The organism is Tuberibacillus sp. Marseille-P3662 (genome assembly GCF_900178005.1).
Classification (GTDB): Bacteria; Bacillota; Bacilli; order Bacillales; family Sporolactobacillaceae; genus Marseille-P3662.
Window position 1 is genome coordinate 1 of record NZ_FXBS01000006.1, and the last position, 461,373, is coordinate 461,373.

At 41.2% G+C, this 461,373-nt stretch carries 453 protein-coding genes, 3 tRNA genes, 2 rRNA genes, 5 pseudogenes, 6 riboswitches and 5 other annotated features; of the genes and pseudogenes, 375 read left to right on the plus strand and 88 right to left on the minus strand.

Annotated features, from left to right (window positions below; translation table 11 throughout):
* From B9Y89_RS08470 to B9Y89_RS08500, 7 genes are all read left to right on the plus strand, one after another.
* Window positions 1-164: ribosomal RNA gene (locus B9Y89_RS08470) — 23S ribosomal RNA — on the plus strand; the annotation flags it as partial.
* A gap of 171 nt (window positions 165-335) precedes the next feature.
* Window positions 336-451, plus strand: a 5S ribosomal RNA gene (gene rrf / locus B9Y89_RS08475).
* Window positions 452-684: 233 nt separating this feature from the next.
* A complete protein-coding gene (locus B9Y89_RS08480) occupies window positions 685-1,023 on the plus strand; it encodes a hypothetical protein (protein WP_139822772.1) in 339 nt (112 codons plus the stop codon).
* Window positions 1,024-1,141: 118 nt separating this feature from the next.
* Window positions 1,142-1,669, plus strand: a complete 528-nt coding sequence (locus tag B9Y89_RS08485) for a tubby C-terminal domain-like protein (protein ID WP_085522814.1) — start codon at window positions 1,142-1,144, stop codon at window positions 1,667-1,669.
* 24 nt (window positions 1,670-1,693) lie between these two features.
* Window positions 1,694-2,422 carry a tubby C-terminal domain-like protein gene (locus B9Y89_RS08490; RefSeq protein ID WP_085522815.1) on the plus strand — a complete coding sequence of 243 codons (729 nt, stop codon included), beginning with the start codon at window positions 1,694-1,696 and terminating at the stop codon, window positions 2,420-2,422.
* A gap of 585 nt (window positions 2,423-3,007) precedes the next feature.
* The gene (locus B9Y89_RS08495) at window positions 3,008-3,517 is read left to right on the plus strand and encodes a nucleoside deaminase (protein ID WP_085522816.1); all 510 of its coding nucleotides are present in this window, start codon (window positions 3,008-3,010) and stop codon (window positions 3,515-3,517) included.
* A 197-nt stretch (window positions 3,518-3,714) separates the two neighbouring features.
* Window positions 3,715-4,008 carry a DNA-binding protein gene (locus tag B9Y89_RS08500; protein WP_085522817.1) on the plus strand — a complete coding sequence of 98 codons (294 nt, stop codon included), beginning with the start codon at window positions 3,715-3,717 and terminating at the stop codon, window positions 4,006-4,008.
* 359 nt (window positions 4,009-4,367) lie between these two features.
* Here the strand turns inward: B9Y89_RS08500 and B9Y89_RS08505 are convergent, their stop codons facing one another.
* Window positions 4,368-5,225, minus strand: a complete 858-nt coding sequence (locus B9Y89_RS08505; protein ID WP_085522818.1) for a LysR family transcriptional regulator — start codon at window positions 5,223-5,225, stop codon at window positions 4,368-4,370.
* 148 nt (window positions 5,226-5,373) lie between these two features.
* On the opposite strand from B9Y89_RS08505, the pseudogene B9Y89_RS08510 reads away from it, so the two are divergent.
* A pseudogene (locus B9Y89_RS08510) lies at window positions 5,374-6,443 on the plus strand (NAD(P)H-dependent flavin oxidoreductase).
* A gap of 190 nt (window positions 6,444-6,633) precedes the next feature.
* Here B9Y89_RS08510 and B9Y89_RS08515 read toward each other — a convergent pair.
* Entirely contained in the window at window positions 6,634-7,476 is an 843-nt protein-coding gene (locus tag B9Y89_RS08515; protein ID WP_085522819.1) for an aldo/keto reductase, read from the minus strand.
* A 178-nt stretch (window positions 7,477-7,654) separates the two neighbouring features.
* Here B9Y89_RS08515 and B9Y89_RS08520 point away from each other — a divergent pair, with 178 nt between their 5' ends.
* Together B9Y89_RS08520 and B9Y89_RS08525 are read left to right on the plus strand one after the other, a co-directional pair.
* Window positions 7,655-8,119, plus strand: a complete 465-nt coding sequence (locus tag B9Y89_RS08520; RefSeq protein ID WP_254901221.1) for a helix-hairpin-helix domain-containing protein — start codon at window positions 7,655-7,657, stop codon at window positions 8,117-8,119.
* A 228-nt stretch (window positions 8,120-8,347) separates the two neighbouring features.
* The gene (locus B9Y89_RS08525) at window positions 8,348-8,908 is read left to right on the plus strand and encodes a sugar O-acetyltransferase (protein WP_085522820.1); all 561 of its coding nucleotides are present in this window, start codon (window positions 8,348-8,350) and stop codon (window positions 8,906-8,908) included.
* 157 nt (window positions 8,909-9,065) lie between these two features.
* On the opposite strand, the gene B9Y89_RS08530 is transcribed toward B9Y89_RS08525, so the two are convergent.
* A complete protein-coding gene (locus B9Y89_RS08530; RefSeq protein ID WP_085522821.1) occupies window positions 9,066-9,956 on the minus strand; it encodes a fructose bisphosphate aldolase in 891 nt (296 codons plus the stop codon).
* A gap of 335 nt (window positions 9,957-10,291) precedes the next feature.
* Here B9Y89_RS08530 and B9Y89_RS18790 point away from each other — a divergent pair, with 335 nt between their 5' ends.
* A complete protein-coding gene (locus tag B9Y89_RS18790; protein ID WP_139822773.1) occupies window positions 10,292-10,627 on the plus strand; it encodes a hypothetical protein in 336 nt (111 codons plus the stop codon).
* Window positions 10,628-11,026: 399 nt separating this feature from the next.
* On the opposite strand, the gene B9Y89_RS08540 is transcribed toward B9Y89_RS18790, so the two are convergent.
* Together B9Y89_RS08540 and B9Y89_RS08545 are read right to left on the minus strand one after the other, a co-directional pair.
* Window positions 11,027-11,719 carry an LrgB family protein gene (locus B9Y89_RS08540; RefSeq protein WP_085522823.1) on the minus strand — a complete coding sequence of 231 codons (693 nt, stop codon included), beginning with the start codon at window positions 11,717-11,719 and terminating at the stop codon, window positions 11,027-11,029.
* Complete coding sequence (locus B9Y89_RS08545) at window positions 11,689-12,093, minus strand: CidA/LrgA family protein (protein WP_085522824.1); 405 nt, start codon at window positions 12,091-12,093, stop codon at window positions 11,689-11,691. Before B9Y89_RS08545 ends, B9Y89_RS08540 begins: the two co-directional genes overlap by 31 nt.
* Before the next feature lie 399 nt (window positions 12,094-12,492).
* Window positions 12,493-12,599, plus strand: a riboswitch (SAM riboswitch).
* A gap of 102 nt (window positions 12,600-12,701) precedes the next feature.
* Here B9Y89_RS08545 and B9Y89_RS08550 point away from each other — a divergent pair.
* The 7 genes from B9Y89_RS08550 (at window position 12,702) to B9Y89_RS08580 (ending at window position 21,168) form a co-directional block, all read left to right on the plus strand.
* Window positions 12,702-14,534: an assimilatory sulfite reductase (NADPH) flavoprotein subunit gene (locus B9Y89_RS08550; RefSeq protein ID WP_085522825.1), complete on the plus strand. Its 1,833-nt coding sequence runs from the start codon at window positions 12,702-12,704 to the stop codon at window positions 14,532-14,534.
* Window positions 14,535-14,573: 39 nt separating this feature from the next.
* Complete coding sequence (gene cysI, locus B9Y89_RS08555; protein WP_085522826.1) at window positions 14,574-16,316, plus strand: assimilatory sulfite reductase (NADPH) hemoprotein subunit; 1,743 nt, start codon at window positions 14,574-14,576, stop codon at window positions 16,314-16,316.
* Between the two features lie 96 nt (window positions 16,317-16,412).
* Window positions 16,413-17,147 (plus strand): phosphoadenylyl-sulfate reductase, encoded by a 735-nt coding sequence (locus B9Y89_RS08560; RefSeq protein ID WP_085522827.1) that lies wholly within the window; start codon window positions 16,413-16,415, stop codon window positions 17,145-17,147.
* Between the two features lie 26 nt (window positions 17,148-17,173).
* Complete coding sequence (gene cobA / locus B9Y89_RS08565; protein ID WP_085522828.1) at window positions 17,174-17,941, plus strand: uroporphyrinogen-III C-methyltransferase; 768 nt, start codon at window positions 17,174-17,176, stop codon at window positions 17,939-17,941.
* A gap of 270 nt (window positions 17,942-18,211) precedes the next feature.
* Window positions 18,212-18,859, plus strand: a complete 648-nt coding sequence (locus B9Y89_RS08570) for a DsbA family oxidoreductase (protein ID WP_085522829.1) — start codon at window positions 18,212-18,214, stop codon at window positions 18,857-18,859.
* Between the two features lie 74 nt (window positions 18,860-18,933).
* Entirely contained in the window at window positions 18,934-19,458 is a 525-nt protein-coding gene (locus tag B9Y89_RS08575) for a DsbA family oxidoreductase (protein ID WP_254901292.1), read from the plus strand.
* 423 nt (window positions 19,459-19,881) lie between these two features.
* Window positions 19,882-21,168 carry an MDR family MFS transporter gene (locus B9Y89_RS08580; RefSeq protein WP_085522831.1) on the plus strand — a complete coding sequence of 429 codons (1,287 nt, stop codon included), beginning with the start codon at window positions 19,882-19,884 and terminating at the stop codon, window positions 21,166-21,168.
* Between the two features lie 71 nt (window positions 21,169-21,239).
* Here the strand turns inward: B9Y89_RS08580 and B9Y89_RS08585 are convergent, their stop codons facing one another.
* From B9Y89_RS08585 to B9Y89_RS08600, 4 genes are all read right to left on the minus strand, one after another.
* Window positions 21,240-21,743 (minus strand): CBO0543 family protein, encoded by a 504-nt coding sequence (locus B9Y89_RS08585; RefSeq protein WP_085522832.1) that lies wholly within the window; start codon window positions 21,741-21,743, stop codon window positions 21,240-21,242.
* 90 nt (window positions 21,744-21,833) lie between these two features.
* Window positions 21,834-22,472: a GDSL-type esterase/lipase family protein gene (locus tag B9Y89_RS08590; protein ID WP_176222161.1), complete on the minus strand. Its 639-nt coding sequence runs from the start codon at window positions 22,470-22,472 to the stop codon at window positions 21,834-21,836.
* Window positions 22,473-22,546: 74 nt separating this feature from the next.
* Window positions 22,547-23,008, minus strand: a complete 462-nt coding sequence (locus B9Y89_RS08595) for a hypothetical protein (protein ID WP_139822774.1) — start codon at window positions 23,006-23,008, stop codon at window positions 22,547-22,549.
* 100 nt (window positions 23,009-23,108) lie between these two features.
* Entirely contained in the window at window positions 23,109-23,351 is a 243-nt protein-coding gene (locus tag B9Y89_RS08600) for a zinc ribbon domain-containing protein (protein ID WP_085522835.1), read from the minus strand.
* A 210-nt stretch (window positions 23,352-23,561) separates the two neighbouring features.
* Between B9Y89_RS08600 and B9Y89_RS08605 the strand changes: the two genes are divergently transcribed.
* Window positions 23,562-23,915: a DUF488 domain-containing protein gene (locus B9Y89_RS08605; RefSeq protein WP_085522836.1), complete on the plus strand. Its 354-nt coding sequence runs from the start codon at window positions 23,562-23,564 to the stop codon at window positions 23,913-23,915.
* Between the two features lie 160 nt (window positions 23,916-24,075).
* On the opposite strand, the gene B9Y89_RS08610 is transcribed toward B9Y89_RS08605, so the two are convergent.
* A complete protein-coding gene (locus B9Y89_RS08610; RefSeq protein WP_176222162.1) occupies window positions 24,076-26,058 on the minus strand; it encodes a S9 family peptidase in 1,983 nt (660 codons plus the stop codon).
* Window positions 26,059-26,279: 221 nt separating this feature from the next.
* Between B9Y89_RS08610 and B9Y89_RS08615 the strand changes: the two genes are divergently transcribed.
* Window positions 26,280-27,581, plus strand: a complete 1,302-nt coding sequence (locus tag B9Y89_RS08615; RefSeq protein ID WP_139822775.1) for an MFS transporter — start codon at window positions 26,280-26,282, stop codon at window positions 27,579-27,581.
* A 15-nt stretch (window positions 27,582-27,596) separates the two neighbouring features.
* Here B9Y89_RS08615 and B9Y89_RS08620 read toward each other — a convergent pair whose 3' ends face one another.
* Together B9Y89_RS08620 and B9Y89_RS08625 are read right to left on the minus strand one after the other, a co-directional pair.
* Complete coding sequence (locus tag B9Y89_RS08620; RefSeq protein ID WP_085522838.1) at window positions 27,597-27,941, minus strand: spore coat protein; 345 nt, start codon at window positions 27,939-27,941, stop codon at window positions 27,597-27,599.
* Window positions 27,941-28,225, minus strand: a complete 285-nt coding sequence (locus tag B9Y89_RS08625; RefSeq protein ID WP_085522839.1) for a hypothetical protein — start codon at window positions 28,223-28,225, stop codon at window positions 27,941-27,943. Before B9Y89_RS08625 ends, B9Y89_RS08620 begins: the two co-directional genes overlap by 1 nt.
* A gap of 215 nt (window positions 28,226-28,440) precedes the next feature.
* Between B9Y89_RS08625 and B9Y89_RS08630 the strand changes: the two genes are divergently transcribed.
* The 11 genes from B9Y89_RS08630 (at window position 28,441) to B9Y89_RS08680 (ending at window position 39,074) form a co-directional block, all read left to right on the plus strand.
* On the plus strand, window positions 28,441-29,358 hold the full coding sequence (locus B9Y89_RS08630; protein ID WP_085522840.1) for a proline dehydrogenase family protein: 918 nt from the start codon (window positions 28,441-28,443) through the stop codon (window positions 29,356-29,358).
* Window positions 29,359-29,503: 145 nt separating this feature from the next.
* Window positions 29,504-31,891 (plus strand): 3-hydroxyacyl-CoA dehydrogenase/enoyl-CoA hydratase family protein, encoded by a 2,388-nt coding sequence (locus tag B9Y89_RS08635; protein ID WP_254901222.1) that lies wholly within the window; start codon window positions 29,504-29,506, stop codon window positions 31,889-31,891.
* A gap of 16 nt (window positions 31,892-31,907) precedes the next feature.
* Window positions 31,908-33,083, plus strand: coding sequence for an acetyl-CoA C-acetyltransferase (locus B9Y89_RS08640; protein WP_085522841.1), 1,176 nt, complete (start codon window positions 31,908-31,910; stop codon window positions 33,081-33,083).
* A gap of 15 nt (window positions 33,084-33,098) precedes the next feature.
* Window positions 33,099-34,877 carry an acyl-CoA dehydrogenase family protein gene (locus tag B9Y89_RS08645; RefSeq protein WP_085522842.1) on the plus strand — a complete coding sequence of 593 codons (1,779 nt, stop codon included), beginning with the start codon at window positions 33,099-33,101 and terminating at the stop codon, window positions 34,875-34,877.
* Between the two features lie 223 nt (window positions 34,878-35,100).
* Window positions 35,101-35,382, plus strand: a complete 282-nt coding sequence (locus B9Y89_RS08650) for a hypothetical protein (protein WP_085522843.1) — start codon at window positions 35,101-35,103, stop codon at window positions 35,380-35,382.
* A 22-nt stretch (window positions 35,383-35,404) separates the two neighbouring features.
* On the plus strand, window positions 35,405-35,761 hold the full coding sequence (locus B9Y89_RS08655) for an arsenate reductase family protein (RefSeq protein ID WP_085522844.1): 357 nt from the start codon (window positions 35,405-35,407) through the stop codon (window positions 35,759-35,761).
* Window positions 35,762-35,845: 84 nt separating this feature from the next.
* Window positions 35,846-36,229 carry a glycine cleavage system protein GcvH gene (gene gcvH, locus B9Y89_RS08660; protein ID WP_085522845.1) on the plus strand — a complete coding sequence of 128 codons (384 nt, stop codon included), beginning with the start codon at window positions 35,846-35,848 and terminating at the stop codon, window positions 36,227-36,229.
* Between the two features lie 74 nt (window positions 36,230-36,303).
* Entirely contained in the window at window positions 36,304-36,642 is a 339-nt protein-coding gene (locus tag B9Y89_RS08665; RefSeq protein ID WP_085522846.1) for a thioredoxin domain-containing protein, read from the plus strand.
* 145 nt (window positions 36,643-36,787) lie between these two features.
* On the plus strand, window positions 36,788-37,546 hold the full coding sequence (gene sigI / locus B9Y89_RS08670; protein ID WP_254901223.1) for an RNA polymerase sigma-I factor: 759 nt from the start codon (window positions 36,788-36,790) through the stop codon (window positions 37,544-37,546).
* A gap of 17 nt (window positions 37,547-37,563) precedes the next feature.
* The gene (locus tag B9Y89_RS08675; protein WP_085522847.1) at window positions 37,564-38,721 is read left to right on the plus strand and encodes an anti-sigma-I factor RsgI family protein; all 1,158 of its coding nucleotides are present in this window, start codon (window positions 37,564-37,566) and stop codon (window positions 38,719-38,721) included.
* Window positions 38,718-39,074: an SCP2 sterol-binding domain-containing protein gene (locus B9Y89_RS08680; RefSeq protein ID WP_085522848.1), complete on the plus strand. Its 357-nt coding sequence runs from the start codon at window positions 38,718-38,720 to the stop codon at window positions 39,072-39,074. The genes B9Y89_RS08675 and B9Y89_RS08680 overlap by 4 nt, the downstream gene beginning before the upstream one ends.
* On the opposite strand, the gene B9Y89_RS08685 is transcribed toward B9Y89_RS08680, so the two are convergent.
* A complete protein-coding gene (locus tag B9Y89_RS08685) occupies window positions 39,057-39,476 on the minus strand; it encodes a TlpA disulfide reductase family protein (RefSeq protein WP_085522849.1) in 420 nt (139 codons plus the stop codon). The two genes, B9Y89_RS08680 and B9Y89_RS08685, sit on opposite strands and share 18 nt — an antisense overlap.
* A 104-nt stretch (window positions 39,477-39,580) precedes the next feature.
* Window positions 39,581-39,687: riboswitch (SAM riboswitch) on the plus strand.
* A gap of 142 nt (window positions 39,688-39,829) precedes the next feature.
* A riboswitch (SAM riboswitch) is annotated at window positions 39,830-39,936 on the plus strand.
* 95 nt (window positions 39,937-40,031) lie between these two features.
* Between B9Y89_RS08685 and B9Y89_RS08690 the strand changes: the two genes are divergently transcribed.
* The 9 genes from B9Y89_RS08690 to sufB all read left to right on the plus strand — a co-directional run bounded on the left by B9Y89_RS08690 (window position 40,032) and on the right by sufB (window position 48,955).
* Window positions 40,032-41,348: an O-acetylhomoserine aminocarboxypropyltransferase/cysteine synthase family protein gene (locus B9Y89_RS08690; RefSeq protein WP_085522850.1), complete on the plus strand. Its 1,317-nt coding sequence runs from the start codon at window positions 40,032-40,034 to the stop codon at window positions 41,346-41,348.
* Between the two features lie 221 nt (window positions 41,349-41,569).
* Window positions 41,570-42,619, plus strand: a complete 1,050-nt coding sequence (locus B9Y89_RS08695; RefSeq protein WP_085522851.1) for a homocysteine S-methyltransferase family protein — start codon at window positions 41,570-41,572, stop codon at window positions 42,617-42,619.
* 92 nt (window positions 42,620-42,711) lie between these two features.
* Window positions 42,712-43,089 carry a carboxymuconolactone decarboxylase family protein gene (locus B9Y89_RS08700; protein ID WP_085522852.1) on the plus strand — a complete coding sequence of 126 codons (378 nt, stop codon included), beginning with the start codon at window positions 42,712-42,714 and terminating at the stop codon, window positions 43,087-43,089.
* Between the two features lie 225 nt (window positions 43,090-43,314).
* Window positions 43,315-43,449, plus strand: a complete 135-nt coding sequence (locus B9Y89_RS19370; RefSeq protein WP_254901224.1) for a hypothetical protein — start codon at window positions 43,315-43,317, stop codon at window positions 43,447-43,449.
* Window positions 43,450-43,679: 230 nt separating this feature from the next.
* Complete coding sequence (sufC, locus tag B9Y89_RS08705) at window positions 43,680-44,465, plus strand: Fe-S cluster assembly ATPase SufC (RefSeq protein WP_085522853.1); 786 nt, start codon at window positions 43,680-43,682, stop codon at window positions 44,463-44,465.
* A 39-nt stretch (window positions 44,466-44,504) separates the two neighbouring features.
* A complete protein-coding gene (gene sufD, locus B9Y89_RS08710; protein WP_085522854.1) occupies window positions 44,505-45,815 on the plus strand; it encodes a Fe-S cluster assembly protein SufD in 1,311 nt (436 codons plus the stop codon).
* On the plus strand, window positions 45,815-47,035 hold the full coding sequence (locus B9Y89_RS08715; protein ID WP_085522855.1) for a cysteine desulfurase: 1,221 nt from the start codon (window positions 45,815-45,817) through the stop codon (window positions 47,033-47,035). Before sufD ends, B9Y89_RS08715 begins: the two co-directional genes overlap by 1 nt.
* Window positions 47,025-47,468, plus strand: coding sequence for a Fe-S cluster assembly sulfur transfer protein SufU (gene sufU / locus B9Y89_RS08720; protein WP_085522856.1), 444 nt, complete (start codon window positions 47,025-47,027; stop codon window positions 47,466-47,468). Before B9Y89_RS08715 ends, sufU begins: the two co-directional genes overlap by 11 nt.
* 89 nt (window positions 47,469-47,557) lie before the next feature.
* Window positions 47,558-48,955: a Fe-S cluster assembly protein SufB gene (sufB, locus tag B9Y89_RS08725; RefSeq protein ID WP_085522857.1), complete on the plus strand. Its 1,398-nt coding sequence runs from the start codon at window positions 47,558-47,560 to the stop codon at window positions 48,953-48,955.
* Between the two features lie 61 nt (window positions 48,956-49,016).
* On the opposite strand, the gene B9Y89_RS08730 is transcribed toward sufB, so the two are convergent.
* Window positions 49,017-49,631, minus strand: a complete 615-nt coding sequence (locus tag B9Y89_RS08730) for a site-specific integrase (RefSeq protein WP_254901225.1) — start codon at window positions 49,629-49,631, stop codon at window positions 49,017-49,019.
* Between the two features lie 237 nt (window positions 49,632-49,868).
* Between B9Y89_RS08730 and B9Y89_RS19375 the strand changes: the two genes are divergently transcribed.
* From B9Y89_RS19375 to B9Y89_RS08770, 7 genes and pseudogenes are all read left to right on the plus strand, one after another.
* Window positions 49,869-50,780: an N-terminal phage integrase SAM-like domain-containing protein gene (locus B9Y89_RS19375; RefSeq protein ID WP_254901226.1), complete on the plus strand. Its 912-nt coding sequence runs from the start codon at window positions 49,869-49,871 to the stop codon at window positions 50,778-50,780.
* Window positions 50,781-50,944: 164 nt separating this feature from the next.
* Window positions 50,945-51,148 (plus strand): hypothetical protein, encoded by a 204-nt coding sequence (locus B9Y89_RS08740; RefSeq protein WP_085522859.1) that lies wholly within the window; start codon window positions 50,945-50,947, stop codon window positions 51,146-51,148.
* 465 nt (window positions 51,149-51,613) lie between these two features.
* The gene (locus tag B9Y89_RS08745; RefSeq protein WP_139822776.1) at window positions 51,614-52,558 is read left to right on the plus strand and encodes a phage baseplate protein; all 945 of its coding nucleotides are present in this window, start codon (window positions 51,614-51,616) and stop codon (window positions 52,556-52,558) included.
* A gap of 236 nt (window positions 52,559-52,794) precedes the next feature.
* Window positions 52,795-52,926: pseudogene (locus B9Y89_RS19595) on the plus strand (helix-turn-helix domain-containing protein); the annotation flags it as partial.
* A 107-nt stretch (window positions 52,927-53,033) separates the two neighbouring features.
* The gene (locus B9Y89_RS08755) at window positions 53,034-53,318 is read left to right on the plus strand and encodes a hypothetical protein (protein ID WP_085522862.1); all 285 of its coding nucleotides are present in this window, start codon (window positions 53,034-53,036) and stop codon (window positions 53,316-53,318) included.
* Window positions 53,319-53,811: 493 nt separating this feature from the next.
* Window positions 53,812-54,072, plus strand: coding sequence for a hypothetical protein (locus B9Y89_RS08765; RefSeq protein ID WP_085522864.1), 261 nt, complete (start codon window positions 53,812-53,814; stop codon window positions 54,070-54,072).
* Between the two features lie 354 nt (window positions 54,073-54,426).
* Complete coding sequence (locus B9Y89_RS08770; protein WP_085522865.1) at window positions 54,427-55,104, plus strand: Ltp family lipoprotein; 678 nt, start codon at window positions 54,427-54,429, stop codon at window positions 55,102-55,104.
* 1,070 nt (window positions 55,105-56,174) lie between these two features.
* On the opposite strand, the gene B9Y89_RS08775 is transcribed toward B9Y89_RS08770, so the two are convergent.
* Window positions 56,175-57,320, minus strand: coding sequence for an IscS subfamily cysteine desulfurase (locus B9Y89_RS08775; RefSeq protein ID WP_085522866.1), 1,146 nt, complete (start codon window positions 57,318-57,320; stop codon window positions 56,175-56,177).
* A 168-nt stretch (window positions 57,321-57,488) separates the two neighbouring features.
* Here B9Y89_RS08775 and nadB point away from each other — a divergent pair, with 168 nt between their 5' ends.
* From nadB to yunB, 6 genes are all read left to right on the plus strand, one after another.
* Entirely contained in the window at window positions 57,489-59,012 is a 1,524-nt protein-coding gene (gene nadB, locus B9Y89_RS08780) for an L-aspartate oxidase (protein WP_176222163.1), read from the plus strand.
* A 5-nt stretch (window positions 59,013-59,017) separates the two neighbouring features.
* On the plus strand, window positions 59,018-59,848 hold the full coding sequence (nadC, locus tag B9Y89_RS08785) for a carboxylating nicotinate-nucleotide diphosphorylase (protein ID WP_085524681.1): 831 nt from the start codon (window positions 59,018-59,020) through the stop codon (window positions 59,846-59,848).
* 14 nt (window positions 59,849-59,862) lie between these two features.
* The gene (nadA, locus tag B9Y89_RS08790) at window positions 59,863-60,960 is read left to right on the plus strand and encodes a quinolinate synthase NadA (RefSeq protein ID WP_085522868.1); all 1,098 of its coding nucleotides are present in this window, start codon (window positions 59,863-59,865) and stop codon (window positions 60,958-60,960) included.
* Window positions 60,961-61,094: 134 nt separating this feature from the next.
* Entirely contained in the window at window positions 61,095-62,465 is a 1,371-nt protein-coding gene (locus B9Y89_RS08795) for a bifunctional metallophosphatase/5'-nucleotidase (RefSeq protein WP_085522869.1), read from the plus strand.
* A 60-nt stretch (window positions 62,466-62,525) separates the two neighbouring features.
* Window positions 62,526-62,828, plus strand: coding sequence for a YunC family protein (locus B9Y89_RS08800; protein ID WP_085522870.1), 303 nt, complete (start codon window positions 62,526-62,528; stop codon window positions 62,826-62,828).
* A 69-nt stretch (window positions 62,829-62,897) separates the two neighbouring features.
* Window positions 62,898-63,746, plus strand: coding sequence for a sporulation protein YunB (gene yunB, locus B9Y89_RS08805; RefSeq protein WP_085522871.1), 849 nt, complete (start codon window positions 62,898-62,900; stop codon window positions 63,744-63,746).
* Window positions 63,747-63,966: 220 nt separating this feature from the next.
* On the opposite strand, the gene B9Y89_RS08810 is transcribed toward yunB, so the two are convergent.
* Both B9Y89_RS08810 and B9Y89_RS08815 read right to left on the minus strand, forming a co-directional pair.
* Window positions 63,967-64,953, minus strand: a complete 987-nt coding sequence (locus B9Y89_RS08810; RefSeq protein WP_085522872.1) for a M23 family metallopeptidase — start codon at window positions 64,951-64,953, stop codon at window positions 63,967-63,969.
* Between the two features lie 72 nt (window positions 64,954-65,025).
* On the minus strand, window positions 65,026-65,778 hold the full coding sequence (locus B9Y89_RS08815) for a YhcN/YlaJ family sporulation lipoprotein (RefSeq protein ID WP_085522873.1): 753 nt from the start codon (window positions 65,776-65,778) through the stop codon (window positions 65,026-65,028).
* Window positions 65,779-65,882: 104 nt separating this feature from the next.
* On the opposite strand from B9Y89_RS08815, the gene B9Y89_RS08820 reads away from it, so the two are divergent.
* A complete protein-coding gene (locus B9Y89_RS08820; RefSeq protein ID WP_085522874.1) occupies window positions 65,883-66,173 on the plus strand; it encodes a YutD family protein in 291 nt (96 codons plus the stop codon).
* 15 nt (window positions 66,174-66,188) lie between these two features.
* On the opposite strand, the gene B9Y89_RS08825 is transcribed toward B9Y89_RS08820, so the two are convergent.
* Complete coding sequence (locus B9Y89_RS08825) at window positions 66,189-66,488, minus strand: cytosolic protein (protein ID WP_085522875.1); 300 nt, start codon at window positions 66,486-66,488, stop codon at window positions 66,189-66,191.
* Window positions 66,489-66,644: 156 nt separating this feature from the next.
* On the opposite strand from B9Y89_RS08825, the gene B9Y89_RS08830 reads away from it, so the two are divergent.
* Both B9Y89_RS08830 and B9Y89_RS08835 read left to right on the plus strand, forming a co-directional pair.
* The gene (locus tag B9Y89_RS08830) at window positions 66,645-67,115 is read left to right on the plus strand and encodes a DUF86 domain-containing protein (protein WP_085522876.1); all 471 of its coding nucleotides are present in this window, start codon (window positions 66,645-66,647) and stop codon (window positions 67,113-67,115) included.
* Window positions 67,112-67,876, plus strand: coding sequence for a TIGR01457 family HAD-type hydrolase (locus tag B9Y89_RS08835; RefSeq protein ID WP_085522877.1), 765 nt, complete (start codon window positions 67,112-67,114; stop codon window positions 67,874-67,876). Before B9Y89_RS08830 ends, B9Y89_RS08835 begins: the two co-directional genes overlap by 4 nt.
* A 2-nt stretch (window positions 67,877-67,878) precedes the next feature.
* On the opposite strand, the gene B9Y89_RS08840 is transcribed toward B9Y89_RS08835, so the two are convergent.
* Window positions 67,879-68,361 (minus strand): phosphatidylglycerophosphatase A family protein, encoded by a 483-nt coding sequence (locus B9Y89_RS08840; protein WP_085522878.1) that lies wholly within the window; start codon window positions 68,359-68,361, stop codon window positions 67,879-67,881.
* Between the two features lie 202 nt (window positions 68,362-68,563).
* Here B9Y89_RS08840 and B9Y89_RS08845 point away from each other — a divergent pair, with 202 nt between their 5' ends.
* Window positions 68,564-69,562 carry a protein kinase family protein gene (locus B9Y89_RS08845; RefSeq protein WP_085522879.1) on the plus strand — a complete coding sequence of 333 codons (999 nt, stop codon included), beginning with the start codon at window positions 68,564-68,566 and terminating at the stop codon, window positions 69,560-69,562.
* A gap of 64 nt (window positions 69,563-69,626) precedes the next feature.
* The gene (locus B9Y89_RS08850) at window positions 69,627-70,595 is read left to right on the plus strand and encodes a 2-hydroxyacid dehydrogenase (RefSeq protein WP_085522880.1); all 969 of its coding nucleotides are present in this window, start codon (window positions 69,627-69,629) and stop codon (window positions 70,593-70,595) included.
* A gap of 61 nt (window positions 70,596-70,656) precedes the next feature.
* Here the strand turns inward: B9Y89_RS08850 and B9Y89_RS08855 are convergent, their stop codons facing one another.
* Window positions 70,657-70,878, minus strand: coding sequence for a NifU family protein (locus tag B9Y89_RS08855; RefSeq protein WP_085522881.1), 222 nt, complete (start codon window positions 70,876-70,878; stop codon window positions 70,657-70,659).
* Window positions 70,879-71,039: 161 nt separating this feature from the next.
* Here B9Y89_RS08855 and B9Y89_RS08860 point away from each other — a divergent pair, with 161 nt between their 5' ends.
* Together B9Y89_RS08860 and B9Y89_RS18795 are read left to right on the plus strand one after the other, a co-directional pair.
* Window positions 71,040-71,372, plus strand: coding sequence for a YuzD family protein (locus B9Y89_RS08860; protein ID WP_254901227.1), 333 nt, complete (start codon window positions 71,040-71,042; stop codon window positions 71,370-71,372).
* A 71-nt stretch (window positions 71,373-71,443) separates the two neighbouring features.
* A complete protein-coding gene (locus tag B9Y89_RS18795) occupies window positions 71,444-71,629 on the plus strand; it encodes a hypothetical protein (protein WP_139822777.1) in 186 nt (61 codons plus the stop codon).
* Between the two features lie 61 nt (window positions 71,630-71,690).
* Here B9Y89_RS18795 and B9Y89_RS08865 read toward each other — a convergent pair whose 3' ends face one another.
* Window positions 71,691-72,758 (minus strand): NAD(P)/FAD-dependent oxidoreductase, encoded by a 1,068-nt coding sequence (locus B9Y89_RS08865; protein ID WP_085522883.1) that lies wholly within the window; start codon window positions 72,756-72,758, stop codon window positions 71,691-71,693.
* Between the two features lie 170 nt (window positions 72,759-72,928).
* Here B9Y89_RS08865 and B9Y89_RS08870 point away from each other — a divergent pair, with 170 nt between their 5' ends.
* The 9 genes from B9Y89_RS08870 to B9Y89_RS08905 all read left to right on the plus strand — a co-directional run bounded on the left by B9Y89_RS08870 (window position 72,929) and on the right by B9Y89_RS08905 (window position 77,802).
* Complete coding sequence (locus tag B9Y89_RS08870; RefSeq protein ID WP_085522884.1) at window positions 72,929-73,171, plus strand: YuzB family protein; 243 nt, start codon at window positions 72,929-72,931, stop codon at window positions 73,169-73,171.
* Between the two features lie 61 nt (window positions 73,172-73,232).
* Window positions 73,233-73,463, plus strand: a complete 231-nt coding sequence (locus B9Y89_RS08875; RefSeq protein ID WP_085522885.1) for a hypothetical protein — start codon at window positions 73,233-73,235, stop codon at window positions 73,461-73,463.
* Between the two features lie 22 nt (window positions 73,464-73,485).
* The gene (gene dapF / locus B9Y89_RS08880) at window positions 73,486-74,349 is read left to right on the plus strand and encodes a diaminopimelate epimerase (protein ID WP_085522886.1); all 864 of its coding nucleotides are present in this window, start codon (window positions 73,486-73,488) and stop codon (window positions 74,347-74,349) included.
* Window positions 74,350-74,426: 77 nt separating this feature from the next.
* Window positions 74,427-74,783 (plus strand): HesB/IscA family protein, encoded by a 357-nt coding sequence (locus B9Y89_RS08885; protein WP_085522887.1) that lies wholly within the window; start codon window positions 74,427-74,429, stop codon window positions 74,781-74,783.
* Between the two features lie 77 nt (window positions 74,784-74,860).
* Window positions 74,861-75,043: a hypothetical protein gene (locus B9Y89_RS08890; RefSeq protein WP_085522888.1), complete on the plus strand. Its 183-nt coding sequence runs from the start codon at window positions 74,861-74,863 to the stop codon at window positions 75,041-75,043.
* Window positions 75,044-75,079: 36 nt separating this feature from the next.
* Complete coding sequence (locus B9Y89_RS08895; protein WP_085522889.1) at window positions 75,080-76,300, plus strand: NAD(P)/FAD-dependent oxidoreductase; 1,221 nt, start codon at window positions 75,080-75,082, stop codon at window positions 76,298-76,300.
* A 206-nt stretch (window positions 76,301-76,506) separates the two neighbouring features.
* The gene (locus B9Y89_RS19015; RefSeq protein WP_176222164.1) at window positions 76,507-76,632 is read left to right on the plus strand and encodes a YuiA family protein; all 126 of its coding nucleotides are present in this window, start codon (window positions 76,507-76,509) and stop codon (window positions 76,630-76,632) included.
* A gap of 113 nt (window positions 76,633-76,745) precedes the next feature.
* On the plus strand, window positions 76,746-77,075 hold the full coding sequence (locus tag B9Y89_RS08900) for a YuiB family protein (protein ID WP_085522890.1): 330 nt from the start codon (window positions 76,746-76,748) through the stop codon (window positions 77,073-77,075).
* Between the two features lie 55 nt (window positions 77,076-77,130).
* Window positions 77,131-77,802 carry a 3D domain-containing protein gene (locus B9Y89_RS08905; RefSeq protein ID WP_441351474.1) on the plus strand — a complete coding sequence of 224 codons (672 nt, stop codon included), beginning with the start codon at window positions 77,131-77,133 and terminating at the stop codon, window positions 77,800-77,802.
* 25 nt (window positions 77,803-77,827) lie between these two features.
* On the opposite strand, the gene B9Y89_RS08910 is transcribed toward B9Y89_RS08905, so the two are convergent.
* Entirely contained in the window at window positions 77,828-78,640 is an 813-nt protein-coding gene (locus tag B9Y89_RS08910; RefSeq protein WP_085522891.1) for an ABC transporter substrate-binding protein, read from the minus strand.
* A gap of 178 nt (window positions 78,641-78,818) precedes the next feature.
* Between B9Y89_RS08910 and B9Y89_RS08920 the strand changes: the two are divergent.
* Window positions 78,819-80,206: pseudogene (locus B9Y89_RS08920) on the plus strand (leucyl aminopeptidase).
* A gap of 68 nt (window positions 80,207-80,274) precedes the next feature.
* On the opposite strand, the gene B9Y89_RS08925 reads toward B9Y89_RS08920, so the two are convergent.
* A complete protein-coding gene (locus B9Y89_RS08925; RefSeq protein ID WP_085522894.1) occupies window positions 80,275-80,853 on the minus strand; it encodes a biotin transporter BioY in 579 nt (192 codons plus the stop codon).
* A gap of 147 nt (window positions 80,854-81,000) precedes the next feature.
* Between B9Y89_RS08925 and B9Y89_RS08930 the strand changes: the two genes are divergently transcribed.
* A complete protein-coding gene (locus B9Y89_RS08930; protein ID WP_085522895.1) occupies window positions 81,001-81,378 on the plus strand; it encodes a hypothetical protein in 378 nt (125 codons plus the stop codon).
* Between the two features lie 14 nt (window positions 81,379-81,392).
* Here the strand turns inward: B9Y89_RS08930 and B9Y89_RS08935 are convergent, their stop codons facing one another.
* Window positions 81,393-81,779 carry a helix-turn-helix domain-containing protein gene (locus B9Y89_RS08935; RefSeq protein ID WP_085522896.1) on the minus strand — a complete coding sequence of 129 codons (387 nt, stop codon included), beginning with the start codon at window positions 81,777-81,779 and terminating at the stop codon, window positions 81,393-81,395.
* A gap of 164 nt (window positions 81,780-81,943) precedes the next feature.
* Here B9Y89_RS08935 and B9Y89_RS08940 point away from each other — a divergent pair, with 164 nt between their 5' ends.
* The 3 genes from B9Y89_RS08940 to yugI all read left to right on the plus strand — a co-directional run bounded on the left by B9Y89_RS08940 (window position 81,944) and on the right by yugI (window position 84,831).
* A complete protein-coding gene (locus tag B9Y89_RS08940) occupies window positions 81,944-82,156 on the plus strand; it encodes a helix-turn-helix domain-containing protein (RefSeq protein ID WP_085522897.1) in 213 nt (70 codons plus the stop codon).
* 191 nt (window positions 82,157-82,347) lie between these two features.
* On the plus strand, window positions 82,348-84,243 hold the full coding sequence (asnB, locus tag B9Y89_RS08945) for an asparagine synthase (glutamine-hydrolyzing) (RefSeq protein ID WP_085522898.1): 1,896 nt from the start codon (window positions 82,348-82,350) through the stop codon (window positions 84,241-84,243).
* Between the two features lie 198 nt (window positions 84,244-84,441).
* Window positions 84,442-84,831 carry a S1 domain-containing post-transcriptional regulator GSP13 gene (yugI, locus tag B9Y89_RS08950; protein ID WP_085522899.1) on the plus strand — a complete coding sequence of 130 codons (390 nt, stop codon included), beginning with the start codon at window positions 84,442-84,444 and terminating at the stop codon, window positions 84,829-84,831.
* Between the two features lie 57 nt (window positions 84,832-84,888).
* Here the strand turns inward: yugI and B9Y89_RS08955 are convergent, their stop codons facing one another.
* The gene (locus tag B9Y89_RS08955; protein ID WP_085522900.1) at window positions 84,889-85,113 is read right to left on the minus strand and encodes a DUF378 domain-containing protein; all 225 of its coding nucleotides are present in this window, start codon (window positions 85,111-85,113) and stop codon (window positions 84,889-84,891) included.
* Window positions 85,114-85,249: 136 nt separating this feature from the next.
* Between B9Y89_RS08955 and B9Y89_RS08960 the strand changes: the two genes are divergently transcribed.
* From B9Y89_RS08960 to cudC, 8 genes are all read left to right on the plus strand, one after another.
* Window positions 85,250-86,419, plus strand: a complete 1,170-nt coding sequence (locus tag B9Y89_RS08960) for an iron-containing alcohol dehydrogenase (protein WP_085522901.1) — start codon at window positions 85,250-85,252, stop codon at window positions 86,417-86,419.
* Between the two features lie 117 nt (window positions 86,420-86,536).
* Window positions 86,537-87,892, plus strand: a complete 1,356-nt coding sequence (locus tag B9Y89_RS08965) for a glucose-6-phosphate isomerase (RefSeq protein WP_085522902.1) — start codon at window positions 86,537-86,539, stop codon at window positions 87,890-87,892.
* A 368-nt stretch (window positions 87,893-88,260) separates the two neighbouring features.
* Window positions 88,261-88,668, plus strand: coding sequence for a YugN family protein (locus B9Y89_RS08970; protein WP_085522903.1), 408 nt, complete (start codon window positions 88,261-88,263; stop codon window positions 88,666-88,668).
* A 91-nt stretch (window positions 88,669-88,759) separates the two neighbouring features.
* The gene (locus tag B9Y89_RS08975; RefSeq protein ID WP_176222165.1) at window positions 88,760-89,053 is read left to right on the plus strand and encodes a YggT family protein; all 294 of its coding nucleotides are present in this window, start codon (window positions 88,760-88,762) and stop codon (window positions 89,051-89,053) included.
* Between the two features lie 72 nt (window positions 89,054-89,125).
* A tRNA-Ala gene (locus B9Y89_RS08980) sits at window positions 89,126-89,198 on the plus strand.
* A gap of 856 nt (window positions 89,199-90,054) precedes the next feature.
* Complete coding sequence (locus B9Y89_RS08990) at window positions 90,055-90,609, plus strand: TetR/AcrR family transcriptional regulator (protein WP_085522906.1); 555 nt, start codon at window positions 90,055-90,057, stop codon at window positions 90,607-90,609.
* A 54-nt stretch (window positions 90,610-90,663) separates the two neighbouring features.
* Window positions 90,664-91,800: an MFS transporter gene (locus B9Y89_RS08995; protein ID WP_085522907.1), complete on the plus strand. Its 1,137-nt coding sequence runs from the start codon at window positions 90,664-90,666 to the stop codon at window positions 91,798-91,800.
* A 188-nt stretch (window positions 91,801-91,988) separates the two neighbouring features.
* Window positions 91,989-92,555 (plus strand): choline uptake/conversion transcriptional regulator CudC, encoded by a 567-nt coding sequence (gene cudC / locus B9Y89_RS09000; protein WP_085522908.1) that lies wholly within the window; start codon window positions 91,989-91,991, stop codon window positions 92,553-92,555.
* Between the two features lie 825 nt (window positions 92,556-93,380).
* Here the strand turns inward: cudC and B9Y89_RS09010 are convergent.
* The 3 genes from B9Y89_RS09010 to B9Y89_RS09020 all read right to left on the minus strand — a co-directional run bounded on the left by B9Y89_RS09010 (window position 93,381) and on the right by B9Y89_RS09020 (window position 95,508).
* A complete protein-coding gene (locus B9Y89_RS09010) occupies window positions 93,381-93,920 on the minus strand; it encodes a CBO0543 family protein (protein ID WP_085522910.1) in 540 nt (179 codons plus the stop codon).
* 267 nt (window positions 93,921-94,187) lie between these two features.
* Entirely contained in the window at window positions 94,188-94,949 is a 762-nt protein-coding gene (locus B9Y89_RS09015; RefSeq protein WP_085522911.1) for a hypothetical protein, read from the minus strand.
* The gene (locus B9Y89_RS09020; protein ID WP_085522912.1) at window positions 94,939-95,508 is read right to left on the minus strand and encodes a sigma-70 family RNA polymerase sigma factor; all 570 of its coding nucleotides are present in this window, start codon (window positions 95,506-95,508) and stop codon (window positions 94,939-94,941) included. Before B9Y89_RS09020 ends, B9Y89_RS09015 begins: the two co-directional genes overlap by 11 nt.
* Before the next feature lie 194 nt (window positions 95,509-95,702).
* Here B9Y89_RS09020 and B9Y89_RS09025 point away from each other — a divergent pair, with 194 nt between their 5' ends.
* Window positions 95,703-96,053 carry a hypothetical protein gene (locus B9Y89_RS09025; protein WP_254901228.1) on the plus strand — a complete coding sequence of 117 codons (351 nt, stop codon included), beginning with the start codon at window positions 95,703-95,705 and terminating at the stop codon, window positions 96,051-96,053.
* A 156-nt stretch (window positions 96,054-96,209) separates the two neighbouring features.
* On the opposite strand, the pseudogene B9Y89_RS09030 reads toward B9Y89_RS09025, so the two are convergent.
* Window positions 96,210-96,850: pseudogene (locus B9Y89_RS09030) on the minus strand (cupin domain-containing protein).
* A 461-nt stretch (window positions 96,851-97,311) separates the two neighbouring features.
* On the opposite strand from B9Y89_RS09030, the gene B9Y89_RS09035 reads away from it, so the two are divergent.
* From B9Y89_RS09035 to B9Y89_RS09130, 20 genes are all read left to right on the plus strand, one after another.
* Entirely contained in the window at window positions 97,312-98,685 is a 1,374-nt protein-coding gene (locus tag B9Y89_RS09035; RefSeq protein WP_176222166.1) for an FAD-dependent oxidoreductase, read from the plus strand.
* 5 nt (window positions 98,686-98,690) lie between these two features.
* Window positions 98,691-100,121, plus strand: coding sequence for a dihydrolipoyl dehydrogenase family protein (locus tag B9Y89_RS09040; RefSeq protein WP_085522914.1), 1,431 nt, complete (start codon window positions 98,691-98,693; stop codon window positions 100,119-100,121).
* Between the two features lie 32 nt (window positions 100,122-100,153).
* Window positions 100,154-100,831 carry a TIGR04283 family arsenosugar biosynthesis glycosyltransferase gene (locus B9Y89_RS09045; RefSeq protein WP_085522915.1) on the plus strand — a complete coding sequence of 226 codons (678 nt, stop codon included), beginning with the start codon at window positions 100,154-100,156 and terminating at the stop codon, window positions 100,829-100,831.
* Window positions 100,824-101,504 carry a TIGR04282 family arsenosugar biosynthesis glycosyltransferase gene (locus tag B9Y89_RS09050; protein WP_176222167.1) on the plus strand — a complete coding sequence of 227 codons (681 nt, stop codon included), beginning with the start codon at window positions 100,824-100,826 and terminating at the stop codon, window positions 101,502-101,504. Before B9Y89_RS09045 ends, B9Y89_RS09050 begins: the two co-directional genes overlap by 8 nt.
* A 2-nt stretch (window positions 101,505-101,506) precedes the next feature.
* On the plus strand, window positions 101,507-102,709 hold the full coding sequence (gene mtnK / locus B9Y89_RS09055) for an S-methyl-5-thioribose kinase (RefSeq protein WP_176222168.1): 1,203 nt from the start codon (window positions 101,507-101,509) through the stop codon (window positions 102,707-102,709).
* Between the two features lie 19 nt (window positions 102,710-102,728).
* Entirely contained in the window at window positions 102,729-103,997 is a 1,269-nt protein-coding gene (locus B9Y89_RS09060) for an ABC transporter substrate-binding protein (protein ID WP_085522917.1), read from the plus strand.
* The gene (locus tag B9Y89_RS09065) at window positions 103,981-104,868 is read left to right on the plus strand and encodes an ABC transporter permease (RefSeq protein ID WP_085522918.1); all 888 of its coding nucleotides are present in this window, start codon (window positions 103,981-103,983) and stop codon (window positions 104,866-104,868) included. The genes B9Y89_RS09060 and B9Y89_RS09065 overlap by 17 nt, the downstream gene beginning before the upstream one ends.
* Before the next feature lies 1 nt (window position 104,869).
* Window positions 104,870-105,679, plus strand: a complete 810-nt coding sequence (locus tag B9Y89_RS09070; protein ID WP_254901229.1) for an ABC transporter permease — start codon at window positions 104,870-104,872, stop codon at window positions 105,677-105,679.
* A 24-nt stretch (window positions 105,680-105,703) separates the two neighbouring features.
* Window positions 105,704-106,765, plus strand: coding sequence for an ABC transporter ATP-binding protein (locus B9Y89_RS09075; RefSeq protein ID WP_085522919.1), 1,062 nt, complete (start codon window positions 105,704-105,706; stop codon window positions 106,763-106,765).
* A gap of 13 nt (window positions 106,766-106,778) precedes the next feature.
* Complete coding sequence (locus B9Y89_RS09080; RefSeq protein ID WP_085522920.1) at window positions 106,779-107,687, plus strand: nucleoside hydrolase; 909 nt, start codon at window positions 106,779-106,781, stop codon at window positions 107,685-107,687.
* A 103-nt stretch (window positions 107,688-107,790) separates the two neighbouring features.
* Window positions 107,791-108,528, plus strand: coding sequence for a YdjY domain-containing protein (locus B9Y89_RS09085; protein WP_085522921.1), 738 nt, complete (start codon window positions 107,791-107,793; stop codon window positions 108,526-108,528).
* Between the two features lie 332 nt (window positions 108,529-108,860).
* Window positions 108,861-109,706 carry a TVP38/TMEM64 family protein gene (locus tag B9Y89_RS09090; protein WP_254901230.1) on the plus strand — a complete coding sequence of 282 codons (846 nt, stop codon included), beginning with the start codon at window positions 108,861-108,863 and terminating at the stop codon, window positions 109,704-109,706.
* A 247-nt stretch (window positions 109,707-109,953) separates the two neighbouring features.
* Window positions 109,954-110,685 (plus strand): hypothetical protein, encoded by a 732-nt coding sequence (locus B9Y89_RS09095; RefSeq protein WP_085522922.1) that lies wholly within the window; start codon window positions 109,954-109,956, stop codon window positions 110,683-110,685.
* 56 nt (window positions 110,686-110,741) lie between these two features.
* Complete coding sequence (locus B9Y89_RS09100) at window positions 110,742-111,221, plus strand: cytochrome b/b6 domain-containing protein (RefSeq protein ID WP_085522923.1); 480 nt, start codon at window positions 110,742-110,744, stop codon at window positions 111,219-111,221.
* 22 nt (window positions 111,222-111,243) lie between these two features.
* A complete protein-coding gene (locus B9Y89_RS09105; protein ID WP_139822778.1) occupies window positions 111,244-111,573 on the plus strand; it encodes a hypothetical protein in 330 nt (109 codons plus the stop codon).
* Complete coding sequence (locus B9Y89_RS09110; protein WP_085522925.1) at window positions 111,570-112,229, plus strand: hypothetical protein; 660 nt, start codon at window positions 111,570-111,572, stop codon at window positions 112,227-112,229. The genes B9Y89_RS09105 and B9Y89_RS09110 overlap by 4 nt, the downstream gene beginning before the upstream one ends.
* A complete protein-coding gene (locus B9Y89_RS09115) occupies window positions 112,219-112,476 on the plus strand; it encodes a hypothetical protein (RefSeq protein ID WP_085522926.1) in 258 nt (85 codons plus the stop codon). Before B9Y89_RS09110 ends, B9Y89_RS09115 begins: the two co-directional genes overlap by 11 nt.
* Before the next feature lie 87 nt (window positions 112,477-112,563).
* The gene (locus B9Y89_RS09120; protein ID WP_085522927.1) at window positions 112,564-112,935 is read left to right on the plus strand and encodes a hypothetical protein; all 372 of its coding nucleotides are present in this window, start codon (window positions 112,564-112,566) and stop codon (window positions 112,933-112,935) included.
* Window positions 112,936-112,965: 30 nt separating this feature from the next.
* The gene (locus B9Y89_RS09125; protein ID WP_139822779.1) at window positions 112,966-113,169 is read left to right on the plus strand and encodes a hypothetical protein; all 204 of its coding nucleotides are present in this window, start codon (window positions 112,966-112,968) and stop codon (window positions 113,167-113,169) included.
* A gap of 146 nt (window positions 113,170-113,315) precedes the next feature.
* Window positions 113,316-114,182 carry a family 1 encapsulin nanocompartment shell protein gene (locus B9Y89_RS09130; RefSeq protein ID WP_254901231.1) on the plus strand — a complete coding sequence of 289 codons (867 nt, stop codon included), beginning with the start codon at window positions 113,316-113,318 and terminating at the stop codon, window positions 114,180-114,182.
* Between the two features lie 124 nt (window positions 114,183-114,306).
* Here B9Y89_RS09130 and B9Y89_RS09135 read toward each other — a convergent pair whose 3' ends face one another.
* Complete coding sequence (locus B9Y89_RS09135) at window positions 114,307-115,989, minus strand: multicopper oxidase family protein (RefSeq protein WP_085522930.1); 1,683 nt, start codon at window positions 115,987-115,989, stop codon at window positions 114,307-114,309.
* A gap of 189 nt (window positions 115,990-116,178) precedes the next feature.
* Between B9Y89_RS09135 and B9Y89_RS09140 the strand changes: the two genes are divergently transcribed.
* A complete protein-coding gene (locus B9Y89_RS09140) occupies window positions 116,179-116,934 on the plus strand; it encodes a hypothetical protein (RefSeq protein WP_085522931.1) in 756 nt (251 codons plus the stop codon).
* 290 nt (window positions 116,935-117,224) lie between these two features.
* On the opposite strand, the gene B9Y89_RS09145 is transcribed toward B9Y89_RS09140, so the two are convergent.
* Genes B9Y89_RS09145 through modA form a run of 3 tightly spaced genes read right to left on the minus strand, consistent with a single transcriptional unit; the run spans window position 117,225 to window position 120,233 of the window.
* On the minus strand, window positions 117,225-118,589 hold the full coding sequence (locus B9Y89_RS09145; protein WP_085522932.1) for a TOBE-like domain-containing protein: 1,365 nt from the start codon (window positions 118,587-118,589) through the stop codon (window positions 117,225-117,227).
* Window positions 118,576-119,415 carry an ABC transporter permease gene (locus tag B9Y89_RS09150; RefSeq protein WP_085522933.1) on the minus strand — a complete coding sequence of 280 codons (840 nt, stop codon included), beginning with the start codon at window positions 119,413-119,415 and terminating at the stop codon, window positions 118,576-118,578. The genes B9Y89_RS09145 and B9Y89_RS09150 overlap by 14 nt, the downstream gene beginning before the upstream one ends.
* A complete protein-coding gene (gene modA, locus B9Y89_RS09155) occupies window positions 119,412-120,233 on the minus strand; it encodes a molybdate ABC transporter substrate-binding protein (protein ID WP_085522934.1) in 822 nt (273 codons plus the stop codon). Before modA ends, B9Y89_RS09150 begins: the two co-directional genes overlap by 4 nt.
* A gap of 393 nt (window positions 120,234-120,626) precedes the next feature.
* Here modA and B9Y89_RS09160 point away from each other — a divergent pair, with 393 nt between their 5' ends.
* From B9Y89_RS09160 to B9Y89_RS09185, 6 genes are all read left to right on the plus strand, one after another.
* Complete coding sequence (locus tag B9Y89_RS09160; protein WP_085522935.1) at window positions 120,627-121,178, plus strand: hypothetical protein; 552 nt, start codon at window positions 120,627-120,629, stop codon at window positions 121,176-121,178.
* Window positions 121,179-121,184: 6 nt separating this feature from the next.
* On the plus strand, window positions 121,185-121,445 hold the full coding sequence (locus B9Y89_RS09165) for a hypothetical protein (RefSeq protein WP_085522936.1): 261 nt from the start codon (window positions 121,185-121,187) through the stop codon (window positions 121,443-121,445).
* Between the two features lie 174 nt (window positions 121,446-121,619).
* Complete coding sequence (locus B9Y89_RS09170; protein WP_085522937.1) at window positions 121,620-122,480, plus strand: helix-turn-helix transcriptional regulator; 861 nt, start codon at window positions 121,620-121,622, stop codon at window positions 122,478-122,480.
* Window positions 122,481-122,577: 97 nt separating this feature from the next.
* Entirely contained in the window at window positions 122,578-123,738 is a 1,161-nt protein-coding gene (locus B9Y89_RS09175; protein ID WP_085522938.1) for a Gfo/Idh/MocA family protein, read from the plus strand.
* A gap of 32 nt (window positions 123,739-123,770) precedes the next feature.
* Window positions 123,771-124,847 (plus strand): Gfo/Idh/MocA family protein, encoded by a 1,077-nt coding sequence (locus B9Y89_RS09180; protein WP_085522939.1) that lies wholly within the window; start codon window positions 123,771-123,773, stop codon window positions 124,845-124,847.
* A gap of 336 nt (window positions 124,848-125,183) precedes the next feature.
* Window positions 125,184-126,356 (plus strand): TraB/GumN family protein, encoded by a 1,173-nt coding sequence (locus B9Y89_RS09185; RefSeq protein ID WP_085522940.1) that lies wholly within the window; start codon window positions 125,184-125,186, stop codon window positions 126,354-126,356.
* 255 nt (window positions 126,357-126,611) lie between these two features.
* Here B9Y89_RS09185 and B9Y89_RS09190 read toward each other — a convergent pair whose 3' ends face one another.
* Window positions 126,612-127,352, minus strand: a complete 741-nt coding sequence (locus tag B9Y89_RS09190) for an SDR family oxidoreductase (protein WP_085522941.1) — start codon at window positions 127,350-127,352, stop codon at window positions 126,612-126,614.
* Window positions 127,353-127,542: 190 nt separating this feature from the next.
* Between B9Y89_RS09190 and B9Y89_RS09195 the strand changes: the two genes are divergently transcribed.
* Window positions 127,543-128,616 (plus strand): branched-chain amino acid aminotransferase, encoded by a 1,074-nt coding sequence (locus B9Y89_RS09195; protein ID WP_085522942.1) that lies wholly within the window; start codon window positions 127,543-127,545, stop codon window positions 128,614-128,616.
* A gap of 70 nt (window positions 128,617-128,686) precedes the next feature.
* Here B9Y89_RS09195 and B9Y89_RS09200 read toward each other — a convergent pair whose 3' ends face one another.
* The gene (locus B9Y89_RS09200) at window positions 128,687-129,856 is read right to left on the minus strand and encodes an ROK family transcriptional regulator (protein WP_176222169.1); all 1,170 of its coding nucleotides are present in this window, start codon (window positions 129,854-129,856) and stop codon (window positions 128,687-128,689) included.
* 193 nt (window positions 129,857-130,049) lie between these two features.
* Here B9Y89_RS09200 and uxaC point away from each other — a divergent pair, with 193 nt between their 5' ends.
* The 4 genes from uxaC (at window position 130,050) to B9Y89_RS09220 (ending at window position 134,969) form a co-directional block, all read left to right on the plus strand.
* On the plus strand, window positions 130,050-131,447 hold the full coding sequence (gene uxaC, locus B9Y89_RS09205; RefSeq protein ID WP_085522944.1) for a glucuronate isomerase: 1,398 nt from the start codon (window positions 130,050-130,052) through the stop codon (window positions 131,445-131,447).
* A gap of 18 nt (window positions 131,448-131,465) precedes the next feature.
* Window positions 131,466-132,509: a mannonate dehydratase gene (gene uxuA / locus B9Y89_RS09210; RefSeq protein ID WP_085522945.1), complete on the plus strand. Its 1,044-nt coding sequence runs from the start codon at window positions 131,466-131,468 to the stop codon at window positions 132,507-132,509.
* 3 nt (window positions 132,510-132,512) lie between these two features.
* Window positions 132,513-133,364: an SDR family oxidoreductase gene (locus tag B9Y89_RS09215; protein WP_085524686.1), complete on the plus strand. Its 852-nt coding sequence runs from the start codon at window positions 132,513-132,515 to the stop codon at window positions 133,362-133,364.
* Window positions 133,365-133,631: 267 nt separating this feature from the next.
* Window positions 133,632-134,969 (plus strand): gluconate:H+ symporter, encoded by a 1,338-nt coding sequence (locus tag B9Y89_RS09220; protein WP_085522946.1) that lies wholly within the window; start codon window positions 133,632-133,634, stop codon window positions 134,967-134,969.
* A gap of 440 nt (window positions 134,970-135,409) precedes the next feature.
* Here B9Y89_RS09220 and B9Y89_RS09225 read toward each other — a convergent pair whose 3' ends face one another.
* A complete protein-coding gene (locus B9Y89_RS09225; protein WP_085522947.1) occupies window positions 135,410-136,933 on the minus strand; it encodes a LuxR C-terminal-related transcriptional regulator in 1,524 nt (507 codons plus the stop codon).
* A 297-nt stretch (window positions 136,934-137,230) separates the two neighbouring features.
* Between B9Y89_RS09225 and B9Y89_RS09230 the strand changes: the two genes are divergently transcribed.
* The 3 genes from B9Y89_RS09230 to B9Y89_RS09240 are packed head-to-tail and all read left to right on the plus strand — an operon-like array spanning window position 137,231 to window position 139,670.
* Window positions 137,231-137,821 (plus strand): DUF6230 family protein, encoded by a 591-nt coding sequence (locus tag B9Y89_RS09230; RefSeq protein WP_085522948.1) that lies wholly within the window; start codon window positions 137,231-137,233, stop codon window positions 137,819-137,821.
* A 12-nt stretch (window positions 137,822-137,833) separates the two neighbouring features.
* Window positions 137,834-138,316 (plus strand): DUF6114 domain-containing protein, encoded by a 483-nt coding sequence (locus tag B9Y89_RS09235; RefSeq protein WP_176222170.1) that lies wholly within the window; start codon window positions 137,834-137,836, stop codon window positions 138,314-138,316.
* A 37-nt stretch (window positions 138,317-138,353) separates the two neighbouring features.
* Complete coding sequence (locus B9Y89_RS09240) at window positions 138,354-139,670, plus strand: coiled-coil domain-containing protein (protein ID WP_085522949.1); 1,317 nt, start codon at window positions 138,354-138,356, stop codon at window positions 139,668-139,670.
* Window positions 139,671-139,754: 84 nt separating this feature from the next.
* Here B9Y89_RS09240 and B9Y89_RS09245 read toward each other — a convergent pair whose 3' ends face one another.
* The 5 genes from B9Y89_RS09245 to B9Y89_RS09265 form a co-directional block, all read right to left on the minus strand.
* Window positions 139,755-140,123: a YidH family protein gene (locus B9Y89_RS09245; protein WP_085522950.1), complete on the minus strand. Its 369-nt coding sequence runs from the start codon at window positions 140,121-140,123 to the stop codon at window positions 139,755-139,757.
* Window positions 140,124-140,263: 140 nt separating this feature from the next.
* Complete coding sequence (gene betB, locus B9Y89_RS09250; protein ID WP_085522951.1) at window positions 140,264-141,742, minus strand: betaine-aldehyde dehydrogenase; 1,479 nt, start codon at window positions 141,740-141,742, stop codon at window positions 140,264-140,266.
* Window positions 141,743-141,832: 90 nt separating this feature from the next.
* Window positions 141,833-142,828, minus strand: a complete 996-nt coding sequence (locus B9Y89_RS09255) for an NAD(P)/FAD-dependent oxidoreductase (RefSeq protein WP_085522952.1) — start codon at window positions 142,826-142,828, stop codon at window positions 141,833-141,835.
* 28 nt (window positions 142,829-142,856) lie between these two features.
* Window positions 142,857-143,213, minus strand: coding sequence for a Rieske (2Fe-2S) protein (locus B9Y89_RS09260; protein WP_085522953.1), 357 nt, complete (start codon window positions 143,211-143,213; stop codon window positions 142,857-142,859).
* 15 nt (window positions 143,214-143,228) lie between these two features.
* Complete coding sequence (locus tag B9Y89_RS09265) at window positions 143,229-144,284, minus strand: amidohydrolase family protein (RefSeq protein WP_085522954.1); 1,056 nt, start codon at window positions 144,282-144,284, stop codon at window positions 143,229-143,231.
* A 332-nt stretch (window positions 144,285-144,616) separates the two neighbouring features.
* Between B9Y89_RS09265 and B9Y89_RS09270 the strand changes: the two genes are divergently transcribed.
* The 3 genes from B9Y89_RS09270 (at window position 144,617) to B9Y89_RS09275 (ending at window position 145,727) form a co-directional block, all read left to right on the plus strand.
* A complete protein-coding gene (locus B9Y89_RS09270) occupies window positions 144,617-145,234 on the plus strand; it encodes a trimeric intracellular cation channel family protein (RefSeq protein WP_085522955.1) in 618 nt (205 codons plus the stop codon).
* A gap of 150 nt (window positions 145,235-145,384) precedes the next feature.
* Window positions 145,385-145,558 carry a hypothetical protein gene (locus B9Y89_RS19020; protein WP_176222171.1) on the plus strand — a complete coding sequence of 58 codons (174 nt, stop codon included), beginning with the start codon at window positions 145,385-145,387 and terminating at the stop codon, window positions 145,556-145,558.
* On the plus strand, window positions 145,533-145,727 hold the full coding sequence (locus B9Y89_RS09275) for a hypothetical protein (protein WP_139822780.1): 195 nt from the start codon (window positions 145,533-145,535) through the stop codon (window positions 145,725-145,727). The genes B9Y89_RS19020 and B9Y89_RS09275 overlap by 26 nt, the downstream gene beginning before the upstream one ends.
* Before the next feature lie 131 nt (window positions 145,728-145,858).
* On the opposite strand, the gene B9Y89_RS09280 is transcribed toward B9Y89_RS09275, so the two are convergent.
* Together B9Y89_RS09280 and B9Y89_RS09285 are read right to left on the minus strand one after the other, a co-directional pair.
* The gene (locus B9Y89_RS09280; RefSeq protein ID WP_085522957.1) at window positions 145,859-145,957 is read right to left on the minus strand and encodes a YjcZ family sporulation protein; all 99 of its coding nucleotides are present in this window, start codon (window positions 145,955-145,957) and stop codon (window positions 145,859-145,861) included.
* Between the two features lie 151 nt (window positions 145,958-146,108).
* Window positions 146,109-146,711, minus strand: coding sequence for a nitroreductase family protein (locus B9Y89_RS09285; protein ID WP_085522958.1), 603 nt, complete (start codon window positions 146,709-146,711; stop codon window positions 146,109-146,111).
* A 184-nt stretch (window positions 146,712-146,895) separates the two neighbouring features.
* On the opposite strand from B9Y89_RS09285, the gene B9Y89_RS09290 reads away from it, so the two are divergent.
* The 5 genes from B9Y89_RS09290 to B9Y89_RS09310 all read left to right on the plus strand — a co-directional run bounded on the left by B9Y89_RS09290 (window position 146,896) and on the right by B9Y89_RS09310 (window position 151,992).
* A complete protein-coding gene (locus B9Y89_RS09290) occupies window positions 146,896-147,570 on the plus strand; it encodes a YesL family protein (protein ID WP_085522959.1) in 675 nt (224 codons plus the stop codon).
* Window positions 147,571-147,627: 57 nt separating this feature from the next.
* Window positions 147,628-148,659 (plus strand): aldose epimerase family protein, encoded by a 1,032-nt coding sequence (locus B9Y89_RS09295; RefSeq protein WP_085522960.1) that lies wholly within the window; start codon window positions 147,628-147,630, stop codon window positions 148,657-148,659.
* A gap of 250 nt (window positions 148,660-148,909) precedes the next feature.
* On the plus strand, window positions 148,910-150,235 hold the full coding sequence (locus B9Y89_RS09300) for an ABC transporter substrate-binding protein (protein ID WP_085522961.1): 1,326 nt from the start codon (window positions 148,910-148,912) through the stop codon (window positions 150,233-150,235).
* Between the two features lie 58 nt (window positions 150,236-150,293).
* Complete coding sequence (locus B9Y89_RS09305; protein WP_085522962.1) at window positions 150,294-151,166, plus strand: carbohydrate ABC transporter permease; 873 nt, start codon at window positions 150,294-150,296, stop codon at window positions 151,164-151,166.
* Window positions 151,156-151,992, plus strand: coding sequence for a carbohydrate ABC transporter permease (locus B9Y89_RS09310; protein ID WP_085522963.1), 837 nt, complete (start codon window positions 151,156-151,158; stop codon window positions 151,990-151,992). The genes B9Y89_RS09305 and B9Y89_RS09310 overlap by 11 nt, the downstream gene beginning before the upstream one ends.
* Before the next feature lie 250 nt (window positions 151,993-152,242).
* Here B9Y89_RS09310 and B9Y89_RS09315 read toward each other — a convergent pair whose 3' ends face one another.
* Window positions 152,243-153,358, minus strand: a complete 1,116-nt coding sequence (locus B9Y89_RS09315) for a GntR family transcriptional regulator (RefSeq protein ID WP_085522964.1) — start codon at window positions 153,356-153,358, stop codon at window positions 152,243-152,245.
* Window positions 153,359-153,623: 265 nt separating this feature from the next.
* Between B9Y89_RS09315 and B9Y89_RS09320 the strand changes: the two genes are divergently transcribed.
* From B9Y89_RS09320 to B9Y89_RS18800, 48 genes and pseudogenes are all read left to right on the plus strand, one after another.
* On the plus strand, window positions 153,624-154,802 hold the full coding sequence (locus B9Y89_RS09320; protein WP_254901232.1) for a sn-glycerol-1-phosphate dehydrogenase: 1,179 nt from the start codon (window positions 153,624-153,626) through the stop codon (window positions 154,800-154,802).
* A 27-nt stretch (window positions 154,803-154,829) separates the two neighbouring features.
* On the plus strand, window positions 154,830-156,494 hold the full coding sequence (locus tag B9Y89_RS09325; protein WP_085522965.1) for a ribulokinase: 1,665 nt from the start codon (window positions 154,830-154,832) through the stop codon (window positions 156,492-156,494).
* A gap of 15 nt (window positions 156,495-156,509) precedes the next feature.
* On the plus strand, window positions 156,510-157,196 hold the full coding sequence (gene araD, locus B9Y89_RS09330) for an L-ribulose-5-phosphate 4-epimerase (RefSeq protein WP_085522966.1): 687 nt from the start codon (window positions 156,510-156,512) through the stop codon (window positions 157,194-157,196).
* 27 nt (window positions 157,197-157,223) lie between these two features.
* The gene (gene araA / locus B9Y89_RS09335; protein ID WP_085522967.1) at window positions 157,224-158,708 is read left to right on the plus strand and encodes an L-arabinose isomerase; all 1,485 of its coding nucleotides are present in this window, start codon (window positions 157,224-157,226) and stop codon (window positions 158,706-158,708) included.
* Window positions 158,709-159,154: 446 nt separating this feature from the next.
* Window positions 159,155-160,762, plus strand: a complete 1,608-nt coding sequence (locus B9Y89_RS09340) for a sodium:solute symporter family protein (RefSeq protein WP_085522968.1) — start codon at window positions 159,155-159,157, stop codon at window positions 160,760-160,762.
* Window positions 160,763-160,773: 11 nt separating this feature from the next.
* On the plus strand, window positions 160,774-161,004 hold the full coding sequence (locus B9Y89_RS09345; RefSeq protein WP_085522969.1) for a hypothetical protein: 231 nt from the start codon (window positions 160,774-160,776) through the stop codon (window positions 161,002-161,004).
* A gap of 430 nt (window positions 161,005-161,434) precedes the next feature.
* On the plus strand, window positions 161,435-162,730 hold the full coding sequence (locus tag B9Y89_RS09350; protein ID WP_085522970.1) for an ABC transporter substrate-binding protein: 1,296 nt from the start codon (window positions 161,435-161,437) through the stop codon (window positions 162,728-162,730).
* 52 nt (window positions 162,731-162,782) lie between these two features.
* Window positions 162,783-163,715, plus strand: a complete 933-nt coding sequence (locus B9Y89_RS09355) for a carbohydrate ABC transporter permease (protein WP_085522971.1) — start codon at window positions 162,783-162,785, stop codon at window positions 163,713-163,715.
* Between the two features lie 3 nt (window positions 163,716-163,718).
* The gene (locus B9Y89_RS09360; RefSeq protein ID WP_085522972.1) at window positions 163,719-164,561 is read left to right on the plus strand and encodes a carbohydrate ABC transporter permease; all 843 of its coding nucleotides are present in this window, start codon (window positions 163,719-163,721) and stop codon (window positions 164,559-164,561) included.
* Window positions 164,562-164,627: 66 nt separating this feature from the next.
* Complete coding sequence (gene arfA, locus B9Y89_RS09365; RefSeq protein ID WP_085522973.1) at window positions 164,628-166,142, plus strand: arabinosylfuranosidase ArfA; 1,515 nt, start codon at window positions 164,628-164,630, stop codon at window positions 166,140-166,142.
* A 391-nt stretch (window positions 166,143-166,533) separates the two neighbouring features.
* Window positions 166,534-167,349, plus strand: coding sequence for an AraC family transcriptional regulator (locus B9Y89_RS09370; protein WP_085522974.1), 816 nt, complete (start codon window positions 166,534-166,536; stop codon window positions 167,347-167,349).
* A gap of 131 nt (window positions 167,350-167,480) precedes the next feature.
* On the plus strand, window positions 167,481-168,632 hold the full coding sequence (locus tag B9Y89_RS09375; protein ID WP_085522975.1) for a Gfo/Idh/MocA family protein: 1,152 nt from the start codon (window positions 167,481-167,483) through the stop codon (window positions 168,630-168,632).
* Between the two features lie 14 nt (window positions 168,633-168,646).
* Window positions 168,647-169,831, plus strand: coding sequence for a dihydrodipicolinate synthase family protein (locus B9Y89_RS09380; RefSeq protein WP_085522976.1), 1,185 nt, complete (start codon window positions 168,647-168,649; stop codon window positions 169,829-169,831).
* Entirely contained in the window at window positions 169,828-170,643 is an 816-nt protein-coding gene (locus B9Y89_RS09385) for a sugar phosphate isomerase/epimerase family protein (RefSeq protein ID WP_085522977.1), read from the plus strand. Before B9Y89_RS09380 ends, B9Y89_RS09385 begins: the two co-directional genes overlap by 4 nt.
* 69 nt (window positions 170,644-170,712) lie before the next feature.
* Complete coding sequence (locus B9Y89_RS09390) at window positions 170,713-171,801, plus strand: Gfo/Idh/MocA family protein (RefSeq protein ID WP_085522978.1); 1,089 nt, start codon at window positions 170,713-170,715, stop codon at window positions 171,799-171,801.
* Between the two features lie 13 nt (window positions 171,802-171,814).
* Window positions 171,815-173,005 carry a Gfo/Idh/MocA family protein gene (locus tag B9Y89_RS09395; protein ID WP_085522979.1) on the plus strand — a complete coding sequence of 397 codons (1,191 nt, stop codon included), beginning with the start codon at window positions 171,815-171,817 and terminating at the stop codon, window positions 173,003-173,005.
* 201 nt (window positions 173,006-173,206) lie between these two features.
* Complete coding sequence (locus B9Y89_RS09400; RefSeq protein ID WP_085522980.1) at window positions 173,207-174,238, plus strand: TRAP transporter substrate-binding protein; 1,032 nt, start codon at window positions 173,207-173,209, stop codon at window positions 174,236-174,238.
* A gap of 23 nt (window positions 174,239-174,261) precedes the next feature.
* A complete protein-coding gene (locus tag B9Y89_RS09405) occupies window positions 174,262-174,768 on the plus strand; it encodes a TRAP transporter small permease (protein ID WP_085522981.1) in 507 nt (168 codons plus the stop codon).
* Window positions 174,759-176,066, plus strand: a complete 1,308-nt coding sequence (locus tag B9Y89_RS09410) for a TRAP transporter large permease (protein WP_085522982.1) — start codon at window positions 174,759-174,761, stop codon at window positions 176,064-176,066. The genes B9Y89_RS09405 and B9Y89_RS09410 overlap by 10 nt, the downstream gene beginning before the upstream one ends.
* 186 nt (window positions 176,067-176,252) lie before the next feature.
* Window positions 176,253-177,551, plus strand: a complete 1,299-nt coding sequence (locus tag B9Y89_RS09415) for an ABC transporter substrate-binding protein (protein ID WP_085522983.1) — start codon at window positions 176,253-176,255, stop codon at window positions 177,549-177,551.
* Between the two features lie 353 nt (window positions 177,552-177,904).
* Window positions 177,905-178,774: a carbohydrate ABC transporter permease gene (locus B9Y89_RS09420; protein WP_085522984.1), complete on the plus strand. Its 870-nt coding sequence runs from the start codon at window positions 177,905-177,907 to the stop codon at window positions 178,772-178,774.
* 75 nt (window positions 178,775-178,849) lie between these two features.
* Window positions 178,850-179,632 (plus strand): carbohydrate ABC transporter permease, encoded by a 783-nt coding sequence (locus B9Y89_RS09425; RefSeq protein ID WP_085524689.1) that lies wholly within the window; start codon window positions 178,850-178,852, stop codon window positions 179,630-179,632.
* Window positions 179,633-179,883: 251 nt separating this feature from the next.
* A complete protein-coding gene (locus tag B9Y89_RS09430; protein WP_085522985.1) occupies window positions 179,884-182,127 on the plus strand; it encodes a rhamnogalacturonan lyase in 2,244 nt (747 codons plus the stop codon).
* Between the two features lie 101 nt (window positions 182,128-182,228).
* Window positions 182,229-183,638 carry a family 4 glycosyl hydrolase gene (locus B9Y89_RS09435; protein ID WP_085522986.1) on the plus strand — a complete coding sequence of 470 codons (1,410 nt, stop codon included), beginning with the start codon at window positions 182,229-182,231 and terminating at the stop codon, window positions 183,636-183,638.
* A 345-nt stretch (window positions 183,639-183,983) separates the two neighbouring features.
* Window positions 183,984-184,790 carry a DeoR/GlpR family DNA-binding transcription regulator gene (locus B9Y89_RS09440; RefSeq protein ID WP_085522987.1) on the plus strand — a complete coding sequence of 269 codons (807 nt, stop codon included), beginning with the start codon at window positions 183,984-183,986 and terminating at the stop codon, window positions 184,788-184,790.
* A 720-nt stretch (window positions 184,791-185,510) separates the two neighbouring features.
* Window positions 185,511-186,200, plus strand: a complete 690-nt coding sequence (gene rpe / locus B9Y89_RS09445) for a ribulose-phosphate 3-epimerase (RefSeq protein ID WP_085522988.1) — start codon at window positions 185,511-185,513, stop codon at window positions 186,198-186,200.
* A 25-nt stretch (window positions 186,201-186,225) separates the two neighbouring features.
* Window positions 186,226-187,173: a ribokinase gene (gene rbsK / locus B9Y89_RS09450; protein WP_085522989.1), complete on the plus strand. Its 948-nt coding sequence runs from the start codon at window positions 186,226-186,228 to the stop codon at window positions 187,171-187,173.
* Window positions 187,174-187,188: 15 nt separating this feature from the next.
* Window positions 187,189-188,742 (plus strand): sugar ABC transporter ATP-binding protein, encoded by a 1,554-nt coding sequence (locus B9Y89_RS09455; protein WP_217807185.1) that lies wholly within the window; start codon window positions 187,189-187,191, stop codon window positions 188,740-188,742.
* A gap of 3 nt (window positions 188,743-188,745) precedes the next feature.
* Window positions 188,746-189,729, plus strand: a complete 984-nt coding sequence (locus B9Y89_RS09460; protein ID WP_085522991.1) for an ABC transporter permease — start codon at window positions 188,746-188,748, stop codon at window positions 189,727-189,729.
* 10 nt (window positions 189,730-189,739) lie between these two features.
* Window positions 189,740-190,693, plus strand: coding sequence for an ABC transporter permease (locus B9Y89_RS09465; protein ID WP_085522992.1), 954 nt, complete (start codon window positions 189,740-189,742; stop codon window positions 190,691-190,693).
* Between the two features lie 85 nt (window positions 190,694-190,778).
* A complete protein-coding gene (locus B9Y89_RS09470) occupies window positions 190,779-191,822 on the plus strand; it encodes an autoinducer 2 ABC transporter substrate-binding protein (RefSeq protein WP_085522993.1) in 1,044 nt (347 codons plus the stop codon).
* A 79-nt stretch (window positions 191,823-191,901) separates the two neighbouring features.
* Window positions 191,902-192,852 (plus strand): sugar phosphate isomerase/epimerase family protein, encoded by a 951-nt coding sequence (locus B9Y89_RS09475; protein WP_085522994.1) that lies wholly within the window; start codon window positions 191,902-191,904, stop codon window positions 192,850-192,852.
* Between the two features lie 103 nt (window positions 192,853-192,955).
* Window positions 192,956-194,623 (plus strand): ribulokinase, encoded by a 1,668-nt coding sequence (locus B9Y89_RS09480; protein ID WP_085522995.1) that lies wholly within the window; start codon window positions 192,956-192,958, stop codon window positions 194,621-194,623.
* A 661-nt stretch (window positions 194,624-195,284) separates the two neighbouring features.
* Entirely contained in the window at window positions 195,285-196,598 is a 1,314-nt protein-coding gene (locus B9Y89_RS09485) for an MFS transporter (RefSeq protein WP_085522996.1), read from the plus strand.
* A 106-nt stretch (window positions 196,599-196,704) separates the two neighbouring features.
* On the plus strand, window positions 196,705-198,771 hold the full coding sequence (locus B9Y89_RS09490) for a bifunctional aldolase/short-chain dehydrogenase (RefSeq protein ID WP_085522997.1): 2,067 nt from the start codon (window positions 196,705-196,707) through the stop codon (window positions 198,769-198,771).
* 42 nt (window positions 198,772-198,813) lie between these two features.
* Window positions 198,814-199,182, plus strand: a complete 369-nt coding sequence (locus tag B9Y89_RS09495) for a sensory rhodopsin transducer (RefSeq protein ID WP_085522998.1) — start codon at window positions 198,814-198,816, stop codon at window positions 199,180-199,182.
* Window positions 199,183-199,228: 46 nt separating this feature from the next.
* Window positions 199,229-200,449: an L-rhamnose isomerase gene (rhaI, locus tag B9Y89_RS09500; RefSeq protein ID WP_176222294.1), complete on the plus strand. Its 1,221-nt coding sequence runs from the start codon at window positions 199,229-199,231 to the stop codon at window positions 200,447-200,449.
* Window positions 200,446-201,915 (plus strand): rhamnulokinase, encoded by a 1,470-nt coding sequence (locus tag B9Y89_RS09505; protein ID WP_085523000.1) that lies wholly within the window; start codon window positions 200,446-200,448, stop codon window positions 201,913-201,915. The genes rhaI and B9Y89_RS09505 overlap by 4 nt, the downstream gene beginning before the upstream one ends.
* Window positions 201,916-201,932: 17 nt before the next feature.
* On the plus strand, window positions 201,933-202,709 hold the full coding sequence (locus B9Y89_RS09510; RefSeq protein WP_085523001.1) for a DeoR/GlpR family DNA-binding transcription regulator: 777 nt from the start codon (window positions 201,933-201,935) through the stop codon (window positions 202,707-202,709).
* 404 nt (window positions 202,710-203,113) lie between these two features.
* Window positions 203,114-203,401 (plus strand): MFS transporter, encoded by a 288-nt coding sequence (locus B9Y89_RS09515; protein ID WP_085523002.1) that lies wholly within the window; start codon window positions 203,114-203,116, stop codon window positions 203,399-203,401.
* Between the two features lie 384 nt (window positions 203,402-203,785).
* Window positions 203,786-204,538 carry a sugar phosphate isomerase/epimerase family protein gene (locus tag B9Y89_RS09520; protein ID WP_085523003.1) on the plus strand — a complete coding sequence of 251 codons (753 nt, stop codon included), beginning with the start codon at window positions 203,786-203,788 and terminating at the stop codon, window positions 204,536-204,538.
* Window positions 204,539-204,710: 172 nt separating this feature from the next.
* Window positions 204,711-206,558 carry a DUF2264 domain-containing protein gene (locus B9Y89_RS09525; protein WP_085523004.1) on the plus strand — a complete coding sequence of 616 codons (1,848 nt, stop codon included), beginning with the start codon at window positions 204,711-204,713 and terminating at the stop codon, window positions 206,556-206,558.
* Between the two features lie 275 nt (window positions 206,559-206,833).
* Window positions 206,834-208,135, plus strand: coding sequence for an alpha-glucosidase/alpha-galactosidase (locus B9Y89_RS09530; RefSeq protein ID WP_085523005.1), 1,302 nt, complete (start codon window positions 206,834-206,836; stop codon window positions 208,133-208,135).
* A 471-nt stretch (window positions 208,136-208,606) separates the two neighbouring features.
* The gene (locus B9Y89_RS09535) at window positions 208,607-209,668 is read left to right on the plus strand and encodes a Gfo/Idh/MocA family protein (protein WP_085523006.1); all 1,062 of its coding nucleotides are present in this window, start codon (window positions 208,607-208,609) and stop codon (window positions 209,666-209,668) included.
* Window positions 209,669-209,739: 71 nt separating this feature from the next.
* On the plus strand, window positions 209,740-210,708 hold the full coding sequence (locus B9Y89_RS09540; RefSeq protein ID WP_085523007.1) for a sugar phosphate isomerase/epimerase family protein: 969 nt from the start codon (window positions 209,740-209,742) through the stop codon (window positions 210,706-210,708).
* A 23-nt stretch (window positions 210,709-210,731) separates the two neighbouring features.
* On the plus strand, window positions 210,732-211,877 hold the full coding sequence (locus tag B9Y89_RS09545) for a Gfo/Idh/MocA family protein (RefSeq protein ID WP_085524690.1): 1,146 nt from the start codon (window positions 210,732-210,734) through the stop codon (window positions 211,875-211,877).
* A 2-nt stretch (window positions 211,878-211,879) separates the two neighbouring features.
* Window positions 211,880-212,530, plus strand: coding sequence for a ThuA domain-containing protein (locus B9Y89_RS09550; RefSeq protein WP_085523008.1), 651 nt, complete (start codon window positions 211,880-211,882; stop codon window positions 212,528-212,530).
* A 73-nt stretch (window positions 212,531-212,603) separates the two neighbouring features.
* Window positions 212,604-212,699, plus strand: a pseudogene (locus B9Y89_RS18800) (D-mannonate oxidoreductase); the annotation flags it as partial.
* Between the two features lie 105 nt (window positions 212,700-212,804).
* Here B9Y89_RS18800 and B9Y89_RS09555 read toward each other — a convergent pair.
* Window positions 212,805-213,995: an ROK family transcriptional regulator gene (locus tag B9Y89_RS09555; protein ID WP_085524691.1), complete on the minus strand. Its 1,191-nt coding sequence runs from the start codon at window positions 213,993-213,995 to the stop codon at window positions 212,805-212,807.
* Between the two features lie 158 nt (window positions 213,996-214,153).
* Here B9Y89_RS09555 and B9Y89_RS09560 point away from each other — a divergent pair, with 158 nt between their 5' ends.
* The 4 genes from B9Y89_RS09560 to B9Y89_RS09575 all read left to right on the plus strand — a co-directional run bounded on the left by B9Y89_RS09560 (window position 214,154) and on the right by B9Y89_RS09575 (window position 219,410).
* Complete coding sequence (locus B9Y89_RS09560; RefSeq protein WP_085523009.1) at window positions 214,154-215,464, plus strand: extracellular solute-binding protein; 1,311 nt, start codon at window positions 214,154-214,156, stop codon at window positions 215,462-215,464.
* A gap of 92 nt (window positions 215,465-215,556) precedes the next feature.
* Window positions 215,557-216,435, plus strand: a complete 879-nt coding sequence (locus B9Y89_RS09565; protein WP_085523010.1) for a carbohydrate ABC transporter permease — start codon at window positions 215,557-215,559, stop codon at window positions 216,433-216,435.
* Between the two features lie 16 nt (window positions 216,436-216,451).
* On the plus strand, window positions 216,452-217,273 hold the full coding sequence (locus B9Y89_RS09570; protein WP_085523011.1) for a carbohydrate ABC transporter permease: 822 nt from the start codon (window positions 216,452-216,454) through the stop codon (window positions 217,271-217,273).
* 25 nt (window positions 217,274-217,298) lie between these two features.
* Complete coding sequence (locus B9Y89_RS09575) at window positions 217,299-219,410, plus strand: glycoside hydrolase family 52 protein (protein ID WP_085523012.1); 2,112 nt, start codon at window positions 217,299-217,301, stop codon at window positions 219,408-219,410.
* Between the two features lie 108 nt (window positions 219,411-219,518).
* Here B9Y89_RS09575 and B9Y89_RS09580 read toward each other — a convergent pair whose 3' ends face one another.
* Window positions 219,519-220,142 (minus strand): YesL family protein, encoded by a 624-nt coding sequence (locus B9Y89_RS09580; protein WP_085523013.1) that lies wholly within the window; start codon window positions 220,140-220,142, stop codon window positions 219,519-219,521.
* A gap of 290 nt (window positions 220,143-220,432) precedes the next feature.
* On the opposite strand from B9Y89_RS09580, the gene B9Y89_RS09585 reads away from it, so the two are divergent.
* On the plus strand, window positions 220,433-221,326 hold the full coding sequence (locus B9Y89_RS09585; protein WP_085523014.1) for an ROK family protein: 894 nt from the start codon (window positions 220,433-220,435) through the stop codon (window positions 221,324-221,326).
* 14 nt (window positions 221,327-221,340) lie between these two features.
* The gene (locus B9Y89_RS09590; protein ID WP_085523015.1) at window positions 221,341-223,518 is read left to right on the plus strand and encodes a type IA DNA topoisomerase; all 2,178 of its coding nucleotides are present in this window, start codon (window positions 221,341-221,343) and stop codon (window positions 223,516-223,518) included.
* 204 nt (window positions 223,519-223,722) lie between these two features.
* Here the strand turns inward: B9Y89_RS09590 and B9Y89_RS19380 are convergent, their stop codons facing one another.
* On the minus strand, window positions 223,723-223,809 hold the full coding sequence (locus B9Y89_RS19380) for an endo-1,4-beta-xylanase (protein WP_254901294.1): 87 nt from the start codon (window positions 223,807-223,809) through the stop codon (window positions 223,723-223,725).
* 399 nt (window positions 223,810-224,208) lie between these two features.
* Here B9Y89_RS19380 and xylA point away from each other — a divergent pair, with 399 nt between their 5' ends.
* Together xylA and xylB are read left to right on the plus strand one after the other, a co-directional pair.
* Entirely contained in the window at window positions 224,209-225,534 is a 1,326-nt protein-coding gene (gene xylA / locus B9Y89_RS09595; RefSeq protein ID WP_085523016.1) for a xylose isomerase, read from the plus strand.
* Between the two features lie 76 nt (window positions 225,535-225,610).
* Window positions 225,611-227,110 (plus strand): xylulokinase, encoded by a 1,500-nt coding sequence (gene xylB / locus B9Y89_RS09600; RefSeq protein ID WP_085524692.1) that lies wholly within the window; start codon window positions 225,611-225,613, stop codon window positions 227,108-227,110.
* Window positions 227,111-227,130: 20 nt separating this feature from the next.
* Here the strand turns inward: xylB and B9Y89_RS09605 are convergent, their stop codons facing one another.
* On the minus strand, window positions 227,131-228,231 hold the full coding sequence (locus B9Y89_RS09605; RefSeq protein WP_085523017.1) for a signal peptidase I: 1,101 nt from the start codon (window positions 228,229-228,231) through the stop codon (window positions 227,131-227,133).
* 135 nt (window positions 228,232-228,366) lie between these two features.
* Between B9Y89_RS09605 and B9Y89_RS09610 the strand changes: the two genes are divergently transcribed.
* The 4 genes from B9Y89_RS09610 (at window position 228,367) to B9Y89_RS09625 (ending at window position 231,641) form a co-directional block, all read left to right on the plus strand.
* Entirely contained in the window at window positions 228,367-229,341 is a 975-nt protein-coding gene (locus tag B9Y89_RS09610; protein WP_085523018.1) for a hypothetical protein, read from the plus strand.
* Window positions 229,340-229,424: riboswitch (cyclic di-GMP riboswitch) on the plus strand. (Overlaps the previous gene by 2 nt.)
* 86 nt (window positions 229,425-229,510) lie before the next feature.
* Complete coding sequence (locus tag B9Y89_RS09615) at window positions 229,511-230,014, plus strand: hypothetical protein (protein WP_085523019.1); 504 nt, start codon at window positions 229,511-229,513, stop codon at window positions 230,012-230,014.
* Window positions 230,015-230,064: 50 nt separating this feature from the next.
* Entirely contained in the window at window positions 230,065-230,574 is a 510-nt protein-coding gene (locus B9Y89_RS09620; protein ID WP_085523020.1) for a hypothetical protein, read from the plus strand.
* Between the two features lie 32 nt (window positions 230,575-230,606).
* Entirely contained in the window at window positions 230,607-231,641 is a 1,035-nt protein-coding gene (locus B9Y89_RS09625) for a DUF5305 family protein (protein WP_085523021.1), read from the plus strand.
* A gap of 76 nt (window positions 231,642-231,717) precedes the next feature.
* On the opposite strand, the gene B9Y89_RS19600 is transcribed toward B9Y89_RS09625, so the two are convergent.
* Window positions 231,718-231,954, minus strand: coding sequence for a helix-turn-helix domain-containing protein (locus B9Y89_RS19600; RefSeq protein WP_369596741.1), 237 nt, complete (start codon window positions 231,952-231,954; stop codon window positions 231,718-231,720).
* A 191-nt stretch (window positions 231,955-232,145) separates the two neighbouring features.
* Between B9Y89_RS19600 and B9Y89_RS09635 the strand changes: the two genes are divergently transcribed.
* On the plus strand, window positions 232,146-234,176 hold the full coding sequence (locus B9Y89_RS09635) for a beta-galactosidase (RefSeq protein WP_085523023.1): 2,031 nt from the start codon (window positions 232,146-232,148) through the stop codon (window positions 234,174-234,176).
* A gap of 47 nt (window positions 234,177-234,223) precedes the next feature.
* Here B9Y89_RS09635 and B9Y89_RS09640 read toward each other — a convergent pair whose 3' ends face one another.
* Window positions 234,224-234,625 carry a transporter gene (locus B9Y89_RS09640; RefSeq protein WP_085523024.1) on the minus strand — a complete coding sequence of 134 codons (402 nt, stop codon included), beginning with the start codon at window positions 234,623-234,625 and terminating at the stop codon, window positions 234,224-234,226.
* Window positions 234,626-234,786: 161 nt separating this feature from the next.
* On the opposite strand from B9Y89_RS09640, the gene B9Y89_RS09645 reads away from it, so the two are divergent.
* Both B9Y89_RS09645 and B9Y89_RS09650 read left to right on the plus strand, forming a co-directional pair.
* Window positions 234,787-235,020, plus strand: a complete 234-nt coding sequence (locus tag B9Y89_RS09645) for a DUF3892 domain-containing protein (RefSeq protein ID WP_085523025.1) — start codon at window positions 234,787-234,789, stop codon at window positions 235,018-235,020.
* Window positions 235,021-235,280: 260 nt separating this feature from the next.
* Window positions 235,281-235,634, plus strand: coding sequence for a RepB family plasmid replication initiator protein (locus B9Y89_RS09650; RefSeq protein WP_085523026.1), 354 nt, complete (start codon window positions 235,281-235,283; stop codon window positions 235,632-235,634).
* 123 nt (window positions 235,635-235,757) lie between these two features.
* Here the strand turns inward: B9Y89_RS09650 and B9Y89_RS09655 are convergent, their stop codons facing one another.
* On the minus strand, window positions 235,758-236,699 hold the full coding sequence (locus B9Y89_RS09655; RefSeq protein ID WP_254901234.1) for a glycine betaine ABC transporter substrate-binding protein: 942 nt from the start codon (window positions 236,697-236,699) through the stop codon (window positions 235,758-235,760).
* Window positions 236,700-237,075: 376 nt separating this feature from the next.
* Here B9Y89_RS09655 and B9Y89_RS09660 point away from each other — a divergent pair, with 376 nt between their 5' ends.
* Window positions 237,076-237,828 (plus strand): sulfite exporter TauE/SafE family protein, encoded by a 753-nt coding sequence (locus tag B9Y89_RS09660; protein WP_085523028.1) that lies wholly within the window; start codon window positions 237,076-237,078, stop codon window positions 237,826-237,828.
* 225 nt (window positions 237,829-238,053) lie between these two features.
* Here B9Y89_RS09660 and B9Y89_RS09665 read toward each other — a convergent pair whose 3' ends face one another.
* Together B9Y89_RS09665 and B9Y89_RS09670 are read right to left on the minus strand one after the other, a co-directional pair.
* The gene (locus B9Y89_RS09665; RefSeq protein ID WP_085523029.1) at window positions 238,054-238,860 is read right to left on the minus strand and encodes an ABC transporter permease subunit; all 807 of its coding nucleotides are present in this window, start codon (window positions 238,858-238,860) and stop codon (window positions 238,054-238,056) included.
* The gene (locus tag B9Y89_RS09670) at window positions 238,857-239,747 is read right to left on the minus strand and encodes an ABC transporter ATP-binding protein (protein WP_085523030.1); all 891 of its coding nucleotides are present in this window, start codon (window positions 239,745-239,747) and stop codon (window positions 238,857-238,859) included. The genes B9Y89_RS09665 and B9Y89_RS09670 overlap by 4 nt, the downstream gene beginning before the upstream one ends.
* Window positions 239,748-239,908: 161 nt before the next feature.
* Here B9Y89_RS09670 and B9Y89_RS09675 point away from each other — a divergent pair, with 161 nt between their 5' ends.
* The gene (locus B9Y89_RS09675) at window positions 239,909-240,511 is read left to right on the plus strand and encodes a TetR/AcrR family transcriptional regulator (RefSeq protein WP_085523031.1); all 603 of its coding nucleotides are present in this window, start codon (window positions 239,909-239,911) and stop codon (window positions 240,509-240,511) included.
* Here the strand turns inward: B9Y89_RS09675 and B9Y89_RS09680 are convergent.
* Window positions 240,500-241,015 carry a hypothetical protein gene (locus B9Y89_RS09680; protein ID WP_085523032.1) on the minus strand — a complete coding sequence of 172 codons (516 nt, stop codon included), beginning with the start codon at window positions 241,013-241,015 and terminating at the stop codon, window positions 240,500-240,502. The genes B9Y89_RS09675 and B9Y89_RS09680 overlap by 12 nt on opposite strands.
* A gap of 48 nt (window positions 241,016-241,063) precedes the next feature.
* Window positions 241,064-241,207 (minus strand): hypothetical protein, encoded by a 144-nt coding sequence (locus B9Y89_RS19025; RefSeq protein ID WP_176222172.1) that lies wholly within the window; start codon window positions 241,205-241,207, stop codon window positions 241,064-241,066.
* Between the two features lie 191 nt (window positions 241,208-241,398).
* Here B9Y89_RS19025 and B9Y89_RS09685 point away from each other — a divergent pair, with 191 nt between their 5' ends.
* Entirely contained in the window at window positions 241,399-241,584 is a 186-nt protein-coding gene (locus B9Y89_RS09685; RefSeq protein WP_085523033.1) for a hypothetical protein, read from the plus strand.
* 54 nt (window positions 241,585-241,638) lie between these two features.
* On the opposite strand, the gene B9Y89_RS09690 is transcribed toward B9Y89_RS09685, so the two are convergent.
* A complete protein-coding gene (locus B9Y89_RS09690) occupies window positions 241,639-241,824 on the minus strand; it encodes a cold-shock protein (protein ID WP_085523034.1) in 186 nt (61 codons plus the stop codon).
* Between the two features lie 200 nt (window positions 241,825-242,024).
* Between B9Y89_RS09690 and B9Y89_RS09695 the strand changes: the two genes are divergently transcribed.
* The 4 genes from B9Y89_RS09695 (at window position 242,025) to B9Y89_RS09710 (ending at window position 246,207) form a co-directional block, all read left to right on the plus strand.
* A complete protein-coding gene (locus B9Y89_RS09695; protein ID WP_217807186.1) occupies window positions 242,025-242,786 on the plus strand; it encodes a fumarylacetoacetate hydrolase family protein in 762 nt (253 codons plus the stop codon).
* Between the two features lie 281 nt (window positions 242,787-243,067).
* Entirely contained in the window at window positions 243,068-244,087 is a 1,020-nt protein-coding gene (locus B9Y89_RS09700) for an ABC transporter substrate-binding protein (RefSeq protein ID WP_085523035.1), read from the plus strand.
* Window positions 244,088-244,167: 80 nt separating this feature from the next.
* The gene (locus tag B9Y89_RS09705; RefSeq protein WP_085523036.1) at window positions 244,168-245,016 is read left to right on the plus strand and encodes an ABC transporter permease; all 849 of its coding nucleotides are present in this window, start codon (window positions 244,168-244,170) and stop codon (window positions 245,014-245,016) included.
* Window positions 245,017-245,031: 15 nt separating this feature from the next.
* Complete coding sequence (locus B9Y89_RS09710; RefSeq protein WP_085523037.1) at window positions 245,032-246,207, plus strand: quaternary amine ABC transporter ATP-binding protein; 1,176 nt, start codon at window positions 245,032-245,034, stop codon at window positions 246,205-246,207.
* A gap of 51 nt (window positions 246,208-246,258) precedes the next feature.
* Here B9Y89_RS09710 and B9Y89_RS09715 read toward each other — a convergent pair whose 3' ends face one another.
* The gene (locus B9Y89_RS09715) at window positions 246,259-247,734 is read right to left on the minus strand and encodes an amidase (RefSeq protein ID WP_085523038.1); all 1,476 of its coding nucleotides are present in this window, start codon (window positions 247,732-247,734) and stop codon (window positions 246,259-246,261) included.
* A gap of 65 nt (window positions 247,735-247,799) precedes the next feature.
* The gene (locus tag B9Y89_RS09720; protein ID WP_085523039.1) at window positions 247,800-248,240 is read right to left on the minus strand and encodes a hypothetical protein; all 441 of its coding nucleotides are present in this window, start codon (window positions 248,238-248,240) and stop codon (window positions 247,800-247,802) included.
* An 84-nt stretch (window positions 248,241-248,324) separates the two neighbouring features.
* On the opposite strand from B9Y89_RS09720, the gene B9Y89_RS09725 reads away from it, so the two are divergent.
* The 3 genes from B9Y89_RS09725 to B9Y89_RS09735 are packed head-to-tail and all read left to right on the plus strand — an operon-like array spanning window position 248,325 to window position 249,305.
* A complete protein-coding gene (locus tag B9Y89_RS09725) occupies window positions 248,325-248,525 on the plus strand; it encodes a hypothetical protein (RefSeq protein WP_085523040.1) in 201 nt (66 codons plus the stop codon).
* A gap of 57 nt (window positions 248,526-248,582) precedes the next feature.
* On the plus strand, window positions 248,583-248,984 hold the full coding sequence (locus tag B9Y89_RS09730) for a hypothetical protein (RefSeq protein WP_085523041.1): 402 nt from the start codon (window positions 248,583-248,585) through the stop codon (window positions 248,982-248,984).
* A 15-nt stretch (window positions 248,985-248,999) separates the two neighbouring features.
* On the plus strand, window positions 249,000-249,305 hold the full coding sequence (locus B9Y89_RS09735) for a hypothetical protein (protein WP_085523042.1): 306 nt from the start codon (window positions 249,000-249,002) through the stop codon (window positions 249,303-249,305).
* Window positions 249,306-249,454: 149 nt separating this feature from the next.
* On the opposite strand, the gene B9Y89_RS09740 is transcribed toward B9Y89_RS09735, so the two are convergent.
* Window positions 249,455-249,775: a hypothetical protein gene (locus B9Y89_RS09740; protein ID WP_085523043.1), complete on the minus strand. Its 321-nt coding sequence runs from the start codon at window positions 249,773-249,775 to the stop codon at window positions 249,455-249,457.
* A gap of 173 nt (window positions 249,776-249,948) precedes the next feature.
* Between B9Y89_RS09740 and B9Y89_RS09745 the strand changes: the two genes are divergently transcribed.
* Together B9Y89_RS09745 and ytkD are read left to right on the plus strand one after the other, a co-directional pair.
* The gene (locus B9Y89_RS09745; RefSeq protein WP_085523044.1) at window positions 249,949-250,188 is read left to right on the plus strand and encodes a hypothetical protein; all 240 of its coding nucleotides are present in this window, start codon (window positions 249,949-249,951) and stop codon (window positions 250,186-250,188) included.
* A 150-nt stretch (window positions 250,189-250,338) separates the two neighbouring features.
* Window positions 250,339-250,818 carry an RNA deprotection pyrophosphohydrolase gene (gene ytkD, locus B9Y89_RS09750; RefSeq protein ID WP_085523045.1) on the plus strand — a complete coding sequence of 160 codons (480 nt, stop codon included), beginning with the start codon at window positions 250,339-250,341 and terminating at the stop codon, window positions 250,816-250,818.
* A gap of 46 nt (window positions 250,819-250,864) precedes the next feature.
* Here the strand turns inward: ytkD and pckA are convergent, their stop codons facing one another.
* Window positions 250,865-252,436: a phosphoenolpyruvate carboxykinase (ATP) gene (gene pckA, locus B9Y89_RS09755; RefSeq protein WP_085523046.1), complete on the minus strand. Its 1,572-nt coding sequence runs from the start codon at window positions 252,434-252,436 to the stop codon at window positions 250,865-250,867.
* Window positions 252,437-252,626: 190 nt separating this feature from the next.
* Between pckA and metK the strand changes: the two genes are divergently transcribed.
* The 3 genes from metK (at window position 252,627) to B9Y89_RS09770 (ending at window position 255,783) form a co-directional block, all read left to right on the plus strand.
* Window positions 252,627-253,826 carry a methionine adenosyltransferase gene (gene metK / locus B9Y89_RS09760; protein WP_085523047.1) on the plus strand — a complete coding sequence of 400 codons (1,200 nt, stop codon included), beginning with the start codon at window positions 252,627-252,629 and terminating at the stop codon, window positions 253,824-253,826.
* Between the two features lie 78 nt (window positions 253,827-253,904).
* Complete coding sequence (locus tag B9Y89_RS09765; protein WP_085523048.1) at window positions 253,905-254,702, plus strand: alpha/beta hydrolase; 798 nt, start codon at window positions 253,905-253,907, stop codon at window positions 254,700-254,702.
* Between the two features lie 16 nt (window positions 254,703-254,718).
* The gene (locus tag B9Y89_RS09770) at window positions 254,719-255,783 is read left to right on the plus strand and encodes a tetraprenyl-beta-curcumene synthase family protein (RefSeq protein ID WP_085523049.1); all 1,065 of its coding nucleotides are present in this window, start codon (window positions 254,719-254,721) and stop codon (window positions 255,781-255,783) included.
* Window positions 255,784-255,807: 24 nt separating this feature from the next.
* On the opposite strand, the gene B9Y89_RS09775 is transcribed toward B9Y89_RS09770, so the two are convergent.
* A complete protein-coding gene (locus B9Y89_RS09775; protein ID WP_085523050.1) occupies window positions 255,808-256,392 on the minus strand; it encodes a tRNA 5-(aminomethyl)-2-thiouridylate-methyltransferase MnmM in 585 nt (194 codons plus the stop codon).
* 197 nt (window positions 256,393-256,589) lie between these two features.
* Between B9Y89_RS09775 and B9Y89_RS09780 the strand changes: the two genes are divergently transcribed.
* The 6 genes from B9Y89_RS09780 (at window position 256,590) to B9Y89_RS09805 (ending at window position 263,431) form a co-directional block, all read left to right on the plus strand.
* Window positions 256,590-257,801, plus strand: a complete 1,212-nt coding sequence (locus tag B9Y89_RS09780) for an MDR family MFS transporter (RefSeq protein WP_085523051.1) — start codon at window positions 256,590-256,592, stop codon at window positions 257,799-257,801.
* A 71-nt stretch (window positions 257,802-257,872) separates the two neighbouring features.
* Window positions 257,873-258,102: a binding site (T-box leader), on the plus strand.
* An 87-nt stretch (window positions 258,103-258,189) separates the two neighbouring features.
* Complete coding sequence (gene leuS / locus B9Y89_RS09785) at window positions 258,190-260,607, plus strand: leucine--tRNA ligase (protein WP_085523052.1); 2,418 nt, start codon at window positions 258,190-258,192, stop codon at window positions 260,605-260,607.
* Between the two features lie 195 nt (window positions 260,608-260,802).
* Window positions 260,803-261,111, plus strand: coding sequence for a rhodanese-like domain-containing protein (locus B9Y89_RS09790; RefSeq protein ID WP_085523053.1), 309 nt, complete (start codon window positions 260,803-260,805; stop codon window positions 261,109-261,111).
* A 25-nt stretch (window positions 261,112-261,136) separates the two neighbouring features.
* Entirely contained in the window at window positions 261,137-261,478 is a 342-nt protein-coding gene (locus tag B9Y89_RS09795) for a rhodanese-like domain-containing protein (RefSeq protein WP_085523054.1), read from the plus strand.
* Between the two features lie 86 nt (window positions 261,479-261,564).
* Complete coding sequence (locus B9Y89_RS09800; RefSeq protein ID WP_085523055.1) at window positions 261,565-261,747, plus strand: sporulation protein Cse60; 183 nt, start codon at window positions 261,565-261,567, stop codon at window positions 261,745-261,747.
* 94 nt (window positions 261,748-261,841) lie between these two features.
* Window positions 261,842-263,431: a putative polysaccharide biosynthesis protein gene (locus B9Y89_RS09805; RefSeq protein ID WP_176222173.1), complete on the plus strand. Its 1,590-nt coding sequence runs from the start codon at window positions 261,842-261,844 to the stop codon at window positions 263,429-263,431.
* A 24-nt stretch (window positions 263,432-263,455) separates the two neighbouring features.
* Here B9Y89_RS09805 and B9Y89_RS09810 read toward each other — a convergent pair whose 3' ends face one another.
* Entirely contained in the window at window positions 263,456-263,890 is a 435-nt protein-coding gene (locus tag B9Y89_RS09810) for a DUF6884 domain-containing protein (protein ID WP_085523057.1), read from the minus strand.
* A gap of 55 nt (window positions 263,891-263,945) precedes the next feature.
* Here B9Y89_RS09810 and B9Y89_RS09815 point away from each other — a divergent pair, with 55 nt between their 5' ends.
* Both B9Y89_RS09815 and B9Y89_RS09820 read left to right on the plus strand, forming a co-directional pair.
* Complete coding sequence (locus B9Y89_RS09815; RefSeq protein WP_085523058.1) at window positions 263,946-264,671, plus strand: pseudouridine synthase; 726 nt, start codon at window positions 263,946-263,948, stop codon at window positions 264,669-264,671.
* Between the two features lie 10 nt (window positions 264,672-264,681).
* Window positions 264,682-265,317: a PRC-barrel domain-containing protein gene (locus B9Y89_RS09820; RefSeq protein WP_085523059.1), complete on the plus strand. Its 636-nt coding sequence runs from the start codon at window positions 264,682-264,684 to the stop codon at window positions 265,315-265,317.
* Window positions 265,318-265,370: 53 nt separating this feature from the next.
* Here the strand turns inward: B9Y89_RS09820 and B9Y89_RS09825 are convergent, their stop codons facing one another.
* Complete coding sequence (locus tag B9Y89_RS09825; protein WP_085523060.1) at window positions 265,371-265,589, minus strand: DeoR family transcriptional regulator; 219 nt, start codon at window positions 265,587-265,589, stop codon at window positions 265,371-265,373.
* Window positions 265,590-265,822: 233 nt separating this feature from the next.
* Between B9Y89_RS09825 and B9Y89_RS09830 the strand changes: the two genes are divergently transcribed.
* Window positions 265,823-266,836 (plus strand): ion channel, encoded by a 1,014-nt coding sequence (locus tag B9Y89_RS09830; protein ID WP_085523061.1) that lies wholly within the window; start codon window positions 265,823-265,825, stop codon window positions 266,834-266,836.
* 59 nt (window positions 266,837-266,895) lie between these two features.
* On the opposite strand, the gene cysK is transcribed toward B9Y89_RS09830, so the two are convergent.
* The gene (gene cysK, locus B9Y89_RS09835; RefSeq protein ID WP_085523062.1) at window positions 266,896-267,834 is read right to left on the minus strand and encodes a cysteine synthase A; all 939 of its coding nucleotides are present in this window, start codon (window positions 267,832-267,834) and stop codon (window positions 266,896-266,898) included.
* Between the two features lie 109 nt (window positions 267,835-267,943).
* On the opposite strand from cysK, the gene thpR reads away from it, so the two are divergent.
* The 3 genes from thpR to B9Y89_RS09850 all read left to right on the plus strand — a co-directional run bounded on the left by thpR (window position 267,944) and on the right by B9Y89_RS09850 (window position 270,158).
* Window positions 267,944-268,516, plus strand: coding sequence for an RNA 2',3'-cyclic phosphodiesterase (gene thpR / locus B9Y89_RS09840; protein ID WP_085523063.1), 573 nt, complete (start codon window positions 267,944-267,946; stop codon window positions 268,514-268,516).
* A gap of 2 nt (window positions 268,517-268,518) precedes the next feature.
* Complete coding sequence (locus B9Y89_RS09845; protein WP_085523064.1) at window positions 268,519-269,247, plus strand: nuclease-related domain-containing protein; 729 nt, start codon at window positions 268,519-268,521, stop codon at window positions 269,245-269,247.
* Window positions 269,248-269,363: 116 nt separating this feature from the next.
* On the plus strand, window positions 269,364-270,158 hold the full coding sequence (locus B9Y89_RS09850; protein ID WP_085523065.1) for a phosphotransferase family protein: 795 nt from the start codon (window positions 269,364-269,366) through the stop codon (window positions 270,156-270,158).
* On the opposite strand, the gene B9Y89_RS09855 is transcribed toward B9Y89_RS09850, so the two are convergent.
* Complete coding sequence (locus B9Y89_RS09855; RefSeq protein WP_085523066.1) at window positions 270,155-270,421, minus strand: YtzH-like family protein; 267 nt, start codon at window positions 270,419-270,421, stop codon at window positions 270,155-270,157. The genes B9Y89_RS09850 and B9Y89_RS09855 overlap by 4 nt on opposite strands.
* Before the next feature lie 159 nt (window positions 270,422-270,580).
* Between B9Y89_RS09855 and trmB the strand changes: the two genes are divergently transcribed.
* The 3 genes from trmB to B9Y89_RS09870 all read left to right on the plus strand — a co-directional run bounded on the left by trmB (window position 270,581) and on the right by B9Y89_RS09870 (window position 272,874).
* Entirely contained in the window at window positions 270,581-271,222 is a 642-nt protein-coding gene (trmB, locus tag B9Y89_RS09860; RefSeq protein WP_085523067.1) for a tRNA (guanosine(46)-N7)-methyltransferase TrmB, read from the plus strand.
* A gap of 78 nt (window positions 271,223-271,300) precedes the next feature.
* The gene (locus B9Y89_RS09865; RefSeq protein ID WP_085523068.1) at window positions 271,301-272,137 is read left to right on the plus strand and encodes a YtnP family quorum-quenching lactonase; all 837 of its coding nucleotides are present in this window, start codon (window positions 271,301-271,303) and stop codon (window positions 272,135-272,137) included.
* Window positions 272,138-272,307: 170 nt separating this feature from the next.
* Window positions 272,308-272,874: a hypothetical protein gene (locus B9Y89_RS09870; protein ID WP_085523069.1), complete on the plus strand. Its 567-nt coding sequence runs from the start codon at window positions 272,308-272,310 to the stop codon at window positions 272,872-272,874.
* Window positions 272,875-272,901: 27 nt separating this feature from the next.
* Here B9Y89_RS09870 and B9Y89_RS09875 read toward each other — a convergent pair whose 3' ends face one another.
* Window positions 272,902-273,213, minus strand: a complete 312-nt coding sequence (locus B9Y89_RS09875) for a PepSY domain-containing protein (protein WP_085523070.1) — start codon at window positions 273,211-273,213, stop codon at window positions 272,902-272,904.
* Between the two features lie 313 nt (window positions 273,214-273,526).
* Between B9Y89_RS09875 and B9Y89_RS09880 the strand changes: the two genes are divergently transcribed.
* The 13 genes from B9Y89_RS09880 (at window position 273,527) to acsA (ending at window position 287,552) form a co-directional block, all read left to right on the plus strand.
* The gene (locus tag B9Y89_RS09880; protein ID WP_085523071.1) at window positions 273,527-274,600 is read left to right on the plus strand and encodes a M42 family metallopeptidase; all 1,074 of its coding nucleotides are present in this window, start codon (window positions 273,527-273,529) and stop codon (window positions 274,598-274,600) included.
* Window positions 274,601-274,632: 32 nt separating this feature from the next.
* A complete protein-coding gene (locus B9Y89_RS09885) occupies window positions 274,633-275,148 on the plus strand; it encodes a DUF84 family protein (protein WP_085523072.1) in 516 nt (171 codons plus the stop codon).
* A gap of 197 nt (window positions 275,149-275,345) precedes the next feature.
* A complete protein-coding gene (locus tag B9Y89_RS09890; protein WP_085523073.1) occupies window positions 275,346-275,855 on the plus strand; it encodes a hypothetical protein in 510 nt (169 codons plus the stop codon).
* Between the two features lie 100 nt (window positions 275,856-275,955).
* A complete protein-coding gene (locus B9Y89_RS09895) occupies window positions 275,956-276,756 on the plus strand; it encodes a DUF1444 domain-containing protein (protein WP_085523074.1) in 801 nt (266 codons plus the stop codon).
* Window positions 276,757-276,782: 26 nt separating this feature from the next.
* On the plus strand, window positions 276,783-277,418 hold the full coding sequence (gene ytpR / locus B9Y89_RS09900) for a YtpR family tRNA-binding protein (RefSeq protein ID WP_085523075.1): 636 nt from the start codon (window positions 276,783-276,785) through the stop codon (window positions 277,416-277,418).
* 59 nt (window positions 277,419-277,477) lie between these two features.
* Complete coding sequence (locus B9Y89_RS09905) at window positions 277,478-279,685, plus strand: DNA translocase FtsK (protein ID WP_085523076.1); 2,208 nt, start codon at window positions 277,478-277,480, stop codon at window positions 279,683-279,685.
* 26 nt (window positions 279,686-279,711) lie between these two features.
* Window positions 279,712-280,809, plus strand: a complete 1,098-nt coding sequence (locus B9Y89_RS09910) for a nicotinate phosphoribosyltransferase (protein ID WP_085524694.1) — start codon at window positions 279,712-279,714, stop codon at window positions 280,807-280,809.
* 133 nt (window positions 280,810-280,942) lie between these two features.
* Window positions 280,943-282,247: a UDP-N-acetylmuramate--L-alanine ligase gene (gene murC / locus B9Y89_RS09915; RefSeq protein WP_085523077.1), complete on the plus strand. Its 1,305-nt coding sequence runs from the start codon at window positions 280,943-280,945 to the stop codon at window positions 282,245-282,247.
* 121 nt (window positions 282,248-282,368) lie between these two features.
* Window positions 282,369-282,824, plus strand: coding sequence for a DUF948 domain-containing protein (locus B9Y89_RS09920; RefSeq protein WP_085523078.1), 456 nt, complete (start codon window positions 282,369-282,371; stop codon window positions 282,822-282,824).
* Window positions 282,817-283,152 (plus strand): YtxH domain-containing protein, encoded by a 336-nt coding sequence (locus B9Y89_RS09925; RefSeq protein WP_085523079.1) that lies wholly within the window; start codon window positions 282,817-282,819, stop codon window positions 283,150-283,152. The genes B9Y89_RS09920 and B9Y89_RS09925 overlap by 8 nt, the downstream gene beginning before the upstream one ends.
* 173 nt (window positions 283,153-283,325) lie before the next feature.
* The gene (locus tag B9Y89_RS09930) at window positions 283,326-284,411 is read left to right on the plus strand and encodes a bifunctional 3-deoxy-7-phosphoheptulonate synthase/chorismate mutase (RefSeq protein ID WP_085523080.1); all 1,086 of its coding nucleotides are present in this window, start codon (window positions 283,326-283,328) and stop codon (window positions 284,409-284,411) included.
* Between the two features lie 205 nt (window positions 284,412-284,616).
* On the plus strand, window positions 284,617-285,615 hold the full coding sequence (ccpA, locus tag B9Y89_RS09935; RefSeq protein ID WP_085523081.1) for a catabolite control protein A: 999 nt from the start codon (window positions 284,617-284,619) through the stop codon (window positions 285,613-285,615).
* A 218-nt stretch (window positions 285,616-285,833) separates the two neighbouring features.
* Window positions 285,834-287,552 (plus strand): acetate--CoA ligase, encoded by a 1,719-nt coding sequence (acsA, locus tag B9Y89_RS09940; protein WP_085523082.1) that lies wholly within the window; start codon window positions 285,834-285,836, stop codon window positions 287,550-287,552.
* A gap of 62 nt (window positions 287,553-287,614) precedes the next feature.
* Here acsA and B9Y89_RS09945 read toward each other — a convergent pair whose 3' ends face one another.
* From B9Y89_RS09945 to B9Y89_RS09955, 3 genes are all read right to left on the minus strand, one after another.
* Complete coding sequence (locus B9Y89_RS09945; protein ID WP_085523083.1) at window positions 287,615-290,686, minus strand: transglycosylase domain-containing protein; 3,072 nt, start codon at window positions 290,684-290,686, stop codon at window positions 287,615-287,617.
* Between the two features lie 362 nt (window positions 290,687-291,048).
* Complete coding sequence (rpsD, locus tag B9Y89_RS09950; protein ID WP_085523084.1) at window positions 291,049-291,651, minus strand: 30S ribosomal protein S4; 603 nt, start codon at window positions 291,649-291,651, stop codon at window positions 291,049-291,051.
* 236 nt (window positions 291,652-291,887) lie between these two features.
* Window positions 291,888-292,367, minus strand: coding sequence for a GAF domain-containing protein (locus B9Y89_RS09955; protein ID WP_085523085.1), 480 nt, complete (start codon window positions 292,365-292,367; stop codon window positions 291,888-291,890).
* 155 nt (window positions 292,368-292,522) lie between these two features.
* Between B9Y89_RS09955 and refZ the strand changes: the two genes are divergently transcribed.
* From refZ to ald (B9Y89_RS10035), 17 genes are all read left to right on the plus strand, one after another.
* The gene (refZ, locus tag B9Y89_RS09960) at window positions 292,523-293,182 is read left to right on the plus strand and encodes a forespore capture DNA-binding protein RefZ (RefSeq protein ID WP_085523086.1); all 660 of its coding nucleotides are present in this window, start codon (window positions 292,523-292,525) and stop codon (window positions 293,180-293,182) included.
* A 284-nt stretch (window positions 293,183-293,466) separates the two neighbouring features.
* Window positions 293,467-295,161: a septation ring formation regulator EzrA gene (gene ezrA / locus B9Y89_RS09965; RefSeq protein WP_176222174.1), complete on the plus strand. Its 1,695-nt coding sequence runs from the start codon at window positions 293,467-293,469 to the stop codon at window positions 295,159-295,161.
* A gap of 45 nt (window positions 295,162-295,206) precedes the next feature.
* Complete coding sequence (locus B9Y89_RS09970) at window positions 295,207-296,349, plus strand: cysteine desulfurase family protein (RefSeq protein WP_085523088.1); 1,143 nt, start codon at window positions 295,207-295,209, stop codon at window positions 296,347-296,349.
* 4 nt (window positions 296,350-296,353) lie between these two features.
* On the plus strand, window positions 296,354-297,550 hold the full coding sequence (gene thiI / locus B9Y89_RS09975; protein WP_085523089.1) for a tRNA uracil 4-sulfurtransferase ThiI: 1,197 nt from the start codon (window positions 296,354-296,356) through the stop codon (window positions 297,548-297,550).
* Window positions 297,551-297,641: 91 nt separating this feature from the next.
* On the plus strand, window positions 297,642-297,839 hold the full coding sequence (locus B9Y89_RS09980) for an alpha/beta-type small acid-soluble spore protein (RefSeq protein WP_085523090.1): 198 nt from the start codon (window positions 297,642-297,644) through the stop codon (window positions 297,837-297,839).
* A gap of 144 nt (window positions 297,840-297,983) precedes the next feature.
* Window positions 297,984-299,558, plus strand: coding sequence for an acyl-CoA synthetase MbcS (mbcS, locus tag B9Y89_RS09985; protein ID WP_085524695.1), 1,575 nt, complete (start codon window positions 297,984-297,986; stop codon window positions 299,556-299,558).
* 34 nt (window positions 299,559-299,592) lie between these two features.
* Entirely contained in the window at window positions 299,593-301,212 is a 1,620-nt protein-coding gene (locus B9Y89_RS09990; protein ID WP_085523091.1) for an amidohydrolase, read from the plus strand.
* A 33-nt stretch (window positions 301,213-301,245) separates the two neighbouring features.
* Window positions 301,246-302,052, plus strand: coding sequence for an ABC transporter ATP-binding protein (locus B9Y89_RS09995; protein WP_085523092.1), 807 nt, complete (start codon window positions 301,246-301,248; stop codon window positions 302,050-302,052).
* A 247-nt stretch (window positions 302,053-302,299) separates the two neighbouring features.
* Window positions 302,300-302,968 carry a DUF2953 domain-containing protein gene (locus tag B9Y89_RS10000; RefSeq protein WP_176222175.1) on the plus strand — a complete coding sequence of 223 codons (669 nt, stop codon included), beginning with the start codon at window positions 302,300-302,302 and terminating at the stop codon, window positions 302,966-302,968.
* Window positions 302,941-303,483 carry a GerW family sporulation protein gene (gene ytfJ / locus B9Y89_RS10005; protein WP_085523094.1) on the plus strand — a complete coding sequence of 181 codons (543 nt, stop codon included), beginning with the start codon at window positions 302,941-302,943 and terminating at the stop codon, window positions 303,481-303,483. Before B9Y89_RS10000 ends, ytfJ begins: the two co-directional genes overlap by 28 nt.
* A gap of 95 nt (window positions 303,484-303,578) precedes the next feature.
* Window positions 303,579-304,076, plus strand: coding sequence for a thiol peroxidase (gene tpx / locus B9Y89_RS10010; RefSeq protein ID WP_085523095.1), 498 nt, complete (start codon window positions 303,579-303,581; stop codon window positions 304,074-304,076).
* Between the two features lie 189 nt (window positions 304,077-304,265).
* Window positions 304,266-305,252 carry a class I SAM-dependent methyltransferase gene (locus B9Y89_RS10015; RefSeq protein WP_085523096.1) on the plus strand — a complete coding sequence of 329 codons (987 nt, stop codon included), beginning with the start codon at window positions 304,266-304,268 and terminating at the stop codon, window positions 305,250-305,252.
* A 32-nt stretch (window positions 305,253-305,284) separates the two neighbouring features.
* Window positions 305,285-306,487 carry an acetate kinase gene (locus tag B9Y89_RS10020; RefSeq protein WP_085523097.1) on the plus strand — a complete coding sequence of 401 codons (1,203 nt, stop codon included), beginning with the start codon at window positions 305,285-305,287 and terminating at the stop codon, window positions 306,485-306,487.
* 149 nt (window positions 306,488-306,636) lie between these two features.
* On the plus strand, window positions 306,637-307,146 hold the full coding sequence (locus B9Y89_RS10025) for a MogA/MoaB family molybdenum cofactor biosynthesis protein (protein ID WP_085523098.1): 510 nt from the start codon (window positions 306,637-306,639) through the stop codon (window positions 307,144-307,146).
* Between the two features lie 96 nt (window positions 307,147-307,242).
* Window positions 307,243-307,395, plus strand: coding sequence for a hypothetical protein (locus B9Y89_RS19030; RefSeq protein WP_176222176.1), 153 nt, complete (start codon window positions 307,243-307,245; stop codon window positions 307,393-307,395).
* A gap of 107 nt (window positions 307,396-307,502) precedes the next feature.
* Window positions 307,503-307,877 carry a hypothetical protein gene (locus tag B9Y89_RS10030; protein ID WP_085523099.1) on the plus strand — a complete coding sequence of 125 codons (375 nt, stop codon included), beginning with the start codon at window positions 307,503-307,505 and terminating at the stop codon, window positions 307,875-307,877.
* Window positions 307,878-307,978: 101 nt separating this feature from the next.
* Window positions 307,979-309,103, plus strand: a complete 1,125-nt coding sequence (gene ald / locus B9Y89_RS10035) for an alanine dehydrogenase (RefSeq protein ID WP_085523100.1) — start codon at window positions 307,979-307,981, stop codon at window positions 309,101-309,103.
* Between the two features lie 32 nt (window positions 309,104-309,135).
* On the opposite strand, the gene B9Y89_RS10040 is transcribed toward ald (B9Y89_RS10035), so the two are convergent.
* Window positions 309,136-310,239: a M24 family metallopeptidase gene (locus tag B9Y89_RS10040; RefSeq protein WP_085523101.1), complete on the minus strand. Its 1,104-nt coding sequence runs from the start codon at window positions 310,237-310,239 to the stop codon at window positions 309,136-309,138.
* Between the two features lie 488 nt (window positions 310,240-310,727).
* On the opposite strand from B9Y89_RS10040, the gene B9Y89_RS10045 reads away from it, so the two are divergent.
* The 7 genes from B9Y89_RS10045 (at window position 310,728) to B9Y89_RS10075 (ending at window position 316,705) form a co-directional block, all read left to right on the plus strand.
* On the plus strand, window positions 310,728-311,240 hold the full coding sequence (locus B9Y89_RS10045) for a DUF4178 domain-containing protein (RefSeq protein ID WP_085523102.1): 513 nt from the start codon (window positions 310,728-310,730) through the stop codon (window positions 311,238-311,240).
* A gap of 35 nt (window positions 311,241-311,275) precedes the next feature.
* On the plus strand, window positions 311,276-311,947 hold the full coding sequence (locus B9Y89_RS10050) for a PspA/IM30 family protein (protein ID WP_085523103.1): 672 nt from the start codon (window positions 311,276-311,278) through the stop codon (window positions 311,945-311,947).
* A 42-nt stretch (window positions 311,948-311,989) separates the two neighbouring features.
* Window positions 311,990-312,547 carry a DUF4247 domain-containing protein gene (locus B9Y89_RS10055; protein WP_254901295.1) on the plus strand — a complete coding sequence of 186 codons (558 nt, stop codon included), beginning with the start codon at window positions 311,990-311,992 and terminating at the stop codon, window positions 312,545-312,547.
* A gap of 20 nt (window positions 312,548-312,567) precedes the next feature.
* The gene (locus B9Y89_RS10060; protein WP_085523105.1) at window positions 312,568-312,960 is read left to right on the plus strand and encodes a DUF350 domain-containing protein; all 393 of its coding nucleotides are present in this window, start codon (window positions 312,568-312,570) and stop codon (window positions 312,958-312,960) included.
* Between the two features lie 28 nt (window positions 312,961-312,988).
* A complete protein-coding gene (locus B9Y89_RS10065; RefSeq protein ID WP_085523106.1) occupies window positions 312,989-314,539 on the plus strand; it encodes a polyamine aminopropyltransferase in 1,551 nt (516 codons plus the stop codon).
* A 33-nt stretch (window positions 314,540-314,572) separates the two neighbouring features.
* Window positions 314,573-315,256 (plus strand): metal-dependent hydrolase, encoded by a 684-nt coding sequence (locus B9Y89_RS10070; RefSeq protein ID WP_085523107.1) that lies wholly within the window; start codon window positions 314,573-314,575, stop codon window positions 315,254-315,256.
* A gap of 135 nt (window positions 315,257-315,391) precedes the next feature.
* On the plus strand, window positions 315,392-316,705 hold the full coding sequence (locus B9Y89_RS10075) for a DRTGG domain-containing protein (RefSeq protein WP_085523108.1): 1,314 nt from the start codon (window positions 315,392-315,394) through the stop codon (window positions 316,703-316,705).
* On the opposite strand, the gene B9Y89_RS10080 is transcribed toward B9Y89_RS10075, so the two are convergent.
* A complete protein-coding gene (locus B9Y89_RS10080) occupies window positions 316,689-316,994 on the minus strand; it encodes a YtpI family protein (protein WP_176222177.1) in 306 nt (101 codons plus the stop codon). The two genes, B9Y89_RS10075 and B9Y89_RS10080, sit on opposite strands and share 17 nt — an antisense overlap.
* A 94-nt stretch (window positions 316,995-317,088) precedes the next feature.
* On the opposite strand from B9Y89_RS10080, the gene B9Y89_RS10085 reads away from it, so the two are divergent.
* Window positions 317,089-318,030, plus strand: coding sequence for a DHH family phosphoesterase (locus B9Y89_RS10085; RefSeq protein WP_085523110.1), 942 nt, complete (start codon window positions 317,089-317,091; stop codon window positions 318,028-318,030).
* A 33-nt stretch (window positions 318,031-318,063) separates the two neighbouring features.
* Here the strand turns inward: B9Y89_RS10085 and B9Y89_RS10090 are convergent, their stop codons facing one another.
* The 3 genes from B9Y89_RS10090 to B9Y89_RS10100 all read right to left on the minus strand — a co-directional run bounded on the left by B9Y89_RS10090 (window position 318,064) and on the right by B9Y89_RS10100 (window position 319,214).
* Window positions 318,064-318,246: a hypothetical protein gene (locus B9Y89_RS10090; protein ID WP_085523111.1), complete on the minus strand. Its 183-nt coding sequence runs from the start codon at window positions 318,244-318,246 to the stop codon at window positions 318,064-318,066.
* 98 nt (window positions 318,247-318,344) lie between these two features.
* Entirely contained in the window at window positions 318,345-318,878 is a 534-nt protein-coding gene (ytrI, locus tag B9Y89_RS10095; RefSeq protein WP_085523112.1) for a sporulation membrane protein YtrI, read from the minus strand.
* A complete protein-coding gene (locus tag B9Y89_RS10100; RefSeq protein WP_085523113.1) occupies window positions 318,879-319,214 on the minus strand; it encodes a YtrH family sporulation protein in 336 nt (111 codons plus the stop codon). It abuts the gene before it with no gap.
* A 153-nt stretch (window positions 319,215-319,367) separates the two neighbouring features.
* On the opposite strand from B9Y89_RS10100, the gene dnaE reads away from it, so the two are divergent.
* The 7 genes from dnaE (at window position 319,368) to B9Y89_RS10135 (ending at window position 329,870) form a co-directional block, all read left to right on the plus strand.
* Window positions 319,368-322,685: a DNA polymerase III subunit alpha gene (dnaE, locus tag B9Y89_RS10105; RefSeq protein ID WP_085523114.1), complete on the plus strand. Its 3,318-nt coding sequence runs from the start codon at window positions 319,368-319,370 to the stop codon at window positions 322,683-322,685.
* A 226-nt stretch (window positions 322,686-322,911) separates the two neighbouring features.
* Window positions 322,912-324,153, plus strand: a complete 1,242-nt coding sequence (locus B9Y89_RS10110) for an NADP-dependent malic enzyme (protein ID WP_085523115.1) — start codon at window positions 322,912-322,914, stop codon at window positions 324,151-324,153.
* 95 nt (window positions 324,154-324,248) lie between these two features.
* Entirely contained in the window at window positions 324,249-325,121 is an 873-nt protein-coding gene (accD, locus tag B9Y89_RS10115) for an acetyl-CoA carboxylase, carboxyltransferase subunit beta (protein ID WP_085523116.1), read from the plus strand.
* Window positions 325,106-326,083, plus strand: coding sequence for an acetyl-CoA carboxylase carboxyl transferase subunit alpha (gene accA, locus B9Y89_RS10120; protein ID WP_085523117.1), 978 nt, complete (start codon window positions 325,106-325,108; stop codon window positions 326,081-326,083). Before accD ends, accA begins: the two co-directional genes overlap by 16 nt.
* 108 nt (window positions 326,084-326,191) lie before the next feature.
* Complete coding sequence (pfkA, locus tag B9Y89_RS10125; RefSeq protein ID WP_085523118.1) at window positions 326,192-327,151, plus strand: 6-phosphofructokinase; 960 nt, start codon at window positions 326,192-326,194, stop codon at window positions 327,149-327,151.
* Window positions 327,152-327,168: 17 nt separating this feature from the next.
* Window positions 327,169-328,923, plus strand: coding sequence for a pyruvate kinase (gene pyk, locus B9Y89_RS10130; protein WP_085523119.1), 1,755 nt, complete (start codon window positions 327,169-327,171; stop codon window positions 328,921-328,923).
* Window positions 328,924-329,471: 548 nt separating this feature from the next.
* The gene (locus tag B9Y89_RS10135; protein ID WP_085523120.1) at window positions 329,472-329,870 is read left to right on the plus strand and encodes an FxsA family protein; all 399 of its coding nucleotides are present in this window, start codon (window positions 329,472-329,474) and stop codon (window positions 329,868-329,870) included.
* Between the two features lie 39 nt (window positions 329,871-329,909).
* Here the strand turns inward: B9Y89_RS10135 and ytvI are convergent, their stop codons facing one another.
* Window positions 329,910-331,055: a sporulation integral membrane protein YtvI gene (gene ytvI / locus B9Y89_RS10140; RefSeq protein WP_085523121.1), complete on the minus strand. Its 1,146-nt coding sequence runs from the start codon at window positions 331,053-331,055 to the stop codon at window positions 329,910-329,912.
* Between the two features lie 239 nt (window positions 331,056-331,294).
* Between ytvI and citZ the strand changes: the two genes are divergently transcribed.
* From citZ to dnaI, 14 genes are all read left to right on the plus strand, one after another.
* The gene (citZ, locus tag B9Y89_RS10145) at window positions 331,295-332,410 is read left to right on the plus strand and encodes a citrate synthase (RefSeq protein ID WP_085523122.1); all 1,116 of its coding nucleotides are present in this window, start codon (window positions 331,295-331,297) and stop codon (window positions 332,408-332,410) included.
* 106 nt (window positions 332,411-332,516) lie between these two features.
* Window positions 332,517-333,788 (plus strand): NADP-dependent isocitrate dehydrogenase, encoded by a 1,272-nt coding sequence (icd, locus tag B9Y89_RS10150; RefSeq protein ID WP_085523123.1) that lies wholly within the window; start codon window positions 332,517-332,519, stop codon window positions 333,786-333,788.
* A 17-nt stretch (window positions 333,789-333,805) separates the two neighbouring features.
* On the plus strand, window positions 333,806-334,741 hold the full coding sequence (gene mdh / locus B9Y89_RS10155; RefSeq protein ID WP_085523124.1) for a malate dehydrogenase: 936 nt from the start codon (window positions 333,806-333,808) through the stop codon (window positions 334,739-334,741).
* Window positions 334,742-334,883: 142 nt separating this feature from the next.
* Window positions 334,884-335,594 (plus strand): response regulator transcription factor, encoded by a 711-nt coding sequence (locus B9Y89_RS10160; RefSeq protein WP_085523125.1) that lies wholly within the window; start codon window positions 334,884-334,886, stop codon window positions 335,592-335,594.
* Window positions 335,591-337,285 (plus strand): two-component system histidine kinase PnpS, encoded by a 1,695-nt coding sequence (gene pnpS, locus B9Y89_RS10165; RefSeq protein ID WP_085523126.1) that lies wholly within the window; start codon window positions 335,591-335,593, stop codon window positions 337,283-337,285. Before B9Y89_RS10160 ends, pnpS begins: the two co-directional genes overlap by 4 nt.
* 13 nt (window positions 337,286-337,298) lie before the next feature.
* Window positions 337,299-339,932, plus strand: coding sequence for a DNA polymerase I (polA, locus tag B9Y89_RS10170; protein WP_085523127.1), 2,634 nt, complete (start codon window positions 337,299-337,301; stop codon window positions 339,930-339,932).
* Between the two features lie 15 nt (window positions 339,933-339,947).
* A complete protein-coding gene (gene mutM / locus B9Y89_RS10175) occupies window positions 339,948-340,784 on the plus strand; it encodes a DNA-formamidopyrimidine glycosylase (RefSeq protein ID WP_085523128.1) in 837 nt (278 codons plus the stop codon).
* Complete coding sequence (gene coaE / locus B9Y89_RS10180) at window positions 340,781-341,380, plus strand: dephospho-CoA kinase (protein WP_085523129.1); 600 nt, start codon at window positions 340,781-340,783, stop codon at window positions 341,378-341,380. Before mutM ends, coaE begins: the two co-directional genes overlap by 4 nt.
* A gap of 97 nt (window positions 341,381-341,477) precedes the next feature.
* Window positions 341,478-342,512: a glyceraldehyde-3-phosphate dehydrogenase gene (locus B9Y89_RS10185; protein WP_085523130.1), complete on the plus strand. Its 1,035-nt coding sequence runs from the start codon at window positions 341,478-341,480 to the stop codon at window positions 342,510-342,512.
* A gap of 162 nt (window positions 342,513-342,674) precedes the next feature.
* On the plus strand, window positions 342,675-343,055 hold the full coding sequence (speD, locus tag B9Y89_RS10190; RefSeq protein WP_085523131.1) for an adenosylmethionine decarboxylase: 381 nt from the start codon (window positions 342,675-342,677) through the stop codon (window positions 343,053-343,055).
* 111 nt (window positions 343,056-343,166) lie between these two features.
* Complete coding sequence (locus tag B9Y89_RS10195; protein ID WP_139822782.1) at window positions 343,167-343,526, plus strand: cytosolic protein; 360 nt, start codon at window positions 343,167-343,169, stop codon at window positions 343,524-343,526.
* Between the two features lie 17 nt (window positions 343,527-343,543).
* Entirely contained in the window at window positions 343,544-344,011 is a 468-nt protein-coding gene (nrdR, locus tag B9Y89_RS10200; RefSeq protein WP_085523133.1) for a transcriptional regulator NrdR, read from the plus strand.
* 406 nt (window positions 344,012-344,417) lie between these two features.
* Entirely contained in the window at window positions 344,418-345,782 is a 1,365-nt protein-coding gene (locus B9Y89_RS10205) for a replication initiation and membrane attachment family protein (protein ID WP_085523134.1), read from the plus strand.
* 13 nt (window positions 345,783-345,795) lie between these two features.
* The gene (dnaI, locus tag B9Y89_RS10210) at window positions 345,796-346,737 is read left to right on the plus strand and encodes a primosomal protein DnaI (RefSeq protein ID WP_085523135.1); all 942 of its coding nucleotides are present in this window, start codon (window positions 345,796-345,798) and stop codon (window positions 346,735-346,737) included.
* Between the two features lie 149 nt (window positions 346,738-346,886).
* Here the strand turns inward: dnaI and B9Y89_RS10215 are convergent, their stop codons facing one another.
* From B9Y89_RS10215 to B9Y89_RS10230, 4 genes are all read right to left on the minus strand, one after another.
* Window positions 346,887-347,378 (minus strand): spore coat protein, encoded by a 492-nt coding sequence (locus B9Y89_RS10215; protein WP_085523136.1) that lies wholly within the window; start codon window positions 347,376-347,378, stop codon window positions 346,887-346,889.
* 52 nt (window positions 347,379-347,430) lie between these two features.
* The gene (locus B9Y89_RS10220; protein WP_085523137.1) at window positions 347,431-347,754 is read right to left on the minus strand and encodes a hypothetical protein; all 324 of its coding nucleotides are present in this window, start codon (window positions 347,752-347,754) and stop codon (window positions 347,431-347,433) included.
* 126 nt (window positions 347,755-347,880) lie between these two features.
* Window positions 347,881-348,378, minus strand: coding sequence for a spore coat protein (locus B9Y89_RS10225; protein ID WP_085523138.1), 498 nt, complete (start codon window positions 348,376-348,378; stop codon window positions 347,881-347,883).
* A gap of 51 nt (window positions 348,379-348,429) precedes the next feature.
* On the minus strand, window positions 348,430-348,744 hold the full coding sequence (locus B9Y89_RS10230) for a hypothetical protein (protein WP_085523139.1): 315 nt from the start codon (window positions 348,742-348,744) through the stop codon (window positions 348,430-348,432).
* Window positions 348,745-348,981: 237 nt separating this feature from the next.
* Here B9Y89_RS10230 and B9Y89_RS10235 point away from each other — a divergent pair, with 237 nt between their 5' ends.
* Window positions 348,982-350,265 carry a glycosyltransferase family 2 protein gene (locus tag B9Y89_RS10235; RefSeq protein ID WP_085523140.1) on the plus strand — a complete coding sequence of 428 codons (1,284 nt, stop codon included), beginning with the start codon at window positions 348,982-348,984 and terminating at the stop codon, window positions 350,263-350,265.
* Here the strand turns inward: B9Y89_RS10235 and B9Y89_RS10240 are convergent.
* A complete protein-coding gene (locus tag B9Y89_RS10240) occupies window positions 350,262-350,480 on the minus strand; it encodes a hypothetical protein (protein WP_085523141.1) in 219 nt (72 codons plus the stop codon). The two genes, B9Y89_RS10235 and B9Y89_RS10240, sit on opposite strands and share 4 nt — an antisense overlap.
* 11 nt (window positions 350,481-350,491) lie before the next feature.
* A complete protein-coding gene (locus B9Y89_RS10245; RefSeq protein ID WP_085523142.1) occupies window positions 350,492-350,872 on the minus strand; it encodes an LSm family protein in 381 nt (126 codons plus the stop codon).
* A 393-nt stretch (window positions 350,873-351,265) separates the two neighbouring features.
* Here B9Y89_RS10245 and B9Y89_RS10250 point away from each other — a divergent pair, with 393 nt between their 5' ends.
* Entirely contained in the window at window positions 351,266-352,219 is a 954-nt protein-coding gene (locus tag B9Y89_RS10250) for a DUF2325 domain-containing protein (RefSeq protein WP_085523143.1), read from the plus strand.
* A gap of 53 nt (window positions 352,220-352,272) precedes the next feature.
* Here the strand turns inward: B9Y89_RS10250 and B9Y89_RS10255 are convergent, their stop codons facing one another.
* On the minus strand, window positions 352,273-353,613 hold the full coding sequence (locus B9Y89_RS10255) for a sodium-dependent transporter (protein ID WP_085523144.1): 1,341 nt from the start codon (window positions 353,611-353,613) through the stop codon (window positions 352,273-352,275).
* Window positions 353,614-353,789: 176 nt separating this feature from the next.
* On the opposite strand from B9Y89_RS10255, the gene ytxC reads away from it, so the two are divergent.
* From ytxC to B9Y89_RS10300, 9 genes are all read left to right on the plus strand, one after another.
* Window positions 353,790-354,611 (plus strand): sporulation protein YtxC, encoded by an 822-nt coding sequence (gene ytxC / locus B9Y89_RS10260; RefSeq protein ID WP_254901296.1) that lies wholly within the window; start codon window positions 353,790-353,792, stop codon window positions 354,609-354,611.
* A 455-nt stretch (window positions 354,612-355,066) separates the two neighbouring features.
* Window positions 355,067-357,001: a threonine--tRNA ligase gene (gene thrS / locus B9Y89_RS10265; protein WP_085523146.1), complete on the plus strand. Its 1,935-nt coding sequence runs from the start codon at window positions 355,067-355,069 to the stop codon at window positions 356,999-357,001.
* Window positions 357,002-357,156: 155 nt separating this feature from the next.
* Entirely contained in the window at window positions 357,157-358,140 is a 984-nt protein-coding gene (locus B9Y89_RS10270) for a phosphotriesterase family protein (protein WP_085523147.1), read from the plus strand.
* Between the two features lie 118 nt (window positions 358,141-358,258).
* Entirely contained in the window at window positions 358,259-359,803 is a 1,545-nt protein-coding gene (locus B9Y89_RS10275) for an acyl-CoA carboxylase subunit beta (protein WP_085523148.1), read from the plus strand.
* Window positions 359,804-359,822: 19 nt separating this feature from the next.
* Window positions 359,823-361,475, plus strand: coding sequence for an AMP-binding protein (locus B9Y89_RS10280; protein ID WP_369596728.1), 1,653 nt, complete (start codon window positions 359,823-359,825; stop codon window positions 361,473-361,475).
* Window positions 361,476-361,573: 98 nt separating this feature from the next.
* Window positions 361,574-361,697: a sequence feature (ribosomal protein L20 leader region), on the plus strand.
* A gap of 95 nt (window positions 361,698-361,792) precedes the next feature.
* Window positions 361,793-362,299, plus strand: a complete 507-nt coding sequence (infC, locus tag B9Y89_RS10285; RefSeq protein ID WP_176222178.1) for a translation initiation factor IF-3 — start codon at window positions 361,793-361,795, stop codon at window positions 362,297-362,299.
* A gap of 31 nt (window positions 362,300-362,330) precedes the next feature.
* Window positions 362,331-362,525, plus strand: a complete 195-nt coding sequence (gene rpmI, locus B9Y89_RS10290; protein WP_085523150.1) for a 50S ribosomal protein L35 — start codon at window positions 362,331-362,333, stop codon at window positions 362,523-362,525.
* A gap of 35 nt (window positions 362,526-362,560) precedes the next feature.
* The gene (gene rplT / locus B9Y89_RS10295; RefSeq protein ID WP_085523151.1) at window positions 362,561-362,917 is read left to right on the plus strand and encodes a 50S ribosomal protein L20; all 357 of its coding nucleotides are present in this window, start codon (window positions 362,561-362,563) and stop codon (window positions 362,915-362,917) included.
* A gap of 61 nt (window positions 362,918-362,978) precedes the next feature.
* Complete coding sequence (locus tag B9Y89_RS10300) at window positions 362,979-363,260, plus strand: DUF1294 domain-containing protein (RefSeq protein WP_254901235.1); 282 nt, start codon at window positions 362,979-362,981, stop codon at window positions 363,258-363,260.
* Here the strand turns inward: B9Y89_RS10300 and B9Y89_RS10305 are convergent.
* Complete coding sequence (locus tag B9Y89_RS10305; protein WP_085523153.1) at window positions 363,245-363,598, minus strand: hypothetical protein; 354 nt, start codon at window positions 363,596-363,598, stop codon at window positions 363,245-363,247. The two genes, B9Y89_RS10300 and B9Y89_RS10305, sit on opposite strands and share 16 nt — an antisense overlap.
* Window positions 363,599-364,078: 480 nt before the next feature.
* Here B9Y89_RS10305 and B9Y89_RS10310 point away from each other — a divergent pair, with 480 nt between their 5' ends.
* From B9Y89_RS10310 to B9Y89_RS10410, 22 genes are all read left to right on the plus strand, one after another.
* Window positions 364,079-364,579: a dUTP diphosphatase gene (locus tag B9Y89_RS10310; RefSeq protein WP_085523154.1), complete on the plus strand. Its 501-nt coding sequence runs from the start codon at window positions 364,079-364,081 to the stop codon at window positions 364,577-364,579.
* Between the two features lie 72 nt (window positions 364,580-364,651).
* Entirely contained in the window at window positions 364,652-365,737 is a 1,086-nt protein-coding gene (locus B9Y89_RS10315; RefSeq protein WP_085523155.1) for a M42 family metallopeptidase, read from the plus strand.
* A gap of 234 nt (window positions 365,738-365,971) precedes the next feature.
* Window positions 365,972-367,552 carry a PucR family transcriptional regulator gene (locus B9Y89_RS10320; protein WP_085523156.1) on the plus strand — a complete coding sequence of 527 codons (1,581 nt, stop codon included), beginning with the start codon at window positions 365,972-365,974 and terminating at the stop codon, window positions 367,550-367,552.
* Window positions 367,553-368,305: 753 nt separating this feature from the next.
* Window positions 368,306-368,470 (plus strand): hypothetical protein, encoded by a 165-nt coding sequence (locus B9Y89_RS19035; protein ID WP_176222179.1) that lies wholly within the window; start codon window positions 368,306-368,308, stop codon window positions 368,468-368,470.
* Between the two features lie 180 nt (window positions 368,471-368,650).
* Complete coding sequence (locus B9Y89_RS19605; protein ID WP_369596742.1) at window positions 368,651-368,827, plus strand: transposase; 177 nt, start codon at window positions 368,651-368,653, stop codon at window positions 368,825-368,827.
* A gap of 436 nt (window positions 368,828-369,263) precedes the next feature.
* Entirely contained in the window at window positions 369,264-370,685 is a 1,422-nt protein-coding gene (gene hydA / locus B9Y89_RS10330) for a dihydropyrimidinase (RefSeq protein ID WP_085523158.1), read from the plus strand.
* Window positions 370,686-371,220: 535 nt separating this feature from the next.
* Window positions 371,221-372,576, plus strand: coding sequence for an NAD(P)-dependent oxidoreductase (locus tag B9Y89_RS10335; protein ID WP_085523159.1), 1,356 nt, complete (start codon window positions 371,221-371,223; stop codon window positions 372,574-372,576).
* A 198-nt stretch (window positions 372,577-372,774) separates the two neighbouring features.
* Window positions 372,775-374,043 carry an NAD-dependent dihydropyrimidine dehydrogenase subunit PreA gene (gene preA / locus B9Y89_RS10340; protein WP_085523160.1) on the plus strand — a complete coding sequence of 423 codons (1,269 nt, stop codon included), beginning with the start codon at window positions 372,775-372,777 and terminating at the stop codon, window positions 374,041-374,043.
* 106 nt (window positions 374,044-374,149) lie between these two features.
* Complete coding sequence (locus B9Y89_RS10345; protein WP_085523161.1) at window positions 374,150-375,622, plus strand: NCS1 family transporter; 1,473 nt, start codon at window positions 374,150-374,152, stop codon at window positions 375,620-375,622.
* Window positions 375,623-375,643: 21 nt separating this feature from the next.
* Window positions 375,644-375,853 (plus strand): hypothetical protein, encoded by a 210-nt coding sequence (locus B9Y89_RS10350; protein WP_085523162.1) that lies wholly within the window; start codon window positions 375,644-375,646, stop codon window positions 375,851-375,853.
* A gap of 57 nt (window positions 375,854-375,910) precedes the next feature.
* A complete protein-coding gene (locus B9Y89_RS10355) occupies window positions 375,911-377,146 on the plus strand; it encodes a Zn-dependent hydrolase (protein WP_085523163.1) in 1,236 nt (411 codons plus the stop codon).
* A 621-nt stretch (window positions 377,147-377,767) separates the two neighbouring features.
* The gene (locus tag B9Y89_RS10360) at window positions 377,768-379,015 is read left to right on the plus strand and encodes a M20 family metallo-hydrolase (protein ID WP_085523164.1); all 1,248 of its coding nucleotides are present in this window, start codon (window positions 377,768-377,770) and stop codon (window positions 379,013-379,015) included.
* A gap of 17 nt (window positions 379,016-379,032) precedes the next feature.
* Window positions 379,033-380,643 (plus strand): amidohydrolase, encoded by a 1,611-nt coding sequence (locus tag B9Y89_RS10365; RefSeq protein ID WP_085523165.1) that lies wholly within the window; start codon window positions 379,033-379,035, stop codon window positions 380,641-380,643.
* Window positions 380,640-380,861, plus strand: coding sequence for a DUF3311 domain-containing protein (locus B9Y89_RS10370; protein ID WP_085523166.1), 222 nt, complete (start codon window positions 380,640-380,642; stop codon window positions 380,859-380,861). The genes B9Y89_RS10365 and B9Y89_RS10370 overlap by 4 nt, the downstream gene beginning before the upstream one ends.
* Window positions 380,862-380,864: 3 nt before the next feature.
* Complete coding sequence (locus B9Y89_RS10375; RefSeq protein WP_085523167.1) at window positions 380,865-382,325, plus strand: sodium:solute symporter family protein; 1,461 nt, start codon at window positions 380,865-380,867, stop codon at window positions 382,323-382,325.
* 194 nt (window positions 382,326-382,519) lie between these two features.
* Complete coding sequence (locus B9Y89_RS19040) at window positions 382,520-382,672, plus strand: hypothetical protein (protein WP_176222180.1); 153 nt, start codon at window positions 382,520-382,522, stop codon at window positions 382,670-382,672.
* Window position 382,673: 1 nt separating this feature from the next.
* A complete protein-coding gene (locus B9Y89_RS10385) occupies window positions 382,674-384,236 on the plus strand; it encodes a sodium/proline symporter (RefSeq protein ID WP_085523169.1) in 1,563 nt (520 codons plus the stop codon).
* Window positions 384,237-384,241: 5 nt separating this feature from the next.
* Window positions 384,242-384,733, plus strand: coding sequence for a hypothetical protein (locus B9Y89_RS10390; protein ID WP_085523170.1), 492 nt, complete (start codon window positions 384,242-384,244; stop codon window positions 384,731-384,733).
* Between the two features lie 131 nt (window positions 384,734-384,864).
* Window positions 384,865-386,328, plus strand: a complete 1,464-nt coding sequence (locus B9Y89_RS10395; RefSeq protein WP_085523171.1) for a CoA-acylating methylmalonate-semialdehyde dehydrogenase — start codon at window positions 384,865-384,867, stop codon at window positions 386,326-386,328.
* A 17-nt stretch (window positions 386,329-386,345) separates the two neighbouring features.
* The gene (locus B9Y89_RS10400) at window positions 386,346-387,695 is read left to right on the plus strand and encodes an aspartate aminotransferase family protein (RefSeq protein WP_085523172.1); all 1,350 of its coding nucleotides are present in this window, start codon (window positions 386,346-386,348) and stop codon (window positions 387,693-387,695) included.
* An 80-nt stretch (window positions 387,696-387,775) separates the two neighbouring features.
* Window positions 387,776-388,888: an alanine dehydrogenase gene (gene ald / locus B9Y89_RS10405; protein WP_085523173.1), complete on the plus strand. Its 1,113-nt coding sequence runs from the start codon at window positions 387,776-387,778 to the stop codon at window positions 388,886-388,888.
* Between the two features lie 158 nt (window positions 388,889-389,046).
* The gene (locus B9Y89_RS10410; RefSeq protein ID WP_085523174.1) at window positions 389,047-389,643 is read left to right on the plus strand and encodes a Uma2 family endonuclease; all 597 of its coding nucleotides are present in this window, start codon (window positions 389,047-389,049) and stop codon (window positions 389,641-389,643) included.
* 47 nt (window positions 389,644-389,690) lie between these two features.
* Here the strand turns inward: B9Y89_RS10410 and sspI are convergent, their stop codons facing one another.
* Window positions 389,691-389,894 carry a small acid-soluble spore protein SspI gene (gene sspI, locus B9Y89_RS10415; protein WP_085523175.1) on the minus strand — a complete coding sequence of 68 codons (204 nt, stop codon included), beginning with the start codon at window positions 389,892-389,894 and terminating at the stop codon, window positions 389,691-389,693.
* 96 nt (window positions 389,895-389,990) lie between these two features.
* On the opposite strand from sspI, the gene B9Y89_RS10420 reads away from it, so the two are divergent.
* The 3 genes from B9Y89_RS10420 to pheT all read left to right on the plus strand — a co-directional run bounded on the left by B9Y89_RS10420 (window position 389,991) and on the right by pheT (window position 394,582).
* A complete protein-coding gene (locus B9Y89_RS10420) occupies window positions 389,991-390,764 on the plus strand; it encodes a TrmH family RNA methyltransferase (protein WP_085523176.1) in 774 nt (257 codons plus the stop codon).
* 44 nt (window positions 390,765-390,808) lie between these two features.
* Window positions 390,809-391,044, plus strand: a binding site (T-box leader).
* 60 nt (window positions 391,045-391,104) lie between these two features.
* On the plus strand, window positions 391,105-392,139 hold the full coding sequence (gene pheS, locus B9Y89_RS10425) for a phenylalanine--tRNA ligase subunit alpha (protein ID WP_085523177.1): 1,035 nt from the start codon (window positions 391,105-391,107) through the stop codon (window positions 392,137-392,139).
* 16 nt (window positions 392,140-392,155) lie between these two features.
* Complete coding sequence (gene pheT / locus B9Y89_RS10430; RefSeq protein WP_085523178.1) at window positions 392,156-394,582, plus strand: phenylalanine--tRNA ligase subunit beta; 2,427 nt, start codon at window positions 392,156-392,158, stop codon at window positions 394,580-394,582.
* Window positions 394,583-394,750: 168 nt separating this feature from the next.
* Here the strand turns inward: pheT and rnhC are convergent, their stop codons facing one another.
* The gene (gene rnhC, locus B9Y89_RS10435) at window positions 394,751-395,689 is read right to left on the minus strand and encodes a ribonuclease HIII (protein ID WP_085523179.1); all 939 of its coding nucleotides are present in this window, start codon (window positions 395,687-395,689) and stop codon (window positions 394,751-394,753) included.
* Window positions 395,690-395,829: 140 nt separating this feature from the next.
* On the opposite strand from rnhC, the gene B9Y89_RS10440 reads away from it, so the two are divergent.
* From B9Y89_RS10440 to B9Y89_RS10495, 12 genes are all read left to right on the plus strand, one after another.
* A complete protein-coding gene (locus tag B9Y89_RS10440) occupies window positions 395,830-396,366 on the plus strand; it encodes a CvpA family protein (protein ID WP_085523180.1) in 537 nt (178 codons plus the stop codon).
* Window positions 396,367-396,452: 86 nt separating this feature from the next.
* Window positions 396,453-398,168, plus strand: a complete 1,716-nt coding sequence (gene polX, locus B9Y89_RS10445) for a DNA polymerase/3'-5' exonuclease PolX (protein ID WP_085523181.1) — start codon at window positions 396,453-396,455, stop codon at window positions 398,166-398,168.
* 46 nt (window positions 398,169-398,214) lie between these two features.
* Window positions 398,215-400,581, plus strand: a complete 2,367-nt coding sequence (locus tag B9Y89_RS10450) for an endonuclease MutS2 (RefSeq protein ID WP_085523182.1) — start codon at window positions 398,215-398,217, stop codon at window positions 400,579-400,581.
* Window positions 400,582-400,689: 108 nt separating this feature from the next.
* A complete protein-coding gene (locus tag B9Y89_RS10455) occupies window positions 400,690-401,097 on the plus strand; it encodes a DUF350 domain-containing protein (protein WP_254901236.1) in 408 nt (135 codons plus the stop codon).
* A gap of 328 nt (window positions 401,098-401,425) precedes the next feature.
* On the plus strand, window positions 401,426-403,108 hold the full coding sequence (locus B9Y89_RS10460; RefSeq protein WP_085523184.1) for an AMP-binding protein: 1,683 nt from the start codon (window positions 401,426-401,428) through the stop codon (window positions 403,106-403,108).
* 99 nt (window positions 403,109-403,207) lie between these two features.
* Window positions 403,208-403,792 (plus strand): TetR/AcrR family transcriptional regulator, encoded by a 585-nt coding sequence (locus B9Y89_RS10465; RefSeq protein ID WP_085523185.1) that lies wholly within the window; start codon window positions 403,208-403,210, stop codon window positions 403,790-403,792.
* A 59-nt stretch (window positions 403,793-403,851) separates the two neighbouring features.
* Window positions 403,852-404,625: an enoyl-CoA hydratase gene (locus tag B9Y89_RS10470; RefSeq protein ID WP_085523186.1), complete on the plus strand. Its 774-nt coding sequence runs from the start codon at window positions 403,852-403,854 to the stop codon at window positions 404,623-404,625.
* A 24-nt stretch (window positions 404,626-404,649) separates the two neighbouring features.
* Entirely contained in the window at window positions 404,650-405,420 is a 771-nt protein-coding gene (locus B9Y89_RS10475; RefSeq protein ID WP_085523187.1) for an electron transfer flavoprotein subunit beta/FixA family protein, read from the plus strand.
* A 58-nt stretch (window positions 405,421-405,478) separates the two neighbouring features.
* Window positions 405,479-406,453 (plus strand): electron transfer flavoprotein subunit alpha/FixB family protein, encoded by a 975-nt coding sequence (locus B9Y89_RS10480; RefSeq protein ID WP_085523188.1) that lies wholly within the window; start codon window positions 405,479-405,481, stop codon window positions 406,451-406,453.
* 92 nt (window positions 406,454-406,545) lie between these two features.
* Window positions 406,546-406,860 (plus strand): thioredoxin, encoded by a 315-nt coding sequence (gene trxA / locus B9Y89_RS10485; protein ID WP_085523189.1) that lies wholly within the window; start codon window positions 406,546-406,548, stop codon window positions 406,858-406,860.
* A gap of 153 nt (window positions 406,861-407,013) precedes the next feature.
* A complete protein-coding gene (gene uvrC, locus B9Y89_RS10490) occupies window positions 407,014-408,789 on the plus strand; it encodes an excinuclease ABC subunit UvrC (RefSeq protein ID WP_085523190.1) in 1,776 nt (591 codons plus the stop codon).
* Window positions 408,790-408,847: 58 nt separating this feature from the next.
* Window positions 408,848-409,025: riboswitch (Lysine riboswitch) on the plus strand.
* 112 nt (window positions 409,026-409,137) lie between these two features.
* Window positions 409,138-410,376, plus strand: a complete 1,239-nt coding sequence (locus tag B9Y89_RS10495; RefSeq protein ID WP_085523191.1) for an aspartate kinase — start codon at window positions 409,138-409,140, stop codon at window positions 410,374-410,376.
* 23 nt (window positions 410,377-410,399) lie between these two features.
* Here the strand turns inward: B9Y89_RS10495 and B9Y89_RS10500 are convergent, their stop codons facing one another.
* Window positions 410,400-410,843 carry a DUF2507 domain-containing protein gene (locus B9Y89_RS10500; protein ID WP_176222181.1) on the minus strand — a complete coding sequence of 148 codons (444 nt, stop codon included), beginning with the start codon at window positions 410,841-410,843 and terminating at the stop codon, window positions 410,400-410,402.
* 203 nt (window positions 410,844-411,046) lie between these two features.
* Here B9Y89_RS10500 and B9Y89_RS10505 point away from each other — a divergent pair, with 203 nt between their 5' ends.
* From B9Y89_RS10505 to B9Y89_RS10630, 26 genes are all read left to right on the plus strand, one after another.
* Complete coding sequence (locus B9Y89_RS10505; protein ID WP_085523193.1) at window positions 411,047-411,655, plus strand: succinate dehydrogenase cytochrome b558 subunit; 609 nt, start codon at window positions 411,047-411,049, stop codon at window positions 411,653-411,655.
* A 36-nt stretch (window positions 411,656-411,691) separates the two neighbouring features.
* Window positions 411,692-413,446, plus strand: coding sequence for a succinate dehydrogenase flavoprotein subunit (gene sdhA, locus B9Y89_RS10510; protein WP_085523194.1), 1,755 nt, complete (start codon window positions 411,692-411,694; stop codon window positions 413,444-413,446).
* 20 nt (window positions 413,447-413,466) lie between these two features.
* Window positions 413,467-414,225, plus strand: a complete 759-nt coding sequence (gene sdhB / locus B9Y89_RS10515) for a succinate dehydrogenase iron-sulfur subunit (RefSeq protein ID WP_085523195.1) — start codon at window positions 413,467-413,469, stop codon at window positions 414,223-414,225.
* Between the two features lie 147 nt (window positions 414,226-414,372).
* Window positions 414,373-414,597 (plus strand): helix-turn-helix domain-containing protein, encoded by a 225-nt coding sequence (locus B9Y89_RS10520; RefSeq protein ID WP_085523196.1) that lies wholly within the window; start codon window positions 414,373-414,375, stop codon window positions 414,595-414,597.
* Window positions 414,598-414,951: 354 nt separating this feature from the next.
* Window positions 414,952-415,332, plus strand: coding sequence for a MarR family winged helix-turn-helix transcriptional regulator (locus tag B9Y89_RS10525; RefSeq protein WP_441351500.1), 381 nt, complete (start codon window positions 414,952-414,954; stop codon window positions 415,330-415,332).
* A gap of 16 nt (window positions 415,333-415,348) precedes the next feature.
* Window positions 415,349-416,137, plus strand: coding sequence for a glutamate racemase (gene racE / locus B9Y89_RS10530; RefSeq protein WP_085523198.1), 789 nt, complete (start codon window positions 415,349-415,351; stop codon window positions 416,135-416,137).
* Between the two features lie 96 nt (window positions 416,138-416,233).
* Window positions 416,234-417,301: a GerMN domain-containing protein gene (locus tag B9Y89_RS10535; RefSeq protein ID WP_085523199.1), complete on the plus strand. Its 1,068-nt coding sequence runs from the start codon at window positions 416,234-416,236 to the stop codon at window positions 417,299-417,301.
* Window positions 417,302-417,381: 80 nt separating this feature from the next.
* Window positions 417,382-418,119 (plus strand): ribonuclease PH, encoded by a 738-nt coding sequence (gene rph, locus B9Y89_RS10540; RefSeq protein WP_085523200.1) that lies wholly within the window; start codon window positions 417,382-417,384, stop codon window positions 418,117-418,119.
* Window positions 418,116-418,706 carry an XTP/dITP diphosphatase gene (locus B9Y89_RS10545; protein ID WP_085523201.1) on the plus strand — a complete coding sequence of 197 codons (591 nt, stop codon included), beginning with the start codon at window positions 418,116-418,118 and terminating at the stop codon, window positions 418,704-418,706. Before rph ends, B9Y89_RS10545 begins: the two co-directional genes overlap by 4 nt.
* Window positions 418,707-418,708: 2 nt before the next feature.
* On the plus strand, window positions 418,709-419,227 hold the full coding sequence (locus tag B9Y89_RS10550; protein WP_085523202.1) for a metallophosphoesterase family protein: 519 nt from the start codon (window positions 418,709-418,711) through the stop codon (window positions 419,225-419,227).
* 154 nt (window positions 419,228-419,381) lie between these two features.
* Window positions 419,382-419,455 (plus strand) — tRNA-Gly (locus B9Y89_RS10555).
* Window positions 419,456-419,501: 46 nt separating this feature from the next.
* Window positions 419,502-419,575 (plus strand) — tRNA-Arg (locus B9Y89_RS10560).
* A gap of 132 nt (window positions 419,576-419,707) precedes the next feature.
* Complete coding sequence (locus B9Y89_RS10565) at window positions 419,708-420,724, plus strand: tetratricopeptide repeat protein (RefSeq protein WP_176222182.1); 1,017 nt, start codon at window positions 419,708-419,710, stop codon at window positions 420,722-420,724.
* 127 nt (window positions 420,725-420,851) lie between these two features.
* Entirely contained in the window at window positions 420,852-422,204 is a 1,353-nt protein-coding gene (gene tig / locus B9Y89_RS10570; protein WP_085523204.1) for a trigger factor, read from the plus strand.
* Between the two features lie 308 nt (window positions 422,205-422,512).
* The gene (gene clpX / locus B9Y89_RS10575; RefSeq protein ID WP_085523205.1) at window positions 422,513-423,781 is read left to right on the plus strand and encodes an ATP-dependent protease ATP-binding subunit ClpX; all 1,269 of its coding nucleotides are present in this window, start codon (window positions 422,513-422,515) and stop codon (window positions 423,779-423,781) included.
* 176 nt (window positions 423,782-423,957) lie between these two features.
* On the plus strand, window positions 423,958-425,622 hold the full coding sequence (gene lonB, locus B9Y89_RS10580) for an ATP-dependent protease LonB (protein WP_085523206.1): 1,665 nt from the start codon (window positions 423,958-423,960) through the stop codon (window positions 425,620-425,622).
* 80 nt (window positions 425,623-425,702) lie between these two features.
* Window positions 425,703-428,027: an endopeptidase La gene (gene lon / locus B9Y89_RS10585; protein WP_085523207.1), complete on the plus strand. Its 2,325-nt coding sequence runs from the start codon at window positions 425,703-425,705 to the stop codon at window positions 428,025-428,027.
* Window positions 428,024-428,620, plus strand: coding sequence for a ribosome biogenesis GTP-binding protein YihA/YsxC (gene yihA, locus B9Y89_RS10590; RefSeq protein ID WP_085523208.1), 597 nt, complete (start codon window positions 428,024-428,026; stop codon window positions 428,618-428,620). The genes lon and yihA overlap by 4 nt, the downstream gene beginning before the upstream one ends.
* 188 nt (window positions 428,621-428,808) lie before the next feature.
* Complete coding sequence (gene hemA / locus B9Y89_RS10595) at window positions 428,809-430,185, plus strand: glutamyl-tRNA reductase (RefSeq protein ID WP_085523209.1); 1,377 nt, start codon at window positions 428,809-428,811, stop codon at window positions 430,183-430,185.
* A 15-nt stretch (window positions 430,186-430,200) separates the two neighbouring features.
* The gene (locus B9Y89_RS10600) at window positions 430,201-431,019 is read left to right on the plus strand and encodes a cytochrome C assembly family protein (protein ID WP_085523210.1); all 819 of its coding nucleotides are present in this window, start codon (window positions 430,201-430,203) and stop codon (window positions 431,017-431,019) included.
* Between the two features lie 31 nt (window positions 431,020-431,050).
* Window positions 431,051-431,986 carry a hydroxymethylbilane synthase gene (hemC, locus tag B9Y89_RS10605; RefSeq protein ID WP_085523211.1) on the plus strand — a complete coding sequence of 312 codons (936 nt, stop codon included), beginning with the start codon at window positions 431,051-431,053 and terminating at the stop codon, window positions 431,984-431,986.
* Entirely contained in the window at window positions 431,976-432,758 is a 783-nt protein-coding gene (locus tag B9Y89_RS10610; RefSeq protein WP_085523212.1) for a uroporphyrinogen-III synthase, read from the plus strand. The genes hemC and B9Y89_RS10610 overlap by 11 nt, the downstream gene beginning before the upstream one ends.
* Window positions 432,742-433,722: a porphobilinogen synthase gene (hemB, locus tag B9Y89_RS10615; protein WP_085523213.1), complete on the plus strand. Its 981-nt coding sequence runs from the start codon at window positions 432,742-432,744 to the stop codon at window positions 433,720-433,722. The genes B9Y89_RS10610 and hemB overlap by 17 nt, the downstream gene beginning before the upstream one ends.
* Window positions 433,723-433,747: 25 nt before the next feature.
* A complete protein-coding gene (gene hemL / locus B9Y89_RS10620; RefSeq protein WP_085524697.1) occupies window positions 433,748-435,031 on the plus strand; it encodes a glutamate-1-semialdehyde 2,1-aminomutase in 1,284 nt (427 codons plus the stop codon).
* A 116-nt stretch (window positions 435,032-435,147) separates the two neighbouring features.
* Complete coding sequence (gene spoVID, locus B9Y89_RS10625) at window positions 435,148-436,233, plus strand: stage VI sporulation protein D (protein WP_176222184.1); 1,086 nt, start codon at window positions 435,148-435,150, stop codon at window positions 436,231-436,233.
* An 89-nt stretch (window positions 436,234-436,322) separates the two neighbouring features.
* The gene (locus B9Y89_RS10630; protein WP_176222185.1) at window positions 436,323-437,336 is read left to right on the plus strand and encodes a phosphotransferase; all 1,014 of its coding nucleotides are present in this window, start codon (window positions 436,323-436,325) and stop codon (window positions 437,334-437,336) included.
* On the opposite strand, the gene B9Y89_RS10635 is transcribed toward B9Y89_RS10630, so the two are convergent.
* On the minus strand, window positions 437,331-437,528 hold the full coding sequence (locus B9Y89_RS10635; RefSeq protein WP_085523216.1) for a hypothetical protein: 198 nt from the start codon (window positions 437,526-437,528) through the stop codon (window positions 437,331-437,333). The two genes, B9Y89_RS10630 and B9Y89_RS10635, sit on opposite strands and share 6 nt — an antisense overlap.
* Window positions 437,529-437,659: 131 nt before the next feature.
* Window positions 437,660-437,883 (plus strand) — a binding site (T-box leader).
* A gap of 61 nt (window positions 437,884-437,944) precedes the next feature.
* On the opposite strand from B9Y89_RS10635, the gene B9Y89_RS10640 reads away from it, so the two are divergent.
* The 20 genes from B9Y89_RS10640 (at window position 437,945) to B9Y89_RS10735 (ending at window position 457,281) form a co-directional block, all read left to right on the plus strand.
* Entirely contained in the window at window positions 437,945-440,584 is a 2,640-nt protein-coding gene (locus tag B9Y89_RS10640; RefSeq protein WP_085523217.1) for a valine--tRNA ligase, read from the plus strand.
* Between the two features lie 61 nt (window positions 440,585-440,645).
* Window positions 440,646-441,953, plus strand: coding sequence for a bifunctional folylpolyglutamate synthase/dihydrofolate synthase (locus B9Y89_RS10645; RefSeq protein ID WP_085523218.1), 1,308 nt, complete (start codon window positions 440,646-440,648; stop codon window positions 441,951-441,953).
* Window positions 441,954-442,056: 103 nt separating this feature from the next.
* Window positions 442,057-443,754 (plus strand): sensor domain-containing diguanylate cyclase, encoded by a 1,698-nt coding sequence (locus B9Y89_RS10650; protein ID WP_176222186.1) that lies wholly within the window; start codon window positions 442,057-442,059, stop codon window positions 443,752-443,754.
* A gap of 12 nt (window positions 443,755-443,766) precedes the next feature.
* The gene (locus B9Y89_RS10655) at window positions 443,767-444,477 is read left to right on the plus strand and encodes a prepilin peptidase (protein WP_085523220.1); all 711 of its coding nucleotides are present in this window, start codon (window positions 443,767-443,769) and stop codon (window positions 444,475-444,477) included.
* A 137-nt stretch (window positions 444,478-444,614) separates the two neighbouring features.
* Window positions 444,615-445,622: an SPOR domain-containing protein gene (locus B9Y89_RS10660; protein WP_085523221.1), complete on the plus strand. Its 1,008-nt coding sequence runs from the start codon at window positions 444,615-444,617 to the stop codon at window positions 445,620-445,622.
* A gap of 363 nt (window positions 445,623-445,985) precedes the next feature.
* Window positions 445,986-446,660, plus strand: coding sequence for a RadC family protein (radC, locus tag B9Y89_RS10665; protein WP_085524698.1), 675 nt, complete (start codon window positions 445,986-445,988; stop codon window positions 446,658-446,660).
* A 73-nt stretch (window positions 446,661-446,733) separates the two neighbouring features.
* Complete coding sequence (locus tag B9Y89_RS10670) at window positions 446,734-447,771, plus strand: rod shape-determining protein (RefSeq protein WP_085523222.1); 1,038 nt, start codon at window positions 446,734-446,736, stop codon at window positions 447,769-447,771.
* 29 nt (window positions 447,772-447,800) lie between these two features.
* Window positions 447,801-448,676, plus strand: a complete 876-nt coding sequence (mreC, locus tag B9Y89_RS10675; protein WP_085523223.1) for a rod shape-determining protein MreC — start codon at window positions 447,801-447,803, stop codon at window positions 448,674-448,676.
* Window positions 448,673-449,191, plus strand: a complete 519-nt coding sequence (mreD, locus tag B9Y89_RS10680; RefSeq protein WP_085523224.1) for a rod shape-determining protein MreD — start codon at window positions 448,673-448,675, stop codon at window positions 449,189-449,191. The genes mreC and mreD overlap by 4 nt, the downstream gene beginning before the upstream one ends.
* Window positions 449,192-449,247: 56 nt before the next feature.
* Window positions 449,248-449,919, plus strand: a complete 672-nt coding sequence (gene minC, locus B9Y89_RS10685) for a septum site-determining protein MinC (RefSeq protein ID WP_176222187.1) — start codon at window positions 449,248-449,250, stop codon at window positions 449,917-449,919.
* Window positions 449,920-449,937: 18 nt separating this feature from the next.
* Window positions 449,938-450,735 carry a septum site-determining protein MinD gene (minD, locus tag B9Y89_RS10690; RefSeq protein ID WP_085523225.1) on the plus strand — a complete coding sequence of 266 codons (798 nt, stop codon included), beginning with the start codon at window positions 449,938-449,940 and terminating at the stop codon, window positions 450,733-450,735.
* A gap of 98 nt (window positions 450,736-450,833) precedes the next feature.
* Window positions 450,834-451,601: a M23 family metallopeptidase gene (locus B9Y89_RS10695; RefSeq protein WP_176222188.1), complete on the plus strand. Its 768-nt coding sequence runs from the start codon at window positions 450,834-450,836 to the stop codon at window positions 451,599-451,601.
* A complete protein-coding gene (locus B9Y89_RS10700) occupies window positions 451,594-452,442 on the plus strand; it encodes a M50 family metallopeptidase (protein WP_085523227.1) in 849 nt (282 codons plus the stop codon). The genes B9Y89_RS10695 and B9Y89_RS10700 overlap by 8 nt, the downstream gene beginning before the upstream one ends.
* Window positions 452,443-452,469: 27 nt before the next feature.
* Window positions 452,470-453,645, plus strand: a complete 1,176-nt coding sequence (locus B9Y89_RS10705) for a ribonuclease E/G (protein ID WP_085523228.1) — start codon at window positions 452,470-452,472, stop codon at window positions 453,643-453,645.
* Between the two features lie 53 nt (window positions 453,646-453,698).
* Window positions 453,699-453,777 (plus strand) — a sequence feature (ribosomal protein L21 leader region).
* Between the two features lie 13 nt (window positions 453,778-453,790).
* Window positions 453,791-454,099: a 50S ribosomal protein L21 gene (gene rplU, locus B9Y89_RS10710; protein WP_085523229.1), complete on the plus strand. Its 309-nt coding sequence runs from the start codon at window positions 453,791-453,793 to the stop codon at window positions 454,097-454,099.
* A 13-nt stretch (window positions 454,100-454,112) separates the two neighbouring features.
* The gene (locus tag B9Y89_RS10715) at window positions 454,113-454,439 is read left to right on the plus strand and encodes a ribosomal-processing cysteine protease Prp (RefSeq protein WP_085523230.1); all 327 of its coding nucleotides are present in this window, start codon (window positions 454,113-454,115) and stop codon (window positions 454,437-454,439) included.
* Window positions 454,440-454,452: 13 nt separating this feature from the next.
* Window positions 454,453-454,743: a 50S ribosomal protein L27 gene (gene rpmA, locus B9Y89_RS10720; RefSeq protein WP_085523231.1), complete on the plus strand. Its 291-nt coding sequence runs from the start codon at window positions 454,453-454,455 to the stop codon at window positions 454,741-454,743.
* A gap of 240 nt (window positions 454,744-454,983) precedes the next feature.
* Window positions 454,984-455,538 (plus strand): Spo0B C-terminal domain-containing protein, encoded by a 555-nt coding sequence (locus B9Y89_RS10725; protein WP_085523232.1) that lies wholly within the window; start codon window positions 454,984-454,986, stop codon window positions 455,536-455,538.
* A gap of 4 nt (window positions 455,539-455,542) precedes the next feature.
* Complete coding sequence (gene obgE / locus B9Y89_RS10730; protein WP_085523233.1) at window positions 455,543-456,820, plus strand: GTPase ObgE; 1,278 nt, start codon at window positions 455,543-455,545, stop codon at window positions 456,818-456,820.
* An 11-nt stretch (window positions 456,821-456,831) separates the two neighbouring features.
* Window positions 456,832-457,281, plus strand: coding sequence for an ACT domain-containing protein (locus tag B9Y89_RS10735; protein ID WP_085523234.1), 450 nt, complete (start codon window positions 456,832-456,834; stop codon window positions 457,279-457,281).
* On the opposite strand, the gene B9Y89_RS10740 is transcribed toward B9Y89_RS10735, so the two are convergent.
* A complete protein-coding gene (locus tag B9Y89_RS10740) occupies window positions 457,276-457,806 on the minus strand; it encodes a transcription repressor NadR (protein WP_139822787.1) in 531 nt (176 codons plus the stop codon). The two genes, B9Y89_RS10735 and B9Y89_RS10740, sit on opposite strands and share 6 nt — an antisense overlap.
* Window positions 457,807-457,944: 138 nt before the next feature.
* Here B9Y89_RS10740 and B9Y89_RS10745 point away from each other — a divergent pair, with 138 nt between their 5' ends.
* The 3 genes from B9Y89_RS10745 to B9Y89_RS10755 all read left to right on the plus strand — a co-directional run bounded on the left by B9Y89_RS10745 (window position 457,945) and on the right by B9Y89_RS10755 (window position 461,122).
* On the plus strand, window positions 457,945-459,468 hold the full coding sequence (locus tag B9Y89_RS10745) for a LysM peptidoglycan-binding domain-containing protein (protein ID WP_176222189.1): 1,524 nt from the start codon (window positions 457,945-457,947) through the stop codon (window positions 459,466-459,468).
* Between the two features lie 214 nt (window positions 459,469-459,682).
* Entirely contained in the window at window positions 459,683-460,423 is a 741-nt protein-coding gene (gene nadE / locus B9Y89_RS10750; protein WP_085523237.1) for an NAD(+) synthase, read from the plus strand.
* A 75-nt stretch (window positions 460,424-460,498) separates the two neighbouring features.
* On the plus strand, window positions 460,499-461,122 hold the full coding sequence (locus B9Y89_RS10755) for a YhcN/YlaJ family sporulation lipoprotein (protein WP_085523238.1): 624 nt from the start codon (window positions 460,499-460,501) through the stop codon (window positions 461,120-461,122).
* 120 nt (window positions 461,123-461,242) lie between these two features.
* A riboswitch (SAM riboswitch) is annotated at window positions 461,243-461,357 on the plus strand.
* Window positions 461,358-461,373 lie beyond the last annotated feature (16 nt).

A 461,373-nucleotide genomic window follows, 5' to 3' on the forward strand; every position in this document is an offset into this window, starting at 1 on the left:
GATAAGTGCTGAAAGCATCTAAGCATGAAGCCCCCCTCAAGATGAGATTTCCCATGGCGTTAGGCCAGTAAGACCCCTTAGAGATGATGAGGTTGATAGGTCCGGTGTGGACGCGTGGTGACACGTGAAGCTGACGGATACTAATCGGTCGAGGGCTTATCCTAAAAGAGATGCGGTTTCTACTTTCGTTTCTAGTTCTGAAGGCGCAAGCTTTGACAGCTAAATAGTAATGGTCGATTGTTAGTCATATTTACAATGTGACATTATAGCAAGGAAATGAGATGTTCGAACGTTTTATGATAGCGTCGAACTGACCGACATTCTATCGACCTAAGTCTGGTGGTGATGGCGAAGAGGTCACACCCGTTCCCATCCCGAACACGGTCGTTAAGCTCTTCAGCGCCGATGGTAATTGGGGCTTTGCCCCTGTGAGAGTAGGACGCCGCCAGGCAAAATAAAGTTAAGGGGTTGTTCCATTTTGGGACAACCCCTTTTTTATATGATCGATGATCATCGACTTTTGTTACTTAGCTCTGAGAAAGCCGCCTTTTTCTCCCCTTTTTGCTCCTTATTTTTACTGAACTGTTCCCTAACTCAAATTTAATGGTTCTTATCTCTGCTTTTTAATTCCTTTATTTAAAGTTTTTTATTCCTTATATCTCTAATATTCTATTGATTGGACTGATGGCCGGTTGGTTGTGCGGACTATGGTGGTTTTATGAGATAAATGTTCCATATTCTGCGGATCTTGAAGGCTGGACGGCGCTATGTACAGTCGTTTTCTTCTATGCTTTCAGTGTCCTTGCTGTTCAATTAGGGCTGTTCTTTCGGTGGGGAAGCTGTCATTTAGCCTTTGTGTTTCTCATTTTATTGATTGCTGTAAACCAACTTGAGGTCGTTAACCAACTGGCCCAGCAATCAACGACAATGATGAATCAGTATCCTGTGATAATGTGGGGAGTTGCCATGCTCGTCACGGGTTGCATTTGGTTGGTTTGCTGGGGGTGGTCAGTGAAAAATTAATGTGAGCAGTAAAAATGACTATCAAATTAGTAAAATACCTGAAACTTCCAAAGTGTTACGGTCGTAAATGCTATATATTGACGTTTTGACCTGAGGCTCAAGGAGGGTGTAATGGCCAATGAATCTATATGACTATAGGTTTCATAATACTTATTCCACAAAACCAGCACATATTTATGATGAAAACAGGAACATTATTGGAACTCTTACAAGAGTGTATAGCAACCCTGTTCAGAGATTATTAGATTTTTATCCTTTTAAAGGTAAACTTTTCGTGAAATATATCATAACTAACGGAGAAGATGAATTAGTTTTTATATCCAAAAAAGATCTTCACATTTTCAAGAAAAGACAATATCACATTTCCTACTACAAGGATGATGATGAGTACTATGTGCATCTGGTTGATAAAAAATCCTTTGATATGGGGGAAAAAACAAGTTTCGATTTTAATGGGGAAACTTATGAATTCGAAGATACATTGTTTGATTGGGCTAGAATTCAAAAGGATGATGTGGTGATTGCTGAATGGAAATCTTCCCTCAGACCGCCATTTAAGGCCTATTTCAAACTAGTGGATGAGGCTTATGAAAATGAGATATTATTTCTAATGGGCATTTTCCATACATATCTTCATGCTGTATAACTTGAAGGGAGAAAAGTTGGAACCATGGGGCGAATGTTACTCTTCCTTTTTGTTGGAGCTATAGGTCTAACATTACGTTTTATCATTTTAGATAAATTTGAATGGCAACAGCTTTTTCTTGTGTTGCTATTTTTAGTGACAGCAATTGCATTTTGGTTTATTCACAGATGGATGCTAAAAAAGGATGTCAATTATGAACCAACCGAATCGGATCATCGTTGGAATACATATATGCGTGAGAGATTTTCAACGGGGAAGAAATACCTCTACCAAGGTAGTGAGAAAAAAGGGGAATACCAGCGGTTTTATGATCACTGGTGGCAGCATATGATCAATGAAATTATAGCCGAAAAAGGAATTTGGTATTTAAACCTTTCGTTACAAATGATTGATGGGGATTTTATTTACTTTATCCAGCAAAAAAAGAAGAAAAAATTCAGGGTTAGCGAAACGTGGCATATTTTAAAAGATGATCAGTTGATTGGGAAAATAACAACCGATTTTTCAATGAAAAACGCAGCCAAATCAAATGAGGGTTTATTTCTCCAATTGCATGATCAAGCGTACTACTTCAAGTCTTTGGGTGTGGGTTCAAAAACGGAAATTATACTAGGTGATCATGTGATTGGAGAGGGGAAACGTTCCGATGTTGGACGCTACCAGTACAATTTCGAAGTGACGGAAGGCTATGAAGACATCGAATCGTTTCTTATGATGACGTTCATTGTATTTAATTATGTTCATAAACAGTAATAAGGAGTTAAAAAAGAGTTACAATGTGAAGGCTATATACATTGCAAACTTTGATGTTACAATGTTGCGAAAAATAACATTAAAACGGGATGAAATATGGTATAATTGAACAAGCAATAGATCGGCTCTCGGCTTCTCAAGGGCGGCTGATGGCTTACCCCCCTACGTCAAAACGGAGGGAGGTGATGCCGAATGACTTTATACCAATGGTTAACAGTGGGAATTTCATTTTGTTCCCTTGTTGTTGGAGTATTGTCGCTGGGCTTCTTTTTGACAAAAAAGAAGTGACCTCCCTTGAGACTGTGACAGGTCAGGTGGAGATCACTTACGCTTCATAAGCCGTCGCCCCTCTTGACGGGGTTCGGTCTATTGCCAACCGTCGATATTCTAGTATCGGCGGTCTTTCTTATTATATGTCTTAATGTTTTCTCTATGCATATTATACCACGAAAACATAATTTGTACACCTTGATTGGGTTTTCATGATGGTTTATTCCAGAATCAGAGTGCCTATCCAATGTAGGGAAAGCCCTCTGCTATACAGCAAAAACAATTATATTAATCACTGTCGGAGAGGATGAAATTATGAACATTGATAAAGATAGATATTTTTTGGAATTGGCGTTAGAAGAAGCCGAACGAGCCTTAAAGGAAAATACATATCCAATAGGAGCAGTAATTGTTGATGAAAATTGTAATCTAATTGCTAAAGGGCGAAATGAAGTACACCCACAACAGGATGCAACGGCACATGCGGAAATCGATGCCATACGAAATGCTGGTCAAGCTATTTTAAATGCAAAGATTAGTCGTGATAAATTCACCATTTACACCTCCTTAGAACCTTGCCCAATGTGTACAGGTGGCATTCTATTCGCAAATATAAAAAGAGTAGTTTGGTTACTTAATGATGATTTAGGGTTTGGTGGATATAGAAAAATTAAAGGTACAAATGTATTTGATGAGAGGTTTAATGAAGTCGAACTAATTGAGGAGCCATTTGATGACTTGAAAATAAGACAAAAAGAACTTATGAGTGAGTGGGCAATTAATCCAAATAACATTGTTAATTTAAGAAATGCTTTTAAGATGTAATTTCTTATTCAGTTATAGGATGCTTTTCTGCAGCAATAAATTTGCCCATTTGCATGTCCAGGCTTTTTAATCCTAAAAAGAACTACTTCAGATGCTATATCGGTCTGGTTAATTATTAGAATAGTATCTTTAAATTGAAAAGTAGAATCATAGAACATCATTATGTTGTTCTATGAAGTTCATCTATAGGGGGGTTGATGTTGGGTCTTATATGGATCGCCATTGGTATTGCGGTAGCAGGATATTTTATTGGAGATGGATTAAAGAATTTTAAAAACCCAAATTCGAAAAACTTTTTAGATGCCTTAGATGAGGATGATGAGCTTAAATTAATTAAAGAGAGCGATGTTCATCATTTTATAGGTATATCTAAGGAGGATGCAAAAATGTTACTCCAAGAGTATTCCGATATTCCTCATATTAAATTAAACGGACAGGTATACTTTCCGAAAAAACAATTACGTGCATGGTTGCTGAAATTAGGGGATTAACCAACTTGACTATAATGACAGGAGCAACAATCAACGTCATAATAATATTTTTGAAATAAAGGTGTTTATTGGAAATGGCTGAAATTTGCTTAAACTGGCTAATCAGTTAGACATCAAAGTTGAACAATCAGCGAAACAAAAGATGGAGATTAACAAAGATCGGGTTTGGGATTTAAAGGAGATAATTTAATTTTTTTAGAGGGTGGGCGAATGATTAATCAACAAGATTTTAAAAATTGTGATTGGATCTAGGGAGTACAATAACAATCCTTGATGATGGCTTCAAACCCAAGAATCAGGACTCAATTTGTTAAAACGGGATGATTGGAAAGAAAAGTTTTTCCATAACACATTAATCCTCAATCCATCACAGATACAAACGCATGAAAGGCGGATGTTTTTACGATATCTTTATGATTAATAAAATTTGTTGAAATGAATCTGTACTTTTCTGGCAGCGCAAATTGTTTGATATTCTCATTTTGAGGAAGTTGGTCGGCTACCGTCTTTGTTAACAGTGACATACCCAAGCCGGCTTTGACACAACCCATCACACCGTCTAAAGTATTCAGTTCCATGATGTTTGTTGGTCTGATGCCTTCGGATTTCAGCCACTTTTCAAATATATCTCTATAAAAGCATCCGGACTGGAACACAATGATGGTTTGATTGTCTAATTGATTGAAGTCTAAGGATGAGATATTACTTTCTTTTGCAACTAAAATCAACTCCTCCTCAAAAACTTTGATCTCTTCTAAATCTGGATGATTGATTTGACCGGCGATAAAAGCACCTTCAATGTCACGATTTAAAGTTGCTTTTATAAGGTCTTCAGTAGTACCCGTTTGTAATGATAATGCTACCTGTGGATATAGATCATGATAGGTGGATAATATTGCTGGTAAGCGAGTCGCTGCCGTTGTCTCCATTGAACCAATGGTTAATGTTCCATTTGGAACATGAGAGTTTTTTAACGTTTTATCGATTTCATCCATGAGTTGAATGATTTGCCCGGCGTAAGAGAGGAGAACCTCACCTGTAGAGGAAAGCGTTACGCCATGTTTATGTCGATAAAATAGTTGTGTATCATATCTCTGTTCTAACCGTCTTATCTTAGCAGTTACATTGGACTGAACAAAATTTAAATGATTAGCAGCTTTTGTGATATTTCCCTCTTCTGCAACCTCTTTAAAAACACGAAGATCTTCTAGATTCATTTTGATCCTTCTTCCATCGTCTGAGATATCACTATTTTTAATGATAACTAACAGAAAACATCATTTTACTTGTTATTTTATCACGGTCATAATAAAGGTAAAGACTTCCTGGCATTTCATGATGACCAATAAAGTAAGGAGTGGTGGTATGTGGTATGACAATAGGGTCACAGAAGTCCTAAACATCAATTATCCGATTGTGCAAGCGGGTATGGCTGGCGGCGTCACGACACCTGAATTGGTTGCTGCTGTTTCTAACACGGGCGCGCTTGGGACATTGGGTGCTGGTTATATGAGTCCGGGTCAAATGAAGGAGACTATCCAAAAGATCAAGCGGTTAACGGATCGGCCCTTCGGTGTTAACATTTTTATTCCTGAAATCCCGGATGTGTCCGGAGCAGCTATTGAAAAAGCGAATGAATGGCTGCAGCCTTTTCGTGAGGCATTAAATTTAGCAGAGGAACCTGAGATCGGAAAACCATCAACGTCAATTTTTGAACAGCAAATGGAAGTGGTTTTAGAAGAACGGGTTCCTGTTTGTAGTTTTACTTTCGGTGTCCCTGCAAAAGAAACCGTTCGACAGTTAAAAAAGGAAAATATCGTTGTGGTTGGAACGGCCACTACCGTAAAAGAAGCCGTGATCAATGAGCAAAATGGTATGGATATGGTGGTGATGCAAGGAGTGAAGCCGGGGGTCATCGGGGAACTTTTTCGGGATCCTTTGAAGAGAGTATGATCGGAACGATGGCGCTTGTTCCACAAGCCGTTGATCAGATCAGTATTCCGGTTATTGCTGCAGGGGGTATTATGGACGGGAGAGGTGTCTTAGCAGCTTTGGCATTAGGTGCCCAAGCTGTGCAAATGGGGACCGCGTTTGTAACCAGCCTTGAAAGCGGAGCGAAGGAACAACACAAAGATGCGATTTTGAACAGCACCGAAGACCAATCGGTTGTGACCTCAGCTTTCAGTGGCAAGCCAGCGAGAGGTATAAGGAATGCGTTCATAACGACAATGGCTGGACATGTAAAGGATTTACCGGATTACCCTATTCAAAACACATTAACAAAAATGATTCGAAGTGAAGCGGCCAAACAAAACCGACCGGAATGGATGTCGCTTTGGTCTGGACAAACGCCGCGATTAAGCCAAAAATGCTCTGCTGGCAAAATCGTCTTAGACATTATTTCGCAAGTCGATGATACTGTTAAAAATATTTAAAGGGATTGTTTTGTGGGGTTGATCTTATGGAACAGGAAAGGCAAGTAAATCTGTGACATTGTTCAAACGTGACCCTTCTTTAGAATGAGGAAGGGTCCTTTGGTGTGTAATCAAAAAAGAGCCTATATAATAAAGGAAGCGCATCACCTATTCATATAAGTGACGCGCCGATACGTTATACCTGTTGATGCTAGAATTCCTCATAAGTGGCAGGATCTTGATCGTTTATTCTTCCATCTGGGCGTGTTAATTCAGCAATCGTGCTCATTTCTGTCTCATTTAAGGTAAAATCAAAAATAGATAGGTTTTCATATTGCCGTTCAGGTGATGAAGATTTAGGAATGGAGATTACCCCTAATTGATAATGCCAACGTAAAATAATTTGTGAAATCGTCTTATTATGATCATCGGCTATCTTTCCAATGGTTTCACTTTGTAAAACAGCATTAGCGCGAGCTAATGGACTCCAAGATTCTGTTTTTATGTTATGTTCTTCATGCCATATTCTTTGTTGCTCTTGGTTGAAAAAAGGGTGACATTCAATTTGGTTGATGCTCGGTTTGATGCCCGTTTCCTTTTCTAAGCGTTCGATGTGTTCAGGTAAGAAATTACAAACACCAATAGAGCGAATCAGCCCCCATTTTTTAGCATCAATTAATGCTTGCCAAGCTTCAACAAAGTGATTTTGTTTAGGATTAGGCCAATGAATAAGATATAAATCATAATAATCCAAGTTTGCACGATATAAGGACTCTTGAATGGCTGTCACAGCTTTATCGTAGGTTTGATAACGACCTGGTAATTTGGATGTAATGCTTAAAGCTTTTCTCGGAACCGAACTGCGCCGAATGGCTTCACCAACTGTTCCTTCATTTTCATAATTATACGCCGTATCAATGAGTCGATAACCTGCATTAATGGCGCTATGGATGGCATTAACGCCTTTGTGACCATTAAGTTTATATGTACCAAAGCCTATAACTGGCAATGTCACGCCATCATTCAGTGTCACCTCTGGAATTGATAGACTCATAAATCAACACTCCTTTCAGTCTTATTTAAAGATTATCATCTATATAAATAGAAATCCAAATATTTGAGCGACTGTTGCATGATCAGTTAATGATTAACATGAAAGAAAAAGGAATATACTTAAGTGAGTCGAATATTGTGGATAGGATTTTTTAGCAGAGTTGATAGGGGGTGGGTCTGTGAGTGGAAATACAAACGTCAAGTTACCCTTAACAAAAGAAGAGAAAATGCGTCTGAGGAAAGCAAAAGTGAAATTGGGTCAAGTTCACAATCAGGAATTAGATGACTTAGCTCTCATATTAGATGAGTCAATGGATCGTGCAAAAGTTATTAAGGGGGTGGCAACGTTTCAGCAAGTCCCATCTATTGGTCACAAATTAGCTGAAAAAATCGTTTACAACCTCGGCATTAGTACCTTAGAAGAAATAAAAGATGAAAGTGGCGCTCAATTATTAGATAAACTGGAGCAAAATCTTGGTGTCTGGACTGACCCTTGTGTGGAAGACCAAATTCGATGTGTTATAAATTATGCCAATAATCCCAAAAGTCCTAGGCAATGGTTTGATTTCACTGAGGAAAGAAATTTATATCGGCAGAGAAACGGATATCCCCATTCAAGGCCAAATAAAGCTTGGTATGAGTAAATGGGTTGTATCAACGAGACATTTCATTGAAATAGGAATTATCAAAATTAATCACGAATGACTTCAGGGAATATTTTGAGACAAGGGATATTTATTTATATTATTCAAAGTGGCTTTCAGATCCATTGGTTCTCAAATTTTATGGGGGGGGGTTTCCTTAAGATATTATCGGAATATATAGTACTGGGTAAAAAAATGAGCATTCATTGTTGTAAAGGAGAAACAAAATTGCCAACAGAAAAAAATAAGATGTTGCATGGTCAGCTATATCAACCTACTGATGCCACCTTAGTTAAAGAACAAAAAAAAGCTAAACGATTAACCCGATTATATAATCAAACATTAGAGACTGAAGACAGCAAACGTACTGAGATTTTAAAAGACCTCTTTGGATCTACTGGCGAAAATATTTTTATTGAACCCCATTTTCGATGTGACTATGGCTACAATATCCATGTTGGTGAGAACTTTTATATGAATTTTGACTGTGTATTCTTAGATGTAAGTGACATTCGCATTGGGGATCACTGTTTTATTGCTCCCGGTGTACATATCTATACTGCGGCGCATCCGTTAAATCCGTATGAAAGGAGTTCAGGGCTTGAATATGGCATCCCAGTTACGATTGGTCATAATGTATGGATTGGCGGAAGGGCTGTTCTCAATCCTGGTGTTCAAATCGGTGATAACGTCGTAGTGGCTTCCGGTTCAGTCGTGACAAAAAATGTTCCGGATAATGTTGTTGTAGGCGGTAACCCTGCAAAAATCATCAAATCAATCGAAGTATGAATGTCATATTTTAGTGTTCTTAGCCTAATGTGGGGACCTATAATTTGGTTTTTTATGGTTCCATACATATGTATGAAAAGGGTGCGTTTATGATGTATAAACGCACCCTTTTCCATGTTTGTCTATAGAGACATTCTACCCATTAAATCTTTTAACACTAATTTTTATTAACAGAAGCATCGTAAATCGTATCTATAGCACTCTTCAATGCCTCATTAAACTCTTCGTCAGACTGATTGGCATTTAAGTCAGCAGCCAACGCCCGAGAGAAGCTGGCAATCAGACCCTCATTTTCTTTTAACTTCTCATTCGCTTCATCACGGGTATAGCCGCCTGAAAGAGCGACAACACGTACAACGCGCGGATGTTCAGCCAGTTCTTTATAAGTATTGGCCTTCGTTGGAATTGAGAGCTTAAGCATAACGTTCTCATCTTCTGATAAGTTATTCAGGTTTTTGATGAGTTCATCTCGTAAAATCTCTTCGGATTTTTCCTTATTGGAACTGTGAATATCTACTTCCGGTTCAATAATTGGAACCAGGTTGGAATTGATGATTTGTTTTCCAATTTCGAATTGCTGCTCAACTACATCTTTGATGCCGCTGGTATTCGGCTCATGGATGACAGAACGCATTTTAGTACCAAAAATATTCCGTTCGTTAGCACGGCGTAGCGTATCTTCCAAGTCATGGATTGGTTTCATGAGCTGGACGCCATTTTCTTGCTCTGCTAGTCCTTTATCTACCTTCAGAAAAGGAACAATCCCTTCATCGGCAAGATAATCCGCTGTATATTTACCTTCTATTTTGCGATCCATCGTCTGCTCGAATAGGATTACGCCAAGGATATGGTCGGCACTAAAGGCAGGGGATGTAATAATTCTAGTCCGCATTTGGTGTACCCGATCAAACATTTCTTCCTCAGTAGAATAAGAATCTTCAGGCACACCGTAATCTGCTAATGCTTTTGGCGTGCTGCCGCCGCTTTGGTCAAGTGCAGCGATAAAGCCTTTTCCGTTCTTGATTTTGTCGAATTGACTGTTGTTCATGTTAGCCACTCCTTTTTGTTTCTAGTCTTTAAAAAAACATTCCTTTATACTCTTTCCCCTATTCCATCTTACTTAACATAACTGTTTTTTTACAGGAAGAATGGTAATGAGTATATGAAATTAACTATGATGATTCAAAAATGAGATCAATATAACGAATAAATTTATTGGGGAATAAAAAAGAATTATACCAAAGAATTCGAAACTGGACAAGTGTGTACTGAATAAGAGTGGTTTCAAATTCAGGTGTGAAAGGAAAAAATATCAACGCTCATGGCAACTATTCATGCCAAACAAAACCGGGTCATTCGTATATCTGCTGTTAAGTAAGCTAGATGAAGCAAAATTCAAAAGTGAATAAAAGGCTCTCAGCCAGTGGTTATAGTTTTCAACTTGGGTGTAGTAGTCATCCCTATTTTTCTTCTCTAAATTTAGGTATGATAAGGTATATACCTTATCATAAAATCCAGTATTTGGTGATGCTCAATAGCATTATAATTAATGATTTATCTTTAGGGCGTTATGAATATGAATTAAAAGAAGGAACTAACTTTTATTTAAATAATGAGACAAAGAAAGACATTGATTTAGCGGCGCATATGACCATCACTTATCATCGGGGCATTTGTTTGGTTGGAAGCCCCATTAAGGACGTATTCCCTTACTTATGACACTGATGAATTATTGCTAATCAGAGATTTTTTTAAAGGTGACGTCGACTTTCTTTTAAATGATTGATCAAACAATATTTTTCTATCAGTCAATATCGATGTTAAAATAAGGTATGATCTTACTTCTTACATGGAATAATCGCTATCGTAGAAAACTTCTGGGTCGACAGCCATCAGTAGCCATTCAGTAAGTCAACGACTCGAGCAAAATATCCAAAAGCAGCGGCGTAAAAGTAAATTCATACTTTTACGCCGCTTTTTCATCTTTGATTATCTCAAGTTTGTTCCATATTTTTAAGTTATGAGTCCTATACACTCACTTGGTTCCCAATTTTTGATGAAATATTCTCTAACTCAAAATAAATGTTACCTTATGACAAGTATTTTTCCTTAAAGGAATTAAGCATATAAAAGCAAAACGACAAGAGGACCTAAGATAGCAGCTGAAACCGCACTTAACGTCATGGCAACGGAACTCATTGAGGCCGTATCTTCACCATATTCGAAGGCTTTTGAAGTGCCGATTGCATGGGAGGCACTGCCGAAAGCAATCCCTTGGCCTAGAAATGTAGAGATTCGGAACCAATTCAGAATATAAGGTCCAAGAGTCACGCCTGTAAAACCTGCTATCATTACAAAAACGGCTGTCAGCGAAGGGGCTCCGCCTATCCCAGATGCAATCTGCATGGCTACGGGTGTCGTGACTGATTTAGGTAATAAGGAAAGGATTAACTTATGGGCAATACCAAGTGACTTTGCAAATAACAACCCACTCATAATCCCTACAATGGATCCAACCAAAACACCGCCTAATATGGGTAGAAAATGCTGGACTAGAGCCTTTCTCTGCTTATATAAAGGATAAGCGAGCGCAACCACAGCCGGCCCAAGTAACAGGTTAATCCAATGTCCCCCAATCATATAAGTTTGATAAGGGACTTGAAAACAAACAAGAATAACAATAATGGCTAAAGTGGTTGTTAAGGCGGGAATCAAAAAAGGTAAATGAAAACGCTGGTAAATCCGATTCATGCATAAATAGATTGTAATCGTCAGAAGAATTATGATGACCGCCATGAGCGTTTTTGCCATGTTCTTTTCTCCTTTCTCTTTGCCACTTTTTTAGCTAATATCTGGCTTGTATGGCCAGCTACGATCATCACAATGATCGTGCTGATCACCACAATCAAAAGAAGGACAATCCCTTTGCCTGCGAAAAGACCAAAATAATTCATGACACCCACAGTAGCCGGAACAAATAATAAAGGTAAATAGGATAGCAAAAAGTCTGCTCCTGATTCAATCCATCTTACCGGACAAAGCTTAAATATTAAAGCAGTTAATAACAAAAACAAGCCAATAATACTACCGGGTATTGGTAAATGGAGAAGGTGCTGCAGCCCTTCACCAATAAAATAAAACATATATAATACCGCTATCTGAGCAACGATTTTGAGGATTTTCATTATATAGTGTGATCCTTGAAAAGGTCACAATCCCTCCCTTTTTGTCATGTTCGTCTTAAATTATGAGTGAATTATTGGGAAGTTATTAAAAAAAACTTATCTTGGTCCAATCACTTTTAAGCACACAAAAACGTCATTGGCATGACGCAAGCTGAAAATTAAATACCTAATTTATTTTACTCTTACAATGGTTTGGGTTCAATTCCTGTGTTTTATATAGCTGATGACGGAGCATCTTTTCCAAGGTATTTTAAAGGATTTAAATTCCTAGTTGACATATAGGAATAATTATAGTTAAATGAAAATAACATAATAATAATTCTGAAATGACTGATTGAAGCAAACCAAATGTCTTTAACGCAGATGGTTAGGGACATTTTTTAAAAAAGAATATGATGATCCTTATTAAGAGTTGGGTGAGGAATCTGGTCCTTTGAACCCACAGCAACCTTTTATGAAAGTAAAAAGGTGCTAAGTCCAGCAGGTGACGTCCTGAAAAATAAGGAAGGGTGCTTCACTCCTCTTCCTTATTGAAGAGGAGTTTTTGACTACATAGAGTGGGCTGTCATATAAATTGAAAAATGTATTCCTTTGTGAGGTGAATATCTTTGCAGTTACAGGTAACGAATAGTCCTTTTAACCAAGAGCAAACCGAGCTTCTTAATCGTCTGCTTCCCACACTAACGGAAGCACAAAAACATTGGCTGAGTGGGTATTTGGCCGCTTCCCAGACATCAACCAATACGGTTGTGCAGAATGTCCCAGACGCTGAAGCGTCAACGCAAAGCGTTGGTCAGGTCGCTTCGCGGGAAGTGACGATTCTTTTTGGTTCAGAGACGGGCAATGGGCAAGCACTTGCTGAGGAGATGTCCCAGAAGTTAGAAGAACAACAATTGAAGGTGACGGTCTCGGCAATGGATGATTTCAAGCCCAAGGCTTTAAAAAAAGTCGAGGATTTGCTCATTATAACCGCGACCCATGGGGAGGGAGATCCGCCAGACAATGCGATTTCTTTCTATGAATTTATTAATAGCAGGAAAGCTCCGAAGTTGGAAGGACAACGATTTTCGGTACTTTCCCTTGGAGACCAATCATATGAGTTTTTCTGTCAGACCGGCAAGGATCTCGATAAGCGACTTGAGGAATTAGGCGGAGAACGGCTTTATCCACGAGTGGATTGCGATGTCGATTTTGACGAACCTGCGGCGGAATGGGTTGAAGGTATCTTAAATACATTGCGGGAAACACAAGAGGATCATCCTGCAGGTAATCAAATGTTACCGATAGATGGAGAACCAACTGAGCAGCCCGCATATTCTCGGACGAATCCTTTCAAAGCTGAGATCTTAGAAAATCTAACACTCAGCGGCCGGGGTTCAAATAAAGAAACGCGGCATCTTGAGCTATCTCTTGAAGGGTCGAATCTTGAATTTGAACCCGGTGATAGCTTGGGAATTTTCCCTGAAAATGATCCAAGCTTAGTGGATCAACTCATCAATGAAATGAACTGGAATCCTGAAGAGACTGTTCCAGTCAATAAAAAGGGAGATGTGAACTCACTTCGTGAGGCTCTGCTCCATAATTTCGAGATCACTAGACTGACAAAACCATTGCTGGAGCAATCAGCACAACTTTTTGACAATGACAAGTTAAGTGAGCTTATGAAGCCAGAACGTGAGGATGAACGAAAGGATTATCTCGATGGGCGCGATTTGCTTGACTTGATACAGGATTTCCCGCCTCATCGGGAGTTACCGGCCAGCGAGTTTGTACAGATTCTCCGTAAAATACCAGCTCGACTTTACTCGATTGCGAACAGTTATAAAGCGAATCCAGATGAAGCGCATCTGACGATTGGAACGGTGAGATATGAAGCTCATGGACGCGACAGAGCGGGTGTCTGCTCTGTACAATGTGCTGAGCGAACAGAACCGGGTGATTTGTTACCTGTGTATATCCACCGCAATCCGAATTTTAAATTTCCTACTGATCCTCATTCACCGGTGATCATGATTGGGCCTGGAACAGGTGTTGCCCCGTTCAGATCTTATCTAGAGGATTTAGAGGAAGAAGGAACGGAAAGAAAAACGTGGCTATTCTTCGGGGAGCAACATTTCTCCACAGATTTTCTTTATCAAGTTGAATGGCAAAAGTGGCTTAAGGAAGGGGTCCTAACGAAGATGGATGTCGCCTTTTCCCGCGACACGGATGAAAAAGTGTATGTCCAACACCGCATGCTTGAGCAGAGCCGGGATCTCTATCAATGGCTAGAGGAAGGTGCCAGTGTTTACGTTTGTGGTGACGAGAAAAACATGGCTAATGACGTTCATCATACCTTGTTAACAATCCTCGAAGAAGAAGGCGCAATGACTCAGGAGCAAGCTGAAAACTATTTAACTGACATGAGAAAGCAGAAACGGTATCAACGTGACGTTTATTAAAGGTTGTTTGCTAGAAAGCTAGTTGAAAGGAGCTTAAAAATGGGCAAAGATAGCATTAAACAACAAGAGGGTCCTCCAAGTGATAATGAGCGGATTAAGAAAGAAAGTGATTACCTGCGCGGCTCGATTGCAGAGGAACTCAAAGATCGGATTACGGGTGGAATGTCCGAAGATAGTACGCAGTTGTTAAAGTTCCATGGAAGCTACCAGCAGGATGACCGGGATTTACGGAATGAACGCAGGCGCCAGAAGTTGGAAGCCGCTTACCAATTTATGGTGCGCGTCCGTGTTCCCGGAGGTGTGGCGACACCAGAACAATGGTTAACCATGGATAAAGTCGCGCAAAAATATGGAAATGGCACACTTAAATTAACGACCCGGCAAGCCTTTCAAATGCATGGGATTCTGAAGTGGAATCTAAAGGAAAATCTCAAGGCAATTAACGACGCAATGATGGATACGATAGCTGCATGTGGGGATGTCAACCGAAATGTTATGTGTAATCCGAATCCTTACCAATCTGAGGTGCATTCTGAAGTGCATGAATGGGCCCAAAAACTCAGTGAACACCTTTTGCCGCGGAGTAGTGCCTATCATGAGATTTGGCTTGATGAAGAAAAAGTCGTGGACAGTCGCGAGACGGATACGGATGAAGATGTTGAACCGATATATGGCCCTTACTATTTGCCACGTAAGTTTAAAATTGGCATAGCAGTCCCGCCATCGAATGACATAGATGTCTTTTCTCAAGATTTAGGACTAATCGCAGTAATAGAAGATGGGCAGCTGCAAGGATTTAATGTCGCTGTTGGTGGCGGTATGGGGATGACTCATGGAGATACGAATACTTACCCACAAGTCGCCCGGGTTATCGGCTTTTGCCCTAAAGATAAGATTATTGAGCTAGCAGAACAGGTGGTCATGATTCAGCGGGATTACGGCAACCGGTCCAATAGAAAGAACGCCCGCTTTAAGTATACAATTGATGCTAGAGGCGTCGAATGGATTAAAAATGAACTTGGTGAAAGACTGGGATGGCATCTTGACGAAACGCGTTCCTATCACTTTGATCATAATGGTGATCGCTATGGCTGGGTGAAGGGGAACGGCAAATGGCATTTGACCCTATTCATCCAAAATGGTCGCGTTAAGGATTTTGAAGATTATCCGCTGATGACGGGTTTGCGGGAAATCGCTAAGGTTCATACAGGAGATTTTCGGCTCTCCCCAAACCAGAACCTGATTATTGCCAATGTCACGAGTGAAAAGAAAGATCAGATTGATGAATTAATTAAGAAATACGGGCTCACTGAAGGCCGACACTATTCTGCACTACGGAGAAATTCCATGTCCTGTGTTGCCTTCCCAACTTGCGGATTGGCTATGGCTGAGGCTGAACGCTATCTTCCATCTTTACTTGATAAAATTGAGGTCATCCTGGATGAAGCTGGACTACACGAAGAGGAGATCGTCATTCGTATGTCGGGGTGTCCTAATGGATGTTCACGTCCGGGCTTAGCTGAACTCGCTTTTATTGGTAAAGCTCCCGGAAAATATAATATGTATCTCGGTGGGGGATTCACTGGAGATCGTTTAAACAAACTTTATCGTGAGAATATAGGCGAAGAAGAGATTTTAGAGAACCTTCGTCCCATCCTCTTTCAGTATGCAAAAGAACGGCAGGACGGTGAACACTTCGGTGATTACGTGATTCGCGCCGGCTATGTCAACGAGGTTCGTACAGGACTTGACTTTCATACAACTAATATGGTGGAAAGCTAAACAACGGGACTCCTAGAAGATAGGTTAGAATATTCAGTCCTGATTAAGTCGAGTGAGTTTTTATTAACACAGTTTTTAAGTAAGGGGAGATACGGTATGGATGCAAGTGCAGTAACCTATGAAAATTTCTCCGGCGATCCGTTTTCTAATCTTTCGACTGAAGATGAAACTAAGGGTGCTATAAAAGTTTTGGATTGGGCATATAACGCATACGGTGATGATATTGTCTATGCTTGTAGTTTTGGGGCAGAGGGTATTGTGCTCATCGATCTCATTTCTAAAGTGAAGCCAGATGCAGAGCTTGTGTTTCTCGATACGGGTGTTCATTTTGATGAAACTTACGAACTCATTGATCGGATTCAAGCAAGGTTTCCAGAGCTTCAAATCACTATGCAGAAGCCTGATTTGACTTTGGATCAACAGGCTGATCGCTATGGCCCGGAACTATGGAATCATAATCCCGACCAATGCTGCTTTATTAGGAAAATCAAACCGCTTGAAAAAGCTCTAAGTGGTGCGCCCGCTTGGATTTCCGGTTTGCGTCGGGAGCAATCCGCTTCCCGCAAAAACACGGATTTTGTCAATAAAGATAACCGGTTTCGTTCTGTAAAGGTGTGCCCAATTATACATTGGTCTTGGGATGATGTATGGGATTATATCGAAGCCAATGACCTTCCGTACAATGAATTGCATGACCAAGGCTATCCGAGTATAGGCTGTCAACCGTGTACGTTTCAAGCTAATGATGCTAATGATTCACGCTCGGGACGGTGGCGTGGATTCGGTAAAACAGAATGCGGACTTCATACAGTTTCAAATGAAAATGCTTAAGTCGTATAGGTGGAGAAGGTGAAACTATGGGTAAAGTTTACTTGGTCGGTGCAGGTCCCGGTGATCCCGACTTAATTACCGTTAAAGGATTAAAGGTGATACAAAAGGCCGATGTTATTTTGTATGATCGCTTGATTAATGAGGAGCTCCTTTCTTTTGCACCGGAAGAGGTAGAACAGATTTACTGCGGTAAACTACCAGAATATCATACATTGAAACAAGAAAGTATCAATCGTTTTCTGTGTAAATTTGCAAGTCAGGGAAAAACGGTTGTGCGATTAAAAGGAGGGGACCCTTTTATATTTGGCAGGGGTGGTGAAGAAGCCGAAGCCCTAGTCAAAAAGGGAATTCCATTTGAAATTGTCCCAGGTATTTCAGCTGGGGCTGCAGCACCGGCTTATGCTGGGATTCCCCTTACTCATCGAGATTTTAGTTCATCGGTGGCCTTTGTCTCAGGAGTGAGTCACAAAGATGATACAGAAGCAGATTGGCAGCGCTGGGCTCGCAGCGTGGACACTTTGTGTATTTATATGGGTGTTAAGCAACTGCCGTACGTATGCGAACAACTGATCAAGCATGGACGGGGACGTCAAACTCCTGTAGCGATCGTTCATTGGGGGACGACGGAACAGCAGCAAACTGTCACAGGCACATTAGCCGATATCGTTGAGGTGTCAGAAGGCATCAAGAATCCATCCATGATTATTATTGGTGATGTCGTTAAGCTTAGAGAGCGCCTGCAGTGGTTTGAAGACTTGTATTTAACTGAATCATCAACTTCGTCAGTGATTTAACTTATAGGAAGAGCGTCATAGGGGCTGTTTCGAAAGTTTGAGGCCCCCTGTTCTTATCCTTGAGGCCTTAATGCTTTAATTTGTTACTTAGTTCTAGTATATCTACTTCATTCTTCAATTTTGCTTCTCATTTTTAATGAAACGTTCTTATATCAAAAGACCGGTGATGCTCACACATTGCCGGTCTTTCTTATTCGCCAGAACAACAAGCAAACTTTTTGTCGAATAAAGCCGCCATGTGTTCTAATAAAAAGGCAGGAGGTGAGCTAAATGACGGTTACAATCAAAGTGTACTCCGATTATGTCTGTCCTTTTTGTTTTATTGCTGAAAAGCCTTTAGAAAAGGCTATTCAAGGGAAGGATGTAGACATTGAGTGGATGCCTTATGAGCTCCGCCCATACCCGGAGGAAACATTAAAACCTGAAGGCGACTATCTTCAAAAAACATGGCAGTCTGCTGTGTATCCATTGGCGGAAAGGTATGGCGTTAAGATCAAGCTACCAAATGTATCACCTCAGCCTTATACGCATTTGGCGTTTGAAGGCTTCCAATTTGCTAAAGAGCATGGAAAAGCCACACAATATAATCATCGGATATTCCAAGCGTTCTTCCAGGAAGAACGAGATATTGGTGATATCGATGTTTTAACAAAGCTAGCTGAGGACGTTGGGTTAAACGATGAGGCCTATCGAAAAGCCCTCGTCCATCGAACATATAAAGAAACGCATCAAAAGGCATTAGATTTTGCGAGAAATGAAGCCAATATCACGGCGGTGCCCACTTTCGTCATTGGAGATACGGTATTATCCGGTGTCTCGGATCAACAAACGATTGAAGAGGCGATTGATGTAGAATTGAACAAGCCTTTAATCTCATTTGGACAAGGCATGGCGTGTGGGCCAGACGGCTGTTTTTAGAAATAATAATGGAGGATGATATCATGGCGAAAAAAATCACGGTTTATTCCGATTTTCTATGACCATTCTGCTTTATCGGGAAAACCCCGCTTGACCAGGTGGCCAAGGATTATAATGTAGACGTCGAATGGAAAGCATTTGAGCTCAAGCCTGAGGGTGTTGAGACACCACCTAAATCACCTGAATACATGGAACAGGCAAAGGCGAATGTCGAGAGAATGTCGCAGCAATACGGGATTGAAATGAAATGGAATGATAAGAGTGAGCATTCTAGACATGCATTAGAAGGTGCAAAGTTTGCCGAGGAGCATGGTCTTGGTAATGAGTATAACGACGCTGTTTTCAAAGCCCATTTCCAACAGGACAGAACTATTAATGATATCGATACGCTGGTCGATATTGCCGGGGGCTTAGGTCTTGATTCCAAGGCGTTTCGTGAAGCCCTAGAATCACGTCGCTATGAACAAAATGTTCTTGACGATGTGGAAGAGGCCCATCGGCTTGGCATCACAGGCATACCATGCTTCGTTTCGGGAAGTCAAGGTGTCATGGGTGCGCAAACCTATGAAACACTACTAAAGCTCGTCAATGAAGAATAAATCATAGGGGTTGTCTCACATGAGGACAATCCCTTTTTTAATGGTTGGTTAACGTTGATTTATGTTTCTTAGCTTTAATGTACCTGCCTTAACTTATCATTTTGGCCTCCCTATCTTTGCTAGAATATTACCTCATTCAAAATCTATTGTCCCTAATTTCTGTTATTGTTTCTTAACTTGAAATTGTGGGCCTTAAAAAGTCATTGTTTTTCAACATAAGCTATGGTAAATTAATTGCACCAATATGTGTCTTGTAAATGAATGACCCATGATGGAATTCAGACGTGGAGACATTCGGGCACGCATGGGTGTCATATCCCTGAACATCATGGAATGAGTTGATTTTTCCAAAAAGGTTCTAGTCATGCCGGAATGAGGTATGAGGATGCAGGACGCCCTTTTGTCCTAAGGGAGAAGAAGCATATGAAGTTGAAGGATTGGGATTTTAATTTAAAAGTACGGCTTGCCGGTGAAGGTTTACACAGTATTTTGTTTTGGATGTTTTTCCCTTTCATGGCCATCTATTTTTCAAATGTCTTTGGAAAAGAGTTGGCGGGACTTTTGCTAATCTTTGCTGAATTGATTGGCGTTGTTGTAGGGTTATTTGGTGGTTATTGGGCCGACTATTTCGGACGGAAACGAATGATGGTCTATGCCACTGCGGGTGAAGCTTTCTCGTTTGTCTTGTTTGCGATCGCCAATTCACCTTGGATCGAGTTACCGGTACTGTCGTTTGTTAGTTTCGCATTTATGGGGTTATCGGGTGCTATTTACACACCTGCCAGTCATGCGATGGTTGCCGATGTCGTTCCAGAAAAAGACCGCAGTGCTGTTTTTGCTGTTTTCTATACCATGATTAATATTTCGGTTGTGATTGGTCCAGTGCTCGGCGGCATTTTCTTTTTTAGTTACCGGTTCGAATTTTTGGTCTTTTGTTTCTTGATCACATCTATACTTATGATTGTTTTGCAAAAGTTGATTCGAGAGACAGCACCCCCTAAGAAAAAGAGGGCAGGTGGACAGGACATTCATTGGACAAAGTCATTAATGAGTCAATTGTCGGATTACAAAGTGATTAGTACGGATAAGACATTTTTGCTGTTTATCGTCGCAGGGATTTTAGTGGCACAAACATTTATGCAATTGGATCTGGTGATGGCAGTATACACGACAGAATTTATTCATGAACAAACCTTGTTTAGTCTGGGCAATTGGTCACTGACGGTTGATGGCAGGCAAACATTTAGCTGGATATTAGCGGAAAATGGCTTTCTCGTAGCGTTATTTACGTTAGCTATGACGAAGTGGATGACAAAATATAAGGAACGCAATGTCTTTGTTATTTCTGCAGTATTATACGGCGTTGCGATTATTTTATTCGGTCATACAGTATCGATTGGGTTCTTACTCATCGCCACAGCTCTATTTACAGCTGCGGAATTGATGGTTGTTGGTTTGCAGGAAAGCTTTGTATCCAGGCTTGCTCCGGAACATATGCGTGGTCAATACTTTGCCGCATCGAGTCTACGATTTACCATAGGACGGACGATCGCGCCGATCTCTATTCCGATGACTGTTTGGTTTGGCTTTTCGTGGACGTTTATCATCCTAGGAATTTTGGCGTTCTTGAGTGCTGGCTTGTATTATATATTGTTCAATCAATATGATGCCCGTCAGAGAGGTAAAGAGGCCAACACGGTCATTTCCTGACAGACAATACTATAAAGATATGTCATGCTACAATAAAGTCCGCCGATCCATTGGATGGCGGGCTTCTTCATTTAAAAGAGCACTTCATGATATTTCACACTTACAAAGATAATCACAATGCCGGCGCATGTCCAGGCCCAAAGCGGTCTTTTGTAGTGTAAATATAATACCGGAAACATAAAACTGTTAAATAATAGAGACTTTACCAACGACCAATGATTATAATAGTGGATATTCCCTGTCTTTTGTGCTGCCCATTCAATGAATGAAAAGCAACCGATCCATATCATCATATAGGAGATCTTTTTGGAATGGCTACTTTTATCTACCTGATAGAGATAAACCAACATATAACAAGGGTATTGAATAAGGGTTATAAGTAAGATCATCGATATATGGTTTGGGAAAATATGGCTGTGGTATAACCAAAAAGGATGCGTTGGAGCCTTCATGCCATAGATTAAATTGCCAACAATCATAAAAAGGATGGTTGGATAGTATTTCCCCCAATGGCGCCAGTCACCATATTTCCAAGCAATCATTAAGGCAAAGAGAGTTATGATAATGTATAACATGAAGAACCCCTTTATATATCTCTTCCCCCATAGGTCTATTTTTCCATTTTTAAGGATTTTGATACATATTTTGTATTTTTTGTTTGCTTATCAATTATTGATGAGTGGAAAGCCGGTATAAACTAATGCGTCCGTGATTACAGCGTAGCCCTTTGCATTAGGGTGGATATGATCAAATGAAAGCAATTGTTGCTGATGTCCAGCGAATAGTGGATAAACGTCAGCGATTTTGATGCCGGTTGATGAGGCTAAAGAAGCCATATCACCATTAAAATGGCGGATCCACATGTCGACGTGTTTTATTGATGGAAATGGATTATATAAGTTGATAAGTTTGATGCTAACGTATTTATGGGGATTTTGTAGCCATCTGATTTTGTCTATGATCATTTGTAACTGATAGATAGCTGTATGCAGAGCTGTAAAAAGTTGTTGGGTGTCAGACGTCCGCAAATATATTTGTGCTGCATCAATCAGATCATTTCCGCCTGCTGTGATTGTGATTAAATCGGCATCATAGATGGATTGTTGAACCATTGGCGCATCAAGCATGCATAAGATTTCGCCTGTCGTCAATCCTTTCTTAGCATGAACATGAGTTGCCACTGGTCTTTGCCAATGATGCTCAATGGCCTTTTTATACCGTCCGACAAACCCTGGGGATATGAATGAACCAATGCCGACGGTTAAAGAATCGCCAATGGCAGTATACTGAATAGTTGATTTCAAATGTCTCACCCCACTGTACTCGTTGTTACACTGTATTCATAGGAGAAGACATGCGTGTTAGACGAGAACAATGGTTATTTAAAACTCCATATGATCTTCCATTCACCTTCTTTATCTTGACTGACAAAATAGTCCTGTCGTATGGTCATTTCTCCAAATGTACTGCTAACCATTTGTTTAACTGTGATTTTATAGACATCAGAAAGAAAATTAGATTGTTCAGTCATGCGCCATTGGTCAAGATGATCAACGTCAATAATATTATAATCGAAACTATCCACTTCCAGGGTCTCTTTGTAAAAGGCTGACCGTTGTTTGATATAATCTGCCTGTGAGAAGCGATCATGTATGAGGGAATGTAGGGATTTCCACGAGTCACTGAAATCACCTTCTTGTTCATTTTGGAGGAATTCATTCACTGTTTCTTTCGCCTGGTCTTCAGGAGAATCATGGAGGACGTTGAAGATGACATAGGATCCAATAATAATTATCAGGATAATCGCAATAGGTTTGAAGTTAAGACGTTTTCGTTTCACCATGGGCCCCCCTTTGTACATGGTATGACCCAAGGGAGATTGATATTAAAAAAAAGTACAGAATGCCCCCGTCTTTAAGGTAACGGAGGCGGTAGAGGTTTTAACCAAAAATGACGTCTAAAATTGATCCCATTTTGCCTTGTTTGCCTTCCAAGATACTAGGATTGTAAACTTCAGTATAGCCGCATTGTTCACAAGAGACGAATAAAAAGTGATTATGTTGCACATCAAACATCTTACTTAATCCGGTTCCTGACATGGCAACTTCTTTGGTTTGGCAGGAATCGTGTTCGCATTTCGCACATTTGAATTTCTCCTGGATGGAAGCTTCTACTTGACTCATATATTTTCACTCTCCTAATTTGTAATTATATCCCTAATACCATCATAAGCGATTATCGTGTTCGGAACAAACGTGGAATGATTCCGAGCAAGACTTTGTTAAAATGGAAGAGAGGCACGGGCTGTATTGATGTACATCGGCTAAAACTGCAACGTCCTGTTGCAACGCCGATGCTAGCACGTCCTGTGCGTTTGGAAGGATCTGTTGTTCATGAAGATTAGAAAAAAGCGCGTTTATGAATATTCGGAGGCTAGCGATGGATGTCGGATTCTTGTTGATCGGATTTGGCCTCGGGGTGTTAAAAAAGCTGATGCTGACCTTAATTTGTGGTTAAAGGTGGTTGCCCCAAGCTCCGAATTAAGAAAATGGTTTGGCCATGATCCTGCTAAATTCCCTTTGTTCAGGCAAAAGTATTGGGAAGAACTTGAAACTGATTCCGAAAAACAAGAAGGGCTCCGAACTATTCAGTCGAAAGCTCAAGAAGGCCCCGTGACATTGGTCTATGCAGCTAAGGATGAGGTTTATAATCATGTTGTGGTTTTGGAGGCGTTTTTAAAAACTTAATAAGTGCACCGAATGTAGGGGAGATGGTGTTAGCTATTTTAAAGGACTCTAGTGAGGATTTCCGATTGAAGTAAGGAAGTTGCATAAGCTTCAAGTAAGAGTCGCTCAATCCGAACAGAAATTGCCCATTTGAAACACTTCCAAATGGGCTGTCCTTTTTTTATTGATTATACCGGTCGAACCAGTCGCTGATTTCTTGTAATCTTGTGATGCGGTTTTCAGGTTTACCGGCGCGTGATAGTTCGTGATTCTCACCTTGAAATCGAACGAACCGTGTCTCAACGCCTAATCGGGTTAAAGCGACATACCATTGTTCAGCTTGTTCCATTGGACAACGGTAGTCTTCTTCACTATGAATGATATTCATCGGCGTGTCGACATTTCTAGCATAACGGATCGGTGAAAACTTCAGCACAGTTTCTTCATCGTCCCAAAAGTCGGCATTTCCTAATTGCCGGTAACTGAAGAAATAGCCAATGTCACTGGTCCCGTAAAAACTGTACAGGTTACTGAGGCACCTCTGAGTCACGGCGGCGGTAAATCGGTTGGTTTGGGTCACAATCATATTGGTCATAAAACCACCGTAGCTACCACCCGTGACATAGAGGTTATTTGGATCAAGCTGTGGAAATGTCTCCAGCGCTGCATCCAATCCCGCTAAAATATCTAAACGGTCATTTTGTCCCCAGTCTCCTTGGCAAGCTGCTGTGAATTTACGGCCATACCCTTGACTACCACGGGGGTTGGTATAGACAACCGCATAGCCTTTGGCAGCTAAGTATTGAAATTCATGATGGAACATGTTCCCATAAGCGGTGTGCGGACCACCGTGAATTTCTAAGACCACCGGAATACGATCCTTTTTAACGGCACTATCTGGCAGTAACACCCAACCTTCAATATCCCACTCATCTGCGCCCTTAAACGTGATGGGTTCAGGAGTATTCACAACCTTATGCTGTAGCCAATCGTTATGCTTAGCTAATGGGCGGCTGCCCGCATCCTCATTGATCCACAACTCGCATGGTTCAGTGGCGGTTGCCTTATTATAAACAATATGTTGATGACGGTGGTGAAAAGAAGTCACAACAAAATCACCTTTAATACTTGTGTCTTCAACTGCTCCATCTGTTGTGACTGACTTAATACAGCAATTGCCGCCAACGGTTGCCATAAAATAAATGGTTTGGCTGTTATTATCCCATTGAATAGGCGAATTGCCTGCATCAAGCGAGCTATCAGCACCAACATAATTTCCGACGGGATGATCCCAGTGTTTTGTCAGGCTTATTGCCTTGCCGTCACCGTCTGTTGATATCACCCAAACTTGATTATTTTCCGGACTCACCTCACCGTCTTCGTGTCCACAAAAGGCGAGCCAGCGTCCATCCGGTGATGGCGTGGGCGCAAACAGGTCACCTTTGGCTTGGTAAATAAGCGTCTCTTTATGATTTTCAATATCCAGTTTGTAAAGATCATCGTAATAACCGTTTTTCTTAGGGTCGTTGCGGGATTTTAAATAATAAATCGTCTGACCATCATGGGAAAATATAGGTGACGTGTGATCTGAGTTTCCGGACGTGATTCGCTCGGTTTTTTTCGTGTCCTGATTGTATAAGAATAAATGACTATAGCCGCTTATGAATCCTTTTCCGTTAGCTAAATATCGAAGACGATGGATGACCGTTACATCGTTTTGTGTATCGTTTTCGTCTTCATCTTCATGATCCTTAGCATCCTCGGGCAATTCGACTTCGCAAACAATATGATTGCCATCAGGTGACAAGCTAAATTCACTAATATCATGCTTATAATCAGTAACCTGCTGGGCCTCACCCCAATTAGAAGAAATACACCACACTTGCGCTTTACCGGTTCGATTGGAAAGAAAATAAATTGACTTTCCATCATTCGACCAAATGGGTGACGACTCCTTAACGTTCTCATCACTTCTGTAAAAGTTTGTTAGCTTATTATATTCTCGTGTTTGCAAGTCTTGTAAGTACAAGGATGAATCATAACCATTGTTTGTCTTATCCGCAACTGTGACGACATAAACCACATAGCGGCCATCCGGTGATAACTGCGGTTGCCCGGTCCACTGAAATTGGTAGAGATCATCGGGCTGTATAGATGATGTCATACAATTCATACCTCCAATTGAATGTGTCCTTTCAATTATTCATTCGATACCCGAAATAATACTCCTCTTTCCAATTTCTAAAAGGATCTATATTACGACGCCGTTAGTCATCCCCAGTTTAAGATGTAAGCACTATTATTTACTTCTAAATTTGCTTGTGTTATAGTTTTCGAGTTGTTATTGCACGGAGCATTCAGTCAACAAGAGAGAGGTGGAATCCTATGAGTATGACATCTGTAAAGCGCGCATCCGGTCAGTTTTTTTATGGCTGGGTTATTGTTATGGTCAGTGCGTTAGGGGTTTTCTTTTCAGGGCCCGGACAAACATATGGGATTTCGGCGTTTGTGGGTTCGTTTGTTGAGCAGTTTAATGGTAATGATACCTTAGTTTCGGGCATTTATTCAGCGGCAACGTTATTGTCGGGAAGTCTATTATTCTTAATGGGTCGAAGTGTCGATCGCTTTGGTCAACGGACGATAGCGATTGTAGCCGCAGCGTTACTGGGCGTTGCTTGTATTTTGAGTAGTCTTGTCGCAAACCCAGTGATGCTGTTTATAGCTTTCTTTATGTTACGTTATTTTGGGCAAGGATCGATGATGCTTGTTCCAAATACATTGGTGCCACAGTGGTTTATTAAAAAACGGGGCCGGGCGATGAGCTTTTTGGCCATTGGGACGTTTGTTAGTTCAGCGACTTTCCCGCCTCTTAATGCATGGTTGATTAACACTTATAGCGCAGAACATGCCTGGCAAATACTGGCTGTTTTTATTTGGATTGTGTTTATCCCGCTAGCGATTTTTTTGATCAAAAATAAGCCGGAGGATATAGGAAAACTACCGGATAACGCTGAACAACGACCTGTCAGCGGTGATCAAAACAATATTTCGGCAGCTGGTGATGATGAGGAAGACTGGACATTACAGGAAGCAAGAAAAACACGAGCCTTTTGGTTTATTCTATTTTGCGTGTCATTACCCGCCATGATTAATACAGCCATCACTTTTCATCTGTTTCGAATTTTTGAGATGCATGATTTATCCGCGGGGACAGCGTCACTTGTTTTAAGTCTAATGGCGACGATCGGTTTCCCTGTGACATTGGTCGCCGGTTTTGTATTGGAAAGAATTGCGGTCAATAAGGTGATTGGCCTTTCGTTTATCGGTCAATTGGTGTTTTTGGTGTTATTGTTATTTATGCACAGCTTTTTGTCGGCTATTCTATTTGGCGTGTTGTGGGGTATTATGAATGGCTTTGAACGCATCACCGTCAACCTTATCTGGCCCGATTACTTTGGGCGGAAGCATCTCGGAAGTATTCGAGGTATGGCTCAGACCTTTACGGTGATCGGCTCGGCAGTTGGACCGCTGCCATTAGGTTTTGCGTTCGAGCAATTTAATAGTTTTAATGGTGCGATTATTGCTATGATGATTTTTCCATTTTTGGGTGTGTTGGCCGCCTTTTCTGCATCAAAACCGAATAAAGCAGATTATTTCCCTGAAGATTCAAACCGGCTGTCTACTTAAAACAGCCGGTTTAGTTTATTGAATAGCATTGGGATTAGGAAATTGTTCGGTTTGATATTGAGTGAACTGCTGGAATGTTTTCTGAAGCTTTTGTGCATCTTCAGCTTCGACGCCATACCAACCTTTTTTGAACATTAAATTGTAAAGCTCACGCTGTGCATTTTCTGTTTCATTGTAGATATTAGAAACGTCCTGATAGAGGGCATCATGGCTCATTTCGTGCAAAGCTGTACTGTAAGCATTTGTCATGTATTTTTCCGTTGATAAACAATCATTCATAAAGTCACGGTCGTTCATTTGCGGTGTTTTAGGGACTTGAGTAGATGGATTTTTAATTTGATTCGACTGTTGTTGTGGCATCACTGCATACCCCCTTGCTGCGGCTGATTGGTTTGCCCTAAATGTTGATTGATACTATTCAATAAGGTTTGATAATGGTTCTGATGCATTTGGCTTAATTGCATTAATGCATTTTTAATTTCAGGGTCTTGGCATTGTTGGGCGAAAAAATTTGTTTTCTTGATGGCATTTAAATTCCATGTCATCATGTCTTTCATATACAGGTGATCTTTTGTACTCATCACAAATGGGGGTTGTTGCATGAAAGTTTGACCTTGTGGCTGCGACTGTGGTTGTTGTTGCATTGGGTTGACCTCCTTATTTAAAATGCTTCAATTTTTAATATGTACAAACGTATGAGCCTTATACAGTGATGGCCAAAATGTCACGTAAACTTTTATGTATCATATAAATGAAAATAATGTTATTATGTATAATAAGAGGGCAGTTTTCTTGTATTAAAATGTATGCGGTTTCAAAAACGTGATGTCATGATACTAACGCAAGGTGGGGAAAGGCCATGGAACAAATGATGCGCAATTTCTTTTTATTTTTGGCAAAAAATAAAGCGGTTACAAAAATGGCAAAAAAATATGGTCTCCGTTTTGGTGCGGCCCGGTTTGTTGCAGGTGCTGAGTTAGATGGTGCTGTTCAAGTGATTCAAAATTTGAATCATCTGGGTTTCAAAGTGACCATTGATCACCTTGGTGAATTTGTAGACAGTGAGGCTGAAGCAAAAGAAATGGCTAACAGTTGTATTGAGGCTGTTAAAGCCATTGCCGAGTATGATCTTGATTCGCAGTTGTCATTGAAGCTAACATCTATGGGAATGGATATTAGTGATGAGCTTGTTTTAAATAATATGAGGCGTATTTTAACCATTGCGAATGACATGGGTGTTTTTATTACGATTGATATGGAAGATTCCGCTCGTTGCGGTCACTCCATTGATTTATTTACAGAGTTAAAAAAGGAATTTGATAATATTGGAACTGTTATACAGGCTTATCTCTACCGGTCTGATGAGGACTTAGATTATTTAGACCCATTGGCACCGAACCTTCGACTTGTTAAAGGGGCCTACAAGGAACCTGATTCCGTAGCTTATCCTAACAAAGAGGATGTTGATGAAAATTATAAAGCACTGATTAAAAAGCATTTATTAAATGGGCACTATACGGCCATCGCTACACACGATGATGCGATCATTGACTATACAAAGGAGCTCGTTCAACAATATAATATTCCTAATAACCAATTTGAATTTCAAATGTTATACGGGATACGAACGGAACGGCAAAAAGAGATTGTTCAAGAAGGTTATAAAATGAGAGTCTACGTTCCTTATGGTTCCGACTGGTACGGTTATTTTATGCGTCGATTAGCGGAAAGGCCTGCCAATGTTTCATTTGTGCTAAAGGGTGTTCTGAAGAAATAAAAACGGGGGACAAAGGTTTCTCGTTTTTTTCTAAACAATTAATATTGCGAAATTTTTAAACTTGGATTATAGTGTAGTTAAGATATTTTTTTAAGCATAAAATGAATGAGTATTCATTCAAAATGAATAAAAAGGAGGTTCTAAAGTGAGGGAAATCAGAAAAGCTGCTGTATTAGGTTCTGGTGTCATGGGGGCTTCCATTGCTGCACACTTGGCTAACGTTGGCATCCCCGTTATATTACTGGATATCGTTCCTAAAGAACTGACGTCGAAAGAAGCGTCCAAAGGTTTAACACTGGATGATCAGGTTGTGCGCAATCGTCTAGGTTCAGCATCTCTTAATAAAATTAAGAAGCAAAAGCCGGCACCATTGACGTCAAATCAAAATCTGAGGCGTATCGAAGTCGGCAACATGACGGATGACATGGAGCGATTAAGCGATGTTGATTGGATAATTGAAGTCGTTGTTGAAGACCTTACTATTAAAAAACAAGTTTTAGCAGATGTTGACCGTTACAGAAAAGAAGGATCGATCATCAGTTCGAATACATCCGGGATCTCCATTCATGATATGTCAGAGGCGTGTTCTGATGATTTTAAGGCCCATTTTCTGGGTACCCACTTCTTCAATCCGCCAAGATACATGAAGTTACTTGAAGTGATTCCCACAAAACATACGAAGACAGACGTGATTCAGCAAATGGTCACATTCGGAGAAGACGTCCTCGGTAAAGGGGTCGTGATGGCCAAGGATACTCCAAACTTCATTGCTAACCGGATTGGGACGTATGGTTTGCAGGTAACCGTCCGCGAATTGCTGGATAAAGGTTATAGTGTCGGCGAGGTTGATTCGGTTACAGGATCCATCCTTGGTCGGGCAAAAAGCGCGACATTCCGAACTTTAGATGTTGTCGGATTAGATACATTTGTTCATGTTGCCGACAACGTCCGTAACAATGTTAACGATCCGCAGGAAAAGCAGGTGTTCGAGATCCCATCTTTTGTTCAATCAATGTTAGAAAGAGGATGGGTTGGCAGTAAAGCGGGTCAAGGATTTTACTTAAAAACGAAAAGCAAAGAGATTTTGCAGTTGAATCCAAACACGATGGATTATGAACCGCGGGATAAAGTCCATTCACCGTCAGTCGAACAGGCCAAACAATTGAAATCTACTAGTGAAAAAATTAAAGCGCTTGCATATGCGGAAGATCGTGCCGGTGACATTGTTTGGCCAATCTTAAAACAAACCTTACTTTACTCAGCCGAACACGTCTACAATATCGCTGATCATATTCACGCTGTTGATCTGGCGATGAAATGGGGATTCGGTTGGGAGTTTGGACCGTTTGAGACATGGGATGCGATCGGTCTAGAAACCTCTGTCGAGCGGATGAAAGCTGAAGGAGTACAAGTTCCGGCATGGATTGAAGACATGCTGAGCAAGGGCTATCAGCAGTTTTATAAAGAAACTGATGGTAAGCGCTATTATTATCATAATGGAGACTATGTTCCTATTAAAGTGACCAAAAAGCACATACATCTTCCGACCTTAAAACATGAGGGACGTGTCATTAAGAAAAATACCGGCGCTAGTTTAATTGATTTGGGGGATGATGTTGCTTTACTTGAATTTCATTCACAAAACAATGCGATCGGTTTAGATATATTGCAAATGATTCAGCAGTCGGTTGATGAAGTTGAACAAAATTTCAAAGGTCTGGTCATTGGTAATCAAAGTAAGAATTTCTGTGTTGGTGCTAATTTAGGCTTAATTTTGATGGAAGCTCAAGATGATAATTACACGGAAATTGATATGGTCGTCCGCAAGTTTCAGCAGGCTATGCTCCGGTTGAAATATGCGCAAAAACCAGTGGTTGCTGCACCATTTCAAATGACCCTTGGGGGCGGTGCTGAAGTCAGTTTGTCATCCAGTGCGATCCAGGCAGACATGGAAACCTATATGGGCTTGGTTGAAACCGGTGTTGGCTTGATTCCTGGTGGCGGTGGAAATAAAGAGCTTTATTTACGTTTACTTAATCAAATCCCTCAAGGTATTGACGTTGATTTAACAAAAATAACGAATCAAGTGTTTGAACAGATTGCAACAGCCAATGTTGCCACATCGGCAGAAGAAGCCAGGGAGAATGGCTTTCTAAGAGACGATGACCGAATGAGTACCAATGGTGATCATCTCATTTATGATGCTAAACAGCGTGTCATAGAAATGGAGAAAGCGGGCTATCGTGCCCCGGATCAAAAGAAAATTCCTGTCTCTGGGGAAGCTGGTTATGCCGCAATGGTGATGGGGGCTAAGACCATGCAATATTCCGGATATGCCAGTGATCATGATTTAATAATAGCTAAAAAATTGGCTCATGTGCTCGCCGGCGGCCGTTTGCCTGAAGGCACAAAAGTCGATGAATCTTACTTGCTTGATTTGGAACGAGAGGCCTTTTTAAGCCTTGTCGGGGAACCGAAGTCACAACAAAGAATGCAGCACATGCTGATGAAAGGCAAACCGTTGCGAAACTAAGAAAGAGGTGAATTAAATGAATGAAGCGGTAATTGTTGCTGGTGCAAGAACACCGGTTGGTAAGGCTCATAAGGGTCACTTTGCCAACAAGCGACCTGATGATTTAGGGGCGGAGACAGTTAAGGAAACTTTGCGCCGCTCAGGTTTCGAAGGTCATATTGACGATGTCATTATTGGGTGTTCCATGCCTGAAGCTGAACAAGGTCAAAACATGGGACGTTTGATTGCAGGGCTGGCGGGACTATCTCAGGAAACCCCAGGTGTGACGGTGAACCGGTATTGTTCCTCAGGTTTGCAAACCATTGCTAATGCTGCCGAACGGATTATGCTTGGAAATGCTGAAGCGATCATTGCCGGCGGAGCTGAATCGATGAGCATGGTACCAATGGGCGGTCATGTGATCAAGCCGAATGCAGCGCTCGTTGAATCAGCACCAGAATATTACATGAATATGGGCCATACTGCTGAACAAGTTGCACAAAAATATGGTGTTACCCGTGAAGATCAGGATGCTTTTGCCTTACGTAGTCACAACCGGGCCGCTCAAGCTATGAGTGAAGGCAAATTTGATGATGAAGTGATGCCTATTGAAGTGATCCAACGGAGCCTTGCGGGTGATAATCGTGTGCAAGAAGAATCAATCATGGTGTCGCAGGATGAAGGCGTGCGACCCAATACGTCACTTGAGGTTCTGGGGAAATTAAATCCTGCCTTTCAAAGAAACGGGAGCGTTACAGCTGGTAACGCTTCACAAACAAGCGATGGAGCAGCTTCTGTTCTAGTCATGGATCGCGAGAAGGCAAAAAGTGAGGGATTACAGTCCATAGCAAAATTCCGGTCATTTGCAGTTGCGGGAGTCCCGCCTGAAATTATGGGTATCGGACCAGTGCAAGCCGTTCCAAAGGCCTTGGAACAAGCAGGCATCAGCTTAGCCGACATTGGTGTGATTGAATTAAATGAAGCCTTTGCCTCACAATCCTTACAAGTGATTCGTGAACTCGGGTTGAATGAGGAGATCGTTAATATTAACGGAGGGGCCATTGCCTTAGGTCATCCCCTTGGATGTACGGGGACCAAGTTGACACTCACATGCTTGCACGAGATGAAACGTCGCGGTGAGCAGTTTGGCCTTGTCACTATGTGTATTGGTGGCGGTATGGGCGCCGCAGGGGTTTTTGAATTAATTGATTAATAGGGGGAATAGATTATGAGTCAGAAAACGGAAAATGTACAAAAAGGCGGAGCTTTTTTAATTGATGGTATCACGCCAGAACAGTTATATACACCTGAGGATATGACAGATGAACAAAAATTGATGGCAAAAACCACCGAAGATTTTATTAAGAAAGAAGTGCTTCCCCATAAAGAAAAACTTGAACAAAAAGATTTTGACTTGACCCAGGATCTTTTAAAGAAGGCAGGGGAACTGGGACTGCTTGGTGCAGACATCCCTGAGCCATACGGAGGATTAGGTCTAGATAAAATTAGTTCGGCCCTAATTACTGAAAAGTTTTCATTAGCTAATGCATTTTCGCTAAGCTATGGTGCCCATGTCGGGATTGGTTCACTGCCGATTGTGCTGTTCGGCACTGAAGAGCAGAAGAAGAAATATCTGCCTGATTTAGCGACAGGAGAGAAATTTGCTGCTTATGCCCTCACCGAACCAGGATCAGGATCAGATGCTTTAGGAGCGAAAACAACAGCTGTTTTAAATGAGGAAGGAACCCACTATATCCTTAACGGGGAAAAACAATGGATTACTAACTCGGCGTTTGCGGATGTGTTTGTTGTTTATGCCAAGATAGACGGTGAACATTTTTCAGCTTTCATTGTTGATAGGGACCTTCCTGGCCTATCAACAGGCCCTGAAGAAAAGAAAATGGGTATTCAAGCCTCGTCAACAAGGACGTTAATATTAGAAGATGTGGCTGTCCCGGTGGAAAATCTCCTAGGAGAAGCGGGAAAAGGCCATAAAATTGCCTTTAATATCCTTAATATTGGACGCTACAAGCTAGCTGTCGGACTCGTAGGTGCACTTAAGCGTGGTCTTGAAGTATCTGTAAAGTATGTCAATGAGAGAAAACAGTTTAATACACCGATTTCCCAGTTCTCGTTAACCAAACGGAAGTTAGCTGACATGGCGATTAAAACCTTTGCCACGGAAACATCAGTATATCGAACGGTCGGCATGTTCTCAGACCGGCTGGATGGATTAGACAATGAACAACTTAAAGACGGGAAAGGTATGGCGGCTGCTATTGCGGAATATGCGTTGGAGTGTTCACTTAATAAAGTTTTCTCGTCCGAAGCACTGGATTATGTTGTCGATGAAGCGGTCCAGCTTCATGGTGGTTATGGATTCATGGCGGAATATGAAGTTGAAAGAATGTATCGGGACTCAAGGATTAACCGTATCTTTGAGGGAACGAATGAAATTAATCGGTTTCTTGTCCCGCAGACATTATTGCGTAAAGCTATGAAGGGTGAACTACCTTTAATGGAAAAAGCTCAAACACTTCAGGAAGAGTTAATGATGCTGAAACCTGAGGAACCCGGTGATCAGCAGCTTGAGAAAGAATACTACCTTTTGGATCAGGCTAAGAAGATCTTCCTCATGGTTGCCGGTATGGGTGTTCAAAAGTATGGAAAATCTCTGGAAAACGAGCAAGAATTACTTGTGAATGTCGCGGATATTGTTAACAATATTTATACTATGGAGGCTGCCATTGTCCGGACGCAAAAAGCGATAGACCATGGAAGCGCCTATGAACAAAAGATGCTAATGACAGAAGTCTTCTGTCAAGAAGCATTCCAAGACATTGAAGCTTACGCAAAAGAATCATTATTAATGCTTGAAACTGGTGATGGGCTTCGTATGATGCTGTCAGCTTTGCGGAAATTAACACGATTCACACCTGAGAATGTTATAGCGAAAAAACGGCAAATTTCTGAGAAAGTCATCAGCGAAGAAAGTTACGTGGTGTAATGAATATTTAAATAACTGCACCCCCTTACTATATATACACATTCCTTAATTATGACGGCTGCCAAATGGCAGGCGTCTTTTTTTTGACAGCAGGAAATCTCAGAAGTTTCGAACTAAAATGTAAATGGGAGAAGGAATGTCATTAGAGTTTCTTGAAATCGTTAGATGGATGCCTATAATATAAAGAACATGATATAATAAATAAAAAATGGAGGAATCTGAAATGAGCGATATTATCCGGGAGATTGAGATGGGTGATTACACAGTCACCTTAAAAGAAAAGAATAATAATCATTATGTCGCCCGTTTAGTTTCGGGAAATCAAGGTGGTATTCTGGAACTGGAGAAACTTGATAGTGGTCATATGCGTGTTAAGGAACTAGATCTTGGCAGTGTTGAAATTTCAACCGAACACCTAGCCCTCATGCTAATCTTGATCGGCTCTGATGCTGATGTTGTTAATCAGATCAATCGTATCCAGAACATACGAAGCGATTTCAATTAAGTTTATAAACGAGGTGAATGTGATGACATTATCGGTATACAGTTATCCCCCTTGCGGTACCTGCCGCAAAGCCAAACAATGGCTTGATAGCCATCAAATAGATTATGAAGAAATACATATTGTCGATTCACCGCCAACAAAGGAAGAACTGAGGCATTTTTTTCAAGTCAGCGGTTTGCCTTTGCGGAAGTTTTTTAATACAAGCGGCCGCAGGTACAGAGAATTAGGATTGAAGGATCAAATGAAAACATCAACCGAAGATGAATTGTTGGACTGGTTAGCTTCTGACGGTATGTTAATCAAACGCCCGATCATCACCGATGGCGAACATGTCACTGTTGGATTTCAGGAAGATACCTTCCAACAGACGTGGATTTGACCAGAACATTTGCGGTTGATCGGATTCTATAATATGATATGACTGTTGAAATAGATAGGAACTGATAAGCATAGGAGGTTTATTATGGAAACACCTGAAGAACTGCTCTATTCCGAAGAACATGAATGGGTCAAGCAAGAAGGCGACCATGTTAGGATTGGTATCACGGCATTTGCCCAAGATGAACTTGGGGATATTGTTTTTGTAGAATTGCCTGAAGAAGGCGATGAAATTGGAGCGGACGAGCCTTTCGGCAGTGTCGAATCCGTTAAAACGGTTTCCGAATTATACGCTCCAGTAACCGGTAAAGTGATCGAAGTTAATGAAGAACTTGAAGATTCCCCTGAATTTGTGAATGAATCCCCTTATGATAAGGCATGGATGATTCTTGTTGAACCAAGTGATCGTTCAGAACTCGATGATTTACTTTCCGCTGAAGAATATAAAAAAATGACAGACGAGGAATAGGCTCGTGACAAGCCTGCAGATGTAAAGACTGCAGGCTTTTATTTCATAATCATAGCTTGAAAGTTGTGACACTTATGCCTCTCGAAGAAATGACGTCTGACTCATTAAAGTGTACCGAAGAACAAACGCTACCATTATTGTTTGAAACACCTTTCTGTCAAACGTGTCAGTTAGCAAAAAAAATGATTGGATTGACCGAGCAAGCCTTATCAAGGAAGGTGACGACCTATGTCTGCCGGGCGTCAGAATGGGAAGCACTTGTTAATGAATGGAAAATTGAAAGTGTGCCTTGCTTAGTTTTTGTCAGAAATCATCAATTCATCAAAAAAGTATATGCCATTGAATCTGTGACAAAACTTTACCAACTTTACGAACAATATATCGGTGAATCCTGTGAAAACGGTAAAAGATAACATTACATGGGATGAGCATTACAATTATTAAAAGATCAGCTGCCTTTGTTAACAAATTGTATATTTATTAATCGCTTATAGATGGTATAAAGGAACAAGAGGAATTAAAGAGAAGAATGTTAGTCTAGTTGCGAGGTGGAAACCAGTGGAAGCAACAAATATGAATACATCGATAACAAAGGCAGCTTCAGACCACCATAGTTTGGAAGATCAAGTTAAAACGGTCCAACATGGTGATGAATACTTAAGAAATTCCATGATTCATGCTTATCAACCCTTTATAAAAAAAGTCGTTTCAAAAGTTTGTAATAGATTTATTGACCATACGATGGATGAATATAGTATTGGTATGTTCGCTTTTAATGAAGCGATTAACCAATACGAAAAAAGCCAAGGGAGTAAATTTTTAACTTTTGCTGATATGGTGATTCGCCGCCGTGTCATTGATTATATTCGAAAGGAATCAAGACAGGCTAAAGCCGTCTATTTAGAGCAAGCCGATATAGACGATGAAGCCCAACAGGAAGAAAGCTATATTGAACAGCAAGCAGCGATTGATTATTATGAAGATCAGCGGCAAATCCAAGAGCGAACAGAACAAATTGAAGGCTATAAGCAATTGTTAAATGAATTTGGTATCACGTTTAACATTTTGAGCAAACATTGTCCAAAGCATATTGATGCTCGTGATCATGCCAAACATGTTGCAAGAATACTCGTGGAAGATGAATGGCTATCACAGCATTTACAAGAGAAAAAGCAACTGCCTATAAAGGAATTATTGCAATTTGTTTCATGCAGTCGGAAAACCATTGAAAGGAACCGAAAGTATATAATAGCTGTTGCGTTGATTTATATCGGAGAATTTTATGCGCTTCAGCCCTATATTGAACCAGAAACTTGAAAAAGGGGGTACGGTAATTGAGCCGCGGAGTTCTACTAGAAAAAAAAGGTCGACGCGGTGTCATACTAACTCATGATGGAACGTTTGAATCCATTCGGTTGAGAAAACCGGAGCATGTTATCATTGGTCAAACCATTCAGCCTGCACATGTGATGAATCGCCGCATGAACAGCATAAAGAAAATATTTCCTGCTGTTGCCGCATGCTTATCTCTTATTATTGCACTCCTCTTATTTTTTAAGCCCTTACAGAGTAATGCGGTTGCGGCCTATATTAGCTTTGATCTTAATCCTAGTATTGAAGCAGGGGTTAATGAAGACATGCGCATCGTTACCGTCAAAGCCGTTAATCATGACGCCAAAACAATCATTGGCGATAGTACTGACTATAAGGACATGTCCTTGAAAGCCTTTATGGATCAGCTAGTGGAAAATGTGAAACAAAAAGATTATGTAAAGCAGCAGTCAAACATTGTTGTTACCGCTGCTTTAACGGATGATATTAATCAGGACAAAAAGCAAAGGTATTTGAAAACTATTTCATCGGTTGTTAATAAAACGAAACAGCAGCTTGAGAATATGCCGACCGATGCGTTTAAGTTTGTTAAAACTACGATGGCTATCAGAAATAAGGCAAAGCAAAAAGGTATGTCTGCGGGAAAGTACCTGACTTTTTTAGATGCAAAAAAGCAAAATCGTCAATTGACCCTAGAGAAGGCGAAAACTTTAAGTGTTGCAGAATTAAATACTCCCCCTCCTTCAAATTCGACTGACCCAAAACCAGCGAATAAAGGGTTATTGGCGAAGGACCGTCAAAACAAAAATGAATCTGCTGAACAGACCCATGGTCAAAAGGCTAAGAAAAGTCAGTCATCCAATCATCAAGCAGATTCTAAAAAAGCAGCTACCGAAAGGCAGCATCATTCGATGGCGAACGACTCTAAGAAAGGTCATCAATCCTCAACAAACAAACAAGAGAAAAACAAACAAGCCAAGGATAAACAAGAGAAGAACAAGCAAGAGAAGAACAAACAAGAGAAGAATAAACATAAGGAAAAACAGCAAGGCAAAGCAAAGGTTACTCAACATCAAGGCCATGAACATAGACAAAAGAAGGGAATTCAATCGCCTGGCAAAGGTCAACCTATCCGTGTTGAAAAAAGAGGTGTAAAATGATACTTAGAGAAATTTTAGATGCTTTTATCCATACCCTTTCATTAAAACCGGTTTTAGAGCCGTTGTATAAAGATAAGCCGATGACTATTAATATCCAATCAACCCATGAACAAGTCTGGATGCGACTGAACCAAGAAGGGGGTCACGTCCTTGAGTCTAATCCCGAAACGGCTGATGTGTTTTTGAGCGGTCAGGATAAAGTGATTGAAGCAGCTATGACAGGCGCTGAACCTATGCTTTCATTGCAAAAAAATGGCCACCTTAATACACAAGGTAGCCAGAACCATTTGCTAGCGCTCGAATCGCTTTTTTTGTTAACAGGTCACAAGTCCCACTTATTTCATAACCATTGATAATGACCGGATAATCTCATAAAAGGACGCTTTGTCACCGAACGAATCGAAGATGTTATGCTGCTGATCTAAAATCACGGTTGTGGGCACCCCGCTGCATTGATAATCATCATAAGTGGTTGTCCCATTATCTTTTAAAACTGGAAACGGTAACTCGTGATTGTTCATGAATTCAACGCCATTAGCGGCATCCGCTTCTCTGCCTGTAACATTAATCGTGAGAAAGGCTAAGGCATCATGATCCATTGTTTGGTAAAAATTTGTTTTCTTTGGTAGGTCTTTTTGACAATCAGGACACCATGATACCCAGAATGTAATCATTACGGGCTTTCCCTGATAGTCCGATAGTGATACGAATTCATTTGTTTGAGCATTAATGAGGTTAAAGTCGGGTGCTTTCATGATTTTCAACACCTTTCAGATAGTCACTAATACTATCATGCCTTAAAATAATATAGTTGACAATCCAATTGTATAGCGCTATTATTCAGAATAATATTAAATGTTTCTTATCCAGAGAGGTGGAGGGTCTGGCCCTATGAAGCCCGGCAACCACCGGAGATGTTCCGGAAAGGTGCCAAATCCTGCAGGCAGAAGGCTTGAGAGATAAGGTTAGTGATCTGATTGAATAACCTCTGTCTCTTAGGCAGGGGTTTTAATAATTTTTTAGTTTTTTGATAAAAATGCATTGACAAAATATTTGGGCATTGGTATTATTTTTATTAATAAGTTGATGCGTTAACTTAATAAAGTGATTCTTATCCAGAGAGGTGGAGGGACTGGCCCTGTGAAGCCCGGCAACCCCGGAAATTGTTCCGGAAAGGTGCCAAATCCTGCAGGTATCATGCCTGAAAGATAAGATAGGCCCATATCCCAACCTCTTATCTTTTCAAGGTAAGAGGTTTTTTTTCATTGAATACCGGCTTTTTGGCCGAAAATATAGGAGGGTATTGTTTTATGACAGATCAAGACAAGCAGTATGCGTTAGAAACGGTGTTATTACACGGTGGACAGGAACCAGATTCAGCGACAGGAGCGAGAGCTGTACCTATTTATCAAACCACATCTTATGTTTTCAACAGCACTGAACATGCGCAGGCTCTATTCGGATTAGAAGAGCCGGGAAACATTTATACCCGCATCAATAATCCAACAGTTGAGGTGTTTGAGAATCGGTTAGCGCAATTGGAAGGTGGTGTCGGTGCGCTAGCAACCGCATCAGGGGCAGCAGCGATTACTTATGCTATTTTGACCATGGCTCAAAGTGGCGATGAAATTGTTGCAGCTTCGGAATTATATGGCGGAACATATAGTCTTTTTGCGAATACACTTCCTAGATATGGAATCAATGTGACGTTCGTGGATCCCAATGATAGCAATCAACTTAAGTCAGCAATAACTGATAAAACAAAAGCTGTTTTTGCAGAAATTATCGGTAATCCTAGTTTGAATGTTCTGGATATTGAAACGGTAGCTGGTATTGCGCACGATAATGGTATACCTTTAGTTGTCGATAATACATTTGCAACGCCTTATGCTTGCCAACCGATTAAGTGGGGAGCCGACATCGTCGTTCACTCAGCAACAAAATGGATAGGCGGTCACGGTAACTCAATTGGAGGTGTGATTGTCGACGGAGGGACCTTTGATTGGGCTAACGGACGCTTCCCTGATTTTACGACACCTGATGAAAGTTACCATGGTTTGCGCTATGCCCAAGATTTGGGTGCGGCGGCTTTTATTACGAAAGCAAGAGTCCAACTCTTAAGAGATACAGGGGCGGCTTTAAGTCCATTTAATGCGTTTTTACTATTACAAGGACTTGAAACTTTGCATCTAAGAATTAAAGCGCATAATGACAATGCGGAAAAAATCGCTGAATACCTAAAAAATAGTAAAAACGTAGATTGGGTGCTACATCCAAGTCTTCCTGAACATCCGGCGTATGAGCTGGCTGATAAGTATCTTGATAACAGTGCAGGATCAATCGTCACATTTGGTATCAAAGGTGGTCGTCAAGCGGGTCGAGAGTTAATCAATAATATTGATCTGTGGTCGCACTTGGCTAACGTTGGTGATGCCAAATCCTTAATCATTCATCCAGCAACAACCACACATCAGCAGCTGAGTGATGAGGCACTCAAAAATTCTGGTGTTACCGAAGATTTAGTTCGCTTATCTGTAGGAATTGAAAACATCGATGATTTAATTGCAGCGTTAGATACAGCACTTGATTATGCTGTCAAGCAAGCGAATCCGTCAACGATTGGGTGATTTTTATAATAAGGCTCTGTTAAACGTAACTGTTGATTCTAGCTCCAGGCGTTCGCTTTCCGCGGGCAACGCTTCAGCCTCCTCGGAAGACAACCACTTCCTGCGGGGTCTTCAGCTGTTGCTTTTCCCGCAGGAGTCTCACGCCTTCCTCTCCAATCAACGAAGGGCAAACAACAACAATGACCTTTAACATAGCCTATAACAAAAGGGGATAACAGCCGATGAAAAGAAGTTTAAGCGAACGATTAGCAGAAGGCCCTGTGATTTGCGGTGAAGGTTACTTGTTTGAGTTGGAACGTCGAGGTTATCTGCAGGCAGGATCCTTTGTACCTGAAGTGGCACTTGATAATCCTGAGGCATTGAAGCAAACCTATCGGGATTATATGAATGCGGGTTCCGATGTTGTATTAGCATTTACTTACAATGCTCATCGTGAAAAGATGCGGATTATTGACAAGGAAGATTTGTTAGAACCGCTTAACCGTCAAGCCATTCGCTTGGCTAAAGAAGTTGCGCAGGAACACCCGGAAGAGGAAGCCTTAGTTGCTGGGAATATCTCCAATACCAATATTTTTAATCCAGATAATGAGGCATCTAAACAGCAAATTCGAGACATGTTTGCTGAAATGATTAGTTGGTGCGTTGATGAAGGCGTTGACTTCATCAACGGTGAAACATTTTATTATCATGAAGAAGCGTTGATTGCATTAGAGGAAGTACAGAAGCAAGGTCTTCCTGCTGTCATTACATTAGGTCTTATGGGTGAGAATAGGCTTAGGGACGGCTATATGGCCGAAGAATCGTGTAAAATTTTAGAAGATCATGGCGCGACTGTCGTCGGTATGAATTGCTTCCGGGGGCCGAAAACCATGCAACCTTATCTAAGGAAAATTCGTGAATCGGTTGACGGATACGTAGGCGGCCTCCCTGTTCCGTATAGGACAACGGAGGAATATCCAACATTTTTTAACTTACCAGACGGGGGGTGCAGTTGTCATCTTCCAACAGAGACAACGTTCCCAACTTCGCTGGATCCCTTATATTGTAATCGCTATGAGTTAGCGAGTTGGGCAAAAGAAGCGAAGGACCTAGGTGTCAATTATCTTGGTCTTTGTTGTGGCGCCTCACCTTCAATGTTAAGGGAAGTGGCTGAAGCCGTTGGCAGAACAACTTTAAATTCTAACTATTCACCTGACATGGAAAAACATTTCTTGTTCGGTGCCGATCATACACTCAAGCAACATAATCTGGAATATCGAACCAAGGCATAAATTCCAAAGATCCATCAGTAAAAAACCTCGCATGCGCTATAGAAGTTGCGACATACTACTAGCGTAAAATACTTTAAAGCGAGGTTTTTACTGTGCAACAAGAACATCATGAACAACCCACGACGCTAACTCAAGCTATTTTGCATGATTATAAAGCTGGGATTGGCACTTTTTCAGAAAAAAATCCTAAATTGGCGAACAGCTACAAGGATTTTACCGAAGCTTGTTTTGAAGCCGGTTCTCTTGACCAGAAACAAAAACAACTGATCGCATTAGGGATCTCCATCTGCTCGCAAGATGAGTATTGTATCGTTTATCATACGAAAGGATGCCTTGATCAAGGTTGTACTGAAGAAGAAATTTTGGAGTCCATTGCTGTGGCGGCAGCCTTTGGCGGCGGTGCAGCTATGAGTCAAGGAGTAACCCTCGTCCAAGAAGCGATATCTGAAATCACTCCGGTTAAACATTAGGACGTTCCAGAATTCCAAGAATGTAGCAGGAATTTTAACTTTAGCGCTGTTCAGTGAAGGCAAGCGAATGTCAGATTATTTAACGCTAATAAATACCGCTATATCATAATTGTGGATCACAAACACTCGTGATAACCTATAATCATAAAATTTTGAAAGGAATGGTTTGTTATCCACACCCAATCAAAAATAAGGGTAACGCACACAAGCGAAATGGAGAAAGCCATGCAACAGTCACACGGGCTCGGTTATGCCGAATATGCTAACAGTATTGAAAAAAGGATCCGAGTGGAAAGAGATCGCGAGAAAGACTACAAGCAATGTTCGAAAATGGCAGCTGAACGTGAAGGCAGATTATAATTAATATAAACAAGAACGGGAAAAAACCAGTGTGGTGATCACTGGTTTTTTTCTTTTTTTTTGCAATCAACCGTTCTTCATAGTTGATATGTATTTAAATTTGATTTAAGATTAGAATGATAATAAATTGATAATAGCATCCTTAATTTATTGGTAGGAAATTATGGAAAGTTCTTTACCTATACAAGGACGTTTCTATAGAAACTGATCAGAAAAATGGAGGTATTTCTATGTCTGCACCAAATCTTAAGATCGAAAATCTTCACGTTTCCATTGAGGATAAAGAAATTGTTAAAGGATTTAATTTAGAAATTAATGGCGGTGAAATTCACGCTGTTATGGGCCCCAACGGTACAGGTAAATCCACTTTGGCTTCTGCAATCATGGGTCATCCGACTTATGAAATAACAGAGGGCTCTGTGACATTTGATGGTGAAGATGTATTAGAGATGGATGTTGATGAGCGCGCACGTGTCGGCATGTTTTTAGCCATGCAATATCCAAGCGAAATCAGCGGCGTCACTAATTCCGACTTCCTTCGGACAGCGATTAATGCTCGCCGTGAAGAAGGTAATGAAGTGCCATTGATGAAGTTTATCAAGAATTTAGATAATAAAATGGATCTTTTAGATATTGATGAAGAGTTTTCACAACGTTATTTGAATGAAGGTTTCTCCGGTGGTGAGAAAAAGCGGAATGAAATTCTTCAGCTTATGATGCTTGAACCGCGGATTGCGATTCTAGATGAAATCGACTCCGGTCTTGACATTGATGCTTTGAAAGTTGTCGCTAAGGGCGTTAATCAAATGCGCGATCCAGAATTCGGTTGTCTCATTATCACACACTATCAACGCCTGCTAAACTATGTTACTCCTGATAAGGTACACGTTATGATGCAAGGGCGCATTGTTAAATCAGGCGGCCCAGAACTTGCCCAACGTCTTGAAGCTGAAGGATATGATTGGATAAAAGAAGAACTAGGAATTGAAGATGAAACAGTTGGACAAGACGCATAAAAGGGTATAGGAGAGTCAATATAAGGTAGGAGGATTCATATGGCGACGAAAACAGAAGAGCTTCAATTTGACGCACAATATATTGAAAAATACTCACAGGAACGCAATGAACCGCAATGGTTAACCGATTTGCGCCTAGATGCTCTCAGTCGTGTTCAAGAGCTGCCAATGCCAAAACCGGAGAAAACACGCATTGTCGGTTGGAATTTTACGGATTTTGAACACCAAGTAGAGACCTCTTCTTTACGGTCTGTTGACGATTTACCAGACCATATTAAATCTTTGGTTGGACAAGGGGATACTTCGGGAAACCTTCTTGTTCATCACAACGGTCAAAGCACCATTCAAACTTTGTCAGAGGATCTGAAAAATAAAGGTGTTATTTTTACTGACTTTGCGACCGCTGTTCAAGAACATGGTGACTTAATTAAGAAATATTTATTCTCTGAAGCCATTAATTATGATGAGGATCGCTTGATAGCTTTACACGCTGCTCTTATTAACGGCGGAACATTCCTTTATGTACCTAGAAATGTGAATGTTGAAGTACCGTTGCAAAGCTTATATTACCAAGATAGCGCCAATGCTGGTTTTATTAATCATGTCATTGTGATCGCTGAAGAAAGCAGCTCAGTGACTTACGTTGAAAACTATTTATCAGAGCAACAAGAAGGCAGTGCTGTTGCTAATATGGTAACGGAAGTTTATGTTGGGGCCAATGCTAAAGTGGAATTTGGTGCTGTTGATAACTTGTCTAGCGATGTGACAACTTATGTGAATCGTCGTGCTTATGTTAGTCGGGACGGTCAAATCGAGTGGGCCATCGGTCATTTGAACAATGGACACACGATTTCTGAGAACTATACAGCTTTGGTCGGTGACGGATCAATCGGTCATACGAAGGCTGTCAGCATTGCCAATAATGACCAGAAACAAAACTTTACTAACAATGTTAAGCACTTTGGCAAAGCTTCAGAGAGTAACTTGTTGATCCATGGAGTGCAAAAAGAAGCGGCCAATTCTATATTTAATGGTATTACGAAAATTGAACATGGAGCATCTAAGGCCTACGGCGATCAAACACAACGTGTCCTGATGTTAAGTGAAAAAGCCCGCGGTGATGCTAACCCTATTCTGTTAATTGATGAAGACGATGTTGAAGCTGGGCACGCGGCCTCTGTCGGTCGAATTGACCCTGTTCAACTTTATTATCTTATGAGTCGAGGAATTAGTCGTACTGAGGCGGAACGGTTAATTATTCACGGCTTTCTGGCCCCTGTTGTTAATCAACTTCCTATTGATGAAGTTAAAGAGCAGTTAGTAGAAGTTGTTGAAGGGAAAGTTAACTGATGGATATCACAGACATTCGTCAATCATTTCCCGTTTTAAATCAAGATGTCAACGGTCATCCACTCGTTTATCTGGACAGTTCCGCAACTTCACAAAAGCCGGAATCAGTCATTGCTGCTCTTGATGATTACTACAGGAGTTATAATTCAAACGTCCACCGTGGCGTGCATACGCTAGGAACAAGGGCAACCGATGCTTATGAGGGTGCCAGGGAAAACGTTCGTGCTTTTATCAATGCCTCAAGTACTGAAGAAATTATTTTTACTCGAGGAACGACGACGTCGATTAATACAATTGCTTATGGCTATGGATTGGACTTTGTCAGTGAAGGTGATGAGATTGTTCTCACACCGATGGAACATCACGCCAACTTAATTCCATGGCAGCAGGTTGCGAAAAAGACAGGAGCGACTTTAAAGTATATTCCGATGCAGGCCGATGGCACGGTAACGGTTGAAGACATTAACGAAACGGTTACAGACCGTACAAAAATTGTTGCTATGGCTCATGTATCAAATGTGCTTGGAACGATTAATCCTATAAAAGAGACAGCTCAGGTCGCCCATCGTCATGGGGCTGTGATCGTTGTCGATGGTGCGCAAGGTGTACCACATATGTCTGTTGATGTGACTGATCTCGATGCTGATTTTTACGTGTTTTCGGGTCATAAGATGCTAGGTCCAACTGGCATAGGTGTTCTTTACGGTAAGAAGGCCCTTCTGAATCAAATGGAACCGGTCGAAACGGGCGGTGAAATGATTGACTTTGTCGATTACTATGATGCTTCTTGGAAGGAATTGCCGTGGAAGTTTGAAGCTGGCACACCTCATGTTGCCGGAGCGGTTGGGTTGTCAGCGGCCATTGATTTCTTAAATGATATTGGTATGGATACAGTGCATCAACACGAAGAAGAATTATTGAGTTATGCATTTAATCAGTTAGAAAAAGTAGATGATTTGGAAATCTATGGTCCGAATGAACGTGCCGGTCTTGTCACATTTAATATGAAAGATGTCCATCCCCATGACGTAGCAACGGTATTGGATGCGGATGGCATTGCTGTACGTGCCGGTCACCATTGTGCTCAGCCATTGATGAAATGGTTAGATGTTACGGCTACAGCGCGCGCCAGTTTTTATCTGTATAATACAAAGGATGACGTTGACGCCCTTGTCAAAGGACTTCAGAAAACAAAGGAGTTTTTCGGCAATGTCCTCTAACAATTTAGAACAGCTTTATCGCCAAGTGATTATGGATCATTACAAAAATCCACGAAACAAGGGAACGATTGATAATGATGGTAAGATGACCATTAATATGAATAACCCGACCTGTGGTGATCGCATCCAATTGCATTTGCAAGTCGAAGACGGAAAAATTAGCGATGCTAAATTCACTGGTGAAGGTTGTTCCATTAGCTTATCGTCAGCATCTATGATGACGGATGCGGTAAAAGGGCAAGATGTGGATGAAGCGATGCATATGTCACACGTATTTTCCGATATGATGCAAGGTAAAGATTTTGATGATGATAAAATTGAGGAAAGTGACATCGCAGCCTTAGAAGGTGTCTCGAAGTTCCCAGCCCGTATTAAATGCGCGACACTCGCATGGAAGGCAATGGAAAAAGGATTAAGTGAAGATAAGGAATAATTCATGGTCCTTTATAAGAACGATTATTATGTTATAATGAGAATTAAGATCATTGAATGTTAGTATTATTTCCCAAGGAGGGTGTATCTATGGCCAAACAAATGCCGGAAATCGGTGATTACCAATATGGCTTTAGTGATAAAGACGTCTCGGTATATCGTACGGATCGTGGCTTAACAAAAGAAGTCGTTGAAGATATTTCGAAACGAAAAAATGAACCCCAATGGATGTTAGACTATCGTTTGAAAGCATTGGAATTTTTCTATAAAAAACCGATGCCGCAGTGGGGCGGCAATCTAAACGATCTGGATTTTGACGATATCACTTACTATGTGAAGCCTTCGGAAAATACAGAGCGCTCATGGGATGAAGTTCCAGCTGAAATCAAACAAACCTTTGACAAACTTGGGATTCCTGAAGCAGAACAGAAATATCTTGCTGGTGTTTCCGCCCAATATGAATCGGAAGTTGTCTATCACAATATGCAACAAGACCTCGAAGACATGGGTATTATTTTCAAAGATACAGACTCAGCGCTTCAGGAGAACGAAGAGCTGTTTAGAAAATATTTTGGATCAGTGATTCCTTATTCCGATAATAAATTTTCAGCATTAAATTCGGCTGTTTGGTCTGGCGGCTCTTTCATTTATGTGCCGAAAGGGGTCAAATGTGAAACCCCTCTACAAGCTTATTTCCGGATCAATTCTGAAAATATGGGTCAATTTGAAAGAACTCTCATTATTGCTGATGAAGATTCATCCGTACACTATGTTGAAGGCTGTACAGCTCCAGTCTATACAACGAATTCGTTACACAGTGCGGTTGTTGAAATTTCTGTACAAAAAGATGCTTACTGCCGGTATACGACCATTCAAAACTGGGCTAACAACGTTTATAACCTTGTTACAAAGCGTGCAGAAGCTTACGAAAATGCAACGATGGAATGGGTTGACGGCAACCTTGGTTCGAAGTTGACGATGAAATATCCTTCGGTACTCCTTAAAGGTGAAGGTGCACGCGGCAATACGTTGTCGATTGCTCTTGCTGGTAAAGGTCAACACCAAGATGCAGGTGCGAAAATGCATCATTTGGCGCCGAACACGTCATCAACAATCGTTTCTAAGTCGATATCCAAAGACGGTGGTAAAGTGTCTTACCGCGGCATGGTTCACTTTGGCCGTAAAGCCAGCAATGCCCGGTCGAATGTTGAATGTGACACATTGATTATGGATAATGAATCCACTTCGGATACGATTCCTTATAACGAGATTTTGAATGAAAACATCTCTTTGGAACACGAAGCGAAAGTATCTAAGGTATCTGAAGAACAACTCTTCTACCTTATGAGCCGTGGCGTATCAGAGGAAGAAGCAACGGAAATGATCGTCATGGGCTTTATTGAGCCATTTACAAAAGAACTGCCAATGGAATATGCCGTTGAAATGAACCGTCTTATTAAATTCGAGATGGAAGGCAGTATCGGTTAAGTCCGTCATGGCAATGTTTTTGGTAATCTAAAAGGGTAATTGCCCAACTTTTGCCCAAGTTTTAATTATTAATGTACCGTTGATACATGTCCAAAGCGTCATTTTCAATCTTTTCAGTGACGTGTAGGTATGTGTCAGCGGTCATTTTTATGCTTGAATGTCCAAGGCGTTCAGATACATATTTGATGTTAGCACCAGCTTCAAGAAGATAGACAGCATGAGTGTGTCTTAAAGCATGTGGTGATAGCACTCGAACCCCAGCACGTTTGCAAACTGTCTTAAAGTAATCTCTGACGACATTAGTCCGAAGCCAACGACTATTATGTTGATGGAACACAATATTATTTGATGGTTGTTCATAATTTTGATATCTAAGATATATTTCCTTTCTGTTTATCTGATGTTTTTTGAGTACGTTTACTGTTTGATCATCAATTTTAATAGTCCTTAAACTTGAATTTGACTTAGGTGATGATACGTATGCCGATGAATTGAGCGGATAAACAAGTGTTTTATCCACGGTCAATGTTTGTTGATCGATATCAATATCATCCCATGTAAGGGCCAATGCTTCACCGATTCTAAGACCCGTCCTAGACAAGAGAAAAAATAAAACATAATTCTGTATCGAGTGTTGATACTTAGCGTTTTTTTGTGGCTTTTTAACAGCCCTCAAAAACCCCCAAAAACCCCCAAAAACTCACTCAATTCATCTCTAGAAAAATATTTAATTGAATGTTTACTGTTATCATCTTTTGGTATTTTAATTTTTTGAGATGGGTATATACTTTGTTATACCAAACCCAGCCGAATTTACTGTTGTCCTATATTTCTCTTCCCCCACGACTCCGTCAGAAGAAAAGAACTCATACATAGTCAATTGACCTGAATTTAAATTTGCTTCATTAGTGTCTTGTTTACTATTTACCGTATTATTTTCTATACAGATTTCCCCATTCATGGGTTCACTGAAAATGGCGATGAATTAATTAATAAATTTATGTATGATTGGCTAGAAACCTATAAAAAACCTTTTCTTAAACCTATCACATACAGTGTTCAAGAACGTGTTGTGAGACTTAATATCAACACTCGATGGGGAAATTATCGGCTCAAAGATATTTCAAGGAAAGAGTACCAACAATGGATCAATGAACTACGTGAACATTATAGTGAAGGAACAACAAAACGAATTCATAGCATTATGAGTAGCGCTCTTGATGATGCAGTCCACGAATTCAGTGTGCTTAGAGAATCAGAATCGAATAGAGGTGAAGAATACAACTTTTATGTTGGTAACCATCCATTGGATAATATCCCGTATATTATGTCGAGTACTGGTTTTAACATAGACGTTGGGGGTAGATTCGATATAACATACGGCAGTGTTTGGACGGATGGTTCTTACCACGGAACTAGTGACACAACCTTTTTCACGGGAGAAAATCTAGTTAATTTACGTACCGACAAATCGGGTCACGGCAGCGGTATTTATGTAGATGTTGATGGGTCGGGTCCGCAAATATATTCAAAAGATATTTATGAACGAACTTATTCTTCGTCAGCTAATATGCATATCACTAGCTACGGAACAATCGGACGAGCAACGTCAGCTACCAAGTACAAATTAGACATTGAAGAAATCGAAACACCTGACTTTGCCGAAAGGATCCTTCAGCTGAAACCGAAGTCATGGTACGACAAAACAGCGACAGAACAGTACCTGACTACTTGGATAGAAAAGAAAAAGGTGAGGATGTGGATATTGATAAAATTGATATCCCTCCGCTCAAAAAACACTATGGGCTGGTTGCAGAAGACTTGATCGATGTTGGGCTTAGTGATTATGTGTCTCATGATTATCAAGGGGAAGTTGAAGGCATTGAATACGACCGACTTTGGACATTACTTATCCCAAGCGTTCAGGACCTAAAAAACAAAGTTGAAACACTTGACGCAAATCAAGCAAGCTAAAATGGAGGTTTTAAAATGAATCAACAACCAAACCAACAGTATATGATTAATTCACTCAGCGGTGATATAACGAGATTGACACATGAAAAGGCATATTGTGAAGCGATCATAGCCGAACAACAGCAAGAATTTCAAAGTATGAAGCAAATTATCGCAAAATATGAAGAACCTAAAAATGCAGAAGCGGTTCCGGAAGCGGAAAACAGTCCTAAAGAATAGGTCTATTTTAATGGGTTAAAAGTATTGCTTTTCTTTAAGATGTCTTAATGACGGACACAAACTTACTTAATATTAAGCCGGTATGCTTAGGGTAAAGATAGGGATAATAAAAGTAGTGAAAGGTGGTCGGAAGACATGCTTATTGCAGGTATCATTCTTTGCCCCATTGTACTTATTTTATTATCAGCAGGACTTGGCTGTAAGTTCATTCAAGAAGAACAAAGACAACATACCGTTTTGTAGAGGCGCCAATTAGGGGTCTTTTTTTATTGCCGAAAAGGGAGGCTATGGATGTCTAAGAATGTAAGGTCAAGCGGACGACCAGACCTACGATTACCTATATGAAGGGTTTGAGAGTGCATAAAGGAATTATATGGGGAGAATATTACACTTAATTAGTTTTATTCAAAGGAAGTGATCAAAATCTTCTCACTAGTATTCGCACTAGCTACAATAAGTGATCAAATGGCATCACAACAAGTATTCAACTGGCACGCCCATGAAGTCAACATAAAACGTTCTACAGGAAAACGCGAGCCAATTATTGATTATACGACTATTCAACCCATCTATTTTACGATATTGGACCTATATGGGCCTACTGTTTTGCAATGTATGGTGATTGATGAGACAACCGGATATATATACGCTACACAAGTGGACAACCATCTGGGTAGTGGTGACATTGAGTCCTTTCGTATTGTACGCCTTAATCAAAACGGAGAAATAATTGATTGGATGGCATGTAAATATGGAGGACATGGGACAACTTTTGGAATTGAGAATGTTAATGGGAAAGTGTATATATGGTCCAATTACTCGGATGTAAATGGTAACAGTAAATTGGTACGTTTCCCGTATCAACCAGGGACAACAGTCGATGGAAGTGAAATGGCGGAATATAATAAGTTTAATGATCTATATACAACGCCAGCGATTGACCAAAAAAATGATACAATTGCTTTAAGAGTTACTAACAAACACGATACTCAGTCGGTCGAATTACGAAGACTACAGGATGTTAAAAATGGTGTGGACGAAGTGTTGGCAAAACTAGATATTCCCGAAGAGTATACTCAAACGATGCAAGGAATGACCATTGATGGTTACGATCTTTACTGGTACACGGGAGATTCAAACAAGGATGGTATCGCAGATCCTTGGCGTATTATCCGTTTTGATATGAGGACGGGCAAAATCAAAGGGATTGTGGAATGCGATTTTGGCCGTGAGCCTGACGGAAGCTGGCTAGACGGATTTAGGGAACCGGAATCGGTTTATCTTTATACGAACCCAAAAAACGGACAAAAAACACTCTTTGGAGGAGTTGTTGTTGGGGCAAAACTCAATAGGACAGCGAAAATTTATGTCTATCAGCAGCCTGAAAATACTTTTAAAAAAGCCCATTAAGGGCTTTTTTTAATGCTTTGACAAGGGGGACAAGCATGGATGAAGAAAAATGGAACAACGTATGAAGTTAACAGTTCAATCGGCAGGATCATAATTGCTTCTTCCTTATATTATAAAAAATTCGATAAAGGATTTGTGCTTAATTAGGCGAAATGATTTATTGAGGTGATTATACTATGAATCATCGTTTACATGAGTATTTAGACGGTAGACCTGTATCGTGACTCGCTAAAAAGTCCGGCGTTCACCGAAACAGTGTGACGTCATATTTGAAAGGGTCTTCTCCAACTATACATAATGCATATAAAATCGCTGACGTCTTTGGTGTGAGTGTTTATGATATATGGCCGAACAATAATCATGATTAATTGTTTGCGAAATTTCATACAATTATTGTTTAAAAATGAACAACTATTGTGAGTAAAGTGACGTCATTGCATCATACATTGTATCAAAACCATAAGGAGTTGATATGATGTACCGGCCAACTGTAAAGTATCATGACGTCTACAAGCGATATGTTGACCAGGTGTCTCAAGTGACATCCCTAGATCGAAACCAGATCATCCGATTAGCATTGTTCACGACAACAGAAGAATCAACGTCTCTGGATCTGGAGGAATCAAGTTTAGCTTTTGATGACGATCCTCATTTGAAAACTAATGAACGAACATACGAATTGAAGTGGCGGTTGACGTCATCTGAGAAGGAAATCATGATATTGGTAGCTATATTCGGTTTTGCGGCTATCGTTTTTTGACTGGAACATTACTGGTTTTTGTTCATATCTATATATCTTCCATTTACTATCTAATTATAAAACTAATGTTTGACTTGCTTATTTCACAGTTATACATGTCAATTTTTCACCTATATTATGCTAAGGCATTAATCTATAATAGTGGTTGATAATATTGAAACTGCAGAAAGACTCTAGGTTTTTTCTACAGTTCCTTTTGAGTATAAAGAAGTAAATGAAGAAGTGACCGAAAGGAAAATAATATGAAAAAATATTTTTGGTTAATCCCATTTTTGATGCCTTGGTTGGTATTATTTAACTTTCGAAAAATAGCTTATTGGCTTTCAGTCCCCGCCTTATTACTATTCTTACTTTTAGCTACAAAGAGTCCTAAAGGATGGAGAAGAATTACCGCTTTAGTAAGCGTAATTGTTGTTATGGCTGTATTGATTATATCACTCGCCATCTTTTATTGGCTTTTAAGTTTAGGTGATCTTCATCCGGAGGATTCTTTATGAAGAAGTATTCTTGGGTAGTCCCGTTTTTGTTAGCTTCTAGTGCGTTGGTATTTCTTTTTATGGATATAAATTTTTGGTTTACCATCTGTCCCTTGTTGTTATTATTAGGATGGATTTTAAACTTTTTATTTCCTAAAGGGGAGGGGAGAAATTTTAATTTCGGGTGTTTAATAGGTGTTACATTGTTAATAATTGTATTGATTTTCCTCTGGTTTGGGTTTTGGTTTTTAGGCGGTGATTTTCATCCAGAGGATTAATATTAACGTTCCCCCATTGTCAAGAATCAGTTAAAACCTAATTAATACAATAAATAACTCGAACAAATTTTACGTTTAACGTTTGGGACATGTGAAATAAAGAACTATTTTTTTGGAACATCCGCATTTTTCAACGGGAAATGCGGCTTTACGTTATTGAGAGTAAACGTCTTTATATATTTAACAATGTGAACTGAATGGCGATTGACGTCATCTGAACAAGATATCATGATACTGTCGACTATCAGTAGGTTATCGCCCGATATTTTTTGAAAGATCAATGTGATCTGTTTGACGGATAAAATTATTTCATATACTGTAAAATTCGTAATAAATATTAGGGGGGTACATAGAATGAAGAAAGTTTTCAAGTTTGGTTGTTTTGGTTTTATTGGATTAGTTCTTCTAATTATTATTATTGCCGTAGCAACAAGTGGAGGTAGTTCTTCTGATACAGCTAGTACAGAGCCTTCAAAAGATAGCGAATCCCAGGACATAGATAAAAAGGTAGACAATAGCGATAAGAAAACAACTGGCGTTGGTGATAGTGACAATAACACGTCAAACGATGACATGACAAAATCACAAAAGAATGCTATCCAACAAGCTAAAAGTTATTTAGAATTCTCGGGTTTTTCCAAAAAAGGACTTGTTGAGCAATTATCTTCTGATGCAGGTAGCGGTTACTCCAAAAAAGATGCTAAATATGCCGATAACCATATCGATGTTGATTGGAAAGAACAAGCCGTGAAAAAAGCTGAAAATTATTTAAGCACAACGCCATTTTCCAAAAAAGGCTTGAAGCAGCAACTAACATCTAATGCAGGCAGTCAATTTACAGACAAACAGGCTCAATATGCTATCAAACACATTGATGTCGATTGGAAAGAGCAAGCTGTGAAAAGCGCCAAAAACTATATGGATACCATGTCATTTTCCAGAGACCAACTCATTCAACAATTATCATCCGATAGTGGGGCTGGCTTTACCAAAGAACAAGCTGAGTATGCTGTTGATAAAGTTGGATTATAAACCAATAACCCGGTCATTTGTCCGGGTTTATTTTTGTTTAATATAATCGGAACACGGAACCTCATTGGGGTACCGTCCTTTTTCATTGACCATTATTTGCCCAAGACCGTTTGAAAAGGTTCAGAATGATACATGTTTATTAAATTAAAAATCCTATCATATCAGTGTTTTTCATGATAGTTTAGAATCGTAGGAAACCCGAAATTAATTAAATCGAGATGGAAGGTTAATCGATTAATGACCGACCTGTAACCCTTGATATAACAACGATTATATCAAGGGTTGCTTTTATTATTTTCGTTTCTTGACGAATTCGTGCCGACTCATGATTTTGAGAGCACTTTTAAGGTCAGTATATTTATACTGTTGATCAGGTTTAAGAAACAATAAACCTTAAGCAAGTCTTTAGGAGTGATATGGGGATTTTTGTAAAAGGTATTCCTTAGCCTTCCCTTTTTGATATCTTATTTTATAGATATGACTATAAGTGGCACCAGGATGTATTATGAGTTTATATAAGTAAAGGCCATACACTAATACTATTAAGAGCCGATTCTCGAAACTGAGTGATCAAGATAAGGGTAGGATAGTGGAAAACTTGATTTCTAGATAATGTGTAAAATGTTTCTTTTAGAACTGACAATAATAGATGTGTAATATATTGAAAGAAGCTACCAATAAAGGTTGCTTTTTAAGAGCCCTTTAGAAGTTGGTGTCTATTAGGGGATTAGAGATAATTTTTTATTATTTATTTTGGGGAAACCATGGGTGGCTGGTTATCCATTCTCCCTTTACCCAATTCCCATAAAAAACGGCTTATCGCCCCGTTGTGTTGCTTCTGTAAGATCACCAACGCGGTAAAATCGAACTGTAAGTGTGCCGATTTTGTGCCGATTAAATATGAAACTTGGTAAACCAACATTTTTAGAAGGTTTGAAAATGTTAATTAATTAAATTCGAGATCGAAGGTACCATCGGATAATATAATCATGTTTATCAATACAAAGGGTGACCCTCAAGTAAAAAATAAGAGGGTCATCTTTTTTGTGGTTGGTCATTGCGTTGTCAACTTAGTTAGGTAATTTATTCTGAGACTGAACGACTTCTTCAAGGACCCTAACAGCATGAGTGATATCATCATGAGTGGTATGATACCCGAACGATAAACGAATGAATCCTCGCGCCGCTTCGACTGTTTTTCCGATAGCCATTAGTGCTTTAGGGGGTTCAGATTTTTGGACACCGCAAGCTGAACCGGTTGAAATTGCCAGTCCTTTTTGATTGCATGCTAACATGAGATATTGTCCTTCGATATCGTGCGATGTTAAGCCCATAATGCCAGGAAACGTCTGGTTCGGATCTCCTTCAATATCAAAAGGCATGTTTTTAGCACGGATACGATCGGTCAATTGTTCGTTTAGGCTGACTAGGTGCTTCATGTAAGAATGACTTTGTTGAAACATATCATCCGCAGCGTCAGCAAATGCGGCAATGCCAGGTAAATTAACGGTCCCTGTTTTTAATCCATTTTCATGTTCGATACCTGGTAGAAAGGGTTTACATCGCAGCTCTGGATGGATATAGCAGGCACCGATGCCTTTAGGGCCGTATATTTTATGAGCAGAGATGGCGCAACTGGAGATCTCCCATTGATCGATGGGGATATCGGTGATTTTACCGAATGATTGAACCATGTCGCTATGAATGAGCACATCGCAATCATGAAGGATGTTGCAAATTGTCTCTAGATCTTGAATAGCACCGAAGTCACTATTAACATGCCCAATTACAGCGAGAATGGTTTCTTGATCAACCATGTCCGCTAGAGCATCAATCACGATGGCTCCGTTTTGATCGACAGGGATCTCGCGGATACAAAAACCCTCATTTTTAAGTCGATTCAGCACCTGATAGACCGAAGCGTGTTCCATACCTGTCGTTAAGATGGTTTGCCCCTTATCTTTATAAGCATGTGCAAGTCCGTATATGGCGATAGCATTAGCTTCTGATCCACTGCCTGTGAACGTGACCCCACGGTCTTGTCCCCCTAGGTAGTATGCGATGAGATGTCGACACATTTCAAGAAGATGACGACTCTGACTGCCGTGGTCATGTAAGCTCATGGGATTACCACAAAATGTTTTTGTTGTATCTATATAAGTCTGTAATGCCTTGTCAGACATCGGTGAACTTGCCGCATAATCCATATAGATCATAATTTTCTCCCCCTGTCTTTTTAGCTTTTTTCTGCAATCTTATAAAACCATCTTGTCAAAACACAAATTAAATGTAAAGATATATGTAAAGACATGTGTAAATAAATTAAAATGATAAATAACGGAGGGGATGTCTATGCCTTTACTCATGGTGTTGGAGTATTGCTTATGAATCAGTATGAATCCGATGTTCTTATTGTTGGCAGCGGTTTGGCGGCATTAATGGTTGCCTATGAGTGCTCGTCGGATTGTCATGTGACAATCATCACAAAGTCCTCTTGGCAAGACACCAATTCCTATAAAGCTCAAGGTGGCATTGCTGTCAGGCAGGGTCAGGACGATGACACATTTTTAACTGACACATTAAGTGCGGGTCACCATCAGAATAATGCAACGAACGTCAATATATTAGTGTCTGAAAGTGAAGCTGCCATTAAGACCTTGAACGATCTAGGCGTGCCATTTGACGATCAACCGGATGGCACTTTGCATTGCACAAAGGAGGGTGGTCATTCCCGGCGGCGGATATTACATGCAGGGGGTGACGCGACGGGTAAGCATATTGTTACTGCGTTTAAAAAGGTTTTGGATCAGTCTAAGAATGTGGATATATTTGAATACATGACAGCCACCGAGTTAATGGTCAAAAACGGTTTGTGTCATGGGTTGGTGGCGAAAACTGAACAGCAAACTTTGGCCGCGTTTCAAGCAAAGCATACAATTCTGGCGACCGGTGGCATTGGCGGATTATACCATACGACATCTAATTCACAGTCACTCATTGGTGATGGTATTGCGATCGCTCACCAGGCTGGTGCACGTGTGAGTGGTATGGAGTTCATTCAATTTCATCCCACAATGCTAGCGGCTGGCGGTCAGGCCAAAGCGCTAATTTCTGAGGCCGTTCGCGGCGAAGGGGGCATCCTGGTCAACCAAAAAGGTCAAAAAGTTATGGCAGGTGTCCATCCACAGCGTGACTTAGCGCCTCGGGACATTGTTGCCCGTACGTTATATAGGGCTATCCAAAAGGGTGATCAGATTGCTTTGGACATATCTTGTGTAAAATCGTTTCACCGCCGGTTCCCAAACATCGCGCAAATCTGTGAGGCAAAGGGGATCGACTTAGCCCAAGAGAGAATTCCCGTTTCGCCAGGTGCTCACTTTCTGATGGGCGGGATTGTAACCGATGCTTACGGCAGGACGGATATCAAGGGATTATATGCTGTGGGGGAAACAGCGAATACAGGTGTTCATGGTGTTAACCGGTTAGCGAGCAACTCCTTATTGGAAGCTTGTGTATTTGCTCGTCGCTTAGCCCACATGATAATCCGGCGTCCGGTCAGTACAAGAGAAAAAATTAACGTTGATGATGAGAGGTCAATCAACTTAGACAGCCATCCGTTAACAACAGCCCATGATATTCGCACACTTATGGAAGGTTCAGCAGGGATGATAAGAACCGAGCAAAGATTGGTGTCAGCGTTACGTCAACTCGAGCGATGGTTAGGCCCTTTTCATGATGTGAAAAGGACGAGGCTGTCTCTCCAGCAACTGAAGATTGCTAACATGTTGTATGTATCCAGGTTAATTGTGTCGGCGGCCCTGCAGCGAAAGGAAAGCTTGGGAGCGCACTATCGGGGGGACAGCACTCATATTTATGATAAAACAAGCCTAGTGGGAGGAAGAAGATGAGCCAAATGAACAAAGGGGCCATTCAGGAACATTTAAAAACTTTTTTTAACGAGGATATTGGTCGCGGTGATCTGTCCACAGGCTCTTTATTTAATCACAAAAAGCTTGCAGTTGGAACGCTTGTGGCCAAGACTGATGGCGTCATCGCTGGAATTGATGTATTTCTTGAAGGACTCAAATGGAAGAATGATCATGCTCGATTTTACCTCCATGCCGATGATGGGGATAAGGTCAAACAAGGTGATGTTATCATGCAAGTTGAATCGCCGGTGACCCTTTTATTAGAAAGAGAACGTGTTTTGTTAAATTTAATTCAGAGAATGAGCGGGATTGCAACCGCAACGAAGCGAGCTACTGAGGCATTGAAAAGCTCACAGACACGGATTTGTGATACACGGAAAACAGCACCAGGATTGCGCATGTTTGATAAGTGGGCGGTTCGTTGTGGCGGTGGCTTCAATCATCGTTATGGGCTATATGACGGTGTCATGCTGAAAGACAATCACATTAAACAAGCGGGGAGTATTCGAAAAGCCGTCGAGACAGTCAGAAGAAACATAGGACATATGACAAAGATTGAGGTGGAGACGGAACGATGTGAACAAGTTCTTGAGGCTGTTGAAGCCGGAGCTGATGTTATTATGTTTGATAATCGCTCACCCGAAGAAATCGAATCATTTGTCAAGTTAGTTCCAAAACACATTATGACTGAAGCGTCTGGTGGTATTTCTGAACAGGCTTTGTCTCAATATGCTAAGACAGGTGTGGATGTGATTTCATTAGGTTATTTGACGCATTCCGTTAAAGCTCTTGATATCAGTTTTAATTTACTGTAAAGGTAGGGGAATCTATGAGTATATTAGATCAAGTCAATGAGCACACATTACCGCAAAAATATCAGAATATGAATGACACTGAACTCGCCAACCTTGTTACGTTAAGGAAACACCAATTGGGGGATCGTATTTATATTCCCGGTCATCATTATCAAAAGGATGAGGTGATTCAATTTGCGAATGATACCGGCGATTCATTGCAATTAGCCAGGAAGGCAGCTCAAAATACACAAGCTGAATTTATTGTTTTTTGCGGTGTTCATTTTATGGCGGAAACGGCAGATATACTAACAGCGGATCATCAGACAGTGATTTTGCCCGATTTGAGAGCCGGATGTTCCATGGCTGATATGGCGAATATTCATCAGTTAAATCAAGCTTGGACGGTGTTCTCAGATGTCTTTGGTGACGCAATAACGCCATTGACCTATATCAATTCGACGGCAGCTATTAAGTCATTCTGTGGACAAAGAGGTGGTGCAACGTTAACATCTTCGAATGCGAAAGCTATGTTACAGTGGGCATTGGACCAAAACGAAAAAGTTTTATTTTTACCCGATCAACATCTTGGGCGAAATACGGCTGTCGAACTTGGGATTCAACTAGATGAAATGGTAGTTTGGGATCCAATCCAACATTGTTTTGAAGGTGAAGTGGATGCTGAGCGGACAAAAGTGATTCTATGGAAAGGTCATTGTTCGGTTCACGAGAAGTTTACAACTGCTCAAATCCATGCTATGAAACAACAGGACCCTCACATTCAAGTGATCGTTCATCCGGAATGTCCATATGAAGTCGTCCGGCAAGCTGACATTTCTGGTTCAACTAAGACAATTATCGAAACCATTGATCAGGCGCCAGCGGGGTCCAGCTGGGCAATTGGCACGGAAATGAATCTTGTTAATCGCTTAATGAAGCGTCATCCTGATAAAACCATTCGATCGCTTAATCCGTATATGTGCCCTTGTCTAACTATGAATCGTATTGATCTACAGCATTTTGCTTGGGCGTTGGATAGTATTGCCGGTGGTGAGCCCGTGAATGTCATTCAAGTTGATCAAGAGACAGCCATATATGCAAAGCAAGCCTTAGACCGTATGTTGAAAAGATGAGCTGATCCTGAGCTCATCTTTTTTTATAGGAAAGTCTTTTGCAAACTTGATGCTTGAATGATATGTAGGGAACAATGATAATAGAATTAGAGGACCCGAGCTTGTGGTGATATAAACTAGGAGGCAGCACACCTTTGATTCCATTACATATTTATCATACCAACGATTTACACAGTCATTTTGACTATTGGCCGAACATTGTCCACTTTTTAAAGCAAAAACGGTTAAACGATCAAGAAAAAGGTGAGCATTCGCTAACATTGGAACTTGGTGACCACATGGATCGTTTCCATTCACTGACTGAGGGAACAATGGGTGTCGGCAATGTGGAGTTGATGAATCAGGCCGGTTATGATTATGCAACGATCGGTAACAATGAAGGGGTCACATTTACAAAAGGCGGATTAGAAACGGCATATGATGTGAAGCAGTTCGATATTTTATTATCCAATTTATTTACTGTCGATGGTGGGCGTCCTGAATGGAGCCGCCCCTATGTCATTCATCAACTTGAAAATAATATTTCCATTGGTATTACAGCAGTGACGGCACCGTTCTATCCCTTTTATAGCCGGTTAGGCTGGGATGTGCGTGATCCATGGGAGACTCTTCCTTCTATCTTGGATAAATTAAAAGAACAAACGGATATCGTTATCGTCATGTCACATGTTGGATTGTTTTTTGATGAAGCTTTAGCTCAAGCGCGGGATGATATTGATGTGATTGTCGGCGCTCATACCCACCATTTATTGAAAGATGGCCATAATGTCAATCAAACTTTGATTGTGCAAAATGGCAAACATGGTCAATATGCTGGGGAGATTAACTTATTAATTGATCCGGAAGCCAAGCGTATCGTACAAAAAAAGGCGATGACTTACAATATGAAACAGTGGCCAGAAGATCCTGAAACCGTTCAACTATTAACGTCGCTTCAGGAGAAGGCAGATAAACGACTTGAACAACCTGCTATGTCGTTATCTGAAACATTGGAAACGAATTGGTTTCGGCCCAGTCCACTCCCGGAATTATTGGCCACGGCTTTGCGGGAATGGTGTCATGCTGATCTCAGTATGATCAATGCTGGCGTTATTCTAGATCACCTTGAGGCGGGTCCGGTGAATCAAGCTGATATTCATCGCATTTGTCCGCATCCCATTAATCCGGTTCGTGTAGAAGTCAAAGGTCTAGATCTCGTTGAAGCGATTGAGACGGGTCTAAAAACTGAATTTCAGCATCTAGAACTCAAGGGGTTAGGCTTCCGTGGTAAAATGCTCGGCTGCCTTATATTTGATCAATTAACGTATCAAATGGAAGGTGAACGCCCCGTTAATATTTACGTTAAGGATCAACCGATTGATCCTGACGCCACTTACATCTTAGCGACAGCGGATATGTTCGCTTTTAGTCAAAAGCTTATGCCGCCAGTAAATCGAGCACAATCCATCGATTTTTATTTGCCGGAGATGTTGCGTGATCTGCTCATGTGGCAATTAAAAAAATGAGGTGAATGGGCACATTTTATCATGGCTTCCATAAACTAATGATGGAAGGAGTGGTTTGGGATGGTCGAACTAAAACCGTTGATGATTGATGATACACCATTTACAGCTGTGAGTGTTCAACTCCCGAAAACCCAGTTAATGGCTGTCTATAACGATATTGGTTACATCATGTGTGGAGCCCTAGACGTGGGCTTGTTCAATGAAAAACTGGCCGATCGCAAAATCGTTGCCGGTCGCGCTGTAGGCGTCCGTACGATTGATCAGTTGTTAGACGCTCCATTAGAGTCAGTTACTCATGAAGCTGAAAAATATGGTATTCAGGAAGGAACAATTGGCAGAGAGGCATTATTGTTAATGAAATAAAAATGATCAAGAAACATGAGTTAATCCTCCCTCGATGAGCATATACATGCCTGTGAGGGGGGTTCCTTTATGTTCAAACCGCGCGGACGGGTAAAAAAAATCCGCAAACCCATGCGATTACGCCATATTTTTTTGATTGCCATCATATGTTTTATGTTATTTACAGTTGGAGGGTTATGGCTTGCAAACCAGGGCGTTCAACCGGTCCTTGAGAAAATCTCCAAAACAAGAGCTCATCAAATCGCATCTTATGCTCTAAATGTTGGTGTTGGCAAACGAGATTTGGAATATATAGATGAAAATATGAATCAAGACCCTAATCCCTTGGAAGGCAGTCATGATAACCTTATTATCAGACATGAAGACAATGAAGGCGATGTAACGGACATTACTTTTAATAGTTCGGTTATTGCGAAATTATTAGCTGAAACAACCCAACATGTACAAACATTTCTGCGACTTATTGAGGATGGTCAGTATGATATCACACAAATGTACACGGATTCCAATGTCACATTTAAAAAATCTAAAAATAACCAGGAAGGCATTGTTGAAGAAATTCCGCTTGGTGCTGTGACCAATAATGCGTTACTTGCCAACCTTGGACCGCAAATTCCGATTAGATTTGATTTAATTGGTGATGTGCAAACCAATATTACCCATGATATCCAAACAGCCGGATACAACATGGTATATTTACAATTATTTGTAAAGGTTAACGTCAGTGTCCGATTTGTCTTACCGTTTGCTACGAAGAGAATCACCGAGACAACCGAAGTTCCTGTTGCTCAGAAATTCTTCCCAGGCGATGTTCCTTTATATTTGGGTGGCGATAACGCTAAAGGTGTAACTCCAACGTTGCCATTAAATAAAATGAAAAAACAAATGGAAAATCTTAATAAGGGAGGCACCGACTAAAAGTACACATTTGAACAACGTCGATGCCAGGTACGTAGACTTGAGCCGAAGATTCCACTTGGTAAGCGATTTTCTTTACCAAGTTAGTTGTGGCCGTGCCCGCAGAAAGGGAAAGATTTTGACGAAGCGAAGACAGGAATCACTATTTTTAACAAATAATCCGAACTGATTAATAAACAAGTTCGGATTATTCTGTGACTCATATGCTTTTATCTCAGTCTCATTTTTCTTGTTTGGCTTGTTGTTGCCATTGGCGTAAGTAAGGATAAGGATCGAAGGAGTAATCGGTTTTGCCATTATAACGGTACATTCCGTAGTGAAGATGCGGTGGAAATTTTCCTTGCGTTCCTTCAGGTCCATATCCAGAACTGCCGACATAGCCAATAACTTGTCCAGGTTTGACAACGGATCCCTTTTTGATACCGTCAGCATAACCCTTTAGGTGAGCAAAGTAGTGATAATTATTTTGTGTATCACGAATGCCCACACGCCAACCGCCAAAACGATTCCAACCAATAAGCTCTATGGTGCCATAGGAAGTGGCTTTAACGGGTGTGCCGTAATCGGCAAAGATGTCCGTACCTTCGTGAATTCGTAATCCACCGTAACCGCGGCGTGCCCCCCATGTCGAATCATAATCAAAATTGTATTTAAGAGGAATCGGGAAGTCATGATTAGATAATTGAATGGTATTGAATGTTTGATATACCTTTGCTATCTGGGTAATGATATCGACCGCTTTTCCACTTTGATAATATTTCCATAAGGCAATTTTTATGTTATCCCGGTTAGGACCATAGTTATTAAGATAAACAGCCATGCTGTATAGAACATCCTCAGGGTTATCAGGATCGGCTTTGCCGTCACCATTGCCATCTTGTCCAAAACCGTCCATTAAATTAATGAGCTTGGCATCAGTTTTTTTGTGATTAGGGTTAGTTAACCCGAACCACTTGATGTCAGGTATTAGAATCCCAGATAAACCATTAGGATCGGGGAGTTCTTTTTGCGCGGACCGAATATTTCGTTCATATTGATCAATGGCTGCGAGATAGTACCAAGGGATGTTACTGACAGCAGCTGTTTTAAGATATAAACTTTTTCTTTTCTCTTTTTGGCTCGCGGTATTGTCCTCTTTGGCCAGTCCTAGATGAGCAGGGTACATCAAAGACAAGGCGAATACAAAGATTAAAGTCATCTGTTTCATGCGGGTGGATCATCCTCCTTTCACCCTAAAGTGTAAAAGGGAGCCAGACAGAGATTGTCCAGCTCGTGATAATTACTTAGCGCTTTCAGAATTATCCTTAGAGAATTCTGGTTTATCTTCAATATCATGTTGCGTATTATTGCCTTCCTTCTTTCGTTCGGTTTCATCCATTCCTGAATTAGATGCGGGATTCTTGGTCAAATTCTCACGCATCTCTTTACCAGGTGTGTTATTTTTCATCACTTTCCCTTGTGGCTGTGATTTCATTTCGCTTATCATATCGTTTAACCAGTTGCCAACATTTTCTCTTGTACTATTTAAGTCTTTGAACCGGGAAATTCTTTCTTGGGCATCCCCTGCATCAGAGATATAGATCTTATAATAATTAGGAACGACAGAAAGAGCACTTGTTTTAACTTGAGTCGCTGCCTCTTGTTCGTCATCATTGGTTGTTTTGTAACCAATTAAGACATATTGATCGGTCACAAGTGTTGCAACATCATGAATTTCAGGCATCGATAATTCCACACGGGTAATCATATCAGCGAGACTTTTTTTGTCCAGTTTCGGAATATTGTCTGAATCAAGTGCGTTCGTTTCGCCTTCATTACGGGCATAGTGAACATAACCAAAATCACCGTTGTCGATTTCCTGTTGGCTTTGCTGTTGTAATTGCTCTGGTGTATTGTAGGTAACATCCCGAGTTGGATCTTGGTCTTGTTTTTCATTGACACTCTCACGGACCTGTCCGTTGTTCAAATTTTGGCAGCCGCTCATGATCAATGTCATGACGATCAAACTCGCGATGAGTTTTCCTAGCTTCATGTGTATCAACCTCCTATCCGTTAGAATGACCTGAATCGATATTTTTTTTCTTAGCAATTGTTGGTTGTTCAATTTTTTGGTAAGATATTGGTGGAGGTTGACCTATGTTACATAATGAAACGGCCATTACCGTCGACAATATCGAATATGAACTGATCGAAAATGAACGGGATGCTTGGGATGAAGACACGTTTTTGTCCCGGCATAGCGATATTTTAAATAAATATGATTACATTGTTGGTGATTGGGCTCATGAACAGCTCAGGTTAAAAGGATTCTACAATGACGCTAATAAAAAGGCGGCCTTTGATAATAAAATAAGCACCTTAAATGACTATATTCTGGAATTTTGTAATTTCGGCTGTGCTTATTTCGTTCTTAAACGGCTCAACTAATGAAAATGCCCCTGATTATTCAGGGGCATAATCATCATAGGGACGTTGTGTTTCCTTATCAGGATCATCATTCGGTTGGTGAGCCTGAGGAAATTGGCGTGGTATGTCTTGGTGCATATTCTTGTATTCGTAGTTAAACGCCCCGTGGTAACGCTGACCTTCCTCCCATGGCTTGCTGCGGTTATAGACAGGTTGTCCTTTGCTGTCATAACCATCAGAACCAAATGACCCTTCTGGAAATTCTTCCTTCGTCAAAAAGTTCCGTTGTGCTTCAACGTTGGAGAAATCAGAATACTGATTGTTGTTGTCATCCAAGATTCATCACCACCCTTATAGCTAGCTTAACCGGGTGAGGGACGTTCTATGTTTTTTATACTTAAAGAAAGTAAGTGCAACTAAGGTTTTCGCCATTAAGGCTTGGCGATAAGCCAAGTTTTCTTTAAATCATGATAAAAAAGCGAGTGACGAGATATGTATTTTGTTGACCGGGAAACAATTGAAGAAAAAGCCGCCTATATAGAACAGCATTTAATGATTTTGAATCAATATCAAGACTGGTCAGGAAAACTGGAACAATTAGCGCTTGAGCGGATGGCACATACTTTGATCGAAGCCGTTATTGATATCGGCAACCAAATGATTGATGGTTTTATTATGCGTGATCCTGGGAGTTATGGGGATATCATCGATATTTTGACAGATGAACAGGTGATTGATGGGGACAGTCAAGACGCTTTAAAACGTTTATTAACATGGCGGAAATCATTGGTTCAAGCCTATCAAAACATAAATGGACAAGAATTAGCGGCAGCTATGTATGATGTCAAACCATTTGTAGAGCGTTTTCCTCAGCAAGTTCGCCGCTATCTTGAAAAAGAATTAGGACCGATTTCGGCGTTTATGCCAAAGTCGCATCAACATGAAAGTGAGGAGCAGCAATGAAACCCTATAAAGCTTATTTGATTGATCTTGACGGAACGGTTTATAAAGGGACGGAACCCATTAATGAAGCGATAGATTTTGTAAAGACATTACATGAACGTGGTGAAACGTATTTATTTGTAACGAACAATGCAACGCGAACTAAAGAACAAGTCAGTGAAAAATTGGTGAACATGGGGGCCCCGGCTACACCTGACCAAGTGTTGACAACGAGTATGGCTGCAGCGCAGTATATTCAGACACGGACACCAGGAGCTTCTGTCTATTTTATCGGCGAAGCCGGTTTGGAAACGGCATTAATAGATGCGGGGCTATCGTTTGAGGAAGATGTGCCTGATTACGTTGTTATTGGGCTTGACCGGCATGTCAATTATGAGAAGTTAGCGAAAGCAAGTTTGGCCGTTAGAAATGGGGCGACCTTTATATCAACGAACCCTGATGAAGTCATATTAACTGAACGAGGATTTTTACCGGGGAATGGTGCGATCACGTCTGTTGTTTCGTCAGCAACGCATACGGATCCGATCTTTATAGGTAAACCAGAAGCAATCATCGTTGAGCAAGCCTTGGAGAAACTAGGGGTGGCCAAGAATGAAGCGATTATGATCGGCGATAACTATCACACAGATATTCTTGCGGGAATCAATGCCGGTGTCGATACATTGATGCTTCATACGGGTGTCACCACCCGCGAAGAACTCACCAATGTCGAGGAACAACCGTCTTATGTTATGGATTCCTTAAGTGAATGGCTGTTCTGAACTTAATCTTCTTGTTGTCCATGAGCTAACCGGCTGGATGCTGCGGCAGCAATTGCTCCAACGATATCATCTAAGAAGGTATGACATTCTCCTGTTGATTTGTCATTGAGTTTTTTTAATATGCCTGGTTTTAATTTATCTATATAGCCATAATTAGTAAATCCTATGGACCCATATACGTTGACGATTGAGAAGGCGATAATTTCATCAACACCGTACAATCCTTCGTCACGTTTTAGCATGTCTTGTAAGGGTTCTTCAAGACCGCCTTGTTCAGTGAGGCGGTCGATTTGTATGCCTGTTAAAATGGCATTGCCGACTTCCCGTTTGGCTAGCACCGCTTCTACATTCTCCAAGCATGTTTCATACGTTAGACCGTCATGATAGTCTTTCTGCAGAAAATAAACCAATTCTGCTAAATCATTGTTGGTCACACCGCGTTCATTGAGCCACTTTGTTGCCGTCTCATGAACGATATCTCCCATTTATTATCCCTCCAATGCTTAATTTGTCCACTATAATACACGAAGTTAAAGATAAAATCATCCTATTAGACCATTTTTTTCACATGGGATAGATTATGATTGAGATGAAGGATTTATGCATGAAGGATGTGGCCGAAACATCATGACGACTCCCTGTCTGACATACATTGATCATAGGATGTTTTGACGGGAGGAGAGTCCTATGATTCAGGAGGAATTGATGAAGCATTTTGGTCTATCAGGTCAAGTACGTCCAGTGAAGGGCGGTGCCTGGATTCACACCGGTGATCAGTCGTTTTATTTGCTCCCGGTGGGTGCGCTGTATCATGAAGATGTTCGGGAACTATCTCAACTAACTGACGCTTTAGCTGAATGGATGCCTGAGGTCGCACGTGTGCGATTAACTTTGACGGGTGAGCCGACAGCTGAGATTCATGGGCATGATAGTGTTCTTTTGGCCTATCCCAATAAGGCGAATTTTCGGACGGACTCACTTACAACCGGAGGGCGGCTGGGAAGACTTCATCAGCTCAGCAGGCAGTATTCCTTTAATAAGAATAACCGAACATCATATTTGCAGTGGTCAGATCTATGGACAGATCGGATCGAACAACTAGAAATGAATGTTCAGTCTGTAGAAGAGACAAGGCGCGCCGATCGCCGCGGGTTCGAACAACATTTAATAGATGTGTTTCCCTATATTCAAGGATTAGCCGACAATGCGATTCAATATGCCTTTGATACGCAAACAGATCAGTTTATTAAAGTGCCACCAGCTATCACTCATTATCGATTTTATGAAGGATTATGGGAAGATGATGAAGCTACTGTGCTTTCACCCACGCATTGGTTAGTTGATCATCCGGCGAGGGATGTGGCGGAATGGATTCGAGCCCATGCCTGGGAATATGGTGATACGGAAGACATTAAACAGTTCATTTATGATTATCAAAAGGAGATGCCGATAGATGAAACGTTCCATGAGATGGTCTTTGCTCGATTGTTATTTCCGCTACCCATGATAGAGATCGCGGAATCCTTTTTTGAACAGGACTATCGTGATCCGGACGATCACCGTATCATACAACAATGGCGTCGAAATAAAGACCGATGTCGACAATATGAAGCCTACTTAAAATGGTATGCGGAACTCTATTTAAATGGCCGAGTGCCTCACTGGCTACAAAAGGTTGAAGACTGAATTTTTGTGAAGATATGAACGATTTGTTATTCTTATAGAAAAATGAGCAAAGGATGTTGAAAGAATGGGGAAGCCTAATGTTTATGTGACACGCCAGTTACCAGAGGATATTATTGGACCATTGCGGGAAACGGCTCATGTCCGGATGTGGGATAAAGAATATGAACCGGTTCCCCGGGATGTATTGCTTGAAGAATCCCGGAAAGCAGATGGTCTTTTAACCATGTTATCAGATGCTATTGATGAGGCATTATTAACTCAAAGTCCCCATTTAAAAGTGGTAGTCAATTTGGCGGTCGGCTATGACAATATTGATGTGGATGCTGCCCAAAAGAGGGAGATCATGACTTGTCATACCCCGGATGTGTTGACGGAAACAACGGCTGATCTGGCCTTTTCGTTGCTAATGGCTACGGCAAGAAGGATTCCGGAAGCGGTCGATTATGTCAGGAATGATCAATGGAAGAATTGGGGGCCATTCTTAATGGCTGGTCAAGACATTCATCACCGGAATCTAGGAATTGTCGGCATGGGCCGTATCGGTGAAGCGGTAGCCAAGCGTGCACGCGGGTTTGATATGAATGTTCTTTATTATAATCGCAGCCGTAAACCCGAGGCTGAAGACCGTTATCAAGCGAGCTATTGTTCGTTTTATGAACTATTAAAACAATCGGATTATGTTCTATGTCTTACGCCGCTTACTCCGGAGACGAAGCATTTATTCAATGCGGAAGCTTTCCAGTTGATGAAAAACGAGGCGTTTTTTATTAATGTGTCACGTGGTGCTGTAGTTGATGAAACGGCGTTAATTCATGCGCTTCGGAATCAGGACATCGCGGGTGCAGGGCTCGATGTTTTTGCAGATGAACCCATTAACGCAAGCCACCCATTATTGGCCTTTAATCAAGTTGTCGCTTTACCCCATATAGGCAGTGCCAGCGTGGATACACGGAGGGAAATGGTTGCCTTGGCACGTGACAATTTACAGGCTGTTTTACAAGGAAAGGCACCACTCACGCCAATTGCAAAATGAACTCATATGGCCATAAAAAAAACCACTGGTTGACGTCAACCAGTGGTTTAGCATATCTTATTTAGAAAACCTGTTCTAGTTCTCTAACTCCAGGAACCTCTTCAAGTAAAGCTCGTTCAATACCGGCCTTTAACGTAATGGTTGAACTTGGGCAGCTACCGCAAGCTCCCATTAGACGAACGCGAACAACGCCTTCGTCAACATTAACCAATTCAACGTCACCACCATCACGCAAGAGAAATGGGCGAAGTTTTTCTAAAACATCTTCGACTTGTTCATGCATGTGTTAATAGCCCCTTTCGTATAATCTTAAGATATCCGTTTATTCCGCTATAAATGAGTCTGTGTATGTCTACATCTTAAACGCTTATTTTTTTATTTCCTTAAGTATTATTGTAAAATAGATATAGGTTTTAGGCAAGTTTTTTGATGGGGGAATGTCCTGTGCCACAGACATCTTTAGTATTAACGGTTTATGGAGCTGATAAGCCGTGTCCGAGTTGCTTGCATGCACCATCTTCTAAGGAAACGATGGAGTGGGTGGAAGCGGCTGTACTTCGTAAATTTGCCGGTTCCGATATAGCGGTTCGTTATGTTGATATTAATCATTCGGAGATGACAACTGAAGAGGATCAGCATTTTTCCGAGCACATTCAAGCTGAAAACTACTTCTACCCGCTGGTGGTTATTAATGGGCAAGTCGTTGGTGAAGGTAATCCAAAACTAAAGCAGATTTTTCAGGCCATTGAAGCTTGTGGCTATAGCCCTGCTATGTAAGGAAACGGCTGGGACAAAAGTATATTCGTCACAGGATCATCCGAACTTGTTTATTAATCAGTTCGGATGATTTGTTTAAAATAGTGATTCCTGTCATCGCTTCGTCGCAGTCCAAAGAAGCATATTCTAAGGCGTTCGTGCTCCTGCATCTTCAAGCCTATTCAGAGAAGCAAGATGCTTCGTCGCAGTCCAAAGAAGCATATTCTAAGGCGTTCGTGCTGTTCCCGCAGGCGTCTACGTATTTTGACGACGCTTAGAACTGGCTTTCATATCTTATTTTTTGAGTATCCTGTCTTAGATTTGTTTCAGCCTCGTGGATTATCCATTATGATAACGATATAGCCAAAGAACGCCTGATTTCAGTAATCGGGCGACACGTCCGGTAAGGGGAGTATTCCCCATAAATAAGCCGAATCCTTTCTTCTTGCCAAGCGATCCGAGGGTACCGCGTGACTTAATTTCGGAGAGATCCGGTAAAGGTTCGTTATTCCACCGGCTTTGCAGTACTTTAATGATTTGATCCCCTTGGGCCTCAGCCAACTGGGCACTTGGGGCATGATCCGAACTGGCGCAATCGCCGATGACAAAGACATTATCTGCTTCTGGTATGAAATGGTGGTCACTGAGTATGATTCGTTGGGCATGGTCTTTTTCCACATCAAGGTTGCGGACAAGGTGATGGGGCTGGATACCAGCTGTCCAAACGATAGTATCAGTGTGAACGGGTTCATCTTTGTTATAAAGGATACCTGGTTCTACTTTAGTAATATTAGCCCGGTTAACTACTTGAACGCCGTGTTCTGAAAACCAGTCGTGGACGTATTCACTGACCTTTTCCGGAAAGGTTGAGAGAATTCGATCCCCTCTGTCAAATAAACGAATGGTTAAATCGGGACGACTTTCATGGAGTTCACTGGCAACTTCAATCCCGCTAAGTCCCGCTCCGACAATGGATACTGTTCCGTTTTTATGAATATTTTGCAGATTCTGAGCCGTTTCTCTTACACTGTTAATAGATTGTATACCCAAAGTATGGGTATCTGCACCAGGGATATTATGAAATTTGTCCTCACTGCCAAGACCAATGATTAATGTGTCATAACTTTCATATCGATCATTGTTAATTTCAACTTGTTGATCTTGAAGGTTAATGTCGGTAATATGACCATTGATCACTTTTAAGCGCGGATGTTCGGGAAAGGTTACACGGACATCTTGGTCACTTGTGGTTCCAGCGGCCAGTGCATAATATTCCGTTTTCATGCAGTGATACGGTTCGCGATCAATCAAGGTGATCTCAAGTTCTTCCGGTAATGTCATATCTGTTAAATGGTTTAAAATTCTCATTCCGCCGTATCCGCCGCCAAGGATTAACAGCTTTTCCATCCATAACAAGTCCTTTCTCTATTTAAATATGTCTCTGCCATTTAAAAGTATATCGAAGTGAGTCTGGGTTCACAAGACGGATTAAGTAACAAAAGCACTCTAAATTTTAAACGGTTGACGCTGGGTCATTATGACGATAGGATATAAGGGAAGATGAAGAGGTGAGCCCAATGTTACCAACACCTATTATCGAATTTTGTATGAGTAATCTTGCCAGCGGCTCGCAAAAAGCAATGGAGGTTCTAGCCAAGGACCCTAATTTGGATGTCGTCGACTACATGTGCCTTGGGCATTGCGGGCTTTGCTATGAAGGACCTTATGCGCTTGTTAACGGCGAATTCGTTAGCGGTGAATCGGCTGAAAAATTGGTAGACAATATATATCAATACCTTGAAGACAATCCAATGTTTTAATAGATCAAACACCGCCGGGCAAGCGGTGTTTTATTACTATCCAAAGAAGGAGGATAAAGTCATGTACCAATTTTCGCATACATGGCCTTACGAACGGATGGGCAATGATTATTATTTCAATGAATGCCCTTTCTGTGGTGAATCTTCTGTTTTGATAAATATTAAGCAGGAGCAAATTGAGTATGCACGGGAAGGCGTGAAAACGCATGTTGTGATGCCTTGTTGTCACGAACGCATGGATATTGAACAGATAGATGATGATTACTTTTGGGCTGATCGTCCATTGAGATAGCAAAATAAGGAGCGAACCCGAGATGGATATTCCTTTTAGTAAAATGCATGGTTTAGGAAATTGCTATATCTATATAGATACGTTAAGTCATTCGATGGATTGGCCAGACTTTCCTGAGTTGTCCCGGCGTGTTTCGGACAGTCATACGGGAATGGGTTCGGACGGGCTTATTGTGATCGGTCAACCTGAACATCCTGAGGCTGATATTCAAATGCGGATTTTCAACAAGGATGGATCTGAAGCGAAAAACTGTGGTAATGGTTTACGATGTGTTGCTAAATATGCCTATGAACGTCATTTACTTGATCAAAGAACTTTTGTTATTGAAACACTGGGTGGACTTGTAGAAGCTTCCGTACATGTTGATGACAATCGATCTGTCGGTCAGGTGACGATTAATATGGGCCATCCTCAATTAGAAAGACGCGATATCCCGATGTCCGGTGACAATGTTCCACACGTGATTGGTGAGGCTTTTGTCCTGAATCAGCAAGTATGGCCGTTAACAGCTGTGTCGATGGGAAATCCGCATGCTATTTTTTTTGTGGATGACATTCAGAAAGCCCCCGTCGAACTGATGGGGCGTTTACTCGCTGATGGTCATGAACGTTTTCCTGAAGGGGTTAACGTTGGCTTTGTTGAGAAAAATGCAAACCATGAACTGAATTATGTGGTTTGGGAACGCGGATCGGGACGGACCCAAGCTTGTGGGACAGGAGCCTGTGCAGCAACGGTGGCGGCTGTGCTGAACAAGCATGTCAGTCGGGGGCAACCAGTGACCGTCCATCTTGAAGGTGGTGACCTGTCAATAGAGTGGGCTGAAAACAAAGACGTTCTCATGACTGGTGCAGCAGAGTGGATTTGTGATGGGCGCTTCCATTATTAAGCTGTTTCCTTGTATTGATTTTGTTAAAGGTGTTATATTGTTCTTATAGACGCCTGTGATCTAAGGAGGTCAAAAATATGTTGACGATTACGGAAGCGGCGAATAGCCGAGTCAAGGAAATGATGGCCGAAGAAGAAGGCGAAGGGTTGTTTTTACGCGTTGCTGTCAAAGGTGGCGGCTGTACAGGTCTTTCATACGGAATGGGCTTTGATAGTGAACTCAATGATAGTGATACTCAATTTGAAGATAATGGGGTTAGAGTTGTTATTGATAAGGAAAGCGAACCGCTGTTACGTGATGTAACCATTGATTTTAAGCAAAATATGATGGGCGGCGGCTTTACCATCGATAACCCGAACGCCATCGCGACATGCGGCTGCGGCCAATCCTTTAAAACAGCGACGAATGCGGGTACACCTGATCCGAATTGTTAAATTGAATAGATAAGACCGAGACCTTTACAGGCAGAATAGCGTCCTGTAAAGGTCTTTTTGTTAGGGAAGGGTGCCCATTGGAAAGCAGTGTCATTTCCCAACCTTTTGCTGATGGTGCGATTTACATACTTTTAAATTCTGCGAGACACAATATTCACAAAAACATGATTGGTGTTGAAAAAGCATATACAAAACTCTATTATAGTCTTTGGATTAAAAGTGATGAAGTACGTGAAATAAATCACAATATGAACTTATAATGTATAACAAAAACGTAAAAGGTGGAAGTGATGTAAGTGAATCAACCTAGAATTGTGATTCTTGGTGCTGGATACGGTGGGATGATGACTGCTCAACAATTAACGAAGCAGTTAAGAGCAGACGCTGCACATATCACGCTTGTCAACAAACATAATTACCATTATCAGACCACATGGCTCCATGAAGCGGCAGCAGGAACCCTTCACCATGATAGAACGCGTATGCTAATTAGAAATGTTATTAATACCAACCGCATCGAGTTCGTACAAGACATCGTCAAAGAGATTCAACCTAAAGACAACAAAGTCATTCTAGAAAACGGGACATTGGATTATGATTATATTGTAATCGCCCTCGGATTTGACCCGGCTACCTTTGGTATTAAAGGGATAGAGGATTATGCCTTTAGTATCCAAAGTATCGATACAGTACGGAAAATCAGAGAGCATATAGAATATCAATTTGCAAGTTATCACTATGGTAATGAACATGATGATGCCCGTTTAAATATTATTGTCGGCGGTGGTGGATTCACAGGTGTTGAATTTGTCGGCGAGTTGGCACAACGTGTACCTGAACTCTGCCAGGAATACGATATTGACCGCGATAAAGTTCGAGTGATTAATATTGAGGGGTCAACGACGATTTTAGCGGGGTTTGAGGATGAACTTGCAAGCTACGCAAAGCAACGCCTTGAAAGCAAAGGCGTTGAATTTAAGCTAGGTTATTTAATTAAGGAAGTGAAGTCTAACGATGTCATCGTTGAGAAAAAGGACGGTGGTGAATCAGAAGAAATTCATGCGCGCACCGTTGTATGGACCGGCGGTGTCCGTGGTAATACCGTTGTTGCAGAATCAGGATTTGAAGTCGATCGGGGGAAAATTCCCGTTCGTCAAGACTTGCGCTCACAAGAATATGACAATGTTTTTGTGATTGGCGATTGTGCTCTTTTGACGAATCCAGAAAATGATCAACCCTATCCGCCAACAGCTCAAATTGCTATTCAGCAGTCATATGCACTAGCTGCAAATCTTAAAGCCGTTATTCAAGGCCAAGAAACGGAGCCTTTTGATTATCACGAAAAAGGAACCGTTGCCTCGCTAGGTGAAGGGGATGCTATTGGTAAAGTCGGAAATACTTTGCTAAAGGGATTCACGGCATCCGCTTTAAAAAAGATCATTGATGATCGCTATTTGTTGTTACTCGGCGGTCCTAGCCTCTTGCTCAAAAAAGGTAAATTTAATTTTCTTCAATAATAGATATTAATGGAGACAGTTGATCATCAGCTGTCTTCTCTTATTTTAATTAGGCTGAAAAAATAAAATTGTAAGAAAAACTAACTTAAATCAAAGAAACTTGAGATGAATTCGCTTACATGGATTCCCATTCGAATATATGTCTCTTTTCAAATAATGATAATCTTGATAAAATTGTCTGAAAACTCGGAAAGGGGTTCTGTGAGATGTCGTCTCAAGGTGACAGGAAGCGGAATTATTGTCCCTATTGTGAAGGAAAAGGTTATTTTCAATTGCTCTTAGGTGGTTCAGAAACCTGTGACAATTGTTCAGGCACGGGGAAAAGTCAATAACCAAACAAACATATCCGCTTGTAGCGGGTATGTTTTTTTAATGAAAATAAAAGATATTTGACGGTTAGACGATGATTCAAGTAAACTGTTTTTGAAATATCGGAGGTGTAAGCATGTCATCACAGTTGATTCTGCCGGCTTTTTTAGTATCGATACTCTTATTCGCTGTCTTATTTTTTGGCCTTGGCTTTATTATTAATATGTTGATCAAGACGGCGTGGCTGCCGGCCATTCTTTATCCGGTTATTATTTTGTTATATATAGACGACATTTCAACGTTGGATTATTTTACACAATTCGGATCTTCAATGCCAGCCTTAGGGGAAAAAATGGCAAGCCTAGCCCCTTCTGATATTACGGTTCTATCCGCAGGATGGATTGGAGCCATCATATCAGGTATTGTCATGAAAATGCTTCGCTCTAGAGGTTATCAAATGTTCTAAAATGTATAATGGCGCTCTCTCCTGGAGATGATGAGTCTCGAGGAGAGTGAAGCATTTGCATACAGTTAAAGTAGCGTCAAGACGTTTCTTAATGACCCTGTTTGTGGTTATCGCTTTACTAACTACATACCAAAGCATTACAGGTCTAAACGGAAAGGCTCTTATTGAATGGTACAAGGAACCTTCACCTCAACCACTTGAAACAAAACAATCAATGTTAAGGAATTATCAGAAACCATTAAAATCAAATTCGACATTTATTAACCATATGGCTGTTAAAAGCGGCAGCGGATTAATGTCGACATTAAAACTTGAACAATACGAAACCCATAAAGTATTAGCAACGGGCTATACAGCTGGTATTGAATCAACGGGTAAAACACCAAACCATCCAGCATATGGCATTACTTATAGCGGTGTTGAAGTACGCCGAGATTTATACTCGACGATTGCTGCAGATACCGATGTTTTTCCTATAGGTACGGTACTATTTATTCCTGGATATGGTTATGGTGTGGTGGCCGATACCGGATCAGCTATTCAGGGAGACCGGTTGGATTTATACTATAATTCGGTCCAAGATGTCTATGATAAATGGGGAAAAAAGCATGTCAAAGTGTACATTGTTAAAGAAGGCAACGGTCATTTAACAGAGAAGACCATGAGAACTTTGAATAATCAAGAATCATTACAAGTGTTTCGCCCTGTCTATAATAATCAATCCTAAAAGCAAGGCGCGCATCCCTTGCTTTTTAATGTTCCAGTATATCATCAGTCGGTGTAAACGCTGGAAAAACCTCAGGATGGAGGATAGCCGCAATGCGCTTTAATCCGATGAGAAGTCGTGGTGATGGCCGGCAAAAATAAGGTTCTTCTAATATGTGGACTTGGTCACGCCGGACTGCTTTTAGCTGCCTAGCAGCTTGACGTTGGAGCACAAATTCCTTTTTAACCTTGTGATGGGACACCCCCACCCAGATAAGGCAAATGTAATCGGGATCCAACGTAACAATGTTTTCCCAATCCGTTTTGTAACTCGCCGTATGTTTCTCGGCAAAGAGATTCCTACCTCCAGCTATATCTGTCATTTCTGTTAACCAATTAACACCTCCAGGAGAGAAAACAGGACGTGGCCACCACTCCCAATAGATCGTCGGTTGATCGTTAATGGTTTTTCCTAGCTTTCGATAAGTTTCGAGGATGTAGCGGTAGCGGTTGACGATCTTTTTAGCATGCGCTTCAATCTGTACAGCCTGCCCCAATTTGAGTAAATCATCAGCGATATCATCCAAACTTTGAGGATCTAAGATGATATAAGGTAACCCTCGTTCCTCCAATCGTTCGATATTTTTTTCCATTCCGGGGACACTTAATGAAGCTAGGATTAGGTCAGGCTTTAACGATTCGACTTGATCGATATCAATGTCAAGATCTGGGCCAAGTTTAGGCAAGTGTTGAATACTAGCCGGCCAATCTGAATAGTTGTCGATGCCCACAATTTGTTCAGTTAAACCAAGATAAACGAGCAATTCCGTGTTGCTCGGGCAAATCGATACAATCCGCATAGAAGTCCTCCCTTTACGATAGTATTATTTGGAGACTATCATTAAAATTCTGTATAATAAGAATTATAACAGAAAGGGAGGCCAATTAATGGTGAACATCAATCAAAATTTAGAAAAACATGAGGCATTGATTTTACCGATCGCAGATAAAACATCGCGTTCAAGCTTTTTTCAGTCAATGAATGATGCACTAAATGGACAATTGACGGCGATCATTGAAGACCAATCAACGCTTACAAATGAAAAAGAAATCAAAGTGTTACATACTTTTGGACAAGCTAGGGCTAAATATGTGGTGACTTTAGGTGTTGGGCGGCCTAAGAACTCAATCATAAATCTTTAAAGGAAGCAGTTGGACAAGCAGTTAAAGCGGTTTTGAAAGAAGATGTAGGCGATATTGCTATGGATGTCGACGGATTAGTCAGCGAGACCTTGCCTCTTGAGACGGTGATTTCTAACGCCACTGAAGCTGTCCATTTGGCGGCATATCAGTTTAATGATTTTAAAAGTAGTCATGATCATAAGCGATCTCAATTAGACGCATTGACGCTTTATACAACAGCTGACAACGATGGTGTATTATCGGATGCAGCTGCGACCGGCAAGGCACTAGCTTTAGGGACGAATACAGCCCGTACCTTAGTCAATAATCCAGCTAACCATATGACGCCATCCATATTGGCGGATCATGCCAGAGACATTGCCGAACGTCATGGAATGTCATTTGAAGTTCTTGATAAGGAAGATATGGAGCGCCTTGGTATGGGAGCTTTGCTAGCGGTCAATCAAGGTTCAGATGAACCCCCTAAATTGATGGTCTTAAAGTATCAAGGTAAGTCCGATTGGTCCGATGTACTCACATTTGTGGGTAAAGGGATCACGTTTGATGCAGGCGGCTACTCCCTTAAAACACCAAAGGGCATGGTCACCATGAAATCAGATATGGGTGGCAGTGCAGCTGCTCTAGGTGCAATGGATACGATCGGTTATTTACAACCGGAGGCTAATGTTATGGTGGTTGTCCCATCAACTGAGAACTTAGTGAATGGTTCGGCAGTGAAACCCGGAGATGTGATAACAGCCTATAACGGTCAAACGGTTGAAGTGGTCAATACAGATGCTGAAGGGCGCCTGGTTTTAGCGGATGCTTTGGCCTACAGTCGGGAACTTGGGGCAGACTATCTTGTTGACATTGCAACACTAACAGGAGCTGTTGTTGCTGCTTTAGGCCATTATACGACAGGTGTCGTTGCTAATGATGATGACTTTTACAAACAGGTTCAAACCGCATCAGATCTTGCTGGGGAATGGATTTGGCGCTTTCCTCACCACAAGCCGTATCAAGATATGATTCGACATGGCAGTCATGTTGCAGATCTCGTTAATGCTCCTGGTGGTGGTGCCGGTTCGATAACGGCTGGTATGTTTTTACAACAATTTGTGGCTGATACGCCATGGGTACACTTAGATATTGCAGGAACGGCCTTTTCGGATCAAGCAAATGATCTAGGACCAAAAGGAGCAACTGGTGTAATGACGCGAACATTAGCCTTACTTACTCAATAGAACGTCATAACAAAGCTTGGTTACATCTTTAACCAAGCTTTGTTATCGATTGGACGCGTGAAATTCACCTAAAAACTGCGTCCGGCGGGGCGCTGACGGTTGTAGATGCTATAAAATACACGTTCACCAAGGAGTGCGGCTATGAATATAAAAATAATATCTTTGATAAAGAAAGGCACCATCGACGTCCAAGTTGTCCAATAAGGGATGGGCGTGTTGATCCAGAAGTTCAATGCCATATACATCCAATGGGTTCCGATGATGTAATTGACAAATAAACCGGCATACGCAGCAAGAAAAAAGTGTTTCATGCTTGGGGAAGGCGTGGTTTCGACAATTTTGCCACTAATGTAGGCAACCGCGATGAATGAAAGAATAAATCCAAAATCTTGTTTCATCGTCACGCCGATCCCCCCTAGCATTTGTGCAAATACGGGTACACCAGCAAGTCCGATAAGCATATAGACAATCATAGATACAGGCCCCAAACGTGATCCTAATAATAGACCTGCTATGACGGCAAAAAACGGTTGAAAGGTCAAAGGGACACCGGCAACAGGTGGGATAAGGACTGTGATATTGGCCCCGATCGCCATTAAAGCTGCAAATAAAGCTGCTAATACTAAATCTCGTGCGTTCCACTTCATTTTTTGTTAACCCCCGATCTATATCGGTTAACATTTTAAAAACAACTTTTAATCTTGTCAAGTATTTGTGGAAATAGAGTGACTTAGTCGAACGTCCTTAAAGTATATGCATAGGATGTAATAAACGCCTGAAAAGGAGGCATTGACGTGACCGAAGACAGAATAAACAAGTATCCTGGGATTGATGATCCATATGGTTGGGACAGCGCGTCATTAAATGGTGGTTATGGTTCTTATGAATCTCCTTATTTTGAACCACACCCTCAGACAAGTCCCGCTCAGTTTAATCAATCTGGACCTAACAACGGTACAGGATATCCAGGCATGGTATCACCATATGGCGGAGCTTCGCCGTATGGGGGGGATCCTTACTCACCTTATGGTTATCCACAGCCCCAGCCCTACCCGCCTGCTCCCAATTATGGCGGTGGTAACAATGTGGCATGGGTGATTCTCTTTATTGTAGTGATAGTCGGTGGGGCGTATTACTTATGGAGATCAGGTTATTTACAAGGCCCTGTTTAAAAAGAGAACTCCGGTTAGTAACCGGAGTTCTCTTTTCCATTCATAATTGACCATATTTTTTTAAGCTTAAGGAATTGATCATGGTTAGTTATCATGTCTTTAATCAAACTTTCCAGTTCAGGGGAAGAGTGAATGGCATTGAGTAATTCGATGTCTTGCTGATGGCTTATGTATTCACTATCATTTTCCCTAATGGAAGAAGATAAACCTAACAGGTAATCAGCGGTGACATGGAAATAAGATGCGACAAAAGCAATAGTTTCAGGATCAGGCTTTCGTGAGCCTGACTCATACCTAGACAATTGTACATTCGTAATATTTAATTCTGTTGCTAACTCCATTTGTGAAAGTTGGTGTGACTGTCGCAGATGACGTATTCGTTGACCAAGGATATTCCCCATTAAGGGAACACCTTCCTCCGTTAAATAATTTGCATTTAGTTTATCATGTTTTAATTTTACCACATAGGTAATTGCCGAATCGGAAATGAATTTACAAATATATATCATTAATGTTATTATAAAATTGTGTTAATTTCCATATTGGCAAATAAGGGTGTGGAGGAATGAAAAGACGAGTTGTAGATTTGGGAAAGCTTAAACGTATACGAAAGCAGCAAATGTCTTTGCACACGATGTCACAAATGCTAGGCTATAAAAGTCCAAACGGGTATTACTACTTAGAAAAAGGTCGTAGCAAGATGCCGGCTGACATCCTTGCCAATGTAGCTATCATTTTAGATGTCCCGTTAGAAGAATTGTTTAAAGATGAAAAGTAAGTGGAACGGGTGCCTCTCTAAAGGCACTTTTTTTTACGAAAATCTTTTGGATGGTCAAAAAAAGAGCAATATAGTCGATGATTTATGGTAAACTGGGAAAGGTATGTTCAGAATGATAAACTATTAAGAATGGCGAACACAACAGAAGTGTTATCACTTTTTTATGATTTGATAGAGAAAGGAAGATCGCTATGTGCGGTTTCGTCGGATTTATTTCCAACCACTTATCACAACCAAATGATCATGAACAAAATGGTATGACTTACAGAACCCAATTGATTACTCATAGAGGTCCTGACGACGACGGATTCTATACAGATGACAGGGTCCAATTTGGCTTCCGACGTTTGAGCATTATTGACTTGGAAGGAGGGCACCAGCCCTTAGCCTATGATGATGGACGCTATTTCATGATCTATAACGGGGAAGTATACAATTATGTGGAATTACGTGAGCAACTTGAAGCAGAGGGTTACGAATTTCAAACCGATTCAGACTCTGAGGTGATCATTGCCTCATATGCCGCCAAAAAAGAAGAAGCGGTGAAAGATTTAAGAGGAATGTTTGCTTTTGTTATCTGGGATAAGGTTGAGCAGACCATTTTTGCTGCCAGAGATCCCTTTGGTATCAAACCCTTTTATTATATGGAGACTGATGAAGGCACTTTTTTTGCGTCAGAGAAAAAAAGCTTGCTCGCTGGTGAAGCGAATGATGATTTGTCACAAGCGGCCTTGCAGTATTATTTAACCTATCAATTTGTACCTGAGCCTTACACTATGTCAAAAAAGATTCACCGTCTAGAGCCAGGGCATTATTTTACAAAAAAAGCAGATGGGTCCATGTCGGTTCATCCATATTGGCAGCCTGAGTTTCGGGCAGCTCCGAAAACGATAGATACGGCTAAAAAGCAGATCAGGGATGCGATGCGTGATTCCGTGAGTGTCCATATGCGCAGTGATGTTCCCGTCGGTGCATTTTTGTCAAGCGGTATTGACTCTACGGCCATTGTTGCTCTTGCAAAAGAACTTAATCCAAACATTGAAACATTTACGGTCGGCTTTGAACGCGAAGGCTATAGTGAAATTGATGTCGCTAAGGATACAGCGGAGCAGTTAAACGTGAATAATACACATACGGTGATTACTCCGGAAGCTTTTGTAAATGAGCTGCCCAAAATCATTTGGCATATGGATGATCCCGTGGCTGATCCTGCTGCTATCCCGCTGTATTTCGTTGCCAAAGAGGCAAGTAAACATGTTAAAGTGGTGTTATCCGGCGAGGGGGCTGATGAACTGTTCGGTGGTTACAATATTTACCGAGAGCCCTTAGCCCTTAATTGGTTCAAAAACATTCCTGATTTTGGAAGGCGTTTACTCAAAGAAACAGCTCAACGTCTTCCTGAGACGACAAAGGGACGCAATTATGTTATTAGAGGGTGTACCCCTCTGGAAGAACGTTACATCGGCAATGCATTTATGTTCGATGAACAAGAAAAACAATTTTTGTATAAAGGTTTTTTGCCGCAGACGCATTTTACAGATGTCACATCGAATCTTTACGAACGTGTCAAAGACAATAAGGATATTGAAAGAATGCAATATGTTGACCTGCATACATGGTTACGTGGCGATATTTTAGTGAAGGCTGACCGGATGACGATGGCTCATTCCTTAGAACTCCGTGTTCCATTTTTGGACAAGCCGGTCTTTGATGTTGCTTCCTCGATTCCTGAGGACTTAAAAACGGGAAATAAAACAACGAAATATGCACTGAGAGAGGCAATGCGTGATATAGTGCCTGACAGTGTTTTGTATAATAAAAAACTAGGCTTTCCGGTTCCAATCAGAGTGTGGCTACGCAATGAATTATATGATTGGGCACGGCAGGTCATTGCTGATAGTCAAGTGGATGAATGGATCAATAAATCGTACGTGTATAAACTGCTTGAAGACCATAGACACCAAAAGCGGGACAACAGCCGCAAGCTTTGGACGATACTCGTATTTATGCTGTGGCATCAAATGTATGTCGAAAAAACAATTGACACTCGGGCATTTCAAGTTGAGATGACAAACAGTCCATATTAAGGATAAGCGCCGCTATTTTATAAAAGCGGCGCTTATCTATATTTTTATCTAATCGACAATACTGATCAAAAAACGCCAAATTATTTCCCGGGACATGATGAATAATGACAGGTGTTATGAGGGCGTGTGTAAATAGAAAAGTTAAATGAAGTATGATATAATTATTTAGTTAAAAAAATCATGTCGGGAGTTGTTTCAATGCAAGATGTAAACGTTGGCGATATCGTTGAAGGCAAAGTGACGGGTATCAAGCCTTTTGGTGCTTTTGTCGCCATTAATGAAAACCAACAAGGACTTGTTCACATCTCAGAAATATCACATGAATATGTAAAAGATATTAACGAACATTTAAGTGTCGGTGATTCAGTCAATGTTAAAGTGATCAAAATTGATGAAGATGCCGGCAAAGTTTCTCTATCCATTCGTGCAACGCAACCCAAGCCACAATCACAATCCAAGCCACCAAAACGTGAAAAACAACAATCTGCAGATAAACCAGGTTTTAATACCCTAGAAGCGAAATTAAAGGATTGGTTAAAAGAATCAAACGAAAAACAAGCGCAGCTCAATAAGCGTTTGAATAAATAAGAAAAGGTATCCCATTTCAGGGATACCTTTTAAATAAACTGGATATTTATATGGTGATTAATTAGTTTCAGGCGCTCGCTCCACCTCTTCTGAGGGTTGAAAGAGCAGCGTTAAACTATAGAGTGCACTCAAACCAACAATGGCATAAATGACTCGAGCTAAGGCACTATCTTGTCCACCAAAAATAGCGGCAACTAAATCAAAATCGAAAAATCCAATTAATCCCCAGTTAATACCACCTATGATAACTAATGCTAATGCCGTTCGTTGAAGACCACTCATTGGAGCCCCTCCTTTTCTTTAAAAATCGTACTCATGATTAGTTTCTCGCTGTCTGAAATAAAATATACAGGTTGCATTTTTCTTTACAATGATAAAGTGTGACCATCATAATAGATGAGACAGGAGGTATGATGTTATGGATACATTTGTTTGGAACAATCCGACGAAATTAATTTTTGGCTATGGTCAAACGGCTGAGCTAAAAAATGAAGTACCGTTGTACGGCAACAAAGTTTTATTGGTTTATGGCGGTGGAAGTATAAAGAAAAATGGGCTTTATGATGAAGTTGTGAATCATCTTAAAAGCATTGATGTTGATATTGTTGAACTTTCCGGGGTGGAGCCTAATCCACGCTTGTCAACTATACATAAAGGTGTGACGCTGTGTAAAGAACATGATGTCGACTTCATTCTTGCTGTCGGAGGCGGCAGTGTAATTGATGGGTCGAAAACCATTGCAGCGGGTGCGAAGTATGATGGTGATGTTTGGGACTTTGTCTCGAAAAAGGCTAAACCCGATACAGCGCTTCCCTTAGGGACAGTGTTGACTTTAGCCGCCACAGGTTCAGAGATGAATTCAGGTGCAGTTGTGACCAATTGGGAAACTCATGAAAAATACGGTTGGGGCAGCCCGCTGTTATTTCCTAAGTTCTCAATTTTAGATCCGGCAAATACTTATACAGTTCCTGAAAATCACACGGTATACGGCATTGTTGATATGATGAGCCACGTGCTTGAACAATACTATCACCGTCAATCAAATACACCCCTTCAAGAACACATGTGTGAAGCTGTGTTGAAAACCGTCATTGATGCGGCTCCCAAACTCCTTGAAAACTTAAAGGATTATGAAGCGCGTGAGACGATTTTATATAGTGGCACGATTGCTTTAAATGGTATGTTGCAAATGGGCACGCGTGGTGACTGGGGAACCCACAATCTTGAACATGCTGTATCAGCGATTTACGATATTCCTCATGCCGGGGGATTAGCGATTTTATTCCCGAAATGGTTGAAACATATCGTTGACAAGGGTCAAGGCATTGATAAAACGAAACAATTGGCTGTTCGGGTTTTTGATGTTGATCCTACAGGGAAAAATGACCAAGACATTGCCATTGAAGGTATTGACCGGTTAAGCGCCTTTTGGGACCGCCTTGGTGCACCTTCACGATTAGCAGATTATGATATCACTGACGAAAAGCTTGATTTCATTACTGATCATGCAATGGCAAACGGTCCGTTTGGTGGTTATAAAACGATGGAAAGGCAAGATGTCTTAGACGTACTCAAGAGTGCACTATAAATTAGAGGGCCGGCCTTTTGGTTGGCCTTTTCCATTTAAGTTTCAGTGAGATATGTTGAATTGTTGGCAGTGTTTATGTAAAGTGTAGAAGAGATTATTCATGGAGGGTGAAGATCAATGGGTGAAGTCACATTTGATTATAGCAATGCCCTTAACTTTTTTGGGGAACATGAAATGGAGCACTTGCAAGATCAAGTTCGGACGGCACATGAAGCCTTGCATAATGGAACAGGTGCGGGCAACGATTTTCTAGGATGGCTAACGCTTCCCGAAAATTACGATCGCGAGGAATTCCAGCGAATTCAAGCATCGGCTGAGAAAATCAAATCGGATTCTGATGTTTTGCTTGTCATTGGCATTGGCGGTTCTTATTTAGGTGCGCGTGCTGCAGTTGAAATGCTGAACCATTCTTTTTACAACATGCTGTCGGCGGAAGACCGCGAGACACCTCAGGTTATTTTCGTCGGTAACACGATCAGTCCAACCTATACAAAAGAACTGTTAACGGTATTAAAGGACAAAGATGTTTCCGTTAATGTGATTTCGAAGTCAGGTACAACTACGGAACCGGCCATTGCTTTTCGTATTTTCCGCAGTTTTTTAGAAGAAAAGTATGGACAAGAAGAGGCACGTCGCCGGATTTATGCAACCACGGATAAGGAAAAAGGCGCACTCAAAACTTTGGCAACAAACGAAGGCTATGAAACGTTCGTCATTCCAGATGATGTTGGCGGTCGTTATTCTGTTTTAACCGCTGTTGGATTGTTACCTATCGCTGCGAGCGGTATTGATATCGATCAAATGATGGCCGGTGCCCGGGCGGCACAAGAAGCTTACAACACGCCGGATTTATCGAATAATCCTGCTTATCAGTATGCGGTGGTCCGAAATATCTTTTATAATAAAGGTAAAGTGATTGAGTTACTCGTGAATTATGAACCGGGCTTACATTACTTTTCCGAGTGGTGGAAGCAATTATTTGGAGAAAGTGAAGGTAAGGATCATAAGGCCCTTTACCCGGCATCTGCTGATTTTTCAACAGATTTACATTCTTTGGGGCAGTATGTTCAAGAAGGGCGTCGTCATTTACTTGAAACTGTTTTAAATGTTGAGAAGCCCCGTGAGGATATGACGATCGAGGAAGATCAAGATAATCTTGATAATTTAAATTATCTTGCTGGCGAAACCATGGATTTTGTTAATAAGAAAGCCTTTGAGGGCACGCTTTTAGCTCATACTGACGGGGAAGTGCCAAATTTGGTCGTTAACATTCCGGAATTAACACCATATTACTTTGGCTATCTCGTTTATTTCTTTGAGAAAGCCTGTGCCATCAGCGGTTACTTACTAGGTGTCAACCCGTTTGATCAACCAGGTGTTGAGGCCTATAAGAAGAATATGTTTGCGCTGCTCGGCAAGCCAGGGTTTGAAGATCAGAAAGAAGCGCTCGAGAACCGTTTGCATAGGAAATAAAAAATTAAGTCCCGCCACAAATTCGGTGGGACTTTCCTGTAAACATGATATTTGACCTTAGTTTTTGTTTATCAATATCGATTGGTTCCTAAGACTGGGGGGGTTATGTCTTCCTTGGGAAAAATGCTTCCTAACTCTGAATTGTATGTTCTGTAGCACTAATTTTTGCTCCATAAGTCGATTTTTGTGTTCAACATCTTTCATATGCATGTTTCTTTTTTATTGAAGAATAATAATGACAAAGAAGCACTTCCCCGCTTCGTTAAGAACTACCATAGAGACTTTAAAGAAACATCGGCTAAAAGCTCAGGCGCATCCGCGTCCTGTGCGTCGCGACGTAGTAAACTGATTATAGAGGGAGTGAGCGTATGAAAGTGATTGAATCGGAATTGAATGGGCAAGTATTGCCGCTAATTGAACTTGAGAACATACTGAAACCGATGGGTTATGCGATAGGTGGTAATTGGGATTATGACCATGGTTCATTTGATTATAAAATTGATGATGAGGGCAGTTATGTGTTCTTACGTCTGCCGTTTGAAGCGGTTGAAGGTGAACTCGATCGTGACGGGTGTGTCGTCAGGTTGGGTGAGCCATTCTTATTACATCACAAATATCGAACTGATAACGAACAAACCGATGTTGACATCGGGAGTTTGAGTGCGAGTGTCAACCAATTCCAAACACCACTTGAAAAAGACGCGGAAATGTCGGATGAATTCGTTGACATTGGTAAAGATTATGTCCAGAAAGTGGAACAGGCGGTTTTGCATTAATTATATCATATGTCGACACCGGCGTTATCATATTCAGCCGGTGTTGCTATAGGTGATCGCCGTTTTCATGTTAGAGAAAGGGGAGAGAGACTTGGAACGAGGATCAATGATTGTTGTCAAAGTTGTCAATACCCTGGTTTCAATTGTACAGCTATTACTTGTATTCTATATTTTTTTGGAGCTTTTCAATGCTAATCAGGTTACGTTTGTCCGCTGGATCTACGGCTTAGCAGAACCCCTGATGCGCCCATTTGCAGGAGTATTTGATCCTTATGTTATTAACGGGCAATACACACTTGATTTATCCGCTGTCTTTGCTTTTATGGTTTATAGTGCCTTTGGCTATTTGCTGACAATGATTATAACCGCGATAATAAAAAGATAAGCACAAAAGCATTGACACTGCGAAAATCATTTGTTATATTAATACTTGTCCGCAACAAAACATAAGCTTTGCGGGGCATTAGCTCAGTCGGGAGAGCGCATCGCTGGCAGCGATGAGGTCATCGGTTCGAGCCCGATATGCTCCATCGTGGAGAACCCTTGGCATATAAGGGTTCTCTTATTTTATGTCTAACAAAGCCTGCTCGTATCTCCTATTTTCGTGATATTCGTAAGCATACGGGGAATTTTACCGGGTAACAGTAACCTCTTGCTTCGTTAAATCCTTCTCTGTCCTTAGCTGTTTAAGAATAACCGGGAACACGTATTTTGAAACAATTTTTCTAAAAAGGATTGCATGCAGATCATTTAATCACTCTTAACGGAGGTATTAACTCATGAAAAAAATCGTATTTATTAACTATCTCATAAAAACTTCCGGCATCCTTAACATCGAATGAACCCGTACCACAACGTTGATGGGTAACGGTATTTAATTGATCTAAATAGACCTTTTCGTTGTATTTCACGACCACTTTGCATTTTGAACAACGTAACCGCATTTTCACCATCTCCTACAGCATAAATTTTTCTTCGATTTGCGCGTCTAATCTCTTCGAATCACTATGTACATCACCTTCAAAATCTGTCACCTTTCGATAAAGTATTCGACAAACTAATAACCGAATCCTTTTTTTGAAGTGAGTAAGAGTGGAGAATGACTTGTTAAAATACATGGATGGCCGCCTCAAGACTTGGTTAGCGGAACAAACAGTATACATAGGAACACTTTAGTTTTAAGTCTTTATGAAAAGGACGGGATGCCTTAATAAGGATCGCGTCCGATCTACATTTAATGGATCAGATAATGGCGTTAGTCTTATATTTGTTGAATTATATATTTCAAAAACAGGAAATATAAGATCGTTCAATTGATTATAAGAATAAAAAATGTTATTTTAAAAATAAAAATTAGGTCGGTCGTTCTACCTATAGGAGGATGGTATGAATACATCGATAAAGAAAGAGACTTTATTAAATGTAGCAGAAAGACTATTCTATGAACATGGATTTCGGGGTGTTGGACTCAAGCAGATTATTCGCGAAGCAAATGTAGCGAACATGACCCTTTATAATCATTTTTCATCTAAAGAACATTTAGTTGAGGAGGTTTTAAAGCAAAGAGAAGAAAGGTATTGGTCATATTTGGATGATTTTGTGAAAGGTGAGATCGATTCTCCTTTTCTCTTTGCAGTTGAAGCCCATGGTAAATGGTTAGAAAAAGAGTCTTATAAAGGGGACATGTTTTTACGAGCCATTGAAGATTATGCAGGGACCAATAATGATATTGAAAATATTGCTCGTTCGCACAAGTCCAAACTATTACGTTATTTTCAAACTTTGGCCAAACGAATGGGTGAAGACAATCAAAGTGATCTCGCCCATTATTTTACACTATTGCTTGAAGGTGCAACATCGATGACAACATTGATTGGGGCAGAAAAAGCGACGGAATACTCAATGGCGATGGCAAAGAAGATCGTTCAGCCGTCATCGTAATTTTTTTTATACAGAAGATAGAAAGGTCGTTCTATATACCTAGGAGAGGATATAATGAATTTTTCAAGATTAGTTCTTCCCGGAATTACAATGATTGCCGTTACCTATGGGCTTACAAGATTTAGCTATGGTTTATTGCTTCCAAATATCAGTGATGATCTGGACATGTCCCCATTTATTTCTGGTATCATCTCTTCACTTTTCTACCTCTCTTATTGCTTTGCAATTATTCTCTCTACTGTTTTAACAACCAACAAAGGGCCACGCACTATGATTCTCACTGCAGGAACCTCCGCATTTCTTGGATTATTAATTATGGGGGTATCCCCCAATGTATGGATTATAGGATTAGGGGTTTTGTTTGCTGGTGCAAGTACAGGTTTTGTGTCACCGCCATATGGTGCATCAATCTCACTTTGGATTGAAAAGAAAAAACAAGGGAAAGCCAATACGTGGATTAATTCCGGTACGAGTATCGGAATTGCTCTTTCAGGGGCAGGGGCGCTAATACTTGCATCTGAGTGGCGATTAACCTATTTTATCTATGCTATAATTGCATTCTTTGCACTTCTATGGAATGCAAAAGTGATCCCTCAGATTGGTTCTAATCCTCATGTAACGTTTGAAAAGGGGAAGTTTTCTTTCAGAGGCGTGGAAGGTGCCAAACCTTTAATCATTTGCTCGACCACTCTCGGAATATCTACGGCGGCTTTTTGGACCTTCTCCATCGATTTTATCGAATCAACGAGCTCATATAGCGATTGGCAGTTCTCGTTGTTTTGGATAATCATCGGTGTCTTTGGAATATTAGGTGGTTTTTCTGGATCGCTCATTGAACGATTCGGACTTCCATTCGCTTACAAATGGGGGAGTTTCATCATTGGCATGGCTTCATTTATTCTTGCTTGGCTTCCAGAACAATGGCTTGTGGCTTACACTTCGGCTGCTTTATTTGGAGTCTCCTATCTCTTTATTACAGGTGTTTTGATGGTTTGGGGAATAAGGGTGTTTATTACTAATGCTTCATTAGGGATCGGTACCCCCTTTTTACTGCTCGCTGTCGGGCAAGTCATAGGCTCTCTATTTGCAGGTATGTTTATTGATCTTTTGGGCTTCTCTTTGACTTTCGTAATCTATGGTTTCATGGGGATGATCGCAATGATTCTTGGACCGAAAGAGATAAAAAAATAAATATATAAATTTTATAAAAACACTTTTGAACCTACAAAGGTGATATATACGGTATTGCATTCCTTGACTTGCCACCTGGATAGACGTCAGTTTCATTTAAAATTGAAAGTCTAATGATATAATTAAAGTATGGGGGGAAATGACAAATTTTAAACAAAATATAAAGGGAGACGGAAGGGGGGAGGACCATGGACGAAAAAGGACAACTGTCCGCTGAATCAAAAATTAATCATGCTGAGAAAGAAGTCATTAATGCAATTGCCGAAACGATGGATTTGTATGGTATAACCCCGTCAATTGGCCGACTCTATGCCACAATGTATTTTAAACAGAATTCAATGACCCTTGATGAAATGAAAAACGAGCTTGGCATGACTAAACCTAGTATGAGTAAAGCGGTTCGTAGTTTACAAGACATCAACATTGTCCGGAAAATATGGCAACAAGGGTCTAGGAAGGACCATTATGTGGCTGAGAAAAACTTCTTCAATTATTTCGGTCGATATTTCGGTAATAAATGGAATCGGGAAGCCGAGATAAACCTTTTCGCTATTAAACAGGCAGAATATCAACTTCAAGAAGTCATAGAAGATGAAACAAGCGAAGAAAGTTTACATGAAAAGGCTAGGCAAGACCTTGAACAGTTAGAAGAGTACAAAAAATACTGTTACTGGCTTCAGCAACTTGTGGATTCAATTGAGTCTGGTGAAATTTTTGACTTTTTACCGGTGGACAATTCAAATTTAAAGGCATAATCTCGAAGTAGAGAAATGTACTGTATCAAGATTTTTTGACTTGCCAATAAAGAAAAGGTTTTGAATGATGTCAAATTGTGAGTCATGATTCTAACATCCCAATCAATCAAATAAAACCGTAGATATTATTCATATCTACGGTTTTTATTATATAGTGTTCATGAATATGGGTATGTTAGTTAACCTCACGCTCCCCCATCACTTCAAACGGATCCACGATGATCATCACCATTCCCAAGAACCACGTAACACTAAATGATGATGAACAACGTCCGTATACTGTCTTTCTCATATTGGATTCCAGCCGTTACCAAATATCTTTTCTTCCCATAAATTAATCGGGGAAGGAGGGAATTGCATGTATTGGAACGATGGTTGGTGTGATCAGACTCAGGAGTTAGATTGTCATTGTCAAGAGCATCACAAGTGCAATTGTCACAAAAAGAAGCATGATCCTTGCAGAAGTCAAGAGCATCACAAGTGCAATTGTCACAAAAAGAAGCATGATCCTTGCAGAAGTCAAGAGCATCACAAGTGCAATTGTCACGAAGAGAAGCACGATCCTTGTCGATGTAAAGAACATCATGATGATGGTTGCTGTAAAGAGAAACACCATGGGCGTAGAAAGGAAAGACGCCATCAGATGGTAGAAGCACCAGATAACCGGACTAGGGAGCAACGGTTCCGTTGCAGACGATTTTGTAATAGATGTCGTCGAACAATGGATCAATGCCGCTGCTCAATGTAAAACCAAGGTTTGAGGACGTTGATTGAAGGCGTCCTCTTCCAAATGAAAATAATATCCGGCATTATCTTTCAGAAGATTCAATGAGTTAAATCCTTTTTATAGATCCAATTAGCCATTAGGAATATAATATATAGGATGATAAAAGAATAGATGTAGTTCCAGTTATAAATAGAATATAGATCAAGATAGGTTAATAGCGGCAATCCTAAAAAAGCTAAGAGAGCTGAATAAATGAACCCTTTTAGAAATGGATTAGCTTGTGGTTGATATTGAATGAACAACATAATACTTACGGGGATTAATACAAAATCCCAAGGCAGGTAATTGGATGCAGCTGGAAACACATCGTATTGATAGTCAAACCAATGATAAAAATGCCCCGTAGAATCCAAGTAAATTGCAACTAGTGATGCAAAAGCTCCTGAAATTAAAAGTTTATATGTATTTTTACGATCCCTTATCTTTATCCAAATAATGATGGGGATGAGGACTAGTGCAATACCAAGCCACCAATGCCAGTTAAACACCACATATTCCTTCCATAAGGCCTGTTTTTCCCCATACAAATCAGATAATTTGTTATAAAATTGGAGGGATAAGTGATAGTAATGATCCATAATTTTAGACAATCCTTTCTCTTTTGTAAGGCTCTTTACATAAAGATTGTTTCTTTTTGGCCGCAGCCCGAATACACTTCGTTTTACGCAGGAGTCTACGTGTTTTCGGACTGTCCAACAACAGTATTTTATTTGTATACTAGTATGAACCAATATAATCGTTAGGATACCTACGAAACCAAGAGCCATTTTTTCTATTCCATAAATAATTTGGTGCCTGTCATCAGTGTTCTTTAAACTGCTGAACAGGCACCTTAAATTCCTTTGTTACCTTGAGATCTGGTCTTTCTTATTTTTTGTTAACACGATCCGATCCACCTTTGTCCCTTTCCGGTTCAGTTGAACTTCGAGTGGGCCATATTGATACACTTCACATGTTGCCGATCCATAACAACTGACTTTTGTCTTGTCTTTTGGTTCACCATACATTTCAGTCACCTCTTCCTTCTTCGTAGGAAGAAGGTCATCCCATTTCTTGGATTTAACATTGTAAGAGTGGGTGCGAATGTCATAGGCACCAACATCATTCTTAATCTTTATCTTTAAGACAGGTGCATTTTGATCTTGATAAGTCAGGGTTTGTTCATTATTCTTTGGTGTCTTCAGAGCCGCCGGTTTCCCTAATTGCTCAACGATTTGATCATCAGTCATCCCTAGATGAAGGCCAGCGAGTTTGACTTTGCTTTTAGACGATTTGTCATTACTTTTTTCAGGTGGTTCTTGGTACTCATTTTTTGTTGATGGTGCCTGCTGCGGTGACTTTCCCATGTTATTGGGTTGTTGTTCTTGAAAAAGATCTGTTTTGGATATAGCGATGACACCGACAACGGAGCATAATATCACAATACCCATGAAGCTCAACCCAGCTTGTAACCAACGCATCATAACTGGCTTTTTCAAGAAGGAGGATTTTCGCTTTGATTTCTGCAGGACTTGTTGTTTGAGCTGATCCTTATCAATATCGATATTTTTGAAAGTTGTATCAGTCATGGCCCGGCGTAAATGACGTAACTTGTCCTCAATGTTCATCCAATCCCTCCTCGTACAATGTCCGAAGCAAGTCTCGTCCCCGATTTAACCTTGATTTTATGGTGTTTTCCTTAAGATGTAACACCTCACCGATTTCCTTGATCTTCATGTCCTCGAAGTAATGCATATAAATGACATCTTTATATTTGTTTGGCAGAGACATGACCCGGTTTGCTAGCTGTTGGTCCTCGAATGTCTGAATAGCTATAGATTCAGGATGAGTCAAGGTAACATGGTAATCATCCAGGCTTTGCTCATCATTCATTAAAAATCGCTTGATCGTCTTTTTTCGCAATTGATCTTTACATTTGTTGATGGTTATTCTGTAGATCCATGTTTTAATAGAAGAATGATTCTTGAACATGGTAAGTTTGTTATAACTGGTGAGGAAGACATCTTGGGTAATTTCCTCCGCAAGCGGTTTCTCTTTCACATACGTATAGGCAAGCCATAGAACCGATTGGCTATAGGCATCAATGAGTTGTTCTAAAAACTGTTCTCGCCGTTGTTCATCCTGACAAATTTCTTTTAGGTCCTCGTCACTTAATTGAAGATCCATATCAATAGGTCTTATCCCCCTTTCTATGTTTTTAGACGAAAAAGACTTCACTTGGTTCCCAGCTACTCAAAAAATGATGGGGGGCTATGAGACGTATTCGATCATCAAAACGTCAAATATCATTAAAATTAAATTCGATGTAACATGCTCCGAACTGGGTGAATATCTTAACAATGAATGGAGGGAATTTTCAAATGCACAATAGTAATCCAATGAATCCACAGCAGATGCAAGGAGCTTACCATCATAAGGGTGACGATGATATACACACATTGTGTCGTAAATATATGTTCTACCATGTTATGGCACAATCGAGCGATGGATCACAGTTTGATGGTGTCATTACAGGTATGGACGAGGAAGGGGTATCCATGTTAGTTCCTGAATGGGTTGATGAAGAAACAACCAGCCGCCAATTTGGCTATGGGGGAGGTTACGGCAGAAGAAGATATCGCCGATTCTACCAACGCCGGTTTCCATACTTCTTCTTTGGTTTCCCATTCTTTACGCCGTATCCCTACTATTATCCGTATCCATATTATTAAAGTCATCACAATGAAAACAATCATTTCCTGACTTGATCGGCATTAAAATATTGGTGTCGACAACCCTATGAAGCCCACCTATTCTCAAATAGGTGGGCTTCATGTATACATAATAGAAAGAAATATATGGGATGTCTATGGTAATCATTATGACTCTCAGTAGTACTGAAATTGAGGATGATTTGGATTAGGTGGGTATGGTTGAAAAGGTTGTGGCTGCTGATACAGCTGATTGTTATAGGACTGATTCATACTTTGCATTTCTTTATTGCAGTCCTTATACGGCCCTATATAAGTTGAGGGTTGAACGGGAGCTATGGCTTGTTTCCATTGATTTTCATTAAGGCAATAAGTATGAGCCATGACATCAGCAGGGGTAAATTTTAAGAGGTCAGATCCTAAAATAACTTCAGGCGTCGGAGCATCAAAAATGGCTAAAAGATGAGTATGATCAGCGGTAGCCACTAAATAATGCCACCATCCTTGTGGAACGTTTGCCACTTGTCCCGGTGTGATAGGGAAATTTAGAATTTGTTTTGTGAATGGATTGAACAATGATACGGTCGTCGCCCCAGAAATACAGTAGACTAACTCGGCTGCATTCTGATGATAGTGCGGTTCTACTACATTTTGTGCACTTAAAAAAATATCTAGAAGAGACACATTCTCTAGTGTGTTCAATTGCTCGACTCCAAGCACATTAATCAAATTTTGGCTATCTTTTCGAAACAAGGACTTCTATTGACGTCAAAAGTATATTGAGTTGATGGAGATGTGTAATCCATATAAGAAACCATAAAACCGTTCACCTCTTTAGTGGATATTGTGCATTTATAATGCGTTGGGTGTACACCACTCGAAACAAAGTATCGCTTCACAGAAAGGGACTAAAGGAGGGCCCAATCTAGATTACATTATAGTATGTAGGATCAAAGTGAACTGTGCGACTGTACTGAAATTAACGGATCATTGACATAATAGGACAATAGTTTGATTTCATTGCCGCATCTCATAATTGATTCATATTTGAATAGTAATAATAAGGGAAAACTGAGCTTTTTAGATACGGAGCCAAGGTGGCTGTATTCGCAACTAAACGTCTGGTGTGTTTGTCCCGGGGAGCTTAAGATGAGGAAGACGCTCTGGAAAAACGAAGAAGATGCTCATCGACCATAACAATAAAATTTTTGTGGGAACATGGTGTGATTTAACTCATATCCATACTTCCCCTTCCTCTAGCTAGAAAGGAGTGGTTCCCTTGAAGCATCTGTTGCTAGTAGGTGCCGGCCACGCACATCTATACGTTCTAAAAAAATTGCAAAGACAGGCCTTGTCGGGGGTTCGAGTCACGCTGCTGACACCTAATGACCACCAATACTACTCCGGCATGCTTTCCGGCTGTGTGGAAGGGATTTATTCGATTGACCAGATTCGGATTTATGTTGGTCAAATGGTGGAGAGAGCGGGTATTCAATGGATCAAAGATACTGCAGTGTCAATCGATCCGGATAGGAAAACGGTATTAACTAGCCAAGGGGAATCGGTTCTCTATGATGCGGTATCGTTTGATATTGGTTCATTAACGTCGGGGGTGGAGCTGCCTGGCGTATTGAATTATACTGAGACGCTCAAGCCTAATTATCGTTTCCCGGTTCTTCTTGAAAAAGTTCGGAGTGCTGAGAACCTTGTGATTGTCGGAGGCGGAGTGGCCGGTACGGAGTTGTCCCTATCGTTACAAACGTGGCGGAACAAGAATGGAAAGAAGCCGTTATCACTGGTCAGTACAACGGCACTAATGGCAAGGGGAGCCCCGTACGTTTCTCAAAGAGTACAGAATCTTCTTAATCATAAAGGTGTCAAACTTTATCTTTATCAGCGGGCCGATCAAGTGATGAAGGACCGGATTGTGTTGGCACCATCCAATGAGGAAATTCCCTTTGATGCTCTGCTTTGGGTCACAGGTCCAAGGCCTCCAGAGTTGTTTACCAAGTCCTCGCTCTCCGTTGATAAAGGCTACTTGCTTGTTGATAAAACATTACAAGCCAAACATTACCCTTCGGTTTTCGGAGTTGGGGACTGTATTAAGATTGCTGAAGAACCGCCGCTGGCAAAAGCCGGCGTCTACCCGGTGAGACAAGCACCGTTCTTATGGAAGAACTTAAAACGTTTTTTTAAGGGAAAACCGAAACGTCGCTATCAACCCCATTTTTCTTTTCTTTCCATTCTGGCTACTGGAAATAGAGAAGGACTTATGCTGTATCTAGGGTGTGCTTTTCACGGGAGACTAGTATGGCTCATCAAGACGATTATGGATCGACGGTTTATCTGGCTTTATTCTCATCAAACCCCTGCAAATGATCTCATGTCGAATCAATGGTTAAAACGAATCGGATTGACGTTGGTGGCAATTCTGGTTGTTGGATTCGCTTATCTTTTTTTTACAACCACTTATCATCCTGTAATGAGCATGATGGCATCATTGATATTCTCATCTATTTTTGATTTTGCCTTTGCGCTTCTAGCCATTGTTTTGGTGGTCATCTTGGTGATTGTTTTGTTTCTGGAACGACTTTCGTTTCAATCATCTACAAGGGATCAAAGTGAAACAACAACATCATGTAAAAGGAGATGACATGAATGACAACCTATGATCTGATTGTTCTTGGCGGCGGAGCAGGGGGACTGACAGTGGCAGCCGGGGCAGCCAAGCTCGGTGCAAACGTTGCTCTCGTTGACAAAAATCATTATTTAGGAGGCGATTGCCTCCATTTTGGCTGTGTTCCTTCCAAAACCTTGATCGCATGTGCCAAGAAGGTCCATGAAGCCAAAAAGCATGCGGAACAATTTGGCATGACTTTGTCTGGGGATCCAGATATAACAAGGGCAATGGCGCGTGTCAAAACAGCTGTCGCTGAGATCCAGGCTGAGGACAGTGATGACCGTTTCAAAGGCCTTGGTGTCGATCTTTATAAGGGAAGAGGCTGGTTTATCAGTGATCATCATATCCAAGTTGAGGGTGGATCACCGATTAAAGGCAAACGTTTCGTGATAGCAACAGGATCAAGCCCTTCGGTTCCTCAGATTGAGGGAACCCAGAATGTTTCCTATCTGACAAATGAAACGGTTTTTGATGTTAAGCAAACGCCGAAACGACTCGTTGTCATCGGTGGTGGATCCGTTGGTTTGGAGCTAGCTCAGTCTTTTGCACGATTTGGTTCTGAGGTGATCGTGTTAGAGTCACGTCCAACTCTTTTCAGCAAGGGAGATGAGGCGATCATTCCTGTGATCAAAGAGGCATTAGAGGAAGAGATGGCGTTGCACTTCAATGTCCGGGTCAAAAAAGTTCGTGAAGCGTCTAACATGAAAATAATTACCTATGAACAACACGGAAAGGACACCGAGATCGCTGCCGATGACATTTTATTTGCCACCGGCCGCAGACCTAACACTAAAGATATTGGTCTAGATATCATTGGTGTTCAACGCGACCAACACGGCAACATTGTCGTGGATGATCACCTGCGAACCTCTAGGTCGCATATTTATGCTGTCGGAGACACAAACGGTCAGTCTCCATTGACCCATACAGCAGGTATGGAAGGCCGACTTGTGGTTAGAAATACCTTGTTCGGGTTAAAAGGAAAGGTGAACTATAACCATGTTCCGTGGGTCACTTATACTGATCCAGAAGTTTTTCAGCTCGGATTGACCGAACAGGAGGCTAAAGAAAAATTAGGGGAGCATTTCCGGATATATAAGGTCAATACAGATCAAGTGGATCGATTTATTACTGACCGTGATTCATTAGGCTTGGTTAAGGTGATTACCGATCACAAAGGCCGTATTCTTGGAGCCCACGCGGTCGGCAAAAATGCTAGTGACTGGATGCAGGAGGTCGTGTTTGCCAAAACGCAAGGTTACAGGATGGGTGACCTTTCTCACATTATTCATCCTTATCCGACACATGGAGCTGTCCTGCAGCAATCCGCTGACCTGTATTGGCGGGACAAACTATTTGACGGTGTGTTACCTAAGTTGACTGAAAAGTATATACAGTGGTTGAGATAATAAGTGAACAGATCACTGACAGGGTGAGATGAATGAACGATATGATCAGTGTCATTATTCCAACCCTCAATGAACAACAGCATATTCATCGTCTGATACATAGACTAAGATCTATGAATCGGACTGAGGTGATTATTGCCGACGGCGGAAGTGTGGATGGCACTTGCCAATGGGTCAAGCCATACTGCCGCGTGATTGATAGTGAACCGGGGCGTGCCAAGCAAATGAATCAAGGGGCCCAGCAAGCCAATGGAGAGATTCTATGGTTTTTACATGCCGATTCTATCATATCGACACAAATGGCTCACAGCATTCGCAGTGTCATGCAAGATGGGTCAGTCATCGGCGGGGGATTTTCCCTTCAGTTTGATGATCCGTCTCGGCGACTTCGGCTGATCGCAGCGGGTTCAAATGTTAGAGCCAAATATCTCAATCTCTATTTTGGTGACCAGGGATTTTTTATTCGTCGTTCCGTTTTTGAAAAGGTGGGTGGCTTTCCGTCTGTTCCTTTGATGGAGGATTGGCTGCTCTCGAGACAAGTCAAAAAAAGCGGGCAACTCAAACTTCTATCCGAACCGATTGTCACATCCTCAAGGCGATTTCAAAAAAACGGGATTATTCGGACGTTTCTTTTGATGCAGAAGATCAAGTTGTTGTTTCTTTGCGGTGTCCCGATCTCTCATTTGGAAAGGATGTACCGTCGTGGTTGAACAAGCAATAGGCAAACAGGCCGTGTTGATTTTGGCAAAAGTCCCGATCCCTGGCTTCTGTAAAACACGGTTGCAGCCCGATTTTACAGCTGCACAGTGTGCGAGCCTCCAGAAAGCTTTATTGAAAGATATGCTGTCATTAAAAGAAGAACTTGAGCCGGATATCCATGTCTGGATGGCTTATACCCCGGAAAAATACGCGGCATATTTTCGGGCGTATTCCTCCCGGGTTTTCCCGCAACAGGGGGTGGATCTAGGTGAACGAATGCGTCATGGTTTGCTATCTTTGCTAGAAAAAGCCTATCAATCAGTGCTCATCATCGGCACTGATACACCGCTCTATAAGGAAGATATCTACCAGGCATTAGCGCAGTTAAATAACCATCCAGTCGTCATCGGTCCAGCCAATGATGGGGGTTATTATTTACTTGGTTTGACGCGTGACGTCCCGCAACTATTTACGGATATATCATGGGGGACGAGCTGTGTCTTTGCTGAAACCATGCGGCGGGTAAGGCAGTTGGATCTAAGAGCGTCATTATTAGACACAAAAAGGGATATTGATCATCCGGATGATCTGCGACGTTATTACACAATTAAAACTCATCGATATTTGGATCAATGGAAAGACCAGCATTTGAAACCTTATATGAAGCGCAGGGGGCTTTTATAATAATGGATTATCGTGAATTCACAGCATCGGAGGCGGCCGAATACGTCAGAACCATTCCGGGATTATTTCAAAAAAGTGCAGCTTTGATTGGCAGTGACATCAGCGATGGCAATATGAATCTTGTTTTCCGTGTGTATGACAGTAAAAATAGAGAGAACAGTGTGATTCTCAAGCAAGCACTTCCCTACATGCGGGCGGTGGGGCCTTCGTGGCCGCTCACATCTGATCGGATTCGCATCGAATATGAAACATTATCTGTTCAAAACAAAATTTGTCCTGATTGGGTTCCACGCATTTATCATTATGATGAAAAACGTGCACTGATCATCATGGAAGATTTATCTTCTCATCATATTCTCAGAAAAGGTCTCATGGCTCAACACCGTTACCCTTCTTTGCCGAAACATATCGGTACTTTTCTTGCTCGGTCTTTATTTTTAACGTCAGATTTCGGGGCGACATATGAAGAACGTCAAAAACTAAAAACACAATTTCAAAACAAAACGATGCGGCGGATATCGGAGGATTTCATTTTCACCTATCCATTTACAGATCATGAAATGAACCGATCGAATCCGTCTATCCAATCAGTTTTGGCGGATATAAGGAACAACGATGAATTACAAGCGGAGATCGCGATCATTAAACAACAATTTATCACTAACAAACAAGCCCTCATCCATGGTGATTTGCATACGGGAAGCATGATGGTGACCGGCAATGATACGAAGGTGATTGATGCAGAATTCGCATTTTACGGCCCGATGGGATTTGATATCGGTGTGTTGATCGCTCATCTATTAATGAATAGTATCTTCCACGAAAAAGAACACCATTCTGCCTACAAAAGCTATCTATCGGAATTGATTCAAGGGGTTTGGTATGAATTTGCAGAAGCGTTTCGAAAACAATCGGGACAATCTAGACATGATGCTGTCATTTTGCCGAATCCTAACCGTTTCTTATCAAAATTATTTCAAGATGCACTTGGCTTTGCAGGTTGCGAGATCATGCGCCGAGTCATGGGAACGTCCCACGTTGAAGACCTTGAAAGTATAGAAGAAGAAGATGTACGAGCTGACGCTGAAACCCTTGCCTTATTCATCGGACAACATCTTATTTTAAAAAGACATCACATTCAAAATTCGGACGAGCTAATGGCTTCGTTAAAACAACTGAAGAATTCGAGCGGTCAGACACTGTAGGACTCGAGGGGGATAAAGATTGAAACAATCGACTTTATTACTCAAGATAGCGGCATTTTTATTTATCTTAGTTTTTACGGTGGGGTGTAGCGAACAAACAAAAGATGCAAAAGATCTATCATCTAGGCAACAGCAGCAGTTATTACAGGATGACTGGCAATCAATTTTAACAAAGGCCAAGGGTCAATCTGTTAATTTCTACTTGTGGGGCGGCAATGAATCGACGAACCGCTATATCGATGAATGGGTCGCACCGCGTTTAAAGGAACAATTTGGAGTCAATCTGAACCGCGTCCCGGTGAATGATATCAAAGATACGACTCATAAATTATTGGCTGAAAAACAAGCGGGTAAGAAAAATGGCAGCGTTGATATGATGTGGATCAACGGGGAAAATTTTTTAACCGCAAAAGATAATGAATTGTTATGGGGGCCTTTTTCTCCCCGGTTGCCAAATGTCAAAAAATATGTTGATCAAAATGCCCCCGCCATTAATTATGATTTTGGCGAGCCGACCAAAGGGCTGGAGGCACCCTGGAGTCAGGCTCAATTTGTGCTAACTTATGATCAAAGTAAGGTGAAGCATCCACCAACATCAGCTGAAGCGCTCAAACAATGGGTTGAAAAACATCCTGGAAAATTCACCTATTCGGCTCCGCCCGATTTCACTGGAAGTGCTTTTGTTCGAAACATGTTATATGAAACGACGGGGGGTTATCAGCAATATCTAAAACCGATCGATGAGCAAAAAAATCTAAATGAAACATTAAAACCGTTATGGAACTATTTGAATGACATTGAACCTCACTTATGGCGAAATGGACAGACTTATCCAGAAAGCGCTAGTAAATTGGATCAACTTTATGCGAGCGGTTCAGTTTGGATGACTATGAGTTACAGTCCAGCCCATGCCGCTAACGAGGTAAAAACTGGAAGGTTCCCGAAATCAACTCGTACGTTGGTACTCAAGGATGGCACCCTTGCTAATACAAGTTATTTATCTATTCCGTTCAATGCCCAACATAAAGCCGCGGCAATGGTTGCGATCAACTTCATGCTGTCGCCGGATGCACAAATCGCTAAGGCTAATCCGGACAATTGGGGTGCGCTTACAGCCATAGATCCTAATCGATTGTCCGACGGAGACCAAAAGCGGCTGAATGCCATTGATCGGGGGCAGGCTACATTGTCTGCCAAAGGACTAGCGCATCATCGTGTGCCGGAAATGCCGGCAGCATACGTCGATACTATTGAAAAGGGCTGGTTGGAGCATGTGGCCAAACGTTAAACCGTATGTGTATGTTGTGCCGGTGGTGAGCGTTCTTCTGCTCTTGTTTGTCGGCGGTCTCATTCAAGGGTTTATACAAAGCCTGGGTTTTTTCCCAGCCGCGGGACAGTATGAATGGTCACTGGATGCTTATAAAAGATTATTATGGTCCAGAGACTTTTGGGATGCATTAGGGTTAACGTTTCGCATTGCCTTGTTTTCCTCACTATTGTCAGGGATTCTCGGAATGTTTATTGCTGTAAGTCTGTTTATGTTGGGTCAATTAAGAAGCGGGCGGAATCATCAGATTTGGCAGCGTTTGTTTCAGCTGCCGTTAGTCGTACCTCATTTAGCTGGTGCGTATCTAATGGTACTGCTGTTCACGCAAAGCGGTTGGTTTTCACGGATTTTTGCCACATTAGGTTGGATCAATAGCATCAATGATTTTCCCGTGTTGGTGAATGATTCATTTGGATGGGGCATTATTTTGACGTATACCTGGAAGGAAGCGCCGTTTATCACATTGATGATCTATCCGGTTCTCCTACGGGTTCATCGTTCGTGGTTTGAAGTTGCCAGAATCTTTGGCGCCGGCCAGTGGGCCTTCTTTCGGGATATTTTACGACCAATTCTAATGCCAGCATGGATGGCTTCGACCTTTATTGTCTTTGCCTTTACGTTTTCCGCTTTTGAAGTGCCGTTCTTGCTGGGGGTAACGTATCCGAGGATGCTTCCGGTGCTATCTTATAATCTATATACGAGCGGAGGATTGGAGTCCCGTCCGGAAGCATTGGCTGTTAACGTCGTTTTGGTAATCATCGTTAGCCTGCTTGGCGTCATAGCCTATTGGTTGAGCAGGCGATGGCATAGAGGACAGCAAGGAGGATGGTGAAGTGAGAAGAATTGAACATGTTATGCATGTGGCTGTCATCATCATTGTGTTGATCGGTATCGTCATTCCGTTTATGCCGTTGGTGCTTTCAAGCTTTTCCCATGGCTGGAAATGGCCAGAGGTGATTCCGCATGGATTGAACCTAAGGGCTTGGGACTTTGTTTTTTTCGGGAAAAGCGGCACATGGGAGGCCATTTGGACAAGTCTCGAGATTGCCTTTATTGTGACCGCTGTTAATTTACTGCTAGCACTCCCAGCAGCCAATGTGCTTGGACGTCTGACGTTTCGAGGTCAATGGTTGATTGAGGGACTGATTTATGCACCGATTCTGATTCCAGCATTTATTTCCGTAATGGGTATGTATATCACGTTTATCCGTATCGGATTAACGGATTCCATGACTGGCGTGATTGTAGCTCATATAATTCCTACGCTGCCTTATATGATACGAGCGTTAATGGTTAGTTACAGTACGCTCGGGTTTCAATGGGAAGAACAGGGACAAATGCTCGGAGCGGGATACCTTCAGCGCTTCTGGTATATCGTGATCCCACACTTATTGCCGGGGATCGTGTCAGGGGCTAGTTTAAGCATGCTTGTTTCGCTAAGCCAGTATATTGTTACCTTTCTAGTCGGTGGTGGGCAGGTCATGACGCTACCCCTTATCCTATTTCCATTTATCAGCGGGGGTGATCCGGCGATTGGTTCAGCGTATACATTGATGTTTGCCGGGATGGCGGCGTTTGCTTTGTTTGTCATGGATATTTTATTAAAAAAGTATTACGGAAAAAAGATGACCGTTCACGTATAGTTAGTGCGATCTGGGAGGATATGTATGTCATTATTACAATTGCAAAAGGTGGAAAAAGATTTCAAAGGACCGTTTGCCATCAAATCGACAACGCTCAATATTCAATCGGGTGAGTTTTTTTCCTTATTAGGACCTTCGGGATGTGGCAAAACAACATTGCTTAAGTTAACAGCAGGATTATTGACACCGGATAAAGGGGACGTTGTTTTAGATCATAAAATAATTACATCGCAGGCCTCAGAGAAAAGAGGATTCAGTATGGTTTTTCAGGAGGCATTGTTGTTTCCTCATATGACCGCTGAAGAGAATGTCGCCTTTGGTTTGAAGATGAAAGGCATCCGCAAGAAGCAAAGGTTGCAAAAAGCGAGGGATCTTCTTGTATCTGTAGGCTTGGATGGATTTTACAGACGGTATCCCTCGGCATTAAGCGGGGGGCAAAGACAACGTGTCTCCCTTGCCAGGGCGATCGCGACGGAACCTAGCCTTCTTCTCATGGATGAGCCCTTCAGCGCCCTTGATCCGAGTCTTCGCGAAGATATGCGTGCTTTGGTTGCCCGGATGCATCAAGAACACCATGTGACGATTCTGTTTGTCACCCATGATCGTGATGAGGCCTTTCAATTATCAGATCGGATCGGAGTAATGGAAGACGGACGAATTTTGCAAATAGATAGACCCAAAGATTTATACGAAAAGCCGGGTGAACAAAATGTCGCTCGCTATTTGGGAGCTAAAAATGTTTTTTATGGCCAATGTCGGGAAGGGGTATTTCTATCCGATGATTTTCAGATTCAATGCCCGTGTGATCATAATGTTTCACAATCAACAGGTTGGGTTGTGATTCGACCTGAAACCTTAACGATCATACCAAAGACAGAGTCGAAGGGAGAAGAACCTAATGTTTTTAAAGGAATTATTAGGGATTGGTCGTTCCGTCAAGGCTTTTATCATATTAAGGTGCAAGTTGGATATAAAATGTTAGAGGTTGTGCAGTATGCAGATGTTCATTTAGAGGTCTTAGAAGGTGAGCCTATACACTTAAGCGTTGATTTGAATCAATTACACTTCATACCAGAAAAAGGATAAGAGGAGCTTCTATATGCAAAAGGTGATGTTTGATTGTGATAATACGATGGGGGTTCAAGACAAGGACATTGATGATGGATTGGCGCTTTTATACTTATTAGGGCGGGAGGATATCGAGCTTATAGGTGTTACAACCACCTTTGGCAACAGTCATATTGACATAGTCCATCAAGTTACACAGCATATGTTTGACATGGTCGGACTAAGCGATGTGCCATTGTTAAAAGGAGCAGGGAATTCAGGTGACAGCCAGAGGGAGGCTGCCCATTTTTTGGCGGAGGCGGCAGCGAAAAGTCCCGGTGAAATCACCTTGTTAGCGACAGGTGCTTTGACGAATCTCTATCAAGCTTACAAAATTGATCCTCATTTTTTTACCCATCTCAAACAAGTTGTGCTGATGGGAGGTATCACGGCACCCTTGGTGATAAACGGCGATCGATTGGAAGAATTAAATGTTTCATGTGATCCAGAAGCGACCAGTCAGGTCCTTCAATCGGATGTAGAAGTCACCGCTGTCACCGGGAATCTTTGCCTGCAGGCTTTTTTTGGAGTAAAGGAACGAGAATGGCTGGAACACCAACAGGGGGATGTCTATTCGTATATTCTAAAGAACATTGTTCCGTGGATGCAGTATATGCAAAAGCGGTTTAACCTCAAAGGATTTTTCAATTGGGATACTACGGCAGCTGTTTACGTGACCCATCCTGAACTCTTTGCTGACCATCATCTTAGAGTAGTTTCAACTATAGAAGATTTAAAAAGAGGGTATCTTCGGCCAGGTGAGTTGGACGGGAACAGTAAGACGGTCAATGTTCCTAGAGCCATCAAGGACATGACTCTGTTCAATCAGGTTATTTTTGATGCGTGGGGCAATGTCACTCTAGCAAAAAATATGAATTCCCATTTTGTGGGGAATCAGTGAATAATCTTACTAACATGAAATAAATATTGAGTTACAGTTATTTTTTTCGTGTATTGATTCATAAATATGAAGGGGAATATGCCTGATTGGGGGAAGAAGGGGAATGATGCAGTCAGTTATGGGGAAGCAATATGTTCGTTTTTCTGTTGTCGCTTTTCTATTATTAGGTCTTTTAGGAGGGTGTTCTTCTAGCGATTCGGAACAAACTTCATCGATCAATCAGGAAGACTTGGACCAGTACTTTGCTTCCAGTGCGGAGGACCTTAGCAAAGACCATCCTATCTATGTTAATGAAGAAGATCAGTTAGTGAAGGTTTATGCAACGGTGAACGGAAAATATTTAAAGAAACCTACACGGCACGGTATGAACTGGGTTGAAGGATCGAACGGTCATAAGTCGGTGTTTGATACTTACGCCAATCCGTTAGCCTTCTATCAGGCTTTGGAGGACATTGACGGAAACCCGGCTGTCGAAAAAGGCGGTGACCCAGACAAAAAATTTAAGAAAACCGATGAAGGAAAGGTTATAAAAGGAGAGACCGTGGACGTCAATATCACTTGGGATGAGTCAGATAAAGTATATGATATCAATCAAGTGATGGTCGATTCAACGGGAAAAAGACTCGCTTATCACTTCGGGGGCAACTATGAAGCAGCCAAGGAAAACATCACGGGGTGTTTCATGTGTTTTGACAGTTGTCCTGTTGGTATTGTCAGTAATGCTTCACATTCCGTGGGAACCTTTAAAAATGGTGAAGCAAAATTTCACGGCAATCCCGATGTATTGCCCAAAGACGGAACCTCTGTTGTGTTAACTTATAAATTTAGTAAATCGCCATAGACAATGGTTGTTAGTTATAAGGGGGTTGCTAGGGCGTGACCGCGACAGGAAAGACATGTGTTCATTTATTTGCCTCTTTGTTCTGTTTTTATTGGTATGGATTGAGTATCGCTCTTTTACTGATTCAAAATCAATGGGTAGATATGCGATTTGACAGTGCATATGTCATAACGATACTCATGGGATTGTGCTTGTGGCTGTGTCTCATCTTTCTTATATCAGAAGGACGCCTCCCTCGTCTTATAGGGAAAGGGAACATTTCTACGGCCATTGTTTGTAGTAGTGTAGCCACTCCCATTGTCGTAACGTTGATTAATGGGAGCTATATGTTTATGCCAGCTTATGTGACTAGAAAAGCGTGGTTTCTGGACGGCGTAGTAACAATATTACACATGAACGGCTTAATGGTCGCCTGGTTCGTGCTCGGCTTCGCATCGCTCTTTTTTTCACGAAAGGTGTCGGTGGTTTCATTTAAAGGTCAACGATTAACAGCAGGGCAGAGGACAGGGATTGGTATATTCAGCGGGGTAGCTGTCTTTTTCACTTTGCTTTATCTCGGTCTCGGGAGTTTTCATCAGGTGATGAATGATGCTGTGATCGTTATGAAACAGGCCGATGTATCAGCTTTTCGTGACTATTTGTTATCTTTTGGCCCGCTAGCGGCTATGGTTTCCGGTGTATTAATGGTGTTTCAGTCTGTCATTGCACCATTGCCTGCTTTTGTTATTACCTTTGCAAACGGGTGGGTGTTCGGTTGGCTATGGGGGGCGCTGTTGTCATGGACGAGTGCCATGGCCGGGGCCATCCTTTGTTTATATTTAGCAAAATGGATCGGCCGACCTGTAGTCGAGCGGCTTGTCAGTCAACGGGCGCTGTCATCGTGGGATCATTTTTTTCACAAGTATGGGGCGTATGCCATTCTGATCGCCCGGCTTGTTCCGGTTATATCCTTTGATTTTGTCAGTTATGCGGCCGGCGTGACGCCGGTGACGTTTTGGAACTTCTTTTGGGCGACAGGATTGGGGCAACTCCCCGCGACTCTATTGTACTCCTATCTTGGTGAAACGGCCACGGGTGTTGTCCAAATACTATTCTTGCTTTTCATGATTGTTATTGCTTTAGCGATCATCGGATGGTTGCTGAAACCCCATGTTAAAAATCTAAAAGGCTATAAGTGAGGGTGTCAGAAATCTGGCATCCTTTTGTAATGGATATTTATCTCATTCTTTACAAACTGTTTAAGGTCATCAAGAGAAGAATAATCACATGATGATGTTCATAGTTTAGTCTTACATAGAATTATATCTCGTTTGCTATGACCAGATAACAGATTCACTTGTGGTTCTGTGTTCTTAATTGAGAAGGAAGGTAGCAAGGCAGCGGACTGGATTGAAGGGGGAAAAACATGCGTAAATTAGGGCGGTCATGATTGTATCCGTGACGCTCTGTTTGGGATTGGGATTTCCATTTCAAGGCTATGCTAAAACAGAACCGACTATTGAGAAGCTTCAAAAGGAAGTCAAAAAGATACAGGAGAGTATTAAGCGACTTGAACAATCGACAACAGATAGTGGTGGTTCAAGTCAATCAGCGAAATCGACTGAATCAACAGATACGAATGATACTAATGAACTTCAAAATGAACTTCAAAAGATCCAGGAAAGTGTCAAGCGTCTACAACAAAAGATCACAGACAGTGGTTCAAGTCAATCAACTGCATCAACGAATTCGGCAGATGAAGGGAATCAGAATGGCAACGGGTCCAGTCAATCGCAGGATATGGGAGACCTTCAGAAAGCCATCAATCAAAATCAGGAAAGCATTAAGCGACTTCAACAAATGATTGCAAACAGCGGCTCGAGCACATCATCCGCATCATCTCAGTCAAACGCTGCTTCAAGTACGGAGAATGGGATGAACAAAAGCTCTAGTGAAATGGACAAGGGGTCTAATGGCATGAACAAACGTTCAGCCTCTTCGAATTCGAACAGTGCAAATATGAATCATTTCTTCGATAATATGGTATTAGTCTTTAAGATGACCTTAATGATTCTGGTGCTCATTTTGGTTGTGAGTTTGGTTGGTTATTTTATTAGTCTTATTAAAGAAAAGGGAGCTGCCAAAAAGAGAAAGGCTCAAGAGAAAGAGGAACATTGATGATTAATCAATCAGATGCATCGACGTACCCAAAATGACAAGAGGAGAAGAAGCCGTTGCGAAAAAAAACGCTACCTTTTGATCTGTTATTACATTGGATATCGGCCACTCTGGTTTTCTTACTGTTGCTAAGCGGCATGGCTATTGTGGGAGCTAAATTTAGTTGGATTTTGGGGAGTCACTTTGCATTAGCGGATATCACGCACCGGGTTGTTGGTGTGTTCTGGGTATTATGGATGCTTGTTGCTGTCATCCATAAGATTCATCAAATTGTGAAGGGTGCAGGGGCTAGAAATAGCTGGCTGCCCATTGGCAAGAGAGGCTTTGCTGGTTTTAACCTATTATTCTCATTATTGATGATCTTCAGTGGGTTCTTACTTTGGTTTATGCCGGTTGTTCCTTTTATTTATGCAGTCTTGGGTTTTGCCATGCATGAGTTTTTTGCCTTCTTGATCCTGATTGTCATTGTGTGGCATATCGTTCAGAAACGTCATATTTACCGATTACCACTGTTCACCAAAAGGAGAAGCAAATGATGGGCTCCTGGGGCAAAAGGGGGTGGGAGATATTGCCTACAATGCATGGTTTGTATTGATTAGCCGTTCTCTAGGATTCCTATTTCTGATGCTTGCGGCCGCTATTCTCATTTCGTTAGTCAATCCGGTCCTGACACCGACACAGATAAAAGCTTATGAGCAGGGCATCAGAACAGCGTGTCAATCAAGTTCACTTATCGCTTCTATGGTTTGGCAGACGATGGACGGACAATTGGGAGGTTACTTTGGATACAACTTGATGCAAGCAGTAACATTTGTCTCATTCGGAGCCATACCTTTCATCATCATTGGGGGAGTGCGGCTCAGGAAACGACTTGAGGAAGCAACATGAAACGAAAAAAGGATTTTTACTTTCTTTTTATGCTCATCTTTGTAATGACCTTTCTGTTAATAGCGGTCTACGTATTTCTACAACCAGAGTACCGGAATCAGCCATCTATGCGCGACATGCCCTCTATGGCATTGATGATGGTATTAGAGTTTGCTCGCATGCACGAATACAGCTGGCAACCGTTGCAGGAGGTGTGTGATCAGATTCGTGAACAAATGATGGGAAGGGGTTACACGGTGCCGCAGCACCAAAACCCAGTCCTAGATATGGCAAATTACGTGCTTTCACTAATCTTGATTGCTTGTTCTGCTGGACTCGTTGGAGCTGTAAGTGTCCTGGCCTTGCTATGGATACCGGTATTGAATGGAGAGAGAAAAGTATCAAAGAGGACAAGCGTCTTGATTGATGTTGGGCTCACTGCATTTACGGGGATTTTACTGACAACGATCGTGTTCGTCTGGTTGCAAGCTCAGACTATGCCAAAAATGGATCTAAACTTCTGGATATATAGTTTCATAACGTTTCTAATCTTATTGATTTTGGTAGTCATATTGATCGCGACCATTAGTCAAGGGTATCACTATATGAGAAAACAGTTGCTGTCGCTGAAACCGGATCATCAACAAAAACAAGGAGGGAGGTCAAATGAAAGCTGAACAATGGCTCAGATGGATTCTATATTTACTTGCGACGATCGTCCTTCTTGGTTTACTGGATCTGGTATTTCAGCAAGCGTTCTCTAATAGGATGGGTCCTCCTGCTATGGGATTAGCCAATTCTCTATTTCTTGGATTCATCAACTTTTTTTTCTACGGTCTCATTATAATCCTGGTTCTTGTCATTATTATTGCTGTCTTTGTCTTTAGCGTTCAATTGGTGACCCGTTTGTTTACGAATAAGTGATAGACGCTTAATTTTGCCCATTTCGGACCGTTTTCATACCTATTACCACATAGACTTCATATGATAGTAACATAAGGAGGGAGTTTTATGGATCGTAGCCAGCGACCATTTTTAAAACTGACGGTGTATTCGTTAGTCGCGATTCTCATTTTTGGACTTATTGAATTCATCTTCATCGGTTTCGTCGGTGCAGGGACTGGAGGATCCGGTGAAGGTTCCGGTGGGGGCTTCGTTGGAGGTGCCTCTGGGGGAATCAGCGGTTTCGGAGCGGCTGTTGCTTTATTTAACTTTATTTTTGTGACTTTGATAATACTGGCTGTCATTGGTTTACTTATCGGTCTGGTCGGGATCACTATCCGTTATTTTGAGCGGCATGACCCGGATTGGTTCGGCGATGAGTATGACGACGAGGATGACGATCGATACCGTAGAAGACCTCGTCGCACAACTCACAGGTAGGTACAGCCGATGTGGTGGAGTATTAAGAAGTTGATCCTAGTTATTATCAGTGTCTTGTTGGGTTTTTTTACGTATCAATTGCCGATTATTAATCAAATTTTTAATTATAAGAGCTCTTTTGACCTGTCTGCGTTCTATCTAATGATCCTACTTTATTTTTTTACCAAACCGACAGACCGGCGGAAGAAGGTAGATTCTACAACAGAAGATTCTCCGGGTGACGAGAAATCATAAGAGAGGGGAGGGCTCTTATTTATGAAAAATATATCGTATTGGAAACGTCTGCGCTCCCTGAAAGCAGGAGTCTTATATGAAGAAAATTGGAATGTTTTTTTGAGATGGCTTGAGAAAAATTTGTTATCGAAGAAGGGGAAATGAACGTGGTTAAAAGAAAGTCGGGACGCTATTCTCCGAGAAGTTCGTTAACCCAACAACAGTGGAATCATTTGCAGGATACGGTCATTGAAACAGCCCGAGATCATATCGTGGCCGACAGATTTCTCGATATATATGGACCTATTGGTATTGGTTCGCAATCCATCAGTAATCCGGTGTATCTTGAACCAGAACCGGCAAGTATCAGTATGCACGGGGATGAATTGGATGTCGCTAAGCCCAATGACACTCAGATGTTGGTTATCCCGATTTTATATAAAGATTTTGTTATACACTGGCGGGATATCGAGCATGCCAAAGAAACGGACAAACCGCTCGATTTTTCCGCAGCAGCTAGCGCAGCCAGTGATGTCGCGTTGAAGGAAGATGATTTGATATTTAATGGGGAAGGGTCACTGAATATTCCTGGGCTGATGAATGTAGATGGCAGGGAAACTGTGAGGTGCAGTAATTGGTCGCGTGGTGGTGGTCGGGCGTTTAATGATATTGTCGCTGCACGGAATCGCTTGATTAAGAGTGGATACACGGGACCTTTTGCTCTGGTCTTATCAGCTGATGCTTACACTCAGTTACACCAAGTTCATGGCCATTCAAATGTTTTGGAAATCGAGCATGTGCGCAACTTGTTTGAGGATGGCATATATCAGTCGTCCCAGGTCCGCAATGGATGCGGGGTTGTCGTGGCCACTGGTGAACAAAATGTGGATATTGTCATCGCTCAGGATGTATCCGTCTATTTCTTGAATAACGATAATTTGAACCGGTACTACCGGGTGATGGAATGTCTCGTTCCGAGGATCAAACGTCCTTCGGCCATTTGTACACTTGAAGATGGCGATAATAATAAATGAAAGAAGCCGATCGAATGCTTGTTGAACGTTCTAGTATCGTATATTGAACTTTTGCGTTCACTTTGGGTTACTAAAAGGTCATAGACGATAGATGGGGCTGTTCATAAGACAGCCCTCTCTTGACTTATTCGGATGTGTCGGATTCGACATATGAGAAGTAGGTCATTAGCCCGCTGTCTGCATGGTGTTCCTGGTGACAGTGGAAGAGCCAATTCCCTGGATTATCAGCCTTAAACGCGATAGAGAACCGTTGCATGGGTTTAACATTAATCACATCTTTGCTAAGCCAAGGTTCTGCCAAGGTTTGACCGTTGATGGAGACGATACGGAAATGATGCCCATGTAGATGCATCGGATGACTTTCCGGTGATCGATTGAACAAATTGATTTTAATCATTTCCCCCTCACGGAGTTTGTAGGGGGTTATATCTTTGAAATTCTGGAGATTATTCCAGCTCACCCCATTAATTCCCCAATTCATGCCATTTGAGCTCATGGTCATGCCAAGGTTCATATTGTAGACACGGTCATAGTCTGTTGTATCTGGTCCGGGAATACCGGCTGTGATGCCTTGATATTTGGGAGCATTGTCTGGCGGATCGGCTATTTTTAAATGTTTTGGGGGATTATCATCATCCGAAGGTGTTAGCACGACATTTGCACGCATACCCAATTCACTATGACCGGGATCGGTATCAAGCATTTTGTATTTACCTGGTTTGTTCCCAATCAAATAAACGCCGATGCGTTCATAAGGCGATATTTCTACATACTCAACGGGTTGTGCAGCAGGTAGTGGGGCGTTGTCATGGGTGACGTACATTTTCATGCCCTCTACCTTGATGCGATGCGTTTGAAAGCCATAATTGAACAAACGTAGCCGTACCCACTCGTGAGTCTTTGCCTTAAATACATGTTTGGGATCCCGCTTTCCATTAATGGTGAACACATTATAGAGATCAGCGGTGCCAAGAAGGGCATTCGGCATCATCTGCTGCATCATGCTTTGATCCATCCGATTGCCATCGGTTGCCGGTGGTGGATTGCCTTCACCCGGTATTTTCGATTCATCTAAGCCGACGATCCATTCTGTATCTGTATCGGGATAAGTAGTGGGGCCGTTGGGCTCGATGATCATTGGACCTATCATCCCCTTATTCGCCTGTAGTGAGCCACCATGGGCGTGATAAATATACATCCCTGCCGGTTCAGCGGTAAACTCATAAGTGTATTGTCCTCCGTACTTCACAGGAGACTGTGTAATGTAGGGAACACCGTCCATGCGATTGGGTTTAGGTATACCGTGAAAGTGGATGGTCGTTTCAAGGTCCGGTATTTGATTACGAAATTTGACACGTACCTGTTCCCCTTCTTTAACCCGAATGACTGGCCCTGGAAATACCCCATTATAAGTCCATCCTTTAAATGTTAATTGATCGTCTATTTGCACGGTCTTTGGATAAGCCGTAATCGTAAATTCCCGAACATTACCCTGCTTGGTACTTTCTGCTTCGGGTTGTGAGGGAGAGACTTGCTTATTGTTTACTGCTGTCAATGGGAGTGGAGCAGTGGATGGGTTGTTATGGTCTGAATCCGCGGATGCTTCTGATTTTTGTACAGGTGTTGCTGCCTGACTCGTATGGGGCATAGCTGAATAGACAATTGTGAGAACCCAGGTTAACAGCAGTACAACCGCTATAATAAATAGAATAAGAAAGGTGGCTTTTGTATAGAACATCCATTTGCGAAGGGTGCGTTTGATCCTTTTAATCCGCTTTCTGGTCGCTTCTCTCCATCTTTTAAACATGATTCACCTCTCCAATTCATATCGTTCCATCCTATGGGAAATGTATGGATTTTGTGATGTCCGTCTTAATTACTCCTAAGTTCGGAGAGAAGATGCCGTCATTCCTATATCCAATCATTCATACGATAATTGAAGAGACATTTTTCAGATGAGGTTGACCTTGAGATGAGGTGACTGGGAGGGATAACCATGAAAAACCCGTGGCTGAGGTTTGCTGCTTATACTCTAGTGGGTATCTTCATATTTGGTTTATTAATTATCACTATTTCTTTCCTGTTTCCACACGTGCCAAATCGTGTAACAAACCCACAACAGACGACGACAACGTCGAATAGCAACAGTAGCGGGACGCCGGATGGGAATTCAACAAACGCCAACAATTCAGAGGAAAATGGAAACTCAAGTGTGACAGGCACTAACAATTCAGAAGAAAATGGAGGTTCGAGTGAGTCAGATTCGAATAATTCGACACAAAGCGGAAGTTCAAGCATGGCCGACTCGAACAATTCGGGAAGTAACCAAGATTCCAATACCACGGATTCAATGGGCGGGGCAGGTTCAATGCCTTCCAATCAACGTTCTAGCATTACCGATTCAATGCCGCCCAATCAAGGCTCAAATAATGCGGGTTCAAGTGGGTCACAAGATAATCAAGATGCTAATTCAGCGAATTCCAGTGAATCAGGTGGCAGCAAGGATTCAAGTATGGGAGGTTCAAGTAGTTCAGGAGACAATCAAAATAATTCCAGTATGCAAAGCTCAAGGATGTCCAGCATGAGCGGAGGAGGTCAGGGCAGAGCGCGCGGGATGAGCATGATGAAGATGATGGGTATGGGTGGCTCTAGTATGAGCAGCGGCAATGCCGATCAATCCGGCGGTCAAGGTGACTCCTCAAATGAAAGTGATTCGAGCGCATCGGATTCATCCAGTCAATCTATGCAATAGGGAGACTATCTAGAAAAGTCGGTGATGAGATGGTCAGGAACCTTCAATATCAAAGTTGATCGATCTAAATGAGTGTGTGTGAGAAGAAGGGAGGGATGAGTTTGTTCGATATATTTTTTAAATTGATTGCTCATGTCATTTTCTTGACGGTTGGTCTGGCCTTATCATCCTATCTTCGAACTTATTTTATGTCTATGTTTAATCGTAAATAATAACACGGAAATAGCGCTAATTAAAATGACCCAGTACCTGATCAGGTACTGGGTTTTAAATTATTGCAGATTTCGCAGCTATTGTTCACATTGATTTTGCCGATGTTTAGAGTGATCAGCTTTCCAGCAGGCCATGCCGCCTTCTAAAATCCACACATGTTGATAGCCTTTTTCTTCTAAAAGTTCCATTGCCTTTTGACTCCGTTGTCCGCCGCGGTTACAGACAACCATGATGTTAATGTCCGATTGTAACTCCGAATGACGTTCCTCAATTTCAGATAACGGCATCGATTTTGCGCCAGGAATGTGCTCTTCGTCAAATTCTTTTGGATCTCTAACGTCGATGATTTGGTTCATTCTCGTTGAAACAGCTTCTTGAGCATTGGTTAACACTTGTATCGCTGCAGGGTCAATAACAGCGTAAACCGTCTCCTGCTCTTTTAGGTTGAGTTCCTCAAATGTTTCGGCTGAAATTTCTGCCGTCAGCGGTAGTAAGCCTTCAATTTCGACCCGGGTCCGATTGCCGTAAGACAGAATGTTCACGACTTCACCCTCTAATATATTCATTTTATCATTAACAGGTTGTTGCTTTGTAAGTTCAATATCCCATGAATAAATCATCACCGACAATACACCATCGGCCGATCCGGTCGTTCGTAATGTAACGTTGCCTTCGTTGATTTGTAGGCGAGTCAAACCATGATCTGAACCAGTAGCTTTGCCAGAAAAAAAGTTTGTTCCGCTAAAATCAGCGACAAAAGGGGAACGTGGTTGCATTAACAGGTCTCGGGCTGTTCCTTCCTGAATGATGCGGCCATGATCCATCACGAGAATGCGGTCACCAAGGCTGATGGCATCTTCATAGTCGTGTGTAACAATGATTGTGGGAATATTAAGTGACATCAACGTTTTTTTCAACTCACGGCGAACGCGGCCACGGGTGGTAACATCCAATGCTGACAAAGGTTCATCTAATAGCAAGGCTCTTGGGTTCAATACAAGGGCACGTGCTAAGGCAACCCGCTGTTGTTCACCCCCAGAAAGTTCAGTGGGCATACTATGACTAAGGTGGGTGATATGTAATGTTTCAAGGATATCATGGACCTTTCGGCGTTTTTCACGTTTGGACAATTTTTTAGCGTCAAGCCCGTAACCAACATTTTCATGTACGGATAGGTGCGGAAAAAGGGCATAATTTTGAAAAACAAAGCCTATTTCCCGATGTTCAGGCGAAACGTCAATATTTGTTTTAGTTTCATAGAATATTTTCTCATCAATTTCGATATAACCCACATCAGGTGTTGTTAATCCCGCCAATAGTTTCAGTGTTGTACTCTTACCGCAGCCGCTCGGTCCTACGATGACCATAGTTTTATCATCCATTTTAAAATTTAGTTCGAGTTGAAAGTCACGGAGTGTTTTCTTGACTTCACAGGTTAGCATAGACTTGTCTCCTTTCTTTTCTTTTATGTGATGATTGTTTCATCTTCGGCCAATAACCGATTAATTTCACAGCTAGTAGTAAGAAAAAGGCAACGATGATTAATAGCGCAGAAATGGCAATTGCAACACTTGGCTTCGATTGCATCGCCGTAAAAATCGCCAAAGGCAATGTCTGTGTTTCACCAGGAAGATTACCAGCGAACATAATCGTTGCACCGAACTCGCCTAATGCTCGCCCCCAACTCAATGCTGCACCAGAGATCAATCCTGGCATAGCCAGTGGTATTATGATACGAAAGGAGGTTTTCATCTTTGACATACCAAGTGTACGGGATGCAGAAATGAACATTGGATCGATCTCTGAGAAAGCCGTGCGTGCGCTCTGGATATAGAAAGGTGCAGCGACAAAACATTGCGCCAACACAACAGCAACAGAGGTGAATCCTACATTGATTCCGTACTCAGCTAATAGCTGTCCAATGAAGCCAAAACGCCCGAAAACCATGAGCAGTCCTACGCCGGCAACAGCTGCCGGGATGACAATGGGAAGTTGGATCACAACCTCGAGGACCTGTTTTCCCGGAAAACTTTTACTCGCTAGAAAATAGGCCAGAGGGGTTCCAAACAAGATGATTAATACCAAAGAAGTTAACGTCGTAAAAAAGCTTAACTTCAATGCCTGGTACGCTAAAGGCGTTGTCAATTGTGACCACAAGTCCCCAGGCGTTAAATCAAAGAAAATGGCCACAACTGGTAAAAACAAAAAGATGACTGTCAAACACATGATCACTATTAAAAGCAGTTTCAGCAGCCGTGATCCTTTCATTTTTTCACCTCAGTTGCTTTAATAAGGTTATGGTCTTCTAGAATGTTTTGTCCCTGATCAGAGTGAACAAAATCGATCCACTTTTGAGCCGATTGCGGGTGGTCACCATTATTTATGACTGCAATCGTATCCGTCGCTCTAACATTCAATTTTTTTGATATATCAATGGTTTTGACCTTCTTTCTAACCTCTTTCGTTAGATCTGTTACATAAACAAAGCCTGCATCCGCCTCTCCCATAGTGACTTTGCCCACCACTTTTTTGACATCTGTCTCCAAGGAAACGACCTCTGACAACACTTCTTTCTTAAAATCTGATCCGTAGGCTTGATTGGCTTTATCCAAAACTTGACGGGCGTAAATCCCAACTGGAACATTGTCTACACCAATCACTAGACGAAGATTTTTGTCTTTGAGATCCTTTAAACGCTGGATCCCAGCGGGGTTGCTTTTCGGCACAATCAGGGCCATTGTATTATAGGCGAATGTCTTATATTCGTCAGTAAAACCTTGCTTTTCTATAGCCTTCATATGACTAAGATTTGCTGAAGCAAAGACATCAGCAGGAGCTCCCTGTTCAATTTGTGTACGTAAAATTTGAGTGCCTGCATAACTTACCTTGGTATGAATCCCCGTCTGTTTTTCAAACGCCTGCTCCATCTCATTAAATGCTTCTGTTAAGTGGGCCGCTGCATATACAGTTAATTCTTTACCATTGGATTGACCAGAGCCGTTCTCTTTATTATTTACGCTATTGTTACAACCAGCCATAAGTACGACGACTCCAAGGACTATTGCCATATACTTTATAAATGTCATGCTTCAACCGCCACCTTTATGTAATGTCTTTGTATAAAACCACCAAAAGCGTAATGTTATAGGAAAATGCCGTCTTAAAACCAATCCAAATTTAATTCACCCTTCCTAAATTTATGTAAATTCAGTCTATGGGGAATCGTTCGAGGTTATGATGTTGGACATGGTTTTCTAACTATTCTAGGTAAAAGATAGTGATAATGACCCATTTCATCGGACAATCCCTCTCAAGGAAAATAAAACATAAACGGGATCCTATTCTATTTTTGAAAATCCAAGTGTTTACGGTGATACGGTTATGCTCATATTCAATCAGTCATAGGATAGTTGGGAAGACCATACCGGAGCATTTTTAGATGGGATTTATATAAAGAAAGATCACTGGGAGGGTTATCAATGAAAGACCCGTGGCTTAAGTTTACGGTTTACACTCTGGCGGCGATCTTCATACTTGCCTTGTTCATCATCATTGTTCCTCTCTTAATTCCAAATGAGTCTGTGGGTCGTAGACCAAGCGGCCCTCAGATGACCACCCCCATTAATGGTATGTCAGTGGGAGGAACCACAGATGCTAGCCAATCAGGAGGAGGAACGAACAGAGGCCCCAGTATGAGAATGATGATGGGTATGGGTGGTTCCACTATGACCAGTGGAAATACCAATCAATCCGACAGTCAAGCTCTCCCCTCCAATGAAAGTCATTCAAGCGGTTCAACATCATCATCTAGTCCCTCAGAGTTGCCGGGCTATTTATTCACATATCTCAACCCATCTTCATCACCTGGTCTCGGCGCATTTTTCTTTTATGCATTTGCAGGCTTGATTGTGTTATTTCTTATGGCATTATTAATCGGTTTGACAGGTCTTGTTGTTGCCTATTTTCAGAGATCGCGTTCTTATGCTAGGCGGCGCAACCAAAATTCCCAAGTGACTCAGCAAGAGGGGTGAATACGGATGGAAAGCATATGGTGGAGATGGATCAGGAACTCGTTAATAGGATTAGCGGTTTTTAGTTTTGCTGAATTAATTGTTATTGCTTACTTTGATGGCGTCCCTATCAATATACGGGGATTAACGGGCAGCTTTTTTGGCATATTCGTAGGCATCTTATTCACAGCTTTATTTATTTTCTTTGTTGTTATTTTCATCTATAGTTTTGCACGAGTTAATTCATTGCTGGAAAGAGATATTCCTAGAGAGTTTGAAGATAATTAGGATCAGCATAGGGTTGCCCTCACCCCTCCTTGGAAATTGTAATGCTATGAATTCCGGAGGGGTTATTTATATTTCATAGATGTGTTGATAAAAAATATGGAATTAACAAGATTTTAGAGTTCTAACGTCGAAATAGAATTAAAGGAAGATTCAAGGAAGATGAGGTAACGGTATATGAGTGTAGGAAGTACACCGGATCAAACAACAGATTTCGCCTATTATCGTCAGTCGAAATCGGATGTTCTGTTCCATTCGCATACGTGGTATGAAATTTACTATTTTCACAGGGGAAAATGCAATTACTTGATAGGCGATCAGATCTATGCTCTTGTCCCTGGTGATTTAATTATCATGAACGGTATGACCTTACACCGACCAAAGCTGTTTGAGCATGCTGAATACGTACGGTCGGTTATCCATTTTGAACCGGCGTATTTTCAGAATGTGCTTCAGCCGTTGGGGATGGAAAATATATTGCAGCCATTTGAACAGCTGCAGTCGTATTGTATTCGGTTAAATGAAGCGGAGAGGCAGGAAACCGAGTGGTTATTGCAAAAAATGAACAACTTTCAGCAACAGCACGATGTCGTTTCCGATTATCGATTTTATCTTACTTTTTTAGACTTATTGACTTCTGTCTACATATTTTTTCAAAAGCCCATGGCAACTATTAAAGCACCTTCAAGTGAAAAAGAACACCATGTACAGCGGATCATGTCTTTTATCGAAAGCTGTTATATGCAAGATTTAACGATGCAACGGCTAGAAAATGAGCTTCATTTAAGCAAGTCCTATTTATCAAAAGTCTTTAAAACTGTGACAGGGGTTACAGTATTTAATTATTTATATCAGAGGAGAATTAACCAGGCCAAAATTTTGTTTGTGCTTGAACCAGACAATAGCGTAACAGAAGTGTGTTATAGGGTAGGCTTTAAGCACCTTGCTCACTTTAGCAAAGTTTTTAAGCAATTAGAAGGGTGTTCGCCTGAGCAGTACAGAAAAGTAGAAGATCACAAACAGAACAACCACAATTAAATGGTGAAGGTGTATTGGTTAAAGAGGTGTTAGTAGAAGTCCCCCTTTTTTCTTTATGATTGATTTAACAAATTAAATTTTTAAAAGGGGTTTGGTTATGAGTAACCTGCGCATCGGGATTGTCGGTTTTGGAAATATGGGCAAAAGTCATGCCCGTTATCTACAAGCGGGAAAAGTAAAAAAAGCAACATTAACGGCTATTTTTGATATCGCCCCTGAAAAGTTGCAGTGGGCACAAGAACATCTAGGTGAAAATGTCGAAACCTTTGCGGATGAGGAGGCTTTTTACTCATCAGGAAAAATAGATGCTGTTATTATTGCAACCCCTCATTATGACCACCCGGCAGTGGCTCGGAAAGCTTTCACTCACGGCTTGCATGTCCTTTGCGAAAAACCTGCGGGTGTATACACGAAACAAGTTCGTGAAATGAATGAATCGGCGAAAAAAAGCGGCAAAGTCTTCGGCATGATGTATAATCAGCGGACGAATCCTTTGTATCAAAAACTTAGAGAGTTGATTCAATCCGGAGAATTAGGTGAAATTCGTCGCATGAACTGGATTATAACGACTTGGTACCGTTCACAAAGTTATTACGAATCAGGTGGGTGGAGAGCGACCTGGTCCGGAGAAGGAGGCGGGGTACTCATCAACCAATGTCCCCACCAGCTTGATTTATGGCAGTGGGTCACTGGTATGATGCCGAAACGGATACGCGCTTTTTGTTCGTTTGGTAAATACCGAAACATTGAGGTGGAAGATGAAGTCACCGCATATGCGGAATATGAGAATGGGGCAACGGGTGTTTTTATCACTTCAATCGCGGAAGCACCGGGATCTAATCGTTTAGAGATAACAGGGGAAAGAGGAAAGGTCGTCGTGGAGGGAGACCAGCTGACTTTTTGGCGCCTGCGTGTTTCGGAAACGCAGTTTAATCAGGAATATCAGGGTGGGTTTGGCAGTCCAGAATATTGGAAATGTGAGGTGCCCATTCATGGTGAAGAAAGTGGTCACCAAGGGATCACGAATAATTTTGTAAACGCTGTCCTTGATGGATCACCGTTACTTGCACCAGGTGAAGAAGGGATTAAAGGTTTAATGCTTTCTAATGCCATACACATGTCAACTTGGACGGATGACTGGGTCGAACTCCCGATAGATGAGGCGCTTTACTATCAAAAGCTTCAGGAAAAAATACAACATTCTTCGTTTAATAAAGAAACAAAAGATATAACGTTGGATGTGGAAGGTACGTTTTAAACAACAATTAACATATAAGTGAGATGATCAATATGAGTAAAAACGATGGGATGAATTATGCTCCAGAAGGTGAGATGAACAGGGTTGTCAAAGAGGGAGAATTTTCGTTTGCTGCCGTGGCGTTAGATCACGGTCATATCAATGGTATGTGCAATGGACTCATCGAAGCCGGAGCCGATCTTAAGTGGGTTTATGATCCGGATCCGCAGAAAGTAAATACGTTTTTAAAAAAATTTCCCCAGGCAAAAGCGGCGGCATCTGAAGAAGAAGTGATGAATGATGAGGAAGTGAAATTGATAGCCGGAGCGGCTGTACCGTCTGAACGCTGCGCCCTTGGGCTAAGAGCGATGGATCATGGAAAAGATTATTTTACTGATAAAACGCCATTCACGACATTTGAACAGCTAGCAAAAGCGAAAGCCAAAACCAAGGCAACTGGACGAAAATACATGGTTTATTATAGTGAACGTCTCCACGTGGAAAGTGCTGTTTTTGCTGGTCAATTGATTGAAGAAGGAGCGATCGGAAGGGTGCTTCAGGTCATGGGATTGGGGCCGCATCAATTAAGGGCTCAATCAAGACCAAAATGGTTTTTTCAAAAGGAAAAGTACGGAGGGATTTTATGTGATATCGCCAGTCATCAAATTGAGCAATTTCTCTATTATTCAGGTGCGAAGGATGCTGATGTGTTGCACAGTAAAGTAGCCAATTATCATCATAAGGAGATGTATCCGGAATTAGAAGATTTCGGTGATGCGACCCTTGTTGGTGACAATGGAGCAACAAATTATTTCCGTGTCGACTGGTTTACACCCGATGGACTCGGAACATGGGGGGACGGAAGATCGTTAATCCTCGGAACCGAAGGATATATTGAAATTCGTAAATATATTGATGTTGCCAGGGAGGATAGCGGTGATCATTTATACCTAGTTAATGGTAATAACAGGAAACATTATTCACTTCAAGGTCAAGTTGGGTACCCATTTTTCGGTCAACTGATTCTTGACTGTATCAATCGAACGGAAAACGCCATGACGCAGGAACATGCCTTTAAGGCGGCGGAGTTATGTTTACAAGCACAGGAAAAGGCTGTTCGTGTGGAATGACCCTATATAATGCGGCGCCATATGGGCGCTTTTTTTATGCAAAAAAAGCCCGCCCATACGGGCAGGCGTTGAGGATTGAAGAAATGGGTTACCAACCAATCTTTTTATCCACACTCATTTTTTCGATGTGAGAGGGTGCTTTTGTCGGTTGATGAATATGGTAACATTAGGAAATGTAACAGGTGAGGTCCTAAATTTGGTGAGCCAGCCATCGTTTGGAACAAATAAAACAAAATGAATTCAAATTTAGCCTTTTGTAGTTTATTATATATATTAGAAAGTTATAATTTTATTTTTTGAGTTCTTAGGATAATCTTTTTTAAAAGGTAGGTCGTAATGTCTGTAGAAAACGAGAACATCACTAGGATAAATTTGGATGGTAAAGAACTTATACTAATTGGAACGGCCCACGTATCAAAGCATAGCGCTGAGCAAGTTAAGGAAGTTATCGCATCTGAACGACCGGACTCTGTTTGTATCGAACTGGATGAACAAAGATATCAATCGATTATGGATGAAAGTCAATGGCGGGATATGGACATATTTAAAGTGATCAAAGAAAGGAAAGCCACACTACTTTTAATGAATCTTGCCATATCATCCTTTCAAAAGCGCATGGCAAAGCAATTTGATATTAATCCTGGACAAGAAATGATTCAGGGAATTGAATCAGCTCAAGAAGCGGAGGCCAACCTCGTACTTGCTGACAGGAACATTCAGACAACCTTTTCTCGAATTTGGCATGGTGTTGGGCTATGGGGAAAGGTGAAGCTTCTTCTGCAGATTATCTTTAGCATTTTTAATCAGGAGAGCATCTCAGAAGAAGAGTTAGAAGCCTTGAAATCTCAAGATATGCTGAATTCAATGCTTCATGATTTCACAGTCAGTTTTCCTGAATTAAAAACGCCTCTCATTGATGAACGAGACCAGTATTTATCACAAAAAATTAAAGAGGCACCAGGAAATAAAGTTGTGGCTGTATTGGGTGCGGCCCACGTCCCAGGCATTAAAGAAGCCATTAAACAAAAACATGATTTGGCTCGGTTATCAGAGCAGCCTGCTAAATCCAAAGTCCCTAAGATCATTGCTTGGACGATTCCGATTCTTATTTTGGCAGTCATTGCTTATACCTTTTTTACCAATCCGTCTGCTGGCTTTCAGCAGACAATCAGTTGGATAATATGGAATGGTGCCTTCTCGGCAATCGGAACTGCGATTGCTTTAGGACATCCACTGACTATTTTGACATCCTTTATTGCCGCACCTCTGACTTCCTTAAATCCACTTATCGCAGCGGGATGGTTTGCGGGCATTGTCCAGGCCTATATCCGTAGGCCAAGTGTGGGGGACTTTGAGTCGCTTTCCGAGGATGTTTTTAGTGTTAAAGGTTTTTGGGGGAATAAGGTTACTCGCATTTTACTTATCGTTGTTCTAGCCAACTTAGGGAGTACACTAGGAACGGTGATTGGTGGAGCTGATGTTGTCCGATTATTTATAGAGAACTTATAAAATCGCCCTATCAATTAATATTTGAATATCGATACCCAGTTCAAACATAAGGCTGAGACAAAAGTATATTAGTCATAGAATAATCCGAACTTGTTTATGAATCAGTTCGGATTATTTGTTGAAAATCGTCATCGCGTCGTCAAAATCCTTCGTTTACCTCGGGCGTCTACGTATTTTAACGACGCTTAGAACTTGCTTTCATATCCTATTGTTCGGCTTCCTGAGGAATCCTGTTTTAGATTTGTCCCTATTTTACTAGCCTTGGTGGTTCGGTCTGACAATAATTTCGTTAACATCAACATATTCAGGTTGGTTAACAGCATAAAATACGGCTTCAGCAATGTCTTTACTTTGGAGCGGCGTGATGTCGCCGCCTTTTTTCATCCCAGCTAACGCTTCTTCATCTGTGATGGTGTCGGTTAATTCGGTAGCAACGATACCTGGTGAAATGGATGTCGTCCGAACATTGCTGTTCGCTACTTCTTTACCCAATCCTTCCATAATCACTCTAGCAGCAAATTTTGTACCGCAATACACTGCCCCTGTTGGCATGACTTCATGTCCAGCTACAGAGGAAGTGGTTAGAATATGGCCTTCATTTCGCTCAAGCATGTGCGGCAGAACAGCAGCAATACCATACAGGACGCCTTTCACGTTAACATCGACCATTCTTTCCCATTCATCGACTTTTGTGTTTTTCATAAAGCTTAATGGCATAAGGCCGGCGTTATTAAACAATACATCGACTTGACCGAATTCATTAATCGCATACTGAATCAAGTTCTGCACGTCTTCTTGGGATGTCACATCCGTTGGTTTAATTGTAACTCTGCCTTCATGACTGTCCAATCGGTTTTGAATCTCTTCCAGCCTGTCTTGCCTTCTAGCAGCTAGGACGACATTGGCTCCTTCTTGGACAAATCGTTCCGCAGTTGCCTCACCGATACCGCTACTTGCCCCAGTAATGACAATCGTTTTGCCATTCCAATTTGACATACGTATTCACCTCTTCTATTACTTAAGCATCATAAGTAGATTTACCCTTTTTAGTTTTATTTAAACATACCTGTCGTGGGGTCAGACCCCCTATTGTTGGACTTTCACTTATAATAAGATTATGATTTATTTAAAATAATATAGAACAGCCCAAATAACGCAATATTTTATGAAGTAAGGAGCACTAAAGATGAGAGACAACGAACTTGAAATCGTCCAAAGCACGAACAAGAAACCCAAGCCACAAACAGATCAGCTTGCATTTGGGAAAACATTTACTGACCATATGTTTGTTATGGATTACGCAGCTGATAAAGGTTGGCATCATCCGCGGATCGTGCCATATGAACCTATAACATTAGATCCCGCCTCAATGATTTTTCATTATGGTCAAACTGTGTTTGAAGGTTTAAAAGCCTATCGATCAAAAGATAACCGCATTTTATTATTTAGACCTGATAAGAATTTGCAAAGATTAAATCTTTCGAGCGATCGACTTAGTATGCCAACAATCGATGAAACCCTCGTTATGAATGGTCTGAAGCGCTTGATCCACCTTGAACAAGATTGGGTGCCATCATCAGAAGGGACTTCTCTTTACATACGTCCATTTATCATTGGAACTGAAGCGAGTCTTGCTGTAGCGCCTTCACAATCTTATAAATTGATGATCATCCTATCACCTGTCGGATCTTACTATTCGAAGGGCATTCGCCCCGTTAGTATTAGTGTAGAGAGCCAGTTCACCAGAGCTGTAAAAGGTGGCACGGGTACGGCGAAGACAGCGGGGAATTATTCGTCCGGTTACAAAGCCCATGCAAAAGCAAGTCATGAAGGCAATGATGAAGTTTTATGGCTTGATGGCGTTGAGAAAAAATATATAGAGGAAGTTGGCAGTATGAACATCTTCTTTAAAATCAACGGAGAAGTCGTCACCCCGGCATTAAATGGAAGTATTTTAGATGGTATTACTAGAAGGTCAATTATCGAATTACTGGAAGAATGGGACATACCCGTTGTAGAAAGAAGGATATCTATCGACGAATTGTATCAAGCCTACGATGAGTGTCGTTTAGAAGAAGCCTTTGGTACAGGTACGGCTGCTGTTATTTCTCCAATTGGGGAGTTGAATGGGTCAGAACGCAAAGTGATCATTAACGATGGACAAACAGGAGAGTTATCTAAAAAGTTGTATGACACTCTTACAGGCATTCAAACTGGAAGGTTAGAAGATTCTCATGGATGGACAGTAGAAGTGAAGTGAGGAATAAATACAGTCTGACCCCACTGCGTTAGTGCTTTAGCAGAGCGGGGGTCAGACCCCACTTAACCCTTTAATTAAAATAATTGTAATCCACATAGTCAACCATATTCACACCAAAAAAATTTTTAATGGCTAAGGCTGCCCCGCCAAGCGCACAGGCATTTTCACCAATTTGGGAAACTCTTATGTCCCTGTAATTATTAATTTTCGATTTTAATTTTTCACGAATGTTCGTTATAAAAGATGAATGGCCATTTATAATGGTTCCATTGATAATAATTGTTTCCGGATTGAAAATGTTAATGATGTTATTAAGTCCAATGGCTAAATAATTTAAGTATTCATCCAAAATTGCTTCAAATGCCTCTTCATTAACCAACTTTTCGGTATACTCTGGGAGTGTAAGTGTAGGGTATTTTTCTTCAAGTGTATTCATCAACGATGTCTCAGACGCGTATAGTTCCCAGCATCCCTTGTTCCCACATGAACATAATAGACCATTCGGTTCAACAATCATATGACCAATTTCGCCGGCAAATCCTTGAAAACCTCTATAAATTTTATTTTCGTTAATCATGCCAAGGCCTATTCCAGAGTATAGGGTAATACAGAATAAATCAGATATATGTTCATAATAGACTTGTTCTGCGTAGGCACTTAAATTGGCATTGTTATCAACGTAAACATTTGTCTTAAATGTATTCTCAAGTCGACTTTGAATATCTATATTGGACCATTGTTGTTTAGGTGTGAACACAATGTCACTTTTGTTATTAACGATACCGTGAATGCCAACACCTACACCCACAAGACCAATGGGTTGATACGCTTGGTTAAACTTTTCCATAAGTGATACCACATTCTCAATTAACAGGTTGATCACATGGTCAAAATTGTAATTTTCCACATCTAATCTCAGTTTATGAAACGGCTTTCCCTTTAGATTGATACAAATAAGGTTAAGAACATGTTCGTCTATATCAATACCAATACTGTAACCTGCTTCGCCATTAATTTCTAAAAGGATTGGCTTTCGGCCACGTGTTATAGATTCACCTGCACTTTTTTCAATGACGATATGATCATTAAGAAGATCACTAACTTGGGCAGAAACGGTCGCTTTGTTCAATCCTGTTATTCTGGAAAGCTCACTTCGAGATAATGAGATGTTTTTTATAATTTCTTCTATTAAAATTCTTCGATTGATTTGTTTGATATAAGTTGCATCACCAGTATCCAATATGTCCCCTCCTACGAATGCTATGTATTCTCATATTACCATGATTAAAAAGGTGCAGCTACATGGCTTTATATATAATTAAATGAAGGGTCCTTGAAATTTAAAGCGTTTCCATACTATAATAATTTTAATGATTTGTTTGGTAAACAAATTAAAAATCGGACACTACAGCTTCAAAGGAGTGTGAATAACATTGCGAACCTTTATTTCAGACGATTTTTTATTATATAACAAGACTGCGAGGGATCTTTACCATAATGTTGCGAAGGATCTACCCATCATTGACTACCATAATCATTTAAGCCCTGAAGAGATTTTACAAGATAAGAATTATACGAGCTTGGCGGAGATTTGGTTAGCCGGTGATCATTATAAGTGGAGAGCCATGAGAGCGAATGGGATCAGTGAACCTTTTGTAACAGGTGAAAAAAGTGCTTACGAAAAGTTTCTAGCTTGGGCGAAAACGGTTCCCAAAACAATCGGAAACCCACTTTATCACTGGACCCATTTAGAATTGGTGAGGTATTTTGAAATTGACCAACTGTTAGATGAACATACGGCACCATCGATTTGGGATAAGGCTAACGAGAAACTACTGGCTCCGGAGATGTCGGCTAAGTCTTTATTACAAAAAGAAAAAGTTAAATTTGTTGGAACAACAGATGATCCAACAGATGATTTGGCTTCGCATGCTCAGTTGGCCAAAGAGGGCTTTAGTTGTAAGGTATCACCATCTTTTCGACCCGATAAAGGGCTGAATATAGAAAAAGATGAGTTCCTACCATGGATTAAGCAATTAGAGCAAGCGACAGATTCATCCATTGATCAATATGATGATTTGTTGAGTGGATTAGAAAAACGAGTCGATTATTTTGCTGCACACGACTGTAAAAGCTCTGATCACGGTATCAGCGTTATGTTCTATGAAGCAGCCACAAAAGATGAAGTTTCAGCGATTTTTCATAAGAGATTACTAGGCCAAGAACTTAATAAAAAAGAAACCGATCAATTTAAAACCTATACACTGTTAGCATTGGCTGAAATGTATGCTGAAAAAGGCTGGGTCATGCAATTCCACTTGGGTGCGAAGCGAAATAATCATACGCGAATGTTTAAACACCTTGGTCCTGATAGTGGTTTTGATTCAATTGGTGATCGATTGTTGGCTGATCCATTAGCTAATTTCCTAGACGCCTTAGAGCAAAAATCCAAACTGCCAAAAACGATTTTATATAGCGTCAATCCTCGTGATAATTATATTCTTGCAGCTATGGCAGGCAATTATCAAAACAATGAGGTACCAGGAAAAATTCAATTGGGGACAGCTTGGTGGTTCAATGACAATATTGATGGTATGGAAGATCAAATGAAGACATTAGCGAACGTCGGTTTAATCCGTCATTTTGTTGGTATGTTAACCGACTCCAGAAGCTTTTTATCCTTATCACGCCATGAGTATTTCAGAAGAATTTTGTGTAACCTGCTGGGCTCCTGGGTTGAAGAAGGAAAGGCACCAAAAGATATGATCCTATTGGGAACATATGTAAAGGATATTTGTTATTACAATGCAAAGCGTTATTTTAACTTGTAACGTGGGGGGGATGACAAAATGGAAATGAGTTTTCGGTGGTATGGTAAGGATGATCCGGTCACACTTGATAAAATCCAACAAATTCCAGGTATGTTAGGGATCGTTTCAGCCATTTATGATATTCCAGTCGGAGATGTTTGGCCATTTGAGAAAATTGTGGAACTTAGGCAATCCATTGAAAATCACGGCCTGAAGCTGAACGTGATTGAAAGTGTGCCTGTTCATGAAGATATCAAAATGGGATTAGATTCACGAGATCAATGGATTGAAAATTATAAAGAAACGTTACGAAATCTTTCGAAAGCAGGCATTAAAACGGTTTGTTATAATTTCATGCCGGTGTTTGATTGGACCCGATCACAGTTAGATGCACCGCTCGCGGATGGTTCGCATTCATTGTTATACGAAGATGAAAAAATCAAAGGCCTTAATCCTCTTAGTGGTGAGTTAGCATTACCGGGTTGGGATTTATCCTATCAAAAAGATGATTTAAGGAAAATTATAGATCGGTACCAAATAATTTCAGAACAACAATTAATGGACAATCTCATTTATTTTCTAGAAGAAGTTGTCCCTGTCGCAGAGGAAGAAGATATCATGCTCGCGATCCATCCCGATGATCCGCCGTGGCCTATTTTTGGACTACCACGCGTCATAACCAATAAAACCAATGTTGAATATATGCTCAATGCCGTCGACAGTCCGAATAATGGTATCACATTTTGTACGGGTTCCTATGGGGCTAATCCAGACAATGATTTACTTGACATCATAGAAGCTGCCAAAGGGCGCATTCATTTCGTTCATGCTCGTAATGTCAAGTGGACGGGTGATTTATCGTTTCAAGAAACCGCTCATTTATCAAGAGATGGTTCGCTAGATATAGTCGATGTGCTTCAGAAGTTAAATGAAGTCGGTTTTACTGGCCCGATACGACCTGATCATGGAAGAATGATTTGGGGTGAAGAAGGTCGACCAGGTTATGGATTATATGATCGTGCCCTTGGTGCAACCTATTTAAATGGCATCATTGAAACGCTAGATAAAGCAGAGGAGGCATAAATGATGGAACTACCCTTTGATATTAATCTTGAAAATAGGGTTGCCGTTGTGACAGGAGGCAGCGGTGTCCTAGGTTCTGTATTATGTGAATCATTAGCGCAAGCGGGGGCGCAAGTGATCATTTTGGCAAGAAATAAGGGGAAGATTGATCGCGTTGTCGAACGGATCAAACAAAATGGAGGTAAGGCGTACGGTTATAGCGTCGATGTCCTCAATAAAGAGGATTTAGAAACGGTGCATCAAGATGTTCTGTCGAAAGTGGGTCCGTGTAGTCTATTAATTAACGGTGCCGGTGGGAATAGCTCTAAGGCAACGACAGATGGTGAGCGACTCAGTTTAGATGATTTAACGGATCAAAATCAACAAACGTTTTTTGATTTAGATCCGAACGCCGTCGAAGGTTTGTTTAATTTGAACTTTTTAGGGGCGCTAATACCTACACAAGTCTTTACAAAGGATATGGTAGACCAAGAGCAGGCAACTGTGATTAATATTTCATCCATGAATGCATTTCGTCCACTAACAAAAATTCCTGCTTACAGTGGAGCTAAAGCAGCGATTAGCAATTTCACTCAATGGTTAGCTGTCTATTTTTCTAAAGTGGGCATCCGTGTAAATGCGATGGCACCGGGTTTTTTCCTGACTGATCAAAACAGAGATTTAATGTTTACAGAAGATAGAGAACTTAGTGATCGTGCTAATAAAATTTTATCACAGACGCCAGTCGAACGGTTTGGAAAACCCGAAGATTTAGTTGGTACATTGCTTTGGCTAGTGGATCATCGGTCGTCAGGCTTTGTGAATGGCATTGTTGTGCCAATTGATGGTGGATTTTCCGCTTATTCGGGCGTTTAAAAGGATAGCATCAAGCGTATAAGCCTATACGGTTTTAAATAATTTACCCAGATGTATAACGAGAATGAAATGTTCAGAGCAACTGAGTATGGTGCATCTGCTGTTAAACTATTCAAAATTAATTTAGGCGAAAAGTAGGAAAGTGAGGGCCCACAGAATATATCATTGTTTGTTATTTAGGTTGAGAAGGCTTACATAAGATACAAGAAGATGTGAACAATCGGAAACCAAAAAACGAAACTATAATTGTATCAGGAGGAAGCTAACATGGATGGGATTAAACAATATTGGCCGGTTATAACGGTTGTTCTAGGTGTCGCATTATTGCTATTTTTGAACATGAAATTGAAGCTTAATGCCTTTATTGCTCTATTACTTGCAGCAATATTTGTAGGTGTACTAAATGGTATGCAATTAACAGTATTGGTAAAGTCTATCGAAGAAGGCTTTGGCAGTACACTTGGAAGTTTAGCGCTTATAATTGCTCTTGGTGCTATACTTGGTAAATTAATGGTTGACTCAGGTGCCGCTCAGCGTATTGCGACGACTTTATTGAATAAGTTTGGTGAAAGAAATGTTGAATGGGCTATTTTAATTATTGGTGCTGTCTTCGGGATATCTGTCTTTTATGAAGTAGCTTTTATCATTTTGGCTCCACTTGTGATTAGTATCGCTATTGAAGCGAAAATCCCATATTTGCGTGTAGGAATTACAATGGTTGCGGCGGCAACAATGGCACACAGTTTATTCCCGCCACAACCAGGTCCAACAGCACTTGTTGAATCGTATAGTGCGGATATGGGTCAAGTATATATTTTAGGGATGTTTGTGTTTGTCCCTTCTGTTATTTGCGCCGGTATTATTTTACCAAGACTATTACCTAATTTAGAACGTCCTATACCACCACTATTAAAAAAACCAAAAGAATTTACGGATAATGAAATGCCGGGGTTTGCAATTAGTTTAATTGTTCCACTAATTCCCGCAATTATTATTACCAGTGCAACGATTATTAATCTATTCATTGAGGAAAATACTATTTTATACCAAGTTGTGAATTTCTTCGGAAGTGCTATAATTAGCTTGCTACTTTCTGTGCTAATTGCCATATATGCATTTGGGCTTCGGGTAGGTCATAAGATGCCGGAGATTATGGAATCAGTTTCAAATGGTATCAAAGCAATTGCTATGATTATCTTAATTGTCGGTGCTGGGGGAGTGTTCAAGCAAATCATCATTGACACAGGCATTGGTGATTTCATTGCAGCATTGATGCACAATACAAGTATTTCACCATTAATAATGGCTTGGTTTATAACCGCTTTAATACGCATTGCCACCGGCCAAGGTACTGTTTCCGCAATAACAGCAGCTGCTATCGTTGGTCCACTTGTAGATACCTTCGATGTGAACCCTGCATTAATGGTGTTAGCCACGGCCGCTGGTAGTAATACTATTACCCACGTCAACGATGCCTCTTTCTGGTTATTCAAAGAGTACTTTAACATATCCATTAAGGACACATTCAAAACATGGGGGCTTCTTTTGTTCACGAACTCGATAGTTGGTCTTGGCGTTGTATTGCTGCTTAGTTTATTTATGTAGTGAATGACTGATTAAAACAGTTACTAGATGAAAGGGTTGTTGAAAACGCTGTCTTAAAAGACTTTGTAAAAAACTTACTTACTGAAAGAATTGAAGTAGCTGATAAATGGATCACGAAGGGTTACACCGTTCACGCGTACGTCGCATTGGAAGAAATACAAGCATCAATTTCAGAAATGAAAGAACAGGCAAAAGAAGATGACGAATTCTTACAATACAAGTAGAATAGGGTGCAGAAGTGTATATGGAGATGAATGTTTAATAAATTACCTTTAAATTAACTTGTCCGGCACTTATTTTGGTGCCGGATTTTAATGGTGCTTTTCGGGTATTGGCCTATGAGCTGTTTTACCGTATATCGTGATTTGTGGCATAAGGCACCTTTATGGGCAATAATGATTTTATTTTGTATCTGTTCAATTTCGATTGAATACTATATATCAAATCAAGCGATTTCTAATCGCTTTTGCAACGGCTTCTGTCCGATTTTTGGCATTCATTTTATTAATAATGTCTGATATATAATCACGGACAGTATATTCGCTTAAATTGAGCTCGGCAGCGGCGCCACTTGTTGATGCACCATCAGCCATGAGTTTTAATATGTCGATATCTCTTGGTGACAAGGAGGGACTTTTGGCAGGTTGCAGGATGTCTGTACGATGGAATTTTTCCAAAAGTTCTCCAGCACTTTGACCGAATTTGGTCAGGGCTGTCAGCGTATCATGTGAAACTTTAAAATGTTTGTCAGGACCTTGATCCAAAATGGCTGCTCCAATGAGTTTGCTTGCTGATGGTACATAGATTGGTGCAACAATGACAGAACCTAATTGAAACTGTTCGACATATTCCTCTGGAAAACCATGTGCTCCTTCAAAAGTGTACAATGGTTGTAAACTTTTCAGGTTTTCTTCAAGGGGTTCAAGTCGATTCAAACCTCTCTGGATGATCGGAATATTTTCAATATCTTCTTTAATATTTTGTATAGCTTCCGAATTAAAATGATGACCGTATAATCCAAAACCGCTATGCTCGGTATTCGAATAAGAAAAGAGGGCACAACGCTCAAACGGTAAATAATGTACGAAGCCGGAGGTAATGTTCTGAATGGCTTCATTAAAATTTTCGGAACGCATCACCCATTCATTAAATAGGATGACAGCATCTTTCCATTGTTGCTGTTGTTCGAAAAATGCCACAGCATTTTGACCCACGTGAAGATAATGAAGTGAGAAGGTAATCATTGGGAGCAAATATTTAGAATGAGCTTCATTGGTGCAAAAAAACCATATTTCTTCTTCCCATGGTAAGGACAACATCTCCTTATTTTTGCGGTCATAGGGAGGGATCTGCTGAAACAGTCTTTCCGATAATTGAAAAAGGGTCGTTGATGTCATACCCTCAAGTACGTCTGATGGATCTTCAGATTCGCCCCCAATAACCTTTTTAACTGAAAAACCATAATTTGTATTTTTCACTCTAGCTATCCACTCGACCGGTAGTTGCCCGGAAGCAACAAGGTTCCTTAAGAATGCATTAACATTGAGTTGTTCACTAACAGGCCCTGTAAGCATTAATTCACTTAGTTGGGAAAATAAATATTGGATGGCTTGGTGATCCTGGTATGAATTGCTAATTTTGGACTTAATGGCTTTATGAGCAGCATTCTCTAATAAAGTTATGATAAAAATGGCATGTTTTGGAGGAATAGGTTGATTAAAATGGTTCCTTGCCGTTTTTATATCATGGAATAACGCTTCTACATTGTTATGTTCATAGGTGAATAAAGAGTGTGTAAAAAAGTGAATAGCCGTCTCTAATGCCTTAGCATGTTGTTCTTGACGTTGATGCAGGTGGTTTAATATCTGATCCCATTCTTGGCGAATCGTTGTTTTGCATTGCTTAACAAGCTGGAAGCCACGATCGAGCGCCTCTTTCATGTTATGTTGTAACGAAACGTTCATCCGCTTTCATCTCCCTACTACAATGAGACGATCTAATCGTGTCTACATTATACAAGATCAAACATTGTATGGATTCCTACAAAAGTCGCCATTTTCAGAATAGATTAATAAATAAACCGACAATGATCGGGGTTGAATGTACTATAAAAACATCATAAGATAGTAACAACAGTTGAAAGCGGTTTCTTATTCTCCGTAACAGCTACTATGACTATATAAATAATATTCGCAATTATAAATTAATTTATGAGGAGAGTCCGCTTCACATACTTTAATATCCATCAAAGAGGTGAAAAAATGAAATCTGATAAGATGGTTGGACGGACGGTGAAAAAGAAGTTTTTAGTGGCACTGTTGAGTGGATTCCTGATGCTAGGAGGACTTGTTGGTGCATTCGGTGCAACAGGAACAGCGTTAGCCATGCCGCTTGGGGGAATGGGAGATTTTTATGTCCAGTTTGACAAACTTGAGGGCAAGGGATTCAAATTCTTTCCTAAGGTTGGTGAAACGGGCGAATCAGATGCGGCTCCGATGGTTCGGAATAAAATTAATCAAGCAACAATCAATGGGCTTCATATTTATAAAGACGTCAAGCTTCCAGGAGGCAAATGGATCCGAGTCAATATCACGGCTTCTAAGCCTGTTAAAATTAATGGTTTAATCCAAGATGCCCGTTTTATCGACGCTAACTTAAAGTTTAACGATTTGGCCATTAAGGAGCAAAACACAAATGATTATAAGAAGAATTGGACTCAGGATGCCAACCAAGTGACCATTACCGATGCCAAAATTGTCACCGATTATTTATTCCAGAGTATGGTAAACCTCCAAGGTGCAAAGATTTACATTGAAGATATCAAAGGCCCTGATAAAACATCCAGTAAGTAAGGAGGATGAATCATGAGAAATAAGGAAGTCAAAGCAAAACAAGCGCAGCATAAACTACAAAAGAAACAAGCGGCCCTGGCCGATGCGGGACCATTCAAATTATGGCGTAATGACCGACCTTTTTGGGGGGCTACTATAACGATTCTTGCTGCATTATTGATTTTATATATACCATTACAATTGTACGCGATTGCCTTCATACCTGGAAGTTTTGCCTTTATCGGTCTTATGTTTGGCGGACTTATGCTCATACTAGGGGTGCTTGCTTTTTTTTACCCTCAATTTTCAACCGTTTTTGGTATTATGACCATTTTCCTTTCTGTACTCTCGATCATGGGAGCACTTGGTGGGTTTGTCATTGGAACCATTCTTGGTATTATTGGCGGTTCTTTTTGTATTGGGTGGCAGAAGGAGGCAGTTAAGGGTGATGAACCTGAGCAAGAAACATCCGATTACAGAAATGCCGGTGACATAAAGTCGGCCGATGTATCCTAAAGCATAGTGTTTTCATATCAAACTAAGGGGAAGAGATATGCTGAAAACAAAGAAGATTGATAGATATTTGGCGATTGGATTGTCTTTTTTCTTATTGACCGCAGTCCTTTATCTTCCTACTCCAAATCAGAATACAGTATCTGCTTCGGAACACAGCGGCGGATTTGTGATTGAAGCAGAAAAAGTGGAAGGTGCGATAAATATCGCTGCGATTTTAGCGGGAAATATTCAGCTTAAGAAAGGGACAATACATGGTCTGACGCTGACAAAAACGCTTAACACGTCTGAAGGCGAAATAGTGGTTAAAATCAAATCACCTGGACCCATCAAAGTCAAAAATATGAAAGCTAAGTTAATGGGGCTGCCGACATTTGGTGGATTGTATCTTCCCGAAAAACTAGGTTGGGTCGGCATGAAGGATGTCAAAATGAGAGTTAGCAAGCAGACAGCATCATTACTAACACTGCCGAAAGCTTCTGTAACGACCGCCTATGGTGAAGAATCGACGACCGGGGCAAAACCGCTGAAAAAAGAAGATCTGCAAGCTTTGACCAAAAAAATGAGAAAGATCGAAAAAGGCGAGAAACTTAAGGATCATCAAGACAAACAAAAAAACAAGCAAGATTCAAAAGAAGATAGAAAAGATGAAAAGGGGACTAAAGATAAAGAAGGTCAAGATACCGAAAATAAAAGCCAGGATAATGGACATCAAAATGATGGCGTATCATCCGATGATGATTCGTCTGGTAAAGCATCGTCTGGCAATGAAACTTCCGATGAATCGAAAAAAGATGGTGACGATCATTCGAATGCTGATGAAATGAGTCAGTTACGGCAAATACTTAGGCAGTTAGACAACCGGGTTCAGGATACATTGTCAGAGATCAGCCATCACAAGAAGCAGCTTAATGATGTATCAAATAAGGTAACAAAAGTGTTAGACGAAATTGAGGATGTCATGGATTCTGGATTCTTGCACCTAGGCAGCCTGCAAAGCCGATTGAAGAGCGCCTTAAATCAGTTAATTCCTTTAGAGAAAGATCTTGTCGACGTTGGTCATAAGATCTCTAATAAAAATGAACAACTCAATGCTGAACAAAGCCGTCTTAATAATGGTGCCGATAAGGTGTTACAAGAAAAAGTATCGTCCATTAAGAAACAGATTGAGCACGGCAAACAGCAGATAAAATTACTAAATAAACAGATTGAAAAGATAAGAGGTCAGATTCAATCAACAATGAATGATGTAAATAAGAAGCAAGGATTACTCGGTAGCCTTCTAGATGGCATTAGTGAGTCACTGTTACAGCCCGCTTTAGAGTTATTAAATGACATCCGCAAAACAACTGCTTAGAATCGAAACAATCGACTGTAAGTGGATCTTATGGTCGATTGTTGTTTTTGATTTAATCAGACTCTTAGCTTAATGATCGGTTTATTATAGCGTCAAAAAAGTAAAATAGACAATGGTAAAAATACCGATTATAACCATCATTAGGGATACGAGATATATAGGAATTTGAGAAGAATAAAAGCTTTGACTTTCAATTTGTTTTTTCTTTTTAATGTAACTTGATGTAGCGATCATGATCATGCAAATGCCAAATAAGCCTATAGAGATACCGATGAACATAGTCAAAACGTTGGCGAAGGGGTCATTTAAGTTATCAAAAAAATAATGTAATGTGAGTAAACCAATACCAATGATAGCAATGGCGGTACGGATCCAAGCTAAGTATGTCCGCTCGTTGGCAAGATGCTGCTGTGCATATGGAAGTTGGTTATTATCTTCTTTGATTTTTTCCATATTTGAAACTCACTCCCAACTAAAATGAGGGTCAATCGTTACAGATCCCCCAATAGTCTGCAGGGAGGATCTACATTTTAAAATCATTGGGGCATCTGCTTTAGGATTGATCATTTGTTATCATGCTTCATTGTATTGACTTATTTAAACCAGTGAATAGGTTCAGGTTGGGTGTTCTGATAAATATGCTTTACTTCTGTATATTCTTCTAATCCGGTTTTACCTAATTCACGCCCGATCCCAGATTGTTTGTAACCGCCCCATGGTGCTTGAGCGAAGTAAGGGTGAAAATCGTTGATCCACACAGTTCCCATGCGGCACCCCGAAGCGACTCGTTCCGCTTTTTTAAGGTCTGTGGTCCATACGGCACCTGCCAAACCATAGATGGAGTCATTGGCTAGATCAATAGCTTCTTTCTCAGAGTGGAAACGTTCCACAGTTAAAACCGGTCCAAAGACCTCTTCTTGAACAATTTGCATATCAGTGCGACATTCGGTAAAAATGGTAGGTTCATAAAAGAATCCATCTTGCAAATCAGGATGATCTGGACGTTGACCGCCTATCACTAATTTGGCACCTTCTTGCTTTCCAATCTCAACATATCTTTCAACCTTGGTTCGGTGTTCAGAAGAAATTAACGGTCCGGATTGCGTTTCTTCATGAAAACCATCACCCAATTTAATCCGTTTCACACGTTCAGTGAGTTGTTCAACAAACCAATCATGAATGCTGTCTTCCACCAAAAGACGGGCACCAGCCGAGCAAACCTGGCCGGCATGTAAAAACACGGCATTAAGGGCCTGATCGACAGCTGTTTCTAAGTCAGCATCGGCGAATACGATATTCGGATTTTTACCCCCAAGTTCTAAGGCAATGTTTTTGACATGATTAGCCGCTGATTTCATCAGCTTTTTACCGGTATCAATGCCGCCGGTAAACGATATAAGATCGACTTGAGGATGATCGGCTAAAGTTTGGCCGACACTTGCACCTGGACCTAACACAAGATTATAAACACCCTTTGGTGGACCCGCCTCTTCAATTAATTCAGTGACCTTGATGGTCGTAAGCGGTGTGATTTCACTTGGTTTGATGACAATCGTATTTCCAGCTGCCAAGGCTGGGGCGATTTTCCACGCTGCTTGCAATAATGGATAATTCCATGGTGTAATTTGCGCGCAGACGCCGACGGGTTCACGGATGACTTTGCTGGAGGCGTTAGCTATTGGTGAAGCAATGATTTCGCCACCTTCCTTATCAGCAAGCCCCGCATAATATTGGAATACACCGGCAATGGTGTCCATATCCTCGCGACTTTCAATTAATGTTTTTCCCGTATCTAACGTTTCAAGCCGTGCTAGTTCTTCTTTATCACGCTCAATGAAGGCAGCAATATTAAATAAAATCCGGCCACGCTCGTTCGCTGGTGTTGTTCGCCATTCCCCAGAATCAAAAGCTGTACGAGCCGCCTTTATCGCTGCTTCAGCATCAGACTCAATCCCTTCTGCGACCTCAGCGATGCTTGCTTGATTGTACGGGTTAATGATCGTTCGTGTCTTTTGGCTAGTGGATTCAACCCATTCACCATTAATGAACATGAGTCCTTGTTTCAAAGTCATTCACTCCTAACATATATGTGGGGAATTTTAATAGTGGGCATGCTTTGTGCAATGCCCAATTGCGTTCGTCTTTACCGTTGTCCTATCCATTTATCCGAAAAGGCTGGTGCTATGCATAGGCTGCGTTCTTGACTTCGGATCAATATATGTTTTGGCATGGCTAATGGCTGTAGGGGCTTCACCAAAGCCTGAAGCAATCAGCTTGACCTTACCTTTATGGGTCGTAATGTCACCCGCAGCGTAAATCCCTTTGATATTGGTCTCCATGCATTCATTGACGACAATCGATCGCTTATCCAGCTCCAATCCCCAATCCTTTATAGGACCAAGATTTGATTTAAAACCGTGACTGACAACAAGGGCGTCAGCGTCGATCGCTTCTTCCAGCGTCCCATTTTTGTCACCAATCATGATCTCTTTTATGTCACGGCTTTCACCGTTAATCTGTTTGACCATATAAGGGGTCTTTATTTTGACGGTTGATTCATGCAATTGCTTAATGCTTTGTTCATGGGCGCGGAAGGCTTCTCGTCTGTGAACCAAAGACACTTCTTTAGCCAATGGTTCAAGCGCTAACGCCCAGTCAATGGCTGAATCCCCACCTCCGGATATGACGACTTTTTTGTTCGCAAAGGTATAAATATCTTGAATGGCATAGAACAGGCTTGATTCTTCAAATTGTTCAGCGTTGTCAAGCTGTAGCCGCCGTGGTTCAAAAGCGCCGACGCCTCCAGTAATGATGACTGTTTTCGCATAGTAGACAGCTTGATTGGTTGTTACTTTAAACAATTGTTCATCAAGTTTTTCTACATCAGAAACCGCTGCGTTTAGCGTTATATAGGGATCAAAAGCCAATGCCTGCTCCTTCAGTCTCTCCACAAGATCTTTGGCTCTAATTTCCGGAAAACCAGCGACATCATAGATATTCTTTTCCGGGTATAAGGCGGCCAACTGTCCACCCAATTCGGGCAGGCTCTCAATCAGCCGGATATCCATGCCCCGCATGCCGCCGTAGAAAGCAGTAAACAACCCTGTAGTACCGCCGCCGATAATAATCGTGTCGTGTACGTGTTTTTCTGGTTGCACAAAATCACCTCATTCTATTTCTGACTAACTATTTATAAACAACGACATGTTCATCTTCAATGGTTACGTTGAAACTTGGTAGTTTGCGTTCTGGATTCGCTAACATGCGTCCTTCGTCTTTTATATTGAACTCACGTCCATGCCAGGGACAGCGAAGGATTTCACCTTCTTGGCAATAGCGGTATTCACCAGGGTTATCCGCTTGTGGTGCACCGCATATTTTACCCTTAGCTAATGGAGCACCTTGGTGGATACAGTTATTTGTGAACGCATAAAACTCACCGTCGAGCGTCCGGCAAACGACAATCGGGATTCTACCAAGTTCAGCTTCCTTCATGTCACCTGGTTTGATGTCATCTTGATGGCATATGACTTGTTGTTTCATGGTCTCTCCCTCCAATTATTTCAACTTAGGATAAAAATTTCTCGCATTCTCTGAAAATATTTTTTTGCTCAAATCATCATCCATATTTGGTAGCGCACGATAAGGGGAATCGAAATCCCAGTGCGGATAATCTGTAGCGAAGCAAACCATTTCATCCGAACCCATCTGATCAAGGACGGACATAAACGTCTTTTTATCTAATTCTTCTGACGGTTGTGTACAAAACCGAATATGCTCTTGCATGATCCGACTTGGCTTCCGTTTGACCCAAGGCACTTCATGACGAAGATCATTGTATTGTTGATCAAGTTTCCACATTAAGTGGGGTGCAAACGTAAAGCCGCCTTCAATCATCATGAGTTTTAAGTTAGGGAATTTTTCAAATACACCATTTAAAATCATGTTTGTAATCATCTTCATGTGAGCTGTCGGAAGTAGAGCATGCCACTCAATAAAGTATCTTGGCCATTTACCATAATAAATAGGAGGTTCATTATGATGCATACCAATCATAAGGTTTTGCTTTTCCGCAGCTGCAAAAATTGGATGATAGTAGGGATCGCCCCACATCTTGTCATCGATCGGAAGCAGGATTTGCACCATTTTTGGATGTGAACCGACTCTCTCGATTTCACGAACCGCACCAGCTACATCTTCAGCATTAAGGTGAACAGATCCATATAGGCGTTCATCTTTATCAAGCCAGTTCTCGATTTGCCAGTTGTTATAAGCTGTTGCTAAGGCGGTCGCCATTTCATACCAGCCATGCATGGATGACGGCGACGGATCCAAGGCCCCCGTTAAAATCCCGTATTCATGACCAATATCATCAAGCAATTGTTCTTGCATGAATGACAAATCGGCTCCCGCCGGTCTGCCATCAGGCACCTTGGCATCCGCACGATCCACACCTGCAACTGACGGTTGTGTGTACGGCATATGCTTTTCTTGAATCCAGTGACAGTCCTGAATATATCTTTTCCACGGTTCATCTAAATATTTGATCAATTCTTGATAGAGAATACGTTCATGAATATCCGTATCGATAATGCCTTGATTTTTATTACTCAAAATAGGGCCTCCTCATTTGTTTTCTATGTTTAGCATCATAGCAGACGGATTAACTCATTCCCAAACCCGCTCAGAGGCCGTCTATAAAACTGAGTTCATTCAGTGAGCTTCAGTAACACTCAGTGAACGTCAGTGATACAATTTTGTTTTTTATTTAAAAAATGTTTTGAAACAATTGAAGACAATAACTCTCAACCGCGTGGCTCAAGGGTTGGAACAGATGCATCGATTGATCCTAACCTTTTTTAACGAAAAACATTGATGATCATATATAATGAATCGAGGATCCCAATATAAGAATAAAAAGCATAGAAAGAAAGGAAGAGGACACATTGACATGGGAAATACTAAACATCATCGGTACCATTGCTTTCGCGATTAGTGGTGCCATTATCGCAATGGAAGAAGATTATGATATATTAGGTGTTTTTGTCTTAGGGTTTACGACAGCATTCGGTGGTAGTACAATCCGTAATTTATTAATCGGTATACCTGTTGAAGACATTTGGACACAAGGGGAATTATTTGTTGTTATCTTTGTTGTACTTACAATCGTTTTTTTACTGCCAAAGCAATGGATTCAATATTGGAAACAATGGGGCATTTTTTTTGATGCGCTAGGTTTAGCTTCATTTTCCATTCAAGGGGCGCTTCATGCCGTTGGAATCGATGCCCCATTAAGTGCTGTACTCGTTGCATCGACTTTGACCGGATCTGGCGGGGGTATGTTACGCGATGTTTTTGCAGGTCGAAAGCCTATGATTTTTCGTGCAGAAATATATGCACTGTGGGCGACACTCGCGGGTCTTGTGGTTGGTTTTGGTTGGATCAATGGACCTTTGGCAATAGCCATGCTTTATGTCTTCATCGTTGGATTACGAATGTTATCAGTGTTCTTTAAATGGAGACTGCCGCGGCATTCTCTAACTGGATCATCAGACTCTCGCTGAATCAGTTGTCATTTTATACAAATATGATAAAAAGTATACAAAAAGGACGACGCTATATCCTCTGGAAAATAGTTCACAGCATATATGGTGTTCTTTTAGCAGAAAATAAATGTATAACGAGGATAGTGAAATGAATAGGGAGGAACTTATATGTCTGATAAAGAAAAAAAGAAGCGATATACTGAGATTGAGCATCCTGACATCAGAGAAATTGAGCATACAACCACGCATCCAGATTCGGAAAGATACAGCAGTTTGCAAGATGTTAACTATTCTCCAGGTGAGAATAATTATCTCAGTGAACATACAAGTGGACAATCATAATTCCGGAAAGGTTGATTTGATGGCTGACAAGAAAAGGTTGACGCCGGAACAATATGATGAACTTGCCGGCGAGTACAAGCACTCCGATCATCGCATTCCTGAAAAGCCTAATACCACCGACTCACAATATAAAAAAGGTGATCATTTAGCAGCAAGACGCCCACAGTAATAGTCGTTATTGCTAAAACAAGAACACTTGGAAAAAGCGTTCTTGTTTTGAATTTATGTAGAATAGGGACGGAACCATTAGATTAAAGGGTGGCCAAAAGTTACTTTCGGCCACTCCGTTTTGATCAAACATTACCAAACATAAGACGTACCAACGATAATCAAGAGAATAAACAAAACGACGATTAAGGCAAATCCTGCGCCGCCGCCATAACCACCTTCATAACTCATATCATTCACCACCTTAAGATTGGCTAGTAATAAGATATGTCAGTTAGCAAGCCTTTGATTGGTCTAATGTGTCGTATTTTAAAAATGGGCTCTTATAAACAAATTGAAATACAAAAAAACCGTTGATGATAGTCATCAACGGTCAATGGTATTATTTCAATCCTTGCTGAAAGTCACCTTCGAATAGAAATTCATCTATCGAGTGGCGGAAAGACGGTTTTTCACGATTCTGATCTTTCTCGGATAGTAATGCTTTTTCACCGCGGTAGCCGATGGCGACAACACATTGGATATCGTAGTCATCAGGGATGTTGAGGACTTCCCGTGCTTTGTCCGGATTAAAACCACCCATAGCGTGTGTAATCAATCCTTTATTAAAAGCTTGTAAAGCAAGATGGGCCCAAGCAGCGCCAGTATCAAAGGCATGTGACCGGTTGTGTCCATTATCCGTCGTCGTTTTTGAAAGAATGACAGCTAAGACAGGTGCTCTTTCACACCAATCGCGATTACCATCAAAAATGAATGGATAAAATTTTTCCCGATCCTCTTGAGCTCGTGCAATAATAAAGTGCCAAGGTTGAAAATTGGCAGCAGAGGGTGCCCATCGTGCAGCTTCGAATAAACTGAGCAGCACGTCATTAGGTACTTCTTCTTCTGAGAAAGATCTCGGCGACCACCGGTTATAGAAAATATCGTCGATGTTATATTGAGGTTCCCGTATATCGGTAACATCATTAGCAAGTTTGTGCGTCATATGCTTTCCTCCTTATTTATGTAGCTTTTCACCCCAAATATTTTACAATACACCGGTTATCTTATCATGATTAGACGTCATTTTTAAGAAATATGACTTTGGTGGCAGAGAGATAGGCAGTTGCTATTCATGTTGTTGTTTCATATAATTAAAGAAAATTCAGATCACTTCAGGAGGTGTCGTTATGTTCCAAAGCGGGTTGGCATCGGGGGTTTATAGGATCTGTAATTGGATCATGAGGCTAGCCATCGTTAATTTACTGTGGATGGGCTTTACGTTTTTGGGCTTGATATTATTTGGCTTTGCCCCGGCAACGACAGCACTGTTTGCCGTTATTAGAAAGTGGGTTATGGGTCATGATGATGTGCCAATATTTAAAACATTTTGGTCAAATTATCGCTCTGAATTTGTAAGGGCTAACATTTTGGGACTCATTTTCTTGATTGTGGGTTACATTTTATATGTTGATTTTCGTTTTTCGGAAGATTTTGAAGGCGCTTTACAACCTGTGTTATTGGTCGGTATTATGCTTGTAGGCATTGTGTACCTATTAACATTAATGTATCTGTTCCCAGTTTTGGTCCACTTTGACCTTAAGTCCATTAAGCAGTACATCAAGAATGCCCTACTCATCGGGATATCGCAATTACCGTCAACGCTTCTTATGATTAGCGGTGCGCTTTTAACGTATATGATTTTTCGAATGGTTCCGGGGATGTTGGTTTTTTTCTGTGCGAGTTTACTAGCATTATTTACTTATTGGAGCGCTCACAGGGCGTTTGAGAACATTGAAGCTAAATTGGGTCAGGCTGAGGTATCTTATAACAGTCAATCCACCGAAAGCAAGCATGATATATGAGTAACAGTTTAAATGGGAGGACCAAAATGAATTTGGCAACGAGAGGAGATTAGTGGAATGGAGATTACGCAAGGAACTTTCGGTGAAATGGATGGACAAAAGGTTGGCTTTTATACGTTAAAAAATGACAACGGTATGGAAATGACATGTATTAACTATGGATGTATTATTACTGAAATTTTAGTTCCTGATCGTAAGGGCAAGTTTGAAAACGTTGTATTAGGATTTGATAACTTAGACGATTATCGTGAGCATTCATCGTTCTTTGGGGCGATTATCGGCCGTGTGGCTGGCCGGATCAAAAACGCTGAATTCCAATTAGATGGTCATTCCTATGAACTGTCGAAAAATGAAAACAACAATCATATACACGGGGGCCCTAATGGTTTTAGCCAAGTCCTCTGGGATGTTAAGACTGTGGATTATGAAGACGCAGTTGGTATTGAATTTTCCTACATGAGTCCAGACGGCGATGAGGGTTATCCTGGCACCTTGGAGATGACAGTCACTTATCGATTAAATAACGATAATGAGCTTTCTATTATCTATGATGGTCTATCAGATGAAAAAACATTACTTAATCCAACGAATCATTCATATTTTAATTTGAGCGGTAACTTGAAGCGGGATGTCCTCGATCACGTTTTAACCATGGATAGTGATAAATGGATTGAATTAAATGAGGAGCTGCTTCCGACTGGGCGGTTGCTCGATGTTAAAGATACAGCTTTCGACTTTCAACATGGCAGAAAGATTCGAGATGGTGTCCAGTCAACCCATTCACAGAATCAGCTAGTGGGTCAAGGTTATGATCATCCTTTTCTACTAAGTGATCCGGTGATCTCACTAACAGATGAAAAGAGTGGTCGGCAGCTTGAGGTCTGGACAGATCAACCGGTTGTCGTATGCTATTCAGGCAATCAATTAGACGGTGATTTTGCAATCAGGGGAGTACCCGTGAAAAAACATTTAGGCATATGTTTGGAAACCCAAACGCCGCCTGATTCAATCCATCACTCGAACTTTCAATCAGCGATCCTTGATAAAGGGGAAAGGTACCAATCAAAAACAAAATATAAATTCACATGAGTATAGCATTATATTTTATAGCAAAAGGACTTCTTTTTTAATAAGAGGTCTTTTTTTTATTGAGAAGGGTCTACCAGAATGATGGCATTGGCTCTGACGTCGTGATTCTATGAATAAGAGGTTTTGTAGGCCAGGCACCAAATGGCGGCTGGTGCGTACAGTAATATACAAAGCCTGAAAAAATCAATCATCACTATTGTAAGCGATTACGTATTAACGAACATTACTGTCCGAAAGGAGATTTTAAATCATGAAAAAGTCATTTAAGCACGTTGTTTTTATGTTGGCCCTGGTTCTTGTCTTTACCCCGTTGATTCAAGGTTGCAGTAATAGTGATGGATCTGGAAACACCTCCGATGGAGATACGATTACGTTAAAAATGTCAGCATGGGGGAATCCTGAGGAACTGAAAGTCTACCAGCGCGGTGTCGATGCGTTCATGGAGAAAAACCCGAATATAAAAGTAGAGATTATCCCTATTCCTAGTGATTCCTACGAACAAAAGCTGATGACTGAGTTATCGGGTGGGAAAGGACCTGACGTCTTCTATGTTGGTGATGCGACGATGGCCAAGTTGGCTAAAAATCAGTCTGTCATTTCGCTGACCGATTTTATGAAAACCTCTGATAGTTATACAAAGGATGACTTATATTCCGACGGTCTATGGGGAGCAGCCAAGCAGAACAGCAAAATTTATGGTATTCCCGTTGATTGTAATCCATTGGTGCTTTACTACAATAAGAAGCTATTCAAAGAATTGGGGATCAAATCACCACAGGAGTATTTTGAGGAAAACGATTGGAATTGGGAAACGTTTAAAAAAGTCACAGGAAAATTTAAAGACGCCGGTAAATATGGGTTTGTACAGGATAGTGCATACGGAACAATGGCCTCTTGGGTCTGGTCTAACGGCGGTTTAGTCTACGACAAAGAAGGCAACTATGTTCTAGATACAAATAAGAAAGCCCAAGAGGCGATTCAATATATCAATGGTTTGGTGCAGGATGGCCGTGCCATTTACGCGGGGTCACTACCAAAGGGGCAAGGTCTGGAAGCGATGTTCATGTCCCGTCAAGTAGGCATGGTCGCAGCAGGACGGTGGTTAACCCCTTTATTTAGTAAAAATGGTTCACTTGAATTCGACTACATTTACTGGCCCACAAATACAGATGAAAAATATAATCCCGTTCAAATTCCGACCGCGTATTTATCGGTAAACGCCAACACTGAGCATCAAAAAGCCGCTAAAAAATTTGTGACCTTTTACACATCGAAAATGGGTCAAAAAACGCGATTAAGCCAGGCAGGTAACGCAATCCCATCTGTTAAAGGGATCAATGATGTTGTTCTTGAAAATGCCAAAGTTGAACACGCGGATTATTTGCTTAAAGGGCGACAAAATGGGGTTGCAAATGGATCACCGCGGTTATTTGCAGGAAATGTCCCGGGACTGCAGCAAGATATGAGTGATATCTACGATTTGATGCTCTTAGGCAAGCAAGATGCCGATACGACGATCCACAAGATTACCGAAGCAACACAGAAAAAGATGAAGGAATACCAGTCAGGACAATAACAATGTCTATTATATAACAATCAATGGTATTAATTATCTCATGGTAAGGGTGGTCATCATGCATGATAAAAAACGAATGATGTGGGGCTACCTGTTAATTGCTCCGCAGCTGATAGGTTTAATTTGTTTCGCTTTAATTCCTGTTGTATACGCCTTTGTACTGAGTTTTATGAAGTGGGATGGGTTTGGGGCGAAACAGTTTATCGGATTTGATAATTTTATCACTCAGCTCTCAAGTGAACTATTTTGGAAGTCTATGCTTAACACCGCTTATTATATGATACTAGTGATTCCGCTTAGTATCATCATCTCTTTAATCGTCGCCATTGCCTTGAACAATATCAAAGGGAAAAATTTTTACCGCGTATTTTACTTTATGCCGCAGGTGACCAGTTCGGTTTCCATCAGTGTGATCTGGTTGTGGATACTCAATGGCCATTTCGGTATCCTCAATCAAGCTCTCAAGTTTATAGGGTTGAGTGGACCACAGTGGTTGACGGATACTGCATGGGTCATGCCGGCGATTGCCGTTGTCAGCATTTGGTGGGGGCTAGGTTATAACATGGTCATCTTCTTGGCTGGTCTTCAAGGGATTCCACAAAGTTATTATGAAGCGGCTGAAATCGATGGGGCCAATAAGTTTCAAAAGTTCAAGCATATTACACTGCCGCAGTTGTCACCAACCACTTTTTTTGTGACGATTATGTCCGTGATTGCCTCATTCCAAGTGTTTGATCAGGCTTTCGTTATGACAAAGGGAGGGCCTGGAAAAGCCAGTTATACACTGGTCTATCACATTTACGATCAAGCATTTGTTAATTTTAACATGGGTCAAAGTTCGGCGGCAGCTATGATCTTGTTTGTCATTATTCTCACCTTTACTTTACTTCAATTTAAGTTTGCCAAAAGGTGGGTGCATTATGAAGACTAATAAAAAAACGCGTACATCCAAGGTCTTGCTTCACGTCGTCGTGTCATTAGGTGCATTGCTGATGATTTTCCCATTCCTTTGGACTTTGAGCAGTTCACTAAAGGATATGTCACAAATCTTTGTCGTGCCTCCGACTTGGATTCCTGATCCATTTGTATGGTCAAATTATCCTGACTCTTTGACAGCGATGCCTTTCGCTCTAGCTTATTTAAACAGTATTAAAATCTCCGGCATTATTGTTGTTGTTGACTTATTAACAGCATCGATGGCAGCGTATGCGTTTGCCAAAATTCGTTTCCGGGGCTCCAATATATTGTTTATTTTGTTCTTAGCAACCATGATGGTTCCAAAGCAAGTAACGATGATACCGATGTATATCATTATGGAGCAGATTGGGTGGATTGATACCCATCTTTCCCTCATAGTGCCTGGAGCACTATTCAATGCGTTTGCCGTTTTTCTACTCAGACAGTTTATTAGAGGGATTCCACGGGAGTTGGAAGAGGCCGCCATTGTTGACGGAGCTAGTACACCCCGCATTTACTGGAGCGTCATTCTTCCGTTGATCAAACCGGCCTTAGCTGCTGTAGGTATTTTCTTATTCCTTGGTTCATGGAATAACTTTATCGAGGCGTTGATTTTCCTCAATACGCCTGAGAAATTCACCGTTCCGCTCTTACTCAGCCGATTTAGCAGTCTCCATCAAACGAGCTGGGGGCTGATGATGGCCGCAACCACAGTATCAGTGATTCCAATTTTGATTGTCTACATCTTCGCACAGAAAAAGATTATTGAAGGGGTCACTATTACAGGGATCAAAGGTTAGTAGAGTTAAATCGATGCTGGGATAAAAGTATATGAGTCACAGAATCATCCGAACTTGTTTATTAATCGGTTCGGATGATTTGTTGAAAATCGTCATTCCTGTCATCGCTTCGTCAAAATCCTTCGCTTACCGCGGGCGTCTACGTATTTTGACAACGCTTAGAACTTGCTTTCATATCTTATTGTTCGGCTTCCTGAGAGTATCCTATTTTAGATCTGTCTCAGCCTCAGTTTTTTACGATATGAGTGTATCACTTTGTTCGGGCGGGATTGCGTGAGCGGGTCGACTGCCGGATGATCAATTCTGGTTCAAACATAATGGTCTCGGAATTATTATTGGAGGATTTGGTTCCTTCAATTAACCGAACAATTGACTCAGCGGCGGCTTGTCCCATCCCCGTCTTAGGGTGCTTAACAGATGTCAGTTTAACCTCAGATGCCTCCGCAAGTTGCGAGTCATCATAACCCACAATCGAAAGATCCTCGGGTATGCTTAAACCAAGTTCCCGTGTGACATGAAGGATACTGATTGCGATTTCGTCGTTGTAACAGACAATGGCATCGGGGCGTGCTGCTGTGTCTTTTGATAATAATAGTTCACTCACTTTTTGTTGCAGAATTTCCCCTTTATCCTCAGTGTTGAAAGTGACCATCATGTCTGGATGCGGAATGGACTGGTTTTCCCTGTGGGCACGAATGTATCCCTTCATCCGATTGATTCCTTGGATATCATCGGTTTTAAACAATCCTAAGATGCGTTTATGACCTAAATCGATGAGATGTTGAGTTGCCATGTACCCGCCTTTTTCATCATTCATCGTCATACTTGGAGACGCAAGTTCAGTATAAGACGCGTTAATCATAACGTATGGAATGTTGTTTCTTTCCAAGTTTAAATAGTAATTCAAATTTGGGTTATGAAAGGCACTTTTTGTCGGTTCAACAATTAAACCATCAATGTTCTTGGTAAGAATGTTTTGCAAACTTTTTTTCTCTTTATCAACATTATTGTTCGTACTTGCGATCAACACGCTATAATCTTTTTCGGATAGATACGATTCAATACCGCGAATAATGGAAGGAAAAATGTAATCAGAAATATAAGTTGTGATCACACCGATTGTTTGATCACCAGTTGGGTTTGTCGTTGCTTGTTCACGATTGGCGCAGTAGGTTCCACCCCCCTGTATACGGTATAGCCATCCCTCATGGACGAGCTCACCAACCGCTTGTCGGATGGTATGACGACTGACACCGAACTTTCGAATAAGTTCAGTTTCCGTATCGATCTTTTGACCAGGAGTAATTTGCCCCTGTAATATCCATGATTTAATCGCTTCTTTGATTTGAACATATTTCGCTGTCATACAAGATCCTCCCAGTAATTGATACGTATCAATCATTTTATCATAGGTCTAGTAATGTAGAAATATCGAGATCACTTTCTAGATGACATTGATGGTACATATACTGAAAATTATAACGTTATCTGTTGACAGGTTTGAAAGCGGATTATAAACTTAATTTGTACGGATTAATAACAATTATTTATTATTAAAACAAAAAATATACGTATGTATAATGACTCACTTTTTGATGGAAAAAGTATATTGATATAAAGGGGGGGGTTTAGTGACAATATCAAAGGAACTCCATCGTCTTGCCAATGAAATGACAGGCAGCGGTTTACCTTTACAGAATATCGTTGTCGACAACGATGCGATCAAAGAACTGCCAATGCTTTTAAGCCGGAATCATTGGAAACACGTTTTGGTTGTTGCTGACGAGAGGACATTTCATGCAGCTGGGAATAGGGTGTGTGAACATCTTAAGGATGAAGGTGTTCATTATCAGACGACCTTTCTAACCGAAAATGTTCATGGTCAGGTGATTGCCGATGAGCCAACCTTAATTGAGCTTTTTCAGTGCGTCACAAATGAAACTGATGTCATCATAGCCGTTGGTTCAGGCACCATTCACGATATCGTTCGATTTGTGAGTTATAAGATGGATCGCCCATTTATTTCCGTTCCAACGGCTGCATCTGTAGACGGATTTACATCAAAAGGCGCCCCTTTAATCTTACGTGGGATGAAACAGACAGTCCAGACGAGAGCTCCTATTGCGGTGTTGGCTGACCTTGATATTCTCTCGCAAGCGCCAGCTCAAATGACGGCAGCGGGTTTTGGTGACATTTTAGGGAAATATACATCGCTTCTTGATTGGAAAATCTCTCACTTGATCGGTGGAGAACCGTATCACGAGAAGGCAGCTGTTTTAACAAAACAATCGCTCGACGCTTGTGTGAACCATGTTGACGCCATTGCATCCCATGATTCAACTGGCATCAAAATATTAATGGATGCCTTAATTGAGTCCGGGCTCGTGATGCTAATACTTAATCATTCTCGTCCGGCTTCCGGTGGAGAACATCATTTGTCGCACTATTGGGAAATGGACCTGCTCAAGCACAATCAGCGGCAGTTATTACATGGCGCAAAAGTCGGCGTCGCAACAACCTTGATTTCTGACCATTATAAACAAATGCGTCAGCAAGTCACCCCAGATCACTTCCCAAATGATGATAAGGGAAAGAGACTTCAGCAACATTGGCAAAAGATAGCAGGGTTTATCGATGAACTGCCCGATCGTGATCGTTTACAAAAATGGCTAACGATTGTTGGTGGACCATCGACAACGGAAGAATTGGGCATTGATCACGGACATGTACAAAACAGTCTGCAAGAAGCGCATCACCTTCGTGACCGATGTACTGGGCTGTTTCTATTTAATGAAGGATATTTTGGATGACAAAAACGTGGGGATTAGGTGATAACAGTGGGTAATACGTACTCAATTGGTGTTGATTTTGGGACAGAATCAGCGCGCGCTGTCCTGGTCGATGTAACCAGTGGTCATGTTGTGGCGACAGCAGTTAAAAATTATCCGTATGGTGTCATTGATGACTATTTGCCGGATTCAGAGATTAAGCTTGAGAATGATTGGGCCTTGCAGAATCCGAATGATTATATGGATTGTTTAACGGAAACAGTTCGGCAGGTTGTGAAAGAGTCTAGCGTCGCAGCGCAGGATATTGTGGGGCTTGGCATTGACTTCACGGCTTGCACGGTTTTGCCTGTTAAGGCGGATGGGACGCCCTTGTGCAATATTGAACGTTTAAGTGATGAGCCGCACAGCTGGGTAAAATTATGGAAGCATCATGCTGCCCAAGATGAAGCTAACCGCTTAAATGAGATCGCTGAAAACTCGGATGATTCATTTCTATCAAGGTATGGCGGTAAAATCTCTTCCGAATGGCTGTTTCCAAAATTGTGGCAGATTCTTAATGAAGCTCCTGAAGTCTATCATGAAATGGACAGTTTTATTGAAGCAACAGACTGGGTGACTTGGCAATTGACAGGCCAAGACGTCCGCAATTCCTGTACAGCCGGTTACAAAGCCATTTGGCATAAGCAGAACGGCTATCCGGAACCATCATTTTTCAAACAATTGGATTCCCGTTTAGAAAACGTCGTTGCTGATAAATTATCACGCGAATTTTTACCTGTTGGTTCCAGAGCGGGAGGCCTTACCAATGAAATGGCAGACAAAACGGGACTGCTCTCAGGAACCTCAGTTGCTGTTGGCAATGTCGACGCTCATGTGTCAGCACCGCCCACAGGTGTGACGGAACCGGGCCGGATGCTCATGATTATGGGGACATCGACTTGCGATATCTTGCTAGGTGAAAAGGAAAAAATGGTCCCTGGCATATGCGGCGTTGTGGAAGATGGCGCTGTTCCCGGTTATTACGCCTATGAAGCGGGTCAATCAGCAGTCGGTGATATCTTCGCTTGGTTCGTCGATAACGCAATCCCAAAAGACTATTTTAAAGAAGCTGAAAAAAGAGAGATGTCCATCCATCAATTATTGGAGGAAAAAGCATCGCAGTTAGACGTTGGTGAAAGTGGGCTTCTAGCCCTTGATTGGTTAAATGGTAATCGTTCGGTGCTCGTTGATGTGGATTTAATGGGTTTAATCTTGGGACTCACACTCAATACCAAACCTGAAGAGATTTACCGAGCGTTAATTGAAGCGACAGCGTTTGGTAAGCGCATTATTATTGAGGCATTTGAAGATAACGGCGTTCCTGTCAATGATTTAGTCGCCTGCGGCGGGCTTCCATACAAAAACCAAATGCTCATGCAAATTTATGCCGATGTCACAGGTAAGGAAATCTCGGTTTCCGGTCATCCGCAAACACCCGCTGTGGGCGCATCAATGTTTGGAGCAGTTGCCGCAGGTGAATCTAAAGGTGGTCATGCGACGATTGCTGATGCAGCCGGTCAGATGGCTAAAATTCAAGATGAAAAAGTTATTCCGATTCAATCCAACGTTGAACGCTATGAAACATTGTATCAAGAATATAAGAAACTGCATGACTATTTCGGCCGCGGTGAGAATGATGTGATGAAGACATTGAAAGCAATGAAAGATCAATAGAAAGGGGTATTCAACTTGTTAGAACAATTAAAACAAGACGTCCTAGAAGCCAATTTGGCTTTGCCGAAATATGGTTTGGTCACTTTCACATGGGGCAATGTCAGTGGCATTGATCGTGATCAAGGCTTGGTCGTGATTAAACCGAGCGGTGTTCCGTATGGGGATCTGAAGCTTGATGATCTTGTCGTTGTCGATCTTGATGGTAATAAAGTTGAAGGTGATCTTAAGGCGTCATCAGATATGCCAACGCATGTCGTTCTATATAAGGCCTTCCCTAAGATTGGGGGCATTGTTCATACGCATGCTTCATGGGCGACCAGTTGGGCGCAGGCAAGAAAGGGTATTCCGTCCTATGGCACTACTCAAGCAGATTACTTTTACGGGGAAATCCCGTGTACGAGAAAAATGACGGCTGGTGAAATTCAGGAAGACTATGAGCGTAGGACGGGTGATGTGATCGTGGAAACCTTTAAGGACAAAGATCCTAATCAAATTCCTGGTGTGCTTGTGAACAGTCATGGCCCATTTAGTTGGGGGACAGATGCTGGTAATGCTTTGCATAATGCCGTCGTTATGGAAGAGGTTGCGAAAATGGCTTATCGAACGGTTACACTAAATTCATCCATCGATACCATGGATCAAGCATTACTAGATAAACATTTTCTTAGAAAACATGGCGCCAATGCCTATTATGGACAGTAAGCCATTATGATGAATGGAGGAGACGAGATGTTGCAGCTTAGGCCTTATGAATTTTGGTTTGTTACAGGGAGTCAGCATTTATATGGAGAGGAAGCGTTGCAGGAAGTTGAGAATCACGCCAGGCAAATCGTAGAGGGATTGAATCAAGGCGATGACATTCCTTTTAAACTTGTATTTAAGCCGATTATGACAACTTCTGATGGTATTCGCCGAATGTGCCTTGACGCGAATGCTGATGATAACTGTGCCGGTCTTATGACTTGGATGCACACGTTTTCCCCGGCGAAAACGTGGATTGCGGGCTTAGCTGAGCTCAGTAAACCATTGTTGCATTTACACACACAATTCAACAGGGATATTCCGTGGAAGAGCATTGATATGGATTTTATGAATCTCAATCAATCCGCTCATGGTGATCGGGAATATGGGTTTATCAATACACGAATGAAGGTGCCGCGCAAAGTCGTCGTCGGCCATTGGCAGGATTCTACCGTTCGTAAAAGAGTGGGTGACTGGATGCAAACCGCAGTGGCTCACACAGAAAGTAAACATCTAAAAGTCGCTCGTTTTGGTGATAACATGCGTAACGTGGCTGTCACTGAAGGGGATAAAATCGAAGCACAAATTAAATTTGGCTGGCAAGTGGATTACTTTGGCATCGGTGATTTGGTTGAAAGGGTTAATGATGTCTCAGATGAAGATGTCAAGGCGTTATTTGATGAGTATAGCAAGTTGTATGAACTCGACCCTGAAGCGAAAAAAACGGGTGCCGTTCGTGATTCCATCCTTGAACAGGCGCGGATTGAATTAGGCCTTAAAGCGTTTTTGGAAGAAGGAAATTATACTGCGTTTACGACGAACTTTGAAGACCTTCATGGGATGAAGCAGTTGCCAGGTTTGGCTGCGCAAAGGTTAATGGCAGAAGGCTATGGTTTCGGTGGTGAAGGTGACTGGAAAACCGCTGCATTGCTCCGCTTGATGAAGATAATGGCGGGTAACCAAGGAACATCCTTTATGGAAGATTATACGTACCATCTGGAACCGGGCAACGAAATGATTCTCGGGTCACACATGTTGGAGGTTTGTCCAACCGTGGCGTCGACCAAGCCAAAAATGGCTGTTCATCCGCTTTCCATGGGTGATAAAGAGGATCCAGCACGTCTCGTGTTTGACGGTGCAGAAGGTGAAGCTGTCAACGTGTCTCTTATTGACTTAGGAAACCGTTTCCGTCTCGTGGTTAATGAAGTTAATGCTGTTAAGCCGCAAGAACAAACTCCGAATCTGCCTGTGGCTAAAGTGTTGTGGCAGCCGAAACCTTCTTTAAGTGAAGCAACGGAAGCGTGGATTTATGCTGGAGGAGCCCATCATACCGTATTTTCTTTAAATATTTCTCCCGAGCAACTCTATGATTGGTCAACGATGGCTAATATTGAGTGCGTCCTTATCAATGAGGAAACGAAATTAATGTCGTTGCGTAATGAATTAAAGTGGGGATCCGCCGCTTGGGAATAGGGTTTATAAGGCATCTAGTTGAAAAGTCACAGCGAGATAAATTGATATTTTTTGTGCCATCTTGATGAATCTTGACATGAACACTAGAATAACAGCCACTAAATAAATTAATTTAATAAAGTAATTGACGAAATACTTGTCTGCATATTTATTTAGCAATGGTGATTTTTACCTGAGTTATTTTATCATTAATTGAAATTGCTACTCAGTCTTGAAAAGGTTTGAGTGATCCTTTTATAAGTTCTTTTGAAAGCGCTAAATTGATTCAAGTAGAACTAATTTTATGACATATTGCACATGCACTTCATAGTTAGGGGGTGTTCGTTTCATCTAGATTCTATACATTGTTATGAAAACGCGTACAAGGGTGTCAAAATCCATGGATTAAAAAATATTGAGTTACTTTGGGGTGCCAAGCAAAAATTTTTAGAGTGAGGTTTTCTAGTATGTCCAGTGGTTTATTTGATTTAGGGTTTATTGATTACGTCATTATAGCTGCCTATTTTATCTTTGTATTAACGATAGGATTTATGCTGAGAAAGCATACACAGACTGGAGAGGATTTCTTCTTATCGGGGCGTGCTCTGCCAACTTGGATCACCGGTATTGCTTTTATGTCCGCGAACCTTGGTGCAACTGAAATTCTTGGTATGAGTGCAGGCGGTGCCGAATATGGCATGATTCAAGCTCATTTTTATTGGATCGGTGCGATTCCGGCAATGGTTTTTATGGGGCTATACATGATGCCGTTTTACTATGCCTCAAGAGCAAGATCGGTCCCAGAATACTTAAAACTTCGGTTTAACGAGGCCACTCGAGGCGTGAACGCGATTGCCTTTGCAGGTATGACAATATTGGTAGCGGGTATTGGTTTATACTCGATGGGCATTATCTTTAGAGCTATTCTTGGATGGTCCCTAACGGAAAGTATATTTTTATCAGCCATTATTGTGCTTGTCTACGTAACTTTAGGCGGACTGACGTCTTCCATCTTTAACGAAGTCACCCAGTTCTTTCTCATCTGTCTTGGTATTTTACCGGTCGTTATTATCGGCTTGTATAGTCTAGGTGGTTGGGATGGACTGGTTGATAAGATCCCAGAAGGTTTTAGCCATGCATGGGGTGATCTTGGCACCACTGACAATTCGCTCGGAGCAAGCTGGATTGGGGTCGTCTTAGGTCTTGGGTTTGTCACTTCGTTTGCTTACTGGACAACAGACTTTCTTGTCGTCCAAAGGGCTTTTGCGGCCAAAAATCTACGGTCAGCACAAATGACACCGATCTTTGCATCATTTATTAAAATGTTTATTCCTGCGATCACCATTCTTGTTGGTTTGGTCGCCTTAGCTGTATTCCCTGATATCGGTACAAATGGAACAAGTTATAATATGGCATTACCATTATTAATTTCAGAATATTATCCTATCGGTATGGTTGGATTAGGCATTACCGCTCTCATGGCAAGTTTTATGAGTGGTATGGCTGGTAATATCTCAGCTTTTACAACCGTATGGACATATGATATTTACCAGGCTTATATAAAAAAGGATGCACCTGATAGTCATTATGTTTGGATGGGTCGTGCTGCCACAGTTGGCGGTGTGGCATTGGCCATTGCGACATCTTATATGGCGGCTAGTTTTCCGAGTATTATGGATTATATGCAAACCCTCTTCTCATTCGTTAATGCGCCAATCTTTGGGGTTTTCTTGCTCGGTATGTTCTGGAAACGGATGACGCCATGGGGTGGTTTTTGGGCCCTTGTTTCAGGTATCACCTTTGCGTTCATCTTTTACTTTCTATTACCGGTCGAATTTCCGACACCAAACGCCGGCAACTTCTGGAGAGCATGGTGGGTATGGGTTGTCACAACGGTTGTAGGTATTGTTGTAAGCCTATTCACGACACCAAAACCGGAGAAAGAGTTGAAAGGGATTGTCCTTGGCGCTGGCAAATACCGGTCCTATAAAGGGTTTGTTTGGTATAAACGTCCAGGTGTTCTAGGAATCATTTCACTCGCTTTATTTGTCTTGATCAATATTATATTCTGGTAGGAGGTTCAATCGTGAACGAAAATGCAGAGCAAAAGTTTTTTAACCTTGGCCGTTTAATCGGAATATTGCTAACATTTTACGGAGTTTTACTTGCCGGTTATGGAGCCGTTGCCGGAGAGCAAAATCACCACAGTCCCTTTAACGTCAATTTATGGTGGGGCCTTGTGATTTTAATGACTGGCGTGATATTTCTTCTTGTCTCATTAAAACAACCGGATGTGGATGATGACGAGGAAGAGTAAGGGGATCTGGTTTGAAAATTCAAAAGCAGTTAAAACCAGCGGGTATGAACCTCCGCTGGTTTTTTTGTATTGATAAGCTGAATGTTTAGGACAATCAATTATATATCAATGATTGGTACGGATGAATATTTTGCGAAGCTAAGCTGTGAGGATGATTCACTTGTTTTTAACGGGATAAATTAATTAATTGTCAGTTTTATTTGAGGATTTGAAAAATACATTGACAATAGAGGGAACTGAATATAGACTTTATTTATACGGATTAATTATTTATATAGACATAAAATAATAATATGTTCGGATGTTTTTGATCAAGAGTCGTATTTTTAGATCAAAAAGGAAAGCGCTGTCATTTAAGTGTTATGGGAAAAGGAATTCAAAAAAGTGAATGATCTTATTGTCTGGCTTAAAAATCTAAGGAGGGATTTAATTGAACAGGATTTCAAGGATTGCCATATCCCTAGTATTATTAGTGGGCTTCACTATATCCGGATGTTCGAATGCCAAACAATCAGGTACATCTGAAGATGGTGCAACAAAGATAACGCTGTGGTCGTTTGTTGAAATGCACTTAAATTTCTATGAAGATGCAGCAAAAAGGTGGAATGAAGCTTATCCTAATCGGCAAATTGAACTCGAAACGACTCAATATCCTTATGCTGGTATGCATAGGAAGCTCATTCTTTCATTACAGTCGGGAGTTGGAGCACCGGATATTGCTGATGTTGAAATCAACAAGTTTGGAAATTACTTAAAAGGTAAGCCCCAGTTAACTAATTTAAATGATCTTATTGAACCGGTTAAAGATCAATATGTTCAGTCTAGACTTAAGATTTATAGCAAAAATGGCAAGCTTTACGGCATTCCCACTCATTTAGGTTCATCTGTCATGTTTTACAACAAAAACATACTAGATGAAGCAGGAGTAGACCCGGACAACATTGTAACTTGGGATGATTTTATTCAGGCAGGTAAAAAGATCAAATCAGCAACCGGGAAACCCATGCTTGGCATTAATACAACGGACGTTAATCAGTATTGGCCAATGGTTCTCCAACGAGGATCTCATTTTATCAATAACAGTAATGAGTTTTCGATTGACACCAAGATCAATGCTGACAGTTTAAAGCTCTTAGATCAACTTGTTCACAAATACAAAATTGCAGTGCCAGCTCCGGGTGGCGATCAAGATGTCGAGAAGTTTTATGGTTTTATGAGTAAAGAGAAAGTAACATCTGTCTTAGCTCCCATGTGGTATATGAGCCGTTTCGTCCAATATATGCCTGACCTAAAGAATAAGATCATTGTTCGTCCGATGCCAAAATGGACCCCTAATGGCGACCGATCTGCAGGTATCGGTGGAACAGGGACCGTTATTCCTAAACAAACGAAACACCCTGATCTTGCCAAAGATTTTCTGAAATTTGCTAAAGTCACGAAGGAGGCCAATATTCAAATTTGGAAACAACTTGGATTTATTCCACCTCGGGCAGACGTCTATGATTCACCGAAATTACAGGAACCAAATAAGTTCAACACATACTTTCTTAATGATGATCTTTTTGAGGTCGTACGCGAGATTAGAAACGAAATTAACGGTCCTAATGTAAGTGGTAAATTACCAAGAATAGCTAAGCCGATTTCTAGTGCTCTACACACAGTGATTCGGAAAAATAGTGAAACACCTGCGGAGGCCCTAGAAGGTGCTGATAAAGGGCTTAAATAAAATTAAGATTGGATTTCTCCTATTATTTGTTTGACTCATTATAAGGGGAGGTATAGATGTGAAACTTGAGCGTTCTTATCCCGTCAAAGTAAAGCAGAAGACCAGCCTGAAACAGCTCTTCTTTTCTCAGAAACTGGCACCCTACATTTTTGTATTACCTTTTATCATTGTTTTTCTAGTGTTTTTCTTATACCCCATTATAGACATGATTTCGATGAGTTTTCATCGTGTATTACCAGGTGTTCACGATTTTATTGGTTTGCAAAATTACAACCGGATTACGAATCAACATTTTGTTCATGCGATTAAAAATACGATTGTGTATACAATATGGACACTGATTATTTTGATTCCCATTCCTTTATTCTTAGCAACGGTTCTAAATTCGAAATTTTTACGTTTTAAAAATGGATTTAAAGCAATGCTTTATATGCCTTCGCTAACTTCTGTTATTGTGGGCGGTATTATCTTTAGTTTAATGTTCAGTGAAACTGATACTGCTTTAATTAATTCACTGTTAATTAAAATAGGGTTAAAACCACAGGCATGGACCATGGGGGCTACAACCGGCATGTTTCTAATGGTAGCACTTGCTTCCTGGCGATGGATGGGGGTCAATATTTTATATTTTTTGGCGGGCTTGCAGAACATCCCCAATGAATTGTACGAGGCGGCCGAAATGGATGGTGCGAATCGATTCTATAAGTTCTTTAAAATCACTGTTCCACTTTTGAAACCGGTAACAATTTTCACTTTAACAATAAGCTTGTTTGCTGGATTCAGAATGTTCGAGGAAAGTTATGTCCTTTGGAAAGGCAATTCTCCTAATGACATCGGACTCACTATCGTTGGCTATATTTATCAGCTTGCTTTTAGTTATAACAACATGGGGGCAGCTGCCGCGGTGGGTGTCGTGTTGTTAATTATCGTGTCAGTTTTATGTTTCGTTATGCTGAAATTCTTTGGCGTTTTTAAGGAGGATTAAAACATGCAGTGGGTTAAAAACAATAGTATGTTGTCAATACTTGCACATTTACTATTTATTGCCGCAAGTTTTTTAGCTATATTTCCTTTACTCGTTATTATCATTGGATCCTTTAAAGATGCGGTGGAGTTATTTCGATCGGGCGTTAATTTAAAACTTACGCCGGAATTATTTACTTGGGACAATTACAAGAATCTTTTTACAGAAGGGACGATTTATTTTCGCTGGTTCTGGAATAGTATCGTTGTAACCTTCCTTTACACCGTTATTTCTGTCTTTTTGTCAGGTATGGTGGGTTATGGCTTGGGGGTCTATAAATTCAAAGGACGGAACATCATTTTTAGTCTTGTCCTATTTTTAATGATGATTCCGGTTGAAATTCTGTTACTGCCTCTCTATAAGCTATCAATCTTTTTGAACATTATTAACACGTATTGGGGTGTGATTTTGCCTTTTGCCGTAACCCCTTTTGTTGTTTTCTTCTTTAGGCAATTTTCAATTGGGTTACCTAAAGACTTTCTTGATTCTGCAAGGGTCGATGGGTGTTCAGAGTTTGGTATATTCTTTAAGATTATGGCACCGATGATGGTTCCAGCATTTGGGGCGATGAGTATTATGCAGGCCATGTTCAGTTGGAATAATTTCTTATGGCCATTGATTGTTCTAAGAACCGATGACATGTTTACTTTGCCTATTGGCTTAGCATCGCTTATGTCTCCTTATGGGAATAATTATTCCATTCTCTTGGCAGGATCAACGCTAATGGTCATTCCCATTTTGATTATATTCTTGTTCTTCCAACGTTACTTTATTTCTGGTCTAACGACTGGAGGCATTAAAGGTTAACCCAGAGTAAAATGACTTAATCGTCGTTTTTAATATTAAAATTTTTCCTATTGGAGGCTAATTGATATGACTCATCACAAACAATCAAAGATGATTCTTGACAAGGCATTTAAAGTAGGCGAAGTTGACGATCGTATTTATGGTTCCTTCATTGAACATCTTGGCAGAGCAGTTTATGAAGGCGTGTATGAACCAGATCATCCACTTGCAGATGAGCAGGGATTCAGAAAAGATGTCATGGATTTAGTGAAAGAATTGAACGTACCTCTTGTTAGATATCCAGGCGGTAATTTTGTTTCCGGATATAATTGGGAAGATGGTGTCGGCCCTGTAGAAGATAGACCGAAACGCCTCGATTTGGCATGGTCGACGACTGAATCTAACCAAGTTGGCACCAATGAGTTCATGGATTGGGCGAAGAAAGTCAATGCCGAAGTTAACATGGCGGTTAATTTGGGAACAAGGGGTGTGGATGCTGCGCGAAACCTTGTTGAGTATTGTAACCATCCATCAGGAACCTATTGGAGTGACCTCAGAATCTCACATGGCTATCAACAGCCTCACAATGTCAAAACATGGTGTCTCGGCAATGAAATGGATGGTCCTTGGCAGATTGGTCATAAAACTGCCGAGGAGTACGGTAGAATTGCGGCAGAATCGGCCAAAGCCATGAAGTGGGTGGATCCTTCAATAGAATTAGTCGCGTGTGGCAGTTCCAATCGGTCGATGCCAACGTTTGCTGATTGGGAAGCCACAGTTCTTGAACATACTTATGAACACGTCGACTATATTTCGCTTCATACTTATTATGGCAACCGCGATAATGATTTAGGTAACTATTTGGCACAGTCATTAGATATGGATGAATTTATCAAATCTGTGATTGCTACTTGCGATTATGTCAAAGCCAAAAAACGGAGTAAGAAAAATATGTATCTTTCATTTGATGAGTGGAATGTATGGTTCCATTCGAATGAACAAGATAAGCAGGTTGAACCTTGGTCTGAGGCTCCGCATTTACTTGAAGATATATATACATTTGAGGATGCTTTACTTGTTGGCAGTATGCTAATCACGCTTTTAAAGCATGCTGATCGTGTCAAAATCGCTTGTCTTGCTCAGCTTGTCAATGTGATTGCACCGATTATGACAACAAAAGGCGGCGAAGCATGGCAGCAAACGATCTTTTATCCTTATATGCATGCATCTGTGTATGGTCGAGGAACAGTATTAGATCCAGTTATTTCATCACCGGTCTATGATTCAAAGGATTTTACGGATGTCCCCTATCTCGATTCAACGGCTGTATTTAATGAAGATCATAACGAACTGACCATTTTTGCCGTCAATCGTAGTCAGGAAGATGCATTAACGTTGGATTGTGATATTCGCAATTTTGAAGACTATCAAGTTATTGAACATACGGTTCTAGAAAATAACGATGTCAAAGCGACAAATCAAGATAATCATAACAACGTTAAGCCACACAGTAATGGCGATGCGGTCGTCACTACGGGCTCAATTCAAGCTCATTTACCTAAGCTTTCTTGGAATGTGATTCGATTGAAAAAGATGGCTTAAGAAAAATCATTCGAACCCTACCTCTGATATAGATGTGGGGTTCAATTGTATCTATTGCTTGTTTTTTTAATAGCCGTTGCTATTTAAAGGAAGTTACGAGTGCTCTTTCCTTTTTAAAACGGTTTTAGACTTTTTAAAAACGATAGCTAAGGTTATGTATAAAATTGTGTCATGAAGACATAGCCCCTTTTGGAATTTTTACGTGTATTTCCATTGACGGGCGCTGTCTTCTTTTTTATTTTATTTTATTTTTGTTTGAATGGTAGTGGTCAAAATCATCTATATAAATGATATGATTAAAGTATCAATAAACGGGAAGTTGTTTGCTTTAGAGAAGAAGGATCCACTATATTTATTGTTTTGTGCACTTTAAGTTGTGGAGGGAATCGAGATGAGTGTTCAAATAGGGAGTCAACGTTCTGCCATTATATCTCTTTATGAAAGCAAGCATAATGAGAAAGACAGTGTGGAGTCTCACCATCACAGGACCCATCAAATTTTATACACATTAGAAGGTGAAGGTGCTTGCACATTGAATGGACAAGAATATCAAATTGTGCGAGATAGTTTTATTATCATTACGCCCCTAACCGAGCATTCGATTGCTGCTAATTCGAAAATGACCATCCTCGTGCTTGAATTTGATGCTACGGTTTTAAGTGCGGATATCCAGGAGCAATTGATACCTGCAGTCTTCCAAAGAGCATGTGTACAACAACTGAGCATGTTCGATAGTGGTGAGCTTCGCCAGCTGCTTCGGAAAATGTTGTATGAACAGTCGCACGGTGATCGGCTTTGGGAGATGGCATTAAGAGTCTATATGGCTGAATTGCTTTTTACCATTGCGCGTTCATATCAGGATATACCTCAAGCGGATACGAATACTTTGCGAGTTGAACGGCTGCGACATTATATTGATACTCGATATTTCGATATCAGCAATGCAGAGGATATTGCGAATCGAATGGGCTTGAGCAAACGCTATATGCAGAGTATTTTTAAAGAATATTACGGCAGTACACCGATGCAATATTTGACAGAAGTTCGCCTAGGACTAGTCAAGCAACTGCTAGTTGAAACGGAGAAAGATATTGTGTCGATATGTTTTGAGGTCGGATTTGAATCACTCTCTACTTTTTATCGTTTATTTAAAAAGCACATCGGTGTTCCGCCTAATATGTATCGAACGACACAAAGAAATTTATAAGTTTTTATGAAACCCCTTCGCTTATTGTTCAATAAAATGATTTCCGAAAATGAGAATAGGTTTCTTCTTCTAATGAGACAGCGTTTACAGAACCGTCTATACTGAACGTAATGATTAGAGGAGGGAATCTTATGAGTACACATAGTATAGGAATGATCATGAATGGTGTGACTGGGCGCATGGGAACCAGGCAACACTTAATTCGTTCTATAGTTGCGATCCGTGAACAAGGGGGTGTTCCGCTTGGCAACGGGGACTACATTATGCCGGACCCTATTCTTGTCGGTCGTAATCAAGAAAAATTAAAAGCGCTTGCTGAAAAATATGCTATTGATCGTTGGACGACTGATCTATCAGAAGCATTGTCAGATGATAGGAATGAGATTTACTTTGATTCACAGACAACGTCCCGCCGTGAAGCATCTATTAAACAAGCAATTAAAGCCAACAAGCATATTTATTGTGAAAAACCAACGGCCACTTCATTAAAAGGCTCTTTAGAGCTTGCAAGACTTGCCAAAGAAGCCGGTGTGAAAAACGGCGTTGTCCAGGATAAACTCTTTTTGCCAGGCGTTATGAAACTCAAGAGATTACTAGATGCTAACTTTTTTGGTGACATTCTCTCAGTTCGCATGGAATTTGGCTATTGGGTATTTGAAGGAGATTGGCAAGAGGGGCAGCGTCCTTCTTGGAACTATAAAAGTGAAGAAGGTGGCGGCATTGTTGCTGATATGTTCCCACATTGGCGCTATGTATTGGATCACCTATTTGGATCCATTCAATCATTGTCGGCAGTGACAGCGACCCATATTCACGAACGGGTCGATGAAGATGGAAAGCTCTATAAGGCTACCGCTGATGATGCCGCTTACGCTACTATGGAGCTAGAAAACGGCGTTATTGCTAGTATTAACTCTTCATGGGCGGTTCGTGTAGATCGTGATGATCTGCTGACGATTCAAGTCGATGGGACAGAAGGCAGTGCTGTCGCAGGTCTTCGTGGCTGCAAAACCCAGCATAGGGTGAACACACCCAAACCCGTTTGGAACCCGGATTTGGAAAATTCAATTGATTTCCAAGATCAATGGGCGGAAGTACCAGATAATCAACTATTTGAAAATGCCTTTAAAATTCAATGGGAAATGTTCCTCAAGCATGTCCATCAAGATGATGCTTTCCCATGGGATTTTCTAGAAGGGGCTAAAGGAACGCAACTTGCCGACCTTGGTCTGCAGTCGTCCAAAGAACGCCGTTGGCTTGATGTACCTGAATTGAATGTGTAAAGGAGGCCATGGTCATGAGTGATTTTATTTATCTACCTCAACAGGATGGATCCACGTATAAATATGAATTGTCACAAACTGAGGCATTGTCAAAACCTTCTCAGAAGACCTTCGATTCTCGTGTGGCCTATTCGGCGGCCCATGTCGTGGCCAATCCGTTTGGAACTACTGATCCTGTCAGACAACCAGTCATTGACTGGGAGCAAACGATGCAATATCGACATTACCTCTGGTCACTTGGATTGTCGGTAGCTGAAGCCATGGACACAGCGCAGAGAGGCATGGGTTTGCAATGGCAACATGCAAAAGAACTTATCACTCGATCGGTCAAAGAAGCGAAAAGTGTTAATGGTAACATTGCTAGCGGTGCAGGTACTGATCATCTCGAACCGGATCCATCTGTTACTTTAGAGGATGTTGTGAATGCATACGAAGAGCAAGTCGCACATGTCGAAGGGGCCGGAAGTAAGGTTATATTAATGGCGAGCCGAGCGCTTGCATCATGTGCTAAATCTCCGGAGGACTATGAATATGTCTACGGAAAAATTCTTGATCAAGTCTCACAGCCAATTACTTTACATTGGCTAGGAGATATGTTTGATCCTAATTTAGCAGGATATTGGGGTTATGACGACTTAGATGAAGCGATGGATGTTTGCCTCCGCATTATTCATACGCATGCTAATAAAATTGAAGGCATCAAAATATCATTACTGGACGATCAAAAAGAAATTAAAATGCGCCGGCGGTTGCCGGAAAGTGTTCGGATGTACACTGGAGATGACTTTAATTATCCATCCTTGATTGAAGGTGATGAGCAAGGTTACAGTCATGCGCTACTAGGCATTTTTGATGCGATCGCACCCGCTGCGGCTTCTGCCTTGCATGACTTGGACGAAGGAAAGATCGGAACGTTCCGTGAAACATTAGATCGCACAGTTCCGCTTGCTCGTCACATTTTTCAGAAGCCTACTTATGCCTACAAAACGGGCGTGGTGTTCTTAGCTTATTTAAATGGTCATCAATCTCATTTTCGGATGATAGCAGGAACGGAAAGTGCCCGTTCTATTCTTCATCTGACTGAACTCTTTGAACTTGCCGACCAAGCCCATGTACTAACTAATCCGGAACGGGCTATCGAAAGGATGAAGCCAATCCTACAACTGGCCGGTATTGAGCAAACGGAGGCTGTGAAATGAGTGTAGATGTCAATAGAATCAGTTTAAATCAGATTACGACAGAAAGTTGGTCATTGAAGGAAGCGATCGACGGCTGTGTTCGTCATGATATTCCGACGATTTCCGTCTGGCGTCATAAAATCGCTGAATTTGGTTTGAAAGAAAGTAAGCACATGATTGAGGCATCAGGCCTTGGCGTCTCAAGTGTTTGTCGAGGAGGGATGTTTCCAGCGCCCACGATTTCAGAACGAAGAGAACGCATCGATGATAATAAACGAGCGATCGAAGAAGCCGCTGAATTAGGGAGTGACGTGCTCGTCCTTGTCTGCGGGCCAGCTCCAAAGAAAGATTTGCAGGAAGGTCGTCGATGGGTGCAGGAAGGCATTGAATCGTTAATCCCGTTTGCCGAACAGCACAATGTCAAGTTAGGCATTGAACCGCTACATCCCATGTATGCCGCCGATAGATCGGTCATCACAACGCTGGGTGAAGCTAATGCCTTGCAACAATCATTGGAATCCCCACAGGTGGGAGTCATTGTCGATGTGTTTCATGTCTGGTGGGATCCCTTCTTATATGAAGCAATAGAACGTGCCAAGGGACATATCCTAGGGTTTCATGTGTCGGATTGGAGAGTCCCTCTGCCTGATATCTTTAAAGGGCGCTCGATGATGGGGGATGGTGTTATTGATATCCCGCGTATTAGGCAAGCGGTTGAAATAAATGGCTATTACGGACCGATCGAGGTCGAAGTTATTAATCAGGCCATTTGGGATAGGCCTGGGGATGAGACATTGCAGCTGATGAAAGAACGCTTCGCCCAGCATGTATAGCTATTTCGGGAACGGGGCGGTCAGTTGCTCCGTTCTCTTTTACTTTTCTAAACAAGAGAGAAGGATTTGATGACTAACAAAACAAAGCCAACAGATCATACGCAATTTGAACCCAATCATCATCAGGAGGTGCCTGTTGAAGATGATCAGCTCTTTATTGCAGTATCCGGTCTAGAACATGGCCACATCTATAGTATGTGTCAAGGGATGAAAGCTGCAGGAGCAACCATTTGTTGGGTTTGGGATGAAGATCCAGAGAAAATAACAGCCTTCCAGAAGACGTTCCCTGAGGCCAGTCATGCCGCTTCTCTGTCCCAAATTTTAGATGATGAGAAGGTACAGATGGTGGCAAGTGCTGCTGTCCCCTCAGAACGCTGTGAAATAGGAATAAAAGTTTTGGACGCTGGGAAACACTTTTTTTCAGCAAAAACGCCCTTTACGACAATAGAGCAGTTGATACGAGCTGAACAGAAGGTAAATGAAACAGGACTTCTTTGGGCTGTTTTTTATAGTGAGCGGTTGCAGGTTGAATGCGCAGGTTTTGCGGAACAACTGATTCAAAAGGGTGCAATCGGTGATGTTGTGCAAGTTCTGGGCACGGGTCCACACCGATTGAATATTCATCAGCGGCCAGATTGGTTTTTTTGGAAAGAAAAATATGGTGGTATTGTTTGTGATATTGGCAGTCACCAAATTGAGCAATTCCTCTGGTTTGCAGGTGCAAAAGATGCAAAAATCTTGAGCAGTACGGTTATGAATATGTCCCATCCTGACACCCCTGAATTTGAAGCTTACGGGGATGCTCATTTAATAGCTGACAACGGAACGATACATTACTTTCGAGTTGATTGGTTCACTCCGGACGGGTTAAGTAATTGGGGGGATGGGCGCACGGTGATACTTGGAACAGACGGATACATTGAACTGCGTAAATATGTTGATATTGCTGATCAGTCTGAAGGGGAGCGTTTATATTTAGTGAATCATGGTGGAGAGCGCATGTACAATGTCAAAGGTCAAGTCGGTTATCCTTATTTTTACCGGTTAGCACATGATGTCCTTGAACATACATCGACCGCTATGTCTCAAAAACATACTTTTAAAGCAGCTGAACTTTGTTTATTGGCCCAAGAACAAGCAACGACTATCAGGCGATAAGGAGATGGAAATCATGAAGGAAACATGCGGGATTGTATTAGTGGGAATGGCAGGTTATGGTGAAAAATATTTGAATACACTTGATGGACAAAAGAGATTTTCCTGGATTAATGGCATCGTAGATATTCATCCAGAGCGGAGCGCTTATCTTGATAAAATTAGGTCGCACAATATTCCTATCTACGATTCACTAGAATCCTTTTATGAGGTGGATACGGCTGATTTGGCAATCATTTCAACCCCGATTCACTTACATGCTCAACAGGCTATAACTGCGATGGAGAACGGAAGTCATGTCCTTTGTGAGAAGCCAATGACGGGATCTTTAGAGGAAGCAGAGCACATGCGTCAAGTACGAGATCGCACGGGACGCTTTGTAGCCATCGGATTTAATTGGTCGTTTAGTGATTCAGTACATGAATGGAAACAAGATATTCAGCAAGGCTTGTTTGGTGCCCCGATTCGTGGACGGACAATTGTGCTTTGGCCTAGGGATGAAGCTTATTATAATCGTTCCAACTGGGCAGGCAAATGTTACGGTCCAAATGGGGAACCCATTTTCGATAGTATCGCTAATAATGCCACTTCTCACTTTTTTCATCACTTACTTTATGCATTGGGAGATACGGTGGAGCATAGCGCCAAGCTTCATTCTTTAACAACAGAACTGTACCGGGCCAACCCAATTGAAACGTTTGACACTTGTGCCATCCGAGCCAAGACAGACCAAGATATAGAACTTATGTTTTTAGCCTCTCATGCTGTTAACAGGAAGCATGGACCGCAATTCGAGATGGTATTTGAAAGAGCAACCATTTATTATAATGCAGGTGGAAATATGAAAGCGGTTTGGTTAGATGGTACAGAAAAGAGCTACGGCGATCCTGAATCAGAGCATATGCATAAGTTGGATGTTTGTATACAGGCCATTTTGCAGGGGGATAGTGATATTCGCTGTGGTATAGAAGCCGCTTACTCACATTTACTTGGTATTAAGAGTATGCATGAAGCTGTGCCAGACATACCCTTTTTCCCGCCAGACCGTGTGAAGAGAGATTCTGAAACAATGGTGACCTACGTCCCCGGGTTGGCTGAAACACTTATGGAATGTTACCAAGAACACACCCTCCCAGGGGAATCAAACTGTTCTTGGGCATATACGGGTCAAACGACTGATGTTCCTGATGAAGACTATCCTTACTAGATAGAGAGAGCCCTTTCATTTACAAATGAGATTAAATTCACATCTTTATTTCTGAAATTGAGACTTAAATTCTGTTTTTAATAAGACTCAAAACTTGGAAGCGCTTAAAATAAAGATAATCAAAAACACTAATCAGATGACCTTATGAATCAATGAATATCTCAAAGTTATCTATGAAGATAAATTGAAAGGGGTTACAACATGGGTGTAAAGTACCTGATAAAATGCGGTCTAGTTGCAGCGGTGATATCGGCATTACTATTAACGGGAGCTTGTTCAGGTGCAGAAACGGTGACTGGGAATGAAGTTTCGGCGAAAGAAACCAAAACATTGACATTAGCTCATATTCATAATGATGCAAGTCCTGTCTATCATAGTTTAGAAGCATTCGCAGATAAGGTAGAAGAAAAAACGAATGGAAGTGTTCAAATAAAAATTTATGCTGAAGGTGTTTTAGGTGGGGAAACTAAAGTTATGGAGCTTGTGCAAAGCGGCGTCATTGATATGACAAAAGTCAACGGTGGCGTGGTGTCCAAGTTTGATAACCAGTTCTCGGTATTTAGTCTTCCATACATTTTCCGAAACAAGAAGCATTTTCGCAGTTTTATGGAAACGGATACAGTTAAACAAATGTATAAAGGGTTGGAGGATGCCGGACTACGTGGCATTACGTATTATGATGCTGGTGCCCGGAGTTTTTATACTAGGAACAAGAAAATTAAAACTCCTGAGGACTTAAAGGGTCTTAAAATTCGGGTCATGAAAGATGTGACGTCGATTGAAACCATGGAGATGCTTGGTGCTGCACCAACGCCAATGTCTGCAACGGAAGTATATACGAGTCTACAACAAGGGATTATTGATGGGGCAGAGAGTAGTCCAATCGCTTTAACGGATGCTAATCACGGGGAGGTTGCTAAACAATTTTCCTTTGATGAACATACAAGAATTCCGGATTTCCTTATTATGAGTGACGCTTCTTGGGATAAGTTAAGCGAGTCAGAACAACAGGCGTTGCTAGAAGCAGGAAAGGAAACGACGAAGGATCATAACAAGCGTTGGGATAAGATGATTGAAAAAAGTATCAAACAAGCTAAAGAGGAAATGGGTGTAGAATTTTCGCATCCTGATCAAGCACCTTTTCGTAAAAAAGTGCAGCCGCTGATTGAAGAACGTCGGAAAAACAATCCTGAAATAGACCGGTTGTTAGATAAGATTGAAGCTTTACAATAAAGGTTGGATAGGGGGACATTACTTTGAATCAAGTAAAACGCTGGTTAGATCTAATGCTATTAACAGTAGCTAGTATTCTCATTATATTTCTAGTTGTAGGCGCTATATGGCAGGTGTTTACACGCTTTGTCCTTCAGGACCCAAGTATTATGACTCAAGAAGTGTTGCGATTCTCTTTGATTTGGATCGCGGTCATCGGATCTACTTATGCATTTGGTCAAGATGAACATTTAGCATTAACCTTTCTAAGAGACAAAATAAAAGGTCAAGCTCATAAGAGACTGCGCTGGTTCATTGATCTAATGGTTATTGCATTCGCATTATTTGTATTAGTGATCGGCGGATTTACAATTTCGAATGCGACAATGGCGGAGTTATCTCCTATACTAAGCATTCCAATGGGGTTGATCTATGGTGTTTTACCTGTTTGTGGTATTATCATCATTTATTATCAAATTATAAATATGACAAAACGTCAAGAAGTCGAAGCATTAAGTGTGCTTGAAAAGGGTGAGCATGAATGGATGTAACCGTTTGGACGGGGATTGTATTATTTGGACTATTTTTCTTATTTCTTTTTATCGGTGTACCGATTTCTGTCAGTATTGCTGTGGCAGCTTTTGCGGCAGCATTGATCGTGTTGCCGATGACACCTTCTTTGCTGGCTATCTCCCAGCAGTTGATTACAGGTGTGGATAGCACAGTGCTTTTAGCCCTTGTTTTCTTCATGCTTGCTGGAAGTATTATGAATAATGGTGGGATTGCCGACCGTCTAATTAATTTAGCAAAACTATTCGGTGGACGGATGTCGGGTTCACTAGCCCATACTAATATTATCGGTAATATGCTATTCGGTGCTATATCGGGTTCGGCTATAGCAGCAGCTGCAACGATGGGGCGGATTATGCACCCGCAGGAGAAAAAGGAAGGATACGATCCTTCTTATTCTGCAGCTGTCAATATCGCTTCAGCTCCGACAGGCTTAATCATTCCGCCAAGCAGTACACCAATCATTTTTTCCTTACTTAGTGGCGGGACATCAATCGGCGCCTTATTTATCGCCGGCTATTTACCAGGTATCTTAATGGCAATGTTATTGATGATCGTTGCTTATATTATGGCGAAACGCGCCAACTATTCTGTTGCTAAGAAAACAAATAGTGGGGAAGCACTCAAAGTTTTTCTTCAGTCGATTCCGAGTTTGCTATTAATCATTATCGTTATTGGAGGAATAGCCGGCGGCGTTTTTACGGTCACTGAAGGTGCTGCAGTTGCTGTTTTCTATGCGGCGATCCTTAGCTTGGTCTATCGGCAGCTTAAGCTTTCTGACGTTCCAAAGATACTTAAAGAAACAGTTATCTATTCCGGAATTATTTTGCTCCTGATTGGTGCTTCAACAGCCATGTCATGGGTGCTATCATATGCAGGTATCCCTCAGGCGATTACGGGGGCATTGCTTTCTATAACCGATAATACATCTATCCTCCTACTCATTATGCTCTTAATTTTATTAGTGATCGGGACTTTTATGGATGTGGCACCGGCATTATTGATATTCACACCTATTCTTTTTCCAATTGCGACACAGATGGGTATCAACCCTGTCCACTTCGGCATGATTATGACGATGGCACTGGCTATTGGTGTTACGACACCGCCAATTGGTACCGTTCTATTTATTGGGAGCAGTGTCAGTGGTGTTCGTATTGAAAAAGTTATTCCAAAGCTTGTTGTCTTTTATATTCCGTTAGTCGTGGCTTTAATCCTGGTTGCGTTTGTTCCGCAGATCAGTTTGTTTCTTCCGCGTTTGTTTGGATTGGTAGGATAAATAAAATAGTACAGCAGTGTACTATTTTATTTGTTTTTTATTTTTTGAAAATAATGACATTACCAACATAAAACAAGCGAATATCTTATGATTTAAAACTCTAGGAATCTATCCCAAATAAGGAGGTGACCAAAAGACCAGCAGTTTATTATAGAAATCTATAATCTAAAAGGGGAGGACAAGAGCATGAAAAAAAAGACAATGTGGGTTTTGGTTGTAAGCGCTTTATCAATGGTCCTGTTTTTAAGTGGATGTAGTAGTTCGGAGAAGTCTGGAGGGCAATCAGGTGATAAAACGATTAAATTGATGTGGTGGGGATCAAAAGATCGAAATGATATGACATCGAAGGCTATTAAGCAATTTGAGAAGGAAAATCCTAACATTAATGTGACACCTCAGTTTTCAGGTTGGGATGGGTATTGGTCGAAACTTTCAACACAAGTTGGAGGGGGGACCATACCAGATGTGATTCAGATGGATAAAAAGTATCTTCGGAACTATGCGACCCGTGGTGTTTTGAAGGATTTAAGCGGCTTAGATATTAACTTTGATGCGTTAGATTCGGGAAGTGTTAATTCAGGAAAAATTAATGAAGAATTGTATGGTATTCCGACAGGTGTGAATGCCATTACATTAATTTATGACCCAGCGATGTTAAAAAAGGCAGGGATTACCATTGATTCAGAGAAAAGCATGTCCTGGACCGATTATGCAAATATAGCTGAGAAAATTTCGAAAAATTTACCAGATACTTACGGAACGCAAAATGAAATGGGTTGGATGGCTTTATTTAAATTTTATGCCCGTGATCACGGTGAACATTTATATATAGAGGGAGAGAACTCCGTTAAACTCGGGTTTAGTAAGCAGACGATGACTGACTGGTTTAATTATTGGTTAGACCTTCAAGAAGAAGGAGTTGCGCCGCCTGCTGAATATACAGCTTCATTTAACTGGGGTGAAATAGAAAAATTCCCAATTGTGAAAAAGAAGACACCCTTTAGTTTTGCTTTCAGCAATCAATATCCCACAATTGAGAAATTCGCTAATCGAGATCTTAAGATGGCAATGTCTCCAAGCTTAAACAATGGGAATAAGCCTTACTTTTTAAAACCAAGTATGTATTGGTCAATTTCAAAAGATACGAAGCATCCTAAAGCTAGTGCCAAGCTTGTTAATTACCTTTTAAATAGCTCAAAGGCAGTCGAAATCATAGGTACTGATCGTGGCGTACCAATCAACACTTCGTTCAGAAAAGAGTTAACAAAGAGTGCAACAGGTGCGAAAAAAGAAGTCATATCTTTTGTTAATCATGTTGGAGAGGTAGCAGGTGATGCGCCTCCAGTAGATGCTTCGTCGGCAGGTCAATTAGTCGATTTGTTAAATGATATTTCCCAGAAAGTTCAATTTAAACAATTGAGTCCAAAAGAAGCAACAAATCAATTCTTTGACAAAGCAAAGTCAGCTTTAAGTGAAGATCATTAATCAAAGTGGTCTACTTGCTAAATAGTGATATATAGGGAGGTGTTTCCTTCATCCGAATATGTATTGGACAGTATTCAAGTTAACGGGAAATGCCCCCTAAAAGATGCTACTAATCAATTTATCACTGAAGCTGAATCTAGTTAAAGTAGGATTGCAGATATCTTAGTCGATGATCTTAATAAGAAGTGTCTCTTTCAGGTCATTTTAAAGAAAGAGACACTTAATTGACGAATTATACCATTAATTGATAACGCTGACTTAAAGAATAACACCATTTTGCTGTGACCAAAGTTACATATAGCAGCATGTAACTGAGTTGAAGTTTTAATAAACAATGAAAGGTGGCAGATGTTATGGCAGCATTGCGACGAAATCTTACTGCTTATGGTTTTCTAATGCCATGGCTATTAGGTCTTCTGGTTTTAACATTAGGATCGTTTTTTTTCTCAATTTATCTTGCTTTTACTCATTATGATTTATTATCTGCACCCCAGTGGGCAGGATTGAGCAACTTTAAAAAGATTTTAAGTGATGAACTGTTTTATACTTCATTAAAGGTCACCATTCTTTATGTTGTTGTATCCGTTCCATTACGTTTAATATTTTCACTCTTAGTTGCCGTTCTTCTTAACCGGGATATAAAGGGAATTGGGATTTATCGAGCGCTCTTCTATGTTCCATCGCTGATTGGTACAAGTGTTGGGGTTGCGATTATGTGGAGAAATATTTTTAGTGATGAGGGGCTAGTCAATGATGTTTTAGGCATGGTTGGCATAGAGGGTGTTTCCTGGATATCGGATCCTCGCTTTGCTATTTATGTGATTTGTTTATTAAGTGTCTGGCAGTTTGGTTCTGAAATGATCATTTTTTTGGCCGGCCTAAAACAAGTACCAGAAACTCTATATGAAGCAGCTGCAATTGATGGAGCATCTAAAATCGGACAGTTCTTTCATGTCACTGTTCCCATGGTATCACCGCTCATATTTTTTAACCTAGTCATGGGTACGATTAACGCGTTTATGGTCTTTACTCAAGGTTACATCATTACTGAAGGCGGACCGATTAATTCAACTCTTTTTTATGTTCTCTACTTATTCAGGCAGGGATTTGAATACTTTAATATGGGTTATGCTGCGGCTTTGGCTTGTATATTCTTAGTGATTATTTCTGTGTTTGCAGGCTTTTTGTTTCTTACATCAAAATTCTGGGTCCACTATGAATAAAGGTAGGTGTCAAAATTGAGTAAAAGATTGGAACCTTTGTGGATACACTTGATCCTTATAATATTGAGCATTATTATGATTTATCCGGTTTTATGGATGTTTTTTTCCTCCTTTAAACCGGCATCAGAAATTTTTTCGACGGCAGGACTTTGGCCGCAGGAATGGACGTTCCAAAACTATATAATAGGATGGCAAGGGGTAGGCGGAGTTGGCTTTGGAACATTCTTTATCAATTCATTTATTATTTCAACTTTGGTGGTTGTTGGAAGTTTATTTATTGCAACATTAACAGGTTTCGCTTTTGCACGCCTAAAGTTCAGATTACGAGGGGTCTTTTTTAGTCTAATGTTGGCAACGATCATGCTCCCGTTTCAAATTACACTTATACCACAATATATTATTTTTCATGAATTAAGTTGGGTTAATACCTTTCTTCCATTAGTGGTTCCGAGTTTTTTAGGAGTGAGTATTACACCATTTTTTATTTTCTTAATGGTTCAATTTGTTCGTGGGATTCCAAAAGAGCTTGATGAGGCTGCTATTATTGATGGTTGCAATACGTTTCAGCTTTTCTGGCGGATTATTTTACCTTTATCAAAACCTGCGCTAATTACCATTTCAATTTTTGCCTTTTACTGGACTTGGAATGACTTCTTCAGTCAACTGATTTACTTAAGTGATCCGGAGAAATACACGGTGGCAACAGGACTCAATATGTTCTTAAGTAATACAGGTAATAGTCAATGGGGCGCATTATTTGCTATGTCGATTTTGTCAATTATACCAGTCATCGTTATTTTCTTGATTTTCCAGAAACATTTAGTTAAGGGCATTGCTACCTCGGGATTGAAGGGGTAGTCGCCAAAAATAATGTGTTTATTGCTTAACAACTTGAGAACTGAAAGTGCTGACATCTTCCTGATTGGAGGTGTGAACCATGAGCATGGAACGCCTGGCATCTCGCTGTCTCTTAATGTCCAGGTAGATGCGTATAAATGAGATGTTGCTTAGGGGTAGGTGGGTGTGATTATTAGAAAGGATGGAAGGCTACTGCTTTGGTCACTTTCATAATTCTAATGCAAATCTGCGATTTAAAGGAGCTATAAATAATGGTAGCAAAGTTAACTTGTTTTCTGAGGAAGCCAACGTTTTTACTTCTAGGATTTCTTTTAATAGCATCGATCAGTGCACCTCAGTCTGCTGCAAGTGCAGCATCTGAAAATAATAGCGAAAAAAAAGTCCGCCAAATTGAATTTCTTAATCGGGGGCTTGTGGCTGTCAAGGTTGAAGATGGCGTCTTTGTAAGTTGGCGTTTATTGGGAACTGAAGCGAAAGACATTTCATTCAATTTATACCGTGACGGTAAGAAGGTCAATACATCTCCAATAACATCTAGTACCAACTATTTAGATCATGATGGAACATCACAATCAACCTATCATGTTCGAGCCGTTCTAAATGGAGAAGAACAATCAAAATCAGAAACAGTGAGTGTATGGGGAAAGCAATATTTATCCGTTCCACTTCAAAAACCTGAGGGAGGGACGACTCCCGACGATGTCTCCTATACATACAGTGCCAACGATGCTAGTGTAGGTGATCTGGATGGCGATGGTGAATATGAGATTGTGTTAAAGTGGGATCCATCTAATTCTAAGGATAATTCGCAATCCGGTTATACCGGTAATGTGTTGATTGATGCCTATGAGCTTGATGGAACCCGTCTATGGAGAATTGATTTAGGAAAAAATATCCGTGCGGGTGCGCACTATACACAGTTTATGGTGTATGACTTAGACGGTGATGGTCAGTCAGAAGTTGCTATGAGAACCTCAGATGGATCGGTTGATGGAACGGGGAAGGTCATCGGTGATCCAAACGCTGATTATCGAAAAGACGACGGTTATATATTGAGTGGGCCTGAGTATCTTACGGTGTTTGATGGTAAGACGGGCAACAACCTTGTTACAACTCCATTTTCACCGGCCAGAGGCGATATTTGTGATTGGGGGGATTGCTATGGCAATCGCGGAGACCGCTTTCTTGCAGGCATAGCGTATCTTGATGGTGTAAGGCCAAGTCTCATTATGGCTCGTGGATACTATGAAAAAACGATGCTCACAGCCTATAACTTTAGAAATGGTAAGCTAACGAAATTATGGACTTTTGATAGTGATGATCCTGGCAATGAAGAATATGCTAGTCAGGGAAACCATAATCTAAGCATTGCGGATGTGGATGACGATACTAAAGATGAAATCATTTATGGTGCAATGGCCGTTGATGATGATGGAACAGGCCTGTACACAACAGGCTTAGGGCACGGAGATGCGATGCATTTAGGTGATCTGGACCCCAACAGACCAGGGCTGGAAGTGTTTCAAGTTCATGAAGAGTATCCAAACAAAGCTGGTATGGAATTCCGCGATGCTGATTCTGGAGAGCTTCTTTGGGGAATTCCAGTTGAGGATTATGATGTCGGAAGAGGATTGTCAGGTGATATTAACCCTAATTATGAAGGAGAAGAGGTTTGGGCTGTTGACGGACCCTGGAATAGTTCGACAGGTGGCGTCTATACAGCGAAAGGTAAGAAAATTTCAACAAAAATTCCGCCGGCCAATTTTGCTATTTGGTGGGATGACGATTTACTCCGTGAAACCTTGAACCATAATTGGGATTCACAAAAGAAAGTTGGCGTTGGAACCATTGGCAAATGGGATTATGAGAACAAGAATATGGTCAATCTGTTAACGGCAGATGGAACTTATTCCAATAATGGCACCAAAGGCAATCCTAGCTTACAAGCTGATATTTTAGGTGACTGGAGAGAAGAAGCGATCTGGCGGACAGATGATAGCAGTGCTTTGCGGATTTATACAACGACATCCGTCACTGATCACCGTATATATACCCTTATGCACGATCCGGTCTACAGGTTAGGTGTTGCGTGGCAAAATGTAGCCTATAATCAACCTCCACATACGAGTTTCTATCTTGGTGCCGGAATGGAAAATCCACCGAGGCCAAATATTTACACAGTTATATCTGCCAATGTAGACATAAAGCCCGAAACTCTGAATTTAAAGAGTAAAGGCGGTAAACAATCTGTCACGGTAAAAATAGCATTATCGACTGATGGATCGACTGTTGATGGTTCATCGGTAAACCTGCATGTAAATGGTCAAACGGTTGAAGCTCAGGCCGTATCCAATGGTCGTGTTATTAAGTTTAATAGACAAAAAATAATAGAAATACTTGGAGAGAAAAATGGGGATGTAGAAATCACCATAACTGGGTCCATGAAAAATGGTGATACTTTTTCTGGGACAGATACAATCAGAGTGATTCATTAAATTCGTGTTCAACCTGTACTATTCGTGGAAGGAGTTTTACATTCATTTACAATACTCCCCACTTTCTTTTTGCAGATCGTTATTTAATAGGAGGGCTTTTGATGGTGCGTACCCAAAAAGAAGCAAAGGATTTACAAATTGCTTATATTGGTGGTGGTTCAAAAGGATGGGCTTGGGGATTGATGAGTGACCTTGCTATGGAAGAACGCCTATCTGGTACTGTTAAACTTTATGATATTAATTTTGACGCTGCCTATGATAATGCTATGATCGGTAATTCACTATATGATCGTAGTGAAGTCTCCGGGAAATGGAAATATGAAGCCGTTAGAACAATCGATGAAGCCTTACAAGGTGCTGATTTTGTCATTCTTTCCATTCTACCGGGGACATTTGATGAAATGGATTCAGATGTTCATCAACCGGAACAATATGGTATCTATCAATCAGTTGGGGATACCGTGGGTCCGGGGGGGATGGTTAGAGCGTTACGAACGATTCCTATGTATGTTGAAATCGCTGAGCATATAAAAAAAACATCGCCTCAAGCCTGGGTGATCAACTATACGAATCCGATGAGTCATTGTACTCGAACCCTGTATGAAGTTTTTCCGGATATTAAAGCGGTTGGTTGCTGTCATGAAGTATTCGGAACACAAAAACTGTTAGCTGCAATGCTTGAAGATTTAAAAGGAATCCGTGATATTGATCGTAGTGAAATTAAGATAAATGTCCTTGGTATTAATCACTTTACTTGGATTGATGAAGCGTACTATGAGGATATCAATTTACTTCCGCTATACGAAGAATTTGTTGATAAGTATTACAAACAAGGTTTTGAAGGCGCAGAAGAAGATCATTGGATGAATAATCATTTTGCATCTGCAGAGCGGGTTAAATTTGACTTATTTAAGAAATTTGGTTTAATTGCAGCCGCCGGTGATCGGCATTTGGCCGAATTTATGCCCCATTCATGGTATTTGCAAAGCCCGGAAAAGGTGAGAGAGTGGAAATTCAATTTAACGAAAGTGAACTGGAGAAAAGAGAATCGAACGCATTTATTAGAAAAAGGTAAGCGCCTAAAGGATGGCACAGAAACATTTGAACTCAATCCCACAGGAGAAGAAGGGGTTGGCATGTTGAAAGCCCTGCTAGGGTTAGGAGATTTAATAACGAATGTTAATCTCCCTAACACAGGGCAGATGCCTGATTTGCCACATGGTTCTGTTGTCGAGACCAATGCTTTGTTCAGTTACGACAGCGTTCGACCTTTAGTAGCAGGAAAATTGCCGAAGCCAATCAATAATATGGTCGCCCATCATGTTGAAAATCAAGCGATCACGCTTGAAGCTGGGCTAAAAAAAGATAAGAAACTAGGATTCCAAGCCTTTGTTCAAGATCCTTTAGTTGATCTTGCTCCTGAACAGGCAGAAGAGCTTTTTGAAAATATGCTTATAAATACGAGTGATTATTTGCCGGGTTGGGATATATATAATAGCTTATCAGTTTAAAGATTGTTAGGCTGGATTTATAGAAAGAATAAAGAGGGATGGGGTTGGAATTAGTTTTGAACGTAAATGGTTGAGTAATTATTGTAGAGCTGATCTCAAAGGATAAAATGAAGGAACTAAAAATAAAATTTGTTAGACAAGAAGTAAATGTAAAAAAGGCGGTCTATCAGAATCAGTCTGTTGGTACCCCAAAATTACGAATTTTTGTCTTAAATCATAAATAAAATCACATAAAACAAATAATTATTTTCCAATAAAAAACTTTTTGTTGTTGTTTTTGTGTTAGTAATTTGTTAATATGGCTATATAGTAACCAATAATAACTATATTAAGGCGTGAATTGACATGATGAAGGATACAAATACTTCCAAAGATGCTGTTGTTTTTCTTAATGAACGTCAACATAATATTATCGATCTTGTCGAAAAAAAGGGATCAGTCAGAGTAGCGGATCTCAGTAAACAATTCGAAGTTAGTGAGGAAACAATTAGACGTGATTTTGAGAAATTAGAAACAGAGGGATTTGTTGAACGGAGACATGGTGGAGCAGTTCGAAGTCAAAAACAGGACGAGTTAGAAATACCAGCTTTAAAAAGACAAGCAATGAACATTCAGGAAAAAAATATAATAGCAGCAAAAGCTGCATCTATGGTAGAAGATGGGGACATAGTTGGAATCGATGCAAGTACGACTGGACTACAAATGACAAAATATCTTAAAGACAAAGAAATAACAATTATAACTAATTCAATTGGTGTCACTTTGGAATTTGCTAAAGAAGAATTGATTCAAGTTATTCTCGTTGGTGGTTATTTGTCAGAAGGTTCTATGTCTCTTGTTGGAAACTTCGCAGAAAGGGTCATTCAAGATTATCATGTAGATAAATTTTTCTTTTCTTGTCAAGGGGTCGATTTTAAAAGAGGGATTAGTGAAATACATGAAGCTCAAGCATTAGTTAAAAAACAACTTTTTTCTATATCTGAGAGACTGTTCCTATTGGCTGATAACAGCAAATTTGGAGAGAAGTCCTTATTCCGCCTGTGTAATCTTCAGGATATTAATTATCTTATTACCGACAATAAAGTGTCCATTAATAAGGTACGGGAACTCAATGATTTAGGTGTTAAAGCATTGATTGCCGATAAAGCATAAACATTTTTAATGGGTTCAGTTTAGTCTTGAAAAAGCAACCAACCCTTGGGAGGCCATTTGAAAAAATTGAGTTTATTTTACATATGGTTTCTTGAGGCAATAAAAAGCTTCCGAATTTGGATATTCACCTAAAATCGGAAGCTTTTTTATAGGATAAAGGGCATTATTTAACCGTAATTTTCATAGGTATCCTTATATTTACAGTTTGTATGCATGTCAGTTTGACTTGAGGTTGATGTTACATCATATCCGTGTCAATGCTTTAATTAACTATTCTTCGCTCTACTTATACCGTTCCTTTGCTTTTTCTATAAGTATTCACTGTCTTGAACATCTATTTGTTTGGTGTGTCCCTCCAACAAAATATATCCTCGTTTTGGCTCTTCTGTTTACAAGCTGAATTTTGTTTCCGTGCATAATTCAATATTCCTAAAGAAAAATGGGCATCAAACCATTGATCTATCAAAACCCAAAACATTGTTCAAACAAAAACCACAAATTCATATTGATAACAACATTAAGTGTTGTTATAATAAGTTTAATCCCAAATTTGACACCGGTTACATAATAGTGAATTAAGTTGGTTTTGTGTTTATCGGTTGGTTTTTTGTTGTGTATCGCGTGAATGATTTTTTGTTTATATAGTGAACTCAAATCATATAATTTTTAACCTATTAATTATCTGAATATTAAAATTATGGTAAATGAGGGAGTGATAATATGGCAACTATTGGTCCGTCAATAATGTGCGCTGATATGGGTAGGCTCCAGGAATCAATCATCCGCCTTCATGATGCCAATGTGGACTTTTTTCATTTTGATATTATGGATGGGAAATTCGTACCGAACTTTACCATGGGCCCTGATATGATTAAAAGTTTGCGCTCACATAGTGGCAAACCGTTTGATATTCATCTGATGATTGAAGAACCTGAAAAATACATTGATCTTTTTGCGGATGCGGGAGCTGATATGATTTCTGTACATGCAGAATCTACAATGCATTTGCAACGAACACTTCAAGCTATTCGTGGCAAGAATATAAAGGTAGGGGTTGCATTGAATCCTGCCACTCCCCTTAGTTACTTAGACTATATTTGGGACACAATTGATTATGTTACGCTAATGACCGTCAACCCAGGATTCGCTGGACAGAAATTTATTCCATTAACTCTTAATAAAATTCAACAATTAAAACAGCAGATTGATGAAAAAAACTTAAATATCACTATTCAAGTTGACGGAAACATTAGTTTTGAAACGATACCGCAAGTCATTGCTAATGGAGCTGACATGCTAGTTTGTGGAACATCTTGTTTGTTTAAAAAAAATCAGACACTGGAAGATGCAACAGCAAAATTAAAAAACTTTATTACTAAAATACCGGAATATTCCCCGGTGAACGCTTGATTTTTCAAAGAGAGGGGGATGGATCATGTGTATTACCGTAGTTGGAAGTATCAACACCGATGTTGTGGCACTGACGGATGATTATCCTCAACGAGGGGAAACCAGATTCGGAAATTCAATAGATTATTTGTCAGGGGGTAAAGGGGCAAATCAAGCAACATCGGTTGCAAAATTAAGTAAGGGCGTAAAGATAATTGGCGCGGTTGGCAATGATCTTTATGGCGATAGATTGATTGATAGTTTAAACGAAAACGGGGTAAGTACCCATTTTATTAAAAGATCTAATACATTCTCAACAGGTACTGCCATTATAACGATAGATCAAACAGCGGAGAATACCATGCTAGTATTAAAAGGAGCAAATGATGATTTGCTGACAGACGATATAGAAAAGGCGTTTGAAAATATAAACGATAGTGACGTTCTTCTTGTACAAATGGAGGTTCCACAGGATACTGTGATTCGTGCTATGCAGCTAGCAAAACATAAAGGAATGCAAGTGATCTTAGATCCGGCTCCTGCGGAGGGTATTACTGTAAAAGCATTAGAGTATGCGGATGTGATAACCCCTAATCGCCAAGAAACAAATCATTTAATTGGTATTGATGTAACAAATATTGAAACCGCTGTCAGTGCAGCAAAAGCATTTGAAAATATGGGCGTCAGCAATTCCATCATTAAAATGGCTGATAAAGGCTCCGTCGTTTATCGGAGTGGTCACTGGGAGTATATTGAGCCGATTAATGTTCAACCACTTGATACTGTTGGTGCTGGTGATGCTTTTGCAGGTGCTATAGCATGCAGTATTTCCGATGGCTATGATCTCGTTGAAGCAGCCAAATTTGCGAATATTGTTGGTGCACTAAAAGTTACAAAATTAGGGGCACAGACAGGAATTCCAACACTAAATGAGGTTCATGCATTTTGCGAGGAAAGAGGATTAACTTGTTCTCAGTTAGAGGCAACAAGATAAAGGGGGTTACTTGTGTTGAGTGAATATCAATTACAAATGAAAAACATTAGTAAAACATTCCCGGGTGTTAAGGCACTTGAAGACGTAGAACTTGAGGTGAAGAAAGGTGAAGTTCACGCTTTAATTGGAGAGAATGGGGCCGGGAAATCTACTTTAATTAAAATACTATCAGGCATCCATAAGGCTGATGATGGTGCCCAGTTTTATTTTGAAGGTGAAGAGGCACAAATTAGTAAACCCATTGATGCTACGTTAAAAGGTATCTCAGTTATTTATCAAGATTTAAGTTTATTTCCTAATTTTTCAGTTGCGGAAAATATTCACATTGGTCAAGACAGCAATAAAATGCCGTGGAAGAAGGTGGACTGGAAAAATATCAAAAAGAGTGCTATTCAAGCCCTTGAAGAGCTGGAAGTGGATATTAATCCAAATACAATGGTCGAAACTCTGAGTATTGCGCAACAACAACTTGTCGAAATTGCAAGAGCTTTAGCGTTTGACTCAAAACTTATTGTAATGGATGAACCAACATCAGCTCTATCTTCTGGGGAAGTAGAAAAATTGTATCGTGTAGTTGAAAAATTAAAAAGAAGGGGCATTTCCATCATTTTTATTAGTCACAAATTGAAAGAACTGTTCCGGGTTTCGGATCGATTTACGGTTTTACGAGACGGAAAGTATGTAGGGTCCTATAGCCGGGATGAAATTGATGAATCTAAATTAGTAACCTTAATGGTTGGACGTGAGGTTACTTATGAAAAGAATAAGGAAGAAGTTGAAGTTGGTGAAACCATATTTAAGGTAAATGGCTTTTCAAAACAAGGAAATTTCAAGGATGTATCCTTTGAGCTAAAAAAGGGAGAGGTACTTGGGATTACTGGACTAGTCGGATCTGGTCGAACAGAATTGGCACAAGCCATTTTTGGAGTTAATAAACCAGAGAAAGGGACTACTGAAATTAATGGTAATCAAGTATCAATTAACTCTTCTAAAACCGCTGTCGATAATGGGATTGCTTATATTCCTGAAGCTCGGCAAACACAAGGTCTTGTACTTGGACAATCGATTATTAACAATATTTCACTACCTATCATTAAAAGATTACGAAACGCTATCAACCTCATTGATCGTAAAAAGGAAGTTAAATTGTCGGAGGAATACGTTAAATCGTTAGATATTAGACCCGATAATCCTAATATACCTGCTGAAAAACTTTCCGGCGGTAATCAGCAAAAAGTTGTTATTGCAAAATGGTTGGCGACAAGTCCAAAACTTCTTATCATTGATGAACCAACAAATGGTATAGATATTGGTGCAAAAACGGAGATTCATAAGCTACTACGTAAACTCTCAAAAGAAGGTATAGGTGTGATTATGATTTCTTCGGAACTTCCTGAAGTTTTATCGGTAAGTGATAGAATTTTGGTTATGAGGAACGGGCGTATTTCGGGAGAGTTAAATGCCAAAGAGGCGACACAAGAAAAAATTATGAACCATGCATTACAGGGTCAAGGAAAGACTATCTCGAATGATCCTACTAATTCTGGCCAGATTAGTCAGGGGGTATAAGTTATGAAGGCGTTTCTAAAACAAAAAGAAGTCAGTATTTTAGCCATTATTATTCTAATCAGTATCATTTTGACTGTTGTTAATCCAGTATTTCTAACTATGGGAAATATACTGGATATTATCGAGGGAAATGTGGTTATTGGCATTTTAGCTATTGGAATGACCTTAATCATTATAACAAGTGATATTGATGTATCGGTAGCCGCATTAACGACGGCCGTTGCAGTGATTATTGGGAATTTGTTTGCATATTTACCAGATAGCTGGATCTCAGTTGTTATTCTCTTCTTGGTTGCACCCTTGTGTGGTTTAGTACTTGGTTTTATCAATGGTTTTCTGGTCTCTAAAATTGAAATTCCTGCTATTGTCGTAACTTTAGGAACTTTGAATATCATGTCAGGTATTGTTTTGTATATTACAAATGGTCGATATCTAAATAGCACAAACTTTCCTGATGCATTTTTAGCATTTGCCGGTTTTAAATTATTAGGGATTCCCATTTTAATTTACCTTCTAGCTATTGTTGCTATTGCAACTTGGTATATTTTAAAACACACGCAAATAGGTCGTTCGATCCTTGCGGTTGGTGGAAACACACAGTCATCAGTAAGGGTTGGAATTGATTATAAAAAAGTTAAACTATTTGTATTTTCATATATGGGGTTTCTCGCTGGTATTGCTGCCATTGCTCAGACAACATATACAAAAGCTGTTGATCCCAACGGACTTGCGGGGCTTGAATTAACAGTAATTGCAGCAGTTGTGGTAGGTGGGGCAAATATTCATGGTGGTAGTGGATCGATTCATGGAACCTTACTAGGAGTTTTATTATTAGCAATAGTAGAAAATGGTATGATTTTAGCTCATATTAATACCTACTGGCAAAAGGTTGTTACTGGTGCCATTATTGTTTTTGCAGTTTCTTACGATCATTGGAACTATAAACGTTCACAAGAAAAATTAGCAAAAGTCGAAGTAGAGGCATAGGGGGGAGAAAATGAAGTTATCAAAGGAAAGTGTATTGGGGCTAATTGCACTAGCAATATTTCTGTTAATGAGTCTCATTACACCTGGGTTTCTATCTTCAAACAATATAAAAAGTATGATGTTTCAATTACCGGAATTTGGGCTAATCGCACTTGCTATGATGGTTGTTATTGTAACCGGGGGAATTGACTTATCGATTACCTATATTGCTGCTCTTTCTGGTGTAGGTGCAGCGTTAATGATGTCCCATGGTTTTTCAATACTACCTGCAGTTTTGGTAGCTATCTTGTTCGGTTTAGCTTGTGGAGCATTTAATGGTTTTATTATATCAAAAATCGGCGTTTCACCAATCCTAGTAACCTTGGGAACGATGGTACTGTTTGAAGGAGTTATTTTAGCTATAACAAAAGGTCACTCTATATCAGGATTTAGTGATGCATATGGATTAATTGGTAATGGGTATTATATGGGGGTTGTTCCGTTATCAATGGTGATCTTTGTTATTTTTGCAATTATTACCTCAATTTTATTAAATAAAACTGGTTGGGGTAGAAGTATTTATATGTATGGTAGTAATGATGTTGCAACACTATTTTCAGGAGTTAAAAACAGCCGTATATTAATGAAAGTTTATTTATATGCATCTTTATTGGCTGCAATATCTGCGATTATCATGACTTCACGTTATAATTCAGTGAAAGTCGACCTTGGGTCATCCTATTTGTTGCAAAGTGTTGCTGCTGCTGTGTTAGGTGGAACGAATATTCATGGTGGATATGGAAAAGTGATGGGAACCGTGTACGCGGTCATTATCTTCCAAATGATATCTAATGGATTGAATCTCTTAGGTGTTGACAGAGCGATTGTCGATGTATTCATCGGTGGTATCCTTATCATTGTTCTCACATTGAACTTTTTTTCAGACAAGTTTAAGAAAAATAAAGAAACCAAATCAGCAGCTTAAGAAAAACAGATAATGTCAGCTTAGATTTTTCCTAGAAATTCTAGGTTAAATATAAAATTATTCATATTTTAAGGGGGAAATTCGAATGAGAAAGTCAATCATAAGCCTATTGTCAGTTCTATTTTTTGTAGGAATACTGGCGGGGTGTGTCTCCAAGAACAGTGGATCGGACACTGGGAGTAGTGGAAACAAAGGTGAAGAATCAAGTGGTAGTGATGAATTGACAGTTGCTGTTGTTCCTAAACTTGTGGGTATTCCCTATTTTAATGCATCGGAAAAAGGGGCGGAACAAGCTGGAAAAGACTTAGGTATCAATGTTGAGTATACCGGTCCAACCAAAGCAGATGCAGCTGCACAAGTTAAAGTAATAGAGGATTTGATTTCTAAGAATGTAGATGTTATTGCGGTTGCTCCAAACGATCCAGCATCTGTTGAGCCGGTACTTAAAAAAGCAAAGGAGCAAGGAATAAAGGTCATGGATTGGGATACACCGGCTAACAAAGATCTTGTAGATCTTTCCGTGCATCAAATTGATGACAAAGTCTTTGGAAGTCACATGGCTGAAAAGTTAGTTAAAGCTATGGGAACAGACTCAGGTCAAGTAGCACTTTTAACTGGTGGGCTGAGTGCCGCGAATTTAAATTCTTGGCTGGATGCAGCAAAGAAAAAATTCGCTGAAGATTATCCGGGCATTGAAATTGTTACTGATAAAATTCCAACGGATGAAAAACAGCAGGTTGCTTATCAGAAAACATTGAATTTAATTAAGTCATATCCGAACTTAAAAGGTATTCTGGCTGTTTCTACTCCAGCTCCTTTAGGTGCAGCTCAAGCAATACAAGAGAAAGGACTACAAGACAAAATTGCAGTTGTGGGTTCAGCGCTTCCTACTGATTCGAAACCATTCTTGGAAGATGGATCACTAGATACAGCTGTTCTTTGGAATCCAAAAAAACTAGGTTATTTAACTGTTAAATTAGGAAAAATGCTTGCAGAAGGTAAAATACCAAAAGATGATCAAAATATTGAGAATATAGGAAATATTTCAATTAAAGAAGATGGTAAAACTGTGATCATGGGGCCTCCAGCAGACTATACGAAAGAAAACGCGGGTAACTTTGACTTTTAAATGTAAGCGCTGTAACTAAGGGGCGCTTCCAAAATCTCTGGGAGCCCCTTCTTTATTGGTAATTATTAGGAGGAAATAAATGAAAAGACAAAATTATCAAGTAAAAGATGATCAAATAAAAAAGGCATTTAAGACGTTAAAGAAAGAACATCCTGAAAAATTGAAAAGAAAATTAAACTTTTCATGGAGTAACTGGGGATTTGGATTGGAGTCGTTAGAAGAGTCAATTATACGGTTAAAAGAAGCAGGAATTGATTTTATTGAACTTCATGGCAATCATTATGGAGAAGATCTAGGTTATGAACAGCATACTACATTAGATCTTTTACAAAAATATGGAATGAAAGTATCCGGTGTTTGTGGAATGTTTTCAAAAGAAAATGACTTATCAAGTAATATGCCAAGTAAGAGACAAGAAGCAATAAACTATATAAAAAGGGAAATTGAATTTACAAATGCTGTAGGTGGGCATTACCTACTAGTAGTACCAGGGGCTGTTGGTCGACCTGATCCATATGATGATACTGAGTTTGATAGAAGTGTACAAACGTTAAAAAGTCTAGGTCATTTGTTTAAAAATAATAAGGTAAAAGCTGCAATAGAACCAGTCAGAGCAGCTGAAGTTAGCTTCACCCATACGGTTTCTGATGCCAAACAGTATATTAACGCTATAAATCATTCAGGTGTTCAAAATATAAATGGAGATATATACCACATGCAATCGGAAGAGTCACATATCGGTGAAGCCATCATTGAAGCTGGGGATCTGCTGGTCAATTTGCATTTGGCTGATAGTAATAGAGGGGCACTAGGTGAAGGATTTATGGATATCGATACCATTATTATGGCATTATATTTGATCGGTTTTAATCAAGAAGGAAAGTTTGTGACCCCTGAACCGCTTGGCTCTGGTGGAGATCCGTATCCTGCTATGAATGCTATACCCGATCAAAAAAAACTTGATCACTTGGTTTGGCAAACGATTACCTATTTTAGAGAAAGAGAAAATGAACTACTGAACAGAAGCTAGTTGGTAAATAATTCAATTAAGGTTTATGTAGAATCAAGTGCTCTCACATATTGTTGATCAAAACGACGCATATAGTAGACAAACGAACAGGGAGTGGAATTACATGCCAGAAAAATATGCGATTGGTGTTGATTACGGAACGGAGTCAGGTCGAGCAGTACTTGTGTCGTTAAAGAACGGAAAAGAAATGACAGATCACGTCACGACTTATAGGCATGGGGTAATAGATAAGAGTTTACCCGGATCTGGAGTACACCTAGATTTTGATTGGGCTTTACAGCATCCAAACGATTATATAGAAGTATTGAAGCAGTCCATTCCTGCTGTATTGAAGAGATCAGGTGTGAATCCCAATGATGTTATTGGAATAGGTATCGATTTTACCGCATGTACAATGTTGCCTATAGATGAACAAGGTGAACCCCTTTGTTTTCACCCGAATCTAAAGTTTAATCCCCATAGTTGGGTTAAACTGTGGAAGCATCATGCAGCTCAAGATGAAGCTAATCGAATCAATCAAATTGCCGAACAACGGAATGAGAAATTTTTGAGCCGATATGGAGGGAAAATATCTTCTGAATGGATGACAGCAAAGGTTTGGCAAATATTGAATGAAGCCCCTGAAATATATAACCAAACCGATCAATTCTTGGAAGCAACCGATTGGGTCATATTTAAAATGACAAATAATTTCCTTCGAAATAGTTGTACAGCGGGCTACAAAGCTATTTGGCATAAACAAGATGGATATCCAAACAGGGAATTTTATAAGGCGTTAGATAAGCGAATGGAAGATCTAAATGAGACGAAATTTCGCGGGGAAGTAGCTCCACTTGGTACGAAGGCAGGAGAACTAACGAAAGAAATGGCCAAACTGTTGGGTTTAAATACTGGAACTGCTGTAGCTGTAGGAAATGTTGATGCTCATGTGGCTGTTCCAGCAATGGGAGTAGTGACCCCACGTAAGCTTGTTATGGCAATGGGAACTTCAATTTGCCATATGGTGTTAGGAGAAGATGAAAAGAATGTTGAAGGCATGTGTGGTGTTGTAGAAGATGGTATTATACCTGGGTTTTATGGTTATGAAGCTGGACAGTCTGCTGTTGGTGATATCTTTGCATGGTATGTTGATCAAGCGGTTCCGGCTTATGTTAAACAGACAGCTGAAAAAGAGGGTCTAAGCGTCCATAAATGGATGGAAACAAAAGCTTCCCAATATAAACCAGGCGAAACAGGGCTCTTAGCATTAGATTGGTGGAATGGGAACCGATCTGTGCTAGTGGATACGGAGCTAAGTGGATTACTATTGGGTGTCACACTTCAGACAAAGCCAGAGGAGATTTACCGTGCTTTACTCGAAGCAACTGCCTTTGGAACACGAAAGATTGTGGATGCATTTATTCAAAGTGGTGTGAAAGTTGATGAATTGTATGCATGTGGTGGGCTACCACAAAAAAACCCGTTACTCATGCAAATTTACGCTGATGTTACCAATCGTACAATCACCATCGCCGATTCTAAACAAACCCCGGCCCTCGGAGCAGCCATGTTTGGAGCAGTCGCCGCAGGAACATTGAAAGGTGGTTTTGACACAATTATAGAAGCTTCAGAACAAATGGCTCGTGTTAAGGAAGAAAAGATTGTTCCCATACCTGAAAATGTAGCCTTATATGAACAAATATATAAAGAATATACAAAACTTCACGATTATTTTGGACATGGGGAGAACAGTGTTATGAAACGTCTGAGGGGAATTAGGTCAGAATATTAGATATTTTTTTTATAGGGGTTTGCTCAGTTAAGCAAAATACAATGTGATTTTCACCCAAAAGGTTACTCTTTACTCTACATGGCTTCATAAATTAGTTAAATATAGAAGAGATGCAGTCGATATTTCGAGAACGCTGATAATAGGTTTTGTGGAGCCTTCTTGCTGAATTGCAATTCATTGTATAGCCTAGGCAGCAAGTACTTGATAAATCAGCTGATGAGGTTAATAGGTTAAAAAACTGCTGGGAAGTCTCCCTTTACGGCTAGTAATCACTCGTGTTCTGAAGCATATTTTTAAAGTTATTCCGCCTGTTTAGGGTGCAATAACTTGGGAGTTATCAAGCGAGATTTCAGTTTCTGAATATAACTTCATTAAAAGGTTATTGGTATATGGCCAATAGCCTTTTTTTATTAAAGTAGCAATTCAAAAATAAATAAATAATCATATATATATAAACAAACAATATATATGATTATTTATGTTTATTTATTTACGATTTTACGTTAGAATTTTAATACGATCAAAATAAGGGGCTTTCAAATGTGGGTTTGGTGATGTAATTACGAATTTCGATCGTCATGTTTAGATCGATCTCTTTGAAGAATGATCTATATCATCATCAATTATATGAAAGCGATTACTTTGAAGAAGGAGGATGAAGATGGTCAAAATCGGTAGCAAGAACACAACCGGATGGAAGGCAACGATATCTGTAGCGATGGCAAACTACATTGAAGCAGGTTCGATCATTGCTGCAGCTAGCAGTCTTACGCTATGGCAAGCTTATCTTAGTATTGACAGTATAGGGGTTGGATTGTTAAGTGCTTTAAGTGCTAACGCATTTGGGGCAGCGGTCGGTGCATTAATTGGTGGCTATTTGTGTGATAAATATGGAAGAAAGTTCATATATACATACGATTTATTGGCATACATGTTGGGTGTCGCGTTAATAGCGGGTTCGGTTAATTTTCCCATGCTTCTAATCGGAACGGTTATAACGGGTATCGCGGTCGGTGCTGGTGTCCCGGCATCATGGACATATATTGCCGAAGAGGCACCTCATAAAAAGCGGGCTGCACATGTTGGTACAGCCCAGTTAGCATGGTCCATTGGACCAGCGGTGACGTTTTTGCTCGCAGTCCTATTCGCGCCACTTGGTTTGTTAGGAAGCCGCATCATATTTATTCACTTATTTATTATTGCATTGATAACATGGTACATTCGCCAAGGATTACCCGAGTCAACAGTTTGGAAGGAAGGAAAAGAACGTCAAGAGAGGGAACGTAAAGCTGGCACCATTTCCAAAAGTGCGCTTAAAGAGTTGTTTAGTCTAAGTGTGAACAGAGAAGCACTATTTCTATTAGTTGGCATTTATTTGTTTTGGAACTTAACATCTGGTGCGATGGGTTACTTTATGCCTTACATTTATGAAAATGTAGGTGGATTATCCAATCAACAGGCCAACTTATTGCAGGCACTATTATGGACTTTGACCGTCTTAACGACCTATTTTGTATTTATGAAGTTTGGCGATAGATTCAGCCGGCGATTTATATTTGGATTAGGAGCTGTGATGGGGATCGTCGCTTGGTTGATTTTAACGTTCTCAGCTATGAACTGGTTTTCATTGTTGGCATTTGTCATTTTATGGGGAAGTGCTGCTGGCATCGGCGCACAAGCATTTTACGGCTTATGGGCAAGTGAACTATTTCCGACAAAATATCGAGCGGGAGCGCAAGGATTTATGTATTTTCTTGTTCGTTTCGGTATAGGTATCTGGTCTTTCTTGTTACCGACAGTGATGGACACGTTAGGTTTCCAAACAGCTGGGATTGTCATGATTGGATTCTTAGTCGTCCATTGTATTATTGGTATACTACTTGCACCTAATACTCAAGGTAAAACACTTGAGGAAATTGAAGATGAGCGGTTTGGTCAACCGGAAAAAACAATCCATGAAAATGAACTTATATGAATCAAATAAGAGCCAGCTACGAAGAAGTTAAAATATAAAACAACTCATTCAAAAATAAACAAAAGTATGTTATGATAAAACAAACATATTTAATGGAGGCTTGCAAATGGTTGAAAATCGCTGGAGTGACACTAACATCAATTATGAAAACGATTTAGACCAACTGGTGTACCGATCTAATTTACTTGGTTCGGATCGTTCGGTAGCCAATTGGGGTGGTGGAAATACCTCAATGAAAACCACGGAAACAGACTTTCGTGGCCGAGATATTGACGTGATGTGGGTTAAAGGGAGCGGTTCAGATCTCGCAACAATGAAAGCTAAAAATTTTACGGGTTTGAACTTAGAAGATATCAGGCCGTTATTAGAACGTGAGGATATGTCTGATGAGGACATGGTTGAATATTTATCGCATTGTATGATTGATGCCAAACATCCACGTTCGTCTATTGAAACATTGCTGCACGCCTTTTTGCCGTTCAAACATGTTGACCATACGCATCCCGATGCCATTATCAGCATCTGTTGTTCGGATAACGGTAAGGATATTGCTAAAGAAATCTATGGTAATCGTTTCGTTTGGGTACCCTATATCCGTCCGGGTTTTTCGCTATCAAAAATGATCGCAGATGGCGTCAAAAACAACCCCAATGCTGAACTCGTATTAATGGAAAAGCACGGTCTTGTGACTTGGGGAGACACATCGAAGGAAAGCTATGACAAAACCATTTCTATTATTCAAGAAGCTGAAGATTATATTGATAAGCAAGCAAAAAATCACACATTATTTGGCGGGGCGCGATATAGTGCGTTACCAGCGGATGAGCGTAAAGACGTCTTGGCACAAGTCCTACCTGTGATCAGGGGTGAGGTCAGTCAATATAAACCAATGCTGGCCACTTACGATGATAGTGAGGAGACGTTAACGTTCGTTAACAGCTATGATGCTCCTGAGTTATCACAAGTTGGAGCGGCCTGTCCGGATCACTTGGTCCATACGAAGCGTGTGCCGCTTTATGTAGATTGGGATCCAACGAGCCAATCTGTAGATGATTTACTTGAACGCCTGAAATCAGGCATCGCGTCTTTTGAAAAAGACTATCAAGCTTATTTTGAACGAAACAAAAGTCAAGACGATACCATGTCTGAACCCGTCCCTAGAGTGATTTTAATACCGGGAATTGGTATGGTGAATACCGGTAAAAGCTGGTCAGCGGCGAATGTGAGTGAATCATTATACCATCGGGCGATCTCGGTTATGAAGGGAGCGACAGTCTTAGGAAACTTTGTTTCCCTTAATGAGGCTGAATCATTTGCGGTTGAATATTGGCCTCTGGAACTCTATAAATTAAGTTTGGCGCCGCCAGAAGCTGAGTTTTCTCGTAAGGTGGCGTTTGTGACAGGTGGAGCCGGAGGCATCGGTAGCGCGACTTGCTATCGATTCGTTTCAGAAGGTGCTCATGTAGTGCTTGCCGATATTAATTTAGAAGGTGCCGAAAAGGTAGTTAGGGAGATTAATAGTCGATACGGTGCCGGCCGTGCAACGGCAGTCAAGATGGACGTCACAAAAGAAGAAGAAGTTGTCGGTGCCATCCAACAATCCGTTCTAACCTATGGCGGGCTAGATACGATTGTCAATAATGCTGGTTTGGCCAGCTCAAGTCCGTTTGAAGACACGACGATTGATAAGTGGGATTTGAATATGAATGTTCTTGTTAAAGGCTACTTCCTAGTAGCACGGGAAGCCTTTAAATTGATGAAGAACCAGGCCATTGGTGGCAACATGGTCTTTGTAGGGTCCAAAAATTCGATTTACGCGGGAAAAAATGCTGCAGCATATAGTACAGCCAAAGCGGCTGAAGTCCACCTCGCGCGAACGATTGCTGCCGACGGTGGGCAATATGGCATTCGAGTCAATTCTGTTTTACCTGATGCTGTCATCCAAGGTTCGGCTATCTGGGATTCCAAATGGAAAGAAGAACGAGCAGCATCTTACGGCATTCATCCCGATGAATTAGAAGAACATTATCGTAAGCGAACCATTTTGAATGAGAATATTCTTCCGGCAGATATTGCTGAGTCAATTGCCTTCTTGGCATCGTCTAAAGCGGCGAAAACGACAGGAACGATGGTTACGGTTGATGGCGGCGTCGCAGCTGCGTTTACTCGCTAATATGAGACATAAATCTACTATTCTATGATATGGGGTGTTCATATGGAGCAAAACGGTAAAACCCAATGGTACATTGCCGATGCTTATATTCCGCCTGAGAGTTCCGGAGGATTAACAAGCCATGAGTCGATTTGCGTCTTAAATACCCATGCCGAAGATGCCCGGTTAAATATTTCTGTTTATTTTGAGGATCGTGCTCCTATGGAAAATATTATACAAATTGTTCCGGGACAAAGAACCAAACACATTCGAACCGGTTCCCTGCAAGCAGGCGGGGAATCGATTCCTAAAGATGTGCCTTATGCATTAGCTGTCACGAGTGACATTCCTGTCGTGGTCCAATATAGCCGGCTGGATGCCACCCAATCTGAAAACGCTTTAATGACAACCATCGCATATGCTTCAATGTAATCTATGAGTAGTAAATTTAAAGAAAGGGAGCGGTGATACGATGACTTTGACAGATCAAAGCTATGCCATTTTTGAACGACAACAACGTGATCGCGGGATTGATTTGGAAACGGTTAAAGACAAGCTTAAGACACTTAAGGTAGAAACACCTTCTTGGGGGTATGGGGATTCAGGTACGAGATTTAAAGTTTTTCAACAAGATGGCGTGCCGAGGGATCCTTTTGAAAAAATTGAAGATGCGGCTCAAGTTAATAAGTATACGGGGATGTCTCCTTCAGTAGCCATTCACATTCCTTGGGATAAAGTTGATAACTATGGGGAGTTAAAACAACATGCTCTGGACCATGGTGTGGATATTGGCGCTGTCAATCCGAATACCTTCCAAGATGATGACTATAAGCTAGGCAGTATCACCAATTCCGACTCAGCGATTCGCCGGAAAGCTACCGATCATTTACTTGAATGTGTGGATATCGCAAAAACGGTAGGGTCAAAAGCGCTTAGTTTGTGGTTCGCGGACGGAACAAATTATCCTGGGCAAGCGGATATTCGCAGACGGAAGCACTGGATGCATGAATGTCTTTCTGAAATGTATCAAGCCATGGATGATGATATGCGCATGTTAATCGAATATAAATTTTTCGAACCAGCTTTTTATCATACAGACTTGGCTGACTGGGGCATGGCCTATAATATGGCACAAAAATTAGGAGAGCGTGCTGAGGTACTTGTGGATACCGGGCATCATCCCCAGGCTACCAACGTTGAACATATTGTGGCATATCTAATGGATGAGCATCGCCTAGGCGGATTCCATTTCAACAGCCGCAAATATGCTGATGATGATTTGATCGCTGCGGCCCATCATCCATATGAACTGTTTTTGATTTTCTATCAAATCGTGAGTGCTCAGACCGATACTAATCCAGCGGTCAGAAACAATGCTGAGAATATCTCTTACATGCTTGATCAATGTCATAATCTTGAACCAAAGATTCCGGCAATGATTCGTTCACTTATTAATGTTCAAACTCAATATGCGAAGGCGCTTCTCATTAATTTAGATGAAGTCAGTGAAGCGCAGGAGAAACATGATGTTCTAGCTGCCGAGCATGCCGTCAGAAAAGGCTTTGAATGTGATGTCACACCACTCTTAGAGGTAGTCAGAGAAGAAATGGGTGTGCCGGCTGATCCTATGGCAGCCTATCTGAAGAGCGGTTATGGTGACAAAATTTTGGCCCGTGGTAAAGGTGGGGCCAGCTGGTGAATGTTTTAGCCTTTGACATTGGTGCCAGTAGTGGGAGAGCGGTAATCGGTCACCTTGATGGTCATCAATTAAAAACCCAAGAAGTTCATCGCTTTTCTAATGATCCAGTGGAGGTGGGTGGCCATCTCCACTGGGACATTTTAAGATTGTTTCATGAGGTCAAGCAGGGCATTCTTCAAGCTAAACATCAAGGATATGACGATATCCAAAGTTTAGCTATTGATACTTGGGCCGTTGATTTTGGCTTGCTTGATCAAAATGGAGAACTGTTGGGCAATCCTTATCATTACCGCGATCATCGGACAGATCATATGATTGACGAGGTACGGCAGCATTTATCAGAACATGATATATTTTCTAGAACGGGCATTCAGTTTATGCAGATCAATACGCTCTATCATCTTTACGCGCAAAAAAAGGCAAATGTGTCTCTTTTGCAACAAGCGGATACTTTTTTAATGATTCCTGATTTACTAAGGTATTTTCTTACTGGTACCAAGCAAAGTGAATTTACGAATGCGACAACGACCCAACTATTTCATGCATTTGAGAAGAAGTGGGATGACTATATATTGGAGCAATTGGGCTTGCCTACACACATTTTTACGGATCCGGTGGCACCTGGAACGGTGGTTGGAGAACTGCTTCCTTCTATCCGTCAAGAATTGGGTGTTTCATCAATTCCGGTGATGACGGTCGGAGAGCATGATACAGCATCCGCAGTCGCTGCGGTTCCAACAGATCAACAAACGTTTGCTTACCTCAGCTGTGGGACCTGGTCCTTACTGGGGACGGAAGTTGATGCTCCCGTCATTAATCAACAAGCATTCGAGTGGAATTTTACCAATGAGGGAGGCGTCAATGACACCTACCGATTGCTCAAAAATATTATGGGATTATGGATCATTCAAGAATGTCAAAACACTTGGGAAAAAGCTGGGGAACCCTTGTCTTATGATGAAATGAATGACGCCGTTAAGCATGCTAGTCCTTTTCAATCTTTCATTGATCCTGACCATGTCATGTTCCTAAATCCTTTGAGTATGCCGGAACAAGTTCAGCAATATTGTCGTGACACGCATCAGCATGTCCCAGAAACAAAAGGTGGTATCCTTCGTTCGGTTCTTGAAAGTCTCGCTTTAAAATATCGCTTCGTGCTTGAGAGGTTGGAAACATTGGCAGATACAACGTTTTCAGGTCTGCATATGGTTGGAGGTGGCATAAACAATGAAATTTTGTGTCAGTTCACTGCTAATGCGATCCAACGTCCTGTTTATGCTGGACCGGTAGAGGCCACGTCATTAGGTAATTTATTGACTCAATACCAAGGTTTAGGGCATATTAAAGGCATAGAAGAGGCGAGATGGATTGTTCGGGAGTCCTATCCATTTAAAACGTTCACACCACAAGATGAAAAAATATGGGAACAAGCTTATCAATCATTTTGTCACCTTATCAATGAATGAGAAAGAGAGGAGAAAGCATGCTTGTTGCAGAGAGACAACAAAAGGTTGTTGACATAGTTAATGAACGGAAGAGTATACGAGTATCAGAGCTTAGCGATATGTTTTCTGTTACTGAGGAAACTATTCGACGCGATCTTGAAAAATTAGAACATGATGGGAAACTGAGTCGCAGCCACGGAGGTGCTGTTAGCGTCAGTACAACAAGCTCGCCGGAAGTTCCTTATTCCGAGCGAGAGATTCTTAATGTTAAAGAAAAGAGGGAAATCGCCAGTGAGGCCGTCAACCAAGTTGTTGCCGGAGATAAAATCATTCTTGATGCGAGTTCAACGGCTTGGTATATGGCCAAGATTATTCCCGATATTCCCTTAACCGTGCTAACGAATTCAATTAAGGTTGCCATTGAATTAAGTTCAAAAACACAGATCACGGTGATTTCAACCGGAGGCATTTTACTCCAGCGATCACTGTCTTATGCTGGTCCCTTAGCCGAAGATTCCTTGAGTGCCTATCATGTTAACAAAGCGTTTATTTCTTCAAAGGGATTCCATTTTGAGCACGGCATCAGTGAATCGAATGAACAACAGGCTCGAATTAAGAAAAAAATGATCAGTATTACAGATGCTGTCTATGCGATGGTCGATCACAGTAAATTTGGAGTGCAAGCATTTACTCATGTTGCTGGTGTTCATCAAATTGATCACATTATTACGGATAGCCATATTGAGGAAAAAACAGTGGACCGGTTAACTGACTTATCGCTTAATGTCATTAAAGTGGAGGAGACGGCTGTTTAAAAATAAGCCGAAAGATGATTATAAAGAGACCATGGCTCGTTGTTGAGCTAATGGTCTCTTTATTTTTTATATTTGCATCTCATAACCATAGAGAGGCAATGATTACGCCATTCTTATCTGTTTGGATTGTACTAAGGATATGTGTAATCATGTGCTTCATCAATCATTAAATTATTTCTTAAGTTGATAAATCCCAAATTTACTAAATAAGCTTGGAAAAAAGTTATTCCGAAAATGAGACATATATTCTTTTTTTAATAAGACGCAATGATTGTAAGCGCTTAATGTTAGAGAAAGAGGGGGAATAACTAATGGTTATTAAGGATGATCTATTTTTAATTTATTATATTCATATTGAATAGATTGTTTAAAACCCCATTAATTATGATGTAGGAGGATTCATCATGAAAAAGTTGATTTTAGTTTCAGTTTTGTGTGGCCTTGGTTACATGATGTATTCAGTCGATCGAATGGTCATGTCCTCATCCGTAGGATTGATTTCCAATGATTTAGGATTAACAAACGGACAGTCAGGATTACTTTTAAGCTCATTTTTTTATGGTTTTATCGCTTTCCTATTTATCGGCGGGATTTTTTCTGACAAATTTAGTAGTAAATGGGTTGTGATTTTTGGTACATTAGTCAATCTCCTTAATCCGAGCCTTATAGAAGACGGCTGTTTCACCCATTAATTACGTTTCTATTTTTATATAACGTTCATTAAATCAATTGACGTCTTCCATATACATTCTAAAGAATTTTTCCTTGCTATCTTGTATGGGGGCAGTTGTCAAACCCCCGATATAGCCAATTTCTTTGTGACCTGTTTTAATAAAATAGTCTAACACTTGACTTGTGATTGTCTTGAAGTCAACCAATACTGCATCACAATGTTCCTCCGGACTTGTATCAACAAAAAAATATTTTTTGAAATCAATTTTAATTTTTTTATCTGTTCGTCATTAAATCTACCAACAGCAATGACCCCATCTATCTCTCCAGTAATATACGGATTCACCGTGACACCCTTTAATTAAGTAAGGAAGTCAGTTAAATAAAGATAGGAGGCTGTTAAATTGTTAAAAACAGGGTTATGCTCAATAACATTCAGGGACTTGTCCGTAGATCAAATCATTGCTTTGACAGTAAAAGCAGGTCTAGATGGCATTGAATGGGGCGGAGACATCCATGTACCTTCTGGAAGTGTTGAGCGTGCATCTGAAGTAGCCAATTTAACCAAACAGGCTGGATTAAGCATTGTGTCTTATGGTTCCTATTACAGAGTAGGTTGTGAGAATGAAACATCTTTTGAGCAGATACTGGAGACGGCGATACATCTTAATGCACCCGCCATACGAGTATGGGCAGGCAACCGTAGTTCGGAAGATGCTGATAAGACTTATTGGCAAACAGTAATATCTGATTCTAGAAAGATTGGTTCTCTAGCTGAAAAAGAGGGGATTGCCATTAATTACGAATATCACGATGATACGCTTACGGATACAAAAGCAAGTGCATATAAATTGATGAAAGCCGTCAATCATCCCAATATAGGAGTTTATTGGCAACCTGCTATTGATCAAGATGTAGAAACGCGTATTGAGAGTATTAAAGAAATTGGTCCATGGTTAACACATGTTCATGTTTTTCAATGGAGTACAAAAGATCGTTTTCCCCTAAGTGAGGGTAAACAAGAGTGGATTCGTTATCTACGTAATCTGGAGAATTCCCGGGATGATCGTTATATGATGTTGGAGTTTGTTAAGGATGACGATCCAAAACAAATGCTAGAAGATGCTGATGTTTTAAAACGTCTTATATCTTCTTAACAGGCCTGCATGAGATCATATCGTTATATTAAAAGATGTTTAAAATTAAATAATATATGGTGTGATGAGAGATGAATTTTGTTCCACACAAGTAAAGCAGTTTCATGGCTGGAGCAGTTAAAGAGTAGTTTGTTAATGTTTAAAAGTTATATATAAAGAAGGGAGAGAGTGAATGTCACCGTTTAATACCTCCTTTAATCTAAGGCACAATCCATTGAGGACAAAAAAAGATTTGCAAGATGCTTTAAAAGACATTTGTGCGCCGTTAGAAAGTTTTTTTAGTGAGGGTCATGCCAAGTTAAACCTTGGAGAAACAGCCGCGCATTATGATAAAGAAGTAGCAGGAATGGAGGCCTTTTCTAGGCCCTTGTGGGGAATAATCCCAGTTATTGCAGGAGGCGGGTCCACCCTCTTAGTGGATAAGTTTATTGAAGGCATTAAAAATGGAACAAATCCCAGCCATAATGAATTTTGGGGCGACATTAATGATTATGATCAACGCATTGTAGAATCAGCGGTTTTTGGTCTAAGTCTTGCGTTAGGAAATTCTCTTGTATGGGAGCATTTGTCTTCTTTTGAGAGAAAAAATTTATACAATTGGTTAAATGCCGTTAATCAAAAAAAACCGGCTGATAATAACTGGCACTTATTTCGAGTTATGGTCAATGTGGGTTTTTATCAGTTGGGACTGGATTATGATAAGGAGACGACTAATCATTCATTAGAGAGAATTGAAGATTTTTATTTGGGAGATGGCTGGTATTCTGATGGATTAACCACGCAAAAGGATTATTATATTTCATTTGCAGTCCATTTTTATTGTCTTGTTTATGCCAGCTATATGGAAAAAGAAGATCCCGTAAGATCCGAAAGGTACAAAAGCAGAGCAGCGGTTTTTGCAAAAGATTTTATTTATTGGTTTTCTAAGGATGGGTCGGCTTTTCCATTTGGAAGGAGTATGACCTATCGTTTTGCACAGGCAGCTTTTTGGAGTGCACTCGCATTTTCAGGAGTAGAGGTGTTTTCATGGGGGGTCATAAAAGGGTTAATTCTTCGGCATTTACGTTGGTGGTTTCAGCAACCGATTTTTTCTCATGAAGACCTTTTAACAATAGGTTACTGTTATCCTAACTTGATAATGTCTGAGAATTATAACGCCCCAGGTTCTCCTTACTGGGCATTAAAAACGTTTTGGGTTCTTGCTTTAGAAAGAGACCATCCATTTTGGAAAGCCGTTGAGGAACCCTTGCCACAATTGGAGGAAATCAAAGTTTTGAGGCATCCACAAATGATCGTGTGCCGAGATTATTTAAACAAACATGTGTATTCATTAACCTCAGGACAATATGATCATTCAGAACACTCACATAGCCCGGAAAAGTATTCAAAATTTGCCTATTCCAATATGTTTGGCTTCAGTATTCCTAAGGAAAATCGTGGACTAAAAAATGGTGCTTATGATTCAATGTTGGCTCTTTCTGAAAAGGACGATGATTATGTTCGAGTGCGAAGCACATGTGAAACAGTGGAGGTTAATGAAACAAATATTTATTCATTATGGAAACCCTGGAACAATGTTATGGTGGAAACTTGGCTTATTCCTTTAGGCCTTTGGCATGTTCGTCTTCATCATATCCAAAATGAACGAGCACTGGATGCTGCGGAAGGCGGATTTGCTATTCCAAAAGAAAAGCCATATACATCGGAGCAAAGTAAAATTGGAATAGTAGCCAATTCTTCTGCTGGGAACAGTGGAATGATTGACATGTTGGAAAATCGCAGGGTAGAAGCTGTCACTTCAGCACCGAACACTAATTTAATGTATGCCAGTGTATCCTCGATTCCAACTCTTATTAAAACGTTAGAAGTTGGGAGTCATTGGATGGCAACCGCTGTTTTAGCTCATACTGAGGATGCTATTTTTCAGGAATATTGGCGTTATCCACCAAGGTTAAAGAGAGATGAATTGGGGCTGCAAATTATATATGATAATGATATTAGATTTACTAAAAAAGTGTAAAAGTTTTCTTGCTCTGGTGTTATTCACTCCGGTACTGTGACAAGAAAAGCATCGGCAGCTTCTAAGATATATTGATCATTCATAACATTTAACTTGAAGGAACCTTATATCGTGTATTGACACACGCAAGTATGCTCGGGTTTTCTTTTAAGACCATCCCAGTCATTATCTGTAGACGTTTTTTCCTCCTATCCAATAATCTCTAATTATAAGGTTGACGATGAATGGCGTCTTTAAGGTAAAACAATTTTTCACTTAAAGAGGGGGAAGGCATGATGCCAAAAATGACGTTTATTGGTGCCGGAAGTACTGTGTTTGCCAAAAATGTTCTAGGTGATTGCATGTTTGTTCCGGCTTTGGAGGGCTTTGAGTTTGCTTTGTTTGATATTGATAACCAACGGCTTAAAGACTCGGAAAATATGTTAAATAATCTAAAAGCCAACTACGGTGCTCAGGTGACAATCACAGCTTACTCTGATCGAAAAGAGGCATTGCGGGATGCGAGGTACGTCATTAATGCTATTCAGGTGGGGGGCTATAAGCCAAGTACGGTAATTGATTTCGAAATTCCTAAAAAATATGGTTTGCGGCAAACAATAGCTGATACTGTAGGCATCGGCGGCATTTTTCGAACGCTTCGAACTCTACCGGTCATGTTTGACTTTGCTAAAGAAATGGAAGAGGTCTGTCCAGATGCGTGGCTGTTAAATTATACGAATCCGATGTCGAGTTTAACGGGGGCGATGCTTCGGTACACAAAAGTCAAGACGGTTGGGTTGTGTCATAGTGTTCAAGTTTGTACGGAATCATTATTCAGGTCATTAAATATGGACCCCGAGGGTGTCCAAGAAAAAATTGCCGGTATTAACCATATGAGTTGGCTGCTCGAAGTCAAAAAAGATGGCAAGGATCTTTATCCGGAAATCAAGCGTCGGGCGAAAGAAAAACAAAAGACACCACATGATGACAAGGTTCGCTTTGAACTGATGGATAAATTCGGTTATTACTTGACGGAATCTTCCGAACATAATGCCGAATATCATCCTTATTTTATAAAAAGTCAATACCCAGAATTGATTGATCAATTCAATATTCCGTTGGATGAGTATCCGCGTCGTTGTGAAAATCAAATCAATGAATGGCAAGCGATGCGTGAAGACATGGTTCATAACACAGAATTAACCCACACCCGATCAAAAGAATATGGTTCACGGATTATTGAAGCGATGGAGACCGATGTTCCGTTCAAATTTGGTGGTAATGTTTCTAATGAAGGTGGCCTGATTAGTAATTTGTCTAGGAAAGCGTGTGTCGAAGTACCGTGCGTAGCTGACCGGAGTGGTATTTCGCCATGTTATATTGGCGATTTACCGGAACAACTGGCAGCCTTAAATAGAACGAACATCAATACACAATTAATGACGATTGAAGCGGCAATCACAGGAAATAAAGACGCTATCTATCAAGCGGCGCTTCTTGATCCGCACACAAACTCAGAACTATCTATAGATGATACAGTGAAATTGTGTGACGACTTAATTGAAACTCATAAAGATTGGTTGCCGGCTTTTGAATAAGCCAGAGTGATCAAAAGCTTATCTCCCGGGCGATGCTCCGGGGTTTATCTATTCTCTGTCGTTACGAAAGGATTGGTAATCATTCATTTGAAGTTGTATATAGATAAAAACATTGTCTAATCCCAGTATCGGATTGACAAATGAGTCATTTTTAGATATTCTTCGTTTAATGATTAAATTATACAAAATATTAAAATTATTATATAGTCTTGGGGCTACAGAAGAAATATCATTTTAATGTAAGCGCTTTATATAAAGAGAGTAAGGAATGGTGTTCGGGTTTCTAAATACTTTGAACCATAGCATGGTAGCTTTAAAACACTTGTTAGCGTCTGAACCATTACTTACCGGTGTTTCCGAAGAAAATATCAGTCATTTATTGGGTGAATAGCTAATAAACATAGGAAACTGCTAAATTATTCCCAATACCTTGTTTAGGTTTTAATGCTACATATTAGGGAGGGTATGCCCATGGCAAATGTTTTGCGAGTGGGATTAATTGGTGCGGGTGGGATTGCCCAAGGCGTCCACGTACCGAATTATCTCAAGTGTGAGGATAAAGTTGAAATTGTAGCCGTATCCGATGTTGTTAAAGCAACTGCTGAGGCATGTGCGGAAAAGTTTTCAATTCCACATGTTTTCGAAGACTATAAGGAAATGTTGGAAGAAATTGAATTAGATGCCGTGAGTATTTGTACGCCGAATAAGTTTCATGAACCAGCGACTTTAGCGGCTCTTAATGCCGGCTGCCATGTCCTATGTGAAAAACCGCCGGCAATGACTGTTGAAGAAGCTGTATCGATGCAACAAGCTGCCAAAAAAGCAGGAAAAAAATTAACGTTTGGTTTCCACTATCGTCATATGCCCGAAGTTGAGACGCTAAAACGATTTGTTGATGCAGGTGAATTGGGTGCCGTTTATGCGGCCAATGTGAGAGCTGTTCGCCGGCGCGGCATCCCGGGTTGGGGTGTGTTTACAAACAAAGAACTCCAAGGGGGCGGCCCTTTGATCGACATTGGCGTGCATATGCTGGATACTGCGCTTTATCTGATGGGTTATCCTCAACCTGAAACAGTGCTAGGCGTCACCTATCAAAAATTGGGCAATCGTAAAGGCGTCGGTTTGCTAGGAGATTGGGACTCGGAAAACTTCTCTGTTGAAGATATGGCACGGGCGATGATTACGTTCAAGAACGGATCTTCAATCTTATTGGAAACAGCGTTTGCGGCTAATGTTGAGGAACACGAGGTTATGAACGTGTCTTTAATGGGTGACAAAGGTGGTGCAGACGTCTTTCCATTGAAAGTTTATCAAGAAAAACATGATACATTGATTGATATTTCACCGTCCTATCTCCCGAAAAAAGGAGGTCATGAGCTGCAAATTGAGCGGTTTGTTGATCATTGCTTAAGTAACCAACAACCGATTAGTACGCCAGAGGAAGGTGTTTATCTACAACAAATTATCAATGCCATCTATGAATCATCGGAATCCGGAAGAGCTGTTACGATTGGAAAGGAAGAAAAAGTATAAACACTGTTTCGCAACTGCATTACCAAGAATAACCCCTAGATTTAATACAATCATTCAAGGAGTGAATGTCGATGAAATTAGGTGTTTTTGCTGTTCTGTTCGGTGATCGCCCACTGGAGGAAGCGCTAGATATCATTGTGAATCAAGGTTTAGAGGCTGTTGAAATTGGGACGGGCGGTTACCCCGGTGATGCCCACTGTAAACCCGAAGCGTTGCTTTCTGATGACAAACAATTGCAAGCTTTTAAGCATACCATTGAAAGACGTGGTTTAGAAATTAGTGCGTTGAGTTGTCACGGCAATCCGCTCCACCCTAATAAGGAAATATCTGATCGTCATCACGAAGAATTTCAAAACACCGTTCTATTAGCTGAAAAATTGGGTGTTGAGACGGTGAATACCTTTTCCGGATGTCCTGGAGAATCCGAATATTCCCGTTTTCCGGTATGGGTCACATGTCCATGGCCTGAGGATCATTCTGAGGTTGTCCGATGGCAATGGGAAGAAAAAGTGATTCCTTATTGGCGTGAACAGAGCCAATTTTTAAGAGAACATGGTGTCCGCGTCGCTATTGAACCGCATCCTGGATTTGTTGTTTATAATACGGAAACGTGTTTACGATTGCGTGATGCATGCGGTGACAATATTGGCTTCAACTTTGATCCAAGTCACTTGTTTTGGCAAAATATGGACCCTATCTTAGGCATTAAAGAATTAGCAAAACATGATGCGTTATATCATTTCCATGCTAAAGATACGAACATTGATGAGCAAAATACAGCAGCAAATGGTGTGCTTGATACCAAGCCGTATAGTGATGAACTTAACCGGTCTTGGATTTTCCGGTCCATTGGTTATGGTCACGGTGAAGAAACATGGCGGAAAATCATTAGTGCTCTGCAGCTAGTTGGCTATGAAGGTGTCGTCAGCATTGAACATGAAGACAGTTTAATGTCGGTTGAAGAAGGTTTTAAAAAAGGGGCAGCCCTTCTACAAAATGCCTTGATTAAGGAAAAGGTTGGTGAAATGTGGTGGGCGTAACGCACAAGGAAGTTCGAATCGGTATGGTAGGCTATCAATTTATGGGAAAGACTCACAGTCATGCATACCGAGATTTGCCTTTCTTTTTTGACACCGATGCTAAGCCTATAATGAAAGCGATTTCCGGACGCGATGAAGCAGCAGTTAAAGCTGCTGCGGAGGATATGGGTTGGGCCTCTTATGAAACGGATTGGCGAACGTTAATTGCCCGTGATGATATCGATGTCATCGATATTGTTACGCCTAATCATACGCATGCCGAGATTGCGATTGCAGCGGCCGAGGCTGGAAAACACATCATAACGGAAAAACCACTAGCATTAACTTTAGAGGAAGCCCGGAGGATGTATGAAGCGGTAAAAAAAGCCAATGTTGTACACATGGTTTCCCATAATTATCGGTTTGCCCCTGCCGTTCAATACGCCAAACAATTGATTGCAGCTGGTCGACTTGGAAAAATCTATCATGTTAGAGCTAATTACTTACAAGATTTTATCATGGATCCTGACTTTCCATTAGTGTGGCGACTTAAAAAAGAAGCTGCCGGTTCTGGGGCGCTCGGTGATATTGGGGCCCATAGCATTGACTTGATCCGCTTTTTAGTCGGTGACATTCAAGAAGTCGTTGGCATGATGGAGACATTTATTAAAGAGCGGCCCCTCGGGGAGATGTCCGGCGGACTTAATGCTCAATCCGATGGGGAACAAACAGGTGAAGTCACTGTTGACGATGCGGCTGCCTTTTTAGCCCGATTTGAAAATGGAGCGTTGGGTACATTTGAAGCCACCCGTTTTGCGGCGGGTAATCGCAACAAAAATAAGTTTGAAATCAACGGTGAAAAAGGTTCACTACGGTGGGATCTTGAAAATATGAACAATCTTGAGGTGTACTTGGCTGATGATGAGCTTGGGCTTCAAGGGTTCAGGACCATTAATTGTACAGAGGAACAGCATCCATATGCTGGTGCCTATTGGCCGCCTGGACATATTATCGGTTATGAACATACGTTTATTCATTTAATCTATGAATTGATGAACGGTATCACAAACGGAACACAGCCTAAGCCTGATTTTGAAGAAGGTGTCAAAAATCAAGCAGTGCTCGAAGCGGTTCAACAATCTCAGACAACCAAACAATGGGTCAAAGTTGATCATGTTGGGGGCGGATAATATTGAAACAAGCGTTGATCTTTCAAGGTGGCTGGGAGGGCCATGAACCTGAGAAGGTTGCTGATATTCTTACCGGTATTCTAAAAGAAGAACACTTTGATGTTAATGTTACGGATACGCTGGAAACGTTGGAAAAGGATGACCTAACGGCGTATGACTTAATAGTACCGAACTGGACACAAGGTAGCATTAAGCGCGAACAGCTTCAGCCACTTTTAGACACGGTTGCATCGGGAACGGGTCTCGCCGGTTTACATGGTGGTTTAGGAGATTCCTTTCGTATGGCAACCGATTATCAGTTTATGGTTGGTGGACAATGGGTCGCTCATCCTGGTAATGATGGCGTGACCTATCAAGTTCATATTAATGATCCTGATCATCCGCTGACGGAAGGAATGGAGGATTTTACTGTAACATCTGAACAATATTATATGCACGTCGATCCCGTTGTTAACGTGCATGCCACAACGCGGTTCCCAGTTGCAGAAGGGCCCCATGCGTCTAATGGGGCCATCGACATACCGGTCGTATGGTCAAAATATTGGGGCAAGGGAAAAGTCTATTACTGCTCATTAGGCCATGTGGCCGATGTCGTAAAAAAACCAGAGGTAATGACGTTAATGCGGAAAGGGATGACATGGGCTGCAAAATAGATTGAGAGTGAATTTATTTGCTGTTTCCGGGTGACTTGAACATTAAAAAATATCTGTTGATTAGGTGTTCTTAACGTTGTTATGGCTTGCTGATGATCAAGCAAGTGGATTCGTAACAGGTATTAGTGTCCCCGTTGATGGGGGGTTTATGGCTTATTCGGGTGTTTAAGTTTGCATGAATAAAAATGCAGACGTTATAGAAGAAAATTTAGAGTACTAAGAAGGCCGAGATACAAGCTGGATAAAACTTTTTCCAGTTTGAACTCGGTCTTTTTTATTGTTGCTGTAAATCAACCTTTAAAAAATTTTCTAATGAAAAAGCGGCCACACCTAAAGCAGTGGAATGAGTTGATAGTTGAGCAAAGTCGACTTGTAGATCTTTCTGATGAAACCACATTGTCTGATTGGTTATTCGTTGTTTAAGCGGTTCCTTAAGCCACTGTTGACACGAAGCGATTCGATTGCCAATGATCACTTGATCAGGGTTGAAAATATTGATGATATTATTAATGCCAACACCTAAGTAATCGCCGATAGTCTCAAACAATTGAATGGTTTGTTTATTGTCATGTTCTGCTAACAACAATAAATGTTCCAGTGTGATTTCTTCCGCATGATGAGGTGGTTGAATCCCGGTCTGCTCTGCATTTGTTATTAAAGCTTGTTCGGATGCATACAATTCCCAGCAGCCTTCATTTCCACAGCGGCACTTAGCCCCACCTACTTCAATGGTCATATGTCCTAGCTCCCCAGAAAAACCGTTGTTGCCTTTAAAGAGATCTCCGTTTAATATTAACCCGGTGCCGATGCCTATCCCTGCGCTGACGTAGACGATATTATTAAAGTCTTTACCTATACCGAATTTTTTTTCACCGTAGGCACCAGCGTTAGCTTCATTGGCAACAACCACAGGAAGGTTGTATTTTTTCTCTAGTACTTTTTGCAGGTCAATATTTTTCCACCCTAGATTTGGCGCTAGCAATACTTCTCCATTGTTACTGACAGAACCAGGGACCCCGATCCCAATACCAACCACTCCGTAAGCGCTGGGCGGGGCTGAGTTAAAGAGACGATCGATCATTTGGAACAGATTACTCTGAATACCTTCATAAGACAAATGATTGAATTTAATCTTCTCTTCGTGGTGAATATTTCCTTGTAAGTCTGTTAATATGCCAAATAAATAATTGACACCCAAATCAATGCCAATGGAATAGCCGGCTAACTGATTGAACAACAGCATGACGGGTCTTCTTCCACCACTTGACTCTCCAGGACCGGATTCATAAATGAGCTGTTCTTCTAATAATTCATTGACTAAAGAGGAAACTGTCCCTTTATTTAAACCCGTCAAATTGGATGTCTCTGCACGTGATATAGGAGAGCGATCTTTAATGGTTTCCAACACTAACGATTTATTCCCTTTCTTAACGACATATTGATTCCAAGTTTGATTCATTGACATTTTCATCTCTTTCTTCCGTTTCTTTAAGTTTATCAGACAAGAACAGTAAAATAAACTTTGTTTATCCACTAGACGAATGATGTGTTGTTTGATATACTCAAAATCATAGTAATAACTAGCTATCGCTAGTGATCAAAATTATAGGGGGGATTTTTTTTATGGGAAGTAGGAAAGCGGTTTCATTAGTATTTATGATTTTCGCCACGTTGTTACTAGTGGCTGGCTGTTCAAGTTCAGAAGGTTCATCCGGCGGTGGGTCAGACTCTGGCGATAAAAAAACGATTGAATTTATGCACTTATGGCCGGAAGGAAGTTCCAAAGACCATTACGAAATTGTTAACGAAATTGTTGACGGTTTTGAGAAGGAGCATACGGATGTTAATGTCGATGTTCAAGTCTTAAATAACGAACAATACAAGCAGAAGCTGAAAGTATTATCTACCTCTAATAAATTGCCGGATGTTGGTATGACTTGGCCGGCTGGTTTTTTGGAACCTTATGTAAGCGGTGACATGTTTGCACCTTTAGATAATGTTCTTAATGACGGTTTAAAAGATTCATTTGTGTCTGGCACAGCTGAAGCATATCAAGTTGACGGTAAGACTTATGGTCTTCCGCTTGAGTTAAATATTGCTACTGTCTTCTACAATAAGTCCATTTTTGATAAATATAATTTGAAGGCACCTAAAACTTATGAAGAACTCAAGGATGTCATTACTACTCTAAAAGATAATGGCGTTGCACCCGTTGCATTAGGAAATAAAGACAAATGGACGGGTTCAATGTGGTATATGTATCTTGCGGACAGACTTGGGGGACCGGAAGGATTAAAGAAAGCCATTAATGGGTCCGGTTCTTTTGAAGACCCTGCCTTAGTTAAAGCGGGGGGTAAAGTTAAAGAGTTAGTTGATATGGGGACTTTCGTCAAAGGTTTTAACGGCTTATCTGACCAAGAAGCAAAAAGTATGTTTATGAATGGACAAGCAGCCATGTACTTAATAGCCACTTGGGACTTACCTAATTACACAACGAATGAAGACGTGCCACAAGAGTTTCGTGATTCTGTCGACTACTTTAAGTTTCCGACGGTCAATGGAAATGGCGACAAGAAAAGTTTTGTAGGTGGGCCTGGTGTTGGATTGTTTGTTTCGCAAAATTCGGATGTTAAAAAAGAAGCTAAAGCGTTCGCTAAGTATTTTGTACAGCAATGGGGTGAAAAATCTGTCTCTGAAGCAGGGGTGATTCCGGCAACAAAAGTTAATAGTGATGGACTTGACCTTCCTCAGATGTACACAGATGTATTAAAGGATTTGAACCAAGCCAACAATCTTACGCTATTTGCTGACGTACAAATGAGCCCTGATGTAGCTCAGACCCATCTTGATTTAATTCAAGCACTGTTCGGTGGTGAGATAACACCAGAAGAGTTTGCGAAGAAACAAGAAGAAGCCATTTCGAAAGACAAATAGCAGCTGTTTTTAAATTTTTCAATGCGAATGGAAAGGGCATTTCCTTTTTGGAGTGTCCTTTTCCATTTGATATTGATAGGGGGGTTGGATCCATGAAACAAGTGATGTCTAATAAATGGATGATTACTTTGTATGTTCTTCCTGCATTGCTGTTAATTGCTGTACTGATATTTATCCCACTAATATTGACGGGGTATTACGGGCTTATGGAATGGAATGGTATTGGCACCATGAAGATCATTGGTCTCGATAATTATATAAAGGCGATCCAAGATGGTGCTTTCTGGGAGAGTGCCTTTCACTCCTTTTTGTTAGCATTGTTTTCCACACTTAGTTTAATTTTATACTTGGCGGTGTCATTGATCTTAGCTTCCAAAATTACTGGGGCGGATTTGCTTAGAAAAATCTATTTAATTCCCATGCTATTGTCATCAGTAGCGATTGCTCAGCTTTGGATTAAAGTTTATAATCCAACGAACGGCATGCTTAATAGTATTCTTAGGGCGGTTGGCATTGATAGTCCTCCGACTTGGTTAGCCGATCCTTCTATTGTTTTATATGCCATTTTTATCCCGATCCTATGGCAGTACGCAGGTTTTTACATCTTAATCTATTATGCTGCGTTAAAGAACATACCGAATTCATTAATAGAAGCCGCTAGAATCGATGGTGCTTCTGCGTTCCAAATTGCTTATAAAATTAAGATACCTCTCATTATGGGAATCGTGAAGGTCACAATTGTGCTCGCCATTGTCGGTTCTTTGAAGTACTTTGATCTCATTTACGTCATGACAGGTGGCGGCCCCAATGGCGCTAGTGACGTGATGGCTTCTTATATGTACAAACTAGCTTTTGACAGCTATAACTTCGGTTATGGTAGTGCTATTGGCTTTCTATTATTGATTATCACATTAATTGTGACGGTTATTATTCGTAAATTAACGGCTTCTGATGAAGAAATACAGTATTAACAGGGAGGTGCTTGTCATGGGACGTGTTGGTTATGGCGTGTTATATCTTTGTCTTGCTCTTGTCGGAGTATTTCAAATATTCCCCTTAATATGGCTCTTTATGTTTTCACTGAAAACCAACAGTGAAATTTTTTCAGGAGCGCCGTTTGCCTTACCAACGGATCCGCAATGGGGGAATTATCTAAAGGTCTGGGAAGGCGGCATCGGTGTTTACTTCTTTAATAGTGTATGGATCACGGCAGTAGCCATTATTCTAACGGTATTGCTAGCAAGTATGGCGACGTTTGCGATTACCCGGATGCATTGGAAACTTAGTTCTTTCGTTCTTGGTTTATTCATGGTTGGGCTGATGATTCCAGTTCACTCTGCGTTAATTCCACTATTTAATATGTTTTCAAATGTCAATCTGATTGACAATCCTTTATCTATTGTCATCACGTATACGGCCTACAATTTGCCGATTACCATGATGATCTTGCTTGGATTTTATTACACATTACCGCGTGAAATAGAGGAAGCTGCCATTATTGATGGGTGTTCGATTCACCGTTTGTTTTTCCGTATCATTTTGCCGATGACCACACCGGTTATGTCAACAACTGTGATCATCAATATGATCTACAACTGGAATGAATTTGTCTTTGTGAACACATTTATCAGTTCGGACAAATTTAAAACACTGACAGTAGGGATTCAGAATTTCATCGGTCAGTACATGACAGACTGGGGTGCCATTGGGGCAACTTTAATTATAAGTGTATTGCCCATTTTGGTTGCCTTTATCTTCTTCAGTAACAAAGTTGTCGAAGGGATTTCTCAAAGTGCTGTAAAAGGCTAATCAATTTATAGAAGGAAGGGATAATGTGGTTAAAAATCATTTTTTTAATGCCCATCATTCACCGATCGGCTCTTTTTCTAGTTTTACCTTAGGCTTTCTCGGTGATGGCGGTGGCTTGGATTTAGAACTAGGAAGATCTCCGCGAAAGAATGTATATATAGGCGTTGAGTCTCCAGACAAAGAAGGTATTTACGAAACGCTGCCTTTCTTTGGTTCTTATACAGATGAAAGTGCACGCTATGATATTGAAAATCCTGATCCGGATCCTGAAAAGCCGGACATCATTCATCCCTTTTTGAAAGAGGACGTTGAACGTGATTTTAAACTAGGTACCGATACCTGGAAAGTGGGGGATCTAACGTACACAATCTATTCCCAAGTCCATCCTGTTGAAGAACCGAAAACAGCAAGTGATGATGAGTTAAAATTAACGTTAGTTCCCGCAGTATTAGCAGAATTAACAATTGATAATACCAAAGGGGAAAAAAGTCGTCGAGCATTTTTCGGCTATGAAGGAAGTGATCCCTACAGCTCGATGCGGAGGCTGGATGATGTAGCTGATTTGGCAGGTGTTGGTGAAGGAAGATTAACGGCCATTGCGGCATCAAAGGCGGATGCACGTTCAGCAATGCAATTTAGTATGGAGAATATATTGGATACACCACACGAAGAAAATTGGACCTTTGGGCTTGGATCAATAGGTTCGTTGGTTATGGATGTTCCAGCAGGAGAAAAGGCGACTTATCAATTTGCGGTTTGCTTCCACCGAGGAGGTATCGCAACGGCTGGTATGGATGCTTCCTATTATTACACGAAGTATTTTGCGAATATTGAAGAAGTCGCCACTTTTGCCTTAGATCATTTTGATAGAATAAAAGAGAGAGCTATAGAGGCTAACCGGATGCTGGAGGACGCCAAATTATCTGATGATCAAAAATTTATGATGGCTCATTCGATTCGGAGTTACTATGGATGTACCCAACTGCTTGAGCGGGAGGGTCAACCATTTTGGATTGTTAATGAAGGTGAATACCGGATGATGAATACCTTCGACTTAACCGTTGATCAACTTTTCTTTGAGCTGAAAATGAACCCATGGACGGTTAAAAATGAGCTTGATATGTTTGTTGAGCGTTTTAGTTATGAGGATCAAGTCCGTTTTCCTAATGATAACAAGTTATATCCCGGCGGAATCAGTTTTACGCATGATATGGGTGTTGCCAATACCATAAGCAGACCTCATTATTCAGCGTATGAACTCTATGGTATAGACGGGTGCTTCTCGCATATGACTCACGAGCAGCTTGTCAACTGGATATTGACGGCCTCCGTTTATGTCGAACAAACGAAAGATGAAAAGTGGCTTTCAGCGAATGTGACTATTTTAAAACAGTGCTTTGATAGCTTGTTGAATAGAGATCATCCTGAGCCTGACAAGCGTAACGGGCTTATGGGCCTTGATTCTTCTCGGGTAATGGGAGGAGCTGAAATTACAACCTACGATAGTCTTGACGTCTCATTAGGGCAATCGAGAAATAACATTTATCTTGGTGGGAAAATATGGGCATCCTACATTGCATTAGAGAAAATTTTCCGTGACAACGGTGAGGTAGGGCTTGCTGAACTGGCTGGAACCCAGGCGGACCGGAGTGCTAAAACCATCGTTAACAATGTCACATCTGGAGGCTATGTTCCTGCTGTCATCGGTGAAAATAATGATTCTCGAATTATTCCGGCAATCGAAGGGCTGATCTTCCCTTATTATACAAACAATCACGATGCGCTTGACCCTAACGGACGATTTGGCGAGTATATTAACGTACTTAAAAAGCATCTGAAGACGGTGTTAAAAGAAGGCGTCTGTTTATTCGAAGACGGTGGTTGGAAGATTTCATCGACGAGTCATAATTCATGGCTCAGCAAAGTCTACTTAAGCCAGTTTATTGCCCGCGAGATTTTAAAATATGACGATAAGCAGGGAGCACGGGCCGACGCAGCTCACGTCAAATGGTTAACACATCCAGAGCTGTCTGTTTGGAGCTGGAGCGACCAAATCATCTCGGGAGAGATAACAGGCAGTAAGTATTACCCTAGAGGTGTCACTAGCATCCTTTGGCTAGAAGAAAGTCATCCATAAGTACTTTTACTAGTAATAATAAAACCACCGCATTCTCCGTGAGTAACAAATAGGAAAGTGTGGTGGTTTATTTATATTTACGATTGATCTCTACATAATTAAGCAATTTTAGACTTGCTTATCATGTGCTTTTCGGCTTATTTTGTTAAAGGCATTTAAGCACATCCACATAGTAATAAATGCATATGTACTGCCCCCAAAAATAAACGCTAATGCGGGTATGGCTTTCATAACGAAAAAGATAGCTACTAGACTGATAACCATAAATAAATTATGCAGGGGATGAATTAACATAATAAAAAAGGCGTTTTTAATCACCTGAGGTACTTTTAAATCATAATGGACAAATGCCGGGAAAATATAAAGCAGAAATAAAATAAATAGTAACATAAAAGCGAACAAAGGGATATATGTCAATGCCATTGTATTCAGACTGAGTTGAATGTACCGAACATCGATATAAATCATAATACCTATCAAAGCAATAAACAGACCTAAGAGATTGCTTTTTATAAATTCTGACCTATAATGCTTCCAAAACGAAGGAAAAATTGGAATGTCAGCATTTCCTTTAAGCCATTCTCGGACAAGGGTGAACATAGCTGTTGTAGCAGGAAAAAAACCAAAGATCAATCCTCCAAGTAATGAAAACAGCCCCCATAAAAGATTGATATATGCAAATCTTGTTAACCATTCCATGGCATTGTAGATGACCCCGCTGGCATGATTCACGAATACTCCCCCATAACTGAAGACTTGACTGTTTACTTTATGGTCCCTTCTATAATACGGCAAGAAAAGATATTAGCATGCTTTAAGGGATAAAGCGTTTGCTATCAAAATCAATAACTAGTTGTATTATAAACCTTAATTTATGCATTATACAAACTAATAAAATAGTTGACGAGAGGCATTCTTTTTTGTGATTTTAATCGCTGCTTGACTTCTCGCTTTTCTCTTTCACATTAAAATAAAAACGATATAATAGAATTATTATAAAAAAAGTGTGGAAGGGTGAGGTTATGTATTACGGTTCGATTGAAGCTGGCGGCACGAAATTTGTTTGTGCGGTTGGCCGTGACAATGGTGAGATTATAACATCGACGCAAATGAATACGGAACGACCAGAGAAAACAATGCCACAAGTCCTTGACTTTTTCCGCCAATATCAATTGAAGTCGATTGGTATTGGTTCCTTTGGTCCGATTGATATTGCAACCCAAAGTTATACCTATGGGCATATCACATCGACGCCAAAATTAGATTGGCGGGATTATCCGTTGGTTCAAACCATCCAGTCTGCTTTGGATGTTCCAATTAGTTTTAACACTGATGTGAATGCTGCTGCTTTAGGTGAAGCGACATTGGGAGCTGCCAGAGGCTTGGATAGCTGCTTATACATAACAGTTGGTACAGGCATTGGGGCTGGAGCAGTCGTCCGCGGTCAAGTATTGCAAGGTCTATCCCACCCGGAAATGGGGCATATTCTGATCCGTAGACATCCAGATGATGATTATCAAGGTAATTGCCCTTATCATAAAGACTGTCTTGAAGGTTTGGCGGCAGGTCCAGCTATTGAAAAGCGATGGGGGAAAAAGGGGATGGATTTATCAGATCGTCCAGAGGTTTGGGAGCTTGAAGCTTATTATATTGCGCAGGCATTGGTTCAGTATGCCATGATTCTATCACCGAAGAAAATGATACTGGGTGGCGGCGTCATGAAACAGTTTCAGCTTTTTCCGCTGATTCGAAGCAAGTTTCAAGAACTATTAAATGGTTACTTTGATTTTCCAGAAGTCACTGATCAAATTGATGAATATATCGTTTCTCCCGGTCTGGGGGATCAAGCTGGTATCACAGGTGGCCTTGTATTAGCAAAACAAGTGGCAGGTCGTCCATATAAAAGCGCTGAATAAAGGATGGGTTCTAGATGGTTGTCATTTTAGCGGAGAAACCGGATCAAGCTAGGAAATTAGCCGCTCCATTCACACATAAAAAGGGAAACGGTTTTCTCACTATTGATGCATGTAAAGAGTTTCCGGAGGGTGCAAAAGTGACTTGGGCGATTGGCCACCTTGTTGAATTGAAAACTCCCGGTGAATACGATGCATCATGGGGAAAATGGTCTTTAGAACAATTGCCCATGATGCCGGAACGATTTGAGTATAAGGTGATGTCTGATAAGAACAAACAATTTAAGGTTGTTAAGGAGCTTCTTAATGAAGCTGATGGAATTATTATTGGCACGGACCCTGCCCGGGAAGGAGAAAATATTGCACGCCTTCTTATCATGATGTCAGGTTGTGCTAAGAAACCGGTGAAACGCCTGTGGACGTCTTCTTTAACGGAGAGTGCTATAAAGAAGGGGTTTTCCGAACTACGGGATGGTAAACAGACGATTAATCTTTATCATGAAGCTCAGGCACGGCAAATCAGTGATTGGCTTGTCGGTTTAAATGCGAGTCGTTTATATTCACTTTTGCTTCAGAAAAAAGGCATTCGTGATGTCTTCAGTGTTGGCCGTGTGCAAACACCTGTCCTTAAACTCATCTATGACCGTCATAAAGAGATAGAACAGTTTAAGTCAGAGCCATTCTTTGAATTAACGGCTCATTTTACCGTATCCAATGGCACATATAAAGGGAAAATGAAAGGACGCTTTCAATCTCAAGAAGAACTTTTCAAAGACGTACACCCGGACATTCAACCCGATCAAAATCATTACGAAGCCACGATTAAAAGTGTTGAAGTGAAAGAAAAACGCATACCAGCCCCGAAGTTACATAGCTTATCGACATTGCAATCCGTGCTTAATAAGAAGAACAAATACAGTCCTGATCAGGTGTTAAAGACTGCCCAAAGGTTGTATGAAAAGGGGTATATTTCATACCCGCGAACTGATTCCCAACATATCACCAATGAGGAATTTTCATACTTAAAAAACCGTCTATCTAACTATCAAGCGTGTTTTCATTTATCATTTGAGCCAACAAGAACAAAACCGTCCAAAAGATATGTTAACCCTGATAAGGTCAGTGATCATTATGCGATGATTCCGACGGAAAAAATCGTTGATGTCAACACCTTTCAGTCATTTCGGACTGAAGAAAAAGTCGTCTATGAGGCCATTGTTAAAAGTGTTTTAGCGATATTCATGGAAGACTATGTCTATGATGAAACGGTCATTACAACCGCTATCGGAAAAACTCAATTCTTCACCAAAGGAAAAAAAGAAAAAGGTTTAGGCTGGAAGAGGCTATACCAGAATGATTCAACTGAACAGGCAGAAGATGAGGAAGGCAGTTCTAAGTTGCCTGAGGTCTACCAAGGTCAAGTGGCTGAAGCTGAAACTACAGTCAAAGAGGGCATGACGAAGCCGCCCAAGCCATATACTCAAGGACAGCTCATTACCTTAATGAAAACAGCCGGAAAACACATTAATGATCAAGACATGAAAAATGCTCTCAACGAAGTCGAGGGGCTTGGAACTGAAGCAACGCGTTCTGGAATTATCGAAACCCTTTTGAAACGAGAGTTTATTGAAGTCAAAAAGAATAGTGTTTTTGTCACGAAGAAGGGTGAAATCCTTTGTGAATCTGTGCAGGGAACGATCCTTGCGAAACCGGAAATGACAGCAAAATGGGAACTATTCTTAAAAGAGATTGGTAATGGAAACAAATCGAAAGTCACTTTTGTTGAGAATGCCAAAAAGCTTTGTCATGCATTAATTGAACAAGCTACGAAAGCGATTGATAGCATCGATATCGAAAAACAAACAGTGGATCTAAAATTGGAAGATACCATTGCACCATGTCCGTCATGCCAAAAAGGGCATATTGTTGATCGGAAATCTTTCTATGGTTGTACAGGCTATCATCAAGGGTGTCGTTTCACCCTTCCTAAAAAACTAGCAAATAAAAATCTTTCTAAAAGTAATGTCAAAAAGCTATTAGAAAAAGGAAAGACGAATCTTATAAAGGGATTTAAAAGCAAAAACGGTAAAACATTTAATGCTTATATCGTTTGGGAAGATGCCAAAGCTGGAAAGGTCACATTTGAATTTAACAATAACAAAAAGCATTCGTCAAAACGATCCACACAAAAATAAACTGTGAGAGATGGATGTAGAATGGTAAAAGTATTGTTGGTATAGACCGATTTCCAGAAAAGATTTAAGTCAAAACAGAAAAGCCCCGCAGGAGCAGGGCTTAGCCAAAAAATTAATAATTTGACCACTGCTTTGATGTACTTTCTGAGCCGTTTAAGCAGAAGTTTTTGTTTTTCTTTTGTTGTTAATGATCTGTTTCCTTAACTATTTCATTTTCTTCTCTTCCTTATCAAGGAAGAACCAATTCGGAACCTGTTGAAGCCAGACAAGGGTATGGAAGCGTAATTTCATATCCTCCTCTAAATAAACGAGTACTTTATAACCTCTATATATTATGCAATGTTCTTCACTTAATTTATATATCGTACAAACAATGTATAATTTAATTGGATACCTTAGTTTGAAGGAAAAGCACACTAACAAAGGTCCAACAGTAAATAATGATGGAGACGATCTTGTAGCTAGAAATCCCGCTATTCGATTGACAATCAAACACTTTTTAGATACACTTTGTTCAACGATTAAATTATATAAAATTTAGAAATGATTATCACGATCCAGTTATATTTTATAGGTCATTTGTGTAAGCGGTTAACAAATGAGGGGTTCTAGTTGGGGACATGTGGTGAAGGCGTAAAGAAATGATATGGGCGACGAGATAAGTTGATTATAAAAATCGAGGTGAATCAATTGAGTTATTTTACTAATGTTAATCCAATTCAATATGAAGGAATTGAATCTAACAATCCACTCGCATTCAAATTTTACAATCCAGAGGAGAAAATTGCTGGTAAGCCAATGAAAGAATGGCTACGCTTTTCTGTTGCTTATTGGCATACATTGACAATGGATGGATCGGATCCATTTGGGAATCCGACGATGAACCGTCCGTGGAATGAACAGTATACAGGTATGGATGCAGCCAAGGCGCGTGCTGAAGCAGGTTTCGAGCTGTTTGAAACACTTGGCGTACCGTTTTTTGCTTTCCACGATGTTGACATTGCCCCAGAAGGTAGTCATCTTCGCGAGACCAATAAGAATATTGATGAGATCGTTGCGATTTTCAGAGAGCAAATGAAATCATCGGGAATTGGATTGCTATGGAATACAGCCAATATGTTTGGTCACCCACGTTTTATGCATGGGGCGGCAACTTCTAGCAATGCTGATGTGTATGCTTATGCGGCCGCCAAAGTTAAAAAAGGTCTTGAAGTTGCTAAAGAGCTTGGATCGAAAAACTATGTATTCTGGGGCGGCCGTGAAGGTTACGAAACGTTGCTTAATACTGATATGGCCCTCGAGTTGGATAACCTCGCTCGTTTCTATCATATGGCGCTAGATTATGCCAAAGAGATTGGGTTTGAGGGTCAGTTTTTAATTGAACCTAAGCCGAAGGAACCGATGAAGCACCAATATGATTATGACGTCGCTAGTGCCTATGCTTTTCTACAAAAATATGATTTAGCGGATCATTTTAAAATTAATATTGAGGCGAATCATGCGACGCTTGCAGGTCATACATTTGAACATGAATTGCATTATGCTCGTGTTAATCATATTTTAGGGTCTGTTGATGCGAACCAGGGCGACATGTTGTTGGGTTGGGATACGGACGAATTTCCGACCGATATTTATATGGCCACACTAGCAATGTATGAAGTCTTGCAAAATGGTGGATTAGCTCCTGGTGGTCTGAATTTTGATGCGAAAGTGCGCCGGACCTCATTTGAACCTATTGATCTACTTTATGCCCATGTTGTCGGTATGGACACGTTTGCGCACGGATTAAGAGTAGCCCAACAACTCATTGATGACCGTGTATTGGAATCGGCTGTTAAAGAGAGGTATCATAGCTATACGGGAGGGATTGGTCTTGATATTGTAAATGGTAAAACCGATTTCCACAAGCTTGAGGCCCACGCGCTAGATGCCAATATTATAAATAAGTCAGGACACCAGGAAAGACTTCGTGGTGTGCTCAATCAATATATACATGGCGGAAAATCTTTGAGATAAGTGAGAGGGCGGGTACAGGATGATTGCCGTACCCGCCCTTTTTAATGATATGGAAAATTTTTTGGAGGTGTTGAGTGTGGAGTATGTAATAGGTGTTGACCTTGGAACGAGTGCCGTCAAAGTTCTGCTCGTCAATCAGCAAGGGCAGGTAGAAGCTGAATGTTCAAAAGAATATCCGTTGTATCATGACCGTACGGGTTATAGTGAACAAGATCCAGATGATTGGGTGAAAAAAACGGAAGCTGCGTTGCAAGAACTTGTGGAGCAGACAGGTATCCGCCCGGCAACAATTAAGGGACTGAGTTTCTCGGGACAAATGCATGGTCTCGTGTTAGTGAATGAAAAAGGTCAGCCACTTCGTCGAGCGATTTTATGGAACGACACACGAACAACTGAGGAATGTCAGGATATTGAGGCAGCTGTTGGTTTGGATACATTCTTAGCTATTACGAAAAATCGGGCTTTAGAAGGTTTTACGTTGCCGAAATTGCTTTGGGTGAAAAAACATGAACCGGATATTTATCAGCAGGCACACGGATTTTTATTGCCGAAAGATTACGTGCGTTATCAATTAACGGGAGATTTCGCTATGGAATATTCCGATGCTGCTGGAACATTATTACTAGATATTGCGAATCAAGCATGGAGCACTGAAATCGCTGATAAAGTTGGTGTTGATATCCAACTATGTCCCCCGCTCGTTGAATCACAAGCGTGTGTTGGAACAATAATGCCCGAAGTTTCTGAGCGAACCGGGCTTGGTCCGGAGACACGCGTGTTTGCTGGTGGGGCTGATAACGCTTGCGGAGCGATTGGCGCTGGGGTTTTATCTGAAGGCAAAACAATGTGCAGCGCTGGTACATCAGGTGTCGTGCTCTCATATGAAGCAGCCGGGAATCTTGATTTCGGAGGCAAAGTGCACTATTTTAATCATGCCAAGAGTGATGCTTTTTATAATATGGGTGTGACGCTCGCAGCGGGATATAGCTTGGATTGGTTCAGGAAGACATTCGCGGAAGATACGTCATTTTCTGAGTTGTTTCAAAAGATCGCTGAGGTGCCAGTAGGCTCAAGAGGACTGCTGTTCACACCTTATATTGTGGGCGAGCGGACGCCGCATGCGGATGCTGATATCAGGGGCGCGTTTATCGGTGCAGATGCCAGCCATATGAAGTGGGATTTTGCACGGGCTGTCGTTGAAGGGATTACATTTTCATTAAATGAATCGATGAATATCTTAAAAAATAGCGGTAAAAAGATAACATCGGTGGTGTCTATCGGTGGCGGCGCCAAAAGCAATGAGTGGCTGCAGATTCAAGCAGATATATTTAACGCGCCTATTGTCAAATTGGAAAATGAGCAAGGCCCTGGTATGGGCGCAGCAATGATCGCGGCTGTCGGATCTGATTGGTTCGCCTCATTACAGGATTGTGCTGATGCGTTTATTAAGACGGAAAAAGTCATTGAACCGAGGGAGGAACATGTCAGTACCTATGAAACGTTGTTCGCAGTCTACCAAGATGTGTATGACCAGACCAAGGGGCTAACGCACGCTTTGAAACAGTTTCGCGGTTAGTCTTTACCGCTATTATTCTTCTATAACCATCTTCGTTTGAGCTTTTTCCAGCTTCGTTTGCATTGTTTAATCATAGAACGGCGCATCCGGCGATTAATCAATGGATAGGCGATAAAAGGCAATCCGGGAATGATGGAAACACAAAATAGGGCGAGCCAATAATTGATTGTGGCAAGTTTATATAGGATTGGCGCGGGTAACAAAGGATAAAATAAAGCTACTTTGAGGCTTGTTTGATACCTTCCCTTATGTTTGGCGGTTACTGTATACTTAATTGCCATGGATTCATCGGATGTTAAGATAAATGAACGATGGTTGAGTTGAATTTGCGGATCGTTATTTTCAACAAATCCAATTAATGGAACGAAACTCGAGTTCTCTAACACAGATAAACGGCCGCTTTTCACATCGCCCATACGAAGCATGCCGATGTCACTTCCAGATAATAGTCCCTGGTCCTCAGAAACTTCATATCTAAGGGTTATAAATTGGGTCATCATCAGCATTGCGGCAGCGGCCATTAGGCACATCGTAAATCCAGAGCCTATATAAATCAATTGACGGTCGAGTTTATGTTTCCTTTTCCCTCTTTTTTGTTCAAAAACTTCTCCGTAGGCGATAATACCAGCTAATAAAAGCGCGATGATCGGCATAACCAAACGAGCATTCTCCATATTCTGCATCCACAAATTAAGATAACCAATACGGGGGATGACCATCGGTTGTTCAGCGATTGTCGCAACTTTAGCTGTTATCCACTCTCGCTTAATAGGTGGCGCCTGATCTAAGGCTTGGTCACTCGCCTCATTGGCGTCACCTTTAGTGATAAATCCCTTATTACTATTTCCGCCTGTAACCCGGTGGGCTATCCAGCCCTTCGAGGCGAGCGTCCCTTCTTCGCTTTTGAAAAGTACAATATCGCCTGGGCGAATGGCGTCGTCTTCACTTAAATGATTAATAACCAGAATGTCTCCTCGTTCCCAAAGAGGGTACATACTGTTTGATTTGATAACAGTTAGAAAAACGGGGTGGTGAAATACAGAAGCCCCGATAGAAGCGATGAGCATGATGAGGATAACCATTGTTAAGATGAGATTAATAAATTTTGTAATAATCTTCATGACATCCCCCCTTACCAATTCAACATATAGGAAATTAGACGTAGTTCTATGGTTGTTTTTTGTGTAGTCTAAGAATATAATATTAATAGTTACTTAAGAGTGCAAGCCTATTCATATTGATGGGGTGTGAGGGTTATGCAACGGAAAGCCTTAATACCCATTTTATGTGTATTTCTATTGGCTGGTCTTACAACGGTTATGTCGTATACAAGTGTGACCGTTCAGACAAAGGGAAAATTGAATATTGTTAATACGGACAGCGCACTTTTAGCGTTATTGCCGGGAACAGCCTCACATATTGCAAATGATCGTCTCATCCTTGATTTCACAAGTACTGGAGATCAAGGTTTGCAAACAAACAGTACATATTCATTTCAGCGAGCCTTTCATATTAAAAATAATTCGGACACCGCGGTCACCGTTCGACTGAATGATGATCCGTTTGAACCGTATGCAACGATGGTATCAAAAGCCTATATTAGAAAAGATAATATATACTATGACCATGCATTAACCAAAGGACTTCCCTTAGGACCTCATCAGACGGCAAGCATTGATCTTATGATTGATGTTGGTGCTGCCTCTATTAATCTAACAACCTTTGATTTAAGCTTGACAGCCGAAAAAGGATTATCATCTGACAATCCTGGCCACGGCGGAACACCGCCTGAAGATGGCAGTGACGACAGTGATGATTCTCAAAATTCGTGTTCGAATCCGGGGCATTGCAAACATAAGATCAAAAGACTATTGACAGATGTTGATCATCTCCACCACGATATAGACGCTATTGTTAATGATGCTGTTAAGAAGAATAATACCATTTATGATGCGAGTCTTAAGAAAGCAGAGGTTGTTGATAAACTAGCTGATGTAAATAGCTATTATGAGGGGGCTCAGGATCAATTTGACCGAGCTGAAGAGATTTTAAACCAAATCGAGCAAATAGCGGATCAAATCAAAATCAATGACAATAGTCATCTCGGACGATCAATGATAAGGGTGGCTTCTGACCACGATAAGGAAAATGAAAACATTGAAGCGATTCTTGAATATATGAGACATGCGAAGCAATGGCAAAATGCGGCAAACGGCTATACATTTGAATAGTGAATTAGGAAGCGATGACAGACGTTCTTTATGTGGGCACTTGGAACGTTTACCAGCTAGTAGTGCAACCGGCCTGATGAAATTGGATGTGAATGACGTCCGATTGATTAGGGCGGTATTTTTTATTTTGCAATAGATAATCAAAAGGATTATTGAGGAGGAAACAGTAATGAGACGAAAAAAAGGGTTGGTTTTTGTTATCTGTCTTTTAGCTTTATCCGGTGTTATGGCTGCCATGTCATTTTCCAGTGCGACAGTCAATGCGAATGCTCAATTGAAAGTCACGAACAATTCACAGGGATTACTAGGGATATTACCAGGTGATAGTTCAGCGAACACTAAAAATGACGACCTTTTATTTGATTTAACGGAAGGCACAAACGCGGGTATGCAACCAGGAAGTCATTATCAATGGGAAAAATTATTTGAATTGAAAAACAATACCAATCAACCCATTGATGTCAAAGTGGAAGGCATTAATTTACCGAATGATAATGTTAAAGTCGAGGCGTTTGTCCACGGAAACAATTCGAAACCTATTACTGAACTTAGACGAATAGCTCCCCACAGCTCTATAAAAGTTGATTTGAAGGTCGATGTGCAAGAAGATGCATCCACTAATAAAAAAGCCAAACAACTAAATATAACTGTTAATGCTAAGAAAGCGAACTAATCATTTCCCCATATTTGAGCCATGGGGACTCGTGTAGAGGGTGATGACAAGTGCGGAAAAGTGCCGTTCTTTTACTCATCGTTGTGGTTTTGACCATTCTATGTCTTAGTCGATCGTATAGTTATTCACAAGCAACGGTGCCTGTCACCTCTAGTTTTTCAATTAAATCTGCTCAAAAGCATAACCCCATTCATTTATATGAAGACAAAGGTCAACAGGGCGTGGTTAGGATAGCCAACAATCGCGCGCAGCCTGTCAGGGTAGAGCAGAACAAAGTTTTTCCGGTAAAAGGGGTGCGAGATTTTTATATTATCATTAAGGAAACGGAAATCCCGGCCCAACAAACGGGGGAGCTACCTGTCGTCGTTTATGGAAACAAAAGGACGCCCCCCGGTGAATATCAGCTTCCTTTGCAATTAGAATGGAATAAGGGTACAGCGGCAGTTCAAGTGACCATTAGGCTTGATAATCAGATAAAAGCAAAAGGTCATCAACCGAAAACGGATTCCCAATCAAGTCATTCTTCTAGCCTAAGGCCTCCTTATCAATCGGCGGATTAGGGTAATACCTAAGTGAGGTGCTTTTGACACATATGAAAGACTTGCTCAAACAATGGATGAAGCAGAAAATCATACGCAGAATAGCAATAGGTTTAGGCATGACAAGCTTGTTCTTTTCAATTTATTCATTTTCTCAGCCATCCCAGGAAGTAGAGACGAAACAAATTAATTCGATCCGTACCAGCACCACCTATACTTTAGAAGCTCGCGTCAAACCGAATGTCTTGTATCCGGAAGGGACGACGCTACATCCGAAAAAGGCGTTTACGACAGCTTTAGCTGATCAATTACTCATCCATATGACAATTAAGGTTGATTCGAACAGGCCGGTAAAAGTTAAAGGAAGTTTCAATCCTGAGTTAGTTATTCACGCTGATGATTTATGGACTAAATCTTTTAAGCTAAAATCGGGTCGTGAGTTTAGTCAGACATGCCAGGATTGCCAGGTTGAAGAGACGATGGAGGTTAAAGTGTCGGAACTTATTCAGTATCTTAATCACATTGAAGATAGTTTACAGATTCATCCGAGTAATTACGTTTTTCACATTAAACCACAGCTGACAGGTTCAATAGATGACAAAGGCAAGACATTTTCCTTGCAGGATGGTGATGGACTACATTTTAACCGTCAACAGACAGTGTTGAGTTTAGCGGATAAGGAAAAGCTACAAATCTCTGAAACCTACCCGATTAAAAACGTGATTCAACAAACCAATAATCTTGATCTCTGCTTGCTCCAAATCCCTGTGACTCCAGCGCGAATCATATTTTCATTGCTGACGATCCTATTGGTTACTGTCGTCATATTTACTAGTGAAAATCGAAAACAAGAGGATGTGCCTGAGTATGCCTGGATTGATTACAAGTATCGTAAGCTCCTAACCCCTGTAAAAATGCAAGTGAATCTTGAAGCATGTACAGAACTTGAATTAGAATCATTTGCATCACTTATGTTCATATCTGAAGAAAAGGAATCTCCCATTTTCCGCTATGAGAACAAGCATGAGGTCCTATATTTCGTTCCAGACGAGCCGTTTGTTTATTATTATATTACGGGTAAAAGATAAATAAGGCACAATGGAATACTAACAGACAAAATGACGCAAATGAACGGCGTCATTTTTTATGTCACCGTTTCGCATATTAATGAAGCTGGCGAAAACGCTCTGGCGGTATTCCTACAATACGACGGAACGTGGCAAGGACATGTCTCGTATCGCGGAAACCGACGTATGTGGCAATTTGTTTCACCGGAACGTTGGTATCGTCAATCAACAATCCTTTAGCCTTACGGATTCGTAGATGCAGGAAATAGGTATAGGGAGACATATCAAACGTTTTGCGAAATAATGCATTAAGATAACGGCTAGAGACCGTAATACATACCTTATTTGACTGAGTCCAATGTCGGGATTATCCAAATGTTCATCCATTCATGTGAGTAATGGTCGGAGTTTTTATAAATTTTGGGATGTGGGTGTGTTTTTGTGTCAGATCAATAATCTTATATTTAATAAGCAACGACATCACATACAATAGTATTATCATTATATTACAAGGGATGATGCCGAATGATTAATGAAACATTGCCAAAAATATGGTACGGCGGTGATTATAATCCAGAACAATGGCATGAACAAATTTGGGATGAAGATATTCGTATGTTCAAACTAGCTGGTATTGATGTCGCGACATTGAATGTATTTTCATGGTCGCTGAATCAACCCGATGAACATACCTATGATTTTACTTGGCTCGATGAAACGATCAATCGTCTCTATCAAAATGGTATTTATACGTGTTTGGCGACAAGTACCGGGGCCCATCCGCCATGGATGGCGAAGAAGTATCCGGATATTCTACGCGTTGATTTCTATGGTAGAAAACGGGCTTTTGGCGGCCGGCATAATTCCTGTCCAAACAGTCCTACCTATCGAAAATATTCGCAATTGATGGCTGAAAAATTAGCTGAACGTTATAAAAATCATCCAGCTGTTCTCATTTGGCATGTGTCAAATGAATATGGTGGATACTGTTACTGTGATCAATGTGCCCAAAGTTTCCGTAAGTGGCTGCGTCACCGGTACTGCAATTTAGACCAATTAAATCAAGCATGGAATACGCGGTTCTGGGGGCATACCTTTTATGATTGGGATGAGATTGTCCCGCCGAATGATTTAAGTGAGGAAAGAGAAGGCCAACAAACGAATTTTCAAGGCATTTCTCTCGATTATCGTCGATTTATGTCTGATAGCTTACTGGAGTGCTATAAACTTGAATATAATGCGATAAAAAGCTACAGCTCAAATGTTCCTGTAACAACCAATTTGATGGGGACTTATCAGGAGTTAGATTATTTTAAGTGGGCGAAGCATCTGGATGTTGTTTCGTGGGATAATTATCCTGCGATGAATACTCCGGTTAGTTATACAGCGATGGTCCATGATTTAATGCGGGGACTCAAGAGCGGACAGCCATTTATGTTGATGGAGCAAACGCCTAGTCAACAAAACTGGCAACCTTATAACTCGTTAAAACGGCCGGGTGTCATGCGTCTATGGAGCTACCAAGCGATTGCTCATGGAGCTGATACCATACTCTTCTTTCAATTGCGCCGATCCATTGGTGCCTGTGAAAAATTTCATGGGGCAGTGATCGAGCATGCGGGTCACGAGCACACAAGAGTTTTTCGTGAGACGTCAGCATTGGGGAAGGAACTGCAAACCTTGTCTGATCGTCTTTTAGATGCCCGTGTGAACGCTAAAATCGCGATCGTTTTTGATTGGGAAAACCGCTGGGCGGTTAATTTATCAAGCGGGCCGTCGGTGGCATTAGATTATGTTAATGAAGTTCACAAGTACTATGATGCCTTGTATCAGTTAAATATCCAAACCGACATGATTGGTGTTGATGAAGATTTAAGTCAATATGATATTGTTATTGCTCCGGTGCTCTATATGATCAAATCAGGATATGCACAAAAAATTAAATCATTTGTCAAAGCGGGCGGGACGTTTGTAACAACGTTCTTCAGTGGCATCGTTGATGAGAATGATTTGGTTACAGTCGGTGGCTATCCTGGTGAATTGCGAGATGTATTGGGGATCTGGGCGGAGGAAATTGATGCTCTATTTCCTGATCAAACCAATCAAATGGTCATGAGTCGGGAATGGGGTGGTTTGAAAGGGAACTATGAATGCGGTTTATTATGTGATCTGATTCATTCTGAGGGAGCTGATGTGGTTGCGGAATATGGCTCCGATTTTTATCAAGGTATGCCGGTACTGACAGCTCATTCATATGGTGAAGGGAAAGCATGGTATGTCGCGTCAAGTCCAGATAGCGAATTTTTAACGGGATTCCTTTCTAACCTTTGCACCGAAAAAGGTATCAAGTCTGTTGTTAATGCACCGGAGCATGTCGAGGTATCGGAACGGTCGAAAGAGGGTCAAACCTATGTATTTTTGCTCAATCATAATGCTGAGGCTGTAATTGTTGATTTAGGTGATCGGTCAATGAGAGATGTGTTAACCGGTGATATACAGTTTGGTCAAGTGCCACTAGTAGGTAGAGGGGTTATGATACTGGAAAAAACAACTTAAAGAAAAAACGTCCCAAAAGGTCATGTGGCTTTCGGGACGTTCTTGTTTTAACCATAGCACTGAAAAGATCGAATGCGGTCAAGATCGACGCCAAAGTACACCCAATTATATCCTGTCCAGCGCCATCCAGCTATAGACTGTCTGCCGACAAAGGTAGGATAGTACCAGAAACTCTGTCCGCCTCTTAGCCAAATATAGGTGTTACGGTATAAACATCCACGGATACCGCCTGGATCGACGGCATAGGTGCTGATTTGGCCGGTTCCCCCGGAAGAAAGTTGTGGTGTGAACGATGGAGGTGGTGATGACGGAGGCCCGCCTGGTTGACCGCCTCCGGTCCCTGGTGGTCCATATGGGGGTGGTGGTTGGGTTGGCCCGCCTTGTTGTCCAGGAAACAAGTAGTGAAACATCCCGCCCCATAGTCCGCTATTATGTTGCTGTCTATACATGTCATGACTCCTTTCTGTGTGGCCTTGCTATACACTATTCAGCACTTTGGTAAGCGTTAACTTGTCTATTTGAATTTAGACGGGAGCACAGGACCGGTGACATGCATAAATCCATCTTTTGTGAGGCAGATTAAAAGTATCATCATAGAGGAGGCGGTCACGTGCAGGAAACAAATACAACATTTGTCGCCGTACAAAAAAACGAGGACGGCGATATTACAGCTTTTAAAACATCTGATGGACGTGAATTGTCTTATGACGATGCGTTGCAAGCAGTGCAGTCAGGACAAATTGCCGATGTCAATGTCGGTGAGGCACGAAATGGACGGCCGGTGATCCGTGGAAATCCAGACGGGAACCCTGATAACAATCTTGATCAGCTCCCATCGTTTTAGTATAAGAAAAAGGCAGCGCGAATGAGCGCTGCCTTCTTTATTGAACGTCAACTTGATTCATCCGATTCTTGTTCAGATTTAAGTATTTCAGCCTTGCGTTTGGAAACCATCGCATAGCTGAAAATCGCCGCTGCGGCAATCAATCCGAGCACATTGGCTATCATTTTTGGAACCTCCTTTACAAACAATTGACTTGACCTTAAGCGTTATCAGAAGACACAATAGAAGATGTGAGATGGAATGAAGGCAGGTGTGTCTGTATGTTAAAACATCCATTAGATAATGATTTTGAGCAGCTGTCAACGTTCGAGCAAAAAATCATCATGGCAGTCGCTGCCAAGGTATCTGTTGACGATGCTAATACGAAAGTTTATACGCTCTATATTAAAGATTTGAATCTTGATAAACTTGTGCCCTCCGACATTACGCAAAGTTTGAAAGCCTTGCAGCAAAAAAATATTGCGGTTGAACGAGAAGGTCAATTGATTCAGGTACCGTGGCTGACTCAAGTGAGTTATGATGATTTATCAAAATCCTATGCCATCATTTTTAATTCCATGCTTAAAACATCGTATGTAGATTTGTTTTTAAAATACCACGGGGAGAGACAATAGCCATCATTTTATGTAGCTGTTCATTTGGCGGTAATGGCCCTCTATTTCGGAGCGTAAAATAACGAAAACCAGGGTCCTTAGGAACCCTGGTTTTCGTTATTCTACGTTTTCATTTCTTTTCTGTTATTTTACGCCTTTCGTCCACTTGTCAACAAGATCTTGATGATTCTCGACAAATTGTTGTCCAGCTTTGGCTGGATCTGTGCCATTTTGAATACTTAACATGACTTTGTTCATGTCATCTTTTGTCCAGTGGTATTGGTTTAAAATCTTATATGCAGCGGGTGCATCTTCTTTCAGGCCTTTACGAGTAACCGTGTAAATATCGTCTGGGTCACCGTAAACGTTTTTCGGATCCTTCAGGTATTTCAAATCCCATTTATTAAATGCCCAGTGCGGTGACCAAAGGGTGACAACAATTGGTTCATGTGCCTTGATGGCAGCGCCAAGAGCAGCTGTCATCGCCGATCCAGAACTAGGTTTAACTTGCCAATTGTCTTTTAGTCCATACTTTGGTAGCAATTCATTTTTAGTGATAATCATTTCACCAGCCCCAGGGCTAATGCCAGTAATGGTCCAATCGAGTTGCTGGCCTAGTTCGGAGTTATTTTTCAAATCACTCACCGAATTAACATCTTTCATGTATTTAGGAACCGCAAGTCCAAGAGGTGCGCCATCAACATTCGTGCGAATCCTATTAACTTGATTTTTATATTTCTTCCAGTAACTTGAGTGTGTATGCGGTAACCACGCAGCAAGTGTTGCATCTGCTGACCCGTCCGCTACACTGGAGAACATCGTTCCAACACCGACTTGTTTCAAAGTTACGTTATAACCGACATTTTCGAGAACCGCCTTCAGTACATTATGGTTGGCAATGGCAGAAGCATATGTATCAAGCGCGATTGTTAGATTTTTTTTACCGAGTTCAACACTGCTTTGTGAGTTGTCATCTTTGTCGGCATTGCTATTCTCATCATTGTTACCTCCTTGATTGCCGCAAGCACTTAACACCAAGAAAATCGCAAGTAAAAATGATGACAATATCAGCCACTTTTTCTTCATAAGTATGTATTCAATCCTTTCTAATAAGTTATATATTAGAATACACCGAATTCATCCTATTATTCAAATTGCAAAAAGTCGGATGACAAGTTAAATGGACCCACATATAGAGATTGAACAATGTTTCAATATTGTTAGGGACAATTTAATGATAAAATCAGGGATTTTAAGGTTAACTTGATGAACAAAAATATCCCCTGATAAAATCAGGGGATAAAAGGGGGAGAAGATGTTACTTCCATTATGGGCATATTTTTCTTATTTTATACATGATCAAAAAATTTTTCACAAAAGGGTTATGTTTGGTTATGATTAAGGGAGAAAAGGTGATTGAAATTGGCTGGTTTATTAGCCAGTGATGGGACGGTAATGACTAATGGCAACATGGTACGATTTCATTATCATAATTTTTTCAGGATTAGGTGCGGGAGTCATTAATGTCATGGCTGGTGGTGGCTCATTATTAACGTTACCAGTACTTATATTTTCAGGGTTACCTTCTGATGTTGCCAATGGGACTAATCGGGTAGCGACATTGGCCCATGGGGTGACGACGAGTGTTAGCTTTTCAAGACGCGGTCTGATTAACAAGAAAACGGTTTGCCTGCTTGCTGCGCCAGCATTGATCGGTTCGGTGCTTGGCGCCTTGTTTGCCAATCAGATTTCGGAATCCCTATTCAATAATATTTTAGCCGTTCTTATGGTCGTTATCGTTATTTTTATTATATGGAATCCTCAGACACGAGCTTTCAGCGATACCTTTGCTTTAACAGCTTCCAGGAAGATATCAGCTGTCATCACTTTCTTCGTCATTGGTGTCTACGGTGGTTTCATCCAAGCTGGGGTCGGTATTTTTATTATCCTTGCTTTAACGTCGATCTTCAGGATGTCATTGGTGCAATCGAACGCCTATAAGATGGTGGTTATTAGTCTATATACGCTGCTTGCGCTAGGGGTATTTATTTACAACGGCAACGTTAATTGGATCCTAGGCGCAGCATTGGCTGCCGGCAATGCTGCGGGTGGATGGATCGGTGCGCAACTGGCTTTTAAGAAAGGGGATAGCATTGTCAAAGTATTTCTCGTCATTGCGGTTATCGGGATGGCCGCTAAATTGTTATTTTTTTAGTAAGGCTGGGACAAATCTAAAAGAGGATACTCAGGAAGCTGAACAATAAGATATGAAAACAAGTTCTAAGCGGAGTCAAAATACGTAGACGCCCGCGGCAAGCGAAGAATTTTGACGAAGCGATGATAGGAATAACTATTCTAAACAAATCATCCGAACGGATTAATCAACAAGTTCGGATGATTTTGTGACGAATACTTTTTGTCCCAGCCTCCTTTTCATGATTTAGAGCGGTAAGTCACGACTGCGAAAGGTCAAAATGGCGATTACATACAAGAAGGCACCACCGACGAATAATCCGGCGCTAATGGCCATAACGTGTGCACTCCCATAGATGATGTCTTGTGGCTGATAAAGGGAAAAGATTGAGATGTGCTTCATCCAAGCTAGACCATCACTCATTTTACCGACCATATTTAAAATGTAGAAGAGTAAGGTGACAGTTGTTGAACAGCTGAGTGCACGCTTTTCATCGTTAAATAAGCAAGAAAAAAAGAAAGTATAGCCGCTAATGACGAAAAACAATAGCAGACCAATCACGTTCATTTGAATGTATCGTGCAACATGCAAATCAGGTTGGTTGATGAATATGGCTACCCCAAGTAAACCGCCACCTATTGCAAACAAGATAATCAAGACTAAGCCTGTGATCAATTGCGTCATTTGGGTAATAGCGATTTTTACTCTTGAATTCGGTGTTGACAGTAAATAGGCCATGGATCCGCGATCAACCAATCGGGCGATGAGTTTGGTGCCAGTCACAATGCTAAAAATCGCAAGAATAATAATAAACAGCAGGCCATAGAATTCATTGGCAATAAAGGCTCCCAAAGAGTTGAAACTCGCTGAGACATTAAAAGCTTTAAGCATTCCTTCAGGCATTTGCTTCATGATATCTTGAATACCTTTAGTATCGGCCATGGATGGATAAATCCAGATGACCAGCCAAAGGTACAACATCGTCCCGAAAGCATAGCTGAAAATGGACTTGGCGTTGGCTTTGAACATCGTCTTGAATAACGCTGCATTCATGATTGGAACGCCTCCTTACGGTCATAATAGTTCATGAACAGATCTTCAAGCTCTTGTTCATGGATGGAAATATTGGAGACATCACAATGGTGCAAGGTATCAATGAACAATGGGTAGTTGCCTTGAATTTCAATTTGGACGGTGTCATCGCTTGTTAATCTCGCGTCTAAATTTGATGAAAGGATCGTATTAATATCTTCCTGTGATCGGACAGTGACCTCAAATACTTTTCGCTGTTCTGACCTTAGATGATGAATATCTTTGACAGTCACCATTCGGCCCTCTTTGATAATACCAACACGGTCACTGGTACGTTCGATCTCCGTAAAACTGTGAGAACTCATTAAAATTGTTTTGCCTCGTGCTTTCTCCTCACTAATCAAATCAATAAATACCTTTTGCATTAAAGGATCAAGCCCAGATGTCGGTTCGTCCAGGATTAAAACTTTAGGATCATGCATAAAGGCAGTCACAAGCCCCACTTTTTGCTTCATTCCTTTGGACATTTTATGAATCGGTGTATGAACGTCAAATTGAAACCGTTCGATTAATTCATCCCTGCGCTGTTGATGTTTGATTTTGCGCATTCCCTCTATCAATTGAATGAATTCGTCACCTTTCATCCCTTCAATAAATGCGATTTCACCTGGAAGATAGCCGACGTTCTTTTGAATATCGGCAGCTTGATGCCAACAATCCATGCCTGTGATTGAAGCACTGCCTTCTTGTGGTCTCATAAATCCAAGTAGGTGACGAATCGTTGTTGATTTTCCCGCACCATTCGGACCGAGATAACCAAATACTTCGCCTTCTTTGACGTTAAAACTAACGTCAAAAATACCTTTGTCAGGAGTGAAGGCGTTTGTTAGATGGTTAACGTTAATCATTGAAATGACCTCCCATCATGCTGAAAGAATTGAAATTTACAACGATGTATATTTCAATTTTTACTATAGGTGCATTTAGGTGTTAAGTCAATATATTTCTGAAACATTTTATTGTTAAAATTTCATTTTTGGTGCTAAGCTATTATTGAGGTGAGAAGAGCATGAGCGGGTTTGAACGGTTGAAAAGACAAAAACAACAAGCGATTCGCAATGCGGCCTTCAGTTTATTTTCTCAAATGGGTATTAAGGACGCTAAAATCAGTGATATTGCCAAACAGGCAGGCGTTTCACAAGTGACGATTTATAACCATTTTGAGTCAAAAGAAGGTTTACTTCGTGATGTGATTAAGCATTATATGGAGCATCAACTGAATAAATATAGGCACATATTGGATGACCAAACAGTTGATTTTATGGAGAAGGTTAGAAAAATCATGTTTGATAAAAGTCAAAATTACCGGTTTTTCAATCGTGAGATGTTAGAACAAGTCCTTGTGAAAGACGAAGCGCTTCGTGTCTACATTGAGGATTTTTATCAAAAACGGTCGTTGCCCTTTATGATGGATTTGATTGAGGAAGGTAAGCAAGAAGGAAAAGTCAGAGCGGATCTCTCCGTAGAGGCTGTGCAATTTTATATTAATATGTTTCAGGAACATATGGAGCGGCACTCTGACTTATTGACTGAGCATAACCAAACATTCGCGGATGATCTCATGCACATGTTCTTTTATGGATTAATTAGCAATCATACATCATGTGAATGATTCAAGTGTATGCAAGGTTTGATGCGATAACTGTATAAGACCCGGTATATCCATAATGAAGGATTCATCGATGTCATCCGGCAGATGAATCCGTATTGTATTGGTGTAGGATGGGTCTGGTTGACTATATGTATATGAAATGTCTTGACTGATTTGTGCTTTATAATGACGCCATAATTTGTTCATCTGAAAGCGAAGCGTCGAACATTGCGATTCAATGTCCGTCACGGGTAGAATAAATGCCAAATTAAGCTGACATCCTAGCGCCTGATCATTGTTTTCTAAGACTTCACCTGTCCAAGACGCTTCTGGATTAGTTAAATGGATGGTTCCGCTGACGGTGCTGCCGACGTTTTGAAAGGTCAGCGAATAATGACGCGATAGGTGGGCAAGATCGACCTGATCATGTCGATCAGTAATTTGAAAGCCGCCTTCAAGATCGTATTCATAAACGGCACCTTCAAGGACCGTTTTTAAGTTATCGAAAACAGTTGGATCAAACATGGGGATGCTCCTTTGATGAGAGCTAAGGTTATGGCGGGGGCCATAACCTTAGCTTTTTGTATTTTTCTTTTTGGCACGCTCTTCAAGTTCGGAATGGGGTCTTTGATCAGCAACGTCCTCGGATAAACCTTGTTTGTTAACGGCAGATGCTGTTTTCCCCTTATGCGCGCGATATTCCTTTTTACTATCCAATTAGAACACCTCCATAACTTAGTGTTCCAAAAGGACCCATTGTTTATCATCTAGTGTAAAGCTTTTTATATTAAAGGACAACGGATCTCTTGATATATTTTCATGGCATCATGTCAAACTAGAAGTTTGGAAAGGATACCGAAAGTGAATTATAATATAAAAAGTAAACCATAATGAAGGGATGAAGCTTTATGGAAAAACAGATTGGGATTTCCGATCACAAATTAGAAGAACTGATTGATAAACATATTCTTATGTCAGGCGGGGCGATTGATGTAAGCCGGTTACGGGAAGGGATTGAGGCGATTATTCGTGAAAATAACCGGGCTCTAATGGAAGATATTAAGGCATTGATGAAAGAGAATGATCATGACTAATTTTTCCAAAAGAAAGGCATCCACCCATCTTTAGGTGAATGCCTTTTCGCTATTTTAGTTTGAATCAATTTCAGGTAAAACTCGTGTTTCCTTTGTCATTTTAGATTGGCACAGAGGACAAGCGGGTTCACTTTCAAAAGAAAATTGATCGCGCATCCACCCGGAACAATCGTCACTGGTGCAAGACCACACCGCCGTTTCAACTTCAGGTGTTGGCTCTTTTTTCTGATTAAAGGCCATCGTATACCCCCTTTGTTGTTAACCGATATTAACCAAATTATGCCAAATCATGTTGTTTAATATTTCAATTATAACAAAAATATAAGAAATATGCTATTTGTATGTTTGGACAGAGCTTTTCCACAATTTTTCCTTTTACTCTCCCAAAGGCAAGCGCTTTCCTTTATAATATAAGAAAAGGCTAAAATTGAAGGGATTGAATGCGGATGCGTTATTGTCGTTTTCAAGTTGGTGAAGAAGTTAAGTATGGGATGGTTGATGTTAATAAAGTGATCGAACTCGTCGGGCCATATTACCAAGAAACATCAGCGCCGACTGAGAATATTTATGAATTAGAAGATGTAACCTTGTTATCGCCGGTCACGCCGAAACAGGTGGTTGCTATTGGTCTCAACTATGTCGATCACGCCAAAGAACAAGGAAAGGCTATCCCAGATGAACCGATGATGTTCATGGTATCTCCTCATGCTGTGATCGGACCTGATGATACCATTCATCTAGCAAGAGAGGAGCATCGTATTGAATATGAGGCTGAATTAGCCATTGTCGTCGGGAAAAAGGCTTATCAGGTTTCAGAAGACGAAGCGTCGGACTACATATTCGGGTATACCATTGCAAATGATGTGTCTGACCGTCATTTGCAAAAACAAGATGGGCAGTTCACACGCGCGAAATCATTTTCAACCTACAAACCGATGGGGCCGTTTGTCGCTACGGATCTAAAATATGACCGTCTGAAAGTGCAGCTGAAGCAAAACGGTACTTTAAAGCAAGATGGTAATACGAGAGACTTCATTCATTCTGTTGAAAGTGTGTTTGCTGCTGTTACAGACGTCATGACCTTGGAACCTGGGGACGTTATCATCACAGGTACACCGGCTGGGGTGGGGCCGCTTGAACACGGAGACCATCTTCAAATTTCGATCGAAGGGATTGGGACATTGGATAATCAAGTTGAATAATTGTTGTTTAATTGGGCTTCTCCTGACATTGGAGAAGCCTTTTCTTGTGTTAGGGGTGTAATGGAATTGAAAGAGCTTTATAAAAAATATTTAATATTGATTATATGTTTTAAATAAACTATTTTAGTAGAATTCCCTGAAATCAAGTAACACAATGCTTATATTGTTATCTCATCATAATATATCGCTTGAAATCATACGAAATAGACTTTGAGTTATTTCAACAAATCTCGCAAAATTAGTACATGGATTTAAAATAATTTAAGAGGTGATGACAACACATGAAGAAATGGTTGCTTTTTTCTATAACAGCGATGCTCATCTTCGCTGTGACAGCTTGTGGGAATTCGGAAGGAGCATCAAGCGAAGGTTCAGGTGACTCTGGCAGTAACAAACAGGTGACCTTAGATTTTGCTGATGCAGGATGGGACAGCATTCGATTACACAATGAAATTGCAGGGACCATCATTGAAGAAGGTTATGGGTATAAAACAAGTGTAACGCCAGGGAATACCCCCGTTACCTTCCAGGGGTTAGTCAATGGTGATATCGATATCTATATGGAGGTATGGACCGGCAATATTAAAGAGGATTATCAAAAAGCGATAGACGAAGGCTCAGTTAAGAAAACGAGCGTTAATTTTGATGATAACACCCAAGGTCTTTATGTGCCGACTTATATGATTAAAGGTGACGAAAAACGCGGTATTGATCCTGTGGCTCCTGATTTAAAAACGGTCGAAGATTTAAAGAAATATCCTGATTTATTTAAAGGACCGTCCGGCAAGCCACGAATCGTCGGATCACCACCAGGATGGGAAGTAGACAAAATCTTAGGGCAAAAAGTGAAGACATATGGATTGGATAAGCAATTTGAATATTTCCACCCGGGTTCACAAACGGCACTCACCACTTCCTTGTCCAAAGCCTATGAAGCCGGCGAACCATGGGTAGGGTATTATTGGACGCCGACATGGGTTATGGGGAAATATGATATGACGTTACTTAAAGAAGACGAATACAGTGACGAGAAATGGAACAATGGCTATGCATGTGAATTTCCATCGAACCAAGTGGTTACGGCCGCTACTGATTCGTTGGAAGACAAAGCGCCGAAGGTTGTTGAGTTTTTAAATCATTATAAAACAAGTTCCTCCTTAACCAATGAAGGATTGCTCTATATGCAAAAAAATGATGCCGGTGCTGAAGAAGCTGCAAAATGGTGGCTCAAGCAGCATGAAGATCTATGGACAAAATGGGTACCAGAAGCTGTTGCTAAAAAAGTGAAAAAAGCATTGTGATTCATAGTTGGCCGGTTTCCACGGCCAACTATTTCCCAATTTTGTAAGGAGGTGCGGTTGCTTAGGCAACGCCAAAGATTATGATGGACTTTCCAGCATCAATAGAATTTCATGTCAAAGACTATGTTAATAACATTATAGAGTGGTTACAACAACATTTTGGCTGGCTATTTGACTTTATTACGATTGTTTTGATTCATTTAATGAACGGTATCACCGAGGTTCTTACATGGTTGCCATGGTGGTTTTTTATCATTATTATATTTTCTTTAGGTTGGCGTTTTCGATCCTTGTTTGCCGGGATTCTTTATGCTCTGTTTTTATTTATAATTGGATTATTCGGTTATTGGGATTTAATGATGCTAACACTGGCCATTGTTTTAGCCTCCGTGTTTGTGTCATTAGTGATGGGTATTCCTATCGGTATTATCATGACGTATAGCAGAAAGTTAGAAAGTTTTATGAAACCGATATTAGATGCTATGCAAACCATGCCACCTTTTGTCTATCTCATTCCTGCTATTCTCTTCTTCAGTCTTGGTAAGGTTCCAGCTCTATTTGCGACGGTTATTTATGCCATTGCGCCAGTCATTCGGTTGACCAACCTAGCGATTCGTAATGTACCAAAAGAAGTGGTTGAAGCCGGCGAATCATTCGGTTCTTCAAAGTGGCAATTGCTCAAAAAGGTGCAAATTCCGCAAGCCCTGCCAACCATTATGGCTGGTGTTAACCAGACAACTATGATGGCATTGGCGATGGTTGTTATTTCGTCAATGGTCGGTGCCAAAGGTTTAGGAATGGAAGTGCTTATCTCCATTAACAGAATCAATGCTGGGCGTGGTTTTGAATCCGGAATTAGTATTGTCTTTCTGGCGATTATCATCGACCGTCTCACGCTGGCAGTCTCACAAAACACTCGCAATAAATAAGGAGCGCACATTGATATGACCAAGAAAATACGCGTTGATCAAGTGACGAAGATATTTGGTTCACACCCCAAACAGATCGTTCAGGAGTTAGACAATGGATTATCAAAGGACGAGATTTTGAATAAAACCGGACATACGGTTGGCGTTAATCAAGTGTCGTTTGATGTGGAGGAGGGAGAACTATTTGTTATTATGGGGTTATCGGGTAGTGGGAAGTCAACACTAATCCGCTGTTTGAATCTATTAAACATCCCTACATCTGGCAAAATCTTTGTTGATGATGAACCCATTACAGATTATAGCAAAAAGCAATTGAAAGCTTTTCGACAAGAAAAAATGGCGATGGTATTTCAACATTTTGGTTTATTTGATCATCGCACTGTTCGGGATAACGTTTCCTATGGATTGGAAGTTCGGGGTGTCCCGGTTGATCAACGGCAAAAAATAGCGGAGGATAGTCTGGAAACGGTTGGGCTGAAAGGTTGGTCAGATAAGTATCCGTCAGAACTAAGTGGCGGTATGCAACAACGCGTGGGTTTAGCGCGTGGCTTGGCCAATGATCCTGATATCCTACTCATGGATGAACCGTTTAGTGCCTTGGACCCGCTCATTCGTCGAGACATGCAACTAGAACTATTGGATTTACAGGAAAAGCTACAAAAAACGATTGTATTTATTACGCATGATGTGAATGAGGCTTTTAAAATTGGTGACCGTGTGGCTGTTATGAGAGATGGCCAAATTGAGCAAATTGATACACCTGAAAATATCCTCGCTAACCCAGCTAATGAATATATCGAAGCGTTTGTTAAAGATATTGATCGATCTAAAGTTTTACAAGCTGAACATGTCATGATTAAGCCTAACGCGCTTGTTTCCTTGAAAGATGGACTTAATGTCGCTATTAAAGAAATGAAAGATAACGGCCTTTCAAGCGTTTACGTTGTTGATAAACACAGGGTTTTACAGGGTATTGTAACCATTGATGATGCTTTAGAAGCGATGAAGCACCAACAGTCATTACAAGCGATTTTAAAATCGAACTTTGAGACAGCGGCGCCTAATGACGACGTTCAGAATCTCATTGATTCAGCTACAAAGACATCTTATCCGATAGCGATTTTATCTGATAGCCGATTGATTGGAATTGTTCCTAGAATTAATGTGTTATCAAGTTTGGCGACAGTATAATACGAGGTAAAGCATCCTATAAAATTATTGTTAAGCAGGTGTCTCAAAGTATCAGTCATACTTTGAGACACTTTTTTCATTGAGATCCGGTGAGTTATTGCTTGTTTGAAAGCCAATGGCACCTTGTAGCATACCAATTTCCCGTTCATAGAAGCGGCAAAATTGCAGTAAGGTTAGATCAGATAAACGCTGGGCCGCGGCTTGCATACCGATTGGCAATCCTGCTTCCGTTACACTGATAGGGATCGAGGCCGCTGGCAAGCCGGTGATATTATAAATTTGTGCCATCACCCAGTCGGAGTCTGGCTTGATAGCCCTCCCGTTAATGGTGTCAGGTCCTTCACGATCGAAGGTAAAGGCTGGGACGGCGACAGTCGGTGATAAAATAATGTCGTATTGATCAAGCTTGTCCTGCATTAGATGCCAGAGTCTCGCTCGTTCCTTCTCTAATTGTTTAAATTGGGCCGCGCTTAATTGTTTGCCCTGTTCGATAGCCTTTAGCATACTTTTAGAAAACATGTCAGGCTGCTTTTCCGCTTGCTTATAAAAACTAGCCGATAGTCCAGATGTCCATAAGCTCTCAAAGTAATGGATGAAGTCCCGGATAGACCGAGCCAGTGGTAAGTTAATTGCCGTCACGTCCAATCCACTTTCAGACAATTGATCAATCGCAGATAAGAATCCTTTCTTGACGCCTTCATCAATGTCAAAAATTCCAAAATCTAATGTCCAGCCAATTTTCAATGATTGAGGTATCTGGTTGATGGCTTGTCCATGATTCGGTTCCGTGATAGGTAAGGAAAATGGATCCGTATTAGAGACTCCTTGAGTCACATCCAACATCGTTGCAGCATCTTGTACTGAACGTGTGAGGGCGCCGTAGTGTAAGAATGGTTCATGACTGCCGAATATCCCGTTTAAATGATTATCAAAGGGAATACGGCCGTACGTCGGTTTAAAACCAAACACACCACATAGACTCGCGGGAATACGAATGGATCCGCCGCCATCGCTACCTTCCGCAAAGGGGACCATGCCGCAAGAAACAGCAGCTGCCGAGCCACCGCTTGATCCTCCCGTCGCTTTACTCAAATTAAACGGATTACGTGAAGGGCCAAAGAGGGGATTATCGGTGGTCCCTTTGTGACCGAATTCGGGTGTGTTGGTTTTGCCTAAAATAATGGCTCCTGCAGATTTTAGCCGTTCGATCACCGTTGCGTCGTGCTCTGGATAATGATCCTGAAAAAGCGGTGAGCCATATGTTGTTCGGATGCCTTTCGTATTGGTAAGATCTTTGCTTGCGATGGGGACGCCTTCAAGGGGTCTGGCATTATTAATTTGCCAACGTTTCTCAGCGGCCAGTGCTTGTTCTAAAGCTTGTTCAGCATTTAGTGTCACGAAGGCGTTGATATTATCGTTGGTATCATGGATATGATTCAATAACTGCTTGACAACCTCAGTAGGTGTTAATGTCCGTTTTCTGTAATGATCGATTAATTCTGTAGCTGTTAGGGTTCGTAGGTCCACTTTGTCACATCCTTTTTTCTATTATTTGTATCATTTATTATAACAATTTTTCATGGAATCGACGATTAAGTATCATCGACGTTGATTTCTGTCATGGGTTCGGGCCCGTCTTTCATCATTCGGACTTCCAATATATGATCCTTAATTTCGGCCCGGGCAATATTCGCTTTAATCGGTGCTGGTAGCGTAATGGTCTCTTGAATATCTGTATTGTCATGCCTCGGCACATATAAGTGATGGGAGTCCATATAAAGTTTGGGTTTCTGCTCGCTTTTCCAAGGCATCCTTAAAATAACATAATCATGTGTTTCAAACACTTGATGGTTACTTCGGCTTTGAGAACGATCCGGCATTTGCTCTTGTAAGAAGTCGGGCATAAAATCATTGATAGAATCAGCAACTTGTTTGTGTATGGATTCACCATCAAATGGAAATCCACCTTCGAAGGATTTTTTTGTTTGATCAATATATTTTTGAATATCTTCGGGATTGAAAAAGGAACCCATCATCATCTCTCCCCGGAAATTAAGAAATATTTTGGACTTAGGTATCATACGATGTCTTAAAGACGCTTTGTTTGGGGGCATCGTTTGATTAAAATAAGATTTACGGACTTACATGTTGATGAAATTCAAAGTTCAGCGGGTGTGTTCACAGGTCATAATCAACAATTAAAATGGCAAACAGCGAATGTTGCAGATAATCAAGGGTTTGGAACCATAAGGGGTCATGATAATCGTGCAGTCAACCATATGAACACGGTGATCAGTTCGCGGTCGTCTACAGATTAGCCTATTTAATCCAGTGTATGTTTGTGACAGAGAGATCGTGAAAAGAAGGGATTGTCAATGTTCGGGATAAAAAAGCGCCTTCAGCGGGACAAACAAATAAAAGAAATCAACGAACGTATGCAGCACATTGAAAATTCGCTTCAGACGCTTTCAAAGCAGGGTTTGAATTATTATGTCACGATTGAGCACTTGGATGTTAAGGACCCTGTTCTTGAACATTTGGATTTTAACTTTGACAGTTTAGATGTTAAAGAGGTTAGCGGCGCACTTAATGTGGGCAATAATTTTGGTGTCAACGTGCACAGTAAGAAACAGGGAGAGCAAAAAAAACAACAGCAAACATCGTCTGTATCGCAAAACAATCAAGACCAACAGCAAACGTCATCAAGTTCTAATAGAAATGGTGAGTGGCATCGCAACAATAAGGGATTATCCTATACATTTTCCCAAAACAAGTAAAGGGGGCGTAGAGCTTTGAGTCTATTGTCACCCAATTTTTTAATTGGCCAAATTCGGATTGGAACAGTTAGTGATGCTTCTTGTGTTAATTTAGGGAACAATCTTCCCACACAGTTTGAAAGTCATAAGAAGCAAAATCAAGGCTTCGGATCGATTACTGGCGATCATAATGATATTGAAGATATACGTAATCTGCTTGATGATGCTGACCTTATTGACATGTTTCAACAAATGGATAATGAAGCCATTCCTGATTGGATTAAGACACTCATTAATGAGCAGATAGAGGAGAAAGCGGCCAAACAGAAACCACAAGAATAATCTATATTATGGCCCAGTGATCGTCCCTATAATATAAAAAATGCCCCGCAATAGTTTCTTGCGGGACAGATGAAAGTGTGTGTTGGGGTTAGGGTTATTTATATCATTCCCTTATTCCGATGGTTTAAAACCTGTTATTTAAAATTTTTTTATTGTTTTCTATCAATAATCCCCATTGCTTCAATGTGATGTCTCGTTTCATCGGTTCCTAACTCATGTAACATTTCATAAATGCGTTTAAGATAATAATCATAGTCATCACTAGACCCCTTTGGTACACCTTCTATTGGATGATGAGCTCGCCAGTAGTCTTCCCAAGCACCTGTATCGGTTTGTTCAAAGATGGTTTGTAGTTGTAATACTTCTTCATCGGATGCTTTAATTTCAAATTCCCATTCTGATATTGTTTTGTCAGGCAGAACTTCTCCGGTACCGACTTTGACGTAATAACTTTGTTTATTCGTATCCATGCCATACTCCTTCCACAACAGTCTACTACTATTTTTTCCACAAAAAAGGGTTTTATGTGATCCGTTATTATTCGAAATGATTCTAGGTATTGCGAAGGTTTTCTATAGGAGAATGGGTATTAGACCCATACACTTAAGTTTCATTATACATATGGTTGATAATGAGGCAGACAATGTCTAAGGCTCATCAAAACTGGCAATACTTGCTAAAAAAACCGGAGTTGAGTACCTTGGAGAAAAAGCAAAATTTATTAAGGATGGCGGTTGAAACGCAAAAAAGGCACTTGATTTTAAGGCTTATGTCAATAGATGATTATGCTCATCAAGAAGATTGGCTACAATCCTTGACCTTAACCGAATTAGAACATGAATGGTATCTTGCCAAACACCGTTCCGATGACCAAATTGGATAAATTTATGAACAGGCTGTTATAGGACTATGGCAAAACGGAGAAGCCCTTTTTGTCGATTGGGTCTTTATTATTTGTGAAACCAGTATTGGACAATTAAACTGAATCTATATAGAATATATAAAGGTAAAAATTGAGAATGGGGTTCAGGAGATGAATATGTCATTAACCTTTGAAGATTATTATGAAAATGAGGTTGTCCTTACTTTCGATGATCATCCGTTTTCTTCAGATCCCAAACATGTTTGGGTCATTTGCCGTTTTCTTGATCAATGGCTACTGACACGGCATCCTCGGCGGGGTTGGGAATTCCCTGGAGGTAAAGTTGAAGATGGAGAAACACCGGAAGAAGCGGCAACCCGTGAAGTGGAAGAGGAGACGGGCGCCCATGTCGATAGCCTTCGATATGTCGGCCAGTATAAAGTTCTAGGTAAAAGTGGAACGATTATTAAAAATGTCTATTATGCCGTTATTGATCAAATTAAAGTGAGGCATCATTACCATGAAACTAAAGGGCCGGTTTTCATTAATGAGCTGCCAAAGACCATTAAAGAATCGAATTTATACTCATTTATGATGAAAGACGATGTTTTAACGCAGTGCTTAAAACGGATTAATGACATTGAATTTTGACTTAAATAAGACCGTCCGCTCATGATCGGACGGTCTTATTCGTTCTCTATTTTGGTCCAGCCTGCGCAATAGCTGGATCGATGTTTTTAAAGGTTGTGAAATTATCCTTGAATTTTTGTGCCAAGGCATTCGCCTTTTGATCATATGCTGTTTCAGATGTCCACGTGGCTTTCGGGAATAGAATATTATCGGGAACGCCAGGTATCTGGGTTGGAATCGATAAACCGAAATAAGGTTCGGTGTCGGTTTCAGTGTGCTTCAATTCGTTGGTCAATGCGGCCTGCACCATGGCTCGAGTGTAATTCAGATCAATGCGTTCACCTTCACCGTAAGGGCCGCCAATCCATCCTGTATTCACTAAATACACGTTCACATGATGTTGATCAATGCGCTGTCCTAGCATATTAGCATATATGGATGGCTTTAAAGGTAGAAATGGCGCTCCGAAACATGTTGAGAACGTAGCCTCAGGTGTGGTGACACCGCGCTCTGTCCCTGCTAATTTACTCGTATACCCCGATAGATAGTGATACATCGCCTGTTCTTTGCTTAATCGACTAATGGGTGGCAATACCCCGAAGGCATCTGCTGTTAGAAAGATAATCGTTTCCGGATGTCCCGCCCGACTGGGTTGAATCACATTTGGAACGTGTTGGATTGGATAAGCCGCGCGGGTATTTTCTGTATAATGGTTACTATCATAGTCAGCAACGCGAGAGTTTGCATCAATTTCCACATTTTCTAGAACAGAACCGTAGCGGATCGCTTGCCAGATGAGCGGTTCTTTTTCCTGTGATAGTCGGATGGTTTTCGCATAGCAGCCGCCCTCAATATTAAAAACCCCGGCATCTGACCACCCATGTTCGTCATCACCGATTAATTGTCGATTGGGATGATTAGATAACGTTGTCTTTCCTGTTCCTGATAACCCGAAAAATAAAGCCACATCACCTTCATTACCAATATTAGCTGAACAATGCATGGATAATATATCCTGTTGAGGCAGGAGTGCGTTCATGACAGAGAATATAGACTTTTTAATTTCACCTGCATATTGTGTACCGCCGATGAGAACAACATTATGTTTAAACGAGATGGCGATAAACGCTTCAGATCGAGTTCCATCGAGGACTGGATCGGCCTTAAAGCTTGGTGCTGATATCACAGTAAATGCCGGTTCAATTGTCTCGGTCTCGTTTTCAGGGCGAACAAATAGTTGCCGGCTAAAAAGATTATGCCACGAATACTCTGTAATGACCTGAATCGGTAAGGCATATTGGGGATCTGTTCCTGCAAAACCGCGGAAAACAAATCGCTCTTGTTGTTCTGTCAGGTGGTCAAGAACTTTTTCATATAATGATAAAAAAGTTGATTCATTCATAGGTTGATTATTTTTCCAGTCTAACCGGTCATCATCTATGTCATTGACAATGTATTTGTCATAAGGGGAACGACCGGTGTATTTGCCTGTTTTTACTGCCAACGCACCGGTTTCGCTTAGAATACCTTCTTGTCGTACCAAAGATTTTTCAATGAGATGTGAGATGGACCAGTTGAAATGGGTCTGATCGTTCTGCAAAAGCTCGTGTAGCTTAGAAGAAAAGGTTGTTGTACTCATGATAAAATGTCACCCCTAATTTAAAAGTACATCATAATTCTTTAAATAGTATAACACATTATATGAAAAATGCTATTATAAATTGATTGCTTTTCAGATTCTGATGATGAAAAACTGCTGATTTGCGGTTTTTAGCATTTTTCGTTAAAATAACTATGATTTCAAATCGGCCAAGGGAAGGATTTTTTGGATGACAAAAACATATTCTCGGAGGCTATTTACATCCGAGTCAGTGACAGAAGGCCATCCTGACAAAATATGTGATCAAATTTCTGATGCGATATTAGATGCTATATTAACGCATGACCCGAATGCACGGGTTGCCTGTGAAACAATGGCTAACACCGGCCTTGTTCTAGTGACTGGTGAAATTTCAACGTCTACATATGTTGATATATCAAGCATTGTGAGAGAAACGGTCCAAGATATTGGATATAACCGGGCTAAATATGGTTTCGACGCCGAAACTTGTGCGATATTAACGTCCATCGATGAACAATCATCAGATATCGCTCAAGGAGTTGACCAGGCTCTAGAAGCTCGAGAAGGTCAGATGACAGATGAAGAAATTGAAGCAATAGGTGCGGGGGATCAAGGTTTGATGTTTGGCTATGCTTCAAACGAAACACCAGAATTGATGCCGCTGCCGATTTCATTAGCCCATAGATTATCACGCCGCCTTGCTGTTGTTAGGAAAGATCATATCCTCGATTATTTGCGTCCGGATGGTAAAACTCAGGTCACGGTTGAGTATGATGAGAATGGCAAGCCTGAACGCATTGATACCATTGTGATTTCAACGCAACATCATCCTGACGTGACCTTGGAGCAAATTAAGGAAGATCTTAAAGAACACGTGATTCAACCGATTGTACCTGAAGGATTCATTGATGAGACAACAAACTTTTTTATTAATCCAACGGGGCGCTTTGTCATTGGTGGCCCTCAAGGTGATGCTGGTTTGACCGGCCGAAAACTGATTGTTGATACTTATGGTGGTTTTGCCAGGCACGGTGGGGGAGCGTTTTCTGGTAAGGATGCAACCAAAGTTGACCGTTCAGCAGCTTATGCGGCGAGATATGTGGCTAAGAATATCGTGGCCGCTGGTTTGGCGGAAAAATGCGAAGTTCAACTTGCTTATGCCATTGGCGTTGCCAGACCGGTATCCATTGCCATTGATACCTTTGAAACAGGGAGCATATCGGAAGAACGTTTGGTTGAACTTGTTAGGTCTCATTTCGATCTGCGTCCTGCTGGTATTATCAAGATGCTCGATTTACGCCGGCCAATATATAAACAAACGGCCGCTTATGGACACTTTGGCCGAACAGATATTGAACTCCCATGGGAGCAAACGGATAAAGCGAAAGATTTGAACAATGAGGCCTAATCATAAAGTGCGGCGTAAGGAGCCGCACTTTTTGTATATACCGGGGCATGATAAAATGGGGAGAGAGGATGGTTACAGGTGCGAACGTGGAAAACAGATGTCCTTGTTCCAAGAGGTGTGGTGGTTATCGTTCACGGGCTGGGGGAGCATCATGGTCGTTACCGTTGGTTAAAAGACCGCTTGATAGATGAAGGATTCCATGTTATTTCAGGTGATTTACCAGGTCACGGTAGGCATCTTGGCCCCCGGGGACATGTCGATCGGTTTGACGAGTATATTGAGACCATTAACCAGTGGATTGTGAGCGGGCAGTCTTTGGATATTCCCGTCTATTTATTGGGCCATAGTATGGGAGGACTAGCTTCGATTCGTACTGTACAGGAGAAACATCCTGATATCCATGGTCTGATTTTGTCATCACCTTGTCTTGGTATCGTCAATCAACCTCCGCGCTGGCTGTTATCACTCGCTCGAATTTTAAATAAATGTTATCCAAAATGTCGCATTCCAACTAAGGGTTCCGCTGATAATGACAAGGCGACAAGGAATCCGGACATTCTTAAACGCGATGCCCATGATTCGTTAATGTTAACAAAAGTCTCCGTCCGATGGTACTTTGAATTAGATAAGGCCATGGTGCAAGCGGTCGAGCGAAACGCATGCTTTCCTAATATACCATTGCTGGTTATGCAAGCCGGCAGTGACAAAATTGTCGATAAACAGGCTGTCCAATCATGGTTTGATGCCCTTACAATAGAAAGTAAGCACTACAAAGAATGGGCTGGGCTTTACCATGAAGTGTATAATGAACCTGAACGCAACGATGTTTTTACTTATTCGCTAGGATTTATGAATCAATATATGAATACCCATTGATGAAAGGAGGGTTCGTATGAAGGTGCCATCAACCCCTTTCGGTTTGATGAGAAATATTTATAAGATGGTTTTACCGAAAGTTCATAGTGAATTAGCAGCTTGGAAAGAGAAAGCAAGGAAAATTCCTGATGAAGAATTGCGCAAGCAGGCTGTGGCCAGTATTGAGGCGAAAACATTTCATTGTGAAGGGGGGTCAATACATAGTTTGTTGGCAGGACAAAACTACCAGGCTGTCATTGAATTTGTCGTGGCCTATCAGACCATTAGTGATTATCTAGATAATCTCTGTGACCGTTCTGTCTCATTGAATCCCGACGATTTCCGTGCCCTTCATGAATCGATGATGGATGCCTTAACACCCGGTGCACCATTAAAAGATTACTACCGTTTCAGGGATCATCAAGGTGATGGTGGTTATTTACCTCAATTAGTACTCACATGCCAGCAAATGTTAGCAAATTTGCCGTCGCTCAAGACTATTCAACCAAGCTTACATGAGCTTGCTGGTTATTACTGTGACTTGCAGGTTCATAAGCATGTTAAGCATGAGGAGCGTGTTCCGCGATTGCAGCATTGGTTTGCACACTATGAGCACCAATGGCCAGACATGCAGTGGCAGGAATTCTCGGCGAGTTCCGGTTCAACTCTAGGTATCTTTTGTATCGTTTCTTATGCGGCTAATGGTGAACAGATGGACAAACTTGTTCCCATTTTAAAGTCTGGCTATTTCCCGTGGGTTCAAGGTTTACACATTTTACTCGATTACTTCATTGATCAAGAAGAAGACCGTATTGGCGGTGATCTGAACTTTTGCTTTTACTACGATAATGAGGATGTGCTACTCAAGCGACTCAATTATTTTATTGAGAAAGCCGATCAGAGTATTCAGACGCTTCCCGATCGTGCCTTCCACCGGATGATTAACCGCGGTTTAATGGGTATCTATTTGGCAGATCAAAAAGTTGCGAAGCAGCGTCGTGTCAGGGTGCAAGCGCGCAAGATGATGCGAAAAGCTGGTGGCTCTGGGATGTTTTTCTTCTTAAATGGTTGGCTCTACCGGCGGTTAAAACCAGGATTATAGACCAATAGACAAACGACCACTCTCTTATGGTGTAGGGTGGTCGCCTTTATGTTTCAATTTTTCTAATGCCAGCAAGTAGGGTGGCTGGTTAGGGTTAATTACTTCGTATTTAAGAATTCGCCATTTTAACTTGGGTAATGCATTGATCTGCTGCAATAAATATGAAGATTCATCGTAGCCTTGGTCATGTCCAGGATAAACAACGACGGCGATGATTCCTCCTGTGACAAGTTGTTCACCGAGCTTGGTTAAGGCCGTCCAAGTAGCGTTCGGATGAGTGACGATATTAGTATTGCCGCCTGGGAGATAACCAAGGTTAAAAATCGCCGCCTGCACGGGTTCGTTAATATAATCGTCAATACGTTCATGTGAATCGTTAATGAGTGTAACGCGGTGATCTAAATCGGAAGTTTCAAGTCGACCTTTTGTCGAATGAATGGCTGCTTGCTGAATATCAAAAGCCAATACTTGTCCGGTTTCACCTACACGTTTGGCTAAAAACTCCGTGTCATGGCCGTTACCAGCAGTAGCATCAACAACCGTATCGCCTTTGCTGATGACTTGCTGTAGTAACATATGAGCATGGGCAATGACGCCTTTAATGGTCATGGTGCACCACCTTTCATTTTTTGATCATACCTTTTATCTTTCCAAGACGTTAACTTTAAAAACAAATTTTATCACGGATCGGTTATCAAACCAAACATTGGATTGACTTATCGATTGCAATTGTTTCGGTTGTCGGAGTAAAATTTGTTGGGGTTTATGATTCGATTAAGATTTTATTGAAGGAAGGTGGGGCACACATGCCGAAATCGATTTGGCTGCTGATTATAGGTATGGCGATTAACGTCACTGGCGCTTCACTGGTATGGCCATTAAACACGATTTATATTCATGATTTTCTTGGACGCAGTTTAAGCTTTGCCGGTCTGGTTCTTATGCTGAATCAAGGAAGTGCAATCATTGGCAATCTTGTTGGGGGTACAATTTATGATAAGTGGGGCGGTTTCCGTTCTGTTATAACCGGCCTTTGTATTTCAGTAACATCAGCGTTTTTGTTAGTCGCATACCACTCCACCTATTCTTACATGATGCTATTAATGGTGATTGGTTTTGGCTCAGGACTGGTTAAGCCGGCGATGTATGCCATGGCCGGCAGTATATGGCCTGATGGTGGGCGTAAGCCTTTTAATGCGATGTACGTCGCGCAAAATTTAGGTGTGGCGTTAGGGGCTTCGCTAGGCGGATTTATTGCCAGTCAATCATTCACCTTGATTTTTTTGGTCAATGGTATTTTTTATCTCAGCTTCTTTTTACTGGCGCTAACGACCTATCGACGATTGGAAGGGCGCTCAGTGGATGACGGGTACATGTATTCAAGCGTGACCGATTATGAATCGACCATTCATCATAAGCGGCATTTCATCGCTTTACTCATTCTTTGTTCGGGATTCGTGTTATGTTGGATTGGCTATGTGCAATGGCAATCGACTTTATCGTCTTATACACAAGAACTGGGAATTAGTCTCTCACACTACAGTATTTTATGGACGATTAATGGTTTTCTGATTGTGTCTTTACAACCCATTGTCAAGTTTGTAGTAGCAAAAATGAGAGATGAAAAACGGCAAATTATAACGGGGATTGTCATTTTTATGATATCTTATGCTGTTGTGACTCAAGCCGAACAGTTCAGTGGATTTGCGGCGGCTATGGTTATCTTAACAATCGGTGAGGTCTTAGTTTGGCCGGCGGTGCCGACATTGGCTCATCGTCTGGCTCCCAAAGGAAGAACCGGTTTCTACCAAGGATTTGTCAATAGCACAGGGACGGCTGGGCGTATGCTTGGGCCCCTGCTCGGTGGCGTGATCGTCGATTATTTTGGAATGAATCCGCTTTTTGTCGTCATTATTTTATTATATATCGTTGCGATCGGATCGACACTATTGTTTCACCGGTTTTCACAAAAAAATCTGGCCTACAATCAAGATGTAGGTGAGTTTCATCAAAGTTAAACGGCGGGAAAAAGCCTTGACACCGGTGTAACAATTGCATAGAATACTAAATAACATCGAAATTTGTATAATTTTAAATGGTGATGAGGAGTAGTAACGAAATGTTTTCTCAGAGAATTGGCGGTGGCTGCGAGCCAATGGATGAATCGTGAACTCGCCTCGGAGTTTTGATTGTGAGTGACTGACGTAGCAATCAACGTCTCGTCCGCGTTAAGGATCCAGAGTGAATGGCGAACTACGTCATTAACTAGGGTGGAACCGCGGGAAACAATGATTGTGATATCAACCTCTCGTCCCTAACAATATTGTTAAGGGCGGGAGGTTGATTTGTATGTTTTTGGTGATAAATACCGAAGATTATGGATGGATGCAATAAGGAGGGGCTATCATGCCATATAATCACAAGAAAATAGAGCCCAAATGGCAACATTATTGGGAAGAACAGCAAACCTTTAAAACGAATATTCACACGGACAAAGAAAAAAGTTATATTTTGGATATGTTTCCGTATCCATCAGGGGCGGGCTTACACGTCGGACATCCTGAAGGTTATACGGCAACCGATATTTTGGCGAGAATGAAGCGGATGCAAGGTTATGAAGTCCTTCATCCAATGGGGTGGGATGCATTTGGCTTACCAGCCGAGCGCTATGCGATGAAAACAGGCAATGACCCGGCCGAATTCACCCAGCATAATATTGATAATTTTCGCCGCCAAATTAAATCGCTGGGTTTATCCTATGATTGGTCTAGAGAGATTAACACAACTGATCCGAATTATTACAAATGGACACAATGGATCTTTATAAAATTATATGAAAAAGGTCTAGCTTACATCGATGAGATTCCTGTGAACTGGTGCCCAGATCTTGGAACGGTTTTGGCTAACGAAGAAGTGGTTGATGGTAAGAGTGAATGGGGCCATGAAGTGATCCAAAAGCCGATGAAACAATGGATGATGAAAATTACCGATTATGCCGATCGTCTCTTGGAAGACCTTGATGATCTTGATTGGCCGGAAAGTATCAAAGATATGCAGCGCAACTGGATCGGCCGTTCGGAAGGTGCGCAAATTCGGTTTGGTTTTGCGGATCATGATGCTTCCATTGAAGTCTTCACAACCCGACCTGATACATTATTCGGTGCCACTTACGCGGTTTTGTCACCGGAACATCCTTTGGTGGATCAGATTACGACGGCGGAACAACGATCTGACGTTGCGGCCTATCAAACGAAGGTGCAAAGAAAAAGTGAGCTTGAACGGACGGATCTTGCCAAAGAAAAAACGGGCGTATTCACTGGCGCTTACGTCGTAAACCCGATTAACGAGGAAAAATTACCGGTCTGGATCGCTGACTACGTGCTGATGAGTTATGGTACAGGGGCAATCATGGCTGTCCCGGGGCATGATGAACGTGACTATGAATTTGCGACCACATTTGATTTACCGATTCGTGAGGTTGTATCCGGTGGTGACTTAAGTCAAGAGGTTTATACCGGTGATGGTCCTCACGTTAACTCTCAATTCCTAGACGGGATGCATCAAGATGAAGCCATCGAAACTATGCTAGAGTGGCTTGAAGATCAGGGTATTGGTGAGAAGAAGGTCACGTATCGTTTGCGTGACTGGTTGTTCAGCCGCCAAAGGTACTGGGGTGAACCGATTCCAGTCATTCATTGGGAAGATGGCCAGGTTACAACGGTGCCTGAAGAAGAATTACCGCTAACCTTGCCTGAGGCTAATGAAGTTAAGTCATCTGGAACTGGGGAGTCGCCGCTTGCCAACATTGATGACTGGGTGCATGTGGTTGATCCTGAGACAGGTATAAAAGGTCGTCGGGAGACCAATACCATGCCTCAATGGGCAGGCAGCTGCTGGTACTACCTAAGGTATATTGACCCAGACAATGATACAGCTCTTGCTGACCCTGATTTGCTGAATAAATGGCTGCCGGTCGATACTTATATTGGCGGTGCTGAACACGCCGTCTTGCATTTGCTTTATGCCCGTTTCTGGCACAAGGTACTATATGACATTGGTGTTGTACCGACAAAAGAGCCGTTTCAAAAGCTGTTTAATCAAGGTATGATCCTGGGTGAAAACAGTGAGAAGATGAGTAAGTCAAAAGGCAACGTTGTTAATCCTGATGATATTGTACGAACGCACGGTGCGGATACCTTGAGAGTCTATGAAATGTTCATGGGACCTTTGGATGCCTCGATTGCTTGGTCCGAAGACGGGGTAGACGGATCGCGGCGTTTTTTGGATCGGATTTGGCGGTTGTTAGTGACTGAAGAAGACACGTTGAAAGCGAATGTTCAGGCTGATGTTGATGTCACAAATGAGTTTGAACGTCTTTATCATGAAACCATTAAAAAAGTGACAGATGACTTTACAAACCTTCGATTCAATACAGGGATTTCACAATTAATGGTGTTTTTAAACGAAGCGTACAAACAAGATGTTTGGCCGCAGTCATTTGCCGAAGGGTTTGTGAAACTGCTTGCGCCGATCGCTCCGCATATTGCCGAGGAAATTTGGAGTATCATGGGTAACGAAGCGCCGATTAGTTTGCAAAGCTGGCCGGTTTACGATGAGCGTAAAATGGAAGTATCCACAGCAGAAATCGTCGTGCAAATTAATGGTAAGGTTCGTAGCAAATTGACGGTGCCAAAATCCATTAGCAAGGAAGACTTGGAAGCTGAAGCGATGAATGATGAGACGATCAAAGACTGGCTGAAAGATGTGGATGTCAAGAAAGTGATTGTCATACCAGGAAAGTTGGTCAATATTGTTGTGAAATAGTTGGGAGGCGTTACAGGAGCCCCCCTTTTTTCCTTGTTTTAAAGAAATATGATCTATACTGAGTTGCGAACGTTAGCTTAAGGATCATGTCATATTACGACTACGTGTTATCAGTAATTGGTGCCCTTCGCTTGACAATCATTCATAAAAGCGGGGACAATATAAAGTGTTAAAAAGGACGAAAGGGGACTGATCATGTCTGACGATATAAAAACCATTCAGCCGGACGAGCTGGAAGCGAAGCTAGAAAATGAGGATAGCATTGATTTAATTGATGTCCGTGAAGATGAAGAAATTGCACAGGGGAAAATACCCCAGGCGAAGCATATTCGCTTAAGTGAATTGCCTGAACGTTATCAGGAATTAGACACTGATAAGTCCTATGCAGTGATTTGTCGCTCGGGTCGCCGTAGCCACAAAGCTTGCGAATTCCTTGAAGAAAAAGGGCTTGATGTTCGCAACATGGTTGGCGGCATGTTAAAATGGCAAGGTCACGTTGAGTAAAAACTAAGATTATCAGGTGGTGGGTATGGCACCTTGGATTATAGCAATTATCGCTATACTAGCGATTCTATATGCGTTTAAAGGGCGGTCCCGATGGCATTCAGTTGAGGCTGCACCTGATGATGCCATTCAAATCGGTGATTACTGTATTATAGATGTTCGTGAATTTATTACATCGAATAATGCACCGTATGCACAAGCCCAAAATATTCCGTTATCTTATTTAGATCGGCAAACACGGCAAGGGACACCGTGTGATAAGGATATCCTCTTTATTGCTGACAGTGTCCGGTCCGCCAAAATGGCCGCCGGTATTGTCAAAAGACGTGCAAAACGTCACTACAATTTTTATTATAAAGTCGTTTGACGGCATTCGATAGAATACGGCAAATGTTGTCAAAGGAATCGACACCTCCCGGAACGTATTGAGTATAAAACGGGGGGTGTTTTTTTATGTTAAAGGTTAAAATGTTTGATGAAGAGCATGAGACGGACTTAGAGAATGAAATCAACCGATTTTTATCAGATCATAATCCAAACGTACAGGATATTCAATTTAGAGTCGCTGCTGCTGAAGACACATTAGATAATGGGAATGTGTTCTGTTTCTCAGCCATGATTGTCTATGAAGCTTGATTTAATGTCGTCTCATCCAATTTAAATATGATACAATACTATCAGTTTAAAGCAAGCAAGATTCACGGTTTTAATCAACTAGGAGATGACAATATTGGCCGGTTCGAAAATATTGAAAGGAACCATGCTTTTGTCTGCGGGCATGTTTCTATCGAAGTTTCTCGGGATGCTTTTTGTTGTCCCCTTACATGCTTTGGTTGGCGATGTAGGCGGGAGCATTTATACACATGCCTATAACCCTTATGCGATCATTTTAAGCATTTCAACAGTGGGATTACCGTTAGCTGTTTCTAAATACGTGTCAAAATATAATGCTTTAGGAGATTATCAGACAAGCCAAAGATTATTTCGCTCCGGTTTAGTTGTGATGTTAGTAACAGGACTCGTGGGTTGTTTATTTATGAACGTATTCGCTCCTTGGCTGGCCGGAGGTTCAGGGGACTATACTTCCGATGTCATATTTGTGATTCGTGTTGTTAGTGTGGCTATTCTGATTGCTCCAGTTATGAGCTTAATTCGAGGCTTTTTTCAGGGCTTTGAATCCATGGGACCGACGGCATTATCTCAAGTTGCTGAACAATTAGGACGGATTGTCTTCGGGTTGACAGCGGCCACAGTAGCTCTATATATCTTTGGCGCCAGCCGAACAATGGCTGTAGCATTGGTCGCGTTTGGAGCTTTTGTCGGTGCAGGAGTCAGCTTAGCTATATTAATTAGCTATTGGCAAAAGCGCAAACCTTACCTTGACGAACTTTATGCAAACAGTCAGCCGCAAGCGAATGTGTCTTTGAAGCATATGTATAAGGAACTCATTAGTTATGCCATCCCTTTTGTTTGTGTCGGACTGGCAACCATGCTCTATATTCAAGTGGATTTGTTTACTGCCAGTCATTTTATGCAGGTCTTTCATGACCTGAAAGACTTGGACTCTTACGTGTCCAATCTTACGCTCTACGACCGACAAATAGTGATGATTCCGGTATCATTAGCAACAGCTCTCGCTCTAAGCGTCGTTCCGTCGGTTACATCATCGTATTCGGTTGGGGATCGGCTGCAGCTGACGCAGAAGATTACGCAGGCCTTTCAAATGATTCTATTTTTGGTTATTCCGGCAGCCGTTGGGATTTCCATGTTAAGTTATCAAATATACTTTCTCTTGTATGGTGGTGAACATCTGAACATCGGCGGCGAAGTCCTGCGTTGGTACGCACCATCCGCCTTTTTGTTTGCCGGCTTTTCTGTAACGGCGGCTATTTTGCAAGGAATTGATAAGCAAAAAGTCACGATTTTTAGTTTGTTGTTTGGTTTGCTTTTTAAGCTCAGTTTAAATCCACTGTTTATCAACTGGTTCGGCATGCAGGGGCCAATCTTAGCGACAGATGTCGGTTATCTGCTGTCCATCGGGATTAATCTATTGGCGGTTCGTGGACGAGCGGGTTATGCATTCAATTTTGTCGCCAAGCGATTTTTGCTTGTGGGTATTTTTACGACGATGATGGCCATTGTTGTTGGGGTTGTTGTTTGGATATCGGATCGTCCGGAGACTTGGCTCGGTGCGTTAGTAACGAGTATCATTGCTATTATTTTGGGCGGCGGCTTTTACATGTGGCTGGCCTTCCGTTCTGGACTCGCAAGACAGGTGTTAGGAAAGAATATTCCAATTGTTGGTCGGTTCATGAAATAAAGGAGGCTCCGCATTATGTGGAGCCTAATAATATTTATTAATGTGCTCATCATACCATTTTAATTGTTGACCGATACCTAACCCTTCTAGAGGAACTTCAAAAGTGTATCCATAACGATGTAATTGAGGTTGCAAATATCTGCGATACACTTGTCCACCGTGAAGATATAAATCAATGGTCCCAGGTATTTCATATTGATGAAGTTGGTGAACGACTTTTTCGGCCCAAAGACGTTTTTCTTCAACTCGGAACGTCTTTATGGAGACATCATAAGGTGACATCATCTGATCGGGTAAAAGCAATCCATCTTTTGCATTATAAAAATAAAATCGGTCATAATTGAGCAGCGCATATTCCGCCGATTTCTTAAACAACGGACTGCTATAAAAATCAATGACTCTGTCAGGTTTTGATTGTTTTTTTCTAGAAGTGGCAAGTAAGCCTATTTTCGATTTCATTTTATTTAACCTCCGGGAACCACATGAACCATCTAGTTAAAAAGAGGTGACGGACATGCGTCTTGATAAGTTACTTGCAAATTCAGGGCTTGGCAGTCGTAAAGATGTCAAGATGATCTTAAAACAAGGTCGAGTAACGGTTAATCATAGTATAACAAAAAATCCGAAGTTTCACGTTCATCCAAATAATGACATAATCGTTGTTGATGGTCATGATGTTCAGTATGCGGAGTTTGTTTATTTCATGTTAAATAAACCTCAGGGTGTCATATCGGCAACTCAGGACTTGACTCAACGTACGGTGCTTGATTTGATAGCTGATTCCGATAAAGTTAAGCAACTATCTCCTGTTGGACGTTTGGATAAGGATACTGAAGGTTTGCTGCTATTGACCAACGACGGTCAACTTAGTCATGATCTATTATCACCTAAGAAACACGTTAACAAAATCTACTATGTTGAGTTAGCCGCCCCATTAACGGCAACACGAATAGAGCAATTAACAACAGGTGTTCAGTTAGATGGCGGTGAAACCACCCGTCCTGCGCAAATAGAAATCCTGGATGCTGCGAATCGATCGGTTTACATAACAATTAACGAGGGTAAATATCATCAAGTAAAACGGATGTTTGCGGCCGTTGATAACAGAGTAACCTTTTTAAAAAGAGTCAGCATGGGATCGTTGACACTTGATCTGGACCTTAAGCCAGGTGAGTATCGTACATTGAATCAAGACGAATTGGACAAACTTCTATTATTAAAAGAGGGTTACTCAGACTAGGAGGTTAACGATGTTGATTACGTTTGATCGTCTGAAAGCTTTACCGCTTGTCTACAAGGACGATGTTGATATGCGGGAACTCCAAGATGTTCTGATTCTTGAAGATGATTATACCATTAATTATCTTAGTTATAATGCTCATGGATATCAGTCTAAAGCATCATCCCATGATGACAGGATTGATAGTAGGGATCAGACGACTGAGGAGGATGTTGATCGATATCAAGCGAAAGCCAACACTAATTTGAATAATGTCATCATTGGTGAAGGATTGCCTGAGCAAACGGGAGCGTTTGAGCAATATGATTTTATTCAGGGTAAAGATATACAAATTGGCGCATCATCCATCCAATATGATGGTCGTATAAGAAATGAAAATGACTCAGCAAGTCGGAATCAAATTTCTATGGAACAACTTATTGGAAAGAAAGTCGCTGACGCTCAGGATCGGACGTTAGGGAAAATTCAAAATGTTGTTATTGATACAGAGGAGCGTTCTCTAGCTGGCGTTCAGATCTCTGAAGGTGCTCTGGATCGGTTATTAGACCATGAACCTAAATATATTCCACCCCAATATTTAAGTCATTGGCATGCTGATACATTAAAAGTTTCGGGTGAGCAGGATATTTTTCGATTAATGAATTAAATGGATTAGCGAGTATAAAGGTCTTCAGGCGCCCGCATGAAGACCTTTTTTTACTATGACACTTTAACTTTTTTGTTGGTTGTCGTCCATTTTCCTCGGCTAGGGCTTTTAACGAGCTTATTGTAGGTTAGTATGTTTAAGTCCCTCTGAATGGTTCGTTGGGTCATGTCGAATTCATCGACGAGTTCTTGAGTTGTCACTGTCCCCTTTCTATGAATGTATAAGTAAATGGCTTTTACTCTGTTTAACATCCGATCTGTTGAAGGGTTCAAACAACCACTCCTTAACGTTTAATGAACTTTTGTCCTGCTTGCAACTAGTTTATTAGCAGAAGGGTGCAAATATTCGTACAATAATTAGTTAATTCAGGAGGTTCCCAATCTTTCCCTTTACTAAATATAGTACAATAATTTTTATAATTGTCAAATAAGAAGCATTTGAAAGATAGATGACCGATTAGGTATAGTTAGCTATAATAGATTTACTGCTTAGAAAGGGGGATTAAATGTATATTGTTCGCCAAATGATTCATAAAGCGATCAGAATGGATAACTGGATTTTGATGACTGGAAGTATTTTATTCATTATTATGAGTACTTATCTATTCTATTGGTTGGAGCCAGAAACGTTCAAAACACCGTTTAACGCTTTATGGTATGTGATGACAACTGTAACAACAGTAGGTTATGGTGATTACTCGCCGGTTACTGTTCCGGGCCAAATTTATGCGATGATTGTCTATATTATTGGCATCGGGGTGATTGGTGTTGCAATTGGAAAAGTTGTTGATGGACTAGCCTCATATAAGAGGAAAAGGGAGGAAGGGCGTTTGCGATATAAAGGTAAAGATCATATTGTTATCATCGGTTGGTCCCGGAAAGCGGAGATTGCTGTTCAAGAAATTTTGGATACGAGTACCGATATAGAGATCGTTATCATTGACCTGATGGAAAAAACCCCAATTCAGCACGAACGAATTTTTTATATCAGAGGCAGGGCAACTGAAAAAGAAACGTTAGAAAACGCAGGACTCGAGCGAGCCCGTTCAGCTATTGTCTTTGCCGATGAATCGATTGATGATCAACAGTTAATTGATGGCAAGACATTACTTATTAGTTCTACAATTGAAGCCTATGCATCTGATATTAAAACAATGGTTGAAATTATGGATGAGAGGCATGTGGGTAATTTTTCCTATATTAATGTTAATGAATTCATATTGCCGTCAGATATGGTTTCAAGGCTTGCGGTCAGGGCCACCTTTAATAATGGCATTTCCTCCATTTATAATCAACTTGTTAGACGAGGAAGTGGTGAGAACCTCTATCAAATCCATCCTAAACCGCAATGGGATACATATAAGACAGCGTTTGATGAATTATTGAGATATGGAGCAACATTGGTGGCTGATGGGGATGATTTGACAGTTAACCGTCAATTAGAGAAACCTATTGCAAAGAATGCTCAGCTATACATTATTTGTGATGAACCAACCTATCAAGCGGTTTTAGATATATAAGGACTGCCCCCAAAAGATTTGGGGGCAGCCCCTATCCTAGCGACAGCCTGTCTTATTGTTCAATTATCAAAATCAAATAAATCACCGGAAAGGTAACGTTCGCCAGTATCATTAGTCATACAGACCACAACGTCGTCAGGGGACAGGTTCTTAGCTTGCTGAATGGCTGTGTATACAGATCCCCCTGATGAGGGTCCGACTAGGATGCCTTCTTCTCGTGCTAACCTTCTTGTTGTGTCATACGCTTCCTCATCAGAAATCAAATGAATTTGATCAATGATGTCTTTGTTAAGAATCGATGGGATAAAGCCTGGACTGGTTCCAACAAGCTTGTGCTTACCTGGCTCTCCACCTGATAGGACAGGTGATCCTTTAGGTTCACAAACATGAATAGCCATATCGGGATAAGCGGCCTTCAAGGTTTCACCTGTTCCTGTAACGGTTCCGCCCGTGCCTGCCGTCGAAACAAATATTGATGGCGTTTTATTGATTTCCTTCATGGCATCAATAATTTCTTGCCCGGTCGAATGACGATGAGCGTCCGGATTGGCCTCATTTTCGAATTGCATCGGCATAAAACTATTAGGAATTTCATTGACAAGTTCTTTGGCTTTCTCAATCGCTCCGGGCATTTTTTCATCACCGGGCGTTAAAACGACCTCGGCCCCATAAGCCTTTAACATGTTAATCCGTTCCTGAGTCATCGTATCAGGCATAATGATGATTGATTTGTACCCTCTTGCAGATGCATTCATGGCTAGACCAATACCGGTATTCCCTGAAGTAGGTTCAATAATGGTCGAACCTTGTTTTAAGTAACCCTTTTCCTCGGCTTCCAAGATCATGTTAAATGCAGCACGGTCTTTAACACTGCTGCTCGGATTAAACATTTCTAACTTTGCATAGACAGCAGCTCCACTTGGATCAGGCAGTCGGTTAAGTCTAACTAATGGTGTATCACCAATGAGTTCAGCCATGTTATTATAGACTCTTTTCATATGTAACCCTTCCTTTGATTGGTATCCATTCTCATGGGTTATTATAACAAAATAAGGATAGGCTATGTGCTATAATGAATTAATATGAATAAGAACGGGGGTTGAGACGATGACCGATAACCACGTACACTACTTTTTAGGTATTCCGTTACCACAGACGATAAAAAAATGCCTCAGTCAGTGGTCAGCATCCATGCAGAATATTGTCCATTACAAGTATTGGACCCACATCAATGATTATCATGTGACCTTACTTTTTTTAGGTGCAGCAGACGACAGGAAAATTGAAGCATTATCCGATCACATTGATAAGCGTGTAACGACGATTCAGCCGTTTCCCATGCAATTGACTGAACCGGGAACATTCGGGTCATCGCAGCGGCCGCGAGTGCTGTGGGCAGGTGTCCAGAGTGATGAGCGCTTGTTTGCTTTGCATAGACTAATTAATCATATTTGCTCTGAAGACGGATTTGAACCGGAAAAGCGTCCGTATAAACCGCATATTACCTTAGCAAAAAAGTGGGGGTCTCGCCGCGGCATTGATATCAATGATATATTTGATGTTCCTTTAAAGGCATGCGATATAACTGAATGGTTGGTTTCTGAAGTGGTTTTGTTTAAAGTACAGCCTCAATCAGAGCCGCGCTATCAGAAGGTGAAAGCTTTTCAGTTGGGGGGATAGATGTGGCACAGTTGATTAAGTTAGATCGCTATGTTTCACGGTATGAAGATAATTTATTTCATTATGCTAGTCAATATATTAAGATTAAGCAGGGAAAATGGGCTGCTTTTAAAAACCAATCTGATTTGAAACTTTCCAATAAGATGAGACACACTTTTCATAAAACAATGTTTCGCCATCAATTGGTTTGGGCGTCATCAACGTTGAACCAGCGATCAGAGATTATGGATATATACAAACATCATCAGGAACTGCAATTTCTATTATCAAATTTCTCCGATACGGTGTTGCTGATGTTCCATCCTATTATTCAAAATGGACAACTGAACACGATTATGATTCACCCTGGAATGGTTTGGAATGTTAAGTTATTGCTTGGAGAGACAGATAGTGTCTTTCAAGGGGACACGAATGGGACATGGCAAGAGATTACTTCGAACGGCCGTCGTTCAATGGATAGTCCACTTCATTCCATTCACCAATCAGCAACATCTTTAAAAAAACTATTGGCTGGAGAACAACAACAGATGCCAGTTCATCATTATGTTTTGGCTCCGAATAGTTTTATAGAAAACTATTATCCTACGGGAAATGTTGACATCGTTGATAAACGACAGTTTTTGGATCTCCAGCGGAAGGGGCTAGATAGCGGACAGCCGATGCGGCATCAGCAGTTAAACCTAGCGAAATGGCTGTTAGAAAAGACTGAAACTACGGCTATTTCCAGATAGGGTTGGATTTTATTAATCAGACATGATACCCTAGAAATGTTGACTCTTAAACGGGTTTTAAACTTAATGAAGTTACGAAAATGATAGACTATCGTTCATTATAAGGATGACTGACTTTGTTCCAACTATTCGATAATGAAGATTGGGTGATTTCATCGGCTGGCGGTGTCACTGGTGAAGCTTATCTTGCCCAATCTTCTGACCGAAAAATATTTTTAAAAAGAAATTCATCACCGTTTTTGGCCGTTTTGTCCGCAGAGGGTATCGTCCCTAAATTATTATGGACGAAGCGCCTTGAGAATGGAGATGTCATAACAGCTCAAGAATGGTTGAATGGTCGTGAATTAAAGGCCGTTGATATGAAGTCTACCCAAGTAGCGCATTTACTTAAGAAAATTCATTCTTCCGAGCCCCTGGTTTTCATGCTGTCGCGTTTAGGGAATGCCCCGGTGACGCCACCATCTATTTTGGGTGAATTAGAAGAATGTTATGCCAAACATCGTGCCCATGCAGGTATTCGAGAAGCGATGAATTTCTTAAAAACTAATGCAAAAAACGTTAATTATTCGGGAAAAGTCGTGTGCCATTCAGATATTAATCATAATAATTGGCTGATGGATAATAATGGTTATCTCTATCTTGTTGACTGGGATCAAGCGATTATTGCCGACCCCGCATTGGATTTAGGGTTAGTACTTTATTGGTATATCGATGAAGCCCATTGGGCCGAATGGTTAGCCCAATATGGCTGGCCATTGACCGCAGATTTAAGATTGCGTATGCATTGGTATATGCTGTCACAAACATTAATGTTTATGTTTTGGCATTGGGATCGCGGTCAATATAAACAGGCCAAGTTATATGAAACGGATTTACTACGGTTGAATCGCTTTAGCCATAAATATTTTTAGCCAAGCGATTGAATCCACTGATTAATGTTGGCTGTGTTATGATCTAAATGTTCATTGGATTGATTCTCATCCAATCCCGCTTCGCTGTATTCATTGATAGCTTGAATAATGTCATTTAATTCAGGGCTATCTTGCTGCTGTAATAATTGATTGGTTGAACGGAACAGTTGTTCATATTCAGAAACAGTCGGATTTCGATCCATTTGATGGCTATTTAGAATATCTTTGATGAGATTTAATTTATCTTTACTGGACAACGTCATTAAAAGTCACACCTTTTTATCGTTTGTTAATTAGGATAAACGGGTGTGGCTTTTAATAGTCATGGAAAAATTATAAAATAAGAATTGGACGGCGATGCTGGCACGTCCTGTTACAACACCGATATTAGCACGTCCTGTGCGTCGGAAGGAGGAAAGTTCATGCGACCGCGTTATAAGCCATGGGCCAAAGATTTCATCGCCCGTCATCCAGAGGTCATTATTCCAAATGCTCATGAGAAACGGGGAATGTGGCACACCTCTTTTGCTCAGCCTGATTTACCATTACATATTGAGATTGGCTCAGGGAAAGGCAAATTTATATTTGAAATGGCACAAAGACACCCGGATGTTAACTTTATTGGAATCGAACGTGATGAAAACATCATTGTTAGTATTTTACAAAAAATTATCCAACAACCGCTAGATAATTTACGTTTACTACAAGTTGATGCGAATGACTTGCTAAGCATTTTTGCACCAAATGAAGTTGATCGGTTTTACTTGAATTTTTCTGATCCATGGCCAAAGAATCGACATGAAAAACGTCGGTTGACATATCGGGCGTTTTTGGATCAATATAAGACGATTTTAAAACCTAGCGGCGAGCTTCATATGAAGACAGATAACCAAGGCCTATTTGAATACTCTCTAGAGAGTTTTTCGAGATATGGGATGATTATTAAGAATATCAGTTTGGATTTACATCAATCCAATTTTCCTGACAATGTTACAACAGAATATGAGGAAAAATTTAAGGCTAAAGGTCAGCGTATCTATCATTGTCAAACCTTGTTCAGATAACCGCTTGATAATTGCATTTATGTTATAATATGATACAGAAAGCGCTTTTTTAATGATTTCGTGATGGGGGAAACTGATATGAAACAGCTACATATTGGCGACTATTCTGTATCATGGCTTAATGGTGGTGTCACCCATATGGATGGTGGAGCCATGTTCGGTGTTGTTCCCAAACCGCTTTGGGCAAAGAAATATCCCTACAATGACAAAAACCAGATTGAGTTACGGACGGACCCTATATTAATTCAAGGACATGGCAGGAATATTGTGATTGAAGGGGGGATTGGCAATGGCAAATTGTCAGATAAGCAAAAGCGGAACTACGGTGTCACAGAAGAAGCCAAACTGGTGTCATCGTTGACATCCGTAGGACTGTCCCCCGATGATATTGATACCGTCATGATGACGCATATGCATTTTGACCATGCGACAGGGTTATCTCGGTACGAGGGTGACCATTTGGTATCAACTTTCAAAAACGCTGTGATTTGGACCTCTGAAATTGAATGGAAAGAAATGCGTGAGCCTAATATTCGATCCAAAAGCACCTATTGGCCGGAGAATTGGCAGCCTATAGTTGATCAAGTTAAAACGTTTGAACATGAAGTGGACATTGGACCAGGCATTCGTATGATTCATACTGGCGGACATAGTAATGGTCATGCTATTATTATGATTGAGAGTCAGGGCGAGACAGCGGTTCATATGGCCGATATTATGCCAACACATGCCCATTTCAACCCTCTATGGGTATTAGCCTATGATGATTATCCTATGGACTCTATTCGTGCTAAACAAAAATGGATCCCATATGCTATTGACCAAAATGCATGGTTCATTTACTATCATGATGCTATTTATCATGCTTTGAAGTGGACACAAGAAGGTCAAGTGACTGACAAGATTGAGCGATAAGCAGCAGACATAGAAGATGACAAAAAATTAGGAATGTTTATTAGCGTGAGCATAATGGTGAGATTGTGGTATGATAAGAGAGATAGGAGCACTTCCTCGTATTTATCACTAATTTTTAACAGGGAAGACATTCGGCGTAGCAAATGATTACAGAAGGTGGTTGACTACATATGAAGAAATATCTAGCAGGGCTTTTTGCAGCTTTCCTTGTATTTTTTGGTTCTTATCAATTTTCTAACGCAGAGACCGTTACTGATGGTAAAATGTATGAGACCTTTAAGGAACACACGAGTAATGAGCATTACGATTTTAAAGAAGGGTCTTTTAAGCTGACTAATGTTAAAACGTATAACCTGTCGGAACCTCTCACTGTTAAACAAGGTGAAAAGAAAGTGAAAATCAATCAAGTTAAGGCAGCAGTCGCCAAGTTTAAAACGGTGCGGGATTATATTTTTTTCAAAAATTATAGCGAGCACGTCTATTTTGCTCCCAATCAGGAAATGACCCTAAAAGAAGCTGATCTTAAAAAGCATGAACAAATGAAAGGGCATGTGCAGGAATTTAAAAACGCCCATCCGGTCAATATTTCATTGTCGTACGGACCGATTATCGGAGTTATGGCATTAATTATTATCGTGCCTTTAATATTCTTGTTTATCTGGCATAAGTACAAATATTCAACAATGCGGTTTAAACGCGAGAATAACCTCGCCGGTGATCACTCAGGAAAAAGATAAGAACCTTGCCTATGGCAAGGTTCTTTTTCATGGCTGTTTATAAAAATCAAGAATGGTTCCTGTTGTCGCATCGGCGACGAAGTCAAAATGGTTGACCTCACCCGCTTCATTAATTGTTAATCCACCTTTATAGACTTTGTAATTGAGCCTGTCTTTAACAAAAGACTCGGGTTGTAAGTAGATCCAAGCGCCTTCAAGTTCGTGGTTATGTTTGACCGCGCTTTTGACTTTTTTTAAGGCACTTTCGGGCGTGAGTGTTTCCTTTGTTAATGTCTGGCTTATGATGATGCCCCCGGCAACACCTGCACTTACGGCTGCTATTGTCGACTTCCAATTCATAAGGATCGTCCTTTCTTTTAGAACTCTTTAATTAAAGTATACAGAATCATGTTGGAATAAACCAAGGATTGATATAAAAAGTTAAGGAAAAGATGGCGTTCTGGAATCATCTGCTTGAATCATATATACTTATGATTAGAACAAATGTATTTATACTTTTCCACGTTAGGAAAGTATAAAATTTCAGCTAATATAAGTCAGTCAACGTACTTAAAAATTTCTGGCACTTAGAATAAGTGCAACAACGGCTTAACCATAAGCCGAATATTTTTTATTTCCCAAAAACATATTTTAATGAAAGGAAGTCCTACATATGGATCAAGAGACCCAAACATTATTTAAGACTTTAACAGAACTACCGGGAGCGCCCGGATTTGAACATGACGTGCGTCAATTTTTAAAAGGCGAACTTAAAAAATACTCTGATGATATGATTCAAGACCGTTTAGGCAGCATCTTTGGTGTAAAAAAGGGAGATACTGAGGGGCCTAAGGTTATGGTTGCTGGTCACATGGATGAAGTGGGATTTATGGTCACGCAAATCACAGATCAAGGTCTTTTGCGCTTCCAAACATTGGGGGGCTGGTGGAGTCAAGTTTTATTGGCTCAACGGGTACAAGTGATGACGGACAATGGCGCCATCCCCGGTGTGATCAGCTCAATCCCTCCTCATCTTTTGGATGAGGAACAGCGCAAAAAACCAATGGATGTCAAGAATATGCTCATTGACATCGGAGCTGATGACCGTGAAGACGCCCAAACTTTAGGTATCAAACCTGGACAACAAGCGGTTCCAGTGTGCCCGTTCACGCCGATGGCGAACGATAAAAAAATTATGGCTAAAGCCTGGGATAATCGTTATGGTTGCGGTTTATCCGTTGAACTTCTCAAAGAATTGGCGAATAAACAGCTGCCGAATACATTATATTCGGGTGCAACGGTACAGGAGGAAGTTGGTTTGCGCGGGTCAAAGACGGCCGCTCATATGATTGATCCTGACATTTTTCTTGCCCTGGATGCGTCACCTGCTAATGATATGTCCGGTGATCAAAACGCTTTTGGACAACTAGGGGAAGGAACGTTATTAAGAATCTTTGATCGCAGTATGGTCACCCATCGCGGTATGCGGGACTATATTTTAGATACGGCTGAATCCAATGATATTCCTTACCAATATTTTGTGTCCCAGGGGGGGACTGATGCCGGAAGTGTTCATTTAAGCAACAATGGTGTTCCTTCGGCGGTTGTGGGGATTTGTTCACGGTATATTCACACATCAGCATCGATGATTCATGTTGATGATTATGCAGCTGCGAAAGAGTTGCTAGTCAAACTTGTACAGACACTTGATCACAATACAGTCCAGAAAATTAACAGCCAAGTATAATATTGGTCTTATTTGGAAGGAGAAAGACACCATTGACGACCCTTGCTATTGGTACGAAAAATCCAGCAAAAGTTAAAGCGGTAACACGATACGCTGAATCCCATTCAATGACCGTCCATCCGGTTAATGTAGATTCAGGTGTCAGTAATCAGCCGATGAATGATGCTGAGACACTGACAGGCGCAACAAACCGGGCAATGGGGGCACGGCAAGCTAATGGAAATGATTTTGGCATCGGCCTTGAAGGGGGTGTCATGACGGTCGGTAGAACAATGTATCTCTGCAGTTGGGGAGCGCTGACTGACCAAGACGATAATATTGTGACCGCTTCTGGAGCTCGAGTCACGTTACCTGAAACATTGTCAACAGGGATTCAGAAAGGCTATGAATTAGGTGATATTATTGACGACTTTGCTCAGCAGAAAAATATCAAGCAAAATGAAGGCACTATAGGTGTCTTGACGAATAATTTAATTAAAAGGGATCACGTTTTTTTCGAGATTGTCCAAATCCTGTTTGCCCAATATAAATATCCTATTCGTGATTAGCATGAATTAGAACCAACCGGCTCATTTTTTAAGCTGGTTGGTTTTTTGGTACTTAAAGAAAGTATGCACAACTAAGACTTGGCGATAAGTAAGTTTTCTTTATAATAGGGAAACATATTTCGTAGCGAATCTTGTCAAATATCCTATTTCCATTTAGGATATAAAAGAGAAAGTCGAAGCAGAGAGGGCAGATGTCAATGTGGAAACGTGGACTAATGATTACATGTCTGTTTGTGGTCTTAACAGCTTTATCAGCATGTTCACCGTCAAAGGACGAGGCCTGGAACGAAGCCGTTTCTAATGTTAAAGAAGTTCTCGAAGAGGCACCGAAAGATACTAATAAAGACAGAGAAAACTTCTCGTATTACAAGCCAGAGACATTCAGTATTACCGAGAAAACTCAAAGCAATATCGTTTTCGAATATGATGATCAAACTTATATATTATTTGTCAATCCAAATGAAAACAGGGAATCACGCTTGGGGTATCAATCGGTGAAACAAAAGATGGATAAAGCCGACCGTCTTCAAGCAATTGAAACAGGTGATGACTTTGGCTATATTAACATCAACATGGAAAAAGATAAACGGCCGGAACTGATTGTAAGTACAGGCGGCGTCAAAATGACAACCCGAACGGATCTTGATCATTTAGCTGAAGATGCTAAAACGATGATGAAGGTTGTTCACTCCATTCAACTAAAATAACATCTTAGTTTAGCAGATCTTGATTTAATGATACAATTATTTGTGTCGATTGTTAGGGTCACTAAAACTTCCATGATTCCATAAGAACGGGGGATGACCTATGGATAGTATCCAAATGAAAAAGCGCTTGGAAAAACGGTTGAAAACATCCGATCGCCGGATAACTTTTAATAAAAAAGAAGATAAATTGAGAATTGAAGATATCCATACAGAGAAAGGTATTACGCTGTCACTGCCGGGGGTGATCAGTCGTTACGAAAACAATCAGGACAAGGGCATTGATGAAGTCGTTTACTATGTAGATGAGGCCTTGAAAGTGATGCAAAACACCCAGCAACTTAAAGGAAAAGAGGACGCGATTTATCCTGTCATTCGTTCAACATCGTTTCCGACTGAGACGGGGGATGGCAAGCAATTGCTTTATAAAGATCATACTGCAGAAACACGTATCTTTTACGCTGTAGATTTGGATCAATCTTATCGTTTAATTGATCATGCACTTATGGAAGAAGAAGGTTTGCATGAACGTATTGTGGATGAGATGGCCCGGTTTAATTTACGTTCATTACCGTTTGAAGCCAAGAAAGATGTAGTTGCCGGAAATACATTTTTCTTTGTCAATTATAATGATGGTTATGATGCCAGCCGGATTTTGAATCCTGTGTTTTTAGATCAGATGAGGCAAAGGGTGACAGGTGAGATGGCAGTTGCTGTGCCTCACCAAGATGTGTTGATTGTAGCTGATATTCAAAACAATCAAGGTTATGATATTCTTGGACAAATGACAATGAATTTTTTCTCTAACGGCTATATTCCCATTACATCATTACCGTTCATTTATGAAGATGAGCAGTTAGAACCGATTTTTATACTGGCAAAAAATAAACCTAAGAACGAATAGCTATCATTGAAAGGAATGGACTAACCATGAATATATTCTATAACCCAGCAGGCATTGGTGACACACTGATTGTAACGATGAATACATCTGTGAAAGGTGAACGGCGAACGGAGCGTCGGAACAATGTCGCCAGGATTTATGATGACAAGAATGATAAGACATTAGGTTATAATATTTTTAATGCTTCGCATCAAATTGGACCAATTGATGAATATGGTGTTATTGAATTGGATGAGCCGATGGCCCGTCAACTGAATCAGCAGCTTGAGGCCGAACACTTTAACCCCGAGCTAAGTGCAGACGGGCTTCCTATGTTTATCACTGGCCATGTTATTGAGAAAAACCAGCATCCAGATGCCGATAAACTGAGTGTTTGTCAGGTTGATATCGGCAGGGAAACGCTGCAAATTGTGTGTGGTGCACCTAATGTTGAAAAAGGCCTTAATGTGGTTGTCGCCCGGGTAGGGGCCGTGATGCCCAGCGGTATGCTTATTAAGGACTCAAAATTACGTGGTGTTGCATCAACAGGAATGATTTGTTCAGCTAAAGAATTAGGATTGGCTAACGCGCCGGAAAAGAAAGGTATTCTTGAATTGCCATCAGATGTCGATACAGGAATTTCCTTTTATGGGCAAATGGACCACGAGTCTATGTCTAAGTGATTTCAGCTCTGCATCTTAGTGGTACGTCGATATGATTATATTAAGTGATGGTGATGGCCATGAGTAATTGGTTAAGACGACTTTTCGGTTTAGATGAAGATACGAGTCCTGTTGATTCAAAAGATGTCACCGGGGCTCATCATCAGTCTCATACATATCAAAGCAAACGATCTTCTGGTGGACACTTTGAAGATCCCTACCGGAAGTTATCGGTGCAAATGAAAAATAAATATCCTAAAGAAACGGTTACCAGGTCGACTAAGCCTCAGCATCATGCGCATGTGGAACAAGAATCGCATCGTTCAAAATCAAAGGAATCGTCTAATCGTGATCAATCAGTTGACAATGATTATGATCATAAACAGCCGTTTAAACTGACTGAAATCCCTTCACCTGTATATGGTTTCAATAAGCGGCCACAGAGACGTGACGATGTGCGATTCACCGAACCACCAGTGGATGATGAGCCCGAGGAATGGAGAGTTAATCAACAAGAAGAAACCGTGGAGGAACCTGAATCTCCTCAGTTAGATCCTGAAGAACAATACCCAATGGATGATGATGAATCACATGATCAACGAGAAGAAGAACAAACTGAGGCTCAGAATCGCCCGGCAACTTCAGTATCAGCAGAGCAAGATATAAAGCAGTCGGCGGCTCCTACTAGAAAACGCCAAAGAAATCCTGCAATTCCTTACAATGTATTAATGTTTCGGTCTGATAAAAGTGATGATAAAGGTGCTAGTGAGGACGCGGCACCAGGACCATCTAGTCAACCAGCGTTAGCACAAGATACTAATCCAGTACCACCTAATAAAGTTTCTCAGTCTCATAATCAAAAGCTGGACAAGCCTGATTTAAGTCTATTAAATCAGGCTGTTGATAGCCAGACTCAAGATGAACATTGGATTGAAGAGAAACAGAAGATTTTGATCGAAACACTGCAAAATTTCAATGTTAAAGCAGATGTTGTGAATCACATTCAAGGTCCGGCTGTTACCCGTTTTGAGATTCGTCTTCATCCAGGGGTTAAGGTCAATAAAGTGATTAATCTCACTGAAGATATCAAATTGAGCATGGCTGCAGAACAAATCCGAATCAGCCCTGTCCCGGGAAAAGATACGGTTGGTATTGAAATTCCTAATGAGTACCGTAAGCAAGTCCATTTGCGACAGCTGCTAGCGTCCGACGACTTTCAGACAGCCGCCTCCCCTTTAACCGCTGCTTTAGGTTTAGATGTGACGGGGCAAAATGTCGCAACAGACTTGAGTAAAATGCCGCACGGCTTGATTGCTGGTGCGACAGGATCAGGAAAAAGCGTCTGTATTCATTCATTAATTCTTAGTTTGATTTATAAAGCCGAACCTGAAGAAATGAGACTGCTATTAATTGATCCCAAAGTAGTTGAACTCGCTGTCTATCAAAATCTACCTCATTTGGCGTCACCGGTGATTACCCAGCCTAAGGAAGCTTCCATGTCTTTGAAGTGGGCGGTCGCCGAGATGGAAGAGCGGTATCAGCGGTTTGCTGACGCTGGGGTTCGTGATATTCAAAAGTATAATCAAAACGTAGATAATGGGAAAACCGATGGGGAGAAAATGCCATATATCGTCATCATTATTGACGAACTGGCAGATTTGATGATGACGAGTCCACAAGAAGTGGAGGAGTCGATTTGTCGAATTGCGCAAAAGGCAAGAGCGGCTGGGATCCATATGTTAGTTGCTACACAGCGTCCTTCTGTTGATGTGATCACCGGTTTGATTAAATCGAATATACCGACTCGGATTGCCTTTAGTGTATCATCACAAGCAGATTCGCGAACAATTTTAGATATGGGCGGTGCTGAACGCTTGTTAGGCAAAGGAGATATGTTATTTGCTGAAAATGGTGCAAGGGACATGCGCCGCGTGCAAGGCACCTTTGTGACTGATGATGAAATTGAGACAGTCGTTGATGCTTTCTCTGGATACGACCAGCTGCCGGATTTATTTGATCAGGAATCACTTAAACAACAATCCATAGATGCTACTGACGAACAGGATGACTTGTTTCATGAAGCCGGATTATTTGTTATTGAACAGGGGCAGGCTTCGGTATCAAGCTTGCAGCGCCGATATCGCATCGGATATAATCGTGCAGCTAGGCTTATTGACCAGTTGGAAATGGCTGGTGTTGTTTCCGAACAAAACGGAAGCAAGCCAAGACAAGTTTTACTTACCCGTGACGTATTTGAGACGGATAGTGCCGGAGCTTCCTCCGTATAACTTTTGACAAGGAGTCATCGATGGCTATGAAGGAAATAGAGTTGAAATTACAGGGCAAAATTAAAAGATTAACGAATAAAACTTTTAAATTTGATGAACGGGTTGGTGAAGGCTGGTTTTCGGCTGTCTATTTCATCAAATCTTGTGATATTGCCAGTGAATATAAGCCGGACAATATCGTAACCATGCAATTTTTTCAAAAGAAGCATGCTGTCTTATGCGGGACGGATGAAGCGATTGCGATAATTAAAACATTTGCCAAAAATGTGGAGGAACTTGAGGTCTATTCATTGAAAGACGGGGATAAAATTGAACCCTATGAAACGGTGTTAACCATAACTGGACCTTATCAAAATTTTGGCTTTTTAGAAGGTGTGATTGACGGTATTCTTGCCAGAAGAACGTCGGTTGCTACGAATGTCTATAATGTTGTTAAAGCCGCCCGCCAATCCGGTATTCAGAAACCGGTTATTTTCATGGGGGATCGTGATGATCACTTTACCCAACAAGCAGGAGACGGCTATTCAGCTTACATAGGTGGATCGACTGCTCAAGCTACTCATGCCATGAATGAATGGTGGGGGAAATATGGCATGGGGACCATGCCGCATGCCTTATTGCAATTATTTGAAGGTGATGTAGTTGCTGCTTGTCAGGCCTATCATGACCGCTATCCCGATGATGAAATCATGGCACTCGTGGATTATAATAATGATGTTATCGGCGACAGTTTAAAATTAGCACGTGTTTTTGGCGATCTGTTAAAATCAGTTCGCGTTGATACGTCCAAAAATATGGTTGACCAATACTTTCTACGAAACGACCATTTGCTGGGTAAATTTGATCCACGCGGCGTCAATCCAGAGCTTCTATTTGCGCTTCGTAAAGCGCTTGATGCTGAAGGGTTTCATCATGTTAAGATTGTGGCAAGTGGTGGGTTTACGATGGAGAAAATTAAGTCATTTGAAGAACAAAATGTTCCAGTTGACATGTATGGCATCGGTAGCAATTTGTTAAATATCAAGTATTCATTTACGGGGGATAATGTCCTTTTAAATGGGAAACACGCGGCCAAAGCCGGTCGGAAATATCATCCTAACCCCCGATTGGAGAAGGTAGAATAACTATTACGCATTTATAATTCATTATAGTTTCGTATAATATATAAGGAAAAGCAGGTAAGGCGCTGTTTGCACAAATTGGGCATAAAATGAATATATAATTACGAGTAGCCCGAGTTACTTTGGAGGTCTTTCTATGACGATATACCATTTTGTAGGCATTAAGGGTACAGGCATGAGTCCTTTGGCGCAGATTTTACATGATATGAACGAAACAGTTCAAGGTTCAGATGTAGAGAAGCGTTTTTTTACTCAAAAGGCATTGGAAGACCGAAATATTCCAATCATGACTTTCGATAAAAATAACATCAATGAAAATTTAACTGTGATTGCAGGCAACGCTTTTCCGGATCATCATGAGGAAATTCAGCAGGCAAGAGAGTTAGGAATTCCGCTTTATCGTTATTTTGATTTTCTAGGTGAATTTGCCCGTCAATTTACGAGTGTCGCTGTGACGGGGACGCACGGAAAGACATCGACAACAGGGTTATTAAGCCATGTCTTTAAAGACTATTTGCCGACGTCTTATCTAATTGGCGACGGGACGGGATACGCCGCTAACAATAGTCAGTATTTCATATTTGAGGCGTGTGAATATCGCCGTCATTTTCTCGCATATGATCCTGATTACAGTATTATAACAAATATCGATTATGACCATACCGATTATTTTTCGGATTTAGAGGATGTTGTGCAGGCATTTCAAGAGTTAGCATTAAAAGTTAAAAAAGGCGTGATTGCCTGCGGTGATGATGCTCATCTCCAGAGCATCAAAATCAATGTTCCTGTCATTTATTATGGTTTGGATGAAGAAAATGATTTTCAGGCAAGAAACATCGAACGATCAGAGCATGGAACAACATTTGATGTCCTTGTGAGAAATGATTATTACGGGACATTTACCATTCCTCAACACGGAACCCATAACGTGTTAAATGCTTTAGCTGTGATTGCTTTCTGTCATTATCAAGGCGTACCTACCGAACTTTTAAAGGCACGTTTAGCTTCTTTTCATGGAGTCAAACGCCGGTTTACCGAAAAATTATGGGGGAATCAAGTTATTGTTGATGACTATGCCCATCATCCAACCGAGATTAGTGCTACGATTGATGCAGCCAAGAATAAGTATCCCGAACGTGAGATTGTGGCCATATTCCAGCCGCACACGTATACAAGAACGAAGACCTTCATGGACGATTTCGCAACATCCTTGGAGGCAACTGATGAGGTCTATTTGTGTGATATTTTTGGTTCTGCACGCGAAGATAGCGGGGAATTAACTATTGAAGATTTGCAGCAGAAAATACCTGGTGCGCAGATTATTTCTGAAGCAGATATTGACACCTTAAGTCAGCACGATGCTGCCGTTCTTCTATTTATGGGTGCTGGTGATATCCAGAAGTATCAGGCCGCCTATGAAAATGCTCATCCGCAAAAATAGAGACTGTGCTCATCAGTCTCTTTTTTCTTTCTTCTACGGTTCATGTTAAAATTTATAGTATATTGTTTGATATTGGTTGAAAACTATAACAGATACGATACCCAAAAAGGAGGAAATGTTTGTGGAGGTCATTCTTTATCTTAGTGTCGCTTTGCTAGCCCTTGCTTTTGCCATATTGGTTTATTTTGTTGCTCAAACGTTAAAATCCGTTCAAAAAACGTTGTTAAATGTGTCGCGGACTATGGATCGTGTGCAACAACAAATGCAAGGGGTGACACATGAAACCACAGAATTAATACATAAAACCAATAAAATGGCTGACGATGCTTATGAAAAGTCTCAGCATTTAAACAGTGTTTTTCAATCTGTCGAATCACTCGGTGACTCTGTTAAAAAGGTTAATTCATCCGTTGACACCATCACTGACACAGTTAAAAGTAAGAGTGAGAAACATTCAGAGCAGATTGCCCGCGTTATGCAGTGGGGGGAAGCAGCGATTGATTTGTGGGGAAAATGGAAAGTCCGTAATCCTGAATCGTCAAATTCAGTAAGAGGGAGGAATACCGGCGATGAGTAATGGAAATGGGAAAAACTTTGTCAAAGGGGCAGTGGTCGGCAGTCTCGTTGGGGCAGTGACCGCCTTGTTAATGGCACCAAAATCAGGACAAGATCTCCGTGATGATTTGAGGTCTGCCAAAGACCAAGATGGGGATTGGACAACTTATGCCAAGCATAAATCTCAAGATTTGACTCGTGTGATTGCTGATCAATCCAATCAATTACTAGGGAAAGTGAAAGAGTGGCAATCTATCCGTGCGACTAATCTAAACAACGTAACTTCGATGCAAAACGATACAACCAACACGTATGAGCCAGGCGGTATTGAAATTCCTAAAAATGACTAAGATCATGATAGCCATTAACCTTGGCTGACTGCCTTTTCATGGGCAGTCTTTTTTTAGTAAAATAATTTAATACTTAAAAGCGTTTAAGAAATAAAGAAAAAAGTGATGACAAATCGTTATAAATTGTATATAATAGCCTCTAAAATAGTTTATGCCGAGCTGGAGGGATTGGAATGAGTCAGAATGAGATTGAGCAGCTGCGAAACAGAATTGATGAGTTAAATGATGAGTTGCTTGAAAAAATTAACGAACGTGCCAAGCTTGTACAAGATATTGGTTTTTTAAAAAAAGCCCAAGGTACGCCGCCGTATGACCCAATACGTGAGCGGGATATTTTCAATGATTTGGCTGAGAAAAATAATGGGCCATTTGCCACGGGGACCATTCAGCATTTATTTAAAGAAATTCTAAAAGCGAGTATGGAGCTGCAAGAAAATGACCATAAAAAAGGTTTGTTGGTGTCACGTAAACGGAAGCCGGAAGACACAACAGTATCCATAGGTGGTGAACAAATTGGAGACGGCAAACAAAGGCTGATAGCCGGGCCGTGTTCGGTTGAAAGTTATGAACAAGTAAAGAGTGTCGCGGAAGAGGTTCGGAAGCATGGATTGCCATTCCTACGCGGCGGAGCATTCAAACCGCGGACATCCCCGTATGACTTCCAGGGGTTGGGTCTTGAAGGGTTAAAGATTTTAAAACAAGTTGGCGATGAATACGATTTATCTATTGTCAGCGAAATTGTGTCTCCTAAAGATATTGAAACCGCTGAAGACTATTTAGATGTGATTCAAATTGGTGCTCGAAATATGCAAAATTTTGAACTGTTGAAAGAGGCGGGCAAATCCAATAAACCTGTTTTCCTAAAGCGGGGAATGTCAGCAACGATTGACGAATTTATGAAGGCGGCTGAATATATTTTCTCAGCCGGAAATGAACAGATTGTCTTATGCGAACGCGGTATTCGAACCTACGAGAAAGCAACAAGAAACACATTGGATATATCAGCTGTTCCGATTCTAAAACAAGAAACACATTTGCCTGTGTTTGTTGATGTTACCCACTCGACCGGGCGGAAAGATTTGCTGATTCCAACGGCCAAAGCAGCGCTTGCGATTGGAGCTGACGGTGTGATGGCTGAAGTTCATCCTGATCCATCTGTGGCGCTTTCGGATGCCCAGCAGCAAATGGATTTCGAGTTGTTTAACCAATTTATTTCCGAATTAAAAACACAGGGGTTACACACCTTTTCTCAAGTCTAAGCCTTGCATTTTGCAAGGCTTTTTTCAACAATTTTTTTACGGATCAACTCCATCAATTGACAAAATCCGTTAAACAACGTAGTGTTATAATGACTGTTAACGGTTAATACTATAACAGAATTACCTTGCAGTTTCCTTTACATACTAAAATGAATCATTTAAGATACATGAAGCCATAGGGTTGATTGATAAGGAGGAAAGTATTATGAGTGCGACGATTTATGATGTTGCTCGTGAAGCAAGTGTTTCCATGGCTACCGTATCCCGTGTGGTTAACGGAAACCCCAATGTCAAGCCGACGACTAGGAAGAAAGTGTTAGAAGCTATAGAAAGATTAGGATATCGTCCGAATGCTGTTGCAAGGGGACTGGCCAGCAAGAAAACGACCACTGTTGGAGTGATTATCCCTGATATCTCAAGTGTTTTCTTTTCAGAGTTAGCAAGGGGTATTGAGGATATTGCGACAATGTATAATTACAATATTATCCTATCTAATTCTGATCATAATAAGGATAAGGAACTTCATCTTCTACAGACGTTATTAGGGAAACAAGTGGACGGTATCGTCTTTATGGGTGGCAAGATTACTGAGGAGCATGTTGAGGAGTTCAAAAATGCGCATGTGCCTATTGTGCTGGCTGCGACGTTGGATGAAAGTGAACAAGTTTCATCGGTTAATATTGACTACAAGCAAGCGGCCTATGATGCCGTCAAACAGCTAGCTGATTCCGGCCATGAAGACATTGGTTTTGTCACGGGTCCGCTGAAAGATCCGATGAATGCCAATTATAAACTTCAAGGTTATAAAGATGCTTTGGAAGACCATCAGCTGGAGTATAAAGACCATTATGTCGCTGTCGGGGATTATACTTATGATTCCGGTAAAGAGGCTATGGAGCAGTTTTTAGCCTTGGACAAGCATCCAACAGCTGTTTTCTCAGGAACGGATGAAATGGCTCTAGGAGTGATTCACGAAATTCAGGATCAAGGGTTAAATGTACCGGGAGATATTGAAGTTATCAGTTCTGATAATACACGATTGGCCCAGATGGTTCGGCCGACATTATCAACAATCGTGCAGCCGATGTACGATATCGGAGCTGTTGCGATGCGATTATTAACGAAATATATGAATGGTGAATCCGTTGATGACCCGAATGTGGTTTTACCTCATCGGATTGAATACCGTCAATCGACTACGTAATCAACAGGCTGTCTCCAGAGGCAGCCTGATTTATATTTAAAAGAATGATATAAGAAAAAGGGGGCTGTCCATTTTGCGACGTCCCCTTTTTTGTAGTTTGAACTGAATAGGCACTCATAGCGGTTCAAAAATTTGATTTACATTTTGATATATTTTGATAATTAATAGGTTTTGTATTATAATAAGGTTGCAAACGATTTCAAGGAGAGTGAATAGACTTGAAAACAGAAGTAATACCTGCTAACCAAAAAGACCATAATCTCGACAATTACGAAGAAGTACGCCATAATTTTAATTGGGAAGATGTAGAAAATGCATTTACTTGGAACCGTACAGGTAAGGTCAATATGGCTTATGAAGCTATTGATAAGCATGCTGAACGTGATAGAAAAAACAAAGTGGCATTATATTTTTCAGATGGCGAACGGGATGAAACATATACATTCCTTGAAATGAAATCTTTGTCCAATAAAGCAGCACATGTTCTTAAGGATCAAGCCAATGTTGAAAAGGGTGACCGTGTCTTTATTTTCATGCCGCGTTCTCCTGAGCTCTATTTTACGTTGCTTGGAACATTGAAGATAGGCGCCATTGTGGGCCCGCTGTTTGAAGCATTTATGGAAGGGGCGGTTAAAGACCGGCTGGAAGACAGTGAAGCTAAGGTTATTGTTACAACCCCAGAATTACTCGACCGTGTTCCTGTCGATCAATTGCCGCATTTAGAAAAAATTGTTCTTGTCGGTGACAATATCGAGGAAAGTGATCAGTCAATTGATTTTAACCGCCATATGGCATCAGCAAGTTCGGAGTTTGATATTGAATGGATGGATCGGGAAGACGGTATGATTCTTCATTATACATCCGGGTCCACAGGGAAGCCGAAGGGCGTTTTACATGTTCATAAAGCTATGATTCAGCATTATCAGACAGGACGCTGGGTGTTAGATTTAAAAGAAGATGATGTTTATTGGTGTACAGCTGACCCTGGTTGGGTTACAGGAACTTCTTATGGTATTTTTGCGCCATGGTTGAATGGAGCATCCAATGTTGTCCGCGGCGGCCGCTTCAAACCAGGTGATTGGTATCAAACCATAGATGATTATGGGGTCACTGTTTGGTATACCGCACCTACAGCCCTTCGTATGTTAATGGGTTCTGGCGATGAACTCGTCAAACAGTATGATCTTTCAACTTTGCGCCACATCTTAAGTGTGGGTGAACCCTTAAATCCTGAGGTTGTCCGCTGGGGATTAAAAGTCTTTAATATGCGTATTCATGATACTTGGTGGATGACCGAGACCGGGGCTATCTTAATCAGCAATTATCCATCGATGCCGCTTAAACCAGGTTCGATGGGTAAGCCTATTCCAGGTACGGAAGCAGCGATTATTGATGATGATGGCAACGAATTACCAGCCAATCAAATGGGTAATTTAGCAATCAGACAAGGCTGGCCGTCAATGATGCGGTCGATTTGGAACCGACAAGAGAAGTATAACTCGTATTTTACACCTGAAGGATGGTACGTATCAGGTGATTCCGCTTATCAGGATGAGGATGGCTACTTCTGGTTTCAAGGCCGTGTTGATGATGTGATTATGACATCTGGTGAACGTGTTGGGCCGTTTGAGGTTGAAAGCAAGCTTGTTGAACACCCAGCCGTTGCCGAGGCCGGTGTCATCGGCGTCCCTGACCCTGTTAGAGGGGAAATTATTAAAGCCTTCATCGCTTTAAGTGCCGGCTATGAATCAAGTGATCAGTTAAAAGAAGACATTCGCACGTTTGTTAAAAAAGGTTTAGCTGCTCATACAGCGCCGCGGCAAATTGAATTTAAGGAAGGTTTACCAAAAACGCGCAGCGGTAAAATCATGCGTCGTGTGCTTAAAGCTTGGGATCTTGACTTGCCGACCGGCGACTTGTCAACAATGGAAAAGTAAGATCTAGCATACAAAAAGCCCTTTGATCTGTTTGATCAAAGGGCTTTTGTGTGTTTAATTGTCTAGGATTGATTTTCTGTAGAGTCATCGGACCCTTCAGAGCCATCATCGGATCCTTCAGAGCCATTGGATCCTCCAGAGCCATTGGACCCTCCAGAGTTATCGGATTCTCCAGAGTCACCGGATTCTCCAGAGTCACCGGATTCTCCAGAGTCACCGGATTCTCCAGAGTCATCGGATTCTCCAGAATTACTGGATCCATTGGAGCCATCACCACCGGTTGGCTGATTTTCCGGTTTATCTGATTTCTCAGGTTCACCGGCGGTAAGCATGTTAGTTTTTCCTGATGTCTTACCTGTGATATCGACAGCAGCGACATAGTAACGGTTATATCCACCGCCCACTTGAAACTTATTAGCTTCGTTACTTCTTACGTGACCGATTTCTTTAAATGAGTTTGAATCACCTGATGCGCGATAAATTCGATAACCGACAACATCTTTTGATTGACTGTCTGACCACTTGAGAACGCCGTTTCCATATGACAAGCCCCCTGGTGCCGCTGGAGCCCCTTGACTTGGATTGAACTTCGCGCCGGGAACAGCTTTCCCCCATTGTTCTGAGGTGACTTGATCAATTGGTAAGTGAGGGTAACGGTCTTTTAAAAACTCTCTTGTTAATAAGCCGCCTTCACTTGTAAATTCAGCCGGTGTATTCGAAAGTGCAGCGACTTTTTGATCTTCACTGAGGTAGGCAACAGTTCCTTTGCCAAACGCGTCTTTACCTGATCCTGGCAAATGATCCGTGCTGAATAAACCTGACGCTGCAAAGCCAGCGTCTGCACAAGCATCGGTTAGGCTTTCCCCTGTAAGACCACAGAATGATCGCTTCACGATTCCGGTAGGCATATTAAACTGTTTATTAGTGTCCATCAGTTCCGGTTTTTGGTCATAGGCTGCATTGGCTAAGCCAGCCCAAAGCTTTTGTGTACGTAAGTCGTATTCACCTGTAAGTTGATATCGTTTTTCTTGTTTTTCGTAACCAACCCATGTGCTCATCGTCATATTTTGATTATAACCGACAAACCAGTTATCTAAGTAGTTATTAGTTGTTCCAGTTTTACCGGCAAGGTCTGAATTAAACTTCAGTCGCGGTTCAATATATGGGGCGGTTCCGCCATTTTCTAAAACAGCCCGCAGCATATCCGTAATCATATAAGCCGTTTGCTTCGAAAATACCTTCACAGGATCAACCTTATGCTTGTAGATTGATTTTCCATCAGCATTTGTAATGTTACTAATCATATAAGCCTCTTTAAATCGACCATCATTAGCAAAAGTTGTAAATGCATTCGTGTTTTCCGAATTATATACCCCTTTTGTTAAACCACCAATTGCTGATGCTGATACTTGACCATCTACGCCCGCGAGTGTTGAAAAACCCATTTTTTTAAGGTAATTCACTGGATGATAGCCTTGTCGAAGCGTTCGATCAAAAATACGAATGGCGGGCACGTTACGTGACCGATACAAAGCCCGTCTAGCACTTATAAACCCTTCAAATTGATTGTTGTAGTTGACTGGCTTGTAGTCACCTTTTACATACGGAAGGTCAGCTAGCAGACTTCCTGGCGAGATCACACCGTTTTCGATGGCTGGTCCATAATCCAGCAGTGGTTTCATAGTTGATCCATTCTGCCGCGGGATTTCCGTTGCAAAATTCCATTGTGACTTATCAAAACCTCGACCACCGACAAAACTCACAATCGCCCCATCGTTATTTCTTATAAGAGTTGAAGCCACTTGCATCGGCCATTTCTTTTTCGGATTGTCCTCATCAGCTATTGGCGCTTGATAGTTATCAAAATTCTGGATGACTTTCTGTTGGGCATCATAGACTTTTTTGTTAATGGTTGTATGAATGTGATAGCCCTCTGATGATAATTTTTTCTTAGCGTTATTAAGAAATTCTCTAAATAACTTATAGTTCTTTTTCGTCTTTTTCAAATTGCCATCATGACTTTTAGCAACATTTTTCATTGATTTGTCTAGGAATCTGCTTTCATAATCCCATTTTTGATAATTGTGATGAGCTGTTGCTAATTCTTCAGGCTTATACCCTTGCTGTTTAGCAAGGTGTTTAGCTATGATTTTTTCAGCTCTTTGACGAACTTCCTTAACAATATAAGGATATTTAGAGTATTCAGGGTCATTTTTGTCTTTAAAGTGTTTCTTATAATTATAGTCCATGGCTTTATGATACTGTTTTTTCGTTAAATATCCGGAATCTAGCATTCGTTTAAGGACAAGATGAGCACGATCAATGCCTGCTGATAGATCCTTTTTTAACTTACCTGAATTTTGATAAGGCGTATAGGTAAAAGGATTTTTTGGCAATCCTGCAAGGAAAGCGGCCTGTGGAATACTTAAATTTTTGGCTTTGACGCCAAAAATACCTTTGGCAGCTGCGCTAATGCCGGCAATATTTTGACCAGCTGCGTTACGACCGAAAGGAACGACGTTAAGATAGGCTTCGAGAATTTGATCTTTGTCGAAGTAACGTTCTAACCGCATGGATAATAGGATTTCCTTGGCTTTTCGATCAAAGGACACTTCATCTGTTAAAATTTGATTTTTAACGAGTTGTTGGGTTAGGGTGCTGCCACCGGTGACAATTGGCTGGTTTGTGAGTTCCTGATACGCCGCTCGAAAAACGGCTTTGGGAACGACACCAGAATGTTCATAAAAAAGATCATCCTCGGTTGCGATGAGTGCATGCTTTAGATGAGGTGACACTTTATCGATTGAAATTTCATTTCGAAATATATCCGAACGTAATTCCCCAAGTTCTTTGTTACCCGAAAAGTAAACGGTACTCGTTTCACTGTAATTGTAAACGGATTGGTTCATTTGTTCCTTACTAAGGACTTTCTGGTCTTGAACAAGCGATGCAAAGTAGCCAAATGCAAGCCCGCCGGCAAAGAATGAAAAAATAAGTCCGATACTGATAAAAATTAAAAACATGTTCCAAATGACTTTGTATGTAATTCGGCTTCCTTTTAAAATACGCTTGTCCCGCAGCCATTGAACGGCTTTGCGATAGGACGATTTTATTTGTTCTCTATTAAACGTCATGGGCCGGACCCCCTTTTCTATAAATCAATAGACATAACCCATCCTATCATATAATAAAAGATTATGGGGGAAATGAAAAGACCCACCCATTCTTCTTATCTATTTAAGATAAAGGCTCTGCTAAACGGGACTGTCAGTTCCAGGCATTCGCTGCGGAATCTTCAGCTGCCGCTTTGCTCGCAGGACTCTAGTAAAGGCATCTTGAGTAAGCGACGCTGAGGAACACACCAAGTTTAAGTGTTACGAACCTCAACGGTCTTCCTCTGCCATCAACGAAGTGCCAAAAATAAGAATGACCTTTAACATAGCCAAGATAAAAAAAGAAACTTGGACGATTGTCCAAGTTTCTTCTGAATCAAATATTAACGTGAGTAGTACTCAACGATAAGCGCTTCAGTGATTTCGGCAGGCAGCTCTGAACGTTCAGGGTAACGATCGTAAGACCCTTCAAGCTTTTCATCCTCAAAGCTTAAATACTCTGGTACAAAGTCGTTGAGTTCAACGGCTTCTTTAATGATACTTAAGTTTTGGGATTTCTCACGGACACCAATGGTTTGACCGGGCTTAAGACGGTAGGAAGGAATATCAACCCGTTTTCCGTCGACGGTAATATGACCATGAGAAACCAATTGCCGGGATTGACGGCGTGTCCGAGCAAGTCCTAAACGATAAACAAGGTTATCAAGGCGTGATTCAAGCAAAATCATGAAGTTCTCGCCGTGAACACCTTTCATCTTACCGGCTTGATCAAAAATGCTGCGGAATTGGCGCTCATTTAAACCGTACATAAACCGAAGCTTTTGTTTTTCCTGTTGTTGTAGACCGAATTCCGATTGTTTGCGGCGTTGATTAGCGCCATGTTGTCCGGGAGCATAAGGACGTTTTTCAAGTTCTTTGCCGGTACCTGTTAGAGAAATACCGTAACGACGCGCCTTTTTCCAAAGCGGTCCAGTATAGCGAGCCATAAAGACTCCTCCTTTGTCATTTTATTAACTGTATAAAATGACAGTTCCATCTAATAACTTGTTAACGAAGTCATTTTGTTTTCATGTACCTTCGCCCGACAGTGAAAGGGTTACGCAGTACACCTCTTTAATTATGAGGAACAAAATGAAGAGGGCCTTCATCACTCATTATTAGCCACTGTCTCATTTTACACAAAAACTATTATAGCTTTTGTAGTGGGGGCGTGTCAAGGTAATTAAATATGTTTTAACAACACATCGACAAATGATTCTAAATTGATTTGATCAGTTTCAGAAAATCGCCCGATGATCGGTGCATCAATATCGAGGACCCCAAACACTTCACCATTTTTAATAATGGGGACGACAATTTCTGATTGGGAATTGGCATCGCAAGCGATATGACCTTCAAACACGTTAACATCGTGGACGCGAACGGTCGTTTGTTGTTGTGCTGCCGTTCCGCATACCCCTTTACCTATGGGAATACGAACACAGGCAGGTAAACCCTGGAACGGACCTAAAACTAATTCGCTACCATCATGAACATAGAAGCCTACCCAGTTAATCTCATCAAGAAATTGATTGAGCAGAGCACTAGCATTTGCTAAATTGGCCGTGATATTGCTCTCACCTTCGAGCAAGGCATCGAGCTGTTTAAGGGCAAGCTGCCAATTGTTTTCGGATGCTCCTTGATATGAACTGACATTAAACATCAAAATCCTCCTTGTTTCATAGAAAAAACTTAAAATGATTGTTAGGAATTATAGAATGATGACTCCATTTGTCAAATTGTATTTAAAGGAATCGACCATGCACCGCCGAACATGTTTATATAAGGCGTAAAGATAGAATAAGGTGGTGAATATAGTTGAAGCACCCCCAAGAGCATACTAAAACCAAAATTCTTCAGACGGCAGGAAAACTTTTTAACATGTACGGCTTTCATGGAACGTCTGTTAGAGAGATTGCTAAAGATGCCCACGTTAATGTTTCCCTGATTTCCTATTACTTTGGCGGCAAACACTCATTATTAGAAAAACTTATGTCTGCTTTTTGGGAAGGTTATCTTGAAGTCATTGAAACATCCATGAATCAGCTTAGCACATTAAATATCACTGACAGGCTTGTCACCGTTGCAGATCGCTTGTTAACCTATCAAAGTGACAATACGTTCATGGCAAGATTTGTTCATAGAGAGATGACTACTGATTCGGTATTAACACGTGAACTCATGACGACGTATTTAATGAAAGAGAAGTATTTGTATGAAACGATCTTTGCTCATGCTGACAGCAAAAATGAGATGAACGCCGTATTCATAGATATGGTCATTATGCAGTTTAGGGAACTGATTAATTTGCCATATATGCAGTCCCAATACATTCAAAAAGTTCATTTCTTTCAACTAGATAGTCCCTATTTTCGAAAACAGTATCTTAAAGCCATTAGACAATGGGTCGAACAGACGGTCTCTCAAAGTAATGATGCCTCATCCCACGCCCAACGGATAACCAGCATATTATCCTAACCAGCCGCTAGTGACGGCTGGTTTTTTAGTACGGAATTGCTCTTATTAAATCATAAACTTAAAAAGGCATTCAAGCGATGAGGTGGAATCGGTTGATTTTTTTACTATATACGAGAAAATTTTTGAAAAATACTTAGTCAAATGACAGATTACATGATATCATAAAACTACAAAATCATGCGTTTTTCGGCACTTAGTGACAGATACTTGAATAGAAGTGCCTTAATATACAAAAGAAGCATTCATTTATTGTATGATTGTTCGTGTGAATGGGGGAATTTCCTATGTTTTACATAATCATTGGTTTTCTCTGCTTAGCCGTTATTCTTGTCGGTTACGGCTCAATCATGAGAAAACGCGTTTATAATCAAATTGACCGCTATGAATCGTGGAAAATTGACATCATGAATCGCCCGGTTACAGAGGAAATTGCCCGTGTTAAGCAATTGAAAGTTATCGGTGAAACAGAACAAAAATTTGAAGCTTGGCGATCAGATTGGGATGATGTTGTAACCGTCCAATTGCCGGCTGTTGAAGAAAAGTTATTTGAAGCGGAAGATTATGTTGATAAATTCCGGTTCAAACGGGCTGGTGCAGTTCTGAGTCGTATCGATGAAGATCTTAATGCCATTGAAGAACGGATTCGAGCGATGTTGGATGATTTAAATGAAGTCGTTGACAGTGAGCAACAAAATCGACAAGATATAACCGGGGTTAAAGAAAAGTACCATACGCTTAAGAAGCGATTAATCACCCATCCTGCAGAATTTCAAGATGCTGTTAAGTATTTAGAGCAGCAAATGCATGAGGTTGAAAATCAGTTTAAGCAATATGAGGCTGAAACGGACAACGGGAATTACATTAAAGCAAGGGAAGTTCTCGTTCATATTGAAAGCCAACAAAATCAAATCGAAGAATGGATGCAGATCATACCGAATCGTTATAGGGATATTAAAGTAACGATTCCTAATAAACTGAAGGAAATACAATCGGGCTATGAGGAAATGCTTGAGCAGGGATATGTGTTGGATCATTTAAGTGTTCAGGAACAAATTGATGAAATCTCAAGTCACTTGAAAGTGATGGAAGAGGGCATGAAACAAGGTGAAATCACCAAAGTATCGCAAAGCTTGGAAGATACGTTCGGTCAGTTTGAAGTGATGTATGACGCTCTTGAAAAAGAAGTCAATAGTCGCAAGGCATTTATGGAAACATCAGTAACACTGGAAAATGACATTCGGGTTGTCGGCGAAAAAATTAACACGATCGATCAAGAAACTCAGACGGTTCAGCAAACTTATCGTATTGACCAAGAAGATATTGAGGCGAAACAACAGATTGATAGGACCTTTAATCAGTTGCAGACGGAATTCAATGAGGTTCATCAAGCCATTAATGAAAAAAAGCGGGCTTTTAGTATCGTTCTTGAAAAAGTTGAAGACATGCGGATGCATTTGGAGACATTGCGGGAAAGTGCCAATGAATTTCATGAACAATTAAAGACGCTCAGAAAAGATGAGCTGATAGCAAAGGAAAACGTTAGTGAGCTCAAACAAAAATTGTTGGATGCCAGACGTATCATGCAGAAAGGTAATCTTCCAGGGGTTCCTGAATTTTACATAGACATCATTGACGATGCTCATGATATCCTTAATGAAGTGAGTAATGAATTAAATCAAAAGCCATTGGAAATGACGACTGTTAATCAATTACTGGAGGAAGCCTATGAAAAGGTTAACCACTCCTATGAAGCCAGTCAAACGATGGTCAACAACGCGGTGTTGTCGGAACGACTCATTCAACTCGGAAATAAGTATCGTAGCAATCAACCTGATTTAGATCAAGCATTACAAAAGGCTGAACAATTTTTTCGAAGTTATAATTACCAAGACGCTTATGAAGTTGCAGCGGCGGCTATGGAAGATATTGAACCAGATGCTGTTAAGCAGGTCAATGCGGATCTTGAGAATATTAGTTAATCCCCTCATAGCAGGGGATTTTTAGATGAAAAGGAGTTCAATTGAATGATTTATCTTGATAATAGTGCGACGACGAAACCTTATCCTGAGGTTTTAGATACATTCCGTCAAGTATCAGAACAATTCTTTGCTAATCCATCATCCCTTCACAGTTTGGGCGGGCAATCGGAGAATTTACTCAAAAAAGCTCGTCAACAAGCTGCCGGCCTGTTAAATGTCAAAGATAGCGAAATCATGTTTACATCAGGCGGCACTGAAGGAAACAATGCAGCTATAAAAGGGAGCGCCTTAACTTTCGGGCACAGGGGCCGACATGTTATTACATCAACGGTCGAACATTCAGCATCCTACGAGTCGTTTCGGCAGTTGGAGCAGCTCGGCTTTGATGTAACTTATTTGCCGGTTGATGATGAAGGCCGAATTTCTTTGGAACAATTTCAGCAATCATTAAGAGATGACACTATTCTTGTTTCTTTAATCCATGTTAATAACGAATTGGGGACCATCCAACCTGTAATGGATATTGCTAATATATTGAAATCATATCCAAAAACATTGCTTCATATTGATCATGTTCAGGGAATTGGTAAAGTTCCTTTGGATTTAAATCATGAAGGCATTGATTTTTGTACGATTTCAGGCCATAAATTTCATGGTCTTAAAGGGACAGGAATTTTATATGTCAAGGATGGCGTGAATTTATCATCGCTGTTATCCGGTGGCGGTCAAGAAATGGGCCGACGCGCGGGAACTGAAAATTTAGCGGGAATTGTAGCGTTGACGAAGGCCTTGCGGATAACATTAGAACACTTCCGAACCGACTTGTCATCTATGCAGCAAATGCTTATGAAAATTCGTGCTCATTATACGAATCGGTCAGTCGTTCAAATAAACACTCCAGAAGAGGGTGCTGCCCCCCATATTCTTAATATAACGGTCAAAGGCATCAAAGCTGAAGTGTTAATCCATGCATTGGAAGACCATGATATATATATATCAACGAAATCTGCTTGCTCGTCACAAGAAATGGGTGCCAGCCGCATTCTATTGGCCTCTGGCCTAAATAATGATGATGCCAACCAAGCGGTGAGAATTAGTCTATCATATAACAACACAATGGCAGATATGGATCAATTTCTGACCGTAATGGATGACAAAATCGCACAATTGCAGGAAGTTATGGGGTGAGACAATGAAATTCGATGAGTTAATTCTTCGATTTGGCGAACTTGGTTTAAAAGGGAAAAACCGTAAATTTTTTATTGATCAACTTTTTCACAATGTGAAAGAAGCGCTTCATTCCTTTGAAGCTATCCGTGTTAAGAAGCAATTTGATCATATTGAAATTGCTTTGCACGGGACAGCCTATGAAACCGTAGCCCATGCTCTAAGACATGTCTTTGGTATCCAAAATATGCGTCCAGCAGTGAACGCTGAGACGGATGTTGAGGCAATACAAGCAAAAGCGCTGCAACTTATTCAAGATTCTGAGTACCCAATTAACACTTTTAAGGTGAATGCTAAACGAAAATACAAACTGTTCCATTTAAATTCCATGGAATTAAATCAAGTCATCGGGGGCCATATTTTAAAATCAACAGATGGTATCACGGTTGATGTGCATCATCCAGATTTAGAAATCCAACTTGAAGTTATGAAACAGGTTACCCGCTTATATGGGCCTTATATACCGGGGGCAGGCGGTTTACCGGTTGGATCGAGTGGAAAAGTTTTATTGATGCTTTCAGGTGGTATTGATAGTCCGGTGGCGGGTCATTTAATGCACAAACGCGGAGCACAAGTGGAAGCGATCCATTTCCATAGTCCGCCTTACACCAATGACCGTGCCAGGCAAAAAGTGGTTGATTTAGCGGAGACAATGAAAGCTAACGGTGTTGATTTTAAATTGCATATTATCCCATTTACCAATACACAATTAGCTATTCGTGATCGCATGCCGGAAAACTACCGGATGACCATTATGCGCCGGATGATGATGCGGATGGCGGAGCGTATTGCGTTCCGAGAACAGTGTTTAGCAATTGCGACTGGCGAAAGCCTTGGACAAGTGGCCAGTCAAACGCTTGAGAGCATGAATACCATTAATGAAGTGACAAACCTACCTGTCCTAAGGCCGTTGTTATCAATGGATAAGCTGGACATTATGACAATTGCTAAAGACATTAATACCTATGATATATCTATCCGTCCTTATGAAGACTGCTGTACTTTGTTTTTGCCCAAATCGCCAAAAACAAAGCCTGATCGAGATCATGCTAGTCGGTTTGAAAAAAACCTGCCCGTTGAAGATTTGTTGCAGGAGGCTCTGACTGGTGTTGAAACGATAGAGATCGGCAAACAGAGCGATATCATTCAAGATCTCTTTTGATGAAATAATTACCATAAAAAAACTCGTACATTTTGTGCATGAGATTGGCTCAATCAACAGACTCTATAGGTACACAAGGAGGTGAGACATCATGGCAGACAACAACAGTAACCAAATTCTTGTCCCTGGTGTTGAGCAAGCTCTTGACCAAATGAAAACCGAAATTGCTTCTGAATTCGGTGTTAATCTTGGTGCTGACACCACTTCTCGCGCCAACGGTTCCGTTGGTGGCGAAATCACTAAACGTCTAGTTGCCCAAGCGCAACAACAGTTTGGTGGTCGCCAATAATTAAATAAAAAATGGCTTAAAGAGTGGCGGATATTCCGCCACTCTTTTTTTCTTAGGACTTTTTTTCGAAAAAAAGTTCAAAAAATTATCTGTTTTTAATACAATAGAAGGAGAGTGATTACAATTGGAGGGAGTTTTGTGGTGATGAATTTAATTGCACCGGAAAACTATAACTTAACAAGTGAAATGGATAAGTATGCCCAAGATAAGGACAAGATCGCGTTGGTTTATGAATCCAATGAAGGGCATGAAGAAACGTGGACTTATGATAGCTTAACAAAAAAAGCTAATCAATTGGCCAATGGTTTTGTTAAACAAGGGCTTGTCAAAGGTGACCGGATACTAATCATGATGCCGAGGTCTATGGAGACCTACGCTGTCTATATGGCGTCCCTAAAGGCTGGTTTAGTCATTATCCCTTCTTCAGAAATGTTGAGGCCTAAGGATTTAACGTATCGTTTGAATCATGCTGAGGTGAAGGCCGTTTTCGTTCATCATACGTTAATCAAGAATATAGACCAAACCTCACCTAGTCATTTGCAAATCAAAATGACCACAAAAAATGTCGGCGGTGATTGGCATTCAACACAAGGGTGGTATTTATCTGAGGATACATCATTTCAAACTGTGAATACAAAAAGAGATGATACCGCGATCATTTCTTATACAAGTGGTACGACAGGCAACCCTAAAGGTGTTGTCCATACACACGGTTGGGGCTATGCTCATCTCCGAACGGCGTCAAAAAGTTGGCTAAATATTGATGAGGGTGATCGCGTGTGGGCAACAGCTGGCCCGGGCTGGCAAAAATGGGTGTGGAGTCCATTTATATCGACACTTGGATCAGGAGCGACAGGATTTCTTTATGATGGTCGATTCGGTCCGGAAAAATATCTTGAATTATTAGAGAAACATCAAATTAATGTGTTGTGTTGTACACCTACGGAATACCGGTTAATGGCCAAGGTAGACAACCTAGATCAGTATCACCTCCCTGGTTTAAAAAGTGCTGTTTCCGCTGGAGAACCTCTTAACCGTGAAGTTATTGATACGTTCCGAAAATATTTTAATATTGAAGTCCGGGATGGATATGGGCAAACCGAAAGCACATTACTCGTCTGTACAACGATTGATATTGAGCCGAGACCGGGATCCATGGGAAAACCAACGCCTGGTAATCACGTAGAAATTATTCGTGAAGATGGTGATGCGGCAGATGTGGATGAAGTTGGTGATGTGGCAGTCCACGTTGATACACCAGCGCTATTTAAAACATATTACAAAGAGCATGAACGGATGCAAAAGGCACTTCGTGGTCGTTATTTTATAACCGGAGATAAAGCTAGGAAAGATAAAGATGGTTACTTTTGGTTTGAAGGCCGCGGGGATGATATTATCATTAGTTCGGGGTACACCATTGGTCCATTTGAAGTTGAAGACGCTCTTGTCAAACATGAAAAGGTGAAGGAATGTGCCGTCGTATCCAGTCCTGATGAAAAACGTGGTAACATCGTTAAAGCGTTTGTGATTCTTAGAAATCATGAAGATGCGGACGAGCCGGGAATCATAAAGGAATTACAAGACTTTGTTAAAGCTGCCACAGCCCCTTATAAATATCCGCGGGCCATTGAATTCGTGAATGATTTACCGAAAACAACTTCTGGAAAAATTCGCCGTGTAGAATTACGGGAGAAGGAACTTCAGAAACATGGGGTCTGACTTGATTGGTTAAAGCTTGAGAAGGAGAAGAAGTATGGGAACACTCTGGTTAGGAAATATTCGCACACTAAGAAATGCCTATGACCGGCAAGAAGCGATATATGTGGAAAATGGCATTATATATGAAATAGGCGCTGTTCGAGATCTACAGATAAAATATCAGGGACGGATCGATGACATTATGGATGTTCGTCCTTATGTCATTTATCCAGGATTAGTTGACAGCCATTTACATATTCTTTCACTTGGTGTTCAGCTGATGCGCCTGGATTTCACTACAGCGCGTTCATCGGTGCAGATGAAAGATATGATTGCTCAAGCAGCATTAGACACAGAGTCGGGACAATGGCTCTTGGGAGAAGGTTGGAATGAGAATGATTTTTCTGATCGAAAAATTTTTCACCGTCGTGAACTTGATGCCTTGGCTCCCCATAATCCCATAGCACTAACACGGGTTTGCCGGCATGCCATTTTAGCTAATTCACAAGCGTTGTCATTAGCCGGTATTACTAAGCATACACCCGATCCACCGGGCGGGGTGATTGTCCGCGATGATAAGGGCGAACCGACAGGATTATTATTGGAAGCCGCTCAACAGCTTTTAGATTATGCCATACCGGCTCTATCTACAAGAGATATTGAGTCTGCCTGCAGAAACGCTGTCAATCATTTGTTGTCACTAGGTTTGACCGGTGGACACACTGAAGATCTTAATAGTTACTGTGTATTTGAACCAGCTTTTTCTGTGTTCCGTCAAGTTGTTAATCATGAATATCCATTCAAAACCCATCTGCTCGTCCATCATCAAGCGGTTGATGCGATGTTCGAGGAAGGTTATTATTCCGGTTGGGAAGATGGTCACTTATCGCTAGGACCCATGAAGATTTTTTCTGATGGTGCTTTTGGCGGACGGACGGCCCTTCTGCGTCAGCCTTATAATGATATGCCTGATGTGACCGGTGTTGCTATACACAAACCGGAGGAACTGAAGCAAATGGTTCGGACGGCGAGGCATTATGATATGCCCGTTGCCATTCATGCTATTGGTGATCAGGCTTTGGCTTATGTTATCGACGCGATTGAATCTTTTCCGTGTCCTGAAGGACGACGTGATCGGATCATTCATGCCCAAGTCACACCGCCAGACTTGCGAGCACGTCTGCATCGATTGCCTGTCATTCTTGATTTACAACCTCAATTTGTACCGTCAGATTTTCCTTGGGTTATTGAGCGCTTAGGTGAGGAGCGGTTGGCACATGCTTATGCTTGGAAAACGCTAATAGATGACGGTATTGCTTGTGCTGGTGGTTCTGACGCTCCGATTGAGTTTGCCAATCCCTTGCTTGGTATTCATGCTGCCGTTACCCGACGAAAGTATGGTGAGGGTCACGCCGGTTTTTATCTTGGGCAAAGGTTGTCAATATACGAGGCCCTTAGGCTATATACTTATGGAAGTCAATATGCTATTGGCAAAGAAGACGTGCGCGGACAAATCGCTCCCGGCTTTGAGGCGGATTTCACCATTTTAGATCAGGACTTGTTAGATCTGGATGATCCTGATTCAATTTTAGATACTCATAATATGATGACCGTAATTGATGGACAAGTTGCCTACCAGAGAGATGCGTTTAACACCGATGCTGGCACGTCTTGAGTGTCGTGTCGTGCGTCAGGAGGGGGATTCAGGATGCTTCTGGAAATGCATGACGTTGATTTGAAACAAGATAAGCAAACACTTATTCACAATATGAACTGGCAGATTAAAGAAGGTGAGCATTGGGCGATTCTAGGATTAAATGGAGCAGGTAAAACAACATTGCTCAATTTAGTTTGCGGTTATCTCTATCCTACAAAGGGTGTTATTAGGGTTCTTGGAAAAACATTCGGCCGTTATCCCTTGCATGAGCTCAGAAAGAGCATCGGTTGGGTCAGTTCATCGCTCACGGATAAGATGAAATACCATACTGATGAAACTGGACTCGAAATGATATTAAGCGGACGATTTGCATCCATTGGGTTGTACGATCAACCAAGTGAATCCGATATTTCCAAAGCCTCAGATATTTTAACTCAGTTAGACATTGACTATTTAGAGAATCGAACGTTTAGAAAAATGTCACAAGGTGAGAAACAGCGTATTTTGATAGGAAGAGCTTTAATGGCTTCACCTCAATTGCTTATTTTAGATGAACCTTGTGGCGGTCTAGATTTTCTCTCTAAAGAAAAGTTATTGACTACTATTGAACAAATGGCCAATAAGCAAGAGACAACGATTATCTATGTGACTCACCATATTGATGAGATCCTTCCGATCTTTGAGCATACGTTGTTACTTAAAGATGGGACACCCTTTTCCAAAGGATCGACAAACGAACAGCTAACTTCAGTCAATTTATCCGCTTTTTGCCAAAGACCAATTGCGGTCAATCATCAAAATGGCCGGTTTCACCTCCGAATAAAAAACATAGAAGATATACACGAGCGTCACGCCTGAAAAAAGGCGGGCGCTTTTTTTATTTAGGTTCTTTTTGTATGGAGTGTTGATTTTTGGCCGCTTTCGGGATGTTCAAAGCATCTGACATTAAATAAAGTGTGTTCGACTAAAAAGATATTGTATCTGCAAGACCAAGTGCAATCAATAGGGAAGTTTTTAGTCAATTATTTGTTATCTAAAGCTAGTAAAGATAAGGTTTATTTTTATGCGCACAGTCGATAATGGAACAAGAATAGGGGATTTGCGTATGATCATTTTGAGCTTAATTGTGCTGCTGATGATTGCAATCACTTTGTTGGTCATCGGATTTATTATCGGTGTGGTTCGAATTAGCGTGGACTTGAAAATCATCAAGGATCGGGGCGAATGTCTCATCAAGATTTATATTTGGAAAATGAAAATTATGACTTTTGATATTCCTGAATTCAAACTTGATCCCGCAACGTTTAATCTCAAATATAAAAGTGAATCAGAAGCCTTGCATATGAAGAATGAGGATGAGAAGACCATTGATGAAAACGATGTGAAAACGTACTTGAATAAACATGAAAAATTAATTGATATCATAAAAAACTTCGACTTGGAAGCATCGACATTCATAAAATCCATTAATATTTACCATATTAAATGGTATACAGCATGTGGAATAGGTGATGCTAATCACACAGGGATGCTTATGGGACTTATTTGGTCACTAAAGGGATTTTTAGTGGGCTTTGCCACTCGTTATGTACACGTACCTGATCAACCTTTATTGGATATACAACCGGCTTACAATCATTGGACGTTTCAGACCCATTTTCGTTGCATCATCTCTTTTCGGCTTAGAAAGGCGATTTCGTTATTACTTAAAACCTATAAAGATGCTAAAAGAAGGAGGTCATCACAATGTCAGAACATCCAATCCAAGGTTTAATGAAAACAGCATTGGAAAGTCTGCAGGAAATGACAGATGTGAATACCATCATTGGAGATCCTATTGAGACGCCCGACGGCAATGTCATTCTAACGGTCTCCAAAGTCGGTTTTGGTTTTGCTGCCGGGGGTTCCGAATTTCAAATGAAGCAATCTTCAGGTCAAGGTGGTTCAAGCGACTCAAGCGACTCAAGTGACTCAAGTGAATCAAATGGGTCTCAGGGAAATTCATCTTTACCATTTGGAGGTGGGAGCGGTGGCGGTGTCTCAATCACACCAATAGCGTTCTTAATTGTCGGTCCACAAGGTGTTCGAACCATTCATCTTGACAATAGCACCCATATTTATGAAAAACTTTTAAACATCGCACCACAAGCTGTTGAAAAAATTCAAGAAATGCTGCAAAAGCAAAGTAAACAGCAAAACGGTGAAAAGAGCGGTCAGCAGGAAAGCGAAGGTAAGTCTTCCGGGCGCGGCGTTGTCCGCCACCGAAATCAAGAGGATGATGAAAGCTAACTGCGGTGAAAGGCAGTTAGCTTTTTTATTTGAAAATGTTTCTAAAACACGCTAATATGATAATTGTACATATCTACCAATAAGGAGGCTCTCCCATGGCAGACGTTACATTTGGTGGGAATCCGGTAACATTGCTTGGTGATGAAGTCACGAAAGGTCAGCAAGCGCCTAATTTCACTGTATTGACGAATGACTTGGCTGAAACTACGCTGAATGACTATTCAGGTGTGAAACTCATAAGTGTTGTCCCTTCTCTAGACACTGGGGTTTGTGATGCGCAAACGCGCCGGTTCAATGAAGAAGCTAGTAATCTGGACAACGTTACAGTCTTAACGATTAGTGTCGATTTACCATTTGCTCAGCAGCGTTGGTGCGGCAGTGTTGGTTTAGATGACGCGGTGACATTATCAGATCACCGGGATCTCTCGTTCGGAGAAGCATATGGTGTCGCTATTAAAGAAATGCGGCTATTAGCACGTTCTGTTTTCGTCGTCAACAGTGATAACCAAGTCGTTCATACAGAATATGTGGATGAAGTTACGAATCATCCAGATTATGAAGCAGCTCTGCAAGCGGCAAAAGAGGCAAAATAAATAAGACTTTCAAGTCATTGATCCCGGTTTTAAGCAACCGGGATCTTTGCGTGTAGCGGTATTTTTTTGTAAGATAGTGAAAGGTATTTCCCAATAAAGCACTTCCTCGCTTACTAAGGACAACGATTTCATTTTAGCGAGGAAGTGAGATCGACATAGTGAAAATGACTATATAGTAGGAGTGCTTATATGGTACAGGAATCGACGACCAATCATTTATATGAGATTTTAGATGAGACAGCGGAAATCATTGCTGATCATCAAGATACGACCTACCTTGAAGCTTTAGCTTTAACAGGTGAAAATATTTATACAACAAATATTCAACAAGACGCTCTTCGTCAGCGCCTTGAACCATTATATGACCGTTTTTTTGTTGAAGGTATGACAGCTGAAGATGTTCGACGAGCGTTTCAATTGGCTGTTTTAAAAGGTATGAAAGCAGCCGCTCAACCACAGCATCAAATGACACCTGATGCTGTTGCTCTATTTATGGGGTTTTTAGTTAATAAAATATTTCCTAGTCATTCGTTTCGCATATTGGATGAAGCTGTTGGTACCGGCAATTTGTTAACAGCTGTCCTCAACCAAACGAATAACCAGGCTGAGGCAGCGTACGGCGTCGAAGTTGATGAATTATTGATTAAACTTTCCAATACGAGTGCTAACCTTCAGCAATGGACCGTTGAGCTGTTTCATCAGGATGCACTGGAACCGATGTTACTGGAGCCAGTTGATTTAACTATTGGTGATTTACCTGTGGGCTATTATCCGGAAAAAAACAACGCCAAAAAATTCCGATTAGGGCACAATCAGGACAAGCTTTATAGTCCTTATTTAATGATTGAGCAAGGCTTAAAATATACAAGACAAGCAGGTTATCTTATATATTTGATCCCGAATGGTTTATTTGATTGGGATGATGATAAAGAGCTGCATGGTTTACTAAAGGATGAAGCTGTAGTCCTAGGTTTGCTCCAACTCCCTCAAACTATGTTTAAGCAAGAACAACATGCAAAGAGTATTTTGATTTTGCAAAAGCAAGGTCAAGGTGTACACAAGCCGGAACAAGCAATGCTCGCACAATTGCCAAGCTTTCAAAATGAAAAAGCACTTGCTGGCGTTATGCAGCAAATTGATGACTGGTTTCAAGAGCATTTGTTCAGAGAACAATAGATGAAGCAGCCCTTCGAAAGGATGGACTAATAGTGTCTAAAATTATTGCGATCAATGCAGGTAGTTCTTCATTAAAATTTCAATTATTAAACATGCCTGATGAAGAAGTGGTGACGAAAGGTATAGTTGAACGCATCGGAATAAACGATTCAGTATTCAATATCGAATACAATGAACAATCGATAGAAGATGTGATGGACATTCCCGACCATGCTGAAGCAGTCCAAATTTTATTGGATAAGCTAACGTCTTTAGGCATCATAGCATCGCTTGATGAAATTGAGGCGATCGGTCACCGTGTGGTTCATGGTGGTGAAGAATTTAACGATTCAGTCCTCATTAATGAGGATGTAGTAAAAAAAATTGAGAAGGTATCTGAATTAGCGCCATTGCATAATCCAGCTAATTTAATGGGCATAAGGGCGTTCAAAGAAGTATTACCGAACGTTCCGGCCGTTGCTGTGTTTGACACGGCGTTCCACCAGTCGATGCCAGAGAAATCTTACTTATACAGCTTACCTTATGACTATTATCAGGATTACGGTATTCGTAAATACGGTTTTCATGGGACATCACATAAGTATGTGGCGAATCGAGCCGCGGAATTGTTAGATCGTCCGTTAGATCAACTCCGATTAATTTCCTGTCATTTAGGGAACGGCGCGAGCATTGCCGCGATTGAAAACGGTCGGTCAATTGATACATCCATGGGATTTACACCGTTAGCTGGCGTAGCAATGGGAACGCGTTCCGGAAACATTGATCCGGCGTTAATCCCATATATAATGGACAAAACAGGCCAAACGGCCGAAGAAGTCATTAATACATTAAATAAGAGAAGTGGTATGCTGGGCATATCAGGTTTTTCAAGTGATTTAAGGGATATTGAAAAGCAGGCTGATGGGGGCAATGAACGAGCTGAATTGGCTTTAGAAGTTTTTGCAAGTCGTATTCATAAATATATCGGATCCTACGCCGCGCGTATGAAGGGTGTCGATGCGATTATATTCACAGCGGGTATCGGTGAAAATTCAGATACTATTCGTGCTAAAGTCTTAACAGGTCTTGAATTTATGGGCCTTTACTGGGACCCAGCACTCAACAAAGTCCACGGCAAAGAAGCCTTTTTGAATTATCCGCATTCGCCGGTTAAAGTGATGGTGATCCCAACAAATGAGGAAGTCATGATCGCGAGAGATACAGTCCGTTTAACAGAAAAATCAGTAAGTTATTAGGTTGGTGACAACATCTCTAATCCCTTCTCCGCATCTCATCCCGAGCATTGTGAAGGGAGGATTGTGCTTCTCAATCTTCAATAGGTTCCATATCACTGAATACGTGCCCAACATTCAACAATCTAAAGATAATATTGTAGGTGATGAAAATGTCAGGTCATCAACACCCAAGACAAGCCCCTGATGTTATATCTTGTGCGGTTATAACGGTGAGTGATACACGGACAAAAGCAACGGATAAAAGTGGCCGTGTGATCATTGATTCCCTTGATGAAGCTTGTCAGCGTCATGATTTATATAAAATTGTTAAAGATGACCCTTCAGACATTAAGGCGGGGATTAAAGAAGCTTTAGAGACGTCAGTTGATGTGATCTTGTTAAATGGCGGAACAGGTATAGCAGAGAGAGACGTCACTATTGAAATCGTTGATCGAATGCTCGATAAGGAGATGCCTGGATTTGGCGAACTTTTTCGTATGCTGAGCTATACTGAGGATATTGGTTCTTCCGCGATGTTAAGCCGGGCGATTGCTGGAGTGATTCATGGAAAGGCGGTATTTTCCATGCCCGGTTCATCAGGTGCTGTCCGCTTGGCGATGTCAAAATTGATTTTACCAGAAATAGAGCATGTCGTGTCTGAGTTACGAAAAAAGCAATAAGCAATAATAAAATTGACCCTATATACACATCTTATATTTTAGAAAGGTCATTTTAAGGCTTTTCTGTGTTCCTTAAATGAAAAGGAGGTTTTCCCAATGGACCGGAATCGTTCAACTGAAGAACAGGATGGAAAAAACCTCGTTTCACAACAAATTAAGGAAGCTTATGAGAGTGGTGTCGTTGATGCTTTTGTGTCAGATGACAAACACATTCTGTCTACATCAAAACAAGAAGGCAAACGGCGCTAACTGTAAAAAAGCTGCTATCCATTTGGATGGCAGCTTTTTTATATCTCTATTTTTAATGAATAAGTAAACGGCATGCGGCGGAAAACTGTTATTAGGTGGTGTTAAATGTGAAACGATTATTGATATGGGCTTTTATCATAGCGGCTTTTCCAACTGTGTTAGCCCATGCCCATTTTTTCGGGCAAGCGAGCTATTTTAAAGTCGTTATGACAACAGATGAAGATGAGTTTCGCTATGAATATCAAAACCCTGATACATTTGAATTCGTGAAAAATCAAACATTAATGTGTGGTGAAAAAGCAGAACGCAAGGTCAATCAACTTTATAAAAACATGCAATTTGATGTCGAACAAAATGCTGATGAACTTGTCAAACGTCTCCAGTCAAATGGTTATGAAGATATAAAAACATTAAAAATATGGTACCGGGATAGTGACGATAAGCTTAACACTTGGGTTTGGAAGCGTGATGGCGGGTATTAACGTCATCACCAATTTTTTTAGTGGGAATGAGTGGCGTCATCACCATAGATGCGTTACATTTGTTATGATGAAATTGAAAGTTATCCATAAGGAGGGTTTTTATGCGTATAGGTATCCCGAAAGAAATAAAAAATAATGAGAATCGGGTCGCCATTACACCAGGGGGCGTAGACAATCTTGTTGGACAAGGTCATGAAGTCTATATTGAAGCTGGGGCAGGTATTGGATCAGGTTTCTCAGATGAGCAGTACAAAGATGCGGGAGCCCATATTGTTAATCGTGCTGAAGATGCATGGCGAGTAGAAATGGTTATGAAGGTGAAAGAACCGTTGCACGAAGAATTTCAGTATTTCCACGAAGGTCTTATTTTATTTACATATTTGCATTTAGCGGCTGAACCGGAATTAACTAAGGCGCTCATTGACAATAAAGTTGTCGGTATCGCTTATGAAACCATTCAATTAAAGAATCACTCATTGCCATTATTAACACCCATGAGTGAAGTTGCTGGCCGTATGGCTGCTCAAATTGGTGCACAATTTCTTGAACAACCCAAAGGCGGTTCTGGTGTGCTTTTAAGTGGTATTCCTGGTGTATCAAGAGGGAGAGTTACGATTATTGGCGGGGGCATTGTTGGTACCAATGCAGCAAAAATTGCGCTTGGCTTAGGTGCGAACGTAACCATGATTGATTTGAATCCAGAACGGTTGAGAGAATTGGATGATATATTTGGAAATTCTGTTCAGACATTGATGTCCAATCCACTAAATATTGCAGAAGCCGTTCAGGCATCTGATCTATTAATTGGCGCCGTCCTCATCCCTGGAGCGAAAGCACCCAAACTTGTTACCGAGGATATGATAAAGACCATGCATGAAGGATCGGTGACGGTTGATGTCGCTATTGATCAAGGAGGTATTATTGAAACGAGTGATCATATTACAACGCATGACGAGCCGACTTATGTTAAACATGGTGTGGTTCATTATGCTGTTGCCAATATGCCTGGTGCCGTTCCAAGAACATCGACGATTGGTCTAACGAATGTGACCGTTCCTTACGCTGGAAAAATTGCGGCTAAAGGGTACGCCAAAGCATCCCTAGATGAAGAACCGATTATGAAAGGCATTAATACATTAGATGGTTTTGTCACTTATCAAGCTGTTGCCGATGCTCATGGGTTGGAATATAGAGATACGCTAAATCTGTTAAAAGAGAGTATATAAAAGAAGCTGCGATATAAAGTCGCAGCTTTCTTTCAATCAATTACGGTTAGGTCTTTCGGATACTTGGTTAAACATTCAGGCCCATCTGGCCCGATATGCACATCATCTTCAATGCGAACGCCGCCAATGTCAGGGACATAAATACCAGGTTCAATCGTAATCAGCATGCCTTCACCTAACTGATTCTTATTAGCATCACTAAGAGATGGTGCCTCATGGGCATCTAATCCAAGGCCATGGCCGACTCTGTGCGGAAAGTAGTCACCATAACCGGCATCGGTAATGACCTGTCTTGCGGTTCGGTCCAATTGGTTCATGGGTTGTTCTATGGTACATTGAGCGATGCTTTGTTGCTGGGCATTGAGTACGGTTTCGTAAATCGCTTTTTGCTTTTCAGTAGCGTGCTTATAAATGAAAGTGCGGGTAATATCAGAGCAGTAGCCGTTCACAACAACACCTAGATCGAACATTACGAAGTCGCCTTCTTTAATTTGGCGTTCGCCTGGGTGACCGTGGGGCATGGCCGTCTTTTCGCCGGTCAACACCATGGTTGAAAATGCCATTTCCGGATAACCACGTTTCGTCAGCTCATATTCGATTTCCGCAATAATAGCCTGTTCAGTGCGACCTTTCTTTATGGCTTCAACACCCGTTTGGATCGCAAAATCAGCCAGTTCAGCGGCTTTGCGCAAGTGGACTAATTCTTCCGGATCTTTGACCATTCGCATCTGTTCAATCATAGGTTCAGCAGCATCAATGGTCAGTTGAGTAAACATGGACTCAAGCTTTTGGACACGAGCGAAAGAGAGGTAATCGGTTTCTATAATTGCTTTAGCATGACCGGTCAAATCTCGTTGCTTGAACGCGCTTTTCAGAGCGTCCCAAGGATCCTCATGATCTTGGTAGCCGATCACCTGATGAGCCCAACCCGCTGATTTTGCCTGATCCGCTTCCATAGCAGGACAAATAATTAGAGGTTCAGATTCTGGAAAAATAACTAAGCCTAAAAGGCGCTCATGAGGTTCACATTTGAACCCTGAGAAATAAAAAACATTTTTTGGATGTGAGATATAGGCAAATGTGATGTCATTTTGTGATAACCATGCCTGCAATCTATGGAGACGCTTGTCATTCATCGAACTTTTCACACTCCTGATAATCATTTTTACTATCTTGTATTTACCCCACTGCTAAAATGATATGGTAGTACTTAGCGAAGCGGGGAAGTGCTTCTGATATAATCATTTTTACTTCGTCGCAAGACCCCTTTGCTAAAATGATATGGTAGTACTTAGCGGAGCGGGGAAGTGCTTCTGATATAATCATTTTACTTCGTCGCAAGACCCCTTTGCTAAAATGATATGGTAGTACTTAGCGAAGCGGGGAAGTGCTTCCAATTAAATCATTTATGTATACTTTATCATAATGTGTCATCATTGTTCAGTCAAAAATCTGCATTTTTTTAGACTTGAGAATCCGAGTCAGTTTGATGTTCCACAAGAGGTTGCGTTTGTAGCCGAATAATCTTACAGTCATAATAAAGATAATTGAAACCTTAACGGCCTGATCTTCGTTGAAAACTATATAACGTGATGGAGGCCAATGAGAAAAGAGGTGAGATCAGTTGGGACTATGGTCACGCTTATTTAGCAAAAAGAAGGATGCTCCAGAAGTTGAAGAGAGAACGCTGCTTAATATTCAAGTCGGGGATATGATTACTTATGAATTGGAAGATTATGAAGTAGTCGGTAAAATGACATTAAATGACCACGGTTTTCAGTGGTTTGAATATCAATTGGAAGTTCCCGGCGAGAAATCATTATGGCTGTCGGTTGAGATGGATGATGAGCTTGAGATTGCCGTGTATAAAAAAATTAAGCATCCCGTCTCTGAACCCATTCCCAAAACGCTTACCGTTGATGAAGTGTCATATACATTAGATGAAAAAGGCATGGCTGAGGTTTCCGGACAAGGGCGGAGCAGTCAACTCAGTGGCCAAACTGTCACGTATTATGATTTCAGTAATGAAGCGGAAGATCAGCTGGTGGCCATTGAGGTTTGGAATGGTGAAATTGAGGTGAGTCAAGGGCATACCGCCCAAGATTATGAATTCCAAATCATTGCTGGGAGTCGTTAGATAAAATTTGAATAAATTAGGGAGGAACATGTGATATGTTCAATATGTTCAAACGCGTTAAAACATTAATGTCTTCAGAGTTAAACTCGGCGCTTGATAAGGCTGAAGATCCGGTGAAGATGCTTGATCAATATATGAGGGAAATGGAATCCGATATTCGTGATGCGGAGACCGCTGTTTCCAAACAAATGGCTAATGAAAAAATGTTAAATAAAAAGTATGATGACGCTAAAAAACTTGTGGATAAACGTCAAGAGCAAGCGGAGAAGGCATTAGAAGCTGGTAATGAGGACTTGGCACGACGGGCATTGGAAGACAAAAAAAGTCATGATGAGCAAGCTGAATCATTAAAAACAGCGTGGGAACGTGCAAAGACAGATGCTGATGATCTCAAGAAAAAGCTTCAAGAGATGAAAAATGAATACCAAGATATGGATCTTAAACGGGACTCCTTAAAAGCTCGTGCTGAAACGGCTAAAACCAAGACAAAAATTAATCGTAGCATGTCGAATGTCGGTTCTGAGGAATCACAAAAAGGTTTCAGCCGGATGGAGGAAAAAGTATTACAGCAGGAGGCGGAAGCAGAAACGAGCGAGGACCTTAATCAGGCTAACAAAAGTCTAGACGATGAATTAGATGCCCTCGATGACAAGAATGATGTTGATGATGAACTTGCTGAACTAAAGAAAAAAATAGGGAAAGAGTAATCACTCTTCCCCTATTTAGGGGGTGATGTTGCTTTGCGAAAAATGTTGTTAGCGTTATGTGTCCTGACAGCTACTGTATTACCAGGTTGTTCCTTTGGGAAAAATATCTTAGATGTCGCAAAAGATAAGTATGATTTAGATGACACAGTAAAAAGCAGTGTCCAGCGTGAAGACGAGACTTATATATTCAAACCAGATCAAACCATTGATCAAGTTTCCCAAACGCTTTCAAAGGAAATCAAACCAGAACGAACATCAGACACTGTCGATGGCAAGAAAGTCCTTGTCTATGATGACTATATTGTGACGTTGACAAAGGATGACAATAATAAGACAAACTTGGAAGTGGCTACTTATGGCTTTGTTCGTGATAATTATCATCCAAGCTTCTTTGAAGGTCTGCTCGCTTATTCACTTCTCAGCAATATTTTAGGTGCTGATGATTGGGCAAGACGACAAGGGCAACGATGTCGTTCAGCCATCGGCGGCAGTTGCTATAATGGTTATGCTGCTTCAGGCGGTCATTATAAAGGTCCCGGTTCCAAACCTTTATTTAAATCATCACCGTTTCGCGGCGGTGGCCTGGGAGCAGGTAAATAATACAAAAGGGAGTGGTAAAGATGGATGCAGTTTTGTTAACGATTTATTACTTTGTGGTCTCAGTTATTCTTATTATAATTGGCCTTTATCTGTTTGAGCTAGTGACAACAAAATATAAGGATTGGGAAGAAATTGCCGCAGGGAACTATGCAGTAGCGTTGTCTATAGGTGGTAAGATTGTTGGTATTTCTATTGTTCTTTTATTTTCTATCCTAGAAAATGATACGATTACGCAAACGGTATTGTGGGGTATTCTAGGGATTGTCTTACAACTTGTAGTTTACTATATATTTGAAACCTTAACTAAATTTTCAGTGCAGGATAAACTTAAAGAAAACAACTTGGCCGTCGGCATTATTTCGTTTTCCGTATCGGCTGGGCTTGCCTTTGTTATCGGTGCCTCAATTACATAAGGTGATTTAGCTGCCAGGTGGGGGAAACATGAATCAATTATCGATTAAACAGACGAAACAAATTTATTGGGCTTCTGGGATTGTTTCTATTTGCGGCATTATTTTTGAAGTGCTATTCGGGGCGCTGGGTTCCTATATCTTGGGGGATGGAGTGAAGCAATATACGCTCACAATCTCCCTTTTTTTAACGGGGATGGGGCTTGGCGCTTATATCAGTGAAAAAGTCGGCAGAAAGTTGATTGCTTACTTTATCGGGATTGAATATGCCGTCGCTGCCATTGGCGGCTTATCATCTTTCTTGATGTTTGGTATTACAGCTTATTTACCGTCCGGTTCGGATGCTTTATTTCTATATGGTGTTATTGTAACGATAGGGACATTGACTGGACTGGAATTACCGATTCTCATTCGGAAAGCCAATGAGATCGGAGTAACGATTAATAAAAGCACGGCGCGCGTCTTATTTTCGGACTATGCAGGCGGACTCGTCGGGGGCATTCTATTTGCTTTTTGGCTCAGACCGTATTTTGGACTCGTGAAAACGGCTTTTCTTGTAGGACTGATTAATTTAGCCGTCGCCTTCTGGATCTTATTTATCTTTAAACAAGAGCTACGCCGTATCCGTTTAAAGGCAGTGATCGGTGGTTTAATAGCGGTTATTCTTGTTTGGGGTTTATTTTTTGGTGAAGAAGCAGCTTTTATGTTTGAGCAGAAAATATATAGGGATCCGATTATTTATTCCCAGAACACTGAGTATCAAAAAATCGTTATGACTAAAGAACAAGGTGACTTGCGTCTCTATTTAAATGGTAATTTACAATTTAGTTCGGTTGATGAATATCGATATCATGAAACGCTTGTCCATCCTGTGATGGCCATGGTTCAAAAACCGAGAGATGTTTTGATTCTAGGTGGTGGTGATGGTTTAGCGGCACGTGAAGTGTTGAAATATCCATTTGTCAAGCAAATTGATTTGGTGGATCTCGATCCAGAGATGACGCGATTGGGTCAACATAATGACTTATTAACCCAGTTGAATCATCAATCACTCAACAACGATAAGGTGACGGTTTTTAACCAAGATGGTTATGAATATCTTGACAATCATTCCGACATGTACGATGCCGTGTTTATTGATTTACCAGATCCTGAGGATACATCGCTCAGCAAATTGTACTCGAAATCGTTCTACAAACTTGTTAAGCAGCATTTAAAACCGGGCGGTGCTATAATCGTACAGTCAACAAGCCCTGTATTTGCAACTAAGGTGTATTGGACGATCAACAAAACCGTTGAGTCTGCAGGTTTTAAAACAGAAAATCTGCATGTCGACATTCCTAGTTTTGGTAATTGGGGGTTTGTGATTGGAAGGCGTAAGCCGGTAAATATTGATCAAGTACGTTTAAGAAATGTTGATATGAGGTATTTAAATAATGATACCTTACACGCCATGGACACGTTTGGTAAAGATATTGATGCTAACGTTCGCCAAAATGGTGAAAAGGTTAAATGGCAGCCAAATACACTCCAACATCCCATTATTATTGAAATGTATCAGAAAGCTTGGTTATATTATTAATAGGACGATCATTAATTTTTATGAGGTGATTTTATGAAGGTTACATATTATGGTCAATCCGTTGTATTGGTGGAAACGGATAAAGCTAACATTCTCTTTGACCCGTTTATATCAGGGAACGGTCAATGCAGTATCAGTGTGGGCGATTTACCTCGAATTGATGTGATTATTCTGACACATGGGCATAATGACCATGTCGGTGATACTGCCGATATTGCTAAACAGCATGGTGCTCAAATCATCGGCATTGCTGAAATTGCCACATACTTTGGAAATAAAGGGTTAAACACGCATGGTATGTCAATTGGCGGCGGCTATCAATTTGATTTTGGTCACGTCAAAATGACCCCAGCCCTTCACGGTTCCAGTTATACTGAGGATGATGGTACGATTGTGTATACGGGCATGCCAGCGGGTATCTTGTTAACGATAAATGGTACAACCATTTACCATGCCGGTGATACAGCGCTGTTTAGTGATATGAAGTTGATCGGTGAACGTAACGACATTGATCTCGCTTTCTTACCAATCGGTGATAACTTTACGATGGGACCGGATGATGCTGCTGTAGCAGCTGAATGGGTTGGAGCCAAAACCGTTGTCCCGGTTCACTATAATACTTTCCCAGTCATTGAGCAGGATCCTGACGATTTCGTTAGCAAGCTTAAAGGCAGTCAAGGTAAAGTGCTTCATTCTGGCGACAGTATCGAATTATAAGATGATGTGAAGAACAAGGGGTTGTCCCAAATGAGGGGACGACCCTTTTTTATGATTGGCGTTTTCGTCTTATTCTCTATATAATAGTGGTTAAATAACATTTTTTGTACGGAGATGAAAGATGGGTGAACGATTTTGGCAACGAAACATGAACAGATTCTCGATCACATAAGAAATTTAGACATCGGTTATAAAATATCAGTACGACAAATGGCAAAGGACTTAAAAGTTAGTGATGGAACGGCATACAGGGCAATCAAAGACGCTGAAAACCAAGGGTTTGTCAGTACCATTGACCGGGTTGGTACGATTCGGATTGAGAAAAAAGATAAAGGGAATATTGAACGATTGACTTATGCTGAAGTCGTCGGGATTGTTGATGGCCAGGTTCTCGGCGGGCGAAAAGGTTTGCACAAAACCTTGAACCGTTTTTTAATCGGAGCAATGAAACTTGAAGCGATGATGAAGTATGTCGATGCGGGCGGGCTTTTAATTGTCGGTAACAGGGATAAGGCACAGGAATATGGCCTACAGGCTGGGGCAGCCGTTCTTATTACCGGTGGCTTTGATACCCGTGATGAAGTGAAACAACTTGCCGATCAAATGGAAATGCCGGTCATTTCAACCTCTTATGATACGTTTACAGTCGCGGAAATGATTAACCGGGCGATCTATGATCAGCTAATTAAGAAGGAAATTCTACACGTATCCGATATATTGATTCCATTGGAACATACGAATTACCTGCAAACAACAGATACGGTGAGTGATTGGTATCACATGAACAAGACAACAACGCACAGTCGATATCCAGTTGTAGAGCAGGATTTAAAAGTCCATGGCATGGTGACGGCCAAAGACATTATCGGCAAAGATGATGATATATCTATTGAAAAAATTATGACAAAGCAGCCCATGATGGTTAATGAAACAACATCGGTGGCGTCAGCGGCGCACAATATGATTTGGGAAGGCATTGAATGTTTGCCAGTCATCAGTTCGCAAAAGAAACTGATAGGGATCATCACTCGACAAGATGTTCTTAAAGCGATGCAGATGATTCAAAGGCAACCGCAGGTCGGTGAGACGATTGATGACACAGTTGCTGAACAAATCAAAGATGTATCGACTCAGGTTGAATCTGTCTATCAGTTTGAAGTAATGCCGCAGATGACGAACTATCTTGGATCATTGTCCTACGGTGTTGTGACCACTATTGTTACAACGGTTGGACGCCGGGTTTTAAATAAAGAAAAAAAAGGTGACCTCGTCGTCGAGAATGTCACCTTATACTTTCTGAAACCCGTCCAAATTGAGAGTAAGCTATTAATCAAACCTCGGATCTTGGAAATGTCTAGACGTTACGGCAAAGTCGATGTGGAAATGTATCATGAAGGTGTCGCCGTTGGGAAAGCTTTCTTAATCGTCCAGTTCATTGATCGTTATTAGACTCAAGTTCATGAGCAACATAGGGTAAGATTTGCCGGTATTGTTTAATGCTATAATAGGTATAGTAACAACCATAGGCTATTAATAGAATAGCAATGGTTAAAGTAACGGCTGTTGGGTTCATAATCGATTGATTGATGCCAAAGACTGTAACGAAGATGCCCAATCCGATATGCGATTTGATGATGGTCCAATGCTTACGATAAGATTGGGGTATTCGCCAACCTTTGACGCGATAAATCAAGAATACAACGACTGCAATCAACATGAGAACAATAAGACCAGGCATGTCTGTCCCTCCAATTCTATTCATATTCATTTTAACGACTTTCATCAAAAAATGCTATCCATAGCTCGAGATAGCTAAAAAAGGAGTTTATGAAATGTTAAAGGACATTTTTCAAGCAATAGAATATTATAACACAATTATTATTCATCGACACGTCCGTCCCGACCCTGATGCGCTCGGCTCACAAGGCGGTCTGGCTTGTTTAATAAAAGATCATTATCCAAATAAAAAAGTGTATATGGTTGGTGATGACGAACCCTCATTAAGCTTTTTGACCTGTATGGATGCTATCGATGATGACACTTATAATGGTGCCTTGGTGATTGTCTGTGATACAGCTAATCAGGAACGCATTGATGATCAAAGGTATCATAAGGGAGAGCGGTTGATCAAGATTGATCATCATCCCAATGTAGATCCTTATGGTGATGACATTTGGGTGGATACTGAAGCAAGCTCTGTTAGTGAAATGATTGTGGACATGTGTGAGAATAACGAGATATGGACGTTATCCGATGAGGCCGCGCGCTTGCTGTATGCAGGGATTGTCGGGGATACCGGCCGATTTTTATTTGCAAATACGACCGTCAAGACATTTAAGCGAGCTGCAAAGCTGATCGAGAAACAGTTTGATCGAGGAGCGTTACATAATGCGCTGTATGAGAAAAAGTTATCTTTAATGAAATTAAATGGGTACGTGCTTCAGAATTTTTCTATGACGAAGGACGGTGTTGGATATTTGAAATTACCGTTAGATGTCACAAAGGCGTTCGAAGTTACGCCAAGCGAAGCATCACTCTTAATCAATGCCTTTTCAGATACAAAAGGGATGAAGGCATGGGTATTCTTTATAGAAGAAGAAGATCAGATTCGTGTTCGATTTCGTTCCAAGGGCCCTGTTGTCAACCAAATCGCGGCGCGCTATGATGGTGGCGGTCATCCTATGGCAGCAGGGGCAACGGTCTATCAGTGGAAGGAAACGGAAGCTGTTTTAGAGGATTTAATCGACGTCTGCCAAACTGACCAACAAACATAAAAATGCCGGCTGTATGTGTACAGCCGGCTCATATTATTCCTGTTCAGGGATAAACCAAGACCCAAGAGACGTTTGGTCGACGTGGACATTTAAGTCGCGTTTTCGAATCTCTCTTTTCATCAAACGCGCAACTTCCATAGACTCCGTAAATGCGCCTTGACCTTCCTCAATCATGTTGACTTTTTCCTTTGCCGTATGTCGGCGACTGATAATCATCGCATCATCACCTCCATATACTAATCTATATCCAGTATACTACAGAAAGGTGATTTTGTCAGAAAACTTGCTTTCCTGACATAAAATTGTAAAAATTCTTATTCTGTCGATGTCGATGCTGTTGATTCAACATCTGAGATTTTAACGGTGACATTGATGATGGAATAGTACTCGACGTTTAAAATCTCAAATTGATAACCAGTATCATCAACGATAAATGTTTTGTCTTCAATAGAGCGATAAATTAAATCACTCGTTGTATAGACGCTATGAACGTCTTGATTAACTAGAGAACCGAGTTGCTCATTGATTTTCTTTTTGAGGTCATATTTGGTGATTTCGCTAACCTTTTCAGAGTACTTCTCGGGCACTTTTATTTTTACGTTAATTTCTTGAACGGTTAATTGCTTTTCAAGTTTTTCGTTCTTTTCCTTTTTCTCTTTTAAAAGCGTTTCATTGCTTCTTTCGAGATCATCGATCTTGGTTTCCTGCTTTTTTATCTTATTTATTTGTTCTTCTTGTGCCAATCCGAAAATGACAAGAAAGAAGGCAAATCCGACGAACATACCGATGATCACGCCGGCTAAAAAACGTTGCCACGATGGAATGCGGTAATAGGGCGGGATACGCATTTATTGAGCAACCTCCTGAGTAAACCATTGGATGATGATCATGCCGGTATGGGCCCCAGACATGGCACAAGTTATTAAGAGGATATGTTTAACGACTTCAAGCGGCGTCCCGTCGAGAAAACCTTGTTCAAGCTCACGGATCGTGTCAAAAGTGCCACCGATGGCAGCGACGATCGCCCAGATTTTGAGCTTACCGGCAAGTTTACTCATTTCAGTTAATGGCGGTTGACTGGTCATGAAAAAAGCGATAGTGCCTATTAAACAGCCCCCAATCATCACACCTAAGGCAATAAAAAAATAAGCGATTGCAAGCTCAGCAAATTGTCGAAAATCCATCGTCACCCACTCCCTCTGTTAGTTCATTTTATGGGACGAGGTGGGTGCATATGATTTTGATTTTCACACCTTTAGATAATATTATTTGCGCGTGTCCGTCTATGTTGATTATAGTAGAATTAGTCATTATAGTGTGATTGAAGGGAGAAGCTCATGAGCTTTATTCATTTGCACGTTCATACGGAATACAGTCTACTTGAGAGTAGCTGTCGCATTGAAGATTTGGTTCAAGCAGCGAGCCATGCTGGCTGCGAGGCCTTAGCAATTACTGATACCAACGTGATGTATGGTGTCATCCCGTTCTATAAAACCTGTGTGAAATACGGCGTTAAGCCCATCGTCGGTATGGAAATCAATTTACAGGAGGATGCCTCCCTCGTTTTGCTCGCTAAAAATCAAACAGGGTATCATAATCTTGTTCATTTGAGCACCTTAGCTCAAACAAGGGATGAGAACGGCATCGATCGGGATACGCTTGCTAAGTATAGTCAGGGTCTGATAGCGTTATCATCAGGGCCTCATGGGGATATTGCCAAGCTGCTTCAAAATGGACAGCGTGAACAAGCCTATCAGCTTGCAAATGATTACAAACAAACGTTTAAAGACGGTTTCTATTTGGAACTACAGGATCATGGACTTCCCCATGAAAAAGAACTGATTAACAGCCTGTTCCAAATGGCTCACGATTGTTCGCTTCCTATTGTTGCAACGAATAATGTCCATTACCTTAAACCATCTGATGCGGATGCATTTTATGCGCTTCAAGCAATTAAAACTGGACAAACGTTGTCAGAAGTGAAGCAGCATTCTGCTCCGGCGGTATACGATTTTAAATCGGATGTAGAAATGCACGAACGATTTCAAGATATACCTGAAGCGGTTGCTAATACAAAAGCAATTGCTGATGCTTGTGACGTGACGTTTAATTTTAACCAGTATCGTCTACCAGAATTTCCTACACCGTCTGGAAAAACAGCGGTTGACTATCTTAGAGAACAATGTGATATCGGGTTGGCTAAACATTATGGCGAGAGTCGAACTGATGCTAGAGAACGGCTTGATTATGAGTTAAGTGTGATCAACAAAATGGGCTTTGCTGATTATTTTCTTATCGTTTGGGATTTTATTCAATTTGCCCGCAGCCAAGGGATTGATCCTGGACCAGGGCGTGGTTCAGCGGCAGGGTCGATTGTAGCCTATGTGTTAGGCATTACCGAGATTGATCCGCTTAAATACCATCTTCTATTTGAACGATTCCTGAATCCGGAACGTGTGACGATGCCAGATATTGATATCGACTTTCCTGATACGAAGCGTGATGTTGTTATAGATTATGTCTTTAAAAAGTATGGAAACGGGCATGTTGCGCAAATTGTAACATTTGGGACGTTAGCCGCCCGTGCGGCTGTTCGTGATATTGGTAAAGTGATGGAGGTTGACCCGAATCACATTGACCGTGCGGCTAAGTTGATTCCAGGCCGGCCTGGAATGACCTTGAAGGAAGCAGTCAGTGGGTCCGATGACCTTAAGCAACTGATCCGGCAGAATGATGACCTTAAGCAAGTGTTCCGGATGGCAAAGGCTGTTGAAGGTGTACCCAGACACACGTCCATTCATGCTGCGGGCATCATCATGAGTCAAGTAGCGTTGACCGACCTTGTTCCGATGCAGACAACATCTGATGGTCACTATTTAACGCAATACTCAATGGGCCATTTAGAGGACCTAGGATTGTTGAAAATGGATTTTTTAGGTCTGCGGAATTTAACCTTAATTGAAACGATATTAGCTTCTATCCAAGAATATACCGGCGAATCGATAGATCTGAGTCGTATAGAGGCGGACGATGAATCCACGCTTAGACTTTTAAGCCAAGGGGATACAACAGGAGTATTCCAATTAGAGTCTAAAGGCATGCGGGACGTCTTACGTAAACTTAGGCCATCGCATTTTGAAGATGTCATTGCTGTTAATGCTTTATATCGACCTGGTCCCAGCCAATTTATTAATGATTATATTCAAGCGAAACACGGCCATGTTTCTGTGAGTTATCCCCATCCGGATTTGGAACCGATTTTGAAGCCAACATATGGAGTGCTTATATACCAAGAGCAAATTATGCAAATAGCGGCAAAAATGGCTGGATTTTCATTAGGGGAAGCGGATGTTTTAAGAAGAGCAATTTCGAAAAAAAAGCGAGATATTCTTGAAGAGCAAAAAAAATATTTTGTCGAAGGTTGTATAAAAAAAGGTTACAATCAGGCTATTGCCGAAAGAATATATGAGTTGATTGTTCGATTTGCGGACTACGGGTTTAATCGATCTCATGCAGCGGCTTATAGTGTTATTGCTTACCGGCTGGCTTATTTAAAAACGCATTACCCACAATATTTTATGTCGGCGTTACTAACGAGTGTGATGAATCATCATGATAAGATCAGCAGCTACATCACTGAGTTTAAGAGTCAGGGTGTTGCGATTTTGCCACCATCTATCAATCGTAGTGAAGCGATGTTTAAGCCTGAGGGTAGTCATATCCGGTTTGGTTTAAATGGGATTAAAAATGTTGGACAAGCTGCTGTTCAAGAATTGATTGGTAAGCGTCAGTCGAAACCCTATGATAACTTATTTGATTTATGTGCACGTATTTCACTTAAGAAGGTTAATCGCCGGGCATTGGAATCATTTATTTTAGCAGGGGCTTTAGATGATTTAAATACAAATCGGGCTCAGCTATTGGCAACACTGGAGACGGCGATGACCTACGGTGAGCAGCGGCAAGGTGCGGCTGGTCAACAGGAGTTATTGATGGATTCGGATCATAGTGACGTTGACTATGTTGATGTTCCCCCGTTAAGTTCTAAGGAACAATTGAAGTTTGAGAAAGAAGCGACGGGCTTTTATTTAACGATGCACCCCGTGGAATTGTATAAGAAACAAATGGCAGGCCATCGGAGAGAAACCCTTAATCAGACATGGCAAACGGGTCAAGTATATCGCTTTGCGGTGCTTCTAGAGGAGCTACGCCAAATCAAAACGAAGCGGGGGAAAATGATGGCATTTGCCAACGTTAGTGATGAAACTGGGCAAATGGATGCTGTCATTTTTCCGGAAAGCTATGAATCTCATGTCAATATCTTTTATAATGGAGCGTTACTGTATATTGAAGGAACGCTTGAAGATCGGGGCCAGCAAAAACAATTAGTCATCAAAAAAGCTCAGTCACTGAAAAAACTACAGCCTAGCCAGCGGTTGTTTATTAAAGTTGATTATGCTCATCATGAATCCAGGTACTTGCAAGCCTTAAAAGAGTTTTTACAAAAAGAACATGGGAAGTGGCCGGTTGTTCTATACTATGAGACATCTAATCAATCCATCCAATTACCTGCGCAGTATCAAGTTAGTGAAGCCCAGGCATCGCTAGACTACATCAAACGTCTAATGGGCAATCATAATGTCATTTTACGCTAGGGAACGTGATTAAGTTTTTTTATTTGCCTCACTTTGTTATAATTATTTGGTCAGAGAGTTTGTCTATTATCGAAGGTTAAGATCATTGACGTCGTACAAATAAACTTTTAAGGGAGCCCTTTCCCGCTGCGCTAAGGACTACCATGTTATTTGAGCAGGAAGTAAGGAACACCGACGTGTGCGTCGCGACGTCGTACAAATAAACTTTTAAGGGAGCGTGAACGAAGTGTCAACAACTCGTGAAGAAGCCCTACATATTCATCGTATTAATAAAGGTAAACTTGAGTCTCATTCCAAAGTTCCGGTGCGGAATGCCAAGGATTTAAGTTTGGCTTATTCCCCTGGTGTCGCTGAACCTTGTAAAGAAATATATGATAATAAAGAAAAAGTATACGAATACACAATGAAGGGGAATACCGTCGGTGTTGTTTCGAATGGAACGGCGGTTCTTGGTCTTGGGAATATCGGGCCGGAGGCAGCGCTTCCAGTTATGGAAGGTAAAGCTGTACTTTTCAAAAGTTTTGCGGGTGTTGATGCTTTCCCGATATGTCTTCAGTCATCGGACGTTGATCAAATTGTTAATTCTGTCAAAGGATTAGCACCGACATTTGGCGGAATCAATTTAGAAGATATTGCTGCTCCTGATTGCTTTATCATTGAAGAGCGGTTGAAAAAGGAAACCGATATCCCTGTATTCCATGATGATCAGCACGGAACAGCGATTGTGACGGCAGCGGGTCTCGTCAATGCTTTGAAGTTAAGCCATAAACGCATGAGTGAAATTAAAGTTTTGATTAACGGGGCTGGCTCAGCTGGTGTCGCGATTATCAAATTATTACACCGCTTTGGTGTCCAAGATATTATCATGTGTGACTCTAAAGGTGCGATTTATGAAGGTCGTGACTATGGAATGAATGAAATGAAAGACGAAATCTCCAAATTCACGAATCGCTCTAAAAAAGAAGGCGAACTGAAAAATGTTGTCAAAGACATGGACGTATTTATCGGTGTATCGGTTGAAGGCGCATTGGATAAAGAAATGGTTGAGTCGATGAATGATGATCCTATCATTTTTGCCATGGCCAACCCTGTACCGGAAATTATGCCTGATGATGCGAAGGTTTCTGGCGCCAAAGTTATTGGTACAGGAAGGTCAGATTTCCCAAATCAGATTAATAATGTTTTAGCTTTTCCCGGAATTTTCCGTGGTGCATTAGATGTCCATGCGACACATATCAATGAAGAGATGAAGGAAGCAGCTGTATACGCAATCGCTAATCTTGTGACTGAGGGTGAACTTAATGCCGATTATGTCATTCCAGCACCATTTAACCCGCAAGTCGCTCCAGCTGTTGCGGCGGAAGTAGCTAAAGCAGCTATGGAAACGGGTGTCGCTAGACGCAATATCGATCCTGAAGATATTAAACAAAAGACCCAGGAAGTTGCCATAATCGATAAAGGCGAATAATTTGACGTCACGAATTTATTTTAATATATTGAATGATGCTGTAGTGTCACAATGACCCGAATGGCGATTCATACCAGATAAGAAGGTGTTGACACTTGCTAAATAATTTTTTTAACAAGAAAAGAAAGTATGCAACGGTTCCTTCTGAGCAGTTAAAGCAAGAAGTTCCGGAAGGGATTATGCAGAAATGTCCGGAATGCAAAAAAATAATGTATGCAAAGGAACTTAAGAAACATCTTTATGTTTGTCAGTCGTGTGGTTATCATTATCAAATGACAGCTCCAGATCGAATTGAAAGTCTGATTGATGAAGGAACTTTTGAGGAATTCGATGAAGGTATGGTGTCGGATAATCCACTTCATTTTCCAGGATATGAGGAGAAATTAGAAAAGGATCGCCAAAAAACCTCTTTGAATGAGGCCGTTGTGACCGGCCAAGGAAAGTTAAATGGACTGGATTTTGTCATAGCTGTCATGGATTCTCGTTTTCGTATGGGAAGCATGGGATCGGTAATTGGTGAAAAAATTACCCGGGCGATTGAAACGGCCAAGCAAAGGCAGTTACCGATGGTTATATTTGTAGCCTCCGGTGGAGCACGCATGCAAGAAGGCGTTCTAAGCCTGATGCAAATGGCAAAAACAAGTACGGAACTTAAAGATTTCAGCGATCAAGGCGGTTTGTTCATTACAGTTATGACCCATCCGACAACTGGTGGTGTCACGGCAAGCTTTGCATCCCTCGGTGATTATAACTTTTCGGAGCCGGGTGCCTTAATTGGATTTGCGGGTCGGCGGATCATCGAACAAACCATTCGCGAAGATCTTCCGGAAGACTTTCAGACTGCGGAATTTCTCTTAAAACATGGTCAGTTGGACAGTGTCTTGCATCGCAGTAAATTAAGAGAGACCTTAACGCTAGTCTTGTCGGCTCATGCCGAAGGAGGTGAAGAACAATGGCTTCAGAATTAGACTTTGAAAAACCGATCAATGAACTTAAAAGTAAAATTAGTGAATTGAAAACATTTATGCAAGAAAAAGATGTTGATTTATCTGATGAACTTGAACGTCTGCAGATCCGATTAGCCGATTTGGAAGCGGAAGTCTATGACAATATGTCACCCTGGAATCGTGTTCAAGTCGCCCGGCATATGCAGCGTCCGACGACACTAGATTATCTGCCCTATTTATTTACGGACTTTTTAGAGGTTCACGGTGATCGATTGTATGGTGATGATGAAGCCATTGTTGCCGGAATTGCTAAATATTATGGGCGTCCAGTGACAGTGATTGGTGAACAGCGCGGTCGTGATACCAAAGAAAACGTACGGCGTAATTTTGGTATGCCGCATCCTGAGGGATATCGGAAGGCACTTCGGCTTATGAAACAAGCGGAGAAGTTTCGTCGTCCGATCATTACATTTATTGATACTAAAGGCGCTTTTCCTGGAAAAACGGCCGAAGAACGTGGCCAGGGAGAAGCAATTGCCCGTAATTTGCTGGAAATGTCCGGATTTACTGTACCGATTGTTTGCATCGTCATAGGTGAAGGTGCAAGCGGCGGTGCCTTAGCCATAGGTGTCGGTGACCGCTTATTAATGCTTGAGAACTCATGGTATTCTGTTATATCACCTGAAGGCGCAGCGGCACTTTTATGGAAAGATGCTGGACAGGCGGAACGGGCGGCCGATACGATGAAAATCACCGGCCCAGATTTGAAAGATATGGGTGTTATTGATCAACTGATTCCCGAAGTGCGTGGCGGTGCCCATCATAACATAGATGAGCAGGCAGCCAATATTGATCATGCTCTTTCTGAAGCTTTGTTAGACCTTAGTCATTTAAGCCAACACGAGTTAGTGCAGTCAAGAAGAGAAAAATACCGCCAAATCGGTGAATATATCACTGAAATCGGTGACACTAGCCAGAGATGATGTGCTTTCTATCATAGAAAGCACCTTTTTAATGCAAAAATAAAGGGTGGCACAATATAAGAAATGTATGACATGAAATTGGGTTAATTCAAACATGAGGTGGTCATAATGAAGAAAATAGGTGTACTAACGAGCGGTGGTGACGCTCCTGGAATGAACGCAGCTATACGCTCGGTGGTGCGAAAAGGAATTTTTCATGATGTTGAAGTCTATGGTATTTATCAAGGGTATTCAGGATTGATTTTCGGCAATATTCACAAGATGGAATTGGGCAGCGTTGGTGATATTATTCACCGTGGCGGGACAATTTTACATAGTGCCCGTAGTGATGACTTTAAAACGTATGACGGACAAATGAAAGGCATTGAACAGCTAAAGCAATTTGGCATTGAAGCCCTTGTTGTTATCGGGGGTGATGGGTCATTTAAAGGTGCAGAGAAATTAACGGAGCATGGGTTTCCGACTATTGGTATTCCAGGAACGATCGATAACGATATTCCTGGGACAGATTTCACTGTTGGCTTTGATACGGCTCTTAACACAGTGATTGATGCCATTGATAAAATTCGTGATACGGCTTCATCACATGAACGAACATTTATCATCGAAGCAATGGGGCGCGATGCCGGCGACATTGCTTTATGGTCTGGCCTCGCTGATGGGGCAGAAACGATTCTTATTCCTGAAGAGGACTATGATATGGATAACATCATTCATCGGCTTAGACGTGGTAATCATCGCGGAAAGCGCCATAGCATCATTGTTGTTGCTGAAGGTGCGGGCAGTGCTAGTGATGTTGCCGCTGATTTGAAAGAAAATGCAGGCATTGATACGAGAGTTACTGTACTGGGACATATCCAACGCGGAGGCTCACCAACAGCTTATGATCGTGTTCTTGCCAGCCGGCTAGGTGGAAAAGCGCTTGATTTGTTATTAGAAGGCGAAGCGGGCAAAATGGTAGGTATTGAGAATAATGAGATTGTTTCACACAATATCCAGAGCATTTTAACAGGTCAACATAAAATTGATCCACAATTAATCCGTCTCGCTCATGAATTATCAATTTAATACAGGGGGTAAAGGTAATGCGAAAAACAAAAATTGTTTGTACGATTGGACCTGCTAGTGAATCAACTGAGACCTTAACAGAGCTTATTCATTCCGGGATGAATGTGGCTCGTATGAATTTTTCTCATGGTGATTATGATGAGCATGGCCAGCGGATTGAAAGTCTTCGTCAAGCCGTCCAACAAACGGGCCAAAATGTGGGCGTTCTTTTAGATACTAAGGGGCCTGAAATTCGGACAGGTAATATGGCTGAGGAGCCTGTCAACCTTGAACGTGGTCAGAAATTAACGGTTTCCACTTATGAAGTTCTCGGCACCAATGAACAAATCTCTGTTACATATGAAGGTTTGCATGAGGACGTATATGAAGGGGGAAAGATCCTTCTAGATGATGGTTTAATTGAACTTGAGGTTCAATCAATTCAAGGAAAAGATATTATTACTGAAGTGTTAAATAGTGGTGAACTTAAAAGCAAGAAGGGTGTTAACGTTCCGAATGTCAGTGTAAATTTGCCGGGCATTACAGATAAAGATGCGAATGATATTGTCTTCGGGATTGAACAAGGCATTGATTTCATTGCTGCTTCTTTTGTTCGCCGGGCCTCCGATGTCCTTGATATTCGTGAATTGCTTGAAAAACACGGTGCAGAGGATATCCAAATTATACCAAAAATTGAGAACCGTGAAGGTGTGGACAATATTGATGACATCTTAGAGGTTTCCGATGGTTTAATGGTGGCCCGTGGTGACCTTGGTGTTGAAATTCCGGCCGAAGAAGTGCCGCTTGTTCAAAAACAGCTTATTAAAAAATGCAACGAATCTGGAAAACCAGTCATTACAGCAACGCAAATGCTGGATTCGATGCAACGGAATCCACGGCCTACACGCGCTGAATCCAGCGACGTGGCGAATGCGATTTTTGATGGTACGGATGCCATTATGCTTTCTGGGGAAACAGCTGCAGGTGACTACCCGGATAAAGCGGTACAAACCATGGACAAAATTGCAGAAAGAACCGAACAAGCATTGGATTATCGCGATTTAATGCGAAGCAGGAGTTCGGAAAGTGATACGACAATAACGGATGCAATTGGACAAGCCGTTTCACATACTGCCTTAAATCTGAATGTCTCATCAATCATAACAGCCACTGTAAGTGGTCATACAGCGAGAGTCGTATCTAAATATCGTCCAAAGGCCAATATTGTGGCTGTAACGAGCACAGAAAAGTCACTCCGGCGTCTAACATTAGTTTGGGGTGTTTATCCATGTATGGGTAAAATCGCCTCCTCTACCGATGAGATGTTGGATGTAGCCGTCCATGAAGCGGTTCAATCAGAGATGGTGGATCATGGTGATCTTGTTGTTATTACGGCTGGTGTCCCTGTCGGTAAAGTTGGTACGACGAATCTTATGAAGGTTCACATCGTGGGTGAAACAATGGCCAAAGGTCAAGGCATTGGAAAATCATCGACCACGGCTGAAGTCTTTGTTGCTGACGGGAATGATAGAGCGCTAGAGCAAATGCCTGACGGTGCGATTTTAGTCGCCAAATCAACCGACCGTGAGATGATGGATACGATTCAACGTGCGAGTGCCATTGTCACTGAAGTTGGTGGCTTAACGTCACATGCGGCGGTTGTCGGACTTAACCTTAATATCCCAGTCATTGTGGGCGTAAACAACGCCACAACTTTATTTAAAAATGGACAAGTGATTACTGTTAATGCTCCAGGCGGGGACATTTATGACGGTCATGCCAAAGTTTTATAATGGTTTCCTTAGGCTATTTTCGTAAATTTTGTTGCTTTTTAACCTCGTGGTTGAACCGAAATGCATCGTAATATACCGCTCCGGAAATACACTACGCTTTCCGCGGGTGACCCGTGAGCCTCCTCGAACTCCGTTCTGCGGGGTCTCACTTTGGCCACTAGTCCCGCAGGAGTCTCCGTGTATTTCCTCCGCTGGTATTGTGCTTAATCACTTTATAACATTTGTTTTGCTTAATTAAATACAAGGCGTTGATTGGAGTGGAGGGCCGTCGACTCCGGCGGGAAAAGCAACAGCTGAAGACCCCGCAGGAAGTGGTTTTCTTCCGAGGAGGCTGAAGCGTTGCCCGCGGAAAGCGACTGCCCGGAACGGAAATCAACATAGCACTCACTTCGTATTTTATAGTTTTTCTGCATAACAACAATCTTTGATAAAACAGCCTTTCCTTAAAAAAGCTGTTGCCAACGATGATTGTCAGCAGCTTTCTCTTTTGCATGCTATGTTTTCCTGATATGCTAGTAACATTAGATGAACCTTAATGGGGGTTAAAAATGTTACGTAAGCCATTATTTCTTTTGTTTATCATCGTTCCGGCCATTGAATTGACTTTAATTATTTTATCTGGAAAATATGTTGGGATTCCACTAACCTTTTTAATCATTGTGTTGACAGGAATTATTGGTGGATGGCTTGCTAAGAAGGAAGGAGCGGCAACGCTCGCAAAGATTAAGGAAGAGTTGGCCATGGGGCGTATGCCGGGTCAGCATATTCTTGAAGGTTTATGTGTGCTTATCGGCGGGATTTTGTTATTGACGCCAGGTTTTTTAACAGACCTAACCGGCTTTTCACTCTTGTTGTCACCGATTAGGAGAATGGGTGTAAGCTGGCTGCAAACATGGTTGAGACGTCAAGCAGAGAACGGGAACTTTATTTTTTTCTATCGGCGATAAAACCGTCGAACGCTTCCTTTCAAAGCGTTCGACGGTTTTTTATTTGGGGAAATTCTTTTTGCCAATAATATATGACCACATATCGCGAAAAACATTGGCGTGAGCAAGGGTGTTGAAGATAACCAAAGCCGTAGGTCCGATAATTAAGCCAAAGAATCCGAATAACTGGAATCCGACAAACAAAGCAATCAAGGTTGGCAATGGATCAAGTCCAATGGAGGTCGACAAAATTTTGGGCTCCATCATTTGGCGCTGAATCACGGCAACACCATATAAGATAGCAAGGCCTATAGTCAGAAAGTAATTTTCTGTGAAGAAATTATAGATAATCCAAGGGATAAAAACAACACCGGTACCGAGATAAGGCATTAAATCGATCACACCTGCTACAATTGCAATGGTAAAGGCATGGTCAACTTGTAAAATCACGAGGCCCACAAGTACAATCACGGCCGTCATGGAGATCAGGGTAAGTTGAGCTCTGATGAAGCCGAGAAACGCTTTTCTCAGTTCAACATAAATATTTGTTCCATTATCAACGACTTTGTCAGGGAATTTTTTTCGTAAATAGGCCGCAATTTTATACCAATCTTTGCAAATGAAAAAGGTTGCCAGTAAGATGAATACGAGTACTGTTAAAAAGGTCGGTAGAAAGCTTATAAAGTTCTGCAAACCCTTCAAAAGGTTAGTGCCTAATTCTGTGATGGTATTGGCTGCATTAGTACCTAGATTTTGCAGGTTTTCCTGAATGGTTTGCTGTTGTTTTTCCCCTAAAGATTTCATCATTTGATTGTACTGTTCATAGAGGGGCTGAATTTTATCAAAAAAGAAGGTTTGCATATCATTGACGAGTGATTGGACGTGTTGTGGAACGACTTTTGTCAGGTAATTAACGCCGTCGACGATTTCAAACACAAGCAAGGTGATGATACCAATGATCATACTAAAAATCACTAAGATGACGGTTAACGCAGCCAGACCGCGTGGGAATTTGGCACGGGTTTCTAGCAAATTGACAATCGGATTAATAAAGAATGCCATGATTAAGGCAATAATGAAAGGATAAGCTAGTTTTGTTACATAATAGATTAGACATCCGATACCAATGAATAAGGCCGCAACAAACATAAAGCGGAATAGGATATATATGTATCGAAGTATGTTATGAATGTAATGAGAATTCATAGCCTTCACCCTCTCAATTTTTGAGTATTTTCATTGTACTAATATCTTTGTATAGGCGCAATTTATAAGGGGAAATTAAGATTAAAGCGCTAACCACCTTTACAAATCCCACAGTTTAAAGCCTTTTATATTCACAAATGCCTGTAATTTGTTATAATTGAATGTGTATTCGATTACACCCTCAATTAATATTAATTTTATTACAAATGAATTAGAGTTGATGATAAGGAGGAGAAAGTATGACGGCTAATAAAGGTTTAGAAGGTGTTGTCGCGACGACATCCGGCGTTAGCTCCATTGTTGATAGTGTTTTACGTTATCGCGGATATAACATTGATGATTTAGCGAACCACTCATCATTTGAAGAAGTGGTTACTTTATTGTGGAATGGTGAACTGCCCAAGCAAGCTGAGCTTGATGCTTTTAAAAAAGAACTTATAGAGAGCATGGAAGTCCCGGAAGTTGTATTCGAACATATGAAATCGTATCCTCTAGCCGACGTTCAGCCCATGGCAGTTTTGCGCACAGCTGTTTCCACATTGGGGCTATTAGATGACGAAGCTGATGAAATGGATGAAGCCGCTAATCAAAGAAAGGCGACTCGTCTTCAAGCAAAATTGCCAACGATTGTTGCTGGTTTTGCAAGAATTCGGAAGGGTGAGGAACCCGTTCAGCCGAGAAATGACCTTAGTTTCGCAGCCAATTTCTTATATATGTTGAACAACCGAGTCCCTGATGATATTGAAGTAGAGGCTTTCAATAAAGCATTGGTATTACATGCTGACCATGAATTGAATGCATCAACGTTTACGGCCCGTGTATGTGTCTCAACTTTATCTGATGTCTATTCCGGAATTACAGCAGCTATTGGCGCCTTGAAAGGCCCCCTTCATGGCGGGGCTAACGAACGCGTTATGAAAATGCTTAGCGAGATCGGCGAACCGGAAAACATTGAGGGCTATTTACAAAAAGCGTTCGAAAACAAAGAAAAAATCATGGGATTTGGACACCGTGTGTACAAGGATGGCGATCCTCGTGCCAAGCATCTAAGAGATATGTCTGAAAAACTTACTAAGCGGACAGGTGAAACAAAATGGTATGATATGTCCGTTAAAATGGAGCAAATCATTAAAGATGAAAAAGGTCTTATTGCTAACGTCGACTTTTATTCAGCAAGCGTTTACCATAGCCTAGGGATTCAACATGATTTGTTTACTCCGATTTTTGCTGTCAGTCGTGTATCTGGGTGGTTGGCTCATATTCTTGAACAATATGGTAACAATCGTATCTACCGGCCTCGCGCTGAATATACCGGACCTGAAGGCAGGGCTTACACACCTGTCGAAGAACGGTAAATTAGAACAACGCCAATTAGTAGTAATAACTGATGGGAGGATGTCCTTCCATTTGGTATAATAATCTATGTGAAGATAGAAAACATGTTAGTAGGAGGTTTTATCGTTGGCAAACGGTGAACGCATTACAGTAGAAAATGGCAAAATTAATGTTCCAAACAATCCAGTGATTCCATTCATTGAGGGAGACGGCACGGGTCCGGATATTTGGGCAGCGGCATCAAGAGTTCTAGAAGCTGCTGTTGAAAAAGCCTACAATGGTGAAAAGCAAATTGAATGGAAGGAAATTCTTGCTGGTCAAAAATCCAAAGACAACACCGATGAGTGGTTACCTCAGGAAACGCTCGATACAATTGATGAATATAAGGTAGCTATTAAAGGACCTTTGACAACCCCGGTTGGTGGTGGCATCCGTTCATTGAATGTCGCCTTGCGTCAAAAACTTGATTTATTCACTTGTTTGCGTCCTGTCGAGTATTTCACGGGTGTTCCATCTCCTGTTAAGGAACCGGAGAAAGTAGATATGGTCATTTTTCGTGAAAATACTGAGGATATTTATGCTGGTATCGAATTTCAAGAAGGTACCGATGAAGTCAAAAAAGTTGTAGATTTCCTTCAAAATGATATGGATCAACAGAATATCCGTTTTCCTGAAACATCAGGCATTGGAATCAAACCTGTATCAAAAGAGGGTACCAAGCGTCTCGTTCGGGCAGCGATTCAATACGCCTTGGACGAAAAACGTAAGAATGTCACATTAGTACATAAAGGAAATATTATGAAATTCACTGAAGGTTCCTTTAAGCAATGGGGTTATGAAGTTGCCCAAGAGGAATTTGGTGACAAAGTCTTTACTTGGGCTGAATATGACCGCATTGTTGAAAAAGACGGAAAAGATGCTGCAAATAAAGCTGAAGATGAAGCGGTTAACGCTGGCAAACTTGTTGTTAAAGACGCAATTGCTGACGCCTTTTTGCAACAAATCCTTACGCGTCCTGAAAACTATGATGTCGTTGCAACGATGAACTTGAATGGTGACTATATTTCCGATGCTTTGGCAGCGCAAGTGGGCGGCATCGGCATTGCTCCAGGAGCCAATATTAATTACGAAACCGGTAATGCCATTTTTGAAGCAACACATGGTACGGCACCAAAATATGCTGGTATGGACAAAGTTAACCCGTCGTCACTCATCTTATCAGGCGTCCTTATGCTTGAACATTTGAATTGGCATGAAGCAGCGCAGCTTGTATCTAAAGCGATGGATAAAACCATTGCCAACAAAGTTGTGACGTATGATTTTGCCCGTTTAATGGATGGTGCGACTGAAGTGAAAACTTCGGAGTTCGGCGATGAATTGATCAAAAACATGGACTAACTGAGGAGGGCAATAACATGGGTATTACACGTAGAAAAGTTTCCGTTATCGGTGCTGGTTTTACAGGCGCGACAACAGCTTTTTTAACGGCTCAAAAAGAGTTGGCCGACGTTGTTCTCGTTGACGTTCCGGACATGGAAGATCCAACTAAAGGGAAAGCCTTAGACATGTTGGAATCAGGCCCCGTTCTTGGTTTTGACGCGAATGTCAAAGGTACTTCGGATTATAAAGATACAGCAGGGTCCGATATTGTTGTGATTACAGCGGGCATTGCTAGAAAGCCGGGTATGAGCCGGGATGACCTCGTCGCAACTAACTCGAAAATTATGAAACAGGTCACGAAGCAAATCGTGGAACATTCACCGGATTGTACGATTGTTGTTTTGACAAATCCGGTCGACGCCATGACATACTCAGTCTTTAAAGAATCGGGATTCCCAAAACATCGTGTCATTGGTCAATCAGGTGTTCTTGATACAGCTCGTTTCCGGACGTTTGTTGCTGAAGAATTGAATCTCTCAGTTGAGGATATTACTGGTTTTGTTCTCGGCGGCCATGGAGATGATATGGTACCACTTGTTCGTTATTCCTACGCAGGCGGCATTCCGCTTGAAAAACTCATTTCTAAAGAGCGATTAGACGCCATCGTGGAACGGACGAGAAAAGGCGGTGGTGAAATTGTCGGTTTGCTCGGCAATGGCAGTGCTTACTACGCACCAGCGGCTTCCTTAGTTCAAATGGTTGAAGCCATTCTTAAGGATAAACGGCGTGTTTTACCAGCTATTGCCTATCTTGAGGGTGAATATGGTTATAGCGATTTATATCTCGGTGTCCCAGTCATTGTCGGTGGAAATGGTTTAGAAGACATCATTGAATTGGATTTAACAGATGATGAAGAGAAGGCTCTGTCTCAGTCTGTTGAATCGGTTAAGAACGTTATGCACGTTCTCTAATTGACGAACACTTTATTTGGATTCGAAGTCAACGCGCTTCGAATCCTTTTTTCTTGTAAAGGATGCAGATAAACTTTATCTCCTTTTAAAAAAAGTGTAGAATAAATATAAAAATGAGACTTTTGATGAGGAGGGCGATTCTTTGGCAAAACGAATACTTGTCGTTGACGATGAGCCATCGATTGTCACTTTATTAAAATATAATCTTGAGAAAGCGGGCTATGAAGTGGTAGCCGCTTCCACCGGACCAGAGGCTTTGGAAGTTGCCCTCCAAGAGACAATTGATTTAATGGTGCTTGATTTAATGCTACCGGACATGGATGGCATGGATGTTTGCCGGAAAATGAGACAACAGCAGGCACTCGTACCGATACTTATGCTAACCGCCAAAGATGATGAATTGAATAAAATCATTGGTTTGGAAAATGGCGCCGATGACTATATGACCAAGCCATTTAGTCCGCGGGAGGTGACAGCGCGGGTTAAGGCGATTTTACGGCGTGTAAATCAGTCCGAACAAACAACAGAACACAAACCGAAAGAACGCAGATATACGGTAGGCGATGTGGTTGTCTATCCTGATAATTATGAGGCGACTTTTAAAGGTGAATACATGACCTTAACGCCAAAAGAATTGGAATTATTGGTTTACCTTATTAAGCATAAGGGACGTGTATTGAAGAGAGAGCAGTTATTAAGCGCCGTTTGGAATTATGATTTTGCTGGGGATACCCGTATTGTGGATGTCCATGTTAGCCACTTAAGAGAGAAAATCGAGATAGATACGCGGAAGCCCCGTTATATCAAAACCATTAGAGGATTGGGATATAAGTTTGAGGATCCAACATCATGAGAAAGTCGTTGCGGATAAGTTTAGCTGTAATCGTCCTCACGGGTTGTTTATTGATGATGAATGAACTCATTCAAACCGCTAATGTTCGACAATATAAGCATGTTGTTAAAGACCGACTTGAAGCGGTTAAAGCCTTTGTAGTTGAAAACGAGACATTAATGATATCGGAAGAGCGTTCTAATTTGAATCAATTTGCTGCGGAAACCGATGAAAAACTTGTGCTATACGGTCCTAAGGGTGACATTCTCTATCAATCGTCTCCGACAACCAAGGATTTTCAGCCATTTGCTGCATCTGAGCAGTATCAACAAGCTGATCATCAATTTGGTTATGCGCAGTCGCTAAAAACAGCAGATGGTCATCTTTTGGGATATATCAAGTTAAAAGGAGACATTCCTAAGTTAAAGGGGCTTTTCACGCTTTATTTCATCATATTTTTGGCCGGTATTTTGTTCATTTTTGGGTATGAGCGTTTCACACGTCGATTTACAAAGCCATTGAGAGATGCGACTGATATGGCAGAATCCTTAGCGGTTAGAGCCTATGAAACAAGAATATCGGAGACCGGTGAGTTAAAGGCTTCTGTTGATCTCAATCGTTCATTGAATACGCTGGCTAGAAATTTAGAAAAAATGACGAAGTCCTATCAATTGCAACAAGACCGCCTCCGCACATTAATTGAGAACATCGGAAGCGGTCTTATTTTCATTGATCAGAGTGGGCAAATTAATTTAGTGAACAAAACTTATCAAGAAACCTTTAGGCAGACTACACAAGATTGGATTAACGATGATTACCAGCACGCCATTCCTCAACAGGAAGTCGTAGAAGTGATTGATGAAACATTTTTGACTGAACAACGCATGTCACGACAGTTGAGATTGCCGATTCATATTGAACGGCGGCATTTTGACGTCTCAAGTGTGCCGATTCTTAATAATCAACAGAAACTGCACGGCATTTTGGTGGTCTTTCATGATATTACAGAATTGAAAAAATTGGAGAAGGTCAGACGGGATTTCGTTGCTAACGTTTCCCATGAACTTAAGACCCCTGTGACGTCAATTACTGGCTTTGCGGAAACGCTATTGGATGATGGGAGTAACGATGACGAATTGACGAAGTCGTTTCTTACGATTATCTTGAATGAAAGCAAGCGACTACAAACACTGATTCATGATTTGCTCGATTTGTCCAAGATTGAACAGGATCAATTTCAAATATCGTGGGATTCCGTTGATATAAAAACGATATTAGATGAAATCATGTTAATATTAAAGGGAAAAGCAGAAGAAAAACAGATTGACCTTCACATCCGTCACGCTGACCCTGTTCACGCTTTGGGAGACGCCTACCGGATCCGACAAATTGTGATAAACTTGATAAACAACGCTATTGCTTATACCCCTGAGGGGGGGCATGTGTATGCAGCCATCTATGACGGTGGTGATCATGTTCAATTTCAGGTGTCAGACACAGGAATCGGTATTGATGAAAAACAAGTTCCAAGGATTTTTGAAAGATTTTATCGTGTCGATAAAGCAAGAAGTCGAGATTCCGGAGGAACGGGTTTAGGATTGGCGATTGTCAAACATTTGGTTGAGGCCCATGAAGGAAAGATTAATGTTGGCAGTGTCCCGGGTGAAGGCACAACGTTTACGATAGTATTTAAGAAATCAGAAATTACATAGGCAGGTGTCATGCATGAAAAAACTCGTGCTGGTTGACGGCAACAGTATCGCTTTTCGGGCTTTTTTTGCCCTACCGTTATTAAGTAATGATAAGGGCGTCTATACAAATGGCGTTTATGGTTTTACTAATATGTTATTAAAAATCATTGAAGAAGAGCAACCGACGCATATGCTTGTTGCCTTTGATGCCGGAAAGACAACCTTCCGTCATGAAACGTTCAAACAGTATAAAGGCGGCCGGGAAAAAACACCGCCCGAATTGTCCGAACAAATTCCATTTATGCACGAAGTCTTAGATCGTATGCATATTAAACACTATCAGAAGGATCAATATGAAGCGGATGACATCATTGGTACGATGTCTCGGAAAGGTCAAGAAGCTGGTTGGACGGTTAAAGTAGTTACAGGTGATAAAGATCTTTTACAACTTGTTGATGATCGAACCATGGTCTCATTGACACGAAAAGGGATTACGGACATGGATGACTATGACTCTGAGAAAGTTCATGAACGTTATGAAATTGAACCGCTAAGAATCATCGATTTAAAGGGGCTTATGGGCGACAGTTCAGATAATATTCCCGGGGTTCCTGGTGTCGGTGAAAAAACAGCGATCAAACTTTTAAAACAATTCGGGTCATTAGAAGGGGTCTATGCTGATCTTGATAAGGTTTCCGGAAAAAAGTTAAAAGAAAAATTAACGGATAACAAAGACCAGGCCATGATGAGTAAGCAGCTTGCAACCATTAATCTTGATGCACCCCTTGACGGTTTAACATTAGATGAAACGGTGTATGAAGAGCAAATCACGGAAGATGTTGCGGCGTTATTTAAAGATTTAGGTTTTAACACGCTCTTGGAACGAATTGGTTATGAGGCTGAAATTGATGAAGCGTCAAAAGATATAGACATTGATTACAAATTAGTAAGTGACATTCAAAAGGAAGATCTTGAAAACGTCTCAGCATTGCTTATGGAGATGGTCGACGAGAATTATCACTTTGCGGATATCCAAGGGTTTGCTGTGGCAGGCGATAATGGTTGTTTCGTGCTTGAAACCGATCAAGCCTTAAACTCGCAAGCATTTGTCGAATGGCTCGAAGACCCTAACGAGAAAAAGGTTGTTTTTGACGCCAAACGGGCGGCTGTTGCGTTAAAATGGCGCGGTGTTGACTTAAGAGGAATCATCTTTGATATTAACATGGCTTCTTATCTGATTGATCCTTCGGAATCAGGGCACGATCTTTCAGACATTGCTAAGCGACGCAACCTCCATTATGTTTTTCACGATGAGGCCTTTTACGGTAAAGGTGCCAAACGACAAATACCTGAGCGTGACACACTCGCTGACCACTTAGCTCGAAAAGTTCAAGCGATGGTTGAACTCGAACCCATGCTGAAGAAAGAACTGCAAGATAATCAACAATTATCATTGCTCACAGACATGGAAATGCCTTTATCCCTTGTGTTAGCAGAGATGGAATTTAAAGGGGTTGAGACCGATCGCGATACCCTTGTAGAAATGGGTCAGGCGATTAATGAAAAGTTACAAGTTATTGAAAAGGGCATTCATGAGATGGCGGGTACGTCCTTTAATATTAATTCACCGAAACAATTAGGTGAAGTGCTGTTTGAAACGCTTGAACTACCTGTGATCAAAAAGACAAAAACTGGATATTCAACGTCAGCGGATGTATTAGAGAAACTACGCCCCGAACACGAGATTATTGATCAAATTTTAGTCTACCGCCAGCTCGGAAAACTCAATTCAACTTACATTGAAGGGCTGCTTAAAGTGATTCATCCGGAAACCGGGAAGATTCATACCCGGTTTAACCAAGCGTTAACCCAAACGGGACGGCTAAGCTCGACGGATCCTAATTTGCAAAATATCCCGATTCGGCTTGAGGAAGGGCGTAAGATCCGGAAAGCGTTTGTTCCCTCGCAGCCAGGATGGCGTATATTCGCCGCCGACTATTCACAGATCGAGTTGCGTGTCTTGGCCCATATTGCTGGTGATGAGAATTTAATCGACGCCTTCAATAACGAGTTGGATATTCATACAAAAACAGCCATGGACGTTTTTGGTGTTCGGAGTGATGAAATTACCGATATCATGCGTAGGCAGGCCAAGGCTGTTAATTTTGGTATTGTCTATGGCATCAGTGATTTCGGCTTATCGCAAAACCTCGGTATAACAAGAAAAGACGCTAAAGCTTTTATTGATAAGTATTTTGAAAGCTATCCTGGTGTTCAGGAATATATGACCGAAATTGTTCAGCAAGCAAAGCTTGACGGCTATGTGACAACGTTGCTTAAGCGCCGGCGGTATTTGCCGGAAATTACAAGCCGGAATTTTAATCGGCGAAGCTTCGCCGAGCGAACGGCGATGAATACACCGATTCAAGGGAGCGCGGCTGACATTATTAAGTTAGCCATGATTCAAATGGCTGAGCGCCTGGAAGATGAACAGCTCCAAACGAATATGTTATTGCAGGTGCATGATGAATTGATTTTTGAAGCACCAGAGGAAGAAATTGATCGATTAAAGGATATCGTACCCGATGTTATGGAATATGCTTTTAACTTAGATGTTCCGCTTAAAGTGGATTATGCGTATGGTTCGACATGGTACGATGCGAAATAGAAAGGACGAATGGCGGTGCCTGAGTTACCTGAAGTTGAGACAGTTAAAAATACGCTGAAACAATTGGTCGTCGGAAAAACCATATCAGATGTCAGTGTTCGTTGGCCTAAGATGGTGAAGCATCCTGCTGACGTTCAAGCTTTTCAAACATTATTAACGGGTCAGACGATTCATGATATCAACCGCCGCGGAAAATTTTTGCGTTTTGACCTAGATGATGTTGCTCTCGTTTCACACTTGCGTATGGAAGGTAAATATTCATTGACGGATACCCCAGTTCCAACCGATCAGCATACCCACGTGATTTTTAAGTTTACTGATGGAACAGCTTTACAATATAACGATGTACGCAAATTCGGTACAATGCATTTATATGACAAGGGGAAGGAACTTCAGTTTCCACCCCTTGCTGATTTAGGACCGGAACCGCTAGAGGATGATTTTACAGCCAATCACTTAGATGACGTTTTCAGGCGTACGACAAGGTTGATTAAACCCGTGTTATTAGATCAGAAAGCCGTTGTCGGGCTAGGTAATATTTATGTGGATGAAGCTTTATTTCGGGCTGGGATTCATCCCGGCAGTGAAGCCAAAGCCATACCTTTTGCTCAAATGAATGATCTTGTTCTTGCGATTCGATCAACATTAGGTGAAGCGATTGCTGCTGGTGGCAGTTCCATTCGTTCATACTTGAACGGTCACGGCGAAATGGGGATGTTTCAGCAGCGATTATATGTTTATGCACGTGAAGATCAGCCATGCAAACAATGTGGTACTCCGATTGAAAAGATAAAGCTCGGGGGCCGGGGGACGCATTTCTGTCCAAACTGCCAAAAGGAGTGGCACATATGATTAAAGTAGGATTGACGGGTGGCATTGCCAGCGGCAAAAGTACGGTTACCAATATGATTCAGGCGTGGGACATTCCGGTGATTGATGCTGACCAAATATCAAGAGAAGTCGTTGAACCAGGTGAACGCGGCCTTGAACGCATTGTTAACACTTTTGGTGAACATGTTTTGCATGAGGATGGCACATTGGATCGTCCAGCCTTAGGAGAGATTATTTTTAATGATGATGCCAAGCGGAAGGAACTTAATGATATTGTCCATCCCGAAGTTCGCCAACGAATGAACGAACATGAAGAGGCCTACGCTGATAACGGTGAGCATGCCCTTGTTCTTGATATTCCATTATTGATTGAAAATGGTTTAACAGATGGGTTTGACAAGGTGTTACTCGTCTATATCCCACGGCAATTACAGATTGAACGATTAATGGAAAGAGATGGACGCGGCGAGGATGATGCGTTAAGCCGGATCGAATCGCAAATGCCCTTATCAGACAAACGACCGTACGCTGATCAGACGATTGATAATAGTGGTGATTTAACACATACCAAGCAGCAATTAGAATCCATATTTAGGCGATGGCACATTTTGAAATGAATTATTCTAAAAGAGGACACACTTCAACTCCAATGTGTTATACTTAAAACACACTAATCGGTTTATTAGTATAACATAATTGCTGGAGGCTGATGTCATGTCTGTCAATGTTGCCATTAATGGTTTTGGTCGTATCGGCCGCATGGTGTTTCGCAATCTCCATAGCCGGACGGATGCTTATGTTGTTGCGATTAATGCTAATTATCCTGTAGAAACGTTGGTCCATTTGATCAAATATGATACGCTGCATGGACGTTTTCCCGGGGAGGTGGCTGTCGTCAATGATTATACGTTGTCAGTAGATGGTCATCATGTACAAATTGTGAATCAACGCGATCCAAATCAACTGCCATGGGACGTGTTAAAAGTTGATATCGTCATTGAAGCCACTGGAAAATTTAAAACGAGAGAAACAGCGGGTTATCATCTTGAGGCAGGGGCCGCTAAAGTCATTATCACCGCTCCAGGTAAAGACGAAGACGCGACCATTGTGATGGGTGCTAATGAGGATATCTACGTTCCCGATAGGCATCACATCATCTCCAATGCTTCTTGTACGACGAATTGTCTTGCGCCTGTTGCCAAGATTCTTGATGAGCAATTCGGAATTGAAGCGGGGATGATGACAACGGTTCATTCGTACACGAATGATCAAAATAATATTGATAATCCCCACAAGGATTTACGCCGTGCCCGGGCCTGCGGACAATCGATTATTCCAACCACGACCGGAGCTGCTAAGGCGGTTGCCAAAGTATTGCCGCAACTTGATGGTAAATTAAGTGGCATGGCTTTACGGGTGCCCACACCGAATGTGTCATTGGTGGATCTCGTTGTTGATTTGAACACCGAGACTACTGTAGAGCAAATTAATGAATGTTTTAGAACTGCAGCAAACGGCCGTTACCAAGGGATTGTGGATTATTCTGATGAGCCACTTGTTTCCTCCGATTACCAAACCAATGCTTTTTCAGCGGTCATTGATGGGCTGTCAACAACTGTGATGGCTGGTAACAAAGTTAAAATCATAGCGTGGTATGACAATGAATGGGGCTATTCTTGCCGTATTGTAGACTTGATCATGCTACTCTCGGCGAGGCTTGCAACTGGAAATAATACACAAGTTTCTTAAAAAATAACTTACGGACTCGTATCCTTTATATAAAGTGATACGGGTTCTTTTTTGTTATACTTAAAGAGTAGCATAAAAGTTATCATAGATGCGTGTGAAACTTTAATAGCATGGATTCGTATATAAAGCATATTTGCTAGAATGACCATTTGGAGGAATCGTATGGAAACGTCAGGATTGCCGGGAAAACACCATATTGTCGAGTGCTGGCAATGCAATATAGAATTATTGAATGATATTCATTTCATAGAAAAAATGATGGTCAAGGCAGCAATGATTGCAGGTGCTGAGCTCAGGGAAGTAACGTTTCACCAATTCGCTCCGCAGGGGATTAGCGGTGCTGTCTTGATTTCTGAATCCCATTTGACCATTCATACGTATCCGGAAAATGGTTATGCAGCTGTTGATGTCTTTACATGTGGGGAGCGGATGGAACCCATGGTTGCGATCAATCATATCACTGAACAGTTAGCAGCAAAAAATAAGGATGTTCTTTTAATTGAGCGTGGGGGCGGGCAGATACTGAAGGCAGCACGTCCATAAATTCCGTGTTTTTCTACTTGAACCTGGCTTCCGACTCATTTATTATAAAGTTAGTAGCGTGTTCGAACTTAAGTTTTAAAGTAGGTGAATAATTTGGGATTGGTGGGGAAGTTGTTTAGTAGACATATTGAGACGGGGGAAGCCCTAGCCGATCAACAATTGCAAACCAGATATTATAAAACAACGAAAGATAAATTGTTTAGTCACATTTTAGATGATATAGCAAAAGATACGAAGATGACCCTGATTGGTGAGTCCAAAGATCGTGGGGAGATTTCCATTCAATATAATAGTGTGAGAAAGTCCTTTCTGGTTTTAACCATTATTTCAGTGCGGCCATACCATACGGCTGTGGATATTTCCATGAGCATCGAACGTGGTTTGAATTTCGGATACATTCACCGTTATATTCAATCATTCTATGAACGTTTAAATCAAACTTTCCCTTCGGCCAATCAATCACAAGCATGACAGAAGAGGTGTGAGTAATGCGTTGTCCCAATTGTCATGAGAACGGTACGAAAGTACTTGACTCCCGCCCGTCAGGTGACGGCCATTCAATTAGGCGCCGCCGGGAATGCCCCGTTTGTCATTACCGGTTTACAACATTTGAAACCTTGGAAGAAATTCCATTAATTGTTGTTAAAAAAGGTGATGAACGAGAAGCTTTTAACAGGGACAAAATGCTCCGAGGCTTGATTAAGTCTTGTGAAAAACGTCCCGTTCCATTGGAGAGTCTTGAAAAAGTCGTTAATCATGTTGAACAGGAATTGAGAAGCGGCGGCATTTCCGAAGTTAATAGCGCTGAAATCGGTGAGCTTGTTATGGGAGAACTTTCTAAAATTGATGAAGTAGCTTATGTGCGCTTTGCATCGGTATATCGGCAGTTTAAAGACATTAATGTCTTCATTGATGAATTAGAAGATTTATTGAAAAAGAACCAGCAGTCTGATTAAACATCCAGCTTGACTTCTTTTGTAACTTGGCCTAAGCCAAGTTTTTCTCATTTCTATTTGTCTTTCGTTAATTGAAGAAGAAAGCGTGAGACGCCTGCGGGAAAAGCAACAGTTGAAAACCCCGCAGGACGAAGTGGGGACGTATCAAGGAATGATCTAGCCCATGTAAGGATGTTCGACTAAATGAAGGATTTTCGGCTTAAATAAGGAGGTTCAGTTAAAAACGTCACGTCCTGTGACAACACTGAACTGACCCACATCCTGTGGGCCACACGTCCTATTGTAACGCCGATGCTAGCACGTCCTGTGCGCTGGAACATCGGCTAATAACAATAATGTCCGGTTGTAAACACGGTGCTAGTATTGTCCTGTGCGTCGCTAGGTTTGTGAACAAGGAGGAATAATATTGCACTGGAAAGATCTATTACCTGTTGACGCTTATCATGTCCAGAGTGATGGCATGATTGGTGAATACGAATTGCGAACGTTATATTTCCTCTACCAACCGTTAATTGGCATGCGTGCGTGTGCATTATACACAACGCTTTGGCAGGAAGTTACAATGGCCCATCATTTACCTGAAGCCACTCACCATCATCTGATGACGATGATGGACGTTGACTTGAAGGTTTTGCTTTCTGAACGGCAACAACTCGAAGCGGTGGGCTTGTTAAGAGTCTACCAAACGGAGTCAGGAAGTACGCGTACGTTTATCTATGAACTGGTGGCTCCCCTAACACCCGCGGCATTTTTTACAGATGGACTATTAGGTCATTATTTATATAATAAGTTAGGTGAACGTGAGTTTCGTCGGATTGAACAAACATTTCTTCCGGAACATCACGTGGATACGCATCAATATACGAACTTAACGGCTTCATTTGAACAAGTCTTTCAGTCAGTGAGTCCGTCAGAACTGCAGGCACCAGAGGCTTCTGAACGTTTTGAGCAAGCTGACTGGCCCGATAAATCCTTGGCTGATCGGGTGACAAACTTCGAATTTGATTTTGAGGCGCTTTATCAGCATTTATCGGATGTTATTATTTCGCGTGAGGCTTTTACAGCAGAGGTTAAAGAAGCTATAACCAAACTGGCCTGGATTTATATGCTTGAACCAGAAGAGATGAGCGGTATTATTCAGAAAGCCTTTCTGCATTCAGGCTCCATTGATATTGAGACCTTACAAAGGGAAGTGCGTTATTATTACAAGTTAGAAACGGGAGAAGCATTGCCTGTTCTTAGCCAGCGGCGTCAACCGCCTGATCTGCGGCATATGGACGATAAACAACCGCAAACAGAAGAAGAAAAGCAGGTCAAGACCTTAGAACAAGTGTCTCCCCATGAGTTACTAGAATACTTGTCTGGTGGCGGCAAACCGCCGGCGGCTGATTTGAAAGTTGTTGAAGAGATTATGATGGAGCAAAAACTCCCAGCAGGCGTTGTCAATGTTTTGATTCATTATGTTATGATAGCCAATGATCGAAAACTATCAAAAAGCTATGTTGAAAAAATTGCCGGGCATTGGGCGCGTAAACACATTCAATCGGTCCCTCAGGCGATGAGTTTGGCGCGATCGGAGCATCAAAAGTATCAGCAATGGCGTCAAGGCAAAAAGCAGGGACAAGGACAGTCATATCGTAAGAACCAGCGCCAAGCCCCTGTACCTAAATGGATGAAAGAAGATAACAATACACAACAACCAACACAAGACCAAAATAATAATGCCAAACAACGCGCAGAATGGCTTGAACAATATCTAAACAATTTGTAGGACGGTGGTTGCCGTGAAATCAATCCAATCGACAATCAAAGAATTGGCCGGTGACAGAGGGTTATTACAACAATATCATACCTTGTATCAAAAAGTACTCGAGGATGAGCGCATGCAAACGTTTCTCCATGACAACCCTGGGACGACCACGACAATGATTCAACGCAGTCTTCCGCAAGTGCATGAATACCTAGAAGGGAGAGAGGCTTGTGACCATTGTCCGGGACTTGAGCATTGTCCGAATGTTATGAAAGGCTATCAGCCTTCAATGACGATTGATAAAGGCTCATTGTCTGTAAGTTACCATCCTTGTCAATTGAAACGCGCTGCTGAGCAAAAGCGGAAGCAGTCACAGTTGATTCAAAGTTTTTATGTACCTAGTGATGTACTCAATGCAACCTTCCAAACCATTGATAAAATGGACCCAGGACGCCAAGATGCGTTAGAGGCGGCGGGCCAATTTGTTTCTAACTATATGCAAGATCCTGGGCGAGCTAAAGGGCTTTTTATTCATGGAATGTTTGGTGTCGGTAAGACCTATATTATGGGTGCGATTATGAACGCACTAGCGATGAGGGCCGGCGTCGAATCCCTCATGGTCTATACGCCAGATTTCTTTCGGGAAATTAAAGGTGCAATTCAGCAAAACAATCTCGATGAAAAGCTCTCTTATATCAAAGATGTTCCTGTGCTTATATTAGATGATATCGGTGCGGAAACCATGTCTCCATGGGTACGAGATGAGGTTCTCGGTAGTATTTTGCAGTATCGAATGATGCAAAATTTACCAACGCTGTACACATCGAATTCCGATTATGACGAGTTAGAGGAACATTTGGCATACTCCAATAAAAGCGGAACGGAACTCGTGAAAGCAAAGCGTATTATGGAGCGACTCCGTCATTACACCCACGCGGTTAAAGTCAGCGGCAACAATCGAAGAGAACAAATGTAGTTTTGTTAATGTTGACTAATGAAGGCTTATTATATCTGAAAGCTCTTATATAAAACCGATAAACGGGAATCTATAAGAAAATCACTCTAAAAAGACTGGCACATACAAAAGCTAATGTGCCAGTCTTTCTTTAAAGCTATTATTGGAATTTAAAGGATATCCAAGGTAACTAGAAGGGCGACAAGCACTTGAACAGCAATTTGTGCGGTCACGGCCAAGTTCGTGTCAGTCGTTGTAACATTAACATCGCGTGAGTTTTCAATAATCGTTTTTTGCTGGTTGCTTTGATCAATATCCGTCAGTTGCTGCAAATCATTAATAATTTGTTCTTCGGTGACACTATCGGCAATGGATACTTCTAAAATGACCATAACAGCGACTTGAACAGCTAATTGAATACCCACGGCTGCTTGAGTTGATGTGGTTTGTACGTTGATATCTGCTGAATCCCTGATGACAATACACTCATCGGAACTTTGCCCGGTTGTTGCAACTTGGTCAAAATTATTAAAAGCTGTCGCATTGTCTAATGGATGAGGATCTCCACTCAAAGCATTCCAACGGTTATTAGTTTCCTGGCGGGAACAACAACAAGGTTGACTTCCACAACGGCCACAGCTCGTTTGAAATAGACTACTCATAATTAAAAGGTCCTCCTTTTTTATTTGAAGTTTCACCTATAAAAAGACATGATCATCTTCCGCGTCTTTTTCTCATTAAGCTTAAAGGACTTTCTTTTGGGGCTTCTTTAGTTTCTTCCTTTTCTGCTGTCGTTTGATTAGTTTGTAATTCAGCAACTTGTTCTTGAATTTGCCTAACCATGTTTCTTAACTCTTCCTTTTGTTCGTCATCAATAGGTTGGATGTGTTCTTTTGAGACACCATGTTTTCGAAACAATGTTTTAACGAGTGAATTGGTAGCGGTTTGGGACATGTTATAGACATTCTCCATTGTGGGATCGTTTTGAGTTTGGTTCTCACTTTGGTTTGAATTCTCGTTTTGATATTTATCTTCCATTTTTTCACCTCCAAAGCAAGTTTCATCAATATCCTATGCATAATGCGCACATTGGATCTAAATATCTGTCCTAAGTTTTCATAGGTTTTGATCTAATTTTTGTGATATCCTGTAAGATCTTTATTATTAAAGAATATCTAAAGTCACTAGAAGGGCGACAAGCACTTGAACAGCGATTTGTGCCGTGACGGCCAAGTTCGTGTCTGTTGTTGTAACGTCAACATCGCGTGAGTTTTCAATAATCGTTTTTTGTTGGTTGCTTTGATCAATATCTGTCAGTTGCTGCAAATCGTTGATGATGTGTTCCTCGGTGGCACTATCGCCGATGGATACTTCCAAGATAACCATGACGGCGACCTGGACAGCTAATTGAATACCAACGGCTGCTTGAGTTGATGTGGTGTGCACGTTAACATCCGCTGAATCTCTGATGATAATACACTCATCGGAACTTTGCCCGGTTGTTGCAACTTGGTCGAAATTATTAACTCCTGTTGCATTTTCTAGTGGATGAGGGTCTCCGCTCAAAGCATTCCACCGGTTATGAGACGATTGTGATTGACGAGAGCAACTACAAGGATGACTTCCACATCGGTTACAGCACGTTTGAAATAGATCACTCATAATTCAAAGGTCCTCCTTTTTTATTTCAAATGAACAACCTGCGAAGGAACATTATCTTCTATTACGCTTTTTTCTCATCAGGCTTAAAGGACTTTCCTTTTTGGGTGCTTTAGTTTCTTCCTTTTCTGTTGTCGTCTGATTGGTTTGTAATTCAGCAACTTGTTCTTGAATTTGCCTGACCATGTTTCTTAACTCTTCCTTTTGTTCATCATCGATAGGTTGGATGTGTTCTTTTGAGACACCGTGTTTTCGAAATAATGATTTAACGAGTGAATTGGTGGCGGTTTGGGACATGTTATAAACATTCTCCATTGTGGGATCATTCTGTGCTTGATTCGCACTTTGATTTGATTGTGTCTCTTCCATTTTTTCACCTCCAAAGCAAGTTTCATAATATCCTATGCAAAGCAAATATATTGGAACTAACTATCGGCCCATGTTTTCATAGGCAGTCACCCAGTTTTCTGTAAGCATCTATCTAATAAACGACATATTAAGGTTTTATCAAGCGAATTTTTGAACTGGAAATCAACTTTACCCAGGGGGATGAATATATAATAAGAAGACTCTTTTAACTAATTACGAATAAAGTAGGTGATCCGAGTGAAAGACATTCATGTTTTTTTTCTAGATTACTCTAGTCAATCCGCCTTAGAACAGGCTTTAAAGTCACTTGAATTGATCAGTGACCGTATAAAAGGTATCACCGTTTTTGAAGACGGGCATTCTTTCAAGCATCATTGGCAAGCTTTTGAACATGAATTGGACTATAGGAAGATTGATCGCGGAGATTTAGGAGGAACATTAAATCAATATGTGCAAATGTTGACGAGCGAGTATGTCCTATTTTTTTATGATCAAGACTATCTCACGCCTAATATAAAAAACCAACCCTTAATTTTAAATCGTTCTCAATCTGTCATGACTTATTCTTATAACTTCCATCATACCGTCATTCAACGGCCCTTTGTTGCTAAGACCTCAGTTCTTAAGCAAAATCCATTTTTATCCATGCACCAGCTACCTTTTAAAGAGGCTGTATTACCCTCTTGGTTATTGCATTTTAACCCTTCAGAAGTCACTATTTTAAAGGAAATCTGTATCAAACAAGCAAAAAAGAAGATGAACGCTAATGCGTTTCATAAGCAGCAATTTTTAGAAAAGTATAGTGCAAAACCGTTATCGTCCCTTCCAAGAATTCCTTCTATTTCTGTTATGATTTCTAATTTCAATATGGTTCAGTATGTCGAAACGGCGATCGCGTCTTGTGTTTGGCAGACTGACCCCGTCGATCAAGTATTGGTGATCGATGATGGTTCTACTGATGGTTCTGATTCCCGGATCGAAAAGTGGACACAAGATCCCAAAATAAAGTTGTTAAGAAAAGATAATGGAGGAAAGGCAAGAGCACTAAATGAGTTATTACCTTATGTTCAAACAGAATTTGTGTTGGAACTTGATGCAGATGATTGGCTTGACCCTGATGCTTTCTCAATCATAAAACAATATTTAAGTGTTCTGCCAGATGATAGTCAAGTGCTCTATGGGAATCTAAAAACTTGGAAACAATTGTCCTCCGGTGATGTAAGGTTTAAAAGTATTAACAAAGGTAGGCCCGTGAACGACAAGAAAGCATTACTTTCCTACCGTTTTCCTTTAGGGCCCCGAATTTATCGAACATCTGCTTTAAAGGCAAATGGAGGATTCCCTATTGTCGAATTTCAAGATGGTCGGCTTTATGAAGATGTTAGTATTCTTAACGATTTAATAAAAAGAGGCCCCTTATATTATCAGGATTTTACGGTTTATAACGTTCGAGAACATGATTCAAGTATTACAAAAAGAAATCATTCCAAATGGAATGATTTCATAAAATACATGAATTAAGCAGCCGTTGAAGGGATTCGAACAAAACTGATAGCGTCGAGTGAGATATAGACGGTATTTCCGCTTCCATATCCATAGCCTGAAACCTGAACGGCTATGACCAGTTCTGTCGATACACTCGTAAGAACCCCTTCAATGAAATTAGTGGCTGTCGCAATTTCAACTCTTGAACCGATTCGTCTTGCCAACTCTGCACTTAAAGTTGTTTCAAACATTAACAATCCCCCTAAAGTTCATTAACGAGTTCAATTTGATTGATTGGTACCAGCACGAGAGAGCCGTCACCTTCAATAATGACAACATAATCATCCTGAACACTAGACAATGTTCCAGTAATTGTGTCAAAAGCCAATGTGACCTCAACCTGTTGATTAAGCAGGTTCAAAAGGACCTCTCGAATCGTATCAGGTTGAGGATCTGATGGTGTAGAAGGTGTAGACGGGTTTAAATCAGGTAAGGAAACATCAACATCAATGCCAGGAAAATCTATAGAAATATTTGAATTTGTTGTATTAGATGCATTGGTATTGAGGTTTCCTAAATTTTGAGAGATTTGATTAAGAAGCGTCAAAAGAACTCTCTGTCTTGTTTGGTTATTTAGTGGCAACAAAATCACCCTTTCTCGTTTTACTTATTTATATGTTTATCCGTATTCGTCTGTATAGGACATTTCATCATCTTTTACAGAATTACGCATGAGTACATACGGTGCCTCTTTGTCAGAATCATCAATGGACTAGGCCGCGATATGGGCTCTTCCCTGCTCGCAGTTATGAGCCTGGGAACTTAAGTCAGCCCAAACATAAGGATTAACAGGCGAATATAATAGTTGTAGACAACGTTTATTAGAAAATATTTTTATTTTAGTATTGTGACTTAAAATGAAAAAAGACCTGAGGGGGGATGACTTATCTTAGATAAAAAGGACATTTTAAATGAAGTAAAACAAGATATAAGACACATTGTTAGTGAATTGGAGGTAGATGATTACTTAGAGAATATGAATCAATTAAAAGATTACATTGCTTTCCTCGAAGCTTTATTGACGTTAGAAACTCCAATATATAGTAAGCATAATGAAGAGCTTGAAGCAAAAACTGTCGGAGATGGAGATGCCAAATCCAAAAAGAAAAGTGATGAAATAAATAATGGGTTTTTGTTTGAACGGAATTTAAAAGGAGGCTATATCCCCCAACTTGATACTTATGTTCCTGAAAAGGTTATTCGAAACTTAGAATTAACCCATGGAGATCGGGTTAAAGCTCTACCAAAAAAAGGGGCTCACTTTCATTTTGAATTAATTCAAAAGGGGGAAGGCGATAATCCTAACCGCGCAGAAATCAAATATTGTATTATTGAAAAGGATGGGGATTTATGGGTTTGCAATAGAACACTTTCTGGAGAAAGCATCCATATTAATGATCTTCCATATACCGTTCATCTTAAGGCATCAGAAATCAAGGATTTCCATTTAAAAGAAGGGGACATTGTAGACATAGCATATATTGTGGATAACCCTAATATTTGTAAGGTGGTTTGGAAACACGACATAGAAGATGATCAGTATTCATCTCCCCTTCCTTCTGGAAGTTACAAAGACAAGTCAAAATCAAATCACTTTAAAAGAGAGGAACATCCTAAGCTCAAAGGAAAAACTCTAACACTCATTGGTGCTATTAACCGTTTTTCAACTTATCGAGACCGTTTGTCGGCTTTAGGTGCAAGAGTACAGGCAATGGATGGAAACGAAGATGAGAAACGAATAGCTGCATTAATACGTCGTTCAGATCTTGTTTTTATTATTATTCCAGCTGTAAGCCATAATGGAAGCACATTAGCTAAGAAATACTGTAAATTATATAATATTCGATTTTCAACAATTGATACGATTGGCGTTAGTACTGTGGTTTCAACTGCCATAGACCAAGCTAAGCGCATTGAATCTCTTTTTTGATGAATCATATTGGAGTTAAGTGATAAGGATCCCGTGGACTCACGGGATCTTTATTAAATAATATTAAGAACATCCAAAAAGACAATAATGATCGCGATTGGGGCGAGGTAACGTATGAGGAACAGCCAAAGCGCAAATAATCGGCGTCCATAAGTTAACCCTGCGGTAAATTCCTGCCATAGTGTTTCACGCTTAATCTTTAACGGTACAAAGATGGCGATAAGCAACGCGCCAAGTGGCATTAAGATATTACTGACAAGAAAGTCAGCCGCGTCAAAGATCGACTTGTCCAAAATTGTCACATCGCTTAACACACCATACGATAACGTCGATGGAATACCTACGATGAAAATGGCAAGGCCGACTATCCAAGTCAATGTTGTTCGCTTATGATCCTGCTTTTTAGTTAGTGAGGCGACGATCACCTCAAGCATTGAAAATGCTGATGTTAGAGTTGCAAATAAAAATAATGCCAAGAAGGCAATTAAGAACAGGGTGCCCAATGGAACCTTAGCGAAGACTGAAGGCAAGGCGATAAATAACAACCCGGGTCCTTTTGCGGGCTCGACACCAATCGAAAAAACTGCAGGAAAAATAGCCAATCCCGCTAATAGCGAAATAATGATATTAAGGCCGACAATTGATCCGGCTGACTGTGGCAGATTTTCTTGTTTACCTAGATATGAGCTATACGTCACCATGACAGACACTCCGACACTTAAGGCAAAGAAAGATTGTCCCATAGCATATAGAATCCCCTGACTGGTGATATTAGTGAAATCAGGTTGGAGGAAGAAAGCTAATCCCTCACTTGCTCCTTCTAAAGTCAGTGAGCGAATAATGAGAATAAGGAATAAGATAAATAAGGCCGGCATTAGGTATTTATTAGCCTTCTCAATCCCGTTTTGGACGCCTCTCGAAACGACAAGAATGGTCAAAATAATAAAGACAAATTGAGCCCCGACTGTTGCAATAGGTTGGGCAATGATATTTTGAAATGCCATCGCATAATTTGCGCTATTATCCATTAGTTGACCAGTTAAAGTATTAAAGAGATAAAGCAGAATCCAGCCACCAATGACACTATAAAAGGACAATAAGATAAAACACGTGAAGATGCCCAGACGTCCAATCCAATGCCATCCCGATGAAGGCGTAATGGTTTGATAAGCTGTGACTGCTTCTTCTTGGGTACTGCGTCCAATAATGAACTCACCTAATAATAGCGGTAATCCAATCAATAGGGTAAATAAAATGAACAAAACCAAAAAGGCGCCTCCCCCACTCATGCCGGCGACATAAGGGAATTTCCAAATGGCACCTAGACCAATGGCTGATCCGGCCGCTGCGAGAACAAATCCTAATCGTGACGACCATTGTTGTTTTTGACTCATGTTAGACACTCCTTTTTTAGATCTTTTCCTATCCTAATAGGATGAATGACAGTTACCTGATTTTAACGAATTTTTAAGTCAATGTATATGAATTAAAAACGATACTCATTTTTTCTAAAGTTGCCCCATATAGTTAATACAAAGAGAGATGTGAGGAGGGGCCGCTTTTGTTTTCTGTGAGTCTTTCAACGCAGGCTGAGGCTACGGCTTTATATACATATTTTCATCAACAGTTATCCAGTGGATTTTTTTTGCGATTAAATGGGACAACGTTACAAATCGCTTATGATGATGAACAGTTACTGCCAGCAGACAGAAGATTATTAATCACGGCTTTTAGAGATTTTATCATAGAAACGTATGAAGAGACATGGTTGCTGGAATTAATGAGTGAGTTTTTTTATTATACGGATAAGGATGATCAAAGTCATATCTTGGAGATCACCCAATCAATCATGAGTGGTAAGCGTCCGGAATTACCTTATGTTGATGTGCTTCCGGCAAGAGAACAGTTGCTAGAGGATGCCTTAGCAGGGGTCATAGCAACCGAAACGGATTTCTCATTTTATTCATTAAAGATGTTCCGCCTAGCTGATTATCGCAACGGATTAATGCGCTACACTGAATTAGCGATTGATGAATACAAGCTTCAACAAGAGTATTTATCCTTTATTGAGAAATTGAGGGCCATCGTTCAAAACTATCGTCCGATTCATCACACGATCTATGTTGAAGACAATGAGCCATTTGTGCTTTATGATGATCAATTGAATGTGATTCACGATGAACAAAACGTCCGTTCATTATATCCGTTATTAAAACAGTGGGGGATTGAGGCTGAACCATCGATCGTATTGTCACTCATTAGTCTGGCACCGAAAAAAATTTACGTTTACACCGAACGCCAAGATGACGGTGTCATGCGAACGCTTCAAAGTGTTTTTGAAGAACGGGTCGTGTTCGACTCATTGGAGAAATGTCCGGTGCTTATAAAATAATCTTTTGGGGGTTCTTGATTTTTACCCATAAACTAGCTATAATAGCTAACATAATTAATGAAGATGACGAACAACTTTGATGAGGACACGGGCTTTTCAGGAATGGTCACTTTCAGAGAGGAAAGGCATGGCTGTAACCTTTCCATTGACCGAGTTAAGCTTACCACCTCTGAGTTGTGATGGTGAATCAAAGTAGCTGTCAACGGTTGGTAACCGTTAACGCATACCGACTGAGGTGTCGCAGGGTGTACCCCCTGCGAAACTGAGGGTGGAACCGCGAGTAAAGTACTCGTCCCTTTTTTTGGGACGGGTGTTTTTATTTTGGGATGAGGTATGAGATGAAGACTTTACCAAAAGGGTGTTTTCTAAAAGATTATTGCTTTTGCATGGAGCAAAAAATAACAACAGTCTATACGAAAGCAGCCTACGAAAAAATAGTTAAAGGAGTGACACCCATGGCTGATATTGTACAGATGACTTTCCCCGATGGCACTGTTAAAGAATTTTCACAAGGGGTGACAATCGAGGATATTGCTGGATCGATCAGTTCCGGTTTGAAAAAACAAGCAATGGCTGGAAAATTTAACGGCGAACTCGTTGATTTAAAGCGTGAGTTAAATGAAGACGGTACCGTCGAAATTCTAAAAGCCGATACTCCTGAAGCAATGGATATCCTGAGACATACCACAACACATGTCATGGCGCAGGCGTTAAAACGTTTATACAAAAACGTGAAGTTTGGCGTGGGCCCCGTCATTGAGGAAGGCTTCTACTATGATGTGGATATGTCCGTCTCCTTGTCAGACGAGGACTTAGAAAAAGTCGAAAAGGAAATGCAAGCGATCATTGATGAGGATTTGCCGATTACCCGTGAAGTCGTCACGAAGGAAGAAGCGATCCAACTATATAAAGACATCGGTGATGGTTTCAAACTGGAATTAATTGAGGATATTCCTGATGGTGAGGTGTTGACGCTTTATCGACAAGGCGAATTCGTCGATCTATGTCGCGGGCCCCATTTGCCGTCAACAGGTAAAATCAAAGCCTTTAAACTATTGAGTGTTTCCGGCGCCTATTGGCGGGGTGACAGTGATAATCAAATGTTACAGCGTGTTTACGGCACTGCGTTTCCGAAGAAAAAGCAGTTAGACGAGCACTTGCATCTCTTGGAGGAACGCAAGGAACGCGACCACCGGAAATTAGGTAAGGAATTGGATCTGTTTACGGTATCACCTGAGATCGGACAAGGCTTGCCAGTCTGGTTACCAAAAGGGGCGACGATTCGTCGGACGATCGAACGTTATATCGTTGACCGGGAAGAAGCTCACGGTTATGAGCACGTCTACACCGCTAATCTAGCGAATGTTGACTTATATAAAACAAGCGGTCATTGGGATCACTATCAAGACGATATGTACCCGACAATGACCATCGATAATGAAGAGCTTGTTCTCAGACCGATGAACTGCCCGCATCATATGCATGTGTATAAGCATAAACTGCACAGTTATCGCGATCTTCCGGTTCGAATCGCCGAACTTGGTACCCAATATCGCTATGAAATGTCCGGAGCTTTGGCAGGTCTCCAACGGGTTCGCGCGATGACGCTAAATGACGCCCATTTGTTCGTCCGACCTGACCAGTTAAAGCAAGAGTTCATTAATGTTGTGAATCTTGTTCAAGACGTCTATAAGGATTTCGGTATCGATGACTATTACTTCCGGCTATCCTATCGTGACCCTGAAAATAAAGAGAAATATGTAGATAAGGATGACATGTGGGAAAAAGCACAAGGCTTACTACGGGAAACGATGGAAGAGATGAACCTTGAATTTGTTGAAGCGGAAGGAGAAGCGGCTTTTTATGGACCGAAATTGGACGTTCAAGTTCGGACGGCTCTAGGCCGAGACGAAACATTGTCCACCGTACAAATGGACTTCCACTTACCGGAAAGATTTGATCTTACTTACGTAGGAGAAGACGGTGGACAGCACCGCCCAGTTGTCATTCACCGTGGTGTTGTATCAACCATGGAACGCTTTATCGCATTCTTGATAGAACAATATAAAGGAGCCTTCCCGACATGGCTCGCTCCTGTTCAAGCGAAGGTGATTCCTGTTGCGGACGTTCACCATGATTATGCCGATCATGTTACGCAAGCGTTGAAGGAAGCAGGTGTCAGGGTCGAAACCGATCATCGTAACGAAAAGATTGGTTACAAAATCCGAGAAGCTCAGACCCAAAAAGTGCCGTTCATGCTCGTCGTCGGTGACAAAGAAATCGAAAATGATGCTGTTAACGTCCGCCGTTACGGTGAACAAAACTCCGAGACTGTGCCATTTGCCGATTTCAAGCAGCAACTGACGCAAGCCATTCAAGATAAGCAATAGATAAATCCAAAAAACCCGATGCTGATGGTCGCTTTGACGATCGGTGTTGGGTTTTTTTGTACATTTTAAAAGTGGCAATATTAAGAACATTAAAATGGACGACCAATCATAGGATGAATAAATGTATCATTTGCAACCTAGAGGAGGTTTTTAAGATGACAAATACGATCAATACGGTAACAGGTCCCATTTCTACAGAAGAACTCGGAAAAACGATGATGCACGAACATTTTGTGTTTGGCTACCCTGGCTTTCAAGGTGATGTAACACTTGGAGGGTTTGACAGGAAGGAAGCTCTTCAAATTGGAATTGATGTGGCGGAGCGTTTACAAGCACATGGTGTTAAAACGGTTGTTGATCCGACCCCTAACGAATGCGGCCGTAGCCCTGAAATTTTGAAAGCGATATCAGAACAAACCGGTATGCAAATTATTTGTGCGACCGGATACTATTATGAAGGGGAAGGGGCTCCACCGTATTTTAAATTTCGCAGTACATTAGGAGATGCTGAAGAGGAAATTTATGAAATGTATATGAAAGAGATTAACGATGGGATAGCTGGTACCGGAATCAAGCCAGGAATCATCAAGCTCGGTTCAAGCAAAGATAAAATCACAGATTATGAACAAATGTTTTTCCGCCAAGCTGCGCGTGTTCAAAAAGAAACAGGTATCACGATTTTAACCCATACACAAGAAGGAACGATGGGGCCTGAACAGGCGGATTTCCTTATTGAACACGGCGCAGACCCAAGTCGAATTCTGATCGGTCATATGGATGGCAACACTGATGTGTCGTATCATTTGCAAACACTTGAAAAGGGCGTTTCAATCGGATTTGATCGCTTCGGTCTACAGGTATTGGCAGGTTGCCCGATGGACTCGATGCGTGAAGCCGTTTTGATTGGGCTTATTGGCATGGGATATGGGGATCAAATTATGCTGTCACATGATACGGTCAACTGCTGGTGTGGGAGACCATTGGATATGGATGAAGACGCACAGAATCTAACGTCCACATGGCATCCAACCCATATTTTTGACAGTGTCATACCGGTATTGAAAGAAGCGGGTATTACAGATGAGCTAATTGAATCAATCTTTATTGAAAATCCAAAACGTGTTTTTGGCGGCGTGTAAGTCCATTGTAGTGGCGTTGGAGGCATGGCAGAGCAACAGAAGAGCTCTTGAAGATTGTAAGGAGGGGGTTTAACACTATAATCTTCGTAATCATCTGCTAGTCATTCATGAAGGGGGAATGCAATTGGAATCGTTCATCAAAGACCTAGAACAGCGAAAACAAACGGCGGAAATGATGGGTGGCGAAACAAAGGTTCGCAATCACCGCAATGCCGGATTTTTAACGGCGAGAGAACGTATCGATAAACTTCTTGATCGTGATTCATTTCTCGAAATGGGTAAGTTAAATCATTCAGAATTTCTAGGTGCTGAAAACAAAAGTGCTGCAGATGGCGTCATTGCTGGAATTGGAGAAATTGACGGCCGGCCTGTGGTCGTTTCGGCAATTGATAAGACCGTTTTTGCAGGCACTGAGGGCTCCGTTCATATGAGAAAGGTAAAAAAGGTCCATGAATATGCCGTGAAAAGAGGGTTCCCGATTTTCAATCTTGGAGAAGGCGGCGGTCTACGTATGCCGGATGGAATGGGGTCCGACGGCATCAGTGATAAAATGATGCCGATGAATTTGCTTCTTCATGAGCGTCAGGTCCCGCTTATTTCAAGCATCATGGGTGATAGTTATGGGGGGCCAACATGGTTTGCGGTGTCGTCCGATTTTGTTACACAGGTCAAAGGTACATCAATGGCCGTGGCAGGTCCAAGAATGCTAGAGATGGCGACTGGTGAAAAAGTGGACTCGCAAGAGCTTGGTGGTTGGAAACTCCATGCTGAAGAAACGGGTCAGGTCGACCATTGCGCAGAAAGTGAAGAAGAGTGCCTCGAAACTATGAAACAATTCTTTAGTTATTTGCCGCAAAATGCTGATGAAGAACCGCCATTCCAAGCAACTGCCGATGATCCTAATCGGTCCATTGAAGAGGCGGTCAACATCGTTCCGACAAAACGAACCCGGGCATACAACATGAAAAAGTTAATCAAGCTGATTGTTGATGATGGGGAATTTTTTGAGTTGAAGCCATCTTTTGGCGAGGCGTTAATTACCGGCCTTGGAAGATTGAATGGTAGAGTGGTTGGCATCATGGCTAATCAACCGATGAAGTATGCTGGAGCAGCAGGCACTCAGGAGTGTGACAAGGCGACAGAATTCATTTGTTTATGCGATTCGTATCACATCCCTTTATTATTCTTGCACGATATTCCAGGATTTCGAGTCGGAAGTATAGGGGAGCAGCAAAGGATTCCGACGAAAATCATGGTATGGAACCAAGCATTGGCGCGGTCAACCGTTCCAAAGATTTCAGTCATCGTTCGTAAAAGTATTGGTGCCGCCTACGGGAATATGTGTGGACCTGGTATGGGAGCTGATTTCATTGTGGCCTGGCCGACAGCTGAAATCAATTTTACTGGACCTGAAGTTGGTGTGAATGTTGTCTATGGGCGTCAATTAATGGAGGCAGAAAACCCGCAAGAGCAAAGAATGAAAATGATCGACCAATGGGCGTTTGACAGCTCACCTTACAATGCTGCGGGTAAACATTTGATTGATGATGTCATCGACCCGCGTGACACACGAAAATTTCTCTGCCAAACGCTTGACTATACATGTATGAAGAATGGATCAAAAAGTAAACGACGGCTTGCAGGTTGGCCGACGGGGTATTAATAATAGGGGGAGGATAAATGTGGAAAGCATTTGGATGAAGCATTGGCCGGAAAATATCCCGAAGCAATTGACATTTCGAAATGGCGAAAAACCTCTACACGAGTACCTAAGCGATCATGCAAAAACAATCCCTGAAAAAACAGCTTACATTTTTTACGGTAAGGAAATCACCTGGAAGGACCTTAATCAATATTCTGACCGTCTTGCAAACTATTTTATTTCAAGAAAAATTATAAAAGGTGATCGTATAGCCTTGTTTTTACAAAACAGTCCGCAATATATCATTGCTCACTACGCCATACAAAAAATTGGTGCAGTTGTTGTTCCAATCAGCCCGATGAACAAAGAGGCAGAACTTGAATATATGATTAATGAGATCGGCATTAAAGCAATTGTTTCCGGTGATGAACTATATCCGCTACTTGAGAATGTGAAGGAAAACACACCGACATTAGCATTTGCAGTTACGACGAATTATGCCGACTTTCTTCCTGAACAACCAGTGTTACCAATTCCTGATGAACTGAAATTGAAAAAGAAAGTCTATCAACAGGTTGACGATTTATTCACTATTTTTAAAGAATATGACGATAATGTTAAATCGCAAACGTTTGATATTTGGGAAGATGTTTCCTTAATGGTGTTCACGTCGGGAACGACAGGCAGACCGAAAGCAGCAATGTTAACTTATGGAAACGCCCTTTTTAAAACGGCCGCTTCATTCCACGCAAATGAACTGAATACAGTTGATTGCTCACTTGCGGCTGCGCCGCTGTCTCACATTGCCGGAATGGTGATGGGGGTGAATCTCCCGGTGTATAGCGGAGGGACGAGTGTTCTTTTAACTCGTTTTGATCCACTGGCTTCAATTGATGCAATCGAAACATACAAGTGCCAAACTTGGTACAGCGTGGCCCCAATGAATGCTGCGATTCTCAATACGCCTGGTGTTGAAAAGCGAGATTTAACATCACTAAGAACGAATATGGCGACAAGCTTTGGCATGAATGTCACTGAAAAGATGGCCACACAATGGGGCGAAATTACAGACGGCTGCAAGTTATATGAAGCAGCTTACGGACTAAGCGAAACCCATACATGTGATACGTTCATGCCAGCTGATAACATCCATTTCGGTACATGTGGCATCCCAACTTACGATACAGATGTTCGAATTGTCGATTTGGATAGTGGTAATGAACTGCCCCCTGGTAAAGAAGGTGAGATCGTCATCAAAAATCCCGGTGTTTTTAAAGGTTATTGGAATCGTCCTGATGCGACAGAAGCAACACTCCAGAATGGTTGGGTATTCACGGGCGATATCGGTTTCATTAGCAATGAAGGCTATTTAAATTTTGTCGGTAGGGTAAAAGAAATGATTAAATCTTCCGGTTACAGTATTTTTCCGGAGGACGTTGAAGCCCTGTTAATGAACTGCGACGCTGTTGAACAGGTTGCAGTCATCGGGGTTACCGAAGAAAAAAGAGGTGAAAGTGTAAAGGCGTTTATCGTCTTAAAGGATAGGTACAAAGGAAAGGTTCTCAAAGAAGATATTATTAACTGGGCGAAGGCAAATATGGCAGCTTATAAATACCCACGTACTGTTGAATTTCGGGAGCAATTACCTACCACGAGCTCAGGTAAAGTGCTACGCAGACTGTTAAAAGAATAAAGGGCTGATGTAAGCCATTTGTCCGTTTTTTTATGAAAGCTTGACATAATCTATTCCCATTTTGTATACTGTAACAAGTGATTTAAATTAAATAGTGCGAGCAAAAGTAGAGGCGCCCAGCTTCTCACCTGATTGACGCCATTGGCTGTTGACTGGTCTGACAAGAATGTATGAGTGATCAATAGAAGTGTGGGCGATGTGTGCCCACGCTTTTTTTATGTTAAATGATGAAGCGCGGTCTTCTTGCTCGGCAGATTTACTGTCACAATATTTTTTGGAGGTGGCTTAATATTAGCAAGAACAATAATAAGAATGACATGATTGTCAATGATGCGATTCGGGCAAGCAAAGTTCGATTGATCGATCAGAATGGCGACCAAGTCGGTATCAAATCTAAAAATGAAGCACTTGATATGGCTGAAAATGTTGAACTCGATCTAGTCATGGTTGCGCCGAATGCGAAGCCGCCGGTATGCCGGATTATGGACTACGGTAAATATCGTTTTGAGCAGCAAAAGCGTGAAAAAGAAGCGCGTAAAAAACAAAAGGTCATTAACATTAAGGAAATACGTTTAAGTCCAAATATTGAGGAACATGACTTTAACACCAAATTAAAGAATGCCCGTAAGTTCTTGGATAAAGGTGATAAAGTCAAGGCTTCCATTCGTTTCCGCGGTCGTGCCATTACTCACTCTGAAATAGGACGTGAAGTCTTGGAACGCTTGGCTAATGAGTGCTCGGATTTAAGTGAGATTGAATCCAAGCCAAAAATGGAAGGTCGTAGTATGTTCCTAACTTTGGCACCTAAGAAAGAGAAGCAATAATTATACTACCTAGAGACAGGAGGATATCTTTATGCCAAAAATGAAAACTCATAAAGGTGCACAAAAACGTTTTAAGAAAACAGGCAACGGCAAAATCAAGCGCAACCATGCTTACACAAGCCACTTGTTCCGTAACAAATCGGAAAAGCAAAAGCGGAATCTTCGTCAATCAGCGACGGTTTCCCAGGTTGACCATAAACGCATCGATAAGCTCATCAACGAATAAGACATTTTATGAACGGATAACAGGAGGGACCAAATATGGCACGAGTTAAAGGCGGTTATGTTACACGCCGCAGACGTAAAAAGGTATTAAAATTAGCTAAAGGCTATTATGGTGCAAAACACAAACTATTTAAGACAGCACAACAACAAGTTTTTAAATCACTAACTTACGCTTACAGAGACCGTCGTCAGCGCAAACGTGATTTCCGTAGACTATGGATCGCTCGTATTAATGCTGCTGCACGTAACAACGGACTTTCCTATAGCCGATTGATGTATGGTTTGAAACAATCGGGAGTCGATGTTAACCGTAAAATGCTAGCTGACTTGGCTGTTAACGATAAAGAAGCGTTTACTGAATTGGCTAACAAAGCAAAAACAGCTGTGAAGTAACAGCATTGTTATCGGATCATTCATTAGAATGGTCCGATTTTGTATTTGTAGAAGGGTGGTCATGATGATCACGTGTGAAGGAATCATATGGAGCTACGCAATCATCATCAATCTGATCGGATGGTTGACCGTTCGATCAGACAAGAAACGAGCTATTCGTGGGAAGTGGCGAATTCCCGAGCAGCGGTTGTGGCTATTGGCTATTGCGGGTGGCGCTTGCGGTGTTTACTGGGCGATGCGTCAATGTCGGCATAAAACACAGAAAACAGCTTTTCGCTATTTCATGCCATTGCTACTTGGTTTGTATATCGTCGCTGTTATTTATACTTATTCGAAAAGCTGATTCATGGGCTCATTCCAGACAATATCAGCTTCAGGGAAATGATAATAAAGGTCACGTTCGATAATGAATAAATCATTTTTCGTTAAACCGTCAAGCAAATGTTTTGGCCCTGTGAATGTTATGTCAATTCCGGTAACATGAAAGGCTGCTTCCATCGCTTCGACGGTCAAATGTCCATCAAACTGAAAATTTTGATAGATGACGGATATATTGTTACCGTTTCGTGTTACTGTGGGATGATGGGGATGTGCCACCCGTTGCCTTTGTTTGTATAAATAAAAAGCGTAAATAATACAAACTATGGCTGCAATTAACAAAGCAATTAAGACGAATGTCATGGTCAAAACACCTCTGTACAGTATACGTCATAGAGAGCAGAAAAGATTCAAAATTTAAGAGTACTTCCCCGCTCCACTAAGTACTACCATATCATTTTAGCAGGGGAGAGAAGTCAACGTAGTAAAAATGATAACAGAAGGAGCACTTCCCCGCTTCGCTAAGTACTACCATATCATTTTAGCAGGGAAGAGAAGTCAACGTAGTAAAAATGATAACAGAAGGAGCACTTCCCCGCTTCGCTAAGTACTACCATATCATTTTAACAGGGAAGAGAAGTCAACGTAGTAAAAATGATAACAGAAGGAGCACTTCCCCGCTCCGCTAAGTACTACCATATCATTTTAGCAGGGAAGAGAAGTCAACGTAGTAAAAATGATAACAGGAGGAGCACTTCCCCGCTCCGCTAAGTACTACCATATCATTTTAACAGGGAAGAGAAGTCAACGTAGTAAAAATGATAACAGAAGGAGCTGATATATATGCAAACCTCGCTTAAACAACTGTTTCAAATGCAAAAAGAGCTGGATCAATCCATTGTCCATCAACATCAATTATCCGGTCAGGATCTCTCACAAGATAAGTTTCTAGCCTTGTTGGTTGAACTCGGGGAATTGGCCAATGAAACGCGTTGTTTCAAATTTTGGAGTTTGAAAGGTCCATCTGACCATGAAACCATTTTAATGGAATACGTCGATGGTTTTCATTTTCTGCTATCGTTAGGTCTTGATTTTGGCTTCGATATGCCAGCTGAATTAGTAACTTCAGAACAGCCTTCTCCTAAGAGTCAAACCGCTGCCTTTCTTCAAGTTTATGCGGCGGTTGATCAGTTAAAAAATGACGTGAATTTTCTTCACTATCAGCAACTGTTTGCGGCCTATTTAGCTTTAGGAGACAGTTTGACGTTTAGTTTTGCAGATATTGAGAAAGCCTACTATAAGAAAAATAACATTAATCATCAACGTCAAGAGCAAGGCTATTAGAGAAAACGGGAAGATTGTGACAACTTGTCGCTTCCTGTATAATGGAAGTGATATATAAAAGGAGGTACTTGAATGACGCAATTGGATGACAAACTGCAAATGCTGAAGGATTTGACAGATGCCAAAGGGGTTTCGGGCAACGAACGGGAAACACGAAATGTGATGAAATCGTACATAGAACCTTACGCGGATGAAATTACTTATGACCGTCTCGGTAGTTTAATTGCTGTTAAGGAAGGCAAAGCCGATGGACCAAAAGTGATGGTTGCTGGTCACTTGGATGAAATCGGTTTTATGGTTACACAAATTACTGAGGATGGCTTTCTCCGTTTCCAAACGGTTGGCGGTTGGTGGGAGCAAGTGATGCTTGCACAACGCGTCACAGTGATGACAAGGGACGGAGAAGTTCCCGGCGTGATCGGATCTAAGCCACCTCACATCTTACCGGCTGAAGAACGTAAAAAACCCGTCAAAACGAAAGATATGTTTATTGATGTCGGTGCCGCTAATAAGGAAGATGCTGAATCATTTGGTATTCGTCCGGGGGATTCCGCAGTCCCTGTTTGCGATTTCACCGTCATGAAGAATCCAAAGTATTTATTGGCAAAAGCTTGGGATAACCGGATTGGTTGCGCGATTGCAATTGACGTGTTAAAAGCCTTACAAGGTCAATCCCATCCGAACACGGTCTATGGTGTGGGTACTGTTCAAGAAGAGGTTGGGTTACGTGGCGCTCAGACGTCTACGCATCAGATTCAACCCGATATCGGTTTTGCAGTAGATACCGGAATTCCGGGAGATACGCCCGGAATTGATAAGAAAGATGCGAAAGCTGAGATTGGAAAAGGCCCCCAAGTTCTCGTCTACGATGCGTCTATGATTTCTCATAAAGGCTTGCGTGAGTTTGTCACAGGTGTTGCCGATCAAGCGGATATTCCTTATCAATTTGATTCAATTGCCGGTGGCGGAACAGATTCTGGAAAAATCCATTTAACGGCTAATGGTGTGCCAGCCTTGTCCATATCTGTCGCTACACGTTATATCCATACATCAGCTTCCATCATTCACCGTGATGACTATGAAAATGCGGTTCGTTTGATGGTGGAAGTCGTGAAACAATTGGATGAAGATAAGGTTAATGACATTACATTTGGTTAATATGTACTTTTGGGATTATAATCCCAAAAGTACAATAAATACTCTTTGATCTAGTTCATTATTCTGAGGTGACGATAAGATGCAAATCGTCACCTCAAAAATATCTGTGGTAGTGAGTTGTGAAACCATAAAAGTCAGTTTATTACTAATTTAGTGTTAATTAACGTATTATCATATTCAGATAAGCTAGGAATATACTTGTCTATCTAACATGTGCAATGGGGAGGGATTAAGATGAAATCCACGCTCATACTCAAGGTAAGTGACATTTTGCAACGCGATCATTTTGGGGACGCGCAAGTTGTAGCTGGTAGAAAAGGATTGAGTCGTGCGGTCAAATGGACCCACATTATGGAAGTTACCGAAATTGGCCAGCTTCTAAATGGCAATGAACTTATTCTATCGACAGGGGTAGGCTGGGCAAATGAAGATTTGAGCCTTTCTTTTCTGCGGCAGTTAATTGATCAGAATGTCTCTGCGCTTTGTGTGGAATTGGGAACTTATATCAATTCAATTCCCGAAGGCATGATCGAGCTTGCTAAGCAACATCAGTTTCCGCTCATTGTTTTTAACCAAGAGGTTCGTTTTATAGACATTACCCAGGATCTTAACGGACTCATGATCAAGACGCGCGATAAGATGATGTCTGATCTAGAGGCTTTCTCTAACCAACTAAACCATCTTTTACTTTCGACTGACGGATTTAAAGGGGTTTTACGCCTCCTTCATGATTATCTTGATGTTCAAGTGATTTACGAACCCGTGGATAGTCAGGTTCTGTTTTACCCTACTGTTGAAAAATCGAAGCGAGAAACATTGTTGTCAAAAATTCATTCTCGATCCCATGATTTATCCGAATCGACTGCCAGTCAACCCATCCAAGCACTTGGACATAAATTTGCTGACCTTATCATTTTCTCACAATCTGAAGCATGGACAGAATTCGATTATCTAGTGCTTGATCGCACTGCGACGGCTTTAGCTCAGGATCAGTTACGCCTGTTGTACGTAGAAGAAAAGAGAAAATATAAAGAAAACCGCTGGGTACAAAAGTGGCTGAATGGTGATCACCGTCAAGAAGAAATCGAGCAGCATTTGTCTTCTCTGGAATCCTCATTGAAACCAAAGGGGTGTACGGTTTGTCTATGTAAGGTCGATTTTTCAGAACGTGAACCGGATTTCACCTATTATACTATGATTTTTCGCTCAATTTTTGAACAGCAGGGCTTTTTTCTATTAGCTACCTATGAATGGAACCAAATGACCTTTGTCCTCTTAAATAAAAGAAAAAAAGCAGATTGGAAAAGCCGGATGAATCGAGCATTGGAACAAATCCAAAAGACTGAGTTGATTAAAGAGCAATTGGCTACACCCGCTTATTTTGGTGTTGGAAAATTGCTTGATCATCTGAACTGTCTCCACGAAAGTTACCATATGGCCCAAGAAACATTATATGCACAAGAAAAGATAGGGAAACTGGATAATCCTTATTACGAGGAACTTTATATCTATCAATTGGTTTCACAATTAAACAAGCAAGGCAGTCTAGAGGCATTTGTGACAGATTATTTAAGCCCCGTTTTAGAATATGATGATAAGCATAAAAGCCAAATGTTTGACACCTTAAAAGTTTTTCTTGAGGTCAACGGATCCAAAAAAGAAGCGGCCAAGCGTCTGTTCATTGTCCGTCAAACCTTATACCATCGTATTGAAAAACTAAAAGAGCTGCTTGGTGAGGACTTTATGGAACCGGAGAAGAGATTGGCGATTGAGTTCGGGGTGTATGCAAAGGGGTTTTTATATGAACAAACATAGCGCCCTGCGACACCCCACTAGTATGAAAATGAGTTTGAGCGTCATGTTCGTTAGCCATAATGTAGATAGCCAAGGCTCGTGTCAGTACTGCGTGGTTTTTTATGGTGGGATCGGACCCCGTTAAATAAACTGCAGATACCGACCTTATGTACTCCACTATAATGACACCATGACACATGGTGATCACGAACAGAAAAATGTCTTAAGTTCAGGTCGATACATCGATCATTGGACTCTTACTATTATAGGTGATATATCGTAGAAGCATACTATACAAATGTCGAATGTCGCTGGTTTGGATATCCATCATAGAAGGAAATAGTTGTTTGTGTTATGACGGATCCTTCGGATGAAACCATGACGGTTGAAACGAAAAGCTTTTCAACCTTGACAAGAGGTCTTTTTTCAAATGCTTCACTGGTTAAAGTCACTATGTCACACATATTGCCATGGAAAGTACAGGTGACTATTGGAAACCCGTTTACAATATTTTAGAGGATTATTTTGATATCACCGTTGCTAATGCCAAATGGACCAAAAATGTTCCCGGTCGTAAAACAGATGGCTCCCATGCTTAATGGATAGCCAAACTTCATCGACACGGTTTGATTGAAAAAAGTTTTGTGCCGCTGAAGATATTCGTCAACTCCGAGATTTGACGCGCGGTATCGAAAGAAACTGGTTGGCCATTTAACGGCTGATAAGATTCGGATTTAGAAGGTACTAGAAGCCTCAAGTCTTAAGCTTAAATCGGTGATTTCGGATGTTTTCGGTGTTTCTGGGCGACGGCTACTAGAACGATTGGTTGAACAAGACTTTGTTGATAAAAAAGAAGTTGGCAGACGTGTTTATGGAAGAATGAATGCCAAAGTTGATGATGTCTCCGACGCTTTATTTGGAACCATCACTGAGCATTAAATCGACCTCATCTGGATGTGTTGGGAACATATCATGTTTCTTGTATCACAAATCACGTCCATCGAAGAAAACATAGATGCCTTATCAAGAAGAAGCTGAATTACCTCAAGCCATTCCTGGGTTTGACGTATAACATCTACAGTATTGTTGTTGAAATGGGCCAGTTTCATTCACCTAAATATGCGGCATCTTGGGACGGATGGATCTCCTGGTAACAATGAAAGTGCTGGGAAAAAGAAAAGAACAAACACCGTTAAAGGCAATCCATATATAAAATCAGTATTATGTGAGGCTGCATGGTCCATTTCCTGTTCTAGACAAACATGGCTTTCGGCTAAATTTCGGTTAATTAATTGATAATTCATACAATATGTAAAAATGAAAATGCTATTTTTTTTACGGTCTGGTAAATGAAATCAATTTCTAGTTTAGATATAGTTGAATTACTGAATTTAAATATATCCTAGTTTAATTTGAATCCGCTTTCACAAAACTTCATCCGGAACGAGCAAACTATCAAATGATCTAAGTGATAAAACAATGATTGATGGTGAAATGGATAGGAAATCTGAAACCCATCAAAAATGGAGCGGGTGATTCCAACCTGTCAGCAGAATATTTTTATTACGTGTATGGGTGGGAAAAGCCATTGTCCCAAGGATACACAAGTAAGGCAGACATTAAAGTAGGGGAGTGACTTATTAATGAGTGCAATAAGAAAATTAGCGACCAAAACATAGGAGAGATATCGACATCATGTCAGTCGCTCACAAATTTTAGGAGGAGGATATACATGCGTACATTAATTAAAAATGGAACGATTGTAACGGCTATCGACGAATTTGTTGGCGATGTATTAGTCGAAGGAGAAAAGATAGTTTCTGTTGGTGAACAAATAGATGCTACAGTTGACCATGTCGTTTATGCCAACGGGAAATATATTCTCCCAGGCGGAGTTGATCAACATGTCCATTATTCGTTTGAATTTAAAGGTGAACGGGTAAGAGGATTTGAAACTTCTAATGCAGCAGTTGCCGGTGGTACGACAACGGTTGTGGAATTTGTCAATCAGGAACAAGGAAAAGGCATGGCCGACACGATTTTTGAATTTGACAAGAATGAAGTGTCCCAAAAGGCCATGGTGGATTATTCGTACCATGCTGTTGTCTGTGATCCAGTGGATACAACTTTTGAGGAAATTAAGAATTTACCGAATAGAGGCATTTCAACTGTTAAATTGTTTATGGCCTATAAAGGGATGCCATTTCACAGTGATGACGAGGCTCTTTACAAAGCATTAAATGCGGCAAAGGAAGCCGGAGTTACCGTGATGGTTCATGCTGAGAATGCTGACGTGATCGATATTCTACAGAAGAAATATATCGCTGAGGGTAAGACTGATCCATATTATCATGCGTTATCAAGACCGGCACGGGTGGAACTGGAGGCAACCCAACGCGTGATCAATTTAGCCGCTATGGCAGAGGCTCCTGTTTATATCGTTCATGTTACCGCAAAAAATGTTATGGAAACCATTAGATCTGCTAAAAATGATGGATTGCCGGTTTATGGTGAGACGTGTGTCCAATACCTAATGTTTGATGAAAATGATTTAGCTAAACCCAATTTTGAAGGCGCCAAATATGTAATGTCACCGGCATTACGTACCAAGGCAGATCAGGAAGCTTTATGGGAAGCGGTCGATAATGGCTGGTTAAACGCGATAAGTACGGATCATTGTGGATTTGACTGGAAATCGCAAAAACATATGGGTGTTGATGACTTTACTAATATCCCAAATGGCGCACCAGGTGTCGAGAATCGCTTAGGAATTCTTTGGACCCATGGCGTAAACACGGGCAAGATCTCAAGACAACGATTTGTTGATTTATTTGCCACTACACCAGCTAAAAATATGGGATTGGATCATTGCAAAGGCCATATTGGCGTTGGTATGGATGCCGATATTGTTTTGTATGACCCTAATGAATCGTTTATTATTTCTAATGAAAATAGTTTGCATGGTGTTGACTACAGCTCGTATGAAGGATATAAACAGGAAGGAAAAGTGGATAAAGTATTCCTTCGCGGTAAACTCGTTGTTGATGATGGTGAATTTGTTGGTAAGAAAGGCGATGGCAAGTTTATCACCGGGAAACCATTTGCGTCTTGCTTTGATAACACAAAGGCTGATAAAGAATTAAAGAGCGTGTGAAGTTTGGTGTTAATTTAATAAAAGATTCCTGTGCTTATGATGAGATTGCCAACCTCTAGTGTTACTAGCACTAGCGGTATGATGCAATTGCCCTTTCTTGAGGCAGTTCGCATTTCGCATGAAAAAGTAATCACCCTAAAGCCTAGACAAGCTTTGGGTGGTTATTATTTTTATCATTGGACAGTATGTAAAATAAGTCATCTTTAGGATTCCAATTATCCCATGTAAAATGCTGGGTTTCCCGGCGTAGTTCCAAAATCGCTTAATAGTTATTTGCTTGGGATTCGCTTTAAAAAGACAAAATGACTAATAAAAGTTGATTATTAATTACACATTGTTAAATGTATAATTAATTAAGAAAAGTTAAAATATTAACTGTGATATGTAACCGCTTACTATTTATTTATCCAAAAGGAGGACACGTCGAACACCGGATATTTAGGGGGTGGCTTCCGAATCAAAAGTATGAAGGTATGTCAAAAGAGTTGGGTCATGAGTTATTTTTAATTGATGAACCCTGAAAGGAGGATTATCATTGGATAATTTATTACAAAATTTGCTGTCAGGGGGAGAGCTGGCAAAGAATTTTGATGAATCCAAGCCCAGTTATAATGCGCAGGAAGCATTAGATGAAGCACATCGCTGTCTATATTGCTATGATGCACCATGTATCAATGCCTGTCCTACTGGCATTGATATCCCTGGTTTTATTAAAAAGATTGCATCTGGAAATTTAAAAGGTTCGGCCAAAACCATTATGGAGGAAAATCCGATCGGAGCAAGCTGTGCACGGGTTTGTCCGACTGAGGAATTATGTGAGGGCGCTTGTGTACTCAATGATTCCACGAAACCGATTATGATTGGGGACTTACAACGTTTTGCCACCGATTGGTCAATTAAAAATGAACAAGTACTATTTAAAGCGGGAGAGAAAAACGGAAAGCGAATTGCGATTGTTGGCAGTGGTCCAGCCGGTTTATCGGCAGCCCGTGAACTGGGACGGATAGGTTATGCGGTGACGGTCTTTGAAGCTAAGGGTGAGGCTGGTGGATTAGACACCCACGGTATTGTGCCATTTCGACTCCCTAAGGATATTGCGTTATGGGAAGTGGAGCAGGTTGAAAGCTTAGGTGTTGAAATTCGTACAAATACCGAAGTTGGTAAAGATATTGATGCGGATAATCTTGTGTATGATTATGATGCCGTCATACTCACGGCGGGCATGTCAAAGGTACCGATGTTAGGTATTGAAGGAGAAGGTTTAGCAGGGATTTACGACGCGATTGATTTAGTTGAAAAAACAAAGCATGGAAAATATCCAACCGAATTTGCCGGGAAGCGTGTCGCTGTGGTTGGAGCAGGAAATACGGCGATCGATGGTGCGACAACATCAGTTAGACTTGGTGCCGATAATGTTAAAATTCTCTATCGGAGATCTGAATCGGAAATGTCAGCGTATGATTTCGAATATGAGTTTGCGAAACAAGATGGTGTTGAGTTTAGATGGATGATTGCGCCTAAGCGTTTGATCGGTGACGAAAATGGTCATGTCAAACAGATGGAATGTGTTCGCATGGCATTACAAGAAGCGGAATCAGATGGACGCAGAAGACCGGTAGAAATAGAAGGATCTGAATTTTTAATGGATATTGATATTATGGTTAAAGCCATCGGTCAAACACGGCATCATCAGCTCATAGATGAATTTGAACTGGATCATTATGATGGTGTTGTGAAGGTGAATCCCGAAAACTTCCTTACTTCCCATCCGAAAGTCTATGCTGCTGGTGATGTGGTATTTGAAAAGGGCGTTGGTGAAGCTATGGCCGTATCTGCTGCACAGCAGGGAAAAGAGACAGCCCATGCGGTACATCAACAATTGAAAGTTTAGAATGGGTGTTCAGACGGAGGAATAAGGAGCCACAGGTTTCAAGGCGGTATAGTTTTGAACAATGGAACGTATCCAATTAATAAGTGAACGGCGGAAAAGCAAGCCAACAAAGATATTCGATGTGTCATTTTTACGAGTCTTTTGAACATCTTTTAAGCAAATATAAATTAAAGGAAAACTCATGATTGGAGGATGATTATGGCCGATATTAGTATCAATTTTGCAGGAATTAAGTCCCCTAACCCTTATTGGCTCGCGTCCGCACCACCGACTAATTCTGGGTATCAGGTACAACGTGCATTTGAGGCCGGATGGGGAGGTGTTGTATGGAAAACGCTCTGTGAGCCGGTTTTAAATGTTACCTCGCGTTTTGGTGGATATCACTTTAACGGTCAGCGGGTAGCCGGTTTTAACAACATAGAATTAGTCTCTGATCGACCAATTGAGGATAATTTAAAAGAAATCTATGAAACGAAGAAACGATTTCCGGATCGAGCTATTATTGCCTCATTAATGGTGGAACCGGAGCGAGATAAATGGCATGAAATTGTCAAACGTGTTCAAAATGTAGGGGTAGATGGCTTTGAATTAAATCTTGGCTGTCCACATGGCATGTCTGAACGCGGTATGGGATCAGCGGTCGGCCAGCATCCGGATTTAGTCGAAAAGTCAACATTATATGCGAAGGAAGTTGCGGAAGTACCGGTTATCACAAAATTAACACCAAATATTACAGATATAACTGCGACAGCAAAAGCTGCTGAACGCGGTGGAGCTGATGCGGTAAGTATGATTAATACCATTAATAGTCTAATAGGCGTTGATCTTGATACGTGGAATCCAACACCTAATGTTAATGGAAAGGGAGCGCATGGCGGATACTGCGGACCGGCGGTTAAACCAATTGCCCTCAATATGATCGGGGAATGTGCGCGGCAGCCGGATATCAATATTCCAATTTCAGGAATAGGCGGCGTTTCCACTTGGCAAGATACGGTTGAATTTATGCTGATGGGTGCCGGTGGCGTACAAATCTGTACAGCGGCCATGCATCACGGATTCAGCATTATCGATGATTTGACCGAGGGGTTAAGCAATTATTTAGATGAGAAAGGGATTACTTCTTTAAGTGAAATTATAGGTGAATCAGTCGAAAAATTCACTGACTGGAGCGATCTAGATTTGAATCATCGAATCGTTGCCAGGATTAATAATGATATTTGTATTAATTGCAACAAGTGTCATATCGCCTGTGAAGATACTGCCCATCAGTGTATTGATATGTTAGTAGATGAAAACGGTAATGATTACTTGAAGGTCAGGGAAGACGAATGTGTCGGCTGCAACCTCTGCTCGATTGTTTGTCCGGTTGAGGGAGCCATCGACATGATGGATCTTGCGCCAACTGAACCGCCAATGTCTTGGAGTGACCGGGAGACGGCTTTGCAAACACTAAATAGCAAATAATAATCAGAGAGAATTTGATCTGATTTCTTATGTTAAGGAAGGTATAGTTGCTGCTACATTTAAAAATCGGGTAACATAATTTGCCCGAATAAAAAGGAGGCAGACGATGGGAAAGACTGATAAAAACAATTCGCATCTAAAATCACCGGATTTACTTCCAATCAGTTATCATAAGCGGAAGATTGGTGTTATGGGATTTTTTTCAATGTGGATTGGGATGGCCATACTTTTAGCAACCTTTAATATTGGCGCCTCCGGAGTTCAAAGTATCACCTTACCCTGGGTCGTACTGGCAACATTAATCGGTTGTATCGCAGTTGGTATATTTATTTCGATCGTTGGAGATATAGGGGTTGAACATGGCTTGTCTTTTCCAGTTTATATGCGGGCGCCTTTTGGTATCGTTGGGACCCATATCCCTTCTCTAGCACGAGCAGTTACAGCATCATTTTGGTTTGGACTCAATACGTATTTTGGTTCAACCGCAATCAATTCCATTATCCATACCATCAATTCTGGATTTGATAACTGGTTGTTATGCTATATTATATTTGCCATTGTGCAGCTGATCAACACTGCTTCTGGTATTAAGTGGGTGGAGCGCTTTGCTGACATTGCGGCTCCAATCATTATTATTTTATCCTTAATCATCTACCACACATTGACAACAGATATCATCGAACACGGAAATAATGTTTGGGCTTGGGCAGAAAATCCGGTTACTGGTGGCGCGGCGTTAACAGCGTTTATGATCGTCATTTTTGCCAATATGGGCTTCTGGGCAACGTTAGGTTGTGATATACCAACGATATCGCGATTTTTTAAAGCACCCAAATATGAGAAAAATTGGTTTAAACGAAACAGAACGAATCTGATCGGCAGTCTAATTGCCCTGCCACTGACGGAAACATTTATGATCATGATTGGTGCTGCAGCCTTTATGGTAGCAGGCAGTTCTAACCCAGTTATTGCCCTTCAAGAGACAGCTTCCGGCTGGATGCTGGCGATGCTACTTCTTATGATTGTACTGACGCAGTGGTCGACGAATACGGCCGCAAACATTGTTCCAGCTGCCGCTATTTTTACAAATGCGCTTGGGCCTAAAGCATCTAATGCGATAGCTGTATTTATTGTTGGGATTGTGGGAACGATTATTCAGCCTTGGAGTGTCTATGAAATATTGACGCAGGCGCTGTTATTTTTTGGGGCCGTTTTGTCATCGATAAGCGGGATTCTCTTTGTTGATTATTATCTCTTAAGGAAGCGACGGGTCAATGTTCAGGAACTTTACCAACATAAGGGGCAATTCAAATATCACGGCGGGATAAACATTGCCGGTTTTATTGCCTGGGCGATTGGCGGGGCTGTTGCTATTTTGGTCATCGATTATTCATTTATTGTTGGTTTTGTTTTAGCCGGAACCATATACTTTGTATTAGCTAAGTACTGGTATTTTAATAAATTTCCACAGGCAGAAATAGAAGATCCAAGTGATGAAAAGTATCTTGGCATTACCGTTGGACGTGATTGGGTAATTGACGAAAATAGTGGAGATAGACAGGAAGAAGTGATTGGGTAACCTAAAAGGAGGGACATAGCGTTGTCAGGATATGATACTTTTCTAGCGGAAAAAAATCAAGTTGATAAATTGATTAAAAACGGGTATATCATAACTGGTTTAAGAGGCACTCTTGATGGTGATGTGGTAGAATTCGAGAATAAAATGACGTCCGATAAAAAAACGATGCTGTTAACAAATCCGGATAGCCGGAAGAACTTTGCGATACGCTGCATCAAGCAGCAAAAATAAGTGGCTGAATAAAGGTTTTAGTGCTATATAGCGGGGATATAATTGGAGGCGACAAATATGGAAAAACAAAAAGTACTCATTAATGGGGAACGACTCAAGAATACCGTTGAAGAGTTCGCCGATTTTGGCAGTACCAAAAACAATGGAGTCACACGTTTAGCGCTATCGGATATGGATATTAAAGTAAGAAGGCACTTTCAATCCGAGTGTGAAAAGCTTGGGATGACAGTCGTGTCTGATGATATGGCCAACATGTATGCCACATTACCAGGAATCGACAATGATAAATCACCAGTCGTTGTGGGCTCGCATCTAGATTCGGTGAAAAAGGGTGGCCGATTTGACGGTGTGCTTGGTGTACTGACAGGACTGGAAATCGTCCGCACGGTCATCGATAATGGTATCAAGCCACAAGTGCCTATTGTGGTTACCAATATTACAAATGAAGAGGGTGCACGATTTGAACCCGCAATGATGTCTTCCGGTGTGATTTCAGGAAAGTTTGATAAATCAACCATGTTACAGTCAATGGATGAAGATGGCGTAACATTTGAGGAAGCGCTTAAAAACAGCGGATTTTCAGGGAAGGAAGACAATCGCTTAAAAGATGCAGCTGCTTTTTTAGAGTTACACATTGAACAGGGGCCAGTGTTAGAAAGTGAATCACTGAATATTGGTGTCGTGGAAGGGGTTGTTGGTATGGTCAATTATGAGATCGAGGTTACTGGAGACTCCGACCATGCCGGTACAACACCGATGCCAATGCGCAAAGATGCCTTGTTCGCTACCAATAATCTGATTACTGAAATACGTGAGAAAATGAATAAACTGGATGATAAATTGGTCTATACGATCGGCCGTATGAATGTAACTCCAAACATTCATACTGTTATCCCAAATAAGGTTGTGTTTACTTTGGAGGCAAGACACCAAGATGCCAAGATCATCAGACAAGTGGAGGAAATTATTCAAGGGCTTCCGGAATCCTCCGGCAAAGAAAAGTGTGACGTAAAAACAGCCAAACAATGGGACCGTAATACAGTATGGTTTGATGAAAAACTCGTCAACTCACTGGAGCAATCAGCGACAAATATCGGGTGTTCGTATAAGCAGATGGTGAGTGGTGCCGGTCATGATGCACAGTTTATTGCAACCTATATTCCAACTGCCATGATCTTTGTACCGAGTATAAACGGCAAAAGTCATTCGGAAGATGAACTGACACATTGGGAGGATTGTGAAAACGGGGTTAATGTGATGTTACAAACTGTTTTAGATCTAGTAAAAAATTAAGTTTAACTATGTCCGATAGCGAATGGTTGAGAGAAATCCAGGTTATAGATTTCTTTCAACCATTTTTAATAGAAACCGCATCCGAAATAATATGCATTGATATCGAGCTCCATAGCTAGGTGATTACTGGGTTCCATAAACCCTTCCACAATGTTACATCAATCCGTGTATCATGTTAAAAAATATGAAGTTTCATTTTACGATTTTTGTAACATAAAAGAAACCATGATAGGTTGTTGATTGAATGAATATGTTGAGGTTGAAAAATATCCCAAAGACATTGATTTGTTTCAATCCATCATTAAAAAGTATCTAGCTGAATAGAAATCTATATACCTCCGGGAAGACTGGAGGTATATTTTTTCTAATTTTCAAACCTGCATGAAGCCGTTGTGAATCCTAATTTCCCGGTGAGTATTTTATTGTTATCTCAGTGTAGAGCGTGAACCTATTAATGACATTTGTGAGTTCATTATTTAAATTTTCAAGGATGATAGACAAAGTGTAAAAACTAGCGCCTTCACAAATAACAAAAAGTTACATGATGGCAAATTAAATTTTAAATAAAATGTTAATAAAACACAATATTCATTTAATTATTGAATAAGGGTAGGTGTTAATATGTCTATTAATCGAGAGAGACTACAGTCTCATTTAGAGCAACTTTCACAGATTGGAAAAATCGGAGAAACAGGTGTCCGACGTCTTGCTCATTCCGAAGAAGATCGTGAAGCAGTGGAGGTGGTTCGTGGATGGATGGCAGAAGCTGGTTTGAAAGCACGAATAGACAATTTTGGGAATTTGATTGGAAAATTGGAAGGTAAGAATCCGGACGCTCCTGTTTTAATGATAGGTTCACATATTGATTCCCAACCCTATGGTGGACGTTTCGACGGAACAGCCGGAGCATTGGGAGCTTTGGAGGTTGCTCAAACGATGATGGAACAAGGGATTCAATCTAAAATTCCGGTCGAGGTCATTTGTTTTGCTGATGAGGAAGGAAGCCGCTTTGGAAAGGGAACTTTCGGTTCTAGAGGAATTACGGACCAATTAGAGACGGGAGAAATTGAACGTAAGGATAAAAATGGTGTTAGTCGAAGACAAGCATTGGAGAGTTTTGGTTGTAATCCGGATGATATGGAACGCTCTGAATATAGCGAGGGGGATATTCAAGCATTTATCGAATTACATATTGAACAGGGGCCTGTTTTAGAGAAAAAAGAGATACCGGTCGGAATCGTATCGGGCATTTCCGGTCCTTTGTGGATGACGGTGTCCTTTGAAGGATTTGCTGGCCATGCAGGTTCAGTTCCAATGAATCTACGGCAGGATGCATTGGTGGGTTCTTCTGAGGTGATTTCACAGTTTGATAATATTGTCAAACAAGATCCGAATGCAAGTACGGTCGGTACAGTCGGTAGTCTGCATGTATTTCCGGATTCACGCAATATTATTCCGGAGAAGGTAGAATTTACAATTGATTTACGAGATATCGATATCAATCGTAGAAATCAATACGAAAATGAACTTATGAAGGTTGTTAAGACAACCGCAGAAAAATACCAACTGACTTACTCCATCCGGGAAGATATGAGGAATGATCCAAGTTACTGTAATCATTCTATAAAAGAAATGATGAGGATCGAAAGCGAGGAGATGGGACTTGATGCTCCAGAGCTGATGAGCGGCCCGTTCCATGATGCTCTGTCCCTTTCACAGGTTTGCGACTATGGTATGATTTTTGTCCGGTGTAAAGACGGTATAAGTCATAACCCTGCTGAATATGCAAGTTACCAAGACATTGCTGAAGGTGTAGAACTGATGTACAGAACCGCAGTGCGTATTGTTCAAGATGAGATCCGTCATTAAGAAAGGAGATGAGCTAAATGGAAGCCGATTTAATTTTTCAAAACGGGGAAGTCATTACCGTAGATGATCGGTTCACCGTATGTGAGGCTTTGGCTGTTGGCAAAAACAAAATTTTGGGTCACGGTCGTAATGGAGAAATGGATACCTTTAGGGGGCCGCATACTAAAATCATCGATCTAAAAGGCCGGAGCTTGCTTCCAGGTTTTAACGATGCACACGCTCATCTAGAATTATATGGAACGAATAAGCTTGGAGTCAATTGTAAAGATGTTAACAGTATTGAAGAGATGGTAGAAAAGTTGAAACAAGTGGCTGAAAAAACATCCGAAGGAAAATGGATTCGTGGATGGGGCTATAACCAAAATGATCTTGATGAAAAAAGGCACCCCACCCGCTGGGATCTTGATCGAGTATCCACCGATCACCCCATTATTATAGTTAGAACTTGTGGACATATCTCCACTGTAAATAGTAAAGCACTAGATCTTGCAGGTATTGAAACAGAAACTGCTGATCCGTCGGGTGGTAAAATTGTAAGAGAAAACGATACCCCTAATGGTGTCTTGTTAGAAGCGGCTCATATGAACATGTTTATTCAGGCACAGTATCCTGAACAAGAAATCATGGAAGGCTTGCGTCTTGCCTCAGAAGATTTTATTAAAAAAGGAATTACGAGTGTCACTGATGCGGGTGGTTATAATAACGATCACTTTAGATATCTGATTAAAGCTGTTCAGGCGGGTAATATTAAAACACGTGTCAACACGTTAATCGGGTCTTTACGTGACTCTCCTACGGTTTTAGATAGGGTATTAGAATCGGGGATGCTCACGGGATTAGGGAATGAGACATTTCGCATTGGACCAGCAAAGGTTTTTATCGATGGCAGCAGCAGTGGACCGACGGCTAAAACAAGAGAACCTTATACAAGCAACCCTGATGATACGGGGATCTTGTATTTATCACAGGAAGAATTAAATGAGATTTTGGGGAAAGCCCATTCAATGGGTTGGCAGCTCACAGCGCACGCGATGGGTGACAAGGGCGTTGAGATGATGATTAACTGTATTGAGAGTGCTTTACAACAACATTCAAAAGAGGATCATCGCCATCGCATTGAACATTCAGGCATAACCCCTCCGGATCTCATTAATAGAAAAAAAGATTTAAACATTGTGCCCGTGCCGAATCCAGCCTTTATCCAGGAATTCGGAGACGGCTATCTTGAGGATTATGGAGATCGTGTCAATTGGATGTTCCCTGTACGCTCGTTTTTAGACGCAGGAATGACACCGGCTATGGGCTCGGATAGTCCAATTACAACCTGTGATCCCTTGGTTGGCATTCAAGCAGCTGTGACAAGGTTAAGTAAAACGGGACGCGAGATCGGAACTAAACAAAAAATTTCCATACATGAAGCAATCCGACTTTATACGATTAACGGTGCCTATGCTAGTTTCGAGGAAAAAATAAAAGGAAGCCTTGAAAAAGGAAAGGCGGCGGATTTGGTTGTTTTGGATGGACCAATTTTAGATACCTCGAAGGACCAAATTCAGGATATGGCGGTTGACATGACAGTTATTAACGGTGAAATCGTCTACCAAAAAGAATTGGAGGTGGAAAAATGAGCAGAAAGAGATTTCAAGTTTTGTTCACTGTTGTAAGCCTTCTTACTTTTTTACCGCTAATTTTTCCTATATTCGAAATCGTTAATACCTCTACACCTATTATTTTGGGGTTACCATTTAATTTCTTCTGGGTTGTTATTTGGATTATCACGGCCTTTATTCTTATTGTTTTGCTTTACTTGATTGATCCAGACAACAAAAAGAAGGAGGAAGACTAAACGATGCAGGATTGGCAATTTGCTTTAATTATGATGATAGGATACTTGGCCATTGCTCTCGTGATAGGGGTTTTGGCCGGTCGTGGCAAGAGTAGCTCACTCAATGAATATGTCGTTGCAGGAAGAACATTAGGGTTTGTTGTGACATCTTTTTTAATGGGCGGTGCTGTTTTTAGTGCATTTTCCTTTCTAGGAGCACCAGGTTGGGCTTTTTCGCGAGGCGCACCGGCATTTTATATTATTGTTTATACTGCGTTTGGTATTTTACCTTGGTATATCATTGGCCCTAAAATTGGGAAAATTGGACGCAAATTTGACTTATATACGGTTTCCGGATTCTTTCAGAAAAGATATCAAAATAAGGCACTACCCATTTTGATTGGCATTCTCTCTCTTTTAGCTTTTATTCAATATTTAGCCACACAGATGAAAGGTATGGCTTACATTTTTAATATCATGACGGATGGTCAAGTTCCGTTTTGGCTTGGAGCCCTTATTGCTTACGGTATTGTCGTTGTTTATGTAGCGACTGGTGGACTCCGGGCGGCGGCTTGGTCCGATGTTTTTCAAGGATTATTGATGATTATTATATCCTGGGTTGTCGGTATTGCGGTTGTGGTACAGCTCCATGGGGATGGCGGTTCAATGTTTTCGGCAATCAACGAAGCAAAACCAGGATTCTTGGAAATTGGACATGAAGGATCGACAATGTCTCCGGTTAGCTATACAACAACAATTTTGGTCTCTCTTCTTGGATTGTTAATGTGGCCACATCTATTTTCAAAATCTTATTCTTCCAAACCCAAAACGATTAAGAAAACAGTGTTGGTGTACCCCATTTTCGCTTTATTTCTTATCCCGTTACTTTTAGCTGGGTTTGCGGCTGTGGGGTCTGTTGACGTAGGAACTGTTAAACCCGATGAAATTTTGCCTTATTTAATTACATCAGTTTTAAATATGCCAGGCTGGCTCTACGGGTTGATTGGCGCGGGAGCCCTTGCCGCTGCAATGTCTTCGGCTGATGCTATTACGCACAGTGCATCTCTTGAATTAACAAATGGTGTCATTCACAATATCTGGACATCTTTATCCGAAAGAATATCCCTTTTGATTATGAGAGCTGCTGTTGTTGTAATTGGCGGATTGGCTTATTTCATTACCATATTTGGAGGTGATGGTTTAATAGCCCTTTTGTTGGGTGCTTATGGATCCATTGTTCAATTTGCTCCAGGTGTTTACAGTGCATTGTATTGGAGAAGAGCTACTGCACCTGCAGTTATAACCGGCTTGCTGGTTGGAACCATTGTAAACTATTATTACCAGCTTGCTGCATCCTCGACTCCTTTTGATATACATCCCGGTATTTTGGGGCTAATTGCTAATATTGTTGTTTTAATCGTTATTAGTTATTTAACAAAACCAATGGCGAAAGAAACCGTGAACAATTATGTAGGGGCAAGGTGAAATTTTTAGCAATTAGAATATCCTTTTTGTTTAATTTTTATCTGAAATATTTAACTTTCCGTCTAACGTAAAATACACGATTTTTTAATATACTGACACTAAAGAGGGATCATTCAAGTCAAAGAAGGTTATGAATGATCCCGAGAATTGAAAAACAAAATGTAATCGCATTCATTTTAAAAGGGGGAGATTTAGTGTTCAATTTACCCGCTGAAACATTCTGGTTAATTTTCCCATGGCCATTTATCTGGTTAGGACTAGGTATTTTTATGTACTTCAGGAAGAAGCGAGATGACAAATTAGAAGAAGAATACGACTCAAAGACAGATGGGAAGGAGATGAAGTGAAGTGGGAACTGATGCGATTGTTTTCATAATTTATTTGCTTGCTTTACTGTCAGTAGGCGTGTTCTTTTCCAGAAAAGCATCTAAATCAGTTGATAGTTATTTATTAGGAGATAGAAATATAGGACCTGCAGTTACGGCACTAACAATGCAAAGTACGTCAATGAGTGGCTATATGTTTTTAGGTGGTCCGGCATTAGCGTTTCAACAAGGTTGGTATGCAATCTGGTATGCGATTGGAGATGCTGGTGGCGGCATTGTTAACTTATCTGTATTAGGAAAAAGAATGAGACGTATGTCCGAAATTTTAGGAGCCCTATCCCCCATAGAATATTTAGAAAAACGATTTGAAAGTCCCATGGTAAGAATCATAGGATCTATTATTACTATTATTTTTTTATTTGCTTATGTTTTTGCACAGTTTATTGCATCGGGCAAAGCTCTAGAATCTTTGACAGGACTACCGTATGAATGGGCACTGATTATTGGAGTTAGTGCTATCATAGCCTATACAGTGGTTGGTGGATATTTAGCTGTGGTCTGGACGGACTTTTTCCAAGGCATTGTCATGGTTCTAGGAGTACTGGGGATTTTAGTCATGGGGCTAATACATGTTGGAGGACTCTCTGGTCTAAACCATTCTCTTGGTCACATTGACCCTTCATACTTGAGTATATGGGGCAAGGATCTTAAATTCTATGGACAGTGGGGCGTTATCTTAGGGGCAGTCTTAATTTACTCAATTGGTTATATGGGTCTTCCCCATGTTGTTGTCAGACATATGTCTATGAAAAGCACAAAAACAGTAAAAACAGCTACCTTATGGACGGCGATATACAACCAGCTTTTTTCATATGCACCTTATTTACTCGGTTTCATTGGGATTATTATGCTTCCAAATTTATCGGATCCTGAAATGGTTATTCCAACCCTTGCTTATACATTCTTTCCGGGAATATTTGCAGCAATACTATTATCAGCTATCATGGCCGCTATTATGTCAACCTCCGATTCTATTCTGATGCAGGCTGGAACGATTTTATCCCGGGATGTTTATCAACGGTTTATTGATAAAAAAGCTAATCAAAATAAAATGGTTCTCGTATCACGGCTATGTATCCTAGCAGCAGGTATAATAGGCGTTGTTGTTGCCATCAATCAGCCACCGTCAGTTTTTACTCTTGTTATTTTTGCGTTCGGCACCCTTGGAAATAGTTTTCTTGTTCCTTATGTGTGTTCTGTTTATTGGAAAAATGCCAATAAAATCGGCGTGTTATGTGCAATGATTAGCGGAGGCATTACCAATATTCTATGGACATCATTAGATTGGCAAAGTGCTACAGCACTTCACCCCTTTCTTGCTGGGTTAATTGTTTCGATTTTAGGGATGATCATTGGTAATCAGTTTGGATGCACACCCTCCAAACCTATAAAAGAAGCGTTTGAAGAAGCGAAAGGTCCACGTAAACTCCCTAAAAACATTGAAAAGAACATTGCTCGAGATATCGGGCCTGAAGCCAGAAATATTTCAGACTTTATTGAACATAATGTTCCAATCAAAGGGTGACGATTATGAATGAGACAATCAAAACTCAGAATGTAGGCTTTAATAGTCATGAAATAAAAGGGAGTTTGGAAAAAATGGATGCAGGTATGAAAGTTGCGGTCGATCAACTTGTTTTTTATCCTTACTTCTTTTTTGAATATTCACTGGAAAGAAAAAGTTTTTTGCACCCAAATGGTGGGACAGTCGGCTGTACAATTGATGCTTTGAACGGAGCCGGGTCTTTAATTGATATGTCCCCCGTCTTAAACGAACAATCAGTATCGGATGACAATATTATTCAACGGAAGCTAGACTCAGCTAAAGCAAAAGAAATCGCAGAAACATTTTTGTACGATTCCATTTCATATAAAATGAAGATTCTTTCTATGCCAAACCTTAAGCTGTCAAAACAAGAAATATTTTTTAGACCTTACTGGATTGTGGAAGGCGTTGTTCAATCTGCAAATCGGTTTTGTTTGACGGTTGACTCCATAACTGGAAAATACCATCCATTGTAAAATGTATGGGTGTGTTTAATTGCTACATTAAATCCTTTACTTTGTGTCTAATGAATAATTAGAGATTCAATTCTATAATGATAATAGACTGAAAATGCAATGTTTTCACATTTCAATGAGGAGGAGTTCGTATGACTGTAGCATCAACCGAAATACAAACCCTAAAGAACTTCATAAACGGAAAATGGGTGACATCCAACACATTGGAACATCAGAAGGTTCCTAATCCGGCAACGGGAGAGACGTTGGCAGAGGTGCCGATGTCTACTTCAAACGACGTTGACAACGCTGTCGCTACGGCTAAGGAAGCATTTCGATCATGGCGGAAAACGCCAGTCCAAAAAAGGGCCCGGGTTTTATTTAAGTATCAACAACTTCTTACGGACAATCATGAGGAACTTGCGAAGCTGGTTACACAAGAAAACGGCAAAAGCTACAAAGAGGCATATGGAGAAGTGTTACGCGGCATTGAATGTGTCGAGTTTGCAGCCGGTGCCCCGAGTTTGATGATGGGAGATACCCTATCAGGAATTGGGTCAGACATCGATTCAGAGATGTACCGTTATCCGATTGGGGTTGTTGGCGGCATTACACCGTTCAACTTCCCGATGATGGTGCCGACCTGGATGTTTCCGCTTGCGATTGCATGTGGAAATACATTCGTCCTCAAACCATCGGAGCGAACACCGATTCTCGCTAATCGGTTGGGTGAATTGTTAAAAGAAGCGGGGCTGCCAGATGGTGTGTTCAATATTGTTCATGGGGCCCACGATGTCGTCAATGGTTTATTGTCCCATGATGATGTCAAGGCCATCTCGTTTGTTGGTTCACAGTCTGTGGCTGAATATGTATACAAAACGGCTGCCTCTTACGGTAAACGCGTGCAAGCACTGGCGGGTGCTAAAAATCATACAATCGTGATGCCGGATGCGGACATGGATACAGCGGTACCGCAAATTATTAATGCTGCTTACGGTTCAGCAGGCGAGCGATGCATGGCTTGTTCGGTTGTTGTAGCAGTTGGAGGTACCGGTGATCAATTGGTTGAAAAATTAACAGCAGCTGCGGATGAAGCTCAAATTGGAAATGGCATGGATGAAGGGGCATTCCTTGGCCCTGTGATTCGGGAGTCACAAAAGGAACGGACGTTAAGCTATATTGAAACAGGTATTAACGAAGGGGCAACGTTGACACGAGATGGGAGAAAAGACAAGGAAAATGATAATGAAGGCTATTTTATCGGCCCAACGATCTTTGATCATGTCAAAACCGATATGAAGATTTGGCAAGATGAAATTTTTGCACCCGTTTTATCTGTTATTCGTGTGAATACATTAGAGGACGCCATTGAAATCACTAATCAATCGGAATTCGCAAATGGTGCTTGCCTTTTCACTCAAGACGGCAGCAATGTTCGCACCTTTAGAGAAGATATTGACGCTGGTATGTTAGGGATCAATTTAGGGGTTCCGGCACCGATGGCTTTCTTCCCGTTTTCCGGTAATAAAAACTCTTTTTATGGCGATCTCCATGTTAACGGCAAGGATGGAGTAGAATTCTATACACGTAAAAAAATGGTGACTGCACGCTTTTAATGAAGGGAGCGACAAAGATGTCTGCAACAACAAATCATGATCTGTTAAAAAAAGATCAAAACTACGTTTGGCACGCGATGAAACGCTATAATCCGGAGGCCCCACCGCTCATTGCTTCTGAAGCCAGCGGAGCTTGGGTGACAGATGTTAACGGTCATCAATATTTGGACGGCATGTCCGGCCTTTGGTGTGTGAACGTCGGCTATGGGCGTGAGGAACTCGCTCAGGCTGCTTATGAACAATTGAAAACAATGCCCTACTATCCATTATCAAACAGTCATGTTCCAGCGATTGAACTGGGGGAAAAACTGAATGAGTGGCTTGACGATGACTATATCATTTTCTTCTCTAACAGTGGATCGGAAGCGAATGAAACTGCATTTAAAATTGCCAGGCAGTATCACCAGCAAAACGGGGATCCGGGGCGTCATAAGTTTATTTCCCGCTATCGGGCTTATCATGGGAACACACTGGCAACACTGGGGGCAACGGGTCAGGCACAACGAAAATACCGTTATGAACCGCTGGCTCAAGGGTTTATCCATGTGTCCCCGCCCGATCCTTATCGTAGCCCTCATTCGGGATCAGAAGAAGAGATCGGACTTGCGTACGCCGAGGAAATTGATCGCGTGATCACTTGGGAGCTCGATGAAACAATCGCCGGGGTGATTATGGAGCCGATCATTACCGGTGGAGGTGTGTTGATTCCGCCTGACAACTACATGCAAGAAGTTCAGAAAGTCTGCGACCGTCATGGTGTGTTGTTAATTGTTGATGAAGTGATCAACGGCTTTGGTCGCGCAGGAAAAAAATTCGGTTTTATGAATTATGGTGTGAAACCCGATATTGTGACCATGGCGAAAGGTATTACAAGCGCCTATCTCCCTTTATCTGCAACAGCGGTAAAAAGAGAGCTGTTTGAAGCATTTAAAGGGACGGAGGAATATGACCATTTCCGCCACGTTAATACGTTCGGCGGAAGCCCAGCCTCGTGCGCCGTTGCTCTCAAAAACTTGGAAATTATTGAACAAGAACATCTTGTTGAACGTTCTGAACAACTCGGAAGCAAGCTTGCAAAGGAAATGGATGAAATGAAAGGACATCCCCATGTTGGTGACATCCGATCAAAAGGACTCCTTTTGGGGATCGAACTTGTCGAGGATAAGACGACAAAAGAGCCGGCCCGAGCCGAAAAATTAAACAAGGTGATCGGTGCCTGTAAAGAAAAAGGATTGCTTATCGGGAAAAATGGCGACACCGTGGCGGGCTTTAATAATATTATAACGTTGGCACCGCCGCTTAGTATGACGGATGATGATTTCGCTTTTCTCGTAAAAACGTTAAAAGAAGCGATTCTAAAAATATAGTTGAGGCGTCAGTTGCACCCGCCGGGATTCCTTTATGCGGGTGCATTCTTTTTAGTAGCAGACTATGGGGAGGAAAAGACATGAAAATTGGTTTACCCAAGGAAATCAAAAACAACGAAAACCGGGTAGCAATGGCTCCTTCTGGTATCCATCACCTCACTAAATCCGGGCATGAGGTTTATGTGGAAAAAAATGCAGGAGTCGGCTCGGGTTTTACAGATGAACAATATAAGGAAGTGGGCGCAAAAATTGTTGAATCGACAAATGAAGCCTGGTCTGTAGATATGGTCACGAAAGTGAAGGAACCACTTGCCGAAGAGTATCCCTATTTTAGTGAAGGGTTGATTTTGTTTACATATTTGCATCTGGCAGCGGAACCGGAATTAACAAAGGCGTTGATTGAAAATAAAGTGACGGCAATCGCATATGAAACCATTCAATTGAAGAACGGTTCCCTCCCGCTGTTAACCCCAATGAGTGAAGTCGCTGGGCGGATGGCGTCGCAAATTGGTGCGCAGTTTCTTGAAAAGACAAAGGGCGGCAAGGGAATTCTCCTTAGTGGGATCCCAGGCGTCAAACGCGGCAAAGTAACCGTGGTTGGAGGGGGAATGGTTGGCACGAATGCAGCACAAATTGCAATGGGGCTTGGGGCGAACGTTACCATTCTTGACCTCAATCCTGAACGGTTACGTGAACTGGATGGTATTTTTGGTAATAGAATCAATACGATGATGTCTAATCCCTTAAATGTTGCTAATTCCGTTAAGGAATCTGATCTTGTCATCGGCGCGGTATTAATTCCAGGGGCAAAAGCACCAAAACTCGTTACTGATGAAATGGTGCAAGGTATGAAAAAGGGATCTGTCATCGTTGATGTTGCGATTGACCAAGGCGGTATTTTCGAAACAACGGATCGGATCTCAACACACGATGATCCAACGTATGAAAAATATGGGGTTGTTCATTATGCAGTGGCCAATATGCCTGGTGCCGTACCGCGGACTTCCACGATTGGTCTAACGAACGTCACTGTTCCATATGTGCTTAAAATCGCAGACGACGGGTATGTCGAGGCGACCAAGAAAGATGGAGCGTTACTCCAAGGTATTAACACACTTGATGGTTTTGTAACCAATGAAGCTGTAGCAAAAGCTCACGGACTTGAGTCTAAGTTAGCGGAAACGCTTCTGTGACGGAATAGCCTTTCCCGGTGGATATACCAGGAAGGGCTTTTTGCCATGATACAGTGTATGTTCCCCAGGAGGCCTAACGTTTTCAAAGCAAAGATGAAAGAATTGTCGAACAAATTGTGTTATAATCCAATTAATCGACATTCCGGGAGGTTAGGCTGATGGCCGAAGACAAGAAACGTAATGATCTCGTTCGTGAACAGCCGATGACTTATGATGACTATGTAAATATGCCTGATGATGGGTATCGTTATGAACTAGATGACGGTATGTTACAGCTAATGAGTCCGTCTCCTTCATCCTATCACCAACTCATTAGTTTTGAGATCCAAAAAAGGTTTATACAAAGCTGCGAAAAAGATTATGTTATTTTCAATGCACCGATTGATGTGGTGTTAGCGGAGAAGGAAGTTAAACAGCCGGACTTAGTATTGGTTCACCGCGATCGCTTGCACATTATTACCAAGCACGGAGGCATTGAAGGTATCCCTGATTTGGTTGTGGAAATTCTTTCTCCTTCTTCAGCGAAAAGGGATAAAAAGATCAAGCTCGATACGTACGCGCGTTATGAAGTACCGGAATATTGGATTGTTGACCCTGAGAATCAGGTCCTCGAACAGTACGTGTTGGACGTCGAGCAGTATGCCTTGCCTGAAGTATACGGCGGAAGTGATTTCATCCAATCAAAACATATCCAATGTATTTCATTTTCCATGAACGATATCATCGGAAATATCCCTAACCTTTCTGAAAGCTAAAAATCCCGCACCATTCGGTATGATACGGGATTTGGGTCAGCCACTTGTTACACACCTTCAGCCAAGTGATCAATCATCTTATTTTTGTCTTCATCACTGGCCTTTTCCCAAATAATCTCAAACATGACACCGAGGCCCGGCAACATTTTTTCCTGACCGTCCTCAATAGCATCAACCACGGTACTACGGAGCTTTTCATTGTCATTATCGGACAAGTTATGCTTAATCGCTTGCCGAATATTAATATCCATGCTTTAATACGCCTCCTTTACTTTTTCTTTTAGTATTGATTAAAATATGATAAATATGTAATAAGATATGGAATGACTCAAAAAGGAGTTACTGTAGTGAAAACAATTGAATCTAGACAAAATTTGAATGTTAAGCAATGGATGAAGTTAAAGCAAAAAAAACATCGAGAGAAACTGGGTGCCTTTATCGTCGAAGGCACGCATCTTGTTGAAGAAGCCCTTAAAGCTGGACAAGTCAAACAACTGCTTATGGTTTCGGATTATGAAATGCCGCGGCAATGGCAAGCTTGGTTGGAGGATGACGTGGAAACGTTTGTCCTCAGTGATGACATTTTTGACACGTTGGCAAATACGGAGACGCCACAGGGTATTATGGCGGTATGTCCGATGTATCAGGACAAGCTTAATATGATGAGTAACGGTCGTTATCTCCTTCTTGATGCTGTTCGTGATCCTGGCAATATGGGAACGTTGATCAGGACGGCGGATGCTTGCGGTTTCAATGCGGTCATTGTGGGTGCTGATTGCGTTGATTTTTATAACAGTAAAGTTTTGCGTTCGGCTCAAGGATCCCATTTCCACATTCGTCTGATTGAGTCCGATATAAGTGATACGATGACAACATTGCAGGACAAGAAGGTCCCGGTGATGGGAACCATGATGACAGGTGTTGATGTCTTTCAACTAGAATCTGACCATCGCGGCGGTTTTGCTCTGCTATTAGGTAATGAAGGTGCCGGTGTATCGGAGGCATATTTGCAACAAACAGACGTGAATGTGCAAATTCCTATTTTTGGACGGGCTGAATCCTTGAATGTGTCGGTTGCCGGCGGTATTTTGATGTATACATTACGTGATAGACTTGCGTAACGCTGTGAAATTCTTTATACTTTTATGAGAGTTTTTAAGCGAATATCGATGCTATGAAAGAGAGTAGTACTTTTGCTATCACCATTAAGGGAGATTGCGTCATGGACTGCAAGCGCAATTATGGACTGATCTTTAGGAATTCGCTCTGGAGCAGTCATCTGAACACTTTTTTAGGTTAAAGATGCACCGGTAAAGACCGTTATTCTTTGTAAGAGAGTCAATGATACAGTGTATCAATTTGGCTAAATAGGGTGGTACCGCGGAGTACGCCGTCCCTTTTTATGGGATGGGGTGCTTTTTTTTATATTCGAAAAGGCGTATAGAAGGAGGAGTTAGGCATATGAAGGATAAATTACAGGCTTTAAAAAGTGAAGCCCTTCAAGCGATTCAACAAGCAGAGCAGTTATCGCAACTTCAAGATATTAAAGTGACATACTTAGGAAAAAAAGGGCCGATTACCGAAATATTGCGTGGCATGGGCAAATTGTCGAAAGAAGAGCGGCCGGTGATTGGCCAAATGGCTAATGACGTTCGAGAGGCCATCCAAGCGGCTCTCGATGAAAAACATGCCACATTGGAGCAAGCACGGATAGAAGAACAGCTAGCTGAACAAGCCATAGATGTGACCTTGCCCGGACGACCTGTTAATCAAGGGAGTCAACATCCACTATTTACTGTCATCGAAGAGGTTGAAGATTTGTTTATCGGTTTAGGCTTTTCCGTCGCGGAAGGTCCAGAGGTGGAAACCGACTATTACAATTTTGAGGCCTTGAATTTACCTAAAAATCATCCCGCTCGCGATATGCAGGACTCTTTTTATCTTACCGAGGAGATTTTACTAAGAACACATACTTCACCTGTCCAAGCGCGAACGATGGAAGCATATAACGGTCAAGGGCCCGTCAAAGTGATTTGTCCTGGTAAGGTATACCGGCGTGATACGGATGATGCAACCCATTCGCATCAATTTACACAAATTGAAGGTCTTTATGTTGATAAAAATGTTCGTTTAAGTGACTTAAAGGGCGTTTTAACGGTGTTTGTGAAGCAGTTGTTTGGTGAAGACCGTGATGTCCGTCTGCGCCAACATTACTTCCCGTTCACGGAACCCTCCGTGGAAATGGATATTTCCTGTTTCAAATGTGGTGGTTCAGGATGTCCAGTATGTAAGCATAGCGGCTGGATCGAAATTTTAGGTGCTGGCATGGTGCATCCTAACGTTTTACGGATGTCGGGATTTGACCCTGAAGTCTATACAGGCTTTGCGTTTGGCATGGGTCCTGAACGGATCGCCATGTTGAAATATGGTGTTGACGATATTCGTCATTATTACACCAATGACCAACGATTCTTAAAGCAATTCAAGCGTGTGTGAGGAGAGGTGAACCGGAATGTTAGTTTCATATAATTGGTTAAGCGAATACGTCGATATTAGTGATATTTCGCCGCAAACATTAGCAGAAAAAATAACGAAGGCCGGTATTGAAGTTGAACACGTTCACTTCATGAATAAGGGAGTTCAAGGTGTGGTTGTCGGCTATATCCAAGAATGCCGCCCGCATCCCGACGCTAACAAGTTAAATCTTTGTGATGTCGACGTCGGCGGTGATGTGGTGCAAATTGTCTGCGGTGCACCTAATGTTGCAGCTGGACAAAAAGTTGCGGTCGCGAAGCCTGGAGCGGTTTTGCCTGGAGACATGAAAATAAAAAAAACAAAACTGCGCGGTGAGACATCAAACGGGATGATTTGTTCACTGCAGGAACTTGGCATCAATGAAGCATTGGTTCCAAAGGCATTTACTGATGGTATTTATGTGTTGGAAGGTGAGGCTAAAGTAGGTGATGATATCACATCTTATTTAAATTTGGACGATGTGGTGCTTGAGTTGGATATTCTGCCGAATAGCGCACACGCCTTCAATATGATTGGGACAGCTTACGAAGTTGCGGCGATTCTTGACCGCGATGTTCGTTTACCACAGCCTAAGGTGCAGGTATCATCGTCTCAAACTGCTGATAAGGTTAAAGTAACAGTGCATGCAGACCAGCATGTTCCTTACTATGGGGCACGTGTGGTTGAACAAGTACAGATCAAGCCGTCTCCCCAGTGGTTGCAAAACAAACTTATCGCTTCGGGAATTCGTCCGCATAACAATATTGTCGATATCACCAATTACGTTCTTTTGGAATATGGACAACCGTTACATGCATTTGACTATGATCGTTTGGGTTCGCAGGAAATCGTCGTCCGGCATGCGATTGAAAACGAAACGATGACGACCTTGGATGAGCAGGAACGTTTATTACAGACCAATGATCTAGTGGTTACCAACGGTGAGAGTCCCGTAGCAATCGCGGGTGTTATGGGTGGTGCCGGTTCAGAGGTCACTGATATGACAAGGAATATCTTACTTGAATCGGCTGTATTTGACGGTGCTAGTGTTCGACGGACGGCCACGAGATTACAACTGCGTACCGATGCAAGCCAACATTATGAGAAGGGTCTTGATCGTAATCGGGTTGTTCCAGCTGCTGAAAGGGCCGTTCAGTTAATGCATGAGCTTGCCAATGCTGAGGTTCTGGACGGTATTGTTGCATCTGGTGAAGCTGAGGTTGAGCCTGGTATCATTAATATGCCGTGGCAGAAGGTGAATGACGTTTTGGGACTAGATTTATCCGTTGATAATATTCAATCGGTTCTTGAACGGCTTCGATTTGGCATTGAGATTAAGGGTGAATCTATGCGTGTCGAGGTTCCGGTTCGCCGCCCCGATGTCTCGATACCCGAAGATATTGTTGAAGAAGTTGGACGCATCTTTGGTTATGATGACGTACCAGCGACATTACCTGAAGGAGCTTCGACACAGGGACAATTAACCTTTTATCAGAAAGGTCGTCGCAACATTCGCCGGTTTATGGAAAGTGCTGGATTGAATCAGGCGATCACTTATTCATTGACAACAGCTGAGAAAGCGGACCAATTTGTGTTCTTTGATGATGAATCGTCCTATCCTCTTCATTTGTCGATGCCGATGAGTGCTGATCGTGGTGTGTTACGGAAAAGTTTGATTCCCAATCTATTGGAAGTCGTCCAATATCATAGCAATCGCCAAATGGACGATGTAACATTATATGAAATAGGAGCCGTATTCTTAAGCCCGGAACAGAGTTTAGAGCATCTCCCGAATGAAAAAGAAAAGCTAGCAGGGGTTTTGACCGGTAAGGACAGTCAAACAAGTTGGCAAGAGAAAGGTCAGCCGGTTGATTTCTTTACAGGGAAAGGTATTCTCGAGGGATTGTTTGATATTCTAGGTGTCCGTGATCGAGTAACATTTGTCCAATCAACGCATAAGGGTATGCATCCTGGACGAACCGCTGATATTTTATTTGCAGGCACTCCAATCGGTGTCATCGGGCAAATTCACCCAACGGTGGAAAAGGAATTAGATATTCACGAAACTTACGTATTTGAATTGGATATTGAAAAAGTGCTTCATCAGGAAGCACCGGCCCTAACTTACGAAACCTTGCCGCGCTTTCCGGCCATTAACCGTGATATCGCGTTGGTTGTTGATGAGGATGTTTCAGCTGGTCGGCTTGAACAAGTAATTTGGGAACATGGTAGCTCTTTACTTAAGGACGTGCGTCTGTTTGACGTTTATCAAGGTGAACACATTGAAGCAAGTAAAAAATCGTTGGCGTTTTCGTTAAAGTATTATGATCCGGAACGAACACTGACGGACGACGAAGTCAGCCAAGTACACGATCGCATCCTTGAACAATTGAATGAAACAACAGGTGCTGTCCTGCGTGGATAGTCATTTAAAGGATGACTCTGAAATTAGAGTCATCCTTTCTTGCTTTATGCACGTATTTTGTCTCAATAAAAGCGAGGTTGTCCCACTTATGTCCCATACCGCAATAAAACTGTCCCGTAAATTATTTAAACAGTCCCAAACCAAGGAATCAATGCATACTCAAGTTGACTAAACTTTTTGTCTTGCTTTGGTGGTATTCTGAAAGTGAGTCTTAGCGATTTTATTTAGAAAGGCGTCGCCTTTTTGCCGGATGATCGTAGCAGCAACATCATCCACTCCTGATCCTGCTCCTTTGGGCAAGTCCAATCCCGTTTGTTCGGATAATTGATCCATTCTCTTTAAAAAAGCATACCGGGCGATGATGGAGGCGCAAGCCACTGACATGTGAACGGATTCACCTTGAGTTTTAAAGTAGATCTGATTTTTAATGATGTGTGGTTGGTCTTGTATTGCTTTAAAGTAATGTTCGGGCTTGGTAAATTGGTCAACGAGATAACCGTCAATCTTCGCTTGATCTACTTTTTCTGTGACATTTAGTAGCGCTTGATTATGTAAAATGCTTTTCATTTGACCTTGGGTCTGACCAGCTGAACGTAATTGATTATACTTTTCGTTATTTAAAATGAGCAAACTATGAGGAATGGTTTCGGCTAATGTCTTCCCAATCAATAACATTTGCTCGTCAGTGAGTTTTTTTGAGTCTTTAACACCCATTTTCTGTAGCCATTCAATGTCGGCCGGCTGAACAAAAGCAGCAACGACCGTCATTGGACCGAAATAATCTCCTGTACCAACTTCGTCTGAACCAATCACGGCCATTGACGCGATGTTGTCGGGCGGTTGGTAATTATGATGATTGACGGATGTTTTTTGAGCGGATGGCTTTGATACGTTGAGCGCCTCAGACCCCTGCCATTGACTGGCTTCTTCATCAGCGAGCTTTCCTTGGAATAACACTTTGCCAGACTTATAGGCGGTGACAGTGCATCCTTGGACTTTGGCGACAAAGAGGGTGTGGGGATTGTTGTTATGGACAGCTGACCTTTGATAGAAGTATTGGATCTTTTTGAGTTGGTTGTGCCCACATTTGATCACTTGTTGTCCCATGATTAGACCTCCTGTGAATCTACATATTTCTTAGGATTTCGATTTTCAAGTCAAAACCTTTTTGTTATGATTAATAGTGGTTTTTTATCACTCTATAACCTATTTTCATTATTACAAAACCAAGAGAAGAGGACAACGGTATGTTGGATTTATTGATTCTGATTATTTTATTTGCCGGATTTTTCATTGGCATCAGACGCGGACTGGTTTTGCAGCTTGTACATTTGACCGGATTCATAGCATCATATATCTTAGCCTACCTCTATTCTGATGATATTGCACCGAAATTAAAACTGTGGATCCCATATCCTTCTGGTGCCGATAACAATGAATTTTTCTCATTACTGGGCCATATTGAATTGGAACAGGCCTATTATCAAGCTATTGCTTTTGTCGGTATTTTCTTAGCTGTTAAAATCGTCATGAACATTATTGGTTCAATGTTAGATTTTCTAGCTGATCTGCCTTTGATCCGAACGGTCAACCGCTGGGCGGGTGGGATTCTCGGCTTTGTGGAAATCTATTTGGTATTATTTATCTTGTTATACATAGGTGCCCTTATGCCTTACTTTGGTATTAAAGATATGGTCGATCACTCATACCTAGCTCATGTTATTATAGAAAATACGCCGGTTTTCTCTGAGAAAGTTAAAGACCTTTGGATGAATATGAGTTGAATTACTGGCATAACGGCATTCGCCTAAGGTAAGGTGGATGCCACCTTACTATGGATGGAATACGTAATTCTAGGAGTGCCTGTTTTATGTTAAATAAAAAACAAGTCATTAAAGCTTTAGAAGATATTGCTGTTTATTTAGAGTTAAAAGGCGAGAATCCGTTTAAAATTTCCGCTTATCGGAAGGCGGCGGGTGCCCTTGAAACGGATGATCGAAGTATGGGTAACATTGATGATCCGGGTTCACTTAAAGGCATCGGCAAAGGGACGGCCCAGGTTATTAATGAATTAGTGGCAACGGGTGAGTCGCAGGTTTTGAATGATCTGCGTGAAGAAATCCCAGCAGAATTACCGAAGTTACTTCGTCTGCCGGGACTTGGTGGTAAAAAGATTGCCAAACTCTATCAATTATTGGGTGTCATTGACCTCAATAGCCTGAAACAGGCCTGTCTGGATGGACGAGTGAGCCAATTGGAAGGATTCGGGAAAAAATCGGAGGAAAAACTTCTACAAGCCATTGATGAATATAATGTACGCCCCGAACGGCTGCCAATTGCTTATATGATGCCGATGGCGGAAAAGATTGAATCCGTATTGGCCCGTATTGACGCTGTTGATCGGTATGCAAAAGCGGGTAGTATCCGACGATTTAAAGAGATGATGAAGGATCTCGATTTTGTCGTCGCCACTGATGATCCACAAGCGGTCGCTGATGGCATTAAGGCATTGATTGACATCCATGATATCAGCGGTGAAGGCGAGACTAAGATGACGATCATTTTAAATGATGATTATCAAGTTTCTGTGGATTTTCGTTTTGTAGCTCCGCAAGCTTTTGCCACCGCTTGGCATCATTTTACTGGATCAAAAGATCATAACGTGAACATGCGCCAGCTGGCCAAAGCAAAGAATGAATCCATTAGTGAATACGGTGTTTTACAGCATGATACAGGTGAATTATTGTCATTCGTGACTGAACAGGCGTTTTTTAACCATTTTGATTTAGACGAGATTCCACCTGAAGTCCGTGAAGGTCGCCATGAAATTGAAGTGGCTGGCCAAGAAGCAATCAAACTTGTTCAATCAATGGATATAAAAAGTGACTGCCATATGCATACGACATGGAGCGATGGTGCATTCACTGTTGAAGAAATGGCGGAGGCTGCCCGGAATAAAGGATATGAATACATCATGATCACGGACCATTCTAAATCATTGCGTGTGGCCAACGGTTTGACGGAAACCCGTCTTCGCCAGCAAAGAGAAGAAATCGAACGACTTAACGCGACCTATAATGATTTTCACATCTATGCGGGTGTAGAAATGGATATTCTGCCTGATGGTTCATTGGATTACAGTGACGACATGCTGCAGGAGCTTGATTTTGTCATTGCAGCGATTCATACCTCTTTCGCACAAGATCGAACAACCATTATGAAACGTCTGGATAATGCTTTACAAAATCCGTATGTGAAATTGATTGCTCATCCAACCGGACGCATTATTGGGGGCCGTAAGGGTTATGATGTGGATATTGAACATTTAATTGACGGGGCTTGGGAAACAGGGACGGCTTTAGAACTGAATGCTAATCTTAATCGACTAGATCTAGCGCCTGAATGGTTAGCCAAAGCCCGAGACCGCGGCGTTACCTTAGCAGTCAATACGGACGCCCACGCGATTGACATGCTTGATGACATGCGATATGGCGTATCCGCAGCGAGACGCGCTTGGTTAGAGCCGACACATCTACTCAACTGTAAAACACGTCAGGAAATGGACGCATTTCTAAAGCAATCGTAATAAGAAGAAATCATAAAACCTCACCAAAACTTGAGGAGGCTCGCATATGCAAGACCGCGTTTTAAAACTGTTAGAATACGAAAAAGTCATTGAGCAGTTAAAACAACATGCCTCATCTTCGTTGGGAGAAACAGCGGCTGATCACCTACGACCAGAAACCGAGAAAGAAACGATTTCTCAAATGATTGAGGAGACTGATGAAGGTGTCAACATTCTCCGTCTTAAAGGTCATTTTCCCTTCGGGGGTATCACTGATATTCGCCCACAGCTCAAAAGGACAGACATTGGCGGTGTGTTAAATGCTGGTGAATTGATGGCGATTGCCGACACAATTCGAGGTAGCCGGATCGTCAAGCATTTTATAACTGAATTGATCGAAGAAGACGTTCAAGTACCACGGCTGTATGGAAGGGTTCAATTCATTGAACCCTTAACGACACTAGAGCACGCTATCCGTGATTGTGTCGATGAACAGGGCGGCATATTGGATACAGCCAGTGACCAATTGCGATCGATTCGTACTCAAATCAAAACATTTGATAGTCGCATCAAAGATAAGTTATCAGCGATGACACGCTCTAATGAAACAAGAAAAATGTTGTCAGAAGCGATTGTAACCATTCGTAATGATCGCTATGTTATCCCCGTGAAAGCCGAATCGAAAGCGGCATTTGGAGGCATTGTTCATGACCAATCTGCTTCAGGAGCTACTTTTTTTGTTGAACCGAGGTCGATCGTTGATATAAATAACCAATTAAATGAAGCCAAAGGTAAAGAGCGGCATGAAGTTGAACGGATTTTGAGACAGCTTTCCGAACAAGTGTCATCTTATGTGTCTGAACTTCAAGACCATGTTGATGCTTTGGCACAGGTTGATTTTATTATGACCAGGGCGAAATATGCTCAATCGCTCCGCGCAACAAAGCCAGTCGTGAGTGCAAATGGGCGATTGAATTATAAAAAAGCCAGGCACCCTTTGCTTTCTGAGCAAGAAGCTGTCCCAATTAATATTATATTAAATCGGGACGAACAAGCGATGATTGTTACGGGACCAAATACCGGTGGTAAAACGGTGACTTTAAAAACGACCGGTTTGTTAACACTTATGGCGCAGTCAGGTTTGCATCTGCCGGTTGAAGATGGTTCGGAGTTCGTCATTTATAAGCATGTGTTTGCGGACATTGGTGATGAACAGTCCATTGAACAAAACTTGAGTACGTTCTCATCACATATGACAAATATTGTTGAAATCATTGACCAGGTGGATCATGAAAGCCTTGTGCTGTTTGATGAGTTGGGAGCGGGAACCGATCCGCAAGAAGGGGCAGCGTTATCGATTGCCATTTTAGATGATGTTCGAGCCCGTGGTGCGACAATTTTAGCTACCACTCATTATAGTGAATTAAAAGCTTATGCTTTTTCACGAGAAGGGGTCATTAATGCCAGTGTTGAATTTGACATTGAAACCTTAAGCCCCACTTATCGTTTATTAATAGGTGTGCCTGGTAGAAGTAATGCTTTTGAAATTTCACAGAGGTTAGGACTGTCAGAAAAAATCATTCATCATGCCAAGGAGCAGATCGGTGCTGATACATCAAAAGTTGATCAAATGATCGCATCTCTCGAAACGAATCGCAAAGAAGCTGAAGAAGCTCGTGAAGAAGCGGAAACGGTTCGCGCTGAATTGCGTGAGCAGCAGGCGCAGTTAAATCAGGAACAACAAGAGCTTGAAGCCAAAAAAGAACAGATTATCAAACGGACTGAACAAAAAGCAAAAGATCGGTTGGAGAAAGTAAGAGGCGAAGCTGCAGATATTATAGAGGATCTTAGAAATAAACAAAAGAACGTCAACGCCCAAGTCAAAGATCATGAATTGATTGAGGCCAAGTCCCATTTGGATCATGCGTTAGATACTGTGACAAACCAAACGAAATCCTCGGAGAATCAGGAGGAGAACAATCAAGCCATCAGGCAGACCTTTGAACCCGGTCAAGAGGTGAAAGTTCAATCGTTTGGACAAAAAGGGAGTATTGTTGAGCGGCTAAATGATCAGGAGTATCTCGTCCAAGTCGGTATTATGAAAATGAATATTAAGGCGAGTGATCTCAAGCCGGTTAAAGAAGAAAAACAAACCAAACCGGTCGTGAATGTTAAAGGCCCTTCCAAGACAACGAAAACAGAGCTGGACTTACGCGGGGAACGTTATGAAGAGGCTATGAATCGGTTGGATCAATATTTAGATGCTGCCCTACTTGCGGGCTACCCGCAAGTGTCTATTATCCATGGAAAGGGCACAGGCGTTTTAAGAAAAGCCGTACAAAAAAAATTAACGCACCATCCTAGGGTCAAAAATACACGACTTGGAGGCATGGGTGAAGGCGGCAGCGGTGTCACAGTGGTTGAATTTAAGTAAAAGGCAATATTAGCAATAAGAGAGCATCATATTGTTACTAAGGCGTTAACACTTTGTTCGTCCAATCTGATGAATATGATAATGATCCAAGTGGAGGTGAGTTGGGCATTGGAATTGATATGGGGAAACCTTTATTTACAGTCACTCGCCTATTATAGTGTGGTTGTATTGTGTATGATTGTATACTTAGCTGTTTTTGAGTTATTGACAAGCTATAAAAATTGGGTGGAAATAAAAAAAGGAAACCTTGCTGTCGCCTTGGCAACGGGAGGAAAAATTTTTGGGATCGCTAATCTATTCCGGTTTTCCATTAACCATAATGAAGTGCTGTTAGATACGATTATACACGGAACATACGGTTTTGTTCTTTTGCTGCTCGGATACTTCATCTTTGAATTTTTAACACCCAGTTTTAAAATTGACAATGAGATTAAAGAGGGAAATACGGCGGTTGGGTTTATTTCAGCCGTGATATCAATTGGATTGTCATTTGTTTTGGGAGCGAGTTTGTCTTAACAGGGAATAAGGAACATCGCTAACAACTCGGGCGTCCTGTTGTATCGCCGATGCTAGCACGTCATGTGCGTTGAAGGGGGATCGCGTTTGGAAACCCTGGCTAAAGTCTTAATTGTATGTTGTATAGGGTTTGGTCTTGCCGGTGTTATATATTTACTCATAGCATAATAAAAGCTTGCATCTATGGTGCAAGCTTTTATATATATAAGTAATTATTTAAAAAATTAGTGCAAAGAGCTATTCAAATGAAAGGGGTTACATTATAATAGAGGATAAGGAATGTGTATAGAAAAAGGGACGGTGTAAAATAAACAAGGAGGTTTAATGCATGGCAAGCTCAAAGAAGTGGCTCGAGCATTATCCTGAATCCGTACCTAAAGACATTGAACTTGATGATTTGTCCTTACATCATTATTTAAAGAAAGCAGCTAACGAGTTTCCAACTAAGTCAGCAATCCATTTTCTTGGAAAGGAGATGACCTATCAAGAGCTTTACAATGATGTGTTGAAATTGGCCTCCCAATTGCAAGCGTTAGGTTTGAAAAAGGGAGAGCGGATATCCGTTATGTTGCCTAATTCCCCACAGGCCGTGATTGCCTATTATGCTGTTTTGGTAGCTGGTGGTGTTGTCGTGCAAACGAATCCTCTATATATGGAGAGAGAACTAGAACATCAGTTGTCAGATTCAGGCTCTAAAATGATGATTTGCATCGATATGGCTTATCCCAAAGTTAAAAACGTACTGCCGAAGACGCAACTCCAAGAGATCATCGTCACAGGTGTTCAAGATTATCTGCCGTTTCCAAAAAACGTGCTATACCCATGGCTGAACAAAAAGAAGTTACAGTCAGCTAAAGAGCAAATAGCGAAGGATCGTGTTCACGCATTCAAAACGCTTGTTGAGAAAGGAACACCATCTGTCACTGAAGTGACCACTAATCCTCGCCAAGATCTGGCATTACTTCAATATACCGGTGGAACAACGGGTTTGGCCAAAGGTGTGATGTTAACCCATCATAATTTAATTGCGAATACGGTTCAATCCCAACATTGGATGTACAAAACGACGTATAGTGAAGAATCGATTCTTGGTATTTTACCTTTCTTTCATGTGTACGGCATGACCATTGTCATGAATTTGTCTATTATGCATGTCTCACGCATGATCATTTTACCCAATTTTGATGCCAAAGAAGTCTTGAAAACGATCCAGAAGCAAAAGCCGACCTTGTTTCCAGGTGCTCCGACAATGTATGTTGGTCTCATTCATCATCCTGATATTCAGCAATATGACCTGTCATCAATTGAAACGTGTATTAGTGGCTCTGCTCCGTTACCCAGGGAAGTTCAACAAAAATTTGAAGATTTGACAGGAGGTCGACTTGTCGAAGGTTATGGCTTAACGGAGGCTGCACCTGTCACTCACTGTAATTTAATATGGGAGGAGAATCGTAAGGGCAGTATTGGCTTGCCGTGGCCAGGTACCGATGCAATGGTTTATGATGATGAGACGGGGCTAGAATGTGACCTCAATACTGTTGGAGAGTTGGCTGTAAAAGGACCACAAGTGATGAAAGGCTATTGGAATCGTCCGGAAGATACAAAAGGGACTTTCCATGAAGACTGGCTTTTGACCGGAGATATGGCTTATATGGATGAAGCAGGTTATTTTTACATCGTTGATCGTAAAAAAGATACGATTTTGGCCGGTGGATTTAACATTTATCCGCGTGAAGTGGAAGAAGTTCTGTATGAACACTCAGCTGTTAAAGAAGCAGCTGTCATCGGCGTTCCGGATGCTTATCGCGGTGAAACGGTTAAAGCTTTTGTTGTTTCTGATGACGGTTACCCTGTTTCAGAAGCCGATCTTGAACAACATTGTCGCAAACATTTAGCTGCCTACAAAATACCACGAATTTATGAATTTAGAGAATCGCTTCCCAAAACGACGGTTGGAAAAGTCCTGAAAAGATCTTTGAATGACGATCAAAAAGGGAAAATGGGCTCATAAAAGGACATAGGAGGCCGGCCTTAACAATTGACCGGGCAGGTATCTTCGTTTATAATAAAATTGAATGATTATTCATTCAGTTGTTAGTGAGGTATAGTCATGGCTGTTAAAAATAAACCGAAGTATCGGAAAATTATTAATGCTGCGGTTAATGTGATTGCTGATAAAGGTTTTTATCAAGCACAAATATCGAAAATTGCCAAGCAAGCCGGCGTCGCTGATGGGACCATTTATTTATATTTTGAAAATAAGGAAGAGTTATTAACTTCTTTGTTTGAAGAAAAAATGGGAGAATTTATTCAAAAGGTTGAAGACGAACTGGCAGGAATTGACGATGTTAAGGAGAAGCTGCTTAAATTAGTATTTATGCATTTTAAATGGCTTGATGAAGATTGGTCTTTAGCAGCCGTCACTCAGTTGGAACTGCGGCAAACGAATAAAAACATCCGGTTGAAAATTAATGATACCTTAAAAGGGTATTTAACGCTGATCGATAACATTATTAAAACTGGCCAAGAACAGGGACTGTTTAGAGATTATTTGGATGTAAGACTAGCCAGGCAGATGATCTTTGGGACTATGGATGAAACGGTTACTAATTGGGTGATTAATGAGCATCGTTATCCATTGTTAGACTTGGCCCATCCTGTTGTAGATTTGTTAATAAATGGACTGAGAAAATAATGGTCCATTTACTATATACACATTTTGAAAGCGGTTTATATAGAAAGGAAGTGGTGGGAATGACGGTTCTATCATGGCGATTAGAAGAAAACGTGGCCATTGTTACCCTAAATCGCCCCCCGGCAAATGCTATAGCATCAAGTGTTATAAAAGAACTCGCGGAAACATTTACTGAGATTGAAGCGAGGTCTGAAGCTAAGGTTGTCGTGCTACATGGTAAGGGACGGTTTTTTTCTGCTGGAGCCGATATAAAAGAATTGACGACTTTGCAAGAGGATAGGGGGGTCAAGGGTCTAGCTAAGGAAGGTCAAGATGTCTTTAATAGGATTGAAAATTTTAAGAAACCGGTTATTGCTGCTATTCATGGAGCAGCTCTTGGCGGTGGTCTAGAATTGGCGCTGGCTTGTCATATTAGAATTGCTTCAGATAATGCCAAACTTGGATTACCCGAAATGCAATTGGGCTTAATTCCGGGATTTGCCGGCACTCAGAGACTCTCACTTCGCATAGGAACTCCTAGAGCCACGGAAATGGTTATGATCGGCGATCCCATATCTGGAAAGATGGCCTACGAATGGGGGCTCGTCAATCGGGTTGTTTCTGAGGAACAATTAATAGATGAAGCTATGAATTTAGCGAACAAAATTGCTGAAAAGAGTGCAATTTCTCTCTCTTATGGATTAGAGTGTTTATCTTATGCCCGGCTAGGACGTTTTGAAGAGGGTATGAAGATTGAGGCAGAGCATTTTGGAGATATTTTCAATACCCATGATGCTAAGGAAGGGATTCAAGCATTTATTGAAAAACGATCACCTGAATTTAAAGATCATTAATCGTTAGGAAGGATGGGAAAAAAGATGAATTTATTTGTCATTATGAAGCGCACGTTTGATACGGAAGAAAAAATTATCATTGAAGATGGACACATTTCAGATGACGATGCCCAGTTTATCATCAATCCGTATGATGAGTATGCTATTGAAGAAGCGATTCAACTGCGTGAAGCTCACGGGGGAGAGGTTACCGTCGTCACTATTGGCGATGAAGATGCTGAAAAAGAACTAAGAACGGCACTCGCGATGGGGTGTGACAAAGCCGTTTTAATTGAGAATGAGGATGTGGATGATTATGATCAGACATCAACATCTGAGATTTTAAAGGCTTATTTCAAAGATAAAGACTACGATTTGATCTTAGGCGGTAATGTTTCTAATGATCAAGGATCCGGTCAAATCGGGCCGCGCCTAGCTGAGAATCTAGGCATCGCACACGTATCGACCATTGTTAATCTTGAGACTGATGGTCAAACAGCAACCGTTGAACGTGATGTTGAAGGAGATGCTGAAATCATCGAAGTAGACCTTCCTCTTGTATTAACTGCTCAACAAGGATTAAATGAACCGCGCTATCCATCCTTGCCTGGTATTATGAAGGCAAAGAAAAAACCACTGGAAAATTTGGAATTAGATGACTTGGATTTAGATGAAGATGATGTTGAAGGAAAGACAAAAACCATTGAGGTGTTTTTACCTCCGGAAAAGACAGCTGGACGTGTGCTTGAAGGTGAGGTTGAGGACCAAGCAAAAGAACTTGTTCAACTTTTAAGAACGGAAGCTAAAGTCATATAACAGGAATACCTGTACGTCACAATGTAGTAAAAATGATTATAGAGGGAGGACGATGAACATGACACGAAAAACGCTCGTATTAGCAGAAGTCCGTGACGGCCAAGTGAGACAAGTCTCTTTTGAAGCAATTGCTGCTGCGAAACAAATTGCTGGCAATGGTGAAGTTGTTGCTGCGGTTTGTAGTGATGCCGCAAGAGAATTAGCCCCTATATTAGGGCATTATGGTGCGGATCGGGTTCTGACTGTTGAAGATGATGAATTGAAATATTATACACCAGATGCTTATAAGCAAGCCCTTAGTCAACTTATCGCAGCCGAAGCGCCTGAGGCCATTGTTATCGGGCATACAGCGATGGGGAAAGACTTATCAGCAGGACTGGCAGCGCGACTGAACGCGGCATTGATTTCTGATGTAACCAGCATTGATAGCGCGGAAGATCTTGTCTTCACGAGACCGATATATTCAGGAAAAGCGTTCGAGAAGAAAACCTTTAAAGATGATTTTACATTTATTACAATCCGTCCTAATAATATTGGTAGTCTTGAGAAAGATGAATCCCGAGACGTGTCCATTGAAGCGTTTGATGTTGCGATTTCAGACCTTCGAACAACGATTAAAGATATTGTTAAGAAGACATCCTCAGGTGTCGATTTATCTGAAGCTAAAGTCATTGTTTCCGGTGGCCGTGGCGTTAAAAGTGAAGAAGGATTCGAGCCTCTAGAAGAGCTTGCGGGTATTCTAGGAGGTGCGGTCGGGGCTTCCAGAGGGGCTTGCGATGCTCAGTATTGTGATTACTCATTACAAATTGGTCAAACTGGAAAAGTCGTCACACCCGATTTATATATTGCATGTGGTATATCGGGGGCGATTCAACATCTCGCAGGGATGTCTAATTCCAAAATTATTGTTGCTATAAATAAGGATCCAGAGGCGAACATCTTTAACGTCGCTGATTACGGTATTGTTGGTGATCTGTTCGAAGTGGTTCCGTTGTTGACCCAATATTTCAAAGAAGTCCTCCAAGAAGCTTAATCTTAGTGTAAGTTGAGTTGATAGCATAACCTATAAGATGATGATATACTTCTTAACGAATTAGATATTGCTTTTTTAAAGGAGGCAAATTCATGGCAATTGTTACTGTCGATGATCAAAACTTCGCTGAAGCAACTTCAAGTGATGTCGTTCTAGCTGATTTTTGGGCACCGTGGTGTGGACCTTGTAAGATGGTTGCACCAGTATTGGAAGAAATCAGTGAGGAAATGGGCGATAAGGTTAAAATTGCTAAATTGAACGTTGATGAAAACCAAGAAACGGCGAGTCAATACGGTGTTATGAGCATTCCAACGCTCATCTTGTTTAAAGACGGTGAAGTCGCTGATAAAGTTGTTGGTTTCCAGCCAAAAGAAAAATTAGTTGAACTTATCGAGAACCATCAATAATCTATTGTTTGAAAAGCTTGGGACCTTAGGGTTTCAAGCTTTTTTTGGTGAATAGCGTCAATATTTCTCGGGAAATGCTGAAATTGTTAAAGACTCGTTCTTTATATGTTATGATTTATAACGATAAGCTTAAAAAGAAGGAAATGAACGTCCATGAATCCAATCAAAGCAAAATTATCACTGCTTCCTAATAAGCCGGGTTGTTATCTCATGAAGGATCGCTTTGAACAAGTGATTTATGTAGGCAAAGCCATGAAATTAAACAATCGTGTTCGTTCCTACTTTACGGGTAGCCATGATACAAAAACGCAGAGGCTCGTTAGTGACATCGTTGACTTTGAATACATTGTGACGTCATCAAATATTGAAGCTCTTATACTCGAAATGAATTTAATTAAAGAACACGAGCCGAAATATAATGTTCTCTTAAAGGATGACAAAAGTTATCCATATATAAAATTGACTAATGAACGTCATCCACGGTTAATCATCACTCGAAACGTTAAAAAAAATAGCGGTCGTTACTTTGGCCCTTATCCTAATGTGACCGCGGCGCAGCAAACGAAGAAACTTTTGGATCGGTTATATCCGTTGCGTAAGTGCCGGACGCTGCCTGATCGTGTATGTTTGTATTACCATATTGGGCAATGTATGGCTCCTTGTGTGTTTGATGTTCCTAAAGAAACGTACGAGGATATGACTCAAGATATCATTCGGTTCTTAAATGGAGGCCATCAAGATATAAAAAAAGATTTATATAAGAAGATGGAAGATGCTTCTACGAACTTGAATTTTGAGCGAGCTAAAGAGCTCCGAGATCAAATTCAACATATAGAGACCGTGATGGAAAAGCAAAAAATGATGTTTAAAGATTATCAGGATCGTGATGTTTTCAGTTATGCTTATGACAAAGGTTGGATGTGTGTTCAAGTCTTTTTTGTTCGTCAGGGTAAGTTAATTGAAAGAGATGTGTCGACTTTCCCGTTTTACCAAACGCCTGAGGAAGACCTAATGACTTTTATCGGACAGTTTTATATGCATCAGAATCATCTTAAACCGAAAGAAATTCTTGTACCAGCCAATATTGATGCAGCTGGGCTGGAACAAATGTTAGAAGTCAGAGTCCACCAGCCGCAAAAAGGCCGCAAAAAAGAACTCGTCGATTTGGCTGAGCAAAATGCCAAAATTGCTTTGGATGAAAAATTCGCCTTGATTGAAAAAGAACAAGAACGGACAATCCACGCGGTAGAACAATTAGGAGATTATTTAAATATTCCTGCACCTAGAAGGATTGAAACCTTCGATAATTCTAATATTCAAGGTGTTAACCCAGTCTCCGCCATGGTCGTCTTTGAGGATGGTAAGCCGAATAAGAAACTTTATAGAAAATATAAAATTAAGACCGTGGAAGGTCCCGATGATTATGCGACAATGAAAGAAGTCATCAGACGGCGCTATTCAAGGTTGCTTAAAGAGAATGCCGCACTACCTGACATGATTTTAGTGGATGGTGGTAAAGGGCAATTGTCGGCAGCTCAAGATGTTTTAAAGAATGAACTTGGTCTTACAATATTGGTGTGCGGTTTGGTCAAGGATGACAAGCACAAAACGTCTGATCTTCTATTAGGGGATCCGCCTGAAATAGTTAAACTTCCTAGAAACGGGCAGGCTTTTTATTTATTACAACGGATTCAAGATGAAGTCCACAGGTTTGCTATTTCTTTTCACCGTCAAATCAGAGATCAAAGTATGTCAAAGTCCATTCTTGATGATGTCCCGGGAATCGGTCCTAAGCGAAAACAGACGTTATTAAAAACATTTGGCTCTGTTAAAAAAATGAAGGAAGCATCACTTCAGGAATTAATCCATGCGGGATTGCCAAAAAATACGGCTGAAGGTTTACAGAAATATTTTTCAGAAAATGATTAGTAGCCTTGTGTCAGAGATGGTCTTTTGTTATAATTCTCATAATTTAATAGTTGATATCAACAAAGGTAGAGGCGCAAACTTCATCAGTAGCTGTTTTAGGAAACCCAAGTTCCGATGACCAGCAGTGAAAGGGTTGTTTGCCGAAGCCGATGACGTGCTCGGATCACTCATCTAAGCTGGCCTTGTGCTAAAGAAGTACAGGGCTGTCACACATAGTGTGGAGAACTATCTTTCCTGTCTGTTATGGAAACAGTCATAACAACGGTGAAGATAATTCTTCACCGTTGTTTTATTAGGATGACGATTCTAGATTGACTTATCATTAACAAAGTGAAAAGAGGTTTTGGCATGTCGACGACAGTCATGAAATTTGGGGGCACTTCGGTGGGGAGCGTGGATAAGATCAGACACGTTGCTCAGCGGATTGTCCAGCTTATCGAAGCGGGAGACCGCGTAGTAACCGTTGTGTCAGCGATGGGGAAAACAACGGACAATCTTGTGGAAATGGCTGACCAAATCACACAACAACCTGATAAGCGTGAAATGGATATGTTGCTATCGACGGGTGAGCAACAAACGATCGCCTTATTATCAATGTGTTTACGAGATATGGGCTATTCTGCAATTTCATTAACAGGTTGGCAAGCAGGGATCACGACTGAAGCGATGCATGGAAATGCACGCATTGAAGATATACGAGCGGATGCCATTGAACATCACCTTGATGAAGGTAAAGTTGTTATTGTTGCTGGATTCCAAGGGATGACAAGTGACGGGCAAATTACGACATTGGGTAGAGGGGGATCAGATACGACGGCCGTTGCGGTTGCAGCCGCCATTCAAGCGGATCGTTGTGATATTTGCACCGATGTGCCGGGCGTCTTTACAACAGATCCTAGGTATGTTGATCAAGCTACGAAATTAGATGAAATCACTTACGATGAAATGCTAGAGCTGGCTAATTTAGGTGCCGGCGTTTTGCATCCGAGGTCAGTTGAAAATGCCAAAACATTTCAGGTCCCTTTGATGGTGCGCTCAAGTTTTAGCGAGGAAGAGGGAACAATGATTAAGGAGAGGATCATGATGGAAAAGGCACCAAGTGTTCGCGGTTTGGCGTTTCAAAAAGATGTTACCAAATTGACGATTATAGGTTTACCAGCTGGTTACACTGCGTTATCTGAAGTCTTTACGACGTTGGCCAATCAAGGGATTGATGTGGATATTATTATTCAAAATGCAGGTGACGAAGCTAAAGGAGCCCTATCATTTACTATCAATACAGAAGAATTGGAAATCGCGTTTGCTGCTCTTGAAAACAAGGTTGATGCCATCCAGTATCAAAAAATAGATGTAGAATCCGGACTTGTTAAAGTTTCTATTGTGGGATCAGGCATGGTTTCAAATCCTGGTGTGGCTGCGCAAATGTTTAGTGCATTGTCTGAAAATCAGGTTCCCGTGAAAATGGTCAGTACGTCCGATATTAAGATATCTACGGTTGTTGATGCACAATATCTACAAGAATCCTTGAATATTTTGCATGAGACATTCCAATTATCTGAAAATACAGCAGAGGCCGTCATAAAATAAGAGCGGATTATGAATCATCCGCTCTACTTAATTACGGTATCCTTGGAATCCCATTTGATTTGTAATAAAACCTTGGGAATCTTCCCTTTGTTAAAATCGTAATGGCATTCAGTTATACATTGCTTATGTTCTTGAAACTGTTGAGCTAAAAAACCCGCTTCAAGGGCAAAACTTACATTGTTATAGAATTCTATCCGTTTTTGTATAAGTTCGGAAGCCAATTCATAGGTGGCCTCGTTTTTGTTTTGTTTTTGTAGAACCAAAGTCCCGAAAGCCAGATCGCTAAACAACGAAGGGAGTTCTTCAATTGATTTCACTGGGTGTCGGCTGGCAAGTTTTCGTCCGGCCCAGTATAGAATTTCATTAGTATCATTTCCGAGTAAATCAGGGATAAGTTCACTTCGCAAAAACTCGTAGCCTAATGCTGGTACTGTGAGCGGCTGGTGTTGATTATCAGGTGAATCCACGATCTCATCGACTCCTTTTCGGATTCCATTATACCTTTTTATATTCTATGGAGCCATAATGAATTTTCACAAAGAAGATTTGCGCTATCTTGACTGGAAATTTATACAGGAGTACAATATAAAATGTTACATATGATAATTTTTAAATCTAGCGTATATGGTACCTTCCAAATGCGGAAATTGTGAAAGAAGGGGGAATTATAATGGCTCAAAGAAGGGATTTTGTTAATCGTCGAATACACTCCTTATTGGGAGTTATTCCGATCGGGATATTTCTAATCGTACACCTTACAGTCAACTACTTTGCGGTTAGGGGACCTGAGGCATTTAATGAAGCATCACGTTTTATGGAAGAATTACCTTATTTGATTTTCTTGGAAATCGTTATCATTTACCTGCCAATTTTGTTTCATGCCATTTATGGAATTTATATTGCTTTCCAGGCAAAAACAAACTTGAATAATTATGGTTATTTCCGCAACTGGTTGTTCTTCATACAACGTTGGACAGGCCTGTTCCTAGTGATTTTTCTTGCTTGGCACATCTGGGAGACAAGAATTGCTCATGCGCTAGGTGATTCACTTAATTTTGAGATGATGCAGGATATTCTTGACAATCCATTTATGATTGTGTTTTATGTCGTTGGTGTTTTAGCAACTGTCTTTCACTTTTCCAACGGATTATGGTCATTCCTCGTTACATGGGGCGTTGTTGTCACACCAAAGTCGCAAAAAATAACTACATATGTGACCATCATTATTTTTGTTTTATTATCCATTGTTGGATTACGAGCTATCTTCGCATTCGTTTAATCCAAGAAATAGCTATGAAGTAGGGAGTGTGCCAGTATGAGTGACAAAAGGATAATTATAGTCGGTGGCGGACTGGCCGGACTGATGGCCACCATTAAAGCTGCTGAAGCCGGGATAACGGTTGATTTATTTTCATTAGTTCCTGTTAAACGCTCTCATTCAGTTTGTGCACAAGGCGGTATTAATGGTGCTGTTAATACCAAAGGCGAAGGAGATTCACCTTGGGAGCATTTTGACGATACGGTATATGGCGGTGACTTTCTTGCCAATCAAGCACCGGTTAAAGCAATGTGCGAAGCTGCGCCCGGCATTATTCACTTGTTTGATCGTATGGGCGTCATGTTCAACCGGACACCTGAAGGACTATTGGACTTTAGACGTTTTGGTGGTACCCAACATCATCGGACAGCCTATGCAGGAGCAACAACAGGACAACAGCTTTTATATGCTTTGGATGAGCAAGTTCGCCGCTATGAAACGGCTGGCTTGGTTAACAAATATGAATATTGGGAATTTTTGTCCGCTGTTTTAGATGATGAACAAGTCTGCCGTGGAATTAATGCGCAGAATATGCATTCTATGGAGATTGAGACATTTAAAGCGGATGCTGTCATTCTTGCAAGCGGCGGTCCTGGCATTGTATATGGGAAATCAACGAACTCTGTAATCAATACAGGGACAGCAGCATCGGCCGTTTATCAACAAGGCGTTTACTATGCTAATGGTGAATTCATTCAGATTCATCCAACAGCGATCCCAGGTGATGATAAACTTCGTCTGATGAGTGAGTCAGCACGGGGTGAAGGTGGACGCATTTGGACTTATAAAGACGGTGAACCGTGGTACTTCCTTGAGGAAATGTACCCTGCTTATGGCAATCTAGTGACACGTGATGTTGCCACAAGGGCCATTTTTGATGTTTGCGTGAATCAGAAGCTCGGCATTAACGGGGAAAATATGGTATACCTTGACTTATCCCATAAAGACCCTGAAGAATTGGATGTTAAGCTAGGCGGAATTATAGAAATTTATGAGAAATTTACGGGAGACGATCCGAAAAAGGTACCTATGAAAATTTTCCCTGCCGTTCACTATTCAATGGGCGGTATGTGGGTTGATTATAATCAAATGACCAACATTCCTGGCCTGTTTGCTGCAGGCGAATGTGATTATAGCCAACACGGCGCTAACCGTTTAGGTGCCAATTCCCTGTTGTCATCCATCTATGGCGGTATGGTTGCCGGTCCGAATGCGGTTGATTATATCAATGGTTTGGAGAAAACGACTGAAGATATTGATTCACATGTTTATGAAGAATCTAAGCAAAAAGAACAAGAGCAGTTTAATAAAATTATGAACATGGATAGCGGTGACGAGAATGCTTACGCCATCCATAAAGAGCTAGGCGAAATCATGACGGATTACGTCGGGGTTGTTCGCGAAAACGAAAAACTGCTTAAGGCAGATGAGAAAATTCAAGAATTAATGAAGCGATATGAAAACATCAATATTAATGATACATCGAAGTGGAGTAACCAAGCAGCATCCTTTACTCGCCAACTTTGGAATATGTTGCAATTGGCACGTGTCATTGCACTTGGTGCTTACAATCGAAATGAAACGCGCGGCGCTCATTATAAACCAGAATTCCCTGACCGTAACGATGAAGATTGGTTGAAAACAACCAAAGCGAAATTTAACGCAGAGAAGAATGGTCCAGATTTTGAATATGAAGAAGTCGATACGTCTTACATTACGCCGCGTAAACGTGACTACTCACAGAAAAAGTAAGCTTTAAGGGGGTTTAAGAAGTGAGTGAAAATAAAACGGTACGATTTATTGTGTCCCGACAGGATGAACCGCAAGCGTCCCCTTACGAAGAATCGTTTGATGTCACCTATAAAACGAATATGAATGTTATATCAGCATTGATGGAAATTCGCAGGAATCCTGTGAATGCCAACGGTGAGAAAACCACACCGCCACAATGGGAGATGGGATGCTTAGAGGAAGTCTGCGGTGCTTGTTCAATGGTTATCAACGGCAAACCACAACAAGCGTGTACGGCACTGGTTGATCAACTTGAACAACCTGTTCGTCTAGAACCAATGCGGACCTTCCCAGTTGTTCGTGATTTGGCTGTGGATCGCAGTCGCATGTTTGATGCTTTGAAACAAGTGAAAGCATGGATTCCAATTGACGGCACCTACGATTTGGGGCCAGGTCCACGTATGGCTGAATCCAAACGACAGTGGGCCTATGAATTATCGAAATGTATGACTTGTGGTGTCTGTTTGGAAGCGTGTCCGAATGTTAATGATAAATCAGACTTTATCGGACCATTTGCCTTTTCACAAGTTGAATTAAAGAATGCGCATCCAACAGGTGAAATGAACAAAGCAGAACGCTTAAACAGCTTCATGGAAGAAGGTGGCATTCAAGGCTGTGGTAACTCTCAAAACTGTGTTCAGTCTTGTCCGAAAGGTATTCCACTAACAACATCGATTGCTGCTATTAATCGTCAGTCAAATATTCAAGCATTTAAAAATTTCTTTGGTGATCGTGATTAAGACTTTGAGAAGCCCTCTTTGGAGAAGGGGGCTTCTTTTATTTGCCCTAGAACCCAGTGATGTCACAGGTTGGATTGATTATACATAGAATATCTTGACTAAACACCTTCCTCACGGCTCTTTCAGTTGAGCAAGGAGGGGGAATTGTTGAAAGAAGGCTTCCATCGACCCAAGCCATTGCTAACAAAAAGAGAACGAGAAGTATTTGAACTACTCGTTCAAGACCAAACAACGCGTGAAATAGCAAAAGCACTTTTTATTAGTGAGAAAACTGTTCGCAACCATATCTCCAATACAATGCAGAAATTAGGAGTGAAAGGGCGTTCACAAGCAGTTGTTGAACTTTTGCGTCTTGGCGAACTGGAGTTATAAGTCACGACCGGCTTTCCAAAGCGAAAGCCGGCTTGATTTACCTGGAGTTTAGGGCCATTCATAGAAGTGAATCGTTCAGCGTTCCCAAAGACCGTGGCGTTATTGGCTGAACATCTTCACTTCAGATGACCTTCCTACATTAGTCAACGTTCCAATGCTAGACCTGGTTTTACCAGGTTTTTTACAATTTAGTATAAACTCATTAACGCCAGCGTCAATTAACAGTCTGATATGTTAAAATAACGTTATCTTGTGGCTCACTAAAGTATAGGAGGCATGAACGTGGTTGACGCGACAGGAATAGATAAGGCTTCTATAGCTGAGATTGAGAAACAGTTGAGATACATATCAGCAATGATCAAAGAAACAGGCCGGCAAATGTTAATTGACTATGATATTAATCCTCTTCAATTTATTGCCTTACAATGGATATCCGATGAGGATGGCATGACCATTGGTGAATTATCACAGAGAATGTATTTGGCATTTAGTACAACAACGGATCTAGTTGATCGGATGGAAGATAAGGAACTCGTTGAGAGAAATAAAGATCAAGATGATAAACGGGTCGTAAGAATTCATCTTTTGCCGAAAGGTTATGAAACGATTACGTCTGTAATTACTAAACGCCAAGAATACTTGGCTGACCATATTCATGTCTTAGCCAAAGAAGAACGAATGGGCTTTGAGGCCGGGTTAGATCGTTTGTTTAAGGAAATAAAAAAAGATTTATAGATAAAGAGGCGGTTTTTTGAATCAACCAATTGGTGTTATAGATTCAGGTGTGGGTGGAATCACTGTTGCTAAAGAGATCATCAGGCAACTCCCCAATGAAGAAATCATCTATCTAGGGGATACTTTACGATGCCCCTATGGTCCGAGATCATCAGATGAGGTCAGGATGTTTACATGGCGAATGATCAGGCACCTTATTCAGGAAGATATTAAAATGTTAGTGATTGCTTGTAATACAGCAACAGCTGTCGCTTTTGAAGAGATTAGGAATTCCCTACCCATTCCAGTGATCGGGGTTGTCCACCCAGGTGCACGAACGGCGATGAAGGTTACCCGGCATTATTCGGTTGGTATTATCGGTACGAGTGGTACCATTCGCAGCCAAGCCTATAATCATGCCTTGGAAACTATCTCAGATGAAGTGTCCATTTCCAGTATGGCTTGTCCCCCATTTGTTCCTTTGGTCGAGTCAGGTGAATTAACGAGTGATAGAACAAGAACGATTGTAAGCCAGCAATTGGCTCCATTAAAGGACAAGGAAATCGATACTTTGATCTTAGGCTGTACGCATTATCCATTGTTGCGGCCAATGATTCAAGAAGTTATGGGTGATGATATCAAGTTGATTGACTCTGGTGAAGAAACAGCGCGGGAAATCAGCACCATTCTTTACCACAAGGGATTATTAGCGGATCATCATAAGCCTAACCATCGATTTTACACAACGGGTGCAAAGCAAATGCTTGCATTGATTGCATCTCAATGGCTGCACGTAAATCCGAATGTTAAAACTGTGCAAATATAACCCCCAATTTTGATTGGTGGGTTATATTTTTTTGGTCTATTTTTGAGATATGGCTCGTATATATCATAGTACAAACTGTCAGAGGAGGGTCCTACCATGCGATTTAAAAATAAGTCATGGTTAGCGGCGTTAGTTCTAATTTGCTCGGTGGTCCTATCGGGTTGTGTTTTCCAAGATGAAGACGCCGGCAACATTAAGCCAAAACCAGATGTAGATGTGGTTAAAAAGGATGATAAGAATCAGGCGACAAGTGATTCGTCTGCTAAAAAAGAGGATACAGCAACGGCCAAACGTCAACTCTATTTGGTAGACAAAAATGGCCATGTCAGTCCGCAAATTGTTCAGTTGCCTGTTCCTGAGTCCAATACCGTAGCTGAACAGGTTGTTAAAAATCTTGTGATTGATGGCCCCGTTAGCAATAAGGTACCTGATGGTTTTCGGGCAACATTGCCAGCAGGAACGCAGGTCAACGGAATTAATATTAAAGAAGACGGTACAGCCGTTGTCGATTTATCATCAGAATTCAAGAACTATAAGGCAGAAAATGAGGATAAAATTTTGCAATCAATGGCATGGTCATTAACGCAATTTGATTCCATTGACAAAGTTAAACTTCGCGTTGACGGCGTTGCTTTAAAAACAGCGCCCCGCAATAAAACCCCGATTGCGGATGGAATCACAAGAGCAGATGGGATTAACACTCAATTGGGAAATGTCACAGATGTGACCAACAGTGACAGTGTAACGGTCTACTATATGGCGCAGAACAAAGACGATTTTTATTACGTTCCTGTGACACAAAGAGTCCAAATGGATGAAAGCACGAGTGAAGCCGCTGCAGCTGTTAAAGCGATGACCAATGGTCCTGTAGGCACTAAGGGATTGTTATCACCTTTTGGCGATCGTGTTGAATTGGCGTCTAAGCCGGTTGTGAAAGATGGGGTCTTGACTTTGAATTTCAATTCTGAATTTTATACAGATCCTAAAACAAAAACCGTTAGTGGCCAAGCAGTGGACACACTCGCCCTATCCTTAATCAAAAATGAATCAAATGTGAAAAAACTTTCCATTAAAGTTGAAGGCAGTCAAAAAGTCACGACAGAATCCGGTCAAAAGCTGACGGAACCTGTAACGGTTCCATCTGTTAACAAAATGGGTGTATAAGAAATGAAGCACCTAAATATGTTATATTTATAGAGGTGGCTTAAGCCACCTCTTTTCATATTAAGTTTAGGAGGACTAACATGAGGGTAGATGAACGAACGTATAATCAATTAAGACATGTACATATTGAGCCGGATTTTGTTATCCATCCTGAGGGATCGGTATTAATAACGTTTGGACAAACGAAGGTGATTTGCAACGCCTCAATTGAGGATCGGGTGCCGCCGTTTATGCGTGGAAAAGGTAAAGGCTGGGTCGCAGCGGAATATAGTATGCTGCCGCGAGCAACGCAACAAAGAAATATTCGTGAAGCGGCCAAGGGGAAAATTGGTGGCAGAACGATGGAAATTCAAAGATTGATTGGTCGTTCATTACGTTCCGTGGTTGATTTATCGTTAACTGGTGAGCGAACGATTTGGATAGATTGCGATGTGATTCAAGCTGACGGAGGAACACGGACTGCAGCGATCACTGGCGGATTTGTAGCTATGGTACTGGCTTTGAAACGTGCTGTGGCCAACAAAAAAATATCTCAGATGCCGGTTAAATCGTATCTTGCTGCGGTGTCTACGGGTGTACATGCCAAACATGGCACCATTCTTGATCTTTGCTATGACGAAGATTCAACGGCAGACGTTGATATGAATGTCGTCATGACGGAAGACGGAGATTTTGTTGAATTGCAGGGGACAGGTGAAGAGGCTACTTTTTCCCGGCAGCAGATGGATGATATGCTGGTTTTAGCTGAAAAGGGCATCAAGGAACTGATCAGTTATCAAAAAGAAATTACAGGTCCTCTTGACGGTGATGCGAAATGACAGGTGTTATCATTGCCTCAAGTAATCAAGGAAAGATAGCTGAGTTTAGGGATTTGTTGGGAGTCGATTTTCACCCGCTTAGTGAGATGCCCGATCCGATTGAGGTTGAAGAAACGGGGACAACGTTTCACGCCAACGCCCGACTCAAGGCTGAAACAATTGCTGAACGGTATGGCACTGTAACGTTGGCTGATGATTCCGGTTTAGTTGTCGACGCTTTAGATGGTAGACCGGGCGTGTATTCAGCGCGCTATGCTGGTGAAGAGAAGAATGACAGGCGGAATCTTGAGAAAGTGTTAAGTGAATTAAAAGGTGTTCCAAAGGAAAAGCGAACCGCCCGCTTTTATTGTGTCATTGCCTTGTCGATTCCTGGTGGGACAACCCATTTTGCGACTGGAACTTGTGAAGGATATATCATTCATCAACCGACAGGAACCCATGGGTTTGGTTATGACCCAATATTTTATGTCCCTGAACAAATGAAGACATTGGCAGAATTGACAAGCGATCAAAAAAACAAAATCAGCCATCGAGCAGAAGCGATGCAAGATTTGAAGAAACATTGGCAAGAGTGGATGGAGGGATAGCAGTGAAGCTTTTATTAACGAGTGACAGTCATGGTATGGAAGATGAATTATTGACGCTATATGACCGGCACAAGGATGATGTCTCTGATTATCTTCATGCGGGCGATTCGGAACGGCAGCCTGATAGTCCGGAAATGAAACCATACAAGGCTGTTCAAGGGAACTGTGATTTTCCAGACGGTGCTTATCCAAACCATAGGGTTGAATCCTATGGTGACCATCGTTTACTTATTACTCACGGACATCTGTATCGGATTAAGATGACTGCAATGCCATTGTATTATAAGGCACAGGAAACTGAATCTACAATTGTTTGCCATGGTCATTCTCATGTTGCTGGTGCGTATCAAGAAGGGGGCGTCATCTTCATCAATCCCGGCAGTTTAAGATTGCCGAGAGAGCGTCCAGAACAGACTTATGCCATACTAGACATTCAGGAAAGCAAGGTATCCATTCAATTTCTTAATATTGATGGGGATGAGGTTTCCGATCTTTCTTGCCAATTTGAATTAAGAACTTAAAAATAGGTTGACATACTGACGAAGTTTAGGTATATTAATAATTGTCGCTGTTACAGCATGCGCGCGCGTTGCTATTGCGATTGAAGAAAGTTGCACAGCACAACGATGAAAATTTAGCAAGGAAGCCAATTCGACGTAGTGAAATTTTCAATAAGCGGGTGTAGTTTAGTGGTAAAACAAGAGCCTTCCAAGCTCTGGTCGTGGGTTCGATTCCCATCACCCGCTCCATTTATTTGTTTAAAAACGTCTGTGTATAAAAATGATGTAATGGTATGTCCCAGTAGCTCAGTAGGATAGAGCAACAGCCTTCTAAGCTGTGGGTCGCAGGTTCGAATCCTGCCTGGGACACTAGTCAAAAACGCCTTCCATATCAGATTGATATCTGATATGGAAGGCGTTTTTTTGTATGTCTATTTTAACTTGCCATGTTTTTTTCTTTCCTGCTAAACTATAGAAAGCAATTGGAAAGAGGCGATGTCTGTGGCTGAACATGATCAGGATAATGTAATCCCGTTTCCTAATCTTGAAGACAAGCTTTTGAATAAAGCAATAGACCTCATGCAGAACAAACATTATCAGGAGGCTTTGCCGTTATTTGAACAGCTACATTCCGTTAATGATCATCATTCGCAAGCGGCCTATGGTTTGGCGGTCTGTTATGTGGAATTGGGAGCATACGAGGAAGCGCGAAATTTGACGCAGGACATGTTGAAAACAGATACAGGAAATTATTATGATGTGCTCCAGCTTCATCTAACGGTTCTTATTCAGCAACGACAATACCGGGAGGCTGCTCAATATATAAGAGCTGTTATTGATGAAGAAGAGGTTCCTGTCGATATACGTCAAACTTTGAATCAGTTGGCTTATTTTGCTGAACAACGAATGAATGAACCGGGTCAAGTTGATGAATCATCGAAAGCACCAGATGGTATTTCCTATGATACCATGTCAGTTGATATTGACCGCTTATTAAATGGTGATAGACAAGATCAATGGTTAGGTGTACGTCGCGCGTTCGAGCATTTAAATCCGCTGGTTTTGGAAAAAATTCTAGCTTTCTTAACTTGGGAACAGGGGGATCCTTTTTTAAAAAGCAGTATTATTAAGGAATTGAAGCATGTTGGTTATAATGATCCTGTTAATATTTACAAATTAGGTCAAACTTGGACGATCAATCCTTCACAGGATGAAGATTGCTATGAGAAGCTTCAGGTGGCGGTGACCGAAGTACTGCAGACGTGGCTTGAATCAGAGAATCCTGTTTTTTATCAACAGGCTTTGCAAGTTTGGGAGCATTTTATGATCGGCGTCTTTCCCGTGACCCTTGCGCCTGAAAATTCGTTGGTATGGGCTTTAGCTGTCATGGATTATACGCACCAAGTCAACGGTGTTGAATATGAGCGCCAGCGATTTTACGATCAATCTAATGTTGATTTCACTGAGACCGATGTTGATCAAGCGTTAGAGAAGCTTAGGGAAATAGAGGAGCATTAAAACGTAAGTATGAATAGCATCTCTGATTTTAGTTTTTAAAACTATTATTTGTTATGTTATACTAAAATGGTTGTGAAACAATGTGCGCAAAATTAAGTATGAACATAGATGTTGGAGGTAAGAATATATGGATGTAAATGCAAATTGGGAAAAACAAGAGGGCAACCAAGGTGTCCTTACTTTCGAAGTGAGTGCGGATGAATTCAATGACGCATTGGATCAAGCTTTCAAAAAGGTTGTTAAAGACGTTAACGTACCGGGATTCCGTAAAGGTAAAGTCCCGCGGTTCATTTTTGAACAACGCTTTGGTGTTGAGTCACTTTATCAAGATGCCGTTGACATTGTTTTACCACATGCTTATTCGCACGCGGTTGAAGATGCGGGTATTGAACCTGTCGACCGTCCGGATGTTGACATAGATGGTGACATTGAAAAAGGTCAAAAAGTTTCATTTAAAGCGAACGTTACGGTTAAGCCGGAAGCTGAACTTGGGGAATATAAAGGTCTTGAGGTTGAAGAGCAGGACACTGAAGTTACTGATGAAGAAGTTGATCAGGAAATCAGCCAACTTCAAGAACGTTATGCAGAATTGGCTGTCAAAGAAGACGGCGCCATTGAAAACGGTGATACTGCCGTTATGGATTTCGAAGGTTTTGTAGATGGTGAAGCGTTTGAAGGCGGTCAAGCGGAAAACTATTCTCTTGAAATTGGATCTAATCAATTCATCCCTGGTTTTGAAGAACAACTCATTGGTATGCAAACCGGCGGTGAAAAAGATGTTGTTGTCACATTCCCTGAAGATTATCATGCTGAAGAATTAAAGGGGAAAGAAGCGACATTTAAAGTGAAAGTTCATGAAATCAAGACTAAAGAACTGCCAGAACTTGATGATGAATTTGCAAAAGATGTCGACGAAGAAGTTGAGACGTTCGATGAACTCAAAACCAAGACAAAGAACCGGCTACAAGAACAAAAGGACACAACCGCAGATACCAATCGCCGTGACGCTGTTGTTGAACAAGCCACAGCGAATGCCAGCATCGAAGTCCCTGAAGCCATGATTGACAGCGAATTGGATCGTATGGTTCAAGAGTTTGAACAACGCATTCAATCCCAAGGTATTACAATGGATATGTATTATCAATTTGCTGGAACTGATAAAGACGGTTTACGTGAACAAATGAAAGATGACGCTGAAAAACGCGTTCGCGCGAATTTAACGCTTGAGGCGATTGCCGAAGCCGAAAATATTGAGGTTAGCGAAGACGAAGTCGAAGATGAACTTAAGCAAATGTCTGAAAGCTATAATATTGAAGTCGATCAAATCAAACAAATGCTGCAAATGCAAGGTGGCACCGATGCGCTTAAAGGTGATTTGAAAACCCGAAAAGCGATTGACTTATTGCTTGAGCATAGTCAAGTGGTTGAACCAAAATCCTCCGATGATGCCACCGTTGAAGCTGAAGCGACAGAAGAATAATGACCGACTTAACAAAAAAATAATTGCACACGTTGTGCATCTTAAGAAACAAGGCTCGTTACGTGCCTTGTTTCTTACAACATATTCTCTTTAATCATTTTCATGAACGATACATAAAAATATAAAGGTAATTATTTTATCATCACCAATGTTTTGTGATACAATGCGTACATAACAAAGGCAAAAGACCCATAAGATGTGTAGTACACTAATCTTGACAAAAACATAAATTCGTTTGATTGTAAATAAAGTTTCATACTCAAGCAATGTTGGATTGCTTAACACTTGTACGTATTAGGGGTGAAAACATGTTTAAATTTAATGAAGAAAAAGGACAATTGAAATGTTCCTTTTGTGGAAAGACTCAGGATCAAGTCCGTAAGCTCGTTGCTGGACCAGGTGTTTATATCTGTGATGAATGTATAGAATTGTGTACAGAAATCGTTGAAGAAGAACTTGGTGTTGAAGAGGAAACAGAGTTTAAAGACCTTCCAAAACCGCAGGAAATTCGCAACATTCTTGAAGATTATGTCATTGGCCAAGATGAAGCCAAAAAGAATTTATCAGTGGCTGTCTATAATCACTATAAACGTGTCAATGCTACGCAGAAGAGTGATGATGTCGAGTTATCAAAAAGTAACATCGTGATGATGGGTCCAACCGGTAGCGGTAAAACATTATTGGCGCAAACCATGGCACGTATCTTGAATGTCCCGTTTGCGATTGCGGATGCCACGTCCCTTACAGAAGCTGGTTATGTTGGTGAAGACGTTGAGAACATTTTGCTCAAACTCATCCAAGCGGCCGATTATGACGTTGAAAAAGCCGAAAAAGGGATTATTTACATTGATGAAATCGATAAAGTTGCCCGGAAGTCTGAGAATCCTTCCATTACCCGGGATGTTTCCGGTGAGGGTGTTCAGCAAGCGTTGTTAAAGATTATTGAAGGTGCAACTGCCAGTGTCCCCCCTCAAGGCGGGCGTAAACATCCACACCAAGAATTTATCCAAATCGATACAACGAATATTCTATTTATTTGCGGCGGAGCCTTTGATGGAATTGAACAGATTGTCAAACGCCGTCTTGGTAAGAAAGTTATTGGCTTTGGTGCTGATTCGAAGCAACAAAATATGGATCGTGATGATTTCCTTAAACGGGTCCTCCCTGAAGACTTACTTAAATATGGCTTGATTCCAGAATTTATCGGTCGTCTTCCTGTCGTGTCAAGTTTGGAAGAGCTTGATGAGGAAGCCCTTGTTGAAATTCTTACTCAACCAAAGAATGCGCTTGTTAAGCAATACAAAAAATTACTGGAACTTGACGATGTTGAGCTTGAATTCCAGGATGAAGCGCTTCGGGCCATCGCTCGAGAGGGTATTGAAAGGAAAACAGGTGCCAGGGGTCTGAGATCCATTATTGAAGGTATCATGCTTGATGTGATGTATGATTTACCTTCAAGAGATGATATTGAAAAATGCATTATTACAAAAGATACTGTTGAAGGTAATACACGCCCGACTTTGGTTATGGATGACGGTACTGTTATTGAAAATGAAACACCAAAGGAAAGTGCATAAGAGAATCAATAGGCGACGGCTGTCCCAGAATACGGGGACAGCCGTTTTTTTTTGAGGCAGTGTTTTTAATCCACTAATTTCTGAATGAACCCGTCCATTAACTTTCGAAGTTTTGTTTAGTCTAAGGGATGTTCGGAGACACTATGCGCAGAAGACGACTTCAGGAGGTATGGACATTGAACTGGACATCGGTACTGTTGATTGTACAGTTATTTTTTGGTGTGATTATCGGCCTTTATTTTTGGAATCTCCTTAAAAATCAACGGACGCAAAAAGTATCTATTGATAAAGAATCCAAGAAAGAAATGGAACAATTGCGTAAGTTACGAAGTATATCTTTGACGGAGCCATTAGCTGAACGCGTCCGCCCCCAAGGCATGGACGATATTGTCGGTCAGCAGGATGGCATTGAAACGTTGCGTGCCGCTCTATGTGGGGCCAATCCCCAGCATGTACTGATTTATGGTCCCCCAGGGGTAGGTAAAACTGCAGCTGCCAGGTTGGTTTTGGAAGAAGCGAAGAGAAACTTTCAATCACCATTCCAAAGAGATGCTGTGTTTGTTGAACTAGACGCAACCACAGCTCGTTTTGATGAAAGAGGTATCGCAGATCCTTTGATTGGTTCAGTCCATGACCCGATTTACCAAGGTGCTGGAGCTATGGGGCAGGCCGGCATACCACAGCCGAAGCAAGGCGCCGTTACACATGCTCATGGTGGCATGCTATTTATTGATGAGATCGGTGAACTGCATCCTATTCAAATGAATAAGCTGTTAAAAGTATTAGAAGATCGGAAAGTTTATCTGGAAAGTGCGTATTATAATGAAGAAAACAACCAAATTCCAGATCATATTCATGACATTTTTCAAAAAGGACTTCCTGCCGATTTTCGAATGATCGGGGCGACAACGCGTTCACCGGAGGATATTCCACCTGCAATTCGTTCCCGCTGCTTAGAAGTTTACTTTAATGAACTGTCAAATAACGATATTCAACAGATTTCTAAAAAGGCAGCTAATAAACTGCAGATTCGTCTCAATGACGCTTGTATCAATAAGATCTCAGAGTATGCTAAAAGTGGTCGTGAAGCGGTTAATATTATGCAAATCGCTGCTGGTATTGCCATGTCACGGAAGTCAGAACATATAGAAGAAGCTGATGTTGAATGGGTTATTCACTCCAGTCAACTGCCTCCTAAGCCCAACAAAAAGGTTCATAATGAACCAGTTGTTGGTTTAGTAAATGGACTGGCTGTATATGGTCCTAATCGAGGAGCGTTACTTGATATTGAAGTGACAGCAACGAAAGGCCGTAAAGGCAGCCTAACGATCACAGGCATTGTTGAAGAAGAATCGATGGGGTCGAACAGCAAATCAATTAGGCGTAAGAGTCTTATCAAAAGTTCGGTTGAGAATGTATTGACAGTCCTCAACCAAATGGGTGTTCGTGCCCATCAATATCACTTACATGTGAACTTTCCAGGAGGAGCCCCTGTCGATGGTCCGTCAGCAGGGATAGCAATTGCCACGGCTGTCTACTCGGCAATCAAAAATAGACCTATTCAAAATACTGTTGCTATGACGGGTGAATTGAGTATTCATGGTGCAGTAAAACCGATTGGCGGTGTAGTTGCCAAAGCTCAAGCTGCAAAGGATGCTGGTGCAAAAACGGTGATTATTCCGGAAGACAATCAGCAGGCCATCCTTCAAAACATTGAAGGTATTCAAATTATCGCTGCCAGTCGTCTAACGGATGTTCTGACCCATGCTTTGGCACCCTCTTCTGAGGATGAAAGCAGTATACCTGCGAGTCAATTTCAATCATCGCGAGAATCCGTTTAAGGTTGCCTATAGTTAGACAAGCCACATTCATTTAAGATAGAATTGAACGGAATACTTGAAAATGGAGGTGTTATGGCCCTGTGACTCAAGATCAGAAAAAGACAATACCTTTGATGCCTCTACGAGGAATGATTATTTATCCGACCGTGGTCTTACACCTTGATGTTGGCCGTGAGAAATCGGTTGAAGCGCTAGAGAAGGTCATGATGGGTGATCAAAAAATTTTTTTAGCGGCACAAAAGGAAATAGCGGCAGAAGACCCGGAGTCGTCTGATATACATGAAATGGGAACCATTACCATGGTTAAGCAAATGCTAAAATTACCCAACGGGACGATCAGGATTCTCGTAGAAGGTGAACAAAGAGCAAAGGTACTTTCGTATACAGACCAAGATGATTATTTTGAAGTTGAAGTTGAGCCAATGGAAGCTGAAGTGGAACCGACAGCAGAGCAACAAGCGTTAATGCGCCAAGCTGTTGAACAGTTTCAAGAATATATCAAGCTGTCAAATAAAGTGACCCCAGAAACCTTGGCAACAGTTGAAGATATTGATATGCCGGGTCGATTGGCTGATGTGATAACATCGCATTTGTCATTGAAGATTAAGGACAAGCAGTTGATTTTAGACACAGTGGACGTTACAGAGCGTCTTAACAAATTAATTGATTTGTTGGCAAACGAAAAACAAGTCCTAGGAATAGAGAATAAAATTGGTCAGCGCGTCAAGAAATCAATGGAACGCACGCAAAAAGAATATTATTTGCGTGAACAAATGAAAGCTATTCAAAAAGAATTGGGTGAAAAAGAGGGCAAAGAAGGTGAAGTCGCTGATTTAAGGACGAGCGTTGATCATGCCCCGATGCCTGATAATGTTAAAGAAGCGGCTTATAAGGAACTTGATCGCTATGAAAAGCTGCCGCAAAGTTCAGCGGAATCCGGCGTGATTCGAAATTACATAGACTGGCTGCTGCAACTCCCATGGGAAGCGGAAACGGAAGATAGCTTAGATATTGGGCAGGCGGAAAAAATATTGAATGATGATCACTACGGCTTGGAAAAAGTCAAGGAACGTGTGTTGGAACACTTATCAGTGCGAAAGTTAACAGAGCGTTTGCAAGGACCTATCCTATGTCTTGTCGGTCCACCCGGTGTTGGTAAAACATCTTTAGCCCGCTCGATAGCTAGATCTATGAATCGCCACTTTGTCCGTGCTTCGTTAGGCGGTGTAAGAGATGAAGCAGAGATTCGTGGTCATCGCAGAACCTATGTTGGGGCTATGCCAGGACGGATTATCCGTGGGATGAAGACAGCGGAAACGATTAATCCGGTGTTTTTGTTAGATGAAATTGATAAAATGGCCAGTGACTTTCGTGGTGATCCGGGTTCAGCGATGCTGGAAGTACTTGATCCGGAACAGAACAGTACATTTAGTGATCATTATATTGAAGAATCCTATGATTTAAGTAAAGTGATGTTCATCACGACAGCAAACAATGTTGGAACCATCCCCCGGCCTTTACTCGACCGGATGGAATTGATCAACATTGCAGGCTATACAGAAGTTGAAAAGACTCATATTGCTAAAGAGCACTTAATTCCGCGCCAATTGGAAAATCATGGCCTGAAGAAGAGTCAATTACAATTTCGTGAAGATGCTATCAAATATATCATTCGTCGTTATACACGAGAAGCAGGTGTGCGTAACTTGGAGCGGACCATCGCATCGATTTGCCGTAAAGCGACGAAGCAAATTGTCTCGAATGAAAAGCAACGTTTAACAATCACAGTCAATGCCGTTGAACGGTTATTGGGAAAACCGTTGTTTCGTTACGGTTTGGCAGAAACCGAAGATCAAATTGGGGCGGCCACGGGTCTCGCCTACACGCCTTTTGGCGGCGATACCTTATCGATCGAAGTCTCCCTGTCTCCTGGCAAAGGGAAGCTGACTTTAACTGGGAAACTTGGTGATGTGATGAAAGAATCGGCCCAAGCGGCATTTAGTTACATTCGCTCACGGGCTAGTGAATTAAATGTTCCTGCTAATTTTAATGAAAAAAATGATATTCATATTCACGTTCCTGAAGGCGCGACTCCGAAAGATGGACCATCAGCGGGTGTGACGATGGCAACGGCCCTCATTTCAGCCTTAACAGAACGGCCGGTGAAAAAAGAAGTCGGTATGACAGGTGAAATGACATTGAGAGGGCGCGTCCTGCCAATTGGGGGGTTAAAGGAAAAAGCGCTCAGTGCTCACCGCGCGGGTCTGACCACGATTATTATCCCGAAAGATAATGATAAGGATCTTGAAGACATTCCCGATAGTATTAAGGATGACTTGCATTTCATTAAGGTATCTCACCTTGATGAAGTAATAAAGCATGCATTAAAAGGTGATGTTGAATGAAAATCACACATGCTGAATTTATTAAAAGCGCCGTCAAACCATCACAATACCCCGAGGAAGGCCTGCCTGAAATTGCAATGGCGGGCCGTTCTAACGTGGGAAAGTCATCATTGATTAATAAATTGCTTAACCGGAAAAAGCTCGTTAAAGTGTCGCAAAAACCTGGTAAAACACAGACCTTAAATTATTTTAAAATTAATCAAGCCTTTTACTTCGTGGACGTTCCCGGATACGGTTATGCGAAAGTATCCAAGAAGGAGAAACAGGCTTGGGCGGATATGTTAGAAACATATTTCTCGGGTAGTCCTCATCTTAAAGCAGTTGTCCAAGTTATTGATTTTCGTCATCCTCCATCAGCAGGTGATGTGCAAATGTATGAGTACCTTAAGCATTTTGGTTTACCGACGATTATAGCCGCCACAAAAAGTGATAAAGTTAAAAAGGGCAAATTTGCTAAACACAAAAAGGAAGCATTTGAACAGCTTGACCCGGACATTAATGATGATTTTATCACTTTTTCAGCCGAAAGCGGTTATGGCATCGATGAGCTCTGGGGTGCCATTAACCAATATACGGGTTTGGACGCTGAGTGACCGGACTCATTACAAGACTGATACAAGCAAATGCTTTTGCTTAGCAACTCGATTTTTGTTATTTTAAATAAGGATATAACGTTGTTTTCAACGAGTTTTCACATTTCATTTAATAGAAACCATGGTCAGCATGATATAATAGAGGTAGAATGAACTGACTATGTGAACGTCTAAACGGAGTGACTATTATGCACATTCTTGTAGCGGGAGTGAATCATCGGACAGCCCCTATAGATATGCGAGAGCAGCTTGATTTTGATCCGGCTGAACTTTCGCGTGCTCTGGAGCAATTACGTGATACCAAGAGTATTTTTGAAACGGTTATTGTGTCAACGTGTAATCGGTCTGAAGTGTATGTTGTGACGGATCGTTTGCGGACAAGTTCCTACTTCACGACAACTTTCTTGGCGGATTGGTTTGGGGTGGAGCGTGAGACTCTTGAATCGGTTTTGTTTATCAAGGAAGATGATGATGCGGTTGATCATTTGTTCCGTGTTGCTTGCGGGCTTGATTCGATGATTTTGGGTGAAACACAGATTTTAGGACAGGTCAGAGACGGATTTTTTGCTGCTCAAGAAGCAAATGCCACAGGTACGATTTTCAATCAGCTCTTTAAAGATGCGGTAACAGTGGCTAAACGTGCTCATTCTCATACGATGATTAATGATAATGCTGTTTCTGTCAGCTATGCGGCTGTCGAGTTGGCGCGTCATATTTTTGGTTCGCTTGATCAGAAAAGCGTGTTGCTCATGGGGGCCGGGGAAATGAGTGAATTGACGGCCGAGCATTTAAGTAGTCAGGGGACAAAAGCGATGATGGTCATGAATCGGACCTATGATCGAGCGCAAGACTTGGCTAATCGATTTTCAGGAACGGCTGTTGATTTTTCGACCTTAGAAGAGAAACTGGCAGCTGTTGATATTGTGATCAGTTCGACAGGAGCACGAGATACAATTGTAGATCAAACTATGATGGAGCGCGTGAGTAAGCAACGTAAGGGACGCCCATTATTTATGGTCGATATTGCTGTTCCTCGTGATCTTGATCCGGCTATTCATGACTGTGATGATGTCTTTTTATATGATATTGATGATTTGCAGGATATTGTCGCATCGAATTTGGAGCAAAGAAAAGCAGAAGCTGAAAAAATTGATACCTTGATTGATGAACAGCGAGTCGCTTTTAAGCAATGGATGGATACCCTTGACGCTGTTCCTGTGATTGCTGCTATGCGCCAGAAAGCGATGGATATTCAATCGGAAACGATGGAAAGCATTGAGCGGAAGATGCCTGACTTATCCAAGCGCGAACGTAAAGTTCTTAATAAGCACACGAAGAGTATTGTGAATCAACTTTTACGTGAACCGATTCAGAAAGCTAAAGAGATATCTGGGAGTTCAGCCGATGCCCAGTTACAACTTATTGTTGACCTGTTTGATATTCAAGAAGAGGTCGCTGAGCAAAAGGAACGTCAACGCAACCATAATGACCAGCACGGCACTGAAACGGGACAATATCGTTCTGACGTTTACGTCCCTGCTGCCGGAGACGGTATGTCCTCCTAGAGAGGGGTCCGGTCAATGTTAATTAGTCCACTTTATGATGTGACCATCATTATTTACGCTATGAGCGTTTGTTCTTATTTCATAGATTTTTTGTATCACAACCGGAAGGCTAACCAATTGGCTTTCTGGTTGCTTTCTATTGTTTGGGTGCTTCAATTCGCTATATTTTTGTTGAAAATGGGTAAAGCAGGCGAATTTCCTATTTTGACACCGTTAGACGGCTTGTTTTTTCTTTCATGGATCCTTGTGACAGCTTCATTATTAGTGAATCGATTTATGCGAATTAGCTTTTTCGTTTTCTTTATTAATGTCGTTGCCTTTATGATCATGGCTATCACCTTGTTTAAACCAAGAGATGATGTTTCACAAGTCCTTCTACAGCATTTGATGTCGGATTTGCTTGTGATCCACATTACGATTGCCTTTTTGGCCTATGCAGCGTTTACATTGTCATTTATCTTGTCAATGATGTATTTAATTGAATATCAAATGTTAAAGAATAAGAAGTGGAATCAGCGGCTTGTTCGGTTTGATTCACTGGCAAAGATTGAACAATTGTCGTTTTGGTGTAACCTCATCGGTGTTCCTCTATTATTAATTAGTTTAATATTGGGTATGACGCGTGCTTACAATGTTGCTCTTGATATTGCATGGTATGATCCCAAAGTTATTCTATCTTTTGTTATGATGGGCACTTATAGTTTCTATTTGTATAAGAAGATGGGGGAAGGTGTTCATGGCAGATCGCTTGTTTTTTGGAATACCATCGGATTTCTACTATTATTAATCAATATTTTCTTATCAGAGACACTCACCGATTTCCATCTTTGGTAAAGATGCTGAACGAACAGAACGGAGGATGAGTATGACGCTTTTAAAATTAGGATCAAGGAAAAGCCGCTTAGCGCTTCAACAAACCCATTGGGTGATGGATCAACTAAGTAAGCATGCCGACGATCTAGAATTCGATGTCAAAAAAATCGTCACTAAGGGTGACAAGATTTTGGATGTCACTTTGTCTAAGGTCGGTGGCAAAGGTTTATTTGTTAAGGAAATTGAAAACGCCTTATACAATAAAGATATTGATATTGCTGTCCATAGTATGAAAGACTTACCTTCTGAACTTCCTGAAGGCCTAGATATTATTTGTGTACCGACACGGGAGGACGACCGTGATGCGTTCATTTCGCAAGGGAATATCTCATTTATGGATTTACCTGAAGGGGCTGTTGTCGGGACAAGCAGTTTACGGCGCGGAGCTCAGATCCTAGCGAAGCGGCCCGATCTTCATATCAAACCTGTTCGGGGTAATATTGAAACCCGGTTGCGAAAATTAGAGGAAGAAGACTTTGATGCGATTGTGTTAGCTGCAGCTGGGCTTAAGCGTATGGGTTGGTCCGATGATGTTATCACGGAATACTTGCCTAATGCTATTTCAGTTCCTGCTGTTGGCCAAGGCGCTTTGGCGATTGAAGCCCGTTCTGATGATGAGGACACGAAACATTTACTGGAATCTATTCACGATCCGGAAACGGCTCATCGTGTTGCGGCTGAACGCAGCTTTTTGAAGGAATTGGAAGGCAGCTGTCAAGTCCCAATCGGTGCCTATTGTGAGCGCTTATCTGATAGTACGCTCAAATTGACAGGTATGGTGGGTGAGACTGATGGAAGTACGGTATTAAGGGAAGAAATCACCGGTGATCATCCTGTAGAGATGGGGGTTCAATTAGCTGACCGACTAAAAGCGTTAGGCGCTAAAGACATTCTTGATCGAGTGAAAGAAGAATTAGATGAATCCTGATCTTCCTTTGCAGGGTAAAACGGTCCTCATTACCCGTCAACAAAATCAATCTGCTCAAATGAGTGAGCGTATTAAGCAATATGGTGGTCAACCCATTGTTATGCCTGTTCTAACGTTCAAAAAACGGCAGCTTGATAAGCAGGAACAGCCTCGTCTACATGATGCTTATGATTGGATTGTTTTTACGAGTACCAATAGTGTCCGCTTTTTCTTTGAACATATCCATGTCCAAGATTTAAAACAAGTTAAAATAGCAGCCGTCGGTTCAAAAACGTCGGCGGCTATCCGAGCTTATGGTTTAACACCCGATTTTATACCGGATCAATATGATGCTGTATCATTAGGCGCTTATTTTGCCAGGCTGACCACTTACTGTCGGGTCTTATTACCACAGGGTAATCTGGCGAGAACGACCTTGAAAGAGAGCCTTATGAAAGCGGGGCATCATGTTCGATCGATTGTCCTTTACGATACAGTCATGAATGAGGAAAGTGATGCACAAATTGAGGCTTACCTAAGGGATGGGCAGGTTGATGTTGTGACTTTTGCGAGCCCTTCAGCTGTACATTTTTTTACCCATTTACTTGGTCCTGATCTTGCCTTAGTTCAAGGTCAAGCCGTTATCGCTTGTATTGGTAAGACAACCTATGCTGCTGCTCAAGAAGACGGTTTAACACCCAGCATCTTGCCGGAAACATTTACTGCTGAAGCGATGATTGATGCCATCGCTGCTTATTATAAGGAGGTTTGTAACTATGGAAAATACGTTTGATCGCCATCGTCGCTTGCGCCAAAATACAACCATGAGACACATGGTTCGTGAGACAACTTTAAATGCGCAAGATTTGATTTATCCGCTTTTTGTCGTTGAAGGTGAGCAGGTGAAAGATGAGATTCCTTCCATGCCAGGAATCTATCAGTTATCCATTGATCAGCTGGCACCTGAACTCGATGAGGTTCATTCTCTTGGTATCCCAGCTTTGATGTTATTTGGTGTCCCTGAACACAAAGATGCTATCGGCTCTGGAGCCTATCATGACCATGGGATTATCCAAGAAGCGACGAAATATATCAAACAGCATTACCCGAACCTTATGGTGATTGCGGATACGTGCTTATGTGAATATACCGACCATGGTCATTGCGGTGTCATATTTGATAATGATGTGGCTAATGATGATAGTCTCGAACTGCTCGCGCAAACGGCTGTATCTCAAGCCCAAGCGGGTGCTGACATCATTGCCCCATCCAACATGATGGATGGTTTTGTCACTGTCATTCGCCAAGCCTTGGATGATGCCGGATTTACAAACACGCCTATTATGTCTTATGCCGTGAAATATGCTTCTGCTTACTATGGTCCATTCCGTGATGCTGCGGACAGCACACCGCAGTTTGGTGATCGCAAAACCTATCAAATGGACCCGGCTAATCGTCTTGAAGCGCTTCGCGAAGCAGCATCAGATGTTGAGGAAGGAGCCGATTTTTTAATGGTTAAACCGGCCTTACCTTATTTGGATATCATCAGAGATTTGAAAAACCAGTTTAATCTACCATTAGTGACATACAATGTTAGCGGTGAATATGCGATGATCAAAGCAGCGGCCCAGAATGGTTGGTTAGATGAAAAGGGAGCTGTCCTTGAGAAGCTCTACAGTATGAAACGCGCAGGTGCTGATTTAATCATCACTTATTTTGCTAAAGATGCGATCCGTTGGTTAAATGAAACCCAATAAAATGGAAAGAGGTGCTAAGGTTGATATGAATCTATCTAGTTCTGAAGAGGCATTTACAAAAGCAAAACAAGTCATGCCAGGTGGTGTGAACAGTCCCGTACGCGCTTATAAATCTGTCGATATGACGCCCATCTATATGACGGAGGGCAAAGGATCGAAAATATGGGATATTGATGGGAATAAATACTTGGATTATGTTTTGTCTTGGGGCCCATTGATTTTAGGTCATGCTGATGCTGAAGTTGTGAAAACCCTCAAAGATGTGACTGAAAAAGGGACAAGCTTTGGGTCCCCGCATATCTTGGAAACGAAATTGGCGGAATTAATAACAGAGCGGGTACCATCTGTAGATATTGTAAGAATGGTCAATTCTGGAACAGAAGCAACGATGAGTGCCTTGCGGTTGGCACGCGGTTATACCGGCCGGGACAAAATTTTGAAATTTGTTGGCTGTTATCATGGACATGGGGATTCACTACTCATCAAGGCAGGGTCCGGTGTGGCCACACTTGGATTACCTGATAGTCCTGGCGTTCCCTCAGGCATAGCTAGTAACACGATCACTGTCCCGTATAATGACTTAGAAAGTGTACGCTATGCATTTGAACAATATGGCGATGAATTAGCGGCCGTTATTGTTGAACCTGTTGCCGGGAATATGGGTGTTGTCCCGCCTCAGCCTGGATTTCTTGAGGGATTGCGCGATGTAACAGAAGCGAATGGTTCCCTACTAATTTTTGATGAAGTGATGACCGGTTTTCGTGTAGGCTATAACTGTGCACAAGGTTATTTCGGGGTCACACCGGACATCACTTGCTTCGGCAAAGTGATCGGTGGAGGTCTGCCTGTCGGTGCCTTTGGTGGTAGAAAAGACATTATGGAACAAATGGCTCCGAGTGGATCTATTTATCAATCGGGCACGCTTTCCGGAAACCCTCTAGCTATGGCAGCCGGTTATACAACACTTAAACAATTGACGCCAGATGATTATGATCAATTCAAGCAAAAAGCCAGCCGATTAGCTGAAGGTTATAAGCAGGCTGCTCGTCACTACGATGTGCCTTTAACGGTTAATCAAGCGGGATCGATGTTTGGTGTGTTTTTCACAAACCAAGATGTTGTTGATTTTGATAGTGCTAAAAGTGCTGATCTTGACCTGTTTAAATCCTATTTTCATGCAATGATTGAACAAGGTATATCACTCGCACCGTCTCAATTCGAAGGTCTGTTTCTATCAAAAGCTCATTCTGATGCGGATATTGAAACGACGATTGAGGCCGCTGAACAGGCTTTTTCAAAACTCTCATAAAAAAAACGGAGAACCTGCAGTTGCTAAGCTGCAGGTTTTCTTTTTAATCTTTTATTCATAATTCCTCATCTTCGGCATAGATTTATTAGTGATAACTGTTGAAGGGGTGAACTATCTTGTCTGAAACCGCCAATCAATTGCAGTTCTCCATTAATGAATCCATATGGTTTCAAGATGGGCAAGAGGCTGAAGAAATTATGTCCATTGCTCTCGAACCGGACATCAGGATAGAAGAAAATGACCAATATGTTTTAATTAAAGGCTCTTTAAGATTAAATGGCGAGTATAAGCCTGATGAAACGGCCTATGAAACAAATTCTGATCCTTTAGAGCAAAGTTCTTATCGAACGATGGACAGTATTACTGAGACCGATGTGGATACGGCTTTGTTTGAACATCATTTTCCTGTAGATATTACAGTTCCGGCTAACAGAATCGATGAGGTTGGTGATGTGTTAGTTTCAGTAGAAACGTTTGATTACACATTAAAGGAGAATAATTGTATCCAACTGGAAGCGGATGTTGCTATTTCTGGACTTGTTGATCGTGAGGCAGCCGTTCCTTCATCCAAGTCTGATTCTGAGGAAGCATCTGAAGATCAAGAGGCAGTGACTCAACCTGAAGTTGATCATGCGGATGAGGTTGAAACTGATTTTGAGCCTGTGAGCTACTCGGCGTATCGTCAATATGACGATGAAGAGATTGACGATACCCCGAAAGTGGATGTCATACCGAGAGAGGAAGAGGTTCAGGAAGAGGTTCAGGAAGAGGTTCAGGAAGAGGTTCAACCGGAACTCGATTATCAAACTGAACCGGAACGGCCCGGCGTCGACCAAGATGATGTCTATGAAGCGGAACCGCCTGCTGAGACGCCATTTAAACAGTATGAGAGCCCGGCGATTGAAGTGGGTACCAACCCAGAAGTTCCTGAAGTTAATGATGTTGATAACCAGGATTCCGCCGGTACTTATGTAAGCACACAAAATAGTGATAACGCACTTTATTTGACAAAAATGTTAGCTCAAGATGACGAGAACGAACAGTTTTCAAAAGTTAAAATGTGTATTGTTCAAAACGGTGAATCATTGGAAAGTATATCAGAACGGTATAAAGTCCCAGTTACCGCCATCCTTAGAAAAAATGAATTGGAAACAGATATCTTGAATGGCGGGCAAGTGCTTTATATTCCTGTTAACAATTAGACTATAAGTAATAACGGCACGTGACCATAACGAGTTTGGTCACGTTTCTTATTCACCGAATAAAACGATGGATACTTGGGGGTGAAAACTTGGAACGCCTATCTGATTCGCAGCTTAATACAGTCATTGAACAATATGGGCTAAATCTTTTGTCATTAACGGTCTATGATCGTTTGTTTAAAATTGATACGCTATCAGGGACGTATGCATTAAAAAAAACAGATATGAGTTCACAACGCGTAGAACAGTTCACCAATATTATAAGCCAGCTTGAGTCCCAGCCACTATCGCTCATCCCAATTATTCGTACGAAATATGGTGATTATGTTGTGGAAGCGGAAGGGGCTGTGTTTTATTTAATGCCCTGGATCAAGAATCAATTATTAGACGATGAGCATGAACGCGTCAAACGACTCGTCACTCAGACGGCGTTACTCCACCGTCATACCAAACGTGCTCAGCCTGATGGAGGAATCGTTGCGGAGCAATTAAGGAATAGGTGGGCGCGTATAGAACAATTTATGGAGCAGTTTGCCGATCGCTCAGAACATCGATTGTATCCGTCTCCTTTTGAACAACAATATTTAAATAGCTTTCATCGTTTGATGACCGTCTCGGAGGATGCGAGACAACAATTAAATGAATGGCAACAGCAGTATAGAGATTCAGGTGAGTTATCCGTTATATGCCACGGCCGGCTCCAGCCAAACCGGGTTTTATCCACTCCGGAGAGTGATTATTTAACCATTTTTGACGATGCGTACCGGGCATCCCCCTGTTTTGATCTGGCGTATTTCTTTCGCCGGTTACCATATTATGTGAATGGGGAGGCTGAAAGCTATCAGCACTGGTTAACCTTGTATGAAGCGCATTATACGTTAAGTACAGCCGATTACTACTTATTGTCAGCGATGCTCATATTTCCAGAACCATTAGTATCCCGTACGATCGATTACACCCGTAGAGACGATGACCAATTGGAGATTGATGCTGTTAACCAATGGAACTTTACGAAGGAGCATTATGAGGGACTGAATGCATGGGCAGCCACACTAGTTAAGGATGATATCTCTGATGCAACCGGCTCTAATGACAATTTATAGCCAACGCTTTAAGAAACATATATATAGACTGACTAATATCGCTAATAAAATCACATCAAACGTGGTTGGTAACATAATGGTTCTGAGTAGTTGAAAACAGGCAATCGGCAAAATCATCGTTTCCAAACCGTCTCTGACCCTCCGTAGCCATGGGGGCAGTCGATATTTATTGAACGTCCACCGGTTAAACATGATTTATCTGCCTCCTTGGAGAGCTGTTTTATTGTATCCTATGGTTGGGATGGCCTAAATGTGCACAATTCCTAGTGATGGAGTTGACGTTTGGGTCGATTACGGGTAAAATATGTCTACAAATAAGGTTCCTAAATGCTTGGAAAGGGAAGAGTAGGGCGAGCCAACCAACAGAGAGAGAAATCACTTGCTGCAAGGTTTCTTTGGTACCAAGGCTACCCGAATGTCGCCCTGGAGCAGCTTCTCCGAATTTTTTGAAGTAGGATAAGCCGGTGTGTCGCCGTTACCTGTCAGAGCCGGCGTATGATTTTGTGCGTAAAAAAGGTGGTACCGCGGAGCGTTCTTCGTCCTTTAGGGAGAAGAAGGCTTTTTTATTTTGGTTAAAAATTTTGGCAACATATAGAAGGAGTGAGGATATGGCAGAGCAGCAAGAAATGCCGACGAAATATGATCCGGGGCAATCTGAAGCTAAGTGGTATGAGACTTGGAAGCAAAATGATTATTTTAATGCCGATAATGATCAGAGTAAGACGCCGTATACGATTGTGATTCCACCTCCAAATGTCACAGGCAAATTACACCTTGGTCATGCATGGGACACAACGATGCAAGATTTATTGGTTCGCTTTAAAAGAATGCAAGGCTATGATGCCCTCTATTTGCCAGGGATGGATCATGCCGGTATCGCAACACAGTCTAAGGTTGAAGGAAAGTTGAAAGAAGAAGGTCAGAGTCGTTATGATCTAGGACGCGAAAATTTCCTAGAAGTGGCATGGAATTGGAAAGATGAATATGCGACATTCATTCGTGAACAATGGGCCAAGCTTGGCTTATCTCTCGATTATTCACGGGAGCGATTTACACTTGATCAAGGGTTGTCAGAGGCCGTTCGTCATGTCTTTGTCAACTTATATGAAAAAGGCCTGATTTATCGCGGCGAATATATTATTAACTGGGATCCGGCCACACAAACCGCACTCTCAGACATTGAGGTTGAATATAAAGAGATTCAAGGCCACTTGTATCATATGCGTTATCCATTAACTGACGGCTCCGGGGCGATTGAAATTGCCACAACACGTCCGGAAACAATGCTTGGGGATACAGCGATTGCCGTTCACCCTGATGACGAGCGTTATCAAGATTTAATTGGAAAGACAGCGGTTTTACCGATTGTTGGACGGGAGATTCCGATTGTTTCAGATAGCTATGTTGAGATGGCATTTGGCTCAGGCGCTGTTAAAATCACGCCGGCTCATGACCCGAACGATTTTGAGATGGGGAACCGCCATGATTTGTCAAGGATTTTAGTTATGGACGAATCAGGAACCATGAATGATAATGCTGGTAAGTACCAAGGTATGAACCGATTTGAATGCCGCAACCAGTTGGTTGCAGATTTGCAGTCAGAGGGTGTTTTAACTGAGGTCGAAGAACATATGCATTCGGTCGGTCATTCTGAGCGAAGCGGTGCGGTTGTTGAACCGTATTTATCAACCCAGTGGTTCGTTAAAATGCAGCCGATTGCTGATGAAGCCATCAATTTGCAATCAAACGACGATAAAGTTAATTTCGTTCCACCGCGGTTTGAAAATACCTATCTGCATTGGATGGAAAACATACGTGATTGGTGTATTTCCCGTCAACTATGGTGGGGACATCGGATTCCAGCTTGGTACCATAAAAAAACCGGCGAGGTTTATGTTGGCATGGAGGCGCCTGAAAATCTAGATGATTGGCGACAGGATGATGACGTTTTAGACACGTGGTTTAGCTCAGCTTTGTGGCCATTCTCAACATTAGGTTGGCCTGATGAACAAGCAGAAGATTACCAGCGCTATTTCCCAACAAATACGCTTGTCACAGGTTATGACATTATTTTCTTCTGGGTTGCACGAATGATTTTTCAGTCGGTTGAATTCACGGGAACGAAGCCATTTGCTGATGTGTTGCTTCATGGTCTAGTTAGAGATGCTGAGGGCCGTAAGATGAGTAAGTCGCTAGGCAATGGCATTGATCCCATGGATGTAATTGATCAATATGGTGCGGACGCGCTGCGCTATACGCTTGCGACAGGGACAACCCCGGGGAACGATTTACGCTTCCAATGGGAGAAAGTAGAAGCAAACTGGAATTTTGCCAACAAGATTTGGAATGCATCGCGGTTTGTGATCATGAACTTAGGTGACTTTACCGCTCGTGATATTAATCTTTCTGGTCAAAAAACGGTGGCTGATGAATGGATTTTGACACGTTTGAATGACACTATTGAGACGGTAACAAAATTCTTTGACCGTTATGATTTCGGTGAAGCCGGTCGTCACTTATATTCATTTATTTGGGATGATTTCTGTGATTGGTATATCGAGATGGCCAAATTGCCGTTGTATGGCGATGATCGTAACGCCAAATTAATGACAAAGTCCGTCTTGTGTTATGTCTTGGACCAAACATTACGTTTGCTTCATCCCATCATGCCGTTTGTGACGGAAGAAATTTGGCAGCACTTACCACATCAAGGTGAGACGCTCATGCGGCAAAGCTGGCCGGAAACGAATCCATCTTGGCATAATAATCAGGCTGTTCATGCCATGCAGTTACTACAAAATATTATTAAAAATGTTAGAAATATCAGGGCGGAAAAAGACGTCGCACCAAGTAAACCCATTGTTTTACAAATCAAGCCCGCTTCCGAAGATGCTGCTCAAGTTATCAAAAATAATCAGGCCTATATTGAGCGGTTTTGTCATCCAGAGACCCTTGATGTCAATCCGGATTTAGAACCATCGGAACAATCCGTATCAGCGGTTGTCACCGGTGCAGAGTTGTATTTGCCGCTAGAAGGGTTGATCGACATTGATGAAGAATTAAACCGATTGAACGATGAACTTAGGCGGTTGAACTCTGAAGTGGAACGTGTCCAAAAGAAATTGAATAACGAAGGATTTGTTAATAAAGCGCCTGAAAGCGTTGTTGATGCTGAACGGCAAAAAGAAAAAGATTACCTTGAAAAACGAGACAAAGTCAAAGAGCGTATTGCCGAACTCAGGCAGTAAAAATTAAGGATGAAGGTGGCGGTCGATAATCCGTCGCCTTTTTATTTGGAGGTTAGAGTAAATGTTTATGACACGAGATGATGTTTTAGAAGCACTTCATCAGTTAAAACCACATGGCATTAAGCCAGGAACAGAACGTATGACATGGATCTTGAATCAGTTAGGGAATCCAGAAAGGCGTATTAAGGCCATTCATATAGGGGGGACCAATGGTAAAGGGTCGGTGGTTAACTTCCTTAGTTCTATGTATCGAGAAGCCGGCTATGATGTTGGAGCCTTTATCTCACCATATATAACGACATTCAATGAACGAATTTCAATCAATGGGGTCAATATTACCGATCAAGACTTGGTTGCAGCCGCTAACGAGGTATTCCCGTATGTACAAAATCTTATTTCGACAACGGATTTAGGCGAACCGACGGAATTTGAAGTGATTACATTAATCAGTTTAGTTTATTTTAGCAGGATCAGACGTTGTGATCTAGTGCTATATGAAGTCGGCCTTGGCGGTCGTCTTGATTCGACGAATGTTATTCATCCAATTGCGACAGTCATCACCAATGTTGGTCAAGATCATATGGCCTATTTAGGAAATACTCTTGAAAGTATTGCCCGGGAAAAAGCCGGAATTATTAAATCAGGTGTTGCGGTGATCACGACTGCAGATGATCCAGCGCTTAACATCATCACTGAAACAGCGAAGGAATATCATGCTCCCTTATACGCGTTAAATCAACGTTTCTCTGTCACTCCTGAGGATGAGAACGAACCGGAAGTTGATTTTACTTTCAGCTATGGTAGGAAGGTCATGGATCATCTCTCGATTAATATGATAGGAACACATCAATTAAAAAATGCTGCGGCAGCGCTGATGGTTGTTGATTACTTAGAAACGTTTTATGCGATTTTATGTGATCGTGAACATGTATATGCTGGTTTACGCAAAGCATCATGGCCCGGCCGAATGGAAATTGTGTCTCGACAACCGCTTACAATCTTAGATGGGGCTCATAATCCGGAAGGAATGCAGGCTTTGGTTACGACGTTACAAACAAAATATCCTGATTATAATGTACGTGTCCTCTATACCTCTTTAAGTGACAAACCCAATGACGATATGATCAAGAGCCTATCCGGACAAGTGCAGACCATGATATTGACAACTTTTGATTTTCCACGGGCGAGTCAACCTGAGCAACTCAAAAATTTATCGGTTTGTCCTGACAGCCGTGTACAAGCAGATTGGGAATCTGCCCTGAACCAGCTTATAAATGAAGCAGATGAGCAAGATTTAATCTTGATATGCGGATCTCTATACTTTGTAGCGGAAGTCCGGAAGCGATTCGTTAAAACCGCTAATTTTTAAATTATTTTCAAAAAAGGATACATTTTTTTAGCAAAGTTTGCTAATATAATAACTAGCCATAAAGTTGGAGGACTTTTGTACGGACTTAAAGGAGGTGATGGTGATGAGTGAGCGGCAAACCAACCTATTATGGATGATTTGGGCAGTAATCGGCCCGCTCAGCTTTATTGTTGTATATATCACCAACCCTCCGGTTATGAACGGCTCGTTTCTGGCCATTATGACGATGGCAGGCTTATTGATTGTTTCTGCCTTATCCTACTTTAGAGTGCGTGGGACAGATATTATTGTACTGCAAGGCATTTCTATTGCCGTATTTTTGATTTTTGGTCTATTTGTGGAAATGGCATTAACGCAAATATCCATTCTTATTTATATGTTATCCAAACGATTATCCAGAGAGCAGCACTATAAATTTCCAATTAATTCGCTCATGTTTTTGTTTGTATCCATTGTTTCAGCACTGATCTATTTTTGGCTCGGCGGTGATATTGGGATGACACAAAATAGTCGAACCTTAGATTTCATCCCCATATTGGGCTATGTTCTAGCTTCGTTTGGAAGCAATCAGTTGTTTTTATATGGACTCAGATGGTTTCTTATAAAAGACAGACGTTTTTTTGGCAAAGATTTGTTTTGGGAATTGATAACGATTATATTAATGATGCCTGTAGGCATTATCCTATATATTTTATTTTTTGATATGGGGATTTACGGCATCCTGATTATTGCCATACCGGTAATGACTTTGTCGATCATATTCCGCATGATGAACCGGAGCTATGAAGTGAATCAATTGCTTCAACGATCAAATCAAATCGGTCAGCAGTTAACGGAAAAGTTGGAAGTTAATCAAATCACAAATTTATTTTTTCAATCTATTACGAAAATTTTAAGAGTTGACTATTTATACATTATTGATATCGATGATCAGGGAAAGTTCAGTCTTGTTCAACTCTATGAGAAATCCCCGAATGCGGTTAAAGGTGGGCAAATCAAATCCTCATCAGGAATTAGCTGGAAAGTAGGATACACAGGAGGAAGTTACCGCGCTGACAAACGAAAGCAATGGCGTCATTTATCAAAAGGATTTTTGCCTAGAACGGCTGAATCCGTTCTATCCGTTCCTATGAGAAGAAATAATGAGGTTGTGGGTGTGATCACCGCCGCGTCGGAATCCAAATATGTATATGAAAAACATCACTTGATGGTTTTAGAAATTATGGCGAATTTTTTAGGAGTCGCCATTGAAAACGCCCGGAACTATGAAAAGACCAAACAAGAGAGCGAACGTTGTCCACTAACCAACTTGTATAATTATAGATATTTTGCAAATTTACTGGAAGGTCATTTTCGAAATCTGACCGCTGATGAACCGTTCTCGATCATTATGATTGACTTAGACTTTTTCAAACGCATTAATGATACCTATGGTCACGAAACCGGGAATCAGGTGTTACGCGAAGTGGCGAAACGGTTAATGCAAATTGTTGGTCAAGGGGGGACTGTGGCTCGGTATGGTGGAGAAGAATTTGTTGTTTATTTGCCGAATGCTGAATGGGGGGATGCCTTTGAAATGGCTGAAGATATCCGTTATCGAATTTCGGAAGAACCATTTTTAACAGTATCATCGCTGGAATATGAAGAGAAAGAATGGATTCATCTAACAGCTAGCATCGGTATATCGACGGCACCTGAACAAGGAGAAGATTCCGTGACATTGATCAGAAATGCTGATCGAGCTATGTATTCTGGTGCCAAAAAAAAGGGACGAAATCGTGTAGCTACCTATACAGGTTAAGAGGGGTGTTCTATGACGGAATGGATTCAAAATTTATTATTCCTAATCTTCGGTAGTTTTTATGGTTCTTGGTTGTCGATGGTTGGTATTCGAATATCCATGGCACCGCATCATGAACTCCAATATCACTGGATGGCGGGTCGTGAACCGTTCCTTGCTATTCCGCTTATGGCTATAATAGGCAGTAGATTTGGTAGGCTTCGGAGACTGAGCCCGCTGTTGAAACGATATCCTTTATTGGAGGGGCTGTCAGGCATTAGCTTTTTTCTAGCCTACTTTTACTCTTTGACCCTCTCAGGGTTCCTCACATCTTTTTTATTACTTTCCTTATTGATTATTGTGGTCTCTGCGGACCTCGCTTATTTTATCATTCCCGATTTAGCCTTGCTGACATTTCTCATTTCTTACGGTATCGCTTTTTTTTATGATTGGATTCAATTGGCTCAGATGTTTTGGTTAGGCGGCTGTCTGCCTGTGTTTATTTATTGTCTCATGCCGAAAAACTATCGACATAAACTGGGGGCGGGTGACATAAAATTGCTATCAGTCATAGGCATAGCAGTTGGTTTAACACACATTTACATAATTATGTTCATCGCGTCGGTTACAGCTTTAATTTATATGGGGATCCAGGGGGTTAGGCATCAATCGTCTATCCATCAACCAATGCCCTTTGCACCGTTTATCGCCGTTGGAACTGTCGCAATACTCCTATTCTCATAAACCGTTGCCGCTTCTGATGTATGAAACGTGTCGTAATCCAACGAAGTTCATCCGACATAACTCTGGTTTTTTTGCGCGGAAGTTGTGGTAACTTATGAGACAAGCATCACTGATGTCAGTGAAAGGAGCGAATGAGCTTGGCGAATCAGTCATTCCATGATGATGATAACATTTCGGTTGAATTTAATGGTCATAAGACGAAATTAGATAAACCAAAGGAAGAAACGTCTGCCGCTGATAGTGATCGAACCTTGAATTGGCAGCCGGCTTTTGGTCAAACAGAGACAGAAGAGGGGCCAGAGCAACAGTCGAGTACGATTGATACGGACAAGACCATTCATTTTAAACCTCATAGAAAAAAGATGAAGAAAAAAAAACGAGGACGGTCGATCATTAATAAGAAAAGCCCACATGATCATGGTGTTATCTTTAAAAAGTTTTGGATTCCATTATTGTCCGCTATCGTGGTTGGCCTGGGTACTGGCTTTAGCGTTTTGTTATTTGTTAATAGCTCTCCTGAAAATAAAAATTTATCTTCGCCCGCTGAAGGGGGAACAAGCACCCGTTCTAATCAAACCCATCAATCTGATCAAACTTCAGGATCTTTTCCCACCGATCAATTGACTTTAAAGATTAATGCCGCTCAGGCGGGTGCTTTTAAGTCATCAGACCGGGCTACCGAGCGTGTTAAAGAGGTAAAGAATAAGGACATGTCGGCGGTAATTATCAAAGTATCAGACTATTACAGGGTTATTGTAGGGATATCAGGAAGTCAAAATGGAATCAAAGATAAGGTCGGACAATATGAACAGAAGCTTGGTAAAGACCAAGTCATTGATAAAACCTTTAATTTGTCGACATCATCTGTTTCAGGGATTGAGAAGCAAGAGACATTTGATCACTTAGTTAAGGGAAAAACGTTCCTTACCAAACTGGTTGATCAATCATCACAGGGATTTCCTGCTGATGACAAACTTATAAAGGACATAAAGACATGGAAAAATAAAGATATTGACGGTGCTCCCAAGCTATTAGTTGAGTTTGAAAAACAACTGTCAAACACGGCAAAGGAAAGTGGAAATGGACAACAGCAGTTATTACAGGCGGTTTCACAGTATACGTCAATTCTTAATCAATCAAACTAAAGGTGGTCGATGACCACCTTTTTCTATATTAAAAAAATGTCGGTTTTTGTCGCCATAAAATCGAGACGACTTGCGAAACATATAAATTAGAGGATTAAGTGGGGTTTTTTTTACATGACATGTATTAGGTTTTATGGTAAGTTACTATTATAACGACCCTACCCCGAAACATCCTTGGACAGGGTGAAACTTCTTATATCCCCTTTCTTAGTCACAGTTAAATTTCCTATGTTTTGATGTATTGCAAAACCAAATGCTACTCTCATTCGTCCAATTATGGAACAGGTGAGGTCGTCTTTGACAGCTATGGTCAGTCACGAATTTATTCAAGGGAGGCTTTAGCTATTGACGAGTACTTCATCCATGTTAATCCGTGACGTTCCAAAAGAGGAACGCCCACGGGAACGCTTAATTAATGAGGGGCCTGAGGCTTTATCCAATCAAGAAATCTTAAGCATTGTGTTAAGAACAGGGACTCGTGAGGAATCGGTTATCCAGTTGGCACACAGGTTGTTGCAGCAATTTGAAGGTTTGCGGTTATTGCAGGATGCAAATGTAGAGGAATTAATCAAAATGAAAGGTATCGGCCAAACCAAAGCCGTTCAATTGATAGCAGCTCGGGAATTAGGACGTAGGTTTAAACGATTGAAGAATGATCAAACTTTCGCCATCCGTTCTCCTCAAGACGGTGCTAACTATGTGATGGATGAATTGCGGTTCCTTTCACAAGAACATTTTGTTTGCCTATATTTGAATACGAAAAATCAAATATTACAGCAAAAGACAATTTTTATCGGCAGTCTTAATGCCTCCATAGTCCATCCAAGAGAAGTGTTTAAAGAAGCGATTAAGCGCTCGGCGGCTTCCATTGTCTGCTTTCATAATCATCCGAGTGGTGATCCAACACCAAGTCATGAGGATATGGAAGTGACGAAGCGTTTAGTTGAATGTGGTTCGCTTTTGGGTATTGAAGTTTTGGATCATATTGTTATCGGTGACCAAAAATTTGTCAGTTTAAAAGAAAAAGGTGTCGTTTAACCCTACTTTTTCGTTTGTGTTTGTTTTATAATTGATTTTATGAGTTATGCACCATGAAGGGAGATACATAAACATGCTTGGCGGATTTTCTAAGGATTTGGGAATTGATTTGGGAACAGCCAATACACTTGTCTATGTCAAAGGTAAAGGTGTGGTTGTTAGAGAACCGTCGGTTGTCGCCATCCGAACGGATACTGGAAAGATCGAAGCTGTCGGCAATGAAGCAAAAAACATGATTGGACGAACTCCGGGTAATATCGTTGCCCATCGTCCGATGAAAGACGGTGTCATCGCTGATTTTGAAACAACATCGACGATGATGAAATATTTTATTGAACAGGCCCAGAAGAGTCGATCCATGTTCTCAAGGAAACCGAATGTGGTTGTCTGTGTTCCCTCGGGGACAACAGCGGTTGAACAACGGGCTGTTGAAGATGCGACCAAACAAGCCGGTGCAAAGGAAGCCATTCCGATTCCGGAACCTTTTGCGGCCGCTATTGGTGCTGACTTGCCGGTGTGGGAACCCACCGGAAGCATGGTCGTTGATATTGGCGGGGGAACAACAGAAGTCGCCATCATATCATTAGGAGGCATTGTCACAAGCCAATCCATCCGGGTTGCTGGTGATGAGATGGACGATGCCGTTATTCAATATATTAAAAAGACCTATAACCTAATGATTGGTGAAAGAACATCGGAAGCATTAAAAATGCAAATTGGGTCCGCTGGAGCGTCAGAGGAATATGACAGCATGGAAATTCGCGGTCGTGATTTATTATCAGGACTACCGAAAACCATTGAAGTCGGTGCCGAGGAGATTAGTCAGGCTCTATCGGATACCGTTAACCATATCATTGAAGCTGTGAAAGTCACCCTTGAACGTACTCCACCCGAACTAGCTGCAGACATCATGGATCGAGGGATTGTGTTAACAGGTGGCGGTGCCATGCTCCGCCATTTAGATCGGATGATGAGTGACGTCACGCAAATGCCAGTCATCGTCGCTGAAAATCCTATGGACTGTGTAGCAATTGGGACTGGAAGAGCATTAGAAAATATGCCACAATTGAAAGCGAAAGCAAGCTTATCTCCAAATAAAGGTTCCAATTAAATGCATATGCTTAGCAAGTAGGTGACAACATGCCGCGTTTTTTTTCTAATAAAAAATTAATTGTATTGTTAACTGGGCTGATCGTTTTGGTAGCATTGATTGGATATTCATTAAAAGACCGCGAAGATGCGACAGTAGCTGAACAGTTTCTCCATGATACAGTTGGATTTTTTCAAAGAATGTTTCATACACCCGCACAATACGTTGCGGGTTTCTTTGAGACTATTGATGATATTCAAAATGTCTATAAAGAAAATGAACTGCTAAAATCGAGATTAAAGGATTATGCTGAAGTTCGCACTAAATATAATCAACTCAAAAAAGATAACGATGAACTTAGAGATCAGCTAGACATGGGTGAGCATTCCAAATTGTCGGGATATAACCAGCAATTGGGGACGGTTATTGCTCGTCCATTTGATGAGTGGAATCAGCTATTAACCATTAATATTGGCGGACAAAGTGGTGTACATAAAGGAATGGCTGTTAAAACAAGTGAAGGTTTAGTTGGAAGAGTGACAACAGTGAGTCAATTCACGAGTGTTGTGTCTTTGATTACCGATCCACTAAGTATTAATCAGATTCCCGCCGCTATCAATGGAAAAAAAGATATTAATGGCATGATTGAAGGTTACAATTCAAAGCAGAACGTCTTGTTATTTAAAAAGCTACCCGTCGAATCGAACATTAAAAAAGGGATGGAAGTTATCACATCCGGCATGGGAGGCGTTTATCCAAAAAGTGTTTATATTGGAAAAGTTGTAAGTGTCAATACGGAAAGCAACGGACTATCACAAACAGCGAAAGTGAAGCCGGCTGCTGATTTTTCGAATATCAATTATGTTCATGTTCTTGATCGTCTAGCTAAGTCGTCTAAGAAAGAAGCGAAGGAGGATGAGTCTTGACTCTGTTTTTCTTGATCTTGATCCTCTTTGTTTTTTTTATATTCCAAGGGACGGCTATGGACGTCTTCTCAGCTGAGTGGTTTGGTTTCCAATTTGCCGACGTGCCCCATTTTGTGCTCATCGGCTTGGTTATGATCGCTGTTTTTCATAAACGTAGTACAGCCATTGTACTGGCTGTTAGCTTTGGATTGCTGACGGATATTATTTATACAAATGTGCTGGGTGTTTATGGATTCTGCTTGCCTATAACTGTTTATTTGGTTACGGGATTGAACCGGTTACTGCATATGAATATCTTCGTCATCTTTTTCATGGCGGTTTTCTCGGTTGCAATTTTAGAAATGAGTGTCTACGAAATTTATAGTTTGATTGGTAATGTGAACATGGACCTTTCTCATTTTTGGACAGTTCGAATGCCGCCAGTTCTTATTCTCAATGGTGTTGCCTTAATATTATTGTTTTATCCCTTAAGAAATTTGATATTAAAGCTAAAAAATAGAGAAGAAGACGAATAATAAAGGAATTACTCTTTTTTATGTCGAATTGATTAAAGGTGCCCGAGGTGAATTCAATGTCTAATAAACAACCGTATATAACTATAAAAGGGAAAAAAGATGGCCTTATTTTAGTGCTTGATGATCGTTGTTCATACGATTTATTGCTTGAGGAATTAAAGCAAACTTTAGACAGCCAAACCGTTAATCAAAATGAGCCGTTAATCTCTGTTAAGGTTGAAATGGGGAACCGCTACTTAACTTCGGATCAAGAACAAGTGATTAAAAATATTATTAGAGAAAAGAAACAACTGCTCGTGACAGAGATTCAATCCAATGTGATCACCAGAGAAGAGTGTCAAGAACAACTGCGCAAACAGCAACTTCATACACTTCCAAAAATGGTTAGATCAGGACAGGTTGAAGAAATTGACGGTGATTTGTTGTTATTGGGTGATGTTAATCCGGGGGGTAAGGTTGTTGCGACCGGTAATATTTACATTATGGGCTCACTTCGTGGATTAGCTCATGCTGGGAGTCAAGGGAACCGGGAAGCAACAATTTCAGCTTCACAGATGAAACCGATGCAGCTACAAATTGCCAATGTTTGGTTAAATGATGAAGAAGATGTTGGGGAAGATCATCAATTGATGGTGTCAGCCTATATTGATCAGACAGATGAGAAAATATCGATTGACCGAATCCAAAATATGATGAAGAAACATAGCCTAACTTCAAGCTTGTCATGATAAAGGGGTGTGTCAAAAATGGGGGAAGCTATTGTTATTACATCAGGAAAAGGCGGTGTTGGTAAGTCAACGACAACGGCCAACTTAGGCACCGTCTTAGCCCTCCAAGGAAAACGGGTCTGTCTTGTTGATACAGATATCGGCCTACGGAACTTAGATGTTTTAATGGGGCTTGAAAATCGTGTGATCTATGATCTGGTTGATGCCGCTGAAGAGCGATGCCGGGTTGAGCAGGTTTTGATCAAAGACAAACGGTTTGACGCTTTAAGTTTGGTTCCGGCTGCTCAAACAAAGGACAAGTCCTCAGTAAGTCCGGAACAAATGAAAACCATTATTGAAGAATTAAAACGCGATTTTGATTATGTATTAATTGACTGTCCAGCCGGCATTGAACAAGGATTTAAGAACGCTGTCGCCGGTGCTGATCAAGCTATTGTCGTAACGACACCTGAGGTTTCAGCTGTTCGCGATGCTGATCGCATTATCGGCTTGCTGGAAAAGGAAGAACAACTGGCACCTCCAAAGCTCGTTGTTAATCGAATTCGTCAACATATGGTCAAATCCGGAGAGATGCTCAATGTTGATGATATTTTACAAGTTTTATCCATTGATTTACTTGGCATCGTGACAGACGATGAAGAAGTCATTTCCAGCTCCAATCGGGGTGAACCCGTTGCCTTGAATCCGGATACTAAAGTATCCATTGCCTATCGTAACATTGGCAGACGGATTCTAGGTGAATCTGTTCCGTTAATGGCTGTTGATGAGCCGAAGGGACTTTTTTCAAAAGTGAAGCAACTATTAGGAATGCGTTAAAAGAACCTGTCGATTTTCAGGTTCTTTTTAATTAGCATAACTTGTCCGTTCCCGGCATAGGTTTGTACAAAAGTAAGTTATGTGAGGGGATGGATATTGTGAGCAAAATTGATGACATCAGACAGCGCCATGCTGCACGAAAGAAAGGAATAAAATCGTTTTCGGGTCGTCAATCAGAGACGATAAAATCTCATGGGACCTCCTCGCAAAGACCTGATCATGACCTTAATAGTGTCCATCCATTATTTCGCACACAATCATTTATCATTAAATGCATGATTGCGATCGTCTTAATTCTTGTTGTGGCGATTATAGATAAACAGCAGGGGGCAACGTTTGATCAAACAAAACATGTGGTTCAGCAAACGTTAAACCGAGATGTTAATTTTACCAAACTCTCATCATGGTATGAGGACACCTTTGGTTCCTCGCCCGTCGCTTTTTTTCCCAGTTTAACGGATCAAGATCAGGCTAAAAAAACAACGGGTCAAGGAGCCAAGAAACAGGAAGCTGATTATGCTGTGCCGGTGAGCGGTCAGGTGTCAGAGTCGTTCTCAACTCAAACTAACGGTATTTTAATGGCTACCAAGCCAGGGTCAGCTGTTACAGCTGTTAAAAGTGGTACGGTTATTTCAATTGAAAATAAAGAGGGCATTGGTAAAACCGTCATCATTCAGCATAATAATGCTGAATCATGGTATGGCAAAATGGATGGTGTTAAGGTTAAACCTTATGAATTTGTTCAACAAGGCCAAAAAATTGGTTCGGTAAAAAAAGATCAGGATCAGGAGAGAGGGACGTTCTACTTTGCTTTAAAAAATGGTGATCATTTTGTCGATCCCATACAGGTGATTTCTTTTGATTAAAAAATGGTACAAAAGCGTTCGGATTCATCCCGTGTTTTGGTTTATACTCGGCGCAGGTATCATGACCGGTCACTTTTGGGAAGTTGTGACCGTTTTTTTTATTGTATTAGTCCATGAACTCGGACATGCCGCGGCTGCTTTGTTTTTTAAATGGCGGGTGACAGAAATTGTGCTACTCCCATTTGGTGGTGTTGCTAAAGTAGAGGAATTTGGAAATAAGACATTGAAAGAAGAATTGATCGTTACATTGGCAGGTCCCTTTCAGCATCTGTGGCTGCCCCTCTTATCTTGGATATTAGTTATGACCAATTTTTGGAATGAGGCCAACCATATAATGTTCATGGAAAAAAACGTCATGATCCTATTATTTAATTTAATTCCCGTTTGGCCTTTGGATGGTGGTAAAGTTTTACATATCATTTTTTCCAAACTATGGCCATTTAAAGTAGCCTACCGGAGAACGATGATGGCTTCGCTGGTGTTAATGGCGATACTCATGATAATAATGTATACTTTTCACATGTTTACTTTAAATTTTATGCTCATTATGACTTTTATTGGATTTGTTATTCTAAAAGAATGGCGGCAAATGAACTACGTGTTTATGAGATTTTTATTAGATCGGTGGGAATCAGGCCAACAGCAGACATCGAAAGTAAAGCGAATTAAAGTTAAACCTGAGGCAACGATGCATCAAGTGTGTGAAGGCTTTTACCGTGGAGTACGGCATTCAGTTATGATTGCTGATCCCCGTTCCCAGCAATCACTAGATGACGTGCTGGTGTTAGAGGCTTACTTCCGCAGGCATCCGCAATGTACGATTCAAGAATTGCTGTCTTAATAAACCTGGAACAGGCTGGGAGATTTTATGGAACTTGTTATTGATGAACAACCTTATTTGTATAAACATTATTTGTTGATGGATGACCGTATGATGGATCTTCATCTTTGGCCAGTGGGTAAGGTTTTAGCCGGCAACATCTATTTAGGATATGTTGAACATACGGCAAAAGGAATGGATAGTGTTTTCGTGAATATTGGGAATGGTGAGAAGGGTGTTCTTCCCATAAGTGAACAAGGAAACGCAACGACTAAAGGACAATCTCTATCTCCGGGGAATCGAGTGATTGTTCAAGTTAATAAAATGGGCAGAGACGGCAAGCGTCCTGTTTTGACTCAAAATCTGCAGTTCGCCGGTGGCTATATCATTTATATGCCAAAAGCTGGTTATGGCACCGCCTCTCGACAATTGTCCTACAAACAAGGCCAACACTTGAAAAAGGTCATGAAGTCGGTAACCGAAGCGAATGAAGGTTTTATTTTGCGGTCAGCGTCCGGCTATACCAATAGTGACACGCTTAAAGCTGAATGGCAGCGATTAAAAGAGCACTGGCGCCAACTGAAAGATCATATTGGTCGGAACACGGGCGAGCCGCGGTTGTTACAATCGGGATGGCCGATGACGGTGTCTCGTTTGTTCAATCGGTGTGTCACTGAAGACATTGATATGGTCATTAGCAATGATCAATCTGTATTGATGGACCTCAGGGATATGTTTGCTGCAGCGGATTGTGAGCCTCCGAGGTTCAATTATCAGAGACCACTCCCGGAAAACGTCCAAAAGGTGTGCCGAGAAACGATGCGTCAAGCGATCCAGCCGGTGATAAGGGATAAGAATGGTATGACAATTCATATTCATGAGACGGAAGCCCTAACAGCGATTGATATTAACATGGGCCGCTTTAAGACATCTGAAAATAAAATTGAAGCTGCCTATGCTGTCAACGAGGCGGCCATTCCGGTCATCATGCGACAGATGAAATTGAGGCAACTTCAAGGGATTATTTTAATTGATGCCTTGAAAATGAACTCTGCAAGGCATCGGATGCGCGTTCTTGACCAGATTAAGCAATGGGCCCAAACTGATCCAGTAAGGACAAAAGTTCATGGATATACGCAAACAGGGTTGATTGAAATAACTCGTCAATCAGCTGGTTTCCGGTTAAAGGATTGGGTGAAGCAACAGGGAAGTTCTGAACAATAATTGACACGCACAAGCCCAGCATGGTAAAATCAATGCGTTATTTTATGTTGGGGCACCGGCTCCAACCGCTCATGATAGGTTGTTAAAGTCGTTTCTAACGGCTGCCTATTTTTGGCGAGTCTGAGATATCAGAGGAGGTGCGCATATGTACGCTATTATTGAAACAGGCGGTAAACAGCTTAAGGTTGAAGAGGGCCAAGCGGTTTCCGTTGAAAAACTAGACGTTGAACCCGGCGAAACGGTGACTTTTGATAAAGTTTTGTTCGTCGGTGGCGACAATGTGAAGGTAGGTAACCCTCACGTTGACGGAGCTAATGTGACAGCAAAAGTCGCTGAACATGGCAAAGGTGATAAGATCGTTGTCTTTAAAATGAAACGTCGTAAAAATTATCGCCGTAAGCAGGGGCATAGACAGCCGTTCACTAAAGTAACCATTGATAAGATCAATGCCTAGTTAGGTTACTATAATGATTGATGTAACTGTTGCTCGTAATAGAGAATACCTGCAAACGGTGGTGATTGAAGGCCATGCCGGTTCAGGTCCCCATGGATTTGATTTGGTATGTGCTGGTGTATCTTCCGTTTCCTTTGGTGCTGTTAATGCGGTCGAGGCGCTATGTGATGTAACCTTGGTCGTTAATCAAGCCCAAGATGGTGGCTATATGCGAATTGATGTTCCAGATGGGTTATCCCATGAACAGGAACAATCCGTGCAATTGCTGCTGGAAGGTATGCTCGTTTCCTTGCGAACGATTGAAAACTCCTACTCGGAATTTATACAATTAAATGACTAAGGAGGTGCAGCTCATGCTTAAGTTGGACATTCAATTCTTTTCTGCGAAAAAAGGGGTCAGTAGTACCAAAAACGGTCGTGACTCTATTTCCAAACGTCTGGGTGCCAAGCGCGCTGATGGACAGGTTGTAACCGGCGGTTCTATCCTTTTCCGTCAACGGGGTACTAAAATATATCCAGGTAAAAACGTTGGCCGCGGCGGCGATGATACATTGTTTGCTAAGTCAGATGGCGTCGTTCGTTATGAACGTGTTGGTCGCGACCGCAAACGAGTCAGTGTTTATCCAGTTGCACAAGAAGCGTAAATTAAAAACCAGCCGTTTGGCTGGTTTTTTTATTGGCTATGTTAAAGTTTATTGTTGTTTTTTGCACTTCGTTGATTGTAGAGGGCAGGCAAAGTAAAACAGTCTTTTATTACATATATAATACAAAAGCTACAGTTGTTTTTTTGCAATGGAGACTCATGATATTTTGACATTATAACAGCGGACAGGCATGATATAATCAAACGGTATTTGTAGACAATATATTTAGGGGTTTTGCACATGGAAAATGAAGAGCTGGTTCGTGTCCTAAGCGGAGCAAGACACGATTGGCTAAATCAGCTTCAACTCATAAAAGCCCATTTAGCGCTTAATCGAATAGAACAGGCCGAAACTGTCATAGAGGATATCATTGTTACGGCCCAAAACGAAGCAAAAATATCCCAATTGAACGCACCGGATTTCGCATCCTTTTTTTTAACATTTAATTGGTATCCTCATTCGTATCATCTTGACTTCGAGGTAACAGGTGAGCAGCAGACGCTTGCATCAATGGATCAAGTTCTGGTTCAATTAGCCGCTGATATTACCGGTCTGTTTGATGAATATGCAGGATCGATGATTCAGAATCATGTGCGTGTCATGATGAACCTTTCTGATGATGAGATACAGATCACATTTGATTACAGCGGATCAATTAATTGTGAGCAGCAATTACATACAGCTATTCGTGATCTAACCATGAAGCCTTATATGACATTAGTTCAAAATGAAGTCACTCCTTATGAAGCGGTTGCTACGATACGTTTGGACATTAAAGAATTGAACGGAGGTTAAGCTGATGTTTGTCGACCATGTTGACGTGTATATAAAAGCCGGTGATGGTGGTAACGGAATGGTAGCGTTTCGTAGAGAAAAATATGAACCCAATGGAGGCCCAGCTGGTGGTGATGGAGGTTTCGGCGGGCATGTTATTTTTAAAGTAGATGAGGGTTTGCGAACGCTGATGGATTTTCGTTATAAAAAACATTTTAAAGCACCCAAAGGTGAGGGCGGTGGACCCAAAAACCAGCACGGAAAAAATGCTAAAAATCTGATTGTTGATGTTCCGCCGGGTACGGTTGTGACCAGTCAGGAGACAGGGGATGTGATCGCTGACTTAACTGAACACGGGGATGAGGCAATCATTGCTAGAGGCGGGCGTGGCGGCCGCGGTAATACCCGATTTGCAACGGCATCAAATCCAGCGCCGCATCATGCAGAAAATGGTGAACCAGGTGATGAACGGAACATTCGGATTGAGCTGAAACTTTTAGCTGATGTCGGTTTGATTGGTTTTCCAAGTGTCGGTAAGTCAACGCTGTTATCTGTAGTATCGGCTGCCAAACCAAAAGTTGCGGCTTATCATTTTACGACGATCAATCCTAATTTAGGCGTTGTTGCTAGTGGCGATGGTGAAAGTTTCGTCGTTGCTGATTTGCCGGGGCTGATTGAAGGTGCGCATGAAGGTGCAGGCTTAGGGGACCAATTTCTCCGTCATATCGAACGTACACGGGTTTTAATTCATGTCATTGATATGTCCGGGATGGAAGGCAGGGATCCCTTTGAAGACTTTCAAAAAATTAATGATGAGTTAAGACAATATGAATACCGGTTGACTGAACGTCCACAAGTCATTGCAGCTAATAAAATGGACATGCCTGATGCGGAGGATCACCTTGAATTGTTTAAGGAACAGTTAGAGGATGAGATTCCGATTTATCCGATTTCAGCCTTGTCAAAGGATGGACTCGAGCCACTGCTTCAGGAAGTTGCACAATTGTTGCAAACGACGCCTGAGTTTCCGCTTCATTTCGATCATGCAGAGGAACCCTATACGTATGCAATAGATGATGAGCAACCATTTAAGATCACTCGGGATGATGATGGAACGTATGTGGTTTCAGGGCCACGGGTTGAGCGTTTGTTTAAAATGACGGACTTTAACCGTGATGAATCTGTCGGCCGGTTTTCACGGAGTTTGCGACGAATGGGCGTTGATGACGCCCTAAGAGAGCGCGGTATTCAAGACGGTGATCTTGTCAGAATTCTTGATTTTGAATTTGAATTTGTCCATTAGTGGGGGGTTCCATGAAAAGACAAGAACAATTTTATTTGGTTAAAGAAGATGTATTATCTGAATCAATGACCAAGGTTCTTGAAGCGAAGACATTATTGGAAAACGGTCAAGCGGAAAATGTCACGGATGCGGCGGAAAAGGTAGGATTAAGCCGCAGTGCCTTTTATAAATACCGAAACAGTATCTTTCCTTTTCATAAAATTGTTACTGAAAATATTGTTACTTTGTTTTTCTTTTTGGAAGACCGGACGGGTACTCTGACAAAATTGCTCAATATTGTTTCACAAGCCGGCTGTAATGTGTTAACGATTCACCAGACAATCCCTTTACAAGGGAAAGCCAATGTATCCTTATCTATTGATACCAATGCAATTAATCGTAAATTCGATGATTTTGTTGACCAGTTTCGGCAAATGGCTGAGGTGATTAAAGTGGATGTCGTTGGTTCAGGAGGGTTATAGTAGATAACCCTCTTTTTTTAATGCTGCTATTACTTCGTCAAGCACAGACTCTGATGAGGCTTCAAGAGTATGCAGATGCACGCCGCCGGTCAAGTCCGATAGTAAGCTGGCTTCCTGTTCAGCAAGTTTCTTTAGAAATTGGCTGACGTCTTTACGACTTTGTAACATGAGTGATCCTGTAATCTCACCATAGATCGCATGTTCAACCACTACATTTCTAATGGTAACGCCATGATCAACGATGGTGTTCAATTCGTGGGCTGTTTCATCAGGTGTGTGTTTGACGGCGATCACTCTTGAGGCTGTCGGCTCGATTCTAGTCGGCATATAAAGATAACCTTGAGAAGTAGCGATAATAGGATGGTTTTTAGCCTTTAATAACGAGATGTCTTGAACAATGACTTGTCGGCTGACATTCGTTCGATCGGATAGGTCACCACCTGTAAGCGGTTCTTCACTTTCTTCAAGCCACTGCAGAATCAAGGCTCTTCTTTTCTCTCCATAAATTTTGTCTTTTGTCATCAACATCTCTCCAATTTGAACCGTATCGGGTAACCCTATTATATCGGATTTGGACGGTTCAATGAAATCGTTTCGGAAAAAGAGTGGCAAAATGCCTAGGTCAGCCATATAATGTAATGAATTTGTGCAGGAGGGATGACATTGAAAATTTATGTCGTACAAAAAGGTGATACCATGTACGAAATCGCCCAAAAGCACGGTATTGCTTTAGAAACTGTGAAGAAGGCCAATCCGCAGATAAAAAATCCCGACAATCTTCAACCTGGGATGAAATTAAAGATTCCAAGTACTTCGAAAGCTGTAAAAAAGGAAAAGCCGAAGAAGGAGCAGCCGAAGAAGGAGCAGCCGAAGAAGGAGCAGCCGAAGAAGGAGCAGCCAAAGAAAGAGCAGCCGAAGAAGGAGCAGCCGAAGAAGGAGCAGCCGAAGAAGGAGCAACCGAAGAAGGAGCAACCGAAGAAGGAGCAGCCGAAGAAAGAGCAACCGAAGAAAGAGCAGCCGAAGAAAGAGCAACCGAAGAAAGAGCAACCGAAGAAAGAGCAACCGAAGAAAGAGCAACCGAAAAAAGAAGAAACCGGCAAAAAAGAAAATATGAAGCCTATGCCAGAGGAACCTATAAAAACGGAAAAACCGGCTCCTAAGACAAATAAGCAACCTGGAAATAAAAGTAATAATGACCAAAAAGTCACGATTAACCAACAAGCAGCTAAACCTGAGATGAAAGAGGTATCATTGAATCAATGGTTAGATGAAGCCGATAACCAAGGTTTTAGCGGTAAGGATATCCAGCCAAAAGGGTCCAATGATGCTGAGCCATCTAAAGAAACCCCAATTAAGACACAATCTTATAATCATAAACCGTCGAAGACTAAGGCGCCAAGTTTTCCATTAAGCGACGAGGAGTGGAATATCAATCCATATGATTTGGATATGTCAAATCAAGATATCCCTATGTTGGAGAGTGATTATTATCCAAATATGATTAATCCCAAATCGTCTGCCTCTAATGAAACATCAGTTAATGGCGGACAGGGTGGCACTGCCATATGGGGAGCTTCTGACTCATCTTATGGCTATCAACCCCATATGCAGCAAGGATTTAACCAACCACAAATGCCGGAAACACCGATGTCACAACAGTGGATGGAACCAACGGCAAAGGGGATGAATCCTCAGCAATTCATGCCTTATCAGGTGCCTGGACCTGAAACACAACCGATGTTTTTCAATGATAGTATGTATCAGCAGCAGATGATGCCGAACTATCAACACTCGATGCCAGAATATCAACAACCGGTAATGCCGGATTATCTGAATTATCAACAACCGATGCCGGAATATCAACAGCCGATAATGCCGAACTATCAGAATTATCAGCAATCGATGCCGATGTATCAACAACCGGTAATGCCGGACTATCAGAATTATCAGCAGTCAATGCCAGGTTACCATCCACAAATGATGCCTTATGGTATGGATCCTTATTATCAGGACTGTGGTTGTGGTGCACCACCATCCCCACACATGATGCCGGTTTACCAAGATCCTGGTTATTGGGGAATGGATCAAAATGGGCTCAATATCCGTTGGGATGCTTACGCCAATTATGAAAATCATCCTTATCAACCTAATTTTCCGAAAGCAAGTAACGATGAAGAAGATGTGTGACGATTTCTCAATCGTCACTTTTTTTTCGAGATCAAGGGATTCGCTTTTGTAGAGATACTTCTCATGCCTAAATTAGTCGAACTTTCCTCTTCACTTAAAGTTAATCTCCATTAAATGATCCCCTTAATGTTCTTGCTTCATTAAAAAGAGGATAATGTGCTAAACTATTTATGATGTAGATTATTTGTTATTTAAGTTAAAAGGAGGAATTTTCTTGACAGATCAAGCCATTGATGGATTGGTGAATTGGCTTCAGGAAAAAGTAAGGGAAGCCAATGCTGATGGTGCATTAGTTGGTGTCAGCGGCGGGATAGACTCAAGCGTCGTTGCTCACTTGATAAAGAAGGCATTCCCAGAACAATCACTCGGTGTGATCATGCCTTGTAAAAGTGATCCCCAAGATCAAGAAGATGCCCGTACTGTGATTGACAGCGCTGATATTGATGCAATCACGGTTGATTTAACTGAAACCCATAATGTTTTATACAATCAAATTAAGGATCAATTTGGTTCGCGTTGGGATGAAGAAAAAGGGAAAATCGGAGACGGTAATTTGCGTGCGCGGTTACGTATGAGCACCTTATATACGATTGCTAACCAATTTAATTATCTTGTTGTTGGAACTGATAACGCTGCCGAATGGTACACTGGTTATTTCACAAAATATGGTGATGGCGGTGTTGATCTTGTACCGCTTGTACATCATACAAAAGGTGAAGTGAGTGAATTAGCGAAAGCTTTAGGGGTTCCGGATACAATCATTGAGAAGAAGCCAAGTGCCGGTCTTTGGGAAGGCCAAACAGATGAAAATGAAATGGGAACGACCTATGACAAAATTGATGCTTACATATTAGGGCAAAGCATTCCCGAAGAAGATGAAGCGATTATTACCTCGCTTCATGATCGTTCAAAACATAAGCGAGAGTTGGCTGCGTCTCCACCACGAAAATTTTAACATTGGAACCTTAATGTAACAGGGTTAACGAATCCCCCCTTTTCACACGCTAATGATGAAAGGGGGTTTTTTGAGTTGAAAAAAACACTTTTAACTCTGTCTACCGCTTTAATGGCGAGTGGAATGCTTACCGGCTGTGGTGCTAACGACGACAATCAGGGTATGAACGAAAATGGGTTGAGGGACGTCCGGTATAACAACAACGCCAATAATAATGATGCTAGAGGGCCGCTAGCAAACCAACCCAATGTTCAGGATCCAGAAAATGCCGAGAACATTGATATGGATAATAATAAGAACAATCCTAATAAAAATAAGAATAACAATTATGACAATGGTGATCAATATGTCTATGATACGGAAGCCACACGTCGGATTGCCAGTCAAGTTAACCGTTTGAGCGGTGTTGACGATGCTCATGCATTGATAAATGGCAATACGGTCGTCATCGGTATCGATACAAACGATGATAATGCCAATACTCAAGATATAGAAGAAAAAGTCCGTACAACGGCGAAAAGTCTTGTCCGTGACAAAAATATTCGTGTCGTTTCTGATGAAAGCATCGTTAACCGAATTGGCGATGTCTATGACAAAGTCGATAATGGCAATACGGATGAGGTGCAATCAGATATTAGAGGTATCATGCAGGATATTGGCAATGCAGCAAAACGCCCTTTCGAGAATAATAATAAATAAAAAAATAAACGAGCAGGTTTGCCCCTGCTCGTTTATTTTTTTATGATATTTTTTAAAATTGTAAGCATTGACAATGCTTATACACAGTGTTAATATGATGAACAATATTTACAATTAAAAAACTTATCAAGAGAGGCTGAGGGACTGGCCCTGCGAAGCCCGGCAACCTGTTCGACACTAATATATGTGAACAAGGTGCCAAATCCTGCAAAGCACATGCTTTGAAAGATAAGATCGATGCGTCGATGTTG

What these genes read in the sequence shown, in the direction of transcription:
- B9Y89_RS08480 (WP_139822772.1), top strand. Translation starts at nt 685, where the DNA reads ATGGCCGGTTGGTTGTGCGGACTATGGTGGTTTTATGAGATAAATGTT.
- B9Y89_RS08485 (WP_085522814.1), top strand. Translation starts at nt 1,142, where the DNA reads ATGAATCTATATGACTATAGGTTTCATAATACTTATTCCACAAAACCA.
- B9Y89_RS08490 (WP_085522815.1), top strand. Translation starts at nt 1,694, where the DNA reads ATGGGGCGAATGTTACTCTTCCTTTTTGTTGGAGCTATAGGTCTAACA.
- B9Y89_RS08495 (WP_085522816.1), top strand. Translation starts at nt 3,008, where the DNA reads ATGAACATTGATAAAGATAGATATTTTTTGGAATTGGCGTTAGAAGAA.
- B9Y89_RS08500 (WP_085522817.1), top strand. Translation starts at nt 3,715, where the DNA reads ATGTTGGGTCTTATATGGATCGCCATTGGTATTGCGGTAGCAGGATAT.
- B9Y89_RS08505 (WP_085522818.1), bottom strand. Translation starts at nt 5,225, where the DNA reads ATGAATCTAGAAGATCTTCGTGTTTTTAAAGAGGTTGCAGAAGAGGGA.
- B9Y89_RS08515 (WP_085522819.1), bottom strand. Translation starts at nt 7,476, where the DNA reads ATGAGTCTATCAATTCCAGAGGTGACACTGAATGATGGCGTGACATTG.
- B9Y89_RS08530 (WP_085522821.1), bottom strand. Translation starts at nt 9,956, where the DNA reads ATGAACAACAGTCAATTCGACAAAATCAAGAACGGAAAAGGCTTTATC.
- B9Y89_RS18790 (WP_139822773.1), top strand. Translation starts at nt 10,292, where the DNA reads ATGAAGCAAAATTCAAAAGTGAATAAAAGGCTCTCAGCCAGTGGTTAT.
- B9Y89_RS08540 (WP_085522823.1), bottom strand. Translation starts at nt 11,719, where the DNA reads ATGGCAAAAACGCTCATGGCGGTCATCATAATTCTTCTGACGATTACA.
- B9Y89_RS08545 (WP_085522824.1), bottom strand. Translation starts at nt 12,093, where the DNA reads ATGAAAATCCTCAAAATCGTTGCTCAGATAGCGGTATTATATATGTTT.
- cysI (WP_085522826.1), top strand. Translation starts at nt 14,574, where the DNA reads ATGGGCAAAGATAGCATTAAACAACAAGAGGGTCCTCCAAGTGATAAT.
- B9Y89_RS08560 (WP_085522827.1), top strand. Translation starts at nt 16,413, where the DNA reads ATGGATGCAAGTGCAGTAACCTATGAAAATTTCTCCGGCGATCCGTTT.
- cobA (WP_085522828.1), top strand. Translation starts at nt 17,174, where the DNA reads ATGGGTAAAGTTTACTTGGTCGGTGCAGGTCCCGGTGATCCCGACTTA.
- B9Y89_RS08570 (WP_085522829.1), top strand. Translation starts at nt 18,212, where the DNA reads ATGACGGTTACAATCAAAGTGTACTCCGATTATGTCTGTCCTTTTTGT.
- B9Y89_RS08580 (WP_085522831.1), top strand. Translation starts at nt 19,882, where the DNA reads ATGAAGTTGAAGGATTGGGATTTTAATTTAAAAGTACGGCTTGCCGGT.
- B9Y89_RS08585 (WP_085522832.1), bottom strand. Translation starts at nt 21,743, where the DNA reads ATGTTATACATTATCATAACTCTCTTTGCCTTAATGATTGCTTGGAAA.
- B9Y89_RS08600 (WP_085522835.1), bottom strand. Translation starts at nt 23,351, where the DNA reads ATGAGTCAAGTAGAAGCTTCCATCCAGGAGAAATTCAAATGTGCGAAA.
- B9Y89_RS08605 (WP_085522836.1), top strand. Translation starts at nt 23,562, where the DNA reads ATGAAGATTAGAAAAAAGCGCGTTTATGAATATTCGGAGGCTAGCGAT.
- B9Y89_RS08610 (WP_176222162.1), bottom strand. Translation starts at nt 26,058, where the DNA reads ATGACATCATCTATACAGCCCGATGATCTCTACCAATTTCAGTGGACC.
- B9Y89_RS08615 (WP_139822775.1), top strand. Translation starts at nt 26,280, where the DNA reads ATGAGTATGACATCTGTAAAGCGCGCATCCGGTCAGTTTTTTTATGGC.
- B9Y89_RS08620 (WP_085522838.1), bottom strand. Translation starts at nt 27,941, where the DNA reads ATGCCACAACAACAGTCGAATCAAATTAAAAATCCATCTACTCAAGTC.
- B9Y89_RS08625 (WP_085522839.1), bottom strand. Translation starts at nt 28,225, where the DNA reads ATGCAACAACAACCACAGTCGCAGCCACAAGGTCAAACTTTCATGCAA.
- B9Y89_RS08630 (WP_085522840.1), top strand. Translation starts at nt 28,441, where the DNA reads ATGGAACAAATGATGCGCAATTTCTTTTTATTTTTGGCAAAAAATAAA.
- B9Y89_RS08640 (WP_085522841.1), top strand. Translation starts at nt 31,908, where the DNA reads ATGAATGAAGCGGTAATTGTTGCTGGTGCAAGAACACCGGTTGGTAAG.
- B9Y89_RS08645 (WP_085522842.1), top strand. Translation starts at nt 33,099, where the DNA reads ATGAGTCAGAAAACGGAAAATGTACAAAAAGGCGGAGCTTTTTTAATT.
- B9Y89_RS08650 (WP_085522843.1), top strand. Translation starts at nt 35,101, where the DNA reads ATGAGCGATATTATCCGGGAGATTGAGATGGGTGATTACACAGTCACC.
- B9Y89_RS08655 (WP_085522844.1), top strand. Translation starts at nt 35,405, where the DNA reads ATGACATTATCGGTATACAGTTATCCCCCTTGCGGTACCTGCCGCAAA.
- gcvH (WP_085522845.1), top strand. Translation starts at nt 35,846, where the DNA reads ATGGAAACACCTGAAGAACTGCTCTATTCCGAAGAACATGAATGGGTC.
- B9Y89_RS08665 (WP_085522846.1), top strand. Translation starts at nt 36,304, where the DNA reads ATGCCTCTCGAAGAAATGACGTCTGACTCATTAAAGTGTACCGAAGAA.
- B9Y89_RS08680 (WP_085522848.1), top strand. Translation starts at nt 38,718, where the DNA reads ATGATACTTAGAGAAATTTTAGATGCTTTTATCCATACCCTTTCATTA.
- B9Y89_RS08685 (WP_085522849.1), bottom strand. Translation starts at nt 39,476, where the DNA reads ATGAAAGCACCCGACTTTAACCTCATTAATGCTCAAACAAATGAATTC.
- B9Y89_RS08690 (WP_085522850.1), top strand. Translation starts at nt 40,032, where the DNA reads ATGACAGATCAAGACAAGCAGTATGCGTTAGAAACGGTGTTATTACAC.
- B9Y89_RS08695 (WP_085522851.1), top strand. Translation starts at nt 41,570, where the DNA reads ATGAAAAGAAGTTTAAGCGAACGATTAGCAGAAGGCCCTGTGATTTGC.
- B9Y89_RS19370 (WP_254901224.1), top strand. Translation starts at nt 43,315, where the DNA reads ATGCAACAGTCACACGGGCTCGGTTATGCCGAATATGCTAACAGTATT.
- sufC (WP_085522853.1), top strand. Translation starts at nt 43,680, where the DNA reads ATGTCTGCACCAAATCTTAAGATCGAAAATCTTCACGTTTCCATTGAG.
- sufD (WP_085522854.1), top strand. Translation starts at nt 44,505, where the DNA reads ATGGCGACGAAAACAGAAGAGCTTCAATTTGACGCACAATATATTGAA.
- B9Y89_RS08715 (WP_085522855.1), top strand. Translation starts at nt 45,815, where the DNA reads ATGGATATCACAGACATTCGTCAATCATTTCCCGTTTTAAATCAAGAT.
- sufU (WP_085522856.1), top strand. Translation starts at nt 47,025, where the DNA reads ATGTCCTCTAACAATTTAGAACAGCTTTATCGCCAAGTGATTATGGAT.
- sufB (WP_085522857.1), top strand. Translation starts at nt 47,558, where the DNA reads ATGGCCAAACAAATGCCGGAAATCGGTGATTACCAATATGGCTTTAGT.
- B9Y89_RS08740 (WP_085522859.1), top strand. Translation starts at nt 50,945, where the DNA reads ATGAATCAACAACCAAACCAACAGTATATGATTAATTCACTCAGCGGT.
- B9Y89_RS08745 (WP_139822776.1), top strand. Translation starts at nt 51,614, where the DNA reads ATGGCATCACAACAAGTATTCAACTGGCACGCCCATGAAGTCAACATA.
- B9Y89_RS08755 (WP_085522862.1), top strand. Translation starts at nt 53,034, where the DNA reads ATGTACCGGCCAACTGTAAAGTATCATGACGTCTACAAGCGATATGTT.
- B9Y89_RS08765 (WP_085522864.1), top strand. Translation starts at nt 53,812, where the DNA reads ATGAAGAAGTATTCTTGGGTAGTCCCGTTTTTGTTAGCTTCTAGTGCG.
- B9Y89_RS08770 (WP_085522865.1), top strand. Translation starts at nt 54,427, where the DNA reads ATGAAGAAAGTTTTCAAGTTTGGTTGTTTTGGTTTTATTGGATTAGTT.
- B9Y89_RS08775 (WP_085522866.1), bottom strand. Translation starts at nt 57,320, where the DNA reads ATGATCTATATGGATTATGCGGCAAGTTCACCGATGTCTGACAAGGCA.
- nadB (WP_176222163.1), top strand. Translation starts at nt 57,489, where the DNA reads ATGAATCAGTATGAATCCGATGTTCTTATTGTTGGCAGCGGTTTGGCG.
- nadC (WP_085524681.1), top strand. Translation starts at nt 59,018, where the DNA reads ATGAACAAAGGGGCCATTCAGGAACATTTAAAAACTTTTTTTAACGAG.
- nadA (WP_085522868.1), top strand. Translation starts at nt 59,863, where the DNA reads ATGAGTATATTAGATCAAGTCAATGAGCACACATTACCGCAAAAATAT.
- B9Y89_RS08800 (WP_085522870.1), top strand. Translation starts at nt 62,526, where the DNA reads ATGGTCGAACTAAAACCGTTGATGATTGATGATACACCATTTACAGCT.
- yunB (WP_085522871.1), top strand. Translation starts at nt 62,898, where the DNA reads ATGTTCAAACCGCGCGGACGGGTAAAAAAAATCCGCAAACCCATGCGA.
- B9Y89_RS08810 (WP_085522872.1), bottom strand. Translation starts at nt 64,953, where the DNA reads ATGAAACAGATGACTTTAATCTTTGTATTCGCCTTGTCTTTGATGTAC.
- B9Y89_RS08815 (WP_085522873.1), bottom strand. Translation starts at nt 65,778, where the DNA reads ATGAAGCTAGGAAAACTCATCGCGAGTTTGATCGTCATGACATTGATC.
- B9Y89_RS08820 (WP_085522874.1), top strand. Translation starts at nt 65,883, where the DNA reads ATGTTACATAATGAAACGGCCATTACCGTCGACAATATCGAATATGAA.
- B9Y89_RS08830 (WP_085522876.1), top strand. Translation starts at nt 66,645, where the DNA reads ATGTATTTTGTTGACCGGGAAACAATTGAAGAAAAAGCCGCCTATATA.
- B9Y89_RS08835 (WP_085522877.1), top strand. Translation starts at nt 67,112, where the DNA reads ATGAAACCCTATAAAGCTTATTTGATTGATCTTGACGGAACGGTTTAT.
- B9Y89_RS08840 (WP_085522878.1), bottom strand. Translation starts at nt 68,361, where the DNA reads ATGGGAGATATCGTTCATGAGACGGCAACAAAGTGGCTCAATGAACGC.
- B9Y89_RS08845 (WP_085522879.1), top strand. Translation starts at nt 68,564, where the DNA reads ATGATTCAGGAGGAATTGATGAAGCATTTTGGTCTATCAGGTCAAGTA.
- B9Y89_RS08850 (WP_085522880.1), top strand. Translation starts at nt 69,627, where the DNA reads ATGGGGAAGCCTAATGTTTATGTGACACGCCAGTTACCAGAGGATATT.
- B9Y89_RS08855 (WP_085522881.1), bottom strand. Translation starts at nt 70,878, where the DNA reads ATGCATGAACAAGTCGAAGATGTTTTAGAAAAACTTCGCCCATTTCTC.
- B9Y89_RS08865 (WP_085522883.1), bottom strand. Translation starts at nt 72,758, where the DNA reads ATGGAAAAGCTGTTAATCCTTGGCGGCGGATACGGCGGAATGAGAATT.
- B9Y89_RS08870 (WP_085522884.1), top strand. Translation starts at nt 72,929, where the DNA reads ATGTTACCAACACCTATTATCGAATTTTGTATGAGTAATCTTGCCAGC.
- B9Y89_RS08875 (WP_085522885.1), top strand. Translation starts at nt 73,233, where the DNA reads ATGTACCAATTTTCGCATACATGGCCTTACGAACGGATGGGCAATGAT.
- dapF (WP_085522886.1), top strand. Translation starts at nt 73,486, where the DNA reads ATGGATATTCCTTTTAGTAAAATGCATGGTTTAGGAAATTGCTATATC.
- B9Y89_RS08885 (WP_085522887.1), top strand. Translation starts at nt 74,427, where the DNA reads ATGTTGACGATTACGGAAGCGGCGAATAGCCGAGTCAAGGAAATGATG.
- B9Y89_RS19015 (WP_176222164.1), top strand. Translation starts at nt 76,507, where the DNA reads ATGTCGTCTCAAGGTGACAGGAAGCGGAATTATTGTCCCTATTGTGAA.
- B9Y89_RS08900 (WP_085522890.1), top strand. Translation starts at nt 76,746, where the DNA reads ATGTCATCACAGTTGATTCTGCCGGCTTTTTTAGTATCGATACTCTTA.
- B9Y89_RS08910 (WP_085522891.1), bottom strand. Translation starts at nt 78,640, where the DNA reads ATGCGGATTGTATCGATTTGCCCGAGCAACACGGAATTGCTCGTTTAT.
- B9Y89_RS08925 (WP_085522894.1), bottom strand. Translation starts at nt 80,853, where the DNA reads ATGAAGTGGAACGCACGAGATTTAGTATTAGCAGCTTTATTTGCAGCT.
- B9Y89_RS08935 (WP_085522896.1), bottom strand. Translation starts at nt 81,779, where the DNA reads ATGGGGAATATCCTTGGTCAACGAATACGTCATCTGCGACAGTCACAC.
- B9Y89_RS08940 (WP_085522897.1), top strand. Translation starts at nt 81,944, where the DNA reads ATGAAAAGACGAGTTGTAGATTTGGGAAAGCTTAAACGTATACGAAAG.
- asnB (WP_085522898.1), top strand. Translation starts at nt 82,348, where the DNA reads ATGTGCGGTTTCGTCGGATTTATTTCCAACCACTTATCACAACCAAAT.
- yugI (WP_085522899.1), top strand. Translation starts at nt 84,442, where the DNA reads ATGCAAGATGTAAACGTTGGCGATATCGTTGAAGGCAAAGTGACGGGT.
- B9Y89_RS08955 (WP_085522900.1), bottom strand. Translation starts at nt 85,113, where the DNA reads ATGAGTGGTCTTCAACGAACGGCATTAGCATTAGTTATCATAGGTGGT.
- B9Y89_RS08960 (WP_085522901.1), top strand. Translation starts at nt 85,250, where the DNA reads ATGGATACATTTGTTTGGAACAATCCGACGAAATTAATTTTTGGCTAT.
- B9Y89_RS08965 (WP_085522902.1), top strand. Translation starts at nt 86,537, where the DNA reads ATGGGTGAAGTCACATTTGATTATAGCAATGCCCTTAACTTTTTTGGG.
- B9Y89_RS08970 (WP_085522903.1), top strand. Translation starts at nt 88,261, where the DNA reads ATGAAAGTGATTGAATCGGAATTGAATGGGCAAGTATTGCCGCTAATT.
- B9Y89_RS08990 (WP_085522906.1), top strand. Translation starts at nt 90,055, where the DNA reads ATGAATACATCGATAAAGAAAGAGACTTTATTAAATGTAGCAGAAAGA.
- B9Y89_RS08995 (WP_085522907.1), top strand. Translation starts at nt 90,664, where the DNA reads ATGAATTTTTCAAGATTAGTTCTTCCCGGAATTACAATGATTGCCGTT.
- cudC (WP_085522908.1), top strand. Translation starts at nt 91,989, where the DNA reads ATGGACGAAAAAGGACAACTGTCCGCTGAATCAAAAATTAATCATGCT.
- B9Y89_RS09010 (WP_085522910.1), bottom strand. Translation starts at nt 93,920, where the DNA reads ATGGATCATTACTATCACTTATCCCTCCAATTTTATAACAAATTATCT.
- B9Y89_RS09015 (WP_085522911.1), bottom strand. Translation starts at nt 94,949, where the DNA reads ATGAACATTGAGGACAAGTTACGTCATTTACGCCGGGCCATGACTGAT.
- B9Y89_RS09020 (WP_085522912.1), bottom strand. Translation starts at nt 95,508, where the DNA reads ATGGATCTTCAATTAAGTGACGAGGACCTAAAAGAAATTTGTCAGGAT.
- B9Y89_RS09025 (WP_254901228.1), top strand. Translation starts at nt 95,703, where the DNA reads ATGCACAATAGTAATCCAATGAATCCACAGCAGATGCAAGGAGCTTAC.
- B9Y89_RS09040 (WP_085522914.1), top strand. Translation starts at nt 98,691, where the DNA reads ATGACAACCTATGATCTGATTGTTCTTGGCGGCGGAGCAGGGGGACTG.
- B9Y89_RS09045 (WP_085522915.1), top strand. Translation starts at nt 100,154, where the DNA reads ATGAACGATATGATCAGTGTCATTATTCCAACCCTCAATGAACAACAG.
- mtnK (WP_176222168.1), top strand. Translation starts at nt 101,507, where the DNA reads ATGGATTATCGTGAATTCACAGCATCGGAGGCGGCCGAATACGTCAGA.
- B9Y89_RS09065 (WP_085522918.1), top strand. Translation starts at nt 103,981, where the DNA reads ATGTGGCCAAACGTTAAACCGTATGTGTATGTTGTGCCGGTGGTGAGC.
- B9Y89_RS09075 (WP_085522919.1), top strand. Translation starts at nt 105,704, where the DNA reads ATGTCATTATTACAATTGCAAAAGGTGGAAAAAGATTTCAAAGGACCG.
- B9Y89_RS09080 (WP_085522920.1), top strand. Translation starts at nt 106,779, where the DNA reads ATGCAAAAGGTGATGTTTGATTGTGATAATACGATGGGGGTTCAAGAC.
- B9Y89_RS09085 (WP_085522921.1), top strand. Translation starts at nt 107,791, where the DNA reads ATGATGCAGTCAGTTATGGGGAAGCAATATGTTCGTTTTTCTGTTGTC.
- B9Y89_RS09090 (WP_254901230.1), top strand. Translation starts at nt 108,861, where the DNA reads ATGCCAGCTTATGTGACTAGAAAAGCGTGGTTTCTGGACGGCGTAGTA.
- B9Y89_RS09095 (WP_085522922.1), top strand. Translation starts at nt 109,954, where the DNA reads ATGATTGTATCCGTGACGCTCTGTTTGGGATTGGGATTTCCATTTCAA.
- B9Y89_RS09110 (WP_085522925.1), top strand. Translation starts at nt 111,570, where the DNA reads ATGAAACGAAAAAAGGATTTTTACTTTCTTTTTATGCTCATCTTTGTA.
- B9Y89_RS09115 (WP_085522926.1), top strand. Translation starts at nt 112,219, where the DNA reads ATGAAAGCTGAACAATGGCTCAGATGGATTCTATATTTACTTGCGACG.
- B9Y89_RS09120 (WP_085522927.1), top strand. Translation starts at nt 112,564, where the DNA reads ATGGATCGTAGCCAGCGACCATTTTTAAAACTGACGGTGTATTCGTTA.
- B9Y89_RS09135 (WP_085522930.1), bottom strand. Translation starts at nt 115,989, where the DNA reads ATGTTTAAAAGATGGAGAGAAGCGACCAGAAAGCGGATTAAAAGGATC.
- B9Y89_RS09140 (WP_085522931.1), top strand. Translation starts at nt 116,179, where the DNA reads ATGAAAAACCCGTGGCTGAGGTTTGCTGCTTATACTCTAGTGGGTATC.
- B9Y89_RS09145 (WP_085522932.1), bottom strand. Translation starts at nt 118,589, where the DNA reads ATGCTAACCTGTGAAGTCAAGAAAACACTCCGTGACTTTCAACTCGAA.
- B9Y89_RS09150 (WP_085522933.1), bottom strand. Translation starts at nt 119,415, where the DNA reads ATGAAAGGATCACGGCTGCTGAAACTGCTTTTAATAGTGATCATGTGT.
- modA (WP_085522934.1), bottom strand. Translation starts at nt 120,233, where the DNA reads ATGACATTTATAAAGTATATGGCAATAGTCCTTGGAGTCGTCGTACTT.
- B9Y89_RS09160 (WP_085522935.1), top strand. Translation starts at nt 120,627, where the DNA reads ATGAAAGACCCGTGGCTTAAGTTTACGGTTTACACTCTGGCGGCGATC.
- B9Y89_RS09165 (WP_085522936.1), top strand. Translation starts at nt 121,185, where the DNA reads ATGGAAAGCATATGGTGGAGATGGATCAGGAACTCGTTAATAGGATTA.
- B9Y89_RS09170 (WP_085522937.1), top strand. Translation starts at nt 121,620, where the DNA reads ATGAGTGTAGGAAGTACACCGGATCAAACAACAGATTTCGCCTATTAT.
- B9Y89_RS09175 (WP_085522938.1), top strand. Translation starts at nt 122,578, where the DNA reads ATGAGTAACCTGCGCATCGGGATTGTCGGTTTTGGAAATATGGGCAAA.
- B9Y89_RS09180 (WP_085522939.1), top strand. Translation starts at nt 123,771, where the DNA reads ATGAGTAAAAACGATGGGATGAATTATGCTCCAGAAGGTGAGATGAAC.
- B9Y89_RS09185 (WP_085522940.1), top strand. Translation starts at nt 125,184, where the DNA reads ATGTCTGTAGAAAACGAGAACATCACTAGGATAAATTTGGATGGTAAA.
- B9Y89_RS09190 (WP_085522941.1), bottom strand. Translation starts at nt 127,352, where the DNA reads ATGTCAAATTGGAATGGCAAAACGATTGTCATTACTGGGGCAAGTAGC.
- B9Y89_RS09195 (WP_085522942.1), top strand. Translation starts at nt 127,543, where the DNA reads ATGAGAGACAACGAACTTGAAATCGTCCAAAGCACGAACAAGAAACCC.
- uxuA (WP_085522945.1), top strand. Translation starts at nt 131,466, where the DNA reads ATGGAAATGAGTTTTCGGTGGTATGGTAAGGATGATCCGGTCACACTT.
- B9Y89_RS09215 (WP_085524686.1), top strand. Translation starts at nt 132,513, where the DNA reads ATGGAACTACCCTTTGATATTAATCTTGAAAATAGGGTTGCCGTTGTG.
- B9Y89_RS09220 (WP_085522946.1), top strand. Translation starts at nt 133,632, where the DNA reads ATGGATGGGATTAAACAATATTGGCCGGTTATAACGGTTGTTCTAGGT.
- B9Y89_RS09225 (WP_085522947.1), bottom strand. Translation starts at nt 136,933, where the DNA reads ATGAACGTTTCGTTACAACATAACATGAAAGAGGCGCTCGATCGTGGC.
- B9Y89_RS09230 (WP_085522948.1), top strand. Translation starts at nt 137,231, where the DNA reads ATGAAATCTGATAAGATGGTTGGACGGACGGTGAAAAAGAAGTTTTTA.
- B9Y89_RS09235 (WP_176222170.1), top strand. Translation starts at nt 137,834, where the DNA reads ATGAGAAATAAGGAAGTCAAAGCAAAACAAGCGCAGCATAAACTACAA.
- B9Y89_RS09240 (WP_085522949.1), top strand. Translation starts at nt 138,354, where the DNA reads ATGCTGAAAACAAAGAAGATTGATAGATATTTGGCGATTGGATTGTCT.
- B9Y89_RS09245 (WP_085522950.1), bottom strand. Translation starts at nt 140,123, where the DNA reads ATGGAAAAAATCAAAGAAGATAATAACCAACTTCCATATGCACAGCAG.
- betB (WP_085522951.1), bottom strand. Translation starts at nt 141,742, where the DNA reads ATGACTTTGAAACAAGGACTCATGTTCATTAATGGTGAATGGGTTGAA.
- B9Y89_RS09260 (WP_085522953.1), bottom strand. Translation starts at nt 143,213, where the DNA reads ATGAAACAACAAGTCATATGCCATCAAGATGACATCAAACCAGGTGAC.
- B9Y89_RS19020 (WP_176222171.1), top strand. Translation starts at nt 145,385, where the DNA reads ATGTCTGATAAAGAAAAAAAGAAGCGATATACTGAGATTGAGCATCCT.
- B9Y89_RS09280 (WP_085522957.1), bottom strand. Translation starts at nt 145,957, where the DNA reads ATGAGTTATGAAGGTGGTTATGGCGGCGGCGCAGGATTTGCCTTAATC.
- B9Y89_RS09285 (WP_085522958.1), bottom strand. Translation starts at nt 146,711, where the DNA reads ATGACGCACAAACTTGCTAATGATGTTACCGATATACGGGAACCTCAA.
- B9Y89_RS09290 (WP_085522959.1), top strand. Translation starts at nt 146,896, where the DNA reads ATGTTCCAAAGCGGGTTGGCATCGGGGGTTTATAGGATCTGTAATTGG.
- B9Y89_RS09295 (WP_085522960.1), top strand. Translation starts at nt 147,628, where the DNA reads ATGGAGATTACGCAAGGAACTTTCGGTGAAATGGATGGACAAAAGGTT.
- B9Y89_RS09300 (WP_085522961.1), top strand. Translation starts at nt 148,910, where the DNA reads ATGAAAAAGTCATTTAAGCACGTTGTTTTTATGTTGGCCCTGGTTCTT.
- B9Y89_RS09305 (WP_085522962.1), top strand. Translation starts at nt 150,294, where the DNA reads ATGCATGATAAAAAACGAATGATGTGGGGCTACCTGTTAATTGCTCCG.
- B9Y89_RS09310 (WP_085522963.1), top strand. Translation starts at nt 151,156, where the DNA reads ATGAAGACTAATAAAAAAACGCGTACATCCAAGGTCTTGCTTCACGTC.
- B9Y89_RS09315 (WP_085522964.1), bottom strand. Translation starts at nt 153,358, where the DNA reads ATGACAGCGAAATATGTTCAAATCAAAGAAGCGATTAAATCATGGATA.
- araA (WP_085522967.1), top strand. Translation starts at nt 157,224, where the DNA reads ATGTTGCAGCTTAGGCCTTATGAATTTTGGTTTGTTACAGGGAGTCAG.
- B9Y89_RS09340 (WP_085522968.1), top strand. Translation starts at nt 159,155, where the DNA reads ATGTCCAGTGGTTTATTTGATTTAGGGTTTATTGATTACGTCATTATA.
- B9Y89_RS09360 (WP_085522972.1), top strand. Translation starts at nt 163,719, where the DNA reads ATGCAGTGGGTTAAAAACAATAGTATGTTGTCAATACTTGCACATTTA.
- arfA (WP_085522973.1), top strand. Translation starts at nt 164,628, where the DNA reads ATGACTCATCACAAACAATCAAAGATGATTCTTGACAAGGCATTTAAA.
- B9Y89_RS09370 (WP_085522974.1), top strand. Translation starts at nt 166,534, where the DNA reads ATGAGTGTTCAAATAGGGAGTCAACGTTCTGCCATTATATCTCTTTAT.
- B9Y89_RS09375 (WP_085522975.1), top strand. Translation starts at nt 167,481, where the DNA reads ATGAGTACACATAGTATAGGAATGATCATGAATGGTGTGACTGGGCGC.
- B9Y89_RS09380 (WP_085522976.1), top strand. Translation starts at nt 168,647, where the DNA reads ATGAGTGATTTTATTTATCTACCTCAACAGGATGGATCCACGTATAAA.
- B9Y89_RS09385 (WP_085522977.1), top strand. Translation starts at nt 169,828, where the DNA reads ATGAGTGTAGATGTCAATAGAATCAGTTTAAATCAGATTACGACAGAA.
- B9Y89_RS09390 (WP_085522978.1), top strand. Translation starts at nt 170,713, where the DNA reads ATGACTAACAAAACAAAGCCAACAGATCATACGCAATTTGAACCCAAT.
- B9Y89_RS09395 (WP_085522979.1), top strand. Translation starts at nt 171,815, where the DNA reads ATGAAGGAAACATGCGGGATTGTATTAGTGGGAATGGCAGGTTATGGT.
- B9Y89_RS09400 (WP_085522980.1), top strand. Translation starts at nt 173,207, where the DNA reads ATGGGTGTAAAGTACCTGATAAAATGCGGTCTAGTTGCAGCGGTGATA.
- B9Y89_RS09410 (WP_085522982.1), top strand. Translation starts at nt 174,759, where the DNA reads ATGGATGTAACCGTTTGGACGGGGATTGTATTATTTGGACTATTTTTC.
- B9Y89_RS09415 (WP_085522983.1), top strand. Translation starts at nt 176,253, where the DNA reads ATGAAAAAAAAGACAATGTGGGTTTTGGTTGTAAGCGCTTTATCAATG.
- B9Y89_RS09420 (WP_085522984.1), top strand. Translation starts at nt 177,905, where the DNA reads ATGGCAGCATTGCGACGAAATCTTACTGCTTATGGTTTTCTAATGCCA.
- B9Y89_RS09425 (WP_085524689.1), top strand. Translation starts at nt 178,850, where the DNA reads ATGATTTATCCGGTTTTATGGATGTTTTTTTCCTCCTTTAAACCGGCA.
- B9Y89_RS09430 (WP_085522985.1), top strand. Translation starts at nt 179,884, where the DNA reads ATGGTAGCAAAGTTAACTTGTTTTCTGAGGAAGCCAACGTTTTTACTT.
- B9Y89_RS09435 (WP_085522986.1), top strand. Translation starts at nt 182,229, where the DNA reads ATGGTGCGTACCCAAAAAGAAGCAAAGGATTTACAAATTGCTTATATT.
- B9Y89_RS09440 (WP_085522987.1), top strand. Translation starts at nt 183,984, where the DNA reads ATGATGAAGGATACAAATACTTCCAAAGATGCTGTTGTTTTTCTTAAT.
- rpe (WP_085522988.1), top strand. Translation starts at nt 185,511, where the DNA reads ATGGCAACTATTGGTCCGTCAATAATGTGCGCTGATATGGGTAGGCTC.
- rbsK (WP_085522989.1), top strand. Translation starts at nt 186,226, where the DNA reads ATGTGTATTACCGTAGTTGGAAGTATCAACACCGATGTTGTGGCACTG.
- B9Y89_RS09460 (WP_085522991.1), top strand. Translation starts at nt 188,746, where the DNA reads ATGAAGGCGTTTCTAAAACAAAAAGAAGTCAGTATTTTAGCCATTATT.
- B9Y89_RS09465 (WP_085522992.1), top strand. Translation starts at nt 189,740, where the DNA reads ATGAAGTTATCAAAGGAAAGTGTATTGGGGCTAATTGCACTAGCAATA.
- B9Y89_RS09470 (WP_085522993.1), top strand. Translation starts at nt 190,779, where the DNA reads ATGAGAAAGTCAATCATAAGCCTATTGTCAGTTCTATTTTTTGTAGGA.
- B9Y89_RS09475 (WP_085522994.1), top strand. Translation starts at nt 191,902, where the DNA reads ATGAAAAGACAAAATTATCAAGTAAAAGATGATCAAATAAAAAAGGCA.
- B9Y89_RS09480 (WP_085522995.1), top strand. Translation starts at nt 192,956, where the DNA reads ATGCCAGAAAAATATGCGATTGGTGTTGATTACGGAACGGAGTCAGGT.
- B9Y89_RS09485 (WP_085522996.1), top strand. Translation starts at nt 195,285, where the DNA reads ATGGTCAAAATCGGTAGCAAGAACACAACCGGATGGAAGGCAACGATA.
- B9Y89_RS09490 (WP_085522997.1), top strand. Translation starts at nt 196,705, where the DNA reads ATGGTTGAAAATCGCTGGAGTGACACTAACATCAATTATGAAAACGAT.
- B9Y89_RS09495 (WP_085522998.1), top strand. Translation starts at nt 198,814, where the DNA reads ATGGAGCAAAACGGTAAAACCCAATGGTACATTGCCGATGCTTATATT.
- B9Y89_RS09510 (WP_085523001.1), top strand. Translation starts at nt 201,933, where the DNA reads ATGCTTGTTGCAGAGAGACAACAAAAGGTTGTTGACATAGTTAATGAA.
- B9Y89_RS09515 (WP_085523002.1), top strand. Translation starts at nt 203,114, where the DNA reads ATGAAAAAGTTGATTTTAGTTTCAGTTTTGTGTGGCCTTGGTTACATG.
- B9Y89_RS09525 (WP_085523004.1), top strand. Translation starts at nt 204,711, where the DNA reads ATGTCACCGTTTAATACCTCCTTTAATCTAAGGCACAATCCATTGAGG.
- B9Y89_RS09530 (WP_085523005.1), top strand. Translation starts at nt 206,834, where the DNA reads ATGCCAAAAATGACGTTTATTGGTGCCGGAAGTACTGTGTTTGCCAAA.
- B9Y89_RS09535 (WP_085523006.1), top strand. Translation starts at nt 208,607, where the DNA reads ATGGCAAATGTTTTGCGAGTGGGATTAATTGGTGCGGGTGGGATTGCC.
- B9Y89_RS09540 (WP_085523007.1), top strand. Translation starts at nt 209,740, where the DNA reads ATGAAATTAGGTGTTTTTGCTGTTCTGTTCGGTGATCGCCCACTGGAG.
- B9Y89_RS09545 (WP_085524690.1), top strand. Translation starts at nt 210,732, where the DNA reads ATGGTAGGCTATCAATTTATGGGAAAGACTCACAGTCATGCATACCGA.
- B9Y89_RS09555 (WP_085524691.1), bottom strand. Translation starts at nt 213,995, where the DNA reads ATGTCAATGAATCAAACTTGGAATCAATATGTCGTTAAGAAAGGGAAT.
- B9Y89_RS09560 (WP_085523009.1), top strand. Translation starts at nt 214,154, where the DNA reads ATGGGAAGTAGGAAAGCGGTTTCATTAGTATTTATGATTTTCGCCACG.
- B9Y89_RS09565 (WP_085523010.1), top strand. Translation starts at nt 215,557, where the DNA reads ATGAAACAAGTGATGTCTAATAAATGGATGATTACTTTGTATGTTCTT.
- B9Y89_RS09570 (WP_085523011.1), top strand. Translation starts at nt 216,452, where the DNA reads ATGGGACGTGTTGGTTATGGCGTGTTATATCTTTGTCTTGCTCTTGTC.
- B9Y89_RS09585 (WP_085523014.1), top strand. Translation starts at nt 220,433, where the DNA reads ATGTATTACGGTTCGATTGAAGCTGGCGGCACGAAATTTGTTTGTGCG.
- B9Y89_RS09590 (WP_085523015.1), top strand. Translation starts at nt 221,341, where the DNA reads ATGGTTGTCATTTTAGCGGAGAAACCGGATCAAGCTAGGAAATTAGCC.
- B9Y89_RS19380 (WP_254901294.1), bottom strand. Translation starts at nt 223,809, where the DNA reads ATGAAATTACGCTTCCATACCCTTGTCTGGCTTCAACAGGTTCCGAAT.
- B9Y89_RS09605 (WP_085523017.1), bottom strand. Translation starts at nt 228,231, where the DNA reads ATGAAGATTATTACAAAATTTATTAATCTCATCTTAACAATGGTTATC.
- B9Y89_RS09610 (WP_085523018.1), top strand. Translation starts at nt 228,367, where the DNA reads ATGCAACGGAAAGCCTTAATACCCATTTTATGTGTATTTCTATTGGCT.
- B9Y89_RS09615 (WP_085523019.1), top strand. Translation starts at nt 229,511, where the DNA reads ATGAGACGAAAAAAAGGGTTGGTTTTTGTTATCTGTCTTTTAGCTTTA.
- B9Y89_RS09625 (WP_085523021.1), top strand. Translation starts at nt 230,607, where the DNA reads ATGAAAGACTTGCTCAAACAATGGATGAAGCAGAAAATCATACGCAGA.
- B9Y89_RS09635 (WP_085523023.1), top strand. Translation starts at nt 232,146, where the DNA reads ATGATTAATGAAACATTGCCAAAAATATGGTACGGCGGTGATTATAAT.
- B9Y89_RS09640 (WP_085523024.1), bottom strand. Translation starts at nt 234,625, where the DNA reads ATGTATAGACAGCAACATAATAGCGGACTATGGGGCGGGATGTTTCAC.
- B9Y89_RS09650 (WP_085523026.1), top strand. Translation starts at nt 235,281, where the DNA reads ATGTTAAAACATCCATTAGATAATGATTTTGAGCAGCTGTCAACGTTC.
- B9Y89_RS09655 (WP_254901234.1), bottom strand. Translation starts at nt 236,699, where the DNA reads ATGAAGAAAAAGTGGCTGATATTGTCATCATTTTTACTTGCGATTTTC.
- B9Y89_RS09660 (WP_085523028.1), top strand. Translation starts at nt 237,076, where the DNA reads ATGGCAACATGGTACGATTTCATTATCATAATTTTTTCAGGATTAGGT.
- B9Y89_RS09665 (WP_085523029.1), bottom strand. Translation starts at nt 238,860, where the DNA reads ATGAATGCAGCGTTATTCAAGACGATGTTCAAAGCCAACGCCAAGTCC.
- B9Y89_RS09670 (WP_085523030.1), bottom strand. Translation starts at nt 239,747, where the DNA reads ATGATTAACGTTAACCATCTAACAAACGCCTTCACTCCTGACAAAGGT.
- B9Y89_RS09675 (WP_085523031.1), top strand. Translation starts at nt 239,909, where the DNA reads ATGAGCGGGTTTGAACGGTTGAAAAGACAAAAACAACAAGCGATTCGC.
- B9Y89_RS09680 (WP_085523032.1), bottom strand. Translation starts at nt 241,015, where the DNA reads ATGTTTGATCCAACTGTTTTCGATAACTTAAAAACGGTCCTTGAAGGT.
- B9Y89_RS09685 (WP_085523033.1), top strand. Translation starts at nt 241,399, where the DNA reads ATGGAAAAACAGATTGGGATTTCCGATCACAAATTAGAAGAACTGATT.
- B9Y89_RS09690 (WP_085523034.1), bottom strand. Translation starts at nt 241,824, where the DNA reads ATGGCCTTTAATCAGAAAAAAGAGCCAACACCTGAAGTTGAAACGGCG.
- B9Y89_RS09695 (WP_217807186.1), top strand. Translation starts at nt 242,025, where the DNA reads ATGCGGATGCGTTATTGTCGTTTTCAAGTTGGTGAAGAAGTTAAGTAT.
- B9Y89_RS09700 (WP_085523035.1), top strand. Translation starts at nt 243,068, where the DNA reads ATGAAGAAATGGTTGCTTTTTTCTATAACAGCGATGCTCATCTTCGCT.
- B9Y89_RS09705 (WP_085523036.1), top strand. Translation starts at nt 244,168, where the DNA reads ATGATGGACTTTCCAGCATCAATAGAATTTCATGTCAAAGACTATGTT.
- B9Y89_RS09710 (WP_085523037.1), top strand. Translation starts at nt 245,032, where the DNA reads ATGACCAAGAAAATACGCGTTGATCAAGTGACGAAGATATTTGGTTCA.
- B9Y89_RS09720 (WP_085523039.1), bottom strand. Translation starts at nt 248,240, where the DNA reads ATGGGTTCCTTTTTCAATCCCGAAGATATTCAAAAATATATTGATCAA.
- B9Y89_RS09730 (WP_085523041.1), top strand. Translation starts at nt 248,583, where the DNA reads ATGTTCGGGATAAAAAAGCGCCTTCAGCGGGACAAACAAATAAAAGAA.
- B9Y89_RS09740 (WP_085523043.1), bottom strand. Translation starts at nt 249,775, where the DNA reads ATGGATACGAATAAACAAAGTTATTACGTCAAAGTCGGTACCGGAGAA.
- B9Y89_RS09745 (WP_085523044.1), top strand. Translation starts at nt 249,949, where the DNA reads ATGTCTAAGGCTCATCAAAACTGGCAATACTTGCTAAAAAAACCGGAG.
- ytkD (WP_085523045.1), top strand. Translation starts at nt 250,339, where the DNA reads ATGAATATGTCATTAACCTTTGAAGATTATTATGAAAATGAGGTTGTC.
- pckA (WP_085523046.1), bottom strand. Translation starts at nt 252,436, where the DNA reads ATGAGTACAACAACCTTTTCTTCTAAGCTACACGAGCTTTTGCAGAAC.
- metK (WP_085523047.1), top strand. Translation starts at nt 252,627, where the DNA reads ATGACAAAAACATATTCTCGGAGGCTATTTACATCCGAGTCAGTGACA.
- B9Y89_RS09770 (WP_085523049.1), top strand. Translation starts at nt 254,719, where the DNA reads ATGAAGGTGCCATCAACCCCTTTCGGTTTGATGAGAAATATTTATAAG.
- B9Y89_RS09775 (WP_085523050.1), bottom strand. Translation starts at nt 256,392, where the DNA reads ATGACCATTAAAGGCGTCATTGCCCATGCTCATATGTTACTACAGCAA.
- B9Y89_RS09780 (WP_085523051.1), top strand. Translation starts at nt 256,590, where the DNA reads ATGCCGAAATCGATTTGGCTGCTGATTATAGGTATGGCGATTAACGTC.
- leuS (WP_085523052.1), top strand. Translation starts at nt 258,190, where the DNA reads ATGCCATATAATCACAAGAAAATAGAGCCCAAATGGCAACATTATTGG.
- B9Y89_RS09790 (WP_085523053.1), top strand. Translation starts at nt 260,803, where the DNA reads ATGTCTGACGATATAAAAACCATTCAGCCGGACGAGCTGGAAGCGAAG.
- B9Y89_RS09795 (WP_085523054.1), top strand. Translation starts at nt 261,137, where the DNA reads ATGGCACCTTGGATTATAGCAATTATCGCTATACTAGCGATTCTATAT.
- B9Y89_RS09800 (WP_085523055.1), top strand. Translation starts at nt 261,565, where the DNA reads ATGTTAAAGGTTAAAATGTTTGATGAAGAGCATGAGACGGACTTAGAG.
- B9Y89_RS09810 (WP_085523057.1), bottom strand. Translation starts at nt 263,890, where the DNA reads ATGAAATCGAAAATAGGCTTACTTGCCACTTCTAGAAAAAAACAATCA.
- B9Y89_RS09815 (WP_085523058.1), top strand. Translation starts at nt 263,946, where the DNA reads ATGCGTCTTGATAAGTTACTTGCAAATTCAGGGCTTGGCAGTCGTAAA.
- B9Y89_RS09820 (WP_085523059.1), top strand. Translation starts at nt 264,682, where the DNA reads ATGTTGATTACGTTTGATCGTCTGAAAGCTTTACCGCTTGTCTACAAG.
- B9Y89_RS09830 (WP_085523061.1), top strand. Translation starts at nt 265,823, where the DNA reads ATGTATATTGTTCGCCAAATGATTCATAAAGCGATCAGAATGGATAAC.
- cysK (WP_085523062.1), bottom strand. Translation starts at nt 267,834, where the DNA reads ATGAAAAGAGTCTATAATAACATGGCTGAACTCATTGGTGATACACCA.
- thpR (WP_085523063.1), top strand. Translation starts at nt 267,944, where the DNA reads ATGACCGATAACCACGTACACTACTTTTTAGGTATTCCGTTACCACAG.
- B9Y89_RS09855 (WP_085523066.1), bottom strand. Translation starts at nt 270,421, where the DNA reads ATGACGTTGTCCAGTAAAGATAAATTAAATCTCATCAAAGATATTCTA.
- trmB (WP_085523067.1), top strand. Translation starts at nt 270,581, where the DNA reads ATGCGACCGCGTTATAAGCCATGGGCCAAAGATTTCATCGCCCGTCAT.
- B9Y89_RS09865 (WP_085523068.1), top strand. Translation starts at nt 271,301, where the DNA reads ATGAAACAGCTACATATTGGCGACTATTCTGTATCATGGCTTAATGGT.
- B9Y89_RS09870 (WP_085523069.1), top strand. Translation starts at nt 272,308, where the DNA reads ATGAAGAAATATCTAGCAGGGCTTTTTGCAGCTTTCCTTGTATTTTTT.
- B9Y89_RS09875 (WP_085523070.1), bottom strand. Translation starts at nt 273,213, where the DNA reads ATGAATTGGAAGTCGACAATAGCAGCCGTAAGTGCAGGTGTTGCCGGG.
- B9Y89_RS09880 (WP_085523071.1), top strand. Translation starts at nt 273,527, where the DNA reads ATGGATCAAGAGACCCAAACATTATTTAAGACTTTAACAGAACTACCG.
- B9Y89_RS09890 (WP_085523073.1), top strand. Translation starts at nt 275,346, where the DNA reads ATGTGGAAACGTGGACTAATGATTACATGTCTGTTTGTGGTCTTAACA.
- B9Y89_RS09895 (WP_085523074.1), top strand. Translation starts at nt 275,956, where the DNA reads ATGGATAGTATCCAAATGAAAAAGCGCTTGGAAAAACGGTTGAAAACA.
- ytpR (WP_085523075.1), top strand. Translation starts at nt 276,783, where the DNA reads ATGAATATATTCTATAACCCAGCAGGCATTGGTGACACACTGATTGTA.
- B9Y89_RS09905 (WP_085523076.1), top strand. Translation starts at nt 277,478, where the DNA reads ATGAGTAATTGGTTAAGACGACTTTTCGGTTTAGATGAAGATACGAGT.
- B9Y89_RS09910 (WP_085524694.1), top strand. Translation starts at nt 279,712, where the DNA reads ATGAAGGAAATAGAGTTGAAATTACAGGGCAAAATTAAAAGATTAACG.
- murC (WP_085523077.1), top strand. Translation starts at nt 280,943, where the DNA reads ATGACGATATACCATTTTGTAGGCATTAAGGGTACAGGCATGAGTCCT.
- B9Y89_RS09925 (WP_085523079.1), top strand. Translation starts at nt 282,817, where the DNA reads ATGAGTAATGGAAATGGGAAAAACTTTGTCAAAGGGGCAGTGGTCGGC.
- B9Y89_RS09930 (WP_085523080.1), top strand. Translation starts at nt 283,326, where the DNA reads ATGAGTCAGAATGAGATTGAGCAGCTGCGAAACAGAATTGATGAGTTA.
- ccpA (WP_085523081.1), top strand. Translation starts at nt 284,617, where the DNA reads ATGAGTGCGACGATTTATGATGTTGCTCGTGAAGCAAGTGTTTCCATG.
- B9Y89_RS09945 (WP_085523083.1), bottom strand. Translation starts at nt 290,686, where the DNA reads ATGACGTTTAATAGAGAACAAATAAAATCGTCCTATCGCAAAGCCGTT.
- rpsD (WP_085523084.1), bottom strand. Translation starts at nt 291,651, where the DNA reads ATGGCTCGCTATACTGGACCGCTTTGGAAAAAGGCGCGTCGTTACGGT.
- B9Y89_RS09955 (WP_085523085.1), bottom strand. Translation starts at nt 292,367, where the DNA reads ATGTTTAATGTCAGTTCATATCAAGGAGCATCCGAAAACAATTGGCAG.
- ezrA (WP_176222174.1), top strand. Translation starts at nt 293,467, where the DNA reads ATGTTTTACATAATCATTGGTTTTCTCTGCTTAGCCGTTATTCTTGTC.
- B9Y89_RS09970 (WP_085523088.1), top strand. Translation starts at nt 295,207, where the DNA reads ATGATTTATCTTGATAATAGTGCGACGACGAAACCTTATCCTGAGGTT.
- thiI (WP_085523089.1), top strand. Translation starts at nt 296,354, where the DNA reads ATGAAATTCGATGAGTTAATTCTTCGATTTGGCGAACTTGGTTTAAAA.
- B9Y89_RS09980 (WP_085523090.1), top strand. Translation starts at nt 297,642, where the DNA reads ATGGCAGACAACAACAGTAACCAAATTCTTGTCCCTGGTGTTGAGCAA.
- mbcS (WP_085524695.1), top strand. Translation starts at nt 297,984, where the DNA reads ATGAATTTAATTGCACCGGAAAACTATAACTTAACAAGTGAAATGGAT.
- B9Y89_RS09990 (WP_085523091.1), top strand. Translation starts at nt 299,593, where the DNA reads ATGGGAACACTCTGGTTAGGAAATATTCGCACACTAAGAAATGCCTAT.
- B9Y89_RS09995 (WP_085523092.1), top strand. Translation starts at nt 301,246, where the DNA reads ATGCTTCTGGAAATGCATGACGTTGATTTGAAACAAGATAAGCAAACA.
- B9Y89_RS10000 (WP_176222175.1), top strand. Translation starts at nt 302,300, where the DNA reads ATGATCATTTTGAGCTTAATTGTGCTGCTGATGATTGCAATCACTTTG.
- ytfJ (WP_085523094.1), top strand. Translation starts at nt 302,941, where the DNA reads ATGTCAGAACATCCAATCCAAGGTTTAATGAAAACAGCATTGGAAAGT.
- tpx (WP_085523095.1), top strand. Translation starts at nt 303,579, where the DNA reads ATGGCAGACGTTACATTTGGTGGGAATCCGGTAACATTGCTTGGTGAT.
- B9Y89_RS10015 (WP_085523096.1), top strand. Translation starts at nt 304,266, where the DNA reads ATGGTACAGGAATCGACGACCAATCATTTATATGAGATTTTAGATGAG.
- B9Y89_RS10025 (WP_085523098.1), top strand. Translation starts at nt 306,637, where the DNA reads ATGTCAGGTCATCAACACCCAAGACAAGCCCCTGATGTTATATCTTGT.
- B9Y89_RS19030 (WP_176222176.1), top strand. Translation starts at nt 307,243, where the DNA reads ATGGACCGGAATCGTTCAACTGAAGAACAGGATGGAAAAAACCTCGTT.
- ald (WP_085523100.1), top strand. Translation starts at nt 307,979, where the DNA reads ATGCGTATAGGTATCCCGAAAGAAATAAAAAATAATGAGAATCGGGTC.
- B9Y89_RS10040 (WP_085523101.1), bottom strand. Translation starts at nt 310,239, where the DNA reads ATGAATGACAAGCGTCTCCATAGATTGCAGGCATGGTTATCACAAAAT.
- B9Y89_RS10050 (WP_085523103.1), top strand. Translation starts at nt 311,276, where the DNA reads ATGTTCAATATGTTCAAACGCGTTAAAACATTAATGTCTTCAGAGTTA.
- B9Y89_RS10055 (WP_254901295.1), top strand. Translation starts at nt 311,990, where the DNA reads ATGTTGTTAGCGTTATGTGTCCTGACAGCTACTGTATTACCAGGTTGT.
- B9Y89_RS10060 (WP_085523105.1), top strand. Translation starts at nt 312,568, where the DNA reads ATGGATGCAGTTTTGTTAACGATTTATTACTTTGTGGTCTCAGTTATT.
- B9Y89_RS10065 (WP_085523106.1), top strand. Translation starts at nt 312,989, where the DNA reads ATGAATCAATTATCGATTAAACAGACGAAACAAATTTATTGGGCTTCT.
- B9Y89_RS10070 (WP_085523107.1), top strand. Translation starts at nt 314,573, where the DNA reads ATGAAGGTTACATATTATGGTCAATCCGTTGTATTGGTGGAAACGGAT.
- B9Y89_RS10080 (WP_176222177.1), bottom strand. Translation starts at nt 316,994, where the DNA reads ATGCCTGGTCTTATTGTTCTCATGTTGATTGCAGTCGTTGTATTCTTG.
- B9Y89_RS10085 (WP_085523110.1), top strand. Translation starts at nt 317,089, where the DNA reads ATGTTAAAGGACATTTTTCAAGCAATAGAATATTATAACACAATTATT.
- B9Y89_RS10090 (WP_085523111.1), bottom strand. Translation starts at nt 318,246, where the DNA reads ATGATTATCAGTCGCCGACATACGGCAAAGGAAAAAGTCAACATGATT.
- ytrI (WP_085523112.1), bottom strand. Translation starts at nt 318,878, where the DNA reads ATGCGTATCCCGCCCTATTACCGCATTCCATCGTGGCAACGTTTTTTA.
- B9Y89_RS10100 (WP_085523113.1), bottom strand. Translation starts at nt 319,214, where the DNA reads ATGGATTTTCGACAATTTGCTGAGCTTGCAATCGCTTATTTTTTTATT.
- dnaE (WP_085523114.1), top strand. Translation starts at nt 319,368, where the DNA reads ATGAGCTTTATTCATTTGCACGTTCATACGGAATACAGTCTACTTGAG.
- accA (WP_085523117.1), top strand. Translation starts at nt 325,106, where the DNA reads ATGGCTTCAGAATTAGACTTTGAAAAACCGATCAATGAACTTAAAAGT.
- pfkA (WP_085523118.1), top strand. Translation starts at nt 326,192, where the DNA reads ATGAAGAAAATAGGTGTACTAACGAGCGGTGGTGACGCTCCTGGAATG.
- pyk (WP_085523119.1), top strand. Translation starts at nt 327,169, where the DNA reads ATGCGAAAAACAAAAATTGTTTGTACGATTGGACCTGCTAGTGAATCA.
- B9Y89_RS10135 (WP_085523120.1), top strand. Translation starts at nt 329,472, where the DNA reads ATGTTACGTAAGCCATTATTTCTTTTGTTTATCATCGTTCCGGCCATT.
- ytvI (WP_085523121.1), bottom strand. Translation starts at nt 331,055, where the DNA reads ATGAATTCTCATTACATTCATAACATACTTCGATACATATATATCCTA.
- citZ (WP_085523122.1), top strand. Translation starts at nt 331,295, where the DNA reads ATGACGGCTAATAAAGGTTTAGAAGGTGTTGTCGCGACGACATCCGGC.
- mdh (WP_085523124.1), top strand. Translation starts at nt 333,806, where the DNA reads ATGGGTATTACACGTAGAAAAGTTTCCGTTATCGGTGCTGGTTTTACA.
- pnpS (WP_085523126.1), top strand. Translation starts at nt 335,591, where the DNA reads ATGAGAAAGTCGTTGCGGATAAGTTTAGCTGTAATCGTCCTCACGGGT.
- polA (WP_085523127.1), top strand. Translation starts at nt 337,299, where the DNA reads ATGAAAAAACTCGTGCTGGTTGACGGCAACAGTATCGCTTTTCGGGCT.
- coaE (WP_085523129.1), top strand. Translation starts at nt 340,781, where the DNA reads ATGATTAAAGTAGGATTGACGGGTGGCATTGCCAGCGGCAAAAGTACG.
- B9Y89_RS10185 (WP_085523130.1), top strand. Translation starts at nt 341,478, where the DNA reads ATGTCTGTCAATGTTGCCATTAATGGTTTTGGTCGTATCGGCCGCATG.
- speD (WP_085523131.1), top strand. Translation starts at nt 342,675, where the DNA reads ATGGAAACGTCAGGATTGCCGGGAAAACACCATATTGTCGAGTGCTGG.
- nrdR (WP_085523133.1), top strand. Translation starts at nt 343,544, where the DNA reads ATGCGTTGTCCCAATTGTCATGAGAACGGTACGAAAGTACTTGACTCC.
- B9Y89_RS10215 (WP_085523136.1), bottom strand. Translation starts at nt 347,378, where the DNA reads ATGAGTAGTCTATTTCAAACGAGCTGTGGCCGTTGTGGAAGTCAACCT.
- B9Y89_RS10220 (WP_085523137.1), bottom strand. Translation starts at nt 347,754, where the DNA reads ATGGAAGATAAATATCAAAACGAGAATTCAAACCAAAGTGAGAACCAA.
- B9Y89_RS10225 (WP_085523138.1), bottom strand. Translation starts at nt 348,378, where the DNA reads ATGAGTGATCTATTTCAAACGTGCTGTAACCGATGTGGAAGTCATCCT.
- B9Y89_RS10230 (WP_085523139.1), bottom strand. Translation starts at nt 348,744, where the DNA reads ATGGAAGAGACACAATCAAATCAAAGTGCGAATCAAGCACAGAATGAT.
- B9Y89_RS10240 (WP_085523141.1), bottom strand. Translation starts at nt 350,480, where the DNA reads ATGTTTGAAACAACTTTAAGTGCAGAGTTGGCAAGACGAATCGGTTCA.
- B9Y89_RS10250 (WP_085523143.1), top strand. Translation starts at nt 351,266, where the DNA reads ATGAATCAATTAAAAGATTACATTGCTTTCCTCGAAGCTTTATTGACG.
- B9Y89_RS10255 (WP_085523144.1), bottom strand. Translation starts at nt 353,613, where the DNA reads ATGAGTCAAAAACAACAATGGTCGTCACGATTAGGATTTGTTCTCGCA.
- thrS (WP_085523146.1), top strand. Translation starts at nt 355,067, where the DNA reads ATGGCTGATATTGTACAGATGACTTTCCCCGATGGCACTGTTAAAGAA.
- B9Y89_RS10270 (WP_085523147.1), top strand. Translation starts at nt 357,157, where the DNA reads ATGACAAATACGATCAATACGGTAACAGGTCCCATTTCTACAGAAGAA.
- B9Y89_RS10275 (WP_085523148.1), top strand. Translation starts at nt 358,259, where the DNA reads ATGCAATTGGAATCGTTCATCAAAGACCTAGAACAGCGAAAACAAACG.
- infC (WP_176222178.1), top strand. Translation starts at nt 361,793, where the DNA reads ATGATTGTCAATGATGCGATTCGGGCAAGCAAAGTTCGATTGATCGAT.
- rpmI (WP_085523150.1), top strand. Translation starts at nt 362,331, where the DNA reads ATGCCAAAAATGAAAACTCATAAAGGTGCACAAAAACGTTTTAAGAAA.
- rplT (WP_085523151.1), top strand. Translation starts at nt 362,561, where the DNA reads ATGGCACGAGTTAAAGGCGGTTATGTTACACGCCGCAGACGTAAAAAG.
- B9Y89_RS10300 (WP_254901235.1), top strand. Translation starts at nt 362,979, where the DNA reads ATGATGATCACGTGTGAAGGAATCATATGGAGCTACGCAATCATCATC.
- B9Y89_RS10305 (WP_085523153.1), bottom strand. Translation starts at nt 363,598, where the DNA reads ATGACATTCGTCTTAATTGCTTTGTTAATTGCAGCCATAGTTTGTATT.
- B9Y89_RS10310 (WP_085523154.1), top strand. Translation starts at nt 364,079, where the DNA reads ATGCAAACCTCGCTTAAACAACTGTTTCAAATGCAAAAAGAGCTGGAT.
- B9Y89_RS10315 (WP_085523155.1), top strand. Translation starts at nt 364,652, where the DNA reads ATGACGCAATTGGATGACAAACTGCAAATGCTGAAGGATTTGACAGAT.
- B9Y89_RS10320 (WP_085523156.1), top strand. Translation starts at nt 365,972, where the DNA reads ATGAAATCCACGCTCATACTCAAGGTAAGTGACATTTTGCAACGCGAT.
- B9Y89_RS19605 (WP_369596742.1), top strand. Translation starts at nt 368,651, where the DNA reads ATGCGGCATCTTGGGACGGATGGATCTCCTGGTAACAATGAAAGTGCT.
- hydA (WP_085523158.1), top strand. Translation starts at nt 369,264, where the DNA reads ATGCGTACATTAATTAAAAATGGAACGATTGTAACGGCTATCGACGAA.
- preA (WP_085523160.1), top strand. Translation starts at nt 372,775, where the DNA reads ATGGCCGATATTAGTATCAATTTTGCAGGAATTAAGTCCCCTAACCCT.
- B9Y89_RS10345 (WP_085523161.1), top strand. Translation starts at nt 374,150, where the DNA reads ATGGGAAAGACTGATAAAAACAATTCGCATCTAAAATCACCGGATTTA.
- B9Y89_RS10355 (WP_085523163.1), top strand. Translation starts at nt 375,911, where the DNA reads ATGGAAAAACAAAAAGTACTCATTAATGGGGAACGACTCAAGAATACC.
- B9Y89_RS10360 (WP_085523164.1), top strand. Translation starts at nt 377,768, where the DNA reads ATGTCTATTAATCGAGAGAGACTACAGTCTCATTTAGAGCAACTTTCA.
- B9Y89_RS10365 (WP_085523165.1), top strand. Translation starts at nt 379,033, where the DNA reads ATGGAAGCCGATTTAATTTTTCAAAACGGGGAAGTCATTACCGTAGAT.
- B9Y89_RS10370 (WP_085523166.1), top strand. Translation starts at nt 380,640, where the DNA reads ATGAGCAGAAAGAGATTTCAAGTTTTGTTCACTGTTGTAAGCCTTCTT.
- B9Y89_RS10375 (WP_085523167.1), top strand. Translation starts at nt 380,865, where the DNA reads ATGCAGGATTGGCAATTTGCTTTAATTATGATGATAGGATACTTGGCC.
- B9Y89_RS10390 (WP_085523170.1), top strand. Translation starts at nt 384,242, where the DNA reads ATGAATGAGACAATCAAAACTCAGAATGTAGGCTTTAATAGTCATGAA.
- B9Y89_RS10395 (WP_085523171.1), top strand. Translation starts at nt 384,865, where the DNA reads ATGACTGTAGCATCAACCGAAATACAAACCCTAAAGAACTTCATAAAC.
- B9Y89_RS10400 (WP_085523172.1), top strand. Translation starts at nt 386,346, where the DNA reads ATGTCTGCAACAACAAATCATGATCTGTTAAAAAAAGATCAAAACTAC.
- ald (WP_085523173.1), top strand. Translation starts at nt 387,776, where the DNA reads ATGAAAATTGGTTTACCCAAGGAAATCAAAAACAACGAAAACCGGGTA.
- B9Y89_RS10410 (WP_085523174.1), top strand. Translation starts at nt 389,047, where the DNA reads ATGGCCGAAGACAAGAAACGTAATGATCTCGTTCGTGAACAGCCGATG.
- sspI (WP_085523175.1), bottom strand. Translation starts at nt 389,894, where the DNA reads ATGGATATTAATATTCGGCAAGCGATTAAGCATAACTTGTCCGATAAT.
- pheS (WP_085523177.1), top strand. Translation starts at nt 391,105, where the DNA reads ATGAAGGATAAATTACAGGCTTTAAAAAGTGAAGCCCTTCAAGCGATT.
- pheT (WP_085523178.1), top strand. Translation starts at nt 392,156, where the DNA reads ATGTTAGTTTCATATAATTGGTTAAGCGAATACGTCGATATTAGTGAT.
- rnhC (WP_085523179.1), bottom strand. Translation starts at nt 395,689, where the DNA reads ATGGGACAACAAGTGATCAAATGTGGGCACAACCAACTCAAAAAGATC.
- B9Y89_RS10440 (WP_085523180.1), top strand. Translation starts at nt 395,830, where the DNA reads ATGTTGGATTTATTGATTCTGATTATTTTATTTGCCGGATTTTTCATT.
- polX (WP_085523181.1), top strand. Translation starts at nt 396,453, where the DNA reads ATGTTAAATAAAAAACAAGTCATTAAAGCTTTAGAAGATATTGCTGTT.
- B9Y89_RS10450 (WP_085523182.1), top strand. Translation starts at nt 398,215, where the DNA reads ATGCAAGACCGCGTTTTAAAACTGTTAGAATACGAAAAAGTCATTGAG.
- B9Y89_RS10460 (WP_085523184.1), top strand. Translation starts at nt 401,426, where the DNA reads ATGGCAAGCTCAAAGAAGTGGCTCGAGCATTATCCTGAATCCGTACCT.
- B9Y89_RS10465 (WP_085523185.1), top strand. Translation starts at nt 403,208, where the DNA reads ATGGCTGTTAAAAATAAACCGAAGTATCGGAAAATTATTAATGCTGCG.
- B9Y89_RS10470 (WP_085523186.1), top strand. Translation starts at nt 403,852, where the DNA reads ATGACGGTTCTATCATGGCGATTAGAAGAAAACGTGGCCATTGTTACC.
- B9Y89_RS10475 (WP_085523187.1), top strand. Translation starts at nt 404,650, where the DNA reads ATGAATTTATTTGTCATTATGAAGCGCACGTTTGATACGGAAGAAAAA.
- B9Y89_RS10480 (WP_085523188.1), top strand. Translation starts at nt 405,479, where the DNA reads ATGACACGAAAAACGCTCGTATTAGCAGAAGTCCGTGACGGCCAAGTG.
- trxA (WP_085523189.1), top strand. Translation starts at nt 406,546, where the DNA reads ATGGCAATTGTTACTGTCGATGATCAAAACTTCGCTGAAGCAACTTCA.
- uvrC (WP_085523190.1), top strand. Translation starts at nt 407,014, where the DNA reads ATGAATCCAATCAAAGCAAAATTATCACTGCTTCCTAATAAGCCGGGT.
- B9Y89_RS10495 (WP_085523191.1), top strand. Translation starts at nt 409,138, where the DNA reads ATGTCGACGACAGTCATGAAATTTGGGGGCACTTCGGTGGGGAGCGTG.
- B9Y89_RS10505 (WP_085523193.1), top strand. Translation starts at nt 411,047, where the DNA reads ATGGCTCAAAGAAGGGATTTTGTTAATCGTCGAATACACTCCTTATTG.
- sdhA (WP_085523194.1), top strand. Translation starts at nt 411,692, where the DNA reads ATGAGTGACAAAAGGATAATTATAGTCGGTGGCGGACTGGCCGGACTG.
- B9Y89_RS10525 (WP_441351500.1), top strand. Translation starts at nt 414,952, where the DNA reads ATGATCAAAGAAACAGGCCGGCAAATGTTAATTGACTATGATATTAAT.
- B9Y89_RS10535 (WP_085523199.1), top strand. Translation starts at nt 416,234, where the DNA reads ATGCGATTTAAAAATAAGTCATGGTTAGCGGCGTTAGTTCTAATTTGC.
- rph (WP_085523200.1), top strand. Translation starts at nt 417,382, where the DNA reads ATGAGGGTAGATGAACGAACGTATAATCAATTAAGACATGTACATATT.
- B9Y89_RS10545 (WP_085523201.1), top strand. Translation starts at nt 418,116, where the DNA reads ATGACAGGTGTTATCATTGCCTCAAGTAATCAAGGAAAGATAGCTGAG.
- tig (WP_085523204.1), top strand. Translation starts at nt 420,852, where the DNA reads ATGGATGTAAATGCAAATTGGGAAAAACAAGAGGGCAACCAAGGTGTC.
- clpX (WP_085523205.1), top strand. Translation starts at nt 422,513, where the DNA reads ATGTTTAAATTTAATGAAGAAAAAGGACAATTGAAATGTTCCTTTTGT.
- yihA (WP_085523208.1), top strand. Translation starts at nt 428,024, where the DNA reads ATGAAAATCACACATGCTGAATTTATTAAAAGCGCCGTCAAACCATCA.
- hemA (WP_085523209.1), top strand. Translation starts at nt 428,809, where the DNA reads ATGCACATTCTTGTAGCGGGAGTGAATCATCGGACAGCCCCTATAGAT.
- B9Y89_RS10600 (WP_085523210.1), top strand. Translation starts at nt 430,201, where the DNA reads ATGTTAATTAGTCCACTTTATGATGTGACCATCATTATTTACGCTATG.
- hemC (WP_085523211.1), top strand. Translation starts at nt 431,051, where the DNA reads ATGACGCTTTTAAAATTAGGATCAAGGAAAAGCCGCTTAGCGCTTCAA.
- B9Y89_RS10610 (WP_085523212.1), top strand. Translation starts at nt 431,976, where the DNA reads ATGAATCCTGATCTTCCTTTGCAGGGTAAAACGGTCCTCATTACCCGT.
- hemB (WP_085523213.1), top strand. Translation starts at nt 432,742, where the DNA reads ATGGAAAATACGTTTGATCGCCATCGTCGCTTGCGCCAAAATACAACC.
- hemL (WP_085524697.1), top strand. Translation starts at nt 433,748, where the DNA reads ATGAATCTATCTAGTTCTGAAGAGGCATTTACAAAAGCAAAACAAGTC.
- B9Y89_RS10635 (WP_085523216.1), bottom strand. Translation starts at nt 437,528, where the DNA reads ATGTTTAACCGGTGGACGTTCAATAAATATCGACTGCCCCCATGGCTA.
- B9Y89_RS10640 (WP_085523217.1), top strand. Translation starts at nt 437,945, where the DNA reads ATGGCAGAGCAGCAAGAAATGCCGACGAAATATGATCCGGGGCAATCT.
- B9Y89_RS10645 (WP_085523218.1), top strand. Translation starts at nt 440,646, where the DNA reads ATGTTTATGACACGAGATGATGTTTTAGAAGCACTTCATCAGTTAAAA.
- B9Y89_RS10650 (WP_176222186.1), top strand. Translation starts at nt 442,057, where the DNA reads ATGAGTGAGCGGCAAACCAACCTATTATGGATGATTTGGGCAGTAATC.
- B9Y89_RS10655 (WP_085523220.1), top strand. Translation starts at nt 443,767, where the DNA reads ATGACGGAATGGATTCAAAATTTATTATTCCTAATCTTCGGTAGTTTT.
- radC (WP_085524698.1), top strand. Translation starts at nt 445,986, where the DNA reads ATGTTAATCCGTGACGTTCCAAAAGAGGAACGCCCACGGGAACGCTTA.
- B9Y89_RS10670 (WP_085523222.1), top strand. Translation starts at nt 446,734, where the DNA reads ATGCTTGGCGGATTTTCTAAGGATTTGGGAATTGATTTGGGAACAGCC.
- mreC (WP_085523223.1), top strand. Translation starts at nt 447,801, where the DNA reads ATGCCGCGTTTTTTTTCTAATAAAAAATTAATTGTATTGTTAACTGGG.
- minC (WP_176222187.1), top strand. Translation starts at nt 449,248, where the DNA reads ATGTCTAATAAACAACCGTATATAACTATAAAAGGGAAAAAAGATGGC.
- minD (WP_085523225.1), top strand. Translation starts at nt 449,938, where the DNA reads ATGGGGGAAGCTATTGTTATTACATCAGGAAAAGGCGGTGTTGGTAAG.
- B9Y89_RS10705 (WP_085523228.1), top strand. Translation starts at nt 452,470, where the DNA reads ATGGAACTTGTTATTGATGAACAACCTTATTTGTATAAACATTATTTG.
- rplU (WP_085523229.1), top strand. Translation starts at nt 453,791, where the DNA reads ATGTACGCTATTATTGAAACAGGCGGTAAACAGCTTAAGGTTGAAGAG.
- B9Y89_RS10715 (WP_085523230.1), top strand. Translation starts at nt 454,113, where the DNA reads ATGATTGATGTAACTGTTGCTCGTAATAGAGAATACCTGCAAACGGTG.
- rpmA (WP_085523231.1), top strand. Translation starts at nt 454,453, where the DNA reads ATGCTTAAGTTGGACATTCAATTCTTTTCTGCGAAAAAAGGGGTCAGT.
- B9Y89_RS10725 (WP_085523232.1), top strand. Translation starts at nt 454,984, where the DNA reads ATGGAAAATGAAGAGCTGGTTCGTGTCCTAAGCGGAGCAAGACACGAT.
- obgE (WP_085523233.1), top strand. Translation starts at nt 455,543, where the DNA reads ATGTTTGTCGACCATGTTGACGTGTATATAAAAGCCGGTGATGGTGGT.
- B9Y89_RS10735 (WP_085523234.1), top strand. Translation starts at nt 456,832, where the DNA reads ATGAAAAGACAAGAACAATTTTATTTGGTTAAAGAAGATGTATTATCT.